This window comes from Pseudovibrio axinellae (assembly GCF_900110875.1).
In the GTDB taxonomy this organism is placed as follows: domain Bacteria; phylum Pseudomonadota; class Alphaproteobacteria; order Rhizobiales; family Stappiaceae; genus Pseudovibrio; species Pseudovibrio axinellae.
Genome location: NZ_FOFM01000001.1, coordinates 57,672 through 519,044 on the forward strand (window position 1 = coordinate 57,672; position 461,373 = coordinate 519,044).

A 461,373-nucleotide genomic window follows, 5' to 3' on the forward strand; every position below is an offset into this window, starting at 1 on the left:
GGCGCGCACTTCTTTATCAAGTGCTTTCAGCTCGTCCTCGCTAGCCCATTCTTTTTCAAGAAGGCGAGCACGGACCTGTTCGATCGGATCGTGCTCAGAGCGCATCTTCTGGACTTCATCTTTACTGCGGTACTTGGCAGGATCAGACATGGAGTGACCACGGTAACGGTAAGTGATCATCTCAAGGATGTATGGGCCGTTGCCTGTACGACACCAGTCCATAGCGTAATCGGTTGCAGCTTTTACAGCGCGAACATCCATGCCATCAACCTGAACGCCCGGGATCCCGAAGGACGCGCCGCGCTGGGAAAGGTCGGTGGTAGAGGACGCACGTTCAATGGAGGTGCCCATGCCGTACTTGTTGTTTTCGATTACGTAAATCACTGGCAGATTCCAAAGCTTCGCCATGTTGAAGCTTTCGTAAATCTGACCCTGGTTGGCAGCGCCATCGCCGAAGAAGGCCATGGAGACTTTGCCGTTCTCTTTATAACGGTTTGCAAACGCCAAACCGGTACCGAGTGCGACCTGAGCGCCAACAATGCCGTGTCCGCCATAGAATTCTTTCTCTTTGGAGAACATGTGCATGGAGCCGCCCTTACCTTTGGACAGACCACCGCTACGACCAGTCAGTTCGGCCATAACACCCTTGGGGTCCATGCCGCACGCGAGCATGTGAGCGTGGTCGCGGTACGAGGTGATCATCTGATCGCCTTGTTCCTTAGCCATCTCCATTCCAACAACAACAGCTTCCTGGCCGATATACAGGTGGCAGAAGCCACCGATCAGACCCATGCCGTACAGCTGACCTGCTTTTTCTTCGAAACGTCGAATGAAAAGCATTTCGCGGTAAGCATTAAGCTCTTCTTCTTTGGAGAATTCTGCGATCGCGGGCGCGTTTTTCATCGCACCACGCGCTTTGGTAGCGCTTTTTGCGCGACCGCCTGAAGACTTGGATTGAGTTCCAGCCATGAGCCTCGTCTCTTTTGACGTGAATTGGTAAATGCACACTATCGCCCACAGCGCCGCTTGCCAATATTAGCAGAAACACTTGGGGAATTACATAAGTCGTTGAATTTACATATACTTTTAGGTTAACTTAAATCGAGTTAATCAACTTAAATCAACCGAATTTCAGTTAATACACGCTGATGTTTCAGTTACGCATGATTGCAACTTCATTTGCGTGCGCTAAATTCAAGGATGCGCGGGCACGCTCATCCACCATATCCGGATCAAGATTTTCGGGGTCCAGCAGCATCACACGTCGTTGTAATTGCAAGCGTTCTGCTCGCAATTCACCAAGCTCCAGCTCAAGAGCCAGAATCTCATGTTCAATTTGCGGCCGGCCAACAAGGCCTAGTTTACCGTTGAGCGCGTGAAATGCAAAGTAGCACAGCACACCAATGGCAATTCCCGGCACAAGGAGATTCTTCAGATACGAGTGTTTTCGCTGACGTGTGGTAGCTAGCACGGATTGACCTACTCATTACAAAAAATGGTCACTGGCTGGCACTATTTCACAGCGCCCTTAACCAAGAGTTTCCGTGTTCAGCAAAAACCAAACTTATCTGATAATTTTGTAAAAATAATGAACATCTCAGCGGGGCTAGCGCAAACCGGAATGATCGACGCCGACCTGTGACCGCTTGAAGGTGCACTCAAGCCAATGTGACAAAAACCGCATGCAACAAAATCTACCCAGACTTTGAGCATAGGAATACAGCATGCAAGGAGGGTGGACGTTTAAAGCCGAGGCTTTCACCCCGGCCTGATCATTCCCGCAAGCTACGTCAAGCGCCCTTCACATGCCCCACATCAGCGCAATGTATGTTGATCTAACTGAACCTTAGTCGACGTCCAAGGGAAGCCGGTCCTCTTCAAAACCCTAAGGGCACTGCCATCCTTAGCTCTGGCAAACATGACCAAGTTTCCCACCAGTATCAGCGAAACGCCAACGATAGCCGGGATCGTCCACTCAAAACCTTCTGCAAATGTTGAAAGAAGCAGGGCAACAACAGGAAAAACAACAGTTGCGTATCCAGCCTTTGCAGATCCAATGCGAGCGACCAGCACCAGATAGGTGGTAAAGCCAATAACGCTTGAAAACAGTGCAAGATAGATGAGCGCAGCCACATATGAAAATTTGCTCGGCACCACCAGTTGGTCACCCGTTACGCTCATAAGCGCAAGAAGAAACACCGCCGCAATTGCCATGCCCCACGCAATTGCTGTTGCCGGACTGATCCCCAGGCTCGTGTTCTTGCGCGAAACCATATTGCCCAAAGAAAAGAGAAAGGTTCCCAGCATAGCCAAGCCCACACCCTTAAGAGTATCTGTATCAAATGAGAGTGCCAAGCTTTGCCAGAAAATAAAACCGAGGCCCGTCACACCGAAAAATGCTGCAAGTACCACACGCCTTGCAATTTGATCTCCGTAAATGAACCGGGCATTTACAGCATTTAAGATGGAGGCCAATGAAAAAATCACCGCAACAAGCCCGGAGGGAATGTAGGCAGTTGCATAATAAAACGCGACGATGTTTACACTGAACAAGCAAAGCGCCTGTAAGACGATATAGCGCCACTGGGCCGGCAGAGTTAAGCGCTTGAGCGCAAGCAATCCAGCAAACATCAAGAGCGCTGCCAGCGCGAACCGGTAGAAAATAGAGGTAAGGATCGGCACCTCTCCGATTTGCCAGGCAACGGCCAGCCAGCTGGTTCCCCAGATAAAAACAGTGATCATAAAAAGCAGAGCTGTATTCATTTTTCGTATCTCCTTGCCAAGGAAATACGCTCAACTTGGCACCACCTCTTGCATAATCTTGCGGTTTAGTGCCCCCACAATCTTTGCATTGGTTTCAAGCTGTTATATTCTGCGTGCATGAAACAGACTGTGACCAATATTTTAGAAACCTCCGGCAGTGCCCGTTCTTTTGATCAGCTCGATCTGGGATCTGGGCGAACAGTGATCCTTTGGGAAAACAGCGGTGGCCGGATAAATTATGTTCGCCCCCATGGTCACACTTTCAGCTTCTACCTTGAGGGCGGCACAGGTGTAAGGCGGCTGGATATCGGCGGTGCTACAGGGCATCCCGGCGCTGTTTGCGTTATGCCGGCAGAGCAGAGCTCAGATTGGGAAATTACATCCAGATTCAAGTTCGTCCATTTTCACGTACCTGATGCAATCTTGCGTGCAAGCTATGCTCATATTCACGACCGCGATGCACGGCGACTGGAAGTGCGAGAAAGTACATTTGCCCATCACCCTGAAATTGCCACCCCGATGTTTCAGATGGCCCAGGCAGCAATACAAGGCGACCGCCTCGCCGCCGAAGTCGCTCTTTCAACTCTGATTGCCCAGTTGCCAGAGGGGAAAATCATAGTGAATGGCGGGCTCTCTCCTCAGCAACTGCGCCGAACTGACGAATGGATATCTGCAAATCTGAGTGGACCTGTGCTTCTGGCGGACCTTGCCAGCCAAGCCGGACTGTCGGAGTTCCATTTCCAACGCATGTTTACGCTCTCAAGGGGGATATCTCCCCACAAGTGGGTGATGAGCAAACGTGTGAATCTTGCAAAGTCCGAGCTGAGGGGTTCTCAAACCATCGCCCAGATCGCCAGCTCCTGTGGCTTCTCCTGTCAAAGCCATCTGACCAGAGCGTTCAAAGCCGAGGTTGGTACCACCCCAGCACGGTACCGCGCTGACGTTATGAAGTAGCATTGAAGTCGCTCTTCTCGCCCCGGTTTCAGTTTGTAGAGATGCCAGAACCAGCCTCTGTCCACTTTCCCACCGCATAAGCTTTAGTAACGCGGAAAACACGCAATCAACGCAAATCCGCGCACATAGCAACGCAAAGCTGGGATTTATTTGAAACCCCAGCACCTTAGCCCAAACAGACGGTGATTTAGCCAGCTTCTGCCAGTCGTGCGAGCTTGATTAGCACAGCTGCTGCGCCCTTCAGCCTGTCTTCTGCTGTTGGCCAGTCACGGGTCAGCACCACCTTTTGATCAGGACGGATCTTTGCGAGGATAGTTTGCTCTGCAATGTAGGAAACCAAGCCAGCCGGGTTGTTAAACTCACCGTTCCGAAAGGCGATGACAATACCCTTCGGCCCCGCATCGATCTTCTCAACATTAGCCTTGTGGCATAATCCTTTGATGTAGACAATCTTCAGAAGGTGTTGAACTTCCTCAGGAACGGCCCCAAAGCGATCGATCAGCTCAGCGCCAAAACTATCAATATCTGCAAGCTCGGTCAGGTCTGCCAAGCGGCGATACAGCTCAAGGCGCAACTGGAGGTCTGGCACATAAGTATCGGGGATAAGTACCGGTGTTCCAATGGCAATTTGCGGCGACCACTGTTCTTCGGCAACATCGGCCCCACCAGACTTCAGCTGGGCAACCGCCTCCTCCAGCATCTGCTGATAAAGCTCAAACCCAACCTCTTTAATATGCCCAGACTGTTCTTCACCCAACAAATTGCCGGCTCCGCGAATATCAAGGTCATGGGAGGCCAGCTGGAAGCCCGCCCCCAAATTCTCCAAGCTTTGCAGCACCTTAAGGCGACGTTCTGCCGTTGCAGTCAGCGTTTTTTTCGCCGGAACCGTAAACAGTGCATAGGCCCGCGTCTTAGAGCGGCCCACTCGTCCGCGAATCTGGTAGAGCTGCGCAAGGCCGAACATATCTGAACGGTGAACAATCAGAGTGTTCGCGTTTGGTATGTCCAGACCAGATTCCACAATGGTCGTCGCCAAAAGCACGTCAAACTTGCCCTCATAGAAGGCATTCATGATGTCATCAAGTTCGCCAGCGGGCATCTGACCATGGGCTGAAACCACTTTAACTTCAGGCACATGCTCTTCAAGGAAAGCGCGAACTTCTGCAAGATCAGAGACACGCGGACACACATAAAAACTCTGACCGCCCCGGTAGTGCTCACGCAACAAACTTTCGCGGATAACCATCTGGTCAAACGGGGATATGAATGAGCGAACCGCCAAACGATCGACCGGCGGCGTTGCAATAAGGGAAAGCTCACGAACACCTGTCAAAGCCAACTGAAGGGTTCGAGGAATCGGGGTAGCAGACAGCGTCAGAACGTGAACATCACTTTTCAGTTCTTTCAACCGTTCTTTATGCTTCACGCCAAAGTGCTGCTCCTCATCGATGATCAAGAGCCCCAAGTCTCTGAAACCAATAGCTTTACCGAGAAGAGCGTGAGTGCCAATCACCACATCAACTGAGCCTTCTTTGAGGCCTTTCTTGGTTTCGGAAAGCTCTTTGCCGGGAACAAGTCGCGATGCTTGTCGCACTTCGATCGGCAGACCATGAAAGCGATCAGCAAATGTTCTGTAATGCTGTCTTGCCAACAAAGTCGTTGGAACCACAACAGCCACCTGACGACCCGACATAGCAGCCAAAAACGCAGCGCGCAGAGCAACTTCCGTTTTTCCAAAGCCCACATCACCACAAATCAAGCGGTCCATCGGCCGACCTGATGCCATATCATCAAAAACCGATTCAATGGCACTCATCTGGTCATCAGTCTCATCGTAGACAAAGCGAGCAGAGAATTCGTCATACGCCCCTTCTGGGGCCGTGATCGCTGGAGCGGTGCGCAACGCTCGTTCAGCTGCAATCTTGATTAGCCCATCTGCTATTTCAAGAATGCGTTTTTTCATCTTGGCTTTACGGGCCTGCCATGCGCCGCCGCCAAGTTTATCTAGTTGAACTTCCTGATCTTCTGATCCATATCGCGTCAGCAGCTCAATATTTTCGACCGGGAGATAGAGCTTATCAGACCCTGCATATTGAAGTTCCAGACAGTCATGCGGTGCACCAACAGCTTCAATGGTTTTCAACCCAATGAAACGACCAATACCGTGTTCCACATGAACGACGAGATCATTCGGTGAAAGCGCAGTCGCTTCCGTTAGTATATTTGCGCCTTTGGATTTTTTGCGGCGTTGACGAACCAGTCGATCACCGAGGATATCCTGTTCACCGATAAAGGCGAGGTCATCAATCTCAAAGCCATGCTCAAGACCAAGTATGATCAAGGCGGTCAACCCTACTGGTACCTTGCCAAGCTCCTCAGAATTGCCTGCATACCCAGTTTGTTTAAGCCCATGATCTTCAAGAACTTGCCCCAAGCGCTCGCGAGAGCCTTCACTCCAGCACGATAAGACGGCCCTGCGACCATCCTTGGCTAAATTCGAGACATGGCTCGACAGAGCATCAAAAATATTTATGTCGCCTGCAGCCCGTTCTGCTGCAAAATTACGGCCCTGACGCCCGCCCATATCAACCACAGTCTTTCCGGTCCCTGGAGGTAAGGCGAACGGGGATAACTGAGCAGATGCTCTATCAGCAACAAGTGCACCAAACTCAGCTTCTTGAAGATACAAAGAAGCCGTGGGAATTGGCTTATAGGGCACACCGCTTGAAAGGGCTTTGTTGCTTAACCCATCCTGACGGGCGGCAAAATGCTCTTCCACCTGTTCAAGACGTTCCTTGATCATATCGCTAACATTGGCGTCCAGTACGACAGGGGTTTCCCCAATGTAGTCAAACAATGTGGCAAGGTTTTCGTGGAACAACGGCAACCAATGCTCGACCCCTGTATACCGTCGCCCTTCACTGATGGACTGATAAAGAACATCATCAGGGCCAGCGGCTCCGAAGGTCGTTACATAGTTTCTGCGAAATCGCGAAATCGTCTCGGGTTCAAGGATAATCTCGCTCATAGGAACGAGAGTAAGTCCCTTCTTTTGTGCAAGTGTTCTTTGGCTTTGCGTATCAAACGAGCGAATAGATTCCAAAGTGTCGCCAAAAAAATCCAGACGGACAGGTTCTTTAGTTGCGGGAGAGAATAGATCAACAATACCACCGCGAACCGCATATTCACCTGTTTCACGAACAGTTGGAGTGCGGGCAAACCCGTTCACGTCCAGCCATTTTATGATTTTTTCCGGGTTAACGCGATTGCCCGGTTTAAAGGAAAGAATTTGATGTGATGTCCACTCACGCGCTGGCAAGCGTTGCATAGCGGCGTTGACCGTGGTGATCAGAACGAATTTCTTTTTCTTTGGCAGCCCCTTGGCCAAGCGGAGCAATGTCAGTAACCGGCGCGCAACAATTGCTCCATGGGGCGAGACACGGTCATAGGGCAGACAATCCCATGCCGGTAGTTGGAGCACTTCGACATCGGGTGCAAAAAAACCAAGAGACTCTGTTATCGCGGCCATACGAGTTGCGTCGCGTGCCACATATGTAAGCGCAAGGCCGCCCTCTTGAACCTGTGCAAGGATTTTTGAAAGCACATAGGCTTCTGCTCCATCGGGAACAGAAGCCAGCGTTATGTTTTCACTTTTCTTGAGTAAATTTTCAAACACGGGAGGGGCAACCTTATTACTTTATATCTGGAGCGGACAAAACTTCTGCACCTGACCATCTATTATTCAGAGGCCTCACGAAGCTTAAGTCTCCGTCTTATCCTTGTAGTAATTCAGAATTTTTTGGAACAGTTCGGTGTTGGCCTCATCTGGCACCGGTTTTGTGCCGATGAACCATGAAAAGAGGTCTTGATCATGATGTTGTAAGAACACCTCAAGCTCATCCAATTCACCATCATCCATCTGCGCAATATGTTTTTCAACATACCCGCCCAACATGATATCCATTTCCTTCATACCACGATGGTGGCAGCGGAAAATAATACGCTTTCGACGGTTATCCATCGCGTTGTTCTTGTTTTGATCTTCACGCTGCGCACTCTGATCCATCATCATTCCCCTAGAAGATCATTGAGACCTGTCACTATCTGCAAATAGATAGGGCCATATCGTTTCGCCTGTATACAACCCTTATTTTCATCTGTCAGTGTTTTCTTAAGGGCGTTGCACAAATCACAGGAACATGGCACAGATCAGTTCTATTGTTCACCTTATGGTCTATGTAGCATGCGCCCTACTCGCCTTGATCCTCTTTTCGCCTCAGTTACTAAATTACCTGGGATTGGTCCGAAAATTGCTAAGACAATCACAAACCTGCTTGTCGGCAGTCCTGACCGCGAGGCACGCATATCGGACCTGCTGTTCCATGTCCCTGTGAACGTGATTGACCGACGCTTGCGCCCTGGTATTGTGGGTTCGCCAGAGGGAGCAATCGTCACCTTAGAATTGCACATTGATCACCATCGCGCGCCACCTCGCAACAGCCGTGCCCCCTATAAGGTGCAGGCACATGATGAGAGCGGAACAATAGAACTGGTCTTTTTCCGTGCTCATGGCGACTACCTGCACCGCACTTTGCCAGAGGGCGAAAAGCGTATCGTTTCTGGTAAGGTGGAGTGGTTTAACGACCGTGCGCAAATGGTCCACCCAGATCATATGGTCTCTGAGGAAGAGGCTGAAAACCTACCGCTTGTAGAGCCTGTCTACCCGATGACGGCAGGACTTGCCTCAAAAACTCTGCAACGCGCAATGGGCACCGCCCTTGAGTTCCTGCCTAAGTTGCCAGAATGGCAAGATAAATCCTTTGTGGATCAGCGTGGCTTTCCGCCATTTGACGAGGCCTTGCGCTCCATTCACAAGCCAGAGGATTCGCAGGTTCTGGCTCCACAAGGTAAAGCTCGTGCTCGTTTAGCTTATGATGAGTTCCTCGCAAACCAGCTTGCACTTGCGTTGGTGCGCAACTCCCTGCGCCATATGGGTGGTTGTGGGAGAAAGGGTGATGGCTCTTTACGTCGGAAGATTCTTGCAGCTTTGCCCTTTGAACTTACTGATGGGCAGCATGCAGCCCTAAACGAGATTTTTGCTGACCTTGAAGAGCCAGCACGCATGCTTCGCCTCCTTCAGGGTGACGTTGGCTCAGGCAAAACTGTTGTAGGTCTTCTTGCGATGGCTGCTGTCATTGAAACTGGTAGTCAGGCCGCGATGATGGCGCCTACTGACATTTTGGCACGCCAACACTTCGCCTCAATGAAACCACTTTGCGATGCAGCTGGCATCCGGGTTGCTGTCCTTTCTGGAAAAGACACAGCAAAAACCAAGCGCGAGATTGGTGCGGCGCTGGAAGCTGGAGAAATCGACTTAATTGTCGGAACGCATGCACTCTTCCAGTCTACTGTAAACTTCAAAGACCTTGGCATAACGATCGTCGATGAACAGCACCGTTTCGGCGTTCACCAGCGACTGGCACTGTCTTCTAAGGGCGCTCATGTGGACGTTTTGGTAATGACCGCAACGCCGATCCCGCGCACACTCGTCCTCTCCTATTTCGGAGATATGGATGTCTCTCGTTTGACGGATAAGCCCAAAGGGCGGCAAGAGATTAAAACCGTTTCTATTTCTCTGGACCGTATTGGAGAAGTGGTTGAACGGCTAAAGACAATGATCGTTCAAGGCCAGAAGATCTATTGGGTGTGCCCACTGGTTGAAGAGTCTGAAAAGATTGACCTTGCGGCGGCAGAGGAGCGTTTCAACGACCTTCAAAACGCACTTGGTCCAGTGGTTGCACTTGTTCACGGACGCCAGAAATCTGATCAAAAACAAGCGGCTATGGACGCCTTTAAAACAGGCGATGCGCGCGTACTTGTCGCCACCACGGTGATTGAGGTTGGGGTTGATGTTCCAGATGCAACTATCATCGTCATTGAGCATGCAGAGCGTTTCGGGCTTGCTCAGCTTCACCAGCTCAGAGGACGTGTCGGGCGAGGAAGCCTTGCCTCCTCTTGCTTACTACTTTTCAAAGCTCCACTGAATGAAACAGCGGCAGCCCGGCTTAATATCCTGCGTGAGACAAATGACGGTTTCTTGATTGCAGAGGAAGATTTGCGCCTTCGCGGAGAAGGTGAGCTTTTGGGAACCCGCCAGTCCGGCACCCCCGGTTTCAGGCTTGCATCCATAGAAGACCATGCTGATCTCATGGAGGTTGCACGCGATGATGCAAAGCTCATACTCGCAACAGACCCTGAGCTAGAAACAGAAAGAGGCGACGCTTTGCGCCACCTTCTTTATTTATTTGCCAGGGATGAAGCAATTAGGCTGCTAAGAGCAGGTTAGCTTATTGGGCAACCACGTCCTTCTCACCGCGACTGTCCTTATTTGCCTTCTTGCGCTGATGTTTCTCAACGGCCCTTTTGTCATTCCCCTCCAGAAGTTTGGGATATTCTGGGCTGACGAGACCAGCTGAAATCACCAGTTTGGCTGCATCTTCCACGCTCATTGAAAGCTCAATGATATCTTCGCGCGGTACAAACAGTAAAAAACCTGAGGTCGGGTTTGGCGTCGTTGGCAGGAAGACTGAAATCGTATCTGCATCGTCTTTTAAGCAAGCAGCGACCTCACCCTTGGTATCAGTCGCCAAAAACACAATAGCCCACAGTCCTTTACGTGGGTATTCAATGAGCCCAGCCTTTGTAAAGTTACCGCCCTTTTCGTTCAGTACTGTCTCAAAGATCTGCTTGAGCGCTGAGTACAGATTGCGTACGAGTGGCATGCGACCCAGAATGGATTCACCCACGCTAATGAACGAGCGGCCTGCGATATTGGCTGCCAAAAACCCGATAACCGTGATTGCAACGAGAGCTGCAAACAGTCCGAAACCTGGCACCTCAACGGATAAGTAGTTGTCTGGATTGTATAATGCCGGCAGAAATGGCTTTACCCAGGCATCGATGAGATGAATCAGCGACCAGCTCAGATAAAGGGTAATGCCCACCGGTCCGGTGATCACAAGGCCAGTAAAAAAATAGTTCCGCAGCCGCGTCATTAGTCCAACGCGCTTCGGTTTCTTATCCCCGTCAGATCCCATCGGCCATATTTCCTAATTTAGGGAGCCATCCGCATGAAGGCTGCGGCAAGAAGCAGGTATACCCATGCTTCTTTACGAACTAGTGCATTTTGTGGGTTTTGCAAGTTCGCCTTGAAAAAGAATTCACGGTTCTGATTTAATGGGGTGGATATGTTTGGAATGAACATTGTTTGAACCGCTTATCATCAAACTCCAACTCTTGTCAGCACTCACCAACACAGCGTATAAAGCGGGACATGCTTGCCGGAAGTGGAGCTCCTTGTGAAAAAGCTACTCTATCTTATATTCGGATTAGCCCTCGTGGCCACAGGGATCGTTGGCATCTTTCTTCCCTTGCTGCCAACCACCATTTTCTTCATCCTTGCAGCTGGTTGTTTTGCAAGATCGAGCCCTCGGCTGGAAAGCTGGATACTCACGCACCCAAAGATTGGCCCGAGTGTCATTTACTGGCAAGAGCACAGGGCAATCCCAAAAAAGGCAAAATTCTTTGCCTTCTCTGGGTTGATTTTCGGATACTTGATGTTTCTTAAAATGTCTCACCCAAACGTTTTATTGGCCATCGCTGTTGCTCTTATGGTGTGTGCTGTTGCTGGGTACATTGCTAGCAGACCCTCAAAACCAATTGTGACCTAAGGCGATTTCGCCTTCACTTCCAGCGTCGCTAATGCTTTGCGTTACTTAGACTATCCAGAATCGGGCAGTCAGGCCGGTGATCACCAGCACACGCATTTATAAGATGGGTTAGTGTATCACGCATCGCTAGCAGATCGCTGATTTTGGCCTCAATCTCGCGCACATGCTCTGCAGCAATCCTTTTTACATCTGAACTGCCGCGCTCCTTGTCTTCGTAGAGTGCCAAAAGGGCACGGCACTCTTCAATGTTAAATCCAAGGGAGCGGGCACGGCCTATGAACGTCAACTTATGTAGCTCTGTTTCTTCAAAGATCCGGTATCCATTTTCATTGCGTTTAGGATGAAGGAAACCAATATCTTCGTAGTAACGAATGGTCTTTGTCGGGATACCTGAGCGTTCTGCTACTTCGCCAATATTCATCATCATGTCCATTCGATTAAACCGTTGCCGCTTTGACCCAGCGTAGCCGCAAGGCGTTGGTTAAGACAAACACGCTTGAAAGCGCCATGGCTCCTGCGGCGAGAACGGGAGAGAGAAGCGGGCCTCCGAAGGGATATAGCACACCTGCTGCAACCGGGATCAATAATGTATTGTAGCTGAAGGCCCAAAACAGGTTCTGTCGGATATTGCGCATGGTTTGCTGACTGATATGGAAGGCATTGACCACACCATTCAAGTCTCCAGCCATCAACACCACATCCGCAGCTTCAATCGCCACATCGGTACCTGTGCCAATAGCGATACCTACATCAGCAGCAGCCAGCGCCGGTGCATCATTGATGCCATCTCCCACAAAGGCGAGTTTTCCAGAAGCCGATTTACGCAGGTCTTCCAGCGCGCGGACTTTGCCCTCTGGCAACACTTCGGCGACAACACTGTCAATGCCGAGTTCATTGGCAATGGCATTTGCGGTTTTCTGATTGTCACCTGTAATCATGACTATGTTCAAACCAAGTGCTTGCAGGGTTTGGATTGCGTGCGGACTGGTTTCTTTAATTGGATCAGATACCGCAATCACCGCAGCGATTTTTCCGTCGATAGCAACATATAGTGGGGTCTTACCCCGGGTTGCCAGCGCGGAGGCCTTACCCGAGAGCTGCTCCAAGTTGATGCCTTCTCTCTGCATCAATCGGTCAGCGCCAACCAGTACGTCATGACCTTGGACAACTGCGCTCACACCGAAACCAGTCAATGAGTTAAACTTGTCCGGTCTTGGCAAGGTCATTCCGCGTTTTTCAGCAGCTTTTACGATTGCGGATGCAATGGGATGCTCAGAGCTATGCTCTGCAGCTGCAACTAAATGCAGAACATCATTTTCATCCAGACCTTCACAGGTAATAATGTCAGTCAATTCAGGGCGCCCGGCTGTCAGAGTGCCGGTTTTGTCCAGCGCAACCGTGCCGGTTTCCTGAAGCATTTGTAGTGCATCACCTTTGCGAAACAAGACACCAAGCTCAGCTGCCCGTCCTGTACCAACCATGATCGACGTTGGGGTCGCCAAGCCCATTGCACATGGGCAAGCAATGATAAGTACGGCAACGCCTGCAACCAGCGCCATACTCAACACAGGGTCAGGACCAAACAGAACCCACACACCAACTGTGAGGAGTGCGCTGATAATCACTGCTGGCACGAATCTGAAGGTGATTTTATCAACCAGTCCCTGTATCGGCAGCTTCGCGCCTTGTGCCTGTTCTACCATCTGAATGATTTGAGAAAGCACTGTGTCGCTGCCCACTTTACCGGCTTTAATGCTTAGTGTACCGGTGCCATTGATGGTGGCCCCGACGACCGTGTCGCCTAAAGCTTTTTCGGCCGGAATGGGTTCACCAGTGATCATGCTTTCATCTACGAAAGAAGTTCCTGATACGACTGTCCCGTCGACCGCGAGCTTCTCACCTGGGCGCACCTGGATTACATCACCAACAACGATCTCCTCAATGGGAACCATAACGGTTGCGCCATCGCGTTCAACACGTGCTGTTTTGGCCTGCATCCCGATCAGCTTTTGAATAGCTTCGCCCGTACGCCCTTTGGCCCGCGCCTCTAAAAAGCGACCGAGCAAAATAAGCAGGACGATCACAGCTGCCGCTTCGTAGTAAACATTAGTTGTACCAGCTGGAAGCAACTGAGGGGCAAAAGTGGAAACCAGAGAAAACACATAGGCCGCCGCTGTTCCAAGTGCCACCAGCGAGTTCATGTCTGGGGCGCCTTTGAAAAGTGATGGAAACCCCTTTGTATAAAATTGGCGCCCAGGCCCTAAGAGCACGAGGGTGGTCAGGACAAACTGTAAGTAGTAGCTGTTTTGCAGACCAATGGAGTTGGACACAAACATATGTACGCCAGGTATGAAGTGGCTCCCCATTTCAATCAGGAATACCGGAAGGGCTAGCGCGGCGGCAAACAGTGTCCTGTTCTTTAACAGACGAACTTCATCGGCTTTACGATCAACTTTATCAGTGAGAACTTCTTTTTCCAGCGTTGCAGGATAGCCCGCTGCGGTGACCAAATCAGCGATCTCAGAGGGTGTTGTTGCTCCCGCTGCGTAGCGTACGGTTGCACTTTCCGTTGCGAGATTAACATTGGCTTCCAGTACACCAGCTCCGGCCCTCAGAGCCTTCTCAGCACGGCCGACGCAGGAGGCGCAGTTGAGGTTTGTCACTGCAAAGGTGATGCTCTCAGAAACTGCCGGATACCCTGCCAACTTGAGTGCGCTGGCTACATCTTTTGCTGAGAGGGTTTCGTCGTAATTCACCTGTACGCTCTCATTCGCCAAGTTGACTGAGGCGCTGATGACGCCAGAGATGCTTTTTAAGGCCTTCTCGACACGACCAACACATGAGGCGCAACTCATGCCTTCAACCTGCATTTTGAGTGTAGAACTGTGGGACATAACTTCACCATTTCGTTGTTTCTTGAAAGCACCCTAAGGGTTCCAGCAACTGGAAGGTCAAGCACAAACCTAGTGTATCTTGCCCACCTATACACAGTGACTTCATTTCGCTTTGAACGCGCAGCTGCAAGAAACCCATTTGCCGCGGTGTATGGCCATGGATCTGTGGCTTGGCGAAGGGTGCAAACCCACGGGCATTCAATCGTGTGTAACAATTATGGCAGGCGAAGACTTGTAGCGTATCATTTACGCATTGGGGCACCTCAAAGATTGCCTCATGCAGCACCTAAAGGAAAAGGCGAGCCCTGATCAAAGAGCCCGCCTTATTGATACTTCACATATTTTTCAGATTAGGCAAAGTTCACACCAGCATTGACCATTGGGAGTTCGGTGACCCGTGGTCCTTTCACTGCGATCGCATTTGCAAGCGCTGGCGCTGATGGCGGTGTACCTGGCTCGCCAACACCTGTTGGTGCCTCTGTGGACAGAACAATGTGTGTTTCGATCTCACCGATATCACCGATGCGCAAAGGCTCATAGTCCGGGAAATTGCTCTGCACGACTTCACCCTCTTCCAGAGTAATTTCATCGCGCATGGCATGACCCAGCCCGTAACCGATACCACCTTCCATTTGTGCTTTGATCACATCTGGATTAACCGGGATACCGCAATCCACCGCACAAGTTACTTTCTCGATCTTTACGCCTGCTTCTGCGTCGCCGGAAATTTCGACTACTTCAGCGACATAACTGCGGAAAGAGCTGTGCACAGCTATACCCTGACTGCGCCCTTCAGCTGCCTTGCCCCAGTTGCCTTTTTCAGCAGCCAGCTTAAGAACATTCGCCATGCGCTTTTGCTCAGGTACATCACCCGATAGGTGAGCGAGGCGGAATTCAACAGGATCACGGCCAGCAGCTGCTGCTGTGGCATCCATCATGGTTTCCATGACATAAGCTGTGTGCGTGTGGCCAACTGAACGCCACCACAAAACAGAAGTCGCGGCTTTCGTGTCGGTGAGCCCTGCAAACATACCCGGAATGGAATAAGGCGTTGGTGTCACCCCTTCCACAGACATATCGTCAATTCCATCATGGACCGCAAAGGCCTCAAATGGCGTGCCTTTTGCAATTGACTGGCCTGCTACACGATGATCCCAACCAACGATATTACCTGTTGAATCAAGACCTACACGCACCTTATGAGCAAATGCTGGACGATAGTAACCACCAGTTATGTCATCTTCTCTGGACCAAACCAGTTTCACCGGACGGCTGCGATCTGTCATCGCAAACGCGAGGGCAGCCTCGGTTTGATAGTCTACTGTTGGTGTTGCACGGCGCCCGAAAGAACCTCCTGCAAACATAGTGTTGATCTGCACCTTTTCCATTGGAAGCTGCAGCACCTTAGAGAGCACCATATGTGGTGAGGTCGGCATCTGACTGCCATCATGCAAGACAACGCCGCCGTCCTGTGTTGGCTCGATGGTGCAGGTCAGAGGTTCCATTGGCGCGTGTGCCAGCAGAGGGAAGTAAAATGTTTCCTCAACCACTTTGTCTGCATTTTCAATCGCAGCCGCGACCGTACCTTGGTCGTTCTTGGTCAGGTTATATTCGGGCTCGCTGTTCACAGCTGCCATCAGTTCCTTATAAACGTCTTCAGAACTGCGGCTTTCAGCTGCGGAATAGTCCCATGTGACTTCGATAGCATCGCGAGCCTGCAAGGCTGCCCATGTATCGTCAGCGTAAACGACGACACCAGCTTTATTTGGCAGCATCGCAGCGCGGATGAAGCCTTTCACAGATAGTGCTGCACTGTCGTCAAAGGAAACAGCAAGCGCACCACGACGCATTGCCCGTTTCACCGCAACGACCATCTGGTCGTCAAGCTGAATATCCATCGCATATTTGGCGGTGCCGTTAACCTTCGGCGGAGTGTCTTTGCGGTGGATGCTGGCGTTGCCAATGAGCTTAAATTCCGAAGGATCTTTCAAACGTGGATTTTCTGGTGCTTCCAGTTGGCTGGCTGCTTGAACAAACTCGCCAAGTGGCGCAGTTTCTCCGCCACCAATGATCACACCGTCTTCCAGCTTCAGTTGCTCAACTGGCAACTCCCATGCCTGAGAAGCCGCCTGAAGAAGTACTTCTCTAGCGGCTGCACCTGCTTGTCTGTACTGCAGAAAACTATTGAACATCGCGGTCGAACCGCCTGTGCCCTGGAAAGGCCCAAACGCTGTGTTGTTGTATAGTTTTGGGTTGGATGGCGCGAACTCATACTCAATCGCCTCCATGCTGACACCCAGCTCCTCTGCAATCAACGTCGTCAGACCAGTGGCTGGACCCTGCCCTTTTTCAAAGTGTTTGACGATTGCAGTAACGGTTCCGTCTGATGCAATCCTCACGAACGGATTGAGCATCGTTGTGTCAAAGCCATTTGTCGCTGCCATAACACCAGATGGCGCTGCACCAATGACAAGAACAGCAGCGGCTGATGCGGCTGCGCCTTTTAGGAAGCCGCGACGAGAGGTAGAAACGCTCATATCAAGCCTCCATAATATCTGATGCGCGCACGATCGCAGTGCGGATGCGTTGATAGGTGGCGCAGCGACAGGCATTACCATCCATGTATTCGTCGATCTCATCCACTGTTGGCTTTGGATTCTCTATAAGCAAACCAACTGCCGACATGATCTGACCTGATTGGCAATAGCCACATTGCACCACATCCAGCTCTGTCCACGCCTGCTGCACAGCTTGCGCTGGTGTAGACTTTAAGCCTTCAATTGTGGTCACTTCGGCGTCTTCAACATCTTCAATATAGGTTTGGCAGGAGCGAACAGGCTCTCCATCCAAATGCACAGTGCAGGCACCACAAGAGGCGACACCACACCCAAACTTTGTGCCCGTCAGTTTCAAATGGTCTCGGATTACCCACAAGAGTGGGGTTCCTGGTTCGGCGTCGACCTTATGTGTCTCGCCGTTCAGCTTTATGGAAATTGCCATCAAAAAAATCCTTTTTTGATCCGTCGCGGTGGCTGGTTGTGCAATAAAATCAGGCGGTTTTGAGTGCAGCGGCTTTATATACGCAGTACGCTTTTTGTTTTTTTTTAGCCTGACAGAGATGATGAGTAGATACACCTAACACTGCTTCCCGATAGTTTCAGTGGCAAATCACGCCAAAGTACTGCCACATCACGCCACTAGATATTTTGTGGCTAGCGCATTTTGAATAAAAACGAGAAGAAAGAGCTGCAGTACAAACGCAGTCGGGCCCACACGATGAAACACAATCCGCTTTACCCTGGCGCTGTCATGATGGCGCAAATTATCCGGTCTTTGGACCTATCAGTCGAGCGCGTGATGCGACGAGCGGGAGTTTGTGCTGAACATTTGACCCCAGCAGCCAAAGGAATCACACAAACCCAGTATTTCGCACTTTGGGATGCGCTGCAAAAAGAACATGGCGGCAATGACCTGGCTGTGAAACTCGGCAGGGCTGTTCTTCAGGGCTCATTTGTCCCTCATCTTTTTGCGTTTTCTTGCAGTCCTAACATTGAAGAGGGAGTGAAACGCCTTGCTCTTTTCAAACCGTTGATCGCCCCTATTCGGTTGGAAGTCGAACGCGCTGATGAAACGGTATCCATTCTATTCAAGGCAAGTGATACCAGCGTCCCCTTCCCTGAAATATTGGCCCAGTTTGAAATTGTTTATTTCACCATATGCAGCCGCTTGTTTACGGGCGAACCGATCATTCCTGTCTGCGTTGGAGGACCTGTCGACAAGCTGGACTGGGCAGCTGTGGAAGAAGAGATTGGCGTCAAGGCGAGCGCAGATCATGTTGCTCACATCACACTTTCCTTACAAGATGCAACACGTCCTCTCATTACACAAATGGAAGGTATGTGGGATACATTTGAAGATGGATTACGTAAGAAACTACAAAGCACCGGCAGCTCCAATGAGATGTCGCGGCGGGTAAAAAATGCGCTTCTTGATAGCTTGCCTGCCGGACAGAACACAATTGATAGCGTCAGCCAGCGGCTCAACGCGAGCAAACGGACGTTGCAAAGGAAGCTCAAAGACGAAGGTCGCAGTTTTCAAGACATCTTGAGCGAAACCCGTTCCGAACTGTCTCAGCATTACCTGATGGGCAGCGATCTTAGTATTCCAGAGATTTCATATCTCCTTGGTTACCGCGACACTGGGTCCTTCTACAGAGCTTTTCAAGGCTGGACCGGCAAGACGCCAATGGAGATCCGCGGGATAGCGTAAACACCTTTTCAAAAACAAGGTTGCGAAGAAAGCTTCATGAAACCTTAGGATGCTAATGGCCTGCTATGGCTATTCTATTTGTGTTTTCAGGGTTGCCGGGCGTTGGAAAAACAACACTGGCAAGAGCACTTGCACCACGGTTGCAAGCTGTACATCTGCGTGTTGATTCAGTTGAGGCTGCACTTAAGACATCTGTGCTTGCAATTTCACCTGCGGAGGATGCCGGGTACGTCGCTGCCGCCGCAGTTGCAATGGACAACCTGCGACTTGGAAATAACGTGATTGCAGATGCGGTAAACCCGATTGAGATCACCCGCAACATTTGGCTGGAAGCTGCGCTGGGCGCGAAAGTGAAGGCCATGCATATTGAAGTGGTTTGTCCAAACGAGTTTGAACACCAAAGGCGTGTCGAGAGCAGGCATAACGACATTTCAGCCATGTGCCCGCCAACCTGGAACGATGTGAAGCGTCGCAAATTTGAACCATGGAAGAAGCACCGCCTTGTGGTCGATACCTTTCAAAAGCCCATACAAGACAATGTGGAGGACATCTTAGAGAGCTTTAGCCAGCTGGTTCGGTACGGCTCTTATTAGGGTATCTGGTACTTGGGCGCTCTGAGTGTTTGCATAAGAGACAATGGAGTACCCTTTGCTGTGAGGCAGAGGTTCCGTGATTACGCCTGAATGCTCCCTCAATTAGAAGCCAGGGGTCATTGTTTGGCTCATGCTGCACCTCCCGAATATAGGTAGGTCTACGATCACTTCCTGCAAAATTCAGTTTCAAGTTTTTTCTGAATGTGAAAGAACGGAGGCAAACAGACTATAGGCTTTGCTGTGCGGGAACGGATGTATGCGCGTATTACTGGTTGAGGACGAGCGGCTGATCGCAGACGCCATCAAAACCTTTCTGGAACGCCACGAATTTCGAGTGGACTGGATCGACGATGGCCTTTTGGCAGAGGAGGCACTGAAAAATAGCGTTTTTGACCTTGTCATTCTCGACCTAGGCCTTCCTGGCCAAGACGGCTTAGCGTTTTTAAAATCTGTTCGTGATGATCAAAAAGACACCCCCATCGTCATCCTGTCGGCTCGGGAGACAACCAAAAACAGGATCGACGGTCTTAACTTGGGCGCTGATGACTATCTGACCAAACCGTTTGATATGAACGAGCTCTTGGCAAGGTGTCGTGCGCTCGTGCGGCGTTCGGCCGGGCGCACACGAATGTTGTTGCAACATGGGGCGCTTACTCTTGACCTTGATCAGAAGAAAGCCTGCTACAGCGGAACACATGTCATACTGCAACCGCTTGCCTTCCGATTGCTCACAATACTTTTGGAACGGCGTGGCCGCGTGGTCTCCAAGTCGGACCTCATGGAACAACTTTATGGCTGGGAGGAAAACGCTGAGAGTAATGTTCTAGAAGTGTATGTCTCACAGATCCGTAGAAAGACCTCGTCCCAAATGATCAGAACTATTCGAGGCGTGGGCTACATCGTAGATGAGGATATACCGGCATGAAACTATCCTCGATCCGTAGCCGTATTTTGGTCATGCTGCTCCCCCTTCTCCTGATGGTATGGGGGATCTTTTCTGTTGCAATTTACCATTTGACCGAGGAGGAACTCGTCGAGGCGCATGAAGCGCAGACATACCAGCTTGCGCGAATGCTTGCCGAAATGGGTGGAGATACTATCTCCCCTAGCTTCTTGCGTGAGGACCACCTTGGCGGAGACTATTTCATTGTCATTCGAGATGGGAATGGTGAAGATAGGTATTTATCGGCAACACACGCCCAATTGCCCAAAACACTTAAACTGAGCGCCCAACAAGTTAAATCTAATGGGCACACCTGGATCGTCTGGCAGTTTCCCGGCGAGAAGACAGACCAACGATACATCATTGGGGTCATAAATGATGAAAGGAGTGAGCTGCTTGAGCAAACGATGCTCAATGTTTCACTCCCCTTCGCTCTTGTCCTCATACTGTCAATCTTCACAACCGTCTATATCGTAAAGAGAGGCTTGCGTCCGTTGACTAATCTGTCGCAAACTCTAGCCACCCAAGATCCTGAAAGCCTTGGGAAAGTCTCTGCGGACAAACAGCCCGATGAGCTTATTCCTATCGTGAACTCCCTCAACGCCCTATTTGATCGAATTGAGGACTATTTGCTGCGAGAACAACGTTTTATCGATGATGCAGCGCATGAGCTGAGAACCCCCCTGACCGTTGTGAAAGCCCAATGTCAGGTCATTGAGCGCGAAAAGCTTGATGAAGCAACGCGGCTTCGTTTTGACAACATTATTGAGGGCGTTGATCGTGCAACTCATCTTGCAGCCAAACTCTTGGAACACGCGCGTGCGGGACAGGACTTCACTAAAGAGTTAGATGCTCAGGACCTGAAGCCATTGCTCCAAACCAGTATTGCTCAGCAAGCGCACGCAGCGCGCGAAAAACACGTCGATCTTCAATTACTTTTGACAGAACAACTATCAGGTGTTGTTGATCGTGACGATTTAAGTGCGATTATGGATAACCTGATCGGCAATGCGATCCGGCATACACCTGTTGATGGACACGTAAGCGTTAGTGGTGAGCGCAAACAGGGGTGGATTCAGCTGAGTGTTGAAGACAGCGGCGCTGGCATTGCACAGGAGTACCAGGGTAAAGTTTTTGAACGATTTTTCCGCATGCCTGGTCAAACAGGCTCCGGGGCAGGCCTTGGCCTTTCAATTACCCAGACTTTGTGCCGACGCAATGGCATAGAGATATCACTTTCAACAAGTGAAAAGCTGGGAGGCGCTCGTTTTACACTTAAACTGAAGGAATAGTGTCGCAAACTTCAGGTAGGTTTCAGCTTCCCGTTGCTTTTAGGGGAAGCACTTAGATTAAAACTTACAGCAGACAACATTCGGTACTAAGCGGGCATGATGCAAGCGCCGAACGGTGTGAGTTTGATCTTGATGCGCATCGTCAACTTAGATTGAGCGTACCGGAATGAAACCAATTGGCCTCACCCTTATAATCGCAAGTATCCTTCCTCCTTTGCTTTTGTTTTCTCAGTTTGGCGGTCAAGCAGACTTTGGTGCGCTGTTGAGCCAATACCTGGGTATTGTCTCTTTAATTTTCATGGGACTGATACAGGTGATGGCAACGCGAGTGAAGGGTATTGAGGTCCTGTTTGGCCCGCTTGACCGCGTTTATGTCCTGCACAAATGGCTGGCAATCTTCGCCATTGCTGCCGCGTTCCTACATGAATCGATTGATGCTGAAGCGTTCTCAAGGTTTGTTACAAGCAACGGAACGGGTGACCTTGCAGAAGATTTAGGTGAGATTGGTTATAACGGCATTCTGGTCTTAGGTCTGGGTTCTTTGGCCACCTTTATTCCCTATAAGATCTGGCACTGGACGCATCGGCTTATTGGCATTTTCTTTGCTCTAGCGGCCTCCCACTTTCTGTTGATGCCGAATGTCTTTTCCTGGAGTGACCCGCTTGGTCTTTACGTTTCTGCTTTTTGTTTTGCAGGTATTTTCTCGTTTGTTTACCTGACCTTTAAAGGCTTTGCCGGGCGTACAAAAACCTACACGGTTAAAAGTGTCGAGGTCTATGGACGTATTACCAGTGTCACTCTCAAGCCTGAAGGCAAACCGATTTCTCACCGTGCCGGACAGTTCGCCTACGTATCTTTTGATCAAAGCGGACTGGGGGAAGTGCACCCCTACACTATCGCCTCAGCTTCGAGGCCGGATGGGATGGTCCGTTTTTGTATCTCAGCTTTGGGCAGTTACACTTCCCGCATTCATCAATTGCAGGTCGGCACAAAAGCAAGCCTAAGCAAAGGATATGGAGGCTTCCGCCCCATTGTGTCACATCAAGACCAGATCTGGATTGCTGGCGGCGTTGGCATCACCCCTTTTCTTGCGTGGGCGCAAACCTTAACCGGGCAGGAAACCGGCAAAGTCTTCTTATATTATTGCGTTCGTAACCGGGTGGAAAATCCGTTTAAGGATGAACTGGAGGCGCTTCAGAAACGTCTACCCAATTTACATATTCAGTATTTTGAGTCCGATATGGGTGAATATATCGATGCACGCCTGCTTAAGATTTTGCAGGGCACCTTCTTCAATAAAATGCCGATTGCATTTTGCGGACCTAAGGCGATGAGGAAAAAGCTGCTTGTTGATCTTAAGGCACTCAACTACCCAACCCGGCAGTTTCATTACGAAGAGTTTCAGATGCGATCCGGGATCGGCCTTCGCAAGCTCCTTATGCTCCTTCTTGAGCAGGTGAGCTTTTATTCAGGGAAGTTTGGTGCTGCCAATTAAACGGTAAACAAGAAAGAAAGGAGCTGTCTCTCTCATGTGCCAGCTCCTTTTGACCTTCTGCCTTCAGTTAATTGCAAGAACATCATGCCGCTGAACTAATCAATGAATTTATATCAATATATTAATTGAGTTATAGGAGGTTCAATTGAAGCCAATACAGTGCATCTTTTTATAGGATTATTGGCTCATGACAAAAATTGCCTCACAATCAATCACGACAGGGGTTCCGCTCCCTTCAGATGATCGTCGCTCGAAAAATCCAATTGTTTGTTATGAAGTTTCACAGTTACCTGCTTTTGATGCAAAGCTGTATCAGCAAGCAAAAGATACAATGCAGAAGGTTGGTGAGGTCGTCGTGCCTCCAAGAGATGGCGGGTATTTCGAAGTACCAGCCGGTCATTTTTTCCGGATTGTATCTGTCGAGGGCCCTCAGGTCGGCGATCTCAATCTATGGAATGCACATAACCTCAACGAACGGTTTTTTAGCGGGAAAACCCGGCAACTACATGCCTCTCATCTGACTACGGGAGATCGTCTTTGGAGTAATATGCCGTTTCTTCGACCTATGGCGACAATCACTCAAGACACTTTAGACTGGTATGGATGGGACGAAGATGGAGCTGGTGTTCATGATGTTATCGGTACCCGGTGTGACCCCTATACCAATCACATGCTTAAAGGTGTCGATTATAACCATTGCTGCCACTCCAATTTGACCCGCGCCTTTGCAAAAGTGAAGGGGTTGTCCTTGGATGGATCGGAGCCCCATATTCATGATGTAATGAATGTATTCATGTGCACGGGCTTTACCCATGACACGCACAAGTATTTCATGAAGGCAAGCCCCGTACGTCCCGGCGACTTCATCGAGTTCTTTGCAGAAATCGACATTCTTGGCGCTTTATCAACCTGCCCCGGCGGTGATTGTGGAAGCGGGCACTCCGACGACATCAAACCTTGTTACCCACTCCTTGTTGAAATCTTCAAGCCCGCAGAAGGCAGCCTGAAACACTGGTCAGAAGCAAAGCGGAGCGGTTATAACGGACAGCACAAAGCGAATACTGAGTAATTGAAGACGCTGGTGCACGGACTCACCCAGCTAGGGAACAAGCACTGCGGCACCAGAAAAACTGCCATTGCGCAGATCCTCAAGCGCCTCGTTGGCCTGCTCCAGCTTGTAAGGGATGCACTGGGTTTTAACATTGACTTCCTTGGCCAGCGGAAAAAACTCCTTTGCATCTTCACGGGTCAAGTTTGCAACACTCACAACTTCACGCTCTTGCCAGAGTAATGAATAGGGCATTTGCGGAATATCACTCATATGTATGCCCGCGCAAACGACACGCCCGCCTTTGCGCAGTGCATTCAACGCAACGGGCACAAGGTCACCAACAGGCGCAAATATAATCGCTGCATCCAGTTTCTTCGGTGGAGTTTCTAGTGAGCTGCCCGCCCAGGCCACACCCAATGTCTTTGCAAATTCCTGAGCGAGGTGATCCTGAGGTCTCGTAAATGCAAACACATTACGCCCTTGCCAAATACATATCTGTGCAGTGATGTGAGCAGCAGCTCCAAACCCATATAAGCCTATATTCCCAGCACCGCCTGCTTTTTTTAAGGCACGCCACCCGATGAGCCCTGCGCATAAAAGAGGCGCAAGTGATACAGGGTCTGACTGACTGTCTAGCTCAAAAGCAAAGTTTCTGTCGGCTACCGTATGAGTGGCAAAGCCTCCATCGCGCGTATAACCAGTAAACACTGGATCATCACATAGGTTTTCTTGGTGAATTCGACAGAACGAGCAGCATCCACACGTGTGACCAAGCCAGGGTATCCCAACCCTTGTACCGATCTTCAGGTCATGAACCCCTGTACCACATGCCCGAACCCTCCCCACAATTTCATGGCCAGGGATCAAGGGTAGCTTTGGGTGCTTGAGATCACCGTCTACGACATGAAGGTCTGTCCGGCAGACTGCACATGCTTCAACCTGTACAAGGACTTCCCCCGCCTGCGGCGGCGGTGTGACCGCCTTTTCGTGAAGTACAAGCGGCTTTCCAACCTCGGTCAGAACCATAGCTTTCACAGCGGAGTTCCTTCTTAGCGACTTGGTTCAGGTTACGCGATACACTTGCTCGAAGTGCGTTCACCTATAAGGAGACCGGCCTTCCGCCTTGATGAAAAGAGGAAAGGCCTTATGTCTACATTCTATTACTACGCTACGTTATCAAGGTAATATTTTACATCACCAAAATACGTTAAATCAATCAATAATAATAGAAAATCACCTCCATATTTCAAACCTACCTTTTATCAATATCCGTCATAACAATCCTGTCCACTCGACGCTAAGGTAACTTTAGCGGGTCAACCAAAGGTCACGACAAAGTTAAACGTTCCAGATCTCAACCTCATAATCTCTCGTTTCAAAGCAGAGTGAAGCCATCCATGCCGACGATAAAAACGAACAAAACAGACATTCAAATGAGTGATACTGAGGATACTTGGGCGCAATTGGTTTTTAAGGAAATTGGCGAAACCTACCCCATTCTCGCGACGGCATTCGATGAGCTTTATACAGCCTTGCGTGAGCAGGAAGACGCCGAAATAACAGCTGCAGCTTTACAAATGGATGAGCAGGACAGACTAGAGGCAGAATATGCAGCTAAGATAGCTCGTATCGAAACAATGATGCTGGATAACGTCGAGCGGATCTCTGAGCTAGAAGCTGACCTTTCAGAGCTCAAAGGGAATCCGTTAGAGCATGACCCTGCGCCTGACGATGCCGATGCCAGCATCCTTTCAGTTCTAGCAGAGCAACTCAAGAGCTACCAAACGAACAAGGAAGAACTTTACGCAGGTCTGAGGCACTTTGGCAGCCAGGAGGAAGAGAAAAATGCATTTGAGGTTGCATACGAGACAGTTGGCCTGCTTTTGGAAAAGGCACATTTTGAACATGACCTTAACAATTTTGTAGCTTGTGAAGGAACGCTTGATGAAGTGCAGAGCAAACTCTCTTCGATGCAAGCTCTCTTACAAGATGCAAAGGAGGCTTCATCACCCCCACCTAAGGGAACTCTTCTGGAAGACCTGAGCGAAGATATAGCCCGTGTCATTGATTGCATCGCAGCCCTAAACACGATTGGATACAGAGGTTTATCCACGCGCCTTCTCACAGCCTTAAATAAAAACCAGTCCTCAAAGTCCAGCAAGGGTTCACCCGCATGGGAGGAGTTAAGGAAGGAGACCCTGGCCTGCCAAGCGGCTATGCTTGAGCTTTCCAGCATGACTAAATACATCAAAAAACTCTGTGAGAGCATGGCTACTGCCGGACCAAGCGAAGCTGCTGAAGACACACTTGCAGAGTTAGATAACTACCAATCAGACCCCGCTCGCAGTCTCCCCTCCGTTATGTGCTTTATTTCCACGTTGAAGGCAGCCGCAATTCGCAGAGAAAAATGGATCAAGAACAAAGAGTGGGCGCAAACAAATTTGGATATCCGCACCAGAAACTACAAAGCTCAACTGGAGAAAATAGTCCTTTTTGACGAAGACGACCAGCTGATTACAAAGAAAAGTACAACACTAGCCTATGCCCGCGCGGACGATGTGGATGGGTTGAAGAAGGATGCGATGATGGACATCCCCAAACGCCCTAAAGATAAGAATGCCAAGGCGGTCCCCCGAGCCACCGTCGATAGTCTGCTAGAGTCTTTTGACTTTTTGGAGGAAATACGTTCATCGGGCGTAAGCGGTATTGAAGCCATTGCAATTGAAGAGTTTTTAAAGACAGAAGACATTTTGGACGGCGTGAACCGAAACCCAGAGGGGTATAGTGATTTCCAAAAGAGAATTCAAAAAATCTTGGACAAAGTTGAACGAACAAAAAGCGGCAAGGAAGCCCTTTTTTATATCGAAGCAAAGATGAGCCTTGAAGATAGTGTTCGGGTCCTAAGAGAAAAAGCGCCCAGCATGAACATCAACAAGGCTATTCGAGAGTGTCGCGAAATTGAGACCCAAACGCTTGAACCGCTGCTTGCCAACCTAAAGTCTGCACTGGAGTACAAAAAGATCTTTGAAGGGAAAATCGACCCAGTCGAAAAACTCTTCAAATTGATACCTATTTTGCTCTCCAAATTAGGCGCTGCGCGTCCTGAACTCGCCCAGAAATTCAAGGCCATCTGGCAACCGGAAGATGAAAAAATCTATCACGGCGAATTAGAACTGTTGCTAAGACAAGCGAAAGTAACATGTGAAAACTCGGCAAATCTTGAGGACCTAAAAGAAGCTGTCAACCAGATCAATCGTGTCAATGTTCAGGCTCGAAGGTATGCCAAGGAATTAAAGACACGTCTGGAAAAGCTGGCAGAAGGTGGCAACTCTCAAATTACAGATACTGAGGAAGACTTTTTTCATAAGGTTGAAGAGGACTACAAACAAGGTATCCAGCAAGAGAAGGATCGAAAGGTTTCAAAGGGCAATTTCAACCAAAAAATGGGTCCGATGAAGGATGAGTTGGAAATGCTCACTGCCAAAGCTTCCTCATGGAAAAATGTAAAAGCTAAGATAAAAGGCATTGAGCGCATCGATGAAACGAAGTTCGATCCAACACAGTTCAAAGACCTGCTGACCGAGGTCAAATTGCTTGAACAAGAGTGTGCGGTCAGCGGTTCATATGAAGACAATATGGGGAGGCTTGATGAGCTCAAAGGTATGTTTGATGCATTACGGAGCGAGTTAACTGGTTTTCGGGAGGACATTGCCAAAGACATAGGAACCGCAACTGAGAAATGTGTTGCACGCATGGATTTGGCGAGGTCATTTGCTGAAGACAATTTCGTCAACGTTGTGGCCAGCAAACAGGAAACTAACGAAAACTACGTCAACAAGAGTACATTAAAGGCATTCGCCAATTGCGTTGCCAAGCCTATCGTTTCAGGAGATCTTACGAAGCACGCACAAACAATTGCTGACAAGCGAAAACCAATTGAAGAACGCAAGAAAGCACGCGAGGAAGCATTGCGCATCGTTCGCCCGTTACTAGCGCGACTGGATGGCGACAACGCAATAACACTTTATCGCAGGCATCCGTTCAGCGACCTAAAAAACGATTACAACATGCTTCGGCCTGCGCTTGTGCAACTAGAGGTCAAGCTTTTGACGCTGGCATCCTAGAGGATGCTTAGCAACCGAGCTCTGTTCCATCTGTTCGGGGGGGCTGCCCTTGCTTGATCTAACCACTCGTTAGCATCTCTCTTTAACTAGTGAGATTGTCCTTTTCCAAAGCGCTTTTGTCTGCTACGAACCGCCTTACTCAGAAATGGGTGCCGGTCGCAGCCTACCCGGCAACAGCGAAAACAAGGACTAAATGCTATGAAAACTATCGTAATCTGCTCCGGCGGATTGGATTCGGTTACGCTCGCCTACAAGGTTGCGCGTGAACATGAATTATTAGGACTCGTTTCGTTCGATTACGGGCAAAGGCACAAGAAAGAGCTGGACTATGCGGCACATGCTGCAAAACAGCTCGGTGTGCCGCATTATATTCTGAACATGAGCCAGATTGGAACACACTTAAGTGGTTCCGCTCTTACAGATGACCTTGATGTTCCTGATGGCCACTACGCTGAAGAGAACATGAAAGTCACTGTGGTTCCAAACCGAAATGCAATCATGCTCTCCATCGGCTTTGGCATTGCTGCTGCGCAGCAAGCTGATGCTGTGGCTGCTGCAGTTCATGGGGGAGATCACTTCATCTACCCTGATTGCCGTCCTGAGTTCATCAAAAGCTTTGAGGCAATGCAAAAGCTGGCTTTGGCCGGCTATGCCGATGTAAGCCTTTACACGCCGTTCGTTGAAATCTCCAAAGGAGCCATCGTCACAGAAGGGGCCAAACACAACGTCCCCTTTGAAGACACATGGTCTTGCTACAAAGGCGGAGAGAAACACTGTGGGCGCTGCGGCACTTGTGTTGAGCGACGCGAAGCTTTTGATTTGGCAGGCGTTGATGATCCAACAGACTACGCGGACCCGGACTACTGGAAGTCCGCTGTGGAACGAGCGGATACATAATGTACAAAATCACAAAGGAATTTCACTTTTCGGCTTCGCACCAACTTTGTGAAATGCCGGAGGATCATCCTTGCGCGCGACTACATGGTCATAACTATATCGTTGAGATTGAGTTATCCAGCGCGTCACTCAATGCCTTTGGCTTCGTGGTGGACTTTACCGAACTTAAGCCACTTAAAGGGTTTATTGATGAGGAATTGGATCATCGTCATCTGAATGATGTTTTCAAGCACGATCAAGTAACCTCTGAGTTCCTGTCTAAATTCATCTTTGAGTTTTGTAAGGAGCACTGGTCAGAAACGTCGGCAGTGCGTGTGAGTGAAACTCAAAAGACATGGGCGGAGTACCGACCATGACCAAGCTCAGTATCAGCGAAATTTTTGGCCCAACCATTCAGGGCGAAGGAGCATTGATTGGTGAGCCGACCATTTTCGTACGTGCTGGCGGTTGCGATTATCGGTGCAGCTGGTGTGATACGCTTCATGCGGTCGACAGTGCCTATCGTCATACTTGGCAGCAAATGGACAGCCTCGACGCTTGGCAGAGGATTGAAGAGTTATCCAGCGGACAGCCCATCACCATTTCTCTTTCTGGTGGTAACCCAGCCATTCAAGACTTTTCGGAACTGATACGACTTGGCAAGGCTAAGGGATATAAATTCGCGATTGAGACCCAAGGCTCTGTGGCACGTGATTGGTTTGCCGAGCTTGATACCTTGGTTTTAAGCCCCAAACCGCCCTCATCCGGTGAAACCGTTGATTGGAACAAGTTCGATGCGTGTCTGGATGCAGCACTCAATACGGTAGCCTGCGTCATCAAAATAGTTATTTTTAACAATGCTGATTATGAGTGGGCGAAGACTGTAAGTGAACGATACTCCTACATGCCCATTTATCTGCAACCGGGAAACCACACACCGCCCGAGCCTGAGGACGATGATGCGACAATAGACATGGACGGCATCATGGATCGCATGCATTGGCTGGTGGAGAAAACTGTTGCCGATAAATGGTTCAAACCGCGCATCCTGCCGCAGTTACATGTCCTGTTGTGGGGCAATAAACGCGGGGTATAAGTCGGAATTTCGGAAGTGGTTTAATAGTCTTCTTCAAAAGAACATGCGCAAGAATAAAGAACTCGAGATAGCAATGAGCAAAGACGACATCTACAAGAACCTTACTATGCTGGGCGGCGAAACCGTTCAGCCCCAATCACCTGAAGAGGCTGTTTTAGAAAGGGTACCTAACCCACAACAAGGAACGCCTTATGCTATTCGCTTCACCGCTCCAGAATTCACGTCCTTGTGCCCAATCACCAACCAGCCAGACTTTGCGCATTTGGTGATCGACTATGTCCCAGATGAATGGTTGGTCGAGAGCAAGTCCTTAAAGCTGTTCCTGACGTCCTTCCGCAACCATGGTGCTTTCCACGAAGATTGTACGGTTTCGATCGGCAAGCGTCTCGTTGACACGCTCAAACCAATCTGGCTGCGTATTGGTGGATACTGGTACCCGCGCGGCGGCATTCCTATTGATGTGTTTTATCAAACTGGAGAAGAGCCCAAAGGTGTCTGGATCCCTGAGCAAGGTGTGCCGACATACCGGGGCCGCGGCTAAGGTTTCACAGTTGGGGTTGCATAAAGGCTGCCAACCCCAACTTTCTTTTCGATGACTTATCGGCCCATCAGGGCTTTGACCTCTTCCAAACTTGGCGCTGAAGTTGCAGCACCCTGCTTTGTCGTCGATAATGCGCCACAAGCAGCCGCGAAGCGAACTGCCTCTTTCAAGGTTTTCTTTTTGGACAGCGCATAGGCCAATCCACCATTAAAGCAATCACCTGCAGCAACGGTATCGATCGCATTGACTTTGTACGGTTCGATGAACCCTTCAGAATTGTCATCCTTAAAGTACACACCGCGCGCACCCAATTTCACGACAGCTGCAGCAACACCTTTCTCGCGCAGCAAGTCAGCGGCATGAGCTGCTTCCTTTGCATTGGTTGGTCGAAAACCAGTCATAATTTCAGCTTCAGTTTCGTTTGGCGTTACCACATCTACGTTTTGCAAGAACCCTTCTGGCAAACCGTTCACCGGGGCTGGTGCAGGGTCAAAAATCACGATTCCGCCGGCTGCACGCACTTTCTTTGCAGCACTCAAGCATGTTTGGACTGGAATCTCCAACTGCATGAGCATGATCTCTGCGCCATTCAGCAAATCTGAAGTACGCTCCAGATCACTCTCGTCAACCGCAAGGTTTGCCCCGCCAATAACTGTAATACTGTTCTCGGAGTTAGCATCCACACCAATGACGGCGATGCCAGTTCCATGCACAGCATCGCTTAGCACATAGTGCGTTGAAACGCCCATATCCGTTAGATGCTGTTTGGCGATATCTCCAAAACCATCCTTACCAATTCGCCCAACCAGCTGAGCATCCCCACCCAGCTTTGAAAGAGCGACCGCCTGATTGCAGCCCTTTCCCCCTAGATTGATTGAGTAGCTGTGTCCATGCAGCGTTTCTCCAGGCTGCGGCAACCGATCGGAACGGGTTGTGATATCAACATTGATAGACCCGACAATGACGATGGACATGAATTATCCCTAGTTAATAACTGAACTGCGGACGATAAGCTCTGGAACCAGTCTGATAACTGCTGGCATTTTTACTTTTTCTTCCAGGTGACTGATGAGCGCTTCGGCAGCGCTCAAACCCAGTTCAAAACTGGGCTGTTTGACGGTTGTGAGCGTTGGAGCCATGTAAGAGGCGTACTCAACGTCATCGTAACCGATAATAGAGATATCTTCTGGAATGCGCAGATTGCGTTCCTGAACAGCGCGATACGCACCCATTGCCATCAAATCGTTGAAGGCAAAGACTGCTTCAGGTTGGCTATCTGCATCCAAAATTCGCTTCATGCCTTCATAACCGCCAGATGCAGTCAGAAGGCCAGCAGCTTGCCATTTTTGCTCAATTGGAAGACCGGCTTCTTCCATTGCAGACTTAAAGCCATTGTAACGTTCGATAGACCGTGGGTGATCTGGTGGCCCCATTAGGCACCCAATCTTTGACAGGCCGCGTTCAATAAAATGGCGGGTTGCCAGTTTCCCACCCAACACAGAGTCATCTTGCAAAGTGCAAGCGTTTGGGTGCGGAGCTGAATCAAGAATAGCTCTTGGCAAGTCGCCAAGCTTACTAAGCTGCTCATAAAGTACAGGGTCGGTCTTGGTGGTCATCACCAAAAGCGCATCAATGCGGCGCTGAAGCAACGTATTGAGATTTGCCAGCTGCCTGTCGGATTGGTGACCCGAGTTACACAAAATGAGGCTGAAATTGTTTTGATAGCACCCCTCTTCCACCCCTCGCACAACGTCTGCGAAAAATGGGTTGGAGCTGCTTGATACCAACATGCCTATGATGTTGGTTCGCTTAACCTTGAGCGCGCGAGCCATCATGCTTGGTTGAAACCCAAGCGCCTTGATAGCTTTTTGCACTTTTTGTTTGGTCACAGGAGCAACGTAACGTGTTTCGTTGATTACATGAGACACTGTAGATGCGGAAACCCCCGCTGCCTGAGCAACATCCTTAATACTGACCATTTTCGCTCCGGGTTAAGGGACGGATCTGGCGCGTTTGCCAGACCCGATTTCGTTCATTTTACGTGCACTTACTTGGTAACAAGCTTCAGCGCAACTGGAGTGTATGTTTCGACAGTTTCACCTTTGAGAACTTTGTCTGCAGTGTCTACGCCGATGAGGCCAATCATACCAGCTTGTTGTGCAACAGTTGCCAGCATTGCACCTTCTTCAACCGCTTTTACACCATCACTTGTTCCGTCAAATCCAACAACGAGGACGTCACGATTTGCAGCTTCGATCGCTTTGATTGCACCCAGAGCCATTTCATCGTTGTGCGCAAATACAGCATTTACTTCCGGCTGAGCCTGAAGGATGTTCTCCATCACGTTTAGACCTTTTGTACGGTCAAAGTCTGCTGGCTGAACTGCAACGATTTCAATATCAGGGGCGCCTGCAATTGCTTTGTTAAAGCCCTGACCACGATCACGCGCTGCAGAAGTACCTGGTACACCTTCCAACTCAACAACCTTACCCTTGTTGCCAAGTGTCTCAACGATCAATTGACCTGCCATTTCGCCGCCGAACACGTTGTCAGAAGCAACATGGGAGATGACTTTTCCGCGTGATGCACCGCGGTCAAGGGTGATGACTGGAACGTTTTTGTTGTTTGCAGCACGAATAGAGCTGGAAACTGCGTCTGAGTCTGTTGGGTTAATGAGCAACAGAGCAACATCTTTGCTCAGAACGTCTTCAACGTTTGCCAGTTCTTTAGCCGGATCATTCTGACTGTCGAGCACAACAATTTTGTAGCCAAGCTCATTTGCGCGGGCCTCGGCACCTTCCTTCAAAGTTACGAAGAATGGGTTGTTCAATGTAGACACCACCAGAGCGAGTGTGTCTTGCGCCATTGAAACTGCTGTAGAGCCGAGTAGAAGAGCTGCACCAGCTGCCAAACTCACTAGTTTTTTCATAAAAACCTCCCGAGGTTTTGTTTATTCTTGCTCACGCGTTTGCTTTGCCACGGCTGTCGACGACAACCGCCAGAAGGATAACCGCACCCTTTGCGATCATCTGATAGTAGGATGAAACATCCATAATATTCAGTGCGTTGTTCAACACACCGATGATTAAGGCACCAATAATAGTGCCGAAAACTCGTCCCTTGCCGCCTGCAAGGCTCGTGCCCCCGAGAACGACTGCTGCGATTGCATCCAACTCGTAGCCAAGACCGGCTGTTGGTTGAGCGGATTCGAGACGGGCAGTCAGGATGATGCCTGCCAGTGCAGCGAGCGCTCCGCTCAAAGCATAAACAAGGATTTTGACTTTTTTGACGTTGATGCCAGACAGACGTGCCACATTCTCGTTGCCACCAATGGCATAAACATAACGTCCAAAACGGGTCTGACTCAGGATGAACCAACAGATTGCAAAAATCACAATCATCAAGATGACTGGGTGTGGAATGCCAAAGATGTAACCAGCTCCAAATTGATAGAAGCTTTCGGCAACATCATGGGAACCCGTTGAGACAGGGCGTCCCTGAGTATAGACGAGCGTTGCACCACGGATCATGGTCATGCCAACAAGCGTGGCAATGAATGGCTGTACATTAAAGTAGCTGATGATAACGCCACTTGTCGCGCCCAGCCCTGCACCCACCATAATTGTCGCAAAAAGAGCAACAACAAGCGGGGTATCCATACCGATAAGACTTGCGCAAATCGCCCCGGCGAACGCCAAAATGGACCCAACAGAAAGGTCGATACCTGACGTTAAAATAACAAAGGTCATGCCCATCGCGATGACCGCGTTGATGGACGTTTGGCGCAAGATGTTGAGCATATTGTCAACACCAAGGAAGTTAGCATTCGCGAAAGACACGGCGGCCATCAGGATAATCAGGCCAATCAGAGACTTATTTTCACTGATAAAGTCGTTGAGCTTCATCTGTTTTATCCGTTTGTTTGGCCTGCGACTGCGCAGCGCATAATGTTTTCTTGTGTTGCTTCGTCACGGTCAAATGAGCCGGTAAGCTTACCATCGGACAAGACGAGGATGCGATCAGAGATGCCCAGAAGTTCTGGCATGTCCGAGGAAATCAGAAGAATACAGAGGCCTTCTGCTTTCAGTTTATTGATGAGTGTGTAGATCTCACGCTTAGCGCCAACATCGACCCCGCGTGTTGGCTCATCTAAAATCAGAACCTCAGGCTCCGGCACCAAAGACTTGGCGATAGAGACCTTTTGCTGATTACCCCCAGACAAGTTGGAGATAATGGTGCTAGCGTCTCTGGTCTTGATAGCAAACGCTTCGATATATTCGCTTATCGTTACTGCTTCAGAGGTTTTATTTACAATACCCAAGGTGTTGCAGAAGCGATCCAGCCCTGTAAGAGACATGTTGGACCCAAGTGATTGAGACTGAACCAACCCTTCTTGTTTGCGATCCTCCGTGACGTACCCAATTTTCGCCTTCACCCCATCTTGAGGTGACTTCAGGCTAATCTCTTGACCATCAATTTTGACGGACCCGCCTCTGATTGGGTTCGCACCAAAAATTGCTTTTGCGAGCTCGGTACGACCTGCGCCAACAAGGCCTGCAAAACCAACAACCTCACCGGCATTTGCCGTGAAAGAAATTTCTTTCGCACCTCGGGCTGTGAGTTTATCAACTTCGATGCGCACGTCGCCAGGCTCTGCAGGAACGAACGGGTATTGATCTGATAATTCGCGACCCACCATGTGACGGATCAGATCATCCTCCGAAATATCGGCGACCGCTCCCTGGTGAACCATCTGGCCATCACGCAAGATTGCAATATCATCGCACATTTGGAAAATCTCACCCAGTCGATGAGAAATGAAGACCAGACCTTTACCCTGAGCACGAAGCTCATCAACAACCTCAAACAGGATGGCAGTTTCAATGTCTGTGAGCGCATCAGTTGGCTCGTCCATGATGATCACTTCAGCGTTCAATGAGAGTGCTTTAGCAATCTCAACCATTTGCTGTTGTGCGATGGAGAGTTTCCCCAATGGGGTCGTGGGGTCGATATCCTGCTTCAATTGAGCCAAATACTTCTTGGATTCACGCTGAACCACATCCCACTGGATTTTTCCCAGCTTGGTAGGTTCGCGGCCCAAATATATATTCTCGGCAACGGAGAGGTCGGGCAAGAGGTTCAATTCTTGATGGATGATACCAATGCCAGCATCCATAGACTCCCGAGCGTTCGTGAACTCTACTTCGTGCCCCTTGTAAAATACCGTCCCTGCGTCTCGCTGATAGATACCAGAAATGATTTTCATCAGGGTCGACTTACCAGCCCCGTTTTCACCTGCGAGCGCGACCACACGACCAGCGCGGATTGTCAAATCAACGGATTTAAGCACATTGATCCCGGAGAAGGATTTTTCAATTCCTTGAAGTTCAAGAAGGGTTGTCACTGGGTGTCCTCTCCCAAAGCCCGATTAATTCCCGAATTCTCTTTAGAACGTTACGCCTGAATAGAAAATTACATTAGCATAAGGTGTGCACTCTCCCGTACGCACCACCGCCCGGCATTTTCCGGTCAGTCGCTTGAATTCCTCGTGAGAGACGATCGTTGTCTCTACACTTTTGCCTTGGTTTTTCGAGACCTCAGAAATGAATGATAGCAACCGGAGATGAAAAGCAGGTTGCTGCTCAATCAATTCCTCAGCTACGGCAATCCGCTCGATTTGCATTTCTTCCGAGATGGCAGCAGCCGTCTCCAACATGCCTGGGAGACCTCGTGTTATCGCAAGATCAATCCGTTCCACATTGTCGGAGATCGGGAGTCCGGCATCACCAACACACAGACCATCGCCATGGCCCATCTGCGAGATAATGTTGGAGACCGGAGCGTTTAAAAGTACGCCCTTCTTCATTGCAGCAGTTCCTCCGCGCTGTCTCGATTGGTAGCAAGATATCAGGTAAGAAATCTACGCGCAACCGTTTGCGCAAACGGTTGCGCGTAGATTTTGGAGAATTTGACCTGTTTAGAATGTTGAGCATGCATCAGTGAAATACCTCGAAACCGCAAAAATATCAGAGCATATATAGGATTTTTTGCACTTAGTTTGCAGCTCACAGGAGCCTCTGTAGCACTTACCTGTGACAAAATGCGCATATGTTTTGCCAAATCGTTTCTGGGGATATGTTGCATTCGCACATGGAGCTAAAAGTGACCTTACGGGAATCTTTTTCAAAGACGCTCATCTCGATGATTTTTAGTCAATTAAAAGCTGATGGCGGTAGCAGGTGAGCATTCTTCGTTCACGGTGCTCATGCATACTTTTTAAGGCTATTGAACAGATCATCAGCAGCGCATCCCCGGCTGACGGGTGAGTTCACCACGCGACACAACTCACTTGCTGTTCCCATGCTCAAATTCTCTGCGTAGCGAGCCATTTACAGCATATTGGCTGACTTGTTTAACAATCAAACAAAATTTGCAGCATCCAAAAAGCAAATCTCTAAGAGGGCTGTTTTATATTTCCGCTGAGTACGATTGCACATGGGTTCTTCCCTACTTCCTTTGTCAGCCTCCGTTGATGGTGTTGGGATATGTGCGGAAGTCTTCCATTTCCGCCGCAACATGAATGTAGATAATGGAAAACAGGACTTCCCTTTACCGACCACCAGCGCCCTATCCAGGAGAAGCAAAAGAAGGCTGGAGAGACTTCCGCAATTATGTAGGCTCAGATCCTTTAAGCATGATCCCAAAAGAGCTTTACGAATGCGCCGTTTTCCAGTTCGACGATGTGGAACCGCTCAAATTTCTTATCAATGAACCCAAACTTCTTTCACGGGTCCTTGAAGAGCAACGGGCTAGCTTTTCGAAAAGCGGCGGGCTCGCAGAGCTTATGAAACCAATCTTACATAATGGGCTGTTTTCTGCTGAAGGTGTCGATTGGAAAGACCAGCATGAAATGGTCACGCCGATTTTTTCGAATACCAGTGTGCGAATTTCGTTCGGCTACATTCAAGAAGCACTGAGCTCATTTGGAGAACGGTTGCAAGCTTATGCGGACAGTGGGAAGACTATTAAGCTTGCAGAGGAAATCAATTTCCTGATTGCAGATATCAATTTTCGTTGTGTATTTTCTAAGCCAATTGAAATTCAACTGGAGCACCAATGCTTTAACTCCATCATGAAATATGAGGAAGAGGTTACGGAAACAGCATCAGATCTTAATCAGCGTTATGGCAAATCTGAACCTGCATTTACAGATGCTGCTTTGAAGACAGCGGAGGATGTGAGAAAGGTCATCTCCCAAATCATAGACGATCACATTCACAATAGACCGCCAAATTCGCAGAATTTCTTCCAAGTTCTCCAAAACGCACGCGTCCCTTCAACTGGTAAGCATTTTACAAGATCGCAGCTTATTGATCAGGTCGCGAGCATTTTCCTGTCCAGCCACGAAACAACTTCTGCTGCTTTATGTTGGTCTATCTTTATACTTGCCCAGTGCCCAAAAATCGTTGAGCGCATTCGCTCTGAAGTCCAGATGGTCACCGCTTCTGCCCGTATCTCCTATGAGCATCTGCCTCGCCTGCGCTTTACACGCGATGTATTTAAGGAGGTCTTACGACTCTATCCGCCGGTCCTTTACCTGTCACGAGTTGCAAGAGAAGATACACTCCTGGGCAACACTCTAATTCCTAAAGAGTCGATGGTTATCATCAGTCCGTGGATTGTTCATCGGCACAATTCATTCTGGGAGAACCCGGACCAGTTTGACCCTGACCGTTTTTCACGAGGAGAAGCAAAGGCGACCCTTGGAAGCTACTTCCCATTTGGCCTTGGTCCACGCATGTGTACAGGAGCCAGCTACGTCACATTCCTAGGGATCAAGGTGATCGCACAATTGTGCACCATGTTCGACTTTGAAACGCTGAATACAGATGAAGTACGGCCAGACAGTTCTCTTTACTTAAAACCGTCCAGACCAGTTTTGTGCAAGGTGCACAAAAGGAAAAACAGCACCTAATCGCATGCTAAAACGTCGAGGTTACCCGATGGATCCCAAGGAACTACAGCAGTTAAAAGCAAGCATACAGAAAGCGCGCCGGCAGCCCGTCAACTTTGCGTATTCACCGAACAAGAACCCAAAAGAAGACGATGCGTTGCTGCTTCACCCACGCAAGAAACCAAAAATGTTGCTTCTTGCAGTTAAGAAAGTGACGAAAAACCCAAAGAGTATGTGTGGGGAAGTCTCTATAAAAAGCAAGGACATGACGCTTCAGTGCATTGGTAAGCCACCTACTCAAGGGCTTATCAAGATGATGCGGAAGTTCCTTATTAGCCAAAAACTGACATTCAAAATTCACGTACTCGACGAAGACGGTGAAACTATTCATTCCGACCATCATGAAACTGAAGAGCATGAGAGCGAGGACATCATACTTAATGCATCCACGCAAGAAGATGATGAACTCACTTCTGCTGGAGCGACAGACACATTTGAGGAAGAGGAGCTGCAAACTAGAAGTACAGAAGACATAACAGAGGCACAGGAAGAAAAAACCACAGCGCAAGAAACCAGCGATGCCGCGGCTAAAAAAGATAACCAGGATCAGGCTTTGCGGGAAAAACTGACGGCGATCCTTTCCGCAACGGCGAAGAGAGTTGGCAAGGCCCTTGGAGATGATGAAGCGCTGGATAGCTCACTTAAGCAGAAGCTCGAAGAGCTCAAAAACTCAGTAAATAAACTCGATGAGAAAGCCACACAAGCTGGTGTGAAGGACATACTTGAGCTTCTAGCTCATCACCCAGGCGCACGAAAAGTAGATCAGAAAGAAGTCGCTGTGGCTGTGAAGGAACTCCAGCTTCAGCGTAAGAACGTGGAAACCAATCTTGGGAGCCTGCTTTCCAGTTTAAAAAGCCACCCAGACCCACGCATGCGTCTCATAGCAGCGAAAGGCCCATCTCAAGCATTAATGGGTGATGCCAGTGTGTTGAAGGGGCATTTAGATGTGGTTATGGGTGACCTTAAAGCTTGGGGAGGCGCACCTGCAAACAAACGTGATGCAGTTGCAAAAAAACTGTCCTCAAGCATTGCCACACTCAATACCCATATGAATTCCGATAATCTTATTAGCCTTCTAGAGAAAAACCCACTCGGCGTATCAGTTTCGATAAAGAAGCCTATTGCCGATGCTTTGAAAGGACTTGAGGAAAAGATTGCCACCTAACCGAAACACTAACGAAGCCGCTTTAGCATATTGGCGGCTTAATCTTTCAAGATGGTACCAAAGGAGCATCTGCGTTGCCCTGCTTCTGTTTCTGCCCTGACATTTTACCCAATATCACCCTCAATCAGCTGGCTCCGTTAGTTATGAAAGCGGGTGAGGCAACCAAACTCCCCCGCATTAAAGGACCAGCCATCAAGGTCCCTCCTCCTCATTTATTATTAGGACTTCGCCCTTTCAATTTTCTGAGCCTTGCTCAATTTTTGCAATTAAACCAGAGCATCAACCACCGCCTTACGGCAGCGTCGGATCTGGCACTTACAACAACAGAGTCCACAACTTTGCCAGCGACCCATATCAAGCTCAAAAAACTTGCTCAAACTTCAGCGAAGTTCGTGTTGCCTTTTGCACTTAATCTGGCTGCACTCCCTGCGCACATTCTTGCAAAATTGGGACTGGCAGCGCAGCTTATTTTGCAAATCAAAGGCCTCGGGCTAAATCCATTCAATCTTCACCTAGGCAAACTCACGATCATGCTTCCAAAAGCCAAACTAGCCCTGCCTTTGCTTGGTCTGGTCGATGTAGGTCTAAAACAAAAACTGAATATGAATGCCGAGGCCGATTTACGCGCCTTATCAAAAATGCTCGCTGACTTTGGTCGATTGAATCTTGGGTTTAAATTCGACCTGAAGGCAGCCTTTAAGATTCTGGCGGCCTTGAATGTGATAGGCCTTTTGCAGCAAGCGTTTGGGGAAAACCTATTTTCAGGAAACATAAAAGTCTGGGCACGTATTACTGCAAAGCTAAAGATCTTTTCAAAACTCCTCCCAAAGCTTGTATTGAAGTTGCCTGCCCTGAAGCTTGACCTAAGCAAACTGGGCCTGAAGGCACACCAAGTACACTGGCTTAAGAATGCCAACCGCATTTCGGTACGAGCGACCGCCCGAGCTTCGCTGAAGGCATCAGCGCGTTTGAATGCAGCAGCATTTGCCAGAACTGAAGCTGCCATTGGCCTCACCTCCGCTTTGTCCGCTGCTCTCCACATAAAGCCTAGCTCGAATTGTTGTCGCCGCTGCGCGTTAGTATTCTAGAGCGTTCGCACGGAGCGTAACACGTCAGATTCCGAACAATATCCTGCCAGTTTTCAGGTAATCGGGTGACACTTAAATTACCCTTTCGAAATAATTTTGCATCGTCATACGAGTTTTTGATGTGGTCATCGTATCCATATATTTCTCGGATGATTAGACCCAGCGCATATAAATCGGCTTCCATCGAAATGGAATTTGTTCCCAATCCCAGTTGTTCTGGAGCGGCATAGCTTAAGTGAGCTGTGAAGCTGTTTTTGGGCCTTAAAAAAGGTAGTTCTTCGGCGAAGGCACAAAAGCCAAAATCAAGGAGGACAACTCCACATTCCCCTTCGTCACTCAGAAGAATGTTGTTTGGTGCAAGGTCAAGATGAGCGATCCCTTTATCATGGAGAAGATTGACGGTCATGACTAGGTTTTCGCATATCTGGCTCCGCTCTTCTGGAGACAAGACGTCCTTTGCTATGATTTCTGATAGGAGGCCTCCGTCAACCATCCTCAACCTAAGCCTGACCTCGCCTTGGCTTTCGCTTATGGCTACAAACCTGGGTGCAATGAAGCCATCCAACTGCATCAACGCTTTCCTTTCGCGCAGCAGAGTCTGTTGGGAGAGGTCTGATGAAAGAAGTGTTTTTTCCGCAATCATGCAGTTTGAAGTCGCACACCTGTAAAATCTAACTGTACTATTAGACGTGTATTTGCTTTGCACTTTCAAAAGACCCTCAAACTTCAGACCGGTGCTCGCGCACGATGCTATTTTTCCTTTTTTAGGCAACCAGTTAATAACGATATTTTCCATTCAATCCTTACCGTACACACAATGACATGACCTCACGGAATATTATAGTTTTATATTGAGTGGCACCCCTACTCCATTAGAAAACTGCCGGTAATGAGCGCACATACTTGGCAGATATCAGGCCATCATTCCCAATGCGCAGCAGCAAAGCGGGACAGATTTCGAATGGATCCAACGGCTTCCCTTCAACCAATTGAGGAGAACGCACCTTGCGGCCCGGATCTTGAATATGATCCTGACTTCCTGACAATGGAAACTGCTGCCAGCGGCACCCAGGACCACCAAATTGGGGAAGCCATTATTAAAGGGGAAGAACCCGACTGGAAAGAAGCGCTAAGGCTTTCTTCTCAAATACTTACAAGAACATATGACCTTCGTGTTGCAATCATACATACCCAGTCCTTGGTTTCACTTGAAGGCTTTCCAGGCTTTGCGAAGGGGCTCAGTTTCATCGCGAAGATGCTGGATACATTCTGGGACACATTGCACCCAGAGCTTGATCCTGCTGAGGGCCACGACCCAATTATGCGTGCAAATGTCCTGTCCGCGCTCAATGACAGGCGTACAACACTCAACTTGTTGAGAAACACCTCTTTGGTGAACTCCCGCATCTTCGGCGTCTGGTCTTTGAATGAGATAGCAATTGCACGTGGTGATTCAGAACTTCCAGAGGGCCGAGACCGGCCAGATATTGCCTCCTACGATGCAGCGTTACGCGAGACAGGTCACGAAAACATTAGCGAAGTCGTTCACGCTATTGGGACTGCAATTAAAACATCGGAGCATATTCGCGATTTTTTCTCCCATCACGGAGGACTACTCCTTGACGACCTTTTGCGAGAGCTACGCCAGGCGCATTTTTTGCTGGCTCCAGCATTGGAGCTCGAAAATGAAGAAAACAGAGAAAATTTCCATGAAGATGAATGTACAATCGGAAGCCATACGGGAAAGAAAACAGGAAGCTTTACCGGAACAGTTATAAACCGAACTGACGTCTTAAGGGCTCTTGATGAAGTTTGCGCTTATTACAAGCGTAGTGAACCTTCAAGTCCGGTCCCTCTTCTACTTCACAGGGCCCGACGCCTTGTGGATCTTGACTTCTATTCCATCATTAAGGACCTGGCACCTGATGGGGAATTACAAGTTTTGAACATTCGCGGAGCACGCCCCGAGGATGACGACGAGAAATTCGGCTCAACGGACTAACTAAAGTTTGACTAGGACAAAACCACCGGGAACACGATCACATGGCAAAACAAAGTAGTCAAAAATTTATCGCGAGGAATAGAGCCCCTCGAGTCCAGATCGAATATGACGTGGAACTTTATGGTGCGGAAAAAACCATTCAGTTGCCATTTGTTGCTGGTGTAATGGCGGACCTCTCCGGCAAGCCAGAAGACCCACTTCCTCCAGTTGGTGACCGTAAAGCCCTTGAGATTGACGTCGACAATTTTGATGAACGTATGAAGTCGATGAAACCACGTGTCGCTTTTCGTGTTCCGAATACGCTTACTGGAGAAGGTAATCTCAGTGTGGACCTAACATTTGAAAGCATGGACGACTTCTCACCTGCTGCCGTGGCACGCAAGGTCGATGCGCTTCGTACATTGCTTGAAGCACGCACTCAGCTTTCAAACCTAATGACCTATATGGACGGCAAATCTGGCGCAGAAGAATTAATCGGCAAAGTTTTGAATGATCCGGCGCTTTTACAAACACTCGCCGCCGCTCCGAAGGAAGCCGACCTCGCTGCTGAAGAGAAGGACGAGAATAATGGCTGAAGCTGAAAAGCAACCAGATGTCGAAGCCCAAGAGGTGCAGGCCGAAGCTATTGACCCCAATGCTTTTGACTCCCTTCTTAAACAAGAGTTCAAACCAAAATCTGACAGTGCTAAAGAGGCTGTTGAAGGAGCGGTCCAAGCTCTGGCTGAGCAGGCCCTACTTAATACGACGTTGATTTCAGATGACACTTTGAAGTCCATTGAGTCCATAGTGGCTGAGATTGACCGCAAACTCTCAGAGCAAATACAACTCATACTCCATCACAATGACTTTCAAAGCCTTGAGGGATCCTGGAGAGGTCTGCATTACCTGATCAACAACACCGAGACGGACGAGATGTTGAAGATCCGTGTGATGAACATTTCCAAAAAGGACCTTAGCAAGACCTTAAAGAAATATAAGGGTACCGCTTGGGATCAGAGTCCCGTCTTCAAGATAATTTATGAGGAAGAGTATGGGCAATTTGGCGGCGAGCCATACGGCGTTCTGATTGGCGACTACTATTTCGACCATACTCCGCCAGACGTAGCTCTCTTAAATGAGATGGCAGAGATTGCTGCAGCAGCCCATGCCCCATTTATCGCGGGAGCCAGCCCCACACTCTTCCAAATGGAATCTTGGCAAGAACTTTCGAACCCTAGAGATCTAACCAAGATCTTCCAAACACCCGAATATGCAGCCTGGCGCTCGTTGCGTGATGCTGAGGATTCTCGTTACATCGGGCTCGCGATGCCTCGGTTCCTATCACGTTTGCCCTATGGAGCGATGACTGAGCCTGTCGAAGAATTTGACTTTGAAGAGGACACATCTGGCGCAAACTCGTCCAAATATGTCTGGTCAAACTCCGCGTTCGCGATGGCTACCAATATCACTCGTTCGTTCAAAATGTACGGTTGGTGTTCACGAATCCGCGGTGTTGAATCAGGTGGCGCAGTCGAAGGTCTACCAGCACATACCTTCCCAACAGATGATGGCGGTGTGGATATGAAGTGTCCTACCGAGATCGCGATTACAGACCGCCGCGAAGCAGAACTTGCTAAGAATGGTATGATGCCTCTGCTACACCGCAAGAATTCTGACCTTGCTGCGTTCATAGGCGCTCAGTCACTACAAAAGCCTGCCGAATATACGGACCCAGATGCCACAGCAAACGCAAATCTTGCAGCGCGGCTACCGTACCTTTTCGCGAGTTGCCGCTTTGCTCATTACCTAAAGTGCATTGTACGAGACAAAATCGGCTCCTTCAAAGAGCGGCAGGACCTGCAGAACTGGTTGCAAGATTGGATCATGCGCTACGTAGATGGCGACCCTGCCGGGTCCAGTGAACTCACAAAGGCAGAGAGACCTTTGGCCTCTGCTGAAGTCGTGGTTGAAGCTGACGATTCCAACCCAGGTTACTACAGTGCAAAGTTCTTCCTGCGCCCACATTATCAACTGGAAGGACTGACGGTTTCCTTGCGGTTGGTATCAAAACTCCCGTCAGCCAAAGGCGGCTAGCCTTTTAGCTGACGTAGCCCATGGCGGTGTTTGTACAGTTCCGAAATACCAAATGCTGTCAACCGGCACTACACCCTATGCGGTTCGCCGTTTAGTGCCACAAAACAAGAAACCTAAAGTGGAGCAAGCGTCATGTCAATTGATGCATATGTAATCTTTGAAGGGCCTGGTGCCGGAGCTATCGCCATTGAAGGCGAAACACAAGATGATGAGATGGCAAAAAAGAAAGCCTTCGAAATAGCTACTTTCAGCATGGGAGCCGAAAACACTATGGATATTGGTTCCATGCGTGGCGGTTCCGGTGCAGGTCGTGTGAAGTTTAAAGAGTTCACTATTGAAAAGAAAACTGACCGTGGTTCCCCTGGTCTCTTTCTCGCCTGCTGTAACGGCGGTATTTACGAAACCGTCACATTGATGCTGCGTCGTTCTGGTGGCGCATCAGGGAAATCGGGAGTTATCTTCCTTACCTTCACCATGAAGCTGGTTGCAATCAAAGAGATCAGTTGGGAAGGCAATGACGATGAGTGTAAAGAATCTATTCAGATGGAATATGGTGCTGTCCAAATTGATTACATCATGATGGATACCACTGGTGCCATGGGCAAAACGCTTACTGAAAAGTGGAGCCGCATCAAGAACACACGAGATCTTGTTGTTAAATAGCAGTGCATTTTTCTTATCGTTTTGTTTGCCGGGGCTGACCCGGCAAGCATTCCTATGCGCAACAGTCTGGAGTGGTCCCGTATGCATGCGAAGGAACATCTAGCCACTGGCAACCTCAAAGAAGCACTCGAAAGCACTCAGGAAACTGTGCGCGAGCACCCAGAGGACGTGAAAGAACGCATCCTTCTCTTCCAGCTGTATTGTATAAACGGAGACTGGCTCAAGGCCAAGAAACAACTGCCAGTCATTCGTCAGTTTGATGTGAGCGCTATTCCCATGGTCGAAACCTATTCCCGACTGATCGACATGGAGCAATTTCGGGAGGAGGTTTTTTCAAGCGATAAAACGCCCCTACTCTTCGGCGAACCGAAAGAGTGGCTTTCCTATCTCATTCAAGCACTCAAGTTCGATGTAAAGAAAAACAACCAAGCGGCCACTGAGCTGCGCGAGCAAGCTTTTGAAGAGGCCGAAGCCATTTCTGGAGCCATAAATGGTGAAACATTTGAGTGGCTTGCCGATGCCGACCCACGATTAGGCCCCGTCCTCGAGCTGATGATGAGCAACGCCTACTATTGGGTTCCATTTTCCGCGATTAAGTCAATCAGAATTCCTGAACCACGTGATCTACGCGACATGTGCTGGACACCAGTGAACCTGCTTTGGGTCAATGGAGGCCCTGCTAATGGTTTCATTCCAACACGTTATGTCGAAACCGTACTTGCTGATGATGCCAACCTCAAACTCTCTCGACTTACAACGTGGGTCGATGAGAAGCCGGTTGGTCAACGCATGTTCGTATCTGAAGCGACTGAGGTTTCGTTGCAGGAGATACGCTCCGTCAACTTTGATAGTGCTTTGGACATTCACAAGGAGTTAGGCCCAATACATAGCGGTGATGACGGTCCATCATCAAGGAAACCAGATCATGGTTGAGCACCCCATTGCTGAAAGACTGGTCCCGTCCTTGTTGGACCGGCTCACAGATGACAACCCATTTCAGCAAGTGGAAGCGCGTGATGCACGAGTTGTAGGTTCAGTTAACCTTCGGCGCTCCATTCAACGTGACTTAGAATGGCTTTTTAACACAACGCACCTTGGTTCAGATATCAATCTTGATGGTCTACCTGAAGTAAAATCATCTGTTCTAAATTTTGGAATCCCTGATTTAGGAGCCCTTACGAATAAAAGCGTTGAGGATATAGAGACAATTTTACGTGAGGCAATCGCCAACTTTGAACCGCGGATTATTGAAGATACGCTTGTGGTCTCTGTTGTTGAGCCGAACAAGCCACGGCGAGCCAATCGTTTAGACTTCCAGATTGAGGGAAAGCTCTGGTCGCAGCCATTGCCACAGGCCCTCTATCTGCGCACTGAATTCGATTTGGATGTAAACGCTGTGCAAATTGCAAAACCGCGCCAGCGAGGTTCCTGATATGAAGCCTTGGTTGCTTCCATATTACAACAGAGAGCTGCAACATATTCGAGAAAGTGCCTCTGAGTTTGCTGAAGCCTATCCCAAAATCGCTGGGCGTCTTGGGTTGAGTGGTTTTGAATGTGCTGACCCTTATGTGGAACGACTTTTAGAAGGGTTTGCTTTTCTTACTGCTCGCGTTCAGTACAAGCTGGATGCGCAGTTCCCTCAATTTACTCAGCACTTGCTTGAAATGGTGTACCCACACTTTCTTGCACCTGTTCCATCCATGTTGATTGCAAACCTTCAACCAGACATGACACAGGGATCGCTGAAAGATGGTTATTCCATCCCTCGTGGAACTCAGCTGCGCAGCCGCAAGAGCACACGAGATGCAACACCGTGCATCTACAAAACGGCTCACGAAACGACGCTTTGGCCGCTGACGATCGAAGCCACAGACTATCTGGCAAGCCCAAGTGAATTGGCTGCACAAAAGGTGGTTGTCAGAAACGGAGCAAAGGCTGGCCTTCGTATTCGCCTAAAGACGGTTGGCAATATTCCGTTTAATGAACTTGCCCTCGATAAGTTACCGATTTACCTGCGCGGTGGCGGGTCCCAGCCTGTCAAGCTTTACGAGCAGATCATTGGCAATTGTGCAGGTGTAACCATTCGCTCGACCCGCCTCCCCACTCCCTGGCGGATCAACTTGTCCTCAGAAGTCGTAAAGACACGCGGCTATGCTGATGAAGATGCATTACTGCCTTATGGAGCACAGTCCTTTAGTGGTTACCGATTGCTTCAGGAGTATTTTGCCTTTCCACATCGGTTTTTATTTATCGAACTGACCAAGCTACAAGAAGCAGTAAGGCGGTGCGAATGCGATGAAATGGATATTTTCCTGCTCTTCAATCGCGTCGACAAGGATTTGGAGCGAGCAGTTGACCGAGCAAATCTCTCGCTATTTTGCACACCAGCAATCAACCTGTTTTCGACGCGACTTGATCGCCTTCATATCAACGATAAGCGCAGTGATCACCATGTGGTGCCGGACAGGTCTAAGCCCTTAGATTATGAGGTTTATCAATTAGAGGAGGTGGAAGGGTTCAGCTCACAAGGGGATGCTCCACAAATATTCAAACCCTTTTATAGCCTTTCGAACATACAAAACCTGCAAAGCGAAGGTGCCTACTACACAATTCATCGCAAACAACGATTGCCGACAGCAAAGCGAAAAATAACTGGAGGACGCAGTAACTACCTTGGTACTGAGGTCTTTCTTAGTCTCGTCGATGCGAAAGACGCCCCCTACAACCTTGCTCTCAACCAATTGGGCATTCGTGCGCTTTGCACCAATCGCGACCTTCCATTGTTGATGCCAATCGGTGGGAGCGAATCCGATTTCTCTCTTCCGGAAGGTGGACCTGTTGAAGCTGTAACCTGTATCGATGGTCCGAGCAGGCCACGTCCATCGAACATCTTTGGTGAGACAGCCTGGCGTTTTATAAATCACCTATCACTGAATTACCTGAGCATTGCAGATAACAACGATACAGACGGGGCGAAAGCGCTACGCTCAATCCTCCACCTCTACGCACCATTGGGAGATACCTCGACAACCCAACAGATTGACGGCGTCCGCTCAATAAAGTCTACACGAGCAGTTCGCCGGTTGTCAGGGCGAGGTCTTTCCTCAGTTGCCCGGGGCCTAGAGCTGACCATCATACTTGAAGAGGCCGCTTTTGAAGGGACAGGCCTCTTTCTTTTAGGCGCTGTGTTGAACGAGTTTTTCGCCCGTTACGTCTCCATAAACAGCTTTACTGAAACAGTGATAAAGTCCAACACGCGCGGTGAGGTTATGCGCTGGAAGTGCCAAATCGGGAGACGCCACCGTCTATGACCGGCTCCTCGTTCACACCTCCTTCTTCTCTTAATAGCGCCAGAGATGCAAAGCGACAAACTGATGCGCGAGCCAGGTGGCAACCTCCTGCGCATAAGGAGGCCCCGCTTAGCGCTCGCTGGAAACGACGCTTTCAATTAGCGGAAAAAGATTACCTGAGTTATGAGTTTTTGCCGCTCGTGCGACTTATAGAGTGCGCCCACCCCAATAAGCCTCGGATTGGAACATCGCGGCGTTGCAAGGACGATCCTGTTCGGTTTTCGCACGAACCGCATTTACAGTTTGAAGCGACCACCATTACTGCATTCAAACAAAGTATCGGAGCCAAACCCAACCGTCTGACAAGTCGCTTTCTAGGTTTGTTTGGTCCTAACGGTCCTATGCCTTTACACCTGACTGGATATGCGTTCAAACGCGAACACCAACACCGTGACACCACGATGCGCGCGTTTGCAGACGTCTTTCATCATCGCGTTCTTAGCTTATTCTACCGCGCCGCAGTCACAGCAGAACCCGCTTTCAGTTTTGACCGCCCCGACGACGACAGGTTCTCCGTTTACACAGGTTCTATAGCTGGATTTGGGCCCACAGAGTTTCGGCATCGAGACAAATTTCCAGACGTGGTGAAATATCATTTTACAGCTCGCCTTGCCTTACAGACTCGCAACTGCGAGGGACTCCTTGCAATCTTGAGTAGCTTCTTCAATCTACCTGTCGATCTTGAAGAGTTCATTGGTGAATGGCTTTATCTTCCAAAAAACCAAGTCACCACATTAAACGGCTTCCGCAATGCAGGCGTCCTTGGGGTTGGAGCAGCCCTAGGTGCTCGTGTCTGGTCAAGCGATACAAAGTTCCGTGTGGTGTTTGGCCCTCTTTGCCTGCACGACTATGAAAGACTACTCCCCGACGGGGTTTCCATGCCTCGACTACTTTCTGCAGTACGGGCCTATTGCGGCGACGAGCTTGAGTGGGATGTAACACTTGTTCTTAAACGCGAACAAACACCAAAAACCCACCTTGGCCAGTATGGAAAGCTCGGTTGGACCACCTGGTTATCTCCACAAAAACACGGCGGGCCAGTTCGAGACCTTAATCTACGACCACGCGAGATTGTTCGAAAATCAAAAATGACAAATCAATCAAATGATCGTGCGGCGGCCGCCCAGGAGTCCATATGAGTGATATCAAACGAGCATCCCTTTTCGGCAAACTCAACCCAACCTGTTATCAGGCCATCGACAGTGCGACTACCTTTTGTAAGATGCGCGGCAACCCATATGTTGAATTGGAACATTGGTTCCAGCAACTTTTAAGCGCACAAGATAGCGACTTGCATCGCATCATTCGAGAGGCTGGTATAGACGAAGCAAGGCTGGCGCGTGACCTCACCAAAGCGCTTGATAAACTCCCAAGAGGTGCAAGCTCAGTTAGCGACCTTTCTCAGCACGTTGAGGAAGCCGTGGAACGTGGCTGGGTCTACTCAACACTGATGTTCGCCGATAACGCAATCAGAAGCGGTTACCTCCTCATTGGGATCCTCAAGACTCCTGGGCTTCGTAACACGCTCTTTGGTATCTCCCGGTTGTTTGAAAATATACCGATCGATGACATTGCAACACGCTACAAACAAGTCACCGAGGGGTCACCTGAAAACAGTGATGCCAAGGATGGCAGCCATATTGAAGCCGGAGAAGAGACTTCCGCTCCAGCTTTAAACTCCGGCGATGACTTTCTTAAAGCCTACACAACTGATGTTACCGCAAAAGCAAGGGCTGCACAGCTGGACCCTGTGATAGGGCGCGAAGACGAAATTCGACAAATCATAGATACATTAATGCGACGCCGGCAGAACAACCCAATATTGACTGGAGAAGCGGGCGTTGGAAAAACCGCAGTGGTTGAGGGGCTTGCAATTCGCATTGCGCAAGGTGACGTTCCTCCTTCCATCAAGGACGTGCGTATTCTGCTTTTAGACGTCGGCCTCTTGCAGGCAGGAGCAGGCGTTAAGGGTGAATTTGAGGACCGCTTAAGCAAAATTCTGGATGCCGTTCGTTCATCAGTGCAACCCATAATTTTATTCATCGATGAAGCACACACGCTAATTGGTGCAGGAGGGGCAGCTGGCACTGGAGATGCTGCAAACCTACTAAAACCAGCGCTTGCACGCGGTGAGTTGCGCACCATTGCTGCGACCACATGGTCGGAGTACAAAAAGCATATCGAGAAGGACCCAGCTTTAGCGCGCCGGTTTCAAAACATTGTTGTCGATGAGCCTGATCCAGAAAAGGCCGTTGCTATTATGCGCGGTGTCGCAACGATGCTTGAAAAGCACCACCAAGTGCAGATTCTAGATGAAGCTCTTGAAGCTGCTGTACACCTTTCAATGCGCTTTATTCCAGCTCGCCAACTTCCTGATAAAGCAATCAGCCTGATCGATACAGCATGTGCACGCGTTGCCTTGTCTCAACACGCCACCCCTGCTGCTGTTGATGACTGCCGCAAACGTTTAGCTATGAATGAGACCGAACGGGATATTTTGGAACGAGAAACAAGGTCAGGGTTTGACGTTGGAGACAAGCTCTCAGATGTAGAAACAAAACACACAGAACTTGAAGAAGAGCTCAAAGCCCTGGAGGCTGAATGGCTCACTGAGCAAAAGCTTGTTAGTGATATCTTGAAGCTGCGAGAGAGCTACCGCCAAACAAGCGGCAATGCAGATATTGATGCCCAGCCAATTCGCGAAGAACTACACCAAAAACTTGAGGAGCTGACGGAGCTGCAGGGCGAACATCCGCTTATCATGCCGCAAGTTGATGGACAGGCGGTCGCAACCATTGTTTCTGATTGGACCGGCATTCCGACCGGGCGTATGGTCAGTAATGAAATCAAGACCATCCTTAATCTAAGCGAAATCTTACAAAAGCGGATCATAGGCCAGGATCATGCAATGCAGATGATCGCCCGCCGTGTAAGAACCTCTCGTGCAAACCTTGATAACCCAAGCCGCCCTATTGGCGTATTTCTGCTGGTTGGGCCAAGTGGAGTTGGGAAAACCGAAACGGCTCTTGGGCTTGCTGAGACCCTTTATGGCGGGGAGCAAAACCTGATCACTATCAATATGAGTGAGTTCCAAGAGGCACATACGGTTTCAACACTTAAAGGTTCACCTCCAGGGTATGTGGGCTATGGCGAGGGCGGTGTTCTCACTGAAGCTGTGCGCCGCCGACCATATAGTATTGTCTTGTTAGACGAGGTTGAGAAAGCGCACTCCGATGTTCATGAGTTATTCTTTCAAGTGTTCGACAAAGGAATAATGGAGGATGGTGAGGGCCGGAAAATCAACTTCAAAAATACGCTCATTCTTCTTACAGCCAATGTAGGTAGCGATCTAATCTTGAATATGTGCTCAGACGAAGACCTGATCCCTAAACCGGATGGAATTGCAAAAGCACTACGCCAACCACTCTTAGAAACATTTCCAGCAGCACTGTTGGGTCGCCTGGTTACAGTCCCATATTACCCACTACGCTCTAAGGTCATTCACAGGATCATTAACCTACAGCTTTGTCGCATAAGTGATCGTATGCTCAAGAACCACAATGTCACGCTGAAATGGGACGACACGGTCATAAGCTTAATTGAGAGTAGGTGCGCCGAGATTGAGAGCGGCGGACGCATGATTGATGCAATCCTGACCAACACTCTTCTGCCAGATATCAGCACCGAATTCCTAAAAAACATGAGTGAAGGCAAGAAAATTACGGCACTCACTGTTTCTGCAAAGGGTGATGTTTTTGACTATAAATACACAAAATCACGCAACGCGAAAAGTAAACCATAAGAGAGCTAAAACAAAGCAGAGCTGAATATCTTCGGTTTATTTACCATAGATCATAACTGAAACAACACATGTTCGGACTACTTTGAATACACCAAGGAGTCTGAGCATGCAGAGCCTCAAGCAATCAAAGACGGAACCACCAGCGCGCCTCTTCTCGCAGCGTCAATTTTCATTGCAACTTCAGGGCTTGAACAACGATCAGTCGGCAACCATGCCGTTGCTGAACAACAACAATCTCACAAAGCAAGCCCGTGAAGGTTATTTACATGGCCCACATGCTCCTCACCTTGGCCACGTAGACAGAACACGGTCAACTCATAGACCGCCTAAGCGTGATGTTGCTGTCTACTGTCCCAAATCTAAAGGGCTTTGAAGAACAAACAGGTAAGAGCAAGAGAGATGGTGATGGGTGCCTCAAGTAACGACGACGCTTTTGGTGAAGGGTTTGGTAGCACTGTTGATGGCGACGGATCGCAGTCCGCTAAAGGCCCTGCAACACATAAGTATGAACCAAATTTTGGTGATATTTCGTGCCAAGCTCCAAAACTAAACATCACCACTCAAAGCCCTTTCCACTTGGTCGTGATTGGGGATTTCTCAGGCAGAGCGAACCGTATGGCCCTACATACTGCTAATGAACTTGCAGGGCTCAAAGGCCACAATGTTGACGTGGATACTGCAGAGGACCTTCCCGCTAGGCTCAAAATAAAACTTGATCTGGACTTAGCCGGGGATGGTCAAGTTGTTCATTTTGAGCCTTCCTCAATTGAGTCCTTTCACCCAGATGAGATCATCGAGGAGTTTGAGATCTTCGACGAGCTGAAAGCACTGCGTTCAGCATTGAAGAATGCAGGTACGTTCAGCAGCGCTGTCGCTACAATAGATGAATGGCAGGAAGAGCAAAGGGATCAACCGCTTAAACGCCGATCTGCTCGCGGTGCAATTATACCTGCTGATAAGAAACTGAGTGACTTTTCTTCCCTCATTGAACGCCCAATTGAAGAGCGCGAAGAAGCAGATGACCTGACTGAGCTGATTGGAAAAATCGTATCGCCCTATATCACACCAGCCGATGATCCAGAGCTAGAAGATTATCTAGAGATCATTGAAACCGTGATGAGCACAACTCTTCGCAGAGTCTTACAGGATGTTGATTTCCAGTCACTGGAAAGCGTTTGGCGCGTGGTGGACATGCTCTCACGGCGCATAGAGACGTCTAGTTTACTAAAGATCACAATCTACGACATATCGGCGGAAGACTTTGCACATGATCTGAGCGCAACCAATACTCTAGAGGATACAGGTTTGTATCGTCTATTTGTCGAGAATGCTCTTCAAGAGGACGGTGTTGGCACCCCAAGTGCAATTGTCGGCCTTTATACATTCGATATGACGCCGCCGCATGCTGAACTCTTAGGTCGCATGGCTAAAATCTGCGCGCATGCTCACGCACCATTCCTAACCTCACTTGATCGCTCAAATGCAACCAGGAAATTTGACGCCCTTCCAAAGGTAACAAAGGAAGCTTGGCAGAGCCTGCGTGCGCTGGAGGAGAGTAACTACATCGGCCTCAGTTTGCCGCGCTTTATGCTTCGCATGCCGTATGGTGCAAAGACGGACCCAATTGATGCTTTCAATTTCGAAGAATTTGACGAAAAAATTGGGTTAAAAGCCATGCTTTGGGGAAATCCTGCCGCACTGGTTGGACTTGTCCTTGCCAAAGACTACGAGACCAGTGGTAGCGCCATGCAACCTGGCTCCATCCTTACCGTCGATGAGATACCATTTCATTACGTGCATGATCAGTACGGAGATCAGGTTGCCTTACCCTGCACAGATCGCATAATCAGTCACCGCAGCATCGAGCCCCTTATGCAGCAAAACTTGATGCCAGTTGTCTCAATGAAAGGGCAACCGGAAGTTCGTATTGCCTCACTGCACGGCCTTGCGGGACAAGTTATTTCTGGCCGCTGGTGCGACCAGATCACGATCAAAAAGGCTAATGCAAAAAGCTCCAGTGCTTCTGGCGGCCTTGTGACTGATGGCGCAGCCGCTTTAGCTCAAGCTCCCAAAGGTGCTGTCGTTGTAGAAACGATAACTGATCCGAAGAAGACCCCTGAAACAATTTTTCGCATTGAAGTCGAAGCGCCAAAACCAGATATCACGGAACACGAGCCACAAACACATGAAGCATGTGAAGAATCCTCCCCTGAAACAGCTTTATCTGAGCCGGATAACTCTGAACTAGACGACCTACTCGCTGACCTTTCTGCTGATGACGAAACACCAAGCAGTGGTGAGGGCGATGGCATGGACCCAGAACTCGAAGCACTTCTGGCAGATCTGTAAAGATATAACCTGGAGAAGACGATGGCAGAACTCATCGAAATTGATCGTGTTCCTGAAATTTTCGTCATGGAATACGGCGGGAATTACTATCTGGTCCGTGGTGCAGCATATCTCGATCAAATTCTGTTTGGCAAAGAGGCACTTGAAATCCCGATCCTTATTCAATCAGTCAACACTTGGGAGGAAGTTCTCTTGAACTGGGAAAATACGGGGGGATCTATGCCCTGGATTCTTAATCCAGGGATCGTGGAGCGAATGGAACGAGATAACTGCAAACTCACCACAACCAGTTTCAACGCCTAAGGCATGACCAAACCCGTTTTAGTAATAGCAGGCCTTTGAATGTGTGCGAACAAAGTAACTGAGAACCGACTGTTCACGATCAATTTCGACGGCGGAGACGACAGTTTCCACCTTTGGAAGCTTAAAATGACAAGTGAAATTAGTGAATTATTCGAGATGACCGTGGACTGCAGGTCCTTTGAACACGACCTAAGCCTAGATAAGATGCTTGGCCAATCTTTGACGGTTGAAATCAAGAAAGTATCAGGGACGAGCCTGAGCTCTGATCAGTATCTAAACGGGTTTGTCACTAAAGCGATCTACACTGGTCAGGATCAAGGTTACTCGACCTATCGGCTCATAGTACGTCCTTGGCCCTGGTTTTTAACCCTCTCAAGCAATTGCCGGATTTTTCAGGAAAAAACGACGCCCGACATCTTAAAGGAGGTCTTTCAAGAGGCGGGGTTTACTGACTTCAAGAACAAGCTCAGTGACAGTTATGAGGCTCGTCCTTATTGCGCTCAATTCCAAGAAACCGATTTCAACTTTGTTTGCCGCCTCATGGAACAAGAAGGCATCTATTACTATTTCGAGTATGAAGATGGTCAGCACTCAATGGTATTGGCTGACTCATATAGCGCCCATGAAAACATCAAGGGTGATTCAAGTTTGCCCTTCTATTCACAAGAGGATCACTTTCGACGTGGTTTAGATCATTTCTGGATCTGGCGCCACAACGAGGAAATCCAAACTGACGAAGTCGAAATCAACGACTACGATTTTACCAAGCCCACAAGCGACCTGAAGGCCAATGCCAGCGAAAAGAAGTCTCACCAACTTTCTGGGCGCACGCGATATCTCTATCCAGGTGTGTATGAGGAGGTCAGCGTTGGGGAGAAGCGCGCCAAAATAAAAGTTGAAGAGGCCAGCGCAGCTTATGCGAAGGTTTTTGCATGCGGCAATGTTCGCGGGTTGCGCCCGGGATACCTCTTTAAGCTTAGCGAATTTCCAGACGATCCCAGGCAGGAAAAAGAGTACCTCATCACCAAAGCTAGCTGCGAGGTAACAATTGAAGTAGGTCGTGAAGAGCAACAAGAATTTTATGATGCGATCTCATACGAAATAGAAGCAATCGACTCAAAGATCCAATACCGCAAAGCGTCCACAACCCCATGGCCAAACATGAACGGCTTACAGTCAGCGATTGTGACGGGAGCAGATGGTGAGGAGATTTGGACCGACGAGTACGGGCGCATTAAGGTGCAATTTCATTGGGATCGGGACGGGCAAAAAGACGACAAATCTTCGTGCTGGGTGCGCGTTGCGCAGTTGTGGGCAGGCAAAGGCTGGGGCGGTTTGCATGTCCCTCGGGTTGGACAGGAAGTCCTTGTGGACTTTCTTGATGGTAACCCAGACCGCCCTATCGTGGTTGGCAGTGTCTATAATGGCGAGCAAACGGTTCCATACGAGCTGCCTGGAGAGGCAACAAAATCAACATTCAAGAGCGAAACGTCCAAGGAAGGCGGCGGCAATAACGAGTTCTTATTTGAAGACAAGAAAGACGAAGAACTTGTGCAGCTCACTGCTGAAAGAGATTACGAACGCACTGTTAAAAATAATGAGACGGTCAAGGTTGGCTTTGACAAGCAGGAGGATGGTGATCAGACAATTGAGGTCTACAACAACCGTAGCCTTACAGTTGATCAAGGTGATGAAACATACACCATCAAGACAGGCGGGCGCACAACGACCGTTGAGAAGGACGACGCTCTTTCGATCAAATCCGGGAACCATTCGATCACAGTTGAAAGCGGAGATCAGAGTATCTCCATGCAACAAGGTGCTCAAAGCGTTGAGGCGATGAAGGACATCGGCCTAACATCTCAAAGCGGTGATGTGAAGGTCGATGCCTCTGCTGGATCTGTCAAAATTTCTGGAACTCAAGCAATTGAGCTGTCCTGCGGTGGAAGCTCTATCAAGATGGACCCAATGTCGATCACCCTAACAGCGGGTCCAAGTTCACTTAAACTTGAAGCGGCTCAGGCGGAACTGAAGGGACTAATGGTGACTGTAAAGGGGGACGTTCAAGCCACTGTGGACGGAACTTTGACGACACTCAAGGGTGCCGGCATCACGACAGTGCAAGGCGCACTTGTAAAGATCAACTGAGGTATAACATGGAAAAAGTACCTACAAATAACACCCTTCTACTTACGCCTTTCAAATCACTCAACGAACAACGTCCTCTAGAGCTTGGCGATGATGCGAAGTTGTTAATAGATGACGGGAACGCAGCTATTGAAGTTATTGATATGCTCGCCAATGAGAGTCTCATATCGGATGCCATCAAGGTTCTTGCTCATGCGCTGAGTAAGCCACGTGCGGTCTGGTGGGCCAGCCAGGTCACCCGTGCGTCTTTTCCAGAAAGTACCTCTCCTTCCCAACAGGATGAGACTGCTTTGAAAACTGCGGAGGACTGGGTTCGAAAGCAAGACGAGGACCTTCGCGTCACCGCAATGAAAGTTGCAGATGACGGCCAGTATAAGAGTGCTGCCAGCCTTGCTGCTGCGGCTGCCGGCTGGAGCGGCGGAAGCATGGGTTCTCCAGAGTTTGATCCAGTACCTCCCCCAGAAAACCTGACTAGTATTGCCGTGGGGTCATCTATAGCTTTGTCGGTGTATGACAGCAACGTGGAGGACCCAAAAGAGTTCTTAGCCAAAGCTTTTAAATTAGGCCGAGCACTCGCTGATAATGAAATTGAGGCCCTATGAGTTTCCCAGCAGCACGTATGACAGACATGCATGTTTGTCCAATGGTGAACGGTATCGTCCCTCACGTCGGAGGTCCGATATCCCTAGGAGCGCCGACGGTATTAATAGGGAACTTGCCCGCAGCTCGCATGAGCGACATGTGTGTATGCGTTGGGCCTCCTGACACAATTATGAAAGGCAGTGTCACCACGTTGATCGCGGGGCTACCCGCCGCGCGTATGCTGGATATCACTGCTCATGGCGGCACGATAATCCTTGGTTGGCCCACAGTTCTGATCGGGGGCTGAGGGGTATGACTGAACACACGAGCATCGTTTTGGTACTCATTTTGACCAAGGGGCATGAGTTGGTCGATACAGCAAAATGCACGCGGATATTGCACAAAGAGCGTTGCGTCATTGGGCGTGGAAGTCGCGCGGATTGGATACTTCCTGACCCTGCGAACCAAATCTCTCGTCGTCACTGTTCCATTGAATGGACAGATGGCTTGTACCGCCTCACTGATACGAGCTCCAACGGGACGTTCGTCAATGATTGGGACGAACCTATACCCAATGGCGAAGCGTGTAACCTACAAGACGGCGACATTATCAAGGTTGGAACCTATTATATTAGCACTCAAATTCTGCCGGAGGATGCAGACTCTCGCCTGAATGCTGGTGACTTTTTTAAAGACCCCGAACGGCAGGAAACATTAGCAGATCTGCTCCCGAAGACTGACGAGGGTAGCATTGATGAGTGGATCGAGGATGAAGTCGTTTCATCTGAGGATGAACTCGCTGACGCCCTTGAGGACCCGCTTGAGTCACCTGAGACAATCTTGCGTAGGACGACAGAAACGTTGGACCCTTACTCGACGGGGGAAGGAAAACCTGAGTTTCCTGCCGGAAATTATGGAACGGAGGGCAATAGTCTTGCGAACTCAGTTCCGTTTGACAGTGACTGCGGGATTTCCAGTGAAGAAGGAGCAAGTGCCTGGGATCATAACAGCACCGAATCTGATGCCTTTAAATTGCCGAGGGCCCAACATCAAACCATCCCAGAGGACTGGGATTCGGACCCCAGCAATGGGGCTGAAAGCAAAACCCGTAAACCAAATGACGATTAAGTACATAACGCACATTTCTTCTTTGTTGTTGATCGTTATCGGCCTGGTCTCGTGTTCAGCCGAAATGCCAACACCCGTCATGATCACAACCACAGTCATTGCAGATAAGGAGCTAAACCAAAACGCCCAAGGTATGTCGACGCCTGTGCAGGTGAAGATTTTTTATCTTACCTCTGATGCGGAATTTAAAACTCATGACTTTTTCACTTTGTTTGGAAAAGCAGACAAGGTTCTGGGCAAAAACCTGTTGGATGTGAAGGAAGTTTTCATAGCTCCTGGAAAGATGATGAAGGTAGCAGTCAAGGTTGATCCAAGTGTGGCATTCGTTGCTGTACTTGGCGCTTTTCGGACTGTGGACACAGGGACGTGGAACTCGGTGACGATGGTGCCCAACAACTCTCCATCTTATCTTATTGCTTATCTGAGCAAGCTTGAGATTATTTTGTTGCCAGACAAGACCGTAAAAGAAGGATGGTTTTATTAATGACCACTCATAATAAAGTTATCTGGTCAGAAGGTCTCTTTCTGCAACCGCAGCACTTTCAACAGCATGACCGCTATCTAGAGCAGCTGGTCAGTGATAGCATCTCAAGTATCCGTCCGCATCCTTGGGGGCACACCGATTTAAAGATCAATCAGGAAGCTCTTAAGCTTGGCCAATTTGCTCTCAACTTCGCAAGCGGACTCATGCCGGACGGCACTCCCTTCAAGATGCCACAGGAATGTGATGCCCCCTCCTCCATTCCCGTGCCAGAAAATGTAACGAACTGCATTGTTTATCTTGCTTTGCCCATTCGGCAGCCTGGGGCCTACGAGTACGAGTACCCCGGAGCGCAGGAAACTGCAGCTCGATATGTGGTGCAAGAGTCTGAAGCGCGAGATGCCATAACTGGCAGCGATGCCAGCGTGCAAATGGAAACCGGGCGCCTGAGGTTCTTCTTCAAGTTTGACTTTGAAGATCTGGAAGGATGGATTCGGCTACCGCTGGCCCGTATTGTGGAAGTAAGGGCCGACAAACAGGTCATTTTGGACGATGAGTATATATCCACCGGTCTGGCCTCCCACTCCTCAGCAGTTTTGTTCGCGCATATTCGCGAGGTCTGGGGTTTACTGAGCCACCGTGCAAATGCATTAGCGGGGCGTGTTTCCAACTCAGGCAACAAAGGCGTAGCCGAGATCTCAGACTTTCTGCTCCTGCAAACAGTCAATCGATATGAACCGTTATTCGCTCATTTTGCTCAAACACCGTCCCTGCATCCGGAAGACCTTTATCGGACATGCATTCAGCTTGTAGGCGAACTTGCAACCTTTACAGCCGCAACACGCCGCCCCTTGGAGCTTCCGGCATACCGACATGAGGTTTTAACTGAGACATTTGCCCCTGTCATCGCGCAGGTAAGGCAACATTTATCGGCTGTATTGGAACAGACGGCCGTCCCAATCCCGCTAGAGAAACGCAAATACGGCATTCACGTTGGTATGTTGCTGGATCGTAGCCTTATTAAATCAGCCCGGTTTGTCCTTGCTGTGAGCGCAGACCTGTCCTCGGAGGCCATCAACCGCCATTTCCCTGGTCAGATCACCATAGGGTCTGTTGAACATATACGCGATTTTGTAAATTCAGCATTGGCAGGGATCGCGATCAAGCAGCTACCTGTCGCGCCAAGGCAAATTCCCTATCGTGCAGGTACTGCATACTTTGAACTCGATCCAGCATCTTCACATTGGGATGAGATCCGCGTTTCTGGCGGACTAGCACTTCATGTCGCAGGAGACTTCCCAAAGCTGGTTATGGAACTTTGGGCGATCAGAGAGCAATAGATTGCTGACGGAGATGATGGAGCTGAAATGATGGCAAAGAAGGATTTCACTGCCCTTTCGGTGGATTCAATCGACACCGTTATCTCAACTGACGCACCTGATCAACGCCAGGATGACATTGACAGTTCCAATCTTACGTTCCATCAACCGACAGATTTTTGGTTCCTTGGCGCAGATGATATTCAATTTGCCCCAATAGGAAATAATCCGTTGGTCATGGCGGCATCGAGCTTACTTGCCCTCGCAGCCCGTTTGCGAAACCACGCCCAACACCGCGATGTAAGTGTATTGAGGTCGCATGTCATTTCGGAGATTAGAGCGTTTGAACATAATGCGATGCTCAGTGGATTTTCTTCTAAAACTGTTCGCATTGCACGTTATGTCATTTGCGCAACTCTTGATGACATCATCCTCAATACTCCCTGGGGAAGCCGGAGTATTTGGGCGACACAAAGCCTCGTCAGCAACTTTCATAAGGATGTTTCAGGGGGCGACCGGTTTTATGATCTTTTAAGAAAGACACAGGCAAATCCAAGTCGCGACAAAGACCATCTTGAACTTTTATACCTTTGCATCTCACTTGGCTTTGAAGGCCGTTTGCGGATTATGCCACAAGGTACAAATACCATGTCGCGTCTGCGATATGGTATATCGCGGCTCATACGTTCGCTTCGCGGTGATCGCGAAACTGACCTATCTCCTCACTGGAGAGGCGTGGAGGATGCCTATAGGCCACTTAGATGGTCCATGCCCGTTTGGGGAACATTCTTCGGAACAGCGCTCATTGCGTTGCTGATCTATTCAGTTCTTGCATTTTGGCTTACTGAGAAGAGTGAGAAGATCGCGTTTCGCTATGAATCCTTGGTCAATACAAGCCCGATTGACTTAACGCACCAACCCGCTCCCCCCCGCTCGGCCTTACCCAACCTTCCTCAAACTCAAGCGACACCTGCACAAGCAACTCCAGGACACTCTCTTTCAGCTTTTCAGGCGATCAGCGGCTTTCTTGCACCTGAAATCCGACAAGGGCTCGTGATCGTTATGAATGCCAATGGCAAAGTGATCATCCGCTTAACTGGGGCTGGCATGTTTGCAACGGCAAGAGATACCCTCACAGCACGCTTCGTACCCGTGGTTAATCGTGTGGCTGCAGCTCTTAATACTCAGCCTGGAACAATTAATGTTGTTGGGTATTCGGATAATATCCCCATTCGAAACGCCCGGTTCCCCAATAACGTTTCCCTTTCAAGAGCCCGTGCACATTCCGTGGCAGATCTGATCAAAACCCAGCTCTTAAACAAAGCCCGCATCAACGCCATTGGCCGAGGTGCCGCAGATCCAATTGCATCCAATGCAACGGCAAATGGTAGAGCTCAAAACAGGCGTATTGATATCACGCTTGCACCTCCGAACGCGGGAGGACCGAATTGACGAACGTTCGGCGCTTTTTCCCTTTCTGGTTCGTAACACTCCTCATTACGCTGGTTGTGTGCGCGATCGTTTGGTTCTTTGGTCCGCGCCTTTCATTGCTGGGTGTCAAGCCGCTGGATATGGCTGTGGTTCGCATGTTGGTTGTTATGGTGTTGCTCATGGTGTGGGCGACACTCAATATCGTGCACCTTTCCCGGCGCGCGCGAAACGCCGAGGCAAAAAACGAAGAGGAGGAGGAGGAAGAAAAACCTGAGGTTAATAGCAACGAGCTAGCAAAAAGCGAAGCTGCGCTGGTCACCACAAAAGTGGAAAAAATCCTAAGTATCCTTAAAACCACAAGTGTTGACGGGAAGCCAGGCCGCAGGGTGATCTACCAATTGCCCTGGTATTTGCTCATTGGACCAGAAGGGTCTGGAAAAACGTCTTGCCTGCTTCGCTCCGGCATGAAATTTCCTCTGGCTCATAAACTGGGCCAAAACGTTGACGGAGCAACAGCCGAACCGACACCAGAATGTGAATACTGGTTTAGCAATCATGCAATTATAGTTGACAGTGCTGGTCGTTATACGAGCCAAGACCAAGACGGGCCTGTTGATTCTGCGGGTTGGCAGACTCTACTTTCGCTGATCAAGAGAACTCGACGACGTCAGCCTCTGAATGGCATGATCATTGCGGTTAATCTTGCCAAGCTTGCAACACTACAGTCAGACAAACGCCTTGATATGGCGCGCACCTTAAAACAACGTATTAAGGAGGCGGAAAAGCAGCTTGGCTTACGTTTCCCAATCTATGTCATGTTTACAAAACTGGACCTGATCGCCGGGTTCACAGATTATTTTCATTTCATGGGACGTGAAGAACGTCAACAAGTCTGGGGAATAACTTTCCCGCTTGACGATGTGAAGTCCTCAAAGAATGCGGCCGGTTATTTTTCCTCCGAATATGAGCTACTCATTGAGCGCCTCAACTCACGTAATTACGACTATCTGAGTAAAGAGACGGATATCCAGCACCGTGGCCTCATCTACGGTTTCCCTCAGCAAATGCTTGCGCTCAAAACCGTACTCAACGACTTTTTGACGGAGATGTTTCGGCCTAACCGCTATGAAGATCGCAGCTTACTTCGTGGCGTCTACTTTACCTCGGCTATTCAAATGGGTCAGCCGGTTGATTTGCTGGCAGGCCCACTCGCCCAAGCTTACGGTGTCGGCCAGCAAGCAATTCCTTCTGCACCACCCGACAAGCACGCATTTTTCCTTGAACGGTTGTTCTTCGATCTGATCTTCGGTGAAAGCAATTTGGCAGGAGAAAATAAACAGGTCATGCGCAAAAGGAAGATCAGAAAACGCCTCGCACTGTCTGCCTGTGCGATAATTCTTGCATTCCTGACAACAGTCTGGGTCATCAGCTACCAGTTAAACCGGGAAAACATCATCCATCGTGCACAAGCTGACCTGGAAGAATATCCAAAGTTTGCAGAGCGAATTGATTCCGTTCGCGTGAATGATAGCAACTACCTAGCGGTGCTCCCGATACTTAACTACCTGCGTGATTTACCTGGGGGCTATGCAGAGCAACACCAAACACCAGCACGAAACGAACGCTGGGGCCTTAATCAGATCCCTCAGGTCGCTAAAGATGCCGATGCACTTTACCATAACGGATTAGAGCGGTATTTACGACCGCGTATGATGCTGCGCCTTGAGCAGCAAATGGTTGCAAATATTAGTAACCCAGAATTTCTCTTCGAAGCACTACGCATCTACCTCGAGCTGGCTGAAAAAGGCCCATTGGAACCCGCAACGATACAGCGCTGGGAAGAGGTCGATTGGGGCAGGCTTTACAGTGACCCTCGCCAGATAACCGAGCGTGAGCAGCTTTCAAATCACCTTGCGGTGCTACTCGCGAAGCCTTTCCTAGTCCGCATTGATGTCAACACCGAGCTGGTCTCTCAGGTTCGTGAGATTTTGAACGCCACGCCCATTACAGAGCTCGCCTATTCCTATATCAAGGCAGGTCAAGCCGCCCAAAATCTCCCGGAATGGCGTCCAGATGAAGCTGGAGGCTCAGCCACCACAAGAGTATTTTCGCGTTTTTCTGGCAAACCTTTGAGTGATGGAATTGCAGGTCTGTACACCTATGATGGCTTCCATGGCGTTTTCTTACCGCAGCTGGTGGATAGCATTCAAAGTTTTGTTCGAGAGAGCTGGGTGCTTGGTCCCAATGGTCAGCTAGAGAACAACGAGCAAACGGTTACGCGGATCGAGCGCGGCGTACTAGGGCTTTATCTAGATGATTATGCCCGCATGTGGGATGCAATGCTCGCCGACTTGAAGATCGTCAAGTTCTCAAGCTTGTCCCAAGCAACAGACGTTATCAACACTGCGTCCGGCCCTAATTCGCCTATCAGAAGTATTCTGGTATCGGTCGCAGAGCAAACACAGCTTACAAAAACTTATACTCCTTCAGACGCAACTGGTATTGCGCAAAACGTAGCTGGGGGGGCTGCACGAATTGCGCAGGAGGAAGCGCGTGCAACAACAAACTTGAGACAACAGCAACTGGTTGAGGTATTAGGCGAATCTGTACCTACAAGTGAAGGAGGCCCGAAGGCAGTGCCTCCTGGAACCTCTGTTGCGACACGCTTTGAAGCGATTGATAGCTTTACACTGGGGACAGGAAGCGGAGCCACGCCACTGGACGGCCTGCTAACGAGGGTTACGGATCTTTACCGGGAGCTTAATCGGATCTTACTTGCTAGCAACAGCCAGCAAGATGCCTTGAGCTACATTCTTGGTGGAGGTAGTGACGCAGTTAAAACCTTGAAAGATGAAGCCCCCAACCTTCCTATGCCTTTACAGAGTTGGGTTCTGGAGATGTTACAGTTCTCCTCTCAAGTCACACTGAATAACGCGCAAAACGCCATCAATGCTGCTTGGAGTTCTGAAGTATTACCACTTTGCAGTACAGCTTTGCCAAACCGTTACCCTGTTGCTCAGGGCCAACAGGCTTCGGTCATGCTTGATGACTTTTCGACCCTTTTCAAACCTGGCGGAAAAATCGAAACATTCTTCAAAGCAAACTTAAAGTCATTTGTGAACACATCCTCAACGCCGTGGACATGGAGAGAGCCGGGTTCCACGAACAACCCAGCCTCCAAACAAGCTCTACAAGTATTTGAGAAGGCCGATACTATTCAAAATGCTTATTTTGGACAAGGCGGCGATCAACCTTCTGTTTCTTTTACGATGACACCAGTGGATCTCGACATTGGCTCAACCCGTGTTGCTCTTAACGTGGATGGCACCACAGTGAGCTACGCACATGGCCCCACTCGCCCTGTCGAACTGAATTGGCCTGGAACAGGGGTACCTTCTGCAAGTATTGCGTTCTTTCCCGCGATCGCAGGGAAGCCCAACTCGATCAATCTAAATGGTCCTTGGGCTCTCTTCCGACTGCTGGAAAAGGCGAGCGTGACAAAGACCAAGATCCCTGATCAATATAAAGTCAGGTTCACTCTTGAAAACCGCTTTGCCACCTTCAACCTCGTGGCCAACAGCGTGAACAACCCCTTCTCCGCAAAGTTGCTACAAAATTTCACCTGTCGAAGGAGTGTGGTACCTCAACTTTCGAAAGTGAATAATGCTCGGAAATACTAATGCAGCTGCGTGCCAACAATGGTGGTGTCTCCCGCTGAAGACCGCCTTTACCATGTAGCTCAATAATAAACAGAAGGATCACCAACGATCCCAAAGTGGAGTCCACCATGACTTTAACTCCGTCCCAGATTAAATGGCTTTCTTTAGCGCAAGGTGGCGTCGAAGAATTCGTTGCCAATAGCGGCGATGAAGAAAAAAAGACGGAAAAGATTACTGATATTTTGGCCAAGTTGGATGCGGATAAAGAAGTTATTCGCAAGGCACAAGACTTTCAAATCGAACTTGCTCGACACCCCGCTTTGCTCAAGCTAACGCATAAAAACAAGAAAATGCCCTGGATGAGCGGCGATATGCAGTCAGAAGTCGATTCCTACGCAGATGTGAAGGCTGATACGCCCCTTATCCCAGCTAAGGATGTCGACGCACTGCTCGCGGCCTTTGGCAAAATCCTGGAGCGCCAGGCTGAAATGCTTTCAGCTACAAAGACAGACGGCAAGACCCGACTGTTCACCGATGAAGACATAACACGTGAACTTTGGACACCTTTGATACGTGAGGGTATCATTCCTTCAAATATCGTTCCAGATAAGTACAGCCAATTTGCCCAAATGTTCAAAGGTTCCTCTGAGATCTATGAGGGGAAATTGGAGGAACATAGCGAAACGGCTTCCAAATACGAAAACACCTTAGAAGCCATCGGATTTGCACGGGATGTGGTTTCCTTGGCAGGAAGCCTGGGTAGCAATGCCCTTACGATCGCAAATTTTGACGACCAGACTCATTCTCGTGCGGAAAAGCGCGAGATTGCCGCCAAACGACAGGTCTTGAAAGGCAACCAGGACAAAATAACATCTGATCTGGCAACACAATTACAAATGAAACCTGGCGCGACAGATGGTGAGGTTCTCGACAAAGCAGCCGAGGTTGGCGGTTTTGAAGCTCAAATCACTCATTACCAAAATATCGAGGATGCGCAGATTAAACTTGTCGACAAGTTGGTGGGGCAAACCAAGCTATTTGAAGAAGAAAAGGCATTGCTCACGATGTCAACGTCCTTGCTGGATGCAGGACTTGCAACCACTGAGAAAGGCCTAAAGTTCTCTGAACGCGAGAAAAATATCAAGACAACACTCATCTTTGCCCAGGACGTTGCCGACACTGTGGCAACCCAGATGAAACTTGTACTTGAAGGCGCATCCAAAACCTACGAGCACGAACAACACCAGATCACAGATCAGGTTGAATTTGCGGGAACAGCAGACAAAGACACATTACAAGGCCTCTCATACGCCTCCGGAGCTATGAGTTTATTTATTGAATCCAACCAGGTGGCACGTAAGATCACACTGGCTGTGAAAGCGAAAACCAACAAGGAAAAAGAGAATGCGGTTTTACAGATCGCGGGTTCAATGGCAGATTCTCTTGCTGAACTTTTCTTCACAATGGGAGATGTGCAAGGGCATGTGGATACCGGTAAGAAGGATTCAAAACATACACGAGCAGATGAAAGCAAAGCCTACGCATATGGCAGCGTCGGTCCTGGCCCCGGCAATGAAGACGATCAGACAGAGCTTATTGGAGTTGCGATTAAGGCGTTCTTTGTCGCGAGCGTGAATGTGGGTGCCGCCGTTAAAGCGCTCAAAGAGCGGAACTACCTCTCCTTTACTGAATCCCTTATGCTGGGGATGGTGCAAGCAGCCTCCTCTGCAACCACAGGCCCATTGGCCGCAATGGCCAAACCTGAAATTGAGCTAAATACCGATGCGCAGAGAGCGCAGTTAGATAAGCTTACTCCCCAAGAACTTCTGGACAGCAAGCTCGAGCGCTCTGGCTGTAACTTTACACGTACAGAACGTGAAGCCTTTCTCGATGGTTTTGACGACCCAAGTTACTTACACACGATCACCAACAACATTCGCGAAATGCAGGATGCCTTTCGCGAAACGAAAAAGGACCCGCAAGTATCTGAGGAACTCACGAAACGCACCAACACAGCAATTCAGAACCTCGAAGCGAAAAAGTCGTGGGACGCACTAGCAGATTTTAAGAGGAAACAATCCAACCCCGCGGAACGTGATGCCTTTATGAAGGAGCTCGAAGCAGACGTTGATGCTGAAACAAAGGCATTGAAAGACCTGATCAAGGAAGCATCCCCCCCTCCCAACCCTGAGGATGCCGTCGCCCTGAGAAAGTCTTTGGCCGCGATCGATAAGCTCATCGCTGACATTAAGGCCTCTGAAATGAAGTACAAACTCATTGAGAAAGTGGCAAAAGGAGGCGTGCAGGTTCTAGTACGTGTTGTACCTGCGACCGGAATGGTTGAAGCGTGCCGTAAGTTAGCCTTTGACGCAATTGCGCTAGGGAAGAAGTCTGCCGAGGTTGAAAAATGGCGCAAAAATGTAAAAATGGCGCAGACTAGCAACTCCCCGTACTACCACGCCGCAAAGGAGCGTCATACACAGGCAGCTGTTCAGGTTAGTCAAAAGACAATCAACACATTCCTTTCAATCATCGGTGTGATATCAGAAACTGCTCGGATCGTAGATTCAACACAAGCAGCCACAGGTTTATCCGTTGCCAAGAACATGGCACAGGCGCTGTCTGACTTTGGGTACAAAACCTATGGCCGAGCGAAGGTTGTCTTTGGTTGGAGGAAGTACCTTGACGCCCGCAAAAACCCTGAGAACCGAAAAAAAGCAAGGGAAGCTATCGCGTGGAACTCGACACTTGCTAAGTGTGTCCTAGCCTATGGGATCGTTGAAGAGCGCGATCCGATAGCCCAACAAGTTGGGCGTAACTGCGGCCTGACGCCAGAGGTCCTTGTATCAAACAGCGATGTTTGCTCTGCTGTCGTTCGGTACTTTGAAACATTATATAGTGAAGATCCTGTCGTTCTGCGCCGCGTTCCCAAAGTGGCAAGTTGGCACCCGGGGACACCTGACCTCACCCTTAAAAGCTGGTTCAGTTTTAAGCGGGCAGCCTCTCAAAAGGCTTACCCGTTGATGTCAAAGGAGGACTGTAAAACACCCGCGATTGAGCAAGCGATGAAGGCGTTGCATACGTTATGCAATGGCGATCCATTTAACTACCCTTCAATACGAGATAGTTTGTTCTCAGAGGAGACGTGGCAAGACAAAATCGTTTCATATGCGACAGAGGCTAAACTACATCTGGAGGCGCTTGAGAAAGAATTTGCTGGCTACCGCCCACTCACCGCCGAACCGACCGACCCTAAGACCCAAGTTTGGAAGGCCGGCGTATTGCATGCTGAGATGAGGGAGGTTGCAGACTCGCTGCATGCACAGGCAACCTTGATCCTTCGAGAGGCGAAGTCTGACCTAAAAGCATACAGTTCATAAGAGTTAACACGTGAGCGAGCAGACTAACGGCTTATTCTCTTTGCTTGAATTTGCAAGGTATATGAAAAAAGCTGGCGCAGAGGCCAGCTTTTACAACTTTTATGGTCTCATAAAGAGCTTATGCAGCGGCCTCTGGGACCACTTTGAGTGCAAGACCACCCTGGGACGTTTCGCGGTATTTCGGACACATGTCTTTACCTGTCTCGTACATTGTCGCAATGACTTTATCGAGTGAGACACAAGGGTCAGAATTACGACGCATCGCCATGCGGGTTGCGTTGATCGCTTTTACAGATGCGATTGCATTTCGCTCAATACATGGGACCTGGACCTGACCCAGCACAGGGTCACAAGTAAGACCCAAATTGTGCTCCATGCCAATTTCAGCGGCGATACATACCTGTGAGGCGCTGGCACCCATCAACTCTGCAAGGCCAGCTGCGGCCATAGAGCAAGCAACACCCACTTCACCCTGACAACCAACTTCAGCGCCTGAGATGGAAGCGTTCGTTTTGTACAGAGCCCCAATGGCTCCTGCTGCAAGGAAAAACTTGGTGTAGTGTTCAGATTCAATGCGTTCAATAAACTTATCGTAGTACGCGAGAACGGCAGGAATAATACCCGCGGCTCCATTGGTTGGAGCTGTCACAACGCGACCACCTGCTGCGTTTTCCTCAGAGACAGCTAAGGCGAACATATTGATCCAGTCAACTGTTGCCATTGGGTCATTACTGTTGCGCTCGGTTGCTGTGAGCTGACGATGTAGGGCAGCGGCGCGGCGCGGAACCCGCAATGGGCCAGCCAGCAGGCCTTCTGTGTTGCATCCTCGTTCGATGCCGTCACGCATCACGTTCCAGACACGACCAAAGCTTTCGCGTAATTCTGTTTCACTGCGGTATGCTTTTTCATTTTCCATAACCAATGCAGAAATGCTCATGCCGTTTTTGCGGCAATGCGCGAGCATCTCAGCTGCATATTTGTAAGGATATGGAACAGATATTTCACTCGTAGAATCTTTGCCAAAATTCTCTTCATCAACGATAAAACCACCGCCAATGGAGTAATAGGTTTTGGAGAGGATATTCTCTCCACCCGCAAACGCATGAATGGACATGCCGTTTTCATGCAGTTCCAGCGCTGGGCGGTGGAATGTGATTGCGTCATTGGGAAAATCAACAACATGGCAGTGCATCCCTACTGGGAGACGTCCGGTCTGTTCTACCCTCTGGATAAATTCCGGAATACTATCGATATCGACAGTTTCCGGGCTGTTACCGCCAAGGCCCATGATGATTGCAGTGTCCGTATGGTGCCCTTTACCTGTCAAAGATAACGAACCGTAAACGTCGACCGTAATACGTGTTACATCACGTAGCTTATCCATTGCCCGGAGGTTATCAATGAACTGTTTTGCCGCTTTCATAGGACCAACAGTATGAGAACTAGAGGGGCCTACACCGATTTTGAAGATATCAAAAACACTGAACATAACATGAACCTTAGTGGGATAAGAAAACCGGTGCCCCGGGGGACACCGGCTTGTTTTTTGGTTAGACCTTCTTAGATGAGGTCCTTAACGATCGCGGAGATCGCGATGATGCCCATAACGGTGATGAAGATGTTAGACAGCGCGCCGTCGTATTTCTTCATGCTAGGGACTTTTTTGATTGCGAACATTGGCATCAGGAACAGGATTGCAGCGATGAACGGTGCACCCAGGCCTTCAATCATGCCAAGTACGGATGGGTTGATGATTGCAACACCCCAGACGGAGAAGAAGAAGAATGCAACAAGCAGTGTGTTGAATTTCTTTTCGCCCATGCTTTCGACAGCTTTTGGAGCGGACTTCTTAGCGATGCCAGCAAGACCTTCTTTTGCACCAAGGTAGTGACCAAAGAAGGAGGAGAAGATTGCAAGGAACGCAACCAGTGGACCCATGAAGGAGATCAGTGGGCTGTCAAACACGTTTGCAAGGTAAGACAGAACTGGCAGGTTTTGCTGTTTAGCTTCCATCAGCTGTTCTGGGGTCAGTGCAAGAACGCAGCTGAATACGAAGAACATAACGAAGCCAAGAAGCATCACAGATGCGCGCTTCAGGATGATATCGGATTTTGCAACCGCATTATCGCCATGTGCTTCACGCTGAGCCAAAGCCATGGAGGATACGGCTGGGCTGTGGTTGAAGGAGAAGATAAGCATTGGAATGGTGAGGTACACCACTGTCAGTAAAGTTCCGGTTTCTGGAATACTATCGAAGCTCATTGCTTCAAAAGACCAGGAAGGGATGAGGTATACTGACATACCAAACAGGATGAATACCAGCGGGTACACCAGAAGTTCTGTTGCGACGAGCATCAGACGGCGGCCCAGGATCATCACGCCCATCATCATTGCAACGAGCACGCCTGAGAGCAACCAACGAGGGACTGCCGGCATTGCCAACTGATTGACGATAAAGCTGTCGATGGTGTTGGTAATCGCGTTACCATAGATCAATACGATTGGATAAATCGCAAAGAAATAGAAGAATGTAATCAGCAAGCCTGCTGTTTTACCAAAATGCTCTTCAACCACGTCGGTGATGTCTGCATCTTTGCGCTTGGAGGAAAGCACAAAACGAGCAAGTGCGCGGTGAGAGAAGTAGGTCATAGGACCAACGAGTGCTGCGATCAGGATCAGCGGCCAGAAGCCTTCAAGGCCTGCGCGGATCGGCAGAAACAGAACACCAGCACCTACGGCAGTGCCGAACATAGACAAAGACCAAGTAAGGTCTTGCTTGGTAAACTTTACCGATTCTTTTGGGGCGACTTCAACTTCGGTCGCTTGTATGCTTGACATTTTCTTATTTCCCCATGTGCCACTCATGTGCCCTAGGAGAATTTCCCAACCTCACTAGGACCGGGAACTGATATACTTATGTTAAAATTTAAAGACTATACGTTTAAATACACAACGAGCGCGCCATATTAACGCAGAGATATGATATGCGACTTCCGTTTAATATCTTGAGACCCATATGACCCTGCAACAATCCGCCGCGGTTTGGTAAATAGTTAAACTTAAACGCTTTTGTATCAGTAGGAGCAACAATCACGTTTAAGTAAGGACACTATCTCAAAAAGACATATATGCGGATTCTCCAATATTCAAAGTCAAGCTATTGCAACACAAGGGCATATCTCGAATTTGCCACATTTCAAATTATGGCTGTACTTTTTGACGAGCACTATTGCATCCTGATGTATGCCAAAACCAAACAAAAACATTTCGCTCTTGAAGACGACAATATGCCTCGCCCGTGCACGTTTTGAAAGCCTGACGAAGACCTCTGATTTTACGAAATTACACAAATGCATACATTTAATAATATCAGAGGAAAATTCACAATTACTTTGATGTTTCCTTTTGAATTCAACCAGAGGGTCAAAATTTAATCTCTTACACCTGCTACTCAGAGGTGATTCATAGCGCGAAGCAAGACAGCTGGCTTCCAGATGAACTGAGAGATCACCTGTAAGCCTTTGATGGATTAGCGTCAGGACGTGGGTTTCGACTTTTCTTCATCAATCCATAGAAGGCTATCGCTTGGATAGGTAAAGCCGGTTTCATTTGCCAGTTGTTTTAGAAACCCAATCATGAAATCAGTGCGCTCTCGTGCAACTTCACGCCCTTCCTTTGTTTGCATCGTTTTGTGAAGTTGCAGCAACTTCAATGCAAAGTGGTCGACGCCAAATGCTTTATCATTCAGCTCGCGATTGCAGGCGAAAAGGTCACCGCCATCAAAGAGATTAGAATCCATAACTTTGGCGATATAAAATGTACGCGCGATACCAATCGCGCCCAAAGACTCCAACCGGTCTGCATCCTGCAAAATTTTGGCTTCAATAGACTGTGGCTCAATTTCAGCAGAAAAACTATGCGCCTCAATAGCATGTTGTATCTGCTTAATTTTATCTTCAGAGACTCCCAATTCGGTTAGGATTGGAACAGCAGCTTCAGCAGAAAGCCGTGATGCTTTGGATCGATCAGGAGAATTCTTAGGAACATTGACCAGATCGTGCATGTAGGCTGAAGCAATCAACACCTCCTCATCCCCCTCTCCGCGACGCCTCGCAATCTCACAAGCAGCAAGCTTGACACGGCGGGCATGAAACAAATCATGACTGGCATCTGCGCTCTGATCGTGGGCTATCAGAGCATCTTCCAGGTTCTTTTCAAACTCAATCATGGGAACTCACTTCAAACAAAACGAAAAGCTATTCTAGGGCAGGCAGTTAAGCTTTACGAGCCTAAACTACGTCAGCCGAGGCGTTGTCGCCCAAGGCAGAATTTGTTGCTGAATATGCAGCAGGCTTACAAAAAATCTCTCAATCTGCCAAAAGAATGAATGCACTAGCTTTCGCGTATCGCCGTGTGCCAATCCTATTGTAGGCCAACACTGTTCTTGGCTCCTTCTACAAGGCCTTAACCTAAGAAAAAAATGGAGATATTTGGAACAAACGTGACGAGCAGTAACACCAAGAGCATAAGCAGCACAAAGGGAATGACAGACCTGGCGACCGTCCAGAAGCTCTCCTTAAATGTCTGCGAAGCTACCAGAAGGTTTATGCCAACTGGGGGTGTCAGAAGCCCAATTTCAAGATTGATGACCATGATAACACCCATGTGCACCGGATCGATGCCGTAAGCTGATGCAACGGGTAATAAGAGGGGAGCCATAATCAACAGAGCAGATATGATTCCCATAAAGAAACCAACCAGCAGCAAAAGCAGGTTAAGCGTAAGCAAAAACATCCACTTTTGTTCCACCTGAGACGATATCCAATCTGCAAAATAGCTTGGGACTTGCTCCGTGGTCATGACCATATTCAAGGTCGCAGCTATAGCGAGAATCGGTAGTAGGCCACCAAGGAGTTGGCTGGTATGCACGACAGCCTGAAACAACTGAGAAAGACTCAGTTCTCTATAAATACAGCACTCAACAATCAGGGCGTAACAAAGAGCAACGGCTGCACTTTCAGTTGCAGTGAAGTAGCCAGAGAAGATGCCACCAAGCAAGATAACCGGCATCATTAAGGACCAGCTTCCCTTTGATATAGCCTTTCGCGTCGCAACAAAGTCAAAGGGCTCACTTGGTAAATTCCTATTTGACCATGCAGCGTAGGCAGTCAGCAAAAAAGTCAACAATAGCCCTGGAATTACTGCTGCCAGAAACATATCGGTAATGGATGTGTCCGTGACTAATCCATAAATGATCATCGGAATACTGGGAGGGATAATTACGCCCAAAGTACCTGCACTTGTGAGAGCCCCAAGCGAGTAGCTTGTTGCGTATCCCTGCTCTCTTAATGCCGGGTACAAAACCGATCCCACTGCCAGTAAGGTAACTATGGACGAACCCGAAAATGCTGCAAAAAAGGCGCAGGACAATACAGCTGCAACTCCGAACCCTCCAGCAATACTTCCAGTCAGTTCTTTTAGGACCCGCACAAGGCGCTCTGCTATTGCACCTCGGCTCATTATACACCCGCATAATAGGAAAACAGGAATGGAGAGGAGGACTTCGCGGTCTAACGCCGCCCAAAAGTCCTCCGCCATGAAGACCAGCTCTCCGTCGCTGTACATCAGCTGCACAGCTCCGCCAAGCACCATAAGAATAACAATCAGGTTTAGCCGCAGCACGAGCATGACCAGGATTGCTAAAGTAAGCAAAACTGCTCCGGTCATTCCAAATCCAAGTCCGTTGGTTTGATTGAGGGTGAGAACGCAAATAACAAATGCCGAAGAGCATTGGAACAAAAGGCATAAGGTAAGATGAGCTGAAACCACCAGAGCTTCCAATCTAAGACCGGAACCAAGAACCCAATTTCATAAGAGGAGCGCACCAGCTCGAACGCAATGTAAGCGGCGAGCAAAAACAACAGCCCGCTGAAAATATCCCCGAGTCGTTGCAAACGTTTTTGCCAAAAATAAGAAAACAAATTGTCTGCAAATTTGGGGCGGAAGTGAGTTCCAGACGTGGTTGCAAGACCCATGCCCAGCATACCTGCAAAAATTGCAGCAAACAGAGCGACTTTGCCCGCATGAATAAGCGATGTACCAAAGAATTGCCGTGCCGTGATATCAGCTAGCAGCGCTAATAAGGCGACGACGTAAGCAAGCGTTGCAAGGGCTGCTTCAAATCGAAATAGCAGTTTCAAAAATCTCTTTGTCAAACTCAACATGGCCTTTTAAATCGCCCAAGGCCCAAATGCGGGACCATCGCAGCTTAGTGAGAACAAGCTCTTTGTGCTTCAACGATTTTCGGCCAAGTTCTAGCTGATTCCCCGCCAATTGAATTTATGAGCTCGTTGCGTGACGGAAGCACAGCAGATTTCCACTTAGCTCGTTGAGCTGGCGTCAACCTATGGACCTCCCCGCCTGTTTCCTCATAGCTGACAATCATCTCCTCGGTCATTTCACGCACCTCCTTGCGTAAATTCTGCAAGGGAACAAGTGAGCTTTCTATGCTGTCTCTTTCATCTTCACTAAGTTTGTTCCACGTGCGCATGCTCATTACAAACACACCTGACTGATGAAGGTGTGATGAGAGTGTTAAATGAGGCGCAAGTTTAGTCATCCCGGTCGCGATATAGGTCATAGCTGCCAACGTGCCCCCATCGACCATTCCGGTCTGGAGCGCGGATGCTGTTTCACTCAGGGGGAGAACCACTCCATTTGCTCCCATCCCCTTCCAGAAATTGATAGAGTATTTGGCCGGAGCTGCCCTCATTGCTACCCCTTGCACGTCGCTTGGAGATATCAGAGGCTTTTTCCCAAACGTATGAATCCAACCAAGTTCATTCCATTGAAGCAGTTTTAGCCCCTTTTCCTCTAAGAGCGGTTCAAATACTGGGGCCAAATACTTATCCATCGCGCAATCAACCTGCTCATAACTCTCCCAGAGAAAAGGAGTACCCATGAGCGCCATTTCAGGCACCACCGTCGAGAACGCAGTCATTGATGTGCCGAGCAAATCAATGCGGCCTCGAATGGTTTTTTGCAACATAACATGCTCAGAGCCGAGTTGACCTGCATGAAACTGCTTCACCTTGATCGCCCCATCCGTTTTAATTGCAACTTGTTGCGCGATTGAATCCATGTGGTCAATCCATGGTGTTCCCATGGGCGCACTCGTCGCCAATTTGAGCTCTGTCACTGCCTTGGCGTCGCCCGTAAAACTCAATAAAGAAAGCGCGACACCCAGCGAAAAGATATGCAAATTCATCGTCCACCCCACTCCCCAAATCACTCTCGCATTCGTCCAATATCCCTAGCCCAAAACCAATAGTTGATATAGGTTGACAGTAATATTGACAATTTTAAACCTTAAGTCATCGCCTAGTTTGAGAGTGACATGAAATCTTATAAGCCAAAACAGAAACGAGGCTATGAGGCGGAGCAGAATTTTCTGCAAGCTGCAAAAACAATTTTTGCTAGAGAGGGCGTATCCCGCGCGCGCGTCTCTGATATCGTTCAGTTGGCAGGCTCCTCAACCGGAAATTTCTACTTTCGCTTCAAAAATAAAGAAATGTTATTTGAGCGGTTGTTTGAAATTTTTGAAGAGTACGTCGCAAAAATCGTGAAAGAAATTTATGACCCGACCAAATCACTTGAGGGAATCATCTATTTCACAACAGCACTAAACCATAGGATACTTATAGAAAATGTAGGGCTTTATCGCGCTGCTCATGAAATTTCGACTAAGAAGCCAGAAACCTGGACCCGGTTTCAAGCGCTCTCCAAGACAACAGCAGATCACATTATTACACTTTGCGCGCCCTACAAGGCGCAAATTCCATTTGATGACTGGGAGGTGCAAGTGCGTAAGGCCATCTTGCTGATTAGTGGTTTTATTGCCAACCAAGCTATACGAAACGCAGGCCCTGCTCACTTTGGATCTCAGGACTTGGTTGATATGCTCTTTATGGCAGCTATGGGCGTACTTGGCCTTGCCCCGCCTAAAGACTTTGGAGCAACAAAACTCAAGATCCATCAGACTTTAGAAGATGAACGTTTTTCCTAAAGCATAAGGTTTTGAAATATAGTAATATACTAGGAAAGGCCCTAAACGGGACGGAATTAATTTGGGGGGAATAATGTCTGATACACTTCGTGCTCCAGCATGGACGCCTACTGTATTTACCAAGCCAATCGACACGAATGCCTACAGATCTGTTATCGATATATTTGAGGAGGCAAATAGTCGTTTTTCAGATCATGTTGCATTCACCAACTCTGGACAATCGCTCACCTTCAAAGAGGTTGATGAAAAGTCCCAAGCAGTTGCTGCCTACCTACAAAACGAGCTGGGCCTGAAAAAAGGTGACCGTGTCGCCATTATGCTACCGAACATACTAGCTTTTCCCGTCGTCATGTTTGGTATTTTGCGTGCTGGTTTGGTTCAAGTCAACGTCAACCCGTTATATACGCCGCGCGAGCTTAAGCATCAGCTCAACGATGCTGATACGAACACCATTTTTGTGTTTTCCGGCTCAAGCGCTACGCTCGCTGAGATCATTGAAGACACACCAGTTAAAAACGTTGTTATCGCCAATGTAGGTGATGCTTCTGGTGCAAACCTCCCCTCGCCACCAGCCCACGAAATGTTTACTGATCGCTCAACTGTCAACGATATTATCTCAGTTGGTGAGCGCCTCGACTTTGAAGCACCGGTCGTCTCCCCGACCGATCTGATCTTCCTGCAGTACACGGGTGGAACGACGGGCCTTTCAAAGGGGGCAGCGCTGAGCCATGGCAATCTTGTTGCAAACATAATGCAATTTGATGCAGCCACCGATGGCTTTATGACTGCTGGCGAAGAAATCGTTATCACGGCATTACCGCTTTACCACATCTTTGCGCTTATGGTGAATTGCCTGTCCTTCTATTGGCTTGGCTCTCGTAACGTGCTCATAACAAATCCTCGCGATATGCTTGGCTTTGTCGCTGAGCTGAAGAACTGGAAACTCAGCGTTATTACCGGGGTAAACACTCTCTTTAACGGGCTTTTGCATACACCTGGTTTTGATGAAGTGGACTTCAGCAATTACCAGTTCGCCATGGGCGGTGGCTCTGCTATTCAGCGCGCAATCTCGGACAAATGGAAGCTCGTGACAGGTCATCATATCATTGAAGGTTACGGCTTGAGTGAGACGTCTCCAATCTTGTCAGTGAACCCGTTCGACAGTACCGAATTCACCGAGACTGTTGGTCAATCTATGCCAATGACAGAAATCAAGTTGTTGGACAGCGATGATCAGGAAGTTCCACTTGGTCAGCCTGGTGAACTTTGCGCACGCGGTCCGCAGATCATGCAGGGGTACTGGCGCAAACCAGAAGCAACCTCAGCTGTGATGACACAAGATGGTTTCTTCCGCACTGGTGACATCGCGATCATGGACAGGCGTAACAACTTCAAGATTGTTGATCGCAAGAAAGACATGGTGCTTGTCTCCGGCTTTAACGTGTATCCCGCTGAAGTTGAGGCTGTCATCGCCGAGATACCAGGAGTCGTTGAGGTTGCCGTTGCCGGAGCCAGTGATGAACGTACGGGTGAAGCAGTGAAAGCGTTTGTCGTGCGCAGCAATGACAGTGTCACCCCTCAATCAGTTCAAGAATACTGCCACGATGCATTAGCTGCTTATAAAGTGCCAAAACAGGTTGAGTTTTTGGAGGAACTTCCAAAGTCAACGGTAGGTAAAATTCTACGTCGGGAACTGCGTGACAGGTAGTGCATTTTTTTGTGTAAAGCGAAAGCCGCAGTTTTATAGCTGCGGCTTTTCTATGTTGAAACTTACACGCCTTCGACGATGATGATGTTGGCAATACCCGCATTTTCGCGATGCTTCTTAGCGCTCTGATATTCCTCGCTGTTGTAGCAAGCCATAGCAGATTCCATATCTTCGAATTCGATGACCACATTGCGCGCATGACTGTCGCCTTCAAGGCTTTCGTACCTGCCACCACGCGCCAGGACATTGGCATTGTACTTTTTGAAAGCTGCTGAAGCCCCGTATGCGTAAGGCTTATATGCTTCTGGGTTGGTTACAGTCACATGTGCGATCCAATAGGCTTTTGGCATTTGTTCCCTTTCGTCCTTAAATAAAAAGCGGCGGTTGTTCTGCCGCCGCTTTCGATCTCTTCTCGAAATTGTCCTAGACCTATTTGTTGAGGATTTTCGCTAGGATCAGGTAAGCGACGCCTGAGACGAACAATCCAACAAACCAAGCGTAGGTGTAGATCATCGCAAAGAACGGAGATGCCGCTTCTGAGAGGCCCACGCCAGCAAGGAAGCCAGGAAGGTTTGGCAAAATTCCGATTACCAATGCCAGCACGCCAGCCCAGTTCCAGCCACCAGAGCCGGAATAGATGCCGTTGTGCTTGAACAGGTCTTCAACGTTCAACTTGGTTTTACGCAGAATATAATAATCAGCCAGCATGATACCTGCGATTGGGCCCAATAGTGCAGAGTATGCAATCAACCAGCCCACGATGTGGTTGACCAGCACCCATGGAAACATCACAAGACCGATGGCCGCTGTAATGTAACCGCCAGTGCGTAAGTTGATGGACTTTGGTGCAAGGTTGGAGAACCCGTGCGCCGGAGCAACAACATTTGCAGCCAAGTTTGTGGTCAAAGTCGCGACAATTAGCGCGAACAAAGCGATAATGATACTCGTACCGCCCATTTTTTCTGCCAGTACGATTGGGTCCCAGATTGCCTCACCAAAGATCACAACCGTTGCGGATGTAACAGCAGAAGCGATGAACGCAAACAGCGCCATTGGAATTGGAAGGCCAATGGCCTGTCCCATAAACTGATCTTTCTGGCTTTTCGCATAGCGCGTGAAGTCAGGAATGTTGAGCGCAAGTGTCGCCCAAAAACCCACCATACCTGTGAGGCTTGGCCAGAAGACAGACCAGAACTGCCCTTCTTTGGGCTGACCTTCCGCAAATTGGCTTGGCGTGGATAGCATTGCGCCAAAACCACCTGCATTTACATATGCCCATGCCAGCAAGGCCAGGCCCATTGCGAGCAAGAATGGGGCTGCATAAGTTTCCAGCCAGCGGATGGATTCCGTTCCGTTTTTGATGAAGTAAAGATGCAGAGCCCAAAATGCGATGAAACAAGCAAACTGACCAGCGTTAATACCAAGGATCGGTAGTGGATCACCAGCAATTGCTCCGCTCATGAGCGTATTTAAGATCACATAAATCGCGGAGCCGCCAACCCAGGTCTGGATGCCGAACCACCCACAAGCTACGATACCACGGGCTACGGCTGGCAGTTTTGCCCCAGCAGGGCCAAAGGATGAGCGCAGCAAAACCGGAAATGGAATGCCGTATTTTGTCCCTGCATGCCCGATAAGTACCATTGGAACAAGGACGATGGCGTTGGCAAGCAGAATAGTCATTACTGCCTGGTCCCAGCTCATGCCCGCACCAATCAAGTAGGATGCAAGCAAGTAAGTCGGGATACAAACGACCATGCCCACCCAAAGTGCAGAAATGGAAACCCAGTTCCATGTTCGCGCAATTGGTGCCGTTGGCAACTGGTCTTCATTATACAGGTCGGCATCAATGCCGACCAGTTCTTGATGGATAATACCAAACTCGTCGGGCACCACTGAACCAGCGGAGCCGACTGCTGAACTTGACATAAGATAATTCCCCCTCACCTTACACGCAGCGGAACCCCTCTTGATTTCCCCGCTACTTTTAAAATAAAGCTCACGTACCCCACGTGAGCTTTGAACTTTGCCGTCAGGCTAAACGCCTGCTGGCATTAAGTCGGGTCGACGCTCAACTTTACGCGGCGCAGTAATCTCTTTCCACTTCGACAATGCAGCGTTGACCGGAGCATTTGGCTCTCGTCCAACAAATTCACCATGACCTGGTTCAACCTTAATTGTGCTTTCCTCAATCGCGACTTTGCCGCGTGTGAGTGTAAAGCGTGGCAAACCGATCACTTCCTTGCCTTCAAAAACATTATATTCAACGCAAGACTGTTGTCGTGAGGCCGATATCGTCTTGGAGCGGTTTGGGTCCCAAACAACAATATCTGCATCCGCACCTTCAAGGATCGCGCCTTTTTTGGGATAGATATTGAGGATCTTAGCAATATTTGTAGACGTGACAGCCACGAACTCGTTCATCGTCAAGCGACCTGTACGAACACCAGTTGTCCATAACATTGGCATACGGTCTTCCAAACCACCTGTGCCATTGGGAATCCGTGTAAAATCACCTACGCCAAAACGCTTTTGCTCAATCGTAAAAGCACAATGGTCGGTTGCTACCACCTGTAAAGAACCAGACTGGAGGCCAGCCCAAAGGCTATCCTGGTGTTGTTTATTACGAAACGGTGGTGACATGACACGTTGTGCTGCATGATCCCAGTTCGGATTTGAGTACTCGCTATCGTCCAGTGTCAAATGCTGGATCAAAGGTTCACCATAGACACGCATGCCCTTTTGACGGGCGCGGCGGATTGCTTCATGGGCCTGTTCACAGCTTGTATGCACGATGTAGAGTGGCACTCCTGCCATATCTGCGATCATAATCGCACGGTTTGCTGCCTCACCTTCCACCTCTGGCGGACGAGAATAGGCATGCGCTTCGGGCCCGTTATTGCCTTCTGACAACAGCTTTTGTTGCATTGTAGCGACAATATCGCCGTTCTCTGCATGAACAAGTGGCATTGCACCAAGGGCTGCACACCGCTGGAAGGATGCAAACATCTCGTCATCATCCACCATTAACGCGCCTTTGTAGGCCATGAAGTGCTTAAAGGTATTGATACCGCGATCAACCACTTCTTGCATTTCGTTGAAGACCTGCTCACTCCACCATGTGACTGCCATATGGTAGGAGTAATCTGCGCAAGCTGCACCGGACTTTTGTTGCCAAATGGCAAGGGCTTCCATCATGGACTGACCGGGCTCAGGTAGGCAGAAATCAACCACCATGGTTGTTCCGCCAGCCAGACCAGCTCTTGTGCCAATTTCAAAGTTATCTGCTGAATGCGTCCCCATGAACGGCATTTCCAGATGTACATGGGGATCGATCCCGCCCGGCATCACGTAGCATTCGGAGGCATCAAGTGTTTCATCACCGGAAAGGTTCTCACCAATCTCGATGATTTTATCGCCATCAACGAGTATATCGGATTTGTACGTTCTGTCGGCAGTTACAATAGTACCGCCTTTAATCACTGTGGTCATACTCTTGGTCTTTCAACTGAAATAGATCAATGATCGCAGGTAGTTATTCTGCCGGCTCTGATGCGTCCTGTACGATTCCAGCATATTCAAGCACTGCGTGAAATAAGACATCAGCTCCTGCTGTTGCCCAGGTTTGAAAGATCTCTTCATCTTCATTGTGGCTGAGCCCATCAACACATGGGCACATGATCATTGCTGTTGGCGCGACACGGTTGATCCAACACGCATCATGGCCTGCGCCTGAAATGATGTTACGGTGCGAATAGCTCAAGCGCTCTGCTGCTGCGCGAACCGCTGAGACACAGCCTTCATCAAAGGTAACTGGGTCAAAATGGCCAACGGCTTCAATCTCAATTTCAAGGCCAAGCTCGGCAGCAATGTCCGGGGCTTGTGCTTCCAACTTCGCTTTCATTCCATCCAAAACATCTTGATGCGGGGATCGGAAATCGATGGTGAAAATGGTTTTGCCAGGAATCACATTGCGGCTATTGGGATAAACATCACAGTGACCGATCGCGCCCACCGCTTCTGGTTGATTTTCCATCGCAATCTGGTGAACAAGTTCGGTAATACGGGCCATACCAAGGCCTGCGTTTTTTCGCATGGGCATTGGTGTTGAGCCAGTGTGACTGTCTTTTCCTGTGAGGGTCACCTGAAGCCACCAGAGCCCCTGTCCGTGTGTGACGACGCCAATGTCTTTCTCATCAATTTCGAGGATTGGCCCCTGCTCTATGTGCAACTCAAACATCGCATGTAGTTTGCGCGCTCCAACAGGTTCATCCCCTACGTAGCCGATACGCTTCAGCTCATCGCCAAACTTTTTGCCATCCGCATCTTCACGTTCATAGGCCCACTCCTGCGTGTGCATGCCCGCAAAAACGCCAGAGGACAGCATAGCTGGCGCAAACCGCGTACCTTCTTCATTTGTCCAGTTTACAACCTCAATCGGACGCTTTGTTTTGATGCCACGCTCACGCATGGAGCGTACCACTTCCAATCCGGCTAATACGCCTAAAACGCCATCGAATTTGCCCCCAGTGGGCTGCGTATCAAGGTGAGAACCGATCATAATTGGATCTAGACTTGGATCTTCCCCTTCCAAACGTGCGAACATGTTGCCCATGCTATCAATATGCATGCTCATGCCTTCTGCCTCACACCATTTGGTAAAGAGCCTGCGACCCTCAGCATCCTCATCTGTGAGCGTTTGCCTGTTATTGCCACCACGAACGCCGGGTCCGATTTGAGCCATTTCCATTAGACTTCGCCACAGTCTATCACCATTAACACGATGATTTGAGCCAAGTTTACTCATAGGTCTCTCCGATAACGCATTCTCAACGTTGTGTTATTCGACTTCCCCGCCTTCTATTCTTTGCGGAAGACAACAGGGTTGCCAGTATTATTTAATCTCCCAAAGGAGCATAAAAAAATATATCGATGAGGGCTTTCACAGGATTCAAGCTGGCTCTCGTTCTTCGACATGCAAAACATGAAGCGATCATGCTCTTACAAGCTCCCAGAAAGTACATCAAAAATCCAAGAAGTCAGATTTCCCGTAGGGTTATTGATCCTGCCTGTAACAGATAGACATAATCTACAGAGACCTTTCAATCACGCAATAGAATAAGTCATCTTAAACCTTGGAAGCTCCCCTCCCAAAACTTGGCTTAAATTGGACCAAACAGTCAATTATCTGTCAACCCACCTTCCATATGGATCGATTTTAGCAGTCTCCTTCCCAAATTTGCCTTTCATTCCAACAAGTAAACGAGACAGGAGCTTCGTAATGGGTTCAAAATCGAGCACTTGAGCCAGATAAAACTCCACAGTTTCCTAATATTTATTGATGAGAATATTGAAGCCCACAGAATCAATTCACTATATTTGCATACAAATAAAATTTAGATTTTGGATAGCTGCATATTTTTGCAGACACGGTAAACTTTTACGCAATTTAGCTTTATCAAACCAAATACTGCAAAGCACTTTTACATAAGATATTGCAACATATAGCTTTTTGTTGCTGCGAAACGGTATCTATTTTGCATATTTTATTTGCAGTGCAGCATATTTATTCCGTTCAATAGATATTTCACGCTTGACTAACCGCGCATTGCAGATATTTTTTTGACCGAGAGGTAAAAAAATCATGCTGACAGCTGACCAAGCACGACACCTGGGAAACGCACGCGGTTCAGATCTTCGCGATTTGATGCAGCAAGCTGCAGCAGTAAAGCGCCAGTATTGGGGCGAGACTGTCACCTACTCCCGTAAAGTTTTTGTGCCATTGACCAATATGTGCCGTGACACCTGCACCTATTGCACGTTTGTAAAACACCCTAGTTCTCCCGAGGCTCATATCATGACGCCTTCGCAAGTCATGCAGACTGCCCGCTCCGGGGAGAAAACGGGTTGCAAAGAGCTGCTTTTTAGTTTGGGTGAAAAGCCAGAGCTACGGTATGAGCACGCAAAGAGCGCGCTGGCAGCACTTGGTTACGATACCATGATCGGTTATCTGGCCGATGTTTGCGAAATGGTATTGCAAGAGACCACGCTTCTTCCGCATGTGAATGCAGGCACGTTGAGCGATGATGAAATTGATCAACTGCGCCCTTATGCGGCCTCCATGGGCATGATGCTGGAAACCACTAGCAAACGCCTGATGAAGAAAGGCCAGCCACATTACGGTTGCCCAGACAAGTCCCCGCTTCAACGATTACGCACACTTGAACGCGCTGGCCAGAAGAAGGTTCCGTTCACAACAGGATTGCTGATCGGCATTGGCGAAACGTGGGGGGAGCGCATTGAAGCGCTTGAAGCCATCAATGCCAGCCACGCTCGGTACGGGCACATTCAGGAAGTCATCATCCAGAACTTTCAACGCAAACCAGGCATCAGCATGGAAAACTCTCCTGAGCCGTCACTGACTGACATGCTACGCACGCTGGCCGTTGCACGCCTTATACTCTCGCCAGATATCAGCCTCCAGGCACCACCCAACCTGAATGAGCGGCACATCGAGTACCTGAACGCGGGTATCAATGATTGGGGCGGTATATCTCCTGTCACCATTGATTTCATTAATCCGCAGCATCGCTGGCCGGTGATCGAGGAATTAGCGAAATCGACGCAGTTGGCTGGTCAGAATCTAGAGGAAAGACTGACTGTCTATCCAAGCTATTTAACTGAGAAGACCGAGTTTATTAATCCGGATGTTCTCTCCAAGTCACAAGGACTTTGGGAAAAAATTGGAACTTCTACGGCGCGTCACATAGGAGGTGTTCTATGACTTTATATCGGTTCCCTGATACAGCGCACGATACGCTTTCCTCACAAAATCTCAGCCCTTTTATCCGTGATATTTTGAGCAAGGCGTTGACCGGCATCGAAGTGTCTCAGGCCGAAGGTGAAGTCTTGTTTCGTGCACAAGCGAATGACTTCCAGGCAATTGCCGATGTGGCAGATATTCTTCGACAACGCACCTGTGGTAATCGCGTGGGGTTTGTCATCAATCGGAATATCAATTTCACCAATGTTTGTTACATGGGCTGCACGTTCTGCGGCTTTGCCAAACGAAGCGAAGACCCCGCAGCAGAGTGGCTTATCCCGGAACAGATAGTCGTTCGCGCTCGCGAAGCATGGAACCGCGGCGCAACTGAAGTATGCATTCAAGGTGGATTGCATCCCAAAATGTCTGGGACTTATTACCGTGAGATTGTTCTTGCTATCAAAGAAGCACTCCCAGACATGCATATTCATGCATTTTCACCATTTGAGGTTTGGTATGGCGCTTCGAAGACCAAACAGAGCTATGTGGACTTTCTTCAAGACCTAAAAGATTGTGGCCTTGGATCTATGCCGGGGACGGCAGCTGAAATTTTGGATACAGATATTCGCCGCCAGCTGACCCGCAATAAGCTCAGCACCGAGAAGTGGGTTGAAATTATCAAGGCAGCTCATCATGTTGGTCTCCCAACTACAGCAACGATTATGTACGGTCATATTGATGGCCCCGAGCACTGGGCAGCTCACTTAAGTCTCCTTCGTGACATACAAAAGGAGACTGGCGGCTTTACTGAGCTGGTACCCTTGAGTTTCGTTCATTCAGAGAGCCCATTGTATACCCAAAACCCGGAGAGCGTACGCCCTGGACCAACCAATTTGGAAGTGCGTAAAATGCACGCCATTGCACGCATCATGCTGAATGGGTGGATCGATAACATTCAGGTGTCATGGACAAAACTGGGTGCGGAGTTTGCCCGCGAACTGCTGATGTGTGGTGTCAATGATTTAGGCGGCACGCTGATGAATGAAAGTATTTCCCGATCTGCAGGCGCTGCACATGGCCAGGAAATCACGGCCTATGAGATGTGCCAAGTCATCCAGAGCTCTGGAGAACAGCCAATACAGCGAAATAGCATTTACGGCGTGATTGACGACTTTTCAACGGGTCTCCCAGAGCAACAAGCGCCGTTGATTAAGCGCCAAAACTCTGAGCTTCTGGGTTTTCTTAGCGAGAACAAAAATGCTCCAGCACAGGCTCTGGAAGGCACTGGATGACAAACAAGGCCAAAGTAAAAGTCACGCTCATTGCTGGTGGCGTGGGCGGCGCCAAAATGGCGGAAGGTTTATATCACTTAGATAATGTTGCGCTGTCTATCATTGGCAACATTGCAGATGACGAAGCATTTCACGGCCTGTGGGTTTCACCAGATATCGACACACTCACCTATACGCTCTCGGATGTGATTGATCGTGACCAAGGCTGGGGGGTGGCAGATGAAAGTCATCGAACATTGGAGACCCTGTCCAAACTGGGTGATGATACATGGATGTCACTGGGAGATCGTGATTTTGGTCTTCACATTTGCCGTACACATCGGCGTGCCTGTGGTGATCGCCCCACGTTGATCGCCCGCGATATCGCCAAGAGTTTCGGTTTAACATGCGATATAGTTCTACCCACAGACGATACCGTCCAAACCCGAGTAAGGTCTGATCAGGGCTGGCTGAGTTTTCAGGAGTATTTCGTCAAAGAACGCTGCGCACCCGAGGTTCGGGAATTGCAATATGAAAATATTGAAAAAGCGCAAGTGACGAACGAAGCTCTTGAAGCACTTGGAACCGCTGACCTTATTGTGATCGCTCCCAGCAATCCATTAGTCAGTATTTTGCCGATCCTAAAGGTGCCCGGTGTTTTAGAGGCAATCAAAGCCTCCAGTGCACCGAAAATTGGTGTTTCACCAATCATCAATGGCGGCGTGGTGAAAGGGCCAGCCGATCGGATGCTGGCCTCCTTGGGTTATGACGCGACCGCCTTTGGAGTTGCGCAAATTTATGCAGGCTTTCTGGATGGCTTTGTGATCGATCACGCTGACGCGCAGCATGTGCCGGCAATGCGTGAACTTGGCCTGAACACCCACTTAGACACTATCCTTATGAAAACGCGCGAGGACAAAATACGTCTTGCTGAACAGCTACTCGGCTTATCTGGTGTATTGGACAGCATAGATTTAGTATCTGAGGGGGGAAACTGATGACGGAGAAACTCGTCAAAACCCTCATCGTGGTGCCCGTAAAGGACTTTGCTCTGGCAAAATCACGTTTAGGGCCACACTTGGACGCAGTTGAGCGTGCGAAGGTGGCAGAAAACCTGTTTGCACAAACTCTGTCTTTCTTACAAGAGGTCCAGCACCGTAATCGAATTGCCGTCGATGTTGCTGTGGTGACCAGCTCAGAAGAAATTGCTGAACGAGTCGGCACTGGTTTCGCCCACCTCATACGCGAGGCACAGGTGGCTGGGTTAAACTCAGCTTTAGCAACAGCAGCAGATTGGGCAAGCACCCACAACTACGAAACCCTTTGCGTTTTGCCTGCAGATATTGCAGCTCCTGATTTTGAGGAGTTTGAGCGCATCCTTAGTCTTGGAGGGAAACCACTCTCTCTTACGCTGTGTCCTTCTCACGATTATGGCACCAATGTCCTTGTCGTAACGCCGCCTAATGCGATCACATTCACGTATGGAAGTGCTTCATTCTTGAAGCATCAAAAACAGGCAGCCGAGCGCGGTCTTGAATGTATCATCGCCCCCTCCTCATCCTTTTCTAGAGATATCGACTATATGGAAGATTTGACGGTGGCTCAGCCGATGCTCCTTACAAAACTGTCTGAGCGGAGAGCTGTTTGATGCATTCAGTTTCACTCCACGCGATCCCCGATATTCCAGAAATCAAACCGGGAGATGAGCTCCCAAAAATCCTTGGCGATGCCATTGAGGCATGCGGACTATCTTTGAAGGACGGAGATGTCCTGACATCCGCTCATAAGATTTTCTCTAAGGCTGAGGGGCGTATCGTCAACCTGACAACCGTTACTCCCTCCCAAGATGCTAAGCGCTATGGGGAGGAGCTTAACAAAGACCCACGCAAGGTTGAGGTGATTTTGCAGGAGAGTCGCCGGGTGGTCCGTCATTTCAAACGGCCGACGCAACACGAAGGAACCATAATCTGCGAGCACAAGCTTGGTTTTATTTCTGCCAATGCTGCCGTGGATGAATCCAACAGTGGTCAGGACCAAACCCTGATTTTGCTCCCAGAGGACCCCGATACCAGTGCAAGGCATATGCAAGCCGCTTTGTCCAAGCGCTTCAACGTTCGCATTGGATTTGCAATCACCGATACATTTGGGCGGCCTTGGCGCTTAGGGCAGGTAAATGTGGCAGTGGGCCTTTCCGGCATTCCTGCCACCATCAAAGAACAGGGCAACACGGACGCGCATGGGCGGGTCTTAAACGTCACTGAGCCTGCATTTGCTGATGAGTTGGCTGCTGCGTCTGGTCTCGTCATTTCAAAAGCGGGGCAAACACCAGTTGTTCTGTTTCGTGGGTTGAGCTGGAATTTCACTGAGAGTTCAGCGCAGAACTTAATCAGATCCCAAAAGGAGGACATGTTCCGATGACATTAGCGATTATCGGAGGAACCGGGCCGCAGGGCCAGGGGCTCGCACTTAGGTTTGCCCGCGCTGGCATTCCGGTGGCCCTGGGTTCTCGTGATGCTGCCCGAGGCAAGGACATTGCAAAAGATCTTATGAGTAAACTCCCAAAAGCAGCTGCTCATATCGAAGGTATGGGCAATGAAGATGCCGTTACTGCTGCAACCGAATGCGTGATGCTCGCGGTGCCCTATGCAGCGCATAACGCTACGCTTGATGCTCTGAAGCCGCACCTTACTGGCAAAATCCTCATTGATATTGTGGTGCCACTTGCTCCAGGCGACCCGAAGACCGTCGAAATGCCACCAGAAGGCTCTGCCACGGAGGCTGCGCAGGCGTTGCTTGGGCCAGATATTCCGGTTGTAGGAGCGTTACATAACGTTTCTGCTACAACCTTGAACAACCTTGAGTGGGCAATCAACTGCGATATCCTTGTATGCGGAGACAGCCTTGAGGCACGTAAGGTGGTGATGGAGCTGGTCAACAAATTGGACGTGAAGACTTATAACAGCGGCAACGCCAAAGCCGCACGTTGCATAGAAGCTATTACTCCAATTCTTATTCGCCAGAACATTTCAAAAGCCGTGCCATTCACACATGCGGGCATTCGTATTTGGGCACCGGATCACTAATTACGTTACTTTAAGAAGTGGAGGAGAGAGACATGGACTTTGGTATTTGTTTTAAAGGGTTTGTAGAGCCTGACCGCGCACGCGCACTTGTCCGACAAGCTGAAAATGCAGGCTTTAAGTACTGCTGGTTTTATGACAGCCACATTTTATGGCGCGAAAGCTATGTAGCAATGGCGATGTGTATGGAGCACACAAAAACCATGCGATTTGGGCCGTGTGTGACCAACCCGAACACCAGGGACTGGTCTCATGCAGCCAGCTTGTTTGGATCACTTGCAAAGCAGTCTGGCGGCCGTTTTGACATTGGTCTGGGTCGCGGCGACAGCGCTGTACGTGTGATGGGCAAGAAACCTGCTCCGCTGAAGCGCCTAGAGGAATTCACCCATGTTGTAAAAACGCTGGTGCGCGGTGATGAAGCGCAATACGGTGAATGCCCTGAGCCCGTAAAATTTCCTTGGGCTGATGGCTACGAGCTTCCTGTATGGGTTGCTGCATACGGCCCCAAAGCCTTGAACTCTGCCGGGCGTGTAGGCGATGGACTAATATTGCAGATTGCTGAGCCAGCAATTTGTAAATGGCTGGGTAGCCAAGCGATTGCAGCCGGTGAGGAAGCAGGCCGCGACATGAGCAATTTCGGCATTATGGCTGCTGCGCCAGCACACACTGGCTCATTGGAAGAAGGAATTGAGAAGACCAAATGGTTCCCCGCTATGGTCGGCAACCACGTTGCAGATATCGTAGAAAAATACGGCTCAAATAGCGACCAGGTACCGGAAAGTCTGACATCTTACATCGAAAATCGTCGCGGCTACGATTACTCCAAGCATGGTCAAAGCGATAATCCCTTCTTAGATTTCATTACCGATGACATCGTTGAAAGCTTTGCTGTTCTGGGCCCACCAGAAAACCACATTAAAAAACTAAACAAGCTTAAGGATGCTGGCATTACCCAGTTCAACATTTACCTGGACAGTGGCGATGAAGAAAAAATTATTGCTGATTATGGTGAGAAGATCATCCCTGCGTTCACTACCGAGAACACAAGACTATCGGAACCTGTGAGCTAACATAGGCTGACCGGGCAGGTAAAAGCCCGGTCTACTTCTTGCAATGGGTGTCTTTTAGACAACGCATGCCAAGAGTGAGGAGCTCACATAACTACAGAAAAGCAATAGTTATCCGTGTCAGTTAGTTCATCACGACTTTTCTAACTGAGCTGAACTTGATATCAGCAACTTGTTTTCGTTAGTGCTCATGTGTTCAATCCCTCCGAGCTTTCGGTTTCGCCTCGGGGGTGTCGCAGTTTGGAAAAAATAATGGCTAAGGCTTCTGAGGCAAAAGGCAAAACACGCATTCAGATAGAGAAGACTGAGAAGATCCTCGCAGCAGCACTTGATGTTTTCTCAACCTACGGATTTCGTGGATCTACGATTGATCAGGTTGCACAGAAAGCCGGATTATCGAAGCCGAACCTCTTTTATTACTATGATAGCAAGGACGCTATACATGCCGAGCTGATCGAACGTTTGCTTTACATTTGGCTAGACCCGCTACATCAGCTCAACCCTGAAGGCGAACCTATCGAAGAAATTTGCTCCTATGTAAAACGTAAGCTTGAAATGGCACGAGATTACCCGCGGGAGAGTCGGTTATTTGCCAATGAAATTTTGCAGGGTGCGCCGCGTATTAACACTCTGATTGCTGGGCCATTAAAATCTCTGGTGGACGAGAAAACGACAGTGATTCAAAGCTGGATCGATGCAGACAGGATCGCTGAGACTGACCCATATCACTTGCTATTTTCAATTTGGTCGACCACACAACACTACGCAGATTTTGACAGTCAGGTCCAAACACTACTTCCAAGTGAGCGAATAAAAAATAGGTTCCAGGATGCAGCAGCCCATCTGGACCGTATGTTCCGAAAGAGTCTTTCTCCGCATTAAGCACAAGTGCTACAAGCGCGCTGCTGGTGTAATGATAGGCCCCTGCTCTGTTTTTACAATTTGCGCACTCACGCGGTAAACATCTTGCACGCGCTCTTGTGTCAAGACTTGCTCAGGCGTGCCGCAGGCGACCACTTTTCCATCTTTTAACATAACCAACGTGGTGCAGAGTCGGGCAGCATAGGTCCAGTCATGCAGGCTTACCAGCATAGAGGTGCCTTGTTCCCTTAGGTTTTGAAAAATCTCGCTCAGTTCGAGCTGATGTTCCGGGTCAAGACCAGCAGTGGGTTCATCTGCAACAATCAATGGCGTCTTTTGCATGAGCGCACGACCGAGAAGTGCTCTTGTTTTTTCGCCACCTGAAACCTGAAGGATCGATGACTTTCTGATCGTTTCTAGGCTCAGGCTTTTTATGATCTGCTTACGTTGCTCTTTGTATTTTGGGGTGCGTACAGAACCTCCAACTGCCTCGCAGCCCAGGGCGAGAACGCGTTCAACGGTTAGGTCCCATGCAACATCGCGCTCCTGCGCCACGTAAGCAACATGCCTGGAAAGTTGTTTTACCGAAATGCTTGAAAGAGGCTGTCGGCCATAGCTGATTTCTCCGCAAGAGGGGATCAAACCCACCAATGCCTTCATGAGCGTGGATTTACCTGAGCCGTTGGGACCAATTAGCCCAACAATCTCGCCCCTACCAATCTCCAGATTGATCGATGACAGCACCTGACGCTGGCCATAGTTGGCCGACACGTTGTTAAGTTGAAGTAACATCAGATCAATGCCCTGCGTTGTTTAAGAATTAGCCACAGGAAGAACGGCGCGCCCACAAGAGCGGTCAAAACACCAAGTTTCAAGTTGGATTGGGGGCCAAACAGCTTCACGGCGATGTCGGCCAGTGTTAATAAACATGCCCCAGCAAGGGCACTTGGAAGCAACAGGCGGGCTGGTTCATCGTCAACCATCTTTCGCAGCAGGTGCGGCACAATTAGTCCAATAAAACCGATAGTGCCTGTTACAGCAGTCACAGCTCCCACACTTGCTGCGGTTCCAGCAATTGCACAAAACCGAAGTGTTGGCAGTGAAACGCCCATTGTATGCGCAGTCTCCTCCCCCAATGACAACGCGTTCAGGCCTTTGCCTGTGACGAAAAGTAGGCCCCAGCCAACCATGATAAAGGGAGCAATAATGTACAGATGCTGCATAGAACGATCATTTAACGAACCCAACATCCAAAATACGATTTCCATAGCAGCGAAGGGATTGGGCGAGAGATTGAGAGCCAGCGACGTGAGTGCTGTCGCAATACTTGAGATAGCAACACCTGCCAGTATGAGCGTTAGTGTTTGCCCGCGCCCACCCGCCAGTAAAGGCAAAAGCGCCGCTGCAATACCTGCACTCGCCAATGCAAAGATGGGCAACGCAAACGGCATTGTGAGTGTTATGCCTGTATAGATAGCAATGACCGCGCCAAGACTTGCTGAGGAACTCACCCCAATTAAACCTGGCTCAGCCAGAGGGTTTCGCAAAAGACCTTGCAGAACAGCTCCAGACAGCCCCAGCGTGGCACCTGTGATCACGCCAAGCAGAGCACGGGGCACGCGAATTTCCCATAGCACTGTTGAAACTGGCGTATCTTGCGTAGACAACGCTGCATTTATCAGTTGCGGAAGCGACAAATCTGCTGCGCCAAGCATTAAGGAAGCCAAGAACAGCGTTGCTGTTATTATACTCAGCGCCCAGATAAGCACGGCATCTGACGTGTATTTCATTTGGGTTGCACCCCTAGTCGAGATGACTCTCTTGCAAGTTTTTCAATGGCTTGGGTCACAAACGGCAGACCGCAAATTGTGAATTTATCATCCACTTTGACGCGACCGTTATTTCCAAGTGTCCGCATCAAGGCGGGGTGAGCAAGGAGCTCAAAGGCCAAAGCCGGCTTGTCAGAAAACTGGCTACCCTCAACGAGCAATTGTGGATTTTCAAGGATCAGTATTTCAAGTGGAAGCTTGCTCGTCTTTTTCAAACCCAAATTGCTTGCAATGTTTTGCAAGCCAGCCGTTTCGATAAGTTCATTAACGAGACTGCCATCTCCAGCGGTGTACCCGTTGGCATAATAAACCCCTGCCCGCAATTTTTCGTCAGGTTGTCCTTGAACAAAATGTTGGATTGCAGTTTCAAACTGGCTGGCAATCTGTTCCGCCTTTTCTTCCCTGTCCAGAAGCTTACCGAGCCGGCGAAGTTCACTGGCAACACCAAAAAGTGTGCGTACGGGGGAGACCTGTACAACCTTGATACCAAGCCGGCGTAGCATTTGAACGGTTGTTTGATTGGTATAGGTGCCTGCAATCACCAAGTCGGGCTTCATCAGAAAGATTTCTTCCGCGCGCCCGTAGTTCACCTTAAAGTTAGAAGCCTTATCACTCATCACAGACAGATTAGGGTCGGACGCTAGCTTGGAAACTGAGAGTAACTGGTCTTCTTGCGCCAGCAACATAGCGAATTGATCGGTACAAAGGTTCATGGACACAACCCGCTTAGGCGCTGTGGTGTCATCCGGCTCTGCGCATGCTGGCAGCGAGCTGACACTAAGACATGCCAGCAGTACCGCCCCAATTCCCATTTTGACCGCGTTTTTCATGTTGTCCATTTAAGACCCGAGATTGTCTTTCAAAGCCAATGGTTGCCCCTTGTAGCTCCTATTGTTCTGAAAACAAACGCTCTTTATTTGCTGGATCCTACACTGATAGAGAAAAACACAGCACATTAGAAACTTGCACTCAAACCTGCGTAAACCGAAAGACCCGGTGTTTGATAGTTGTCGATACGCTCATAATCCTGATCAAGCAGATTTTCGCCGCGCACATAGAAGGTCAGGTTTTCATTGTGTTGGTAGGATGCTTTTACATTAACAAGCAGGAACGCATCTAGTTCACCTTCATCTTCAATGCCAGAAACATAACTGGCGTCAAGGTTTAGCGCCAGAACATCTATCGGCTTGTAGGCCATACCAAGGTTCACATCGTGCAACGGAACCCGTTCCAGACGCTTTCTATCTGGCCCAACCGCCCAAGTGTATGTGTACGCACCGTTGAAGCTCAAGTTTGCGGAGAAATCCCAGACCGCAGAAACTTCTGCGCCCTGACTACGGGATGTTCCCGCGATTTGCTCGTACTTATAGGTCGCGGGATCGTTGATGATGAGGTCATTCGTAAGGATATGAAAATAGCTAAAAGACAAGCTGACACGGTCATCAAATAGGTCCTGATCTATGCCGATATCATAACTTATGCTGGTCTCTGGCTCAAAATCAGGATTGCCAGAATAGCTGTCGTACAATTCATAGGATGATGGTGCCCGAAAGCCATTCCCAAGGCTGCTGCGAAATCGCATCCCCTCCGAAACCTGATAGGAGAGAGTTCCCCGTCCAGTTAAATAGCTACCGTAAGCATTGTGTTCATCCAACCGAACTGAACCACTTACGTTGAGTGCTTCAACAGGGTTCCAAAGGGCTTGCACAAAGCCGCCGGCAACATCAATGACCTGATCCTGACCTTTGACATTTTCACGGCTCCAATCTCCCCCAAAGTTGAGCCGGAAGCTCTCGCCCGCATCCCAGTCGTTTAAGAGTTCAAGCTTTATGCGGTTTCCTTTAGCCAAATAACCGCTGCTATAATCGCGGGTAAAATCAGAAAGCTGAACAGAGGCATCAGTTGTCATGCTCTCATCCAACCAGAGGTAGTTGGCTCCAACCTTTCCAAAGTGCTGCGTTACATCGACCTCTTTATTGGCTGCAGGATCATTTCCGCCGTCATATTCAGATGTACCCTCAACACTGCGGGCAGAGAAATAAAGGTTAAAACTCTCAGTGGCGTCGAACGACCCTTTGGCGGAGAGTGTCGTGTTTTCATAACCATCATCATCTGCAGGACGCCCATTTGGTGAAACCGCGCTGAAACCATCGGTTTGGAACCGCTGAATATTTACGGCAATATCTGCCATTTCAGCGGCAGCCTTGAAGCCATAGGATGCATTCACAGTCCCATAACTACCGGCCTCAAACATGCCGCTATGCTTTACCAGGCCAGGCTCTGCACTCTTTGTTATAATATTGATGACACCACCGACGGCCTGTCCTCCGTAAAGCGCACTTTGAGAACCTTTGAGTATTTCAATTCGCTCAACGTCATTGACCAGCATGTGCTCCAGCCGCGCTTCAACCTGCGGCGAACTTGGGTCAGAGATATCGATACCGTCGACAAATACCTTTATATAATAATTACTTAAGCCGCGCATACGCAAAGAACTTGCCTTTCCTGCGCCACCATTTTGCGAGAAGGAAATACCTGGAAGCTTTGTCAGATATTCAGATACGAAGGTTGCCCCACCCTCTTTCAGGTCCTCTTCCGTCACCACATGTGTTGTGGAACCAACTTTACCTGCCTCGGTTTCCATTCGCGTAGCAATGATGATGATATCATCAAGGTCTGTTTCATTTGCAAAAGAAGTCTGAGGGAAACAAAGAAGGGTCGAGAAGGCTAGCCCTGATTTTAGGATTGCGGAAGTCCGCGAAGTGTTACGCACGATAATAGTCCATCACTCACAGCACATTTGTATGTGCCATGCTTTTGTTTGCATTGTACGTTGAATGGCAACCGCCTCATTGCCTCTTTATTAGAAGCAGAGCCGCAACCATTCAGGCGCACTGTGAATGTCACCTGAACGGAGTACCGCCCCTTAACACGCCCCGTGCTATGGGTGAGTGACTGCATTTGGCAGGTCTCCTGGCTTGCGCGTCGTCGCTAATACTCAGCCTTCCCAAGGTCGCTTTTAGAAGCTTCCTCAGTGGCATATTTGAGCCGTAGCTCTGCGCCTACAGTTGCGGGGGCAGCCACGGCTTTGGTGAATGAACCGTGTTCCCTTTTAATTTTTACCTCATGGATAAAAATACCAAGTGCATGGGTATTGATCAGAAGTCCGGCCTACTCGTCAACCCATCACAGGAGCGTTCTGACAGAAACTCGACCAAATTCCTGTGGAACTCACTGATTTTGTCAGTCAGCACAGAACTACAAGATGTTGTAGTGGGACTTACATATAGCGCTCGAACTTGTGGTAGAGCACTTTTTATAGTGGGGTTATTGAGTTGTATGCACAGTTCTGCGGGTAAGTAATCAGGCCTACGATGTTGATCTACACACATGGCTTTGGTGTCTCTATAAGCATAAGGTTCATCCGGCTTCATTCAGCTCATAAAAATCAAAGCACATCCCATAATTACAAGACCTGCCCCAATCCACGCACCAAGCGCTGGGAACTCTTTGGTTCGCCACCACAAAACCGGTAGCATCATCGCTGGCGTGGTGGCAGAAAGCGTTGATACAATGCCCACCTCTCCACCGCTTAGTGCATAAAGGATGAGCGTCATGCCGATACCCATTCCAAGCAACCCCGACAAGGAGGCCACAGCGACGATCTCCTTATTGATCGGGTTGGCCAGTTTGAAAGGACGGCCGGGCAAGTAAAACAGAACCAACAATCCGATAGCAGCAATTGAGCAGCGCATTAAGGATATCGCAACCGGATCGGCGCCACTCGCCATCACAGGCCGAATGATGATCGACCCAACTGATTGTGAAAGTGCTGCTAATGTGCCAAAAAGGACACCAATTACAACAGGCCCTTTAATCGCCTCCCACTTATGAAGTTGGTCTTTTCTTTTCCCAAAAGCAATGGCGAATAGTACACCAACAAGCACACAAGCAATTCCAATCACGGACTGAATCGACAACTCCTCATGCAGGAATAACCAACCGAGCAATGCCGACATAGGCGCATTCATAGCGAACAGAATAGCTGTTCGGCGCGGCCCCATGCGATTGAGTGTTAGGAAGAGCAATGTATCTCCCATAAAAATACCGATGAAGCCCGATACAAAAATGAGGAATGCGTGACTTGAGTCGACCGTATTCCACGTGCCTGTCACCAAAACAAAAATACCGAGAAAAACAACCACAAACCGCATACGCACACAGTTGAAACCGATTGCCCCAAGGTGTGCAGCTGGCTTTGCGGAGATAAGGCCGCCCACAGCCCATGTGGCAGCTGCGCCGAGTGCTGCAACTTCAAATAAAAACATATGCGGATCCAAGCAACGAAGCTACGGCAACAGCGTAGACAAATTGAACGTTCATCAGAACTAAAGCTGTTGTAATTGCCGTGCAAGCCTCGTTTGATGAGCTTAGAGCTTTAAAAGGGCACCCTTTATTTGCGAGAGATTTTCCGCACCTGGAAAAAATGGCTGAGCTGCGTTAACTAAACTACCTTACTTTACCCTGCGCAATTTTAAACTTTTTACGCGTATTGGGTAACTATTCAACGTGCGGATTGTTTTTTTGCTCCTTCCTGTTCTGCGTTTTCCCATCACATCTACTTGCCTATTTGCATGTTTAAATCTGGAGTTTTCCAAGCAAGATATCGATATTGCCCGCGCAACAAAAATGAAACCAATCGCACAAGTCGCTCAGCATCTCGAAATTCCTGAGCGTGCTCTGGATCCTTATGGACGTTTCAAGGCCAAAATACACCTTGATGAGATGCCTGATCTAGAAAACAAACAATATGGAGAACTCATACTTGTTACAGCGATCTCTCCAACTCCAGCAGGAGAAGGGAATGAGCAATCTGGAGCGACACGTAAAAAACTGCCAGTCTTATGGAGTACCTGTGATTGTTGCAATAAATCGCTATACACCAGACACGGACCAAGAAATCGATACAATTGTCAAAGGGATGGGGCAACTTGGAAACCAAGCCGTACCTTGCACCCATTGGGCAGACGGATCTGCAAAAAATCTATGGTGCCTCAAAAGCCACCTGTGATCAGTCAGTTAAAGATCAACTCAAAGCCTATGAGGAAGAAGGCTATGGTCATCTATCTGTTTGTATGGCCAAAACACCTTAATCGTTCTCAACAGACCCTACACTTCTCGGAGCTCCCTCTGATTATAGCATACACATAGCAGCCGTAAGACTGTCTGCTGGCGCTGGTTTCATCGTGGCATTGACGGGGACATTATGGTCATGCCAGGTCTTCCACGCCGACCTGCTGCCGAAGTCATCGGTATTGATGAGGCTATTCAGGTTGAAGGGGTATTTTAATCAACGTCGGAGCGATGTGGACCTCTGCGAAACCTGTCCAGATACACGGTAGATTGCAAGTCATCACGATCATAATCCCGGTAATGCCCGAATTTGAAGTATTGGGTATCACCAGAAAACTTGTCGTTGCCGATATATCCGGTCACACGGGCAATGAATGTCCCGTTGGCCCAGATTTCAATGATCCCCTGCCCTTCACGGCTTCCCTTGACCCGATAGCGCATATCAACCCATCCATCTGTCGGGTCAGGGAGAACAGGGTTGTCTGAAAGCTCAATCTTGATCCCAGGGTAATCGGAATAGGTCTCGGGGTCTGCAAGGAACGGGAACTTGGAGGTGTCTTGTTTCTGGATTGCTTCCTTGAGTTCTTCGAGGGTCATTCCGCTTTGTAAGAACTCACCTGAGGTTCGACTTGCATCATTCTTGTTGCGAAAGCCTTGTCTATCCAAACTAAGCATCTGTTGTAGGTCTCGGGAGAAATCCTTGTAGTCTTGCTTATAACTTCCGTCTGCCTGCGCAACAAGCTTGCGGATTTTGTTGTGTTGTACAGTGATGTGGAACACCCCGTTATCAAAACGTTGCGCCAGAAACGGGCTTCCGCCAGAATCTTCTTTCCACTGACCTATGACCCAGCGCGTTGAGCCTGCTGGCCATACCGTACCTTCAATCTGGAAACTAAAAGAGTACCAGACTTCATCGCCAAACTTGCAGCGCTTTTGCCGCGCCACCCAAAGCTCGTTCTTTAGGTTGCCTTCTGAATCCAACTCATCATCCCCAAAGACCGTGATCGCAAGTGAGTGCTTTCCATCACGCACCACTTTGCTTTGGATCTGAAAGTTCTCAGGCTTGTTCATCCGGTGAATATCCCAATCATCCGCGCTCGGGTATTCATTGAAATCATCAATCATCACCGCGCATTGCGTCTGCTGCATTTCATCTACATGTACCCCACCCCCAGCTTGGGGCGTTTCGATAACAACTTTTTTGCTCGCGGATTCTGTCGGGCTAACTGGTTCCTTGCCGTTTGCACTAGCAAGAATGGGAGAGGCTACCACCGCAATTCCAATAATCGCAAAAATCAAGGGCGTGAACATTTTGAAGGTTTGGCGTAGATCTGAACCCGGCATCTTCTCTCCCGCAATTTCGGCGCTGGATTAAATTGAGTTGGGGGCAAATCTAGAGAAGAGTTATTGCTGTCCTCAAAAAAGGCTATCAAGTTTTTTCAAAGGATTTAACGAAAAACCTCATTAGGCAGGCGCGAAGATCAATTCCTCTGCCTCTTCCATCGACATTTCTACAACCTTACGGGCAAGCGAGAATGAAAAGCCTGCCCTTACGAGACTTGCAAGCTCCTTTTCTCTCCTCAAATCCAATGGTTTGGTCCGCCAGGGTCCCATGCGCCTGCGTTTGGCAAGCAATACAGCTGCACGTTCCTCATCATGCACTTCGTCTTCAAAAGCTGTTTGAATATCTTCGCCAGAGACCCCTTTTGAATTCAACTCAAGTGTAAGTTTTGACCGCGACTTACCCTTAGAAGTGCCTGTCCTGACCTTGCTTTGTGCGAACCGAAGATCATCGATGAACTTGTGGTCTCGGCAAAAGCAAACCACAGGTTCTATCAGCTCATAGTGTTGGTGCGGGTCATCTTCTGCCTCTCTGGCACGCCTTTCAATCTTGCGTTTTAAAACACGACGCAAGCTATCCTCAGAGGCGTTATATCTATTCAGATAGTGTAGCGCTGCCCGTCGTAGATACTCAGCAGTAATTTTATTACTCATTGAAGTCACGCCCAGCCAAAAACAGGTTACAGCCCGCCCAGCATGCAACCTACTTCAATCTTCCTTGCAGATACTCTCACGCGAAAACAAGAAAGCACTTTCCGAGAACACCTCATCCAGAACATGAGCTATCACAGTTTGCCTGCCAATTTAGCCAACAAATGCTCGCTCAACAACAAAATCACCAGGGTGGTTATTAGAGCCCTCCGTGAAGCCCCGCTCCTCTAAGAGCGCTTTAGTATCAGCAATCATATGCATGGATCCGCAAATCATAGCACGGTCTTCAGAGGCATTTAGAGGCGGCACGCGCAGCTCTTCAAAGAGTTTTCCGGATTCAATTAAATGCGTAATGCGTCCTTCTCTCTTGAAACGCTCTCTCGTAACAGAGTTGTACAGATGCAACTTTCCAACAGCAATTTCACCAATCAAGGGGTCATAGGAAATATCTGCCAAGAGTTCCTCCCCATAACGAAGCTCCGCAATCTCACGCGTAGTATGTGTCAGGATAATTTCATCGAATTTTTCATAGGTTTCCGGATCACGAATAAGGCTTGCAAACGGAGCAATGCCAGTGCCCGATGAAAACATATAAAGGCGTTTTGCTGGAGAAAGTGCGTCAAGGACCAGAGTTCCGGTTGACTTTTTCTTCAGAAGAACATGATCCCCTTCCTTGATTTGTTGAAGGTGCTGGGTCAGCGGGCCATCTGGAACTTTGATAGAGAAAAACTCTAACTCCTCATCCCAAGCTGGGCTGGCGATGGAATATGCTCTGACGAGTGGATTCCCCTCAATCATCAAACCAATCATCACAAACTCTCCAGAACGAAATCTGAAGCTTGCTGGGCGGGTGATTTTGAACCTGAAAAGGCGATCTGTGAAATGGGTTACTTCCGTAACCGTTTCTACAAAAACATTTGCAGGAACTGCGTTCTCCAATTCCGCACCCTTTATGATCTGGTTCATCGCTCACTCTGCTCCATTTAATCGATTTGGCAAAGCTTAATCCAACATGGAGGCTGAGCTGAGGCACATGCAGCTAATTAAGCGCGTCGGAGTGAATATTTCTTTTCCAGTTGCTTGCCTCGTTAGAATCCACATCTTCTGTCCTCGTAAGACATGGGAGTTTGCGAGTTTCATTTGTGTTCGAGGGAATGATCGGAACACCTTCTTCCGAATTTATTATGGAATTTAATCAAGTTATTCGAACTTGAAGTGATCCAAGTCCAATACATTGATAGCGTTAGTAAATTGAGCGTTCGCGACCAGAGTGCTCAACAATAAGCGCTTGGTTTGCGGGGATCTAATCAACTTGGGAATATTGAACTGGCAGGCATAGGTATATTGCATGATTGATCAAAGCCGAGCACAGGAAATCAACAGCACCAGCATTCATGCCGTCCAGGACGCGGAATTAAGATATCAATCTTGCTTGGGATATTTTTTAACCAGTGCCAGCGCCCTATCGGCACTCACCAAAAGCGTGCCCTTTGATTGGATTATGGCGACGCAGGAACGCTCATAGTTGGCGTGAGACTAGTATAGCTCAACCTTAGGGGCACCCATTTCCTCTGGGGTACCAGAGGCCTTCTCGGCCTCTTCCAGAACTCGGACGGGGTTGCACCTATCTGAGAAAATGTCCTCTGCGAATTCAAGGTATTCGCCAGCTGGCAGTGGTTTTGAAAAGATAAAGCCTTGAGCTGAAGACACTCCAAGTTCACGCAACAGCACAATCTGTTCGTACTTCTCTACACCCTCGGCAATGATGCCCATATTCATAGTGTCAGCCAATTCGGCAATAGCATCAACCAAACGGAAGGCGTTTTCCTCTGAGCCAAGCGGATCGATGAACATCTTATCGATCTTTACAACATCCATTCCCAACTTTTGTAGGTAAGCTAAGCCGCCATGGCCTGTTCCAACATCATCGAGTGCAACACGTATGCCATGCGCTTGCAGTTCAGCGATAACCTTTCTCGCCAAATCAATGTCTTCAAGTGGTTGCCGCTCTGTAACTTCCATCACCACCTGACTAAGGGCGATTGGAGAATCCTCATAAATGTCCAACAGATCATCTACAATTGAACGGTCGTTAAAATGGCCTGCAAATAGATTTACCGAGAGTTTCAACTCTGGATGCCTGAAGTATAGCTCACCAAGGTCCTCAATCGACTGGCGCATGATATTGCGGGTCATTTCAAAGATATGCCCGGAGGTCTCAGCGTAGGTCATAAACTGCCCGGGTGGTACCATCTTTCCATTTGGAAGCTGCCACCTCATGAGCATCTCACAGCCTTGTAGTTCTCCAGTCACAATATCAACCACTGGCTGATAGTAGGGGATGAACTCGCCGTTACGAATGGAGGCAACAAAATCGTCTTCTGCGTCCTTCTCGGGCTTCCAGGAGAGCCAGACCACCAAAGTGATGAGTAAGATTGCAATGCCTGAGCACGCTATGACGGCGACGATTTTTAGTTCTCGGACCAAACCCATGATCGCATTACGATCGCTTTTGATCCTGACATTAATGGGATAGATCGTTGAAGCAGCGTACTCTTCGATAAAGTCACTCCCCATCATCACAGGATGGTCAGCGTTACCAAGCGGATCAACCCAGACATGATCGCGGCCCAGACGGACCTCTATTTCCAAAGCGTGACGCAGATAATCAGGTCCGGGTTCAATCGCCAAAACTGTTGGCGAAATATTGGCAATCAATCGCCACCCATTCTCCAGCTTCCAGGAAACCAGTGCCGTACGAATACCCTGGTACTCCATCCAAGACATACCAATTCCAACACGAGGTGCATCTGGTTTCAGCACTGGAAGGATACTATTCCCGCGACGGTTTTGGGCAGGCACATAACACATTGGAACGCCGCGATGATCGACGATACCGATCGCACTAATCACGGCATTTTGAGAAAGTGTCTTTTCAAAGTCACCTTGGTTTTGTCGTGTACAGGACGTCAGGCCCTTCAGTTGCATTTGCCGCAAAGCTTCTACGCCATCAGAGATAGCTGCTTCGCTTCGCGATATGTAGCGGTCGGCAATAGCGATCATCTCGCTTCGTGCATTATGCATCGCGAAGTTCTCAAGTATCATATTGCCGATAACCAGTGGCAACAGAGCCAATCCCAAAGCAATCAAAATTGCGCGGACAAATACAAAATAATGGCGAGACACTACGATGACCTTAGAAATGCAAAATACAGCAACTCATTTTTATGATTAACGCTTAATTAAAACTGTAAAAAACGACCAGGCAAGACAAACGATCCCCAGATGCTTTTACAGTTTGTACAGAACTAGGTGAAAGTTCCACCTTTTCTCTTCATGACGTTCATTTTTGACTGTGGAATACACGCTGTACTAACTCACATGTGCGACCATTGCCTTCAAAATGCCTCATTACTGCAAATCAGGAGCCAGTCATGTATACTCCTTTTCTAAGGTACCGTATGTGCTTACGCTTAGTTTTACTGAGCCTGTGTTCCATTTTTATGTATGCCAGCATGAGTGTTGCCCAAACTGGTCAGAGTGATCCAATCGCGTTTTCCTTTTTGCAAAGCCTGAAGGACAAGGGCCTGATAGTCACTTTTATAGGGCCTATTACCATCACGGATGACATTCTGACGATTGATGGACTTGAGGGGCACCTGAAAACAGATGGTAGAAAGCATTTCAAATTCGGAAGCTTGGCTCTTTCGGGTGCCAGCATGGAAACAAATAATCGGCTATTTATAAGTGACTTCGCTGCCTACAAATTTGAAATTGACGAGCCCAAATTTGCTTTTTCCGCCGATAGCATCCTCATCAGCGACCTTTACTTATCCAAACCGGCCACACAGGGCGATGCAATCTCAGGCCTTACAAGCTCCCTATATTCATCAGCTGAGATCCTGAAATTACACTTCCTGGATCGTTCAAGTGGTCATTCAATGCCCATTGAGCGGGTCACCGTGACTTTTGACACGGCTAATGGCGGTTTCCCGATATCTGCAGCTATCCAGGTGAACGCGATCAGTTTGAACCAATCGGTATTTGGCCCTCCTCAACAACAGATGCTCAACGCACTGGGGCACACACAATTGACTGCGGATATTGCTTTTGAGGGGGAATGGAATGGAGTCACTGGTCAGCTCAACGTTGAAAGTGCATCGTTGGTTCTGCGTGATCTCTTCACAGCTCAACTCTCCGCAAAGTTTAAAGGACTAACAGAAACGGTTCTCAAACAAATGGCTAAACTTGCTGCAAAGGACAATGTGATTGCACTCGACCAACTTCAAAACACTGCAGTATCCAGTTTCAGCCTATCGCTTATCAATAATGGTGGGTTAGACGAGCTGCTTAAACAGCAGGCCCGCAAACACAATCAGTCTCAAGACGCTTATGTACGTAGGCTCACGGAACAAGCGGAGAGGCAGTTTGGAAGAATACCTGACCGTGCGAAGAGTTTGGAATTTACCGAAGCGGTCTACAATTTCTTGCAAAACCCACAGAATATAACGGTTCAAGCTACCCCTAAGTCACCAGTCAGTGTGATACATATTCTTGGGGTATCTGCAATTTCTCCACTTTCTATCGTTTCTTTGCTTGGCATTACCCTTGAAGCAAATATAGACTAGGCAAGAACCCTTTCCCTAGCAAACAAGGTCTATTTTATGCCTTTTAAAATCTCAAAGCGGCAGGGTTTATTTGCCGCTTCAATCACTGTTTTAGGCTTAGCTGTGCAGCCTGCGTTCGCAAGCCCTGCGACAGACCTCATTGACAAATATAATGCTTGGTATCTGGAAAGTGGTTTTGAAAAAGCCTCTTATGCAGAAGCTATTGAAACTGGGGATACGACAGAGCTTCGCGACTATAATGTTGCTGGCATTTTTACCATCAAGAACGATGAGGGTGAGCCAACCCTGTCTTTCTACGCCGATATCAACATTCCCAAAATGATCATTGAAGATTCAGCCGTAAACGGTGATGTTTACAGCTACGGCTCAATGAAAGTTGCGAATGCCACATACGAGATTCGTCTTATTGACGAAGACGAGGCACCCGAAGATATCGCCAGGGCTAGTTCACTGGAAACCGTTGCTGTCATCTCCGGCGCAATCTCAGGTTATTCTGTTGTAGATTACGCTGAGGAATGGGCTGAACGACCAGCACTAAAAGAAGGCATGACCCAAGAGGCTTTCTTGCAGCTGCTCGGCCTTTCCTTAAATTCAAGCTATGCTGGCTCGTCAATCGACGAAATGACAGTCACATCGAAAATGGCGGAAGCTTTCGGAAATAATACTGTTTTCACTGGCTTTAAGACTGGCTCGTTCCAAGACGGCGTCACACAGAGCATTAGCCTTGAAAGCTATTCGTCCGTAGCGACAAGTATGGGTATTGCTTCCGATCCTAAATCTGAAGTAAAGACCACGACAACAACAACCTATGACAACCTAAAAATAAACGATCTCGACATTCGCCCGCTGCTCGCGTTTTTCAAAGTAGCTGAAGCCCCTAGCAACAACTATATCAGCAGTTATTCTTCCGAAGCCATCAACATGGAAATCCTTGTTGATGGGGCGAAGTCCTACGACCCAATCGGCCTGATAAAACTATCTGCAGCTTCGAGCTCTGGGAAAGACCTTTCCATTGAAGGAGGAGATGGCCTTAAACTACTCTCGCTCCTTGAACGCTTAAAAAGTTCACCTAGCGGCGCACATGATGACCTATTCGTGGAGCTCCTAGGTGCCATTGGTTCATACAATATTGGGTATTTCGATCTAAAGGATCTCAGCGTTACGTCATGGGACCCTATTCGAGCAAGACGTATGAATGAGATTTCGCCAAGTTTTGAAATGAAACTTGCGTCCTTGTCACTATCAGATTTAGGCCTTGTTGGACTTGGCAACCTCACATTGGAAGGTTTTCATGGCGCAGTTGAAGGTGACGATGCCATTTTTGATATTGGCTCCTTTGAACTAACCGGTGTGTCTTGGCCGAGCGCGCAGGAAATTTATGCTACGAGCAAAAATACTTCAGCTGGTCCACAAGCAGCACTCGCCCTTGCACCAACAATTGAAAAGTTCTCTATCACAAACGCGGAAGCCCAAGGTGGCGATCTGCCTACGCCAGTTTTCCTTAAAGAGCTGACGATCGAGATGGGTAACCATATCGGGCCTATTCCGACACAAATTTCTGATGTAATTGACACACTGAGCTTTGATGCAGCGTTACTTGATGAGCCAATTGCTAAGACTGTATTGGGACGTTTGGGAATTGAACGCGTAACGCTTAATCAGAACTTCAAAATCGCTTGGGATGAAAATACCAATGATCTCACTATCGAGCAATTCGAGTTCGAGCTTAAGGGTGGCGTAAAGCTTCGCGCTGACATCCAACTTGGTAACATACCGCGCAGCCTCTTTGAAAATCCGTTCAACGCGGAAGCTGTTGTTGCTTTGGCAACTTTCAAAGGTGCTCAGATTGAAGTGATGGAATCCCCTCTTGTAAGCGAATTACTGGCCGCGCAAGCTGAACAGTCTGGCGTTCCAGCGGAAATGCTGACTGCTATGATGGTGGATGGCACTTTGCAACAAGCAGGACCACTGTCGGAGATTACATTCATGAAGGAGCTTGCGGAAGCTGTAAAAAGTTTTGCAGGCAACCCTACGAACATTAAAGTTACGTTGGCACCAGATAACGAAATCTCAATCATGCAACTGGGTGGCTTGGCTGCTCTTGCCCCTCAGCAGCTGCCTGAATTGTTAGGCGCAACAGTGAACTACACTGAATAAGGTATAAGAACACAAAAGAAAAAATCCGCTGTGAGTTTTTGCTCACAGCGGATTTTTTATAGGTAAGGATCAAGAGGCCTACAGAAACTGCGTATTGATTACTCGGCATTAATGGGATGCGAGATCAATCATTGGACCACTCCGCTTTACCGAACCGAACAGCCTAAGACGCTCTAAGATTGCTCGTTACTGTTGGTAAATTGTAGTTCACACAGGTGCCTGTAATAACCATCCATTTCGTAGAGCTGGTTATGAGTGCCACTTTCCAGTAATTTTCCGTGAGACAGGACATGGATTGTGTCGGCATTGCGAACGGTTGCAAGACGATGCGCAATAGCCAAGGTCGTCCGCCCTTTCATAAGGCGTGCGAGCGCGGCTTGTACTTTGTTCTCGGATTCAGCATCCAAAGCAGAAGTGGCCTCATCCAGCAACAGGATAGGTGCATTGGAGAGCATTGCGCGGGCGATCGCCAGACGTTGACGCTGCCCGCCAGACAGTCGCGCACCACCCTCACCGGCTTTGTTGTCGTATCCCTTGTCCATTTTGGAGATAAACTCGTGGGCGTTCGCATTCTTAGCTGCTTCGACCACCTCTTCATCTGTGGCGTGCGGACGGCCAATCAGGATATTTTCCTTAATCGTTCGATCAAAAAGAAACGTATCTTGTGTAACAATAGCGATGTTATCACGCAGGCTTTTAGTGCTCACATCACGGATATCTTGTCCGTCAATCTGAATTTTACCGCTGTTGAACTCATAGAAACGCTCAATCAACGAGAAGACTGTGGACTTACCAGCACCAGATGCACCGACCAGAGCGGTTACTTCTCCCGCCTTTGCTGTAAAGCTAAGACCGTTGAGAGCTTTCGTTTCACCGTAGTCAAACTCCACGTCTTTAAATTCAACCAAACCACTTTTCACATTGATCTTTGGCTTGCTTGCACTATCTGGGTGCGCTTCTTCCATATCCAAAAGCTCGTACATCAAACGCACGCCAACGAGTTTTGTATTAAGGTTCACTTGTAGACGTGCAAGGCGTTTTATCGGCTCGTAGGCCAATAGCAGTGCTGTAATAAACGCAAAAAATGCTCCAGGATCCTGCCCCAGCGCTATCACACTATAGCCGCCATACAAGATGATCAGTGCAATTGCGACACCGCCGAGTGTTTCCATCAACGGAGATGTGCGGGCCGTGAGTTTAGCGATCTTATTTGACTGCATCTCAACATCGGAAACTGCCGATTCCATAGCCGAGTGCATATTGGTTTCGTAATTGAAGGATTTTACAACTCGAATACCCAAGGCCATCTCTTTCACCAAAGAGAGGATCATGGTTTGAGAAACGAACTGACTCTTAGCAATCTTTTTGACACGGCGTACCAGCTTGGAGACAGCATAGACTGCTGGTGGCATGATGGTAAGCGCGATAAGGGAAAGCAATGGGTTTTGCCAAACCATCACGGTGACAAGGCCAAGCACTGACATAACGTCGCGCCCCGCAGCAAGGATAACAAGATCCATTACGCCGCGCGCTGCACCGGTATTATGACTAAAGCGCGTTGCTAAATCCCCAAAAGTCGTGTGATCAAAATATCTTACGCCAAGACGCGTGACCTTTTCGAACATTTCGCGTTGGAGCTTTGCAACAATTGAGTTGCCAATCCGGCTCAAGACCACGGTTTGACCGTAAGTTGCTGCACCCTTTGCAAAAAAGATGGCAAATACAGCGCCAGATATCACGTAGACCATCGTGATATTCTGGTCGATAAAGACCTCATTGATCACGTTCTTCATAATCGCTGCGCTGCCAGCTCCGGCTGCCGCTGCAATCAACATGAACCCAAATGCGATGATGTATTGATTTCGATACTGACCGAAGTTCTCTTTGAGGAGACGGCGAATAACGCTCGCTGCGCCGTCCTCATCAGCAAATATCTTTTTGCTTATGGCGTCAAACACCTAAAACCCTCAGATTTTCCAGCGAAATCAAGCGAAGATCACCCAATTTGCCACCGGTAGAAGATGAAAAGGCGACCGTAAATTTACGACCGCCCTCCCTAAGATTTATATCATTATAGCGTGAACCGCCATACCTGCAAATCTGCAGTCAGCTATTTAGCTTCTGGCAGATTGAGGCGAATGTGCAGATCACGAAGCTGTGCCGGGAACACATCTCCCGGAGCACCCATCATCAGATCCTGAGCCTGTTGGTTCATTGGGAACAGCGTGACTTCACGCAGGTTCTTTGCGCCAACAAGCAGCATCACGATACGGTCAACGCCTGCTGCCATACCACCGTGCGGAGGAGCTCCGTACTGGAATGCGCGGTACATGCCGCCGAATTTCTCTTCCAGAAGGCTTTCGTCATAACCAGCGATCTCGAACGCTTTCTTCATGACTTCAACCTGGTGGTTACGGATCGCACCGGAGCCGATTTCGAAACCGTTACAAACCACGTCGTACTGGTAAGCATTCAGCTCTAGTGGGTCGACATCATTAAGTCCGTCCATACCACCTTCTGGCATGGAGAATGGGTTGTGACAGAAGTCAACTTTCTTGTTTTCTTCGTCCCATTCGTACATTGGGAAGTCAACAATCCAGCAAAGCGCAAACTGATCTTCGTCAATCAGGTTCAGCTCTTCCGCTGCACGCGTACGTGCTTTACCTGCAAAGTCAGCAAATTTCTTAGGATCACCTGCTGCGAAGAAGACTGCGTCGCCTTCATCCAGACCAAGCTGATTGCGAAGCGCTTCAGTGCGTTCTGCACCGATGTTCTTTGCAACCGGGCCAGCACCTGCGATTGTATCTTCTTCTTTACGGAAGAAGATATAACCCAGACCTGGTTGGCCTTCGCTCTGTGCCCATGAGTTCATGCGATCACAGAATGCGCGAGAACCGCCCTTAGGTGCTGGAATCGCCCAGACCTGAACCTTTGGATCGCTTTCGATCATGCGAGCGAACACTTTAAAGCCGGAGCCTGCAAAATGCTCTGTTACTTCCTGCATTTCGATCGGGTTACGTAGATCCGGTTTATCAGAGCCGTATTTGCGGATCGATTCAGCGTAAGGAATACGCGGGAATTCCTTAGTTACACGCTGGCCTTCAGAAAACTCTTCAAACACACCACGGATCACTGGTTCCATGGTCTGAAGAACGTCTTCCTGAGTAACGAAGCTCATTTCCACATCGAGCTGGTAGAACTCGCCCGGCAGGCGGTCAGCGCGTGGGTCTTCATCACGGAAACACGGTGCGATCTGGAAGTACTTGTCAAAACCAGACATCATAAGCAGCTGCTTGAACTGCTGAGGCGCCTGAGGAAGAGCGTAAAACTTGCCAGGGTGAATGCGGGAAGGCACCAAGAAATCACGTGCACCTTCAGGAGACGAGGCTGTGAGAATTGGTGTCTGGAATTCGTTGAACTCAGCTTCGTTCATACGACGACGCATGGAATTGATGATCTTTGTGCGTGTCATCAAGTTTGCATGCAGCGTGTCGCGACGCAGGTCAAGGAAACGGTATTTCAAACGGATATCTTCTGGGTATTCCAATTCGCCAAAAACAGGCATTGGAAGTTCCTGGGAAGCGCCAAGCACTTCAATATCGCGGATGAAAACTTCGATTTCACCGGTGCTTAGATTTTCGTTTGCAGTACCTTCTGTGCGGGTTTTAACCTCACCGTCGATACGGATACACCATTCAGCACGAACGGTTTCAGCCAGCTTAAATGCAGGAGAGTCAGGATCGACAACACACTGGGTCAACCCGTAGTGGTCGCGCAGATCGATGAACAGCAGGCCCCCGTGATCGCGTACACGGTGTACCCAGCCAGAAAGGCGAGCGGTTTCACCCACGTTGTTTGCCCGCAGTTCTCCGCAGGTTTGGCTTCGATAACGATGCATAGCGTCCTCAGTGGTAATCTCGTGAATCATATCATTCAGAAAACTTGTTGACCCATTCAAAAGGTCATCGGCTGGAAAAGACATGCCAGCCTCACAAAGTCAAGTAAGTCTGTGACCTTGGTGCTATTTCTTGCGCAGATTTCCCGAGTTTCCTCTACCTAAGTGGTTTTCGCGACCCCGACCACACAGAGATTTGTTCAACGGGCGTAGAAAATTGCTTTTACAACTACTTGATGAGAAAACGGAGAAGTTAGATAGGGACAATCCACTTCGCTTACGCTATAGACTTTGACACCATGAAGATGATCACAACAACACAAGAGCTTGCTCAAGCGTGTGCAAAGCTTGCTAATTCAGATTTCGTAACAGTTGATACCGAGTTTTTGCGGGAGACAACCTTCTGGCCAAAACTCTGCCTCATTCAAATTGCCAATCCAGATTACGCTGTATTGGTTGACGCATTAGCTGAAGATCTGGATCTTGAACCCTTTTTTGCATTGATGCGCAATACGGACATCGTGAAAGTATTCCATGCAGCACGGCAAGATATTGAAATAATCTATCACCTAGGCGGCTTTGTGCCCTCGCCTTTGTTTGATAGTCAGGTTGCAGCGATGGTTTGCGGTTTCGGTGATTCCGTTTCCTATGATCAGCTGGTTTCCAAAGTGACTGGCGAACAGATTGATAAATCATCTCGATTTACCGACTGGTCTCGGCGCCCTTTGACAAACAAGCAGCTCGCTTATGCGCTGGCGGACGTGACATTTTTGCGTGATGTCTACCTGTTCCTTAAGAAGCAGCTAGAGCAAAAAGGCCGCGATCATTGGGTAGAAGATGAGATGGCAACTTTGTCTTCTGTCGACACCTACCGCAGTGATCCTGCAAAAGCTTGGCAGCGAATGAAACTACGCGTACGTAAACCGCGTGACTTGGCTGTGTTGAAAGAGCTGGCATTTTGGCGAGAGCAGGAAGCGCAAAAACGTGATATTCCGCGCAACCGCGTCATCAAAGACGATGCTATTTTTGAGGTTGCAACTCAAAAGCCAGCAACTGCCGAAGCGCTGGGGCACCTTCGTACGATACCACGCGGGTTTGAGCGCTCCCGTCACGCTGAAGATATTCTGAATGCAGTGAAGCGAGCTATGGCGGCTCCAGAAGACGAGCTTCCGGAGATTCCAAGGGGTCGCCCGTCTCCTGATGGAGCGTCAGCAGCGGTTGATTTGCTAAAAGTACTGCTCAAAATGAAAAGCGAAAGCTTCGGTGTCGCCCCCAAAGTTGTTGCGACTGTTGACGACCTAGACAAGATCGCTTCGACTGATGGCGCTGATGTGCAGGCCCTCTCAGGCTGGCGCAGAGAACTGTTCGGGGACGATGCGCTTCGCCTTAAAAGGGGTGAAATCGGCCTTGCTTTTAATGGTCGTCAGGTCGTCATTTGCGAACAGGGCGAACCCGTTGAGCGCGTGGAAAATACCTCACGTCGGCGCAGCGGCGGAAAAAGCAGCAAATCCAAATCTTGATTGAGAAGTTAATTCCAGATATCAACTTAACTAACTGAAAAATAAGAAAAGCCCCGGCAAAACTTGTCGGGGCTTTCTTATTTGTATCTCTTTAGAGCACCCTGACTTCAGCTTCTAGATCCATCACTCTACCAAGCTGGTTGAGTCGCTTGGTCAACCGGTCACCCTGCATATCCGCGAGTTCTGCCGGAAGAGCCAGGACCAGCTTGCCGTTTACCAGCGAGAGCTTACTTTTAAGTAAAACTCCATTCATGGACGCGCTTATAAGTGCGGCAACCCGCAAGGTTGCACCCAAGATACGAGCCAACTTCATCAAACGCGTATTGCAAAGGCTTCGGATCGACGGGGACAGAGCATCATCCATGATGCCCTCATAACGATAGAACACGGTGAGCGCCAAATAAGCCCTTCCCGCATGGTCGATCCCTACGAAGCCACCATTTGAGACAATATTCAGTGACTGCTGGCCTCGGTAGTCTGGATGAGCACGCCAGCCAATATCAGTCAACTGACAGGCAGCAACCCTGAGGCGGCGCTCGCCTTCACTTTCGTCAACGCCAGCAACACGCATTGCCTGCTCACTCCACTCCACGACTTCAGCGGAATAGGATGGATCTCTTGAGCGAAGAACACCAAGTTCATGAGCAGCTGTGATGAGCGGGTCCTGTTTCTTGCCCTCTTCATCAAGCAGGTCGTAAAGGTAACCTTCACGCACACCAAGTGCGGAGAATACAACTTTATCGGCTTCGCAATGCAAAAGGGTTTGGCGCATCACGGCTGCACCGTACGGTAAAAGTGCACGCCGAGCCTTGGAGATGACCTGAATGCACGGCTCGTTGCTCAAGTCATCGCGTATGATCTGCTCACAAAACTCGATCATCACCTCTGCTGGCACCGTGTAATCATGCATCACATGCAGCGGGTAGCCTTGTTGAAACAAATGTAAGCGCCCAAGCGAGCGCCATGTGCCACCAATAGCGTAAAAATCACGGTTTTTTGCCTTGCCCAGCCAGTCCGCTTTATCCAGTTCTTCACGTGCGATTTCGTTGGCTAAAGCTAGATCTTTATCAGAGCTTTCCTGCAGGCGAATCCCACCAAGAGGGAATGTGCGGCCATCACCAATTCCATGTGCACTGATATCGACGAGTTCCAATGATCCGCCGCCAAGGTCTCCAACAAGACCATCAGCACGCCAAAATCCTGAAAAGACACCCATTGCGGAATAGAAGGCTTCATCGCGACCAGAAAGGATTTGCACCTTTGCTCGGCAAATGCTCTCTACCTTAGCGATGAACGCAGGGCCATTTTCAGCTTCGCGCGCTGCTGCTGTTGCCAAGATGTGCAGCTCAGTGACGCCAACATGATCACAAACGCGCCGGAAACGCACCAAAGCACGCTGAGCGGTATCAACATTTTCATCGCCCAATCGGCCAGTGGCACCTACACCGCGACCAAGTCCTGCCAGGATTTTTTCATTAAATAACGCTGTCGGATTACGCGCCAGTCTTTCGTAAATTACAAGACGGACAGAGTTAGAACCAATATCAATGATTGCTATTGGTCCTGGATCTGTAAATCGTCCTCGAGGCTCATCACTCGTCGAGATATCTGTCACTATTTGGCCGTTCTACAAAAAGTTTAGGGCTATCACCCTGTAGCGAGCTACCACGACCAGACAGAGATGGGTTCGTCATAAAAAACTTGTGTGCGTTGAACGGATCTTCATCTGGTTCAGCAACAATGCGTTCATGACTACCGTCTGGAAGCAGACGCCAGCTTTGTTGATTATCTTCAAGATTTGCAACCATGATCTGATCAAGAACCTGTTTGTGCACTGTTGGCGTTTTAACAGGAACAAGGGTTTCGACCCGGCGATCCAGATTGCGCGGCATCATATCCGCCGACGAGATATACACATGGGCTTCATCTGAGGGCAACCCATGACCGTTGCCAAAGCAGAAAATGCGGCTGTGCTCGAGAAATCTTCCCACAATAGATTTTGCGCGAATGTTGTCGGAAAGACCCGGCACACCTGCACGCAGACAACAAATACCACGCACGACCAAATCGATTTGAACACCCGCTTGACTTGCCCGGTACAGCGCATCAATCACGCCAGGGTCGACAAGGGAGTTCATCTTCATCCAGATTTGACCAGGGCGTCCGGCCTTCGTGTGGGCAATTTCTTCTTCTGTGTGCTGAATGATGCGTTTTCTCAGGCTCATCGGAGAGACCGTTAGTCGCTCAAGCTCTCCTGGCTCCGCATATCCTGTGATGTAGTTGAACACTTTTGCTGCGTCACGCGCCATTGCAGGTTCTGCTGTAAAGTATGATAAATCAGTGTAAATTCGGGCAGTAATAGGGTGGTAGTTTCCTGTTCCGAAGTGACAATAGGTTCTCAAACCACCCTGCTCGCGGCGCACCACCATGGACACTTTTGCATGGGTCTTAAGCTCTAAGAAGCCAAAAACGACCTGCACGCCTGCACGCTCCAGATCTCGCGCCCACCGGATATTAGCCGCTTCGTCAAAGCGCGCCTTCAACTCTACCAATGCAGTTACTGACTTCCCAGCTTCGGCAGCTTCGGCAAGGGCTCTTACAATCGGCGAGTTATTTGAGGTACGGTAAAGAGTTTGCTTGATGGCAACCACATCAGGATCTTGTGCGGCCTGACGCAAGAACTGCACCACCACATCAAAACTCTCGTATGGATGGTGGACAAGGATATCTTTTTGCTGAATCGCGGCGAAACAATCTCCGCCATGCTCACGAATACGTTCCGGGTACCGCGGGCTATAGGGGATAAATTTCAGATCATCACGCTTTACGTTCACAGCCTGAGACAGGTCGTTAAGCGCAAGCAAACCATTGGCGAGGAAGACTTCCTCATCGTTCACTTCAAGCTCGTTTGCCACGAACGCCCTTAAGCTTTCCGGTGTGCTTTCTTCAATTTCCAAGCGAATAACTGACCCGCGGCGGCGACGCTTAAGAGCTGTCTCAAACAGGCGCACCAGATCTTCCGCTTCCTCTTCGATTTCCAAATCAGAATCACGCAGAACGCGAAACGCGCCTTTGCCAAACACTTCGTAACCCGGGAAGAGTTTACCTATAAACAGCGATATAATCGTCTCGATCGGAATAAAGCGCGTTGCTTTAGGGCCAGCGTCTCGCGGTGTTGGCAAAACAACGAAACGCCCTATCTGACTCGGCATCCGAAGCAACGCTGTCATGCCTGCGCCGCCATCTACTGGCCTAAGATCAAGAATGAGCGAAAAGCCCAGATTGGGAATAAACGGAAACGGGTGTGCCGGGTCGATCGCCAGAGGCGTTAAGACAGGGAAGATATGTTGAAGGAAATACTCCTCCAACCAATCTGTTTCCGCCTGGCTCATGTTCTGCGCTTCAACGATGAAGATCCCCTCGTCAGCTAATTCAGAACGTAACTGACGGAAGCGCGACTGCTGCTCGCTTTGAAGTTTACTCACTTCAACAGAGATTTTCTCGAGCTGTTCAGATGGCGTTAAACCGTCATCTGAAATCGTAGTGAGGTCAGCGCGCTGCTGCCCTCTCAAGCCCGCCACACGCACCATGAAAAACTCATCAAGGTTATTGGCAGAGATCGAAAGGAACCGGAGCCGCTCCAACAATGGATGGCTCGGGTTCATTGACTCTTCCAAAACGCGGCGGTTGAATTGCAACCAAGAGAGCTCACGATTTACAAAGCGCTCCGGTTTTTGCATCAGAGCCAGCCCTGCGTTCACCTCAAAATCTGCGGTGTCGGTGGTCTCATCTTCCAAAGCGTTCATTTCCGTAAACTCACTCATTCCGTTTACCTCCGGAGCCCTTAATCGGGTTTGCCTACTTTGGCTCACCTTGCCTTAGAGTATCGGGCGATTACGCGGGCATTTTTCTATTTCTAACCATTAGGTTGCATTGGGGTGAGAAAACAAAGTTTTATAATCACTCACCCATACTCTCCAATATTTTGGAGGCCATCACACGAGAAATTTTCCGACCTGTCGCCAATGCATGCCTATCAAGCATGTCTACCACATTGCGCGCTGCATCCAGTGACCGCTCAATTCGTATCACAAGATAATCTATCACACTGGTGTCAACAGTTACCTGACGATCAGAAAAATGCTTAGTCAGGACCATTCTTAGCAGCATATCATCGGGCTCTTCTACCTGAACTGGCGTTGCCGCGCGGAAGCGGGACGCCAAGTCTTTGGTTTTCAAGTCAAACGTATGCGGCCATTCCCGAGTGGTCATCAGCATATGCCCGCCAGACAAACGAACTGCATTGAACAGATGAAACAAGGATGCCTCATCAAATCCGTCATGCAGATCCTCCACTGCGACTGGTCCTGCTTCAGCAAGTGCTGTCAGGTCCAGAAACTCCAGTTCGTCGCCACCCACGACCTGTGCGCCGCTCAGCTCATGCCAAGCACTTACTAGGTGTGTTTTTCCCGATCCAATTGGTCCTTGCAAAGTAACAATCGGAGATGGCCATTCCGGCCAATTGGTTATTAGATTGAATGCAGCCTGATTTGACGTTGAAACCAGATAATCATCAACCCCCAATGCCTCCTCATGGGGCAAGACCAAAGGCAATTGTTGTGGCCCTGTAGATCCTGTCATTCCAGTCCTTCCGTCTTATTGGTATTATTGTTGTGACCTGCATAAAGCGAACTTGCAAGATATTGCCTGAGAGCAAATCGCGCTAGTACCCCAACCACTGCTGCGGCCGGAATTGCTATTAACATCCCCACAAATCCCATCAAAGAGCCGAAAGCGAACAGTGCAAACATCAGCCAGACGGGGTGAAGACCGACACTTCCGCCTAAAAGTTTGGGTTGGAGAACGTTTCCTTCCAGAAATTGACCAATCGCGAAGACTGCAAAAACAGCACCAATCATGAAAAAGTCAGGCCAAAACTGGACCAAAGCAACACCAATTGACAGGCTGAAGCCGACAATAGCTCCTACAAATGGAATAAAGCTGACCAAACCAGCTGTCAGACCGATGAGGAGGCCAAATTTCAGGCCGACGACCAGGAGGCCAAGGGCGTAAAATGTGCCTAGAATCAAACACATCAGAACCTGTCCACGTACGAAGCCTGCAACAACTCGGTTCATATCTGCGGCGAGTGTGCGAATTGTGTTTTTGTAATCACGTGGAAGCCAGCTGTCGATGCGGTCGATCATGCTGTCCCAATCGAGCAGCAGATAGAAGGCGACGACGGGCGTAACAACAGCTAAGCCTATGATAGATATAAGAGCTTGACCACCACTCCAGATGGAGGAAAGCAAACCGCCTACGAAGTTTGCTGCTTGACCAACAAAGGATCCCCAGTCAATTTTGCTCGTCTGACCAGACAAACTGTTCAGCCGGTCAAGCTGTGGACCGAGGTTCTTTCTCAGCAGAGCCTCAAGATTAGTGGCAAGTTCTGGGATATAATCCAAAAATGATATCAACTGCTTAGCCAGTATGGGCACTAAGATAAACAGGACCGCGATGAAGAGAATTAAGAATATGAGCAGGATGGTTACAGTTGCCCAAATCCGGCCAAACCCATGCGTTTCCAGATAATCGGCAATTGGGTCGAGCAGATAGGCGAGTGCCATGCCAGCGACGAATGGTAAAAGAATGCTCTGGAATACCATCAGAAACAGAACAAAGACAGCGAAAGACAGAAGCCAGAAGAACAACTGTTTGTTTGTACTCATAAAATAACTCCAAAGCGGCGCCTAAAAATGGTGGCCTCTTAAAATCTGGCAATCTGCTTTTTTGCAGAGTGGTTTTCAAACTTTAGATTGGTTGTAGTTTCCTCAGGCTTATATCGTCAAGTCGCGGCATTGGGTTTGCTAGAGAAGCTAATCTTCCTTTTCGCCCCTGCATTTTCGAGCTGTGCGGGGATAGTCGAAAATCTTTCCCCCTTACGCGAGATTTTTCAAAGCGCACCTTATTCCCGCAGGCAGGGTTGGTTCTGCACAGGCCAGAGCATATTTTTAAGATATCAGAGCCCCTTCACACCTGTTTCGGCCTTGCAATTCCCTACAGTTTTGGTTTTATGCCGCCAAAATACATAGGCGGCCCTGCCGCCACACTCTTGACGATGCGGAGCAGTATCCATGAGCCAGGACCAGAACGGCAAAAACGGCCTTACCTATTCACAAGCGGGGGTCGACATTGACGCCGGGAACGCACTGGTCAAGCGGATCAGCCCTTTGGTGAAAGCAACACGTCGTCCAGGTGCAGATAGTGACATTGGCGGCTTTGGCGGTTTGTTTGACCTTAAAGGGGCTGGCTTTAAAGACCCTGTTCTTGTTGCAGCCAATGATGGCGTTGGAACCAAGCTTAAGATCGCAATCGATACAAACGTCCATAGTGGTGTTGGCATTGACCTTGTGGCCATGTGTGTGAATGACCTTGTCGTACAGGGCGCTGAGCCTTTGTTCTTCCTTGATTATTTTGCAACCGGCGCGCTTGACGTTGATATGGCAACGGACGTTGTGGCAGGCATCGCTGAGGGCTGTAAGATCTCTGGTGCGGCACTGATTGGTGGTGAGACTGCTGAGATGCCTGGTATGTATGCGGCAGGCGATTATGACCTGGCAGGCTTTTCAGTGGGCGCGGCCGAACGGGGAACGCTTCTGCCTTCAAAGGACATTGGCGAAGGTGACGTTCTGCTCGGCCTCGCATCCTCTGGCGTTCATTCCAACGGCTTTTCGCTTGTGCGCAAGATTGTTGAGCTTTCCGGCCTGAAATGGTCTGATCCTGCCCCATTTGAAGATGGCAAGACGCTGGGTGAAGCGCTCATGGAGCCTACCCGCATTTATGTAAAGCCTTTGCTGGCTGCAATTAAAGAGACCGGCGGCATCAAAGCTCTTGCTCACATTACCGGTGGTGGTCTTCCTGAAAACCTGCCGCGCGTTCTTCCGGAAGGTTTGGCTGCACGCATTGATCTTGCTGCAATCTCCTCACCTGCTGTTTTTGGCTGGCTTGCACAGACCGGCGGCATTGCACAGTTTGAGATGCTGCGCACGTTCAACTGCGGCGTCGGGATGGTCGTTGCTGTTGCAGCTGACCAAGCTGAAGCCGTGCGCGAAGTGCTTGAGCGTGAGGGTGAAACTGTTGTTACGCTCGGCACGCTGGAGGCAGCGAAGGACGGCGGCGAGCAGGTTGTGTTTGACGGCGCACTGGGTTTTGCCAAATGAGCACGCTGCCTAAAAAACGCGTTGGTGTTTTGATTTCAGGGCGAGGCTCCAACATGCTGTCTCTTATTGAGGCCGCCAAAGCCCCTGACTATCCAGCGGAAATTGTCGTGGTTGGCTCTAACAAGCCAGAGGCGAAGGGCCTTGAAAGCGCTGCCGATGAAGGCTTTGCAACATTTGCGCTGGATCACAAGCTTTACGGCAAAGACCGCGAGGCTTTTGAGCGTGATCTTCATGCAAAACTGAAAGAACACAATGTTGATTTACTCGTTCTTGCTGGCTTCCTGCGGCTTTTAACACCTTGGTTTGTGCAGCAGTGGCAAGGCCGGATGATCAATATCCACCCTGCTCTTTTGCCAAGCTTCCCTGGCCTGCATACCCATGAACGCGCATTAAGCGAAGGCGTGCGCATCCATGGGGCGACAGTGCACTTTGTTACCGCAGAAATGGATGTTGGGCCGATCATTGCACAGGGCGCTGTTCCCGTTCTTGACGGGGATAACCCTGATACTCTGGCGGCGCGTGTTTTGGAAATTGAGCACCAGATCTATCCGAAGGCACTTGCGGCTGTTGCCAGCGGAAAGGCAAATGTGGATGGGTTCCGCGTTAAGATTGACGGCGCAGAAACCAAGGGTAAAGCCCTTATTTCCTAATAGGATAAGACCGTTTCTTTAGAGATAAAATGAGGCCTGCAGATGAGAGTATCTGCCGGCCTTTTTTCGTTTGCGTTGCTATGTGCGTTGGTTTGCGCGATTTGCGTTTTTTCTGCGTTGGTTTGAAAACACGCCGAAACCGGCCCCAAGGTACCACGCTGTCGTTTTGCTCTGCCTCGCTCGGGGACTGTGTTCTACGCTCTCTCACCTTCACTATTGACATTTCTTCATGGGCGCAAACGCCAAGGTGCTGGCATGCGCCACACGCCAAGCGTTGGGTCAAGCGCTTGAAGCATCGCTTGCTCACTGTGTTAACTGTCATTGCCGAAGTGACATTATCCCCGCTGCCACTATCAACATAATCCCGGCCATTGATGCTGGGCTTGGGACTTCTGCGAAAAAGACAAGGCTCCAAACAAGCGCAAAACCGACATAGGTAAAATCGAAAATCCCAATCACTGAAGGGGGGCCTTTTTGATAGGCTGTCGCAGCGCCGACACTTCCGATAAGGATCGCCACTGCAAGCATTGCCATCAACACCCATTCTGCCACCGCCATTTTGGTCCATGGGGAGAGCAAGAAGCCGATGCGTTGTTCTGGCGCAATCAACAAAAGAGACAGGGCCACGAGTGAACCGACCACCACAAATGAAATATTGAGCGCAACTGAGAGCATAAGAGGATGGACCGACCGGCATTTCGTGCGGGTCAGGATCATCGCACACGCATAGAGCACGGCTGATAGAAGCGGCAACAATGTGTACATGTTGAAATCGCCCGCCCTTGGCTGAAGAATGAGCAATACGCCACAAAAACCAATCAGCACGGCGACCCAGCCAAGAAAGCAAATTCTGTCTTTCGTGATAACAGCTGAAAACAGGATGATGAAAATCGGCAGTGTGTAGTAAGCCGCGGCGGCAACGGACAAATTGAGGTTAGGCAACGCGAGATAGTAGGCGATCCACATGCCAACAAGCATCAAACTGCGCAGGGCAACCCAACCCAACGCAGTGGGAACACTCAATAATGCTGGATTTTTCAGTTTCAAGAACAAAAATAGAACAGGCAGAACCAAGAGTGAGCGCAAGACAAAGATTTGCCAGATGACAAACTGTCCGCTCATTAATTTGACCAGAGCATCACTTAGGGAAAGTGCCAGGACTGAGAGCGTAATGACCGATACCGCCAAGGGCAGATTGTCGGTGTACCCACTGGCTTGTGGTTGGCTTTGCATTTAAGTGTCCCCCATCAACTTAAAAGAAGATTGGGCGGGGCACCGCGTTTTTGTCAACTGGGTGATTAAGCTCACTACACTGCGCTGGTTCCCTCATAAGCGCATTGCAGTGAGCCCATATTCATGATGACGGGCCGGTCATTTCCCGTTGGTTTGTCTCGCCCTATACCTTGCGTACTGCCACACGAATGTCGTGGAAAGCCGCGCCGCCGAAGGGGGCTGTCTGGTCTGCGCTTGTGAGCGTGTTGATGCCGTTTCCATTCTCATGAGCAGCGTTGGGCCAGATACCCTCTGCAACAATGGTACCTTGTTGTGGCCGGTCGCCAACGCACGCATGAAGGTAGACGTCACCACGGTGGTTAGACAGCACAATCGCATCGCCCTCCTCCACGCCCAGCGCTGCAGCGTCGAGAGTGTGCAACATAGCTGTGGGACGACCTTCCTTCTTCACAGAGCTTTCTGTTTGTGTAAAGGTTGAATTGAGGAACGAGCGCGCAGGTGATGTAACCAGACGAAATGGGTAGTCCGATGTCGGCATTTCGTTGACATCCCAGTGGTCTGGAAGCACCGGCATGTCTTGCCAGGACCCCATGGGACCATTGTTGGGCGCAGGAATGTTTGCCCAGTCAGGTTTGAAACGAAACTTGCCGTCTTCATAGCCAAAGCCATTGAGGTAGTGGGCTTCTTCAAAATCGGGCTGACAATCAAGCCAGCGCTTTTCTTCAAGCTCCTGCAATCCGCCAGAGTATTTGGAGTTCTTGAGCATCCAGTCGATATGCTCCCGAGCGGTCATTTTGTGACCTTCATGGGCAGTGCCGCCAAGGCGTTCAATCAGCTCGTTTAAAACCCATAGGTTCGGTTTGGCTTCGCCTGGCGCTTCAACAAGTTTGGGACCAAAAAGGATGTTCTGGTGTCCGCCCCCTTTATAGATGTCGTCGTGTTCCAGAAATTGGGTTGCTGGGAGCACGATATCAGCCATCATGGCGGTCTCTGTCATGAATTGCTCGTGAACTACTGTGAACAGGTCTTCACGGGCAAAGCCTTCTTTCACAAGAGTCTGTTCTGGTGCCACAGAAACCGGATTGGTGTTTTGAATAAGCATGGCGGTGACTGGAGGGCCGTCCATAAGTGCTTCTTTATCACCTGTGAGCACACGTCCGACCTGAGACATATCCAGCTTACGGATTTCATTGTCAGCAAGCGAGTGGGCTTCGACCATCGCCATATTGAGGCCGAAGATGGCCCCGTTGTTATGAAACGCACCGCCGCCTTCGTATTGGTAGTGACCTCCAACAACAGCAATACAGCTTGCCGCATGCATGGAAACCACACCGTTGCGCTGACGGGTAAAGCCATAACCCAGACGGAAGAAGGTTTTCTTTGTCTCTCCAATCAGCTTTGCCAGCTCTTCAATCTGCTCAACACTCAGACCGGTGATCTTGCTGGCCCATTGCGGGCTACGGGTCTTCAGGTGGTCTTCGAGCTGCGCAGGCGCATCTGCGTATTTTTCCATGTACTCACGGTCTGCATACCCATCGCGGAACAGAACATGCATAACCGCGCAGGCAAGTGCAGCATCAGAGCCGGGCTTCAACACAAGGCCTATGTCTGCCTGCTTCATTGTCTCTGTCTGATAGACGTCAATGACAACAATCTTTGCTTTGCGCTTTTTGCGCGCCTTAATAGCGTGGGTCATAACGTTGACCTGTGTCGCCACGGGGTTCGTTCCCCAGATAACTACAGCGTCCGCAAGAGCCATTTCGCGTGGGTCCGGCCCAGCGAGCTTACCAGTACCCGCTATATAACCAGTCCAGGCCATATTGGTACAAAAGGTCTGGTACATGCCTGAGTAACTTTTGGCATTTCGCAAGCGGTTGATGCTGTCGCGCTGAACAAGGCCCATTGTGCCGGCAAAGAAATATGGCCAGACGCTTTGCGGGCCATGGCGTTTTTCTGCCTCAAGAAACTTTTCAGTGATTTCCTCTAGTGCCGCATTCCAGCTGATCTCTTCAAACTGGTTTGACCCTTTTGGTCCTGTACGGCGCAGTGGCTTGGTCAAACGCTCTGGGTGGTGGAGACGTTCTGCATAACGGGCAACTTTCGCGCAAATAACTCCGGCGGTGTACTCATTATCCCGCGCACCATGAATACGGCCAATGCGTCCATCTGCATGTACCTCTACCTCAACTGCACACGTTGATGGGCAATCATGGGGACATGCGGAGGCAAAGCGTTGTGGCTTTTCGGGTTTTGTCATGCTCGGCGTACTCAATACCTGTTGAGGTTGTTGCGTTCAGGTATCTTCCCGCACAACGCTCTGAATTGTTGTTTGGCGCGTTTCTTAATCAAAGCACCAAAGGCGATCCTTTGCCGAAATGCTCTTGCGTTCCAGACGTGTTCTCACTGCACAAACAGATCAGCGTAAATATGTAAATTGTCAAGAAAGCAGGAGTAAAAAATTCGCGCTTTGGTGGTTTCTTGAAGGTGCTTTCATTCAGGCCGGGACTGGTAGACCTCCCCTATAGCAGGAGCGCGCGCCTCCAGTGCAGGATCAGTCAGGCTTTACAGGCCGAAGGAGCCTCATATTGCAGGGTATCGACGTAATTGCATGGGACTTTGACGGCGTTCTTAACCGCAACAATGTCACTGACCCATTTGTCTGGGTGAAAAGGTTTGAAAAGGACTTTGGCATTTCATGGAGAACCTTTGCACGTGAAATGTTCACCGATGATTATAGTGATGTTCTGCTTGGACGCGCTGACTTAAAGACGCTGCTCTCCCGGTGGGCGCAGAAGACCGGCTATCAAGGAGATCTCGACGCATTTCTGCTTTCTTGGTTTGAACGCGATGCCCACCCGGATTTAGAATTGCGCGCTCTTATGGACAAGCTCTCTCATACTGCAGTACGTCAGGTGATCGCGACCAATAATGGCGCGCGGCGTACGCGATATATAGAAGAACAAATGCAGTACAAAAAGCGTGTCGATGCTGTTTTCTCCTCTGGCAGAATGGGCATCGCCAAGCCCAACGCCGAGTTCTTCATGCATATTACGAGTTCATTAGGGGTGCGTGCCGACAGGATGCTTCTGGTTGATGATCATAAGGAGAACATCGATGCAGCGCAGACGATGGGTTGGCGGGCTTTGCACTTTACCCCCTCCACCCGCAAGCAGGTTATCGGTGCACTTGAGCCCCGCTGAGCGCGACAGCTACTTCTTAACTGCCTCCCACGCCATATTAACCAGACACTCCCGGTCTTCATCAGAAACATAACGCTGCGTACTAAGGAGCGTGTAGGCTGGCCCGACAATGAGTGCGGATGCGACAGCCCAGGGAATCAGTTTAACCACTCCCTGAACTTCCCAGGTGGCATACAAAGCTTCTCCCTGTAGATGAACCTTATGAATTTGTTGCTTGATGCAATCAAAGTCAGATTCGCTCTGCGCTCTTACCTTCAACTCCTCAAACAAACGAAACAGTTCAGGGTTTGCGCTCCCCCATCGCAGCAACCCGTTCACAGAGGCCTTGATGGCATCCTCTGCGCTTTGTTCTTGCGGTGTATCGCGTACTTCCTTGCTCCAGCCAGCGACCGCCTGCCCCCACAAAGCTGCCGCGATATCGGCCTTTCGTTTGAAGGAACGATAGATACTGCCCGTTCTCACTCCGCTTTTGACACTGATGTCATCCATAGTCGTTCTGGCGTAGCCCTTCTTCAGAAACAACTCAAGAGCTGCATCCAAAACCGGCTGATAGTGAATATTATCGATTACCAAGTACCTACCATTCCAATGCGGCTGCGTGTCTTTGTAAGACGGGAAAAAGCGTCAATCTAAAATAGTAGCCCGTCAGATCAGCTGCAAATCGAAACCACCGCAATGCAAAAGAATGATTTAAGCAATTTGGGAGAATTTAATGTAGATCGCGCCCAGAGTTCGCTTGGCAATCGGCACGCGCTTTTACGCGAACGACTGCTGATACGTTTAGAAGCTGTGCCCCTTAACCCGGTGGTTGGCAAGCACTTCCAAGCTGAAACCTGCCATCTTGTACAGATCCTCAGGGGGCATGCCATGTTGTACCATGATGGAGATACCCTCAAAGACGGTCATATAAAACTGCGCAAGTGGCTTGGCGTCCTGCTCGTCCTTGAGTTCATCCTTACATTGGGTGAATTTAGAGATGAAGTGCTCCATACCTTCACGCTTCATCTTCTGCAATTCCTTCGACAGATCCGGATCAAGGCCTGCAATGTCCATGAGTGTATGGAAGCGCAGTGCAGTTCCAGCCACATATTGCTCTCTGGACAATTCGATGAACTCGTAGAGCATAGCCTCTACAGCCGGGTAGATCTCTGAATGCAGAGCAAGGACGGAACGCAGTTGGCGGTAAAACTTGGAAAAGTACCAGTGCAAGGCGGCCGCGCAAAATTGCTCTTTCGTGGCAAAGTGGACCTCGATGAATTCCTTAGAGCTTCCGCTTGCCTGGGCAAGGTCTTTCAGCGTTGCGTGCCGGAAACCTTCCAGCATGAGGACCTTCACGCAGGAATCCAGCGCTGTCTCAAGTTTTGGGGAAAGCTCACCGCTTTGAATGGGGTCGAGGGAAGACATGCAGCCAGTATACGTTGCGCTAGGGGACCAGCAATCTCGTTCTTGCGCTATGGAAAACGAGCAACGAAGGCCTGCTTTGCGTCTTGGCTGGTTTCTTTCATATCTTGTAAAGGGCTGCCCAGCGCATTTAGTTTACGCCTTTTATACAAAAAACCCGCCTGTTGCAGAACGCAGCATGCGGGTTTTAAGTTCTAGCGTCCAGCGAAAACCGTGGGGCTGGATTAGCCTACGATTTCGGTGCCGGAGAACCAGTAAGCCATTTCTTCAGCAGCAGTTTCAGCAGCATCAGAACCGTGTACGGAGTTTTCGCCGATGGACAGTGCGAATTCCTTACGGATTGTGCCTTCAGCAGCGTCAGCTGGGTTAGTTGCACCCATAACTTCGCGGTTTTTGAGAACAGCGTTTTCGCCTTCAAGAACCTGAACGATGGTTGGGCCTGAAGACATGAATTCAGTCAGTTCGCCAAAGAATGGACGCTCTGCATGCACAGCGTAAAAGCCTTCAGCCTGCTTCAGGGACATCCATACGCGCTTGGATGCAACAACGCGAAGGCCAGCTTCTTCCAGCTTCGCGGTGATAGCACCGGTCAGGTTGCGCTTGGTTGCATCTGGTTTGATCATGGAAAACGTGCGTTCAATCGCCATCGTTATTACCTGCAGTTTCTATGAGCTTGCAACGGGCAGCTCTCTTTTAAAAATCTTTATCCTGTGGCGCACAAACGCGCATCACAAAGGTTCGCGCGAGGTATACTTAATCTCCCCCTTAAAAAGCAAGAGGATATATCCGTATTCCCACGTTGTTCCGCCTCAAAATCGTACAAAAACAAGGCGTTCTTCTTCTGATCCTGCCCCTAAACTACCTGTAAATACTGCCGCGAATTCACGTTAAGGCAGAATTGAGAGGCTATTGTTCGCCCTGCTTTCATAAAAGCACACACGTGACAGAGTGACGCAAAATACTAGCTCCTGAAATAACAAAGCAATTGCAACGCATTAAGCAACTTCATCACGAGCGTTTATCGGGAGTTGCGACGACTGGTCTCCCCCTTACATGCCCTGTGATTTGAGGTACATCAATTTACAGAGCACCAAAAACGGGCATTATTCCAAGCACAAACATGCAAGAGGATACCCCTATGAAAGCAGCATTTGAAATGTATGCCGCCTATAATCAATGGGCGAATAATCTGTTGCTCAAAGAATGCGACGCGATTACTTCAGATGAGTATCATCGCGATCTTGGTGTCTACTTCCATTCCATTCACGGCACCATGGATCACCAGCTCGTGGCTGATAAGGTATGGCTCTACCGGTTTTCCGGTCAGGGTGACCCGATTGACAGCCTTGATGAGCAAATGACCGGTGATTTTGCGACCTTGAGAGAAAAACGTGCGCTACTTGATACCCGTATCTGCTCGGTTATTGACCAGATGCAGGAAAAAGACTTCCTGCGCACCATTATCTATCGCACCGTACGCAAGCCATTGGTCATGCAGCAGCCCCTTGGCGCGGCATTGTTCCACTTCTTCAACCACCAGACCCATCACCGCGGTCAAGTTCACGCCATGTTGACCCAACTGGGTCGCAGCCCAGCGGCACTGGATATGATCTACTTCCAACGTGAGACCGGCCACTGGATGGCAAAAGAAGCAGATATGATTACCGCCTGATCGATCCTGTCTCAGGTTCCGTGGAAGGCCTCTTGTCTCTCACTGAACGCTAGACCCAAAGCAGTTTGCTGTTTTCATTGAAAAGGCAAACTGCTTTTTTTTAGCTCAAGTGGACACTCACGGAGAGCGCCAGCGTGATCAGCACAAACAGCATGATCACCAGCGGCATGCAGAAGTGCAGCCATTTTTGATAGGGCACGCGCCCAATCGCTAGACCGCCCATAACCACGGCAAAAGTTGGGTTGAACAGGTTCAACAACCCGATGGCTGATTGAAAGGCAGTGACGACAAACTCCGCCCCTACATCCGAAAAACCTGCAAGCGGAGCTATGATGGGCATGGAGAGGACGGCCAGTCCCGATGAGGATGGGACAAAGAACGACAGCATAAGCTCCAGCCAAAAAACCACGTTGATGAAAGCGACTTTGCTCAGTCCGCTCAGGGCTTGCTCTGACCAGTGGAGCACCGTATCGGTAATTAAGCCTGCGTTCATGACCACAACAATGCCGCGCGCCACACCGATGATGAGCGCAACGCCCAGAAGATCCTTCGCACCATCAAGGAAGTTGTCTATATAGGCGTGCTCTCCCATACGGGTGATGAAGGCAATCAAGATGGATGAACCGAGAAACAGGGTCGACATTTCGGCCATCCACCAGCCCAGCGCGGACACCCCATAGACCAGCATGGCGAATGAGCCTGCAAAGATGACCAGCACTCTGGCGTGTGTGTGTGTGAACTCCGGCAGTTCATCTATGCTCACACCACGCAGAAAGTGTTTTTCGTTGTCTTTTTGCATATCTGCAATAAGTGACTTGGAGTGATCCGCTTTGACCTTGGCAGCGTAGCGCATGACCCAGAACACACAAAAGCTCCAGCCTACCGCAAGTATCATAAGCCTTAGGCCGATGCCCCTGGTAAACAGGATGCCTGCCGCCTCTGAGGCTATGGCTGTGGCGAAGGGGTTGATGGTTGAGCCCAGCGCCCCCATGCCCGCACCTAGCATGATCACGGCGACGCCAGTGAGAGAATCGTACCCTGCCCGGATCATGATGGAGATCACAAGGGCATAGAACGCCAGCGTTTCCTCTGCCATGCCATCAACTGTACCCCCTAAAGCGAACAGGGCCATCAAGATGGGGATCATCAATCTTTCCCGCCCTTTTAGCGCCAGCATGACACGAGCTATTCCGGCATCTATTGCTCCGGTACGCTTTACCACCATGAGATAGCCGCCGATGACCAGGACAAAGACGGCGACATTGATGGCATTGGCCTGTCCGGTCTTGGGGTTATAGAGGCCGGCGATCGGCGCCATGAGAACGTCTATGGGGCCTTGAGGGTTTCTTGCCACTTCATGATAGCTGCCTGGCACTGGCACTGACGTGCCCAGCTCCGCGTTCAGCGTGCGATCATATGTGCCCGCCGGTATGAACCAGGTTGCTATTGCAACCAGAATCGTTAGCGTGAACAGAATTGTAAACGCGGTGGGGAATCTGGATTTTGACATGAGAGGCGCCCGAATGATGGTGATGACCGTCCTTTACGGTGCGTTTGATTAAAGCTGCGAATTCTTCTGTTTGGCACTCCCCTATTAAAGGGGAGAACAAAGCGGCTTCCTCCGTTGTATCCGGCTGTATTTTTGGGGGTGGTTTGATGGGGTCTTCAAAAAAGATCATTGTGGAGGTTGATGGGGCTTCTCTTCCAAAGGATGTTGCTGCCACCTTTAGTGCTTATCCTGAGGACAAACGCACGCGCCTGCTGGAGCTGCGTTCTTTGATTATTGACTGCGCCCAGCACCTCTTTGGCCCTTCCTCTTTCACCGAGACCTTGAAATGGGGAGAGCCGTCCTACCGTCCTTTACCCAAACACGGCGGCACGAGCGTGCGCCTGCATTGGAAGCCCAAGTTTGGCAATCGGGTCGGGCTGTTCGTTCACTGCCAGACAACGCTCATCGCCGACATGCGCACGCTTTATGGCGATGTGCTCTCCTTTGAGGGAAATCGGTGTTTGTGGATCCCTTCGGATGGAGATTATCCGCATGATGCAGTTGAACACTTTGTGGCTGAGGCGTTCAGGTATGGGGGAAATAAAAGCTCTTAGCCCAAACCAACCAGTGCTGCGCAAATATTGACGGGTATGCGATTATGAGCTGTCAGGCAGCAGCCTCTTGGCGCGGCATTGTTCCACTTCTTCAACCACCAGACCCATCACCGCGGTCAAATTCACGCCATGTTGACCCAGCTGAGTCGCAGCCCGGCGGCGCTGGACAAGATCTACTTCCAGCTCGAGACCAGTCATTGGATGACATACGCCATAACGTCACGTGCAGTGCGCTTGACTAGCTGAAGACCGATGCCTTCTTGCGATGCTCCTGAGAGGTCGCCCCCAACAAAAGCGGCGAGTAGATACCTATAAAGAAACCGCCGGCGATTGCTACCCGGCGGTTTTTCCTTTTCAAAGCAGACCAGTCTTATCAGAACTGCGCCTTCAACACTGCCTTCACACTCTGATCCTGAACATCGCTGGAAAGCAACGCATCATAGGAAAGGCTGATCTGAGTATTTTCAGAGAACATCATAGACACACCAGCATTCATAACCGCGCTGTCCTGATTAGTAGGAACTCCGCTTACAGAGAAGCTATTCCCACCAGTAAAAGCGTTATCTGAGGTAAAGCTATTTCCATATATGCGCTGCCAGGCTATCGAGCCGCTCACTGCAACGTTAGCACCTGACAGATCAAAGGCTTTGTTAATGCGCAAGCCAAGGTTAGTGATAGCAGTACCATCCGAAGCGGAGTTGACTGCCAAAACAGCATCGCCGCCGCTTTCACTAAAACCATCACTGTTAACATTCACATAAGCTAGACCTGCAAATGGGGTCAGCGTTGCAAAGGAAGTATCGAGATCATAACCGGCTTCTGTAAAGACTTGGAAAGTCCCTGCATTGTAGTTCGCAGACAGGTCCTCAGAGAGGCTTCCGAAGCGAACATCTCGCTCACTGTCAATCTGGTTATACGAATAAGTCAGACCTGCCTTCAGGCTTGCATCACCAAAGCTGCCAGCACCATACACTCCAATATGGTATGAATCGACTGATGCAGAAGATACACTATCATCATCAATGGAGGTATGGCCGTAGCCTGCTGTCAAGCCTGCACTGAGGGTCTCGGTCAGGTGCGTATCAATACCGACGATCAGACCACCAGCGTTTCGATCAACACCTGCAGCGTTTCCATCACTGTCCCAACTACCCCAAGCACCGTACGCTTTACCCCAGAACAGACGACCGCCAGTGTTGCTTTCTTCGAGCACTGCAGAACGCAGAAAGCGGCTATCTTCAAGCAGGATATTGTTCACAGACGCGTAGATATCACCGGAGAGCTGATCATAAGCGTCTCCGATTTCTCCAGAAGACAGCCCCAGAACAGCCGCATTAAGCGGGCCAGCCCCAATTCCATTTAGACTACCACCAACAGCGCGCTGGTTTGACGTTTGAGCAGCGTTTACAAACGTAAGACTGTTTCGCGCTAAATCCAGATAGACGCTATTTGCATCGTAAGACAAGGATGTATCAAAGAAGTAGAGGTTATCGACAACACTTGAAAATGTACCGATAACACCGCCAGCTGCCTCAATAATCGTATATTGAGAACCATCGATATAATCGATACTTCCGGTATTGCCGTCCTCTGGAGTAACATTTACCTCAACATTATTGGCGATTGTAACAGCGCCCGTTACATCAAGCTTATCACTATTGCCCGCTTCATCTATTTCAACATCGTAGAAAGTATTGTCACTGAAACCGGTATTACCAGTCACAGTTAGGGTACCGATGGAGTTTCCTGGGGCTACACGGCCACCGCTTTGAACATCAATAGATTTAACCGTCCCTGAGCCGCCCAGAATACCATCTTCAAGGACCTCAATATCACCCAGTGTTCCGTTTACGGATAGGGTCGAACCCGCTTCAACGGAAGCTTCCACATCGCTGTTGTCACCGCCAAGGATGGTTTCTCCTGAGATAAACTCAAAAGCGACATTCAAACCGGTTAGTGATGTGTCGAAGAGATAGTCTTCGTTGGTGTGGTTGAATACGAGAAGGCCTTCACCTTCTCCGAACTGCACTGCAGCAGCCTCCAGATAGCCAGCTGCAACTGCTTCTTCACCTTTAGCCGCGCCAATATTGATGGTCCCTGTGGAGTCTTCCATGTCAGCTAAATAGACAGTACCTTCCCCGTCCTGAACAGAAACCACAGCCCCATCACTAATCGTCAGAGAACCTTGACCTTCATAGCCGACCAAAAGATAATCAGATGCTAACAGGCTTGTTTCTGTCCCACTAACAGAGACGGATCCTGATGAATTCTTATTACCGCCAATTACCGCATAAGACGCTGTAACAGTGCCGCCTTTATTTACTGTCAGAGAACCTTGCCCATTGTATCCAACGACGAACTCATCAGATATTGTCAGGTTTGCTCCATCCCCAGTAACTGAAACAGCGCCGGTCGCACCTTCTTCGTCTCCAATCGCTGAGGCAAGTGCGGTAACAGTGCCGCCATCTTTGATATTCAAGCTCCCGTTGCCGCTGGTACCTACGACCAGAACATTTGAGTTATCCCATCTGGAGTTTTCCCCCGAGACGTTAACTACCCCTGTTCCTCCTTCACCTGAGGCATAGGATGCATGGCCACCAACAAAACCCTTTATTGAGCTTACACTGCCGCCGTCAGTGATATTAACTGTTCCTGTCGCTCCCTCAAACATCCCAACTATCAGGATACCTGGGTCGCCGTCGAAACCACCTGGAAATAATGTACCTTGAGGGATACCAGCGATCTCTTCCGCATCAGAAACACTTACGAGGTCCCAGCTGGACCCCTCGCCAGAAATGGTCACTACGCCGGTTGAACCATTACCCTCTCCCACAATGCCGGTAATTGTTGCCGCCTGACCGCCATTCGAAATTGAAAAAGAGCCGTCTCCGCCATCACTACCAACGGACAGAAGACCGGAAAAAAGTGTCCCGCCATCGGAAACGGATACCTGTCCTGAGGTTCCTGTCTCTTCACCTATATAGGTTTCCAAAGTTTGCAAAAGAGAGTTTTCGCCCTCAACGTTTATCGTTCCGCTTCCACCATCCAATGTCCCCAGAACGACCAATTCAGCACTCACGGTCCCGCCGTTCAGTACTGAAAGTGTGCCTTCTCCACCGACGCCCAGGTAAATTCCTGTTGCTGAGGCCTCTGTCTCTTCACCGGTTACAACAATTGCCCCCTGATCGCCCGCAGGAATTCCAAAATCGGGTTCTCCAGTAAATCCCGCTCCGATTACCTCAGCATCAACGATACTTCCGTTTTCGATTGTTAGCGTGGCCCCCCCGGGAGCGCCAACAGCGACTACACCGCCGAAACTTTCCTGAACTTCGCTGAGTTGGGTATCTTCATCGACAAAGAGGAGGCCATCTGCTGCGAATGCGGCAGGAACACTGATGAGGGAAAGCGCTGCTAGACTTCCGACAATCGCCGTCTTGGAGAGAAGGGATTGTGCCTTTTCTTGAAAATAAGCACTTTGCTCTAAAATACTAATTGTCATTATAAAATACCACTTGTAAAGAATCTATATTGCAACAATTTAATGCAACTTTAAATTGCTATCAATATATACTGGTATAAATCTGCTGCTATCTGCGATTGACCCGACTTGTTATGATACATAATTTCAATTCAGCAAGTGCAGCTTGTCAGACCGACTACATCTTGCGGTCATTAATTTAGGGAGGACGTAGCGGGACGGATGTTGTTGCCCACCTCATTGCCTCTTTCAAAGAACCAGCTTGAAAATGACGACCTGCTATATCTGTTTTAAGACTGATGACTACGTAGCCTCTGACACCTTTTAACTCGCCTTCCCCACGCAAAAACTGCTCTCTTCCCTCACTCGCCTCTTGCCAAAGTTGGTTGAAGCGGGCAAACAGCGTTTTATGTTACAAGTATCCAGCCTGACTTATCGCATTGCTGGTCGTCTTTTGATCGACAATGCCTCCGTTACTATACCCAGTGGTGCAAAAACCGGCCTCGTGGGTCGCAATGGCGTTGGCAAATCAACGCTGTTTAAACTGCTGTGCGGAGAGCTCTCTGTTGAGAGCGGTAGCGTACATATGCCTCAAAAAGCGCGGATCGGTCAGGTTGCGCAGGAAGCACCGGGCACGCAAGACTCTTTGCTTGCGGTGGTTCTAGCTGCTGATACCGAGCGCACCGACCTTTTGGCAGAAGCTGAAACGGCGCAGGACGCGCATCGTATCTCCGAGATCCATACACGCCTTGCAGATATTGAGAGCCACAGCGCAGAAGCGCGTGCCTCTGCTATCTTGAGCGGACTGGGCTTTTCGCATGATGAACAGCAGCAGCCGTGTGCCAACTTCTCCGGTGGCTGGCGTATGCGTGTGGCCCTTGCGGCGCTGCTGTTTTCCAAACCAGATTTGATGTTGCTGGATGAACCGACCAACTACCTCGACCTTGAAGGCACGATGTGGCTTGAGAACTTCATTGCGCGTTATCCATATCAAGTTCTGCTGATCAGCCATGATCGCGACTTGCTGAATAACGCGGTGGATAGCATCGTGCATATGGATGGCGGCAAGCTGACGTTTTATCGCGGTGGTTATGATAGTTTCGACCGTCAACGCCGCGAAACGATCATCTTGCAAAAGAAGGCTGCCGAAAAGCAGGACAAAGCGAGAAAACACATTCAGAGCTTTGTTGACCGGTTCCGCGCGAAAGCCTCCAAGGCAAAGCAGGCGCAGTCCCGCATCAAGATGCTCGAGAAGATGCAGCCTATTTCTGTTCTGGATGAAGGCTCAGGTCTGGAGCTGCACATTCCGCAGCCGGAGGCTAAGCTGTCTCCCCCTATCATCAAGCTGGAACAGGCCTCTGTTGGCTACGACGACAAGACGATTTTGAGCAATCTGACGCTGAACATCGACCATGATGACCGTATTGCGCTTTTGGGTGCCAATGGTAACGGTAAATCGACCTTCGCCAAGCTGATTGCAGGCCGCCTTGGGTTGATGTCCGGTGAGATGGCAAAGGCAACCAAACTGAGCACTGCGTTTTTTGCGCAGCATCAGCTTGATGACCTGATGCCAGAGAGCAACCCCATTGAGCATGTGCGTCCTTTGATGCCCGGCGCTATGGAGTCCAAAATCCGTGCGCGTGTTGACCGCTTTGGCTTACCGACTGATCGCATGATGACACCAGCCAAGGACCTTTCGGGCGGTGAAAAGGCACGGCTGTTGCTGGGTCTTGCTACCTTCCATGGGCCGAACCTTGTTATTCTTGATGAGCCGACCAACCACCTTGATATCGACAGCCGCGAAGCACTTGTGCACGCGATCAACGATTATGATGGTGCGGTTATTCTCATCAGCCATGACAGGCACCTGGTGGAAGCGTGTGCAGACCGCTTATGGCTTGTTGCTGACGGAGGCGTGAAAGACTTCGACGGCGACATGGCAGCCTACCGCAAGCTGATCCTTAAGGGTGACAGCAGCTCTAAATCTAAATCCGTCGTGGAAGAGGACAGCGAGAAGGCAAACGCCCAAGCGCGCCGCAAGGAAGCTGCCGAGCGCCGTGCTAAAACCGCTCCTTTAAAGAAGAACATTGAAGCGGCAGAAAAAGAGATCTCCAAGTACCAAAAGTACATCAAGAAACTTGATGCGCTGCTGGCTGATCCACGGATCTATACAGAAGCACCGGACAAAGCCAAGCAGCATGCCATTCGTCGTGCAGCCTATGTGAAGGTGCTGGGCGAGACCGAAGAGAAATGGCTGGGCATGTCAGCCGAACTGGAAGAACTTTCTGCGGGCTAGGTTTTGCCGTCAATGAGATTGATTGAAACCCGGTACTGATACCAGTGCCGGGTTTTTCTTTGCCTCACGCTTAAAGCCCCCGATGACCTGGCAGATAAGTCAGCACACAAGATCAATATCATTAAATATCAACGCGTTAATTGATAATTTTGATAAAATAATTGAGCTAACTCATAAACTGATTCAAAGGATGAGCTTTGAAAGGGCGGCGGTGCGCTGGTTCCTTGATCCGCTCAGCTCTACAAGCCTTGGGAGCAGCTCCAACATTCCGAGCGTATCATCGCGGATAATCTGCTTTAGTCGTTCATCTGTTTGGTGGCGCAGTTCTACCTCTTCGATCTGTGCAGTTATTTCATCTGGTGTTGAAAGCGGAAGAAATATGATCAGATCCAAAGCTGCTAAAGCCTTTTCTATCCTCACCAAGAGCTGACCAGATGGCTCCCACTGTGCGCCCTCGCGCTCACTGAGCACTTCCAGATAGGCAATGAAATCCAGCGGGCAACGATCGAAGATGATGTCTTGCTCATGCTCCGCGCTGAGGATTGATTGCAGGTTGTGGTTCAGCTGCTCCATAAAGTCGTCGATGGACGGTTGCTGTGCAAACATGACGCCCTGCTGAGCGAGCTCCCAGTACGGCTCCTGAACCACCTCGTAGGCTTGATGTTGGTCGACGAAATCTTCCTGGAGCGTTGTTTTCCCACTGCCATGGGTGCCGGTGACTGCAATCCTCATTGTGATCCTTTAAAGCAAAAAGCGCCTCTCTTTACGCAAAGAGCAAGGCGCTTGGTTATCTGGCCGTCTTTTGACACTTGATAGCTGTTAGGCTTTGCGCTTGAGTTCCAGCCAAATATGCGGAATGGTGCGGCCATCCTCTTTATGCAAGGTGTATGTATACCTCACACTTTGCTCAAAGTTATCGTCACAAAACATTGATAACTCAGAGTTAGTTAGAGGCCATGGCGGACCAGAGGCGTCCTCATCCTCCTCACAATAGCGGGTGAGGATAATTAGAGTGCCACCAGGTGCAACGAGGCTTTTCAGCGGTTTCACGAAGCTTTTGCGCAGCTCGCTACTGACGGCTTGCAAGGTGTAACATTCGTAGACCAGATCAAACTTCCCAACCCAGTCCTGCGGCGGGTTCATAAGATCGGCGCACCGAAACTCTACCTCGCCAGCTGGGAACCGTGAAGTCGCCCATTTGATGGCTGAGGGTGCAACATCAAAGGCAGAGGTTTTCCAGCCTGCCATGTGCAGCGCGTTGGCGTTGTCGCCTAAACCGCACCCTACATCCAATGCGGTGCGCCCTTGCCCGTTGTTGGCTTCAAGCCACTTCGCCAATGGTTCTTTCGGCTTTAACTCTGCCCACGGAATCTCATTGGTGTCACCGTTTGCCGAGGTATAGACTTGCTCAAACCAGCTCTTTCGGCTTTCCCAGCTGCCATCGCTCGCGCCTTCAAGCTTATCCAGACGCTCATGGAGCTGCTTGCGGTGATCCATATCCTGCGTGCTCATGCTTTCCGATCCCATCCGCCGCTGTCAGTTTGCGCCCAGTATGTGAGGTCGTGGCCCGTGTCCTTCACCTCAACCCAGCGCTTGCGCGCTTCTTGCAAAGCGTCTTGATCATTGCCGTCAAACATATAGACAACGCGCTGGTACTGAGCCGGGTCTGGCAGAGGCGCACGATCTACCAGAAAGCGGACGATTGCCTCATTGGGGTTATCGCTTTCTGTCGTGAGGTAAATCGGCTGATACTCGGGATGCCCTTCCTTCTTGGTGCCGTGAGGCAAGAACCCATCTTCTGAGTAGGTCCAAAGGTAAGCGTCAATTGCATCGCACCGTTCTTCTGTTGCGAATTGGACCGTCACCACCCAATCTCTCTCAAGACATTTTTCTAGGAGAGTTGGCAGCGCCCTTTCCAGCGGAAACTTTGACAGCTGATAGAACAGCACTTCACTCATATTCTGGTGTCCCGTTTTTCCCTCAGGCTTGGAGGCTACCCCAACCCAGTGCACCCTTTAGCGCATGCTGGTTCTGGCTTTGTGTGGTATATGTAAAGCTCAAATCACAGCGTTTTTCAATTGACCACACTTTAATCTAAAAATTGCCGTGAATATCCATATAACCTGGGATATTCATAGGAATCATTGATAAACTCCACCCAGACGTTTTAAAGGTCTGGACTTGATCACATTCTCGGGGAATTTCATTGGTGTGTTAAGCTTGGCGAAACCCACTTCCGACTATGGAGGGTGAAATGCCCTCACCTGTGTGCTCTTGTGGGTCCGCAGGCATTGTATATTTAGGAAATGACCAAATGGCAGCGCGTATTGCTTTATTCTTTGCTCTTGTATCCGGCCTTGTTGGGATAACAGCAGCTGTGGGCGCAATGATTCCAGACAATTCTGGTGCCTGTGTTCATTATCAGACCTGCTGATTAAGTAACAGGAGTGGCTTTTATCTCTCTAGCCCGCTCGTGCTTTTAAAAATAAACGCATCACGCATTTATTTCTTGCAGTTCAAAACAAAAGCCCCGCCTGACAAATCAGCGGGGCTTTTGTTTTGAAGTTGAACAGACGCCATACACCACCGCAACAAGCCCAGCAAAAAAGGCCGGCCACATGTGGATGTGACCGGCCTTTTTCAAATGTAAACACGCATAGGCGTTGCGAAAGGTTTAGCCTTCGAAATGCTCTTTGATCATGCGGTTAAGCGCACGCACACCAAAACCAGAAGCCCAGCCTTGCGAAATCGCGGTCTTTTTGGAGCCCATCGCAACGCCAGCAATATCAATGTGTGCCCATTTGGTTTCATTGGTATGACGCTGCAGATAAACAGCTGCAGTGCTCGCACCACCCCAGCGATTACCGCCAGTGTTGCGCATATCTGCATTTGGAGTATCGATCATCTTGTCATACTCATCGCCAAGTGGCAGGCGCCACATTTTCTCGGCGGTTGTCTCACCAGCAGCACAGATTTTTGCAGCCAGATCATCATCCTCTGAGAAGACACCAGCGCGGTGACCACCCAGCGCGACCATGCAAGCACCGGTAAGGGTCGCAAGATCAATCATGAACTTTGGTGAAAAACGCTCCTGAGTGTACCAAAGAGCATCGCCCAGCACCAAACGGCCTTCAGCATCGGTGTTGAGGATCTCAACTGTCTGACCAGACATGGTTTTAACGATGTCACCTGGACGAATTGCGTTTCCATCCGGCATGTTTTCAACCAGACCCAGCACACAAACTGCGTTTACCGCTGCTTTACGCCCTGCAAGGGCTTTCATGAGACCGATAACAGCAGCTGCGCCACCCATATCACCCTTCATGTCTTCCATGCCAGCACCTGGCTTCAAGGAGATACCGCCGGTATCGAACACAACGCCTTTACCGACAAACGCGATTGGTGCTTCGCCTTCTTTGCCGCCGTTCCATTTCATAACAGCAAGACGGGATGGACGAACGGAACCCTGACCAACGGCCAGAAGGGCATTCATGCCCAGTTCCTGCATCTTATCTTCGTCGAGGATCTCAACTTCTACACCAAGCTCGGAGAGCTGCTGAGCTTTGGCAGCAAACTCAACTGGACCAAGTGTGTTTGCTGGCTCGTCAACAAGCCTACGTGCAAGCAACGTGCCTTGTGCAACAGCTTCAGCTTCTGCCCATGAAAGCTCAGCAGCACCAGCATCTTGAACCTTAAGGGTCAATGAGCAGGCTTTGTCGCCGTCAGCTTCTTTCTTCACAGTGCGATAGGTGTCAAACTTGTAACCACGCAGCAATGCGCCCTGTGCAAAATCAGCGGCTTGTTGGGCGGTTGCAGCCGAGGGGAAGGTCACTTCCGCATCTTCAGCTTTCAACGCCAGCAATTTACCAGCAACTTCACCGCCCAGATTAACCCAGTCCCGGTCTTTCAGTTCTTCAATTTTGCCAAGTCCAGCAACAATCAAACGCTCTGCGTCCATACCTTGAGGTGCAAGCAGGTGCATGATAGCGGACTTTTTGCCGTTGAAGTCTGCCGTTTTTGCAGCGCGCGCAACAGTTTCGCTCGCCGAACCCATCACACCCTCGGCCTCAGCAGCAAAGTTAAGTTCTTCGCCAGCAAAGACAACTTGAGAACGCGCTGTAGGCTTGGAGTATTGTGCAAACTTGATGGATGTGAATTGCGTCATATGGTCGTTTCTTTCCTCAGACTAAACTGCGACCGGCGTTTTCTAGCATAATATTCTAGTGAACACAGATATACATGTGCCTTAGCCGCGCTTAAAACTCATGTCAGAACATGGCGTGATAATGGTCTCGTTTCAAGGCTGAGTGAAGAAACTTGCGAGTTTATTCATTAAAAGATCCTGAGAACCGACTTTCAGCCACATTCCGTGCTATTGAGTGGCATTGAATCATTTTGTGGCTTGGCCGCTCCCATAATGAACAAGAAAAGGTTCTGGTGCACGGCACAATGAAGACTATTGAACGTTATATCATCAGGCGATGCTCGACCGCCTTTATCGTGACCCTGGCAGCCATGACTGGTGTTGTCTGGTCTACGCAAGCGTTGCGCCAACTGGATCTGGTGACCTCAAAAGGTCAAACACTTCTTCAGTTTGGCTATATCACTGCCCTTGCGCTCCCACTCCTCATTCTGATTGTTGCACCCTTTGCAATGATGCTGGCGTTTATTATTGTTTTAAATAGTATGTCACGCGACAGTGAGCTGATCGTCATCAATGCATCGGGTGCCTCTAAATGGCTTGTATTGCGGCCTGTTTTGATCTTCTCCGTTATGATCACAGCGCTTATGTACTTTTTGTCGACCTATCTGGCACCTACCGGGCTGGCGGAGCTTCGCAGTGAGCTAACACGCGTGCGCGTTGATCTGGTTGCAAATATCATCAAACCTGGCAGGTTCATTCCGATTGAAGAGAACCTGACTTTCCATATTCGCAACCGAAGCGGAGATGGTGCACTTGAAGGCCTTTTGCTGGATGATGCCCGCGACCCAGAAACGTCCTTTACCTACACAGCGGAAACGGGACGGATCATCGAAGCTGCTGACAAGACGCTCCTTGTGATGCTTGATGGAACAATCCAGCGGCGACCTAAGGGTGGGCAGGACATGTCCATCGTGAGCTTTGAGAGCTATGGCTTTGATTTATCCGCGATGATTCCCGAGGCCCGAGAGCCAACTTTCAAGTCTAGTGAGCGCCCGACATTTGAATTACTGAATGCAAAAGCTGGCGATTCTTATGCAGCAAAGCACTTGGACAAGCTAATTGTGGAATTCCATGATCGTTTGAGCGTTCCGCTTTACCCAATTGCCTTTGGGCTGATCATCTACGCATTCCTTGGTACCCCCAAGACCACCCGACAAGACCAAGGTCTTGCAATAACAACAACAATCGCTGTTGCGACTCTGCTGAGAACTGCAGGTTTTGGCGCAACACTAATCGTGAGTGCAGCTCCAGATATGTTCCCGTTGCTCTATGCAATCCCAATAATCGCAATTGCGCTTGCTGCTTGGTCCATTAGCCTAAACAAAAGACCTTGGTTGGTTCAGAGTCTGGTCAATGGGGCACATTCCCTTTCCGATATGGTTGGGCGTGTGTTCTCGAAACTGGTTGGGCGTAAAAACCAAGGGTCAGCAGGGTTGTAATGGCAGGAAGAACACTCAGTCTTTACATTTCCAAACGGTTCTTCAAGTCGATCCTGGCTCTCTTTCTGTTTGCGACCGTACTCATCCTTCTTTTTGATGTGCTTGAGCTTGTACGCCGCGGGGGTGACCGCGAAGGTTTCTCCATGCTGCGCATCGTTGCGATTTCCGTATTGCGCGTTCCATTACTGCTGGAACAAGTCATTCCATTTGCGGTGCTTTTTGGATCCATATGGGCCTTCGTCTCACTGAGCAGAAGCCTTGAACTTGTGGTGGCACGTGCTGCTGGCATCTCAGTCTGGCAATTCACCGCCCCTGCACTTCTGACTGGTCTCTTTATCGGTATCTTTTCCGTTATCGCATACAACCCAGGTGCGGTTTATCTGCAAAAAAAATCAGACGAGATCGCTGAAGGGCTTTTTAGTGTTGAGCAAACTTACCTGCTGGAAGGTTCTGGTGAGGTCTGGCTTCGGCAAAATGGCACGGATGGTGAATCCGTTTTACACGCCCGCCACACCAGTGGTCAGGGAGCAACGCTCAATGGCCTGACACTGTTCTCATTTGACCGTCAAGGCGAGTTCTCAGAGAGAATCGAAGCACGCAAGGCCGTTCTTGGAGAAGGGATGTGGCGTTTAACTGACGCCGTTGTCTACGCTTTGGACACTGATCCACAACATTATGATAACTACACAGTCAGCACATTTTTGACCCCGACAGAGGTCAAGGAGAGCATAGGTTCACCGGAATCCATTAGCTTTTGGAGTCTTCCACGCTTTATCGAGCTATCCAAAAGGGCCGGACTACCTGCGTATAGGTATTCTTTACAATATCAGACTCTTCTAGCCAAACCCCTGTTACTTGTGGCAATGATTGTTATTGCTGCTGCTGTTTCGCTGCGTGTTTCGCGTTTTGGGGGAATTGGTCGCCTGATTGCCTGGGGGATTTTGTGTGGGTTCGTGCTTTACGCCGTCTCTGAAATCTCTAAGGACTTGGGTGGAGCCGGAATCGTCCCAACAGCGGTTGCGGCATGGGCACCTGGCGTATTTGGGGTTCTTATGGGTTTCACTATTCTGTTGAACCAGGAGGATGGTTGATGGGTTCGACCTCGATCCTGAAACAGAAAATCAAGCGAGTTGGGGCTGGCTGCGTATCGCCAGAATACCTTCGTACTGTCTCTGCGCTTGCTTTGCTATGCGGTGCTGGCCTTTTGGCTATCAGCGCGCCTGTAGTTGCGCAGATCGATCTATCGCAAACTGCCAAGCAGGCGGTTGATACTTCTCAGCCAATGATGCTTGAAGCGCTTGAGCTTCAGTATGACTTTGATAATGACATCATTGTCGCATTCGGCGGCGTCGAGATCTATTTCGATAATTACACATTGCAAGCTGACCGCGTTACTTACAATCGTAAGGACGGGAAATTCTCTGCACATGGCAACGTGAGAATGACTGAGCCAGATGGCAACCTCATTCTTGCAGATAACCTGACGCTGAGCGATGACTTCTCTGAGGGGTTCATCCAAGCACTGCAGATTGATACACCTCAGTTCACTCATTTCATTGCGGAAAGTGCTGAGCGCTCAGGTGACAATGTTACGACACTGAATAACGGAACCTACTCCGTTTATCAAAAAGCTCCGAAGCCTCCGCTTTGGCAGATCAAATCCACAACGATCATTCACAATCAACAAGAGCGCCGAATCTATTTCGAAGGCGCATCTATTGAGTTGTTTGGTCATACGATTGCAAAGGTCCCTTATTTTTCGATCGCGGATCCATCCGTTGGTCGCAAATCTGGCTTCTTGCTACCGCGCTTTATCGCTAAGAACCGTCTTGGGTATGGTACTGCGATCCCATACTATTGGTCGCTCTCACCCACTTATGACATGACGGTTACTGTGACGCCGCTTACAAAACAGGGCGTTTTGGGGCAGCTTGACTGGCGTCAGAAATTTGACCGCGGATCCTACAATATTTCGGTTGGCGGCATATCCCAAGCAGACCCGAATGAATTTTTGGGCTCAAGTGGAGATGTCCGTGGCCGCTTTATCGTGCACACAGATGGTAGTTTTAACTTAAGTAGCCTCTGGAAAACCGGCTGGGATATCACTTACGCAACGGATCGTGCTTTTCGCGAGGATTATGGCTTTGCGCAGTTTGGAAGCGCAGATGAAGTTTCCAAGTTGTATCTAAAAGGCCAAACCCAGCGTAACTTATTTGATGCCAATGCCTATGCATTCCAGCTCACTCAGGAAAACAACCCAGATCCGACACAGCCGATGAATCCAGTCGGGCCGTTCACCCCTGTTAATGATGACCTGCAAGAGAAACAGCCCTACGTTCACCCGTCGATTGATAACTCGATTTACTTTGAGAAGTCGATTTTGGGCGGGCAGCTGAACTATGACGGCAACCTGACGAGCCTCACCCGTGAGACAACCGATGCATTCTCCGTGAATGGAGTTGACCGGTTCCGCGGGGTTGAGGGAACTTTTACTCGTTTGAGTGCTAACCTGACGTGGCAGCGTACGTTCATCGATCCACTCGGACAGGTTTTCACGCCATTTGCCTATGCGAAGACAAACCTTTATTTCCTCGCAAACGCGGATGAGAACGTCACTGAACTTTCAGATGACGCGGTCGTCTTCCGAGGGATGCCGGCAGTCGGTCTGGAGTATCGTTATCCATTCCTGTCGAGCTTCAATGGTGGCAACCAGATCATTGAGCCTGTTGCACAGCTTATTGTTCGCCCTAACGAAACATCGATTGGTGAGCTGCCGAACGAAGACGCACAGTCGATCGTTTTCGACGCTTCCACTTTGTTTGAATGGGATAAGTTTTCTGGATTTGACCGTAACGAAGGCGGAACGCGTGCTAACATTGGTCTGCAATATAAATTGCAGTTTGACCAAGGCTCGTTTGTAAGCGCTCTGTTTGGTCGCTCCTTCCAGCTTGCTGGAGAAAATTCCTACTCAGTCCCTGGTATTCTGGATGCGACTGGCGATTCTGGTCTCCAGACCACAGGGTCTGATTACGTCACCAGCCTTTACTTCGACACCAATACCGGGTTCCGCATCGGCGGTAATGCTCGCTTCAACGAGCATGACTTTGGCGTTGCGCGTACGGAAATCAGCGCAAGTGGCCGTTATGGACCTGCCTCGACTGTTCTTTCCTATGCATATCTGGCAGAGCGTCCAGACGCAGGAATTGATGAGCAGCGCTCCGAGGTGGTTGGCGCGCTCAACTTGAACCTTCAGGAAAACTGGCGCTTATTCGGCTCCCTTCGTTACGATATTATCAATGAGAATATCGTGCAGGATACGGTCGGAGTTGGTTACGATGACGAAGGCTTCTCTGCCTCAATCTCCTACGGTGAAGACCGGAGCCGGAACAATGGCGAGCCTGTCGAACGGATCCTCTTCTTCCGATTCGGCCTCAGAACCATTGGCGACACCAGCCTCTCAACCTCAACCTCTGAGTCAAACGCGAATGACTAAGTAGGTAATTACACTTAAACCTCAGGCTATGCACAAAAAAATAGCCTGAGGCATGACAGATTATCGCCTTTTTTTGCTATTAATTAACTGTGTTGGATTTTCCCGGCTGCAACTTTCTGACTTGCGCCAAGCGGTGCCATATATGTATCGGTGCAATTGTGGGAGCATGCATAGATACTGTAGCCTTTGGGACGGAGAGCTTAACAAAATGAAACTTACTCGCTATTGCGCTTCTTTGGTTTTTGCTGCCTGCATGCTGGCACCCGTCGGGCCGCTGCTTACATCTGCTGAAGCTGCCAGTAAAATTGTCGCCGTTGTCAATGGCCGTCCTATTACAAGCTATGAATTACAGCAGCGATCAAAGCTCATCGCACTTACAACGCGCGCACCCTCTTCTGTTGCAAAGCGAAAAGCTAGGGAAGAGCTGATTGATGAAGCCTTGAAGCTTGAAGAGGCCAAGCGCGTTGGTGTTTCAATCAAGGACAGCCAAGTTGATGATGCTTTTGCCTCAATTGCAAAACGGGTAAACCTTTCCCAAACACAGTTTAAACAGGCTCTTTCTCAAAGCGGCGTGAACTCACGAACTTTGAAAAATCGCTTACGTGCGGAAATCACGTGGTCGGAAGTGGTTATGCAACGTTTTCGAGCAACCGTACGGATTAATGAATCTGACGTGATTGCACTGCTTCAGGGCAAAGAAGGCACTAAGGACAGCGCAACGACCAGTGTCGAATATGATCTTCAGCGGATTATCTTCGTCGTCCCGAAGAATGCCAGCAAATCTTTCAAGAACAAACGTGCTGCTGAGATGAAACGACTTCGCGCGCGCTTCACATCCTGCGAAGAAGGCACACGGATTGCGGCTGGCTTGAACGAAGTTATCGTACGGCCAATCGGCAAGCGTCTTGAAACTGATCTTCCTGCAGGCTTTGTGAAGCAGCTGAATGCGATCTCTGTTGGCCGCGTAACAGCCCCTACCCCTGTAGACTCCGGATTTGAGATGATTGCTCTTTGTGGTAAAGAGACAATCAACAGTGATGCGACTGCGCGAAGCACAATTGAGGGCGAGTTACGCAACAAAAAAGGGCAACAGCTTTCTCGCCGTTACCTTCGTGACCTACGCTCCAATGCTGTAATCGAGCAGCGCTGATCGTCTGATTGGCTGCGGGAGATGGTTTTTAATTATGCGCAGAGTAAAATTGGCGCTCGCCCTCACAATGGGCGAGCCTGCAGGTATTGGACCTGACATTACGCTGAAGACGTGGAAAGTTCGCTTCGAGCAAGACGTTCAGCCGTTTTATGTTTTATGCGATCCTGAGCTCCTTAAAGCCCGCGCAAAGCACCTTGGATTAAAGATCCCCATCAAAGTGGTTGAGCCAGAAGCTGCTTGCGATTGCTTTGATGAAGCATTGCCTGTCGTTCCGCTCTCAGGCCCCGTCCAGGTCAGTCCCGGGGCGCCATCTGGCACCAATGCGGCCCTTGTTATTGAATCCATCAGCACCGCGGTGCAGCACGTTAAAGACGGCAGAGCCTCTGCCGTGGTCACCAATCCTATCTCCAAGAAAATCCTTTATGATGCTGGGTTCCATCACCCAGGACATACTGAGTTTCTTGGCGATTTGGCGAAGACCTACTGGGGCAAAGATGCTGACCCCATTATGTTGCTTGCAGGCCCTGAATTGATGGCGGTGCCACTTACCATTCATGTTCCCTTTGTCGATGTTCCCAAACTGCTGACAAAGGACCTCATCGTGGATAAGTGCCGCGCGATTAATAAGGACATGATTGAACGCTTTGGGATTACATCACCGCGTATCGCCATCGCTGGCCTCAATCCACATGCGGGTGAAGGCGGCTCCATGGGCACCGAAGAAATCGAAACAATCTCGCCTGCGATCGCACAGCTTCGCAGTGAAGGCATCGATGCGCGTGGTCCTTTGCCTGCGGATACAATGTTCCACAGTGAAGCGCTGGATACTTATGATGTGGCTGTGGCCATGTATCATGATCAGGCGCTGATCCCCGTAAAAACTCTGGCCTTTGATGAAGCTGTGAATGTGACGCTCGGCCTCCCGTATGTGCGCACTTCACCTGATCATGGTACCGCATTTTCGATTGCCGGCACCAATAAGGCCTCCCCAAACAGCTTGATGGCTTCGCTGCGTCTTGCAGCAGCCCTTGCAGAACCTGAGCTTGTTTAATGGCACAAATTGATGATCTGCCGCCTCTTCGTGAGGTGATTGCAGAGCATGGGCTCGATGCCCGCAAATCTCTTGGACAGAACTTTCTTCTGGACCTTAATCTGACATCTCGGATTGCACGCAGTGCTGGTGACTTGAGCGAATGCACTGTGGTTGAAGTTGGGCCAGGCCCAGGCGGTCTGACCCGCGCCTTGTTGGCTGCTGGCGCTAAAAAAGTCATTGCCATTGAAAAAGATACAAGGTGCCTTCCAGCGCTGGATCAAATTTCACAACATTATGGCGGACGATTGGAAGTGATTGAGGGAGATGCCCTCAAGCATAATCCTGCCGACCTTGCAGATGGACCGATCAAAATCATCGCCAACCTGCCCTATAATGTGGGCACACAGCTTCTGCTCGGCTGGTTGACGACACCGGAGTGGCCTCCCTTCTGGACCTCTTTAACATTGATGTTCCAAAAAGAGGTTGGGCAGCGCATTGTAGGACAAACCGGCGACAAAGCTTATGGCCGTCTTGGCGTGCTGGCAAATTGGCGATGCCATACGGACATTCTTTTCGATCTCAATCCGAAAGCCTTCACACCGCCGCCGAAAGTCATCTCTGCCGTTGTGCAGCTGCATCCACGCGAAACGCCGCTGGAGTGCCCTTTGAAAGCGCTGGAGCGCGTCACTGCGCATGCCTTTGGACAACGCCGCAAAATGCTACGCGCGAGCCTGAAGGGTCTTAAACCGGACGCTGAAGCACGTATTGAAGCTGCCGGACTTAAACCGACAGCCCGAGCTGAAGAAATCGATGTGGCAGGGTTTGTCGCACTTGCTCATGCATTTGATCAGGATTGATTGGAACCGTTTGAACAAAGGCACCTTGCAGGTCGGCGGGCCTGCTTGGGAAAACGAATGCCGAAGACAAGGCGAGTAGCCTTATAAAAAAAGCCCTGAGACCACTGCGGTCTTAGGGCTTTTTTATGCGGATGATTGCTCGTTTACTCAACTCTTAAAAAAGCCGTCATGCCGCTCTCTTGATGTTCGATAATGTGACAGTGCATAAGCCAATCGCCTTCAATATCGGGGCGAACAGCCACTTGCAAGCGCTCGTCAGGAAGAACCAGTGCGGTATCCGTCCACCATGGTGGGAGTTTGCGCTTATTGCTCTTGAGCAACTTGAAGGTCATTCCATGAATATGGATCGGGTGCGTTTGAGGTGTGCGGTTTATAAACTCAAGTACATATGACTTGTCGCGTTTAAGCACATCCACGGGATCTAACGGCCCGCGCTCTGCGCCCTGCCATGCTTTCTTATTCACCGCCCAAAACGAAAAGCCCAAACTGCCGCAAATTGGATTGGCTGGTCGCTTCTCCGCCGTGGCAGAAAATTCCAACGGGAGATATTCCGCATTCTTCAAGTCCGGTTGCGGGATCGGGTTGACTGGCAGAGGTTTTATTTCCCGCAAATCACGGTGCAGCGAGGTCCCGACCGCTCGCAGTGAAAGCACTGGCCATGGCGACGAAGATGAATAGTTGGTGAGCTCGATCTGCTCTCCTTCTCCATCTGGAATGCGCAGCGCGATATCGGCCCGCTGCCCGGGCCCCAGTGCCAGCATCTTGACAGCAAACGGGGCAACTGGATTGCCGTCCATTGCGATTACTTTAGCCTGTGTGTTTTGCGGGAATGCCAATTTGTAGATCCGCGTTACATCACTCACACACAGGCGCAGGCGGACCAAAGACCCTGCCGTCACATCCATCACCGGAGCAGATTGCCAGTTGGACGTCCTGTGCGTACCAAAAGTGCCTGCGCGTGCAGATTTGCGTGGCTGGAAGAGCTTTACAAACTGACCATCACTACCAAGGCGAAAGTCACGCAGATTGACTGGAAGATCATGATCGAAACCTGGGTCCTCTTGCTCTTCAACAACCATCAACCCTGTCATGCCATAGGAAAGCTGTTCCAGCGAATTGCAGTGAGGATGGTACCAAAAGGTGCCGGCATCTAGAGGCGTAAAGCGATAATCGAAATGATCCTCCGAATACACATAGGGCTGGGTCAGAAACGCAACGCCATCCATATCATTGGGCAAACGCATACCGTGCCAGTGGATGGTTGTTGGTTCACTCAGTTTGTTGACCAAACGGGCGTGGAACCGTTCCCCTTGCTTCACCCGAAGTGTGGGCGGCATGGCATCGCCGAAGGTAAACATGTTTTTGGTGTTTGGCGCACCCTTTACCAACGGATGGTCTATATGCCTTGCAATTAGGTCATGGCGTTTTGGGACAGCCCATAAACTTGTCGCACCGCCAACACCACCCAGAACGGCAGCCCCTCCCAACACGGCACCTTTGAGCGCCTCACGTCGCGTGATCATCGCTAATGTCCTCAAGCTCGGTCCGTCTTTGTACTTGGCTGGTCAATGGCTATTCACTCGGGACGGCTGCAATAAATCTTTACTGATCCGGCAGGGCACCTTGCTGCGGCAACAGCGCCCCGCTCTTGTCTGGCTCACAAACTGATTCAACTGGTTGATGAATTGAGTCTGGAAACCACAGTAACACGTTGAACCTACAGTATTTTACGCTGTTAAATTTAGCTATTTGGCGATTGACGCTTCTAAATCAGCAATCATACCATCCATCTTTTGCGCAAGTTTTGGCAGGCGAATGCGCTTCAAACGCTCGCTCGCGATGATGGACTGAACTGTCTTAACAGCGTTGTCCAGGTCATCGTTGACGACGATATAATCAAAGTCCTGCCAGCCGGAAACCTCATCAATCGCGGTTTGCATGCGCCGCTTGATAGCAGCTTCATTGTCATCACCGCGACCTTCGAGGCGGGCCTGCATTTCTGCAATCGATGGCGGCAAAACGAAGATTGCGACCACGTCTTCCCTTGCCTGCCTCTGAAGCTGGCGCACTCCAACAATATCGATATCAAACAGGATATCCTTGCCAGCACTCAAGCTTGCATCGACAGGCTCGCGCGGGGTTCCATAGTAATTGTCGTGAACTTTTGCCCACTCCAAAAGCTCGTTTGCTTTGATCTTGCGTTCAAATTCATCGCTCTCAAGGAACTGGTAGTGGACGCCATGCTCTTCTGTAGCGCGTGGTGCGCGGGTGGTGGCGGACACAGATAAGGCAAGCTTTGCATCATCAGCAAGCAGCCGGTTCGCGATTGTGCCTTTTCCGGCTCCCGATGGCGCTGCCAGGACGAGCATAAAGCCGCGACGTACATCCTCAATATCGTGAGCGGATATAGTTGTCCTACCTGAATTCTCTACGGTCATTTTTAGCTCTATCTTCTTTTAATTAGGGGCGGCTATTCAATGTTTTGAGTTTGTTCGCGAAGCTGATCAATAACAGTCTTCAACTCCAACCCAATTGCGCTCAATTCCACGCTGTTCGATTTGGAGCACAAGGTATTGGCCTCTCGATTAAACTCCTGCGCTAGAAAATCGAGCCGACGTCCGATTGCTCCCCCTTTGACAAGCAATTCACGCAGAGCTTCCACATGCGCATACAGCCGGTCCAGCTCTTCGCGGATGTCTGACTTGGTGGCAAGGATTGCTGCTTCCTGGTGCAGTCTTTGCGAATCAAGCTGGCTGCTTGCATCAACAAGCTCTTTGACCAAGCTCTCCAAGCGTGCCCGAATTGCCTGCGTGCTGCGCGAAGGCAGCTCTTCGGCCTGTTTGGTGAGCGCTTCAATCGTATCAACCTGACCTTTGAGCAGCGTTGAGATCGCATTTCCCTCACCGCGGCGCATAGCGACGAGCTCGTTAAGCGCCTCATCAAAGGATGACAGTAGCGCTGCAGTTTGCAGGTTCGTTTCTTCTTCGCTTTCTTCAGCTTCTTCAAACTCAAGAACGCCTTTATATCCAAGGATCGCGTCCAGCGAGGGCTCTGGTGCATCTGGCAGGCGCTCGCGGAGGGTAGCAACGGCCTTGAGAACCTGCTCCAGCGCCTCTTCGTTGACCACCATTGCTGTTTGAGAATGGGAACGCTGCAATTGCAGACCGACAGAAACATTACCGCGCTTTAGATGGACGGCAAGACGCTTGCGCACTTCCGCTTCGACACCATCCAGCCCTTGCGGCAGTCGCAAGCGTGCATCGAACCCTTTACCGTTCACAGAGCGGAGCTCCCAAACCCAGCGTGCCTCGTTATGAGTACCTTCCACGCGGGCAAAGCCTGTCATGCTTGCCAGTGCCATCCGTTGAAACTCCTTTTGTGGTGCCTTTCGTTGCAGCACCTCTATAACTGTTTGCCGACGTTCAGCATACGCCAGGGCCCAGAAAAACCCCATGAGGCATTTTGCGAGTCGACGCAAAAAGCCTGCCCGGTTTTACTGGACAGGCTTTTAAAATGTTTCCTGCAAGACTTGCAGATTAGTTCTTGTTCTTTTCCGCTGCCTGTTTGGCGCGAAGTTCTTTCTCGACCTTACGCCAGTTTGCAACGTTGCGCTGATGCTGTTTATAGGTCTCAGCGAAGGCATGGCCGCCGGTTCCGTCAGCAACAAAGAACAGGTCTTTTGTCGGTGCTGGACTTGCCACCGCCTCTAGAGCAGCTGCACTTGGGTTGCCTATAGGGCCAGGAGGCAGGGCCTTGATCTTGTAGGTGTTGTAAGGATTTTCTTCCTGCAACATGGACCGTGTGATCGCGGAGCGGTCCTTCGTCCATGCATCGCCACCAAACAAGCCATAAAGGATTGTCGGATCAGACTGCAGCGGCATTCCCTTACGCAGACGATTGACAAACACAGATGCAACCCGTGGATGCTCGTCTACTTTGGATGTTTCTTTCTCCACGATGGAGGCCAAAATAACCAGCTGTTCGGGCGTATTGATCGGGAGGCCTTGTGAGCGCTTTTCCCAAATGCGAGCAATCTGATCGTCCATAGACTTTTTCATTTGCGCAACAATACGTGCCTTGGTCGTACCGCGTGTAAATGTATAGGTTTCTGGCAGCAAGGAGCCCTCAGACGGGATTGCCGTAATCTCTCCGGTCAGGATCTTATTTGCATTGAGGCGTCTGACGATCTGAGCACTTGTCCAGCCTTCCGGGAAGGTTACGGAGTGATAGACGGCACGTCCTTCGACAAGGTCTTTCATGACATCTTTCATAGAGATGCCAGCAGGGAAGGCATACTCACCTGCTTTGATTTTGCTCTCGTTTTTAAACAAGCGCGTCCCAGCCTCAAAAACCAGGGAATTGGTAATGACGCCTTCATCTTCCAGTTTCGCTGCGATCTGCGGCAGGCTCATACCGTTTGCAACGATAAAGACGCTTTCATCAGGCAACGGGCCGTCTGCATCAAACTGCCCCTTCCCCCAATACAACGCTGCGCCAGCAACAATGATACCAAGCACTGCCATGGACAGCAGGAAGTTAACGGTAATAACGACTGGGTTGCGCGCGTGTCGGGAGCGTGCCGGTGGTGGCGGCGCTGCATCCGGCTGTATGGCGCGACTGGGACTACGAGGTGCTGATGGTCCACCTGCTTGATTAGGAAGATCAGATTGATCCTTAGGCCCATTTGAGTTTTCGTCAGGCGATTGAGCCATAATTACCCTCTATACTGGAGAGTGTCATGCTCTCCATAAAATACTCATTAACAGAGCCTCACCCAGACGGGCGCAGTAATATGAAAGGGCCAGATTCCGCCAAGCGGAGTCTGGCCCTTTTATTCTTTGATCAAAAAAAACGGGCTATGCCACGATTTTTTTGAGAACCAGAGATGCGTTTGTTCCACCAAAACCAAAGGAGTTCGACAGAGCATAGTTAATCTCCATCTTCTTCGCTTTGTTTGGAACCAAGTCAATCGCAGTCTCAACTGACGGATTGTCAAGGTTAATGGTTGGAGGCGCGATCTGATCACGGATCGCCAGAGCACTGAAGATCGCTTCAACAGCACCTGCTGCACCCAACAGGTGACCAGTAGCAGATTTGGTTGAAGACATCGTCAATGAACCAGCGCCTTCGCCTGCAAGGCGCTCAATAGCGCGCAGTTCGATCTCGTCACCCACCGGCGTGGAGGTGCCGTGCGCGTTGACGTAATCAACATCATCAAGTGAAATGTTAGCGCGCTTCAGAGCTGCTTTCATGCACCGGTAACCGCCATCACCATCAGATGCTGGCGCTGTGATATGGTAGGCATCACCTGACATGCCGTAGCCAACAACCTCAGCGTAAATTTTTGCGCCACGCGCTTTTGCGTGCTCATATTCTTCCAGCACAACAACGCCTGCACCCTCACCCATAACAAAGCCGTCACGGTCTTTGTCGTAGGGACGAGAGCCTTTTTCAGGTTCGTCGTTATATGCGGTGGAAAGAGCTTTACAGGCATTAAAGCCTGCAACACCAATGCGGCAAACAGTGCCTTCGGCACCGCCTGCAACCATGACATCAGCATCATCAAGTGCAATAAGGCGAGCAGCATCACCGATCGCATGTGCGCCGGTGGAGCAAGCTGTTACAACAGCATGATTTGGGCCTTTAAGGCCGTGTTTAATAGAAACTTGACCACTCGCCAGATTAATCAGGCGACCGGGAATGAAGAACGGGCTCACGCGGCGCGGGCCTTTTTCTTCCAAAATAAGAGCTGTATCAGCGATACCCTGAAGGCCGCCAATACCAGAACCGATCATTGTACCAGTGCGGCACTTGTCTTCTTCGGTTTCAGGCTTCCAGTTTGAATCTTCAATGGCCTGATCGGCAGCTGCAACGGCGTAGACGATGAATGGGTCTACCTTGCGCTGCTCCTTTGGAGCCATGTATTGATCTGGATTGAATGTGCCTTCAGTACCATCGCCGAATGGCACCTGACAGGCGATCTTAGTTTGAAGATCTTCGATCTCGAAGCCTTCGATGCGGCCTGCGCCACTTTTGCCTTCAAGAATTCGCTGCCATGATATTTCTGCCCCATTGCCAAGAGGGCTAACCATGCCAATGCCCGTGATAACGACTCGACGCATATTTCCGTACTTTGCTAGCTTCGTGCTGACACCCGATCACACTGCTCATCTGGACGAGAACGTCCGTCACAGTGACAGTTGTGCAGCGAATAGGAACAGGCGCGGCGAGTGCAAATGACCCACCGCGTGCCTAGCTTTTAAAACAGGATTAAGCCTGTTTGGATTCGATGAACTTTACAGCATCGCCTACAGATTGGATTGTCTCTGCAGCGTCGTCTGGAATTTCAACGCCAAATGCTTCTTCAAAGGCCATTACCAGTTCAACGGTGTCCAAGCTGTCTGCGCCCAGATCGTCGATGAAGCTTGCAGATTCGACGACCTTGTCTGCCTCTACGCCGAGGTGCTCGACAACGATCTTCTTTACCTGTTCTGCAACATTGCTCATTTTAAGTCCTCAATTGGTTTTCAAGGTGGTGTTTCGGTCCGCTTCACAGCGCCTTAATTCACTCGGCACCCGTGTTACACACTCTGGTTCTTTTGAAAAGACACAACGGCCTATATGTTAAGCCGCTTCCAAAGAAAACCGCAGCTTTTCCGTTCCTCTTTCCAAGAGGCCACTTCTAATCGGCGGGTTCCTACCACAATCTGCAGTGTTTTACCAGCCATCAGTAGTGATTGCTCCAGTACTCCAAGGGTCGAACCAGCTGTGGGTTTCGCCTATTAAATCATCGCCATGCCGCCATTTACATGCAAGGTCTGGCCGGTAACGTAGCCGGCCTCATCACTTGCAAGATAAACAGCTGCACTTGCGATTTCGTCTGCAGTACCCAAACGACCAGCAGGCACATTGCCCAGGATCGAATCGCGCTGCTTCTCATTCAGCTCATCGGTCATTGCTGTTGCAATGAACCCAGGAGCAATTGTGTTAACTGTGATCTTACGTGAGGCAACTTCCTGCGCCAAAGACTTGGACATGCCAATCATGCCAGCTTTTGCTGCCGAATAGTTTACCTGGCCCGCATTGCCCGTCACACCTACAATGGAGGTAATACCGATGATACGACCATGACGGCGCTTCATCATACCTTTGATTGCTGCGCGGCAGATGCGGAATGTTGCAGACAGGTTCACTTCAAGAACCTGATCCCACTCTTCATCCTTCATGCGCATGAAGATGTTATCACGCGTAATGCCAGCGTTGTTGACCAGGATATCCAAGCCGCCCATGAACTCTTCCGCTGCCGGAATCAGCTCATCAACGCTGTCACGGTCAGACAGGTTTGCTGCCTTGATGTGAACGCGGTCGCCCAAGTCAGCTGCCAATGCTTCCAGCTTCGCTTCGCGTGTACCAGAAAGCGTAACAGTTGCGCCCTGCGTATGAAGAGAACGAGCGATCGCTTCGCCGATACCACCAGTGGCACCAGTTACAAGCGCGCTTTTTCCTTCCAAATTAAACATGCCGTTTGTCTCCTCGGCTAAAGAATATTTGAGAGAGCTCTTTGAGAGAAAAGGACCATTCCGCCAAAAGGCGCAACCGTTTATACCCTAAAGAGCTTTCAAAAACTGTGTATTAGCTCTGTGCGCTCTCAAGACGCGCAACGAGTGCATCAATATCTTCCGCGGTATTGACTGCAACACCCTCCAGAGACTTCACAATACGGCGAACCATACCGGTCAGAACTTTGCCAGTACCAACCTCAACAAGCGTGGTTACACCATTGTCCGCCATCCAGCTGACAGATTCGCGCCAGCGCACTGTACCAGTGACCTGCTCTACGAGGCGAGTGCGAATCTCTTCAGGATCTGTAATGGGAGCTGCCACTACGTTCGCCACGAGCGGAACGACCGGCGCTTTGATTTCAACTTCCGCCAAGGCTGCTGCCATCGCATCAGCGGCAGGCTGCATCAACGCGCAATGGAACGGTGCAGATACTGGAAGCAGAACGGCGCGGCGGGCACCTTTGCCCTTTGCGATCTCGCAAGCACGTTCAACGGCGGCTTTATGGCCAGATACAACAACCTGCCCCGTTGCGTTGTCATTTGCAGCCTGACACACATCGCCTTGAGCTGCTTCCTGAGCAACTTCCATTGCCTGATCAAAGTCCAGTCCAAGAAGAGCTGCCATTGCGCCCTCTCCAACAGGAACGGCCTTTTGCATGGCCTCACCACGGATACGCAAAAGACGTGCAGCTTGTGCAACGCTCAGAGAACCAGCTGCTGCCAGTGCGGAGTATTCCCCTAAAGAGTGCCCGGCCACAAAGCTGGCGGCTTTTGAAAGATCCACACCTTTTGCCTCAAGCACACGCATTGTGGCGAGACTGACAGCCATCAAAGCTGGCTGTGTGTTTGCAGTGAGAGTGAGCTCATCTGCGGGACCTTCCCACATGACCTTGGTCAATGACTGACCGAGAGCTGCATCAACTTCCTCAAATACAGCGCGCGCTTCCGGGAACGTGTCGGCAAGATCCTTACCCATTCCAACCGTCTGACTACCCTGACCTGGAAATGTAAATGCAATAGTCATCTATAAATTGCTCCGTCGCCTACGAATTGTGTCAAATGTGGGTGTCCCACTTAATATTCCAAGATGCGGCCGCTATTAATTCAGCAAATACGTGCAAATTATGACCACCACCAAAATAGGCAGCACGATAGATTCCCTATTCGTAACTTGCCCATCCAACCAAGAAACCTAGGGTAACCCTTGGTCCATCGGTGTTCTTGCGGGGGACATGAGCCGCCTTGAAGGCGCAATGTCAAGACTGCGGCTGGAAAAAAGGCCAATTTAACCGATAGCGCTTGTTTTTTGCAGGGGATTGGCTATAAAGCCCATCTCGTTTCCGGTGTTAGGCCGGAGGCTTAAAGGAAGGCAACTGCTTTGCAGCTGTAGGAATCGAAGGATCTCCGTCTTCCCGTGTCTCCGCTCTTGTGTAAACATCTTCTAGGCCTTTTCTGAGGGCCATTCGAAGGGGCTTTGCGCCGATACCGGAATTGTTTAACTCAGAAAGGCAATCCACATGGCGCTCTATGAGCACGTGTTCCTGGCTCGTCAGGACATTTCTACTCAGCAGGTTGAAGCCCTCGTTGAACAGTTCAAAACTGTTCTCGAAGAAAACGGCGGCAAAGTCGGCAAAATCGAAACTTGGGGTCTGCGCACCCTGACTTACCGTATCAACAAGAACCGTAAGGCTCACTACACTTTGATGAATGTAGATGCTCCTCATGCGGCTGTTGCTGAAATGGAACGTCTTCAGGGCCTGAACGAAGACATTCTTCGTTTCATGACCATTCGTGTAGAAGAGCTGGACGAAGAACAGTCCGCTATGATGCAGAAGCGTGATCGTGATGACCGTCGTCGCGGTGATCGTAATGATCGTGGTCCTCGTCCGGACCGTGGTGATCGTGGCCCACGCCCAGATCGTCGCCCTGAAGCACCTGCAGCGGAGTAATTGAAAATGGCTGAATCTTCTTCCGCAGGACGTCGTCCTTTCTTCCGTCGTCGTAAGACCTGCCCATTCTCCGGTGCGAACGCTCCGAAGATTGACTACAAGGACATCCGTCTTCTGCAGCGCTACATCTCTGAGCGCGGCAAGATCGTTCCTTCCCGTATTACCGCAGTATCAGCGAAGAAACAGCGTGAACTGGCTCGTGCCATCAAACGCGCTCGTTTCCTCGGCCTTCTGCCGTTCGTAATCAAGTAAGACTTGGTTATCAGGTCAGGAAACTTTGTTTCCTGACCTTTTTATTGGTTCTGGCTTCCAGAGCCACGGTTGAGAGATTGATCGGTCCGTCCGGCACCTCTCTCTAACTGCGGATTGTAAATGCCGCAGGACAGCATAGGAGAAATTCCATGAAAGTTATCCTTCTTGAGCGCGTTGCCAAGCTTGGCCAGATGGGCGACACCGTAACTGTTCGTGACGGTTACGCACGTAACTTCCTTCTGCCACAGAGCAAAGCTCTTCGTGCGAACAAGGCAAACCTTGAGCGTTTCGAAAACGAGCGTTCACAGCTTGAAGCACGTAACCTTGAGCGTAAATCCGAAGCTGCTGCAGTTGGCGAAAAGCTTGCTGGCAACACCTTCGTGGTTATCCGCGCTGCTGGCGAAACTGGCCAGCTTTACGGTTCTGTTGCAACACGCGACATTGCAGAAATCCTGACAGCTGGCGGCTTCTCAGCTGTACGCTCCCAGGTTTCCCTGCGCGCGCCAATTAAAACTATCGGTCTGCACGAAGTTGTCATCACGCTGCACCCAGAAGTGGAAGTTGTTATTTCCATCAATGTTGCACGTTCTACTGATGAAGCTGACCGCCAGGCTGCCGGTGAAGATCTTACAGGTCGCGAAACCGACAACTTTGAATTCGACGAAGATCTCGACGAAGACGAAGAATTGGAAGACGGCGAAGATGCTGGTTCTGAAGAAGGCGATTCTGAAGAAGCTGGCGAAAGCGACGAGAGCGAAAAAGCAGAAACCGAAGAATAATATTTCTTCAGTTCTCTTTAAAAAGGCAGAGTCTCCGACTCTGCCTTTTTTTATGTCTCTAACCTGACAGAATCGGCAGAAGCTCCTCTGATTCTATTCCCGAGAAAACACTCTGTTAATAAATGCAGTTTAGGCAAAAAGCCGTGAATATTGCTGATTTTAAAGAATATTTCTCATCAGTTCTCCCGCTTGGAGGGTGATCACTGTCAATTGGCAACCTGCAATTTTCCCCGTTGATTTAAATTTGTTAAAGAACTGGGTTTAAGGTGCCCTTCTCCCCTTTTACTTCCAGCATTAAAGCTGTAACCAAGTTGCCAAGCGGCACGAGGGGCGGAATGAAGGGCACAGTCCAAAAATTAGAGAAGGCGAGTGAGACCATGCGTGTGGTCCCACATAATGCCGAGGCAGAGCGCCAGCTTCTTGGTGCCATTATGGTGAACAACGAGACCTATTATCGTGTCTCGGAGTTTTTAGAAGCGCGCCATTTTTTCTTAGCTCCCCACAAGGATATTTACGACAAATGCGGAGCGCTTATTAAGGCTGGCAAGGTAGCCACGCCTATTACGCTCAAAACGTTTTTTCCAGCTGATGAGAAGATCGCAGACCTGTCTGCAACACAGTATCTTCTGCGTCTGGTTGGCGATGCCACCTCTGTTATTAACGTAGAGGACTATGGCAAGACGATTTACGATCTGGCTACTCGGCGAAACCTGATCACCATTGGCGAAGATATGGTGAACATCGCTTATGATGCACCGATTGACATGCCACCTTCCTCTCAAATTGATGACGCAGAGCGCCGTCTGTTTGAGTTGGCAGAAACAGGCAAGTCTGATGGTGGCTTTCAGGACTTCGGCAGTGCGCTTACACAAACCATTGAGATGGCAGCTGCCGCCTATCAGCGCGAGGGTGCGCTTTCCGGTATCTCTACCGGGTTGCGTGACCTAGATAAGCTTATGGGTGGCTTGCAGTCTTCAGATTTGGTTGTGTTGGCAGGTCGTCCTGCGATGGGTAAAACCTCGCTTGCAACAAATATTGCTTATAACATTGCTCAGAACTTCCAAACCGAAGAAATGCCAGATGGCGCCGTGCAAACCGTAAATGGCGGCGTTGTAGGTTTCTTCTCATTGGAAATGAGCGCCGAACAGTTGGCAACTCGTATCATCTCCGAACAAACAGAGATTTCGTCCTCCAAGATTCGCCGCGGCGATATTAACGAGGCGGACTTTGAAAAGCTTGTTGCGGCAACACAGCACATGCAGCATGTCCCGCTTCACGTTGACCAGACTGGTGGTATCTCCATTGCCTCTCTTGTCTCCAAGGCACGACGCCTGAAGCGACAAAAAGGCCTGGACATGCTCGTGGTGGACTATATCCAGCTTCTGACCGGCTCCTCCAAAAACCAGGGCAACCGCGTTCAGGAAATCACGGAAATCACCACAGGTCTTAAAGCGCTGGCAAAGGAACTCAACGTTCCGATTATCGCGCTTTCCCAGCTCTCTCGTCAGGTTGAAAACCGCGACGACAAACGCCCACAAATGTCTGACCTTCGTGAATCTGGTTCAATCGAACAGGATGCGGATGTGATTATGTTTGTGTACCGTGAAGAGTACTACATGGGTAAAAAAGAACCGCCTGAAGGCACTCCTGAGTACGAGGAGTGGAAAATCCAGATGGAGCAACTGCGCGGAAAGGCCGAAGTGATTATTGCCAAGCAACGTCACGGTCCAACCGGTATTGTTGATCTACAGTTCCAAGGTGAGTTCACACGCTTTTCTGACCTTGCCGAGGATGCTCATATTCCTGACAGAATGATGGAATAGAGCAGGTTCAATACTGAATTAGCTATCGACCCGGGGTACTCGCATCAGTTGTGAAGTGCTCCGGGTCTTGCTTTTTAATTGCTGCGATTTTCTGTAGGCTACTGCGCATCGAAAGAATCTAAAGGCAAGCGCGTGACACATACCGCTACTCCATCTCCCAATCGCTTTTCCGTGACAGCTGGCGGGGCAGCTGAGCTGACCATCGACCTGGCCGCTTTGCAGTCCAACTGGAGCTATATTAAAGGCAAGCTTGAAGGTGGCTGTGAATGCGCAGCGGTTGTTAAAGCCAACGCTTACGGACTTGGGGCGGCTGAGGTTGGACGAGCTCTTTATGAGGCTGGTGCCCGCGTGTTTTTCGTTGCTCTGCCCGAAGAAGGCATTGAGCTACGGGCCGAACTGCCGCAAGTTGAGATTTATGTGCTCAACGGCCTATTTCATGGCCGCGAGAAACTTTACCACGACTTTGATCTTAAGCCAGTGCTTGGGAGCTTAGATGAGGCTGCTGAGTGGTCTTCATTTGCACAAAGCTTGCACAAAGAGCTTCCGGCTGCACTTCAGTTTGATACAGGCATGCACCGCCTTGGCATGAGTGCGGATGATGCCAGCACACTTCATGGTTCTGCGCACTTGCTCAAGGGTATCAAAGTCGACCTTGTGATGAGCCATCTGGCATGCGCTGATACCCCGCAAGTCTCACTCAATGAAGAACAGCTATCTTCCTTTATGGAGGTTTGCGCTAAGTTTCCTGGCATACGCAAGTCGCTGAGCAACTCTGCTGGCATCTTTCTTGGCAGTGAGTACCACTTTGACATGGTTCGCCCAGGTATTGCCCTTTATGGTGGCAACCCGGTTCCTGGCGAGCATAATCCGATGCGCCCGGTTGTTTATGTGCAGGCGGAAATTATTGGATTACGCCACGTTCCCAAAGGCAAATCTGTTGGTTATGGGGCGTCGCGTGTTGCACAACGTAACAGCCGGATTGCAACGATAAATGCCGGATATGCAGATGGGCTGCATCGACGGGTTGGAAGCTCTGATATAGCGCCCGATGGCGCTCGTGTTTTCATTGGCGGGCACTTTGCTCCATTGTTTGGCCGCGTCTCAATGGACATGATTGCAGTTGATGTGACGGACATTCCCAAGGAACATCTGTCACGTGGAGCACCGGTTGAAATCATGGGTGCGCATGTAAGCGTGGATGACTTGGCAAACTTTGCTCAAACCATCCCATATGAATTGCTGTGTAGCCTTGGAGCGCGCTATACACGCCGCTATAAACGCTAGGCGACGAAACACCGGCAAGGTCCTGAATTTAAAATGGCGAAACGTTCCCTTTCATTTGTCTGTCAGTCCTGTGGGGCAACCACACTCAAGTGGGCAGGCCGCTGCGAATCCTGCGGCGAATGGAACACTATTCAGGAAGAACAACAGGCCAGTGGCATTGGCGCAGGCCCAAAGACGGCCTCGCGTAGCAAAGGGCGCGTTGTTCCGCTTGTTGGGCTTTCAGGCGAAACCAAAGAAGCCCCGCGCATTATTACCGGAGTTGCAGAGCTTGATCGTGTAACCGGCGGCGGGTTTGTAAAAGGTTCTGCCCTGTTGGTTGGGGGTGATCCTGGTATCGGCAAATCGACGTTGCTGACACAGGCCAGCGCGCACCTTGCCTTGCAGGGCCACAACATTGTTTACATCTCTGGTGAAGAAGCGGTGGACCAGGTTCGCCTGCGTGCCGAGCGCCTTGGACTGCGCGATGCGCCTGTTCAATTGGCAGCTGAAACAAGTGTTGAAGATATTCTTGCTACACTGGAAGCGAAAAAGGGGGCAGAGCGCCCTCACCTGGTTATTTTAGACAGTATCCAGACACTGTGGACGGAGATGGCTGATTCTCCTCCCGGGACGGTGACGCAGGTTCGCGCCTCGGCGCAGGCATTGGTTCGTTTTGCCAAGAAGACCGGGACGACCGTGGTGCTTGTTGGCCATGTGACCAAGGATGGACAGATTGCAGGCCCGCGTGTTGTAGAACACATGGTCGATGCGGTGCTCTATTTTGAAGGTGATGGAGCGCACCAATACCGTATTTTGCGCGCTGTGAAGAACCGCTTTGGCCCAACCGATGAGATCGGCGTCTTTGAGATGACGGACATGGGGTTGCGCGAAGTAAAAAACCCAAGCGCGCTGTTTTTGAGTGAACGCAGCGCAACCGCTCCAGGTTCAGCCGTGTTTGCTGGTATAGAAGGCACACGGCCATTGCTGGTGGAGATGCAAGCACTTGTTGCCCCTTCTCCGCTGGGAACGCCCCGCCGGGCGGTGATTGGATGGGACAGCGCACGCCTCTCCATGATTTTGGCCGTGCTTGAAGCGCGCTGTGGTGTTAAGTTTGCTCAACATGACGTTTATCTGAACGTCGCCGGTGGTCTTAGAATTAATGAGCCGGGAGCTGATTTAGCCGTAGCGGCAGCTTTAATCTCGTCGCTAAGTGGGGTTGCTCTTCCGCTCGAATGCGTCTATTTCGGCGAAATCAGTCTGTCTGGTGCGGTTCGTCCAGTAGCGCAGGCAGCTTCCCGGTTGAAGGAAGCGCAAAAGCTCGGTTTTGGTCAGGCAGTTATCCCTGACGGGAATATGAAGGAAGGCTCCAAAGCGCTCGGCCACGTAAAAGGGCTTGAGGAACTTGGAGATCTGGTAGCAAACATTGCTGTCAGTGCACAGAAAACGGAAAACGCTTAAGGGTTCACCTAGGCTGATTTTAACAGGTAGGCATTTTTTGTTGGTTTGCCTGCCAGTCAAACAAGGGACTTGTGTCGACAGATGCCGATCACACTCTTAGACGGAATTCTACTGGTTATTATGCTGATCTCAGGCGTACTCGCGATGGTTCGCGGGTTCGTACGTGAAGTGCTTTCAATTGCATCATGGGTCGCAGCAGCAGTCGCGGCCTATTTACTTTACGGAAGCCTGAAACCATATGTTTTGCAGCATGTCGCCAATGAGACACTGGCAACTGCCATCGCAGCTGGTGCTGTATTCCTCGTAACATTGATTGTGGTGAGCTATATCACCATGCGAATTTCAGACTTCGTGCTGGATAGCCGGATTGGCGCACTCGACAGAACACTTGGTTTTGTGTTTGGCGCTGCCCGTGGCTTCCTGCTTGTTGTCGTTGCTCTGCTCTTCTTTAACTGGTTTGTGCCAGAACCAAGACAGCCAAACTGGATTATGGAGGCGAAATCACGCCACCTGCTCGTGACCAGTGGCCAAAGTCTGGTTGAAGCCCTGCCGGATGATCCTGAGCGTGCCATCATGGACCAAATCCGCAAACAGGGCGGATCTACCGGCTCTGCAAACGACACGTCAAGTGATGAAGAAACCCGCTATTCGCCAAGTGAGCGGCGCGGACTAGACCAACTGACAGCCTCTGGTGACGGCCGGAACTAAGCTGGTGTTTTTGAAATTGGCCCAAGTAAGAACCAAGGAGTGATGCCATGAGCAGTGGTGTATCAAACAAATCTGCCGTACAGGACGACGCGCGCGCAGACTTTGACGGCGATACTCTTCATGAGGAATGTGGTGTATTTGGTATTCTCGGCCATTCTGATGCAGCCGCGGTAACAGCGCTTGGTCTTCATGCTCTGCAGCACCGTGGACAGGAAGCTGCGGGCATTGTGACCTTTGATAGTGATCAGTTCCGCTCTGAGCGTCATATGGGCCTTGTTGGCGATCATTTCACGCAGCAAGAGACCATTGACAATCTAAAGGGTCCTTATGCCATTGGCCATGTGCGCTACTCCACAACCGGAGAAGCAGCACTGCGCAATGTTCAGCCACTGTTTGCGGAGCTGGACGGCGGCGGAATCGCCATTTGTCATAACGGCAACTTCACCAATGCCATGACGCTGCGCCGACAGTTGATCAAGGACGGTGCGATCTGTCAGTCAACCTCTGACAGTGAAGTTGTGTTGCAGCTGGTTGCCCGCTCACGTGAGCCGAAAATTGTAGATCGTTTTATTGAGGCGATCAGTCAGATGGAAGGCGCTTACTCTCTTGTTGCACTCACGCGCAAGAAGCTGATTGGCGCTCGTGATCCTTTCGGGATCCGGTCTCTGGTTCTGGGTGATCTCAACGGTGCTCCGATTTTTGCTTCCGAAACCTGTGCGCTGGATATCATTGGTGCGAAGTTCATTCGTGAAGTTGAAAATGGCGAGGTTGTGGTGTGCACACCGGGCGGTATTGAAAGCTACTTCCCGTTTGGAAAACGCCGCGCACGGCCAGACATCTTTGAGTACATCTACTTCTCACGTCCAGATAGCATTTTGGCTGGTCAGTCCGTTTATAACGTGCGCCAGGAATTTGGACGCGTGCTGGCTCGCGAGAGTGCTGTTGAAGCTGATGTGGTCGTGCCTGTGCCCGATTCTGGTGTTCCGGCAGCTCTTGGTTTTGCTCGTGAAAGCGGTATTCCTTTTGAGCTTGGTATCATCAGAAACCATTATGTGGGCCGCACGTTTATTGAGCCAACCCAGCAGATCCGCACACTTGGTGTGAAACTGAAGCACTCGGCCAACCGCATGCAGATTGAAGGCAAGCGTGTTGTTTTGGTGGATGACAGTCTTGTGCGCGGTACCACAAGCTTGAAAATCGTTCAGATGATCCGCGATGCTGGTGCAAAGGAAGTTCACTTCCGTCTTGCTTCTCCACCAATCAAGTTCTCTGATTTTTATGGCATTGATACTCCAGTGCGCGAAAAGCTGCTGGCTGCGAAATATGACCTTGAAGGCATGCGCAACTATATCGGCGCAGATTCACTTGCCTTCTTGAGCATTGACGGCGTTTATCAGGCCATGGGCCATGAAAATGGCCGAGATAATGAGAACCCGCAGTTCACTGATCACTGCTTTACAGGGGACTATCCAACCCCTCTTACTGATCTGTCTGATGATGTTGATACACGTCAGGCTCCACGCCTTGTAGAAACTGGTTAAGTTCAATGAGTTCCAAAAGACTTGAAGGTCGTGTAGCTGTTGTCACGGGAGCCTCCCGTGGCATTGGCTATTATGCAGCAAAAAAGCTTGCTGAAGAAGGTGCGCACGTCATTGCCATTGCCCGCACTGTGGGTGGTTTGGAAGAGCTGGATGATGAAATCCAGAAAGTTGGCAGCTCGGCGACACTGGTTCCGCTTGACCTGACAGACTTTGATGCGATCGACCGTTTGGGCGCTGCTATTTTTGAACGTTGGAAGAAGCTCGACATTTTGGTGGGCAATGCTGGCATTCTTGGCCCAACATCCCCGCTTGGACATATTGATCCAAAGAAGTTTGATGATGTTATGGCTGTGAATGTGACTGCCAACTGGCGTCTCATTCGCTCCCTTGACCCACTGCTTCGCCAATCTGATGCTGGTCGCACAGTGTTTCTGACCTCTAGTGCACCGCGTAAGTGCCGCGCTTACTGGGGACCGTATTCCATATCCAAAGCAGCTCTTGAAGCTCTCGTACGTACATATGTGCATGAAACGAAGAAAACCAACGTCAAGTCCATGCTCATCAATCCAGGCCCGACGCGCACTGGTATGCGTGCAAAGGCAATGCCGGGCGAAGACCCAATGACGCTGCACCATCCTTCTGAGCTGGCTGAGCATATTTTGCAGTTCAGCTTGCCAACCAACGAAGAAAATGGGCGCTTGTTCGATTTTCCAACCCAAGAGCTTCGTGACTTTGAGCAGCTGACAAGCTAAACGCGCTTGATCTGAGACATGAAAAGCCCCGCTAATTGAGCGGGGCTTTTTTGATTCTTCAAACTTCTGTTTGGTTGCTCACTCTAGACGTAAGCTTTATCCGTCAGCGCTTTGATTTTATCAAAGACTTTTGGGCCGCCGGTAACGACCTTGCAGCCATTCATGACAGCGTCTTGGACGTCAATGGGCTGACATATCCCTCCAGCTTCTTCCACCAGCAGCAGACCAGCCATACAATCCCACGGATGCATATGATCTTCGATATAGCCAATGAGGCGCCCAGACGCTGCATAAGCGAGCATTAATCCGCCAGAGGCATTGCGAAAGAAAATGCCTCCTTCATCTAGAAGCATCTCGACGGCTTTTATAACCCTCTGCTTTTGGCTGCGCGCGCTAAAGCCAAGGCCAATGGATCCATCTGAAATTGAAGCACTGTTGCTCGCTGACATAGATTTGCCGTTTAAGGTCGCCCCTTTGCCTTTTTGCGCTGCAAACAACTCATCAGCACAAGGATCGTAGATCACCCCAATATGCTTTTCATCATTTTTCACGCAAGCGATGATGACGCACCATTGCGGAATGCCAGCAACGAAATTAGCCGTTCCATCAATGGGGTCGATGATCCAAGTGTATTCTGAGGAACCCTCTTTGGCTCCATGTTCCTCACCAATTATCCCGTCATCTGGGAATGCTTGGGCAATGGCGTCTCGAACCAGAACTTCAGTATCCCGGTCTGCTTCGGAGACCATGTCCTGATGGCCCTTACTCTCAATATTAAGGGTATCAAGGCGCAGAAAATACTCGTGCGCAAATGCGCCAGCGCGCTTAACCAAAGCGGTCGCAAACAAAAAACGGTCTTGTGACATGAGATTCCTATGTATGACGCACAACTAAATGATGATGTGATTAGAGACAGTGGAGAACAAATTGCAACTGATTAACACCGCCATCTGACAGTCCTAGAGAAAAATTCAAGTGCGGGGTATAAGGACGACCCCTAACCCTTTTTAGAGCGACCGACTTAAGAAAACAAAAAAGGGCAGCTCGGTGCTGCCCTTTTTCAAGATTCAATTAAAACAAACTTCCTTACCAGAAGGCGCTCTATCGCTTTTTCTTATGGTACGGGTTCTCGCCTTTGCGGTAGCTTAGACGGATTGGCGTGCCTTTGATGTCAAAGCGTTCGCGCAGACCATTAACCAGATAGCGGGTGTAGCTTTCTGGCAGGTTGTCCGGCTTGGAGCTGAAGACCACAAAATGCGGTGGACGTGTCTTGGGCTGTGTCATGAAGCGCAGGCGCACACGACGGCCAGACACTGCTGGCGGCGGATGGTGGATCAACACACCTTCGAGCCAACGGTTCAGGCCAGATGTACCAATGCGCTTGTTCCACATCTCGTAGGCGCGGAACACTGCCTGCATCAGCTTATCCAAACCCTGCCCGTTGATACCGGACATGGTCACGATTTCAACTCCGCGAATCTGGTTCAGGTAACGCTGCTGGGAATCTTTGATGTGACCCCAGGCATCTTCACGATCCTCGATCAAGTCCCACTTATTGACCGCGATAACAAGCGCACGGCCTTCACGGGCACACAGATCGATGATCTGGAGGTCCTGCTTTTCAAAGGAAATCGTTGCATCAAGTGTTACGACAACAACTTCAGCAAACTTGATCGCGCGCAGGGCGTCAGCAACGGAGAGCTTTTCTAGCTTCTCCTGTACGCGTGCCTTTTTGCGGATACCTGCAGTATCAAACACTTTAACGTGGTGATCCTGCCATTCCCAGTCTACCGCGATACTATCGCGGGTGATCCCAGCTTCCGGGCCAGTGAGCAAACGCTCTTCACCCAGCATCTGGTTGATCAATGTGGACTTGCCGGCATTTGGACGCCCTACAACTGCCAAACGCAGAGGACGCTCGACGGTGCCAACAGGCTCGTCGATATCTTCGTCTTCTACATCAACATCTGTACGAGCTTCGCTGAATTCGATGGACTTTTCCATTTCTTCAGCAGCGTCGACAATCGGACGCAGAAAATCATAAAGATCGGAAAGACCTTCTCCGTGTTCCGCTGAAAGGGGAACAGGATCCCCCAGACCCAGCGTAAACGAATCGTAAAGCCCGCCGTCACCAGCTTTACCCTCGGCCTTGTTGGCACAAAGGATCACAGGTGTATCGGCACGGCGAAGAAGGTTTGCAAAGTGCTCATCCAACGGCATTAAGCCAGCGCGTGCATCAATAAGGAACAAGCATGCATCCGCATCCCGGATTGCTTCTTCTGTTTGGGCGCGCATGCGCCCCTCGAGGCTTGCTGCCTCTGCTTCTTCCAAGCCGGCTGTATCAACGATCTTGAATCGCAGATCGCCCAAGCGTGCATCACCGGACCTACGGTCACGGGTCACACCTGGGGTATCATCGACAAGCGCCAGGCGCTTGCCCACTAAGCGATTGAAGAGCGTCGACTTGCCAACATTCGGTCTGCCAATAATGGCGACAGTCGCAGTCACGCGAATACTCCTCGTCAGGTCTACGGCGCTAGTTCAGCGCCGCAACCGCTCCGTCACTGGTAAGGACAACCATGCGTCCTCCAGCGACAATTGGTGATACAAATACGCCACTTGTCACTTTCCGCGATGCGGAAGCTTGACCGGTTTTTGCATTCACAGATGCAAGATAACCGTTGCTGGACATAGCGATCAGCTGACCATTGGCCAGAATTGGACCTGCCCAGTTGACATTCTTGGCGTTACTTTCGCCAGTTGGCAACTTGGCACTCCAGATAAGGTTGCCCGTCTCACTCGAGATTGCATGCATATTGTCATCCAAACCGATCAGGAACACGGTACCGCCGGAAACGACCGGTGTGTGTACAGCACCGAAATCAGATTCCCACAAACGCTCACCATCTTTCAGCGAAATGCCTAGGGTCCGTCCAGCAACAGAGGTTGCAATAACCCGACTGCCTTCAATCACCGGACTTGCAGAGACATCTGTCAGACCAGAAAGTGCGCGCGTACGGAAGGACCGTGCAACGGTATCAATCCATTTAGGCTCACCGCTGTTAATGTCAAGCGCCATAACCTCTCCTGAGGAAAATGGTACAACAACTGTGTTGCCAGAAATCGCCGGATTGGCAGAAGAAAGCACCCCTGCCTGTTCTGCGATGCCTGCAAAGGACCAAGCCTGTTCGCCGTCTGCCTGATTCAAAGCGATGACTTCGTTATCCTGTGTAACCACGATAACTTTGCCATTGGAGGCTGCTGGTGCACCGCGAACCGGCGTTTCCAGTGTCTTGCTCCATAAAACGTTACCGCCTTTATCGAGGGCATAAACGTTGCGGTAGGCTGTTGCAACAAAGATCTTGCTGCCATCAAGAACCACACCGCCGCCTGCAGCGACATCTTTTTCGCCTTCCAGGCCAAGGTTCTTGGTAAAGACCTTCGCGCCGCCTGTTGTCAGTGCAACAAGGGTGCCGTCAGACTTGTAAACGTAAATACGCTGGCCATCAGAGACCGGACGCGCTGCAGTGCGTGGATTGCTGGCGCCTATACCAAAAAAGCCGGGTGAACGCACCTGGCCAATACTGGAGGACCATGCAACACCACCGCTTACATTGATCGCGATGTTGCCTGGATCGTTGTTCTTTGGCCCAGCGGCGGCTGGCCAGGTGGAACCACCTGTTGCCGACCCGATCTTTGCAACACCACCTTTGGCTGTTGGCGTTAAAGCGCCTTGATACAGCGGCTGGCGATCGCCTTCCAGGAACTCGTCATCTCCGCCAAAGGGGTTCAGGCTGGAAAGAGAAGAACAACCAGCTAGCGTCAGCGCCAGTGCACTGGTTCCAATTAAAGCCTTCCATGACTTTCTTTTGGTCTCGCTCACTTATTCAGTCCCCTTTGTGTTTTCGCCCAATGCGGAGGTAATCAATTCAAGATAAATCTGCGCACGCCCGGAAATATCAGCTGGGGCGGCGGCATCGCTTGTAATTTCGCTAAAGCGGGCACGTGAAGCTTCCAAGTTGCCCGCCTTGTATTCAGCAGCACCCAAGACTTCCAACGCAGAAAAGCGCCATGTGTTACCCGGCACGATCAGTGCTTGCGTATGTTCTTTCACCGCTGCCAGATCACCATTGTCCAACAGCAGGTAGGCCGCCCGAATATTGGCAAGGCCCTTGTAAAGTTGCGGCGTTGCGCTGTCTGCTGCGACAGCTTCAAACGCTTTGATTGCTTCAGAGCTTTTACCTTCTAACGCCAGCTCGGTGCCGACCCGGATTTGTGCCATCATCGGATAACCGCCGATGCTGTTTTCCATAGAGGCAAAAGCTGCCTGAGCCTCGGTGTAGTTGCCAGAATCTGAAAGTTTGATGGCTTCCAGGAATTCTGCGCCAGCAGCTTGAGACTCTGTGTTCTGCCAGTACTCATAGCCGCGATAACCTGCGGTACCCACAACGATAAGACCAGCTGTCAGATACACAAGTGGAGCAAAGCGTTTCCAAAGCTTTGAATACTGATCGCTTCTTACTTCTTCATCGACTTCGCGAAAAATGTCGGACATAGCTCTAAATGTTCCTGCAGCAACGATTCTTAGGTTTATGGTATCCCAATGGGCGGCGTCACATTAAAACTAAGAGAGCCGCAGGCAAACCTCTTTCTCTACCTCTTTCAACCGATTAGTGGCACAATTAGGGCAATAAAAGAGTTTTCCCTGCCAACACACACCACAACGGTTGCTGACAGGGAGCGTTTTGGCGTTTATTTTTAACGCTTAAGCCATGCAACAGGTCATCCCATTATTGGCACGCCAATCAAGATCGCATGCAATTTCCACACGAACAACGCGTACAAAATCAATCCAAGCACCACGGAGATCACATCGTTTCTCATAGCTGCTGGATAAAGAGTAACAGGTGGATTGATGCGCTCACGCCGGGCAAGGGAAATTCTGACGTAAATTGCCCAGATCAGAAAAGAGCCAAACAGCAGTACTGAATAGGGCTCTCCGTTTGCGAACAGATGCGCCACGGCCCAAAGCTTCGTTGCATTGATTAAGGGGTGCTTGGTCACTCTTGAAATATTGCCCTTCAGCTGAGAGGCGAAAAAGAGCGGAAACACCGGAAGCATGAGCAGCATCGTCACATGGCGTCCCCATGAAGGGGCAACGTATAAAGGCGCGTAGTCGCCGTGCCATGCTGCAGCAAAACCGTAGATAATCGCAACCAGCCCAGCGATTGCGACGAGCGTGTACAGCCCGCGATACGCATTAAACGACAGACGGGAAACAATCCCGTCTCTCACTCCTGGAAACGACGGTATTAGGTGCACTGCGAAAAATACAGCAAGCCCTGAAATCAAAAGTGCCATTGAATGCCCTCCCCGACATCTATCGCAAAGAAAGTAGCTTACGTTTATCTCAATTGCAAAATTTCCCGGCTCTGCCCGTTCTCGCTTCTACTTGCCGTTAAACGCAAAACCGCCCGCGAGATTGCTAAATCACACGGGCGGCACATAATTGGTAATGGCGGTGGAAGTGGAGGTGCCAGGCTATGACAAAACTGGCATTCCAATAAGCAGCGGATGTAGCTTTGTAACAAACAGGCCATACATCACGAGCCCCAGCACCACACTGATCAGGTCATTTCTCAGCGCATGTGGGAACTGCTCAACATCCGTATTTTTGCGGTTGAACCTCTTCAAAGAAATGCGTGCCCAGACTGCCCAGGCAAGGAAACCTGCAAACAATGCAACGGAATACGGTTCACCATTCACCAGCAGGTGGGAGATTGCCCAAATCTTCACAGCCAGAATAACGGGGTCTTTGGTCCACTTGGCGATGTTGCCACGAATGAATTTTGCAAAAACGAGGATGAAGACCGGCAGCATCAAGGTCATCACAAGGTGGCGCAACCAATACGGTGTGACATAAAGCGGATACAGGTCACTTTCACGCGCCAGAATGAAGCCGTAGATGATGGAAAACAGACCACTCAGCACAATCAGTGAGTAGATAACCCGGTACGTATTCAACCCGATGCGCTGGACGATTGAATCACGAAAACCGGGCAAGGACGGTACAATGTGAATTCCCAGAAAAATAAAAAGTCCGACTAGCAACAGCGTCATCGAGCGTCCCCTTAGTTATAGTTATTATGTTAAAGCCCGTATGGGTGGGTGCACTGTGCCTATACCCAGTGAAATATCAACATACGTCGACACCCCACGTCAGGTGTTTTCTACATTTACCCAATTCTTTTTGGCATGGCTCTTGAGGTCATGGTATGTTTCTCGCTAAATCGTAGCGATTGTCTTCGAACTCTATACTATTTGACTGCTTGACCCCTGTATTTGCGCAAAGTCTAAGGGGCCTTAAACAGAACCAGCCTGGAAACTCCTATGTCCGAAAGTGACAGTGCAACAGAAATCACCGAACGTCGCCGCGTCCGTCGCCGGCGTACGTTGAAGGAAGGACGAATTGTCTTTGCGAACCAGTCATTGGTTTTTGACTGTGTCATTCGTGATTTGTCCGATTACGGGGCTCGCTTGAAGCTGGAAACGACAATGGATATTCCAGATGAGTTCACACTCGTTCTGGTCCACCTACGCCAACGTGTACGCTCCCAAGTGCGATGGAGAACCTCCGACTCTCTTGGTGTTGAGTTTACTGGTGAAAAAGAGACCGTATCCAGCGTGCTGAGAATCTAAAGCAAGCAATGCAATCGGGTTCCACGCCCTATGCATTGCCGTGGTGTGCAGCTCACTGAGCTAAGCGCGTTCTCATCCCCCCAAGAGGCTTCACACTTCATAGACCAAGCACATACACCTGCGGCCTCCCGCAGGTTTTTTGTTGCGCTTGCCAAGCGCCTTTGCTGTCCTGCATAGTGGCTGAGTAACCCATTGGGCAGGAGGGGCGCGTGAGTCATATCCTCAAAGAAGCAAAAGAGCTTTTACTGATCCGCAAGGCTGAACTCACCGAACTTGCGAAAATTTCGCTGGAGGATCGCGCCACCGTTGTTCTTGACCAGCAATCAGTTGGCCGCCTTTCACGCATGGATGCTTTACAACGACAGGCGATGGCACAAGCCAATGCCCGGCAAAGAGCGCGTGAGTTACAGCGCATTAACAGCGCGTTACATCGCATCACAGAGGATGAGTACGGCTTTTGCAATGAATGCGGCGAGGATATTCCCGAGGCCCGCTTACGCGTGGACCCGGCCGCGCTATATTGCGTGAGCTGCGCAAAACTATTTGGATAGCCTCACGCTTCTTGCTTTAACAGTCATGTAGCTTCATCAAGCGACGTTCTTTTGATCTGCACCTTTTGGCTGCAAAATATGCTGGTCCGTGCTCAGATTTTGAAAAAACTTATCCCCTCACCCCAAATCATCACTAGTCTAGATCCTGTGCTCTCGTAAACGGGCCGCTGGTGGACCGCCCATCAGTGCGGCGTGAGCTGGATGGGGCTACTGGAAGATGTAACGTATCTTTTGGCGGGTCCGTTGAAACACCCCTTGAAAGCCAACAGTGCAGAGGCCAAGCGGAAGCTGGTCAACCTGATGGGTGTCGGCACTGGCATCGCACTATCCTAGATAGTGCTGTGCTCACAATGCCTGCCGGGGATGACCTTGTTTCATATAAAAACGTCCGGGTAAGGCGCCAGCCAATACCGAAGACTCATAGATTACCGACATGCGCAGGTATTGCCTGCTCGCCTTACCCACCCGTTATTCGGGTTTTCAAACGCGACGCTGCATGGAAAGCCATGTGGCGCTAGATGTGTGAGGCGGTAATGCGCTATCACCCAACAAAAAACCGGGAAAGTCTCCCTCCCCGGTTTCTTTAGATTTTTATTCCCACTCGATGGTTCCAGGGGGCTTGGAGGTTACATCATAAACGACGCGGTTGATGCCGCGCACTTCGTTGATGATGCGGGTCGCTGCCCGGCCAAGGAATTCCATATCGTAGTGGTAGAAATCAGCGGTCATGCCGTCGACTGAAGTCACAGCACGCAGTGCACAGACGAACTCATAGGTCCGGCCATCGCCCATAACGCCAACGGTTTGAACCGGCAGCAGAACAGCAAACGCCTGCCAGATGGCATCGTAAAGACCAGCTTTGCGGATCTCATCGAGATAGATCGCATCTGCCTGACGCAGAATATCCAGTTTGTCACGGGTGATCCCACCTGGACAACGGATCGCAAGACCCGGTCCTGGGAATGGGTGACGCCCGATGAAGCTATCTGGCAGACCAAGTTCACGACCAAGGTCGCGCACTTCGTCTTTGAAGAGCTCACGCAGGGGTTCAACCAGCTGCATGTTCATGCGTTCTGGAAGGCCGCCAACATTGTGGTGGGATTTGATGGTTACGGAAGGGCCACCGGTAAAGGAGACGCTTTCAATAACATCCGGGTACAAAGTTCCCTGAGCCAAGAAGTCTGCACCACCGAGCTTTTTCGCTTCTTCTTCGAATACTTCGATGAAGAGTCTGCCGATGGTTTTGCGTTTGACTTCTGGATCACTTTCACCTTCCAACTGACCAATGAAGAGGTCTGCTGCATCAACGTGCACGAGCGGAATGTTGTAGTGATCGCGGAACATGCTCAAGACTTGTTCCGTTTCACCCATACGCATCAAACCGTGATCTACATAGATGCAGGTCAGCTGGTCGCCAATCGCTTCATGGATCAAAACAGCAGCAACAGAGCTATCAACACCGCCGGAAAGGCCGCAGATAACTTTTTTATCGCCAACTTGCTTGCGGATCGCATCCACAGCCTGCTGACGGTATTCTGCCATTGTCCAATCACCAGAACAGCCCGCAATTTTATGCGTGAAGTTCTCAATCAGCTTTGCACCATCTGGGGTATGGACGACTTCCGGGTGGAACTGAACGGCATAGAAGTGGCGTTTCTCGTCTGCAATAGCTGCAAACGGCGCGCCTTCTGAGGTGCCAATCACTTCAAACCCGTCAGGAAGAGACACAACACGGTCGCCGTGGCTCATCCAAACCTGATGGTTTGTGCCTTGTTCCCAGCACCCTTCAAACAAGGGAGAGGTCTTTTCGACGGAAACGAATGCGCGCCCAAACTCACGATGGTCAGAGCTGGCAACTTCCCCGCCCAATTGGGCACATATGGTCTGCTGACCATAACAAATGCCGAGCACAGGAATACCTGCCTCGAATACGATCTGGGGTGCACGAGGGCTCCCCATTTCAGTCGTGGATGCCGGACCACCTGACAGGATCACCGCCTTTGGATTCATTTCCTTAAAGGCAGCTTCTGCAGACTGGAACGGGACGATCTCGGAGTACACGCCAGATTCGCGAACACGGCGCGCAATCAGCTGTGTAACCTGAGATCCAAAGTCAATAATGAGGATGCGGTCAGTCATGAGCCGCTTCTACTCTGAACATAGCGTTTTGGAAAGATCTATAGCGCAGAAAAAATGCGGTTACGTAAAGAGCGGGCTCAGTTTTCCTGTGCGCATTCGTGCGCACTCTAACTTGTCACAGGATTGATTGTTCATGCTCTTCAATTGAGCTCATCATTTGCCCGAGGCGAATGCGCTCTTGAACATCTAATTGAGGGAGTAGATTTTTCTCAAGCGCTTCCAGTTGCGCTTCCAAAGAGCGCAAGACCACCCGGCCATCTTCGGTCAGGTTTAACCGCACAAGGCGCCGGTCTCTGGGGTGCTCTTGTTTCTTGATCAGGTCTGCTTCTGACAAACGCTTTACCGCCCGCGAGACAGCAACAGTATCTAAACCAATGACCGGCCCCAACTCGCGGACCGAAACAGCGCCAAGTCTTTCAAGTGCGCTCAATACAAGCCATGAAGGGAGTGACAAGCCATAATTCTTTTGCAAATGCTCAGAAAGACGTCGCTCGATAAAGCGGCCCGTTGCAATGATGCGCAGAGGCAAATAGTTCAGCAATTCGACATTATGTTCGTCTTCAAACAAATTTGCCTGAGACATTATGTTGGTACGGTACTTGTCCGCCATGATCCTTCGTCCTGCGTCAAATGCTTCGCATCACCCCATTGGCCGCTAAGAAGAACGGAAAATGGTTAAGCTGACTTGAATATTGGCGATTTCTTTCAGGCACTAGCCCCTGAATGTGGTTTTGATAGGTTCAGGGCTATCTTTCCACGCCTTCCTTACCAATCAGCTCGCTCCGCCTTTGACGCTGATTTGCCAAGCGCTTACGCTTCGTGCTGCCAGGTACGAATTGATTCGCAGAATTGCTTGTCAGCAGATCCATGAAAAGGATCTACAGACGGCACTGCCCAACGAGGGGGTCCGTATAAGATGACAGAGACACTGCGCGGAACGCCGCAAACAACAGATACACGGCAGGAAAAAATCAACGCTGCTTTAGATGCAATCGCCTACCTGGAACAGGAAGGACGCTATGACGAGGCGATCCCGGTTTACCGAGACCTCGTCGGACGCTACCCTGATGATGTGGACCTTTTGTTTCAAATGGCCACGATCATGCTACGTAACGGAGAACTTCGCGAATCTGTCGCCCATTTTCGTAAGGTGCTGTTCATGAAACCAGAGCATCTGCCTGCACGTGCCAATATGGGCAATGTGCTGCTTTTGCTTGGCTACCTGGAACAGGCTAAAGAAGCCTTTGATGCAGTCATCGATGTAGAGCCAAACAATCGCAACGCGCTTTATGGTTTGGCAACGATCCTGATCAAGATGCATGCGCATGCACAGGCAGAACCTTACGCGCGGCGCCTTGCACAACAAGTGCCCAACAGTGCACCTGTCCTGGCGCTTCTTGGCGACACCTTAAGTGCAGAAACCAAACCTGAAGCCGCTATTTTGAACTACCGCGGGGCAATCAGGCTTGACCCGACCTACGTTCCGGCGCTGCTTGGTTTGGCAAAGCTCTTGATCATGCGTAAGAAGGGTGACGATGCGCTTGCACACCTTAGCAAAGCACATGACCTACAGCCGCGCAACGCAGACGTTTTGGTTGCGATGGGGCACGCTTATGTCTTGAAAGACAATATGAGCAGTGCAATCGAGTACTTTGAACTCGCACACGCCTGTGAACCAGAAAATGCTGCTGCACTTGTGCACCTAAGCATTGGAAAGCGGAAAACGGGGCTTGTTTACGCCGGCGTTTCTCATGCCTCCGCTGCGTGGCACCTTGCACCAGGTAACAAGCAGGTCGGCAATGCGCTTGGTGCAGCTCTTGCTGCTGCAGGTGCGCGAGATGCCGCCCGTGATGTCCTCACCTCTATTTCCAGAGACAATGAGTTCTCAAAGGAGACAACTGCAACCATTAAGGAGATCGAGTATCTGGCTGAACAGGGTTATGAACGCCCTAAGCGGGAAGAAAAAAGTTCGATCGACACTGCACTGAGTTCTGAAGAGGCAGCGGAACCTTTGGAAGAACCAGCGGAAAAGCTGCAAGAAGAAACCAACGAAACACCGACAGAAGAACAAGAAAACAAGTCAGATCGAGAGCAAGAAGCCACCTAAGGGCATCGGCGCCTTTCTCTTTTGCTTAAAAAACAAGGCATGTCGCATGAAGTTTACACCTCAGTGACATGCCCTTATCAATTTAAATGTAAAGAGTGTTTATTTCACCGGAACTTAAACCCGCTCCATCATCGCAATGAAGAAACCATCCGTACCTGTGTGGTGTGGCGTCAAAGTGACCGTTCCACCATCCTTAAACAGAGGCTTGCGAGACTCAACAACGCCGAAATGTTCGTCCCAAACAGGTGCTAGGTCGACAAGTTTGAAGTCGCTGTGCTTTTCAAGGAATGCTTTGACTTGCAACTGGTTTTCAGCTGGAATCAGCGAACATGTGGCATAGATCAGCTTTCCGCCTGAGCGCACAAAGCGAGTGGCTGTTTCAAGCACTTGCGCCTGCTCTTCAATGCGGCCGTTGAGTGCGTTTTCCGTCACACGCCACTTGGTATCAGGGCGGCGTCTCCAAACACCCGTTCCAGAACAAGGAGCATCAACAAACACGCGATCCATCTTGCCATTGCAAATATCGAGGGATCCGGTTTGAGGGTCGATGGTCTGGATATTTCTTACACCAGCGCGTGCCATTCGTTCATAAAGCGGTGCCAGACGGATTTTGTGTGCATCATACGCGTAGATCTGGCCTTTATTCTGCATTTGCGCTGCAAGGGCAAGGCTTTTGCCACCCCCGCCTGCACACAGGTCAAGAACCTGCTCACCAGGCTGGGCACCTGACAGAATGGACGCAATCTGAGAGGCTTCATCTTGAAGCTCAAACCAACCTTTGCGGAATGTTTCTTCAGCCTGCACGTGCGGAGATTTACGCGGCCCAACAACAGGCTCCAAGCGCACACCTACAGGGGACAAGCCGCTAACTTCCGCTCGCAAGTGCGACAGACGTTTAAGAACCTTTTCCTGCGAGCTTTTGAGGGTGTTTACCCGCATATCAATCGGTGCGCGCTCTGAAAGGGAACGCCCAACAGCCAGCGCCTCGTCACCAAAGTTGTCTTGAAAATGAGGCCAAAGCCATTCAGGAATATTTGCGGAGATCTGATTGCCATCGTCAACTGGCTTGTTTTGTAACAGCGCCTCACCTTCAGCCTCAGAAAGCGGCTCGGGTGCATGACGGTCTTCTTCCATCACCTGCTGCAGCTTTTCAACCTGGTTGCCCCAACCCCAAATATACGTGGCGAGCACAAGGGCCCGTGCACTGTCAGAGCCCATCGCCTGCGCATGTGAGAGCTTGTGTCGCAAAGCATCAAACACCAAGTTGCCAATGGCCACCCGGTCACCAGATCCTGCAAACCTGTGTTTGTTGCCCCAATCCTTCAGGGCTTCCTGCACAGGACGGCGGCGCTCATTGATTTCTGTCAGCACTTCGATTGCAGCCGCAATTCGTCCACCGTCACGCATGAATGATCCTTAAATCCCTGAATTATATTTTACGATTTATTCTTATGGCCTTGCAGCGTTTATGCCAATCCTTAAGGCTTTTCAATAGTGCATAGCATGAGTGTGGCAAACCACATATCACCTCATTCAACAGTTTCCTCAAAGAGCAGACTGCCATGTGAATGTAAATTCGCAGATAAAACCCAAAATACAGACCAATATATTTAAGAGCACAGCTTCCAGTTCCTTATAGGCTAAGTGCCTATCACGCGGCCAAAGGGCTCCTAATTTTTGACCGCTAACTCACGTATCATTACAAACCAGCCTTGGTTTTCTCAACGATATGTTCGATAAACGCTCTGACGCGCCTAGGTTGGTGTTTTCTAGCAGGCGTTACAATATAAAGCGGAACAGGAGGAATTTGAATTGTGTTTCGGAGCGGAACCAAACGCCCCTCCTGCACCTCTTGCTCACACAATGATAATGGCAGCACAGCGATACAGTCACTTGATAGCGCAAGTGTTTTTGTGAGGTTAAAGTTGCTTGTTTTGACGCAAGTCGCCGGAACCTGCCCAGATGAAGGCGCAGGCAAAAACTGCCCTGGATCCAGCACAGGAAAAGAACTGACGTTTATTTCATCAAGGACCGGGTATTCTTTGCGAGCAAATAAACCGACCGCATCATATGAATAGCGCCGGGCTATCAAGTTGTCGTCTCCAGGACTCCGGGCGCGTATCGCAAGGTCAAAATGCCCTGCTATCAAATCAACAGCCGCGTCACTTACATCTACATAAAAAGACACCTTAGGGTGCTGACCACAAAAGCTCCTAAGCAGCCGTTCCAGCCTTCGAGGCGGATAGTCAGTTGGGACCGATAGTCTTATCGTCCCGGAGAGTTCATGTATTTCTAACAAATCGTTTTCAGCGTATCGCAGGGCATCCAGAGCAGGTTCACATTGCTCTAAAAACCGTTGGCCCTCAGCTGTCAGGCTAACCCTTCTTGTTGTTCTATATAGCAACTGAACACCCAATCGTTCTTCGATGGCCTGCACCCGCGCAGTTATCGTAGAGCGGGGAACATTGAGTTGCTCAGAAGCCTTGGCAAAGGACTGTAAGCGAGCGACCTCCACGAATGTTTGTAATTGGGTTATATTTGACATTATGCAGATTTCTTGAATAATGATACCGACATTATCTGAATAGTTCAAATTATCTAAGCTCGCTAGGTCTGTTCTCATAAAAATATGGGTGACAAGATGAATAGACGTAATTTTTTGAATCTGAGCGGCATCACAGCTGCGACTTCAATGCTAGCACTTCCTGCTTTCGCAAGCACAAACACACAGCAAGATCCTGGTGGCGAACTGCTAAAAACACTAGAAGTGCAATGGCTCGGCGGCGCAACGATGCTCATTCGCTTTGATGGCGTTACGGTGATGACGGATCCAGCATTTGGCATTGGCGATCAGGCTATTGTGATGCCAAACCCCAACGAGATGTTTGATCCTACAAAGGGGCCAAACATAAAACCTCAGCCGCGATTTGGTGAATTACCGCAGTTCAATCTTGAAAGCATCACGGCGACATTCGTTAGTCACATGCATCCAGATCACTTTGATAAGGCAGCAGAAGCAGCGCTACCTTCAAGCATGGAGATAATCTCGTCTGATTTTGACCGTGCAATTCTGGAAGAAAAAGGTTTTTCTAACACCACCGTTTTGCCATGGGGTGAACAGTTGAGCTTGCCAACCAACTCCGGCAAGATCCAGGTAACTTCGGTTCCGGCCAAACACTCCCAAAACCCAGAGATACTGGGTATCATTGGGCGAGGAAATGGCTATTTCTTCGAATTTTTGTCTGGCAACGAAAAAATAACACTGTACTGGACAGGTGACACGTTTCCAGAGGAAGACGTTATGGCCAGTGTTCAACAGCTCGGAGATATTGATATCTTGGTTCCGCATGTTGGTGCTGTGGGCTCCACCGGAACATTAGGGCAGATCAGCATGGGCGCTAGCCACGTTGTCGAAATGGCAGGAAGACTAAAGCCAAGGACTATTTTGCCAATTCACCACTCAACGTTTGGACTTTATCTGGAACCAATCTGGGAGCTAACACGGGCTATGCAAGACCACCCCTCCAGGCTTGATGTGATTTCTGAGGGCACGATCGTTACCTATCCGTAAAAGTGTTTATAATGGTAACTGGCCTCATCCTGAAAGGTGGCTTCAATCCGCTCCGTTAGCCAACAAGGCTGAACGGATTGAAGCCAGACAGCAAACAAAACCAGTGCAAGAAGCTCGACTACATCGCTTTTTATTCAACCAACACCGGGTCGGAGCTGGCTTCGCTCTTTAATGCATCCATTTACTTGGAGAATGCCATCCTTATGGCCTATTAAAGAGCTTTTTCGAAAAGACGCTAGTATTAGATTACTGATCATTTTGACTGATAATCCCAAAAAGCTGCACAAACTAAGCGAATCTACTTAACAAAAGTGCTGAAATTTCTAAACTGGATGAGCCGTCTTTCAACCGTGTATTCTAAGAGGTCGGCAATAAGTATTCAGGAGTGATTATGGCTATCTATCCCAGCATTAATATTTTGGGGCACAGCCTCGACATACCGAGCGCTATACTAACTGATACAACTCAATGGGTTAGTTTAAGTCATGATTTCGATGCTTATAGAATTCATTATGGAGTAGATCAAAAAAGTGGGTTTGAAGAGCTATATCGGGTGGGCGAGCATATTCTTCTGCGTACAATAGATAGTGAAGAACTATCTCCGCTCGAGGCAGATGCGACTTGTTTAGGTGGACATCTAACCTTTGCATTTAAGCTTACAGGACAAAATACGTTGTCTCATGCAAGTGGCAAAGAAGTTTCAATTGGACCAGGCTCGCTCTTAGTGGGGTATAGCCAACAGCAGAAGACGCTGCGTGACAAAGTCCAACCCTACGAACGCTACGCAATGGTCACACTTGCGATTAAACCTCACGCTTTGACAGAGCCACCACTAAGTTTAGCCTCCGACTCACTGCCTGAAAGCATCAATCTGCTGATTGATGGAAAGGTAAGCGAAGAGTTATTCGTTCAACATTATCAGTTTGATGGAGCTATACAACAATGTCTAATCGCGCTGATCAGCTGCCCATTTATAGGGAGCATGCGTACAGCTTATATGCAAAGTAAAAGTCACGAGTTACTCTGCTTGGCACTGGATCTGATCCGAAAGCTCGAAACTCATGATAAACACAAAACTCTAGATCCGCGTGTCTATAAAAAGCTCAATCAGGTAAATGAGATACTGTCCAGCAGTTTCAATAATTGCCCGTCCTTACATGAGCTGGCTAAAACCGTTGGTATGAGCGAAGCGTCATTGAGAAATGGGTTCAAACGTTTATTCGGAGTAACTATTGGCGAACGCCTGCAGCAGCTGCGTATGAAACACGCTCAGTTCTTATTGCGACATCATAAAGGGAACATCAGTCAAATAGCTCATAGTCTAGGATACGATCACACTAGTAATTTTATTACGGCATTTAAGCGCCAATTTGGCTTCACACCAAAATTATATCAAAAGCAAAGTTACAGTAAGATCTCAAAATAACTTTATCGCAGCTCATAACTCCTTTGTCAGGAGGCATAACTTTACATTTTCTAATCATGCTATTTTTGATTTTATTTTCAGGAGTAAAGCATGAAGAAATTAATACTTGTATCCTTGGCAGCACTTATAGTCGCCGGAGGCATATTTACCCTCTACAACTGGACTAATATCCAGCGATTACGCTACGCTTTGTCATTGTTTAGTGGCGCAGAGCAACATCAAAGCTTTTCAGCTATTGCCGACATATTTCCGGTGAGTGTAGTCAAGGCCTCCGGGCAACCTTATCAATTTACAGATGATAAGAAAATCGATCTACCAACTGATTTTCGCTCCAGAAATAAGCAGTACAATACCGCTGATTTTCTAGCTGACACGGACACCGGCGCATTGCTTATTTTGAAAGACGGCAAGGTGATCCATGAACACTACGCTTTAAGCGGTGGCCGTGATGTGAAGTGGTTATCAATGTCAGTAGCCAAGAGTTTTGTATCTTTAGCGATCGGCATAGCCATAGACGAAGACCTGATTAAAAGCATCGAAGAACCTGTCACGCAATATGTCCCTAATCTGGCGGGATCTGCGTATGATGGTGTGCGCATTAAAGACATTTTACAAATGTCATCAGGCGCTGCGTGGAATGAAACCTATAGCGACTCCGATTCTGAAGTGCTGAGAATGGGAAAGATCATGGCTTTCGGCGGTTCGCTGGATGAATTTCTTAGGACCATAAAACAAGAGCGTGAGCCTGGTACATTTAGGAAATACAATTCAGCTGACACGCAAGTGTTAGGAGCCTTATTAGTTGCAGCAACAGGTCGTTCGGTAACCGACTATATGCAAGAAAAAATCTGGCAACCATTAGGCATGGAGAGTGATGCTTATTGGATTGTAGATGATTTTGGGATGGAGCTGGCATTTGCGGGCTTAAACGCAACAGCTCGCGATTATGCAAAATTAGGTGAGTTGTTTCGCAATAACGGGAATTGGAATGGCAAGCAGATCGTAAGCCCACAGTGGGTGAAGTCATCTGTGACACCTGATGCTCCCCACCTCATGCCAGTTGAAGGTCTCCAGTCCATTTTTGATTTAGGCTATGGCTACCAATGGTGGGTATTTGACGGGCAACAGGGGGAGTTTTCTGCGATAGGCGTTTACAATCAGTTTATATATGTGAACCCCACAACAAACCTAGTGATCGTCAAGCTTTCGGCAAATAGCGAATACGGCACGAAAGGTGACGCAGAAGAGGCAAACAAAGAATTTGCAACTATTGATATGCTGCGTGCCATATCAAACAGCTTAAACAACAATATGGCTGTGGTCCAACAGTGATGAACAAACGTAGCCTCATATTCTATATGGGGCTGCAACTCAACAGCTACCCGCCATATTGAGAACTCAGGAGAGCGGTCCTCGCCGCGAACTCTTCGCTTGCCATTGATTCAGATGCACCCAGAGTTTAATCTGTCGGCCACCGTATCTCGGCATTTCAAGTACAGGTTTTTAGCTTAGCTGCGAGAGGGTCTTTAGGGTCAAAAGCCGATATAAGTAAATCCAACTCCCGACCCTAAATATTCTCATATTTAAACACATCACTGCGTTGTTAAAACACCATCAAACAGCTCCGGGATAATTCGGGCTTTCGCGTGTGATTGTTACGTCGTGGGCGTGGCTTTCGCGAAGGGAGGCGCCAGAGATGCGGACGAAGGTTGCGCGTTCTTTGTACTCTTCCAATGCTGGTGCTCCGACGTAGCCCATGGAGGCACGGACGCCTCCAGCGAGCTGATGCAGAACTGAAGATAAAGGTCCTTTGTATGGGACCTGACCTTCAATACCCTCCGGTACCAACTTCAACTTGTCAGAGACCTCTGCCTGGAAGTAGCGATCTGCGGAACCACGCGCCATTGCACCGACGGACCCCATTCCCCGGTATGCTTTGTAGGAGCGGCCCTGATGCAGATAGACCTCGCCTGGGCTTTCCTCTGTACCAGCAAGCAGTGAGCCCACCATGCAGGAGCCTGCACCTGCTGCAAACGCCTTGGCCATATCGCCAGAGAATTTGATACCACCGTCAGCAATAATCGGAAGACCTGCCTTTGCAGCCTCTTCTGCGCAGTCCAAGATAGCTGTGAGCTGAGGTACGCCGACACCAGCTACGATACGTGTGGTGCATATTGAACCTGGCCCGATACCAACTTTCACGGCATCAGCGCCGGCATCTATCAGAGCCTTGGTCGCGCCTGGCGTTGCTACATTGCCAGCAATCAACTCCACGTTCGGGTACTTCTTTTTGATGGTCGCAACCTGATCGATCACAGCTTGCGAGTGCCCATGAGCAGTATCAACCACCAGCACATCAACATTGGCCTCAATAAGCGCTTCTGCACGGCGTAAACCATCTTCGCCCACTCCGGTTGCAGCTCCCGACAACAAGCGCCCCTGATCGTCCTTAGAGGCATTTGGGTTAAGCTGGGCTTTTTCCATATCCTTAACCGTGATCAGACCAGTACAACACTGGTTCTCATCCACCACCAAGAGCTTTTCGATGCGGTGATGGTGAAGCAAGCGTTTTGCTTCGTCCTGACGCACGTTATCACGGACTGTCACGAGATCATCGCGCGTCATCAGTTCACACACCAGCTGCTCTGGGTTGGACGCAAAGCGCACATCACGGTTGGTCAAAATACCAACAAGGCGACCTATGGCATTACCACCTCGTCCGCCGTTTTCAACAACAGGAATACCAGAGATCTTGTGCGCTTCCATCAGATCAAGCGCATCTTTCAGCGTTGCGTCAGGACCAATCACCAATGGATTGACGACCATACCGCTTTCAAACTTTTTCACCTGGCGTACGTGCTCTGCCTGGCGTTCATGTGTCATATTTTTATGAATGATACCCAATCCACCAGCCTGTGCCATTGCAATAGCAAGGCGTCCTTCGGTTACGGTATCCATTGCAGAAGAAAGGATCGGCAGGTGCAGGTAAAGATTGCGAGAGATGCGGGAGCGCAGGTCCACCTGAGCTGGCATGATCTCAGAATGCCCTGGAAGGAGCAGAACGTCATCAAAGGTCAAAGCTTCTTGACCTGAAGATGGTTCGTAAAATGTAGGCATCGCCAAGTTCCCTTCGGGTAAAAATAGACCGCTCTGTTCCACCCCCTGCGGTGTGGATTTGACTGCAGAGTTGCCATAAATGATAGAGAAGTTGACGCGGGTCACTACCATGGCTTTTCTGATTTGAAAAGAGGAAACTTTCGATTTCAAGCAATGAATTACTTGTTTTCGCGTTACCTCATTGTTTTTATTAGCCTACATGAAATGCAATAAACACGGGATGAGCAAACCACTTTCACGCGCATTTGTGGCGGCATGGACCGCGCTGCATCAGAAGCATACTAAGGATTGCATATTCAGACCTGACACGTTCACTCTAGCTCAGCTTGCACTCACAGAGTAGAGCGCGCGCTCACAGAGACACTTCCACTAGCACCCAAACTTGCGCTTCGTTTCTCTGGCCAGTTAAACGATCAGGCACGAACACCTGTCAGAGGTCTGTGCGGGACCCAATTAAGATCCGGCGACTCTACGAACTGACATTGTTAGTTTATAAACACAACACAAAAAAGGCTGGTCGAAACCAGCCTTTTGTCAATTATTTTGAACCTTTAAAACCCTTGGCGAGAATAAACATCTCCGGGCTACCTTTGCGACTTGCTGGCGGCTTGATATGCACGATCGACTTAAACTCTTTCTTCAGGTCCGCCAGCGCGCTGGCTTCTGCCCCACCTGCGAACACCTTGGAGAGGAATGAACCACCCACGTTTAGATTTTTCCGTGCGAAATCGATTGCGATTTCAAACAGATATGTCGTTCGCAAATGGTCTGTTTGACGATGCCCCGTCGTTGGCGCTGCCATATCAGACATCACCAAGTCAGGCCGATGACCACCAAGCGCACTCATCAACGCTTCGGGTGCATCATCGTCAAGAAAGTCCTTCTGCAAGATCACAACACCTGGGATCGGCTCCACTTCGAGATAATCGATCCCGACCACCAGTGGCTTATCATCCGTAGATTCAACAATTGGAGCCGTCAGCTGCGACCAACCACCTGGGGCACAGCCAAGATCAACGACACGCATTCCAGGTTTAAGGATTTCGTGCTTTTCGTTTATCTCGATCAACTTGAAAGCAGCACGGGAACGGTACCCTTCTGCTTTTGCGCGACGAACGTACGGATCGTTAAGCTGGCGTTGTAACCAGAGTGTTGAGGAATTGGACCGTTTACGCGCGGTTTTAACGCGCTGAAACATGCCACGATCACCTGATCCACGACCACTTGAGTTTCCGGTCATTTGTTATATTCCTTTCTTGGCGCGCGCCGGCGTTTCTGGTTGGAGTTGCTCCAGACTTTGTCTGCAGCCATCATCTCCATCAGTATACCTTCTCGCAGACCTCTATCAGCGACTCGCAAGCGCTGACATGGCCATCTGCGTCGTATTCCTTCCAGAATCGCACAACCTGCTAGCACCAAATCTGCTCTATCCTCACCAATACAAGGATTTTCCACCCGCTCTTGATAGGACATATTCAATAGTTGGTTGATCATGGCGGCAACATCTTCTTGCTCCATCCATGTTCCATCAACGCGACGGCGGTCATAGCGCTTCAGACCAAGGTGAACCCCAGCTAAAGTTGTCACCGTCCCGGATGTACCAAGCATATGTACATTGCCGCGCTCTATAGCACGGGAGAGCTCATTGCCAAGAGGAAAATTCTGGAGCCTCTTGGAGACATCTGACACCATCGCTTCAAATACATCAGGAGTAACATGCACACCCCCATGGAGCTCAGCAAGGTTCACAACACCTAACGGAAGAGACATCCATGTTCTGACAAACCGCGTCAGGGCGAAGCCTCTTGCGGCATATCTGTTACGCAGATCCAACCATACAATCTCAGAAGACCCTCCACCGATATCGAACAGGAGAACACCATCTGCTTCAGGGTCGACCAGAGATACGCAACCAGCTACAGCAAGGCGGGCCTCGGTTTCCTGACTAACGATCTCAAGCTCAAGCCCAGCTTCCTTCTTCGCACGCTGGACGAATTCCTCGCCATTTTCAGCTGCTCGACAAGCTTCCGTCGCTATGAGCCGCGCACGTTGCACGCCGCTTTCTGAGATTTTTTGCTGACAAACCTGCAAGGCCTCAATAGCACGTGAGATGGCGTCGTCAGAAAGCCTCCTGTTACGGCCAACTCCCTCACCTAAACGCACAATTTTGGAGTACGCGTCGACGACACGAAAACCGCGCTGCTCTGGCCGCGCAATCAACAACCGGCAGTTATTGGTTCCAAGATCCAGCGCAGCATAGAGTTCTTCAGATCCGGCCGCGTGGTGCTTATGACGCATTGGTACACGATGAGCACCATCACTGCGCATATCTGAAGAATGACGACGTCGGTTTAACTCAGCCTCTTTGGAACGATAACCATGGGAGGAACGCGATGTTTTGTGTTCAGCGGCTCCGCTGTGCTGACCCTGTGCCGGAACACGCCTTACGGCCTCCTCCTTAGGCACCGGAGCAGGTTGCAGAACTTCTACCGATGTACCGTCCGGGTCAATATTGACAAGGGGCGGATGTAATTTTTGGTTTAAGAGCGCACGTCTTTCAGCCCTATTTGGCTTAGCGCGACGTGCCTTCCTCTGCCGCTTGGCGCCTTCAGGACGAGAACTACCAGTCTCTTCCGCAGTGCCTGCAGAACGACCAGATTCAGCGCGCTGCAAAGACACATTTTTAGCATCCCCGCTCTGGCGCTTTCTATGGCGTTGCTTCCGTCTGCCCTTTTTTGGGCGTCCCGGGACGCCGGGCGTTCTCGCTCCATCCGAAGAGGACCGCTCACCCGTTTTCTTCAAGTGTTATGCCTTTGTGCCGTCCGAGGAGCCAGTGCATCCTTTTCGGACTGAAGTCATTTCTAGTTACCAACATTGTAACAGTTTAATGGCAAACAGCAATTCCCCGAATTGATTGGTACAGTCTTAAATTTAAAACACTTCCGTCAAATTAAAGGAAACTTTAGAGGCCCATTCTGAAAACGTAAAACACGTTCACCATTATCGCGCTTGCTCGGAACTGCCAGACCGTAAAGACCGCAAGACTACAGAGGCTTATGCACAAGCAGAGTGTCAAATCCGACATAGAGCACTGATTTTGTTAAAACTCATGAGAACCAAGTTGACAAGGTATGACACGGCCACTAAAAGCCCTTTCACCGACGAATTGAACACTTGTTTCGCTTCGTTGAGTAGCAGTAGCTGACGTGCTGTTGTTGCTGGGGATTAGTTTAATGGTAGAACAGCGGACTCTGACTCCGTCGGTCCTGGTTCGAGTCCAGGATCCCCAGCCAATTACGCACGATTTTTCGTTAGTGCCTTGCAGGGAACATCACCCTCCTGTTCTGCTGGGGATTAGTTTAATGGTAGAACAGCGGACTCTGACTCCGTCGGTCCTGGTTCGAGTCCAGGATCCCCAGCCATTAACTTCAAAAACTTCCTAAATACAGTAAGAGCATACGCTCTCATATTCCGCTAATTGACGGCGTGGCGCAGCTTTTGAACACTTCCTTTGCTTTTCACATGCGCAAAGGAATACTTGATGGCTTTTCCCCCGAAACGGATCGCTGTATTTGGTGCAAGCGGCGCATTGGGCGCGGCCTTTACTAAGGCCTGTTTAGATCGGTACGAAAGCGCTACGGTGTTTTGCTTCGCTCGCTCCCTAGAGCGGATTCCGGCTTACAAGCGAACGCAACATTACAGCCTTGGTCTAGAAGACAATCTGATGCAAACGAGCGCGGGTGCGATCAAAGCGCAAGGTGGCCTTGATATAATTTTTGTAGCAACGGGCCAACTTCATAGCCCAACCACCCAACCTGAAAAAACTATTCGCTTCTTATCAGCAACGGCTATGGAAGAAACGTTTTTAGCCAACTCGATTTTGCCTGCCCTTATTATGAAGCATTACTTGCCGCTTTTGCCGAGACATAACAAAGGGGTATTTGCAGCAATATCAGCACGCGTTGGCAGCATTTCCGACAACTTCCTCGGTGGTTGGTATTCCTACCGCGCCTCAAAAGCAGCGCTGAATATGCTGATCCGCTGCGCTGCCATTGAAATGCAACGCACGCACGAAAAGTCTGTCGTAATCGGCCTCCACCCGGGAACTGTCGACAGCGCACTCTCCAAGCCGTTTCAACGTAACATTCCAGAGCAACAACTCCTCACGCCCTCTAAGTCGGCAGTGATGATGCTGGATATCATAGAGTCTTGCAATCAATCTCAAAGCGGCAAATGCTTTGCCTATGACCGAACTGAGATCAGCCCTTAATTGAGCGATAAACTCAATTTTTTAAGACATACTTTTCGAAGACATCTCGACTTTGGACAAGCAGCGCCTCACACCATTGCGGAGTATTTACAAAGAGTGCGTCCTTCAGCTCCTGCCGGATTTGCTGTGCAACCTCCGGATCAACTGAGCTCTGATTACGCTTTAACCAGTTATCGCGGCGATGTGCGTCCAAAACCTGCTCAAACGGGATCGTCCCAAACTCCAGTATCAACTTGGTTGGTGGCTGCTCAAGATCCAGAATATCGATGGTATCGCACATATAACCGCCGATCAGCCCCCATTCAGCACCTTCGGATGGGCTTGCGCTCAAATCCATAACTTCGCAGAAGCCACAGGGGCCAAAGCCCGTATGCAGGTCGATAATCATTGCCTGCTTGGCTCCGTGCCCGTAACGCGCAATGACCTGTTGTAGCGTTCGCGTCGACCAAGAGGTTTTATCGCCCCCGTAAAAAAGCCCCATCGGCACTGTGTATTGGCCTTTGAGTACTTTTTGTGTCAGCGCGCTTGCTCCGTTTTTGTCGGTATAAGCTTTAATTGCTGCATTTGCTTTGTCCCAACCATCCGCTTCGATGTCGAGTGCACAGATAGCTGAGTGCAATTCCTCATAGTCTGGATTTTGCGGCAGCTTTTCTCCGAATACTATTGAGTTCCGATTATTGTCGACGTTGTTTTCGTCAGTTCTTGTAAAAATTGCGCAGCCCGCCGGGTTCACGGCATGGACCCAAACCAATTTGGTGTCAGCCGGGACCTCGCACATGTAGCGTTGCATCAAATCCAACTGGATACCAGATCCTGCAGTGAGTTCGGTACCGTGGACACCCGAAGTCACGAAGATGACCCGTTCGCAGTTTGCCCCACCCTGCGTGGCGACTGTCATATGAACGGGCCCATCCGGACTCTTAAAGGTCGGGTGAGGAATGATCTCCACGTCATACTCGAGCTGTCTAGCAAGCTCTATAAAACGCTGCTGAGCCTCGAAGTAGTCCTCAGAAAAAATTGGATATGCAGGCATGATCTATTTTTCAAACACTCGCATGAAACTGTGATATATCGGATATTAAATTACACAAGTAATTGACCTAGCATGAATAATCTAGTCTGCTGTCCTTAAAACTACTTCCTCCAGCAACAAGCACCTGCTCGTAAATAACTAAGATGGTGCACCTTCCTATCATGCTGCCGCTGCGCGCCCATAGAGTTAGCAGCGATCGATCTTCCGGGAGCAAAAAATGAAAAAAAAGCTGATACTCGATGTGGACACCGGTACGGATGATGCAGTTGCCATCATGCTGGCCGCCTTGCATGAAGACTTGGATCTGGTTGGTGTCACGACCGTTAACGGTAACGCTGAGCTGCACTATTGCACAGATAATTCGTTGCGCGTGCTCGACTTTATCGGCAAAGGGTCAATCCCGGTTTATGCAGGGTGCGTCAAGCCAATTGTTCGAAGTGATTTCCCAATTCCACGCACTAAAAACGACCTTACTGAAAAAATCCACGGTAAACACCTGCCCTTGCCGGAAACAAAACTGCAAGCACAGCAGCAACATGCCGTTGAATACCTCGTTGAAACGTATCGCAGTACAACAGACCCAATCTCGCTGGTTCCAGTCGCCCCACTCACAAACATCGCTGCTGCATTGGCTATTGAGCCAAAGCTAGTGAACCTTATTCCCGAAGTTGTGATCATGGGCGGTGGGCACGATGTTGGCAATGTCACCCCAGCTGCTGAGTTCAACATTTGGGCCGACCCTGAAGCAGCCTACACTGTGTTTAATGCTGGATTTGAAAAGCTCACGATGGTCCCACTGGATGCCACACACAAGGCGCTGGTAACCGCAAGCCAATGCATACAATTTGGTGAGCTTGGGACGCCAGCAGGGCAAGCCATGGCAGCTTGCACCGGCCACCGCATCGGCATTCACGACAAGATCCAAAGGATGGATATTGAGCACAGCGCACCCGTCCATGATGCACTATGTATTGCGCACCTTATTCAACCGGAGGTGATTACACTGGAAGAACACCCGGTGGACATTGAAACGCATGGAGAGCTGTCTGTTGGGCGCACGATCATTGATAAAAATCGCCGAGGCTTAAAGCCGGTAAATTGTAAAGTTGCATTTGACGCAGACGCGGCCTTGTTCGTCGAGATTATGATGAAGACATTTGCCAAAATCGCCTAACCCCAAATGTATCGATCACTTTGAAAGTAGTTTTTGTATTCATTAAATACTCAAACTGCTTTCAGTAGTTGGCTCGCCACTCTCTCTACCAACCCAACTTTGTGACACTGAGAATCTGGATCAGCAATCGTGATTAATGAAGACAGTTTCCGAAGTGCCTTGCATCCAATTTTACTCTTTGAATTTGACGAGAAATCAGATTTTCTTGCTATGATATCTGCAGTGCGTTTCAAGGGTTAGATTGGGAATAAATGCTTCACTCCACTGTGAATCAATTATTTGAGCAGCTGGTCACCTGCGAGCAGTTCCTCGATAGCTGCGGAGAGCTAATGTGGCGCGATAAGCTGCGCGAAGCACTTATTGTTGATGCCGCTGGAAACGAGGCTCTGGATCTGGATTTACTGCTCTCCTACTTCTCCCAGGGAGAAGCCTTTTTTGAGCTGGAGCTCTCTAGTGACCTCGGACACCGCGTGAGCGAAACGACGGAGACGGGAGCGAACTCCCATCTTGTTACCCTGCGTCTTGACATCTACTATCTTGCACAGAGATGCCGAGATGAAAGCAATCAAAGCATCGTCATCATCTCGTCTTCTCTGTAACAGAACTATTCGGCAGGCGCGTTGGTCACATCGAGTGCTTCATCCAGCTCTTTGTTTAACTTCTCTTCGCTCGCCTTATTAGGTGTCGTGAAGCGCATGAGCAGCAAGTAAGCAGCGGGTGTAACGAACAAGGTGGAGAGCGTAGCAAACCCCAGTCCGCCGACAACCACCCAGCCCATTTCTATACGTGCTTCCGCACCTGCGCCAAACGCAAGCACAAGTGGAACGCCGCCCAATACTGTTGAAACAACTGTCATCACAACGGGACGGAAGCGGATGAGGCATGCGTCATGTATCGCATCAAACACTGACCGCCCTTCCTCGCGCAAAGTATTTGCAAACTCGACAATAAGGATTCCGTTTTTGGCCATCAAGCCAACCAGCAAGATGATCCCGATTTGAGAATACACATTAATTGAGCCACCAGTTAAGCCGATGGATATGATTGCTGCTGAAATACCAAAAGGTACAGTACACAATATAACCAAAGCGCTCATAAAACTCTCAAACTGAGCTGCAAGCACGAGAAACACGACAAGTATTGCAAACAAGAACGTCATGTAGACATTAGAAGTGGTTTGCTCCAGAACAGCAGCCTCACTCATCAGCGTCACACTGCTTCCCTCAGGGAGCACTTGTGCTGCAATTTCCTTCATATCATCAATGGCCTGCGCCAAGTCGTAACCATCGTTAATCGCGATCGTAACCGGAACAGCACGTTGCTGCGCTTCACGGGTCAGGCTTGGAGCAACGGCTTCTTCCTTGATGGACACAATGGAGGACATCGGTAACATCGTCCCATCTTTACTCTTGATGAAGATGTTCTCCAGATCACGCGTGGAGCGCATTGGGAGCCCACCCGCTTCCATCACCATCGGGATCCCGTTGTCTTCAACGAAAAGGTCAGCCACAGAAGACCCATCCAGCAGCATACGCAGGTTCGATGCAATTCTATCTGATGAAAGACCTAGATCCTTAGCCCGTTCCCGGTCAACGCTAACAAGCAATTGGGGCTGAGTTGTTTCATAGGATACAGACGCAAAGCCAACCTTATCGCCATGACGTGCTTGCATCTCTGCAACGATATCGTCAGCACTCTTGGCTAGGTCATCGTAGTTGGCACCCGTCACCGCAAAGCGAAGCCCCTGCCCAGCGCCGCGAATGCCAAGGGTATTGGGCTGTGCGATACGGACCCTCAGACCCGGTATCTTTGAAGTTTTGCGTTGCAGTTCATTCACGATTTCCTGTTGGGTGCGATCTCGCTCTGCCCAATCTTTAAGTGACATAACAAGAAAACCACGATTGATCTGCCCGCCTAGCCCAACAAGGCTCATAACGCTTCGGGCTTCCCCATTGTCGACATAGGGCTGTGCAATACTCTCAAGCTCGTTCATCTTGCCAGCAGTATAGGCCAAACTTGCCCCCTGCGGCGTCGAAGAGATCAGAAAGATTACCGACCTATCCTCAGTCGGTGTGAGTTGGCGCGGAAGTGAAGTGTACTGCGAGGCCCCCCATACAACGAAGAGGGTTGCGACACCGAGCATTACAAACGGGCGACGCAAAGTCCAATCCAGGATCTTGGAATATGATAGCTCTATGAACGTACCTATCCGGGAGATAACCTTCCACAGCGCTGAAGGCTTGTGGGTGTCCTCATAGTTTTTGGTACGCAACAAGCGCGAGGCCATCATTGGTGCAAGTGTCAGTGCGACAAAAGACGACAACATGACACTTATGGCGAGAACAAATCCAAACTCTGAAAATAGCTTGCCTACACTACCGGGCAAGAACGAGATGGGTATAAAAACCGCTGCCAAGGTTGCTGTGGTCGTGATAACCGCAAAGAACACTTCGCGTGTCCCTAAGATAGCAGCTGCTCTTGGTCCCTGCCCTTGATGCACACGCTTGGAGATATTCTCCAAAACGACGATAGCATCATCAACCACCATACCAGTGGCAAGCAGCAAAGCCAAAAGAGTTAGAACATTTGCTGAGAACCCAGCAAGCCAGACCCCAACCAATGCACCTATCAGGGCAACAGGCACTGTTACTGCAGGTATCAGCGTGATGCGAATAGAACCAAGGAAGAGCAGCATCACACCAATAATTATGCTTATTGAGAGTGCGAGCGAGAACAAAACTTCCTTAATTGCCCCACCAATAAAAGTGGCATCATCGCTGCTGACATTAACTTTCACTCCTTGCGGAAGCTGATCTTTCATATTCTCAATTTCAGCGCGAATGTTATTCGATATATCAATTGTATTGGAGTTTGCGGAGCGGATTACCCCCATGCCGACAGCACGTCGACCATTGTAAAAGGCGCCGGAAGATGCCCTCGCAGGCCCGTAACTTACAAACGCGATATCGCGGATTCTTGTAAATTCATCCAACTTGACCATGCCAATCTGCTCAGCTGTCTTCACGTCAGAGTTTGCTCGTACGAAAAGCTCCTGGTCGCCGGTTTCCAGTGACCCACCCGAAGTGTCTAAGGCGAGCTCTTCCAGAACGCTGCGCAAGTCATCAGGCGTCAAACCACGTGAAGACATGGCTTGAACATCGATGGCAATTTTGAAGACTGGCGTTTGAGAACCGTAAACATCGACACTGGCAACTCCAGCCACTGAGGTAATGCGATCCACAATCTCGTCATCGACAAATTCGCTCAATTCCTCGATCCGCATCTTGTCAGATGTTACCACCAAACGCATAACAGGATCAGCATCAGCGTCTGCTTTGACAACCACAGGGGTATCTGCATCTTCTGGCAGGTTGCGAACAGCCCCACTAACCGCATCACGAATGTCATTTGCAGCTTCGCTGACATCCACCCCGTCACTGAACTCAACTGTTATGCGACTGCGGCCATATCTGGAGCTTGAGGAAACAGATTCGATGCCAGCCGTTCGGGAAATCGCTTTTTCCAAAACACTGGTAATTTCCGCATCTGCCACTTCAGGAGGTGCGCCTGAGTATGTGGTTGTCACCGTTACAACCGGCCTGTCAACATTGGGCATCTCACGCACTTCAATACCCAGCAAGGCTGCGATACCGGCAACAATGATTAAAAGGTTCAAAGTGATAGAAAGGATCGGGCGACGCACACAAAGGGCATAGAGCCCTTTTAGATGGCTTTCCCGAGTCGTTTTTTTGTCGGTCGTCATAAAAACACCCTCAAATTGATCGATCAGGAACTGGATTGACTGATTTCGTCGCTAAGATCACCTGAGCGCGGGCTTGAGCTGTCGGCGGGCGCACCTTGGTTGCTCCGACCCGCGTCTGTCGGGCGCAGGTTTCCTTGGCCACGACCATCGCCTTGACGCGTTCCGATTGCCCTACTTCCTGGCATTTGTGTTTCGCTTACAAGCGGAGCTTGTGCGTCCTCAGAAGGACTCAGCGAAAAGCCAGGCTCAGCTTCAACTGTTATTCTTGATCCTGGTCGCAAATCCCTTGTGGTTTCCGTAATTACAATGTCGCCAGGCTCAACGTCCCCACCTATCAAAATACGATCAGCGCTTCGCTCAATGACAGTTACATCGGCGCGTTGCGCTGTATTGCCTTTTGCAAGCCAAATATGAGGGCCTGTACGGTCCCACTTAAGAGCGACTGAGGGAACGGAAGGCCACTCATCCCCTTCAAGCTGGACCCGCGCATCAAACGCGATGCCAGAGCGGAGCAGGTCATCCGGGTTTTCTACGGTTGCCTGAACTTTTAGGGTACGAGAGTCAGAATTTACCCGATTTTCAAGAGCGGTGAGATGACCGCTAAAAACATGCCCCGGCATTGCTTCTGTTCTAAGCTCAACCTCATCGCCTCGCTTCACCTTGTTGGCAAAGCGCTCGGGCACGACAAACTCGACCAGAATACTTGATCGGTCATCCAGGCCAGATATCCGAGAGGATTGTGTAACATAGTCCCCGATCTCGACATCAATGATGCCTAAAATTCCATCAAAGGGAGCTTTGACCTGCCTACGTTCTAAATCGATAGTGGCTTTGTCCAAATCCAAGCGGGCCTGATTTGTTGCAAGAAGCGCGTTTTGCATCTGTACAGTCGAAATCGTCTGGGAGCTCATCAGCTTTTCATAGCGCGCAACTTGCGCCTCAGCATCTTTGAGGGCAAATTTAGCGCGCTCTACAGCTAATCTTTCCTCCGCATCATCAAGACGCAAAAGGATATCTCCTATCGACACATCAGTTCCAGGTTTGAATGGCAGTTCCAGAATTCTACCCGAGCTTTCAGGGTAGAGATCTGTCATTTTCACAGCACGGCCTGTTCCAATTGCCCTAACGAACGTGTCCGTCACACCTGTTGCAATTGAACGGCCACGAACAATGATCTCCTGGTTGCGGGCCCCTCTGCCGCCAGCACCACGCCCGCGTTGTTGTCCGCTGCCAGCTCCTTGAACAGCAACTTCAGAAGCACCAGACTGCCAGAGCGTTAAGCCAATTGAATCAAGAAATGGAACCGGTTTTGAAAAGATAACAGGTTTACCGATGTATAATCCGGCCACGCCAATCGCAAGGGCAATCAGACCAACTTTTAAAGTCTGCATAGAATGGGACATCAACACCCAACTCCTACCTAAATCTACATTACTTAAGGCTATGCAGGCTCAACAGCGACGAAAAGAGCCTCTTGGCGTTTCAAGAATGCTTTAAAAACACAATAGTTGATATTGTTTTACATTGCTTTTGTAAGACATGTGCATTTTGACGCTTGTAAAAACGTAATGAGATTATCAGAATTAGGGTTTTGCTACATTTCGTTACAAATTCGTTCCGTACTCTAGTGGTTTTGGGCGCAGAAATACAAAAGGCCTGACGAGAGCATCAGGCCAATCTGTAATTTTTACTTAGAAAAAAAAGACACTATACGTTGTGAGCTTCCACAGGGTTACCTGCGGGCCTAACAACAACTGGCGAACCATTGGGCACCCGATTGTAAAGGTCAATCACATCTTGGTTCAGAAGACGGATACAACCACTTGAGACATTTTTGCCAATAGACCAATGTTCATTGGTGCCATGAAGGCGGTACAATGTATCGTTTCCATTTTGGAACAAATACAAGGCTCGTGCACCCAGAGGGTTTTCTATGCCAGGCGCCATACCGCGCCGGAAACTTTCAAGTTCAGGTTGGCGCGCAATCATTTCAGCTGGCGGCGTCCATGTAGGCCACTGTCGTTTGTACTGTATCACGGCTGACCCGTTCCAGCCGAAACCGGACCGACCAACACCAACACCATACCGAACTGCGGTGCCGTCTCCCCTGACGAGATATAAAAAGCGATTGGCCGGATCGACAACAATTGTGCCACCTGCTTCTGGGCCTGTGTAACTCACAACCTGACGAAGATATCTTCCATCACTAATCTCATTCAGATTGACCGCAGGGACAGGGTAGTCTTCATTCGGCAGTGGGCCATAAAGAGCTTGATAGTAAGGGTCTTGCCGTAAATCGGAGACAACCTTGCGCTGTGGGGTTCCGGTCGTTTGGCATCCAGCCAGTGCCACGGCTGCGGTTCCGATTATAAAACTACGCCGGGACAAACTACTTTTTCCGCAATGCATCGCCTTCTGGGCTGTGGCACTTAAAAAGCTCATGGTCACCCTATTGTTATTCCTTAGTAAGATTGCCGGTAGGATGCATAGGCACACTGCACAGCCGATTTGCGTTTCTAACTTGTCTCTATCAATATCTAATTGAGGAGAACAGGTGGTCACGACAATTTGAACCTACTAATTATTTACTATGTGGTTTCAAAGGGCGCCCCTGTGAGGGACTAGGCGAGAGGTCTGGCTTACAGGTGGCTGGATTGCGGCTAGTTCATGAAGAACGAGGCTTATCTACAGATATTGAAAAACCTCTCCCGATGATCGCGAGAGAGGTTCAAAAATTAAATTATTAAATGGTCTTAGGGCTTATGGTGTTCATGCCAGTGGCGTGCAATATCGATACGACGCGGCACCCAAACGTCCTGTTTTTGCGAAATATAGTCGATGAAACGAGCAAGTCCTGCTGTCCGTCCTGGCCGCCCGGCCAAACGACAGTGCAAACCAACGGACATCATTTTGGGAGATCCCTCTTCACCTTCTGCATAAAGTGTGTCGAAGCTATCTTTTAGGTAGGTAAAGAATTGGTCACCGCAGTTGAAGCCCTGCGCTGTTGCAAAACGCATATCATTTGCATCCAATGTGTAAGGGATGATCAAATGCTCTCCCTTAGGCCCTTCAACCCAGTACGGCAGGTCATCTGCATAGCTATCAGAGCTATAAAGGAAGCCCCCCTCTTCCATGACCAAAGGCAGAGTGTTTACTGAAGTTCTTCCAGTATACCAGCCATAGGGGCGCTCTCCGGTGGCCATCTCATGGAACTTGATGGCCTGCTCGAGGTGCCAGCGCTCTTCCTCGACTGAAAAATCCTTATACTCAATCCATTTCAGTCCATGAGAGGCAATTTCCCAGTTTGCCTCCTGCATCGCCTTTACAGCATCTGGGTTTTTCTCCAGTGCAGTCGCGACACCATAACAAGTTACGGGCAGTTCATACTTTTGGAACAAGCGCCATAAGCGCCAGAACCCAGCACGCGAGCCAAACTCATAAAACGATTCCATATTCATATGGCGTTGGTTAAGCCATGTTTGAGCGCCAATGATTTCTGAAAGGAAGGCTTCTGAACCAGCATCCCCATGAAGGATATTGTTTTCGCCACCTTCTTCATAATTCAGCACAAACTGAACCGCAATTTTTGCATCGCCAGGCCATTTTGGATCTGGTGTGTGCCTACCATATCCAATCATATCGCGTGCATATTCCATTAAGAAACACCCTTTTGAAGTTGTTAGCCACTATTCACATTAAAACAGGAAGAGAAGACAAGTGATTTATGCAGAAATCCCATCAAAACCCATTTTAAGTCACAGTGAAATTTGGCCGGCCTGCAATCACAGGCTCAACAATATTGTAAAATATTCACTAAATTTAAGGGGTAACCATTGAAATTCTGGGTAATGCAAATATCTCATCAGGTATGTAACGGTCAGGGAAACCTGTTGCATTTCTACATTTGACAGTTCCTAGAGTTTTAAGTTAATAAGTTCATATATCGAGTAAATATATATCGAACGTGATTAAACTTTTGCTCTGATAAGATTTTCAGCTTCCAGTTAAGTTATTTACAGGACTCGTTTTGAGTTCTTTCCGCAACTCTATGAGCTTTATGGTGTGAAATGAGCACACGAAAGTTTTGTCTTGCCATATTATCCAGTGCGGATGCGACTGGGTATGAAATCCGTAAGACAGCACAGATGGGGCACTTCAGTCATTTCATCGAAGCCAGCTACGGGTCAATTTACCCCTCGCTTGCCAAGATGGAACAGGAAGGCCTTGTAACTTGGCGGGAAGAAACCTCTTCGGGGAAACCGTCTCGGAAGATCTATTCAATCACGCAGGTTGGTCGCGAGGCTTTTGTAAAAGAGCTATCAGAGACCGCCCTTGATGATCTTTTCCGGTCCCCTTTCCTCCTTCTTGCACTTTATTGCAGGTGGGTTGGTAGCGAATTCCTTTCCAACGAAATTGACCGCCGCGTTGCGCACCTTGAACTCAAGATTAGCGGGATGAAACACCAGCTTGAACTCTCAAGCGACCCCGCAGCTTCCTGGACACTGGAATACGGAATATCCACATTGAGTGCTTCCCTTGAGTACTTAAAAACAAACCGAAGCAAGCTTGAGCAGATCGCCGACGAGCGCGTCCCTCAAACTCAAGCTGCTGAATAATCGCCTAAATTTGGCGGAGAGAAAAATGGCAATTCGATTTTCACATGTTCTGGCCTTGGGTCTTACAGCAGGAATTGGTATTTGGATGGCGACCGGCACGACTGTCGTGATGGGCCAGGCAACTGACGAAAACTCGACTCCGCCGCCAGCAGAAAGAATGAAAGCCAAGCTCTCTCTTCCTTTTGCTGTCAAAGTGGAAACGATTAACGCAACTCTTCGAACTCCGTTTTTGGAAATGCGGGGGCGAACCCAAGCAGACACCCGTGTTGAAGTGCACTCTGAGACTTCCGGCATCGTTAACAAACGCCCTGTGAGCGAAGGTATGTTTGTGCATAAAGGTGACTTGCTATGCTCTTTGGACCGCGGAGCTAGAGAAGCGCGCGTTCTTCAGGCCAACGCGGCACTCGCCCAAGCCAATATCGACTACAAAGCTGCCAATGAGCTCAACAACAAAGGCTTTTCGGCTGCAAATCGTGTGGTAGCACTTAAAGCCTCACGTGACTCAGCCAGCGCTTTACTACAGGAGGCAGAGCTGGAGCTGGAGCGCACTGACATTCGTGCGCCAATTGACGGGATTATCGAAAGCCCCTTAACCGAAATGGGCGCGATGCTCGGCGTTGGCAAAGTTTGCGCGACAATCATGGCACCTGATCCTATGCTTGCAATTGGCGCGGTCTCTGAAAGTAACATTCAGGCTGTTAAGATCGGACAGGCTGCAAACGTCAGTCTAGTCACAGGCCAGTCGGTTCAAGGTAAGGTCAGCTACATTGCAAGTTCGGCGGACCCTGACACCCGCACTTTTCGTGTAGAGGTTGAACTGCCTAATCCAGACTTTTCTTTAAAAGACGGGGTGACAACCAGAACCTTGCTGCAACTGGCTGAGGAGAAGGCTCATTTCGTTTCCCCTGGTATTCTTACATTAGCAGACAACGGCAACATTGGTTTGCGCGGTGTCGATGAGGACAACAAAGTTGTCTTTTATCCAGTGGAATTAATCGGTGGCGACACGCAAGGGGTCTGGCTTAAAGGGCTCCCGGATGAAGTGACTGTAATTACAGTTGGTCAGGACTTCGTCAAAGACGGCCGTACCGTTAACCCTGTTTCTGAAGCTGCGGGGGGCTTACAATGATTTCCATGCTGGAAGGGGTGCTCCATCGCCCCAAAACAGTTTTTGTGTTGATGCTGTTCATGGTGGTTGCGGGGATAATGTCCTACATCGCAATCCCCAAGGAAGCGGCTCCTGATATTGATGTTCCTTTCTTTTATGTCTCTATCGGCCAGTCCGGTATTTCTCCTGAAGACGGGGCCCGGTTGATCGGTCAGCCTATGGAGACCGAACTGCGCGGTCTTGAAGGGCTGAAGGAGATCACCACTATTGCCGCTGAAAGTCATGTGGGGATCTTGCTCGAGTTCGACATCGGTGTCGATAAAGACAAATCTCTGGTGGACGTTCGCGAGAAAGTTGATACGGCGAAAAGCAAGATCCCAGCGGACGCCAATGAGCCGACTGTCAGTACGCACAACATGGCTTTACAGCCGACTATGACCATCGCTCTTTCCGGTGATGTTCCTTCGCGCACGCTGTACCGTCTTGCAGACCGTCTGAAAGATAAGATTGAGGCTATTGCCTCGGTCAAAGAGGTTGAACTCACCGGTCAGCGCGATGAGCAGCTGGAAGTGATTATCGATACGCTCAAGATGGAAAGCTATTCCATTAGTCAAAATGAGCTGATCAATGCTCTTCAGATGAACAACCAGCTGATTGCTGCGGGTTTCATTGACGGGGGTGCAGGACGCTTCAACATCAAGGTGCCGGGTCTGATCCTTGATGCGGATGACGTTTATTCATTGCCGGTGAAACAATCCGGTGAAGGTGTTGTCACGCTTGGCGATATCGCCTCAATCAAACGGACCTTCAAGGATGCAAGCACCTTTACGCTTGTGAATGGTCAGCCTGCTGTTTCTCTGGATGTGGTCAAGCGTATTGGCGAGAACATCATTGAGAACAACGCGGCTGTGCGCGCTGTTGTTGCGGAGGTCACCAAGGATCTGCCGTCAACGGTGACTATCAGCTATATGCTGGATGTGTCCGACAATATTTTTAAGGTTTTGAGTTCGCTTGAATCGTCCATCATGACCGCAATCTTCCTAGTGATGATTGTTGTGGTGGCAGCACTTGGTTTACGCTCCGCTGTTCTTGTTGGACTTGCCATTCCAACCAGCTTCATGCTGGGCTTTTTGACACTGACAACCATTGGCATGACCGTGAACAACATGGTGATGTTCGGCCTTGTGCTAACCGTTGGTATGCTGGTTGACGGCGCCATTGTGATGGTGGAGTACGCGGACCGTAAGGCAGCTGAAGGTATGCCTGCACGGGATGCTTACATCCGTGCTGCCAAGCTGATGTTCTGGCCGATTGTCTCGTCCACTGCCACGACACTGGCAGCCTTCCTGCCGATGTTGCTGTGGCCGGGTGTGATTGGCGAATTCATGAGCTATCTCCCGATCATGGTGATTATCATTTTGTCCGGCTCCTTGCTGACTGCCATGGTATTCCTACCTGTAACCGGTGGTATTCTGGCCTATGTGTTTGCTTTTATCGGCAAGTATGGTGAGTACATCCTGAGCGGCCTTGTCGCTCTGATCAGTGCCATTATCGTAGTGACGTTGCCGCCCGTTAGGTCTGTTTGGGGCGGGATGCATTTGCTACTTATGATCCCGACCATTCTTGTCATTGGTGTGCCAATCTTCGTTGCGGTATTCCTACCAGCTCTCAAGCTGTTCAAACCCATTCTCAAGTATTCCCGCGCTCGCGTTGAACGTCGAAAAACGGCAGAGCTGGAAGCGGCAAAGGTCTTTTCCGGGCATGGTCCGTTTGACACCTCAAAGCTGTCGGGCATTACGGGGATTTACATCGGCGTACTGGAGGTTCTGGTTCGCAAGTGGTGGGCAGGCGTTGCTGCCATGATCACTCTGATGGTCCTCTGTGGTGGTATCCTCTATACCTTCATGGGTAATAATGCAGGAACAGAGCTGTTCGTTGATGAAGAGCCTGAGCAAGGCCGTTTCTACGTGTCTGCTCGTGGCAACATGTCGGCCCGCGAGGCTCTTACGCTTGTTAAACAGGTCGACAAGGTCATTCTTGCGGAACCGGGCGTCAAAAATGTTGTGACCAGAGCCTTCCCAGTGGGTATTCGCGGTGGCAGTGGCAACAATGCGCCAGCTGATCTGATTGGATCTATCGACATTGAGTTTGTTGACTTTTGTTGCCGTCGATCGGCGAGAGAGATCTTCAACAGCATTCGCGAAAAGACCTCGCTGCTTCCAGGCATCAAAGTTGAAGCCCGAAAGGTGGAAGGTGGGCCGCCAACTGGTAAAGACATCCAGCTGCAGATCACCTCAAACGACTATGATGCAGCCGTTGCAGCCTCTAGCCGCATTCGTGCCTACCTCGATACTGTTGACGGGTTGCGCGATCAGGAAGACAGCCGTCCGTTGCCCGGTATTGACTGGGAGCTGACCATCAACCGCGATAAGGCGGCGCGTTATAAAGCCGATATTGCAGCTGTTGGTGCCATGGTTCAGTTGGTGACCAATGGTGTGTTGATTGGTGACTATCGTCCATCCGATTCTGAAGATGAAGTGGACATCCGGGTTCGCCTTCCTGTGGGTGAGCGCACGCTGGATAAGTTCGATGAGCTGCGCCTGCGTACGCCGCTTGGTCAGATCCCGCTTTCCAACTTTGTGGAGCGCACACCAAAGCAGAAAGTGTCCTCTATGACACGCCGGAACGGTCTGTTCTCGATTGATATCAAGGCGGGCGTGAACAAAGACAAATATCTGATCACAGAGAAGGAAACGGAGATTCAGGCTTGGCTTGACTCTCAGGCATGGCCTGACGGTGTGTTCTACAAGTTCCGCGGCTCCAACGAGGAGCAGCAGAATACACAATCGTTCCTGTTAAAGGCGATGATTGGTGCCCTCTTCCTGATGTTCATCATTCTGCTGACCCAGTTCAACAGCTTCTATCAGACCTTCCTGACGCTCTCGACCGTGGTAATGAGCATGTTCGGCGTGGTGCTGGGGATGCTGGTGACGGGACAGAAGTTCTCGGTCATCATGACAGGTACGGGCATTGTGGCGCTGGCGGGTATTGTAGTGAATAACGCGATTGTTCTTATCGACACTTACAACCGCTTTCGTGACGATGGGCAGAGCCCGGTGGATGCGGCGCTGCGCACAAGTGCACAGCGTGTGCGTCCGGTGATGCTCACCACGGTCACCACGATCGCAGGCCTGATTCCGATGGCCACACAGCGCAGCTTCGACTTTGCCAATCGGGTCACGACGTTTGGCAGCGTCACCGGAAGCTGGTGGGTCCAGCTTTCGACTGCGGTCATCTCGGGTCTGGCATTCGCTACCATTCTTACGCTGGTGATGATCCCGATTACTCTGGTGTTGCCAATGCACATCCAAAGCTTCTTGAGCTGGCTTAACGCTCGTATCCAGGCCCGGCAAGCCAGCAACTATGCGGTTGCAAACGTAATCGCCAGTACGGCCGCACCGGACTTAGAAGACGACAAAAGTGTGCCAGCGCACATCAAGCGCGTGCCTGAAGCAGCTGAGTGAGCTCAACTAGGTTGAAACAAAAAAGGCTGCTGCGGCAGCCTTTTTTTTACTCACTTAAAATATTCATTGCCGGCCCAGAGACAGGAACACTTATGAGAGACTTGCTGAACACAGGGAGATACTGAAACTCAGAAAATCGTTCCAGTTTGTTTCTTAAAGACCGCACAAAACCAAAGAACAGACGTGGTTTGACAATCTCAGTTGAGGCCAAACCACGCGAATACGTTTTGAACTCTAGCCTTTGCGTTCATCATCGCTCGGGTCGCGGTCAGGGACACCAGCTTTCGCGATATCCTCCAGGCTCACTTTTAATGAGGAGTGGCCTTCGGAAACGCTTTCCTCTTCGATTTCAGGTGTATCCTCATCAACAGGCGTCTGAGGATCAGTCGCAACAAGAGCATGGCGTTTGTAGGAGCGCCATGCAAACGGGATCGAACCGAGGTAACCAAGGCTGATAACAGTCAGACACTCAAAGGGGTAGCTGGCACCCAGTGCAATCACACCAACAGCGACTACAAACAGTGGTAGAACCCATTCACGGCGTATCTGAATACCTATTTGCTTGCCGGAAAATGTTGGAAGCTGGCTGACCATCAGTAAGCCGACGAACATAGTGTACAATGCGATAGGCAGTGCAAGCTCATTCCAGTGAGGGACACCCAAACGCTCAACATAGATTGGCAGCAGGACAGCCAAGGCACCAGCTGGCGCAGGTACACCGGTAAAGAACTTGTTCGCCCATTTGGGCTTATTGGGGTCATCCAGAGCAACGTTAAAGCGCGCTAATCGCAACGCCATACAGATGGAAAACAGCAGTGCTGCGATCCAACCGAGGGAACCGGCATCTTCAAGTATCCAAGCGTAAAGGATAATTCCAGGTGCGACACCAAAATTAACGAAGTCGGCGAGCGAATCCAGCTCGGCTCCAAATTTTGTCGTTCCCTTCAGCATGCGCGCGACGCGGCCATCGAGCGCGTCCAAAATTGCAGCAAGCAAGATGGCAGCAATGGCCAATTGCCACCGATCTTCCATCGCCATTCGAATGGCTGTTAAGCCCGAACACAACGCCAACAAGGTGACAACATTTGGTAAAACTATGCGAAGGGGAATGCGCTTGCGTGCAGCCCCTTTGCCATCTGCTGATTGACCTCCCGGCTCGTAGGGAGGAAATGGATTTGACACGCTATACTACCTTAGGAAACGCGGGCAACGATATCGCCTGCTTCTTCATCTTTCAGATTTGCCAGAACACTCTCGCCAGCAATCATAGTCTGGCCCAAAGCAACTTTGGGCTTTGTTCCTTGAGGCAGGTAAACATCAAGACGAGACCCAAAACGGATCAAACCGAAGCGATCACCTGCAGAAATGTTTTCGCCTTCTTTTACGAAGCACACAATACGGCGTGCTACGAGACCAGCGATTTGTACAACGCCAATACGCGCATTGTCGTTCTCAATGATGAGACCATTGCGCTCGTTGTGTTCACTGGCCTTATCCAGCTCCGCATTTACGAACTTACCTGCTTTATATGCAACACGAACGATCCGTCCAGCAATTGGCGCTCGATTTACGTGACAATTAAAGACATTCATAAAGATACAGATGCGCATTAGCGGCTGATCGCCAAGATCCAGTTCGCGCGGCGGAACCGCTGAGCCCATCAAACAGACGGTTCCATCTGCTGGGGACACGACGAGCCCTTCTACGACCGGAGTAACTCGCGGTGGATCACGGAAGAAATAACACACCCACCCAGTTAGGATGAGGCCTATCCAAAATAGCGGAGACCAGATCCACCCCAAGACAATGGTGAGAACGGCTGCAATAGCAATAAACGGGTAGCCTTCTTTGTGAATAGGAACCAGAGTCTTAGAAATGCTGTCCGCCAACGACATCTTTAACACCTTTGCTAGTTGAGGGGTTCATCTATTGAACCCCTCAGACGTTAAGTTTCTGCTCATAGAGCAACTCAGAGAGTTCTGTGCAAGCAACTCTAGCTCATTTAAGCAGAGATTCCCCTGATTGCGCGCGGAGCAATCCACTCAACCCACTATTTCTTCGTATTTATACCCTCAATTACGCTTTCTTCGGCACTTTTGCCTCTTGAAATGAAGCCTTGATCATCTTCACGCATTTCTGCAAGGCGCGCTTCAGCTTCACTGACTTCACGTTGACGGCTCCACATGGATGCATAAAGGCCGTCTTTGGCCATCAATTCGGCATGCGTGCCTTGTTCAACTGCTTCACCAGCTTTCAAAACAAGAATCCGATCTGCATTGACAACGGTAGACAAGCGGTGTGCGATCACCAGCGTTGTTCGGTCTTTGGATACGATGTCCAATGCAGACTGAATTTCTTGCTCTGTATGGGTATCCAAAGCAGATGTAGCTTCATCAAGGATCAAAATTGGAGGGCTTTTCAGGATCGTTCGGGCAATCGCTACCCTTTGCTTTTCCCCGCCGGAGAGCTTTAGACCGCGTTCTCCAACTTCACTTTCATAACCATTTGGAAGGGCGTCTATGAAGTGGTCAATCTGCGCAAGCTTTGCAGCTTCCTTCACCTCATTATCGCTCGCGCCAACGCGGCCATAACGAATGTTGTAGGCAATGTTGTCATTAAACAACACGGTGTCCTGAGGAACCATGCCGATATGATTGCGAAGAGATTTCTGTGTAACATCCCGCACATCCTTACCATCGATGGTGATGCGTCCAGAAGTCACGTCGTAGAACCGGAACAACAAACGGGAGATCGTAGACTTACCTGCTCCGGACGGACCCACAATCGCGATAGTGCTGCCAGCTGGCACTTCGAAGTTCACACCTTTCAAAATCGGACGATCTTCATCATAGTGGAAGTGCACATCCTCGAAGCGAATGGTCGCTTCTTTGACCTTCAGCTCTTCGGCAAGCGGCTTATCTTGAATTTCTGGTTCAACGGCCAAAACCGAGAACATCGCCTCCAGATCAGCAATCCCCTGCCGAATTTCGCGATAGATAAAACCAATGAAATTGAGAGGAACAGAGAGCTGCATCAACAGAGCATTGATCATCACAAAGTCGCCTATCGACTGCTCACCGCGCTGGATCGCCATTGCAGACATGGCCATACAAGTTGCCATGCCAACACCTAGGATCAAAGCCTGACCGAAGTTCAGCCATGACAGTGAAGTCCAAGTCTTAATGGCCGCTCGTTCATAGCCGCTCATTGCTTTATCAAAGCGACTGCGTTCCACTTCCTCGTTGCCGAAGTATTTCACTGTCTCAAAATTTAAGAGGCTGTCGACAGACTTACTATTTGCATCATTGTCCGCATTGTTCATATCCCGGCGGATCTGAATGCGCTTATCAGAAGCTACGACAGTGTAATACACGTAGGCAAACACAGTCAGGCCAACGACGACAACATACCAAAAACCAAACTGAAACCAGATGACCAGCGCCATCATGGCAAATTCAACGACGGTCGGCATACCGCTCAAGATCGTAAAACGAACGATACCCTCAATGCCCTTTACCCCACGGTCGATGACGCGGGTAAGACCGCCAGTCCTGCGAGACAGGTGATAGCGCAATGAAAGCGCATGAAGGTGCTGGAACGTAAGGTTTGCGAGCTCGCGCACGGCGTGAAGGCCAACGCTTGAAAAGATTGCATCGCGGATCTGATTAAACCCGACCGCCATCAATCTGGCAACATTGTAAGCCAGAACCAGCATAATTGGCGCAACCAAAATTGGTGGCAGCCAATCGGGTAGGACACCATTTTCTGTTAAAGCATCGGTAGCCCATGCATACAGATAGGGTGAGAATACAGTGATGATTTTTGCGACAATCAGCGCCGCAAGGGCGAGAACGACACGCTTTTTTAGCTCCGGTCTTGCATCTGGCCACATATAAACCCAAAGGGTTTTTAGTGACCGAAGCAGGCCTTTATCGTCAGCATCCAAAGCCGGCGCCGACTTTCCCCGCTGTTTTTGATTTGTTGCAGTCATGCTTGTGCCTTATTGCCTTGAGCGTTCTTAAAACCAAAGAGCGCTTGGGCGAATTGGGGATGTCATATCAAAAAAGCAATGAGATTGAACGCTTTCATTGCCATCAGAGTTTGAGCGGCTTTTGCCGCTTTTTTTAGCATGTAAACCAGCGAAAGCGCTGGATTGATCCTCCAGCGCTTTCGAAAACCTAGAGCTTATCGCGTAAATCGACATTCACACGCTACGTTCTAAATTGTTAACTTGCGCGGCCCTTCTTTTCGAAACTTGTGTTCGCGTTTCGATGGTCCGCGTTAATCTGGAAAGATTTCACTTCTTAAATAGGTTGTTTGAAGAGAATAATCCAGATCAGTTCTGAATTGTTTTCCAGTTCAGGTCTGCAACAGGTAGCATGAACACCTGACCTGGATAGATCAGATCCGGGTTCCGGATTTGCTGGCTATTTGCCTGATAGATGGTTGTGTAGCGGGTGCCTTTGCCATAGAGGCGACGCGAAATCGTCCATAGGTTATCACCTTGACGGATGATCACATTTGGCAATTCACCAATTCCTACAGATGCTGAAGCACCGCGTGAACCTGAGCCTTCTGCAACCAAACGTACAGGGATCATGACAACGTCGTTTTCACCCTTGGTGAACACAACCTGCGCTCGGGCTGCTACCTTGCCTTCAGTGTCTGCAAGCCTGTCAGCTCTGACTTCAACGTTGCCAGCAGAGATCTTCTTTTCAGCTTCCACAAGCCAGCGACCTTCTTTGCCAGCTTTCGCTTCACCGACAAACTCCTCACCAACATAGACACGTACCTTCGCATCCGGTTTACTTTCACCTGCAACAAAGACTTTGCCCTGTGATGTTTCAACGGACTTTACTGAAAGGTCAGAGCTTTCTTGTGCAGCTGCACGCATTGGCTGGACTTCAGGTCCGGCAATCTGATCTTCCACACGGGCTGTGATCTGAGGATGTGCAGCCTGACCGGTCGACTCCTGGGCTTCCTTTTGTACGGTGGGAGCTACAGTATTTTCAGGCGCTTGAGACTTAACAGCGGCGATCTGCGTTTCAGCGGGCGCCGATGCTGGGCTGTTGTTAGCAACAGAAAGCGTTGGAGCCTCTGTCTCAGGTTTCTTGATTTTAACGGTTGTGACCGGTTCAGCAGTTACTGGAGCTTCCGGCATTTGAAGAATCTTGGATGGCGCGTTGGGCTCATTCAAGACGATCAACACTTCTCCAGTTTCGTTTTCAGGAACTGACACTGCAATATGTTGCGCAGAGCCGCTTTTCTCCTGAGTTTCGTTGTTGGTTGCTTCAAGGCTTACATCGTGATCGCCCGGCGTTAGAGGCCTATCGAGAACAATAGCGAATTCGCCGCGGGTATTTGCTATCCCTCTGCCGATTACGTCACCATTGGAAATGAGAGCAACAATTGATCCAGCTTGCGCACGGCCAGCCACAACAGCATCACCTGACGGCTCCACGCGCATCACATCAAAGCTTGGGACATTTTCTGTCATGATATCAGCTGCACCCAACTGAGCAGTGACATCAGTTGGATTGTTAGCTTCGACTTTGTCCGTTTGAGTGCCTGATGAGTTGAGCTGTACATTGCCGTTCGCAGCAGCCTCAAGCTTAGCAAAGGCGTCTTCGGCCTCAGCAACAAGCGAAGCATCATCCTTGCTCAGGTAGTACGCTCCTGCACCGATTGCGCCCGCTGCAACAGTTACAGCAACTGCCAACAACCAGTTCATCCCCGATTTCGACATGGTTCTCAATTGCTCCTCAAGCAGACCATAGTCCAATCGACATGGCATGCTACGACATTATATCAGATTCTCCGGACATCAGTTTATCCGGTTGTCACTGTTGCTTATCACAACACAACAAGGACAGACTTTAACCGTGTTTGTTATACATGTTTAACCCGAGGGGCAAGGTGCACCATGCCAAGCAAGCTGCGCATGTTGGTGTAGTTAACCTCATTTTATGAGCTTTGCTTGATGTTATCCTAGCCTAATGCGACAGAATACCTATGAAAACCTTGAAAAGCATCTGCGTATATTGCGGCTCAAATGCGGGCAGCCAGCCGCTGTTTGAGCAAGCCTCCATTCAGCTTGGTAAACTATTGGCCAGCGAAGGGATTCGGCTCGTTTATGGCGGCGGGTCCATTGGACTGATGGGAGCGCTTGCAAAAACTGTTTTGGAAAATGGCGGTGAAGTTACAGGTGTCATCCCTGGATTTTTGAAGGAACGAGAGGTAATGCTTGAACAGGCCCACGAGTTGATCGTGGTTCAAGACATGCATGAAAGAAAACGCACCATGTTTGAAAAGGCGGATGCGTTTATAGCCTTACCCGGTGGCATCGGAACTCTAGAAGAGCTTGTGGAGATGCTGACTTGGGCCCAGCTTGGCCGTCATGACAAACCAATGTTACTGCTCAACCTCGCTCAGTTCTGGACACCTTTGGTCGAACTACTCGATCACATGAGAGGTTTAGGGTTCATTCGGCCCGACAGCGATATCACCTATGAGATCACTGATGATGTTTCTCAAAGCATCAATCTGCTTTGCAAGGCCATTGAGGGCTGCAAAGTTGAAAACCCTAACCTCAAAGATATGTAAAAATATGCCCGCTGAAACGTCAGCGGGCACTCAAAAGTACATCACATTCTCTAGCCAAACATTTTGTGCGAGCGCTTGCCCTAAGCAAGTTTTGCTGCCCGACGCTTTGACATTAGCCCGTCAATTGAAAAAATGACGAGTGATAACCAGATCATAGCGAACGCAAACAAACCTTCCGCTGAAAGCTCTTCACCAAACAGCCAAATCGCGGTGAGAAAATGAATGGAGGGCGCAACATATTGCAGGAAACCGATGTAAACCATTGGCAAACGGCGCGCAGCAAATGCGAAGATAACCAGCGGAACGGCGGTGATCACACCTGTGAATAGCAACAGGGAAAGAAACAGAGGGTGTTCCAACGGTATTGCGGGGTAAACTCCCCCAGTGCCAGCACCAGCGAAATACCAGATTCCGGCAACCGCAAATGGCATAACAAGCAGAACCTCAACCAATTGACCAGCGACAGCACCAACGGGCGCTTTTTTCCGCATTAGACCATAGAGCGCAAAGCTCAAAGCAAGCACAACAGAGACCCACGGCAACTCACCCATATCGAATGTTTTATAAACCACTGCGGTCACTGTAATTGCCAGCGCAGCAAGTTGGGCTTTGGTCAAACGTTCCGATAACAATAAAACACCGAGCCCAACACTCACAAGTGGATTGATGAAATAACCGAGGCTTGCATCTAGTACCCTGCCCGTTTCAACCGCCCAGATAAACACAGTCCAGTTTATGCTAATGACCGAGGCCGATACCAAAAGGTATTTAAGGCGTGAGAAGTCTCCGAAGATTGAAAAAACCTCGCGACGCAAACTTCTTAGCGCCATAAACGAGCCAAGGAACAGAACGGAGCCAATCACCCGGTAGCAAATCACTATGATGGCTGGCATATCAGCCGTAAGTTTGTAGTACATGGGGGCAAAACCCCACATGAGATAAGCAGAGACTGCCGCAATCAAACCTGCTTTGAACGCTTCTGGCGTGCCTAGCTGATCAGACACTGAAGCTGACTGGCCCATGATTTCCTCATAGTTTAAGCAAAAGAACGTCAGAGAACCTGACGCTCTTATTGAAAAGAGTAAGTTGCAGCAGCCATCGCGGCTACGATACAATCAGGCTGTTTCCAGCTCATCCGCTTTAAAGATGCAATAGCGTACTGAATCTACGAGTGCCTGGAAGGATGCATCTACAATATTTTCAGAGACACCGACAGTGAACCAGCGTTTTCCGGTTTTTTTATTCTGGCTCTCTATGAGAACCCTTGTAATCGCACTGGTGCCGCCATTCAATATACGCACCTTGTAATCAATCAGTTCCAAGTCTGCTATTAATCCCTGATATTTACCAAGGTCTTTGCGAAGCGACAGATCAAGAGCGTTCACTGGACCATTCCCCTCCGCCACAGACATGAAAGTCGCTCCGTCGACTTCTACTTTCACCACTGCCTCAGAGACCGTTACCCGCTCACCCAGCGCATTGTAACGTCGCTCTACACCTGTGCGGAAGGATAGGACATCAAAATAGTCAGGCACTGAATGAAGGCGACGGCGGGCAAGCAATTCAAAAGAGGCATCGGCCGCTTCGTATGCAAAGCCCTGTGCTTCAAGTTCTTTAACTTCCGCAAGAAGGCGGTCAAGGCGTGGATCAGCTTTGTCAGCTTCAACACCAAGGCGCTTTAGCTCATTGAGCAAGTTGGATTTACCAGCCTGATCTGAGACCAGAACTCTGCGCTGATTGCCGACCATTTCAGGTGGGATATGCTCGTAAGTATCTGGGTTCTTCAAGATTGCGGAGGCGTGAATCCCAGCTTTGGTTGCAAAAGCATTCGCTCCAACGTAAGGAGCGTGAACGTTAGAAGATCGATTCAAGATTTCGTCAAAACTTCTTGATATTGCTGTTAGATTCGTTAGGTCTTCAACTGCGATGCCAAGCCCAACCAGATCGTTATACGGCTTTTTCAGCAGCATATTCGGGATCAACGTTATTAAGTTCGCGTTGCCGCAACGCTCGCCGATCCCGTTCAATGTGCCCTGCACCTGACGGACACCAGCAATCACGGCGGCGAGTGTGTTTGCGACAGCGTGGCCGGTATCATCATGTGCGTGGATACCAAGGTTGCTGCCCGGCACGAACTGCATAACTGCATTAACAATTTCAGCCACTTCATGGGGAAGTGTACCGCCGTTTGTGTCACATAAAACAACCCAGCGCGCTCCAGCATCATAGGCTGTTTTTGCGCACGATAACGCATATTCCGGGTTGGCTTTATAGCCATCAAAAAAATGCTCGCAATCAATCATTGCCTCTTTGCCGACAGCGACGGATGCTTTGACCGTGTCGGCAATACTCTCCAAGTTGTCCTCATTGGAGCATTTGAGCGCGACATCAACGTGGTAGTCCCAGCTTTTTGCGACATAGCAGGTGGCATCTGCTGCAGATTGCAAAACCATCTGAACTCCTGGATCGTTCTCAACGGAGCGCCCAGCGCGTTTGGTCATGCCAAAAGCAGTGAAGATAGCTTTTGTTGTTCGTTTTTCTGCGAAGAACCTAGTATCCGTTGGGTTTGCCCCTGGATACCCGCCTTCGATGTAATCAACACCAAGACGCTCCAACAAGTCGGTAATGGCAATTTTTTCATCCACGGAGAAGTCAATGCCGGAGGTTTGAGCCCCATCGCGCAGTGTCGTGTCGAAAAGATACAGACGTTCCTTCGTCATAATATGCCTACCCTACTTATTACCCCGAGCTTTGCCCCGGCTTTCTCTCAATTTGCCGCTGGTGCCTTCCCCCAGCACTCTGCTTCGTTCTCAGGGCACACATGTACGCCCTGAGAAAACTCTGTGACCCTAAACGGTTAGTGGCCACATAACCATGGAGCTTACTTCAAGCGTCCTTGTGGTATCTGCTCACTCGTCACAATTTTCATGCTTTAAGAACAGGACCACGTGGTTTCAATCTCACCGGTTTCTTTGTTTTTCATATCTTTAAGCACAACACCATCGGCGGCGAGTTCATCACGAATGCGATCACTCTCCGCAAAATCTTTTGCTTTGCGTGCTTGCAGGCGTTTGGCGATCAGCTCTTCAACTTTTGCCGTCAGTTCCGGAGACGCATCGGTTTCAGCCTTCTTCACTTCCTGATCTTGCGAAAATGATTCAAGATCAAAGCCCAAAAAGCTGATAGAATTAGCTAATTTCTGCAAAGCACCCACGTCACCGCCGCGCCCATCACGTGCGAGTTTATGCAATGCTGCAAATGCTCGCGGTGTGTTGAGGTCATCAAGCAAGCCTTCTAAAACGCCGTCATCCAGTGCACCATTATTTTGCGTCACGACGCCATGCTTCTTCATCAGGTCTGACCAGCGTGTGAGCTGTTTTTCGCCCTCTGCCAGACTTTTAAACGTGAAGTCAATCGGTTGGCGATATTGGGTTTGAAGCAATGCATAACGCATTGCCTGCCCGGACCACCGCCGCCCGCCACCTTCTTCGGTGTCCAAAAGTTGGTGGACAGTAAAGAAGTTGCCCAGCGATTTGGACATCTTCTCACCTTCCACTTGAAGGAAGCCGTTGTGCATCCATACATTGGCCATTGCATGGGTGCCATGAGCACATCTGGATTGTGCGATCTCGTTTTCATGGTGTGGGAAGGTCAAATCGACGCCACCACCGTGAATATCAAAGACCTCGCCCAAATGTTTTTCGGACATTGCGGAACATTCAATGTGCCAGCCCGGGCGACCCGGTGTTTTGATACCGCATGGGCTTTCCCAACCCGGCTCGTTTTCCTTGGATGGCTTCCAAAGTACGAAGTCAGTCGGGTCTTTTTTGTAGGATGCCACCTCTACGCGAGCGCCAGCCACCATTTCGTCAAGCGTCCGGTTTGATAGCTTCCCATAATCCGGCATGCTTGGAACATGAAAGAGAACATGCTCATCCGCAACATAGGCATGGCCTTTGTCGACGAGCGTCTCAATCATCGTTTTCATTTCTTCGATGTGTTCAGTCGCACGAGGCTCAATATCTGGAGCTTGAGCGCCCAGCGCAGACATGTCCGTGTGGTATTGAGCCGCTGTTTTATCGGTCAGCTGCCGAATGGAAATCCCTTCTCGCGCCGCACGTTCATTAATCTTATCGTCTACGTCTGTAATGTTGCGCACGTAGGTCACGTGATCTGCGCCATAAAGTTGACGTAGCAACCTGGCCAAAACATCAAAGACGACAACGGGACGTGCATTGCCAATATGGGCGTAGTCGTAGACGGTGGGACCACACACATACATACGCACGTTAGATGCGTCCATTGGCACAAATTTCTCTTTTGTGCGTGTCAGAGTATTGGTGAGCAGAAGTCCCTTGTCGCCTGGGTTAGTGTCTGCGCTCATAATGGTTCGTCTCCGGGCCAGCTGGCCGGGCGTTCATCTCACGCAGAATACAAGCAGGATAGAACGGCCACAGCCAGCGTTTTCGCTAGCTGCAAATAATGATGGTGCAAAAAGAAGTGTGCATCGCCGTTTTCATAAAATGGTTGTCGCTGATTGTGGCTTACAGGTCAAGTCTTAGTCTCACCGCTTCACCTGAATTTCCCGCAAAGTCGGTTAGAAAACGGCTTGTAGAGGCCTTTCTGTTACACAAAACAGAGGAAACCAAGTCTGCTGGACCATAGAACTATGAAGAGCGCCAGTACATGGCTGGCTTTGTAAATTGGTCCTGCGGCGCATTGGGTTCAGGCTCGTCTCCATTGACTAGAGCACAAGCATTCAGGCACTCACTCCTCTGCCGCAAGTAAGACTTCAAGGAGAACCTTATTGGTTTCTTTAGGCAGATTTATATCGGTAGCGGATTTTTACTGTTGCTTTAGTGAAGGCTCGATAAATAGGATCCCATGCTCAAAGAAATAAAGAGACTGAGGTTGACCTGATGAAAATAAGAGCTTTATTTCTTGCAGGAATTTTCGTGGTTCCAGCTGCTCCTGGGCTGGCTCAAAATGAAACCATGCCAGTCGATAACCAGTTTGATCTCTCCGGCACCTATGAATGTATCAGTGTCAACCATAAGAGTCCTAGTGAAGATCACACAAATAAAGACCTTATGCTGACACTCATTGAGGACGGTGGCCGCGACTTTCAATCCTATGACATCAGCTGGGCGTACACCGTTCAAGGCAAGAAAGTGAGCGCCAAGGCCGTTGGCCTATTACAAAACGAAACGTTATCTCTGACCTATACGCTAAACTTCTCTAGCGCGAAAACAATCAATGGCGTGGAAGTGATGCGCTTTAACAAAATGGGCGAAGACTGGTTCATCCATGGCAAGTGGCTTCGAAACGATGGAACCTACAATACTGGATCAATCGCCTGCGTATTGCTTTCCACTACATCCAAATAAGTAAGACATCGAGCCTCTAAAACACCGGCGCTACGGGAAACCGGGAGGATCGCCGTGCGACCTTGGTTGCCCAGATAACTCCCATGGCCTTGCATTGTGATTCCCATTTTTAAGAAGAAGCCCAACCAAGACAACAGAGAGGGCATCTTCAAGCGAGATATCACCATTTCCGTAACGCCCCTCACAAAATACGATGTATTCACGATACAAGTAATACCAAATCACTCATCAAACAGGCTCAAATATGATTGATCTGCGCGTTTTGCCACATGGATAATGAAGGATTTAGTAAATAGTGTAACTTTGGGCGAATTGTGCTAGGATTTCTCAAACGGAATTGCATCTCATAATTCAAACGGGGGTTGATTATGCTGAAGCATGCTATGGGTGCGGTAATTGTGGCTAGTGCTATATCAAGCCCAATTATCTTCCTTGCGGTTTATTTGTTTTTGAACTCTTCCTAAGCCTGTTTTATCCAGTTAGATGTTACCAGCTCAGACGAGTTTCCAAGATTTGAAAGGCAGCATTTTGTGCTGCCTTTTCTTGTGCTCACTTTAATGGCTAAACAGTTTCTTCACTCTTCAAGATATTCTGCGCATTTTTCTGGAAGCTGGTCTCCCCAAGGCATAATTGGCACCGTTGACGTGGAGTTTTTCGGGCTGCCTTCAACGAGCTTGTCAGAATAGACGAGATAAACCAAGACATTACGCTTTACGTCGCAACCACGAACGATCCGCATCTTTTTGAAAAAGAGCGAGCGACTTTCGCGATAAACTTCATCGCCCTGCTCGAATTTACTGTTAAATTTTATTGGACCAACCTGACGACATGCCAGCGAAATATCGGAGGTTTCCTCCTCTAGTCCCAACCACCCTGCAAAGCCGCCTTTCTCAGGAACTGTGAAGTGGCATGCGACTCCGCTTACTTGCGGATCATCAAGGGCATAAGTTGCCAACTTATGATCAGGACTCAAAAACTTCCAGACCGTAGATTTTTTGAAAATCAGATCCGGGTCCTGTGCATGTGCAGCCCCTCCTAAGATACTCAATCCAATGCTTGTCGCGATGATAAATGTACTCACCAATTTCAAAACAGTTTTCCTAAATGCCAACATCAGCAAGGTTCCTCTCCGCGCGCATCAACAAATACTTTAAATCACTTTCGATATAAGATGTTTTCAGGCAACTACCAGCAACAGATAAAGAGTTTTTTGCAAAACTTATATAAATCCTCTAGTTTCGCCCCAATAAGGCCATAGAATAGCTTATCTGTACGTACCTTCTGACTAAATTACGATTGCGGGCTATGATCACTTCCAGAAACTTCCATTCACTAGCAACTGCTGCACTGACCCTTGCAACTTCCCTCATATGGGCACAAGGTGCCTTTGCGCGCCCTCAAGTGTGTGACAAGCTGGAAGCAGAGTTTATCGAGCTCTCAGAGCAGGTCGATAATGCTGGAGGTCCAAACAGCTGGCAGAATGCATATGAGCAACAAATCGGTCATATTCGTAATATCCAGTCTCAAATGTCCAGCAACGGCTGCAATGGCTCTTTTGGGCCGGCACAATGCCAGCAGCTGAATTCATCTTTGCAACAGATGAACGAGAACCTTGTGTACCTTGACAGTCAGAGACAACAGGAACTTTATTCAAATGCTTTGCAAGACCGCCTGAACGAAGTGAGCCAGGCATTAGTTGATCTAGATTGTTCCGGGCGTTCCAATCAATTAACCCCGCCAGCGCGTGTCAATCAACAGCCATTGGAGCTCGCCCCACGCTCCACAGCAGGCTTTTCTTCCAGCAAGCAACAATTCGCAAGCATGTGTGTGCGTAAATGTGACGGCTATTACTTCCCGATTAACCCCAACTCCACTGCTGAAGATCTGACGGAAGATGAAGAGATCTGCCAAGCTCTCTGTCCAGGACAGGACACCGAGCTTTATGTTTTCCGCGTTCCCCAAGAGACACCATCACAAATGCAGTCTTTGAGTGGCGCTCCTTACACATCACTTGCAAACGCCTACTCTTTCAGGCAGCAAAACAACCCTGCATGTTCATGTGATGCAAATGCATCTCAAGCGGGTGGGCTGGATCTAGCACCATCTACTCCACCTTTGGACCAAGCAATCCAGACAGGAGAGCTTGGCGAGCTGACACCAGCTGCAACCCCAACCTATCCTGCTATTCCAAGTCAGGGCGAATTACGCCAGAACATAGATGTGAATGGGGCCCAGAGCGAAAACCCTGAGCCCGCACTTGTTCAAAACAAGTTTGTTCCTCGCGAAGTTGAGCCTCGCGAGGGGCCAATTAGGAAAGTCGGTCCAAAGTTTTTTCCCGACCAATAAACGGTAGCATGTTTTTCAGGTCTGGCCCGTGTGCCAGGCCTGTGATTGCTTTACGCAGTGGCATGAACAGGCCCTTACCTTTACGGCCCGTTTCGCCTTTCACTGCCTTCGTCCACTCACCCCATGTAGTTTCGTCCCATGGTTCTTGTGGCAACAAAGCCTTTGCCTGACTGACAAACTCTTTGTCTTCATCCGCGATTTCTGGTGTCACAGAACCAACAACAAGCTCCCACCATTTTTTCGCATCATTTACCGTAGAGCAGTTTTCTTTAACCACGTTCCAGAACTTTTCATCGCCTGCAACGCCATCAGACTTGAGACGCTCAGCAACCTCGGCAAAGCTCATTCCGTGAACGAGTTTTGCTGTTAAGTGCCCAACATCGTCTGGGTCAAACTTTGCCGCCGACTTGGAAATGCCCGTGAAGTCTAGCATGTCTGCCAGTCCTTCCATGGTCTTAGCCGGTTCAACTGCATGGCTGGTGCCTGTCAAAACAGCAAGGGAACACACAGCCATCGGCTCATATCCTGCCTCGCGCAGGGAGCGGATGGATAGCGCGCCAGAGCGCTTGGACAGCCCTTCGCCTGATGAGGTCGTGAGAAGGTTGTGGTGGCCAAACTCAGGTACCTTTGCACCCAGTGCTTCGAAAATCGCAATCTGAACACCGGTATTGGCAATATGGTCTTCACCCCGGATCACATGAGTGATGCCCATCTCAGCATCATCGACGATGGATGGCAGTGTATAAAGGTAAGTGCCATCTGCGCGCACCAGCACAGGGTCAGACAGAGATGCTAAATCAACGGTCTGACGACCACGGATTACATCGTCCCAATGAACGTCAGTCCTAACACAGGAAAACGGGTCATTAGCCGTGTGATTTGGCAACTTAAAACGCCAATGAGGCTTGCGCCCTTCAGCTTCATACTCAGCAACTTGCTCATCAGTGAGTTTTAGGCCAGCGCGGTCATACACAGGAGGGCGCCCCATGGCACGTGCCCGGTTGCGGCGACGCTCCAGCTCTTCTGGCGTTTCATAACACGGGTAAAGAAGTCCTGCTTCTTTCAGCTTCGCAGCTGCGTCATCATACGATGCAAAACGCGCAGACTGTTTTTCCACGCGATCGGGGTTGATACCCAACCACTTCAGATCTTCAGCAATACCCTGAGCATACTCGTCTTTCGAGCGCTGAATGTCTGTATCATCATAACGCAGAACAAAGGTGCCGCCCTGCTTTCTAGCAAAGAGGTAATTAAAAAGCGCCGGACGCACATTCCCGATATGGATGTGGCCAGTTGGAGATGGCGCGAAGCGAACCGTAACACTCATGGCGGAGCCTTCTCATTAATAAATAACTTTAATATTCGGGTATCGTGTTGGCGGGGGTGGGTCAACCAGACATTGTCCAGTACCTACGGATTATCTTTTCTATTTGGCTGAATTGTCTGCTTTTGCGGGTTTCAGGCCGGTAAGCGGGTGAGTTGTAAATGTGGTTTAACGGCCAGCAGTATCACTCCCAACCCAAAACAATAAAGGCTTGAGACTGCGAATTGTGTGTCCAGCTCTACGCCATAATCCACTAAAACGCCCATAAGGCCGGGTGCGAGCGCTGAGGCAAACACCATCAGCGCGGAGTATATTGAACGGATTGCTCCCAAATGTGCTGTTCCATACAATTCTGCCAAGACCGCCGATGCAATCGCGCCCCATGAGCCTACAGTGATGGCCAGAATAGATAGCCCTACGGGAACGAAATAGACCTCATCGGCAAATGCAAAGACAAGAACACTGATGCCGAGCGGAACTACCGAAAATGGAAGAAGAGCGACGGCAGAAAACCGGTCAATCAACATGCCTGCAAGTATCGAAAAGACAGCTCCAGCGGCTGCATATAACGGTAAATATGAGGGTAAAACTGCCCTGCCCCAACCCTTTGCTTCCATGAAATGCACCTGATGAAACATCATGCCGGTTACCAGAAATGGTACTGCAAGCACTGCAGCCATAACCACCCAGAAGCGCCAGTCCGCCATCACTTGCTTTCTCGTCCAGCTTACAGCCGGGCGAGTGGACGTTGGCGAGGTCAACGGATTTTCCGGCGTGCGGTCCTTTCTCAGTGTCAAATAGGCCAGAGGCAACATGATAGCGAGCAAGATACCAGCTGACACGAGCCACAAATCTCTCCACGAAAAAATGGCCATGAGAGAGACAGCTGCTAAGGGTAACAGTGCCTCACCGGCCATATTACCAAAGGAAGCCAAACTGAGCGCCTTGCCTCTGGAACTATGAAACCACCGCGACATGGCTGTGAGCGATGTATGGGGGAGCATACCTTGTCCAAATAACCGCAATCCATAAAGACAAAACCCGAGTACTATTAGAGAGTTGTGCCAGCTCATTAAGAAACTGAATCCAGCTAGAATGACAATCGCGGTACAACCGACCACAACGGGCCGATAGTAGTCGACAACCTTCCCCAGATAGATAATGGTTGCAGCGCTCGCTAATGTGGCCAGCATATAGATTGAACCGAAATCTCCGTGAGACAGGTTATATGTCGCACGAATATCGGCGGAAAACTGGGCGATGAAGAACGTCTGGCCGAAGCTGGCACCAAAGCCCAGCAGAAATCCACCTGCGACCCAACGCAGGTTCTTCTGAAGAAAAGAAAATAAAGTCATGGACTTAACCTGAATATCGTAGAAAGAGATTCAGGTCATATCTCCTGAATCCCCCACAAGAGAGATCAAATCCAAACCGAAATCTACTTGGCCTAAAACTAAGTTATTAGGCTGCATACATTTCTAGCTTCGATCTCTGAAACGGTTGGTAATTGGATAGCGTCGATCACGCCCAAAGTTCTTGAGTGTAATCTTAACGCCAGGCGCTGCCTGTCGGCGTTTGTACTCAGCAATGTAAAGAAGGTGTTCGATTCTATGGATGGTTTCTGCAGAATGGCCTCGCTTCTCGATTTCGTCAAGGCTCATCTCTTCTTCGACGAGGCAATGCAGGATATCATCCAGTACATCATATTCCGGCAGGCTATCCTGATCTGTTTGATTTTCGCGCAGTTCAGCTGTTGGTGCCTTCACAATGATATTGTTCGGAATCACCTCACCAGAAGGGCCTAATACACCAAATGGATGGTGCTTATTACGCCAATCCGATAACCGGTAGACCTCAGTTTTGTATAGATCTTTGATCGGATTAAAACCACCATTCATATCCCCATAAAGGGTGGCGTATCCTACTGACATTTCTGATTTATTGCCGGTGGTTACCACCATTGCACCAAACTTATTGGACACAGCCATTAAAATGACGCCTCGCGAACGAGATTGCAGGTTCTCTTCAGTGACGCCGCTTTTGGTGCCCGCAAATACATCTGCCAGTGTCTTCTGGAAGCCCTCAACAGGTTCTGCTATCGGAATGGTATCGTATTTCACACCAAGAGCATCAGCACACGCTTTTGCATCTGCGATACTCGCTTCAGAGGTATAGCGATATGGCAGCATAATGCAGTGCACACGGTCTGCACCAAGTGCATCGACTGCAATAGCAGCACAAATCGCGCTGTCGATTCCTCCTGAAAGCCCAAGCACGACGCCTGGAAAGCCGTTCTTATTTACGTAGTCTTTAAGGCCAAGCACGCAAGCGAGCCAGTCTGCCTCTTGCGTTTGCGGTAACGGCATAATCCTAGATTTCTGAGCGACCCAGTTCTGATCAGCATTTTTTTGCCAGTCAAGATAGCCGATATCCTCTTGAAACTGACTCAGCTGCATAACGAGCGAGTGATCATGATTAAGCGCGAACGATGCGCCATCATATACGACCTCATCCTGACCACCCGTTTGATTGCAGTAGACAAGAGGCAATCCTGTTTCGACAATCCGAGAAAGCATGATTTGCATGCGCTCCTCGGTTTTGCCGCGGTTATAAGGAGAGCCATTGGGTACAAGCAGAATCTCGGCACCAGTTTCAGCAAGACACTCACAAACTTCATCAGTCCAGGTGTCTTCGCAAATTGGGACGCCAATCCGCACACCGCGGAAATTCATTGGTCCCGGATTTGGCCCTGAATTAAACACCCGCTTTTCATCAAAGACGCTATAGTTTGGCAGGTCTACCTTATAACGCAGGCCTTCTATGCGACCACTGTCCAGAAGCGCAACTGCATTGTATAACTTACCGCCTTCAGCCCACGGTAGGCCGACAAGTAACGCAGGGCCACCGTCAGCAGTTTCTTGCGCTAAACTTTCCAACTCGCGCTTACATGCTGCAACAAAGGATGGTTTAAGAACCAGGTCCTCTGGAGCATACCCGGACAGAAAAAGTTCCGTGAACAAGACTAGATCGGCGCCTTCCTCGGCAGCCAGCTTTCTATGATGGCGTACTTTTTCAGCATTACCGGACACATCACCAAGGCAAGGGTTGGCCTGTACAACGGCCAAGCGAAACTGGTCTTTGATCATCATATAAACTTCAATGGTTTCAATGGGTGGAAGGGCTGGCCCTGTTCATTATGAGTTTCAAGAACTCAACCAACGATGTACAGCTTTTTTTGCCGGGAGAAAAGTCGATCCGTCACATAGATGACGATTGCGGAAGAGGATTCACAGGGCCACATTCAATCAGTATTTTTTTTCCTGACTTTTCCAGAATCTTTCGCTTTTGCCATAACATCCAAATGTTGCTGCAACCGTGTCCCCATGGGCAATTGAGCCATATCTCTGGCCTGAATTGGCTCATCACCCTGCATGACGATGGCCCGCAAGCGATCATAAAGAACTGCAGGAGCAACTGGTTTGGCAAGAAAATAGTTCACACCAGCGTTGCGCGCAGCGAGCACAACGGACCGCCGAGAATCTGCTGTGATAACGACCACGGGCGTTTTGGCAACTTCAGAATCCTCATCGCGCCTGAGAATACGCAGAAAGTCATTTCCATCAATTGGATGCATAATCCAATCACAAAGGACGATATCTGGTCTGCGATCCAAAAGAATGGCGATTGCATCGGCACCATCTGCAGCTTCATATATGGAGCGCACGCCGAACCCTGACACCATCGTTCTTAAGATGGAGCGCATATAGTTGTTGTCGTCCACGATGAGTACCGAATAGCCGGACAACAATGAATCGCTTTGAAGCACCAAAGTCTCCCTGCAGGCGAAGAGCTACAAACAACAAATGATAAAGCAAGGGCAGCAGACACGCGCCTTCAATTTGGCTGTGTCTAACTCAGGCGTATTTATCAAAAAAACAGGGGCTGCACAATGTGCAACCCCTAGTCTTCAATTGTATACTCTAGGTAGACTTAAGTGTTTACAGCGACACGAGTATCAGATTCTTTTCTGAGATTTTCGGCAATTGTAAACGCAAGCTCCAGAGCCTGGTCCGCATTCAAACGCGGATCACAATGTGTGTGGTAACGATCGCCAAGCTGTTCAGCAGACAATGCCCGCGCACCGCCTGTACACTCAGTTACATTACGACCAGTCATTTCGATGTGCACGCCACCTGCATGGGTTCCTTCAGCACGGTGTACCGCAAAGAAGGATTCTACCTCATGCAAAATGCGTTCGAACGGACGTGTTTTGTAGCCGTTTGCGGTGATGGTGTTGCCGTGCATTGGGTCACAAGACCAAACAACTTTTTTACCTTCACGCTCAACCGCACGCACCATTGCTGGAAGATGTTCGAACACCTTGTCATGACCGAAGCGGGTGATCAGTGTCAGACGACCTGCTTCGTTCTCTGGGTTCAGGACATCAATCAGCTTGATCAACTCTTCTGGATCAAGAGACGGACCGCACTTAAGGCCAATCGGATTCTTGATTCCACGGAAGAATTCAATGTGAGCATTTTCGAGCTGACGTGTACGATCACCAATCCAAAGCATATGGCCGGATGTTGCGTAACATTCGCCAGTGGTGGAATCGATACGTGTCAGCGCTTCTTCGTAGCCCAGAAGCAGTGCTTCGTGGCTGGTGAAGAAATCGGTGGAACGCAGCTGTGGCGTATTGTCAGGATCGATACCGCAAGCGCGCATGAAGGACAACGCATCAGAAATGCGATCTGCCATTTCCTGATAGCGATGTGCCTGCGGGCTGTCTTTTACGAAGCCGAGCATCCACTGGTGCACGTGATCCAAGTTGGCAAAGCCACCTTGAGCAAACGCGCGGATCAGGTTCAACGTCGCAGCGGACTGACGGTAGGCTTTCACCTGACGCTCTGGATCGGGAATGCGAGACTCTTCGTTGAACTCGATACCGTTGATGATGTCGCCACGGTAGCTTGGCAGCTCAATATCGCCCTTCTTCTCAATATTAGAAGAACGCGGCTTTGCGAACTGACCTGCAATACGGCCCACTTTTACAACTGGTTGCTGCGCACCATAGGTGAGCGCCACGGCCATTTGCAGGAATGCTCTAAAAAAGTCGCGAATGTGATCAGCGTGATGCTCTGCAAAGCTTTCCGCACAATCACCACCTTGCAAGAGGAATCCACGCCCCTCGGCAACATCAGCGAGCTGCGCTTTCAACTTGCGCGCCTCACCTGCAAACACGAGCGGCGGATAAGTTGCTAGGCGACTTTCAACGTCTGCCACTGCTTCCTTATCTGGATAGTCCGGTACCTGCACGATCGGTTTTGATCGCCAGGAATCCGGTGTCCATTTCTCCGCCATTTTAAAACTCCATCAATACGGAATGCTGCCAGCGCGCCCAATGCGCTTGTCTTTGGCAACCTTAATTCTCTGAGCTGTTCTCATCTTGTGACAAAAGCCCAGAAAGGCTTATACACGCAGCCCGTTTGCATGACTAGGGGTACGTATACGTTGTTTTATCGCTGTAGATTGAGGATACCTCAAAAAAGATCTTACCATCGAGAATCCATCAAAGCACCCACCGTTTAAGACACCATGTGCCAATACAAAGCAATATTAAAGCTCTTTGTTTCAATGAAACCCATTGGATCGCAGAGGAACACTTGTGCAAAGATGCTTTGAGCACTCAGACTGCGGACACTCAAACCCAGTTTGAGCGTTTTAAATATTGAGCATTCACAGATTTAAGCAGGTCGTCAATTTCTGCGGCGAGCCCGTTGGACAAAGTAATTGCCCGTGGATAATACGGGTCTGCCCGATCATTCACGATTGGAACTCGCCCCCAACCATCGGTCGTCTCAACAAAGTGCTCCATCCCTTCTTGTCCCCACAAACGGTGGAACCCAGCCATCACACAATCGATGTAGCTTTGCAGGATCGGGTGCTCTTCACACCCCCAATGTGCAAACTGCTGCTGCACTTGATAAAGGAAAGTGTCAGACGGCATCTGCCTTCCACAGTGAGGTGTAAAACTGCCCTCATCTAAAGACTTGCGGTCATAATGCCATTCTCGCTGATCCAATGCCGGTAGATTGACCTTGCTATCCAGAACCATTGCACCGTGTATGACAGAGCCCTCTTCCCTGCGCACACCAAGCGCGCACACTCCGAGACCAGACATACGACCACTGCCGTCTTTGCCCTTGGAGCAACCACGCCATTCCCGCTTCCACCCGCTCAGTTCCCCGGCAACAACCTTGGTACCTGCAGGCAATGTTTCTTCATTTACGAGCGAACCATAGCCAAAATAGCAAATCTGGTCCTTAACGAGATCAGTCACAGGTATTCCTATCAAACTTCAAAATTGCCCAAATCTTGAAAACAGCTAGTGAGAACAGCCAGCAGACGCCGGCGATCCATTTTCGCGCAGTTAAGAGTTTTAATTCTTGCGAATGCGTTGGGATGGTTCGCGCATCGTCACCAGTTCTTCAGCTGCAGTTGGGTGAACAGCAATTGTACGATCATAATCTGACTTTTTTGCGCCCATCGTTAGCGTGACACCAATCATTTGGATCAACTCACCGGAATCAGGGCCCATGATGTGGATACCAAGGATCTTGTCTGTGTCCGCATCAACCAACATTTTAAGAAGCATCTTGCCCGGCTTTCCGGAAAGCGTGTTCTTCATTGGCCGGAATGACGAGCTGTAAACGTCAATATTATCAAAGCGCGCTTCAGCTTCTTCCTGCGTCAGCCCCGCAGTTCCGATCTCTGGCTGGGAAAATACCGCGGTTGGGATCATAGTGTGATCCACATGCCATGTCTTATCGCCGTAAACGCTATCAGCGAAGGCGTGGCCTTCACGAATTGCAACTGGCGTCAAGTTGGCGCGATTGGTTACATCACCAACCGCATAAATACTTTCTACTGAACTCTGGCTTTGCGGAGAAACAGCCACCGCTCCAGCTTTATCCAGTTCAACACCCGCCTCTTCCAAACCAAGGCCAGCCGTATTCGGACGTCTGCCAATGGCATATAGCACCTGATCTGCCTCCATAACCTCACCATCGTGAGTGGTAACAGTCAGTCCACCATCATGTTTTACAATGGAAGCAAGAGTGGTTTTGGTTTTAACGGTGATGCCTTTTTCTTCCATCTGCTCGTGCAAACCGATGCGCAGATCCATGTCAAAACCACGCAAGATTTCTTCGCCACGGTAAATGAGCGTGGTATCAGAGCCCAAACCGTTGAAGATGCCTGCAAACTCAACAGCAATGTACCCGCCACCAACAACTATCGTGCGGTTTGGAAACGTGGAGAGATGGAAGGCTTCGTTAGACGTGATCGCATGCTCGCAGCCAATCAGACCTGAATCGACATTTGGCGTCGCGCCCACGGCAACCAAGATACGTTCAGCTGTAATCACCTGATTTGTAGACAGCAGCCGGACAGTATTCGGGCCTTCAATCACCGCCCGGCTGTCGTGCAACTCCACTCCAGTGTTATCCAGATTGCGGCGATAGATACCTTCCAGACGTGTGATCTCTTTATCTTTGTTCTCAATAAGCTTTTCAAAGTCGAAGGTAGGCGTGCCATTCAAGCTCCAGCCATATCCATCGGCATTTGCAAAATCCTCGGTGAATTTGGAAGCATAAACAAAGAGCTTTTTGGGAACACAGCCCCTAATGACGCATGTTCCGCCATAACGAAATTCTTCCGCAATACCAACTCTTGCGCCATGGGTTGCAGCAATACGTGCGGCGCGCACGCCTCCAGACCCAGCCCCAATAACAAAGAGATCGTAGTCGAAATTAGTCATCACAGCCCACTTTCGTTTGCAATAAAACCTTATGCAACGACGTTTCAATACGCTCTAAGGTTTTGTCTTAATAAAACGTTGGCTCTGATTTGGGCCAGATACGCCAAAATTTCAAGGGGCGTATCTGATAAGCTGTTCATTTTGGTTCGCGATTTCGTGATCGCTTACTGAACTGCCATTGCAGCAAGCTTCTTACGTGCAATTGCAACCAAGTCGGTGCTGATTGCATCGCTCCACTGCTTCGCCGCACCGATGGTCAGTGCAGACAATGTACCTGACAGGTTTGCCAGACGCTTACCCGTATCGGAATTGTAGAACGTTGCAATCTCGTTGAGCTGCTCTTCAGAGAATCGACGCGCCCATACTTCGTAAATCACTCGATCCAGCTCCTGACGTCGCGGAATAAGCTCCACAGCAGCTTCATTTACAGCAATGTCGATTTCTGCGCTCATTGCCGGGTTTGAGCGAATGAAGAGTGTACGAGTACGCTCTGCAACATCTGGGAGAATATTATCAAAATTCTCGATGGACTTAGTTGCCCGAACCGCAGCTTTAGCAGCTTCGATATGGCTTGCAGACATGGTGTTGTCCTGAGCCATGACAGGGCTGGAAACCAGTACACCAGCAACAACCAGTGATGCGACCCCTGCAATTGCTGCAGATTTGAACTTAGCGAGCATAAATGGCTCCCCTATATATTAATTAGCTGATCTGAAAAAACCCAGGGCAGCTTAAGGTTCCAAGACACGAATTTCATCAGTACCAGCAACATAAGCTCGTACTGCCATATCAATAAACAACCCGTGCTCAACAACGCCTGGAATAACCTCCAGGCGTTTTGCCAAGGACTTCGGGTCGCGGATCACCTTCAAATGGCAATCAAAAATGTAGTTGCCGTTATCGGTTACAAGTGGTTCTTCCCCTAGCATGCGCAGGATCATTTCGCCTTGCAACCCTTCAGCGTCAAAGCTGTTTTGCATCATCTGCCTGGTGGCCTCAAGCCCGAATGGCACAACCTCCACGGGAAGTGGGTAGTTTCCGAGGGTATCAACAACTTTACTCTCGTCTGCAATTACGAGCATACGAGCAGAAGCCGCCGCAATGATTTTCTCGCGTAGGAGCGCAGCACCGCCACCTTTGATGAGATTAAGCTGCGGATCAACCTCGTCTGCACCATCAATAACAAGATCAAGAACCGGCGCTTCATCCAGTGTGGTCAATGGCACACCCAGTTCCTTGCAAAGCGCCTCAGAATAAGATGAGGCTGGAACACCGATAATTTCAAAACCGTCATCAACCATCTTTGCTAGAAGGCGGATCAGTTCGTTTACGGTTGACCCAGAACCTATCCCCAGCTTCATACCAGGTTTCACTTCTTTGAGTGCTGCAGCTGCGGCTTGTGCCTTCAAACTCATTGCCATCTGACTAATTTCTCTTCCCCGGACCCGAAGCTTCTAAGAAAACATTCACTTTTAAGTACAATTTTGCCTAGCGATGCAGCTTGGGTCTACTCTGATATAACTCCCGCTGATTACCATGAGGAGTGTGAGCCGCCAAGCAGCAATCCAACTAACACCCATCAGGTTTTCCTCCTAAATTGACTTCGCGGTGAATTTAGGTAGTGTATCGCGGATTTTCTCAACAGAAACGAGCTTTAGTATGACAACACCAGTTCTGGTTTTCGACCTAGACGGTACTCTCTTGGAGACCATGGGAGACCTCACCGCGTCGATGAATCATGTCTTGGTAGAAGCCGGCTTTGAAGCCATTGAGCCTGAACGGGTAAGAAAAATGGTAGGCGCTGGCGTGAAAGTGCTGATGAGCCGTGGGCTGGAGGCGAACAAAGTTGAGGTGACAGAAGAAGTTCTTGAACCCCTACTAACCAAGTTTATTCGCCATTACGAGACACATATTGCAGACCATACCTACGCCTTCCCTCAAGCACTGGAAACAGTAGCGAATTTGAGAGAAGCAGGATGGAAAACTGCTATTTGCACAAACAAATTGGAAAAGCTGGCCAAACCACTCGTTCGCGCCAAGAATATGGAACACTTGTTTGATGCTGTGGTAGGTGGTGATACCTTCTCCAAGAATAAACCAGATGCGATGCCTGTCTTTGGAGCAATCGACATTGCGGGTGGCTCGCGTGCCGGTTCTATTTTTGTAGGTGACTCCAAGGCCGACATCGCCGCTGCGCGTAACGCAGGCCTTCCAGTTATTGCAGTTGACTTTGGTTACACCGATATTCCTGTACGCGAATTGGGACCTGACGTTGTGATTTCTCACTTCAACCAGCTTGAAGCAGCAGTCAAAGAGCTAAGCGAAGAAAGCAGCAAGTCCTAACCTACCGATATATATAAAATATATTCTGCCGCCCCTGTTTGCGCAGTGGGCGGCAGTTGTGTCATCAGCCGCAAATTCGACTAAATTCGCCCACACAAACCACACTAGAAAATCACTGCTTAGATCGTTTTTTCGCTCAATGCAGTCACATTCCCCTGCGACTAATTCAGGTGTCGGAAAGTTCTTTTTTCCCAACTTTGAATGTCTAACAGGGACACCATGGCGTCTCGCGCTCTGGTTTATTGCCGCATGGTTAAAGCTTCACTCATCTCACTGCTTGCGATCATTATGGCCAGTGCAATCGCGCAACTGGCGAGCTCAGCTTTATTGACCAGCCTGCCGCTTAAAATCGCAAATATCGGCGGCTCGACCACGGACGCTGGCCTTGTTGCTGCCGCATACTCTTTAGGCTTCCTGGCTGGTTGTATGCGCGGCGTTTCTATGATCAACCGCATCGGGCACATTAGGGCCTTTGCTGGGGCTGCAGGCCTTACGGCACTCCTGATCCTTATGTTCAAGAATACAGACAGCATCTTTTTATGGACTGCTCTACGGTTCTTTATGGGAGCAGCGTTTGCTGTTCTTTTTGCAACAGCAGATGCATGGCTCAATGAAACTGTGAGCGATGAAGTACGCGGACGCGTCCTTTCTGTGAATTCAATTGCCATCGGCGCAATGGCCATTGTTTCACAAATTTTTGTCGCACACTTCGCAGAAACCCGAATTGAAATGCTTGAGCTGTTGAGCGCCTTTTTGCTGGTTGCAGTTGTACTGCTTTGCATGACACGGTCTGTTCCTCCACGCACCTACAAGACCAAAAGGATCAAATTTAAGGAAATCTGGGCTCAGTCATCTGTTGCTGTGCTTGGTGCATTCTGCTCTGGAGCAATTGTCACGAGCCTGTTGACGATTGTGCCTTTCTCTCTTTCGAAGGCTGGCGTTGGTGGCAGCACGACCGCGCTCATGATTGCAATGCTATATGTGGGGCGCTTGTTGTTTCAGTGGCCCTTCGGCTCACTGGCCGACCGCATGGACAGGCGGTGGTTGATACTTGGTTCTTCATCGCTGATCACCGCCATCATCCTTATCGTTCTGATCGCTGATCCTTTTCATGGCTGGAACTCTGGCTTCTTACTTAACTATCAGCTGCTCAGCTTGATGGGGCTTCTACTTGTGATTTTGGGGGGCCTTTCGTTCCCGCTCCAGTCCATTTGTGTTGCGCACGCATTTGAGCGAAAGCCAGAAAGCAGCGTCGCACTGTCCACCTACCTTCTTTTTATCTGGGCTGCAGGTAGCGTTTCAGGCCCAACCCTCATCGGCGTGCTTTCGCCCGTACTAGGACCCCTGACACCTACATTGCTGTTGATCGGGCTAAGTGGCTCACTTGCGTTGTATACCGCTTATCGCCTTTATATTGCGCGGCAGGACTTTGTTCGGCGTGTCTCGACCCGGCAACTCATCACTTTGAGCAGCCGGCCATATGCAGTAAATCAGCATCCTCAACCCTATGATAAATAAGTGAAATATGATTTATGGACAGAGAGATACCAACTACCATTCCGATATATCTCATATATTTTGATTTCTTTTGGGAAAAGTTCTTGAGGGGGCTTGCGAGAAACCAACAAAGAGCCTAAACACCTCCTCACGCCAGACGGCGTCCCACTACATGGGGGCGATTAGCTCAGTTGGTAGAGCGCTTCGTTTACACCGAAGATGTCGGGAGTTCGAGTCTCTCATCGCCCACCATTTCCTCTTAGGAGGACTTAAAGTCTCACAGTTTCGTTGAGGCTTTTATTTTTGCGCTAACCTCTCTTGTACTTATCACGCCACTTCCCATATGCCTCAAAGCAGACCATCTACATTTTATGTAGGCTATGCTTTAAAACTTAAGGGTTTAAAGTGAAACTGCGTGAGCTGCACGGCTGCATACGGCAAAGATATGCGCTCAATCTTGGGGTAGAGTTTTAAATCGGGATCACAAATGGACCGGATATTCTTATTTATTGGCAAGACCTTTGCTGCATCCGTAATGCTGTTTTTCTTCGTCGTCGTCTTCCAAACCGTTATTTATGGTGGCCCAGCTCGCGACGTAGCAGCATTTATTTCCGGAGCAGGTGGCGTCTCCTACACCTCTTATATTGCCATTAGAAACAGAAACACCTGAGCGCCCTGCTCGAGAAGCTGTGAGAAAGGGAGCCAAGGCTCCCTCTCTGATGGCTTTATATCTTTAGGTCGTCACCAGTTCCAAAATTATCGGCAACGTAATCCAAATCCTTATCACCACGGCCAGACAAGTTCACCAGGATCGTTTCACCTGGACACTCTTTCGCGAGCTTCATTGCGTACGCAACAGCATGTGAGCTTTCCAAAGCTGGGATGATCCCCTCATAGCGGGACAACGCCCAGAAGGCTTGCAGGGTTTCATCATCAGTCGCCGAGCCATAGTGTACTTTGCCGATATCGTGAAGGTAGGAATGTTCCGGCCCGACACCAGGGTAATCCAGACCAGAAGCAATAGAGTGCACTGGGGCTGGGTTGCCTTCTGCATCCTCCAGAACACGGCACTTGAACCCGTGCAGCATACCAGGCTTACCGAAAGTCATGGTTGCCGCATGGTGCCCTAACTCCGGCCCCTTCCCCATCGGTTCCACACCATGCAGCTTTACAGACTTGTCTTGGATAAACCCAGAGAACAGGCCCATCGCATTGGAACCACCCCCAACACATGCCACTGCATGGTCTGGGAGGTTTCCGGTCATTTCTGTGAACTGCTCACGCGCTTCAATGCCAACAACTTGCTGAAAGTCTCGCACCATTCTCGGGAATGGGTGCGGACCGACCACAGAGCCGATCGCAAAGAGAGCCTCATCAGCTTGCTCCAGATATGATGCGAACGCAGAGTCCACTGCTTCCTTCAGGGTCCGACCACCAAACCCGACCGGAACAAGTTTCGCGCCTAAAAGCTGCATGCGCACCACATTTGGGTGCTCTTTCTCAATATCCACCTCGCCCATATGGATCTCACATTCCAGCTCGAAATAGGCCGCAGCTGTTGCCAGCGCCACACCGTGCTGGCCCGCACCTGTTTCAGCTATAAGCTTCTTCTTGCCCATATGCTTGGCCAAAAGCGCTTCCGCCATACAATGGTTGAGCTTATGGGCACCGGAGTGGTTGAGGTCCTCGCGCTTGAGGTAGATATTTGCGCCCGAACCAATCCGCTTGGAGAGGTTACGCGCATGAGACACAGGCGTAGGGCGGCCTTGAAAGTGCTTTCTGATGTACCGCAGCTCGTTTATGTAGGAGGCGTCTCCCGAAATCTTTTCATAAGCTTTGGTAATCTCTTCGAACTGCGGCTCCAACTCAGGTGGAAGGAAGGCTCCACCGTATTCGCCGAAATAGCCTTCTTTATTCGGAAATTCTTTTAAGTAATTTTCCATCAGCTCACACTCTCCCTGCCGCCATACTGTCTATGTGTTCAATGCTACTTGAAGCGGCATAATGCAATCTATCCCATTCTCAAAACTAATCACTGATATTTTGAAGGCATAGCGCGTCATAGCCACCACACGCTCTCTGCCGGGTACCTGAGCAGGCAACTATGCGGTGTTAACTTAGCGCCATACAAACACAAAAAGCTCTGGCACGGTGCCAGAGCTTTTCGCAATTTTGCTTGTAAACCTGAATTACTTCAGATCAACGCCATAGAAGATGTGACCGCCAAATGGGTCAATCTTGTAGTCTTTTACGTTGACTGAAATTGGCTCAGATACAACAGAGTGAGCAATGGTTGCCCATGGAGCTTCACGCTTAAAGACGACCTGTGCCTGCTCATAAAGCTTGGTACGCTCAGCAACGTCAGCAGTCACCTTCGCCTTCTGGATCAGCTCTTCAAATTCAGCGTTACACCACTGGGCGCGGTTAGATCCGCCAACAGCATCACAGCCAAGCAGAACTGCAAGGAAGTTGTCCGGGTCACCATTATCACCAGTCCAACCAAGAAGCACTGCACCATCACGCTCTACGTCAGAAGAACGCTTCAGGTACTCACCCCACTCGTAGCTTACGATCTCAACGTCAACACCAGCTTTTGCAAAGTCGCCCTGAATAACTTCAGCCATACGACGTGCATTTGGGTTGTATGGACGCTGTACAGGCATCGCCCAGATCTTCATTTTCAGATCTGTAACACCCTCAGCTGCCAATGCTGCTTTAGCAGCAACTGGATCATACGGATCATCCTGAATGTCTGCGTTGTAAGACCAGATTGTTGGTGGGATCGGGTTAGAAGCTGCTTTACCTGCACCCTGGAAAACGGCATCCAAGATTGCCTGCTTGTTAACCGCAGAGTTCAGAGCTTTACGAACCTTTGGATTATCAAACGGAGGCATCTGCGTGTTGTATGCCAGGAAACCAACGTTCAGGCCTTCCTTCTGCATCAGGTTGATCTCAGGATCCCGATTCATTGCTTCGAGGTCAGCCGGATTTGGGTATGCCATCACATGACACTCACCAGCTTTCAACTTCTGGTAACGAACTGATGCGTCAGGCGTAATTGCGAAGACAAGATTATCAATTGGCGCTTTACCTGCCCAGTAGTCAGGGTTTGCCTTATAGCGGATAACTGCATCTTTTTGATAAGCAACCAGCTGGAACGGGCCAGTACCTACAGGTTTCTGATCGAACGCATCTTTATTGTCCATCATCTTATCTGCATATTCAGCAGAGTGAATGGAAGCAAAGTCCATTGCAAGGTTTGCAATCATTGGAGCTTCAGGACGAGCCAGCACGAACTTAACAGTGTAATCGTCAACCTTCACGATTTCTGTGATGAGGTCTGGCATAGACATTGCGTTGAAGTATTCGTATGTCCCGTCAGAGACTTCAAAATACGGGTTTTCTTTGTTGCCCTGACGATCGAATGAGAAAATCACGTCATCAGCGTTAAAATCGCGTGTCGGTGCAAAGTCTTTTGTAGTATGGAATTTTACGCCCTTACGGAGCTTAAAGGTGTATTCTTTACCGTCTTCAGAAACTTCCCAGCTTTCAGCCAGTGCAGGCACGATTTCTGTTGTGCCGCGCCCAAACTCAACAAGCTTGTTGAAGATCTGGCGGGAGGATGCGTCAAATGTTGTACCCGCAGTATAGAGAGCTGGTGTAAAGCCCTCAGGAGAACCTTCCGAACAGTATACAAGCGTTTTAGCCATGCCTGGTGCAGCAAATGCCAATGTCGCAGCAAACACACTGCCCATAAGAATTGATTTTTTCATTTCTCGTGTCCCCAATCACCTAAAGTGAATGTAAAAGCCAAGGCCTTTATCATTTATCGAAGCTGCTTGATGCAGTTCTTCTAACAAGATTACCGCGTTGCGTTTCAGGCTCACCTCAAGCCTGCATACTTCCTCCTGCTGAAGAAGCACTTTTAAAATGTCTTGAGGAAGAAACAGCGCGGACAAGGCACAATAATGAGGCTCCCCTCCGCTGCATTCGTGTCCTCCCCAGCACACTTCATATGCAACAGCTGTAAACGCAAACACCTTATACGCAATCCGTGGTAAAATCTCCTCTTAATTGCGTATTTTTCAAAGAAATTGTTTCAACATTACACTAAACGGGGAAAAACAATAATAAAATGACAAAGGGCAGTTCCGTATACGGAACTGCCCTTCTCGATTCCCAACCTGTTAGGTCAGCTTAGTGTGATGCAGCAAGACGTGCGCGGATGTGTTCTACGTCCGCCTGAGGTGTCGCATTGAAAAGCGTACGAGTGTACTCGTGTTGAGGATTTTCAAACACTTCTTCTCGCGTGCCGTATTCAACAACCTCACCAAAATACATCACCATAACCTTGTCTGCGATGTAGCGCACCACAGACAGATCATGAGAAATGAACAGGTAGGTCAGGTTAAATTCGTCTTGCAGGTCAGCCAGCAAATTCAGGATCTGGGCTTGCACAGACAAATCCAAAGCTGAAACGGGTTCATCCAGAATAAGCAAGGAAGGATTGAGCACAAGCGCACGACCAATTGCAACACGTTGACGCTGGCCGCCGGAGAACATGTGTGGGTAGCGGTTGAAGTGTTCGGGGCCCAGGCCAACCTTAATCAGCATTTCTGTCGCCTTGTCATGGCGTTCTGCCGGTGTCAGGTTCGTGTTGATCATCAAAGGCTCCATCAACACATCACCAATGCGTTGACGAGGATTCAAAGAACCGTACGGATTCTGGAAAACGATCTGCACCTTAGATCGCATCTCTTTGGAAAGCTTTTCCTTAGAGATATCTATGGATTTACCTTCGACCAGCAGCTCACCAGAAGTTGCTGGGTCAATCAAGGTTAGTATCCGCGCCAATGTAGATTTACCGCATCCACTCTCACCAACCACAGCAAGCGTTTTGCCGCGCTCCAACTTAAAGCTAATGCCCTTCAGAGCACGGTTTACATGCTCCTTACCAAAGAGACCTTCTTTTGTGCGGTATTCGCGGACCAAGTCACGCGCTTCAAGAATGATATCATCAGCCATTATGCAGCTCCTCCATCACCGAGGTGAAAATCAGAGACCGTTGGCAGGCGATCACCAGTTGCGTTTTCTGGAAGCGCTGAAAGGAGAGCCCTGGTGTATGGGTTCTTAGGATTTTCAAAGAGTGAGAGGACGTCTGCCTCCTCCATCTTTTTGCCTTTATACTGAACAATCACGCGATCAGCGGTTTCGGCAACCACTGCCATATCATGCGTAATCATGATCAGCCCCATCCCACTTTCGTGCTGAAGATCAAGCAAGAGATCAAGAATCTGCTTCTGGATTGTCACATCCAACGCTGTGGTCGGCTCGTCCGCTATGAGCAGTTTTGGCTTACAGGCAATTGCCATGGCGATCATCACGCGCTGACACTGACCACCTGACATCTGGTGCGGGTATTTCTTCAAAGCCTTTTTGGATTCAGGCATACCCACAGAGTCAAGCAATTCAATCGCACGTGTTTTTCGTTCACCACGCCCCATACTGGTGTGCTCTTTGAGTGTTTCATCAATCTGAGCACCCACTGTGAAGCATGGATTCAAGCTGGCGATTGGCTCCTGGAAGATCATGGAGATATCTTTGCCAATGATCTGGCGTCGCTGCTTTGTAGTCAGCTTCAGAAGGTCGTAACCTTCAAACTCCAGCTTATCAGCCCACAGATGTCCGTTGTTCGCCAACAGGCCCATCACGGCCAGCATGGCAACGGATTTACCGGAACCACTTTCACCAACGACCGCGAGCACTTCTCCTGCATCGATGGAGTAGCTCACGCCATCCAGAGCACGAAAGCGACCGTCGACAGTATCAAATTCAACCGTGAGGTTTTCAATTTCAAGAAGGGCCATCGTCAGCTCCTCTTCAGCTTTGGATCGAGAGCATCACGCAGACCATCACCGATCAGGTTAATTGCAAGCACGGTAGTAAGAATTGCCAGACCCGGGAATGTCATTACCCATGGTGCATTCAAAATAAATTCACGTGCTTCGGCCAACATCGTACCCCATTCCGGCTGTGGTGGCTGCGCCCCCATTCCCAAGAAGCCAAGTGCAGCTGCATCAAGGATCGCGGTGGAGAATGAAAGTGCGGCCTGAACAATCAATGGTGCCATGCAATTGGGAAGAACAGTTACGAACATCAGTCGCACTGTACCAACACCAGACACACGCGCCGCCATGACGTATTCGCGGCTCATCTCAGAGATCACAGAGGCCCTTGTCAGGCGCACATAGTATGGCAACTGGATGATGGCGATGGCAATCATCGCGTTTAACAGGGACGGCCCAAGGATCGCAACCAGCACCAGCGCAAGCAGCAAGGATGGGAAGGAAAGGACGATATCCATAACGCGCATAATAGCTGTTTCAAGCCAACCGCGAAATGTTCCTGCAACGAGACCAAGGCATACACCAACAACCAACGCTACCGAAACAACGATCACGCCAATCCCAAGGGAGATCTGACTTCCATAAATCAGCCGTGAGAGAATATCGCGGCCAACAGCATCGGTACCTAGAACATAACTCCAATTACCACCTTCCGTCCAAGCAGGTGGAAGAAGTAAGGCATCTCGATATTGTTCGATTGGCGAATGCGGGGCAATGAATGCAGCGAAAACGGCAATAAAGACCAAGGCAAGGAAGAAAAACAGCGCAGCAACCGCTCCCTTATTGGTGCGGAAGTGAAGCCAGAAATTCACGATAAGCTCAAACCGGGTATCCGGTGCGGAATTTTGTGTCACGTTAGCCATGATTTACTCCGTATGCCGAATTTTCGGATTAACCAGACCATATAGAAGGTCCACAATCAGGTTCACGATCATCACGATTGCAGCAATCAGCAAGAGCCCACCTTGAACAACCGGATAGTCACGACGGAAGATACTATCGACCATCCACTTGCCGATGCCCGGCCAAGAGAAAATCGTTTCCGTCAGAATCGCGCCAGCGAACAACACGCCAATCTGCAAGCCAATGATCGTAATCACCGGGATCAGTGCATTACGCAAAGCATGAACACCAACCACGCGGAAATTAGAAAGACCTTTTGCACGTGCTGTACGCACGTAATCTTCATCCAGAACTTCAAGCATTGCAGAGCGGGTCTGACGTGCAATCACAGCAAGGGGAATCGTTCCCAAAGCAATAGATGGCAGAATCAGGTGACTTACTGCGGAAGCAAATGCACCCGGCTCATCTGCCAGCAATGTATCAATCAGCATGAAGCCAGTGACAGGTTCGATCCAGAACATAAGGGAGATCCGGCCCGACACCGGTGTCCAGCCCAAGAAACCCGAGAACAGGATGATTAGCAGCGGTCCCCACCAGAAGATCGGCATTGAATAGCCGACGAGCGCTGTTGTCATAACAGAGTGATCTAATGTCTTACCGCGCTTAACAGCTGCAATAATACCTGCTGGAAGCCCGATCACCACAGCAAAGATAATTGCGCAGACAGAGAGCTCAACCGTTGCAGGGAACAACGTTAGAAATTCACTCAAAACCGGTTGTTTTGTGACAAACGAATTTCCCAAATTCCCCTGAAACAGATCCCCAAGATAAGAGAGATATTGCAGCCATATGGATTTGTCATAGCCAAACCGTTCAACCAATTCCTGATAGCGTTCAGGACTAACGCCGCGCTCTCCTGCCAGTAGCAGGATAGGATCGCCCGGCAATTGGCGTATCGAGAAAAACGCCACCAACGTCACCCCAATAAAGGTAGGGATGAGCAAGCCTAGTTTTTTTAATATGAGACGAAGCATACTTCAGTCACACCAAACAGAGGATTGTTTATCCGCAGATCACAATCTGCGGCATGGAAAACTTTACTAAAAAGTGTATCCCGGCGAATAACGCGCCGAGATACTAAATGTCCAGTGGAAAATTATTTCTACTTCAGATCAACGCCATAGAAATAGTGTCCACCAAACGGATCAATCTTGTAGTTCTCAACACGAACACTTATTGGCTCAGAGACGAGAGAATGCGCAATAGTTGCCCAAGGCGCCTCGCGTTTGAATACTACCTGAGCCTCTTCATAAAGTCTCGTGCGTTCATCTACGTCAGATACTTCCTTCGCTTTTACAACGAGATCATTAAATTCATCGTTACACCACTGAGCACGGTTTGAACCACCAACGCCATCGCAAGATAGTAACACTGAAAGGAAGTTGTCTGGATCCCCATTATCACCAGTCCAGCCCAGCAGAACTGCGCCGTCGCGCTTTTCGGAGGAAGAGCGTTTTAGGTACTCACCCCACTCATAGGTTACGATCTCAACGTCCACTCCGACCTTTGCAAAATCGGCTTGAAGAAGTTCGGCCATACGGCGGGCATTCGGGTTGTATGGACGCTGCACAGGCATTGCCCAAATCTTCATCTTCAGGTCCTTGACGCCAGCAGCTTCCAGTGCAGCTTTTGACGCCTCTGGGTCGTATGGGTCGTCTACGATCTCATCGTTGTACGACCACATAGTTGGCGGGATTGGGTTTTTCGCGGTTTCACCCACACCCTGGAATACAGCATCCAGAATCGCCTGTTTGTTGATTGCCATGTTCAGCGCTTTACGCACGGCTGGGTTATCAAACGGCGCTTGCTGGGTGTTATATGCCATATACCCGACATTCAGGCCTTCCTGCTGAAGAAGGGTGATCTCCGGGTCTTTCGACATGGATTCAAGGTCAGCAGGATTAGGGTATGCCATAACATGGCACTCGCCCGCTGAGAGCTTTTGATAGCGCACAGCTGCATCAGGGGTAATAGCAAACACCAGATTGTCAATCGGAGCCTTACCGTTCCAGTATTCTGGGTTTGCCTTATAACGGATCAAAGCGTCTTTCTGGTAGCCGACAAGCTGGAACGGGCCTGTTCCAACCGGCTTTTGGTCAAACGCATTTTTGTTGCTCATCATTGCATCTGCATATTCAGCAGACTGGATAGAAGCGAAATCCATTGCCAGATTTGCAACCATCGGAGCTTCTGGGCGCGTCAGTTTGAACTTAACGGTGTAGTCATCCACTTTCTCAATGGCATCAATCAGCTCTGGCATGCCCATTGAGTTGTAGTACTCGTAGGTTCCACCAGACACATTGTGATATGGATTTTCCTTATTCCCCTGACGGTCAAAAGAGAAAATCACATCATCTGCATTGAAGTCGCGCGTTGGCGTAAACCATTTGGTTGTCTGGAATTTAACGCCCTTGCGCAGGTGAAAGGTGTACTCTTTACCGTCCTCAGAGATTTCCCATTTCTCCGCAAGGGCTGGAGCCACTTCTGTCGTCCCTGGCTTGAATTCAACGAGCTTGTTATAGATTTGGCGGGAACTGGCATCAAATGTGGTGCCTGCCGTGTAAAGTGATGGCGTAAAGCCTTCCGGGGAACCCTCAGAACAGTACACGAGTGTTTTTGCCATAACAGGACCCGCCACAACTGCTGCTGCGAACAGGCTACCACCAAGCAAGAGGCTTTTTTTCAAGGGCATTAGTTTCTCATTCCGTTTTTTTGCTTGTTCCAGTTGCTCTTCAACACTGCTTATTTCTGCAGCTTATCTTGTATATTACTTAGAGCGGTTACACAGAACCAAACGGATCACATGCAAATTCGAACAAGCCATAGATACATCGCACGCCATTAATTGCGCTCAGCACCCATCAGGGTTCAAACTTCAGTTCACACGTTAATTCCACAACGAGATGTCACTCGCTCAGTTCAACCAGATCGACGATATCACACAATGTTGTGCAATTAATTCCTCGAACATCGACTTTCGAGTATTAAGTTTCGTTTATCGCTTCGGAAATAGTTAAAAATTTCAGAGGAGTTGACTATCAGTGTGAATACCTACCCATGCATTTCCAGGTTGTTTTTCCTTCATATTTTCCTGAAATCACATAGGTACTATTACCACAACCGAGCCCGATAGTAATTATACTGAAGAATCATAGGACACTCTCTAAACAGAGTTTTTCGCGTTAAATATGAATATTCCACGGAAAAAGGTTCGCAGACACACGTGATGCGCGTCTTACGAACTTGCTAACCTTTGCTTTGCAGTGAATTTAAGCTTGGGAAAGCTTATCCATACACTCGTCGTGGATAGACTGTATCTCAGCGATTGTAACTTCCAGCGCTTCTTTTCGTGCGCTGAGCTCCTTTAGGACCTCATCTGTCCGGGAAGCCAGGTATTCAGTCTGCTGACGATGACCCTCGCCATGCTGGCCGTATAGATCCAAGAAGTGTTTAATCTCTGAGAGTGAGGAGCCGATCGCTTTTCCGCGCAGAATCAAAGCCAATCTGGCTCTATCCTTACGGTTGTATATACGCACGCCATTTACGCGCTGTGGCTCAATCAGGCCTTTACTTTCATAAAAGCGGATGGACCTCGTGGAGATTTCGTATTCCTCGGCCAGGTCCCCAATCCCAAATAGCTCCTGTTCCGAGCGACCGGTTAATTTCTCCGCTTCCTCAAGAGGGTTTGGCGTGTGTACTTTTTTGTCAGACATCCGTGCCCCTATCTAAGAATTAGCAATTAAGCGTAACCTAACGTAGCCGTAAAGCACTACCATTAACAATAAACAGCATCACGATACTGTCAACACGTTCACAAATTCTCGTTTTCTTCCGAAGTTTAACCTATACGATAACCATCAGAAATTACCCAGAATTGCAATGAGCTAGATAGGTAATATTGTTCACCGTCAAAACCTCCGTACAAAAAAGCACGGGATAACCCCTTACAAGGCGTTATAGAACGTCATCACCCTGCGCTATTTTGTAATTAAATTGCGCATTGAACAAGGCTCCACTTGACAAATATGGCGTTTTGAATGACCCCTGCCCTAACGAAGCCTGACAGGATAAGTTATGAGTAAAACCATCGAGGAACGGATCGTTGACCTAGAGGTGCATATCGCACATCAAAACGAAACGATCGAAACACTCAATGATGTGGTTTCCAATCAGGCACAAGTGATTGACCGCCTTGTTGGAGCAATGGGACAGATGAAGGACCACCTGCTGGACACCCAGGAGTTAGTTGAACAAGTACCCAACAACCAAAAGCCACCACATTACTGAAAATACAGGCCTCACCTGCACCAAAAGGAAGTTATCTTAACGCTGAGCATCAGCAAAGATAGGTATACTCAGGTAAGGGGAAACCTGATATTAAGAGATGACAGGTCTGCTGTTGCTTATATGCAGGCCCTTTTTGCGTTGATCACTCAACGTAAAGAGAGTGAAGAATACAATTTTCTGTTCCGCCGCCTATAAGGGCTGCCAACGCTGTACTTTTGCGCAGCGCATGGGAACAAAAAAAAGCCTGATGAGAAAGAAACCCAATGGCTATTGAACAGATTCTGGCGACCCATAAAAAGGAGAGCCTTGCTGATAAAGCTTACCGTCTGATTGAAGAATTAATTGTCAATCTTGACCTCGCTCCTGGCATGGCACTGACCGAAGGTGATTTGTGCGAACGCACTGGTATTGGCAGAACGCCTGTACGCGAAGCGATTAAACGCCTTGCAACCGAAGGCTTGATCGTTATTCGCCCCCGCAAGGGATTATTCGTATCAGAAATCGAAACCTCTGAATACGTATTGGTTCTGGAAACCAGAAAGCCTTTAGAGCAACTGCTTGTTGCCTCCGCAGTTGATCGCGCGACCCCGGAAGAACGAGAAGCGCTGCACCAATGTGCAGAAGAAATTCTCGCTCAAGCCCGTAAAGGCGATGTGAAGGGTTATCTGCGCGCTGATAAGCTATTTGATGAAGTCCTATGCGCCGTATCAAGGAACCCGTTTACTGCCCGTGCAGTCGCTCCGCTACAAACAATGAGCCGCCGGGCATGGAGCGCTTTCCGCGGCGCTGAGAAGCTTGAGGATTCCGCGATCCGCCATCACAAGCTGGCCGAAGCTCTTGCGAACAATGATGCTGCGAACGCCGAAATTGCGACCGTTGAAATGATGGATCACCTGACAAACTTTGCTGTCGAGCAAGCAAACAAAGCAAAAGAAAGCTGAACAAGCGGGTCCACGCTTCGTGGTCAACGCATGAGCTGCTTCACGCGCCCGTATTAAACGCATTTTCACATCACATCTATCATGTGAATTTCTGAAGACGTTTTAGAAAAACGAAAGAAGCAGAAGGTCTCCTTCTGCTTCTTTACTATCGGTTTGGCGAGAGTTAACACTCGTCAATTCGCAAATTGTGCCCGCTCGCGCCTAACAGCAAGAGGTAGAGCTTATGAGTTTTTATTGTTAGTCGCTTCCCACCGTAAATCCCGGAGAGACGGAACCTTATTTCTCCATGTGGGGTATCAGCAGTAAACATACCCGTTGATACCTGGGAAAGTTCGACTGGCCCGTAAAGGATTTCATAGGAAGGGGGAGCAGCGGCAGGACGCGAAATCACCAAGGCATTTGCTCTGATGTCACGCCCCTCATTTGTTACATCAATGACACCAATCGCTCGATGTAAAATTTTGAATTCGCACTGCATCCCGCTCGCCACCATCAATTCATCAGGAAGCTGCCGCTTGCTCGGCTGCATTCTTAATGATGTTCTTATTCAAGTTTGAAGGAACATGGAAGGTAAAGTCCTGTATCAGGACATCCTGCACAATTTCAGTCGCGAAGCGCTCATTTACGCGCGTTCTGACTTCCTCAGTCAGCTCTTTTAGATCAGACTTCCTAAGCTGCGCAAATTCCTTGTCTGCCTTGCTGTAAATCAGGCGAAACGCCTCGTCGACAACAAAGGCATGTGGAGGAACCGCAAGCTTGGCGAGTAGTTCGCTATCAACGGTGAACACAAACTGCGCAACAATGTAACCGTGGATCTTCCCATCTTCCAAGACTGGCACGTTGATAGTTGGCGTGCTTTGGTAGTCCAATCCTTCCAGATGCGCGTTCTTTTGCAACATTGGATCGAAGTCGGTTTTATACAAAGCCGTAAAGTAGGCTGCCCCAACGGTTACCAGGCAGATCCAAACTCCGGTTACGAGAACTTTCAACATATGCTTTTACCAGCTTCCGACCAAAGATTCATAAGTACCGTCGGAATCCTGCTCTTTCATCACTTTGGAGAGGATACCTGAAACATCCCTTACAGCGTTGAGCTGCGTGGACAACAACTTTAGGTTCACAGTCAGTTTTTCCTGAAGGTCCTGAAGTCTTACGACGATCTCGCTTGGGAGGTTTTCCGGTCCAACGACTTTGCCGGCCATATCCAGATCAAGCATTGCGCGCCCCTTTAAATAGGCACTCTCTTCAAGGTCGATATCATCTTTGCCTAGCAATGCTCCGTTTTCGGCCTCAAGCAGGGCATCAACACGGTTTATACTCTTTGACAGGGCAATATAGTCCTCTGGCAGGATATAGGCATCTGTCTCTTCAGAGGACGGCTCGACATCCTGTCCAATCGGCTTTGCCGTGCTTGGAACAAGCTCTTGGTGCGCGTTGTCATGCAACTCAGACATTTATGCCTCTTCTTTTGGGAAGGTTGGGCGAATAGTGTCGGGCATCAGCATTTCTGCCAAACCGATTTTGCCCGTTTTGGCGAGCTGATTTGCCAGCTGCTCAGCCATCAGACCCTTCCACATTTTACCTGCAGTACCGCCGCCATAGGCTGTGTCCATCTCCTTTGGCAGCATGGATTTCACGAAGGTTTGTAGGACCGCGCTTTCAAGCTTTTCACCCAGATCATCTGTCTGGATGCTCTGGGTGTAGCGATTGCTGGCGGCTGTAAGACTCTCAGCGCCCTCCTGCCCTTTAGCAGAGACAACTGCGCTTACATTATCGGCGTCTGCCATAAATCTGGCAAAGCCCTTCGACGCCCATGATGGACCCGAAACCGGCAGATCGCTTGAAACGACGGCTGGAGCTCTCAGCGCCCGCGTTGCCGCGCTGACTTCAGAGGGGTCCGCTTGGTTGATAACATCCAAGACAAGATCACTGACAGGCTGAATGGCCATAAGCACTCCCATTAGTCACAAAAAGGGCAATTACAATTGAAATGACCCTAGTTTCCGAGACTTATCTGGACCTGACCTTACCGGTCGCAACGTGCAGCTCAGCTATCTCCTGAAGTTGCTTTCTTTCTTCGCTTCGATTCAAAGTCACCAGTGCTTTTCCGTGATGTTTTTCGGTCATCGAAGTTTGGCGTTTTTGATCCAGAAGCTTTTCAAGAAGCTGCTGTTTTTGCTTTTCTTTCAGAGATTTCTTACGATTGTTTGTCTCAAGCCTTCGAGAGATTGCACGGTTCATCACCTCCCGCAATGCACCCTCATGTCTGCCCCAGTGGCTAGTCAGCTCTTCTTCTTCATCGGCGCAGCGCGTGATCTCACTATCAAGAACAGCGACGTCATATTTGATCATCTGCTCTTTTTGTTCTTGAACTTTCATAATGCGCCGAAGGCGTGTAACTCGTGCTTTATCCATGGCTTTACTGCAACACCAGCCAGTCACCAAGACCGGCATAAAACAACCTCATAAGCTCTGTAATGACCTGCCAGAGAATGAAGAGCCCTCCCATCATCACAGCAGGCAAAGCGACAAAGTACACCGGCATTTGAGGCATGAGTCTGTTAGTTAAGCCAACTGTGAGGTTCACGATCACTCCGTAAACCAGAAACGGGCTCGTAATGCGCAATGCAAGCAACATTGCTCGCATGAGCTTGCTCGAAAACTGGTCTAAAGCAGCTGCAGGAACGAAATCTCCTCCAACTGGAATTGTACGATAACTTTCAGCCAGGCCGACGAAAATGTCAGCGTGCGCACCCGTGATAAACAGCATGGCAGTTGCTGTTAGTGTGATCAAGCCTGCCATCGGTGGCAATTGCTGAAACTCTTCCACGATTGGTCCGGCCATATTGTAGCTTGACGCGTTAGCCGCCGCCCCAGCCATCATTTGCAATGTGGCAAAGAATGCTCTTCCGAACGATGCAATCAAGAAACCGATCAGCAGTTCCACAACAATAATACGCAGCAGCTCATCCAACGGAGCTGCTGCTATCACAGGCTCCACAACCACCATGATCAGAGGAGAGATTGCCAATGTGGCGGAAATCGCGATGAACAATCGTACCCGTATCATCACACGCGGTGAAGAAAAGGCCGGCATCGCCATCAGGCATGCTCCAACGCGGCAAAACACCACGAAGACACTCAAAATTGCATCTGGAGCAGTTTCTAACGTCACGAAATCGATCCCAAGGCCTCAATATCAACGCCGCGCGCGACCTCCATGTGAGACAAGATCGGAAGTGCCGGGAACATACGCTCCGTGATCATCCGAACATATTGACGTGCTTCAGGAGCAACCACGACAACAAACCGGTGACCGGCTGTGATGTGCTCACGAATAGTTTCAGCACTATCTCGCGCAAATTCCTCAACCTGCTTGGGCTCCATATCGAACTCCACAACTTCACCGCTGGTATCGCGGCGCAGAGCTTGGTGGAATGCGAGATCCCAACGGTTGCCAAGACGCAGAACTTTAAGGCTTCCATCGCCAGCAATATCACCACAAATCTGCGTGGCCATACGCACTCTGACATGATCAACGATTTGCTCTGGTCTACGCACGTGTGGAGCGATCTCAGCGATTGCTTCCAGGATCAAGGAGAGATTTCGAATTGAAATACGTTCAGCGAGCAAAAGCTTCAAAACGGCTTGCAAGCCTGAGTAAGAGATATGCTGCGGGCAGATATCATCAACGAGGCGAGTGTACGCCGGGTCTAGGCGCTCCAGCAGCTTACGCATATCCTTATAAGAGAGCAGCTGTGACAAGTTATTGCGGATAACCTCAGACAGGTGCGTGAGTACCACTGAAAGGTTATCAACGGTGGTGAAGCCTTGACGTTTTACTTCATGTTCGAAAGCGTTGGGTATCCACATCGCCTTCATACCAAAAGCGGGCTCACGCGTTTCGGTGCCAGGAAGCGCTGGTAGATCACGTTTACCGCCAATCACCATCAACTCACCAACCTTGATGCTTTCAGAGGCAACAATGGTGCCATGAATCCGGAACTCGTAGCTCTTCGGCTCCAGGTTCAGGTTGTCAGTAACTTTAATTTCCGGAACGACAAAACCATATTGCTCAGCAAACTTCTTACGCATTTTGTTGATGCGGTTGCCGATTTCTGGCTTTGCAGCAAGAAGGCGCGCCGTCAGCTGTTTGCCAAGGCGCATCTCAATTTCGGGAAGTTCAAGACTGTCTTTGACGGATTCTTTTTTGACAACCTTTTCTTTCTCAACCTTCTTCAGTTCCTCACTGGCCTTAGCCTCATTCGCTTCTCTGGCCTTGATTGGAATGATGTAAGCGGAAAAACCAAGAACGCCGCCAAGCAACACAAACGGGAGGAATGGAAGTCCCGGCAGAAGTGAGAGCAAAAAGAGCAGTAACGATGCGACCGCAAGCGCACGAGGGTAGCCCGCCAACTGCCCAAGAACGGCTTGATCAGTCGACCCTCGGGTCCCACCCTTTGAAACCAGAAGACCGGCAGCTAACGACACCACCAATGCGGGGATCTGAGAAACAAGACCATCCCCAACTGAAAGTTTGGTGAATACATCTGCTGCTTCGCTCAAGTCCATATCATAACGGGTCACCCCGATGATTATACCGCCCAACACGTTTACAACTGTAATAATCAGACCGGCGACCGCATCGCCGCGCACAAACTTGGAAGCACCATCCATGGCACCGAAGAAGGAACTTTCTTCCTCAAGTTCTGCCCTTCGGCGCTGTGCTTCCTTGTCGTCGATCATTCCGGCTGACAGATCGGCATCAATCGCCATTTGTTTACCCGGAATCCCATCAAGGGTAAAACGCGCGCCAACTTCCGCAATACGGCTCGCGCCCTTGGTGATCACCAGGAAGTTAACAGTCACCAAGATGGCAAAAACGATCAGACCGATGAGGAAGTCACCGCTCATGACAAACTGAGAGAACCCGTTGATCACGTAGCCCGCAGCCAAGGGACCTTCGTGTCCGTTTGCCAAAATCAGGCGCGTCGTCGCGATATTGAGCGCCAAACGTAACATTGTGGCGATCAGCAAAATCGTAGGGAAAGAGGAAAATTCCAAAGGCCGCTGGATCCACAGCGAAACCATTAAGATCAACACAGACAATGCTACCGAGATAGCCAAGCCGAAGTCGATTATAAACGTTGGCATGGGGAGAAATAGTACAGACAGAATAAAGATAATTCCGACTGCAAATCCAATGTCACGTTTGCTGTTTGGAGCAGCAACCCCCGTCACCGTCTGAGACATTCGTACCCTTCAATTCGACATAAGCAGATTGCGCTAACTTGGCCAAAACATTGAAGAGTGAAGCTTGTGTGAGGGTGGTCTGGAGGGGACGTAAGAGAACCTATCCCCTCCTCGCTTGCATATCTGAACACCTAGGTGTCGGCTAGAAGCCGTTCTCAATGCGCCCGTAAATCAATTCGGTAAGAGAAAATATCTGAGCGCCGATAAACGGACCCGTCATAGCAATCACAATAAAGATCACCACAATCTTAGGAATGAACGTTAAAGTCATTTCCTGAATTTGTGTGAGTGCTTGAAACAAGGCAATAATCAAACCAACAAACATGGCCGCACCAACCGTCGGCCCTGTTGCTGTTATCACAGTCCAAATCGCGGTTCGAACAAGATCAAGTGCATCTGCCTCATTCATAGCAAAACGGACCCAATCTGCCCTTAAGCGGATGCTTCAGAATCAGTTTCACCTTCACCTTCAGTTTCACCTTCAGTTTCACCGTCGACTTCCGCAACCGTTTCATCAGTTGCTACAGGACGGGAGATCTCGATACCTGGTATCAAAGCGACCTTAGTACCATCTTCAAGGGTCGCAATAGAGCCGTCGGTAAGGATTTGGACCGTCTGGATTATACCCACCACCGGCTCACCCTCACCATCAGGCGATGGCACGGTTATAGTCGCGCCAATTAAGTTATTTGCCTGGTTGATGGACTGCTGCTGCAACATTGCGGCCAAGTTCGTGTTTGTTTTTGTGGCCTGCTCAACAGACGAAAACTGCGCCAACTGCCCCATGTACTCTGCAGTATCAAGTGGATCTGTGGGATCCTGACTCTTCAGAGATTCCATAAAAAGCATAAGAAACGCGTTGTAGTCCAAGTAAGCCTGTTCGCCAGCATCAGCTGCAAAAACCGGCTCATCACTTGGTGTACTCGTTGTCGATGTAACTGCTTCAACAGCCATGTTTTAATCCTTTAGTAATCGCCTACAGCACGAGCAAAGCTCATCTCAACAACTTCGGCACCTTCTCCGTCCTCATTTTCCATCAAAATCCTCATTTCGATGGAAAAGAGTTTTTTAAGGATGCGCAAGGAGTCGAAGTAACGCCTTTGGTTGATCTTGCCCTCAACCGTTTCCAGACCTTCAAGTATTTCAGAATTTTCAACGGCCTTGCGGATGGAGGCCATCATCAAAAGCGCGCGCTGCAAACTATCCGTCTCAGCCTTAGGGTCGATCAACGCACTTTGAATATAGAAATACAACTGACGAAGGGGTGTCTTGGTATCTTCAGGCTGCATGACGTATGCCTCGAGAAGAAAACTCGCGTCATTCAAAAGATTCACCGAGGTCTTCTGCTCAAAAGATAAAACAGCTCCATTGATGAAAATCTTCTCACCCGCTTTAAGGTGCAAACGCATTCGATCCCCCTTGTTTAGCTCAGGCCTTCACGGACGAGTTCATTGATCTCGATAAGGCCTTGAAAGTCTTCAGAATTCCCGGTTCTGATCAAATCAGCCTGCTTCACGCACCAAATTCCAATTGAAATCAGGTCCGCGCGCAGGCTTGCAGGCAATGAATTATCCGGGCTTCCAAGATCGTCGATCAGGATCGTCCACAAACGATGGACAGAGGTCAGTGCCTGAGCAGCTTCTCCAGAGCGGTTACCGAGCTCCTTTGCAGCTTGAAGCTGTGCAATCACAAGAGAAAACAGCTCACGTTCCTGACCTCTTCTGTCTTCAGAAGAATCTTCGATCGTTTCCGCGTATGACATTTGATACATATAGTGCCCCAAAAAGTTCTTTATAAATCAGTGAACACTTACAAGTAATTCATAATGCTTAGGTTTTTCATTTGAGCGGTAATAGCGTAAGTCGCTTCAAGCTGCGTTTGCGCCAAACTCAACTCAATCGCAGCCCGCGCTGGATCAACGTTTTCAAGATCGTTGATACGCAGGTTCAACATGTCGCTTTTCAACTCAATGTCAGTATTTGTTGATGTGATTTTTTCTGCAATTGCGCCTACTTGTGCCGCCAAGGAGATCACTTCATTCGTCGCTACATTTAAACTCTCGACCGCCTTCCCAGAAATCAAAGAGCCAGTTTCTACTGATACATCCAGTTTTCCAAACACAGCGATAATGGAAAGCCCTTTAGCTAACTCACGAAAAGCTTCATCATCTGCTGATTCAGAACCCGTCGTTGTGACACCCTCGCTGATCGTAGCTGTCATCTTCTCTTCGGTTGCCGATGACCAGGTAGGAGACCAGTCAGCACCAAAGATATCATTTAGGACTGCACTGCCTAAAAAGGTCTCCCAGTCCTGACCTGCCGGATCACCAGAAGTTGGAATAGAGGCTGTTGCCGGATCGTCAATCACGAACCCGAAGTAGGTTTGGAAAGCAGTCTCAATGGCCGCCTCTGGCCCATCTTCAAAGGCAGTCATCGGGGCTGTATCGGTGTTAATGCCCCCAAAGAGATAAACCCCTCCAACACCGGTATTAAGCGAACTTACGAGTTTTCCAATCTCAGTGTAAGCCAGATCAGAAGCCGTTTCGAGGAACCCTGTGTCTTGCTCTAGCGCCAAAAGGTTTGCAGTAAACTCTGAACCACTGGTCTGAATATCATTCAAAGATAGGGTCATGACTTCCATTCTTGCGACCAAAGCACTGTTGGCATCAAGCTGGCTCTGCAGCATATCCCATTCAACATGAAATGATGTTGCAAGGCCGGCCTGTGCACCCATTGCCAGCCCATAGTCAGCAACTTTTTCAGAGATACTCTCGATCGCGGCTTTATCAACGTTCGCCCGGTGTTGGATCAAGTAGTTACTTAAGCTCAGTGAGCTAGATAAGGTAGAAACTGAATACACCATAATTAGCTCACTGCTCCCAGAAGATCTTTAAACATATTATCAATTGTCGACATCAACCTGGCGGAAGCAGAGTAGGACGTTTCAATCGTCAACAAGCGCTGCATCTCTAGATCCAGATTGACACCTGTACTATTTGAAAGCATCTGCGCGTTTGATTGGAATGCAGTTGCATCCATCATTGCACTCTCTGTCGCGACCGTACGCTCAGCACTAAACCAACTCACACGATTGGTCGCAAATTCCAACAGCGTCGAACTTGTATTCAGGCCTGTCCCTGGGCCAAATGTGTAAACATCATTGAGCTGATCGACATACTCGTTAAGTAGTCCAGAATAACCACCATTACCGTCGACATTCCATACGAACGATGCGCCATTGATCCCACCATCGCGAAGCAACATAACATCGCCGCCTTGAGCTGGGTCCACTGCACTATTGACTTGCAACCGGCTGATAAGATCACCAGCGCCTGCAACAATTGTGAAGACACCGTCAGCAGACGCTGTACCAGGGGCAGGTTCATGCTCCTGGAATACATCAACCAGAGCCTTAGCGACCTCATCAAGCTGGGTCTGCATTGTGACGAGCGTTTCATCGCGCATCTTGGCATATCCAGCAATCGCGCCCCCAGAGATGGGCGCAGACGCATCAGGACCAGCAACAGCTATCCCATCAACGAGTATATTATTACCAAGCTCACCGGAGGATAGGGACAAAGAACTAGTAAATGTCACTTCACGCGCGCTCTTCTCAAAGAGAGTCACACCACTATCTGTGTAAATGGCAATACCGTTATTGTCCTGATGAAGAACATCAATGCCGATCTCTTCGGAGAGGACCTTCAACATCTCATCGCGCTCATCTAAGAGACCGTTGACATCCACCCCACTCGCGGTACCAGTTACGATCTTATCGTTCAGCATTTCAAGATCCGACAGGATCACATTGATATTATCGACAGCTCGTGCCATCGCGGCATCAGCTTCCATGCGTGCATTGATCAATTCCGATGAGGACTGTTTCAGATCACCAACAAGCCCATTGGCCGCATTCACAACCGACTGCCCAAGAACCTGGTTCGACGGATCATTGCCGAACGCCACCAACACCTCGCTGAGTGTACCGATCGCCGATGCGGTACTGGTCCCATAAGGCTCTACACCAGACGGGTTAAGTTGATCGAGCATTGTTGCGTAGGAACCCGACGCAACGGCCATACTGCCACTATTCAAAGTGGCAGTAAACGCAGCTTGATCAACCATCCGCGACGCATGAGAAACGTAAACGACGGATCCGTTACTACTCACAACCGACTGCACATTCGCCTCAAGGCGCGAGTAGCTTGGGTTGCTGACGTTTGCAACATTTCTCGATGCAATCGCCATCTCAGCAGAACGCGCTGCGATGGACGATTGCGCGGTGAGCATTGCGGAAGTAAGTGACATACTGCGCGCCCTTAGCGTAAGTTATTCAATTCTTGAAGCAATTCGGAACTCGCGTTAAACACCTTAGTGTTCGCGCTGTAGGCACGCTGCGCCTGAACCATTTCCGTCAGCTCTGTTGCAAGATCAACGTTCGAACCTTCAATTGCACCTGAATACAATTCGCCGAACGTGTTATCACCCGGGTAACCCACCGCAGGATCACCAGACGCATCGGTCGCGGCATAAATATTACCACTCTTCGCCTGCAAGCCATCTGGGTTTGCAAAGCTTGCTATCTGAATTTGCTCAAGAAGCATTTCGCTACCGCTACCGTAGATACCGAAAATACGACCATCTGCCTCAACGCGAATATTCTCAATTGTCGATGGCCCAAAACCGTTCACATCAACAACATTCACGCCATGCTTCTCGCCGGCAGTGACGGTCGCAGAAAGATCAAGCGTTACAGTTCCACCGTTTGGAACGTCAAATTCATAATCGGTCAAAGATGCAGGGTCGAGATTACCATTACCCTCGAAGGTGAGCGTAAAACCAGGGGCTGGGTAACCAGGGATACTGATATCATTGCCCCCCGAATCCACTGCCTGCACTAGCCACTCGGAGGAGTCCACCGTACCGCCCGTTACTGTTTCAGCTACCTTAGTGAAGGCAATATCAATAACAATTTCATTGCCATTCTGGTCGTAGGTAGTCACCGACGTCCTATAATCTTCATTTGGTGCACCTGGAGGAACAGAAGTTGTTACTGGAGTACTTGAAGCCAGGTTTACACCCAACTCGCCTTGACTACTCTGCTCCCAAATTGGCGTATTGAGATCCACCACAACAGGAGAACCATTTGCGGACAGAAGGGTATAACCGCCAGAGTTTACCATCTGACCGTTCTTATCTAGAACGAAGTCGCCTGCGCGCGTGTAGTAGGTACCGCCATCAGGTGCGGCCACCTGGAAGAAGCCATTACCGTTAATGGCTAGGTGCGTTCCTTGTCCTGTAAAGTTAAAGGCGCCTTGCTGGCGTACAGTCTGAACAACACTGGTTTGCACGATACCAGATTCCATACTGGTCGCACCAACCATGGATGAGAACGCTGTCTTGTAGCCCTTGTAGCCTATGGTATTTGCGTTCGAGACGTTATCCGCCACAGTTGACAGCTTGTTCGACTGCGCATTCATACCAGATACGCTCGTATTCATAATTCCATAGAGACCCATAGTCTACTCCTAGCCATATCGAATGCAAAACTATTGATACTAGTAAAGCTTGTTAATCTTGTCTGAGCCTGACCCAAAACCCGTTGAATTATTTACAAAATTTTAATGAATTCTGCGTCCATCTACCATAACCGGATGCAACGATATTCTTTATCACGCGGCAGACATAACGCTTTTGGGCAGGGTTATTATTGGGACCGGCATGGTACCTGGCAACAGCCATGGTCCAGCTCTTCTCACGCTGTTTTAACTCTGAAAGGAATCGCGCTGCGTATTTGACGTTTTGCGCAGGATCCAGCATAGCTTTCAGCCCAGAGAACTTATCGAGGTGATAGTGGATGTTGATTTGCATACATCCCACATCAATGAGTTTTACACCTCTGTTTCGCGACCTTTTTATTGCTGCGAGCGCTTCTGACGCTGTGTCTGCAAAGTACGCCTTCCCTTCAATATTTAAAGCATAGGGATGTAGCGAATTCTTGCGCCCGGTTTCGGTCAAGCCCACCGCATAAAGTATACCAAGCGGCACGTTATATGTTCGTGCCGCTTTTTGCATCTGACGCTCACACAGCCGAATTGCGGTCTTGTTACTTCCTGCGTAGGCGTAAACTGACGTAAGGCTACAAATAAATACCGCTGCGAAGATCTTGAGTATCCGATTCATTTTGCGCTGCTCCGGAATATTCTGCATCTGCCTGATCTTCCCAGCTGTGCTGCGCAGTCTCCTCGCCGCTTTCACCTTCAGCATTGGCACCTCGGCCAAAACGCTCCTGATTTTGGCCTGGTTGGCGCATTTGATCCGACATTTCCTCTTTGAAACTGATCGTAATGTTCTGCGTTTCAGTGCGATAACCCGCATCCTGCAGCACGCGCGCCAACGCTTGCCGGTCGCCCTTAAGCATATCAGCAGCTTCCGGCGTACTCGTAGTGAGAGTAATTTCCAGTTCACCGCCGCGCATTTGAATGTTTGCACGCACCATGCCCATATTGTCTGGGCGCAATTGAATTTGAAGAGACTTCATTGGTTTAGCAGGTTGCTGCTCGCCCATTTGCAATGCCAGTTCCTGAGCAGCTTTGGCTGCTGAAGGCATCTGCTTTGCAAGAACACTGGCCACTTGTTGCGCCGGTCGGCCTATTTCAGCGGGGGCCAGATGCGTTTCCACACTTACGACTTTAACTTCTCCGCCCACAGCAGGTGTACTCGATTGTGACGCACTCTTAGTGTGAAGCAGGTCGCCAGCTGGTGGCTTTACACCAACGCTCTCCCCTTCACCCTTGGGGAAGTTAATTGCTCGGCTACCCTCAAGCTTAGGTTCAAGCTGAGCCACCTTTAAGCTATCGCCTTTAACAGTTGAACTGTTAGCTAAGCCTTGCGTATTTTTGGAGGATACCGGCTTTGGCTCACCTTCACCCATCACAGAACTAAGCTGATTTACGCTCAAAGAGTTCAAGACCTGCGCCATTGTTCCGCCGCGCCCAGAAGCAGTTCCTGCCATGTTAGCAAGATCAGTGAGCAAACCAAGTTGCATTTTCATGGCTTGGTCAGATGTCTTCGTTCCCGCCAATAAACGATCGCCGTTCGCGCCATCATTGCCTAGGACTTCGCCCTGAGCCTCATTCACAACTGATGCGTTCAACAGATGCTTTAACGTGTGACCTGTCTCCTGCGCACCTTTGCCAGATTGCTTGTGACGCAATTCGGAGCTCTCAGAGGACTCCTCATCCGCCCTGCTCTTGCGCTGCGGCGCAGTTTTTTGCTCTTGAACCCGGTTAATGACCTTATCAAAGCCACCGTCACGAGACGCTTCTTCCGTACTACCCGTGTCTTTACGGGTACCTGCTGCATTTTTAACCTGCGCACCGGAATCAGTATTTGGAGGGGTGGTGTTCATCAAAACTCAGCCTCTTTCAACGCTTTGTCTGCATCATTAAGCGCATCCTCAAAAGGTTCTAAAACCTTTTCATTATGCAGCTTTTTATTCAACCCAATTTGCGGCACATAAGGTACAAATTCGGAGGCCGCTGGTGTTTCGGGTTGTGGCCATTCGCGAATTGAATTTGCCATCGCAATAGCAGCCGTTTGAATTAATTGAACGTCCGGCTCAAGATCAGATACCTTCACTTCAACCAGACCAGAAATTGCATCCTTCCAATCTTCGCTAGAGGCCTTGGCAGCCGACAAGTAAAGCTCTGCTTCGTTTGTTTGCTGCTCATTTTTTGCCTCTAGCTCTAGAAAGGCAGTACTGCCCCTGATTGCGAAGGCTGTGTTCCCACTCACCAACGCCGCCCGGGCCAGACGGAGCAACAAAATGTGTTGCGATTCTTCATCAAACTCGGAAACCAGCTGGAACACACGCTCCCACTCGTTCTCTTTTTTTAAATACTCAGCACCGCTAATCACATTTGCAACTGTGTCACGGAACTCAGAGGCGAAGACCGACCCACTATATTGAAAGAGATAACGACGCGCCAAACGCTCAAACTTCTGGGTATCGCCCAGTTTTGCAACCATTGGCGCTTGCCTGCGCAGCGCGCTTTCTTCTACCAGCGTGCCAGGCATCATCAGTCGTGCAACATCAAAGTAGCGCTGTGCAGCAGCTGGATCTTCGTTTGACGTCAAAATCGCTTGCGCCAGCGCCACCTGTCCTGCAACGGCAACAGGAAGCGTCAAAGGATCGACCCTTGCTAATAGACGCAAAGCCAACTTTCGGTTGCCCTGTGAGTAGGCCATTGCACCTGCAAACAGGTTCGGGTCACCACTGAACACTACACCTTGAACGGCGAGCTCCTGAAAGACCGAACCTGACCCGCCACTGAGCATAAATGAAACAGCAGCACGTGCGTGCTTTTCCTGTTTCCACACTTCCCGGTCAAGCCGCAAAAACCTGCGACCGATTACGATCAAGGAGGGCTGCAAGAGATTGTAGGCTTCAAGATTACCTTTGATGATCTCGTCCTGCAGGATCTGCAATTCCAGCACCATCAAATCCGGATCAGCCGTGGACACCATTTGCGCATACGCTGGTTGGTTACTTGCTGGCAAAGACGTCATAGCAGTTGCCAGAGCAAGCGAAAGCGCGGCTGATTTCAGGAAGGACTTTCCTGGAGTTTGTTTAATCGGCCCTGGCATTAGGCCTGCCCTTTCAAGAGCATTATTTCAATGCGCCTGTTTTGAGGTGCAAACGGCTCTTCAACGTCTTTCAGGCGTCGATCCGCATAACCTTCAATACCCACGATCCGCTCTTCATCCAAACCGCCACGAACAAGCATGAAATAAGCCATGTGAGCACGTGCCGTTGACAGTCTCCAGTTATCATTACGCTTGGATTTAAATGGCCGTGCATCGGTGTGTCCTCGAATAACGATCTCTCCGTTTTCTTCGCCCAACACCTTCGCAATCTGCTCCATTGCTTTGACAACGTCAGGGTGAGGTTCAGATGAACCAACTGCGAACATTCCAAAGTCATCATTATCCATGATACGGATCAGAACACCGTCCTGCGAATGAGTGAATTCGATGCTTGCGCCGGTTTTCATGCCTTCAAGCGCCGCGCCCACTGAGTTCGCCAGTGAAACAAGCTGCTTGTCACCGTCCTTGTCTTCGTCGTCTCCAGAGGCAGCCTTCTCAACCGTTTCGTGAGGCTTAGAGGCCGGTACAACAGGCACCTCTGTAGCTTCGTTCTGTGTCACACCCAGCTCTTCAATAACCGGTTCTGACTGAACTTCACTTATCTTCATGACTGCGCTATTGCTGATTTCTTCGGCATCTTCGATCAAGGTCGGAGCCGGGTCTACCTCTGGCGCTTTAGCCGTGTCAGGCTTATTAACTTGCGCAAACACAAGGCGGGTCATCACATCATCATCGCCCACAGCTTCTGCCTGTGTTTTCGCAAGCTGCTTCAGGATTTCGCCTTCCACCAACTTATCGCCGTCACCGTCGGGCGCAGCTCCAACAACAATCACAGAGTTGTCACCTGAGACGTCCCCGGCGATTGATGGCAGTACCTTGCCACCACGTGCCAACTCAGATGCTTGCTCGAGAAGTTCAATTTGCTCAGCAGTGAGTTCATTTGCAGAAATACCCTCTTCCTTTTCATTCAGGATTGGTATTTGCGCAAGCAGTGGCGCATTGCCAGGAAACTCATCCTTCTGCCAACCAGATGGGTCGAACGGATCTCTAAAACTCGTGCCGTCAGCAAGGCCTTGACCATCCGGGTCACGGTTAGGAAGTGCAAACAAAACCGGCGTTTTTGCCATCTTCAGCGAGCCCGCACCGCCTGTACCTGGCGACCCATCGGTCTCCACAGTCGCCTCAGCCTCAGCAGCCAATGCTGCAAGGATCGCATAAGGGTTATCGTGAAGCTGGCTTTCCGTGTAGCGCGCCGTACGTTCGTAATCGCGATTGATCACACGCGTTGGCTTGGCACCGCCTTCTTCAGCGTCAGCGCCCTCGAACGTTGAGTTTTCGCCTGTTTCACGCTCAGATACTGGCTCCGGCTTATCTACACCGCCACCAGCACTTGGCCCATTCTTCTCGGTTCCGCCAGCACCCAACGGCTTACCGTGGCGCACACCCTCATCATTATTCATGGGAGCGGACATTTCCTCCGGATCGCGAAGACCTTTGGGGCTCGATGTGGAGTCCACTAGCTTGATCGGATTGAAATAGCTTGCGATGCCGCGCTGAGAGGCTTCATCAGATGCATTAACCAACCACATAAGCAGGAAGAATGCCATCATTGCGGTTGCAAAATCAGCGTAAGCGATTTTCCAAACACCAGATTTTGGCGTTATATCTATAACTTCATTACGCCTGCGAACGATGATCAGTTCTTGTGGTTCAACCGCCATGGCTACTACTCTCCCAGCGTATTACGAAGCTCGTCACACCATTCGGTCAAACCAGTTGAAAGCGTCATATCAGATACTTTCAACTCTAAATCGGCGCTGGAGTTTTCAGAAAATGTGATGGTATTTGCCAGATCTCCGGCTTTTTCGCCGAATAGATCAAACAGATATTGAGGACCAGATACTTTAATGATTGCCTCGGAACTTTCGGAGAGCTGGCGCCTGAGCACCTGCACCAAAGATCCAACCGCACGTTCACGCGCATTTTCCTCTATAAAGGGCACAAGGGTCTGTGAGACCGTTTTTGACAGTGTTTCTTCGATCTCTACCAGTGACTGCTGAAAAGCTTGCTTCAGCCGCTCACCCTCGCCCTCTTTAAAAGCTTTCTCACGCGCGGCAAGCTCAACTTCAAGCTCCTCGCGCATTTTCTTGATGCGTTCATCAGCGCCCGCTTTGGCAGCTTCTTCACCCTCAGAAAAACCATTTTCATAGGCTTCGAACACGCGGTTGACCCAGTCACCACCTTCCCCGTAGCCTTTCGGCAACATGGAAATGACTTCCTGCATATCTTGCAGGTCTTTTGTGGTGACACCGGTGTCCTGCGTAAAGTCCGCTAAACAGTCATTGATGCCGCGCGTCATACGGCACGCTCCTGATCATACATCCACTGCTTCAGAATGATCGCTGTCTGCATATCATCCATCTCGACCGCACGCTCCAGCTTACGCAGGTTGTCACGGTTGACCACAGTGGTGTCTACACTTTCACCGGCGTAGCCTTCGCCGTTGGTAAAGTCAGGCAACTGACCGTTTTCGCCCTCAAACTCACCATCGCGAACTCCCGCGAGGTTAGAGTTCGCACCAGCGACCAGACCACCTTCAACACTTTCAGATTTAGGGATAAGGAAGGCCACTGCTGGGCGCAGACCAAACCAGATTATCATCAAGGTCACAATGAGAATTGCGGATGCGTTGACCACAGCACCCATATTGCGCATCAGGACATCCTGCCATGTGCGCTCCGGAATTGCAGCAAGTTGATCACCTGCGAGCATGAAGTTCACAGCAGACACCGAAACCTTATCGCCACGCGCAAGATCAAGCCCTGCCGCTGTTGCGATAATTTCTTCGATCTGTTCAACTTTTTCGGTCAAATCGACTTCCGCACCCTGAATAACCGCATCGCCTTTTTGCCCTTGGGCACGGCGCGCCATCTCTTCGAGAAGACGGTCACGATTAACCAACACGGCTACGCTCATGCGCTCAATGCGGTAATCGTCAAAAATCGTTTCAACCGTACGAGAAGAGATCTCATAGTTGGTCAACTCTTCGCGGCGCTCGTTTTCCTCAGAGGACCGTTCGCCAGATTGAGAAGACACAGCCTCTTCGGGCAGGTTTTGCTCAACTGTAGTTGGGTTTTCCAAGCTCGCGTTTTGGGAGCTTCCATTTTCGCGCACAACACGGAAAGAACGCTCAACCCGCGTCTCAGGATCATAAGAGGTTTCAGAAACGCGCTGATTATCTGTGTTTACGGCAGCAGAGACACTGACTTCGAAGTTGTTTACACCAAGATAAGGCGCCAGCGCTTGACGGATCGCGCTTTCCTTGCGGTTTGCCAGATCAGCCTCAAGCATCGCCTTGCGCCCTGTTGAGGCACTTTGCGCGTCCTCACCAGCGGCAAGAAGCTGACCTTCCGTATCCAAAACAGTAACCGCATCAGCTGTCAGCCCTGGTACGGCAGCAGCTACCAAATAGCGGATCGACTGGGCAACTGAAGTTGTTTGAACGCCCTCAGTGCGAATAAGAACAGATGCGGTTGGCTTCTGATTTTCGCGGCGAAACGTTGCTTTTTCAGGGAGAACCAGATGTACGCGCGCAGCCTTAACGCCTTGCATACTTTGAATGGAGCGGGCGACCTCCCCTTCCAGCGCGCGAATCTTTGTTACGCTTTGCATGAAAGAGGTAAGACCAAGTGAACCCATCTCGTCAAACAGCTCATAACCGGCTCCTGAACCGCGCGGCAGGCCTTTTTCAGCCAATAGCATACGCGCACGCGCTGTAGCTCCAATATTGACAGAAATCGCCGTTCCATCAGCACTTACATCAAAGGGGACACCACTGGCCTGAAGCGCCATGCCGATTTGGGTAACATCGTCCCTTTCCAGGTTGGCATAAAGCACTTCCTGATCTGGGCGGGATAACATATATGCTGCTGCGCCAATGGCAACAAACGTAAACATTGCTATAAACCCAAGCACTATCAGGCGCTTTGCGCCCAACTCTGCTAGATTGCTATAGATTTTTTCGGCGTTTTCACGAGCTGCCATTGCGACCTCTGCAGGTGTATCAATGGCGCTACCTTCGCTTTTCAACCTTGCGCGAACGTGATCTACGTCGCTCTCAGGCGGAAATCCACGGTTTCCAGAGGAAAGCTAGAGCAATTAAACGTAGGCTTCTGCGTAGGTAATCCGCTGAATGCTTGGCAAACCAAAGCTGGCAAGGCCGCAATTACGTGCTTTCAGGCCGCGACTGGCACGCTCCGCTGTTGCATTAACGGAGACAATTGCTGGGGCACAACGCTCTACAGGGCATGACTGGGCCTGTTGATCAACAAAGCCCTTTTGCGCAAGCGCGATAACCGAATTCCAAAACGCCTCCTCACCGCGCACAGCAAGTGTCAGACCTTCGGAGATTTTTGCTGATGAAAGCGCACAGGACAGCAAGTCCACTGTGCCATTTTTCTCATCTACAGAATTATTCAACTGGTTACACAACATTACGCACCGCACTCATCATCATAGTTACACGCGAAACACACTCAACGTACAGTTTCCAGTATTTTTATATTTAATCGAACTTGCCTAAACCTGACTTAATACAATTTTATCTAAAAGTTTATTCGCCATAAGCAAAAAGCCCCAGCACAAGGCCGGGGCTTCTTAAACTCAGGGTTCTCAGGAGTTGTTACCGAATTAACGGAACAGGCTGAGAATGTTTTCGGAGCCAGCGTTGGCGATGGACAGAGCCTGAATGCCGAGCTGTTCCTGGGTCTGAAGAGCTTTCAAACGTGTGGATTCTGCATTCATGTCTGCATCAACGAGCTGACCAACACCACGATCAATCGCATCTGTCAGGTTTTTCACAAACTCCATCTGCATATCAACACGTGCCTTGGCAGAACCAAGGTCGGTTGCAGCATCTGTCAAGGACTGCAACTGGCCATCAACGGCGTGGATCACAGCCTGGAGAACTTTCTTGTCTGACCCAGAGGTACCAAGCCCGCTGATGTCAAAATCAAGAACACTGTTCCCACCAAGACTATTAAATGCGTCCTCCATCTCCTGACCCAAAACTGTATTGGCACCAGTTGCAAAAAACAACGCCTTCGCATCGGTCGCATTAAAGGTGGTTGCCGCAGTACCCGTCAGAGTATTGTAGTGATCAATAATTGCTTGTTTGTAAAGCTCAGCCTCCAGACCATGCACTTCGGTACCTGTCACGATCGTGAGTGTATCCATATCACCAGCAGTAACGATAGCAATCTTGGCAACATCAAACCCAGCGCCCATCAGATCCTGAGAGAGGATACCATTGTCAGTTGTACCATTTGTATCAACAAGCACGATGGAGGAGGTGTCAACGGAAATGGTCTCGATGGTGACATTGCCGTTTGCATCACGGGTAAAGGAACCGGTGATTTCCTTGTTCAGGTTGTCGGCAACCATGTCCTGCTGCAGCCAGTTCTGACCAGAAAAGCTTGCTGAAGAGGCGATGGTTTTCAACTGATCCTGAAACTGGGTCAGTGCGGACTGGATCTTACCTTTGTCAACCGTATCATCGGTTGCTGTGGTCATGTTGCTGACCATGTCTTTCATTTGCTCAACAGCGTTATCCATTGCTGTAAAAGCAACGTCAACGGTTGCTGCACCCAGACCAATAGCATCCTGCACAGCGGAAAGTGCCGCATTGTCAGAACGCATGGTTGTTGCGATGGACCAGTATGCAGCATTGTCAGATGCATCAGCTACACGCATACCAGTGGAAATGCGGTTCTGAGTTTCTGCCATGCTGTCACTGATGCCACGCAGAGTGGTCAACGCAACCATTGCGGAGGTGTTTGTTAAAAGAGAAGACATATTATGTGCCCCTAAAATACTTAAAAAACTGGGACATTCCGGTTCTAAATGCCGGCGCTACAGAATTGCATCATACACTTTGGAAAACCAAAGTCTGTAACATGAAAAAAATTGATGCATAAGCCTTGTGTGAAGCTGACTATTATCTAAGTATCCCCCTCATCCCTCAGCCATACATAACTACCGATACGGCACTTAATCCAAGCACTTAACCAAATGCAGTCACTACGCGATCATCACCAAACGCAAAAGCCCCGGCAACTAGGCCGGGGCTTCTTAGTCTCAGGGTTCTCAGGAGTTGTTACCGAATTAACGGAACAGGCTGAGAATGTTTTCGGAGCCAGCGTTGGCGATGGACAGAGCCTGAATGCCGAGCTGTTCCTGGGTCTGAAGAGCTTTCAAACGTGTGGATTCTGCATTCATGTCTGCATCAACGAGCTGACCAACACCGCGATCAATCGCATCTGTCAGGTTCTTGACGAACTCCATCTGCATATCAACACGCGCCTTGGCAGAACCAAGATCGGTAGCCGCATCAGTCAAGGACTGCAACTGACCATCAACGGCACCAATTACGGCCTGAAGAACAACTTTGTCCCCCGCAGACGTACCAAGACCACCGATATCAAAATCAAGCACATTGGTACCACCAAGGTCACCCAATGCATCAACCATAGCGTCACCAAGAGCGGTGTTTGTAGCACCACCAACAGCAGTAACAAACAACAACTCTGCGTCATCACGGTCAAAAGTGGTCTTAGCAGTGCCGGTCAACGTATTGTAATGGTTGACAATCGCGAGACGATAAGCTTCCGCCTGGACACCATGCTCTTGACCTGTCGTCACGATGGTAAGCGTGGAGATGTCGCCAGCAGTACCCATAGCAATGTCGGCAAGACTAACAGCAGTGCCCATCAGATTCTGAGAGAGGATACCTTCGTCAGTTGTACCGTTTGTATCAACAAGCACAATCGAAGATGTGTCAACGGAAATGGTCTCAATGGTGACATTGCCGTTTGCATCACGGGTAAAGGAGCCAGTGATTTCCTTGTTCAGGTTGTCGGCAACCATGTCCTGCTGCAGCCAGTTCTGACCAGAAAAGCTTGCTGAAGAAGCGATGGTTTTCAACTGATCCTGGAACTGGGTCAGTGCGGACTGGATCTTGGTTTTGTCAACCGTATCATCGGTTGCTGTGGTCATGTTGCTGACCATGTCTTTCATTTGCTCAACAGCGTTATCCATTGCTGTAAAAGCAACATCAACGGTTGCTGCACCCAGACCAATCGCATCCTGCACAGCGGAAAGTGCCGCATTGTCAGAACGCATGGTTGTTGCGATGGACCAGTACGCAGCATTGTCAGATGCATCAGCTACGCGCATACCAGTGGAAATGCGGTTCTGAGTTTCTGCCATGCTGTCACTGATGCCGCGCAGAGTGGTCAACGCAACCATTGCGGAGGTATTTGTTAAAAGAGAAGACATATTATACGTCCCTAAATTTGAATAACTGGGACATTCCGGATCTAAATGCCGGTGCTACAGAATTGCATCATGCACTTTGGAAGCCCAAAGTCTGTAACGATCTTTAGCCTCGTACATTAAGCTTACGCAAAGCTGGATAGAGAGCAAAAATAAAAAAAAGGCCTCGAAACGAGGCCTTATAGTTAATTTTAAGTAAATGATCGTATTAGCCCGCCCGTTAATAAGTACCAGCCGTCAATCAAGACGAAGAACAGCACTTTAAAGGGTAGAGAGATGACAGTGGGTGGCAACATCATCATGCCCATGGACATTGTTAGTGTTGCGACGATCATATCAATGACAACAAAGGGTAAGGCGATCAAAAAGCCAATCTCAAACCCGCGCCTTAGCTCTGAAATCATGAAGGCTGGGATGAGCACTCGCAGGTCCAGCTCCTCAAGCGGCGCGTTTTGTTCATAATTGAATGAACTCACTGCCAAATCGTCAAAAAGAACCAGATCTTTTTCACGAACATTGTCGAGCATGAACTGCCTGAAGGGCTTGGTGATTTCTGTGTAGGCCGCATTCTCTGAAATCTCTTCCTTGATCAAAGGCTGCAAACCATTCTTCCAGGCTGCGTCGAATGTGGGCGCCATCACATAAAACGTCATAAAGAGAGCAAGTGAGATGAGGATGATGTTGGCAGGTGTCGTTTGCAGACCGATGCCAGAACGCAAGAAGGACAGAGCGACCACAAAACGGGTGAAGCTGGTGACCATGATCAAGATGCCTGGTGCCAACGAGAGCACTGTCAGGATCATGACATATTGGATGATGCGCCCACTTGCAGAAGCCTCGCCTGCCGGAAGCAAGTCGCCTAGGTTAAGCTCCTGTGCCTGGGCTGGCATTACCCAGAAAAACGCAAATACGCTCAAAAAACCCGTAAAAAACGCAAGGCAACGCATTACTGAATAACCACAGATTCAAGGACCAGTTCTTTAACGAAATTTCCGCCGCGCATCTTTGCTCGCTCGTTCAAATCATCTCTTAAGCGCAGAAGTCCGCGGGTTCCTTCAAGCTGACGCGGCCCAAGTGTGCGTGCATACAGCAGAAGATCCTGTTCAACCTGCTTTACCAGCAAAGAATGGTCCTGCTCCTCGATACCGCGCTGCATCAAAACCACAGAGGCTTCAATACGGATCCAGTTTTTGGAGGAGGACAACAGGTTTGTCACAATCGGTTTTAATGAGACAATCTGACTGCTCTCGGTATATTCAGGATTAATGAGCGCACCGCTGCTGGCCTTTTGCTCATCCAGATACTTGCTATGTACTTGATCAACAAGCGCTGATCCCATTGCCATGCCGCCAAGACCGGCGCATGTTGTTACGATCGCTGCAGCAATTACGATACCCGCCCAAGCATTATCGGAGGACGGCAACTGTGGTTTAAGAGCCATTTTTGCCTCCCCCTAAAGCGGACTAATTACATCCAAAATCTGCTGACCAATACTAGGTTGCTGCACTTCCGTCACACGACCGCGCCCCCCATAAGAAACGCGAGCCTCAGCGATTTTGTCATACTCAATGGTATTGCGACCGGTGATATCTTCAGGACGCACAATGCCAGCAACAGAAAGCACACGAACCTCGAAGTTCACACGGACCTCTTGCTGACCAGAAATGATAAGGTTTCCGTTACCCAGCACTTTGGTAACAACAGCAGCAATAGAGAGTTCAATCTCCTCACTACGGTCAATTGCACCCTCACCTTTACTGCTTGAAGCCCCTGTACCCGACAGGCTGGCACTTGCATCGCCAGAACTTGTCCCGCCCCAGGCAAATGCGCCTGTGACGCCGGTGGAACTGGAGGCGTCGCGCGAGCGTTCGCTAGAATTATCAAGCTTCGCCTTATCGTCAATCTTGATGGCAACAGTCAGAACATCCCCCACAGACTTCGCTCTAGGGTCCCTGAAAAAGTCCTGCTCACCATCGGCCCATAGACCATGATAGGCGCGTTTATTTTTCGCATCTGACTTTGCTAAAGTGTTTGGCAAGCTCGCAACATTGGGCTGCAGCCCCTGCCCCAACGGCGTGAGTTCAGGTTCCTGACCGACATTTTTCATAGCACTACAGCCAGAGAGCAAAACGGCGGTGAGTATACAAACCAAGGTACGCTTCACTGCGACACTCCTAAATTTTGTTGTGCGGCCTTTCGAGCTGTGAACTCTGCCATCAAGTCCGTGAGATAAGCTGCACGCTCTGAAGACAGTTCAGCCAATACCGAGCTCGCTTTGCGCGCTTTCATCTGCAACAGAATGGAAATCGCGGTTTCATCATCGAGTGACGTCAGCTGCAACGCCGCCGCGTCCGGGCGCATATTCGCATAAATTTCAACGACATGACCTTCGGCGCGTTGCAATATCTCATCACGGCGCTTCACCCAGCTGCGTAATTCGGCAACCTTGGCATCAAGCACTGCGATTTTCGCTTTCATCTGATGTTCAACATCGAAAAGCGCTCGCATCTGCCATGCAATTCGTGCGTCGGCTGATTGGTCTGCTATAGCTTCACAATAGTTCTTGGCGAGCTCAATCGCAGCCTCTAGGTCATCGACCTCATCGCTGTTACTTTGCGCCTGCACATTTGCAACAGAAATGCACAACCCAAGAGACACCGCGGCACACTTAAGGGGAAGAATTTTCTTCTTAGAGAGCTTTAGGAGAGGCATTACAACTCAGTTCCGATAGGTTTAGCGGTACATTGAAGCCACAAGCTTGCCTGTGGCTTATCCAATTGCCATGTGGCTCTATTTGACCACCAGAGCAGCCTGAAGAGCCCCTGCCTGCTTAATCGCCTGAAGAATTGCGATTATACCACTTGGCTTCAGGCCAATACGATTGAGCCCCCTCACCAAGGTCTGCAGATCCGTGCCACCAATAAGCTGCAACTGACCATCTTCTTGCTGAACTTCAATGTCAGTGCGAGGCACAACCACGGTTTCACCCTGAGTGGAAAACGGAGATGGCTGCGAAACCTCAGGTCGCTCAGACACCCGTACTGTTAGGTTTCCATGCGTCACCGCGACCGTTGAAATGCGAACATTCTGGCCAATGACCACTGTGCCTGTTCTTTCATCAACCACCACGCGAGCGGGTGTATCAGGCTGGACCATCAGGCCTTCAATCTGAGAAACGAAGCGAACAGAGCTAATACCTGCGGGACGCTGAACCTGCACAGAGCGGTAGTCCAGCTCGCTTGCCAGCTTCATACCGTACCTGTTTAATGAAAACGCATTGATTGCATCAGTCACTCTGACAGCGGTCTTAAAGTCTGGGTTTTTCAACTCGAGAACCAGCTGCGGCATTGAGCTGAAGTAGTCAGGCAGTGTCTTCTCGATTAACGCACCATTTGGCACATAACCAGCAGTTGGAACGCCTTGCGTCAGACTGGATGCATCACCTTCTGCCAAAAAGCCAGAGATAGATATAGAGCCCTGACCGACTGCATACACATTCCCATCAGCCCCCATCAAAGGCGTCACCAGAAGGGTACCACCTTGCAAGGATTTTGCATCCCCAAGTGAGCCGACCGACACATCGATCCGGGCGCCATTCCCAATGAAGGGCGGGAGTTCGGCCGTTACAACAACAGCTGCAACGTTGCGCGCATTCAAGCTAGCTTCTCTAACGTTCACCCCCATGCGCTCCAGCATCGATTGCAAAGATTGCTCGGTGAACGGTGAATTACGCATGGTATCACCCGACCCATTCAGGCCGATCACAATACCATAGCCAACCAACTGATTTGAGCGCATGCCACGCAAGTCAGCGATATCTTTGATGCGAACGAGTGCAGAAGCGCTTTCGACGACCATAAACAAGGCAAAACAAGCAAAGCAGAAAGCTCTGAGAGAACGACCTACAAGACGCACGATATTATTCTCCTTCAGCCAGCAAGGAACCATCTTCCTGCACCTTGCCTAAAACACTTAAGCCTGTATCGGGATTACGCACCCTGATATTCGTTCCGATTGACCCAGATTCCTGCGCCTCAACGATGGCGCGAATTTCCAGCCCGTTTTCTTTAAAGACCAACAAGACCGAAGAACCACGCTTGACGACAACTGGCTCCTGCACCGCATTGTTGGGAATAGGTTTTCCTGGAAAAAGGGTGCGGCGCGCTTCCAGGCCCACAACATTTTCCATGCGATGAACGACCGAAAGCTGAGCGACTGATTTAGCGTAGAAACCATGCTCGCGAAGCATGCCTGCTTCAATTGTATCGCCGGGGTAAATCATCATGGCCGGCACCGGCAGCTTCACGACCTCGCGCCCACCTGCGGCTGGTGCCGCTGTCGATGACAGAGACACGCAACACAATAGCACAGCGGCGCGAATAAAACGCTTCGTAGCATTCATTATGGTGTCCTAGCGAATGCCCTTGGACACAGTTCCAGCCATATCATCAGCTGCCTGAATGACCTTCGAATTCATCTCATATCCACGCTGAGCGCTGATCAAGCTAGTAATTTCTTTAACTGGGTCAACGTTAGCGCCTTCAAGGTAGCGCTGACGAATTACACCCAAAGGTCCCTCGCCTGCGATACCAGCATTTGGCGCGCCAGAAGCTTCAGTTTCGCGGAAGAGATTTCCGCCAATCGCTTTCATGCCTGCATTATTTACGAAGCTGGTGAGACTCAGCTGACCGATACTGGTCGCTGGACTGCCATCTGCAAAGGTAGCAAAGACCTCACCACTTTCATTGATGGTCATCTCAGTCGCATCAAGTGGGATAGTGATACCGGGCTGAACTTCGTAGCCATCCAATGTCACCAAGGCACCTTCACCGTTGACATTAAATGCACCTGCCCGTGTATAAAGCGCCTCGCCGTCAGGCCCACTCACCTCGAACCAGCCCTGACCGTCGATCGCCAAATCAAAAGTGTTATTTGTGTGGTTCATTGGCCCCTGCGAATGAAGACTGCGAACAGCTGCGGTACGAACACCAAGCCCCTGCTGAATACCTTCTGGAACTGGCGCGGCTCCGCCGCGATTTGCGACACCCGCAGCGCGATCCACCTGATACAGCAGATCAGAAAATTCCGCGCGCGATCCCTTAAAGGCCGTGGTATTCATGTTGGCAATATTATTAGAAATCACTTCTAGGTTTGTTTGCTGAGCAGACATACCCGTCGCGGCAATAGCAAGAGCTTTCATGGGAGGAACCTTCTTTCAAAAACTTTAAATGCTCATCCGAGCGAATTCTTGATAGGCCTCAACGACCTTATCACGCACAGCAACTGCACTCTTCAAGGAAAGCTCTGCCTTCATCACGGCTTCAACCACCTTTTGCGCAGAAACTTCGCCGCGCACGCCAGCTACAGAAGTGGCTTCAGCAGTTTTCAGATCGCCAGCAGTTTCACGAACGACATCCGCCATGGTATCTGCGAAGCTGCCCTGCACTCCCTGAGTAGCTTGAGTTTCCTGCGCTCCGCCAACAAGATATTGGCGAGTACGCGCAACAGAAGAAACGTCATTTACACCACTGGTAAACGTTGAAACGCGTGACACAGCACTCAAGGCTGAAAAATCCGCCATTACCTAGACCTCAACAAATCGATTGTACGGGTAATCATTTCTCTCGATTTAACCATCATTTGCAGGCCAGCCTCATAAGAACGAGAAGCTTCACGCATATCTGCAAGTTCAATCAGAGTATTCACATTTGGATACTTAACGTTGCCGTTCTCATCAGCAGCAGGGTGCGAAGGATCAAATTCAATCCGATAATCACCCTTGTCCGTTCCGATATCTTTCACAGCAACAAGGTTTGCGTCCAGAGCCCGGTCAACCTCACTTTTGAAAGTGATCGTTTTACGCTGATAGGGGGTTGCGCCGGGAGTATCGCCCGTTGACTGCACATTCGCCAGATTTTCAGAAACAACACGCATTCGCTGCGACTGCACCCTCAAACCCGAAGAAGAAATCTTCATTGAAGCAACAAGTGGATCGATCATCAGCCCTATCTCCCTAAGCTCGTTTTCATCAAACCGTAAAATGACCCAACAAGCTCAGTATTGAGAGCGTGCTGTCGAGCAACTTCACCAGATTTGATCAGCTCTTGCTCAAGAGAGACGGAGTTATCAGAGACCGTAACCTGCCACGCTTCACCATCATTGACACGAACGCGTCGAGAATTAGTCGCACCTTCGCTGATATGGCCTGACTGCGTAGCAGCCATCTGCATACTCGTCTTATCTAAAACGTCTTTAAAAGGCTCAACATCTTTACTTGCAAAACCAGGAGTATCAACGTTCGCGATATTTTCGGAAATTGCTGACTGTCGAACTGACAACCATGAATTCTGCCGCGAAACCAAATTGAAAAGATATACGGGCTCCAAAAACTCCACTCCACTACAAAAAACTGCTCACAATGACATAGCAGCGCAATCTTGTCCGTAGCTGGTGGAATCAATAGTCCCGTAAAAAGCAAAAAAGATATACTTGGTAAGTCAAGTATATCTTTTTATCTTAAAATTTTATATTAATAAAGGGTTAACGGTGCATTTAAGAGGCAATACGCGCCTCAGTAAGCGCAGTTTCCAGCCGTTTAGTATTTTCCTGCGGGTCTTGAGAGGGCTGGTCAAAAGCGATGAACTTGACATCAATGGCCGAATTCAGAGCCAGCAAAAACAGATGAAATATGACATTCACACCATTATGAGCAAACTTCATATGGAGGCAAACCGTTACATTTCCGTTCCAGTTCAAATCGATCGAGGACGTACCGGCGTAGGTCAATGTATCAGGCTTGAAATAGAGCTCCGAAGAAGATGCAAGCAAATCAGTTAAGTTTGCAGCCTCACTTGATAGAATATGGCGAGCCAGTGACGACAGATCACAAAGACGCAACTCAGCAGCGATTGGCTTCATCGCATTTGCAATCAAGGTCTCGCGCAAAACATCCTCTGATTTTGCAGGCAAGTCGGTATTCTTTAATATGGTCTTAGTGGACAAAGTACCCTCGCAAGACAGAAACACGTATTGATAATGCCTTTAACGCTTTAAATATACATATGAAATAATTTCAGCCACCGCACGATAATATTCCTCTGGAATACTCTGTTCTATCTCTACGGCCGCATAAAGTGAACGTGCTAATTGTCGATCTTCTACGACGGGAACATCGTGGATATAGGCAAGCTCTTTAATTTTGAGTGCGATGATATCCTGGCCTTTTGCAACGACCCTGGGCGCACGCTCCCCTTCACGGTCGTAATACAATGCAACTGCAAAGTGGGTTGGGTTAGCAACCACGACTGTTGCATCCTGAACAGAAGACATCATACGCTTGCGCGCCCTGTCGCGTGCAATTGAACGCAACCGGGCTTTAATAAGCGGATCACCTTCCGCCTGCTTAAACTCGTCCTTCAACTCTTGATGAGACATACGAAGGTTTTTGCGCCACTGAAAGCGCGACAAGGCCAAGTCAAACCCAACAAGAAAAATCGTTGCAATGCAGATTCCGGAAAGTAGCGTCATTGCGACAGAAAGAATGAGCTGCGGAAGCTGGCTCGGATCACTGTACATAGCCGTTAAGGCGACGGCTTGCTGAGACTTCAAAACCAACATAGCAACAACAACGATTGTTATGAGCTTGAAGAGCGACTTAACAAACTCCATTGCACTGTTGATGCTAAAGAGCTTTCCGAATCCCTTTTTTAAGGAGATCTTGCTCAGTTTTGGTTCGATTCTATCCAGTACAAGTCGTGGTGTATTTTGCATGAAGGATGACGCCAGCCCGAAGAAAACAAACAGCGCTACAATTGGACCAAGAAACCAAACCAACTCCAAGGCAACCGCGTTCATCAATAGAAGCGGCTCTGCGGAGCTGTTGAAACGGATTTCACCTGGACTGTCCAAAAACCACTTGAGAAAATGCACCAAGCCTTGCGCTTTATCGACCGCAATAAAGGAAAGAACAAGCAACAAAGCCAGCAGAGAAGCGAGCACTGATGCCTCTTTGGAGACAGGGATATTCCCTTTCTCCGTGGCATCACGAACCTTCTTCTCCGTGGGTTCCTGTGTTTTGCTATCTTGATCCTGGTCTTCAGACATGAAACCTGCCGCTTCTCAAGGTGTTTTGACAAACTTACACAGTCACGCTGCAGCTTTAGACGTAGATTTCTTCTCCACGTCCTATCTCAAGATCAATCTCACCAGCATTGGCTTTTTCGAGAGCAAGATCGGTAATCTCACGACGAGCATCCATGACCTCACGCTGCGTCATCGGTTCACCGGAGGCAAGATCATTTTCAACGATCCGACGTGCACGAGATGCCATACTTGCAAGGATCGCCTGACGGAACTCAGGTGCAGTACCTTTAAGAGCCGACGTGATAACTTCACTAGTGACATCATCAAAGATAGCTGTTCGAGTACGCAGATCCAGGTTCTGGATATCTTCAAAGGTGAAGAGAAGACCAGCGAGCTGCTCTGCAGATTTCGGCAGTGCTTCACGCAAGTTACTCAACGTGTCTTCAAGATCATCACGTTCCATCTTATTGAGGATATCAGCCATGCGAACATGGGCATCAGTACCCACGGTTCTTGCAAAGTTGACCATGAAGTCTTCGTGCAATGTCTTTTGCACTTCTTCCATGATGTCTTCAACAATAGGCTTAAGAGTTAACATCCGCCGAACAATCTGATTCCGCTTTCTTCGAGGGATCTGCGAAATCACGCGCGCTGCGCCATTTGCGGAAATCTTAGAAAGAATAACAGCTGCGGTCTGCGGATGCTCTTTTTGCAGATAAGTCGACAAAACATGCTCTGAGATTTGTGAAACCTTGTCCCAGATTGAACGCTTGGAATAACCCATAACGTCGGACATGATTTCGGCAACCTGGTCCTCAGGCAAAATGCCCTTCAGAAGGCTCTCAGCACCTTCGGCTGTGCCAAACAAATTTACACCGCCAGAGAAAAGTTCGATGAACTCTTCAATCAACCCATCTAGTTCACTGGCAGGCACTGTACCTAGGTCTGCAGCAGCGCGGATGATCATCCGCATTTCATCATTGTCGAAATGCTTCAGAACACGGGTCGCATTGTCACTCCCCATAGCCAACAGCAAAGCCGCCGCTTTCTGATGACCATTTTTTCTGGAAATGACGCTACCCATTTCAGCTGGAACAACACTGTTCATTATCTACGCGCCTCGGATACAAAAATTCATTCAAGCACAGCACTTTTGGTGGGGTTAGGCGTAACTGCCTTTTGCACCCACAATCTCTGTCAGTGACACTCCAAACCGGGAGTTATCGTCCTCGACCACAACGATCTCACCGCGTGCCACAGTTCTACCATTCACGACAATGTCGACAGGTTCACCCACACGATGATCCAGCGGAATGACCGCTCCGCGCCCAAGCTTCAACAAACTCGCCACCGGCATCGTCGCAGAACCAAGCACGACCTGCATATCAACAGGGATACCGAGAACTGCATCCAGATTTCGGTCAACGTTCTCGTCACTCATTCCTTTTTCGGCAACAGGAGTGCTAGGCTGAGCTGTTGCAGCAGGCGCTGCCATATCGATATCCATCTCGGCTTCAGAAGCAGCAGCTTCCCATTGCAGCGCGAGGGCTTCATCACTCATTTCGTTTGAGCTGCTCATTGCGGATCACTCTCCTTCTCGGGACCTTCTTCGTCCTTTACACTTACAGACCTGAATGTGGCGCTTTGGCCGAAAGAAACTTTTCGAACACGAACATTCTGATTATCAATTGCAGAGACTGCGGTGTTTTCACTTTTTTCTGGTGGAGCCGCTTTACTAAGACCACCGGTCAAGAGCAAAGCCGCCGCGTTTGACGAAGACCTTGAGACAGACTTTTGCTTTACCTTCGCCTGCCTTGGTACGCTACCAGAGCGCCGCCCACGATCACCACCTGGTTTTGGTGGGGCATCATCCATACTGATACCAATTTCGCCACTCTTTTTGCTTAGCCACTCAATGTGCTCTTGCAGCGCCTTCATTTCTGTTTGCGCCTGCAAAATCACACCGGAAATATCAACAGTGGTCTCGCGAGCTTCGTCAATTCGCAGGCCCAGATTGGTCAAAATCTCTTCTCCGCGAACGCGGATTTCCTGCAAAGACAGCCCGATGTTATCCATCGCCTCAGTGGTCTGATCAAAGATCCTCTGGTAGTCCTCATGATAGCCAGACAGCTTTTTGAGCTGCCGGTACATCACAATGACGCGCCAAGTTGTAAGCGCCAGAGCAAACAGTAAAAATCCATCAATTAGATAAGATATCATCGAGAAGTTCCCCTTCCTGCTCGATCAGCTCTTCAACCCGCACTGTGTAGGACCCGGCAACCTGCCCAAGGCGACAATTAAATAGCGGTTGGCTATTACACTCAAGCTGGACAGCTGTTTTTGGGGTCGCGTTCAGCTCAAGAACAAGACCAACCTCAAACTGCGCAACCTCCTCAAGCGTCAAACGCTGTTCCTCAAGTATCGCAGTCAGCTTAACCTCAGTGCGCTGAACTTCCTGCTGGAACTGCTTGGTCCAACGCGTATCACGGCCCGCAACCTCGCCAGACAACACTTGTGTCAAATTCTCTCGAAGAGGATTCAGAACAGACTGAGGTATGATGACAAAAATCTCACCCTCACGCCCGATGATCTCTGCAGTCATTTTAGCAAGCACACACGGATTACTCTTACGCCCCGTCTGAGCAAACTCCATTCTGTTTTCGAGTCGCTCAACCTTCAGCGATGTATCCGCGATGGCTTCAAACGCTGTCTCCAACGCTGTCGCCGCCTCCTCAAACATCCGATAGGCCAGGCGCTGCTCGACATTCGTTAGTGCACGATCTTCAAGGAAAGCTTCTTCCTCTCCATCACCACCGAGCAAAACTTCAACCATCGAGAAGATAAAGGCCCGATCAAAGCCAAGCAAAATACGAGCATCCCACTCCTGGGCATGCAGCACCGCCACAACAGCACGATCTTCGTATTGCTCGAGCGCATCACCGATACGTTCATTGGAGACTGACTGCACAGCAAGGTAAGGAGCTGTCGCAGCCATCTGCCGAAGTGTATCGATATATTGACGTGCCATGCGGTCAAAGACCACATGAAGCATCGGCAAACGATCAACACCAAGACCAGCAGCATCGAGAAGGCGAGAAGGGAGATCAACCTTAGCGCTTTCCGCACTAATGACCTCATCATTCATATCAAGCTCTTGCGGCTCCATTACGCCTCACCTCCAGCAGACACCACAGGGCCGGCGTTCATTGTCTCTGCCTCAACCTCGTCAATCGTCGGACGATCATCCGCACCGATTGTCTTACGGCCATGCTCCAGCGCGATTTGCGGCGCCGCACCATTCATAAAGGCAAGCAGAGTTTGCTTCACTTCGATGTATAGGCGGTAACGCTGCTCACGAATGGATTTAATCTTGACCGCGATTGGACTAACAATCCCATAGGACAAGAAGATTCCAAGGAATGTCCCCACAAGAGCTGCACCGATCAAGCTGCCCAAGATTTCAGGCTCCTGGTCAATAGCACCCATTGCTTTCACAATACCAAGGACAGCAGCAACAATCCCGAGAGCGGGTAGCGTTTCCGCCACAATACTCAAAGCCTGATAAGGCTTCATCTCTTCACGACCCAGAGTATGCAACTCTTCATCCATCAGAGCTTCAATCTCATGAGGGCGGACATTTCCGATGATAATCAGACGGAAATAATCGCAAATGAAACTCGTTAGAGAGACATTCCCAAGCACCCTTGGAAAACGCTGAAAAAGATCAGATTCTTCAGGGTTATCAATAATCTGCTCTACGTCATTTCGACCCTTCGCACGAAGAGTTCTCATGAGCCCATAGAGCACACTTAATGTATCAAGGTGATCTCTTTTTTTGGGCTTTGCATTTAACAAAGCCTCATGAATACCACGACCGGTATCCTTTATTGTTTTGAAGGTATTCGCCACCACAAAGGTACCGAAGGCAGCCCCTCCAACAATAAGCAGCTCAAAAGGTTGCCATAGCACCTTCATATAGCCGCCCATAGCAACATAACCACCAATTATGGATCCAATAACGATCACGAGGCCAACTAGGATATTCAATTTGCGCTCCACACACTCAACCGGACAAGCACTTTTCTCAGCTTGTGGTAGCGAGGCATACTTGTCCGAAACTGGCGTTGTGAAAATCAAATTGCATGCAAATGGGCTACAGGTTCAGACAAGGCATCTCGATCATTCTGTCGCCCTATTTAAGTTCGGGCGGGTTTGACATGATCTATGCCAAAAGCAAGATATGTAGTTTTTTCCAAGACAGCACGTCTGAAACCTACGACTGTAAAGAAACAGTCATGGGCATAAACAAAAACAAACGAAAGCACTTGAGTATCGTTTCAGATCAACGAATTTATCAAGTTGTTTCAAGGCCCAAAACAAATATCTTTAGACGTCCCGAGCAATTTTACGGAATTCTTGGGGTTTTCGTTCTTTTCTATCAAACAAAGAATGAACGATGCATCTCACCAATAGTTCACCTATTTGCACCTGCGGGTTTCGGAATTGATCCAGCTCCTGCAGCTCTAGTGAACACAACCAGACTTGGAATCTGACGATGGTAGTTTCTTCACTTTATGTCTCATTATCTGGGCAAATGGCTCTGGAACGTCGGCTTGAAACAGTGGCACGAAATGTCGCCAATATGGAGACAACGGGATACCGGGCCGACGAGGTGAAATTTGATAGCCTTGTAAAACGCCCAGGCGAAGACCCGGTTGCATTTGCGTCCACCGGGAAAACTTATATCTCAACGCAGCCAGGTGAGATTAAGCAAACGGGCAACACGCTTGATGTGGCAATTGAAGGCGAGGGCTGGCTCGGTATTCAGACCGGGAATGGCATTGCCTATACGCGAGATGGTCGTTTTCAAGTTGCCACCGACGGAATCTTGAGAAGCATTGAAGGCAACCCTATACTGGATAACGGAAATGCACCTATCGTTCTGGATCCGCTTGGTGGTTCGCCAGAAATCTCCAAGGATGGCACTATTTACCAAGAAGGTCGTCAAGTTGGCGTGCTTGGTCTGTTTTCAATCCCTCAAAACGCTCAGCTTAGCCGTACAGGAAATTCGGGCGTTATACCGGATACCTTGGTTGAACCAGTGCAAGATTTTACTGAAAATGGTTTTGCTCAGGGCTTTGCCGAGGGCTCCAACATCAATCCAATTGCAGAAATCACTAAGCTGATTACCATCACTCGCGCTTTTGAAAGCACGAATTCGATGATGCAGAGCGTTGAAAGCATTCGTCAGCAAACTATTAAGAAGCTCGGAGAGGGTTAATGGCGGTACATCCAGTTAACTCATTCCCGTCCGCAGCGGGCGAAGACCGCTCGATTAGCGGTCCGAGCGCCCCAAAGACATCGTCTTCAGCCGAGCCATTTAGCCTTGGTGAATTCATAGATATTATCAACCCCCTTCAACATATACCCGGCGTAAACACGCTTTACCGCGAACTAACTGGCGATGAGGCATCGGTTCGATCACGAATTGCTGGCAGCTCTTTGTACGGGATGATTGCAGGCCCGTTGGGGGTAGCTGGACTTGTTGCTGGAAATATTGCTGAGATGAAGCTTGCTGGCAAACTCGACGCAGAATCAATGCCGCAAGAGGTAAATACAGCGATGAGTGTTATCGAGCAAAAGCTGAACCTAGCCAGCGCGGCACCAGAACCAGCCGTAGATATGGCAACGCCACTACAAAGGGGCACACCAATACTGCCGGTAAAAACTGGTGATATCCCTCCCCTCTTTGGAAACATAGCTTCAGCTGAAGCTATCTCGATGGGCAGCAAAGACAAACTCATCGAGGCTCTTGCAGCAAGCGATGAGAGTGATAACGAGGCTAAGGCCTCCGAGCTTCCAACCATCGACAAGCTGTCTCAAGATGCACGAAACCTGCTGCCGGAAGATCTACTTCGGCAACTTCAGGAGCGTCACCGCAATACAATTGCTCAAAGCTAAGATATCAAAAGGTTGTTTATGACCGCCCTTGAGCGCATTCAGGAACTTACCGCTCAAATTCCATCGAGTTCGTGGAATATTGAGATAAGTGGCACTCTTTGTGAGGTCACACCCAATCACCTTAGAGTTAAAGGCCTTTCTGGTGGCGTAAACCTAGGAGACCAGGTCTCCTATCTGTCCGGAACTCAAGAAGAGTTCGGAGAGGTCATCCGAATTGAGCCCGATAGCGTCCTTGTGAAACCATATGCATCCAGGTCTGACTTAGGCCTTGGAATTAAGGTTAAGCGACGCGGAGAGCTCAATTTTTATCCTGACAATAGTTGGCGCGGGCGCATTATCAATGCCTTCGGAAAGCCAATTGATGGTCTCGGAACAATGGCCGAAGGTCCGTCCCTAGCCTCCTTTAACAACCTACCCCCTCCACCTGTTCAGCGCGCGCGCGTAAAGAGTCCCGCATTGACTGGAGTTCGGGTTATGGACCTATTTACACCGATCTGCCATGGACAACGGCTCGGGGTCTTTGCCGGTTCTGGCGTAGGCAAGTCGACGCTGCTTTCGATGATTGCTCAAAGCAACACTTTCGACACTGTTGTAATCGGGCTAATCGGAGAGCGCGGCAGAGAGGTCCGTGAGTTCGTTGAGGAGACACTGGGAGATCAACTCTCAAAATCAGTGGTTGTAGTCGCTACAGGCGATGAAAGCCCTATGATGCGGCGCTTGGCCCCAAAAACTGCAATTACCGTGGCAGAGCACTTCCGCGATCAGGGGCAATCAGTTCTCCTAATATTGGATAGTGTAACACGTTACGCGCATGCACTGCGTGATGTCGCTCTTGCAGCGGGTGAACCTGCACTTTCTCGCGGCTACCCACCCAGTGTGTTTTCAGAGCTCCCTCTCCTGCTCGAACGTGCGGGACCTGGCATTGAAGGAAGCGGCATGATGACCGCAATCTTCTCAGTGCTCGTTGACGGCGATGACCATAACGATCCAGTTGCAGATAACATCAGGGGCCTGCTTGATGGGCATATTGTTTTGGACAGGCATATAGCAGAGGAAGGCCGCTACCCGGCTGTAAACGTGCTGACTTCGATCTCACGTCTAGCTCAAAGCTGCTGGTCCACGCAGGAACAAGAGCTCATCACCAAATTGAAAGCGATGATTGCAAAATTCGAAGACACAAAAGACCTTCGCATGATGGGCGGGTATAAAGAGGGCGTGGACCCTTTACTCGACCAGGCGATCGAGATTGCTCCGAAAATATACAACGCGCTTGTTCAGAGTTTAGATGCACCATCCAGTCAAGATGCATTCAATGAGTTAGCTCAGCTTCTATAACTAAAGCTTGAGAGTCCTAACAACAAAAAAGGCTGCGGTGCAGCCTTTTTTGTTGTTACATTGCATTGATAATATAGCCAAGATAACGCTTTGAATCGATGGGGTCGTATCCCATTTGACTGCGCAGCTTCTTTCTCAACTTGCTGATGTGGCTCTCAATAACATTCTCATCAACTTCGCTTTCAAAAATTCCGTATACGAAGTTGTAAATCTGTGTTTTGGTCAGACGTCTGCCATTGTTTTGCGCAAGGTACTCTAGAATTCGACGTTCTCTACGCGGCAGTGCCAGCGCATTCCCGTCTATTTCCGGATCTCTCCCATCAAAGTAAACAGTCAGTCCACCAAGTTCTACATTAATGCTCTGGTTTACTGTCCGCCGTTTGATCGCATTAACACGAGCAAGTATTTCTTGCGGGTGTACTGGCTTACGAACGACATCATCTACACCAGCAGCAAACAACTTAAGCGTTTGCTCGAGCGCTGGACTACTATTAAGGACCAACACAGGCTTTTGAGAGCATCTGCGCCGGATAATCTGAGGGAACTTCTCGTGCTCCCCTATCTCACCGATCAAGATAGCTTCTACGGCCTCAAACTCTGTATCAGGCGCAGTATTTAGCCAATCTTGAAAATCACCCGGACTAAATCCGCTCGTTGAGATGCCCTCACGCTCAAAACCTGAGGCATACCCATCTGTTACAAGTTGTTGCTCATCAACAATTAAATACATGACCCAACCCATTCATTCCCAAATGAATATACCGCTGGTAAATCAGAGAAACATATTCTGTCAATTTCCTTAGAAGCTTTTTTATCTTGCTGAACAAGTAAATCTGACCTGAAAACTAAAGTAATTATAATAGAAAATAATATTCAATTTTAGTTACAATTTGATCTTAATATTTCCTATCACCCTAGATTTCTGCCGTTTATGAAATTTCAGGGATTGTCTGCAACTAATTTCAGTGCTCGGTTCACTTGTTAAGCAAAAATCAGAGGGCATACTTTTGCCACATGTTCTCCATATTTCGGTTCGCGCTATACGCGAAATTTTCTTGGGATAACTATTAGAAATTTTAAGTTAGCGACAACCAAAGGAATGAGTAGAATCAAAATCTTCTTCTATTTCACAGAAGAAATCGCGTATTTTTACCTATTTTCGCAATAGAAATATCCCATGTAATTTTATCTAAATTACTTTATTAACCATCCATTTCTTTCCGCGCAGTCTTTCCCAACTTATAAGGGAAATAAATTCATTTAGAACTTTAGATAAATAAGACCTCAATACACACTAATACTCGTCACAATTAGACTACAATTTTACCACAATCTCCAATTTGCTTGCTAGTTTGCGGCTCAGGCAGCCAATGAATGTGCCTTACTGGGGGCTGTATTTGGAAGCGGGTTATGTACTATTGCGTTTCGGCATAAATAAACCTATTTGCACATCCAAAAGTGATCGGCTCGTGCAGGAGACAAAATGGTAATTGCAGTAATCGGAAGCGGATATGTAGGTTTAGTATCAGGAACCTGTTTCGCTGATTTTGGTCACGAAGTCATTTGCGTTGATAAAGCCAAAGACAAAATTGAAAAATTAAGAAACGGTCAGATACCTATTTATGAGCCAGGACTGGAAGAGCTCGTCGATAGTAACGTAAAAGCAGGCCGCTTGAGTTTTACGACAGAACTGACTGATGCAGTTCGTAAAGCTGATGTCATCTTCATTGCGGTTGGTACTCCGTCACGCAGAGGAGATGGGCATGCCGACCTAAGTTATGTCTACGCAGCCGCTGAAGAGATTGCTGCATCCCTTGATGGCTTCACTGTTATTGTCACCAAATCGACCGTTCCTGTCGGGACTGGCGATGAGGTCGAACGCATTATACGTGAGATCAATCCTAACGCCGACTTTGAAGTGGTCTCAAATCCAGAATTTTTGCGAGAAGGCGCCGCCATTAGCGACTTCAAGCGACCTGACCGTATTGTCGTTGGCGTTTCAGGGGACCGGGCAAAGTCTGTCATGACAGAGGTTTATCGCCCTTTATACCTCAACCAGTCTCCCTTGGTATTTGTCAGCCGCCGCACGTCTGAGCTTATTAAGTACGCCGGTAATGCATTCCTAGCCATGAAAATCACGTTCATCAATGAACTTGCGGATCTAAGTGAAGCAGTTGGAGCAGACGTTCAAGATGTTGCCCGCGGGATAGGGCTTGATAACCGGATCGGCTCAAAGTTCTTAAATGCAGGTCCAGGCTATGGGGGCTCCTGCTTTCCAAAGGATACGCTTGCTCTTGTTAAAACAGCACAAGACCATGCCAGCCCTGTCCGCCTGATTGAAACAACCTGCTCCATTAATGATCAGCGTAAGCGCTCAATGTCAAAGAAAGTCATCTCCGCTGTTGGTGGTGATGTACGCGGTAAGAAAATCGCGGTGCTCGGCCTTACGTTCAAGCCGAACACAGATGATATGCGCGATAGCCCTGCCCTTTCCATTATACAAGCGTTGCAAGACAAAGGCGCGGAGATTAGTGCCTATGACCCAGAAGGCATGAAAGCAGCAGTCGAGCTCGTGGATAATGTGACTTTTGGGAACAGCGCATATGACGTCGCCAAGGACGCCCATGCTCTAGTTATTGTCACCGAATGGAACGCCTTCCGTGCTCTTGACTTCAGCCGGCTGAAAGAGGATATGGCCGTTCCTGTTCTCGTCGATCTTAGGAATATTTATGGCAAGGACGAAGTCGCTAAACACGGCTTTTCCTATATGTGCGTAGGTCGCCCAGACCAAGAGGCCTGATCATGTATGGTCCCGGAGAATAAACGCTCTGCCGGGACCAACTCCTAACCAGCACTATCTATCTTGAAAACTTCGCCGCAATTGGTGCAGAGACTATAATTGAGGTTTGCTTTTACAGTGCAAGTTATGCGATTTTTTTAATTAGCACTTACACAGATTCTCTTAGGGCCAAATTCCAATAGTGCTGTACCCATGAGAATACTGGCTATCTCTTTTGATCGTGGGAGCCTTTCCTCGTTGCATTACGGGCTCAAAAATCAAACAGGTTACAGAACCACCGTTCGATCGTGGACTGGTAGAGGTTTGCGACCATTTGTTTTTATGATTAGCCTGTGGTTCTCACTCACCGCCGTAGCGCCAGCTTATGCCTTTGAACTTTTCGGGTTTCATCTTTGGGGAGAGAAAACTGATAGTGAAGAGACAGACACCGTTGGAGTGCCTGACCCAACCGCCTATAGCGTAGAGTTTCGCGTAGTTGGTGAAAACGAAGACCACCCAAGCAAGATTGAAAAAGAACTTCAATCTGTCAGTCTTCTGGTTCGGGAAATCAAGCAGCTTCCCTCTGGCACAAGCGGCGTCCTTGCCCGCGCGACAAAGGACTTTGAGCGCCTCATCGGCAAGCTCTATGAAGATGGGTATTATGGCGCACTCGTCGAGATCACGGTAGCAGAGGTACCTCTTAATCAGGCATTGCTTCACCCAGAAAAAATTACGCAGCGCCCCGTTCCTATTTTGGTTGTGGTCAACAGAGGGCCTCAATTCCATATCGGACAGGCCGAGGTATTTTACCGTGGGCCAATAACCAAAGAACAGCTCGACCTTCCCAACGCGCAAGCACTCGGGCTTATCGAAGGGGCTCCTGCGTTTTCTTCAAGCGTGGTTTCTGCAGAAAAAAAAGCCGTCCAGTCGCTTAAAGATCAGGGTTACCCATTCGCTAAGGTCGAAAGAAGACAGCTCTTGGCAAACCACGCCAATCGAGCATTAAAAGTCAAAATCAACCTTCTAAGCGGACCATATGCCCGTTTTGGTCCTGTAACAGTGTCCGGCACTGTCAAGATGGACCCGCACTTCGTTCGAGAGTATGCCAATATTCCTCAAGGCTCGCAGTGGGACGCGGACATCATATCAGCTGCAGAAAGCAAACTGCGTGACTTGGAAGTCTTTTCTAGCATTCGCTTTGAACCCGCCAAAAAGTTAGATCAAAATGGCGAGCTGCCTCTTACGATCGTCGTGGCTGAACGCCCAAGAAAGGTATTTGGGTTTGGTGCTAACTACTCCAGTAACGAGGGCGTCGGAGTTGAAGGCTACTGGCGCCACCGCAACCTGTTCGGCCAAGCAGAGCGCCTTTCAATCACAGGCGCCGTTGGCCAACTTCTTGCCGTAGATAATGAACAGATAGAGTATGCTGCACGAGTAACCTTCGAAAAGCCCGGGGTACTGGGACCTTTAACATCATTTTCAACAAGCGCTGCAGCAGTGCAGGAAAACCCAGACAATTATCGCAGCACCTCTCTTACTTACGATTTGTACCTTTCCAGAGAATTCACTGATGCCTTGAGCGTGCGAGCTGGCGGTGAAGTGTATTTTGCAAAAGAACGTGATGTATTTGGTCGTAATGATTATTTTCTCATCGGCCTCCCAATAAATCTCACATACGACACCCGCAACGACACCTTAAATCCGACCAAAGGTGTCGATGCGACTTTGTTTTTCGAGCCTGCCTATGACGTGAGAGGAAAGACAGAGAACCTCTACTCTAACGCATCGATTGCCAGCTACCTGCCTATCATGGGAGAGGATCAACTTGTGCTTGCTGGTCGGGTTTCAACTGGTGCAATCATCGCGCCGTCCGTCCGCGATGTTCCAGCCGCCCGGCGTTTCTTTCTGGGCGGAGGGGGGACCATTCGCGGATACGCCTATAAAAATGTCGGCCCACGTATAGATGATCAAGTCGCTGGAGGGCGAAGTTTCATCTTGTTTAATGGCGAAATCAGATCAAAAATCACTGAAAACCTCGGAGTTGTTGGTTTTGTTGATGCGGGAGCAGCTTATCTCACTCAGTTTCCAAGTTTTGACGAAACACTTAGTATTGGTGTTGGTGGAGGTATTCGGTATTTCACCCCTGTCGGCCCGTTGCGGCTGGACGTCGGGGTTCCGTTAGATCCGAAACGCAATGACCCACCGCTTGCTCTGTATATTGGTTTGAGCCAAGCGTTCTAATTTCAACTTGCTCCTATTTGGAGCGGGATGCACAGAAAGACAGAGAACGAATGCAGCTGGTTAGACACATAACAACGGTCCTTGTCAAAGTACTGGCACTTCTTCTTTTGCTAGTGATTGCGCTTTACGGATCTATTGTTGTGGCCAGCAACTTCACAGATGGACGTGAGTTTCTAGGCGAGACTATAAGTTCGTTGCTTCCAGACGTCATAATTGATCAGCCGGGTATTTCTGTCTTCGGCAACATCTCTGCTAAGGGCATCTATGTCTCCGACACAAATGGCAGGTGGTTGGAAGTTCACGATGCAGCGGCATTATGGTCGCCCCTTGCTCTTTTCACAGGTCGGGTCAACATTCATGAAGTTTTAGCGCAGCAAGTGAGCTTAATTCGGTTGCCAGAGGCATCCGAAGAACCTGACCTCGTATCCCCTTCAGACGAAGCGGCGGGCCTCTCACTTCCCTTCAGCAGTCTTGATCTGGCCAAACTCAACATCAAAGACGTCAGCATTCCCGCTGCTATTGCCGGGACACCAGCCCAGTTTTCTATAGTCGCAGGCGCATCCTTTGTAACATCTCCCGTCAAGATTTCGGGTAACTTCAAGGTGGTTCATCGCGGGAAAACTCAAGGCTCTGCTGAGGCAAAGTTCGAGTTCTCCCCCCAAGATAACTTACTTAATTATCAAGCAATGGTTTCTGAGGCGGCAAACGGGCTTGTCGTGAACCTGCTTAAGATCCCAGATACGCCTCGTTTTGAGTTACGTTTGGTAGGAAGTGGCCCTCTGTCTAAGTGGTCTTCTGTGCTGGAAGTCGATCTAAATAGTATACGCGCAATTGACGGTGAAGTTTCTCTTACTCAGGACGGAATGCAAAAGGCCGTCACAACCAAGCTTTCTGGGCATCTCTCGCAATTTCTACCGGTTTCTGTGTCCAGCCTTTTTGCTGGTCAGGCGATGTGGCATTCAACAGCCTCACTGAACAAGGACTACATTCCACTCTCTGCTTCCGGTAAGCTGACGACGGAAGCAATTGCCGCTGAGTTAGAAAGTAAATATTCTCCTGATGACAATGGTCTATCGGCGAAAGCGGAGCTAAAGACAACTCAGAATACCCCTCTCGTGTTTACCAGTAACGATCAAGTCATTCGCTTAGGCTCGCTGAACGCGTCGGCGTTTGCATCAGGACCACTTGAGAATTTAAGCTGGGCATTTTCTGCCAAAGCTGCTCAGCTCAAAACGTATGAAGGCGATTTGGATGATCTGAGTATCACATCGAAGGGCGATGGAGCTCATATATCCTCTCAGATGGTCTCCATTCCATTGAATGCTCGCGTTGAGGCAAATGGCATACATTTACCATCCTCCCTTCAAAAACAAACCATCAAACACATCACTGCCACGCTTGAAGGGACCGCGCTTCCAAAACAATCAGAGCTTAAGCTGCAGACATTGCATATTGAGAGTGAGGGAGCAGCCGCACAGTTTGACCTTGTGGAACTTTCACCCCCAATGGGCACCTTGGAGGGCACACTAAAGGTTTCTGATCTTGGTGTTTTCTCGCCCCTTTTAAAGCAGAATATCAGCGGTTCTTTAGAGGCAGGGCTACAGGTCCTTGCTGACTTTGAGAGTAAATCTGGCAGTGTCGATGTGAATGGAACCAGCAACCAAGTGGTTCTTCAAAATGAGATACTGGATCGCATCCTTCGCTCACAAAGCCGCTTTTCAACGAAGCTATCTGCCACGCTCAACAGCAACGATGTCTTTGCCTCTAGCGGCGAACTAAAAGAGCTCTCCTTTGAGAGTTCATTTGGACGAATTCAGGCCCAAGGAGAGCTCCAGAATGGTCAGGTTGACGGTACCCTCTCAGCACAACTGCGCAAACTTGACCTAATCAACCCACGCGTAACTGGCGCGATCGATCTACAAGCAAATGCGTCTGGGGCTGCCCTGTCACCCGATATTGAACTTTTGGTTCAATCTGATCGCATAAATATGGATCACGTACCGCTGGAGAATTTGAGCCTGACAGCCTCAGCCAAACTCTCAAAAACATCACCTAGTGGGCAGATCGATTTGCAAGGCCGTTTCAAGGGCAAGAACGTTATCGGCAAATTCAAAATGGCGAGTGAAGATGGTAAATTCTCCATCCCTACACTGGATTTTGAACTGGGTGGCAACAAACTCACTGGGAGCGCTCATGCAGCTGACATTGCACTACTGCCCCAAGGACTGGCCGGGAACGTCACGATTGATGCGAACGACTTGAGCACTCTATCTCCTATGGCACTCACACAGATGGAGGGTCGCGCGACTGGCGACATTGAAATCTCACAAAAGAACGGGAACACGAAGGTTGAGTTTGACCTTAATGGTGAGAAACTTCAGTTTGCGAAAAGCTCTATCGGTTCCATTGCTGCCAAGGGGTGGTTAGACACGCCTTTCACGCGCCCATCAGCTGATGCCAACATCAAAATTGAGGATGTTAATGTGGGTGAGATCAAAATCCGGGAGCTCACTTTGACCGCTGCGTCTGCAAGCAATGCCTCAGGCTCCACCAGTGCAACTGACTTTTCGATTAATTCTACATTTGCACAAAACAACGATTATTTGAGAAGCAATGGAGCTGTGAACTTGGTTCCTGACGGGTTGCAGATTACGCTCAAGACTCTGCAAGGGCAGTACGAAGGCATTCCAACGAAACTGAAACAGCCAACCACAATTTCTCTGCTGGACGACAAACGCTCTGTGACCCCTTTTGAGCTGGAGCTAGGGGGTGGTTCTTTGGTTGTCTCTGGAAGCAATAAGGGCCAGCTGGACATAAACACGCAGATGAAGCAGCTCCCACTTTCTCTAGCAAATGTGTTTATGCCGTCTTTGGCCTTAGACGGGACACTGAATGGTAAAGCTCAGGTTTTCGGAAAGATCGATGCACCACAAGCAAATTGGCAAGTCACGTTGGCCAACTTTTCAGCCCAGCCACTCAAAGCGAACAGCATTTTGCCACTACAGATCGGGAATTCTGGGTCACTTACAAACAATGAAATCAAACAAAAAACAACAATCACAAATGGAGCGGGCCTCGATTTTAGTAGCTCAGGAACGATCGGAGTAAAAGGTTCCCAGTCTTTGTCTATGACCGCTTCTGGCAATATCCCTCTTGATGTGGTCGGAGCAAAGCTGATCACTCAGGATTTGGGAGGCAGTGGTGGCTTTCGTTTGAGTGGGTCTATCGACGGGAACCTGACGGACCCTAAGGTTTCCATCGAGATCCAGCCCAACAATCTACAGACTACTCAATTTTCAACGGGCATGACGCTGACAGACTATACTGGGTCCATGCAAATCACCGCAGATGAGGTTAGAATTAACGGCCTAACTGCCAAGTTTAGTAATGGCGGCACTTTGAAGGTTGATGGCAAATTGGGCCTAGGGGCAGATTTACCTGCTCAAATGGACCTTGTCATTGATGGAGGGCGTTATGTTGATGGAACATTTGTTTCTGCACTCATCAACGCCAACCTCTCACTCAAGGGGCCCCTTGGCAGTATCAGCTCACCGGCTTCGATTGATGGAAAAGTTGTCATTGAACAGGCTGATGTTGAGATTCCAAGCTCATTTAACTCAAGCATAAACCCGGTTATTGTGCGTCACCTGAACGCTCCCAAACCCATTCTTACGCAAGCAAAAGAACTGGCGAGAGATGAAGGGCGAAAAAAGCCGCGCAAAAGCAAACAGAAGAGTCCACTTGAGGAAATAAGACTCAATGTGAATGTGGAAGCTCCTGGTAAGATATATATACGCGGTCGCGGCGTAAATGCTGAGGCAGGAGGCTCGTTAAACATTGGTGGAACCGTAACAAAAGTACAAACTGTTGGCGCTTTTTCGCTTGTACGCGGCCGTATGGACATCTTGTCTAAGCGATTGATCTTTAACCGCGGCAATGTCACCTTTAGCGGCGCACTTGTCCCGACCTTAGATTTTGCTGCAACCACAACTGCAAGCTCTACGGAGGTAACCGTTCTGGTAACTGGCCCTGCGGACCTGCCAGTGATTGACTTCACATCCTCTCCAAGCTTACCGAAAGACGAAATTATTGCGCAGTTGCTCTTTGGCGAGTCCGTGAACAATTTGTCTCCGGTCGAACTTGCACGATTGGCCAGCGCGACAGCAACACTCACAGGTGGGACCAGCACTGATGGCCCTCTGGATACCCTGCGTAATCTGCTGGGCGTTAGCGACATCGACTTAAACTTTGACGCAGAAGGCAATCCAGAAGTCACAGTTGGGGGCTATGTCAGCGAACGCGTTTATCTTGGCGTCATTCAAGAGCCCACAACGGGGGACAACGCGGCAACCGTTGATATCGATGTGACAAACTATTTGAAGCTTCGTGGAGAAGCAGGCTCAAACGGGGATGCTAAAGCCGGCTTCTATTATGAAAGAGAATATGATTAGACAGGTTGCCCACTCAAAGTAACGGCTTCCTCGTAGATATGCTTTGGCACATCAATACCATGCAATTTCGCTTTGTTGCGCGCCGCAAGGCGAGACGTGCCAGGAAGGCGAGCACCCTGCTCTGCTTCAATCGCGTTTACCAAAGTCTGCATTCTTTCGGTAAATGCCCCTCCGGATACCATGTCCGTATTGATCGCCAGAATGACCTGCCCAAGGTCAGGAGCAGCACCCTCGCCTGAAAAAAGGCTAGAAGCTTCAAAGCCAAATGCGGTTCCGCACAATCCTGCCGCCATTATCTCAATCATCATTGCAAGAGCAGCCCCTTTTGCCTCACCAATAGGGATCATAGTTCCTTCAAGCGCTTCTTTCGGGTCTGTCGTTGGTTGACCAGCCTTATCCAGAGACCACCCCTCTGGTATGGATTTCCCAGCCCGCTGCGCGGCCATCACTTTTCCGCGTGCAACGCGCGATAATGCCAAGTCAATCACCAGAGGGTCTCCCTCATGATTAGGGGCTGCGAAGGCAATCGGGTTGGTGCCGAACATGGGCGTTTTGCCACCATGAGCGGCAATCGCCTTTGGGGCATTGCCAAACACAAACGCGATCATGCCTTGTTTGGCCAGTCGCTCACAATGTGCTCCTGCCTGTCCGAAATGGTGAGAGTGGCGAATTGCGCTTAGCGCAAGCCCGTTTTGGGTTGTGGCCTCTTTTAGAAACGGCAGGGCAAGCTCAATTGCAGGATAGGCAAACCCATACCGCGCATCAACGCTCTGCACCACAGAACTAATTTGCCTTGCTGTGGGCTTTGCAAAGCCATCTAGTTTCCCAGTTCTGGCTTGTGCGCAATATGATGAAATTCGTGACAAGCCATGTCCTGCCTGTCCGTTGGCTTCGGCATCAACGAGAGCATTTGCAACGATCCGTGCGTTTATCGGATCCGTTTTATTTGCAGACAACGCATCCAGGGTGAGGTTGCGTGCCTCGTTCAAAGATAGATTAACCGTGCCCGACATGGAGTACCCTTAGTATATCATCATTAAAAGACAACTGCTCCTTGCACACTTTTCGGGAAAGAACAAACCGTGTTGGTTTCCAGCGACATCTACACGTTGGCTAACGCAGCCTCAAAATGCGCAGGTGCCCAGAAAATGATGTAAATTTGCGCAAGTATGCAGGCTCTGGAATAACATCATTCCAGATATTTTTACCCTCCTCTAAAGCATCGTATCATCATAACCTCTTATAATTGGCCATCTATTTTTTAAAAGGTCTTTGCTTTAGTAACCAAAGGCTCAATTACTCGTAAAATTTGCATTGCAGTAATCTGCAATCTTTGCGAACTCTATACGCACCAGGTGCTTTTCAGAATTCACCACCTATATCTGTAGGTAGGCATTGCCATACATTCATCGTGTTTTTCTATCTCTCCCAATTATCCGGTGGGATGTCACTTCATCAGGAGTTTTTTATGAGTTCAACACTCACAGCAGCCAACAAAGTCCCACTCCTTCGTGAAGCTTGTCTCATAGGCGGAACATGGCTCAGCGGAGACGAGCAGAATTCAATTGCAGTAACCAACCCCGCCACGGGCGAGATCATCGGTCGTGTGCCGCGCTTTGGACGTGCAGAGACCGCTCAAGCAATTGATGCTGCGTCCAAGGCCTTTCAGTCCTGGTCAAAAATGACAGCAGTTGAGCGGTGCAATCTAATGCATAGCTGGGCAGATCTAATTATAGAAAACCAAACTGACCTTGCAAAGCTTTTGACCATCGAGATGGGCAAACCGCTTGCAGAAGCGGCTGGTGAGGTCACTATTACAGCAAATTATATTCGCTTCTTTGCTGAAGAAGGAAAACGCGTATATGGGGATGTCATCCCTTCTCCCTGGCAAGGGCGGCGTATCTTTGTAACCAAAGAGCCTATAGGCGTTGTCGGCGCAATCACCCCTTGGAACTTCCCAAGTTCAATGCTTGGTCGCAAGCTTGCCGCAGCTCTGGGCTCAGGCTGCACTGTTGTTGCAAAGCCAGCTAGCCAAACCCCTTATTCAGCTTTGGTTTTGGGCAAACTTGCTGAAGACGCGGGCATACCCGCTGGTGTGATCAACATAATCACCGGCACTGCTGCTGAGATTGCCGATGAACTCTGTGAAAATGATAAGGTTCGGAAGATCACTTTCACCGGTTCAACACCTGTCGGTAAGCAGCTCGCTTCCAAAGCCTTGGCTAACATGAAAAAGGTCTCCATGGAGCTTGGCGGCAACGCACCGTTTATCGTGTTTGACACTGCCAATATCGACAAGGCTGTCGAAGGTGCAATCGCTTCAAAATTCAGGAACTCAGGACAGACCTGTGTTTGCGCAAATCGCATCTATGTTCAATCAGGCGTCTATGAGGAGTTTTCGGCAAAACTGAAGGTCGCAATTGAAGTTCAACTGCGCGTTGGTAATGGTTTGAAAGCTGGTGTTACTCAAGGACCACTCATCGATTCAAACGCGGTTGCCAAAGTTGAAGAGTTGATCTCCGACGCTGTCGAAAAAGGCGGCACAGTTGTAACAGGTGGCAAGCGTGATGCTCAGGGGGGGACCTTCTTTGAACCCACTCTTTTGCTGAATGCAACACCTGATATGAAGGTTGCCAAGGAAGAAACGTTTGGCCCATTCGCCCCTGTCTTCAAGTTTGAATCTGAGGAAGAGGCAATCAACATGGCAAATGACACAGAGTATGGACTTGCCTGCTATTTCTATACACAAGATCTGGGCCAAACTTTCCGCGTCATGGATGCGCTTGAATATGGCCTTGTTGGTGTAAATGAAGGCGTGATCACAACAGAATACGCACCATTTGGTGGTTATAAGGACAGCGGTATGGGCAACGAGGGCTCCAAGTACGGGATCGATGATTACATCAATATAAAGTACTCTTGTATTGGTGGTCTGAGCCTTTAATGTAGCCAATGATATTGTGAAAAAGCCGAGGTAATTGATACTTTGGCTTTTTTAACATGAGGATGCTTTGTGCTTTTAGAACAAGAACGTCTTACAGCCGCACCAACACTGATTGGTGAACGTATTATCATGCGTGCCCACAAAGATGAGGATTTTGAAGCTTGCTGCGCTTTGTGGGCAGATCCTGAGGTTGTTCGCTATATTTCAGGCAAACCCTCTACCCCAACCGACACCTGGGGGCGCCTCCTCAAATATGCCGGGCACTGGAGCCTTTCAGGTTTCGGGTATTGGGCAGTAATTGAAAAAGAGAGTGGTGAACTGGTCGGCGACGTTGGTTTTGCAGATTTCAAACGCGATATCACGCCTAGCCTAGAAGGTAAGGCTGAAGCTGGGTGGGTGCTGTCTCCGAAGTTTCACGGTCGTGGCTATGGCCAGGAAGCGGTTGAACTTGGATTATCCTGGCTCAACAAGTCTGGGTTATTCCCAGAAGTGCATTGCATTATTGCGCCAGAGAATAAAGCAAGCGTTGGGCTTGCAGAGCGCGTTGGGTTTAAGAAATACGCTAATGGCGCATACCTTGGAGAACCGACCGTTTTTCTTTCGATGCCACTTTCATAAACGACCAGGTTCAACGTTCAGTTTGGAGGTTGGACTTGTTCATTTCCTGCGATCCTGTATATCCATTCTTCAAAGATCCATGCAGGTTGAGTTATGCAGAAATATGATAAGGTTTACGCCAAGGACGAAAGTTACTTTGGCCACACTTCCAAGCAATTTACGACGCTGTTCTCAAATCTAGATTTTGACAGCGGCACCATCCTTGACCTTGGAGCAGGACAAGGAAGAGACGCAATCTTCCTTGCCAAGCGCGGATATAATGTGATTGCGCTGGACAGTTCCAAGGTGGGACTGGATCAACTTGAAGCGCGTGCGCAGGCCGAAAATCTTGCAATCGAGATTGTTCATGCTGATGCACTCGGTTACAACCCGCCTCAAGACCTTGATGCTATTGTTGCAGACCGCTTTTTCCACGAGCTGCCCAATAATGCTCGCGTCAAACTCCTCCAGCGGATGTTAGGCAATCTTCGCTCAGGTGGGTATATGCTCATTGCTGATGAAAAGAGCGTTTTACCAAATTTGCGTGATACTTTGAAAAAAGAGAAGTTTGAGTTCCTACGCGATAAAAACGGCATTCTTTTCACCTACAAACCATAGCGTTTTGTGCGGGGGAAGCGGTGATGCTCCTCCCTCGCACACGTGTTGGGATGCTGCTTTCACTAACTGATCACACACAAAAATGTGATGTAAAACCCTTATACATTAGCAATTGTATCACTCAAATATACAATTTCCACTATATCGCCACAGTAACAACTCAATTTGGTTGGAATGTTTGCAAAATATGGCGACTTAACTCAATTTATCCCGATTGTACACTCAGATTGAACAATGAGTTTAATTGCAATTTCCAGTGCTTCTGCCATTTCTATACACAAGCTTGGTACTCAGGTTCGAGAAAATTGGAGATAAAAATGAAATCAATTCGCTTCGGAATGTTTGCAGTCGCGACATCCTTTCTTGCAACAGCTGCAATTGCAGAGCCTGTTGCATACGACGTAGACATGTCCCATGCCAATCTGGCATTTGATTACAACCACCTAGGTTATTCCACCACAGACGGTCGTTTTGCTACTTGGACCTCTAAATTGATCATCGACGAAGAGACCCCTGCAAACTCTAAAATTGATGTTAGGATCGATGCCAGCTCACTCGATACATTTTGGGCCGCTCGCGATAAACACTTGAAAAACGGTGACTTTTTTGATGTTGAGAATTTCCCAGAAGCAACATTCAACTCAACAAAGGTTGAACAAACCGGCGAAAATGAGTTGGAAGTAACTGGTGACCTCACCATTCGCGGCGTGACAAAACCAACTGTTTTGCAAGTTGTGGTCAATCAAATTGCTGAGCATCCGATGGCTAAGAAAAAAGCTGTTGGCTTGGATGCAACCACTACGATCAAACGCTCTGACTTCGGTATGACTATGGCTGTGCCTTATGTTTCTGACGAAGTGAACATCAACATCAGCTTTGAAGCAACTGTTCAATAACATCTTTAGACTGTTGGATACGACACGGACTCTGACAGTCTTAATCGACTATTGAGAGGGGGCTTTGCGCCCCTTCTCATACTCGAAGGGCTACCCATGATCAGAAATACCAGATCAGCCTATGGTACTATCGCGATCGCGTTGCACTGGACCATAGCCACACTCATCATCGCCATGCTTTGCTTTGGCCTATATATGGTGACCCTGCCGACTTTTGACCCACAAACGTTTACTTATTATCAGCTGCACAAATCCGTCGGTTTTGTTGTACTGGGGTTGGTTGCTCTTCGCATCCTATGGAAAATCACGAGTATTACACCGAATTTACCTGAGCAGATGCCTGCCTGGGAAAAGATAGCGGCTCATCTGGGGCATCTTGCTCTATATGCCTTAATGCTGGTTATGCCTATTTCTGGTTGGCTTCTGGTTTCCTCAAGTCCGCTTGGTCTGCCGTCAGTCTTCTTTAACCTCTTTGAGATTCCGCACCTACCAACACCGGAATTTTTCGGGCAAAAGGCTGACGTGTCTGCATTCTTCTCGTCAGTACATGGATGGGCAGCCTATGCGTTTATTGCTGTTATTATCGCTCATGCGGGAGCAGCATTTAAACACTACTTCATATCTAAGGATAACGTTTTGCAGCGTATGTTATCCTCAAAGAGCTAGTTTGAGGATTCGGAGAAAATAATGAAACAATTGACCGACTTATTCTTCAAAACCAGTGTGCTTATTGCCTTTATTTTGACAGGCGCAGTCGCTGCGTCTGCTGATGAATGGCAGGTAGACCGCAATAAAAGCACACTTGGCTTTGAAGTGATCAATAACGGCAATACGGTCACCGGCACTTTTGAAACCTGGAACGCCAAGATCACCTTCGACGAAGAAAACCTCGACAATGCGAAGATCCAGGCTTCTATCGTCACTGGCAGCGTCAAAACGGATGATGCGCAGGCTGCAGGTGCGATCCCTTCTGCACAGTGGCTGGACATTTCGAGCTACCCTGATGCGGTATTCCGCGCAGATAACGTCGCCCCTGCTGGCGGAGATCTGTATGAAGCAGCTGGTACGCTTGAGCTTAAGGGAGCGACGATCGCTGTATTTCTGCCTTTCACCTTGACCATTGAAGGTGATGCAGCCCATGCAGTGGGTGAAGCAACTCTTACCCGAGGTGACTTTAAAGTCGGCGACGGTGTGCCAGATAGCACAGTGAGCAACAAGGTGATTGTTAAGTTGGACCTTTACGCCAACCGCTGATAAGGCGAGCGAAAGCGCGGCTTGCATTTTTCACCAGGTCTCTCGTCAATTCGACGTAAACTTTCAATTTTGATTAGATTTGAGAGCTGAGGGGCTTTGCCCCTCAGCTTTTTCGCTATAAAACAGCGCTCAGCAAATACAACAGTGTACAAGCGTACACCAAATAAGCCAGAGAGTGCCACGATGTCTGAAATACATGCTGCCGAGTACGTACACACCTCTCTTTTTCCACTTGGTAAAGATAAAACCCCTTATCGCAAGCTGACTTCTGATCATGTTTGCGAGGTTGAGTTTGACGGCGAGAAAATTCTGAAAGTGGGACAAGAGGGTCTGCGCCTGCTTGCTGAGGAAGCATTTAAAGACATCAACCACTTCCTGCGTCCTGCACATTTGCAGCAACTACGCAAGATCCTTGATGATCCGGAAGCGTCCGAAAATGACAAGTTCGTTGCATTTGATTTGCTTAAGAATGTAAATATCTCTGCAGCTGGCGTGCTCCCAATGTGTCAGGACACCGGTACAGCTATCGTCATGGGTAAAAAGGGAAACAAGGTCTGGACAAACGGCGATGACGAAGCTGCCTTGGGAGAAGGCGCTCGCGATGCATATTTTAAAAAGAACCTGCGCTACTCCCAACTTGCCCCGCTTTCCATGTTCGAAGAAAAGAACACGAAAAACAATATGCCGGCACAGATCGAAATTTATAGCGAAGGTAAGGATGAATATAAGTTTCTGTTTATGGCAAAGGGTGGCGGATCTGCCAACAAGACCTTTCTTTTCCAAGGCACTCCCAGCCTGCTCACACATGATCGCATGATCGACTTCTTAAAGGAGAAGATCCTAACACTTGGCACCGCAGCTTGTCCTCCCTATCACCTTTCTATTGTCATTGGCGGGACCTCTGCGGAGCTGAACCTGAAAACTGTGAAGTTGGGATCTGCTCGTTATCTGGATGAACTGCCAACTCAAGGGTCTGAACTTGGGCATGCATTTCGTGATCTAGAAATGGAAGAGGAAATCCACAAACTCACGCAGGCAACCGGTGTTGGTGCCCAGTTTGGTGGCAAATACTTTTGTCACGATGTGCGTGTGATCCGCCTGCCACGTCATGGCGCCTCTTTGCCGATTGGTATTGGTGTATCTTGTTCGGCTGATCGTCAGGCGACTGGTAAAATCACCAAGGACGGAATTTTCCTTGAGAAATTGGAGCGTAATCCAGAGGTTTACATGCCAGAAGTCACTGAAGTCGACCTCTCCGAAGATGTCGTGAAAATTGACCTGACGCGTCCAATGAGCGAAATCCTTGGTGAGCTGACAAAGCACCCAACAAAGACACGTCTGTCACTGACGGGTCCGTTGATCGTCGCTCGTGACCTGGCTCACTCCAAACTGCGTGACCGGCTGGAAGCAGGTGAACCTCTTCCAGATTACATCAAGAACCACCCTGTCTATTACGCAGGTCCTGCAAAAACACCTGAAGGGATGCCATCTGGATCATTTGGCCCGACCACCGCTGGCCGAATGGATGCTTACGTGGATCAATTCCAAGCAGCTGGCGGTTCTATGGTGATGTTGGCCAAAGGAAACAGGTCCGCGGGTGTCCGACGCGCTTGTCAGGCCCATGGCGGGTTCTATCTTGGCTCCATTGGCGGCCCTGCTGCGCGCCTGGCACAAGACTGCATCAAAAGTGTTGAGGTGGTTGAGTATGAAGAGCTGGGTATGGAAGCCGTCTGGAAGATCGAAGTTGAAGACTTCCCTGCCTTCATCGTGGTGGATGATAAAGGAAATGATTTCTTTAAAGAGCTCAATTTGAGTTGACCGGCTGACATTATACGCTATCCCGATTGAGGGCGTTCTTTTGAGCGCCCTTTTTCACTGTTGAATTTATCGAAAACAATAATCAATCACAATTAAATTTAAAATTACTCATGTACTCGTTGATGAGTTAGCTCTTGTTTTAACTAGGTTCAAATTAACCTCTAGAAAAATGTAAATCTGCTTCTATGAACTTGGCCGATAATTCCTTTTCCATAAGAAACATATAGCGCTGGTTGCAGCTTTCAAAGGTGCAACAATTAATAGATTAGACATTCAAAGCTGCGAGCGTCCCCCTACTCGCTGCATAAATTCCCTCATGCAAACGAGAAAAAACAAACAACAATATCCCAGGGGGTATTCAATGCGCATATTTATCGCGAGTGTTGCTCTTTGTGTTGCAGCACTATTTAACGGCACACAAGCAGATGCTGCGGCATCTGGAAAATTCTTTGACCATGCATCCAAAAAATGGGTTACTTACGGCTCTGCCCACCAAGGCAAGTCCCCTATTAAGCGTAAGCAAGTCAGATATAACGGATCGTATGGGCCAAACACGATTGTCATTAGCACTAAGGATCGTCGCCTCTATCATATCCGAGGTAACGGAACTGCAATGGTATACGGCGTCGGCGTCGGTCGTGAAGGGTTCCAATGGTCAGGAACTCACCGTATCTCCCGCAAGGCAGAATGGCCAGGCTGGACACCACCAAAGGTCATGATCGACCGCGAGCGCCGGAAAGGTCGCATTTTGCCCAGCTACATGAAGGGCGGTCCTGAGAACCCACTCGGCGCACGGGCTATGTACATTGGAAGCACGATCTACCGTATTCATGGCTCGAATGAACCATGGACTATCGGCTCAGCTGTTTCTTCCGGTTGCATCAGACTGGCAAACGAAGACGTCATTCATCTATATGAGAACGTTTCCGTTGGCACAAAAGTTGTCGTACTACGATAAGATTGAGTGCTTGGGGCTGGTAGATGCCAGCCCTTTAGCTTTTGTCTCTACGCAGACCGCGCTCTTCCAGTTCTTTCAAATAACGTTTCCATAGAAAATCATAGCGCTCATGTAGCTCTTGAAAATAGGCCCACGTAAAGATTCCTGTATCGTGCAGGTCATCAAATGTTGGTTTGATTGCGTAGTTTCCGACAGGATCAACGCCAATGATGGTTACATCTTTTTTTCCGGCAATCACTTTTCGTTGATCAGGATTATGCCCCTGCACCTCTGCTGATGGCGACATGACCCGCAAAAACTCCGCAGTAAAGGCGATTTCAAGGCCACCCTCAAAAGTAACAGATAGTTGTTTCCCCTTATCTTTTAAGTGAATTTGCGTAGGCCACGGAGTATCCGTCATATTTTTTTGTCCTTGCTCAAGTTCATGGAACTCAGTATTGATGCGGGGTAAATTATATCTGTGGTTCTATGGTGTTTTCATAGGTAAATCCACCAGAAGCCTTGTCTAATGCATTGACGCTAACTATTTGCGCACTACATTAGAATCGTTAAATTAGACAAGTTTGAGATTTGGGTTGTGGAGAGTTCCATGGGGCAACAAGCTACAGATAAACTACAGGATCCACGCCCAGAGCTGATTGATCCATTCGGCCGGGCCGTAACTTATCTTCGGGTGTCTGTAACTGACCGTTGTGACCTTAGATGTGTTTATTGCATGTCTGAACACATGACATTTCTTCCGAAAAAAGACGTCCTGTCCCTCGAAGAGCTGGACCGTTTGTGTACCGTTTTCATTGAAAAAGGTGTTCGGAAAATTCGCCTGACAGGTGGTGAACCTCTGGTGCGGAAAAACATCATGAGCTTTATTCGTGGGCTTTCAAGGCATCTTGAAGGTGGCGCACTGGATGAAATTACGATCACCACCAACGGCACCCAGCTGGAACGGTACGCCGAAGACCTTTATGCTGCTGGTGTACGGCGTATCAACGTTTCTCTAGACACATTGATTGCAGAGAAATTTAAGGATGTGACGCGCTGGGGAGATATTCAAAAGGTCTTTGACGGGATTAAAGCTGCGAAAGAAGCTGGCCTTCACGTTAAGCTCAATGCAGTTGCATTGAAGAACTTTAACGAGGATGAACTCATTCCTATGCTGGAATGGGCGCACTCGAAGGGCCACGATCTGACCTTCATTGAAACCATGCCGCTTGGTGATATTGATGGCGACCGCAACGACCAATACCTGCCACTTAGCGAAGTCCGCAAGACGCTTTCGGCTAAGTTCACATTGACCGATATTCCTTACAAGACCGGTGGTCCTGCGCGATATATGCGGATTGAGGAAACAGGTGGACGCCTTGGCTTCATTACCCCACTGACACATAACTTTTGCGAGAGTTGCAACCGCGTTCGCGTGACCTGCACCGGACAGCTGTATATGTGCCTTGGTCAGGACGATCAGAAAGACCTGCGCGCTGCGCTGCGAGCCTCCGAGGGAAATGAGGTTCTGAGCGAAGCAATCGATACTGCGATTTCCAGAAAGCCTAAAGGGCATGACTTCATCATTGATCGTGACAGCAAAAGCACGCCGGTTTCTCGTCATATGAGTGTGACGGGTGGGTAAAGGTATTTCGTAGGCAAACGTTGACCATGACAGAAGGAAACCCAACTGCAAAGCAGTTGGGTTTTTGAACTTCAGCCCTATTAGATAGCTTATTAACCCAAGTCCAAAGCATCACTAACATCTGTAAATACGGCCGTTAGGTTTGTGCCAAGCGTTCCGACAATTGTTATGATTGCTACGGAAATTAGAGCTGCCAGAATACCATACTCAATCGCAGTAGCGCCGGACTCGTCGTTGAAAAATTTCACAAGCATGTTTTAAACTCCATTAAACCCTGAGCGTCCCACTGCTCATTGGGACTAGAGGCAAATTATATCCGCAATTCTTGCCAAGTTATGAATCAAATTTTCCGATCACTTTACATTCACTTGCATCAACTCCATCACATAGGCAGAATTTGCATAACTCACCTTTTTGTTGCTTGATGTTTTCTTTTAAGCGTATGAATTTATTGATATTCTTATAAAATAAATTTGAAAATATTATTTTAGCACCTCATTAACCTTAGTGAAGATTATGTAATTTTGCCGGTGCAAAAGCTAACAATCGGCAAGGCACTGAGCCTTCCTGCGATTCATATGCGCCGGCGCAGCCAACGCGAAACCGACGCAACCACTTCATAGAACACACGAGACCTCTCATAACGTGCTTTCAGGAGATACTCGTGCGGTGGGTATGGGTGAGAGAAGCCCAATTGATCCTTATCCATGTACTGTCCCTTAATCTACGTTGCGTAGTGGCGATTTGTGTCGCAAGTTCTTTGGAATAGTCGGACAATAGTCTTGTAGCGCGAGCCCTGACAAACGAGTATTTTCGCCAGTTCAGATCAAATAATTTGAGGTGAAATGCGCTATTCTCTTCCCCCCCTTAATGCCTTCCGGGCTTTTGAGTGCGTTGCGCGGCATATGAGCTTTGCACGGGCCGCTGAGGAGCTTAATCTCACTCCCTCTGCGTTGAGTTACCAGATCAAATCGCTCGAAGACCAACTCCAAGTTCCTTTGTTTCTGCGCTTAAACAGGGCTATAGACCTCACGCCAGCCGGACGGTCTTTGTTGCCGGGCGTTGAGAACGGGTTGAATAGTTTTTCTGAAGCAGTTGCACGGGTTAAGGGTGTTGCTGAAGATAATGTGTTAGTGATCTCAACCGGGCCAGGCACAGCTTCGAAGGTTATTGCTCCACGTATTTACAAATTCATGGAAGCATTCCCCGAAATTGAACTGCGGATATCTGCCAGCTTAAAACTCGTTGATTTTTATAGGGATGATGTGGACTTGGGCCTTCGTTTTGGCCGGGGGCACTATCGCGGATTAAAGACACAGTTTTTGATTGATGACTACCTAACACCGATGTGTTCGCCACGTCTTGCGAGCCAGATTTCAACACCATGTGATTTACGTGACTTCAAACTGCTGCATGATGGCAGCATGGCACCGTTTTCCAATGCACCTAATTGGCGTGAGTGGTTGCAAGCGGCAAGTGTTGAAGACGTCAGCTGGGCCTCCAAAGGTCTAGTGTTTTCTCAGATCGAGCATGCTCAGGATGCCGCAATTGAGGGGGCTGGTATCATGCTGGGAAGGAAGGTGCTGTGCGCTCATGACAAGCGGCTTGGTTTGCTTAAAAACCCATTTGAGTTGCATCTGCCTGCAACGGCCCATTACATGCTTGTCGGCTTGGAAAAGTCATTCAAATTGAAAAAGTGTCTTAAGTTTGTTGAGTGGATCAGGGCAGAGCTGGATAGCCTCTGCCCCTCCTAAGGTTTGACCTATTCGGCAAGAGCCAAGCCGTCTTTTGGTGCGCTGATGTCTTTTGTCAGTACGCGGCCCGCTGCCATCTGCTTATGGCGCACACGTTCACGGTGAACGGTGTAAAGACCTGAGCCGACAACAACCAGCATACCTGTTATCGTGATGGCATCTGGCACCTGTCCCCACACCAGAACTCCGATGGCTGTTGCCCAAAGCAGTCCAGTGTAGCGCATTGGAGCAACGACACTCATATCACCTGCCCGTGTAGAGACAATTGCAAAGTAATAGGCACCAATCAGGAACGTTGAGCACCCAACCAACGGCAGCACATAGTCTATCTCTACCGCAATCCACTCTTCAGTGGTGCCCATACCAGCACCCATGAGCGTAACAGCGGCGCAGACAACAAAGCACACGCCGGAAGATGGCATTCCCCTTGGCATTGATTTGGTCACAAGGTCACGAAGTGCCATAAAGACAACGGCGGCAACAGCCAGCAAAGCCCAAGCATCGAACCCGTCCATTCCAGGGCGAATGATGAGCATAACACCTGCGAAGCCGACGGCGATTGCAGACCATCTTCTCCAGCCCACTACCTCACCATAAATCATTGCAGCCCCTGCAGTTACGGCCAAAGGCATGGCCTGTAACATTGCAGTCGCATTAGCAATTGGCATTTGTGTAAGGGCTGTCAGATACATAAAGGAGCCAATGATCTCCAAAATGGAGCGGCCAAAGACAACTGGATGAAAGAGCTTGCGGCCTTGGCTAAATGCGCCAGACGACCAGCACCACATTGCCATGATAAATGTCGTCACCAATCCGCGCAGAAAGATAATCTGACCGAGAGGCATGGTTTGTGCTGTATATTTCAGCAGGGCGTCATTGAACATGAAAAACGCAGTTGAAAGAAACATAGCCACGATTGCGCGGCCATTCTCCTTGGCAAACATTTTCTTAAGGCTCCAGATTGTATTGAGACCCTGGCGACGTATCAAGGTCGTGCGCTTATCAGGCACGAGAGTAACAGTCGTCTCAGGTATTGGAGCCACACTACACTAAACGGCACAATGCAACGAGGTGACATTGTGCCGCTTAAGTAAAATTCCTTTGAAATATCAGAGGCGTTACATCTAATCGATGACAATTTTGGGAGCACTGCGCGCAGCATCGCCACTCGGCTGAACAACTCCTTGCCACAACCCTGCTGCGATCAATCCATAAGCCTTGGACACAGCGCTTTGCGGGTTGCTCACAGTGATTGGCGTTCCGGTATCGGATTGCTGCCTGATTTCCATAGTCAGCGGTATTTCACCGAGGAATGGAACCTTCATCTTTTCAGCTTCCGCTTTTGCACCGCCGTGTCCAAAGATATCGTGCTGACCACCGCAATCAGGACAGATAAAGTGGCTCATGTTTTCAACCACGCCAAGAACAGGGATGGCGACTTTTTCAAACATTGCAATGCCACGACGTGCATCGAGCAGCGCCAGATCCTGAGGCGTCGATACGATCAGCGCCCCTGTCAGAGGCACCTTTTGAGCCATCGTGAGCTGTACGTCACCGGTACCAGGTGGAAGGTCCACAATGAGGACATCCAAATCACCCCAAGCGACTTCGCGAAGCATCTGGTTGAGGGCAGAAACCACCATCGGGCCGCGCCATATCATGGCAGTCGTTTCTTCTACCAGAAAACCGATGGACATCAGCTTGATACCATGGGCCTCCAACGGCTTCATTATTCTGTTTTCGACAACCTCTGGCTGGCCAGAAGCTCCCATCAGCTTTGGTATGGACGGACCGTAGATATCTGCATCTAACAACCCAACCTTCAGGCCCATGGCAGAAAGTGCAAGAGCAATATTTGCTGAAGTCGTTGACTTGCCAACTCCTCCTTTTCCCGATGCAACAGCAACGATGTGCTTTACGCCGGGCACCTCTTGTTTTGCTGGCATTGGAGCACCCATCTTGGGAGACTTAGCCGCAGAGGGAGGTGGAGTTGATGCGGTGCCCGGCTGTTTATCTGCCGTGAGCGCAACCAGCACTGTCTCAGCTCCTGGAAGAACGGAAACCACTTTCTCCGCAGCTTGTCGGAGCCCTTCCAGTCCAGCTGCCTGTTCTGCGGGCACCTTGATGGAAAATACAACTCGTCCATCAGATACAAAAAGGTCTGCAACCAGACGCTGGTCAACAATGTTGCCTTTGCCATCTGGTGACTTCACTTGTTTGAGCACATCAAGGACGCGCTCTTGCGTCAACCCAGCCATTGCTTCTCCGGTTTCCCTTTGGTTGTTCTTGCTTGTTGTGAAGCCGTCTTTAAGTCGCCCCCACAGTCCTTTAGATTTGCCGTTATCCATCGTGAGCACACCCTACAAAACCTCTGCCAAGCAGAGAGAGGATAAATTGATCTTAAAGAGAAATATGCGTGCAATTTGAATGTGCAAGCTTTTGCAGTCATTCTTTTGTATCTTGGTATACCTCTCAACAACAATTGAGCAATACAGAATTCATCAAAGGCCGCATTTGTCCTTTGCGCATTCGCAATATAAATTTACAATTCCCAATGAACTCACTTGTTGGATACCGCCAGAATTTGAAGTCACCAACACAAATTCACAGATATTTGCGTGTTACGAAAAAACTTTCATCATTGATAAAACCCTGCGTCTTCTGAGCATTAGCGCACAGCTATAGGGGATGTAACCTACGCAGGGGATGAGCAGCCTCATCATCTTGATAAAATCGACCAACACTGTGCGCGAGATGCATGATATTTAACGGGCAAGAACCCTCTTGCTGCTGCACATTGGAGCAGGAGGAACGGGCAAAATTCATGCTGACAATTCTGTTTTGCATTTTCCACGGGCTAGGAGGCAATCGTGTCTAATCCTATTTTGATGAATCGTCGTAGCGTACTGGGAGGTATGGCAGCGACCGGCGCTATTGCGATGGTGCATCCATATTCGGTTCTCGCCAAAGAGAACACAGCGCACCTGCGTCTTATGGAAACAACTGATCTGCACGTTCACGTTGCTCCTTACGACTATTATGCCGATCGCCCAATGGATACTGCTGGCCTGGCTCGTACAGCTTCCATTATTAGGAAACTGCGCGCTGAAGCTACCAACTCCATGCTGGTAGATAATGGTGACTTTTTGCAGGGCAACCCGATGGGCGATTACATCGCTTATGAGCGTGGGATGCACGATGGCGATGTACACCCTGTCATTAAAGGCATGAACGTTCTTGGATACGATGCCGGTACGTTGGGCAACCATGAATTCAACTACGGTCTGGACTTCATGATGAAGGTTCTTTCCGGAGCGAACTTCCCCGTTGTTTCCTCCAATGTTTCCAAAGGCACCTCACTGGCTTCTAATGGCCGTAAGGATGACTTGTTCCTCAAGCCTTACACCATCGTTGAAAAGAAGATCAAAGATGGTGGCGGTGTTGAGCACACCATCAAAGTTGGCTTTGTGGGTTTTGTGCCTCCAATGATCATGAATTGGGATTCTCGCCACTTAGTAGGTAAAGCAAGTACCCGCGACATGGTTGATGCGGCCCGCTCCTGGGTTCCAGAAATGAAAGAGCGCGGATGTGATCTTATCATCGCGCTTGTTCATGGCGGTATTGCAGGTGGTGCGCATGAGGAAGGCACAGCCAACACTGCACTTCATATTGCAGGCGTTGAAGGCATTGATGCACTGTTCACCGGACACCAGCATCAGGTCTTCCCTGGTCCAGACTTTGAAGGCATTCCTGGAGTTGACGCAACCAAGGGCACACTGCAAGGCAAACCTGCTGCTATGGGCGGTTTCTGGGGGTCACACCTTGGTGTGATTGACCTGATGATCGAGCGGGATGGCAACAACGGCTGGCGCATCGCCAACTTCACGACAGATGTGCCATCTATCTACCGCAAAGAAGGTCGCAAGCGCATTCCGCTGGTCTCCAGTGATGAAGAAGTACTTGCGGCAGTTGAAGACGACCACAACAAGACACTGTCTTACGTGCGCCGTGCTGTTGGTAAAACCTCTGCTCCGCTGCACTCCTACTTTGCTCTGGTTGCAGATGATCCATCTGTGCAGATCGTTTCTAAGGCCCAAACCTGGTACACCAAGGAAATGCTCAAAGACACGGAATGGGCCGCTTTGCCGGTTCTATCTGCTGCTGCTCCGTTTAAGGCTGGTGGCCGCGGTGGTCCTGACTACTACACCGACGTTCCAGCCGGCGATGTTGCAATTAAAAATGTTGCTGACCTTTACCTTTACCCAAACACTACACGTGCCGTTTTAGTGAGTGGCAGTGATGTAAAGGAATGGCTGGAGCGCTCAGCAGGCATGTTCAATCAGATTGAAGCTGGCAAAAAAGATCAGCCTCTTTTGGACCCAGAATTCCGTTCTTACAACTTCGATGTGATGGACGGTGTCACCTACGAGATCGACCTGACTCAGCCTAACAAATACGATGGTGAAGGAAATGTAGCGCATCCAGATGCCAACCGTATCGTCAACCTTCAGTTTGAAGGTAAGCCAATCGATATGGGTCAGAAGTTTGTTGTTGCAACAAATAACTACCGTGCTGGCGGCGGCGGATCGTTCCCAGGCATCAATGATGATGTGACGATTTTCGTTGGTCCAGATACAAACCGCGATGTGATTGTTCGTTACATCGTTGAACAAGGTACAATCAACCCATCGGCCGATGCGAACTGGAAGTTCAAATCGATTGCGGACACCACTGTCCTGTTTGAGACTGGCCCAGTGGCAGAAAAGCATATGAAAGACGTTAAGGGCGTACAGATTGAAGCTGCTGGCGACGGCAAGGACGGTTTTGCTATGTTCCGCATTACGCTCTAAGCGTATGCTATAAGTTTAAGTTTGGGAAAGCGAGGTTTGCGCCTCGCTTTCTTTTTGGGATAAAGCTATATTTTTCAATGTTTTAAACGCTGTATTTTACAATTTTAGAAGATTTTACTGTCAGGCTTTCACGAACTGGAGGATCTGATGATGAGTGTTACGCAATTATGTTATCGCAGCCGCATTCATTGGCCTGCACTTCGCTATAGCCTTGACGAGGAAGTTGAGCGATCACTTTCACGTATTTGGCGCATCAATTCCATGGCGGGTGTCACAGGCGCACTGATCTTGACAGACAACCATATTTTTCAGCTGCTGGAAGGCCCATGGCCATCAGTGAAGCGCACGTTTGAGTGTGTCCTTGAAGACAGGCGTCATTCGGACCTGACTGTTCTTTCCAATGAACAGCAAGACTACAGACTCTTTCACAATTGCTGGATGCATTACTGTGATTTGCGTGAGGATGCGCAAGGGCACCACCCCAAGCTCTTCGCAAGTTTGCTCTCTCACCCTGAACGTACTTGTAGTGAAGAGGTCATGGAACTACTTTTGTTGCTTTCGATGAATATGCATGAAAGTGACTTAACCAGCCGCCTTGCGCTCATGTAAACCAAGCTAATTCCCCAGGTGGCAAGGCCACCGCTCCAAAACGCTCCTTAAGGCACTTTTCCTCCCACTGCCTTCAGGAGCGTTTTTTATGCCAATACATGCAAAATTGTGGTTTGCGAATAGTTGCGACTTTCACAGAGCTAGCTTGTACGCCAATAGTATTGCGGTTTTTTAGCAAGCTGGTTTGAAAGGTGATATTAAAATGGCTGCTGCGCGGAATGAAAAAGACAAAGTTATAGGATGTATCCTTAGCGGCGGAAAATCGCGACGTATGGGTCATTCAGACAAGTCCTTAGTAACCTTGGGCAAGGCAACCTTATTGGAACATGTCGTGTCGCGTTTGCGGCACCAAGTGCAGCAGCTTGTGGTGAGTGTAAATGACCCTGGCGACGCCTATGAGCGCCTTGACCTACCGCTGCTTAAGGATCAACTCGCGGGACATTTGGGACCATTGGCCGGAATTCACGCTGCGCTAAGCTGGGCAAAATTGCATTCACCCCATGCAACGGATGTTGCTAGTATCGCGGTTGATACGCCATTTTTCCCAACAAACTTGGTTGAAACTCTCATGCTTGCCAGGGTGACGAACCCTGAGCCTCCCGTTATTTGTTCAAGTGCGGGACGTTCTCATTTTGCCTTCGGGCTTTGGCCAATCACTCTTGCGGACCCACTAAAGGACTACCTGTTGAATGGTGGGCGCAGTATTAAAGGCTTTTTCAACGAGCACGCACCGGTCATTGTTAATTTTGAATCCCAGAACACAATTGATCCTTTCTTCAACATCAACACCCCTGAAGACATTCCCTTAGCACTTGAATATCTTTCGCAATTACACGTGCAATAAATGAGGAAACTTCCAGATGTCTGTTAGATCTTTGATTTTTGCCAAATCCAACGGCCTCACTATGGTAAATAAGGAAAGTACTTAGACCCGATATTCTGGAATAGGCATGAACACGAAAACGCCCCTTCTGAGCTTTGACGAAGCCCTTTCACATCTGCGTAAACTCGGCCATTGTAAGGTCGGCGTTGAAGACACTGCGTTGATGACGGCCTATGGCCGTGTTCTTGCTGAGGATATCATTGCGACCTGCGACCAGCCTCCCCTGGACAATTCCGCGATGGACGGTTACGCGATTTCGCGCTCGCTTAATGAGGCTAAGCAAACCTCTTTTCCAGTTGTCATGGACGTTTATGCCGGCTCGATGCCTGAAACAACGCTGAAACCGGGTGAAGCTGCGCGTATCTTTACTGGTGCACCGGTACCAGAGGGTACCGGTTTTGTCGCTCCTCAGGAGGACTGCCTAGAGACCACCTTTGATGGTGTGCGCTTGGTGAAGCTCTCAAGATCCTATCAATCAGGGTGCAATATTCGCCGTCAGGGTGAAGATCAGAAAAAGGGTGCCCCGATTGTTCGGGCGGGCGCATCTCTTCGGCCGCAAGAAATTGCTGCAGCAGCTTCCATTGGCATGGGGCAGGTCAAGACATACAAGCGCCTAAAGGTCGGCGTGTTTTCAACTGGCAACGAACTTATCCGCCCTGGCACTTCGCGAAAAGCAGGGCAGATATTCGATGCCAACCATTTCCTATTACGCGGAATGCTGGCAAATTTGCCCGTTGAGCTTATCGATCTGGGAATCTTGGTAGATCAGCGCGAGGTCGTTGAAAGCGCGTTGGAAGCAGCCTCCAAACAATGCGATGTTATCTTAACATCTGGCGGCGCAGGTGGGGGTGATAAGGACTTTGTTTCAGCTACGCTTGGCAAGCTTGGCAAGACGACGTTCTGGCACCTAGCGGTTAAACCTGGTCGCCCGTTCATGGTGGGCGAGCTGCCTAAGTGCGTCTTCATCGGCCTTCCCGGCAATCCGGTTGCAGCAACCGTGGCTTTTGCGTTTCTTGCACGCCCTCTCATCGAGGCGATTGCAGGTGGAACTTTTAAAGAAGCGTCCCGCCAATATATTCCAGCCAATTTTGAGATTTTGAACCGAAAGACAGGACGTCGTGAATTCCTGCGTGGGCGCCGGGTACAGGATGGGGGAGCGATGAAACTCTCCAAGTACCACAGCGATGGTTCTGCATTGTTATCTTCGCTTACCTTCGCTGATGGCTTTATCGAAATCAGTGAGGAGGTCTCTTCGGTTTGCAAAGGAGACCTTTTACCGTTCATCAGCTTTGATGAGATTGGTCTTATATAGCTAAGCAATTTGGCCCTTCAAGAATCGTAGGCGAAGCGTTTTCCACGTTTGTATATTTTTGTGCGATTTTAACAATTTTTCCCTCAGACAGGCGAAAGTTGCAAGATATTATCGAAAACTATCTTCAGTTTGCTATTAATTAGCCTAAACCGCATTCGATATAGGTTGATCTACGGATACTTTTAGTGAAACATAAGGCTCGGTTATGCAGGGGCCTACTTAAAGAAGCCCTGCCAAGATAATTAATTCGGGGACATAATATGCGTATTTTGCGTTTGGCCGCAGTAGCAGCAGTTGCATTAACAGCCATTTCTGGCGCGGAAGCAAAAGATTGGACTAAGGTTCGCATGGGCACCGAGGGTGCCTACCCTCCTTTTAACTACACCACCGCTGACGGAACGCTGACCGGCTTTGACGTTGAGATCGGCAACGCTCTTTGTGATGAGCTAAAGCTTGAGTGTACCTGGGTCACTCAGGACTGGGACGGTATCATTCCTGGCCTTATTGCAGGTAAGTACGACACCATCCTTGCTTCCATGTCCATTACTCCAGAGCGCATGGAAAAAATCTCTTTCTCAAAGAAATACTACAACACACCTCCTGGGATTGCTGTGCGCAAAGATTCAGAGCTGAGCGAAGCAACTACAGAGGGCCTTGAGGGCGTTCGTCTTGGTGCACAGGGCAGCACAACGCACTCTCAGTTTGCTGAAGAGATCCTGAGCGGCTCCGATATTGCGCTTTACCCGACATCTGAAGAGTATAAGTTGGACCTGGAAAACGGCCGCGTTGACGCTGTTGTCGATGACGTCATGGTTTTGACAGAGTGGGTAAACTCTGATCAGGGTTCTTGCTGTAAAATTCTCGGCACTATGCAGTCTATTGATCGTATCCACGGCGAGGGCGCTGGCATCGGCGTACGTCAGGGCGACGAAGACCTTGCGGCGTTGTTCACAAAGGGTATTGCCGCTTTGCGTGCTAACGGCAAATACAAAGAAATCAACGACAAGTACTTCACATTCGACGTATATGGCGGCGAATAAGAACTTTTTGACGATTACCTGATTTTAAATCTGGTGCAAACCCCGGGAGTTTTTGCTTCCGGGGTTTTGTTTTGCCAATTTGCTCAGACTACAAGTCGCCCTGCTAACACTGTGGCTTTCGACCATACAGAGTGCCACCTCCCGATAAATTTCAAAGGTCAGCCCAGCAGCATTTTCTTTCGTGACCGGGAATGTGGGGCGCTTCTACGACCGCAATTTCTCTGGAATTTCATCCACACAACCAGTCAATTTGCCGGATTTTAATTCGTATTGACGGCATTACGGATATATTATTCTAAAATATCCGTGATTTCAGTTGATGTTCTGCGCAATTTTAATAATATCCATTTCAACAAATGCAGAGCACAAACAAAACCAATTCTCTGCCAAGAAGAACAAGGATATACGGATGTCTTTTTCCCGCATGGCACTTGCCGCAATTTTGACCCTGACTGCGACATCAGCTCTTCAGGCAACTGAGATCACCAAATTACGTGTTGCGACTGAGGGGGCTTACCCTCCATTCAACTATACCGGGCCAGATGGCGTACTGACCGGTTTTGACGTTGAGATCGGCAACGCTCTGTGTGCTGAAATGAAAGTTGAATGTGAGTGGGGAACTCAAGAGTGGGATGGCATGATCCCAGGCCTTGTGGCTGGCAAGTACGATGCAATCATCGCCAGCATGTCTATTACTGAGGAGCGCCTTGAGCGCATCTCGTTCTCACGCAGCTATTACAACACACCATCCACCGTTGCTGTATCCAAAGACTCCCCTATTTCCGAGATCACACCTGAAGCCCTAACCGGCCTTTTGATCGGCGCACAGGGCGGCACGACGCACTCAGTCGTAGCCGAAGAGGTTTACTCAGAGTCTGACGTTTCTTTGTATCCAACTTCAGAAGAGTACAAACTGGACATGGAAAGTGGCCGGCTTGATGCAGTGATTGATGACTTGGGAGTGCTGCAAAGCTGGATAAACTCAGATGCTGGCGCGTGCTGTAAGATTATTGGCTCGTTGCCTATTCAACCGGAGCTGCACGGGCAAGGCATTGGCGTTGGAGTCCGAAAGGGACAAGATGAGCTCAAAGGTCGTTTCTCAAACGCGATCCATGCAATTCGAGAGAACGGCACCTATAAAAAGATAAACGATAAATACTTTTCTCAGGACGCTTTTGGAGAGTAAGGGCGCTGAGACACACCTAAAGAGTACGGAGGGAAATTTTCATGTGATGCATCACCGTTTTGGGGAACAAATATGCTCAAAACTGATCAAATTGGAGACTCCCTCTTTGCAAGATGGATTAAATTGATTACTTTCTACCTAAACACTTAATCAAATAGGTTGAAATCTGATTTTTTCTAACTAAACATGCGCCCCGGCTGTGCAGGGAGCTTTGATGACGACCCCTGCCAAGAATTCACAAAGGGGACTACAAATGGGCTTCGCGCGCATCGCCACTGTTGCAACACTCGCTCTTATTGCTTCAACTCAGGTTCAGGCTAAAGAGTGGACTAAAATCCGAATTGCGACTGAGGCCTCATACCCTCCTTTCGCGTTCACAACTGCGGATGGTCAGCTGGCTGGCTTTGAAATTGAGTTGGGTAATGCATTGTGTGCGGAAGCCAAGGTTGAATGTGAGTGGATGCCCGTTGACTGGGATGGCTTGATCCCCGGTTTGGTTGCCGGCAAGTACGATACCATCATGGCATCAATGTCCATTACACCTGAACGCAAGGAACGCATTGATTTTTCTGCTAAGTACTACCAGACCCCTCCGGGCGTTGCGGTACCAAAAGACAGCAAAATCACGGAGGCGAGCGTTGAAGGTATGGCTGGAGCATTGGTCGGTGCACAAGTTGGTGCAACACACGCTGTCTTTGCTGAAGATATTTTGAGCAAATCGGATGTATCTATGTACCCAACAGCGGATGAATATAAGCTGGACCTTGAAAGTGGTAGACTGGACGCTGCAATCGATGACGTAGTAGTTCTCTCCGACTGGCTAAACTCCGAGGAAGGTGCATGCTGCAAACTTCTTGGTACCATGTCATCTATTCCACAGATACATGGTGAAGGCGTAGGTGTTGGCGTTCGTAAGGGTAACCAAGACTTGGCTGATCTATTCTCGAAAGCAGTGATTGCCTTAAGAGAGAATGGAAAGTACAAAGAGATTAATGATAAATATTTCGATTTTGACGCCTACGGAGAGTAAAGGCGTCAAGCTGCGATACATTCCAGCGGCGGGCCATACAACCCGCCGCTTTATAAAGAATAGGGGCAATCCCCATAATGAATGAAATTTTTACACTCCTATCCTTTGGGAACATGGGTTGGGGAGACGAGATCGCACTTGGCGTTGCTATGACCGTTTCTCTTGCATTGGCAAGCCTTCCCTTTGGCTTGTTATTGGGTTTTCTGCTTGCGCTTGCAAAAAAGTCTGAAGAGCCTTCCTTGCGTGCTGCAGCCAATATTTACACGACGATTTTTCGGGGCCTTCCTGAGCTCCTTACGCTCTTTCTCGTTTACTACGGCGGCCAAATCCTACTCCAGCAAGTATTGTCGTTGTTTGGAGACGTCTATTTTGAAGTGAACGCATTTCTGGCAGGTATGATTGCCCTGTCGCTTGTGTTTTCCTCTTACGCCTCTGAAGCATTTCTTTCCGCATTTCGCGCAATCAAACAAGGCCAGTATGAAGGCGCTAATGCGCTTGGGCTTGGCTACGTGCAAACAATGCGGTTGGTTATCTTACCGCAGCTTGTGCGCCTGGCCTTGCCAGCTCTGAGTAACCTCTGGCTCATCCTGTTAAAAGAGACGTCTCTGGTTTCCATCATCGGACTGGCTGATATCATTCGCTATTCAAATATGGCCGCTCGTACGACCAAAGAGCCATTCCTGTTCTTTTCAGTCGCTTGTGCCATATACCTCGTCCTGGCCATTATCTCTTCAACCGGCATCAGTCGCCTCGACAGCTGGGCAAAACGCGGGGAGACCCACAGGTGAGTAATTTATCCTTAGGTGCCGCAGGAAGCTTTGTACAAAACCAGACGATCGAAGCAAAAGCACCGCCTCCACCTCCAAAGTCCCGTGATTGGACTTTGACACGTGTAGCAGGCACAACTTGGCTGACATTTTGGATCCTTGGCGGTCTTGGCATTGTATGGTTCCTGCTCAATTCCAACCATGTTGCCCTAGTGTTTCAAGATGATGGCTTCCTGCCAGTTTCCATCACTCACAATGCAAAGTTCCTCGTTAAATATGGTGAAAAATTTGTCTCTGGCTTCCTCATTACGCTGAAGCTTGTTGGCCTTTCCATGTTGCTGGGCGTACTCCTGTCGATCCCGATGACCTTCATGCGGATGAGCAAGAGCCGCATATTGGGCGGCATCGCTTATGCATATATCTACTTCTTCCGCGGTACACCGCTGTTGGCGCAGGTCTTTCTCATCTACTACGGTGCAGGTACATTCCGTATTCCACTGCAATCCATTGATGTATGGTGGTTCTTCCGTGACGCTTGGAATTGCGCTGTACTTGCCTTTACGCTGAACACTGCCGCCTATCAGGTCGAAATCCTGCGTGGGTCCATTCAGAACGTGGCCAAAGGCCAGTGGGAAGCTGCTGCGGCACTGGGCATACCAAAGTGGCTCACCTTCTGGAAAATTATTCTACCGCAAGCACTGATCGTTTCTCTTCGCCCATACGGCAATGAGATTATCTTGATGATCAAAGGCTCGGCGATTGTTGCAATCATCACGATCTTTGACTTGATGGGTGAAACACGGCGCGCCTTCTCGCGGACCTATGATTTCCAGGCTTATGTTTGGGCCGCAATCGCCTATTTGGTGATGGTTGAAACCCTACGGCGCCTATGGGATCGCATTGAAGCAAGGCTGACGCGTCACCTTAAACGCTAAGCCCTTGCAACCAACAAAAACGCAAAAGCGCAGGTCAAACGGCCCGCGCTTTTTTCGTAGGAAGACGGGATAGTTTAACATGGTAATTTCTAATGAAGCTGGTAGGGTTGCTGCGCTGTAATTCATAAATAAAGGAAGTTCCTATGGCGAAAGTCGCGTTTATTGGTTTGGGCGTTATGGGGTATCCAATGGCGGGGTTCCTTGCGGCAAAAGGCGGTCACGAGGTTACCGTTTACAACCGAACGACTGCTAAAGCTGAGGCATGGGTGAAGCAATATGGCGGATCACATGCTCTAACACCTCGCGAAGCGGCTGAGGGATGCGATGTTGTCTTTGCGTGTGTGGGTAACGATGATGACCTGCGCTCCGTCACCACGGGCGAGCATGGCGCATTCCATGGAATGAAATCCCACGCTATATTTGTAGACCACACGACTGCATCTGCGCAGGTGGCACGTGAACTGGATGAGGCTGCACAAGCTGCTGGGTTCTCATTCCTTGACGCCCCAGTTTCCGGTGGCCAGGCAGGCGCTGAAAACGGCGTTCTGACCGTTATGATAGGCGGCGATGAAGCTGTCTTTGATCGTGCAAAGCCATTTATCGACTGCTTTGCCAAGTTTGCTGGTCTAATGGGTCCTGCAGGATCTGGCCAGATGACCAAAATGGTGAACCAGATTTGTATTGCAGGTTTGGTGCAGGGGCTTTCTGAAGCAATCCATTTTGCGCAAAAGTCCGGCCTTGATGTTGAAAAAGCCATTTCTGCGGTTCGTGGGGGTGCTGCTCAATCGTGGCAGATGGAAAACCGCTGGGAGACAATGCGTGACGGTTCGTTCGAGCATGGCTTTGCAGTCGATTGGATGCGGAAGGATCTGAAGATTTGCCTGCAAAGCGCTGATGAAGTTGGCGCGCGCTTGCCTGTGACTGCGCTTGTCGATCAATTCTACAGTGAGGTCCAAGGCATGGGCGGGAACCGCTGGGATACATCCAGCTTGATTGCTCGTCTCAATAACGCTGATAAGAAGTAATCTGAAAACTCAAAAACCCCGACCACATGATCGGGGTTTTTATCGATACTTCAATAGTGAGGCTGTTACGAGCGTTAGCCCACTAGCGCATCGCACTTGCTCTGATAGGAGCAACTCTAACTAGTTCTTGGCAACTTAGCTATCTTGAGTTTGTGCAAGTACGTTGAAGCGTATTCGGTGGCGCACGCCTCAATGGCAGCGCCACCCGCATTTTTGCTATGATAAGTTTGCCTTGGGCTTCTCCGCGTTGATGTAAGAGAGCGGCAATTCCGTTGTATATTTGATCTGTTCCATGGCAAAGGATGTGGAGACGTCTGCGATATCTACCCTTGCTATCAGCCGCTTATAAAAATCATCATAAGCGTCAATGTCGGGCACAGCGACACGTAGCAGGTAGTCGACCTGACCTGCCATGCGGTAGAACTCGACGACCTCAGGAAAGTCCTGGATCACGTCTGCAAACTTGCGGCGCCAATCGTCTGTATGTTGATTGGTGGTGATCGCGACGAAGGCTGTTACTTTGGCGTTGACCTTTTTGGGGTCCAGAACTGCGACGCGGCGTGTGATAACGCCGTCTTCTTCCATTTTTTGAATACGGCGCCAGCAAGGGGTTGTAGACAGGCCTACTCTGCGGCCAATCTCTGCAACTGGAATGGTGCTATCTTCTTGTAGAATAGACAGTATGCGTCGGTCGATCCTATCGATCATATTATACCCCTATCTCCCACCGGAACTTATTGTTTGCGCAAAATGATTGCAGGAAGCATAAGGCTAGGAGAAACCCTATTCCAGCTTCGAACACCAAGTTTTTTGCGATATTATAGGTTTCCATTCTACATTGCGTTAAATGAATGAAACATTTTTCCATTCAAGCATAACATTCCAGCACACCAAGAAAACAGATCCCATATTCATGCAGATATAAAAAAAGAATCTCTCATTTCAGCCTATAAGGCGCGTAACTTCTTCTTTTAGAAGCGGGAGCAGCTCTTTCTCGAACCATTCGTGTTTTTTTATGTGGGCATTATTGCGCCAAGATGGGTGGGGAAGAGGAAGAACGCGAGGGCCTAGACCTTTAGCCTGTCGCTCGCAGGTTTTTTCCCAGACTGAATGAAACTGAGCAATTGTTTCCCAAAGTCGTGGTTTGGTGAATTCTGGCATGTGATAGACCTGCGCGTAGCCACCTATTGCAAGCAGTGTTTCAATTTGTGGCATATTGCTGAATATTTTTTGATGCCAAGTATCTTTGCATTCCGCTCTTGGTGGCTTATCGCCGCCTTTGGAGTCCAAACCGGGGAAGCACAGGCCCATGGGGATAATTGCAAGTTTGGATGCATCATAAAACGCATCCTCATCAAGCCCCAACCATGCACGCAAGCGCACACCAGAAGGATCTGTAAAGGGCTTACCTGAGGCGTGCACACGTGTACCGGGAGCTTGACCGCAAATTGCCATACGCGCTGTTGCTGAGAGCACAACGACAGGCCTTGGCTCGTGAGGCAAGGCTTGTCGTATTGGCTTTTCAACACAGACGCGGCAAGCTGCTATCTGCTCACTCAGGCGCTGGAGGTTTCCTTCATCACCTGAAGTGCCGACTGGACCGCCGGGCGTTCTATCATCTTGGCATACCATCTGCGTAGATTACCAAGTTCTTCAGGGACTTGCAGCTTAATAACGCGCCCAAAATTGATTGCGGTGAAAGTTGTTATATCAGCAACCGAGTAGCGATCACCAGCAATGAACGGGTTTTTGGAAAGCTGGGCGTCGAAAATTGCCAGAGTTTCCAGCGCTTTTGGTCGGTTTGCTTCCCCCCACTCGCTCACCTGAGGTTGCTCCAACTTGGCCATCGCAGGGTTAGTATGGCGAAACACCTGTGCGATTTGGTAGAGCAATTGCAGGTCCGCCCTGCGGTTCCACATTTCAATCATGGCCCGCTCTTTAGCGGTCTGTCCATGCAATGGCTTCAGAGGGTTCATTTCCTCTATGTAACGGCAGATGGCGGCGGATTCGCAGATCGCTGTTCCATCATCAAGCACAAACACAGGTATTTTCTGGAATTCATTTATTGCTTTAAACGCATCTGCCTGTAATTCACCATGCATGAAATCTACGTAGGTCGTATCAACCTTAACGCCTTTCTCAGCAAGAAACAGGGTTACACGAAATGGATTAGGCGCCTGCCTATGACTATAAAGTTTCAATGGTGCCTCCCAACAACCATAAGCTGCTGCCCTTGCAATCTGAAATAGAACATGTCCCAAAATGGGTCAATACGTTAATATTGCTTATCGTCCGTATACTCAGAATTAACCTTGTAATGCAGAGCAATCTTAAGAGATCATGTTCATTCTGGTCAAAAGGGCAAGTATCCCGTCAATCTATTGGCACATAGAGGCCGAGAATACATGAACAACGGATCGTCGCAGAATATTAAGGGTAAAACAACTATAAATAGTGAGCGGGCAAATCGTCGGCGCGAAGTTGCACGTACACTTAAGGACGCGCGAGAGCGTCTTGAAACGCTTGGCGGGGTTCACCCCAGCTTTGAAGCTGACCTTATTTTGATGTTTGTGAAGAACAGGCTGTCAGTGGTTTATGCTGTGCCGTTGATCGCATTTGTGGCTGCTGGGATCTCAACGGTCTGGCTCCCCATTCAAGTCACCGCCAGCTGGCTTGTCATCATGCTGCTCTCTCACTTACTGATTATTCTTTCTACCAAGCGCCTGGAAAAAAGTTTGGGCAAAGAGGGTAACCTGCGTTCGATACGCAGAGAGCTTCTTGCTGGAGACATGCTCTATGGTGTTGTTTGGGCTATCTTTTTTATTACAAACCTTCAATATACGGCGGATTACGGGTTTGGAGTTTTCCAGTTCGCAACCATGCTGATTGTCATTGCCATGGCAACAATGCTGTCCTCCCCCCTGCCCGGTGCTTTGCTAGCTGCAACAGCTCCAATAACCGTCGCACTGATCGTCAGTTTTTGGCACTATGACAGCATTCCTCACTATGCCATGGGGTTGATGGCGATAGGTGCACAGGTGTTCTTTTATATCTTGAGCAAACAGCTGCACAACTCGGCTTTGACACTGCTTGAGTACCGTGCAGAAAAGGACCATCTGATCTCTGAGATGGAACAGGTGAATGCGATTTCTCAGGAAGCACGGCGGCGAGCTGAAGAGGCGAATCTAGCTAAAACACGTTTTCTTGCGACAATGAGCCACGAATTACGCACACCACTGAATGCGATTCTCGGGTTTTCGGAGGTGATGAAAGACGAAGTGCTCGGCCCAATGTCTAACAAATTATATCTAGAATACACTAGGGATATCAATCAGTCCGGCCAACACCTGCTGAATCTAATCAATGAGATTCTCGATTTGTCGCGTATTGAAGCGGGTCGCTATGAGCTTCAGGAGGAGCCTGTCTGCCTTCGCGATGTCGCTGCAAATTGTAAGCACATGATGCATATGCGAGCAGCTGAAAAGAACGTTGAAATCCACGAGGTTTATGAAAAAGGCCTCAACAAGGTTTGGGCCGACGAAAAGGCGCTTCGGCAGATGGTTTTGAACCTGCTGACCAATGCAGTGAAGTTTACTCCAGCTAAAGGCGAAATTACGATTCAGGTGGGAAGCGATAGCGCAGGTGGCCAGTATATTCGCGTCAGCGACACCGGTGCAGGCATTCCGGAGGAAGAGATCCCCGTCGTTTTGCAGGCCTTTGGACAAGGAACACAAGCCATTCATGATGCCGAGCAAGGCACTGGCCTTGGGCTTTCGATTGTGCAAGCCTTGGCGCAAATGCATGGTGGGGAATTTGAACTGACCTCAAAGCTGCATGAGGGGACGCAGGCAACCATTTTGCTGCCTGTATCACGTGTCTTGAGCCAGCTTGACCCTGCCCCAACGACCGACCAGAATGGGCGTAAAGATAGGGAATCCTTGCTTCGTGCTGGTTAAGGCTATACGTTCTTATTTTGTTCTAAATTATTGAGGGGGAATTATATGCTTCGTGGTTCTTGCCATTGCGGCGCGGTCAGTTTTGAATTTCGTGAAAAACCAGAATGGCTTACAGAATGCAATTGCTCTGCATGCCGACGTTTCGGCACTGTTTGGGCCCATGGGTCACCTGAGAATGTGACCGTAGAACAGAAGCCAGATGCGAGCTTTACCTACTCCTGGGGTGACAAGTCTTTAAAGTTCCATACTTGCAAGACTTGCGGCGGCACAACGCATTGGACATCTGTTGATCCTGACGGTGATAAAATGGCCGTTAACACGCGCATGGTACCGGCGCAGGACGTGAAAGATATTCGGGTTCGCCACTTTGATGGTGCTGATACCTGGCGTTATCTTGATTAAGTGAATTCAGCAAGACAGCGTTTGCGTTGATGTTTGCGTTGTTTTGAAAGGAACCTGCATTTTCTGCGTGGGTTTGTAAAAATACAAAGGCCGCCTCGCACCATTGGTTGCAGGCGGCCTTTTTAAATTTTATCCCCCTCCTGTTTCAAAGGGGTATGGTGGTTTTACACCTCTTGAGCTTTAACACCAGCATCAGCAAATGTTGCCATGCCTGCATGGGTTGCTGCCGCGGCCTTGATGATGCCTGCTGCAATAGCTGCACCGGAGCCTTCGCCAAGGCGCAAGCCGAGGTCGAGGATTGGCTTGCCGCCCATTTCAGCGACCGCCTTGCGGTGGGCCGGTTCCGCTGAAGCATGAGAGAACACGCAATGGTCCAGTGCGGAGCTGTCCATTTTGTAAAGAATGGCTGCGGCCGCAGATGTTACGAACCCATCAATAACGACAGGAACCTGTTGCATGCGCGCTGCCAGAATAACGCCTGCCATTGCCGCAATTTCACGTCCGCCGATACGACGCAGAACTTCCAGCGGCTCCACTTTGCCTGCACCGCCAATGCGCTGTACGGCTTGTTCAACCACAGCAACTTTGTTCTTAAGCGCTTCGCCTGCAACACCAGAGCCTGGACCAACCCACTCTTGCGCTGTTCCGCCAAACAGGGCGTAGAAGATTGCAGCGGCGACTGTTGTGTTGGCGATGCCCATTTCGCCGATGCAAAGCAGGTCTGTTCCACCTGAGATCGCTTCCATGCCAAAGGCCATGGTTGCTGCGCACTCGGATTCTTCAAAGGCGTCTTCCTCGGAAATGTCCGGGGTTGGCATTTCCAGCGCCAGTTCAAACACCTTCAGGCCCAGGTCATACGTGATGCAGAGCTGGTTGACGGCTGCGCCACCGGCTGCAAAATTGGAAACCATCTGGGCGGTCACTTCTTTCGGGAAGGCTGAAACACCTTTGTCTGCAACGCCGTGGTTTGCCGCAAACACAGCAACCAGAGGGCGTGTTACCTTCGGCATCGGCAGGCCTTGCCACGCTGCGAGCCATTCTACCAGCTCTTCCAGACGGCCAAGAGAGCCAAGTGGTTTGGTTAGCTGCGCATCGCGTTTTTTGACTGCTTCGATAGCCTCAAGGCTTGGACCTGGCATCGCGCCCATCAGGTTTTTGATATCATCGAACGGCAGTGCCGACGTGGCAAGAGACATACGCTTCTCCGAACTTTAGTGATCCGCAAAATGGATTTTTGCGTTTTGTTGTTTGCGCTGTTCTATAAGCTACTGGTGCCGGAATACAAATGAGACTTATCAACTATTTGTGGTTTACGCGACTTTGCAAACTACAAATAGTTGTTCTAACTGATCTGAGCTGCTTAAATTCCCGTTCCGTTTTTATGAGACCCCGTCATGTCTGATGATCAATACCACCTAGATTCGGTTCCACCCACTCACTCCATCCTTGCCGAAATCGCAGAGTTGGTGCGTTTCTTTTCCCGCATCCCACTTCCCAAATTAGGCAAGTGGGACTCCTTGGAAAAACTTCCGGACTTCAGCACCAGTACACGCAGCATTGCGCTGGCTGGAATCATCATCTCGCTTCCAAGCATGCTGGTGTTGTTTATTTTGTCGCTCGGCTCGCTCCCAGGTCCTGTGATTGCATTGTTAGCTGTTGCCACTGCTGCTGCTGTACAAGGCTGTCTGCACGAAGACGGCATGGCTGATGTGGTCGATGGCTTCTTTGGCGGGCACACTGCCGAGCGACGGCTAGAGATCATGAAAGACAGCCGCATTGGTGCCTTCGGGACCGTTGCTTTGGTTCTGTCCCTTAGCTTGCGCTGGCTGTTACTGAGCGTATTGTTAGAGGTGTTTGGAGGGGCTGGTGCTGCGCTTGGCTTTCTTGCAGCAGAAACAACGGGCCGTTTGGGTATGGTTTGGATTTGGCACAAGATTCCTGCAGCTTATCAGGGTGGTTTGTCGACCCGTTTCGGGGTCCCGAAAAACATCGCGGTTTACTGGGCAACACTTTTTGCCCTGCTGCCTCTTGCGCTTTGCCTGTTTTATTTGAGTTTCGGGCAAGTGGTGATGGGCGTTTTGGTCGGTCTCCTACTCGTGTGGGTCCTTGCTCGCCTTTCCCGTGCAAAAATCAAAGGAATTACGGGTGACGTTTTGGGGGCTGCGCAACAAATTGGGTCCATTGGCTTCTTGCTGGGCGCCTTTATTTTGTAAAGCAAACGCCCGCTGCAATCATTTGCTAGCATTTTAGCTTTAATCTAATCGCATTGCTTGCTTGCAAAGCGGCCAGTTATCCTTTGTATCTTTCAGGCTCGGAGAAATCATGAGGCATTTTTTGGCTTGCAAACTTTCAGCTGTGATACCGGCTGTGCTGGTGCTGGCTGTGCTTGCCGGTTGCGCCTCCCGCCCCGGACCTGATGCCCTGCGTGTTTCACTTGAAGAGGCACCTGGGACCAAAGAGGTGAGCATGCTGATCGCCACGACCAGAGCCCGCTCCAGCGAACCTCATGAGCTTTATTCTTCAAAACGCTCCGAAGTACTGGACTTTGGCTCAGCGACAATTTCCATTCCGCCAAATCATGAACCCGGCCGAATTCAATGGCCATCATCACCACCGGGCAATCCTGCCACTGACTTTGTTGTTCGCCAAGCAGCATACATTGATGGGAAAGACGCATTCCGAGCGCAAGTTAATCAAGAGCTTGCAAAGCGCTCCCTTGAAGCACGTAAGGCCGTTGTCTTCATTCATGGGTACAACACACGTTTTTCAGAGGGGGTTTTTCGGTTGGCGCAAATGGCTGCCGACGCCAAGGAAAGACGTCTGCCCATCCTGTTTACCTGGGCATCTGCGGGCAGCCTGACAAACTATATTTATGATACCAACAGCGTCGCTATTGCCCGTGATGGATTGCAAGAGGTTCTACTGGAGCTAACAAACTCCAACGCAACCCAGGTTACGATTATCGCACACTCGCTTGGAAACTTGCTCCTTCTGGAGACATTGCGGCAAATGGAGCTCCAAGGCATCGGGCTTTTGAAAAACAAAAAAGTCACGGTTGTCATGGCATCGCCTGATATCGACATTGATGTTTTCAAAACAATGATTACCTCTCTTGGATACCGTGCGAACCCCGTGTTTGTTCTGGTCTCACGAGATGATCGCGCCCTGCGTTTCTCGCGCCGGATTGCAGGCGGTACAGCGCGGGTTGGAGATGTGGAAGATGACGAAATACTGACACAACTTGGGGTCGTTGTTATCGACTTGACAGATGTTGAATCGCAGGATGCTATCAACCATGATAAGTATGCTCAGCTCGCTCAATTCGGGCCGCAACTTGTAAAATCACTTGAGCGGGGCAAAGCCAATCGGAGCAAGCAGGGTATTGGGGGCCGAGTTGGGAAGGCGGGGCGCAGCTTCTCAGAGTTTTTAGGGCATACGGCCAAGATTGTGGTTAGTACCCCCGGAGCCCGTTGATGGTGAACTTGGAATCGCATTGAATTTGCAAGGATGTAATATTGCCTGACGATCTTAAGCCAGCTGACAGTCCGTGTTTAAAACTGTGTAAGCTTGATGATACAAAACAGTTTTGTGTGAGCTGCTGGCGACATATTGATGAAATTACAGGCTGGCGCTCCCTTTCCACAAAAGCGCAACATGCGGTGCTGGCCAGCCTTCCAGAGCGTAAAGCCAAATTTTATGCTGGGAAGAGGAAGGAAACACAATGCGCTGGATGATAGGCCTTGTGATCCTTGTTGGCGCCATGGCGCTTGGCGTTTCAACTGGGTACCTTGGCACACCTGAATTTCTTGGCGAGCGGTTTCAAGAGGATGGGCCGCGGCTGGTATCACTTGCAGCCATTGGTATCGTGATTTTGATGGGCATGTTCGTGCGCCGCCCTGCTGCGCGGGAGGTTTTCGGCGCAGTGGCATTTTGGGGTGGTCTGGCTTTGCTGCTTATCATCGGTTACTCATACCGTTATGAGCTGATGAGCGTTCGCGACCGCGTTATGTCAGAGCTGTTCCCCGGTTCTGTTGTTCAGTCCGCAGATGGTGAGATGGTCGTTTCTCGCGGTGCACATAATCAGTTTTTCGTTGATGCACTGATCGATGGTGTCTCTGTCGACATGCTGGTGGATACAGGTGCCTCGCACATCACTCTCACGTATCGCGACGCTCGGCGGGTCGGTATCAACGTCGATGAGCTTACGTTCAGCATGCCTGTTTCAACAGCAAACGGCATGGGATTTGTGGCGCGTGTGCGCTTGCAGGATATGCAGATTGGCGACTGGCACTTGCAGGAGGTCCCTGTCTTCGTCGCCCAGCAAGAAATGCTTTCCACCAGCCTTTTGGGTATGAGTGCGCTTAGCACCTTTGCCAGTTGGCGCATGGAAGGGAACCAGTTGATATTAAAGGCCCGATGATCGTTTCTTTAGATCCGTCACCGCTGTGCAGCTTTTCTCGTGCAAGCGCTGTGCTTAAGGTTTGTAGCCGGCCTCCAAAACAAAAAGCCGCTGGCGATGATGTCAGCAGCTTTTTTGTTATTCACGCACTCAACGGCTACAGCACAGAGACCAAGAACCTTGCGCTGACGATCAGCAGGAAAATTCCGAATGTGATCTCCAGCTTTCGTTTTGGCAATGTGTGAGCGGCGCGAACGCCCAGCGGTGCGACCAGAACTGAAACCGGGATAATCAAAACTACGGCCAGCACGTTGACGTAGCCTACAGAAAATGGCGGCAGGTTTGGAGCTCCCCACCCTGCGGCCATCATGCCAAAAATTGCCGGAATTGAGATTAAAACTCCAACGCCGGAAGAGGTTGCGACAGCTTGATGGATTGGGCGGCCAAACAAGGTCATGAATGTGTTGTTCATGACGCCTCCGCCAATCCCCATCAGGGTGGAGAAAAACCCAATCAACACGCCAATTAGCCCACGAACTGGATTCTTCGGGATCTCCTGACCCAGTTTCCAGCTTTCGCGGTTAAACAACATGCGCATGGCCACCACAAAAGCGATGACCGCAAAAATTCCCTTGAGCGTTTGACCTGAAACCATAGCTGCAACAAACGAGGCCGCCAGAACACCAAGCGGTATTGGAATGACCCAGCTTTTAAGCAAGGCAAGGTCAACCGCCCCTTTCTTTTTATGAGCAAAGAAAGAGCGCAGGGATGTTGGCACGATAATCCCAAGTGACGTGGCCACTGCAACGTGCATCACGACTTGTGGGTCTACGCCGATTTCACTTAAAACACTGACAAGGATCGGGACAAGAATTGCTCCCCCTCCGATGCCGAACAAGCCAGCGAGAAATCCGGCCAGAGCGCCGGAGGCAACCAATGCAGCTGCGAAGCCGAACATCGGCACCCACATAATGTCCAAGCTAAATCCCTTTCAATGTCCTGATCGTTTTAATGGCGCTTTAAGCTGCCCGGATCGCATTTTGATGATGTGCAACAGCGGCCAATGCGTCATCCAAAACCGTGATGTCTGCACCAGGTTTATTGGCTTCAACCGTCATAATACGGCGGAAATGACGTGCGCCTGGAACACCTTGATAGGTGCCCAAGATATGACGGGTAATCGACGCCAGCTTTGTGCCCGCATTCAACTCGTTTTCAATGTAGCCACGGTAAGCGTCCATTGCTTCTACAGAGGTAAGTGCGCTCTTGTCTTCGCCATAAACAACACGGTCTATATGAGCGAGCAGCATCGGGTTTTGATAGGCGGCACGGCCCATCATAACACCATCAAGTTTCTCCAGATGAGCGGAGGTTTCTTCCAGGGTCGCAACACCACCATTAAGCCCGATGAAAACATCTGGCAGGCGCTGTTTAAGGCGATAGACCAAGTCATACTCCAGAGGCGGTACATCCCGGTTTTCTTTTGGGCTCAGCCCTTTAAGCCATGCTTTGCGTGCATGCACCCAAATAGCATCACTGCCCGCTGCGATGACTTTGTCAGCCAGCGTGTTCAGCGCTTCTTCCGGCTCCTGATCGTCAACACCAATGCGGCACTTTGTGGTGACAGGAATGGAGACGGCATCTTTCAGGGCTGCAATGCACTGCGCCACAAGGTCTGGCTCCAACATAAGGCATGCGCCAAATTTGCCTGATTGCACGCGGTCAGAGGGGCAACCAACATTGAGGTTAACCTCATGATAGCCCCAGTCTTCGATCATCTTTGCGCACTCTGCCAAGGCTTTGGGGTCAGAGCCACCAAGCTGACAGGCCGTCGGCTGCTCGCCTTCAGAAAAGCGCAGATGACGTTCCTTGTCACCATGGATCAGCGCACCTGTGGTGATCATCTCGGTGTAAAGGAGAGCGTTTTTTGATAGAACACGATGAAATGCACGGCAATGTCTATCAGTCCAATCAAGCATCGGCGCAACGGCGAAGACAGACTGGTTGATATCATAGAGTTTTTTTGTTTTTTCAGTCATTTAGCATTCCAAAGACCCTGCTCAATTCATAGCGATTGGCACCATAGTCTCAAAATAACGTAATATGGCAGTGTCTCATATTGCGCTCAAATAAGGACCAAGTGAAAGGGCACAATCACTCACAGACAGAGTAAGATATTTTCCCTCAAACGGGCGGCCCAAACCGTGCTCAACAAACGAGAGATCAATCTATCGCTTCCAAGTGGACTAGAACGCACCCCAAAACCCGCAAAGGCTTTAAGTGAGGTAATAAAGCGATCGCTTAAAGATCACAACAAAAACATTGGTCGCGGCAAAGTCACAAGTTTGGGAAACTATTCGTGACCGCTATGCGATTGCAGACTTGGATTGTGCCGAGATCCGCTCTGAGCACATCGTTGAGTTCGCAACACAGTTCTCACAGAACGTTCCACCTCAAGGGCAATTCAGAGATTTACGAAAATAGACAACTCTATCAGTCTCATCAAAACCCCAGCTCGCATGGGCCATGTGGGATTGTTTATTATCTAAGCTTGCGTCTGAGCAAAGCTCTTGAAAACCGCTCTGGATCAGATCATCAGTAATTTGCTGAATTATAGATCGCCCGATACCTTGCCGCAGCTGAATAGGATGAACCCATATTCCCTCCAAAAAAGGGACGGGTTGAGCAGTACAACCATTAGCATATTCGCGTATGCAAATTTCGGCAAAGCCAACAGGCTCGCCACTTGGTAACAATGCAATGTAACCCCACCTCTTCTTGGCTCTAAGCATCTTACTTATATCCGTAAGGTGTTCATCAACTGAGAGGCTATCCCAAAGCTTAAAGCGCATTTCTGCCCAGACCGTAATATCCGCTTCGCGCATTTTCCGAATAGTAACTGGCATAAATTCCCCTCGGATCAGATATTTAAACGCAATAGTGATGTATCAAGATTTTGCTGAACTGTTTTGCATATGTCCAGCTTTCGGGGAGTATTGGCTGCGTTATCCAATTTAGCCATAACATCTTTGGAGAGCCAATTTTGACGATCCTACTAAGGCGCTAGGACGTTGACTAAGCCAAGGGGGACAAGCTGCAAAAACGGCTTTTTTGCTAGTGTCTAGCAGGCTGGGCAAGTTGGGTATGTAGACGCAGGCTTTTGAGATTATCTCGCCTTCAAGTTCAAACGCACTTGTTTTTCGATTTCAACAATTGCGAAGAGTGTTAGTCCGGTTCCGATAATGAGCAGACCGTCGAAGAATGGAATTGCTCGCGTTTCAAAAATTCCTTGCAGAAGAGGAATATAGGTTATGGCAAATTGGGCCAATGTAACCGTGATCACCACAATCCAAACAATCCTGGTGCCTCGGATTGCCTCCCAAGTAAGGGAGGTGCTGTATATATTGCGAATGAAGAACAGGTGGAATATTTCCATCACGACGAGCGTGTTGAGCGCAATTGTTCGGGCAAGTTCTACTGAGTATCCACGTTCGATTGCGTAACTGTAGATCCCAAAGACACCGCCAAGGAATAGAGCAGCTACCAGAACAATATGCCAGACCAACTCGCCCGTCAGTAATGGCTCTTCCTGTGGGCGCGGCGCGCGGCGCATCGTGTTTTTCTCAGTTGGCTCAAAAGCAAGAGCGATCCCCAAAGTTACTGCTGTAATCAGATTGACCCAAAGAATTTGAACCGGCGTAATTGGTAGGGTCATACCAAACAGCATGGCCACTAGTATGGTACTCGCCTCACCTGCATTGGTCGGCAAAGTCCAGCTAATAACTTTCTTGATATTATCATAGACGGTGCGGCCTTCCTGGACAGCAGCCGCAATTGAGGCAAAATTATCGTCAGCCAAAACCAGTTCTGCCGCTTCCTTAGCCGCTTCGCTTCCTTTTTTGCCCATGGCTATACCGGCATCGGCGCGTTTTAATGCGGGGGCGTCGTTTACACCATCTCCGGTCATTGCCACTGTCATGCCATGGGATTGCAACGCCATTACCAAACGCAGCTTGTGTTCAGGGCTGGTGCGCGCAAAAATATCGCAATCAAGCACCTCCTCCTTAAGCTTTGCATCATCAAAGGTATCTAGGTCATTACCTGTGAGCACCTTGTTGGGGTTTTTCAGACCTATCTGTTTGGCTATCGCGGCAGCGGTTGCTCCATGATCGCCAGTGATCATTTTCACACGGATACCAGCATCATGACATTCACCAATCGCTGTGATTGCCTCTGCCCTTGGCGGATCAATCAGCCCGACCATGCCCAGCAGTGTGCAACCACCCTCCACGTCCGCATGATTTAATTGCATGTCTTCATTTGGGATGTCTTTTACCGCAAATGCCAAGACACGCTGACCAAGTGAAGCTATGCCGTCTGCTGTCTTGCGCCAGTAGGCCTCCTCAAGGCGCTCAGATCCGCCATCCGCCTTACGTTGCTTGTTACACATGGCTAAAACGCGCTCTGGCGCTCCTTTGATAAACACAGAGGCGCGATTGTCTGGGCTATGGTTTAGTGTCGCCATAAAGCGGTGTTTTGCATCAAACGGGATCGTATCTACGCGACGCCAGGTGTTCTGCTCACCTTGGGCACCCACGCCGCATTTTGCTGCAAATGCAAGCAGCGCGCCTTCCATCGGGTCACCTTCAACCACCCAAGCCCCTTCGCGCTCTCGAAGCTCTGCGTCATTACATAAAACCGCAGCTCGGGCTATTTCTCCCAAAGCAACATGCTCAAAAGGTGAGACGACCTTATCATTGAGTTTGAGCAAACCTTTCGGCTGATACCCCGCCCCTTCCAATGTAAACACACTTTGGTGAACCAGCGCTGAGGTCACCATCATCTCGTTAAGGGTCAGCGTGCCCGTTTTATCGGTGCAAATTACGGATACTGATCCGAGTGTTTCGATGGCCGGAAGCCGCCTAACAATAGCGTTTTGACTGGCCATTGCTTTGACGCCAATCGCCAAAGTGATGGTTAATATGGCGGGTAAACCTTCAGGGATTGCAGCCACCGACAACCCAACGACGGCCATAAACAGCTCTGTGAAGTCGTAGTGATCAACAAAGTATCCGAATAAAAGCAACAGGATAGCTATGGCAAGGATGAGGACGGTCAACCATTTGGCAAACACATTCATCTGTTTTACGAGGGGCGTCGTAAGCGTCTCCACCTTTGAGATCAGACCGCTAATGCGCCCAATCTCTGTAGAGGCCCCTGTCGTTACGACAACGCCTTTGCCTTGGCCAGCTGTTACCAATGTACCGGAAAAACCAAGACAGGAGCGCTCACCTAGCGGCGCATCCATAGCCACACAGGAGCAGTCCTTGTCCACCGGAACGGATTCACCTGTCAAAATAGCCTCTTGTATTGAGAGGCCGTGTGCAGAAAGCAGCCGGATATCAGCTGGAACTTTGTCCCCCGCCTCCAGCAGCACAATGTCACCAGGAACGAGCATTTCACCGGCGATGCTCTGACGCATTCCATCACGCAGGACCGAGGCGTGGGGCGCGAGCAGCTCATGGATTGCATCCATTGCTTTTTCTGCATTTCCTTCCTGAATAAAGCCGATAATGGCATTGGTAAACACCACGGCCAAAATGACGGAGGTGTCGATCCAGTGATTAAGAAACGCTGTAATAAGAGCGGAGCCAAGCAGCACATATATCAATATGTTATTGAAATGTAGCAGGAAACGATGGATTGCGCTGCGCTTTTCTTGCTTTGGCATACGGTTAAGTCCGTGCGTTAACACACGAGACTCGGCTTCTTTTTGTGTCAGACCTGCGGGATTGGTGCCTAGCTTTTTGAGCACCTGTTCAATCGAACTTGTGTGCCATAGGATTTGTTTTTCTTCGGCACCTGTGTCTTGCTTCACTGCTAATTTCTGCATTGGCCTACTCGCTCACCCAAGTTATGGCGCCGAAAACTCTGCGGTCATAGGTGTTAGAAAACGAAGCAACTATGGGTGAGACTATTTTACATAACATCTCAACAATGCAACTTGATCCACATCAATTCAAGCTTGTTGGCGGTATCTCGTGGGAATACAGTTCAGGAGGTTCGTGCGAGCGTGAATTTTATTTACTGAGCGAGAATTCGATAAATGCCGTGAAATATGCGTAGCCCAGAATGCCGAAGGGTACTAGAAACGCGTGCCAAAGCCCGATCTTTGATAGCCTTGTGTGTATCCGTTTTATCGGGTCATCTTTTTTTCGAAAAAATGCAGGAAGCAAATGGATCACGTTAAGGTTTGGGCAAAGCCCACGTTCGCGAAGTTGGCTATATTCATTCTGTTTTCTAATTCGATGAAATGAATAGATGCCTCCCGCAAAAATAACAATAATACCAATGTTACGCAGAGCATCGAAAATCAAGGCTTCACCTTTTCAGTTGTTGTTTTAACAGCCGCATCTTCTCCCAACGACGCACCCGCACTTAAGCGATCAGGGTTTAGCCGTCTTGTTTTAGCAGCGAAACCAACCAGGAGTTACTTCCTATTGAAATGTACAATTAAGGAGACTGATCAGCATTTGCGTTTGATCGGAACTTTATTGGTAAGCGCACTACCGAATTGTGTGCGGCGGAATTGATGCTCGGCAATACGCATTTGTCTGTGGGAAGTGCAGATTGTCGCATGGGGAAACTATCTATTACTGATAGTAAGCAGAGACGAAAGATAATACCAAATAAGGACAATTTTATGAAAATACTTTCTGCTTCGTTTGCGCTGCTTTTGGCAACAAGTTCCTTCGCGATTGCTAAGGACCAGGTGAACGTTGATGAAATGAAAGAGCTACTCATCACTGAACTGCGCGCCAATAACTGCGAAATCAAGTTTCCAGACTTGATGAAGATTTTGCAAAGCAAGGGCTTCACACCTGCCAAGAATGAAGCGACAGGCAAAAGCGACTTTGACATTGTTCAAGATGCAATCACGCAGCTAGACGATGAAAACAAAGCTGATACACAAGCCCGTACTTTGATATTGACTGATGGTTCTTGCTAATCAGGCAAGTTTATTTTTATAGTATTCGTCTAAAACCGGCTTTCTCCCAAAAGCCGGTTTTTTGCTCTCCAACACTGTGAGAGCTTACGTGGCAATGACCTCATCAGCACGATAACTCCTCCGTTGATAAAGGAATCCGGCAGTAGGCTCATGTTGTCAGCTTCACGTTTGACCTCCTCAAATTCGGAACTGATATATGTGACATTGACAGTTCTTCTGAAATTGAAACGTAAAGCGAGATCGAAAAACAGCTGAAACAACACTTCGACAGTTAAGAATGGAAGTAATCTATCACAAAGCCCAGGAATTGCTTGACCCGATCAGAATACATTCGCGTGAGTGTTTTGCTCCCTCCAGCTTTGAAAGAACTGGTGCGGACGAAAGCGCGTGAGATCGCAACAGCCGCTGGGCGGCGGATCAACATTACTGTCACTGAAACGTCCAACAGTCAGCGCAAGCTGGGTTCTATAAATGCGTACGACATCCGCAAACACGGTGACTTAATCCCCGAGCTTAATGGTTCCCTTCAACTGTGTCGCAGCCTGGAAGATACTACAGGCCATTATGTTTCTGATTGTGACTGGGAAAATGAGCGCATGACGATGATGCGCCAGACCAAATCCGGTGACACCCACGGTTGGCACTGGGGAGACTATTAATATGCGCTGGTCTTCATCATTGATCATCCGCCAATTGATCACGGTGGTATGTTGCAGTGCGTTCCACATACAACATGGGACAGCAGAACCCCATTATTTTCCATACTCTAACTGAAAGTCCAATCGACACCTATTTTCACCAGGGCGGCGATATTTATTTCTTCAGCACCGACACCACGCTACATCGCACCTACCCTTTAGAAAAAGAAGGCACCCGGATCATATTGAACTTCACCTATGATGGCCCGGATGGTGTCGAACGCTCGCGTACGCACGAAACTCAATCTGTTGTTTACGATTGGTGATCCTTACCTTTGCGTGGTCAGCAACCGGCATCGACACACAGATGCGACGGTTGTTTGATTTACTTTCAAAGGTGAATGACAGAAATAGGTCTCAAGGAATATACTGCAGCTGGAGTCACCTGTGGCAGAATGAAAGCCGCAATGACTTCAGTTTGCACCAATGCACCCCATTTCCCATCTCATCCTATCTGCTCATAACGGCTTAGCGACAGGTATTGCACGCAATAACAAATTCGTGTCGGTGCGTGAGGCGTTAAGCTTGTCAAGCTTGTCATTGGGTGCATGCGCATATCTGCGGTGATGTGGCCGTTTTTTTCGAAGCACTTCAAACTATGGCACAAACACTCGTTTTGTTAATCTTGCGCTTGTTGCATTGCGTGCTCACAGGAGTTTCACTGCGATAAAATCAGAGTGATAAATGTGAACGTCATCCCAATGAATATATTGGTTATTTTAAACTCCATGAAACATGAGAGATACATTCTTTAGGCAGAGGTCGAACGGTCATGTGTGAGGAGTGTATCGATGCCGCTTGGAAAGCAAAACCAAACTACAGAAGCTGGAACACAAGAAGAGCTGAGCTGGGCAAAACGCGTTTTTCAAGAGCTTAAAATCACCTATCCTGACACGGTAGATCAAGGCCAACAGGCTGAAGCTCAAATGCTGAAGCAAAGTGGGTTAAACACCACCGATAGCAAGGCAGTTGAAGCTTCGCTGGCTCAGGTCGCCTCTGAAAGTCCGGCTGCTCACAAAACTGCGGATAGCCTGATCAAAAGTATCGTCACGCTGTTTACACGTCTGGAAGGTGACAACGAGCTGAAAGGTACGTTGGATGCTATGCAGGCCTATACCGGTGACAACCCGAAATACGGCGTTGTAGGTCAGCTGGGAGCTGGTGGCTTTACTAAGATAGTCGACGGCGCCAAAAAGGGTAAGGACACAGATGTGACAGTGCGCGAAAAAGGCACCGCCTATTTCGATCTGTCGAATTCTCCTGCCTTTAGAAAGGCGCTTGAAAAAATCTATCATTCACCGGAGTTGCAGGAGAAGGTGAAGGATATCATCGACATCGACTACCTGCATAGCTTCAAGTTTGGCCCGCCGCGCGGTGCGCAACCTGGCAGCCAGGCTCCCGAAGAGCTTAAGCTTTACACCTACAGAAACGAAAACAAACAGAACGCCTCTGAGAACCCTGAGCTCTATGGCGATGTGCCGGGCAGTGACGACGACACAGTGCCGGAGAATGACGCACTGGCCGGACAAAGCCTGACGGCAAACCAGCGCAAGTACCGCACCCGCAAGAAAGGGGGCGATGGAGCATGGGCTACAGAGGCGGACCTTGAGGCCAATAAGCGCTTAACTGAACGCGAAGCAGCTTTTGCCCGAACGAACCCACGCAACAGGGCCGATAGAGAAGACTACCAGTTTAAAGACAAAGGCCCGGTCAAATCAGGTGAGTTGCCTTCCGAAAAGGTGATCGTGGAACATCAGCCCGGTTTTTCGGTCTGGGATGTGAAAGATGACACTGGTTTTGCCAAGGATGCAGAAATGCACAATAAGCCCACGGTGGCCGGTCCCTCAGGAACCACTGACCGCTTCATCACTGGCATTCGGTTGCTGGGTAAAGGCGTGATTAAAGAGTTGGGGCTGGAGGGAAACAATACCGAGGCGCAAGTTAAGGAGCTAGGGCGCTGGCTTGCAACCGGATATCTGGTTGGCGATGAGCACCACTCCGCTGTCGAAGTTAACCTTGGCGCTGCCAACCATGGCCTGAAACCACAATGGGGTTCGGATCTGTACACAGAGCCATTCTCTGAGCCAATCAAAGGGAAAGGCTTTGAGATTTCTAGTGAAACTGTGGTTGGACAGCTTGAGAAGAAACTTGAAACGGCAAAAGAAGATGCCGTGAACAAAGAGTCCTATCGCTTTGATCTGGAAGGCGGTTCTAAGGGCTCGGTTACACCTGATGGCCGCGTTAAGAAGCCTAGCAATTAGGAGATTTGCTTCTGCTTCTCTCTCAGCTTGCATTTTTTTGATGTTGGGAGAGAAGTCTTTTAGAGCGGCCGCAGCATCTTCCTCTGTATGCTGGCAGCTTTGATGATCCTTTGGGCATTCCTTAACACGCGTTAGGAAATTTTTAATGGAATCACACCATCATAAGAACATAGGAAGAACATCAGGTGTTTAATTACTATGTCCAAAAAGTTTCAGTGGCGGCAGCGTTGGAAAAACGTCCCAGACCACAATGTGGGCACGGGCGTCCTTAGTACTGAGATGAGCATGCGCGTTCATCGCGAAAACGCGGAAGACACCCGTAAGCGATGGCGGTGGGAGCTGCACCATAATGGTGTCGTGTGCAAAGGCAATGTCAACGATAAGGTTGAAGCCATGCAAAAAGCGCAGGATGCCTATATCGCTTACCTGCGCTGATCTTATCCGTTAACATTTAATTGGTTGCCGTTGCCCTTTTGGTTTGCTTGGCAGCCGTTGCTGTAGCAGGCGCTTTCAAAGCATAAACGATACTGCCAAGCACGATGCAAATGCCTACCCACTGACGCCAGCCAAAGTCTTCTCCCACAAGCACCTGACCACACACGACGGCAGAGACCGGGTTGACCAGGGACAGAAAACCAATCGTAGTCGGGTTGAGCTGAACGATCCCTTTGAGCCAGTTGACCGAGGCCCAGCCCATTCCCACAATTCCGATCCAGAAGAACGCCAGCGCCATGCCCAGATCAGGTATCGGGGCCGCCCCTTCTAATATGAGGGCAATCGGCACGGCATAAAGCCCCCCAAGCGTGACATGCCACCCTGTATAGGTGACCATGCTTGCTTCTGGTTTGCCCCACTTATTGCTTAAATAGACACCGGTGAACGTGCTCAGGCACGCGACCATCGCCGCACCGATGCCAAGCCAGTCCACTTCCAGAGCGCCAAGCAGCAACAAGGCGACACCAAACAACCCAATAAACGAGGCGACCAGCTGGCGCGCAATGGGTTTCTTTCCATCCAGAACCCAGATGTAGAAGATGACCTGTAAGGGCAGCGTCGCCATGATGGTTCCAGCCATGCCACTTGGAAGACGGAACGCGGCGATGAAAACGAAAAAGATCATAGACAGGTTGGTCAGCCCGATGATCATTGCACGCTGCATCCAGCGGGCCGAGAGCAAGCCGGGAGCAAAGGCAAGAAGCAACAGACCTGCTGGCAGCAAGCGGTAGACCACCATCCAAACAGGATCTTGCGCAGGCAATAGAAGGATCGTGATCGCATAGGTAGTGCCCCAGATTGCAGGGGTTAGCGCAGTGCGAAATTGAATGAGCATTCACTTTGACCTTAAGTATCTTGAACTTAAACTAATATGTCATAGAATTAGAATATGGGTTAAGATTCGTCAAGTATCTTGAATTCAAGTAATACCTCTGCGATATATATCCTATTGCTTTGAGGCGGATTATTGGGACTTAGAATGACTGATCACGTTGCACGCGTTGTGCGCCAATGGACAAAAGAATTCCCTGAGGTTGATGCCAGCCCTATGTATGTGCTGGGCAGATTGTTGCGGATCAACACCCAAGTTACCAAAACCCTTGTCGCAAATTTTGCCAAGTTTGGCTTAGCAAACGGTGATTTTGACGTTCTTGCGACATTGCGACGAAGTGGTGAGCCATATGCGCTGCGCCCGACTGAGCTCTCCAAGTCCAGTATGCTGACTTCTGGTACCATGACGAGCCGGTTGGATAAGCTGGAAAAGCTTGGGCTGGTGTGCAGAAGCCCTAACCCTGAAGACCGACGTGCCCTCATGATCTACCTGACAGACAAAGGGCGGAATTTGGTGGAGGAAGTTGCTAGGAAGCACTTTGAGCTGGAGGCGGAAGTGCTGGACACTCTGGACCCACAGGACCGACAGGCCCTTGAAGGCATACTGGAGCGGTGGTGCCACCGGCTGGAAGGCGATAGCCCTGCTTAAAGCGCCCTGGCCTGAACACGGCACCCTGCCCTACTACGCATTCCCCGTCTTGATCCTACGGATGTCTTGGCCCTGCCGCAGACGTGTTCACACAGCTGTTGGTTTTAGCAGGGCCTGATCGATCTAGGGGATTTATTGATTGTCTGAAAGACACTCATTGATGGTACGACCCATCTGTTTGAGCAGGTCTGTGTACAATTGCGGGCCAGCTTGCAGGTTGGAGCCCAATGGATCAAGCTCGGCTGTCTTTACGCCGGTGCCTTCTTTGAGCACGGCCACCATTTTGGGGTTGAACTGAGCCTCTGAGAACACACAGCTTGCACCGAGGCTCTCCAGTTTCTGGCGCACCTGCGACAAGCGGCGGGCACCTGGCAGCACCTCTGGGCTGACCGTGACTGATCCAACTGCGTTTAAGTCATAGGCCTCTTCAAAATAACGGTAGGCATCATGAAACACCACGAAGGGTTTATCGTGGTTGTTTTCCAGCTCCACCTTCAACGACTTTGAGAGCTTATTGATCCGGGCTTCCTCCGCCTGTGCATTAGCAGCGTATTTGGCAGCATTTTCTGGGTCGGCTTTAGAAAGCGTTTTTGCAATCTCATCCAGCATGACAACCGCGTTTTGCGGGTCTAGCCAAAGATGCATATCAAACGCCTGTGCGTCATGTTCCTCATCATCATGAGAGGCTGAAGCGTGCTCGTGCTCATCATGTGCTTCATGTTCGTCGTGGTGCTGATCACCACCGTGCTCATGGGCTTCAAAATCACCCCCTTCACGAAAACTCAAAAGCTTTAGACCCTCAGCATCCTTCAGGCTAACGATCTTCGCAGATGGCGCCAGGTTCGAAAGCGGCGTTTCCAGAAAGTTCTCCATTCCCGGCCCAACCCAAAACACAACATCTGCATCTGCGATTTTGCGCGCTGTGGACGGTCTTAGAGTGAACGTATGCGGCGAGCCTGCCCCTTGCACCACAAGATCAGGTGTGCCGACACCTTCCATGACACTTGCCACCAGCGAGTGGATTGGCTTGATGGAGGCAACCACGTTGACCTGCCCAAAAGCCAGAGAAGGGGCTGATAGAGTGGCGGTAAGAAGACCGAACATACCCATTGAGCGAACCAGATGCATCATAAGCGCACAACCAACTTTGTTATAGTATTACATTCAATTTTGTTAGTTTATAACATCACGTATTTTAGAACACAACAGGCCTCTATGGGTTTTCAGCACAGGGAACACGTCCTTTCGGCACCTCACCCCCTGCCTGACAGGCTCATCTAGCCCAACCTCTGTAAGTTGTTAGTTTTGCCTGATACCGCTGCCAAAATGACGAAACTCCTGTTATATTCACGTAAAATCTATTGGGGTAAATTATGGCCGAAGTTAAGGATGAGCTGGATCGAAAATTGATTGCGATCTTGCAAGGGAATGCCCGCGAACCGGTGTCCTCGATTGCGCGGCGACTGGATGTTGCACGCTCAACTGTTCAAGAGCGCATTGCCCGCCTTGAACGCAAAGGCATCATTATCGGCTATACGGCAATCCTAGGAGATCAGCAGGACGAAAAACGCGTGCAGGCGTTGGTGATGCTTTCTGTTGCACAGCAACGCTCCCGTGAGTTGATTACCCAGCTGGAATCTTACCCTGAGATCCGTAGTTGCCTGACCATTTCCGGTGAGTTTGACCTCTGTCTGATTGTGGAACCAGACCGGCTGGAAGAGTTGGATGCTGTGCTTGATGAGATTGCTGCAATCCCGGGTGTTGAGCGAACACGTTCGTCTATTGTGCTGACGAAGAAGTTTGAGAGGCAACGGCCTTTCATGCCGCAAAATACCTATAGCATTGAGAATTAGCGATCCTTGTACCCTCGTGAATTCAACCCAGCCCAAAAGCTGGGTTGGTGGCTCAACGCACGAACAGCGCGACTCATGCCTCAAACGAAGCCACAAACTGTCATTTTCACATTTTTAATGTCAATGTGACATATTTGCCGTCAAATATACGGATCAAAGCGTCATTTCGGCAAGTTGCCCCGTAAACTCCGGCAGTGTTTTCGCGTAGACTGGTAGTCAATCGAAACAAGCTTGGAGGAGCTTATGAACCGACATCATGTCGCTGTTGTTGGAGCAGGTAAGATCGGTGGGATGATCGCTGCACTGTTGCAGGGGTCTGGAGATTACCAGATCAAAATACTGGACCAAAGTGTTGAAGCGCTGACGGAGTTGGACGTTGCGCATGTAACAACACAGGCACTGGATGTAAGCGATCCTGCAAAACTTACGCATGCCCTTAAAGAATGCGATGCTGTAATCTCTGCGGCTCCATTTTTCCTGACCCCAGTGATTGCGCAGGCCGCCAAAGATGCAGACTGCCACTACCTTGACTTGACCGAGGACGTGGACAGTACTGCCATGGTTGAGAAGATTGCTGAAGGTGCCAATAAAGCGTTTGCTCCGCAATGCGGTCTTGCCCCTGGTTTTGTTTCCATTGCCGGGCATGATCTTGCTCAGCAGTTTGAGAGCCTTGAAGACCTGCACTTGCGTGTTGGTGCCCTGCCCCGTTACCCAACAAACAAATTGAAATACAATCTTACTTGGTCCACGGACGGGTTGATCAATGAGTATTGTAATCCGTGCCTTGCCATTGAAGGCGGCGAACTCACCACTGTGCCAGCCCTTGCCGGTTTGCAAAATTTCTCCCTTGATGGTGTTGATTATGAAGCCTTTAACACCTCTGGTGGTTTGGGCTCACTTTCAAAAACACTGCAAGGCAAAGTGCAGAGCCTGCGATACCTCTCCATTCGTTATCCCGGTCATCGGGATATTATGGAGCTGTTGCTCAAGGACCTAGGCTTTATCAATAAGCGAGAGCTGCTGAAAGAGGTGATGGAAGACGCTATTCCAGCCACCATGCAGGACCGGGTGCTGATCTTCATTACCGCAACGGGTATGAAAGATGGTCGTTTTCAGCAAAGGTCCTACTCCCATGTTGTGAATGACCGGGAGATCATGGGCAAACACTGGAGCGGCATTCAGATTACAACAGCCGCCAGCATTTGCGCGACGCTGGACATGTTGATGACGAACAAGTTGCAGGCCAAAGGGTTTATCAAACAGGAAAGCATCAATTTGAAAGACTTCCTGTCCAACCGCTTTGGTCGCCTTTACAACAATGGTGGCTCAGACCACGAAACTCCGGGCCACCAACTGGCTGCCTGAGGGTCAACGCATAATGGAGCGCAGTCTTAAAGACTGCGCTTTCAGCTTGCACCTAAACAGCAAGAAATGGGTTGCCTGCCCCCTTGCGGCTCTGGGCTATTTCAAGTGTACTGGAAAGCACGCTGTAATTTGAAGGAATGGGGAGCTGTGAAAATGCGTGACCTTGCAATCTTAACATTTCAAAGCCTTGATGGTGTCATGCAGGCTCCGAGCCAGCCAGAGGAAGACGTAACGGGTGGGTTTGACCTTGGCGGGTGGGCGCAGCCCTATTGGGAGGACGTCATGGAGCAGGTTAAAGTAGAGGCTATGTCTGCCCCCTATGATTTTCTCTACGGGCGCAAGACATACGATTTATTTGCTGCGCATTGGCAAAATGCAGACCCAAACGAAGCAGCAACACAGACCATCAATCAAGCGCAAAAGTATGTGGTGACATCTCGCAGCGACGATTTGGGGTGGGTCAATGCAAACAGGGTGGAGGGCAACCTGCCCGAAGCGATCGGAAACCTCAAGCGCATGGACGGGCCTTTGTTGCAGGTGCATGGAAGCTGGGCACTGATCCAGCAGCTTTTAGAACACGACTTGATCGATGAGTTTCGTCTATGGACATTTCCAGTGATACTGGGCAAGGGCAAGAAGTTATTTCAAGACGCTGTTACGCGCAGATCTCTTAAACAGATCAGGTCTGGCAGCACACCAGGCGGTGTGTCGATGGGGTTTTATCGGCGCGCAGTTGATTGAGGCTTCCTGCAACTAGATGCACCTTAGCCTTTTCAAAACGCAAAGAGCGCAGCCCTTAATACCGTGGCTACGCTCTTTTAACTCAAGGCCAGGTTCTGCTTAGTCGTCGCGAAGACGGTCTTTGATCTCTTGTGAAAGCGGCATCTCCACTTCACTCAACTTGCCTTGTTCCAACACAAGAACACGGTCCGCGCCTTCAAGTTCACTGGCACGGTGGGAAACCATCAATACAGTCTTGCCCCGTGTCATAGCGCGGAAGGAAACAAGCACTGTGTCAGCAGTTGCGTGGTCGAGGCCTTCTGTCAACTCATCTGCGATCCAGATTTCAGGATCGCGCAAGTAAGCCCGTGCCAAGGCAAGACGTCGACCTTCGCCGCCCGACAGGCCCAGACCGCCCTCACCTAAGCGCGTTTCCAATTTTTCGTTTCTGCTTTCCACAAGCTCTTTGAGGCCAGCGTGTGCTAAAGCCTCCCAAAGTTCGCTGTCAGTTGCCTCTTCGCGTGCAACCCGCAGGTTCTCTGCAATGGTGCTATGAAAGATCTGCGTGCGTTGACCCACAACTGTAAGTGTTGCGCGCAGTTTGTCTTCTGCAAGTTCAGCAAGGTCTACACCACCAATCTGGATGGTTCCGTTTTGCGGCGTTTGCAGGCGTGCAACGATGGCAGCAAGGGTCGACTTACCTGAACCACTGGGGCCAATCACCACGGTCCGGCTACCGGTTGGCAGCCTCAAATCCATACCGTTTAGAATTGGTGCAGCCTTTGGCGTGTACGCAAAGCCAATATCTTTAAGAAGCAAAGCGTTACTGCCATTCTCAAACGCAGGCGTTTCAGAATTACGTCTGGCATTGTGTAAGGCTTCATTGTCCTGCCCTACGCTGAGCAGCGAGCGAACACGATCAGCTGCACCAGACATCTTGCTCCAGCTGCCGGCGCTGTTGGCAACAGAGATCAAAAGCTCTGGCAGTGCCATTGCAACGAAGGCAAACAGGGCGATGTGTTTCAGTTCCATCTGACCTTGCTGATACGCATAGGCAGCAAACAGGAAGGTTACCGCAATCATCACCTGGCTCATCGTGCTGATAACGGCCTGATTGCGCATGTCGGTCAGCTCGCTTTGCTCCTGCATCTCATCCAGCTGGTCTACAGCTTTAAGAGCGGCGGCACGTTGTTGTTCCAAACCGCCAAAGACGGAAAGGTCACGACGGCCACGCACCAGATCAGAGACACGCACACGCAAAGCATCCCGCGCTGCGTTGAGCTTGCGGGCCTGAGCCTTTTTGCGATGACCACCAGACTTTGCCAAAATTGTAAGACCAGCAGCCTGCACAGCGCCAAGAGCGATGGATGCCATTGGCGAATACTGCCACAGTATCACCAGTGTGAGCCCCGTAATGATGGCAGCAGAAGCCAGCGGTACAACAAGGCGCAGGAACAAACCATCAAGCTGATCCACATCACTGACCACACGAGAAAGCGCTGTTGCCGAGCGCTGGCTCAAGGTTCCATTATCAGCACGTGCAACGAGCCCACGGAAAACACCTGAGCGCAGGTTGGCCAGAAAGCGGAAGGTGGCATCGTGTGTAATGACGCGCTCAGCGTACCGTCCAAAAATGCGCATGCAGGCATAAAGGCGAATACTGCCGGCAGCAGAGCTGGTGTTGAATGCAACCGCACCTGCAGACAAGCCTGCTAATGCTGTTGCGGTAATGAAATACCCAGAAACAGCCAGAAGCGCTATACCTGCTGCTGCTGGAAGAAAGGCCAGAACGAGACCACCCCAGAATGCGAGCGGTTCTTCTTTTTGTAAAAGCCAGATGATGCGGAGTGACGATCTCATTGCTGTTCTCCTTCACGTTCGCTCAACTCAACCAGCACGCCTTCTTTCAAGGTCAAAACGCGATCTGCAGAGCTTACAACGCGCGGGTCATGGGTTGCGACGAGAACAGGCTTGTTATGAGCCAATGTCTTCAAGGCTGTGACAACCTTTTGCGCGGTTGCGCCATCCAAATCAGCTGTTGGCTCATCTGCAATTATCAGCCTTGCGTCTTTACGCAGGGCGGCGCGAGCCAGTGCGAAACGGCGGCGTTCTCCAAGCGAGAGACCTTTACCATCCTCACCAATCGGACCGGACAAGCCATTTGGAATTTTGCAAAGCAACTCATCAACAGCTGCCAGTTTCAAGGCTTCCGTCAACTGGGCATCATCGGCAGACTTATCAGCGCGGCGCAGGTTGGCGCGCAATGTGCCGTGGAACAACTCCGGATTTTGGGAAAGCACGGAGATAGATTGTTGCCAGTTGGTCAGACCATAGGAGGAAAGCGGAAGGCCGCCATAGGAGATTTGACCCAACTCAGCAGGCAAGAAGCCGAGGATGCAGTCCATAAGTGAGGACTTTCCAGTTCCGCTAGGGCCTTTAATGACAATCAGCTCAGGCTCGCTGATGCTCAAGGAAACATCAGACAGGATGGTGCGTCCACCACGGGTTACGCGAAGATTTTTGATGGTGAGTGCGCCAGAAACAGGTAGTGGCACCACGTCGATGTCCGCGCCCACAACTTCATGCTTACTATCACTTTCCAGTTGCTTTTGCAGCTCTACAATATGATCAGCAGCAGCAATACCAGCTGCGCGGTCATGATAGGCAGCGGCGAACGCCCGCAATGGTGAGAAATATTCTGGCACGATCATGAGCATGAACAGTCCGCCTGCAAGCGTTAACGGAGACCCATAGGCACCAAAGGCCCAATCTCCCAGCAAGGAGAAGCCAACATAAATTGCCGTGATGGCGATTGCTGCAGCGCTGAATAATTCCAGTGCCGTGCTGGAGAGAAACGCGATACGCAGGACACGCATTGTTGACAGGCGGAACTCACCGCCCAACTTGCGGATATCGTCTTCCGAGCGTTTTACAGCGCCGAACAGGCGCAGCGTTTCCATGCCTCTGAGTCGATCCAGCAAGAAACCGCTCATATCAGCAAGCACACCAAGTTGGCGCTCACTTGCTTTCTTAGCGCGGATACCCACGATCGCCATGAAGACCGGCACCAGCGGGCCAAATACGAGCAGACAAAGAGCTGCAAACCAACTGACATAGGCAACCGATGACACAAGGGCGAGCGGCACAAGTGAAAGGCGTGCCTGAATTGGTAAGAAACGCCCAAGATAGGGGCCAATTGCTTGAATATGCTCAACCGCGATTGACGCAATCTTACCGCTTGCTGGAAGTTCATGTGCCGGAGAAAGGTCTGTCAGATTACTCAATAAGCTGATCTCCAGCCTGTGACGGGCCTTGGAGGCTGCACGCACCGCTATCTCACCGCCCTTAACCCGTAGCACATGGCGGATCACAGCCAGAAACAAGGTAGAGGCTGCTGCATAGAACGGGTCCAGCCCCGGACCATGCGGGTCAATCAGCCCTGCAATCGCCAATGCCAAAAGAGCTGCCTGCGGGATCCACATGATCTCCGAGAGCCCTTGCAACATAGCGCCGCGCTTCACCAGTTTCATTTCTGGGCGCACCGCCTCTTGGAGCCAAATCTGCCCTGCAGATTTTTTACGCCCACGCTTCTTTGTGGCGGTACCTTCCGCTGCAATCTGCGTATCGGATAGCTCTGTTACATCTGCCAGGTTTTCAGTCATTCCGCTTGTCCGGTTCCCTCTTAGCCGGGGCTTCTGCCACTAACTCTATCTGGCAATTTCCAAAAAAACTCTTCTATTGCCATTACTTGCACGTATCACAGGTTCAAACCGTCCGATCCATGTATGCGCACACTTGTTAGAATTACTCCAGTTTTTTAATAAATCGCAAGAAACTCAAAGGCGAAGACCCCCATTTGGTATGGGACATAAGCGCACAGGAGCGTATGACGATATCTGGAGTGCCCAGCAGAGCGTTGCTTTAACTAGGTTTTATGGGGTTTTACCCATAAACGGCCACGACAAAAGTCAAAAACTTTCAGAGAAACCCGAATTTTCGGGAATATTAACGGCTTTCCGCTAGGGTCGCCTAGTTCTCTTGTAACCTCAGCCTACATCGCACTAACAAACTGATATTGCTGAATAACAATAAAAAGGAGAGAACCTGACATGTTTCGCTCTTTTGGCCTTCAGTGCCTTACGGGAATTTGCGCTCTAAGCCTCGCTTCTTCGGTATTTGCAACAGAAACAACCAGCTCGACTGGGGAGCGGAGTGATGTGATTCCGCCTTTGGACACATTCAAAACGATGGCCGATGATCTTAAGCCTGAAGGCTGGATTTCCTTCCAAAATCTTGCTGATAAACAAGTTGTCAGCTTTGCGCCGCTCATGTCGTTGCGGTGCAGGCTAAAGGAAATCAGATATTCAGTAGATTCAAAAGACCTTGATGAGAGTTTTCCGGTTCCCAAGTGTAATCGCGAATACCCCTTCCATGTGGAACCACAGGGCCTTGAAAGGCCATATGACATAGAATATCGGGTCGACACCGTTCAGGCTTTGGCTGTTCAGCTGTCTTGGGATGACGGGAGCAAAAGCAAGATAGCCTATTATGAACCTTGCCCAGCCGTGGGCACGGCACCTTGCGCTTACCTTGTTGGCAGCCGCGAATAAGAAGGCATATCAAATACGTCTTTTAAAAAAATAGAGCACCAAGTGGGTCCACCTGGTGCTCTATGAGTTTCTTCATGTATCTTTCAAAGCATGATGATCATTTTTAAAAGATACGCTCCAGCGCTAAAGACTTATTCCATTGTTGGGATAGAGAATTCAGCCCCTTCCTTCACACCTGAAGGCCAGCGGGATGTCACTGTCTTGGTGCGGGTGTAGAATTTGAAGCCATCTGGGCCGTGCTGGTTCAGATCGCCGAAGCCGGAACGCTTCCAGCCGCCGAAGGTGTGGTATGCGAGCGGCACAGGGATCGGAACGTTGATGCCGACCATGCCAATGTTGATGCGGCTTGCAAAGTCACGTGCGGTATCACCATCGCGGGTGTAGATCGCAGTGCCGTTGCCGTACTCATGCTCCATTGGCAGGCTCAGAGCTTCTTCATAGGTTTCTGCGCGTACGACAGTCAAAACTGGACCAAAGATCTCTTCTTTGTAGATGTCCATGTCTTTTGTTGCGTTGTCGAACAGGCAAGGACCAACGAAGTTACCGTTTTCATAGCCCTGCAGTGTAAAGTCACGTCCGTCAACAACAAGCTTTGCACCCTGTTCAACGCCGGAGTTTACCAGACCTAGGATACGCTCACGTGCTTGCGGGGTGATGACTGGACCGAAGTCAACGTCGTCGCCAGCAGTGTAAGGGCCAACTTTGAGAGCCTCAACGCGTGGAACGAGCTTCTCAATGAGGCGGTCTGCTGTTTCCTGACCAACAGGAACGGCAACAGAAATTGCCATGCAGCGTTCGCCAGCTGCACCAAAGCCTGCGCCAACCAGAGCGTCAGCCGCTTGATCCAGATCCGCATCCGGCATGATGAGCATGTGGTTTTTCGCGCCGCCAAAGCACTGAACGCGCTTACCGGAAGCTGTGCCGCGGGTGTAAACGTATTCAGCAATCGCGGTGGAGCCGACGAAACCAACAGCCTGAATGATTGGATCATCAAGGATCGCGTCTACAGACTCCTTGTCGCCGTTTACAACGTTCAAAACGCCTGCTGGCAGACCAGCTTCAATCATCAGCTCTGCAAGCATCATTGGAACAGATGGGTTGCGCTCAGATGGCTTGAGGATGAACGAGTTGCCTGCTGCAATAGCAACACAGAACTTCCACATCGGGATCATGGCTGGGAAGTTGAACGGTGTGATACCAGCAACAACGCCCAATGGCTGGCGCATGGAGTACATATCGATGCCAGGACCTGCGCCCTCAGTGAACTCACCCTTCATCATATGTGGTGCGCCGATGCAGAATTCTGCAACTTCGAGACCACGGATCACGTCGCCTTTAGCGTCCGGATGGGTCTTACCATGTTCAGAAGACAGCTTGGATGCCAGCGTGTCCATGTCACGGTGAAGCAGGGAAACGAACTTCATCATCACGCGCGCGCGGCGCTGTGGGTTGGTTGCTGCCCAACCGAGCTGCGCTTTTTCAGCGACGACCACTGCCTCTTGCAGTTCTGCAGCTGTTGCCAGAGCAACTTTTGCAGTTACCTCACCAGTTGCAGGGTTGAAAACGTCTGCAGTGCGGCCGGATTTGCCTGCTACACGCGTACCGTTAATAAAATGACCAATCTCTTCCACGGCGAGGTCCTCCCTCTCAAGATCTTCGTTATTTCCGCCCGTAAGATGGTGCTTAGGTCACCTTTGTGAGCAAATGTCTCTATGACCCTAGCATGAACTATATTTTTCGCATATCAATGAGATAATTACCAAAACCGTTGTGCGTAAATTAAAGTAATGACTGCACGCAGCGCTTTGACTAGGGAGATCAAAAAGCATGAACTGGGATGATGCAAGGGTGTTTCTTGCTGTCGCGCGCTCCGGACAGATTTTGGGAGCAGCTCAAAGGCTCAATCTCAACCATGCGACAGTGGCCCGCCGTATCTCTGCGCTCGAAGCAGCGTTGCAGGCCAAGCTGATGGACAGGCGGACCACGGGATGTACTTTAACCGGTGAAGGCGAGCGTTTTTTTGAGTTTGCAGAAGCCATGGAAACCGAGATGCTTTCTGCCCGCGCAGAAATTGGCGGAACGGACGTGGAGCTTTCCGGCGCTGTGCGCATTGGTGCACCTGATGGGTTTGGTGTTACCTTTCTTGCCCCGCGCATTGGCAAGCTGAACGAGCGCTATCCAGATCTCACATTGCAGCTGGTGCCGCTCCACCGGGCTTTCTCGCTTTCCAAAAGAGAGGCCGACCTTGCTGTGACAGTTGGTCAGCCTGAGCATGGCCGTTTGGTGAGCCGCAAACTGACCGATTACTCCCTCGGGCTATATGCTTCACGAGCCTATGTGGAGCGGTATGGCCAGCCAGAGACAGAAGAAGCGCTGAAGCAACACAGGTTGATTGGATATGTGGATGACCTAATCTTTGCGTCTTCGCTGAACTATTCTGCTGAGTTTGCGAAGGACTGGCAGTCTGGCCTTGAGTGTGCAAGTGCGCTTGGGCAAACCGAGGCTGTGCGGGCTGGCAGCGGCATCGGCATTCTGCATGGGTTTATTGTTGACGGCAACGACGATTTTGTCCCGATCCTGCCGCACCGCCGGATTTCGCGCAGTTACTATCTTGTAACCCACGAGAGCGCACGGCACCTGCGGCGCATCAAAGCTGTCTCCGATTACATTAGTGATATGGTGAACCAGGAGAAAGAGCTGTTTAGAAACCACGTCTAGATAAACGGCTTAAGGTTGCCACAAAAAAGCGCCGGGCTTGGCCGGCGCTTTAACGTTCACGAACTATATTTCAGCTCGGGCCAGTTCTGCCAGAGTCTGATTATATTTGCCGACCTCTGAGTGTTCGCGCAGGACAGCATCAACCGCCCCAAACATCTCATGAAGGCGTACTTCTGAAACAGGGCTTTCCACGACAACAACCAGTTCAGGTTTGTTGGAGGACGCACGCACAAGGCCCCAGGTGCCATCTTCGCAGACCACACGCACACCGTTAACGGTGATCAGTTCTGAGATATCATGGCCAGAGACTTTCTCGCCATTTGCGTGCATTTCCTGGAACTTAGCGACCACACGATCAACCACATCATACTTGATCTCGTCCGCACATTTGGCTGCCATGGTTGGCGAACCCCATGTTTTTGGAAGATCACGACGCAGGTCCGCCATGGTCTTATCTGGGTTACGGTCCATCATATCCAAAATTGCAATCGCAGAGACTACGCCGTCATCATACCCACGACCGATTGGCGGGTTGAAGAAGTAGTGGCCAGACTTTTCAAAGCCTGCGACGGCGCCAAGCTCGGTTACACGGCGTTTGATGTAGGAGTGGCCGGTTTTGAAGTAGTCCGTTTTTGCGCCATTGGCTTGTAGCACTGGGTCCGTGTGGTAAAGTCCGGTCGATTTCACATCCACCACAAACTGACTTTCGGGATGAAGCGCAGAAATATCGCGGGCCAGCATGACACCGACCTTGTCTGCAAAGATCTCTTCGCCTTCATTGTCCACGACGCCGCACCGGTCGCCATCGCCATCAAAACCCAGACCAACTTCAGCGCCGGTTTCAAGCACTTTATCGCGGATGGCATGAAGCATTTTCATGTCTTCTGGATTTGGATTGTAGTTTGGAAAAGTGTGATCGAGTTCGCAGTCAAGCGGAATAACATCAACGCCAATCGCTTCCAAAATTCGAGGAGCGAACGCACCAGCTGTTCCATTACCGCAAGCCACAACAGCTTTGATTGGGCGCTTCAGCTTCTCACGTTCAGCCAGATCAGCAATGTACCGGTCTGTGAGATCAGGATGGTATTGGTAGCCACCACCTTCGCGAAGGATGCTACGCCCCTCCAGCACGATCTCTTTCAGGCGACCCATTTCTTCAGGGCCAAAGGTGAGTGGGCGGTTTGCGCCCATCTTCACACCAGTCCAACCATTGTCATTGTGAGATGCTGTGACCATCGCAACGCATGGCACATCCAGATCAAACTGGGCGTAGTAGGCCATAGGAGACATGGCCAAACCAATATCATGCACCTTGATGCCCGCTGACATCAGGCCAGTGATCAGAGCCATCTTGATGGACGCAGAATAACCGCGAAAATCATGGCCTGCAACAATTTCAGGGCGAACACCTAGTTCGTGAATAAGCGTTCCTAACCCTTCACCCAGAGCCTGAATACCCTTCAGGTTGATCTCTTTTTCAAACAGCCAGCGCGCATCATACTCGCGAAAACCGGTTGGCTTGACCAACGGTGTTGTTTCATATGCCAGAGTGTTTGGCGTAAGCTGAGAAACCGGCTTAACTGACATTTTCTCTCCTAGGTAACTTAAAGGTCGCTGTCTTTACAGCGTCACTAAAATCTTAACAGACATCCGATGAAATGCAGGAGGTCCCCCGCAAAACGGTTTTATTATTCTTGCTATACTCGCAGGATATCGTCCTCGGCGATGTAAGCGCCGGACTGAACCTCAATCATACGAACCGGGATCTTTCCCGGATTTTGTAGTTTGTGGCGAGCTCCAAGAGGAACAAAAACCGATTGGTTTTCTGATATTAGCTCATCGTTTCCATCAATGGTCACTTCAAGTGTGCCGCTCACAACCACCCAGTGTTCTGCCCGGTGAATGTGGCGCTGTAAGGTCAAGCCTTTACCCGGTTCGATCTGCATTGACTGAACACGATACCGTTCGCCCTCAGAAATTCGCTCGCTCCAGCCCCACGGTCGGTAGAGCCGGCGGTGCTGTATTGTTTCGGGCCGGTTGGCTTTATCCAGTTGTTCTACAATCTTTTTGACATCCTGTGCCTTGTCTTTCGCTGTAACAAGGAGCGCATCCTTGGTGTTCACGATCATCACATCGCTTAGTCCAACAACGCTGACGAGGGCATCATCAGAATAAACGAGGCAATTTTTGGACTGTTCGAAAATCGCCTCCCCCAAAGCTGAGTTACCCTCATCATTCTTAGGCATGGATTCCCAAATTGCAGGCCATGAGCCCAGATCGCTCCAACCCGGATCGGTTGGAACACACGCGACATTCTCCTCATTTTCCATGATGGCATAATCAAAGGAGATATTACGCACCTGCGCGAAGGTCTCTTCCTCAAGACGCAAAAAGTCGAGATCTTTGCGGGCGTTCTTCAGAGCTTTGCCCACTTGCTCCCAGATGTCAGGGGCATGTTTGAGGAAGGCTGCACGCATAGATGCCGCAGAGTACATGAAAATTCCAGCATTCCAAAGATAGTTGCCAGCCTTTAAGAACTCCTCTGCGGTTTCCAAGTCTGGTTTTTCGACAAAAGCGTCTACTTTGCGAACCTGAGCGGTTCCTTCGCAAAGTTTAATATAGCCGTAACCGGTATTGGGCTCGCTCGGTTCGATGCCAAAGGTCAGTATTTGCCCGCCTTCAACAGCAGAACGAGCGGCTTCTACCGCGGAATGGAATTCATGTTCATCAGCCACCAGGTGATCGGATGGCAACAGCAGAACGATAGCGTTTTCATCATTTTCCAACGCCATCAGTGCAGCCAATGCAGCAGGCGCAGCGGTGTTACGTCCGCAGGGTTCAAGAACAATTGCCTGAGGCTCGATCCCCAACTCAGCCATTTGTTCCCCAATCAGAAAACGGTGGTCTTGATTGGAGATGACAAGCGGTGGCTGGAACCGGTCAGAACTGACACGCTCACACGTTTTTTGAAAAAGGCTTTGACCTGAAAAAATTGGCAAGAACTGCTTTGGTCTTTCTCTGCGCGACAAAGGCCACAGGCGAGACCCAAACCCACCTGATAGAATTACAGGTGTTATCTTACCGATACTCGTGTCAGTCATATTTTCCAGATCACTTTCAAACGAACAATTAAACTATTCGTAAACTTAGAAGTTGCAGGCACAAACCCTCAAAACATATGGAACTTTGGTGTTCCACACATTCTCGCTGAAATATGTTATGACTCACTACAGAATCTATATCAGTCTAAATACCTATTAATTGTCAGGGGTATCCAAGAGATTTTGGAATAGTCACGATATCATTTAATTCATTTCAGCATTTGTTCTGGGGGGAAGATGCGACGCGAATTAACGCAGTGTGTTGAGCGAAAGGTAGATGAGCTTGTCAGTCTGACCCAAGATCTGATTGCCTTCCCAACAATCAACCCTCCTGGCGAGGCATACAGACCTTGCGCTGAATTTATTGGGCGGCGTCTTAAAAAAAGAGGCTTTTCAGTCGAGTACATCCGAGGGGAAAGTGCGCCTGGTGACACTGACCGGTATCCGCGTATCAACGTTGTCTGTCGTTATGAAGGAAGAGGACCGGGTCCTTGCATTCACTTTAACTCTCATATTGATGTGGTCGAAGTTGGATATGGCTGGAGCGTTGATCCTTTCGCTGGTGTGATCAAAGATGGTAAGATCTTTGGGCGGGGTGCCTGCGATATGAAAGGTGGGCTTGCAGCCTCCATTATTGCGGCTGAAACGCTGATTGAGTGCTTTCCTGAGTTTTGTGGCGCTATCGAAATTTCAGGTACGGTTGATGAAGAGTCCGGCGGTTTGGGCGGCGTGGCTTACCTGGCCAAACGAGGGTATTTTTCCAAGCCCAAAGTTGATCATGTTATTATTCCAGAGCCTTTGCATAAGGATCAGGTTTGCCTTGGTCACCGAGGGGTTTGGTGGAGCGAAATTGAGACGCGCGGCTCTATCGCACATGGTTCAATGCCTTTTCTTGGAGACAGTGCCATTCGCCACATGGGCGCGTTCTTGAGTGCATTGGAGGACGACCTTTATCCCGCACTGGGCAATAGACATACCCAAATGCCGGTTATCCCTCCAGGTGCCCGCTCTTCGACCTTGAATATCAACTCATTGCATGGCGGTCAGGATGAAGGACATGATGGTCTTCCCTCCCCCTGTGTCGCAGACAGTTGCCGGATCATCCTTGACCGCCGTTTCCTCATTGAAGAGCCTTTGGATAAAGTTAAGGGCGAGATAGTTGAAATATTAGAGAATTTGCGTAAAACACGACCAAATTTTAAATATGAGCTCAAGGACCTCCTTGAAGTTCTACCTGTGATGACAGACAAAAACTCTCCGGTTGCGCAAGCCGTTGCGGGCGGAATCAGAGATGTGCTTCAAAAAGATGCAGCCTATGTGGTTTCTCCTGGAACCTACGACCAAAAGCACATTACACGTTTGGGCCACTTGCATGATTGCATTGCGTATGGCCCTGGTAAGCTTGAAATGGCGCATAGGCCGGATGAGTTTGTTGGAATTGAGGACCTTGTTGACAGTGCAAAAGTAATGGCACTGGCTGCTTACTCTCTTCTTTGCGAGCCTGAAGCACAACCGCTACGAAAACAGTCTGATCACGTGCACTCTTAAAAAGGGACGGAATGGAATGCATGCAAACTCACTAAAAAGTCGGCTGCTTTGCCTTGCCGGAGGCGCGGCCCTCACCGTTGCTGCACTGGTTGGTGCGCAAAGTTCTGCTGAAGCCAAATCTTCCCTTTCGTTGGGAATGGTGCTTGAGCCACCACATCTTGATGCGACTGCGGGGGCAGCTGCAGCGATTGACGAAGTGGTCTATCAAAATATCTTTCAGGGTCTCACCCGCATTGGTGCAGATGGAAGCGTACTGCCTTCCTTGGCAAAGTCCTGGGATGTCAGCGACGATGGCCTGACCTATCGCTTCCATTTGAACACGGGAGTCGTCTTCCACGATGGAACCCCTTTTTCGGCCCAGGACGTGAAGTTTTCTTTTGACCGGGCCCGTTCTGAAGACAGTGTGAACGCTCAAAAACCACTGTTTTCAGCTATTGAAGAGGTTGTTGTTGTTGACCCCGATACGGTTGATATCAAGCTAAATACACCAAGCGGTAATCTGACTTACAATTTGGCTTGGGGTGATGCGATCATCGTATCTGCAAAGAGCGTCGACACGAACAAGACACACCCTGTGGGCACTGGTCCGTTCAAGTTTGACCGCTGGATGAAGGGTCAAGAAATCCGCGTTTCGCGATTTGACAAGTATTGGGGTGACCAGCCGAAGTTGGAGCAGGCTTCCTTCCGCATTATTTCTGACCCTAATGCCGCCTTTGCTGCGATGATTTCAGGCGACCTTGATGCGTTTCCTCTGTTTCCTACACCTGAAACCATCGTGCAGTTCCAAGCTGATCCACGCTTTGAGGTCGCTATTGGCACCACTGAAGGTGAAACCATCCTTGCGATGAACAACGCTCGCGGTCCGTTGAAAAACAAGCTGGTGCGTCAGGCGATCTCTCATGCGATCGACAAGCAAGCTTTGATTGATGGTGCCATGTTCGGCTTTGGAACACCGATCGGCACACACTTTGCCCCGCACCACCCTGCATATACGGACCTGACCGGACTTTATCCGTATGATTTGGCAAAGGCTAAGGAGCTTCTTACGGAGGCTGGGTACCCGGACGGGTTCAGCGCGACCCTTAAGCTTCCGCCTCCTACATACGCCCGCCGCGGTGGTGAGTTGATTGCATCTGATCTGAAAAAGATCGGCATTGATCTTAAAATCATTCCAGTTGAATGGGCGCAATGGCTCTCTGAAGTCTATAAAGAAACCAACTATGATTTCACCATAGTGTCTCATGTGGAGCCAATGGATATCGGTATCTATGGCCGAGAGAACTACTACTTCAACTATCATAGTGAAGCGTTCACAAAACTGATTGAACAACTGAACGTGACTGCCGATGATGCACAACGCAATGAGTTACTTGTACAGGCGCAGAAACTTATCACTGATGATGCGGTAAATGTTTACCTGTTCCAGTTGGCCAAGTCTGGCGTATGGAATGCCAATGTGAAGGGACTTTGGATCAACGCTCCAATGCCAAGCAACGACTTGTCGCAGGTTTATTGGGCTAATGAGTAAAATATCTACAAAAACAGGTAGATAACGACACCAGGGTGCGGTTGCAATCGTGACCGCAGCCCTTCTGAATTGCTATTCCATACCATTTGGTTTAAGCGATTTCTAAACTGGCAGTTACTTTGGGGGGCAAGTCTTTTCGCTCATTTTTGAAGTGGCTTGTGCAATGTAACTTTCATTGGTTTTGCGGATTTGTCGAATGCTTTGGTTCGCGTTCCTTCGCCTGATTGGCTTAATGACAACTCTTCTGGCCGCAAGCCTCGTAATCTTCGTAGTGCTTGAGGTTATTCCCGGTGATCCGGCAGAAGTGATGCTGGGGCTGAATGCTCAGGCTGATACACTAGCAGCTCTGCGTGCTGAGCTGGGGCTAAATGCGCCTGTTTACACCCGTTATATAAACTGGGTGCTGGGTATGTTGCATGGCGATTTCGGCGTGAGTTACACCTATTCAGTGCCTGTTGCAGAGCTTATCGGAGAACGCGTGCAGGTCAGCCTGCCACTTGCGAGCGGCGCTTTGATCCTTTCGACCGCTCTGGCCATTCCGATTGGCGTATATTCTGCCAGACACCACGGAAAAATCATTGATACCGGTATCATGGCCGTCGCTCAGATCGGTATTGCTGTTCCAAATTTCTGGATCGCAATTTTAATGGTTTACGTCTTTGCGATTGTCCTGCGTATCTTGCCTTCTGGCGGTTTCCCCGGCTGGGATGAGAACTTCTTTGGCTCACTTCAAGCGCTTTTACTGCCAGTTATCGCTCTTGCCTTGCCACAGGCGAGTATACTGGCGCGGGTCATGCGCTCTGCTTTACTGGATGTTTTGCATGAAGATTATATCCGCACTGCGCGAGCCAAGGGCCTTTCAAACAAAGCGACCTTGTGGCGGCACGGCGTCCGTAATGCACTCATTCCGGTTCTGACAATTTTAGGCCTGCAATTCTCCTTTTTGATTGCTGGAACCGTGATTATTGAAAACGCGTTTTACCTTCCAGGACTGGGGCGCCTTATCTTTCAAGGCATCACACAACGTGATCTCATCGTGGTAAAGAGCAGTGTTATGTTGCTGGTTGCCCTGACAATCATCGTGACGTTTCTCGTAGACATCGCTTATGCGGCTATCGACCCACGATTGAGGCGGCGCCCATGAACCAGGAACTTCAAAGCTATCCGTCGCTTTCAACCTATGACGAAGTTTCCATCTGGAAGAAAGCGTTGCACAGCCGCTCTTTTCTGGTTGGCGCTCTTTTTGCCATCGCCATACTGGTCGCCGGTATCGGATCCATCTTCTGGACACCTTACGCAATTGATACGTTGAATGTCGCCAATCGCCTTAAACCTGCGAGCTCCGACTATTGGCTTGGAACTGACCAGTATGGACGCGATATCTTTTCCATGCTGATGGTGGGCGCACGGACCTCTATCATTGTGGCCCTGATTGCCGTTGGCATTGGGATGCTGATCGGCGTGCCTTTGGGTTTAATCGGTGCCGCCCGGAAGGGAGTTCTTGAAGAGTTGGTCATGCGCACTAATGATCTTATTTTTTCCTTCCCTGCCCTGCTTTCTGCTGTGCTTATCACGTCTATCTTCGGGCCTGGGACCATCAATGCGGTTATCGCTATCGGGATCTTTAATATCCCCGTCTTCGCGCGTGTGGCCAGAGGTGGTGCCTTATCGTTATCTGGCCGGGAGTTTTTGCTTGCAGCCCGGCTTTCCGGAAAAGGCTCGCTTCTTATCACTTTGGAACACGTCATTCCCAATATTGCTAACTTGCTGATTGTACAGGCTACGATTCAGCTTTCACTTGCAATTTTATCTGAGGCTGGTCTTTCTTACCTTGGACTTGGCGCCCAGCCACCGATGGCAAGCTGGGGCCGAATGCTCTTTGAGGCGCAAACAATGGTCGCGTTTGCCCCGCAGCTCGCTCTTTATCCGGGACTGGCAATCATCCTATCCGTCCTTGGCTTTAATTTACTTGGCGATGGGCTGCGTGATCTGCTTGACCCCAAGATGCGCAGGAGAGTTGCATGACACCTGCGCTGATTGCAAAGGATCTATGTGTCTCGATCTCTGGCAACCCTGTATTGCGCAATGTTAGCTTTGCTCTGGAACAAGGCAAGATCCTTGGGCTCGTGGGTGAAAGTGGCTCTGGTAAATCCATGAGTGCTTTGTCAGTCATGCAACTTTTGCCGGAAGGGGCCCGTCAAACTGGTGAGTTGTTGTTTGAAGACAAGAACCTGACCAGTGCAACAGATAGCCAGATGACCAAGGTTCGTGGCAAAGACATCTCGATGGTGTTTCAGGAGCCGCTGACAGCACTGAACCCAACACGGACGATCGGGGATCAGGTATGCGAAGGTCTGCGCTGGCATTCGCGCTTATCTCGCAAGGAAGCGATGAAGCGCACGATCATCGTTCTGGAACGGGTCGGGCTTGGCCTTGAATACGGCTTGATCGACCGCTTTCCGCACCAGCTTTCAGGCGGACAACGCCAGAGGGTGGTTATTGCCATTGCAATTGCCTGCCAGCCAAAGGTGCTGATTGCCGATGAACCGACAACGGCACTGGACGTCACCGTTCAGGCTCAAATTCTGACGCTTTTGAAAGACATCGTGCAACAGGAGCAGATGGCAATGCTGCTCATTTCCCACGATCTGGCCGTTGTTGCTGAAATGGCGGACGATGTTGCGATTATGAAGGATGGCGTGATTGTCGAGCGCGGGCCGACCTGCCAGCTGTTTGACACTCTTTCTCACCCCTACTCCAAAAAGCTGTTTGACGCCTCCAACTATGTACCTGCGCCGCGACAAGAGCCAGTGGATGAGTTGGCGCCTCCTTTGTTGCAGGTGAACAATGTTGTGCGTCGGTATCCGCTCCCACGTGGCAACATGTTTTCGCGCAGGCAGTGGCATCAGGCCGTGCAGCATGTATCCTTCGATCTCGCACCGCGCCAAAGTCTTGGGCTTGTCGGCGAGAGCGGGTGTGGCAAGTCCACTCTGGCAAGGACAATCTTGGGCCTGACACCGCCTGAAGGGGGGCGCATCCAATTTTTGGGCAAAAACCCCTATACGATCTCCCACTCTGATCGGCAGGATTTGCAGCTTGGCATTCAGGCTGTTTTTCAGGACCCTTATGGAAGTTTTGATCCACGCCATACGGTTGAGCGCACGGTCGGTGAACCATTACACTTGATGCGCAAAGATTTTTCGCGTCTTCAGCGGCGAAAACGCGTCCACGAAGTATTAGAAAGCGTCGGCCTTTCCTCAGCCGATGCCAACAAGTATCCGCATGAATTTTCTGGTGGACAGCGCCAGCGGATCGCGATTGCACGCGCTTTGGTGACCAACCCAAGCCTAATCGTTGCTGATGAACCCGTCTCAGCGCTGGATGTTTCGATCAGAGCACAAATTCTCGACCTGTTCGCCGATCTGCGTGATCGGCTGGGCATGGCTTATCTGTTCATCTCTCACGATCTTTCTGTGGTGCAAGCAATTACCGACCGGGTTATTGTTATGAATGCCGGGCGCATTGTTGAGGAAGGCCCGACCGAAGAGGTCTTCACCCGCCCTAAACATCCTTATACCCAGGTGTTGGTGGCAGCTGCGCCCGATCTTAATGAAGCTTTGCATAAACGCAGACGGCAATAGAGCAACCGTACGCATTAAACGCTATTGCCTGCAATATGCGCATAAAGTTAGCCTTACTGTCACGCTGGCAGCAACCCACCTGCGAGGTCCTATGACAACAGTTGAGAACCAGCTTCGTCGCAAAGTTATAGAAACAGCGCGTGCCTTACAAAGCACAGGGCTGACGCACGGCACCTCTGGCAATGTCAGTGCACGATACAAGAACGGTATGTTGATCACCCCCTCCGGCATTCCCTATGAAGATCTCCAGCTAGAGAAAATCGTCTTTATGGATTTGGATTGCGGTTATTATGGCGATTATCTGCCGTCCTCTGAATGGCGGATGCACATGGATATTTACCGCCACTATGTAGAGGCTGAGGCGGTTGTCCATTCCCACTCTCCACGTGCTACGGCTTGCTCGACCCACAACATGGGAATTCCGGCGTTTCACTACATGGTCGCGGTTGCCGGTGGTGATGAAATTAAGTGCGCAAAATATGCTACATTTGGCACAAAAGCGCTTTCCGATGCTATGATTGCGGCCTTGGAGGACAGAAAGGCTTGCCTGTTGGCCCATCATGGGCAGATAGCCTACGGCCCTTCGCTAGACAAGGCTTTCTGGCTGGCCGGTGAAGTTGAAGCGCTTGCCGATCAGTATTTGTCTGCACTGGTTCTTGGAGAGCCGGACACGCTTCCACCTTCCGAGATGAGCGAGATCCTGCGCAAATTCAAAAGCTACGGAAAACAGCTGGATGCATTAGATGGCGATGACGCTGGGGCGTTCGAAATGCCGCTGAGGCGTGAGTGACCCAACCATCTATTCGTAATGCTGGGACTTGAGCTTGTTATACTCACAAACGGGAACACATAGAAATGCGCATTGGGCTTGATTGGGGCGGCACTAAAATTGAACTTCTTGCGCTTTCTAACGAGGGCGAAGAGCTTTTGCGCAAGCGCGTCCCAACCCCTCATAACGACTATGAAGGTTGCCTTAAGGCCGTTCTAGACCTTGTCACAGACGCAGAAGCTGAAACGGGCAAAAGGGGAACTGTCGGAATTGGAATTCCCGGTTCGATCTCTCCAAGCACAGGTTTGGTAAAAAATGCCAACTCCACTTGGATGAATGGAAAGGCTTTGAAGCAAGACCTTACTGAAGCACTTGGCCGCGAGGTCCGCATTCAAAACGATGCCAATTGCATGGCTGTCTCGGAAGCGATTGACGGTGCGGGCGCTGGGTGCGGAGTGGTCCACGGTATCATCATTGGCACCGGGTGTGGTTCAGGTATCGCCATTAATGGCCGCCCTCACAAAGGGGCTAATGGCATTGGCGGCGAATGGGGGAATATTCCTATCCCTTGGATGAGTGACAGTGAGTTTCCCGGTCCTTTGAACTGGACAGGTCATCATGGCACCATTGATCTGCTGTGCTCAGGAACTGGCTTCCAGTGGGACTATGAGGAGACAACCGGACGGTTGCTCAAGGGCCGAGAGATCATTGAGCTGATGCGTGCCGGTGAGCAAGCTGCATTAGCGACCTACCAACGTTATGTCAGCCGTTTGGGCCGTGCAATGGCCATGGCTGCCAACCTTATTGACCCAGATTGCTTTGTGCTCGCTGGCGGGATGTCGAACATCGATGAAATCTACAAGGACTTGCCTGAGGTCATGCGCCCATACATTTTTTCCGACGGGTATGATTTTGATATCCGTAAGGCCAAACACGGGGACAGTTCAGGTGTTCGCGGGGCTGCATGGCTGTGGGGTAAGAGCGAAACGACGCTACGGCAAATAAACCAAACTACGTAAACCTGCTTTTACAAACGGGTTTCTCTTTCTATAGTCGGGCTTAACGAATCCGACATTTCGAAAGAATTTCCCATGACAATGACAAGCCAAGAAATCCTTGCAAAGCTGGTTAGCTTTGACACGGTCAGCGCAAAAACAAACCTTCCACTCATCAAATGGGTAGAAGAATACCTTTCTGATTTGGGTGTTTCATCTTCCCTGCTTCACGATGAGAGCGGTGAGAAGGCGAGCCTGTTTGCGACCATCGGCGGTTCTGGCGATGATGGATATATTCTTTCCGGGCATACCGATGTCGTGCCTGTTGCAGGTCAGGATTGGAGCTCAGACCCCTTCACCTTGCGCGAAGAGGACGGATTGCTTTACGGTCGTGGCTCTTGCGACATGAAAGGTTTCGTTGCCTGTTCTCTTGCAAAAGTGCCTGAGATGGTAAAGGCGCCGCTGAGCAAGCCATTCCACCTTATGTTCTCTTATGATGAAGAAACCGGCTGCACTGGTGTTCAGCCTGTCCTTCGCAAACTTGCCGGAGAAGGTTTTAAGGCAGAAGCCTGTTTTGTTGGCGAACCAACCGACATGCAGGTTGTTGTTGCTCACAAATCCAAAGCCTCCTACCGCGCAATCTTTACTGGCTTGTCGTGTCACTCGTCTCTAGCTCCGCAGGGTGTCAACGCGATTCACTATGCTGCGCGCCTTGTCGCCAAACTGGAAGACATGGCCCGCGAACTGGCAGCAGGCCCAAGCGATGAGCTGTTTGACCTGCCCTACTCGACTGCGCACACTGGAGTGATGAGCGGCGGTACTGCGCTCAACATCGTTCCAGAACACTGCGAAGTGATTTTTGAGTTCCGCGTCTTGCCAACAGAAAGCCTCTCTGCCTGCATGGAGGAAATAAAACGTTACGCGCTTGAAGAGCTTCTTCCAGAAATGCGCAAGGTCTACGACAAAGCTGATATCGAGTTTGTGCCTTACTCAGAAATTCCTGGTCTGGATACTGAAGTTGAAGCGAACGTGACCGTTTTGGCTAAAAAACTAGCTGGGCGAAATGACCATGCAAAAGTTGCTTACGGTACTGAGGCTGGCCTTGTTCAGAGTATCTTGAACGTTCCAACCGTTGTTTGTGGCCCAGGTTCTATTGAGCAGGCGCACAAACCGGATGAGTACATCAAGCAATCTGAGCTGGATAAATGCGACGGCTTCCTCGACCGCTTAATCCAACACGCTTGCGCTTAGAAGCTGAAACACACTCTTAATTTTAGCACTGAGCCCGTCCGTGATGGGCTCAGATTTTTTTTATCTTATGTTGGTGATTTCAACATTCGCTGTTGCAGCGTTCAAGAAAGAGATTGGTAACCCCAGTGTGAAATCATTAGGTACTTTTTACGAAGCTTTTGGGGAGAGCGAAGTTCATGGTGTCCAAAATTGACGACCGCGTCACACCACAGCACAGCAAATTGCTTTCCCACTCAAAAATTTTCTGGCACCGAAATGTGCGCAACGGGGAGTGGTTTACTTGGGACAAGATCAGGTTCTCAAGCCTTTATGCAGCAGTTTTGCTTGTCTTTATACTCACATACCTACTTCTGATACCCAATGCCTTTACATCACCAAACGGCACGTTCTTGATAGACTACTTCAGCTTTTGGCTTGCTGGCCAGCAAGCTATTTCAGGCACACCAGAACTTGTCTATAATCTTGCGGAATTTGCAGCGCTTCAAAATCAGGTTTCGGAATCTGATACAGTTTTTGCATTTTTCTATCCCCCGACATTCCAACTTATTCAAATTCCATATGCGCTACTTCCCATGAAGCTTGCCTTTTTAGCTTTTATTGGAACAACAACACTGTTGTTATGGTGCGCCTTGAGGTTAATTGTCGGTAACTGGGTTTGGGCAGCCGCTCTTACTGTGATACCGGCCAGCCTGAACAATGCTATGCATGGCCAAAATGCAGCTTTAACAACAGCGCTTTATGCACTTTTCTTGATTGGGCTGGAGCGTAAAAAGCCCGTTATAGCTGGCATAGTGCTTGGCATACTGACCATTAAGCCTCAACTTGGAATGCTCATTCCATTTGCGCTTATTGCGGGCGCAAACTGGCACTGTTTTACGAGCGCAACCATAACCACTGCCGTTGTCGCTGGGTTAAGTCTTGCACTTCTTGGCGAGAGTGCCTGGATCAGCTTCTTACAACAAATCCCCGTTACCTCTGAAGTGATGCACAGCAATGGTGTCAGCTGGGGAAAGATGATCTCTATTTATAGTAGCCTTCGCCAGCTCAACATCGGGCATGCCAACTCGTTTTCACTACAGATCATTAGCGCATTAGCTGTTCTCATATGTGTATGGATAACGTGGAGGTATTGCGAGAAAATGTCGATCAGAGCAGCCGTCCTCGTTGCAGGCGGGTTACTAGCAACTCCGTTTGCCCTAAACTATGATTTAACACTGCTCATAGTGCCATGCGCATTCCTAATCCGAGATGGCCTCAAACACGGCTTCCTTCCTTACGAAAAAGCAGCGCTGGCCAGTTTCATCGTTCTCTCAAGCTCAACTGCTTCAATCGCTTTGCAATTTGGAACGCCAATCGCCCCTCTCTTACCACTCTCGATTCTGCTATTAGGAATGCGCCGGTTCATACAATCACCCGACCCCGTTACTTTGAGAAACTCTTAGTAGCGCAGAGAATTCATCTATATTGGGTCTATTTTTGTGGATCGCGCTAAGGCACCGGCATTTGCTCCACATTGTTATGTGCCTGCCGGTTCGCAAGGGTATTTTAACATTGCACCTGACCCTGCGTTGCGATATGAAACTGGCATGATAATTATGAACTCACAAAATATGCAGTGGTGGTGGCGCCGGTAACGGTGGCTGATCACGCATGTCTTGTAGACTTGTATTTTCCAAGCCGCCGCATTCCTTGCAGGCGGCTTTGTTGTATCTGACGCCTCGCAAACATTGGACTATTGGTGCGCACGACCCGGAGGATTGACGATGCCGATCACGGCAGAACGGACATATAAGAGCAAAGGCGGCGTTATTATCAGCCGCAAAAGCCGAGATGCTGATTATGCTGCGGGTACTAGCGAGTGGATGGATCGTCTGGACCGTCAACGCGGTGCCGTTCTTTCCTCCTCCTATGAATACCCGGGCCGATATACCCGTTGGGATATGGCGTTGGTCAATCCGCCATTGCTGGTGGAATCCAACGACCGCAAAATCACCGTTCAAGCATTGAATGAGCGCGGCAAGGTGTTAATGCCTGCTGTCATTGGCGCCCTTGAGGGCCATGAGGATATTGCAGAGTTTTCTGCTGATGATTACCGTATTGATCTGACAATCAAGACACCAGATCGTGCATTTTCGGAGGAAGAGCGTTCACGCCAGCCCTCCACATTTTCTGTGGTGCGTGCACTTGTTGATCTGTTTTCCTGTGATGATGATCAGCTGGGGCTTTATGGTGCGTTTGGTTATGACCTAACGTTCCAGTTTGAGCCGATCAATCAAAAACTTCAAAGACCTGACGACCAGCGCGATATGGTGCTGTTTTTGCCAGATGAAATCTTGATTGTTGACCACTATGGACGCAAAGCCCATGTGCTGGAATACGATTTTGAGGTGAACTCCAAGACCACGAACGGTTTGCCCCGCGATGGCGAAGAAACCCCATACAAGGCTGCTGATGAAACACCAGCTCGCGGCGATCATGAACCGGGTGAATATGCCGATCTTGTACGTTCTGCAGTTGATTATTTCAAACGTGGAGATTTGTTTGAGACGGTGCCGGGTCAGGTCTTTTATGAGCCTTGTACCAACCCTCCATCTGCCGTTTCGCGTCGTTTGCAACAGATAAATCCATCGCCGTATTCGTTCTTCATCAATCTTGGAAATGCTGAGTATCTGGTTGGTGCATCGCCTGAGATGTATGTGCGCGTTACCGGTGGTCGTCGGGTTGAAACCTGCCCGATCTCTGGCACCATTCGCCGTGGTAAGAACGCGATTGAAGATGAAGCACAGATCCGTAAGCTGCTCAACTCCGCCAAGGATGAAGCCGAACTGACCATGTGCTCGGATGTGGACCGTAACGATAAAAGTCGCATCTGCGTGCCTGAATCTGTGCGTGTTATTGGCCGCCGGCAAATCGAAATGTACTCTCGTTTGATCCATACGGTGGATCACATTGAGGGGACATTGCTGGATGGCAAGGATGCACTGGATGCTTTCCTGTCGCACACATGGGCGGTAACTGTGACCGGCGCACCAAAACGTTGGGCAATGCAGTTTATTGAAGAGCACGAGCGCAGCCCACGCGCCTGGTATGGCGGGGCAATTGGTGCCGTGCTCTTTAACGGAGACATGAACACCGGCCTGACGCTTCGTACTGTACGCATCAAAGAGGGTATCGCACAAATTCGCGCAGGCGCGACTTTGCTTTATGATAGCAACCCTGAGGATGAAGAAGCGGAAACTGAGCTGAAAGCATCTGCAATGATTGCTGCTGTTCGTGAAGCAGGTCTTGCCCTCAAATCCGAAGAGCAAGCACCAAAAGCCAAGCCGGGTAAGGGCAAAAAGATCCTACTAGTGGATCACGAGGACAGCTTTGTGCATACACTGGCAAACTACTTTCGCCAGACCGGAGCCGACGTTGTTACCTACCGTAGTCCTGTTCTGGATGAAGTGTTTGAACGCGTGCAGCCAGACCTTGTGGTTCTCTCACCAGGCCCAGGCTCTCCGGCAGATTTTGATTGTAAGGCTACCATTGAGCGAGCGAGGGCACGGAGCCTGTCGATCTTTGGAGTATGCCTTGGCCTTCAGGCTCTGACTGAGGCTTTTGGCGGCGAACTTGGCCAGCTGGACGTTCCCGTCCATGGCAAACCATCACTGGTTTCCTTCAAGGCACATTCTCGCCTATTCGCTGGTCTTGGCTCTCCTGTTACGGTTGGACGATACCACTCCTTGTTTGCAAAGCGGGATAGTTTGCCAGACTGCTTTGAGGTGACGTCAGAAACCAAAGACGACGTGGTGATGGCGATTGAGCATAAGAGTGAACCAATCGCTGCCGTACAGTTCCACCCAGAGTCCATCATGTCTTTGGATCAGGATGCAGGCCACAAGATCATCGAGAATGTCATGGAAAACCTGATTAGGAAGGTTACAGCTTAAGCCTCTGGCTTAATGTGATTCATTAATCAGTTGAATTTAGGGGGCTGGAGTACAAAGATTGCTCCGGCCCCTTTTGCGACAAACACCAGCTCTGCAAAAAGCACCGGAATGGCGACATAATGTATCGCTATAATCTCATTTTAAAGCATAGCAGGTCTTGCAGACTTCCAACCAACTACAAAACATTGAGAATATTGCAAGACTGCATGTGAGCTGATTGCGATAAAAACCTAATCTATGCGAGTTTAATTAAAAGACTGGTGGTTTTATTGTCGACCAGTGATCTGAGGGGACAACTATGAAAGTACGCGGTATTATGATGAGTGCAGTGATCCTGAGCGGTCCATTTGCCTCATCAGCTTGGGCAGCAGAAAAAATCACTGTGGGTGCACTGCGGTTCACATCTCACGCTGCAAACTTCGTTGCCTATGAAAAAGGTTATTTTGCCGACGCGGGCCTGGACGTTGAGTTCAAGTTCTTTCAGGCGGCTCAGCCAATGGCGCTTGCCATTGCATCGGGCGATGTTGACTTCGGCCTGACTGCAATTTCCGGGGGGCTGATCAGTCTTGCTGACAAGGGTGCTGTGAAAGTCATCGGCGGCGCGCTGCAAGAAGAAGGCGGCATTGACGGGCAAATGATCCTTGCTTCCAAGGCTGCCTATGATGCAGGCCTTAAGACACCAGCTGACCTGAAAGGTCATAGCTTTGGCGTGACTACAGCAGGTTCGTCTTTCCATTACATGGCGCATAAGATTGCGGACAAAGAAGGGTTTGAGCGCAAAGACATCAAGGTGCGGCCACTTCAGAAAGTTGGTGCCGTTATTGGTGCTCTCAAGAGCGCTCAGATTGATGCATGGGCTATTGTTCCCCATATCGCGAAAGGCCTTGGCAAGGCTCCTCAGGTGGAGGTGATTGGCAATGTCTCCGATTACATTCCAAACTACCAGGTGACCACGGTCTTCACATCAACGAAGAACACCACAAACAACCCTGAGCTGGTAAAGACCTTCCTTAGTGCATATTCCAAGGGTGCAGCTGACTTCAACGCGGCACTGGTTGACAAAACTGAAGGCGATGCGACTGCCGATGATATGGTGAAGCTGATCCACAAATACGTTTATGCTGACCGACCGCTGGAGAAGGCTGCTCCTTCCATTCAAAATGGAGCTATGCGCCTGAATGCCGGTGCTGCACTGAATATGGCAAGCGTGGAAGATCAGCTGAATTGGTTTAAGAGTGAAAGGCTGGTTCCATCTGGTGTCACGCTGGACAAGCTGGTTGATTCCAGGTTCGTTGAAACATTCTAACCCAACACTCCGCATTGCCCATTACTGGTGGGCAATGCTCTTTCTAGTCCGGCTGGATTAAATGCAAATCTCCATTGAAAACCTAAGCCATTGCTATGGCGCTATTGACGTTTTGAGCAACGTCAATTTGACCTTTAATCCCGGTGAAATTGCGGTAATCATTGGTCCGTCGGGCTGTGGCAAATCTACACTTTTGCGATTGATGGGTGGTCTTGAAGAGCCCTGCCAGGGAGCGGCCTACATCGCAGGGCAAGTGCCAGAAGGGTCTCTCAACCCCCTCACCTATATCTTTCAGGACTTTGCACTGCTGCCGTGGCGCTCTGTTGCTGGAAATATCTCTTTGGTGCTTGAAGACCATAAGCTTTCCAAAAGAGAGAGCGAGGCCATCATCAACGATGTGCTTACCCGCACTAATCTATCAGAATTCCACGATGCACTGCCAAGACAGCTTTCTGGCGGGATGAAACAGCGCGTGGCGATTGCACGTGCTCTGGCAGTACGCCCAGCTTTTTTACTGATGGACGAGCCGCTTTCTGCGTTGGACAGTCAGACACGTGAGCTGTTGATGGATGATTTGGTCGAGCTTTGGGCCCGTGAGAAATTTTCTGCCTGTTACGTGACACATAACCTTGGTGAAGCCGTGCGTCTTGGGCACAAGGTGATTGTGCTTTCGCGCCGTCCTGGACAAGTGCGCGATGTAGTTGAGATCCGCATACCGCTTGAAGAGAGACGAGAGCGCTCTGCTGAGCTGGAAGATGTGCAACAGCAGCTTTGGCAGATGATGCGCGAAGAAGCCCTTGCCGCAGACCGGGAGCTTGCTGATGCCTAATCAAACCCAACCCCAGCACCCTGTGCAACGCGAACGCAAAAAAGTGCCGTTTCGTGGTGGTGGATTTAAGCCACGCCCCATCCGCTTTGTTGCACCCTTTGTCTTTCTCGTTCTGGTCTTGTTTTGGGAGTTTGGGTCTCAGACCGGTTTCATTAGCAACCTGGTTTTGCCTGCGCCGTCAGAAGCATTTCATGCCTTCATGGACCTTTATAATTCCGGCCTTCTCTGGAAGCATGTCAGCACAAGTCTTTACCGGCTTGTTTTTGGCTGGTGCATTGGAACTGCGCTTGGCATTTTGGTGGGACTACTGATCGGGCTATTCTCCTTGGCACGCGCTAGTTTGCTCCCGCTTACCTCTGCATTCTTCCCAATTCCAAAGATTGCTTTGCTGCCTTTGTTCATCATCTGGTTTGGTATCGGCGAAGGGTCCAAAGTTGCAACAATTCTGTTTGGGACCTTCTTTCCAACGGTCATTGCCACCTATGGCGGCGTTGATAACGTTGAACGTGGATTGATCCGCATGGGTCAGTCCTTTGGTATGAGCCGGTTTTCAATTGTACGGAAAATCATATTACCGGGGGCGTTGCCTGCAATCCTTTCAGGCGCACGTATCTCCGCCAGCATTGCGATCATCCTGCTCGTAGCTGCTGAAATGATCGGTGCAGAGTATGGTATTGGCGCTTATGTTTTGATGGCAGGATCTTTATTTGCCACAGACCAACTGATCGTCGGCGTGGCTATGCTCTCAATTTTGGGGCTGTGTGTGAGCTGGTTGATCGGGCGCACTGAAAAAGCACTTTTAAACTGGCGCGGTTGACGACTTAAATTAAACAATAAACCTCGCTGGGGCTAACTCAGCGAGGTTCTGGCTAATCAGCAGCGGCGTTGCACGCTTCTTTGAAGTTCTTCTCGAACACGCTTACCCAGCCATTGTTATAGCTTTCGCGCATCGCGGGGCCATATTCGCCAAGTTTTTCCCAGTCATGATGACTTAGGACAACTTTTGTCCCCTCCCCGTCCTTCTCAAAGGTTACGTCAACGCACGTTGCCATTTGTTCGGGGTTATTGATGTGCCAGAGAATGGAGAAAGCCTGAGCTGGCTGGTAAAGCTTTATGGTGCCCCAGTCGTGGCGGGTGCCATCCTTAGCAACCTCATAAAGCTTACCACCTTCTTTTCGTTCGCAGAAAACATCCGGCAGCTCACCTCCATTCATCGCAGTCACAGAATGGGTTTGTGTTGGCCACCATTTGCTAAAGTCACCTGTAAAAACTTCAAAGGCTTTCTCAGGGCTACACTTTACTTTGATTATTTTTACCACTGGCGTAATCATTTTTCGACCTCCTGTTGGTCAGCAATTTCATTTGCAAAAGCATGTAACGCCTCCTCCCAAAACTGGTCGAGGTATTCACGCAAAGGGGAAGTCCCATCGCTCTTGAGCCTATAAATCCTTGAGGTCCCACATTGATGTGCTTGTACAAGCCCAGCACGCTCCAGCACTTTCAGGTGTTGGGAGACAGCTGGCCTGCTGACATCCTTTGACAGAGAAAGTGCTTTGACATTTTTAGGGCCAGAGCGCAAATCTTCAAAGATTTTGCGACGAGTATCATCTGCAAGTGCGTGAAGAATTTTTTCGTAAGTCATGACTTACCGTAAGAGTTAACTTACCTAGCTGTCAAGTTTGAAATTGATCCTCCCAAAAGAACCAGTTGCTCAGCAAATCGGGCCGGTATTTTTGCGTTTATTGTTTCGCAGAAATTTAATTTGATAGAAACAACCAATCCTGTTGCTTGCAGGACCGGAATTGAGTGAAGATAGCGCCGGGCCATACATTGGCCTATTGGGGGCGTCGATCAGTACAGTCGCCAGTTCAAAAAAGGACAAGTCATGGTTTTGCGCATAAACGATACAATCCCAAATTTGACCGTTTCGACAGATCATGGGGACATAAGTCTGCATGAATGGGTTGGCGATAGCTGGGCGATCATTTTCTCTCACCCCAAAGACTTCACACCCGTTTGCACTACAGAATTTGGAGCTGTTGCTCAGCTCAGCCAGGAATGGGCCAAGCGGAACACCAAGGTTTTAGGGGTGTCCGTTGACGGCGTTGAGGATCACAAGAAATGGAAAGTCGACATTGAATCTGTCGGTAGGGCTCAGCCAGATTTCCCTATTGTCGCGGATGCCGGACTGGAAATGGCGAAAGCGTTTGACATGCTGCCTGCGGAGTATGTTCTGCCCGATGGCCGTACCCCAGCAGACTCTGCCACTGTGCGGTCCGTCTTTATCATTGGGCCAGACAAGCAAGTCAAACTCATGATGACCTATCCGATGACAGTCGGGCGAAACTTTGCAGAGATTCTTCGGGCTTTGGATGGGCTTCAGATGTCAGCCAAGGGCGTTGCAACACCAGCGGATTGGCAAATTGGACAGGATGTGATTGTACCACCGGCCGTCAGCACAGAAGTTGCAGAGGCTAAATTTGGCTCGGTAAAAACGGTACTGCCATACCTGCGTTTTGTCTCGCCGCCAAGTTAATCCAATTACAATAGACATTAGCAGGCTGCTCTTTCATCGGAGCGGCCTTTTCTCTGCGTTCTCACACCTAACTCTCAGCCGTGTTTTTTACCAAACTCACGGACTTATCCGTTGGACTGCGCTTAACAACAAAGCCCCGTAGATATCGTCTCTACGGGGCTTACCATTGATTTAGTCAACCTTGCGAACCGCGCCTTTTGCCGCGCTGGTTGTCATTGCGGCATAGGCTTTCAGAGCAGTTGAGACCTTACGGTTACGTGTTTCAACTGGCTTCCATGCCTGCTTGCCTTTGGCTTCCATAGCTGTGCGGCGGGATGCAAGATCTGCATTAGAAACACGCATCTCGATCTTACGGTTTGGAATGTCGATATCGATCATATCGCCTTCTTCCAGCAAGCCAATATTGCCCCCCTCAGCTGCTTCTGGCGAGACGTGGCCGATAGAAAGACCCGAAGACCCACCGGAGAAGCGACCATCTGTGACAAGCGCACAGGCTTTGCCAAGGCCTTTAGACTTCAGGTAGCTCGTTGGGTACAGCATTTCCTGCATGCCTGGACCACCGCGAGGGCCTTCGTAGCGGATCAAAACAATATCGCCCTCTTTCACCTTACCGGTGAGGATTGCGCTTACCGCTGAATCTTGTGATTCAAAAATGCGTGCCGCGCCGGAGAACTTGAGGATGCTATCATCAACGCCTGCGGTTTTAACGATACATCCGTCTTCCGCCAGGTTTCCGTAAAGAACGGCCAGCCCGCCATCCTGCGAGAAAGCGTGTTCTTTAGAGCGGATAACACCGCCTTCACGGTCATCGTCCACACCTTCAGCGTAGCGCGAGCTTTGAGAGAAGGCGACTTGTGTTGGGACGCCGCCGGGAGCGGCAGAGAAGAACTCTCGTACACTTTCGCTGTCGGTGCGTTTGATGTCCCAGCGCTCAAGAGCATCAGCCAAGTCTTTTGCATGGACTGACTTAACAGATGTATCGATCAGACCCGCACGGTCCAACTCACCTAAAATACCCAGGATGCCACCGGCACGGTGAATGTCTTCCATATGTACGTTTGCAACCGAAGGAGCAACCTTACACAGAACAGGCACAATGCGCGACAAGCGGTCGATATCTTCCATGGTGAAGTCGACCTCGCCCTCCTGCGCGGCCGCCAGCAAATGCAGAACGGTGTTTGTAGAACCGCCCATGGCGATATCCATAATCATTGCATTTTCAAAGGCTTTGAAGTTGGCAATGTTACGCGGCAGGACATTTTCATCTTCCTGCTCGTAGTATCTTTTAGCAAGATCAACAATCAGGTGTCCGGCCTCCACGAACAGACGCTTACGGTCAGCATGTGTTGCCAATGTTGAGCCATTACCCGGCAAGGCCAGACCCAGTGCTTCCATCAGACAGTTCATGGAGTTTGCCGTAAACATGCCTGAGCACGACCCACAAGTTGGGCATGCACTGCGCTCAATTGATTCAACATCGCTGTCAGAAACACTGTCATCAGCGGCTGCAATCATCGCGTCGACGAGATCAACCTTGCGCTTTTCTCCGTTGGCCAGAACGACCTTACCCGCTTCCATCGGCCCGCCGGATACAAACACAGTTGGAATATTGAGGCGCAGGGAGGCCATCAACATACCAGGAGTGATCTTATCGCAGTTGGAGATACACACCATGGCATCGGCACAATGGGCGTTGACCATGTATTCCACGGAGTCTGCGATCAGCTCTCGCGATGGCAGAGAATAGAGCATGCCGTCGTGGCCCATCGCGATGCCGTCATCGACTGCGATCGTGTTGAACTCTTTGGCAATACCACCTGCTTGCTCAATTTCTCTTGCAACAAGCTGGCCAAGGTCTTTCAAATGCACGTGACCTGGAACGAACTGTGTGAATGAGTTTACAACAGCAATAATTGGTTTGCCGAAGTCCCCTTCTTTAACACCAGTTGCCCGCCATAGGCCGCGAGCGCCTGCCATATTACGGCCATGAGTGGAAGTGCGCGAACGATAGTTTGGCATTGAAAACCCCGATCTGGCGAGTGGTTTATCTACTTATTGCAAACTAGTTAGTTTCAAAGGACTAACTTGGCAACTTTTCTCCAGCTTACACTAATAGGAATGAAAAGAGTACCCGCGGGTACGCCTCTTTTCCTTTTTGATCGCTTGAGCATTTCTTTAGTGTCCGCTATCGGCGGCTCAAGTCTAAGGTGAGCTAAAATCTTCCAAACGCGAAACTGGACAGGTCATGGCCTGATGGCTGGCCAGTTAAAACATCTGCCATCAAGCGCCCTACAGAAGGGCCAATCCCGAACCCATGACCTGAAAAGCCTGTCACGATATGCAGTTTTTCCTGTTGAGGCGCTTTATCTATGACAGGCATAAAATCAGGCATAGCGTCGATCATCCCGCCCCAAGCATTTTTGAGTTTGGTGCCTTTTAGCTGTGGGAACCTGTCTGTAAATGCATCTGCTAAGGCCACAAGTTCGCGCTGATTAGGTTTGGAGTTGAGCACACGCATTTTTTCAAACGGAGATATTTCCTCCCCATTCCAACGCCGTTTTTGCGTCCATTGGTCAGGGTAATGATTTGGTGCCCACGGTTTGATGTGTGTGCCCTTCATATTCTCGACCATATTGGGAAGCCATTGCCTCAGGAATTTGAATGAATCTGGACCAATATGATGTGTCTGATTGTTTTTCAGCGCAATCGTGTAACCGCCATCCTGACGCCTACGCAAGGCAAAGGTGTTGTCAGATGCAATAGCGGGAAAAACGTCAGGCACTGCTTGTGTTGCTGCGACTGTCAGTTCCACCGAAAGCTGTGGCAACTTAATGCCAGCATTTGAGGCAAACAAAGATGACCATGCGCCACCAGCCAATACGATTTGTCCCGCTGTGATTTCACCTTGTTCGGTAACGGCACCGACAACCTCACCTCCAGACTTCACCAGAGTACGAACCGCATTGTTTTCGCAGATCACTGCACCCAGTCGCTCAGCGGCTTTGGCTATGCCAAGTGTTGCTTGTCCCGGTTCAATGCGTCCATCACTTGCGGTGTGCATAGCGCCAATCCAACGTCCGGCCTTGCCCTGAATAGCTTCATACACCTTGTCCCGTGAAATCATACAGGTGCCGAGTTCATATTGGCGAGCAAGGTCTACAAAGTTCTCGAACCCCTCCAGGTCACTTTGTTTTTCAGCAAGGTAGTAAACGCCAGTGGTTTGGTATCCCAAGTCTTCACCGGTTTGCGCGCAAAGCTCCGCCCACAAACGACGAGATTCGATTGATAAGGGAATTTCTGGCTCATCACGGCCCTGCTGACGGATCCACCCCCAGTTTCGGCTGGACTGTTCCCCTGCAACACGTCCTTTTTCACAAAGAGTGACTTTGACACCCTTCTTTGCAAGATAATACGCGGTACACACCCCAATGATGCCCCCGCCAATAATTAACACATCGGTTTCTTGTGGCTGTTTTCCATGGAACAGCTGTGGGTTTTTATTTGGGTAGATCATTTGTGTACTCAGTGAACTTATATGAATGGGCCGAGTTCGATTTTGGACCCATCGGAAAATCTTGAATATCTAAACCGCGTCAAGTCATGGTCTGCTGGTTTATCCATCATCATGTCTGACATGATGCGACCTGCCGCCGGTCCTATTCCAAAGCCGTGGCCGGAAAATCCGGTAGCAACAAACACGCCCTTCTGGGTTGGGACCTCATCCATAATCGGCACGAAATCAGGCAGGGCATCGATCATACCGGCCCAGCTTTCCTCAAGCTTCAAACCTTGCAGCTGTGGCAATCGATCCACCAGCCGGGTTTGAATGCGTTTTATGGCTGTTTGACTGGGTGGAGGGTTGAGCACACGGCAGGTTTCAAAGGGGGTGATATCCCCTCCAGTCCATTTGCGTTTGAGGTTCCACGAACCTGGATAGTTCTTCGGTGAGTTCACTGCAAAAGAGATCCCTTTGAGTGACGCTTTTGCCGCCGGTAACCACTTGGAAAGGTGCCTAAATGAATCATTGCCAATGTAATGTTCATGCAGGTCACAGATAGCAAGAGTGAAGCCGCCATCCTGCCGTTTGCGAAAGGCAAATTTGGAGTCGACTGCATTGCCGTTAAAGATATCTGGAGCTGTTTTAGTTGCTGCCACCGTTGCTCGCACAGAAAGCTGAGGCATGGAAACACCAATGTTTTGGGCAAACAAGGAGGACCATGCCCTTGCTGCGAGCAGAACCCGATTTGCTTTGATGGTCCCCTTTTCCGTAACAGCACCTGTGAGTTTACCGCCTTCAAACTCCAAAGTTCTGACAGCACAATCTTCAACAATTATTGCGCCGTTGCGCTCGGCTGCCCTGCCTATTGCAGGCACCGCGACCCAAGGCTCTGCACGGCCATCGCTCGGGGTCAGCAAAGCGCCAATCCATTTGCCTTTGCGACCTGGAACATGTTTGTAAAGCTCTCGCTCACTCAAGAGCTTTGTGTCGAGTTGATGCTGCTTAGCCAGAGCTAGGAACTCCTCGTATTTCCTTAGCTCCTCCTCTTTCTGAGCAAGGAAATAAACACCGTGCTGCCGGAACCCAAGGTCTTCACCCGTTTCCTTCATCAGTTGATGCCAGAGGCGATTACTTTCTATTGTAATTGGGAGTTCAGCAGCATCCCTGCCCTGCTGGCGGACCCAGCCCCAATTGCGGCTGGATTGCTCACCTGCAACACGACCTTTTTCGCAGAGCGTCACGTGGACACCCTTTTGCGCGAGCCAGTAGGCTGTGCAGATGCCAATGATACCACCGCCGATTATGAGGAAGTCTGTTTGTTCCGGAATTTTTCCAGAAAACTGCTTTGCAGTTGAACTTGTGTAGGTCGCCATACGCGTCTCAAGGTATCAGGTCTGCAGAAAACAACCCTGCAAGCCTAGCAGAAATGAGATGTCATCGCACGATTGCTTTCCTAAGCATTTAGTCGACCTTTGACTTAAGTCCTTTAGGCAATTTTTAGATACTGAAACTGGCCTGAGACAATGCATAGCTCAGGCCAGAAAGTGCTTATCTTGGAGACATGCGGATCGCGCCGTCCAAACGAATAGTTTCGCCGTTGAGCATTGGGTTTTGCAAAATTGCTTCAACCAGCTGAGCGTACTCATCACCACGGCCCAGACGCGATGGGAACGGAACCTGCTGCCCAAGAGAATCCTGTACTTCCTGAGACAGGCCGCGCAACATTGGCGTTTCAAACGTACCTGGCGCAATGGTCATCACACGAATACCAGACTTGGACAAGTCACGCGCTACTGGCAACGTCAAAGCGGCAATACCGCCCTTGGACGCAGCATAAGCGGCCTGACCGATCTGTCCTTCGAACGCTGCAACAGATGCAGTTGAGATAATCACACCGCGTTCACCATCATCCGTGATCGGATCAAGTGTTGCCATGCGCGTGCTTGCAAATGCAGTACAACGGAAGGTTCCAACCAGGTTCACATTGATGACCGCCTGGAACATGTCCATTGAGTGCGGTTCCCCGCGAGACGTCGTTTTTGCAACAGGAGCAATGCCTGCACAGTTTACGAGAATACGGGCTGGGCCGTGCGCTGCTTCTGCTGCATCCAAACCTGCTTTCACACTGTCATCGCTGGTGACATCAACTTTAACAAACAACGCGCCGATCTCGTCAGCAGTTGCCTTGCCGACTTCTTCGTTTACGTCAAAGAGAGTTACTTTTACGCCGTGGCTGGCCATTTTCCGTGCGGTTGCCGCGCCTAGGCCTGATGAGCCGCCAGTTACAACGGCTGCTATTTCTTTATTAAGTTGCATGGAATCTCATCCCAATTCAATTTGTTTGCCCCGCATCTTTCAAAGCTCCCGCCAAAATTCTTTGAAAGCAACACAATGCCTTATGTACGGGTCGGCAAAAGAAAATGCTCCTTATGCCAAAGCCACAAGGTCTACTTTTCCATTGATTCCTGCAACACACTCGGACTTTAAATCTAGCATGTTTCCCTTATACCCTTGTCGTAGGGCCATGGAATAAGTCGCCCCATCGGTAAGGAACCTTGTGCTTTGCACTTTGTTGGCAGCTTCAAGCTTTGCAGCACGATTAACGGCATCGCCAATCACCGTAAATTCCAGCCGATCACGCACCCCCACCACACCAACACTTACTGGCCCGGCCGCAACTCCAACCCCGATTTCAAAACTCCGCGGCCACCCTGCTGCTTCTATATCAGAGCTTTCTTCTTCAAGGATATGGGCGAGTTCAACACCTGCACGCAAAGCATCAGCTGCATAGGTTTCACTGTCCGACACGGCACCAAAAGTGGCGAGGATGCCGTCTCCTAGAAACTTATCAATTTTGCCACCCTCACCCAAAATCGCCTTTGCTGCCTTCTTTTGATACAGACTCAAAACCCTCATTATAGTTTCAGGGGGGAGCTTGGCGGCGGTTTTGGTAAAGGACCTGATATCGACGACCAGGATTGCTACTTCACGAATTTCTCCGGTGCCTGCTTTAAGCCTGCTTTCAGATTCAACAATGGAGCTTGCCACTTCGGGTGTAAAAAAGCGACTCAGATCTTTCACCGCATTCTTCTGGCGAATGGCGGAAAAAAAAGTCCTGCGCGCTCTAAAGATCGAGAGGGCCAGCAGTGCGGTCACAGAGAGAATAATGATCAACTTATCCAACTCTGCGCCGATCAAAACGGCCTCACCTGTCAGATATTCAACGTAATTGCGTGTGACACGCGTCGCGCCCCCTTCAAACATGAGCGCATAAAACACCAACCCAACCCAACCCAGAGCCCCAAAAACGCCTGTAAGGATCACGTATCTTGGGTCAAAGCGCAGAGCCCTGAGCGAAATAAAGAGGAACAGATACATCAAGGTCGGGGCTTTGAGATAAAAGGTGGGGTGCTGCCCGTATTGAATATGAAACGAGAAAATCAACCCGACTAACAGCGCCACATCGGCCATAATCGACAAAACCAAATACCAGACAGGCAGGGTGGCTGTGAATGAGACGTATATACGGATAAGAGTGAAAACCAGATAACATGAAAAGGCAATGGGGACGAAGTTAAACCCCATGGTGCCCTCAGCACGCGGGGCAAGCGCATACAAAATGGCGAAGAAGATGATCACGCCAAGCTGGACGATACCGATAAGGCGTTCAGAAGCTGCTTCCTGACGCGCAACTTCACGCCGCACACGAATTGGCAGGTCTCCTTCAGGAGCTTTTGGACCAAGGACGCCACGCTTCAGATATTGGATAAAGGTGGGGGCAGGTTTAGTTTGATAAGAGATGCCATGGAACTTCTCACTCAAGTCCACAGTCTGCTTTTTATCTGATCCGCGCTTTTTTGAAGGATCGGAATTTTCTGGACTGCTTCCAACTGCCACCGCTTATCTCCCGTCACACCACATTTTCGTGGTGCTGGTTTGCTCGCAGTTTCATCCAATCTATTGCGAGCGACGGGTGGGTGAACTCAGGGTTTGAACACCATCCCTTCAGATGCCACGATTGCTCGCGGGTGCATCTGCTGGGCAACCAGACCAATCTCGTCCAATTCATCATCCGTGCGCCGCGGATCATGATGAAAGATCACGGGCGTTTTCACGTTAGCGCGCTGGCACGTACTCACCACATGCTCCCATGTGGAATGTCCCCACCCCTTATACCTTGGGTATTCGGCGCGGGTGTACATTCCATCCTGGATTACGACGTCTGCATCGCGGATAAACTCCAGAACAGCTTCATCGTGCGATGCGCTACCCATTTCGTGATCCGTGATGATGCACATGGACTTACCATTATATTCCATCCGGTAACCGCAGGCGCCACCTGGATGGTTTAGCGCAACAGTCTTGATTATCAGCCCATTGTCTTTCTTCAGCGTGTCACCAGCTTTGAAACTTTTAAAGGAAACCGCACTTAGTGTGTTCGCACCTACTGGAAAAATCGGGGGGGACATGATCCGGCAGATGATATCTCTCAGGTCGCAGGGATCGTTGAAGTGACCCGCTTTGGCGGTAATCTTGAAACTTGGATCATACGCAGGCTCAAAAAATGGAAGGCCACATATATGGTCCAGATGTGTATGCGTGAAAAGAAGGTCGATATCCCGGGCGGTTCCCTTCATAATTTCATTGCCCAGATTGCGTGCACCAGACCCACAATCCACCATCAACAGAACATCACCTGCCTGAATTTGAAAACAGGAGGTTTCTCCGCCGTATCTAAGCGTTTCGGGACCAGCCGCAGCCGTTGACCCACGCACGCCCCAAATTTTAAGAGAAAACTCGTTCAAGTCTTCAGGCCTTTCAACTGGGCGCAGGACGAGCCTGCGCGAGTTCTCTTGTTGTCTTTTCTAATCGCAACGCCAGCACACGCATGATTTCAAGCGAAACTTTCGGGAACTCTGCGATGAGTTTCAAAAAATCTTCTTTTGAAATCGCAAGGATATGAGTTACTCCAACCGACCTCAATGTCGCGGTTCTTGGCACATCACACAAAATCGCGATCTCACCAATGATGGCATATTGTCCAACCCTTGCAACTTCGTTTCCATCAACGAACACAGCTACTTCACCTGAAAGAACAACAAAAGCACTGTCTCCATCGTCTCCCTGGTGACAAAGGTCCTCACCATCTTGAAACTCCATGCGATCGCTAATGAATGCAAGAAGGCGGAGTTTGCTGGATTCTAATCCTTCAAACAGAGGAACACGGCTTAAAGCTTGGACTTCTGCATCAATAGTCAATTTTGCCTCTCAATAACCTTGTGAGCATAACTGAAATGACATCCGCAAACTGTGTTATGGCTCACACCATCTCGCCTTTTTCTCACCATAGTTCCAAAGTCTATCTTTCGATAACCCTCCCATTTTCTAGGTGCACTGCGGTTTCAAACTCCTCTGCGACAGCATCATTACTAACCCCAAACAGAAATACTTTCTCTGACATCATCTTTTGCAGGTCTTCTCGCAACGCTTTATCAGCGGCGCTGAGACCGCTTGCCGTTTCATCTAGAATATAGATGTGGGCATTCTTTAACAAAGCACGGACAAGGCAAATTAACCTGCGCTGATGTGAGGAGAGCTTCGCACCTGCAATCCCAACATGGTAATCGAAGGCAGCCCTGCGGATTGGTACGATCAGATCATTATCACGTACAATCTCTTGCAAAATTTTCTGGATTTTTTGTCTTGCATCACGTCGGTCCAACCTTGCGTGGCCGAAAACCAGATTGTCCTCTATACTCAATGTGGTCAGGTAGGTGTCAGGATCAAAGAATTCGAAGCGTGTGTTTTGCCTGCCGACCGCTTCCATGAATTGGGCCCGAGATGCCACGATCTTTTCCTGCATTTCTTCGTCGAGTACACCAAGGCGATGCTTGGCTGGAATGAGCTTCAAAGCCAATGCAATCAAGCGCGCCCTATCTGCAGTTTTAATCCGACTGTTTTGCAGGCCACCTTTATGTTCCTTCACGATACGGTCAAACTCCGGCAGGTCCTCCCGGCTGATGAATGAATAGCGGTTGAGCAAGTCACTGTCTGCGCTCACATCGGCAAACAGCTCAACCATCGTCGTTGCAATTTTCAACCCGATCTCGGTCAAGTGTTCATCCATGCCGCTTTTCTTTAGAAATGCCGAAACCTGCGGGTCATAAGGAAGATGTTCTATGGTCATAAAATGCTCTTTGGGACTGGCAAAGAACAGGTTTTGCGCAAGATTTGCTGATTGGTTGAACTTTTTCGGATCCCAAAACTCGACAAGGTTCCTAAGCTGCGCGTCATCTGTAATTTTGTCGCTGAATGCTCTTCGGGCTCTCAGAAGACTTGTCACAAATTCACATGCGGGATCCTCGCAGTAGCTCTTAGCAATAACAGTCTCAACCCCAAGCAGGTACAGATCGCGCGAGAAGCCTGCCACATTGCAAAGCTCCAATGCTTTATCTTCCAGTTCATGAATGGAGCTAACATTGGCTTGCTCTAAATCTTCCCACCGCGCGCTCAGGTCAAAATATGGATTTAGTGTCATCTCAGCTTCTTTTAGCTGACGCTGTCGTTTCTTCAGGTCACTGCCTTCATATTCAATTTTCTCTTGAGGCCGGTGACGTAAACCATAAAAGAGGTTGTCTCGAATGGTCCCTGTCCAGACATGTAAATGACCGCCCACATAGGCGATCTGCCGGCCAAGTGTTGCTTCAGCCGTGCTTTCAAAACTGGTCTGATTGACGGATACAGAGCCAGAAGTTGGACTTAGCAACCCAGCTGCCATTTGTAAAAGCTCAGCGCGTCCTGACCCATCAACACCTGAGATCGCGGTTGGCTTACCTGGCTCAATTGTTAGGGAGACACCATGCACTTCTTGGCCTGAGCCTACCCCAGACAAACCAAGGTTATCGATTGCAAGAGGGCCAGAGAAGGCGAGAGCTTCATCGTCGAGCAGTCTTTGTTTTTCGTAAAGGTCTGGTGGATCAAAATTCTCAACGACCGTCTGGTATTTAACTGAGACATCAGCAGTCATCTGATAGTAGGTAAGCAATTCTCTCCAGGGGCCTGCCAAATCTTTATAGGCTGCGATGACTGCAATGAGCGCCCCAATGCTAAGCTCCCCTTTAATGACCAGATACCCGCCGATAAAGTAGAAGAAAAACGGAGTGAGCTGGTTCATGAAGTTATTGACAAACTTGATGAAATACTTGCGGTTATAGATATCGAAACGAATTCTGAAGTTGCGGTAGAGGCGGCTCGACAGATCTGCTGAATGCCATGCGGACGTGTCATTGCCGTGAATTTCAGAGATCCCTGAGATACTCTCCCCAACCTTGTCGGCTATCACCCGCACGTTCTTTACGCGTTGGCGCGAGAGGCGCACTACCTTCTTTTGGAGCTTGGGAATGATGTAGCCTTGAACCGGATAAAGCGAAACGGCTGCGAGCCCGAGCAATGGGTCCTGCATGAAGATAAAGCCAACTTGCACGACCAGCATTCCGCCTTGATAAGCAGGTAACGCAAAAGCTTCTCCGATAAACCCGCCAACATCCTCGACCTCAGCGGTAATCATTGGTATGATCTCACCGGAGCTTACCTTCTTAAAATGAGGTAAGCGAAAGCGGAGTACACGCTGAAACAGCTCAAACCGCAACTGGCGCAGCATCCTCTCACCCAGTCTACCCTTGTAGACATTCAGGTAGAGCTTGATGCAATTGCTCACGACGACAAGTACCAAAAATAAAATGCAGAGCGCCGCCAGATATTGAATCTGTCCGAGCTGCATCCCGAAGAAATCAACCGGGAAATTGCTACCTTGAATTGCTTCATTGGTAATTTTCTTAGGCAGATCCAGCAGGATGTAACTCACCGGATAGGACAATAAGGTGACTAGAAGAATCGCCACTTGATAGCGGGCTGAGTTCTTCCAGATGAATTGGAAAAGCGATTTTTCCATATCCACTCCGAAAAGGCCCAGCTCTGGCTCTCTTGAACTGAGGCGATACGATTTAAACTCTAACTAACGCAAAGGAACTTTAAGCTTCTAGATCTTAAAAAATCGGCACAAAACCTCATTTTCTTGGAAAATATGGGGTTCTGTTCTGACGTTTTAGCGTGGATGAGCAGTTTTCGCGGAAAATCGGGCAGAGCCACGTTTGTGTCCAGGTCTAATGCTGAGTCTTGAGCGCAGCGCATGGAATCAAAAGCGTATGACGGTAGTGACGCCCAAAATTCTGATTTACAGCCACGACACGTTCGGGTTGGGGCATTTGCGGCGATGCCAGACTATCGCCCAGTCTCTGGTAGGCGCATTTCCGGAAATGTCCGTTCTCATCCTTTCCGGCTCCCCTATTATCGGCAGCTTCGAATTCCGTTCCCGCGTTGATTTTGTGCGCATTCCCGGTGTGATCAAGCTGCGCAGTGGTGAATACACCTCGCTTTCTTTGCAGCTGGACATCAATGAGACGATCGCTATTCGTTCCTCCATCATTGAGCACACTGCAAAAGTCTTTAAGCCAGACATCTTTATCGTTGATAAGGAACCTCTTGGGTTGCGCGGCGAGGTCCTGCCCACACTTCAATATCTTAAGGGACAAAAAACCCGCCTTGTACTTGGCCTGCGCGATATCATGGACGATCCGTTGGTGCTGAAGGAGGAGTGGCTTCGAAAACGCGTCTACCCGGCTGTGAACGACCTTTACGATGAGATCTGGATTTATGGTCCCTCAGTGATGCACAATCCGCTGGATGGTCTGGGGTTTGACCCATCGGTGATGGGCAAAATTCTATTTACCGGATACTTGCGCCGCTCCATGCCCAGCTCGGCTCAAGACTTTACAGCGCCGTTTGACGGTGCCCCCTATGTACTCGTAACACCGGGTGGTGGTGGTGATGGAGTGGAACTGGTGGACTGGGTGATACGTGCTTATGAAGCACGGCTGCGCCCTTTATTCCCAGCACTGATCGTACTTGGACCGTTTATGAGTAAGGTCGACGTCGAGGCGTTCACAACACGCGCCTCACATCTGCGCGATGTTGAGGTACTTCGCTTTACACCAGAGATTGAACCTTACATTGCTAATGCCACAGCCGTGGTTGGTATGGGAGGATACAATACCTTCTGCGAGATCTTATCGTTCAACAACCCTGCTCTTCTTGTTCCCCGCGTTGTACCGCGCAGAGAACAAGCCATTCGCGCAGAGCAAGCACAAAAACTGGGGCTTGCACAAATGCTTCCAATCGATTCCTACCCTAGCGTTGAGCTGATGGTGAAGGCTTTGGCAAACCTTCCTTTTGCCTCTCCTCCTTCACACGCTCATTCGGAGAACTATTTAGGAGGATTAGACGTAATCAACCTAAGAACCGCTGAAATTATTGGGATGTGTGAGAAGCTTCTCTCCCAGCGACCGAGTAGCGCGGGAGATCCCACATTGACACGTCAAACGGGGTCATGATGAAAGCTGGTCGCATAGCGGTAGTTGTCAAAGGCTACCCTCGCCTTTCTGAGACCTTTATCGCGCAAGAGCTCTTTGGCTTGCAGGAGCGAGGGCTGCGCCAACTTATTGTGGCGTTGCGTCGTCCCTATGATCCTTACATTCATGAGGTTCATGAAAAGATCACTTCTGAGGTCCTGTATCTAACAGAATATTTAAAAGATGATCGTCCTCGCGTGGAACGCGCTGTTGCGTGGGCAAAAAAACAATCAGGTTATGTTGCTGCAAGAAGTCGTTTTGAGGCTGGTCTGAAGCACAAGCGTAATTCTGAACGATTCCGCAGATGGGGGCAAGCATGTGTTTTGGCGCACGAGCTTCCAGAGGACGTGACCTGGATCCATTCACATTACCTCCATAGCCCATGCACGGTCGCGCGCTACGCAGCAATACTTTCTGGTCGGCAGTGGTCTTTTTCTGCGCATGCAAAAGACATCTGGACCACTGAGCGCTGGGAGCTTGAGGCAAAGCTGGCCGATGCTGATTGGGGGGTGACCTGCACCAGGGCGAACCTGCTGTACCTACGCTCCCTATGTAAAACACCAGACAAGATCAGCCTCGTTTATCATGGTCTAGATTTTTGCGGCTTTCCCACTGTCCCTCGGCCTGCGACGCTACGTGATGGAACGAAGAGTGATTGCGTCCAGATAATCTCTGTAGGGCGACTGGTAGATAAGAAGGGCTATGATAACTTGTTACGAGCGTTCAGCACATTGCCGAAGGACATCAACTGGCACCTTACCCATATTGGCGGAGGCGAACTTTCTCAGCCTCTCAAAAAGCTTGGTGAGGACTTGGGGCTTGATGATCAGATTTCCTGGCTCGGCCCTCAACCAAGGGCCGTTGTGCTGGAAGCGCTGAAAAACGCGGACCTATTTGCTCTTGCGTGCCGGGTTTCTAAGACCGGTGATCGCGACGGACTGCCCAATGTTGTTATGGAGGCTCAGGCAATGTCGTTGCCTTGTATTTCCACACGCGTGTCCGCCCTTCCTGAGGTCATAAAGGATAGTGAGACAGGCGTGCTGTGCGCTCCTGACAATGTGAGTTCGCTTGCAAATGCACTGTTGTTGCTCATTACTCAACCCAGTGAGCGAGAGCGAATTGGAATGAATGCCTTTCACAGTGTTCATGACAACTTCAGCGCATCCCCTGGCTTGGATTTTCTGGAAGAAAGATTCTCACAAAGTCTGGAGCCTTGCTCATGAAAGTCGCCTTTACTGCTCCCATGAAACCGCTCGATCATCCAGTTCCTTCAGGTGATCGAACTATGGGACGACTGATTGTGCGGGCACTGGAATTGGCTGGACATAAAGTGGAGGTTGCCTCCACTTTTCGCAGCTGGCGCGCAGAAGGGGGCGAAGATGTAACACGGGAAGTAAAAAAGCTCGCGCTTACTCATGCTCAGGAAATCTCAGAGCAGTGGATTGAACGTGGTGACGTGCCAGATGTGTTTCTCACATATCACCTATACCACAAAGCGCCCGACTGGATCGGCCCGTACCTTTGCGCTAAATTCAACATTCCATATGTTGTGGTTGAAGCCAGCCGTGCTCCCAAAAGACAGTCTGGAAACTGGGCACTTGGTTTTAATGCTGCAGATGCTGCTCTGGCTCAAGCAGATCAAGTGGTCGCACTCACCAATTCGGATGCTCAATGCCTTTCACAGGTGCTGAGCAAGGATGTCTTAACCGTCCTGCCTCCGTTTTTGGAAGAAGCCCGGTTCGAGATCAGCCAAAGCGTCACCAAGGGATCGGCAGACGGGACCATTCGGCTTTTGTGTGCCGGTATGATGCGTGCGGGAGACAAACAGTTTTCTTATATGGTGCTTGCAGCAGCCCTAAAGCAAATTGCAGATTTACCTTGGCGTTTAACAATTGCAGGCGATGGTCCAGCTAGAGCAGAGATCGAGCCATTATTTGATAGGAAGCGCACCGAGTTTATTGGCCTTATCCCATGGCAAGAAATGCCGCGCCTTTACCGTTCTCACGAAATCTTTGTATGGCCAGCTATTCGAGAGGCCTTTGGGTTTGTGTTTTTGGAAGCACAGTCCTGCGGTTTGCCTGTGGTTGGCGGGCGTGTTTTTGGGGTTCCTGATATCGTTGAAGAGGGCACAAGTGGCTTGTTGTCTGACGAAGGTGATGCTTCAGCATTGGCTCAAAACCTTATGTCTCTCATAAAGAACCCGCATAAACGCGAGAACATGGCGGCTGCTGCAGTTGAAAATATTCGCAAAAACCACAGTCTTGAAGCTGGTGCAAGAGGGTTGGACAAAGTGCTTCACGCGGCTTTGGAACGCCACCAGTTTAAGCGAAAAGCGCACGGGGGCAGATGATGAAAGCCTTCATCCATGTTCAGCACCTGTTGGGATCCGGGCATATTGTCAGGGCAGTCGCGCTTGGAAAAGCCCTTGTTCGCCGCGGTATTGCAGTAACGCTGGCGACAGGGAATGTTATTCCCGAAACAGTGGACTGCGAAGGTATGACCGTGGTCAAGCTGCCAGCTGTGCGTGCAGCAAGCGCCAAATTTGATGCTTTACTGGATGCAAATGGCACGCTCATTAATGAAGCTTGGTGGGAAGGGCGTATTGCAGCGACGTTGTCTGCCTTCTCATCGCAGCATTTTGATCTTTTGATCACTGAGACATATCCGTTTGGACGTAGAATGTTCTCTGCAGAGATGACACGCCTGTTGGAACAGGCAAGCGCTGAGCCCAAGCCCCCTTGGGTTGTGTGTTCGGTTCGCGATCTCCTCGTACGTAAAGATGAAAGTTGGAAAGAAGAATGGATGGCCTCGCAGGCTCTTGCGTTTTATGACCGCATTCTCGTCCACTCAGACCCACAACTCATTACCTTTGAAGAGAGCTTTCCCTATGAGCACAGAGTGAGTTCGCAAATTCGCTATACCGGTTACATCAGCGATGACCGGGCAACCAGTACCACCTCCTGTGATGGCAAAGACGAGATCATCGTCTCATGCGGGGGCGGGGCTGTTGGCTCTGCCCTCTTGCGCGCAGCACTTTCCGCTTCAAACCATATGCCAGCAAACCTAAGCCATAAGTGGCGTATTCTGGTTGGGCAAGACATCCCAGAGGAGGAGTTTGGCGAGCTCTCCAAAAGCTCGTCTTCCCAGCTTATCATTGAACGTGCCCGGAAGGACTTTCCAGCTTTATTGAGGAATGCAAAGCTGTCGATCTCCCAGGCTGGCTACAACACTGTGGTTGATATCCTGCGTGCTGGTATTCCTTCTGTATTGGTTCCCTTTGCACAAGAAGCAGAGACAGAACAAACACAGCGCTCGCTTAGCTTGATGAAGCATCAACGCGCCGTGGCTGTTCCGGAAAAAGTGCTCAACGCGAAGACCCTTGCGCAAGCTGCACAAAAAGCTCTTTCACTCCCTGTTGCTAACCTTCACGTTGCCCTCAATGGGGCCGAGATTTCTGCTCAGGTTTTAGCAGCCGACCTTGGAATACAAACTCCAACAGATCATACACTTGGGATCATCTGGGAAAGGAACATTTCTCGTGACCTCTAGTATCGCCCCCCAATCAGATTTTTATCGGGATGTGTATTTTCAGCCTATTCAAAGACGAACAGATTTTGAGAATAACCTTACAAAACACCTCGACTGGTTTGCCGAACGCGGGCAAACTGTGAATATGTGGTGGCGTGATGATGATGCCGTCTCCCCCAGCCCTGAGCTAGAAGAACTGCTTGTTTTTTCAGAAAAGTTCAACGTTCCTATCTCACTCGCTGTTATTCCAAAATTTGCGACACAAGCTCTCGCCCAGCGGCTCAAATCAATGCAGACCGTTCATGTTGTTCATCATGGTTGGCAACACGTGAACTATCAGGACAAGGGGCGCGGAGAAAAGGCGAGCGAATTTGGGCGGCGGCGATCTTCTCATGACATGCAGGTGGAGTTGCTGGACGGGGAAGAGATATTGCGCGACTTGTTCGGCGCACTATTTGTCCCACTATTTGTGCCGCCATGGAACCGTATTGCCCCGCTAGCTGTGCAACTTCTCAAACAACAGCGAGGCTATGGTCTTTCTGCTTTTACTTGGATCAACCCTTTCAGAATTCCGCAAGTACAAAGCCATATTGATATTATCAAGTGGAAAAAGAATAAGCAGTTTTGTGGATGGGGAGCGGCAAAAAAGCGGTTTGACCTGCAACTGTGCCGACGCCGTACCAATGCTAAGGAACCTCTTGGATTACTCACCCATCATCTGGATCATGGCGAGGGATGCTCTGAGTTTTTGGAAGTCTTTTTGAAATTGACTTGCGAACACCCCGCAGTTGTTTGGCGTAGTTCCTATGAGCTTTTAGAGGAAGCGCGGCGCGAGGTCAGCCTTTCCTTCGGGCAGGTGTAACAAGGCGAAGTTTCCAGCCAATGTTCTTAGAAAAAGAGGTTAACTCCAGATCATCCAGCACCTGCCAACGTTCTTTGATGTCGGTCTCCTCCCAGATCCTTTTTATAGTCCTGTTCGCCCCAGAGCCTTTCCGCGCTGGGGAATACATTGAGATTACAATCACCCCATTATCTTCAAGAAATTCAGCGTATCGATTGAGCTGACCCTCGGGCTCCTCACAAAAATAAAGAACCTCGTTAAAAACAATCGCAGAGTAATTTGCGCCGACTTGGGGCAAGAAGCTCTCAAGGTCACATTGTTGGAGCTGCGCCTTTGTCTGCTTTAATGCTGTTTGTGACAGCGCGGCTTCAGAAAGGTCAACGCCACAATATTTGCCCAGTCCACGGGCCTTTAAGTGATGATACAAGATTGCTTCACCACAGCCAACATCAAGTACAGAACGCAGTGCAGCCGTATGCGTAAGCCAGGCAGTGAGTATGCCGTAGCGTGCAGCCTCCTTAACATCATTTAGGAAGTGCCAGCGACCTTCACCACATTGATGATCCCAATCCTCGGATGTTTCTTGCATTTAAGTGTATACTCCAATTACTTATAGGGATCAGCGGCATCACGCAGTCCGTCTCCCAAGAAGTTGAATGCCAGCACGACAATGATGATTGGGATGACGGGAGCCATTAGCCATGGGTAGATCGTCACAACCGAGATATTTTGAGCTTCATTCAGCAAAACACCCCATGATACAGCTGGTCGACGCAGCCCAAGGTTAAGAAAAGACAAGGCCGTTTCGCCAAGGATCATGGCGGGGACCGACAAGGTTGCAGATGCAACCAGATGACTCGTGAAACCAGGAAGAAGATGTTTGAAGATGATACGGCTCGGGCTGGCTCCCATGAGGGCTGCTGCCTTTGCGTACTCTTCTTCGCGCAAGGAAAGCAGCTTGGACCTAACCGCGCGTGCGAGACCAGGCCAATCCAGCAAACCAAGGATGACCGTCAAGCCAAAGTAAATCCAGACGGGAGACCATGTTACGGGTAGTGCAGCTGATAAGGCCATCCAAAGCGGTAGCTCAGGCAGCGATCGCATGATCTCGATAACGCGTTGGATTGAGTTATCAACCCAGCCACCGAAGAAGCCTGCTAGCCCACCCAGCAAGACACCAAGCACCATCGATATGCTCACCCCAATAAGGCCAATGGTGAGTGAAAGCCGAGCACCGTACACCAATCCTGAGTATTGGTCTCTCCCCAGCCTGTCCGTTCCTGCAATAAACAGTGTGCCCTCTTTTGCAGGACAAACGACATGTAAACTGGCAGAGAACAGGCCCCAGAACTTGTAGGGTTCCCCTTTACAAAAAAAACGTAGTTTATGGATTTGCGTGGTGTCAGTTTCATAAGACCACTTAAGATTTTCCAAATCCACAGAAGAACTTAGACCGTAAACATATGGCCCAACAAACCTTCCGTCATGGAATAAGTGAATGGCTTGTGGCGGTGCAAATAGGAAGTCAACGTTGCGTTTGGCCACGGGGTAAGGGGCAATTATTTCTGCGAAGGGCACGCACAAGTAAAAGAAGAAAAGGATGATAGCTGATACAACGGCTAGTTTATGCTTGCGAAACTTCCACCAGATAATTTTCCATTGTGGTGCCTGATAGTACCTCTCCTGCTCTTTGGTTAGAACCTCCACCTCGCGCGGGTTGAATCCCTTGGGGTTGACGTAATGCTCAACCTTATTTTTGTCGTGCTTATCGGGGCTCATTGCCGCCCCCCTTCTTTACCAAGGCGAATGCGAGGATCGAGGTATCCAAGCAAAATGTCTGAGACCCACATGCCTATCAAAGTCAGAATGGAAACGAAAAGAAGGATGAAACCTGCAAGGAATTGGTCCTGAGATTGTAGCGCACCTAAAAGCACTGGCCCTACGGTGGGGAGATTCAAAACAACAGAAACGATCACCGAACCTGAAACGAGTGAGGGGATTAAGTTCCCTATATCTGCAATGAATGGATTGAGCGCAACGCGAAGAGGGTATTTGATGAGGAGTTTACTTTCCCTCATCCCTTTGGAGCGAGCTGTGGTGACGTATTGTTTATATAGCTCATCCAACAAGTTAGCACGTAACCTCCTGATCATTGCTGCAGTGCCGGCGGTTCCTATAACGATCACTGGTACGACCAGATGGGCCAGCACGGACAGCGCTTTTCCTCCGCTCATGGATTTGCCGATATACTGCTCTTGCATGATCCCGCCCACTGACAGACCAAACCAGCTGTTCGCCAAGTACATTAAGACCAATGCAAGCAAAAAGTTAGGCGTCGCGAGTCCTAGATAACCAATAAGCGTAAAGGTGTAGTCCCCGACCGAGTATTGATGGGTGGCGGAATAAATTCCGATTGGAAAGGCAACACAATAGATAAAGACGATCGTTGCGAGGTTTAGCGCGATTGTGAGCGGTATTGTTGGACCGACGACCTCTCCCACTGGCTGGTCATACTCAAAAGACCACCCCCAGTTGCCTTGTAATAACCCGTCAAACCCATTGGGGCCGGGCCAGGCTCCGATCCATATGCCATAACGTTCAACAAATGGGCGATCGAGTGCGAACTCTTTGCGAAGAAATTCAAGCCGACCTATGGAGGCGCTTTCTCCCGTTGAGCGCAGCATTGAGATTTGGTTGGAGATATAGTCTCCTTCCGGCAGTTCTATGATGAAGAATATTAGGAAACTGATAGCGAACAGCGTTGGTATCATCACCAATAGCCGCCGCACCATGTAATCGAGCACCCGCTTGCCTCTCTTTTCTCACACCATTCCTGACAAATGTAATGGAGCACTCTTGGGTTTCCCTGAGAAAATCTAATCAGGTTTGAGAGGCTCAATTAGCGGCTGTTTAACAGTAGGCCTGCAGCAATGAGTTTACTCGTCTTTATGAGGCAGCTGATCAGTAAAAAAGAACAAGTCCATACGATGGATGCCAAACTGGGCTCCAGGGTCCCAGCCGTAGATGCCTTCTTCAGGCACATTGCGGAGGCCCTTCACCACCACAGGCTGACGTACTCCATTAACCAGGCCAATATGGATGGTTTCTTCAGCATGGATCTGTAGCATTTCCTCCCAGATCTTTTCACGTTCGTTGAAACTGCCACTGACCAGCCAGCCGTCAAATAAGTCAATAAGCTGAATTGCAGGTGGCCAGTCCGGCTTCACGCCCGCTTGTCCGTCACTCACATAGTAGTTGCCCCAAGGTGCCCAGGAGAGGAAATCCTCACGTGTTGGTGCATAATCGAGCGGAGGCATATCAGCCGTTGGCACCCCGTTTTCAAAACCAGACCAAACAGACATCATCAGCATCCCAGAGAGCGCACGTGCTCGAATGGTATCTCGCTGGCTGGGGCGAATGAAGGCTGAGACTCCGATCTCCTTCCAGGTTTCGGCAACCAGTTCCAACGCATCGTCTTGCTCTGATCGTTCACCTGTGATTTCGATAATCAGCTGCAATGGACGGCCATCGTCCAAGAGGCGGATTCCATCCCCTCTGCGTTCGGTCAGACCAATGTCGTCCAGCAGTTTATTGGCCAGTTCTGGATTAAATTCAGCCCAAGCTGTTCTGAAGTGCGGCCGGTAGAGCGGAGATATGTCGAGGACTGTATCATTTCCTGGACGTCCTAATCCTAGATAGAGCACTTTGTTGACCAGCTCTCGATCAATTCCCAATGAGAGAGCATGACGGAACCTTCGGTCCTGCATAAGTTTTCGCCAAGCTGGGTCTTTAATGCTGAGGTTTGGAAGTATAGAAATCTCAGAGCCTTTTGAATTAAGCCACAACCTGGTTTCATAATCCTGCGTTTGCTCTCCGCGCTTTAGAACCGAGATATCGGAGAACCCCAGCCCCTGTGCCTGAAGGTCACTTTCGCCAGCCAGCGTCTTTGCCGGTATGAGCTTTCCATCCGCCACATTCATGATAACGCGATCTATGTAAGGGAGTTGCTGGCCGGCGTTGTCGATGCGATGGAAGAAGGGGTTGCGTTCCATCACGGCACGGCGCTCACCTGAATCAGATCGTGGGACCCATGGCTGCAACGTGGGGATGGTTGGGTTTGTTGCTCCATACATGTCATCAAGCCGGTTGAACAAAGGAGCCCAGCCTCTCACCTTTTCGATGCGTGCGATTTGTCTGATAAACTCGGGGTTTCCATAGTTTATATGGAACTGTTTTAGATAGGCTGCCGGCCGGTAGATGAAAGGTGGTCTTGCTTTTGCCAGAGTTTGTAAAAAGAGTGGATTTGGGGTATCCCAAACAAAGCGAACGGTGGTGTCATCAATAACGGTGAACGTCGGTCCCTCCCCATCAACGAGCATAAAACCAGGCAAGCCAATTGGGTTGAGTGCTAAGTTGAGTGCAACATCTTCGTACCAGAACCTAAAGTCTTCAGCTGTAAAGGCGTTGCCGTCTGACCACTTGTGCCCTTCACGAATATTAAGCGTAAAGGCCTTGTCGTCTTGATTGTCTACACTTTCCAAAATATCTGGCTTCAATTGCAAATTGGTGTCGTAGCCAACCAGTCGGGCATACCCCCATACGTTAATAAGGCGCACGTCTTTGGGCCGCGCAATGAGTGTGTGAAGTGAACCGCCCTGCACTCCAATCTCGCGTCCTATTTTTTCAGGATAAGTGATGAGGGGCTCTTTGGGAACACGCTCAGCAACGGGAGGCAGACCAGGTGGAATATCCGGAGTTTCTTTCAAAACGATCGCGGAGGACTGCGCAGAAGAGAGCAGTATACTTGCCAAACAAATGAAAGGAAGCAGGCCAAGGGGCTTCATATGTGGCCTCCCCCCCAGCTCTCTGCGTCACGCATCGCTTCCATACCCGGTGCACAGACCCAATGATCCGTCTCCATTTCAATCAAAAATGGTATGATTGAGTATTGGATACGGAACGGTGAAGGCCATTGTGCAGGGTCAGAACTACCAGCGCCCTCCAATGCGTTGAAGTCCAATTTGTGCTCCAATGAAGGTTCAGGTACTGCTTTGAGTAATGCACGTGTATAGGGGTGAAGCGGGTTGTCTATGACTTGCCGTGTTGGCCCCACTTCAACAACTTTGCCCTTACACATGACTGCAACGCGGTCAGATATATAATCAACAACGGCAAGGTTATGGCTGACAAAAACATAGGTCAGCCCCAGTTCATCCTTCAGGTCTTTCAGCAGGTTTAGAATCTGCGCTTGTACAGAGACGTCGAGAGCCGAAGTAGGCTCATCGCAGATCAGGAACTCGGGATAAAGCGCCAATGCTCTGGCGATCCCGATGCGTTGGCGTTGACCACCAGAAAAGGAGTGCGGATAGCGGCGCAAATACCGCGGAGACAATCCGACAAGATCAATAAGCTCTCTGATGCGCGCAGCCTGACTTACGCTGTCTCCCATACTATGAATAATTAGTGGTTCCTGCAGGATCTCATTGAGCGTGCGGCGTGGGTTTAACGAGGAAAACGGGTCTTGAAAGATGATTTGCGCACGTTTTCTGTATTGAAAGAGTTCAGCCTCTGAAAAATCCCGTATATCGCGTGGACCATCTTTTGTGGTGTAGGTGATTTTGCCTCGCGTTAGAGGAAAGGCTCTCAGCATCGCAAGGGAGGCAGTGGTTTTTCCTGACCCAGATTCCCCAACCAGCCCAAGACACTCGACGCGGCGAACTGTAAGGGCCACGTTGTCGAGCGCGGCTGTCATGCCTCGCTTCTTCCTGCCGCGCTGGTTCTTGAAGGCAAAGCTTTTACAGACCCCTTCTAGCTCAATGAGAGGAGTACCCCGGAATGCTTGAGTTTTGCCGTTAGAGTGAGTTGGAAGGTCTATTGGATGGGTGCGCGGCTTGATCGGGCGGATGGGAACGAGCCGATCTTCTGGGTCCATGGAGAGCGATGGCACTGCGTTGAGCAGCGCTTTCAAGTAGGGATGTTGCGGGTGTAAAAACAGGTCTTCGACGCTGCCTTTTTCCATGATCTCGCCATTGTAAACGACAACCACTTCATCAGCCATATTGGTGACAACACCAAAGTCATGAGTGATCATCAACAAAGTCATGTTCAACTCTGCTTGCACTTCTTTGATTAGTTTCAGGATCTCCGCCTGAATGGTGACATCAAGTGCCGTTGTCGGTTCATCAGCAATCAGCAGCGAGGGCCGGCAGATAAGTGCCATTGCAATAAGCGCGCGTTGTCTTAGTCCGCCAGAAAGCTCAAAAGGGTAAGCGCGGATAGCACGCTCTGGCTCTGGAAAATGAACCAGCCTCAGCATGTCCTTTGTCAGTTCAAAAGCTTCTTTTGAGCCAACATCGCGGTGCAGCCGCGCGGCCTCGCTAATCTGATCGCCTATGGTGTGGAGGGGGGACAAGGACACCATGGGCTCTTGAAAGATCATTGCAATTTGTTCGCCGCGGATCGCGCGCATGGACGAGCCTGCCGGGTCTTGCTTTGCAATGTCTATAATTTCGCCATTTGGCCGGTTATCGCGAAAGAGAATTTGGCCAGCGGTGATTTTTGCCTTGGTTGGCAAGATGCCCATCACAGCCCTTGATATGACAGTCTTGCCCGACCCAGACTCGCCGACGAGTGCCACACACTTGCTCTCAGGCACGGTGAAGGACACGTCTCGAACAACGTTTTGGTGCCCTTCATCTCCTCGAAACTCTACCGTCAATCCTCTGACGTCAAGCAGGTTCACGAGTGTCCCTTCCTCATTGATCTATTGCAGGTATGCGCAAGCTAATATTTTGCGGCTGTTACAATAAAACAGGGCTTTCTTTCAATGAGGTTGGGATTCCAGACACACTTAAATTAAACTAGAAAACAATGACGATATTATTCTTCGTCGCACATGGTTGAGTTGAGTTGCCATACCTCAACTTTCCCTTTACGCCCTCGAATTTCGTAGCGGCCACGGCACGTCAGGCTGTCAGGGTGATGTGCCTTTTCAACTGTTTCACCGCTCACCAGAACGCACGCACCCTTAAGCGAGGTCATTGATGACCCCAGAACTTGCAGACGGTTACAAACGTTCACAGCGTCGCCAACGATGGTATAGTTCCAACGCTCTACCGCACCTACATTGCCAACAATGACCGGGCCTGTGTGAATTGCAATGCGAACGTGCAGCGCATTTTCCGGCTCGGCCTTGTTTGCCTCATGAACTGCCTTCACAATATCCTCAGCTGCCGCGATTGCTCGCTCTGCATGGTCTTCCATCTCATTTGGCGCACCCCAAAAGGCGAGCATCCCATCTCCGATGAATTTATCAACCGTGCCCTTATGAGCTTCAACGGCAGACACCAGTAGCTTGAAGTGCTCGTTCAAAAGATTGGCAACCTCCCCTGCACTTCGGTGCTCTGAAATGGAGGTGAACCCTTCAATGTCGGTGAAGAGGATCGTAAGTTCCGCTTCCTTTGCTTTGGCAGCCTGATCAATACCCAATACCATCAACTTGGAATACAGCGACTTTGGAATGTAGCGGCTCATTGCCCGCAGGCCGTTGATACTTGTATTCATTGCAGTGGTTATCTGATCAACTTCGCGGATATGACTGCGCGGTAAAGGTTCAAGGTGATCGAACTCCAGTGCACCAAATTTTTCAGCCCTTCTGGCGATGGCTTTCAGGGGCGACGACAAGCGGCGTGCAAAGAAAATTGCCACGAGTGCCGAGAGGAAAACGACAGCAATACCTGCAAAAATTGAGTTACTCAGACGTGAAAATTCATCATAACGCGAGTTGGCAAGCTGGTACTCACCAACATAATACACTCTTCCATCCTCTGATGTGAGGCGTTGTAAAACGAGCACATATATATCTTCCCCGTCATTGATCAGGCGCAGTTCGACCCCTTGTTTGCGGGCACGCTGACTAAACGGTTGAGGTTTACTTTCCTCAAGCTTGGCCAGCACCGGGTCACCAAACGTGGACACATGAGAAAGAAGATTATGTTGTTGCAGCTCGTTTATGGGAGACGCGTAGGCTAGCACGTTGTTCTGACTGGTTAGGATGAATCTGGTGACGTCTTCATCAACACCTGGAGGGCCGAGGTTATCTGCGTTTGATGATGAGAGAATTGCGCCAACTCCCTTCATCGTGATGATTGCAGAGACATAGGCTATTGTCTCGCCCTCAAACTTTATTGCACTGCTGATAGTCGAAAACGGATCTTCGCTACCTGCAAAGAACTCTCCCCAAAAGGGGTCTGTCTGGCTTTTCGTATATCTGACTTGCAGATTGGTAAATTGAAAGAGAGGCTGCTCGGGTTTGAAAGAGACCAGCTCTTTCTTATCTGCATCGTGTTTCAGGCCCCACAGAGTTCCATCGGGTAGGGAAAGCACCAGTCCATCGATGCTTTTCACCCCGAACAACACACCTCGGAAGGTCTGTTTTGCACGAAAGATAGCGTTTTTCGCACTGGGCTGTTCTTCCGCGTAGGTTTTGATTGCATAGACCGAAGAAAAAGCCGGATTGAAATAGGCGCCCAACGCATTGTTAATTGCCTTGGTTGACATAATCGATGCTTTTTCGACTAAACTACGCGTTGTCTTTAAGTTCGTCAGAACCGACATGTACAGCACTATGCCGCCACACAACGTTACGACCGTAACGAATGTAATCGCGACAAGCCATGTCAGCGATAATTTGTAGTAGCAACGCAGAAGGCTGACGATACTGCGCTTTATCCTGAACCAGAGTTTCAAGCTGTGTTTCCACCTGTACTAGGAATGCAAATGCGTTAAACCACTCTCCTGACTAAGCGTCAAACTGCCTGCCTCCTCATGGTGTAGATAGCCTTTATACTCCGGTTTCCTTGCCTAATTCTCTCAATATCTCATCTCTGTGCTCATCAAGTGCTGGCGCCCCCTTATCCAACTTCAGATTTGCGTTTGTGAACTTAATCGGCGTTCGGACATAAGTTTGGTCGTTTGCAGTCGGCAAATTGACTTTCATCTCACGATGTTCAATTTGCGGGTCGCTCATGACATCTGCCACTGTGTTTATCGGACCGGCAGGGACACCGAACTCTTCCATTTTCTTGAGAAGATCATCTCGATTAAATTTGACGACCAGAGCCTCAAGTCGATCCGTTAAACTTTCCCGGTGCTGGACTCGTGAAGGGTTCGTTGCGTAACGCTGGTCTTGGGACAGTTCTGGCACGCCCAAAATCTTACAGAAATTTGCAAACTGCTGATCATTACCAACAGCGACAATCAGATGGCCATCATTCACTTCAAACACCTGATAGGGAACAATGTTGGGGTGAGCGTTTCCCATCCGCGTCGGGGCGACGCCACTGCTGAGATAGTTCATGGCCTGATTTGCCAAAACGCCGACCTGCGCATCAAGCAAGGCCATATCAACCCATTCGCCCTGACCTGTGAGATCGCGGCGGCGCAGTGCTGCCTGAATACCGATCACACCATACAGGCCAGTGAAAATATCAGCGAAGGCAACGCCAACTTTTTGTGGCTCGCCCCCTTTGGGGCCGGTCAAATCCATGATGCCACCCATGCCCTGAATCATGAAATCATACCCGGCGCGATGTGCATATGGCCCGCTTTGACCAAAGCCGGTCACTGAGCAATAAACTAATTTCGGATTGATCTTTCTTAAGCTCTCATAATCAAGCCCAAACTTAGCGAGCCCACCGACTTTAAAGTTCTCGATCAAAACATCACTTTGGCGCACCAGATCATAGATCAATTCAAGGTCTTCCGGTTTGCTAAAGTCTGCGGTTATGGAACGTTTACCCCGATTGCAGGCATGAAAATATGCAGCGCTTTTAGTGCCGTTTTCGTCCTCAATGAATGGCGGTCCCCAGGTGCGGGTATCATCGCCGCGAGGGCTTTCCACCTTGATGACATCGGCCCCAAGATCAGCAAGGGTTTGCCCGATCCACGGCCCTGCCAATATACGCGCTAGTTCTAATACTCTAATATTTTCAAGGGGAGCCGTCACAGAAGCAACCTCAGTGTCGTTTTGTACAGATGTGTTTGAGGCCCAGTGCTACCTGTTTTTTCTAATCAGGTCCTGTGAGGATCTGTCATGACTTTCTTCCAGTCCCTCCCACCCACTGGAATCCTTGCTTATTTTAGTTTTGGGTGCAAAAGTGAGCAAGTTTTCATTCCTTGTATTTGACCGGCTCTCATTTCAGAGGTACCGCCAATCTACACCGAAATTTATAAGCGCTGCGCCGGGAGGCGAAAAGCTGCTTCAATACTTTTAGGAGAACAGTCATGCAATCCAACACCGCGCAGCTTATCAAACTGACAGACTACGAAGAAACGCCTTATGTCATTGAAACAGTTTCATTGGTCTTTAAGCTGCATGCAGAAGCCACTGAGGTTGTCTCTACGCTTTCTCTTCACCCGCGTGCGCGCACACCTGCTGGCACTGCATTAGAACTGGATGGCGACGAGCTGAAACTGCTGAGTATAAAGCTGAACGGCACCCCGCTTGAAGACGACGCCTATGACGCTGCTCCTGACAAACTGGTGGTTCATAATCCCCCAACAGAGCCGTTTAAGCTAGAGATCACCACTCAAATCAATCCGGCAGCAAACACGCGGCTGATGGGACTTTATTTATCTGACGGGATTTACTGCACGCAGTGCGAGGCTGAGGGCTTCCGCCGGATCACATATTACTATGACCGTCCAGACGCACTTTCTGTATTTACGACCCGCATTGAAGCTGACAAAGCGAGCAATCCAATCCTGCTTGGCAACGGTAATCCGCAGGAAACTGGCCGTATCGATGGCACTGATCGTCACTTTGCGGTTTGGCATGACCCTCATCCAAAACCTGCGTACCTGTTTGCGCTTGTTGCTGGTGACCTCACCTGTATTTCAGAGAAGTACACGACTGCGTCTGGCAAGCCTGTCGATTTGAATATCTATGTTGAGAAGGGCAATGAACAACGCGCGGGGTGGTCTATGGACAGCCTTGTTCGCTCTATGCGCTGGGATGAAAAAACGTTTGGCCGAGAGTACGATCTTGATGTGTTCAACATTGTCGCTGTTTCTGCGTTCAATATGGGCGCTATGGAGAACAAAGGCCTCAATATTTTCAACGACAAATACATTTTGGCCAACAGCGAGACAGCGACTGACTTGGATTATGAGGGCATTGAAACAGTCGTTGCACACGAATACTTCCATAACTGGACCGGAAACCGGATCACGTGCCGCGAATGGTTTCAGCTGTGTTTGAAGGAAGGGCTGACCGTTTTCCGCGATCAAGAATTCTCATCTGATGAGCGCTCCCGTCCAGTGAAACGCATTGCTGATGTGGTGCGCCTTAAATCCCGTCAGTTTCCTGAGGATCAGGGGCCGCTTTCGCATCCTGTGCGACCTACAGAATACAAAGAGATCAATAATTTTTACACGGCAACTGTTTATGACAAGGGCGCTGAGCTTGTTCGTATGATCAAGACCATCCTTGGAGCAGACGGATTTCGCAAGGGTATGGACCTATACTTTGAACGCCATGATGGAGATGCTTCTACGATCGAGGACTTCATTAAATGCTTTGAAGAGGCCAATGACACCGATCTTTCGCACTTTTCTTTATGGTACCACCAGTCCGGCACCCCTCACCTGAAAGCAAGCAGTTCTTACGATGAGGCTGCTAAGACGTTTACGCTGGAGCTGGAGCAAACAACACCAGCTACGCCGGGGCAGCCTGAAAAGGAGCCATTCTTCATTCCAGTTCGATTTGGTCTGGTTGGTCCCAATGGTGAGGACATTGCTTATTCAAAGGCAGAAGGTGCTCGCGTAGACGGTGACCTATTGTGCCTGACTGAGCGCAAACAAACCGTTGTGTTCCACGGCATCGGCAGCAAGCCGGTACCATCGCTCCTACGCGAGTTTTCAGCGCCGGTTAAGCTTGAAGCTGGGCTCAATCGCCATGAACAGATTTTCCTGATGCGTCATGACATCGACCCGTTCAACCGTTGGCAAGCTGCACAAACGTTGATGAGCGAGATGCTCATCGAAATGACCAATGGCGACATACCTGCTGGCAAAGACGCCTTTATCTCTGCGCTTGCAAACATGGCGGAAGATGAAAACCTCGACCATGCCTTCCGAGGGTTTGGCTTAATGTTGCCAAGCGAGAAGGACATCGCTCTGGAAATTGGCAAGGATGTAGATACAGATGCAATTGGTGCTGCACGTGATGCATTTGCCAAGGAAATCGGCGCATCGCTTTATGACACATTCGAGCGCATTTATTCTGCAATCGAGGTTTCTGAAACCTTTAGCCCTGACGCCGCATCTGCTGGCAAACGTTCACTGAAATTGCGTTGCCTCTATTACATGGCTGCCAGTGGCATTGAGGGTAGCGCAGCTTTGACAAAGGCTCACTTTGATGCCGCGGACAATATGACAGACCGTATGGGCGCGCTGAACTTGCTCGTGACATGGAATCTTGAAGGCGCGAAAGATGGCTTGCAAGCCTTTGAAAAACGTCATCAAGGCACCGCACTTGCAATGGATAAATGGCTGAGTATTGCTGCAGGGGCACCAAATGAGGATGCCGTTTCTACGATACGTACTCTTACCGAACACCCTGCATTTTCTTGGGATATTCCAAATCGCGTCTACTCACTCATTGGCGGCTTCCTTGGCAGCAACACGCGAGGTTTTCACAAGGCTGATGGATCTGGTTACGACTATCTTGCTGAAATCACACTCCATTTGGATAAGAATAATCCTCAGGTTGCTTCCAGATTGGTCAAAAGTTTCGGATCCTGGAAGAATATGAATGCGGAACGCAGAGTAAAGGCGAAAGCTGCATTGGAGCGAATTCTTAACGCTGATCAGCAACTCTCCACCGATGTCAAGGAAATAGTTGAGCGCTGTTTAGACTAGCAAAGTCTACTTCACTCATATCGAAGTCTCTGAGAGTCCTACCAAAATTAACGGCAGCAAAAATAGCTGCCGTTAACCATTTTTTTGTGTCTAGACACTGGACAAGTTGATTCGGATAGATTCAAATGAATGTGATTCGGGTAAATTGCAACCTGAGTTATTTGCGGTGGAATCTGACACATGGGGGCATTCATGGCACGAGCCTTTGCGGGGGGCGCGACAGCTCGACGATTCTTAAATTCGACCAAACGCGCAGGCAAGAAAGACGCCTTGACCGGGCATATCAAACTGCTTGCGCAACCGGCCTATCAACGTTTGTTAACTACCGAGCCCATGATGCGCCGGATTATTCCTGCTCTTTGCATCATCTTCATTGCATGCACTGCCATCTTTCGTGGTTTAGAAATTGCCTACAACTATGAAAACGTGAGCCAGAAAGCTCAAGATGATCTCACTCTCATCGCAACCGCTCTGACCGCAAGTATTGAAATTTCCGAGCAAGAGAAAGACAGCGCAGGCCTAACCTCAGCTTTGCAACGCGCCCTGTCTGAAGCCCTTCCCCCACGGGCGACAAGTAAAAGCCGACAAATCCTTTTAACTGATCCCAATGGCACCATCGTTGCCAGCGCGCCGACCCGTCCAGATATGGAGGGGTTGAAGATCACAAGTCTGCTTGGCGACACTCAGCCAATGACCTTCTTTGGTAAGCGCGCAGGTGTTTTAACCCTTAATCAGGGCACTAAAGATGCCACACGTGCAACGGTTCACCACTTACCAAACAAACTTGGCATGGTTGCTATCATGCAGCCTGAAGACGCAGTCTTTGCGTCCTGGCGCGCTGAGCTATCTGCCAATGTGACCATATTTGTTGCCACCTCCATGGTTCTGCTCGTGATCATTTATGCGTACTTTGCACAAGCAACACGCGCCCAGCAAGCAGACGGCATTTATGCTGCAACGCGCTCGCGTATTGATGCAGCGCTGAATCGTGGCCGGTGTGGCCTGTTTGACTGGGACCTTTCCCGTGGCCGTGTGTTCTGGTCTGCTTCGCTCTATGAGATGCTTGGCATGGACCCACGTAACGATATTATGGGCTTTGCCGAAATTCAAAGCCTGACCCATGCCGATGATGTAGACCTTTATGATCTGGCCAAGAGCCTGTTAGATACCGGTAAGAGCAATGTGGACCGACAGTGGCGTATGCGCCACGTTGATGGTTCATGGGTTTGGCTGCGTGTGCGTGCAGAAGTCCAAACGGACGCAGGAACTAATGAACCGCACCTGATCGGCATCTGTATGGATGTGACCGAACAAAAGAAACTCGCCGAGCAAAGCCGCACCGCTGATTTGCGCTTGCGTGATGCGATCGAGAACATCTCTGAGGCATTCGTTTTGTGGGACGCTGACAACCACCTTGTCATGTGCAACTCCAACTACCGCCGCCTCCACGAGCTTCCTGACCACGTTGTCAAATCAGGCACCCCTTATTCGACTGTAATGTCCTCTGCCAGTCAGCCCATCATTTCCGAACCTGAAGAAGGCGACCATATCGATAGTGATATGGGAAGTTCTTACAAGGTAGAGATGGAAGGTGGCCGTTGGTTGCAGGTCTCAGAGCGCCGCACGAAAGACGGCGGCTTTGTTTCCGTTGGCACTGATATTACCGAACTGAAGCGCAAAGAAGAGAAGCTGCTTGAATCTGAGCGCGGACATATGGCCACAATCGCAGATTTACGTCAGTCCCGCCAAAAGCTGGAGTTACAAGCACAGCAACTTGTTGAGCTGACAGAAAAATACGCAGACGAAAAGACACGCGCAGAAGATGCCAACCAGGCAAAGTCAGAATTCCTTGCCAACATTTCTCATGAACTGAGAACACCACTCAATGCGATTATTGGTTTTTCTGAAATCATGGATCAAGGCATGTTTGGCGACCTTGGCTCTGATAAATACAAGGAATACTGCAAAGACATTCATTCCTCTGGAAATTACCTGCTGAACGTGATCAACGATATTCTGGACATGTCCAAGATTGAGGCTGGCAGAATTGAACTCTCTGTTGAAGATGTTCAAATTCAGCAAATCGTTCAGGATGCTACCCGGATCATCTCTGCCACGGCTGCAGAAAAGAGCATCACAGTGGTTAGCGAAAACCTGCCACATATGCACCTGCAGGCTGACCGACGCGCCGTTAAACAAATTCTTCTTAACCTGCTTGCCAACTCCATCAAGTTTACACCTGATCACGGCGAGGTTCGTGTTTCAGCACGCAAGGTCGGTGCATTCGCAGAACTCACAATTTCCGACAATGGCATCGGCATTGCCAAGAAAGATATCGAGCGCCTCGCCAAGCCATTTGTTCAGGTCGAGAACCAGTTCACCAAGACACACAAAGGCTCGGGCCTTGGTCTGGCAATTGCACGTTCGTTGAGTGAGCTTCATGGCGGGTACATGGAAATCTCTTCAGAGGTCGGCAAGGGCACTGAAGTCACCATCAAATTGCCTCTCAAAGCCAAAGGCCGCGAAAAAGGCCGTTTCTCAGCTCTAAGCGAATTAAACGCTGCTTAAAAACACTTAGTTGCTTATCCAGAAACTGATTTGATCAACCAGCTTTAAGCTGGTTTTAAAAGGCCGCGATCTGGGCGGCCTTTTGCATTGGGGAGCGTTTTCGGTTCATGCGGTTTTGGGGGCGACCTCCACTTTGCCGATCAAGCGCTCGAACGTGCTGCGCACCATGACCTGCTGTTCTTGCATGTAGATCGTTAGGCGCTCAAAGTCCGGTTCACTTCCAGCACTCACCAAAAGCTCAAGAAGCCCGGCTGGTGCTTCGTCAGGTTCAAAGTGACCTGTCAAGGCGAGCTTCAGGATCTGTGTCAGATCTTCATAATGTCGCAAAGTGGGGATGAGCGTTTCTGCATCTTCTTCTGACAAAAGCCCAACCTCACGCGCTTTGATAAGTACGTTTTCGGTGCGGGTCTGAAAGATTTGCGGATATTGCGAGCCATGAGCGAGCTGAAGGAATTGAGCAATGAACTCAATATCGATCAGGCCACCTGGGATACCTTTGATCTGCCATGGGCTCTTTGCCGGTTTTTCCTTTTGGATACGAGCGCGCATATCGCTAACATCTTGCGATAGTTTTTTGACGTCTCGTTTTTCTTCCAAAAGTGCTGAAACAACCGATTTAATCTGCTGGGAGAACTCTGGACTAGAGCTGGTAACGATGCGAGCTCGTGTTAGCGCCATGTGCTCCCACGTCCATGCGTCCTTAGCCTGATACTCCTTAAAGGATGTAAAGCGCGTTGCAAGCGGCCCTGAGTTGCCTGAAGGGCGCAATCGCAAGTCGACCTCGTACAACACGCCTTCTGCTGTCGGCGCCGTGAGGGCCGAAACAAGACGCTGTGTCAGGCGGCTGTAATATTGGCTCGGAGCAAGCGGGCGTTTGCCGTCGCTCTGCACCACATCCTCTGGAAAGTCATAAAGAAGGATCAAATCCAGATCAGACGCACAAGTGATCTCTTGCCCACCCAGCTTACCCATAGCAATCAGGCTAAGCTGTGCTCCGGGTATTTTGCCGTGCGTCTCCTCAAGCTCTTCTTGAACACGCGGAAGAAGCTGGCACAAAACGGCATCGGCGAGAGTGGAAAGCCCCTGCCCCAATTCGGCGGCTGTGATGGTGCCGGTAATCAGCCGCAAGCCGAGCAGGAATTGCTGTTCCTGAACGAAGATGCGTGTCCGATCCAAAGCCTCTTCATAGTACCCAGCCTGTTCAAGCGTGACTTCCAAGGCCGTTTCAATCTGCTCTGCGGTTGGCGCTCCGCCAAAAAAAGCCGGATCAAGAAGCGCATCAAGCACATGTACACGCCTTGAGACGATCTCCGCCATGCGTGGTGCGTTTCCCATCACCATTGTCAGCAGTTTGAGCAGGTGTGGGTTGGACTTTAGAAGCCCAAACAGCTGGACACCCATTGGTAACCTGGACAGGAACGCGTCAAACGTGAGCAGAGCCTTGTCCGCATTCTCAGTACGCGCCAAGGCATCCAGCAGGATTGGAGTACATTCGGTCAGCCGCTCGCGGGCTTTGGGTGCTCGTACAGCGGGGTAGCGCCCGTAATGCCATTGACGAATGGTACGAATTGCGTCCACTGGCCGTTTGAACCCCATCTGCACAAGTGTTTCCAATGTGCTTGGGTCTTCATCATCACCTGTTAGCACCAGATTACCAAGGTCGAGAGCAAGATCAGGTTCATGTTCAAACAGACCTGAATAGTGGTTCTGCACCAGTTCAAATTTGCTTCGTATCTGCGCAGAAAATTCGGATAGCTCTGCAAAGCCCATGAGGTTGTAAATGCGGGCCAAAGCTGCATCATCTTTTGGCAAGATATGTGTCTGCTCGTCGTTGATCATCTGGATGCGGTGCTCAACTAAACGCAGGTAGCGATAAGCCTCTTCCATTTCCTCAGCAGCAGAAAGGTCAATCCAGCCGCAATCGGCCAGCCGTTCCAAAGTAATAAGCGTGCGCCGATCTCGCAACTGTGGATTCCGGCCACCTGCGATCAATTGCTGTGTCTGGGCGAAAAATTCAATTTCCCGAATACCGCCGCGCCCAAGCTTCACATTATGACCAGCGACGGAGATTTTCCCGAAGCCTTTATGGGCGTGAATTTGGCGTTTGATGGAATGTACATCTGAGATTGCGGCATAGTCTAAGTATTTACGCCAAATAAACGGTCGGATCTCTTCAAGGAAAATTTCACCTGCCTCTATGTCACCAGCACAAGGCCGCGCTTTTATGAGCGCAGCTCTTTCCCAGTTTTGCCCCAGGCTTTCGTAGTAAACCAGCGCAGCAGGAACCGAAATCGCCAGTGGTGTCGCCCCCGGGTCAGGGCGCAAGCGCAAGTCAGTTCTAAAGACGTAACCATCACCAGTGCGTTCATTCATCAGCTTTACAAGACGACGGGTAATACGAACAAACTCGACAGGTGCTTCAGCTCCGCCTGTCAATCGGGAGCGCTCAGGGTCAAAAAGAACAATCAGGTCTATATCTGAAGAGTAATTCAGTTCACCCGCACCATGTTTGCCCATCGCAAGAATGAAGAAACCTGCGTTTTTTTCCGGTGCCTCATGATCGAGTGGACTAAACTTGCCTCGCTTTTCCAGTTCACGTAGGCAAAAACGGACACACGCGGTGAGCGATGCATCAGCAAACTTTGTGAGCGCTCCTGTCACCTTCTCCAGCGGCCATGTACCAGCAATATCTGAGAGTGCAACTGTGAGTGCAAGTTCTTGCTTGGCCAACCGCAGAGACTGCATCAGCTCGGCTTCGCTTGCAGGCCTGGCGCTCAGGCACTCTTGCAAGAGGGTCGCAATGGTCTCTTCTGGTGGCGTTCTGAGGACGCGCAAAAAACGTTGTACATCGCGAATTATCGTTTCTCGCAGGAACGTCGCGTTCACCATCACCCCTTTGATGAAGGGGTGCAGGTGCGGAGCTTCCTGACACAACTGTTCGAACTGAGAAATGAGGTCTTTGCGCTCCAGCTTCTCAGTCAAATCTTTTAGATGCAACTCGCCCAGTTCATCATCGGCACAAACGGGCTGGCACTTTAAGCGTTCAAACAGGGGAGCAGTTCCATCCTCCAAATTATCGCGCTGTTGCGTTTCGCTGACTAGTTGTCGACATTCTTCTTTTGAGCCATGTGCCATGCTTCGTTGCCCTCTCCCTCGCCCCGTTGTTCCTTGCTCAAAGGCAGAACAATCCTTGCACACAGGCCGGTTTGCTCGTCTTCTGCAGAATCATCAAGGCCACACGCAGATGTTAATTCCAATTCTCCATGATGAAGAGTTACCACCGCCTTGATAAGTGACAAGCCAAGGCCTGATCCTGGTGCATGGCGGGAACTGTCTAGACGAACGAAGCGATTACACACCCGCTCGCGGTCAGCTTCTGTGATTCCTGCACCATTGTCTTCAACACTCAGTATAGCCTGATCGTCTTTTCCTGAGAGGACTACTTTGATTGCGGGTCTGACATCCTTATCAATCGGGCGCCCGTATTTCAAAGCGTTCTCAATCAGGTTTGCCAAAGCCTGTGCCATAAGCTCCCGGTCACCTTCAATCACCGGCTTGGCTTCCACACACACAGAAAACGTTACCCCGCCATCTTCTGCAACTGGCTCATAGAGCTCGCATACATCATTGACGATTTCTGCCAGCTTAATGGGTTCTAGCTTTGCGCCTGTGGAATCGGCCTCGACCCGCGCAATGCGAAGGAGTGCGTTGAACGTTTTGATTAACTCGTCGATCTCAACAATTGTGTCTTCAAGGCATTCCTGCCCTTCTTGTGCACTCAAACCTCTGCGCAAAGCAGATTCAACACGCCCGCGCATACGTGTCAGCGGGGTTTTAAGGTCGTGCGCGATGTTATCAGAGACCTCATTGAGGCCTTGCATCAGCGCTTCAATACGATCGAGCATCACATTGAGATTACTTGCCAGGCGGTCAAACTCATCGCCATTGCCAGTCACATCAAGACGGCCTGCCAAATCCCCTTCCATAATCTGCCGAGAGCTCATGGACAGGTTATCGATCCGCTTCAAAATACGGCGATTAAGAAAGAACCATGTGATGCCTGCCAGTACGACCATGCCCACCAACCACAGGGTCAAAGCGTCACCCAGCAAGCTTTTTAAGTGAACCTGATCTTCCAGATCACGTCCGACCAAAAACTTAAAGTTTCCTGGCAACTCGAAAATACGAACGATGGCACTGTCTTTTTTCTGGCCTTCACCTTGCTCTGCCCCAGGTCGTCCAAGTGGTGTGTAAGAGACGAACTGAATTCGTCCATCAGTCTCCGATAGAACCTTCTCGGGCAGGTAGGCAATGTTGCCGGCAATCACATTACCGGCATAATCCAGAATGAGGTATAGGTTTGAATTTGGGCTTCTTATGCGCCGTTCCACGCCAATCACCAGCCCGGAGATACCCCTTTGCGCATACTGCTCTGCAAGGCCTTGAATCTCGGCATCTACGGTTTGCACCACCTGCTTATTCATCAAGTCGTCAGTGCTTAGCGAAATATAGATGAACAAAAACACAGAGAGCGCCGTAAACGACGTCAGGTAGATTGCAGCCAGCTTGAAGGCAGTGGTTGAGAAAATTCTAGTTAGAGCTGTCACGGATGGAATACCCTGCACCACGGACGGTGTGTAGCAACGGGAAATCGAAGCCTTTATCGATCTTAGAACGTAGCCGTGAAATATGAACATCAATCACATTTGTCTGCGGATCAAAGTGATAATCCCAAACGTTTTCCAGGAGCATGGTGCGCGTCACCACCTGCCCTGTGTGCTTCATAAGGTATTCAAGCAACCGGAACTCACGGGGTTGCAGCACGATCTCCAATCCTGCTCGAACAACCGAATGCGCCAGACGATCCATCACAAGATCGGCGACCTGTAACTTCGTTTCCACCTGCGGGCCCGCTTTGCGGCGGCTTAGCACCTCAACCCGTGCAAGTAACTCAGAAAAAGCATAGGGTTTGGGCAGATAGTCATCTCCACCGGCGCGCAACCCTGTGACGCGGTCATCCACCTGGGACAGCGCTGAGAGGATCAGAACCGGAGTTTCATCACCTGAAGCTCGCAAAGTCTCAATAATAGAAAGGCCATCGCGCTTGGGCAGCATACGGTCAACAACCAAAACATCCCAATTATGAGAGATGGCAAGTTCCAAACCATCTTCGCCATTGTCGGCATGATCAGGGGAATGCCCTGCTTCTTTTAGCGCTTTCAGCAGATATTCAGCGGCTTCCCGATCATCTTCAATAATCAAGATTCTCATATTTGATTCCCAGCAAACGGCAATTTCGTTGCCACACATTTCGTGGAACTGAACGGAAAAAGCAAATGCTGCGGGGGGGCACCCACCAGCATTTGCAGAAGTTATATGGCTGAAGTTGGCAAAAGTTCAGATTTCACCGTCTTCTCCATTCTTGTCTTGGGGGCTGACATCGGGTTGAGGGCAAAGCCTGATATCAGCCTCCCAAACAATGAAAGCACGTGTGAGACCTTCTCGCATGCTTTCCAAGCGGACCACAGGAGAGACATTTCCTGTGATCCGTGTGCTTATTCGTGCTTTAGTTATCGCCGTTTTCCAATGGGATGGCCACAAACAGTGTGTTGTCGCCGCGTGTCACACGAAGCAAAACTGCTTTGCGCCCTTGCTCTCTGGCTTTTTCTACCTGCTCGGCAACATCAGTTGGCGTTACAACCTTAATGCCGGCGACCTCGGTGATCACGGAACCGGGTGTGATGCCCTTGTCAGCGGCAGGTCCATCTGGATCTACTTGAGTGACAACGACACCTTCCACATCTGCTCCAGCCTGTTCAGCTGTTGCAAGTTCGATACCAAGGCTATCAACCAGTGCGGTGTTTGCATCCTTGCTCTTGGTTGCAGAAGCCTGATTTTTCTCTTCGGGAATGGCGCCTAGTTTGACCGTTGTTGTATCAATATCGCCATTGCGCCAATACGTGATCTCAACTTCCGTATTTGGTGAGTAACCAGCAATTACCTTTGCCAGTTCGCGCGGACCATTGACCTCTTCATCGTTCACTTTGAGGATAATGTCGCCAGCTTGGAAGCCTGCAGCTTTTGCTGGGGTATCTCCCTGAACTTCCGCCACCAATGTGCCGTTTTCACTATCAAGGCCCAGGGATTCTGCAATGTCCTTCGTCACTGGCTGGATCTGAACACCAAGCCAACCACGCGTTACAGAACCGTCTTCTTTCAGGTCGGAAATGATTTTCTTGGCCGTTTGTGCAGGGATCGCAAATGCAATGCCCACATTGCCACCACTTGGAGAAACAATTGCTGAGTTCACACCAACCACTTCACCCTTCACATTGAAGGCAGGGCCACCGGAGTTACCGCGGTTTACAGAAGCGTCAATCTGGAGAAAATCGTCATAAATGCCGGCACCGATATCACGACCACGGGCAGAGACAATACCAGAGGTTACAGTGCCGCCCAGACCGAACGGGTTCCCGACGGCAACAACCCATTCTCCAACCAGTGGTGCCTCTTCAGCAAATGCAACATACTGAAACTTCTCTTTGCCTTCGACCTTAAGAAGCGCCAGGTCAGAGCGCTTATCTGAACCAACCAGCGTTGCTTCCAATTCATCGCCTTCGCTGGTTACGATGGTGAACTCTGTACCACCGTTTACAACATGCTCATTTGTTACGACGAAGCCATCATCAGAGATAAAGAAACCGGATCCTTGAGACTGATCAAAACGCTTGCGTGGTGCTTTCTTTTGCTGGCTTTCGCCGTGTGGGATCCCAAATTCGCGGAAGAATTTTTGCAGCGGATGATCCTCAGGCATATCGCGGAACATCGGCGGAATACCGCTCATTCTGTCATCTTCTTTGACTTCTGAGCGCACTCTAACAGACACAACAGTTGGACGTACCGCATCCACCAAGCCAACGAAGTTTGGCATGGCAGGTGCTTTGACACGTACAGGTTCAGCTTGAGCGGATGCTGGAACAAGTGTCAGCGGAGCAACCATCGCACCAGCAATTGCAAGTGCCATAGTTCCATTGAGAAGACGGGAGCGACGTTTGGATGTAGTTTTTGCTGCAGATAAGGAAACAACATTGGAATTTGTGTTCTTGGTCAACTTCATTTGGTTCAACTCCATTAAGTCAATCTCAGCCCGCGGGGGAAGCTCTGGGTTTTTCATTGGTTGAGCGCGACTATGACAGAGCGAACCTTACAAACACCTATCTGTTTCATTAATCTTCTGTAATAATAGGATAACTTAAGCGCCTCGTGTTAACGCCTTTTCTTAGTCCTTTATGTAGCGGCTGGTCCACGCTGCAATCACTTGCGCGGCATAATCTGCATCCTTGTATTTGTAGAGCAAATGGTCAGCATCATCTAAAGACACAAACGATTTTGGATGCTTAGCGGCTTGAAAAATTTGAGCAGCATTATCGATGCCCACAGTCTCATCTACTGGCGAGTGAAGGATCAACACCGCTTTGTTGAGCAGTGCAACGCGCGATTGCACATCCTGACTTTCCAGATCCTCTACAAACTGACGTTTTATCTTAAACGGGCGCTCACCAAGGTGAACAGTGGCTTCACCCTTTTCTTTAATCTCACGGAGCGATGCGCCGAAGTTATGGACCACATGGCCGGCCGATGCTGGCGCACCAATCGTGGCTACGGCTTTAACCTCTGGCACCTGGGAGGCAGCGGCAAGCACGGCAGCACCGCCAAGCGAGTGGCCTACCATCAATCTGGGCGCCTGCAAGTGCGTGCGCAAATAATTAGCTGCCAGAACGAGGTCCTGAAGGTTTGATGAAAAATTAGTGGACGCAAAGTCGCCGCCGCTATTTCCAAGCCCCGTGAAGTCGAACCGAAGAACTGCAATTCCGTTCTTTGTTAAAGCCGCGGCAATCCGGCGGGCGGCTGACAGGTCTTTTGAGCACGTGAAACAATGTGCAAACAAGGCATAGGCTGTGGGCGTGCCTTCAGGGTTATCTAGACGCGCAGCAAGTTGCGCACCTTGGGAACCTTCAAACTCCAATTTTAAGGGATCACTTGTCATTTGAATTGTTCCCGTCATTTGTGCTTAGCCAGCACGTTCTGATTATAATCTAATCGACAGGGTTCTAGTGTGCGCTTACAAGCGCCTTTACAATTCAACTGTTAGCTAAAACATTTAGTTAAACCGGGCCCTGCGAATGACGTTTGCAGGGCCCGGTTTTTGTAGGTCTTATTCTGAAGACATGAGCTTATCGAGTGCAGCTTTTTCTTCTGCAGAAAGAGGTTTAATGCCAGCTGCGCTTTTAAGCGGTGCGTCCTTTTTTTTCCTGGAAGAACGCCACAGGAAGAAGCCGCCCAGCAAAAGCACTATTGGACCACCACCCCACAAGAATAAGGTGTGAAGCGCAAAGCGAGGCTTCAGCAGAACAAACTCTCCATACCTGGCGACCAGATAATCCATGACTTCGGCGTCGCTGTCGCCTTCCACCAGACGCTCGCGTACGAGCAAGCGCAAATCCTTTGCCAATTGAGCGTTTGAATCGTCAATCGACTGGTTCTGGCAGACCACACAACGAACCTCCTTAGAGATTTCGCGTGCGCGCTCTTCCAGCACAGGGTCTTTGAGCACTTCATCCGGGTTGACCGCAAAGGCAGCTGGTGTTCCCAGAAAAATGGAGGACATTACTACCAGAACGAACTTCATCTTCATGGTCTTTACTCCGCCGGCGTCGGTGTTGCTGCAGTTACGCTGGCTGTTTTGCTCTTACGTTTGCGAGCAGATACAGGCGCACCAACACGCAAGCGACGGTCTAAGAGAGCAATAACACCGCCCAGAGACATAAACAACGTACCGATCCAGATCAGAGTGATCAATGGCTTAAAGTAGATGCGTGTGACGATACCGCCATTTGCATCGGTATCGCCTGTTGCAAAATACACCTGCGAGAAGCCAAAGGTTGCGATAGACGTCTCACTCATCGGCATACCACTTGCCTTATAAGCGCGCTTGGACGGCTCCATGATATCGACAACGTTTCCGCCTTTGCGAAGAGTGTAACGAGAGACCAATTCTTCATAGTTCGGTCCGTTCTGTGTCCAGCTCTTCTCATAGGTTATGTGGTAGCCATTCTGCTCAAGCGTATCGCCGGGACGCATCACTTCAACACGTTCAGACTCAAAAGCCAGCGTCGTAACAATACCGAGGACGGTTACTCCAAGGCCAGCATGCCCTAATACAGAGGACCAGACCGTTGGCGCAAAGCCTTTGACACGTGCCAAGGACCGACCAAGGCTAACCTTGAAGAGCTGGGAGCGGTCAACGATTTCCCATAGGGATCCGAAGATTGCCCAGAACGCGAGGCCAAAGCCAAAGGCTGTCATGATACTTGTTGTGCTGACACCCATGAACCAGACCAACGCAACCGTCGCTAAAACCGAAAGAATGAAAGCAGTGGTCAGACGCTGACTCACACCCAATGCATCACCACGCTTCCACGCCAGGAGCTGGCCAAATGGCATCAAGATGAGCACAGGCACCATGATCGGGCCAAATGTGAGGTTAAAGAAGGGGGCCCCAACTGAAATTTTGTCGCCAGAGAACGCTTCCAATACCAGCGGGTACAACGTGCCAACAAAAACCGCTGCACATGCTGTGGTAAGGAACAGGTTATTGAGAACCAATGCGCCTTCGCGGCTGATTGGGGCGAACAGACCGCCCTGTCTTAGCAAAGGTGCCCGCCATGCAAACAGGGTCAACGATCCACCGACAAAGATCAGAAGGATCGCAAGGATAAACAGGCCGCGAGCGGGATCAACTGCGAATGCATGAACTGACGTTAAAACGCCAGAACGTACGAGGAAAGTACCCAATAGCGATAAAGAGAAGGTCAGGAGCGCGAGAAATACGGTCCAAACTTTCAATGCATCACGTCGTTCCATCACGATCGCGGAATGCAGCAGCGCTGTACCGGTAAGCCAAGGCATGAAGGAGGCATTTTCAACTGGATCCCAGAACCACCAGCCGCCCCAACCCAGCTCGTAGTAAGCCCAGTAAGAGCCCATCGCGATACCAAGTGTGAGGAAGATCCAGCTTACAAGGATCCAGGGACGTACCCAGCGTGCCCAAGCAGCATCAAGTTTGCCGAGAATAAGTGCGGCTGCAGCAAATGCGAAAACGATAGAGAAACCAACATAACCGATATAGAGAATTGGCGGGTGTATCGCCAGTCCTACGTCCTGTAACATTGGGTTCAAGCCCGTGCCCTGTAACGGGGCTGGGCTGATACGCGTGAAGGGGTTGGATGCAACAATGACGAACAAAAGGAACGCGAATGATACCCAGCCCTGAGCGCCAAGTGTGGCTGCTCTTAAACGCTGAGGAATGTTGCGAGAAAACACTGCGACAAGCGCGCCAAACAGCACCAGAATAAGCACCCAAAGAAGGATGGAGCCTTCATGGTTACCCCAAACGCCTGAGATCTTATAGATCAAGGGTTTGTCACTATGTGAGTTTTGATAGGTGTTGAGCAGCGAGAAGTCTGAATTCAGATAAGCCCAGGTCAATGCGCCAAAAGAAACGCAGGTCAAAAGGAACATCAATACGGCAAGACCAGGTGCCATGCCCATCAGACGATGATCTGAATGAACTGCGCCCCACACCGGGAACACGGACTGAATTGCCGCGACTACCAGTGCCAAGATGAGCGCATAGTGGCCAATTTCAATTATCATTGCGTTTTCCTACAGTCCATTTCAGGTGCTGTACTTCCGGAGGTTGCTGGCTGATTTTGATTAGTTAACTTTGGACGTTTGTTCAGCTGCAGCCTGTTCCTCTTCCATCCAATGGCCCTCATCCTTGAGTGACTCATAGACTTCTTTTGGCATATAGCTTTCATCGTGTTTAGCTAAAACAGTGTCTGCGTTAAAGACACCTTTTTCGTCCATGTACCCTTCAGCGATGATGCCCTGCCCTTCGCGGAACAAGTCTGGCAAAATGCCTTTGTAGGAAACTGGAACGGTTTCAGCCTGATCGGTTACACGAAACAGAATAACGGAACCGGCACTTTTATCGACGGAGTTGTCTTCGACCAACCCACCAAGACGAATTCTCTGTCCAACGGCAACTTGCTGCTCTGCAATATCGCTTGGGCTTTGGAAATAAGTCACACTGCTGGAGAGCCCATAAAGAACCAAGCCGACTGCTGACCCCAGCACCAATCCTGCAAGACCAATAAGCCCGAGTCGTTTCTGTTTACGTGTCATTTTCGCCAGTTCCGTAGATACGCTTCCAACCTTTTTGTCCTGAAACAGCTTAGGTTGGAGCGCAGCACTTATGCTATCTGCCTCATTCGGCAGGAGTTAATTTCAAACTTGCCGCCAGCTGATTGATCTGCTCAAGCGCAACAGCGTCGTCCTTCAGGTTTTCCTTGGCACGTGCAACTGTCTTACTTGCTTCAGCCTGCTCGCCAAGAATAATCCGCGACTGGATCAATCTTGCCCACTCAGCTGCAGATCCACCTTCTTCAGTCAAACGTTCATCCAGCTGCAAAACCATCTGGTTGATCATGTCCTTGCGGTCATCCGCGTTCATTTGCGCGGCTGCATTGACATCATCAGCAGTTGGGCTTGCCAGCTGCGGAGCTGAAGCAGGCAGCTTTGAAGCATTGGAAGAGGCAACGGCACCTCTTGCGATCAACTCGTCACGCTGTGTTTTTGCAGCCTCAACCCAAGGCGCATTGGCATCTGCAACATTCAGCAGTGCATTCCATGCACCAAGCGCTTCGTTGATCTGGCCCTTTTGCCCCATGGCCATAGCCAGGTAGTAGTAAGGTTGAAGCATTTCAGGCTGCGCGAGATTGACCCTGCGCAATACCTTTTCAATTTCTTCGCTGACCTGACCGTTATTGGCGAAAATGCTTGCTTCGGCCCAACCAACCTTCAAGTCGGTATTATCAGAAAACTGCTGTAGTGCATTTGCATAAGCGCTGCGGGCTTTTTCAAACTGGCCTGTGCGCATATAAACCGGTGCGATCACCGCCCAACCTTGGCCATCTTGAGGATTTTCCTTCAGATGGTCTTCTGTGCGTGCAATCAGCACTTCCAGATCCGCTTGCCCAGATTGTGCCGCCATGCGCTCTGCACGCGGTTGATCCGGTATTTGCGGGGAGCCAACTTGCAAATACAGCCCAAGGGCCGCCAAAGGCATCAACACAATAGCTGAAAGCTGTACTACACGCAGACGGACTTTCGAGGGAGCAGATGTTTGATCTCCCTCATTTTGCTTATGTGCTGCCAACAAACGGCGTGACACTTCAATTTTGGCGGCTTCTGCCATGTCCGGCGCGATGACACCGCGCTCAAGATCTTTTTGTATTTCTTCGAGCTGAGCGCGAAACACAGCTTCATCATTGCGTTCATCAGGGTGGACCTTAGGTGAACGGGCCAATGGAACGAGTACGGCCAATGCGACCGCCGCCGTCAAAATTGCGAGAACTAACCAGAATGTCATAGTAGCTTGAATAGACAGGTTCTAATTGTGAAAGGCAACAGTTGCCCCCCTGCGACGGGCAGTCGCACGACCCATATACCCACAGAATACCTATGAAGTAGCACTTATTTTAAGAAAGACGTAGGCACTGCCATGGGGTTAGGCGGCATTCCTGAAATACATATTGTGCCTGCGGATGAGGTTGGCCGTATCTTCTGGTTCAAGTGAAATCTCACTCATGGAGATTAAACAGCTCAATTTCCTCGAAATTTCGCCATAATTGAGAGGGTTTTTTGCCTCAGCTTGCCCAAGTTGCGCCGGGGTTAGAAGCTTTTCAGAGTTGCGATCAATGAAACGTTCTACATGAATGCGCGTGGTATTTTGCAATTCATTCAGCCCCAGCACGCCAGCATATTGAGAGGCGAGCCTTGCCAGCTTTAATCCCCTCAAACATTTGTGATAGGCACGCTGAACCTGCTTTAACTGATCACTGCTTTGTAAAACCGCTGTATCGGGTTTGGTCTGTGAAGCGATTGCCTCTTCGAGCAACTTTGGGAGGTTGCGCATTTCATCACGGAGCAGATTACACAAACGATTCTTTAGCTGCATTGCGCGTTGGTGCCATTGCTCACAGGACGCCAACTCTTCTAACTCATCAAGCTCAACGAAATGTATCAGGCTCGCGTTGACTGCTTCTGGCAGCCCGATCACAGCACCCTCTTCTCTTTTCCAGCCTTCCACCACCTGAACGCTCTGTTCAAGCGCGGATAATGCGTACTCTACAAAAGCGGCGTATGGGGTGTTTGCCACCTCTTTCAATTTTGGCGCTGCAGCTAGTGCTTGGGCAAGTCTTATCAGTTCTGTCGGGGCTTCTCCGAGCCGGACATACGATAGGGCGGCCAGATAATTGACCTCACCCGCGTGATGTTCAACATGCTTGCGCAAGCGCTCCAGACTCTCACCGTTTGACATGGACAAAATATCCTCTTCAAACGGCTTCGTACCTGACATCACCTCTTCCCAGGCTAACGCCCTATCAAGAATGACAAGAGCGTCGCACAGGAAGTCGAAATTAACGTGCCCACCAACTTTTCGTCTCAGCTTTGTCTTAATGTGGATGTCGTGGTCGGCGGCGGCCAGTGCTTTTTTGGCAGCAGCAACCAAACGCATGCGAAGACCATCTGCCACGGTGGAAAGCGCTTTTTGGATGGTTTCGTGGTTTGCTGGCAGGTCTTGCTGTTCACACCGCTGCTCTAAGGCAGCCAGCGCTTCATTGAACTCATCGCTCAACAACTCCTCACGCATGTAAGCCCAAAGAGTATCGATCACGGCTGGGTCAATTCGGCCTTGCTGCTGTACCTTGAGCGGAACCGGATTTAGGAATGGCTGAAGGGGGCTGAGAATTGCGCGTTTAAGCGGCATTTCCAGCGAGAGCTTTTGATCTGGAATAAAGGAAGCCTCACCAAGCAATCTGCGAATTGTGTGAACCATCAGCTCTGCGTTTGGAACAGGCTTGCCCGATTGCAGTGTATCTTCAACCGAGCGCTCCAGCATACGCAGCGCAGTTGGAGATAAGGCGCCTAACACCTTTTCCATTTGCAGTGCTTTGTGGTTGATCTCGTGCATCCAAATCTCTCTGGTACTCAGCCTTACACTGGTCAAGCCAGATCAGCTCAACCCTCAAAACGCGCAGTGAAACAAACTGCCCAAATTGTATTGGTGGATTGAAACTATCGATGGAATTGCTTAATCAAATCTTGATGAACGCGACATTCTATATGCGAAAAACGCGTTTCCTTCTGCAAAACCATCCAGAAGCGTGGGTCTTGGCCTTAGTTTAAGGCCGCCCAGCGCTGGCCCTCTTCACAGGCAGAGCCTTTTATCACCTGCGTTTTCTCATCATACCCGATGGTATGTTTGAAATCGCGGCAACGGCGGTCGTTAACATAATAAACCGGCCCAGACTTCACTGTTCCATGCGCACCAGAGAATCGGTTGCGCCAGACAACTTTGTTGCCTGCATCTGCCGCATTGAGGGCTTTGCTCTGTGCTTTGTAGACAGTATCCAGATCACTGCTGTTAAGCAGCTGCTTCAGTTCGCCAGCGGTCGCGCTGTCGATTGCCGCATGTGCAGCTGTATCTTGTTCGCTATCAGAAGACCAAAACCCAAAAATCGAGGTTGAGGACGCCTCTGACGCCGCGCTGGTGCTTTGGTCAGATGTAGCACAGCTGACAAGGCTTCCAACAACAACTGGCAGGATCAAGAATTTTTTCCAGTTTTGCACCAACATGCATCCTCATTGTCGCTTTTGCGACTTATCAGTTTTTTGGAACAGGTCACAGACCCGTCCCTGGGATCCCCCAGAGGTTTCAAACAAAAAGCAGCGCCATTAGCTTGAAAACCTAGTTATGGAGCAACCCCTCAAAACACAGTTACATTTACTATCAATAGTGTTTGAAACAGAAGCAACCCCTGCCCCAAAACACGTTTAGATCGCCAGCGAGGGCAAGAGGACGGTTGCTTTCAGTCCGCCCAGCTCGCTATCACCAAGTTCGAATGAACCACCGTAAATACCTGCTATGTCAACTATAATAGACAGTCCCAAACCAGTTCCCGGTACGGTTTCATCCAGTCTTTGACCTCTGCGCAGTGCACGTTTTTTCTCTTCATCACCCAGTCCAGGGCCATCATCTTCGATAATCAAACTTATAAGCGACGCAGAGGAACTGTTGTTTTTCAGCGTCACTGACACTTTTTTATCACACCATTTGCAGGCGTTATCCAACAAATTACCCAGAATTTCTTCTAGGTCTTGCTGTTCACCACGGAACAACAGAGCATCATCCATCTCAACGGTAATTTCTGGTGCCTTTTCGCGATAGATCTTTTCCATTGCTCTTGCCATACGCGAGACAACAGGTGCTGCTTCGCATGACACACCAATCACACGGCGCTGCGCCGACATCCGCGCTTTTTCCAGATAATGCTGAACCTGCCCTCTCATTATATCGGCTTGTTCAGAAACCTTCAGTGCTAACGGCTCATCACTGCTGCGTGCCTCGTTTGTAATAACCGAAAGCGGCGTTTTCAAAGCATGGGCTAGGTTTCCGACCTGCGTTCTGGAGTGCTCTACCACTTCCCGGTTGGAGTGAATGAGCGCGTTCAGTTCCACAGCCAGTGGCTTCAACTCTTTTGGCAGCGCTTCCTGCACCTCTTCTTCTTTTCCTTGCCGAACGCGGCCAAGACTTTCTTGAAGCTCAGTGAGGGGCCTGAGACCAAAACGGACCTGAAGAAAGATAGCTGCCACGAGCCCAAGGCCAAGAATGCCCAGTGTGATGGCAGCCTGCCAAGCAAAGGATACTGTGCTTTCTCCAAGTTCCCTCGTGCTTCCTGCAACAGCAATTGTGACAGGCTGTTGCCCCCCGAACTGGATGCGCTTTTCTAGCAAACGTAGATTTCGACCTGCCGGACCGGTGATGTTACGCCGGTTTACCAAAACACCATTCAACGGTGGCAGGTGGAGTTTGTCTCCGAAAAGAGATTCGCTTTCAAACAGGACATTGCCATTACGTTGCACAGTCCAATACCAACCAGACAGCGGCATACTAAAACGCGGGTCGCCAATGCGCTGTAGGTTGGGTTTGTTTTCTTCACCGTCGCCCTCATTGGCAAGAAGGCTAACAATTGCTGTCATATGGACATCAAGACGCTCATCAAGCGCCTTTTCACCAGCCTCTCGGAAAAGGGCAACCAAAATGGCGCCAGCAACCACGAGACTGACAAGTGCCCAAAGCCCCGCAACAAAGATCAGCCGCCATGCAAGGGATGCATGTTGCTGCTTTTTGACAAAACGAATGGGGTTCCAGCTGCCGCCAACCGGTGAGGTGCTCTTGTTGTCAGACATCTTCTTCGTGCAGCCTGTAACCCAGTCCGCGTACAGTCTCGATTAAAGAGCTGCTAAACTTCTTCCGCAGCCTTCCAACAAACACCTCAATGGTATTGGAATCGCGATCAAAGTCCTGATCATACAAGTGCTCGACAAGTTCGGTTCTGGAAATAACCCTGCCCTTGTGATGCATTAAATAGGACAACAAGCGGAATTCATGAGAGGTGAGTTTTACGGACATGCCGCTTTTGGTGACTTTTCCGGCTTTGGTATCTAACACAATATCGCCGATGGAAATCTCATTTGAAGCCAGTCCCGCAGCGCGCCTCACCAAAGCTCTGACACGCGCCAATACTTCTTCCATATGAAACGGCTTAGCAACGTAATCATCAGCGCCGGCATCGATGCCAGCTACTTTGTCACTCCAGCGATCACGGGCGGTCAGGATAAGAACAGGCATGGAATGCCCTGCACGGCGCCAGCGTTCAAGAACGCTCAATCCATCCAGTTGCGGCAGGCCAAGGTCAAGAATAACGGCATCATAAGGTTCTGTATCACCGAGAAAATGACCTTCCTCGCCATCAAACGCTTTGTCGACAACATAGCCTGCATCTTCCAATGCTTCGCAAAGCTGTCTGTTCAAATCATGATCATCCTCGACGACCAACATTCGCATATGAAATATCCCACATCAAAATTTAGGCTTATATCGCCTCATATCGCGTTCAAATTTCGTTCAAAATCAGGCAAGAAAGCTCTTTCCAAAGGTCTTTCACCTATCTCACAGCCGACGACCAGTGCGCGCATCAAGTGTGACCCTCGAAACCTTGCCATTGTTCAGCACGGATAGCGTATAGACCAACCCACCACCACGCTTACAAAGTTTGGCCGAAAGTATCTGTCCTTTGACGCGCAAAGAGCCAAGCGGACGGGCCTGGCCATTGGCAACAGCACTTCGTGTGGCACTGGAGGACAAACAGGCAGCTTGTGCAGGCACTGACCATGCAAAAGCTGTTATCACCAGAGCCAATGCCATCAAGGAGCGAAGCAGGAGTTTGTGGAGTTGGTATTTCATAATGCGTTTTCTAACCGGAACGGGCTGAACCTTACATGAACGAGGTGTTATTTATTTCAAAACAAAGACCTAGCAGATTCTTTTAAAACTGAGGCGTTTCTTGACCTGCTTTACAGTATTCCAGCAAAAGCAATTATTAAAGTGTTACAGTAAGCGCGCAGTTTGAAGTTGTCCCCAAACCGTATTTGGCTGAGAATTGAGCAACTTCGAAGACCAGATCATGGACACCGGGTCCTAAGTCTCCAAGCAGGTCAGCGGATGGTACGGTTACGCTCTCCTGAATACATTGGTAGTCACGCAGGGCCACGTACTCGTTTCCATTAGAGGTGCGGTGGGAGAGCTTAACCGTGAATTGAAGTTTTTCTTCCTGCAGTGGCACATCTGGTGTTTCCCAGCTGTCACCCTCCCATCTGGTTCTGCGTATCCAAGACAGTTGAATATCACCGCTCTCATGCAGCTGTGCTTTGGTATGGGCAGGGGCAAACGGTTTGAGCGATATCTGTTGTCCTAGATGGTTTGTGTCAACGGCCCATGTATAGCCAATTGACTTGCCTGCAGGCACAACACGGTATGAAAGTGGAATGCCCGCTTTGTCGCTGGTCCACGGCAGTTTGGGCAAAGACTGATCTAAAAGGATAAACTGGGCACCCGCAGCTGCCACCACTTCAACTTGATGTTCTGTTCCAAGTTGCCCTCTGAGTAGTTTGGTAAGTTTATAAGTCATGGGTGCGATCAGTTCTGCGTTACAAAACTGTATCACTTCCCATTCCTCCCCCTTACTCACAGCGCATGTATTTGCCCCTGCAAGCACATCCAACAGTTTCCTGCTTTGTAGTTGCCCACCATGGAGCTGCAGGGTGATTTCATTGTTTTCATCAAAGCGCCAAAGCGGTCCTGAGATGAGTGGTTCCAAAAGCCTGCCCATGGTTGCTGGCTCCGTTACCTGCATCAGGGGTGTAAACTCCTCACCGGAACTTGAGGTGTAAAGCTGATAGGCACCCGGCCAGTTTGCATTATATACGGCAAGGACCGGGCTACCATCATCGGCAGCATCACCGTGAAATCTGGGCAGGTCCAGGAACTGAACCAGTGGGGGCGTTGGTGCTGCATTGGAATAGGTCGGCTGGGCTGTATCTTGGGGCATCACCAACTGTGTTGGCACCGGGTAGCCACTCAGCCGTGTTGCTATGATCTCCAGATGAGACCCAGAAGACACCTCATCAATGCGACATTGAACCGGTGTTGTTTCGTCCTGGAGCAATACACCAGGCAGCTCAATCACATCTCCGGGTTTCAACCCAATACAGCTCAAAGCAAGCTGCAATTGAATGGTCTCCCTGTCCAGCCACATGGACTGATGCATTTTTTGAACCAATTTTGTTGCACAAGGCAAAGATGTGGTGATGGGTAGTTGTATGCCTGAGGTTCTCCGGTCCCGCCCTTCCAACCTGCGTGATGCGACGACAATGGTCTCATAGTCGTTGTTCGGGTTCATTCCGCTAAGGCGCAGTTCAGCAGGCAGCTCCGTGCCATCATTGCGCGCGATGGACACGTATGCTTCGCCATCCTCATTTCCTTCAAGAATCTGCGAGGTCTCCAGTTTACCGCCTTCAGCCACGGCACCTAACCGGTGTTTTGCCACAACAGCAAGGTGTGTTCCCCGGTCTACTGCCATACCATCAACCAATTGCAGAACCGCCGACAGCGCAGCACGCAGCGACGTTGGCCCGGGAACAATCAGACCCTCGATGGTCTCTCCTAACTCTGCGATCTCACTCAGGTCCTGAGCATGACCAAAGTCATCACACATGGTGCGGATCAGGCCTGAGGCGGAGGTTGCGCCAAGACGTCCTGTCAACCAGTGCCCAAGCTGCCAATTTTGACCGTCAGACCATTCGCTTGTGTAGGTTGGAAAGTCCGGGAACGGGCGTGCATCCCATGTCCATAAGAAGGTGTTATCGGCCGCCACCATATGACCATCGTAAACACTTGAAATCGGATTATCGCCCTGTGGCCAGTCTGGATGGTCCGTGCCCCAATAGCTGAGGCTGGCTTCCAGAGCGCGTCGTTGAATCAAATCGTCCTGTTGGCCTCTGGAGAAATGAGGCAAGGCACTCTCTGCAGATTTTGGGTCCACAAACACATTGGGCTGGTTTGTTCCCTTATCGACGGCAGGAAATCCCAGCTCGGTGAACCAGAACGGTTTGGACTGCGCAACCCACGGGGTCGGTAGGTTTTGTTCGACGCCTTCAATCCGCTCAAAGTGCTGATTTAACCACCAGCTCTTCAGGTCCTTTTGCCGGTATACCCAAGGTTTGTCGTAGGCCCCATCGGTGATAGGGCTTCGTTTTTTGGCCACCCGGTCAGCAGTGCTTTGATAATACCAGTCATAATATTCTCCTGCTGCCACTCCCTCTCTAATGCCCGCCAAATCATATGCACTTTGGGGGTCGTCCTCCTCGCGCAGGTCGGTCAGGGGCAAGTAATTATCGATGCCGACAAAGTCGATATCAGCATGAGCCCAGAGGGGATCAAGCGGGAAACGCAGTTCGTCTGAGCGTGGGCTAAAGACTGCATATTCACTCCAGTCCGCTGCGTAGGAAATCTTTGTCTGGTTTCCCACGATCTGACGAACCTGCTCTGCAAGAGATTGCAGATGATCAACAAAGGGAAACTCACCACCGCCTGCCCAACACTGACTGAGGCCGCGCATTTCGGAACCGATGAGGAAGGCGTCTACGCCGCCAGCCTCTTTCACCAAATTAGCATAGTGCAAAATAAAGCGGCGAAAACGCCAATCGCTTCCAGTACCCACAAACGCCTCAATTTGCGGCAGCACCCCAGTGGTTCCCTGCTGTGTGCCAGGGCGGTCAATGGCAATATCGGAGGTGATACGACCCCGCCAAGGGTAACTTGCCTGTGAAGCTCCACCATAGGGGTCTGGAAGTCCACTGTTTGCTGGAACATCCATCATTATAAAGGGATAGAACATCACCGAGAGACCGCGGCTTTTCAGCTCTTTGATGGCTTCTCGTACCGTCGCATCAGACGGCGTTCCTCCGTAAGCTGGCCTCTCGTTTATGCGGGAGACCTGCAGCGCCTGTGTGCGGGTCAAACCGGCAACACTCCAGTCTTCCGGCAAATTCTGAGTGGATTGGTAGGTCACCTTTGGCTGGATCGTGCACTGCGAGGCGCGCAGATCATCAGCAAACCACGATACGACAAGTGCGACGGATTTCAGGTTTGGGCATACCGCCTGCAACTCATCCAGCGAGCGCACGATGTCTGTCTCTTCGCCAATACCGTGCCTGTTGACGGACTTGGCATTTCCCGGCGAGATTTCTTCCAATACCTCTTGCGGATGATAAACGAACTCACCTGCACCGGGGATGAGTGTGACGGCTTTGATCTGCCGTTCCAGCGGCTCGATTGATCGCAGGACTTCAAACGCAAACTGAGGGATACGATTGCCGAACTCTTCCAATGGCAATCGCTCAAAGACAAGGTAGGCCGTTTTTTTATAGGCTGGGGCTACTCCCTGTTTTGCCTCTATCAGCGGGTCGGGTTGCTGATCTTGTGTTCCCAAATAAACGCGCATGTTTACGGTGCTGGTGTCCAATTCCTTCCCGTTGGCCCAAACCCTGCGCACAGCGGTGATCGGGCCTTCGCATAGTGCCACTGCAAAGTTTGCATAATAGCTGTGACTGGTGAGTGTGGAGGAGGATCCGGTGGCCTTGCCGCCCTGCTTTTCCTCCTTCACCACTTCCTCCAGGCGCGTTGCCCATATGATGTTTCCGCTCACCCGCACACGGCCATAAACGAAGGGCAGTGATGCCCCTTCAGCTGCGGTTTGCAATTGTAGATCCCCGAGCTTTCCGACGGAGACTTGCGAGGTTTCGCCGAAAATCTGTTGGTCAATCCACGCCCCGCCCAGCGCACCTAAGGCCTGACCAGCCATTGCGCCGATGGGACCACCGATTGCGCCGCCAACTGCTGCGCCAACACTTGAGAGCACCATTGTTGCCATGGCTCTGTCCTTTCTGGGTCAATCAATTGGGAAAAATGAAAACCTGCCTGCGATCTTTCTGCGCCACATTGGCACCATGGGGCTCTCGACCACCCCGACCGCCTCATAGGCATGGATAAAGTGGTCGCGTGTGCTCATGAGACCCAAGTGCTTGCAGGGAGATTGCGGTGCCCAGCGAAACAGGACGAGTTCTGCCGGTTTGGGAGCTTGCAATGGACCCTGTACTTGATGAAGGTAACGGTGCGCTGCATTTAGAAGCTGGTCTTCGCCATTCAGCTCTGCCCATTCGGGGGCATAATCAACGGGAACCTGAGGCTCATTGTTATGGAGAAGACGGAAGAGGCCGCGAATGAGCCCAAGACAATCGCAGCCGGCCCCCTTGCGTGAGGCTTGATGTTGATAGGGCGTTCCAATCCAGTCGCGCGCTTCGGTGATAATATCTTGCCGGGTGTAAACCATGCTCACCCCACCAGCTTTTCGCCATTGTTGGCCGCAGATTGCGTGTCCGGTCCTGCAAGAATGAAATCATTGCCCGGCATATGCGGAAAGCCTTTGAAGTTGAGCGCGTTTTGAAACTTCTCCTGACAAGCACCCCAACTCTTATCGCAGCCCGTACTCAGCGTGGCTGCAAGCGGGTAGGTTAGCTCCAGCACCAAGGGTGACCACAACGATAACTTATGCGCGCCTTGCTCTATCGTGTGGCTGGCAATGCGAAGTGGGTGATTGGCATAGGGACCACTATGAAACGTGAGCGTGCCGAAGGACCACCACCCAGAGTTTTCGTCCCGCTCTCCTTCAACAACAAGACGCTTGGCTGCATCCAGCTCGGTGATGCTCAGTGTTTGCGTGTATGCCGCGTTGCTCAGGTCAATCCCACAGCTCACATCGCCAAGGTCTGCATGGCACTGATGGGAGAGTTGCCTGCCTTTGTTTTGAGAAAGGCGTGTTGCCAGCGAGCGAAACTCTGTTCGAAAGACATTGGCATCTCTCGTCACTTCTCCAAGGGAGCCACGCCTTAAAAGCTCACGCTCCTCGGGATTTTGCCAGTTCACCAAGAAGACCTGCACCTGGGCGTTGTCCCACAAACCCGCATTCAGGTCTTTCTCGCTTAAGCTTTCTGAGGAGAGGAAACCCAGTGTTTCTTCCTGCCCAGCCTGAAAGTCAGCCTGAACCGTTGCTTGCGTGGCATCCAACCCAAAGCCTGGTTCAAACGTAATTCCAAGAAACGTGATGGGATGGTCGTGGGTGGTAAACCCAAGAGTGCGACCTGCTGGAGAGGTAAGCTGCCAGCAATAGGCAACAGTTGTCCCTTCACCGTCCAGGTGTTCTTTTAATGCAGCATTTAACATGGTTGTGTATCCCGGTTATTCAGGGGGAACAGAGTCAGGCAAGCAACTCAACAAGGGGAATGGACGGCACCTGCCCTGCTTCAAAATGCAAGAGATTGATTTCCAGATGGTCGTTCTCAAAGCGCACGGGCGTATCAAATAGGAAACCTGCGGTGATCACGGCCTCATTGGCAGGCGTGTGCTCCTCGTGAAACTCAAGAATGCCGGTTGAAAGGTCTATTAAGACCTCGCTGCCAACTGTTTTAGCCTGCCCGTCAACTGCAACACTGACAGTTCCTTCAAGGGGTTTTGTGATCGTGCGTTGCCAGACGTGATCAAGAGTTCCGACAGATTTAACCAGTTGGAAGAGTTTGGTTGTGCCATCGCCTTTTGCCAAAACAACATCGGTTGGCGAGGGAGACTGAGAAAACTCACAGGATTTATGGTCCATAGGGTCCCTAAACCGAAATCCACAAATGCGCCCACCTACTTTTTCATAAAACGCCAGAACATTATGCAGATCAGCTGCACTTCGTAATCCGGTGCCCACATCAAAGTGCCGTCGCGTTCCCTTCCAGATTGCGTTCCGCTTCTCCGCACCATTCAGTAAGGTCGTGACATGACTACGTTTTTCCACCCTGACAGAAGCCCCTAGGGAAATTCCCAGGGGGAATGATTCATCAACAAAACATAGCGTCAATTGCCTCTCCTATTTGACTTGGCTCAAGGTTAGCCTCTCGCGAAGCATCTAAGAGGTTTGCCATGGGAAAATTGTTTGCATGTTTTATGCAGACCCGTTGTCCATGCTCCTCCCTCTTTGCAAAACAACGGTTTTTCCTAAAAAGTTTGCTGCCACCGTCCGGCAGCAAAATCGCGTCGGTCCTTGAGTCCCTCCTCTTCAATGCCGACGTCATAGCCCGCGTCGCCCCCGTCCGGTGGCGCGGGCCATTATCATCGCAATCTGTCCCTGAGATTTTTCAAAGCTGCGTACATCTTGTGTCGCAACATTAATTGTAACGCCCGGCTGCGCACTTCCTCCAGCCATCATGACACCCAGCTGTCCGTTGCTCCCACGCTGTAAAGGAAGAATTGCCTCTGCTCCGGCCTCCCCCATGAGGCCCAGTCCCGTTCCCCCTGCTGCAAACAAAGTTGGGCTGGACACCACTCCCCCTTTTGCAAAGGGTGTTACACCCGGCGCACTGCCGAGTGCTGTTGACAGGCCTGTACTTATCAAATTTTCAATCGGTTTCAGTGCGCTGCTGAGTGCGGAACTGGACATACTAAGGGCGACTTGCGACAAGATCGATTGCAGGTCTTTGCCCGATGTGACTGCATTTTGAAGCCCCTTACTCAACTCAGAGGAAAACTCTCTTGCAAGGGAGTTGACCTCTTGCATGATAGTCTCCAGCTCGCGGCCCTCATTTAGATCGAGGCTATCATTGTAATCATCTGTCATGAGTTTGCTTTCTTACCACGATCGGGAAATCTGGAGAGGAGGTCATCCAAGGTCTGGCGCGAGATATTGTGTGCGCTGTATTTGTGCGGCGGCTTTAAAGCCATTTCCAGCTCCTTCGCCGTTGCCTGCCAAAATGTGCGAGGCGACCACCCAAGTTCCCGGCAGGCTTTGTGCAAAAGATCGTGCCAGGGAAAGGGCTGTGTTATAGATCGCTCGCTTTTTGCGGGTGAGATGCGGCCTTTTTGAGTGGCGCTTGCGTGCTCGCTTGCTGGGGCGAAAAGGTTGCAACCAAAAGGTCTCCCACCACTTGGACCAGCGCAGCAATGCCGCCAACATGGGAAAACGCCGCAACCTCTTCATCTTCGATGAGCAGACCGCCACCGCGCAGACCTGCACCCAATACCTTAATAATATCGGTTGCACTCAATTGCCCCGATGAGAAGCGTTCGGTCAGATCCTGAAGCGTATTGCACGCCAGCGCTGTTTCTAATTCGGCAAGAGCGCCCAGTGTCAGCACCAAAATATGTTTTTGCCCTAAGAGCTCTGCCTCAATTTCACCGCGCTGCGCGTTCACGCCGCTGGTGTGGGTTTGTCTCGTCATCGTGTTGTCCTAGCTCAGCTGCGTGAATGTGAGTGCCCCGGCAGATTCCAGCGAAATCTCAAAGGTCACTTCGGACCGGTAGTCGCCCGAATACTCCAATGCGGACAGGTGAAATGGGCCTTCCAGCGTTCCAAATCCGGGTAAAATGATCTGCCAATTGCACAGCGCGCCAGCAAAGAAGGCCGCACGTACTTCCTCTGCTGAGGCTTTGTCTCTAAACAATCCGCTCCCGGACAAGGACGCATGACGCGTTGAGGCACCGGCTAACAGCTCTCGCCAGCGCCCCGTACTTTCAGCATCCGTGATATCAATCGGGTTGGCATTGAGTGCAAAGCGCCTGCTGCGCAATCCCGCCACGCTTACAAACGTTCCATCACCTGCCCTATCCAATTTCAGCAACAGGTCTTTTCCGGCCTGAGCGACCATCTGTTTTCCTTTCTGACGTTTAAAACGCATGTCAGTTATGAGAGCGCACTCTCGTGCAATGCTGGCGCTTATGGCTCAACAGACTGAAGGAGCACGGAGAACTTAACGCGCCCGTACCAGGTACGCCCGTCTGCCAGACGCCGACAACTGGTCTCAGTCAGTGTCAGACCCGCCACTTGCAGGCCACTTGGCGGCGTGATGCCAGCCTCCAGAACCTCATTAAGGAGAGACAGGGTCTCCAGTGTTTGCGAGCGGTCTGAGTGGCGGGAATAAATGCCAAGAGACCCATTGAGCCTGCCTCCTTCCTCCAGATGTCCAGTTAAAAGCTGGGTTGTGAGCGTTTCCAAAGTGGCATAGGGCAACTGCGCTCCGCGCGGGACGCCGTCAAAAACGCGCAGTGGGTCACCCAGATATGGTTTTAAAGAGCTCTTGGCGTGGATCGCCTGAAACAGAGCTTTCCTGAACTCAAGTTCCACCATCACCCTCCTCCTCCAGCTCACAAAGCACCTGCATCAATGGGGTTTGCGGCGCGGCGGGTACAACTGCCGTCACCCTGAGGCTTTGTCCGTCCAGCTCTACGCGCCACCCTTCTGCAATGTCGGTGCGGCGACGCATCAAGAGCGTAAGCAGATAGGAGCTGGCGAGCCTGCCGGCCACTGCCCCTTCTGTGCCTGTGGAGGATTGTACCTGCCCCCAGACCATGGCGACCTGCTGGTAGCTCTTAATCACAGAGCCATCAGTCTCGTTTGTCGTCTGGGGCCGCAGCAAAAGCAGCGGCTGGTTGAGTGTGCCTGCCGCTTTCATATTCTAAGCACCTTGTATGGTGAAAGAGCTGCTTCAAAACCATGAGGCATGAGCCCTGTGAGGCGCTGTTCCTCCAACATGGTTCGCCGTTCATACCAAAACCCGACAAGCATCAAGATCGCCGTTTGCAGGCCAGCTGGGACAGACGTTGCCGCCGCCCCATACCCTGCTTTGAAGTCAACCTCGATGCCGTTGAGGTCCCGCAGGGGGCCAATCGCCCCTGCCTTGAAACGCAGCCTTGCCGGGTTGCCCGCCAAGGCCACTTGGAACTGCGTTTGCGGGACCTGATATTGATTGCCATCCAGATCATAGGTGTAGATCTGGAGGACCTGTACAACAGGGGCCACGGGCAACCGGATCAGCCGATCCTGGGGCAACTCATCTAAAAGCAGCCGCCACTCCTGATGGATCAGAGCACGCCGTGTAAATGTCTCCACCTGTTCACGTGCTGCACGGATCAACCGCTCGATCAGATCGTCCTCATAAGTGTGAGAGACCCTTAACTGCACATGAGCCTGGGCGAGCGAAACCGGCTCCAGAGCCGGTGGCACTGTGAGTATAGCCGTCAAGGCGGCTCCTCCTCATCTTTGAAGGTTGTTGGGTTTGGCGAGGTTTAAGCGCTGAAGCTCAGCAGTTTATAGGCATCAAAATCCATGATGCCGCCGCCAACGCGTTTGGTGATGTAAAACAAGACATTGGGTTTGCTGGTGTATGGATCACGCAGCATTGAGATACCGACCCGGTCGACCACCATATAACCTCGGTGGAAGTCACCAAACGCAATGGCAAAGGGATCAGAGCCAGCCGTCATGTCGGGCATGTGCTCGGCTTCTGTAACCGGAAAGCCCATCAGGCTTGGCTCAGCGCCGGAAGCAGCAGGTGGTTGCCAGAGGTAGTTGCCCTGCCCGTCCTTCAGTTTGCGGATTGCCGACTGCGTTCTGCGATTGAACAAAAAACGAGCGTTGCGCCTAAATGGAGTTTTGACCCCGTAAATCAGCGAGATCAGCAGGTCACCGGGATTTTCCGAGGGGAATACACCGGCCGCGCCTGTTTTAATGTAGCCGATGGATAAGCCCGTATCATCCAGTGCGCCATGAGTGAGCCCTGATAACAGACCTTGCGGCTGACTGGTTCCATTTCCAGTGATGAAAGCAGCCGACTCCTTTTCTGCAAAAACCGTTTCCACTTCTTCGGCTAGAATTTCGCCGATATTGACCGCAGCATCATCCAGCAACGTCTGGGTCACCGCTGGCAGAGCGGCGAGTTCAAAGATCTTCACGTCCCGCAGTTCAAACTTCATGCCATTTGTGGGCGTGCTCCGCGCATCTGTTTCGCCTTCCCAGTCCGCATCCGGGTTTATGGTGACAACTGGGCGGCGATAGGATGCGCCGGAGATCTTGCGATTTGATGCAATGGAGCGGATAGGTGAGAGCGTGGTAATCCGGCGCAAAATATCAGTTTCCAGCAATTCTGGTACCAAATACCCGCCATCGGCTGCCGCCCCAGAGGACATTGCCTTTTGCTCCAGTCCTTTCAGTCGGGCTTCCTGACCATCGCGCATGTAGGTATCAAACGCCGATTTGTGTTCAACCTCAACACTTCGCCCACCCGGCGCTTCCTGCTTGGAGCGCGGCAACCGCTGCGATTTCAGCTGGATTTCATTCAGATGACGCATTTGCCCATCAATGATCTCATCAAGGCGCGCCAGCTTTTCGTCTAGCAAGACATCTGCGCTGGATTTTTGCTCCAGTTCGGCCAGTCGCGTGTCATTGGTTTGGGTGTACTGTGTATGGGCATTATGCAGCTGCTCAAGAGCCCCAGCAGCATCCGGGCTGCCCATGGGGGAGGCAAACTGTCCTGAGACCCTCCCAGAAATTGTTTGCTGAGCCGACTGACTTGCCGCCTCTCGTGCGAAGTCTTTGGTCTCCAAATTTGGAATACATGTGCTTTTCATAGGATTTTTTTCCTCACAAGACGCATAAAAAAACTGCGGTACCGAACAGACACCACAGGCAGGTCGTTTCAAATATTTGAGTGTTCAGGCAACCACGCTTAATCGCGCTGAGGGCAGCAACGGGAATGTGACCAGCGAGATCTCCCAGAGATCGACTGCAAGCACATTGCGCCCTCCGGTCTTGCCATCACGATGAGCACGGCGGGTTTTAAAGCCGATCGACAAGCCATCCAAAATGCCAGCCTGAACCAAAGCAATGGCCTGCCTTCCCTGAGCTATACCAGGATAGAGCAGTCCCTTAGCGAACAGGCCGATACTGTCCTCTTGTAAATGCAACCATTTACCGATCGGGTGGGAGGGGTCGTGTTGCCAGAGCATTTTTACATCGGATAGTTTTTGCATCCGCAACGTGTTGTCGAATGCACCTTTGCGCATGATGTCTCCGCCTTGATCGCTCAGCTCAAACCGGCTGGCATACCCTTCAATGGCGATGGGGTGATCTGTGTTCACGTTGATCGTCTCCGTTTGCGAGCTTTCAGTCTTTCTTGCTGGAATTTGCAGCCTCCCTTTTTGAAGCGCGCCGCTCCACCAAAACGCCAGCCAGCGCTTGCGCAAAATTTGCAAAGGTCTGAGCTGGGGCTGTGTTATTTCGGCCAGGCAGCATTTGTTCCCGCCCCTTCATGGACGGAAAAACTGCGTATTTATTTTGCTGAGTAGTATTCACGAGCACACCTAAATTATTTCGTTAATCTCAATATTGAACCAACGCTAATCTGACAGATCCATGCGCAAGATATGGTTGAGTTTTTCCAACTCGCACATGAACTCTTCGAAGCGTTTATTGAATTGGATGAGCTGTTTTAAGGCCCACAACAAGAGCGATGTGGACGTGCCCGCCCATGCGCCAAGTGCGACATGAGCAAGGTCCCCTCGCTCTGCCAGAACAGACAGCACTTCACTCATGCGTGGGGTCCACACCGTAACCAACTGCACTGCGCTTCTCATTTCGGGTGAGAAATTCCGCCGCTGTTATGCGCTCCCACAACGCTTTACGTTCCTGCGAAAGCGCTTCAACTGAGTCCAAATCGGGCTCTAAGGTGAGCTGCTCACCATATGCATGAGACAACCAACTGGAGAGCTCTGCAAGAACCCGCGCAGCAAGTGGCACAACCGTAAGGCGCCAGAAAGCACGGTTAGCCTCCTGGTAGTTGGCGTAGGTTAAATCACCTGGTATCCCGAGCAACATAGGGGGCACCCCGAAGGCCAGTGCTATCTCGCGCGCGGCTACATTCTTCAGCTCAATGAAGTCCATGTCTTTGGGTGACATGCCCATTTGCTTCCAGTCCAGCCCCCCTTCCAGAAGCATCGGGCGACCCGCATTTTGCGCACCTTGATAGGAGCTCTCCAGCTCTTCTTTCAAACGATGGAACTGGTCATCTGTCATATTCATGGCATCGCCTGCACCATAGACCAGCGCGCCGGTTGGACACGCGGCATTGTCGAGCAATGACTTGTTCCATTCACCAGCGGCGTTGTGAATATCAAGTGCAATTTGCGCCGCTTCAATGGGCGCAAAACCATAGTGATCATTGAGCGGGTTGAAGAGCTTGATGTGCAGCACTGGCTCCACTTTGTCGCCTTCAGCTCTTCGCAGTTCAACTTTGCGGCCTGCCACCTGGTACTCGTAGCCATCGACCCAACCGGCATCATCGACAAGCACTTTCATTCGATCTGGGCGCAGTGCATGAAGCTCTCGCGGGGTGCCATCCAATGAAACCACCTCCACATATGCATTGCCAGAAACCAGCAGATAGCCATAAAGCTCTTCCAAAAAAGAGCGTCTGGTTTGCATTGGCGCTGGCTGGCTGAGCAGATCCAGAAAGGGATGCGCAGCAACTTCGTGATCCCCAGACTTGAGTGAAAGAGAGACGTTTGCCGCGGCCTCTGAGATCAAACGTACGCACCTGTAAACGATCGCGTTTCTCAGATACCCTTGGTTTATGAGTGTTTCATAATTACGTGTGGTCCAGACAGCGCCTTCGCCAAACCGCATCAGCGCCACAGATTTTGCACGTGACGCCTTTTGCTCTTGGACCGGTGAAAAAATAGAGTCAAAAACCTTCCGTAACACCATGATATTAAATCGCTTTCCAGATATATCTAATGTATTTAATGAGGCAGCCGCATTCGCTAATCCATTCTTGTTTAAATGGATTATAAAAACTACGTATCATATTGAATTTAATTACTTATCTTAGACAGGATGCACTCGTGCGCAAAACACATCTTAAAGTAGTACATGAAGCGCTTTACAGGTTGCGCAGGCGCGGGTTCGCCTGTGGGCGGCGGGTCAGCTCAGTGATTGCCCAGACCAGTGCATCAAGACGGTCCGGTGATTTTCCATTACTCAAACCCTTGGGTCCGAAGTCGGCCATTTCATCTTCCAGTTCTGGAAACACACCGCAATGATGGACGCGACCTTGTTCATATAATAATGCGACGGGTTCGGACCTGCGGCGTTTGCTTCGTGTTGCATGGACGGACCTGACCGGTACACTTGCATCACAACTCTCGATAACCTCACGCACCATCTCCCCACCCTGATTGACCTCTGCAAGCAAACAGTCAGCTTCCAGTTCGTGATAAAGCTTGATCGCCTGATCCGCCCATCCCGAAGGGCGTAGACCTTGAGTTGTTCTGTCTCTTAAAACAAAGAGCTCTGCTTGGTGCGTAATACCCGCTGCAATGAGCCCGCATGAATCTGCATTCTTGCCAGAGGTCGCAGGTGGATCGACCGCCACAACAACGCGCTTTAATTCCGGCACCTGCCGCACTCGGCCAGCTTCAAACCACTTGCGTACGAACAATGCATCTTCACGGTCCTCAATAAGCTCTCCATCCAGCTCCTGACGCCCCAACCGTGTGCCACCATAACGCTCTGCCATTTGCTCCAAAAAGGCCTGTGCCAGAAACGCAGCATTTTCTCTTGTTCCCGCCTTCGTCAATACGGTCGCTTTGTCGTGAAGCAACATCTTAAGCAAGGGTGTAGATTTAGGTGTGGTTGTCATCAACTGCTGCGGCTGCGTTCCAAGACGCAAACCAAACTGAAGCATATCAAAGGTCTCAGTCGCATTGCTCCACTTTCCAATCTCATCGCACCAGGCTGCATCAAACTGCGGACCACGCAGCGCCTCTGGGTCTTCTGAGGAGAAGGCCCTTGCAACAGCACCGTTGGACCACTCCAATCGGCGGCGCGAAGGATTCCACTGTGGCTTGCTGTGTTCAGGGTGCGCTGCCAGCACACCGGAGATGCCTTCAATCATCACCTCGCGAACATCTGCATAGGTCTGACCTATCAGCGCAATATTCCCAGCCGAGGGACCAGACCACTGAGCGCCGGACACCTTCGCGCGCACCCACTCCGCACCTGCTCTGGTCTTTCCGCATCCGCGACCGCCCATAAGCAACCACGTGGCCCATACGCCAGTGGGTGGGCGTTGATGGGGGTGAGAGAATGCATCCCAATCATATTGAAGATAGCTCAATTCATCTACTGAAAGAGAGGCGACAAACTCATGAATTTTTCCCTGCCTCACACAGGCTTTCAATGCGCTGCGAAAGCTGTTGTCGCATCTGTTCATCATCCACCTCTTTAGCTGTGTCTATGCCATGCGTTTCTTGCAGGTCGATAAGCATATCAAGCGTCTTGGCAAGACTGGTGAGTGCCTTGGCCGTGGCATCCATCTCCCCGGCTCCCACTTCGCCGGCACCGCTCAGCTTTTTTAGCTTTGCCTCTAAAGCGCCCACTTGTTTTTCAAAGGCAGCGTAAAGACGAGCGATCAAGCGCTTGCGTTCATCTGGCTGAGATCTGGCCAGCTCGTGGGCAAGTTGCCACTTTCGCAGCCAGCCCTCCCGCTTTATCTTTGTGCTGATCGTACTTTCTGGCAGTCCAGTCTGGCGTGCGATATCTGCAATGGAAATTGCCTCTTCCTCCACCATGCGCTGCACAACCGCCCAAACCTCAACAGGGACCCGAATTCGCCGGGCCAGTTCATCTGCACTTTGAGGCTCCTGCTCTTTTACCATGGCACCGCCTTTCATCATTCAGGCATAAAAAAAGCCGCCCGTCGAAACAAAGGCAGCTGAAAAGACATGTAATGTATGTGCGATAAGAATGTATCGGCCCAATGTGTTGAGCACCGTTACACTTTCTCTATCATGCCAAAACCCTATCAAAACAGCGCAACACTGTCAAGATTATATTCCTAGCTTTGACCGCCCAATGGAGCATGGACACTTGTCCCCATACCGCATTAGGATTGTGTCAGGTTTAGTAATTGATAAAGAAAGCTGTAAGACTTTGATGCGACACTAAAAAAGCGCAGGGCAATGTGCGCTGCGCTGACTTTATCGCTCTTTAGAATTTCACGTTATTCCCGCTTCTCTCTGTGGAGAAGCAGTTTTAAATAAACATTTTTTGCAAGGTCAGTCTGTGGGGTTTTCGTCATCGAGCCAGTCGACAAGATGATTTTCGAAGTCTTCCGGCTCCATACCATCTTCACTGATGGTTTTGTCTTTCACAGAGATTCCGGCGTCATGAACGCTTTGCGGATCTTTTGAGACAAGCGGGTGCCACCAGTACAGATCCTTGCCCTCACGGATAAGACGATACGCACATGTTGGCGGTAACCATTTCAAAGTTCTTACTGTTTCTGGCGAAAGCTGTACGCAATCAGGCACAGTTTCAAAGCGTTGTTCATAGTTTTTGCACCTACATGTGGTTCCATCCAGCAGTGTGCATGCAACGTTTGTCCAGTAGATCGCGCCTGTGTCCCAGTCTTCGAGCTTGTTCAAACAGCAGCGCCCACAACCATCGCAGAGACTTTCCCATTCTTCATGGGTCATCTCGTCAAGGGTTTTGGTTTGCCAGAAAGGGCGGTGACTCTCAGAGTTTACGGATACCATTTATATCATTCTCATTGCAAAATTCCGAAAGGAATGTCGCGAGGATCTCGCTTTAGTTGGTTCTTCTGTTTGGTTCATTGTCCCCCTTGCGTACTCAGGGGTGTGACCGGCACTACGGGTAGTCAGTTTGGAAGAGAACTCTGATAACAGCGAAAAGCAGAATGTCACTGAAAATTCTGCGAAAAACGTGAAAAAAAAGGGTAAGGATCGCTCTTTTACCCGTCAGGATCTGTCTCAGCGCATGCTTGCAACTGATGCATGGCTGGATTCTGCGCTTTTTTATATCTCCCAATATCTCGGTGTATTCTTTCGCGAGTACTCCGCTTTCATGCGCCATTTCGCGCTGCGCGGCCCTTCCAAGCTGATTGCCGGGCTCGCTTCAGAAGGCTTGACCTATTGTGCATTCGGCTTTTTGATCCTTCTGGCATTTGCACAGCCCGCGTTCAAAGCCTCTGACCGCTCTGACTGGAGGACGACTTCCGACTTTTCTGTGAACTTTTTTGATCGATTCGGAAACCCTATCGGCAAACGCGGAATATTGCTGAACGATAAAATTCCGCTCGATGAGATTCCTGATCATTTGATCCAGGCAACATTGGCAACAGAGGACAGACGGTTTTTCTATCACCTTGGAATCGACGTGGTCGGCACCTTCCGTGCGATGGTTGCCAACGTGAAAGCCCGCTCAGTGGTGCAAGGTGGCTCCTCAATTACACAGCAGCTGGCAAAAAACCTGTTCCTTTCAAACGAACGCACATTGCAACGCAAAATCAAAGAGGCCTACCTCGCCATCTGGCTTGAGATGAACCTCACAAAGCGAGAAATCCTCAAACTTTATCTCGACCGCGCCTACATGGGAGCGGGAACATTTGGTGTGGCAGCAGCCGCTGAGTATTATTTCGGGAAAGACGTTCGTGAGATTTCCCTAGCAGAAGCTGCAATGCTGGCAGGGCTTTACAAGGCCCCTTCTAAGTACGCTCCACACAGAAACCTCCCTTCTGCACGCGCCAGAGCCAACGAGGTGCTGACGAATATCGTTCAGGCTGGCTTCATGACAGAGGGTCAGGTTATCGGCGCACGGCGCAATCCTGCTTCTCCTATCGACCGGACAAAAAGCCAGGCACCGGACCATTTCCTTGACTGGGCGTTTGAAGAGGTGAAAGACCTTGCCGCTCAACACCCTAAGTTCAGCAAGGATCGGGTTATTTCCGTTCGCACCACTCTTGACCCAGGCTTCCAAAAGGAAGCTGCAAGTCAGGTAGAAAGTACTTTGCGCCAATACGGCGACCGCTACGGCGTCAAAGAAGCCGCGATAGCAGTTATCACCATTGATGGTGCTGTGCGTAGCATGATTGGTGGACGCGATTATGATGAAAGCCAGTTCAACCGAGCAACAGATGCGCTCAGGCAACCCGGCTCGTCTTTTAAGCCATTTGTGTACATAACAGCCTTTATGAATGGCTATGAATTGGAGAGCGTTGTTCCTGACCGTCCAATCAATATCGGAGGTTGGAGCCCACGTAATTATGGCCGCGGATATGCAGGACCAGTAACGCTAAGAACAGCCCTAACCAAGTCGATTAACACCATTCCCGTACGGCTGGCCCAAGCAATTGGACGTGATAAGATCGCGACCACCGCTTACATGATGGGCATCAACAGTGAGCTGAAAATCACGCGCGCGATGCCACTTGGTGTCGCTGAGGTGACCGTATTGGACATGGTGAGCTCTTATGCCTCATTTGGTGCCGGGGGGAAGAAAGTTGACCCCTATGCGATCCTGGAGCTGCGTAATTCCAAAGGCGAGCTGCTTTATAGCCACGACCGCGATGCGGGCCCGCCCTTAAGGATCCTGCCATTTGACAAGGTCTCGATGATGAACGAAGTGCTTGTGAACGTGGTGGAGCGCGGCACAGGACGACGCGCACGGCTTGAGGGAGTAACTGCGGCTGGCAAGACCGGCACCACGCAAGCCTATCGTGATGCCTGGTTTGTTGGTTACACGGGCAACCTTGCAGCTGCCGTTTGGTTTGGCAACGACGACTTTTCCTCTACACGCAGAATGACCGGCGGCAGCCTGCCTGCAATGACGTGGGGTAATTTCATGAAGTACGCGCATCAGGGATTGGAATTGAAAGCTATGCCCGGTGTTGATGCACCTGAAGGCAAGGATGTAATCGCTGCAAACGGCCTGAGCGACCTCGAAATTACCGGCCCGCCTGAGCTGCTCAACAGGACCTCACAGCAGGTGCTGGAGGCACTTGGCGAACGGTTACGGACCCTTCCATTCAATAATATTTCTAAGTCAAACGTTCAGGCTCATCTGGGTTCTGGCGCAAAGGCGGACGTGACTTATACCCAATGACACAAGCCCATAACATGCCTTTGGTGGCGGTTCCAGAACCAGAAACGAACCAGGTTTTTGACAGAGAAACATCCTGGCAAAAGCCGTGGCCACACATTTCTCCGCTGCTTTTTAAAGCGCCGTTCTTTTCGTTTGGCCCATTCTTATTCTCCATCGCCATTGCTCTGATTGTGGGCATAGGCAGTGCATACATGTCACTTAACCGAGGCTCTCCCTTTAGCGCGCTTGAAAGCGGGGTTTGGGTTACCCACCCTCATGCAGGCACAGTGGACAGCGACCCATACAGTACTGCAATTTTTGCACGAACGGGGCGCGTTCCTCTTGGCAGCGGCGAAGGGATTGCATTTTATGCCGCCTTTGACGACAGCGGACGTGCGCTAGACCCGCAATGCAACTACAGAATTTCTGGAAAGGTGCCAGCAACACGTTTGTGGACGCTCACGGCTTTAAACAATGCCCTTGAGTTGTTGGCCACAGATGCAGGACGCGCCTCGTTACATAGCCACGGCATTTTGCTGGACGACAAAGGCAGGTTCGCCATTCAGGTTTCGCCCCATGCCCGCCCTGGCAACTGGCTGCCTACCGGCGGGGATAACGGCCTCGTCCTGTCCATGCGGCTCTACGATATCCCCTATACGACCGGCGCGGGCACGAGCGCTCCTGTCATGCCTGCTGTTGAACAGGTGAGCTGCAAATGAACGAAGTCATCAAGATACTACAAAACCTTTATATCTCCCCACGCTGGATTCTTTGGGGAGCTGGCGGTTTGCTCATTGCAGGCATCATTCACATTGTTATTGTTCTAAGCGTCCCATCCTACGTCCCTCACTCCCCTTTTGAGCGTGTTGGAGGCTTTGGTGCCGACCGAAGCTTTCAGCTGCTACCGCCTATTCTCCCGCGCAGTGAACCTTTGCCTGATCTAGACCCATCTATGCGCCATGCGATCTGTCGTTATTCCCTCGAAAACGGTCCGCTCATCATAAGCGCCTTTGCACCATCTCCGTTTTGGTCACTCGGGCTGTTTAATGAAAAGGGACAGGTTACCTATAGCCTGAACGACAAAACCTCAGAGGGCAAAGCGGTTCGCATGCTGGTTCTAACACCACAGCAGCTGTCAATTTTGCGCGAGAATCCACCTGAAGAGTTGGAAGAGATGATTGTCGTAGAAACCAATGCCCTCAAAGGCTTCGCTCTCTTTAGAGTGTTTGTGCCTTCAAATGCATATCTTCCGCAGGTTTCTGAGGCATTGCGGTCCGCAACCTGTTCTGATCTGCCAAGGGTTTAGAGTGGGCACCTGTCACTTTTGAGGAACAGGCTCTTCAAAGCCCCATCCAGTAAAGATACGCGATCGTGTGGTCGCAATCTCGACTGGCCGCTGTACACTCTCAAAGCATTTTGATGGCAAGTCTTCATAGGTACGGCGGAGCAGCTCATATGCTTTGCTCGCATCCCAGATTTTTTCTGCAGACGGCGTTTCAACTTCCAGCGCATTGATCGCAATTTGATAGGCTTGGAGGCGATGTCCTGTTGCACTCAAGACCCAGTCTAAGAAGGCTTTATTCTCCTTAACCCGCGCCTTTACTCCCATCGAAAACTGCGGATCCACATCAACCTGACGGTTTAAGGCACCTAAGCGTTCATGGTCGCTTACAAGAACCTGACGGGCAATTTTACAAAATGGCAGCAGAAGTTTTTGATCACTCTTCATATCATGAATAACGCGCGCATAGCGCGTCTCGCTAGAGCGATATTTGTCGGAGCGAAGGAAAACGTAATAGCTGCTAATATCGATCGCAGCATAAGGATCTTTCAGGAAGCCCTGTCGCTGTAACTGAGCCTTATTTGCACCAATCCAGTCCTCCGAGGCTGGCGGAACAACGAGCGCCCACCCACGTCCTCTGAGTTCTTTTTCCTGATCTGTTTGATTGAGGTTGGATACATCCTGCTTTTGCGAATAGCGGTAAAGAATGCCCATATCTTGCGCTATGCGGTCATGCAGGATATTTGGCTTTACTCTCCCGAAGTCTCCTGTCGGCCTAGAGCAAGCACCCAGCATAAGAGTAATCGAACAGACAACCAACACAGAAGCGGCGAATGAACAACTCGGCTTGAATTGCTGACCTGCGCAAGGTGCACCGCGAATTTTCTCAAAACAGGTTGAACCTGCCCTTTTCAATTCTGTCTGCTCTCGCTTGCCCATTTCTCACAATCCCGCTGCTCACAGCTATGTGAAATACAGGCAAAAAACGTAGGATGCTAGTCCCTCTCGTATTCCGAGTGATCTTCTACCACACGAATAATACCAATCCGATTGCAACAAGCTGCATCCGTCGGCATTTTATGGACCCCTGGGAAAAGATGTATTTGAGCAGATGAAGCACGTTTGGAATAGGCACGCCTTAATTGCACAGGCTGTCTGCGGGACCTTTCAGTAACAAGATCATGAAGCGTACCCATTGTCTATCCTCTGGCACATTTGCAGTTTGCTGCTCAATAATTCCTTTTAGTAGTTAAGCGGAGTTTCAGTTAATGACATGTAAAGCAATTCCCTTTAAATTTAGGTAGTAATTCTGCTCTATGGTATAAAAGTCGTCCGTATTTATGGCGATATTGATAGCATCTCTGAGTCATCGGTTTATATATACAGGTGCCTACACACATGGACGACAGATCTCATTTTTTGGTTGCAGCAACGGAGGCATTCGCACAATCGGGGCACTCCTACGCACGTACTCGCATGTATGGAGAGTTAGCCTTGCAGCACCTTTCATCTGTCTGCGTCGCTAGTCGCATGAAAGTAGCGCACCTCTTATGCCCGCTCACTCATGCGCCACGAACCGTTATGAAAGCACTTGCAAAAGACCATGACCAGACGATTGCAAAGTACGTAAAACAGCATTCGAGAACTGAGTTCGGCTCTATCAACGCCGTTAGGGTTGCTGAGAAAGCGCCCGAGGATCTGATCAGGAGTTTTTTGGAAAGTACTCCAATTTCATCGTTTTCTGTACTTCGCCAAATGCAGGCCTTCCACTTATGTATGGAACGATCCCTTCCTCAATTGTCTCCTAAGGAATGTCAGGATCTCACCGTCAATGCCCTGAAATACGGACACCTAAGCATGGTAAGCGAGCTTGCCAATGCCAGCGGCCTAACAATTGAGCAAGTCCATCAGTGCTTCACACACTCATCGCCTGATGGGTTTATTGTCATACTTGTTGGGCTTGGCTTTAAATCCCGGTTATTAGATCAATTGCTTGTCCGGTTTTGGGGAACACTTCTCAATATAAATCAAATGAGAGACCTGCAAAAAGCTGCCGCAAGCGTCAGTCCTCAAGTGGCGCAGGATCTCATCGTGAGCTGGACGAAAATAACCCCTGTTTCCCGCTATCACGCGATTATTGAAGCAAGTAAAACTTGCGTACATGAACTTAAAGCTCAGAGCGCACCACATTTAAGAGAAGCGACTGCCACTCAACACTTAGCTAGCTTAAAAGCCTGAAAACAGATCGTTGGGGCCTGGTTCTTTGGGAAGCGAGAGAAAACATCGCGCCTCTTTGTCTTCGATCTCAACAACCCAAAAGTCAGGGTCCATCCGCTCTTCACGTTGGATCTTGGCTTCGATGTCCTCTCTTGTTGCTTTTTCCAACAGACATTCAAATTCACGGTCCTGCGGCTTCTCCTGATCAAAGAACGATTGAGGTGCAGGACCATAAAAATCAAAGGTCGTGTCCAAACGATCAACGATGATGAAGATAGCGCCAGCCTCTTGCGCGCCTTTGCGACGCACACCAGCGAAAGCACCTTCAGCAAAGCAGCGGCGTGTGTAGGCAGCGACCCAGAATTCAGATGTTACCCGCATCAGTTTCTTTCTTTTAATTCCGACATAGCTGAGTGATCAAATACGCGTGCCGCTGACACCTGCCAGCTTGGAGATCAGAGCTTCACTCATTTTACCGTCTACTGGGAGCGCATTATCTCGTTGAAATGCTCTAATTGCCAGCGCGGTTTCGTCTCCAGGAATCCCATCAATCGTAAGCGGTCCGTATCCCAAGCTCGCTAATGTCTGCTGCATTCGCTTGATACGTTCCGTTAATTCATTTGTTTGCTCGATAGGTTGCACGAGGTGAGAGCCACCTTGAGTTAACGCCGCGATTTCTTCTGGGCTTGCCCGCGGGATTGGGATCTCGTTACCTGAATCTCTGTCTGTATTACTGCTTGGTGAAGCTGGAGCAGCGCTAAAGTCCATCGTCAAAAGCGCAAGCAAAGCCTCAGTCACCAGCCCGGTTTCCACCATCGCCTTTTTACGTTGATAGGCTCGAACAGCTCGTTCGGTCGCCGGACCAAATTGACCATCCAAACTTCCCGGATAAATACCTAAGCGCCGTAATTCTCTTTGCACCTCAGCTACCAGTTCTTGACGCTGCAAGCGCTGAGTTGCCTTGACGAGTGCTGAGCTATCCAACTGAGTGTGCGAGGCACGCGTTACAATCATTGGCGAAGGGTGCTTCGTCTCCTGCAGGAAAGCCGCGTTGACTGCGATCAGAGACCCCATTCCTACAAATGCCAATATAACCAGTGTGGATCGCTTTCCGACACGAGCTGGCTTTTTGGAGGCCGCCTCCGCGACAGCCGCGTGATCAACTTCATCCTCGTAAAACACGCCATCATCGTCGTAGTGCACATGCATATGGTATTCGCCATCAGGCTGAGGCCCCCCAAACTTTTGGGTGCTTTCACCTTTTCTTGCATTGTTGCTGTTTGGCTTCCGCCCCACCATCAAGCACTACCCCTTACGACGCTTGCACGTATCTATCTATTTGCCAGTCATTAACAATTCTAACTGGTGTCTTGCTGAGGAGTTAGAGATACCGTTCTCCTCTTATCAAGTCCACTTGCAATAGGCAGCTACGCACCAAGAACCACCAAAAAACTGCATTAGTCCATTCTAGCTTCCAACTTTCCAACGCTTCTGCTTTTAGCAGTTTATGTTTAAAAATTCTCTTATCTGCCATTAAGTTTAAAACCACGAAGGTCACTAGACCAACCACTCTGGAAAACACTCGCGTCGGAAGAGAGCATGCTTTACTCACTGTTAATTATAACCAAGTTTCTCCATAGCTCTTTGAATGGCCAAATCGCTCAACAATTCAGAGACTTCCTTATTTAGATAAAATTTGATTCAATTTTAGTGAGAACAATATATGGTATATTTGACCCTAAAGCCTATAGTTTCAATAAGTTAAGCGGTTACACAAAATCACCAGCCAGTTCACTGTCTTTGAAACCAACGGGCAAAACCAATGTACTTCTTGCTTAGAACCACATTTTGGGTCGGGCTTATTCTCCTTCTGCTGCCAATTGGGACTGGAAGCGACGACGATACGCCCACGATTGGTGTTGTTCAGGTTTATCTGGCAGCGCAGTCCACTATTCGGGACCTGAGCGGATTTTGTGGCCGCAATCCAAATGCCTGCGAGATGGGTGGCTCAATTATTAAGCTGGTTGGCCTGAAAGCGAAGGAAGCTGCAAGGTTGACCTATACCTATTTGAACGATGGTGAGAACGATGAGGCTCAACCCACTCAAATTGCATCTTACCCTTCGGCGCAAGACACACTTGAAACCATTCCATTTGATGAGGTTGCGTCTGGTCAGATCCTCCCTCGCTTAGATAATGCAGCCGAGGATCTAGTTTACTCCGGAGCACTGACTTCGACTGATCGCCAAATTCCTTGGCAGCTTAGCCAGGGCCAACAAGACTCTCCGCGTACTGCTGAGGATCGCGTAACACAGAACCTTTTTGACGAGACACAGCCAACCTACGCAACACCCTTTGCACGTGTTCCTGTGCCGCGGCCCAATCCGCTTTATCTTGGCGGAAATTGAAACCAACACATTTTTCGTTTGCATTTATTTAGCCTGTACTTCTGCAAGGAGTGTGGGCTGTTTTATAAATTGGACCCATTCGTATTGCTCCAGAAGAGCAAGCGCGATAGAAACGCATTCAAAATCCTGAGTGAAAGATTAGTATTATGACCACTGCGATCGCCGAGATTCTAGAAGGCTTTGAATTTCTCGAAGACTGGGAAGACCGCTATCGCTATGTCATTGAGCTGGGAAGAGAGCTAGAACCACTGAACGATGATGAACGTATTGAAGAAAACCGCGTTCATGGTTGTGTTTCTCAGGTCTGGCTTTCTAAAGTAATTCAAAATAATACGGAAAAAGGCCCGATCCTCTTTTATAAGGGTGACAGCGATGCACACATCGTGCGCGGCCTTGTTGCTATCGTTCTTGCGCAATACTCCGGCGTCCCTGCCAAAGAGATCCTTGAGACCGATATTGAGAGTATTTTCAGCAAAATCGGACTCAAAGAACACCTTACACCACAGCGCTCAAATGGCTTAAGCTCTATGGTTCAACGCATTAAGAACGATGCGTCTGCGGCGCTGTCTTAGAGGTCTCAGCTTGCCAGCTCGTTATCTCTGAGTTTGCTGGCCCCACCGCATATGAACGCGGGGACACATAGTGATCGGCTAACCGATCCAGCCCCAATCCCAGCACGATCTTTGCGGTTCTTTGGGGCCATTGCCGCTCGCCTTCCACCTCTTTCAAAGATTTTAGAAAACAGCAAACATCAAGCAGTGTTCCAGAAAGCTCAGGCCCAACTGCAGACAGTGCATTTTGAAGCCGTTGCCTGGCATCATAAACACTGTCCGTTACGCCATCGATTTTCGAAGTAGATTGGACGCTTTGCTCGCTGCGCCAATTTGACTTCACGGTTCCCCAAAGTTGGGCGTAGGTAAAATCCTCCCTCAGGCGCTCTCCCGCTTCAAATTGACTTTTGGAGATATAAGCCTCCCCAGACTTGTCTTTTCTCCTCCTTAGCCAAGCAAGTGGTCCTTCTGCGGAGGTTCCAAACGCCTCAGGCCGATCGTGTATTCTTGGTATTTCGTGGGAGCCATCACTCAGCTTTTGCTTAAGCCATACCTTCCCCTGGGATGTAAGTGCGTAACCTGACTTACTGTGTTTGATAAGAGAGCGTGAGAGCGCATAGGTTAAAGTAGACTTATTGTTGGAAGTCGCCACTAGGTTTCGATTTCTGCCTGCAAGCTTCCTGCAAAGTGAGATCAGGTCAATTTCAGAGATTCCGCCTTTATGCTGAAAATGCATCAGCCTGCCCTCCTGCTGTTAAAGGACAACACATGCGGGCGCTGGTCAGTGACGCAGATAATTGGCCTTCAATTTCTGAAAGGACAGCATCGAACTCAGGATCCTCTCTCAGATCTTCCACAACCTTGCAGGCGTGAGCAGCTGTTGTCCGGTCACGGCCGAAAACGGCAGCTGACTGCGATAAGGTGAGCCCCATGCAGACGTGCAGAATATACATAGAGACTTGTCGCGCACGCGCTACATTTGCAAAACCACGTGAGGCAGAGTGAAGGTCTTCTGGCTTTAACCCAAATGCAAGTGCAACACGGCCCGTGGCCATCCAATCCACCGCAGACAATGGCCTGTGCAGCTGTGAGGGATGACCTGAAGAACCCAAATGCGGATCGCCACACATTTCATTCATCCTCCCCTCGGATAATCTTGGCATTAAATTACTCCAATGAACTGATCGGTTTTCGTCGTAGAACAACTGATTGTTGCCCTTGCGATCCGGGTGGGGGATAAGATTGAAAGGCAGCGCCGACAAAGCATAAATTCTTCTAAACAAAGGGTTCTATTTTAGAGTTTTGAGACCATGTTTATGTGCGCCTTGCAGTACTGAGAAGGCGGCTTCACTTACATTTTCCAGCTTACTTTTGAACTTCATATTGAATTGCAAGACGCTTCGCTCGGCTGGCTTGTTCACACAACCGATTAGCATTTATTGGAGCGTACTTGCTACAGGTACTACGTTTTGAAGCTCCAGCGCTCTACCTTCCGTAAACACTGCGGTGGCCAGGCTACCAAGAGCCCACTGCGCTTAAAGCTCTGATGAATAGAGCCTGATTGACACTGGCACCTGGGAGCCTTCCAAGGATCGTACTCGTCGATGCTCAGAGTGTTTCTTTAACTGATAAGTGCGCAGGAGTTTAGAAACCTAGGAGCAGCAACCAAGTTTAGACTACAGTTTCAGTTCGGATATGATTTATTGGAAAAAGGCTGGATGCTTTGCAGCTCAGCTGAGGAGAGAAATCTCTGTATATCTAGCAAGTGTTGTAAGCTGGAGTATTACGGGCTTTGATATACGCGGGTAAGTGGCTTCAACTTCTATTGCACGTGATTATTGATCAGTAAATTTGAGCGTGTGCAGTGTAAGACGACAACGCATACATTTACACAGGAACATTTGCATCTTTCGAGCGCACCGTAGTGGCCGACAAAACAAACTTATGTAACCGCATAAAAAAATCACCAGGATGGCCTGCACTCACATTCATGCAAACTCTCAACCCCGCTCGAATTGAGAGACTTTGAATGGACTCACAGGAAAGTAATTCCTTAGGGGAATTCATCGATACATTGGGAAAAAGTTTTCATGGAATGGGGATAAAAAAAACCAGCCTCAAATGAGACTGGTTTTTCATAGGGTAAGTCCAGTAATTACTTACCGCGTTTCCGCTGCTGGCCAAGACCCATTTTCTTAGCAAGCTCAGAACGAGCAGCCGCATAATGCGGAGCAACCATTGGGTAGTCTGACGGCAGCCCCCACTTCTCACGATATTCTTCAGGGGTCATATCGTAATGCGTCCGCAAATGACGCTTCAAGGACTTAAACTTCTTACCATCTTCAAGGCAGATGATGTAGTCATTCGTAACAGACTTCTTAACTGGTACCGCTGGCTTAAGTGGCTCTGGTTCCGGCTCGGACAGATCACCGCTTGTTTTCTGCAAAGCGACGTAAACGTCGTTGATCAGCACAGGCAAATCAGCGGAGGCCACAGTATTATTACCAACATAAGCTGACACGATATCAGCAGTTAGTTCCATCAAATTGTTATCTGCAGGGATCTCGCTCATCACAAACCTGTTTTCTTGTGGATCTACATTTCAATCGTGCGCTTGTTTTACCAGACCAATACTTAAATCCGAAGATCGAGTGTTTGATCCATACTTATCTTAGCTGAGAGTTATCTCGGCCAAGCTTCGACTCTAAACAAGCAAAAACCATAGGGGGCTTTTATAGAGACAGGACATAAGGATAACAAGTTAAATTCGACAGGCAAACGGAGATTTACTATGGTTTTTTGTGCATCGTAATTTAGAAGGACCTTACAGACTTCCTGCAATCTTGAGAAATCATAGAAATAAACTAGAATGACTGCTTGTTTTTATGTACAGGCACAAGAACGTGCCGGTACCATGTATTGTGCTATTGGGAGGGCGTTCCCTATCAAACTGAGTCTATAGTCGAGCGCCTTCCCAAAGGTCATTGTCGATAATTTTTCCTATACTTCCTGCGCGAAAAGCCAAGTAACATGGCTGCAAACGACATGTTATTGCTGCAAGTGATGTTCATCTGTCTTCTTGATGACACTCAGAGCATCCACCTCTGTCTCTTTGCATGGCTTATAGCCCACCACATATGCCGCTCTGGCGATAAGGTGAGCGGATACCGGAGCTGTCAACAAGATGAAGCACAGTGTCGCGACAGCGCGCATAAACTGATCCCATTCTTGTGAATACAAACCCAATGCAAGAACCATCAGGCCTGAGCCTAATGTTCCTGCTTTAGAAGCGGCGTGCATACGGGTATAGACGTCTGGGAGGCGATTAATGCCCAGCGCTGCCCCAGCTGCAAAAACTGCTCCGATAATGAGCATAATTCCGGTTAGGATGGAAACGATTGCTGTCATCATTCCGGCCCCTCCAAACTGTCAGATTTTTTAACTTCCTGCATAATGATAAAGTCCTTGGCCTGCCCTCGATTTAGAATAAAGCGAGCAAACGCCACTGTTGCTAGAAATCCGACAAGTCCAAGCGCCAGCGAGATATCAATATAGAGAGTATAGCTTGACCCTACGCCGACCGTGGCAATCAACCCGATCGCGACGACCACCAGCAGATCAAGACCAACGATCCGATCTGGCAACGTGGGCCCTTTGATAATGCGGTAAACAATCATCAAAAAAGTGAGTCCGAGTAGAAAGAGCGCTATGCTCACGCAGCCATACAGAAAGGAAGCTGCAAATTCTTCAAATTCGTTCATCGAAACGCCTCCATAATCTGACGCTCAAAGCCATTTTTGATGCCATCAACCGTCTCATCTGGGCTTGGCACATCAAGACAATGCACAAACAGAACTTTCCTGTCCTCCGAAACATCAACGGAAAGTGTTCCGGGCGTCAGGGTGACCATGTTTGCAAGCAAAGTGATTTCAAAGTCCTCTGTCACAGTAAGAGGCACTGCGATGATAGCGGGGCGAAGTTGGATCTTTGGCCTGATCACAATCATCAACACACGCCATGAGGAAACCACCAGTTCAAGGAAGAAGCTTGCAGCAAGAACCACAACCTTACCGCCCCTTTGCAAGTACTCTCGATAGGCAATCTGCTCACGGATCAAAAATAGGCTAATGCTTGCCAGAATAAACCCGAAGAACAAATTGAGCGGTGAGAATGAACCCGTAATCGCACCCCAAGCTGCTGCAAGCAGCAGGTTCATGAGAAAAACCATCTTATTCATTGGGTGCCTCCAAATACAGAAGCTATATAGGTTGATGGATCAAGCAGCGTTTTGGCTCCATAGTCAGACACAGACATCATACCTTCTGGAAATACACCGATCAGGACAATGAGCCCTGTCAACGCCACCAAGGGCAACCAGATCGTCAACGATATTTCCTTGGGCTCAGCGCTTCCAGCAATAGGAAGAGCCTGAATGCCATCTACCGTATGCTCGTTCCCTCCCCGCCAGAAAGCAAAGATCCATAAACGTCCAACAGCAAGAGTGGACAGCAAACCGGACACAAGCAGGCCTGCAACAACCCAACCACGACCGGCTTCAAGCGCTCCAGCGACAAGCAGCAGCTTTGCCCAGAAGCCGGAAAATGGAGGCAAGCCCGCAACGCCCAGCAAAAGAACAAGCCCAATAGCAGCCCCCATTGGGCTGCGTACATAGAGCCCTCCGATTTCTCGCAGGGAAAATGTACTACTGATTTGGAACATGAAAGCGACCAGAAGATAAAGCGCGGTCATGATTAGCACTGAATGCATCGCATAGAAGATTGCGCCAGAAATGGCCGCCTCATTGCCAACGGCAATACCTGCCAACATTGCGCCAATTCCAGCAATCACTAGGTATCCCATTAAACGGCGAATATCTGTTTGAGCCAACGCCCCCAAGGAACCCGTCAACATTGTCGCGATTGCAACCAATCCAATTAATGAGGACAGCCAGTCTCTACCCTCAGGCATCAGGAGAACCATGACTCTGAGCAACGCATACACGCCAACCTTTGACAGAAGCCCTGCAAAGATCGCAGCCACCACCAATCGCGGTGTGTGATACGAGGCAGGAAGCCAGAAGTTGACCGGAAAGGCCGCCGCTTTCATCGCAAAGGCAAGAAAGTACAGTGCTGCCAGACCAAGCACAGGCCCTGAACCATCAAGAGCCTGAACCTTGATGGCTATGTCTGCCATGTTCAATGTGCCGACCAGCCCATAGAGCAAACCTGTTGCGGCCAAGAACAGTGTCGTCGCGATCAGATTCAACACCGCGTACTTGACCGCACCGTCGATTTGCACTTTTTCGTTGCCCAGGATCTGCATACCGAAGGACGAGATCAACAATACTTCGAACCAAACGTAGAGGTTGAAGATATCGCCAGTCAGAAATGCTCCCGTCACACCGCACAAGAGCATCAATAGGAAAGGATAGAACCCATAGCGCCGCTCATTTGTTGCGATAGAGTCCATTGCAAACACTGCCACGCAGAGCGTTGCAATCGAAGCCATCAGGGCTAGCAGTGCGCCAAGAGGATCAGCAGTAAACGCGATCCCAAACGGCGGGGGCCAGCTGCCCATCACCATTGTCACAACGCCATTGGTGAGCACATGGTTCAACAAGGCGATGTTGGAAAAGACCACGAGCGATATAACTGCGATTGCGATCCAGGGTTGGGTTGCTGGTTTCTTACGAAAAATGATCGCAAGAGCACCACCTGTCATCGTGAGTAGGATTGGAGCAACCAAGAGCCAGTCTGCGAGAGGCACAGCCTCAGTCACCATCGCTGCTGTCATATCAATTGCAGGTTTCGTTGCAGCCATCTACTTAATACCCCAGCGGCGGTTCATAGTGTTCTTTCGGTTCTGCGACACGCATCTCCAGCAAATCATCCGTTCCCAATTCTTGATAGGCTCGGTACCCGAGGACCAAAAAGAACGCCAGGAAAGAGAAGGAGATCACGATTGCAGTCAGTACCAGGGCCTGAGGCAATGGATTAGCAGTCGCCTCTAAAGGGAGGTAATTGTTGACCGGGATAATTGGTGGCACATCGCGTGTGAGCCTGCCAGCTGTGAATATTAAAAGGTTCACCGCATTGCCCAGAATCGCAATACCAAGCAGGATTCTTACCAATTTACGTGAAAGCAGAAGATAGATGGACCCTGCGAAGAGGATCCCAACCAACATAGAGAAAAGCGTTTCCATTAATCTGCCCTTTCTTCCAGAGAAAGAGCGATCGACGAAATCGCCCCGACAACAACCAGATACACACCAATATCAAAAAACAATGGCGTTGAGAGATCGATCACAGTGCCTAAAAAGGGAACAGCCAGCCACTGACTTGTCATAGCGGACTGCCCAAGAAAAATGCTGGGCATCACTGACAGAACAGCAAGCAGCAAGCCCGATGCAGCAATCGACATTGGGTGATACTTCATGGCACGGCGCACTGCAGAAACGCCACAGGCAATACCATAGATTGCAAAGGCAGATACAGCGATCAAACCTCCGATGAACCCACCGCCCGGCTCATTATGGCCGCGCAGAAGTACGAAGACTGAGAACAAGAGCATCAACGCAGATAAGTACGGAGCGACCGTTCTGAATATAAGCGTATTCATTAGCGATTTTTCTCCGTATTTGAAGTTCCATTTGATTTAGGACGTACTCTTATGAGTGCAAGTACCGCCAGTCCGGTGACCATCACAACGGAGATTTCACCGATGGTATCAAAGCCACGGAAATCAACGAGAATAACGTTCACAATGTTACGTCCATGAGCGACGCTGCGGCTATATTGCGTGAAGAACTCAGAAAGTGTCGCATCAAACGGCAGCTGCACAACTGACATCAGCAACATGCTGATGCCCGCACCGCAAAGAACTGACAGACTGATATCAAAGACTTTGCCACGGAGAGAACGGGCGTCTGTTGGCTTCAGGTTCAATCGCGTCATTACCAAAGCCAAGATCACAACTGAAAGAGTTTCGACCATGAATTGGGTGAAGGACAGATCAGGTGCTCCAAAGAGCAGGTAGATCAAGGCAACAGCGAACCCCTGAATACCCAGTAACACAATGGCAGTTACCCGATAACGGGCAGTCAGCACGGCATAGACACCAATGACAACGATTGCTGTGATGAACCATTCATAAGCGTACAAACTGCCCAGACCTTCCAGAACCGGCCAGTTACCAGTGAGGATCATTGGTATGAACAACATCAGCGCAATCACCGAGAAGGTCGCACGCATATATGTCACCATACTGCCTGTCTGGATGGCTTGTGTCAGAGTAGTCCCAAACCGAATGATTAGATCAAGTGTCTGGTCAAACCCTTTGTCGGGCCCCCAACCGATCACACGCAATGCATCGGCGATCAATGCACGAAGTTTGTCCATATACATGAAGACCAAGATACCAAGGGCGAACGTTGTCATCGACAGATAGAGCGCTGGCGATAAGTACGTTGGGATCAGATGCATTTCTTCATCGAATGGAATACCGAGGACAGCGGAGGTCATCGGCGAAAGTAGTTGGTGCCCAACTGAAGCTACAAAGATGCCTGCTAGCAAACCAAGAACCGCGAGTGTGACCGCACCTGCAATGAGCAGAATAGAACCCTCATGAGCTTGCTTTGGCGTTTTCACCTTCGTTCCAAAGAACGGCTTCCACGCGACAGTTGCTGCCATGGCAAACATCATCGCATTACCAAGCACGGCGACAGCCGTCCATAACCCACCATTCACGATGTGCCACGTGCCGTCATAAAGAACTTCTTTTGCAACAAAGCCGATAAGCGGAAGTATGCCAGCCATTGAAAGCGCGGAAAGAACTGCTGCAATTGCCGTGATCGGCATAGCAAAGAAAAGCCCACCGACGCGGTTAAGATCTCGGGTGCCTGCTTCATGGTCTACAGTTCCGACCACCATAAACAGCGAGCCTTTGAAGAGCGAGTGCGCAAACAGGTAGGCAACTGCGCCCTGAATAGCGATCGGGTCTGATGTGCCCGTCAGCATCACGAGCAAGCCAAGTGAGGCGACAGTTGAGTAGGCTAGAACGAGTTTAAGATCGGTTTGGCGGAGACCAAGGATGGTGCCAACGAGAAGTGTCAGGCCGCCGAAAATCGGTAGAACCGTCATCCAAAGTTCTGTATCGCCAAGCACTGGGTGCATCCGCATGAGCAAGTATACACCGGCTTTGACCATGGTTGCGGAGTGCAGGTAAGCAGATACTGGCGTTGGGGCTTCCATCGCATTTGGAAGCCAGAAGTGGAACGGAAACTGAGCGGACTTTGTGAAGGCACCGAGCAAAACCAGGATGAAGATTGCGGTGTAATACGGACTTTCTCGCAGCACATCGCCTGAGTTGATCAGCTCGCTCATCTCAAAGCTACCGCCTGCAAAACCAGCCAGAAGCAAACCAGCCATCAATGCTAGCCCACCACCACCAGTGACGACGAGCGCTTGAATCGCGGAACGGCGAGAGGAGCGACGCAAGTGGTCAAACCCAATCAAAAGGAAGGACGTGATAGACGTCAACTCCCAATAGACAAACAAGGTAATGATGTTGTCGGCGACCACAACGCCGAGCATAGCGCCCATAAACAGGAAGAGAAACGACAGGAATTGCCCGAAGTTTTCGTGGTTTTTGAGATAACCGCCAGCATACAGTACGATAAGCGTACCAATGCCAGAAATTAGGAGTGCAAAAAGGACGGATAGACCATCAAGGTAAATCGAAAAATTTACGTTAAAGGTGGGAACCCACTCCAAACTTGCCTTAAATGTTTGCCCCTCTGCAATGCCAGGTACAAATGAAAGAAACTGCAAGAAAGCCAATGCAGGAATTACAGCTAAAATCCATGACGCATTGTGTTTCAGAGTCTTTGCCAAAATGGGGCTAAGCGCAGCAGCGACAAACGGGCTTAATAATGCCCAGAATGTTGCCTCGACACCGAATAAAGGCATATAGCACTCCGTGACTAATTTCGTGGTTGTATCGATAAGACCGAGTCGAATTTGCCAAGCACGCGCCCCCGATCACACCAAAGACATAATGTGCCCGCTTATGCGGGGCAAGATCATCACATTCTAGTTTTGTCAGGTTTTATTCAACTCTAACCCCACCTATATGTAAGCTGCCTTAAAGGCATCTGCTTTTGTTTATGTCTTTGTAAACTTAACATGGTCCTACCATTAAGTACGTTGAATAAGGATTTCTATCATGTTTAACAAAAAATCACCTAAGGACATGACTGAGGCTGAGTGGCGGGAGAAACTCCCTCCAGAGCAGTTTCGTATCCTAAGGGGTAAAGGCACAGAACGCGCCTTTACCGGTCCCTATTGGAATACGTTTGAAACAGGCACATATAGCTGTGCAGGATGTCAGTCTAAACTATTCAAATCAGACACTAAATTTGATGCGGGCTGTGGTTGGCCGAGTTTCTTTGAAGCCGTCTCACCAGACGCTGTAACTGAACACCGTGACACCACACTGGGTGTTGAACGGACTGAAATATGCTGCACAAATTGTGGAGGCCACCTTGGACACGTTTTCCCAGATGGACCGCCGCCAACAGGACTTCGCTACTGCATGAATGGTACTTCGATGACATTCCTGCCCGATGAGTAGTGTTCGTGACAACGAGCCTAAGTGATACCGCGATGTGAAAAAGCGACGTTTTGAAGCTGTGGAAGAAAACCTGAAACTACACTGAAACAATATTATCTGCTTCACTGCGAAGTTCATGTGAACGCATTAGTATTGCGCTGAAAGTCTCAGGTGACCCATTTGTCGCTTTAAAACATCGCACACTTTTAATGGTAAAGTTTGAAACTGGAACTGGCTTTACTCCAGTCGTTCCATAAAATGCAGATTTGATGATATTCAACTCTCAAAACCACACGTGCAAACCCAGTCAGGCCCTATGAAAAAACCAGTTCCACCACGCGCGGATATGCGCAACTTTGAAACAACTCATCACGGGATTACACGCAACGAGCCCTATGCGTGGCTGCGAGCTGACAACTGGCAGGACGTCATGCGCGATCCGGCTGTACTTGATCCTTCCATCCGTGAGTATTTGGAGGCGGAGAACGCCTACACTCAAGACGAGATGCAAGATACGTCCGGCCTGCAAAGCACTCTCTTTGATGAAATGAAGGGACGCATCAAAGAGGATGACAGCTCAGTACCGACCCCAGATGGCGATTATGCTTATGCAACAAAATTTGTTGAAGGTGGTCAGCACGCCAAGTTCGTTCGCAGTGACAGGGACGGAAGTAATGCAATTGTCCTCGTTGACGGTGACTTTGAAGCAGAAGGCAAAGCCTATTTCAGGTTTGGCGGCGCTTCTCATAGCGACGACCACCGCCTTCTTGCATGGGCTTTTGATGACAAGGGCTCTGAATATTATACGCTAAAAGTCCGGGATACATCCTCAGGCAAAGACCTGGAGGATACCATTCCTGATACAAGCGCTGGCGGCGTCTGGTCTAGGGATGGTAAATACCTCTTTTATGTTCAGGTGGATGCAAACCATCGCCCTTCCAAATTATTCCGCCATAAAATGGGCGAGCCCGTATCTGATGACGTTCTGGTTTACGAAGAGCAGGACACCAGCTTCTTCGTAAACCTAGGAAGAACACAATCAGGTCGTTTTATTTACATTGGCTCCGGAGATCATGAAACCAACGAGGTTTGGTTAATTCCTGCCGATGAACCGCTTGCAGAGCCCCGTCTTGTTGCCCAGCGTGAAACTAGTATCGAGTATTCAGTTGAAGACAATGGCGATCGTCTCCTGATCCTCACCAATGCTGATGGCGCTGAAGACTTCAAGATCGTAAGTGTGCCTTTGGTCGCACAACTGGCCATGCCGGGGCGCACCCATTGGGTGGATCTCATCGATCATCAGCCGGGACGACTAATCCTGTCGCACGATGTTTACAAGGACTACATGGTATGGCTGGAGCGGATTGATGGCCTACCACGCATCGTTGTACATAGGTTCATCGACGGTATTTCGCACGGCATTGAATTTGACGAAGAAGCTTACAGCCTCGGTCTTGCTAATGGTTTTGAGTACAACACAACAACCATTAGCTTCATATACTCGTCCATGACAACTCCGAGCGAAGTCTATGATTATGACTTTGCCACTCGAGACCGTGTGTTGCGCAAGCGCCAAGAGATCCCGTCTGGGCATGATGCTTCTGAGTACATTACACGCCGCCTAATGGCTCCCTCTCATGACGGAACTCTGGTGCCTGTTTCATTGCTCTACAAGCGCTCAACAGTTCTGGATGGCACCGCACCTTGTTTGCTTTACGGCTATGGCTCCTATGGGCACTCTATCCCGGCAAGCTTCTCCACCAATGCCTTGTCGCTGGTTGACCGTGGGTTTGTCTATGCAATCGCACATATCCGTGGTGGGAAAGACAAAGGGTACGCCTGGTACAAGAACGGTCGCCGTGAGTTCAAAAAGAACACATTCCACGACTTCATTGCTTCAGCAAAGTTTTTGGTACACGAGGGTTTCACCTCTCATGAGCGAATTGTTGCCCATGGTGGTTCAGCCGGCGGTATGCTGATGGGAGCCTGTGCTAATATGGCCCCAGAATCTTTTTCCGCTATGATTGCTGAAGTTCCCTTTGTCGATGTCCTGACGACAATGCTCGATGACAGCTTGCCGCTCACGCCCATTGAGTGGCCTGAGTGGGGCGATCCTATTCGTGACAAAGCTGCGTACCAGTACATTGCGTCTTACAGTCCGGTTGATAATGTGCAAGCCAAAGCCTACCCAGCTATTTTTGCACTCGGCGGTTTGACCGACCCGCGTGTGACCTATTGGGAGCCAGCCAAATGGGTTGCAACATTACGCGAGAAAAAGACCAATGATAGTCTTGTGATGCTGCGCACCAACATGGATGCGGGTCATGGAGGCGCTTCCGGGCGATTTGATCGCCTGAAAGAGGTCGCACTGGTTTATGCCTTCGCTTTAAAGCAAACAGGCAAAGCCTCTTAAAATATGGCAATAGAGAAAGGGCGCTTATGTTTAGGCGCCTTTTTTACTTCAAAACCCGCCTGCCCATTGGCAAAAAATAACTTTACGTATTTGCTAAGCACCGGTGCCAATCAGATATGTGTATCGGAAAAACAAGCGCGGTCATAATTTCAAAAGTTGGCACATAAAGCTATCGTTTTTAATCTATGTAGCTTTAATTTAACCTTATTTGCAGGTCTTGCAAGGCCGTTATAACTCCCCAAACTCTTTGTCTTTAAGCTTCTGGATAATCAAGACCAAAAGGAGGGGAAGTCTCATGCGCCGTTTTGCTTTTTGCATTGTGATTGCTGTCTTTCTTGCGACGACGGCGTCTGCTCAGGTCAACAACAAGCTCTATCCCTTTAACTACCTTTTGCCGAATGACCTACGTTCCGCACCACGCATTTACGGCTCTCAATATGATTGCCGAATACGTGTGAAAGAGGATGGTGCAGAAAATGTCTATCAGGCATTCGTCAGTGGGTACTTCAGCGATCCCAGCCGTAACATTTCGAGCGTTGCTTGCTTCAAAACACTAAAAATGTGCGAAGCCTACCTGAATTTCATGAGGGGGTACCTGCAGCTAACGCGCAGCGCCAGCTGCCAACACGGTTACTACAAAGGATTATTTGGCTCCTTTTAAAAAGAAACTCTGAAAGAAGAGGCTAATAAGGCCCGGAAACGTTGAGTACATGAAAACACTTGGACCCCTCGCCTGCATTGCGGCGACATCTCTTTTACTTGCAAGTTGCAGCCAGCCCCCCAGCACCAACTATCTGGAGCGACAACTCATTCCCCGAACCGGACCAATCATGCCACGCGTCAAAGGCACACAATTTGATTGTTCTATTGCCTCTGCTCAGCATGGAGCGGCAAACCTTTGGCAAGCGAATGTTGGTGGGCGCGTGTTGAGCGACAACCAACCTTATAATGTTTCAACTGAAGCGTGCTTTACCACGCAAAGCGATTGTGAAGCTTTTCTCTACCTCATGAATGGCGTGCTTGACCAAATCATTACCTCCCGCTGTCAGATGGGTTATGAAAAGAGCTTCTTCGACAAATTGTTTGGTTCCTAATTAGGTATGAGACCATAAAGCCGGAGAAGGCCTAGCAAGCGACACAAAAAAAGGCGGCTTAGAGCCGCCTTAATTTTTAAGTATGAGACCTAGCTTACACAGCTGCAGAATATAGCTCTTCAACGTGTTCCCAGTTGATCAGGTTATCAACGAATGCTTCCAGGTACTTTGGACGCGCGTTGCGGTAATCGATGTAGTAGGAGTGCTCCCATACATCACAACCCAGGATTGGTGTTGCACCGTGTACGATCGGGTTTTCACCGTTCGGCGTTTTCATCACAGCCAATTTGCCGTCTTTCACCGCAAGCCATGCCCAGCCGGAGCCGAATTGGGTCAAACCTGCATTAATGAACTCAGAGCGGAACTTGTCGAAGCCACCAAGGTCTTCATCAATTTTCTTGGCAAGAACGCCAGGAAGAGACGTACCGCCGCCATTCGGCTTCATCCACTTCCAGAAGTGAAGGTGATTGAGGTGCTGACCAGCATTGTTAAACAGGCCTGGGTTGGTGCCATAGCTTTCCTTGACAATCTCTTCAAGGCTCTTGCCTTCAAGACCTGAACCTTCGAGCAACTTGTTGCCGTTCGTTACATAAGCCATATGGTGTTTGTCATGGTGAAACTCGAGTGTTTCAGCAGACATATAAGGAGCCAAAGCATCGTATGCGTATGGCAGATCTTCAAGAGCAAAAGACATGGGATACCTCCACAGGAAAGGAATTTTTAGGAGCAACTCCGTTCGGCCTTGTGACCGAAAAGCGCTCCCCTCATAGTACAAATTAATGGTGTTTTTCCGTATGAGCAACGGGGGAAGAGCATAATTTACAAATATTTTTCTTGTTTTTTTTCGTTTTGAGCTTCTAAGTATAATGAAACAGAAGCCTTAAGGCGGCCTAACAGGCTGTTTCTTAAGGGGACTAAGGAATCAAACTGTGACAAACACCTCCACAGAACGGCGCAGATCAGCCACCACTCCTCCCCAAGCTAGAGAATCCTTACGTACAGCAGTTGGTGGTTGTCTTGCTATGGCAGCTGTTATGGGTATTGGACGATTTGTCTATACACCCGTTCTTCCCTTTATGTTGCAGGATGGCTCTCTCAATGAGGTGAACGCTGGAATCGTTGCGTCGTCAAACTACCTTGGTTACTTGGTTGGTGCCTTGCTGGCCGCACGAGCCCCGTTGCCCGGCGGTCCCTACAAAATTTTGATGATCGTTTTATTCTCCAGCTCATTGACCACGTTTGTCATGTCGCTCACACTCGGCGTCTACTGGTTCGTGGCTATTCGTTTTCTTGCAGGTTTAGCAAGTGCCTATGCCTTTGTGCTTGTTGCAAATATTGTAATGCAAAGACTGGCGGAATTGAGAAGCCTCCGATTGTTCCCGATACACTTTACCGGCGTCGGGATCGGCATTGCGGGCTCCTCGGTGATGATTGAGTGGCTCGGCACGCGTTTGGTTAGTTCAGCGGAACTTTGGCTCGCGAGTGGGATCCTTAGCTTGTTGCTTTCACTGTGTGTCCCCTTCCTCCTTCCACCAAAGAAGGAAGCGCCGCTAGAAACTAAGCAATCCGAACAAACAGCCTCGCCCTCTTCTGCCCCAAGCGCCTCTTTGAATAAAAGTGCAATTAGACTGATTTTTGCCTATGGCTGCTTCGGGTTTGGTTATGTCATCACCACTACATTCATTGGGGCCATGGCAAGCTTGACACCAGAATTAGCTCCAATGAAATCCCTGGGCTGGTTGCTGGTTGGTTTGGCTGTCATCCCTTCTGTCTTCCTTTGGGAAAACCTTGCTATCCGTATCGGTTATGGTCGTGCAATTGCTCTGGCCTGTACCATAGAGGCCATTGGCGTGGCGCTCAGCGTGCTAATGCCGACTATCACCGGATTATCCATTGCGGCAATTCTTCTAGGTGGAACATTTGTAGGAATTACCTCCATCGGGCTGATTGAGGCCAGACGAATAGCAAGCTCTGACCCTCGCCAGATTGTCGGCTTGATGACCGCTGCGTTCGGAGTTGGACAAGTGATTGGCCCAAGCTTTGCTGGCTACCTCTACGAGCTCAAGGGAGACTTCCTACTCGCTTCGCTTGTTGCCGCTGGCGCTCTCATCCTCGCAGCGCTGCTCACGCTAAGGCGTTTCAGCCCACATTAAGTGAATGCCAACGCAATATGGGGAGGTCATGCCTCCCCATAAATCTCAAAATTTCAGCCTATTTAAGCAGGAACTTTTGCGTGTGCAAATGTCCAATAAAGTTCCTTAGCTTTTGCTGCCACAGGGCCAAGTCCTAGATCGCGACCATCCAGTTTATGGACAGGTACAACCTTGCCATAATTGCCTGTAGAGAAGATTTCATCAGCTTCTAGAAAATCCTGATAAGTGAGCGTGGTTTCATGAACATTGTAACCTGCCCCGCTTAGCAGCTTAATAATGCGTTGGCGGGTAATACCGTTCAGGAAGGTTCCATTCCAAAATGGGGTGAGAACCTCACCTTCCTTCACCATGAAAATGTTAGCCGAGGTCAGCTCGGCGACATTACCAAGCGCATCAAGCATGA

At 49.8% G+C, this 461,373-nt stretch carries 398 protein-coding genes, 3 tRNA genes, 3 pseudogenes and 1 riboswitch (2 of these 405 running past the window's edge); of the genes and pseudogenes, 173 read left to right on the forward strand and 231 right to left on the reverse strand.

The window, feature by feature from the left end; all coding sequences use genetic code 11:
* The 3 genes from pdhA to BMZ51_RS00290 all read right to left on the reverse strand — a co-directional run.
* A protein-coding gene (gene pdhA, locus BMZ51_RS00280; protein ID WP_068009718.1) for a pyruvate dehydrogenase (acetyl-transferring) E1 component subunit alpha crosses the window boundary here: on the reverse strand, window positions 1–969 show its 5' portion. The gene continues 81 nt to the left of window position 1, outside the view; the window shows 969 of its 1,050 coding nt (coding positions 1–969); the start codon lies at window positions 967–969; the stop codon falls past the left edge of the window.
* A gap of 184 nt (window positions 970–1,153) precedes the next feature.
* Window positions 1,154–1,471, reverse strand: a complete 318-nt coding sequence (locus BMZ51_RS00285; protein WP_208979193.1) for an FtsB family cell division protein — start codon at window positions 1,469–1,471, stop codon at window positions 1,154–1,156.
* Window positions 1,472–1,815: 344 nt separating this feature from the next.
* A complete protein-coding gene (locus BMZ51_RS00290) occupies window positions 1,816–2,763 on the reverse strand; it encodes a DMT family transporter (protein WP_068009715.1) in 948 nt (315 codons plus the stop codon).
* A gap of 129 nt (window positions 2,764–2,892) precedes the next feature.
* On the opposite strand from BMZ51_RS00290, the gene BMZ51_RS00295 reads away from it, so the two are divergent.
* Window positions 2,893–3,717 (forward strand): helix-turn-helix transcriptional regulator, encoded by an 825-nt coding sequence (locus BMZ51_RS00295; protein ID WP_244271415.1) that lies wholly within the window; start codon window positions 2,893–2,895, stop codon window positions 3,715–3,717.
* Between the two features lie 187 nt (window positions 3,718–3,904).
* Here the strand turns inward: BMZ51_RS00295 and mfd are convergent, their stop codons facing one another.
* Entirely contained in the window at window positions 3,905–7,393 is a 3,489-nt protein-coding gene (mfd, locus tag BMZ51_RS00300) for a transcription-repair coupling factor (RefSeq protein ID WP_068009711.1), read from the reverse strand.
* An 84-nt stretch (window positions 7,394–7,477) separates the two neighbouring features.
* A complete protein-coding gene (locus tag BMZ51_RS00305) occupies window positions 7,478–7,783 on the reverse strand; it encodes an FAD assembly factor SdhE (protein ID WP_074881662.1) in 306 nt (101 codons plus the stop codon).
* A 177-nt stretch (window positions 7,784–7,960) separates the two neighbouring features.
* Between BMZ51_RS00305 and recG the strand changes: the two genes are divergently transcribed.
* Entirely contained in the window at window positions 7,961–10,063 is a 2,103-nt protein-coding gene (recG, locus tag BMZ51_RS00310) for an ATP-dependent DNA helicase RecG (protein WP_068009707.1), read from the forward strand.
* A gap of 1 nt (window position 10,064) precedes the next feature.
* Here recG and BMZ51_RS00315 read toward each other — a convergent pair whose 3' ends face one another.
* Window positions 10,065–10,814, reverse strand: coding sequence for a DUF502 domain-containing protein (locus tag BMZ51_RS00315; RefSeq protein WP_068009705.1), 750 nt, complete (start codon window positions 10,812–10,814; stop codon window positions 10,065–10,067).
* A gap of 261 nt (window positions 10,815–11,075) precedes the next feature.
* On the opposite strand from BMZ51_RS00315, the gene BMZ51_RS00320 reads away from it, so the two are divergent.
* A complete protein-coding gene (locus BMZ51_RS00320) occupies window positions 11,076–11,447 on the forward strand; it encodes a YbaN family protein (protein WP_068009880.1) in 372 nt (123 codons plus the stop codon).
* 28 nt (window positions 11,448–11,475) lie between these two features.
* Here the strand turns inward: BMZ51_RS00320 and cueR are convergent, their stop codons facing one another.
* The 4 genes from cueR to BMZ51_RS00340 form a co-directional block, all read right to left on the reverse strand.
* Window positions 11,476–11,868: a Cu(I)-responsive transcriptional regulator gene (gene cueR, locus BMZ51_RS00325; RefSeq protein WP_068009879.1), complete on the reverse strand. Its 393-nt coding sequence runs from the start codon at window positions 11,866–11,868 to the stop codon at window positions 11,476–11,478.
* Between the two features lie 16 nt (window positions 11,869–11,884).
* Complete coding sequence (locus tag BMZ51_RS00330) at window positions 11,885–14,341, reverse strand: heavy metal translocating P-type ATPase (protein ID WP_082825710.1); 2,457 nt, start codon at window positions 14,339–14,341, stop codon at window positions 11,885–11,887.
* A 350-nt stretch (window positions 14,342–14,691) separates the two neighbouring features.
* The gene (locus BMZ51_RS00335; protein WP_068009701.1) at window positions 14,692–16,878 is read right to left on the reverse strand and encodes a xanthine dehydrogenase family protein molybdopterin-binding subunit; all 2,187 of its coding nucleotides are present in this window, start codon (window positions 16,876–16,878) and stop codon (window positions 14,692–14,694) included.
* A gap of 1 nt (window position 16,879) precedes the next feature.
* Window positions 16,880–17,341, reverse strand: coding sequence for a (2Fe-2S)-binding protein (locus BMZ51_RS00340; protein ID WP_068009876.1), 462 nt, complete (start codon window positions 17,339–17,341; stop codon window positions 16,880–16,882).
* Between the two features lie 276 nt (window positions 17,342–17,617).
* Between BMZ51_RS00340 and BMZ51_RS00345 the strand changes: the two genes are divergently transcribed.
* The 6 genes from BMZ51_RS00345 to BMZ51_RS00370 all read left to right on the forward strand — a co-directional run bounded on the left by BMZ51_RS00345 (window position 17,618) and on the right by BMZ51_RS00370 (window position 24,002).
* Window positions 17,618–18,610 (forward strand): AraC family transcriptional regulator, encoded by a 993-nt coding sequence (locus BMZ51_RS00345; protein ID WP_068009699.1) that lies wholly within the window; start codon window positions 17,618–17,620, stop codon window positions 18,608–18,610.
* Window positions 18,611–18,675: 65 nt separating this feature from the next.
* Complete coding sequence (locus BMZ51_RS00350) at window positions 18,676–19,203, forward strand: P-loop nucleotide/nucleoside kinase family protein (RefSeq protein ID WP_068009697.1); 528 nt, start codon at window positions 18,676–18,678, stop codon at window positions 19,201–19,203.
* Between the two features lie 256 nt (window positions 19,204–19,459).
* Complete coding sequence (locus BMZ51_RS00355; protein WP_068009696.1) at window positions 19,460–20,128, forward strand: response regulator transcription factor; 669 nt, start codon at window positions 19,460–19,462, stop codon at window positions 20,126–20,128.
* Window positions 20,125–21,438, forward strand: coding sequence for an ATP-binding protein (locus BMZ51_RS00360; RefSeq protein ID WP_068009693.1), 1,314 nt, complete (start codon window positions 20,125–20,127; stop codon window positions 21,436–21,438). Before BMZ51_RS00355 ends, BMZ51_RS00360 begins: the two co-directional genes overlap by 4 nt.
* A gap of 166 nt (window positions 21,439–21,604) precedes the next feature.
* Window positions 21,605–22,933, forward strand: coding sequence for a ferredoxin reductase family protein (locus BMZ51_RS00365; RefSeq protein ID WP_068009691.1), 1,329 nt, complete (start codon window positions 21,605–21,607; stop codon window positions 22,931–22,933).
* A gap of 187 nt (window positions 22,934–23,120) precedes the next feature.
* A complete protein-coding gene (locus tag BMZ51_RS00370; protein WP_068009687.1) occupies window positions 23,121–24,002 on the forward strand; it encodes an urea carboxylase-associated family protein in 882 nt (293 codons plus the stop codon).
* Between the two features lie 30 nt (window positions 24,003–24,032).
* Here BMZ51_RS00370 and BMZ51_RS00375 read toward each other — a convergent pair whose 3' ends face one another.
* Complete coding sequence (locus BMZ51_RS00375; RefSeq protein WP_068009685.1) at window positions 24,033–25,019, reverse strand: zinc-dependent alcohol dehydrogenase family protein; 987 nt, start codon at window positions 25,017–25,019, stop codon at window positions 24,033–24,035.
* A gap of 398 nt (window positions 25,020–25,417) precedes the next feature.
* On the opposite strand from BMZ51_RS00375, the gene BMZ51_RS00380 reads away from it, so the two are divergent.
* From BMZ51_RS00380 to queF, 5 genes are all read left to right on the forward strand, one after another.
* Complete coding sequence (locus tag BMZ51_RS00380) at window positions 25,418–28,108, forward strand: hypothetical protein (RefSeq protein ID WP_208979194.1); 2,691 nt, start codon at window positions 25,418–25,420, stop codon at window positions 28,106–28,108.
* A 198-nt stretch (window positions 28,109–28,306) separates the two neighbouring features.
* Window positions 28,307–29,005, forward strand: coding sequence for a 7-cyano-7-deazaguanine synthase QueC (queC, locus tag BMZ51_RS00385; protein WP_068009681.1), 699 nt, complete (start codon window positions 28,307–28,309; stop codon window positions 29,003–29,005).
* Complete coding sequence (queD, locus tag BMZ51_RS00390) at window positions 29,005–29,361, forward strand: 6-carboxytetrahydropterin synthase QueD (protein WP_068009680.1); 357 nt, start codon at window positions 29,005–29,007, stop codon at window positions 29,359–29,361. Before queC ends, queD begins: the two co-directional genes overlap by 1 nt.
* Window positions 29,340–30,080 carry a 7-carboxy-7-deazaguanine synthase QueE gene (queE, locus tag BMZ51_RS00395; protein WP_068009676.1) on the forward strand — a complete coding sequence of 247 codons (741 nt, stop codon included), beginning with the start codon at window positions 29,340–29,342 and terminating at the stop codon, window positions 30,078–30,080. Before queD ends, queE begins: the two co-directional genes overlap by 22 nt.
* 73 nt (window positions 30,081–30,153) lie before the next feature.
* Window positions 30,154–30,621: a preQ(1) synthase gene (queF, locus tag BMZ51_RS00400; protein ID WP_068009872.1), complete on the forward strand. Its 468-nt coding sequence runs from the start codon at window positions 30,154–30,156 to the stop codon at window positions 30,619–30,621.
* 56 nt (window positions 30,622–30,677) lie between these two features.
* Here the strand turns inward: queF and rbsK are convergent, their stop codons facing one another.
* The 6 genes from rbsK to rbsD all read right to left on the reverse strand — a co-directional run bounded on the left by rbsK (window position 30,678) and on the right by rbsD (window position 36,487).
* Window positions 30,678–31,595 (reverse strand): ribokinase, encoded by a 918-nt coding sequence (gene rbsK, locus BMZ51_RS00405; RefSeq protein ID WP_068009674.1) that lies wholly within the window; start codon window positions 31,593–31,595, stop codon window positions 30,678–30,680.
* A gap of 9 nt (window positions 31,596–31,604) precedes the next feature.
* Window positions 31,605–32,600 (reverse strand): LacI family DNA-binding transcriptional regulator, encoded by a 996-nt coding sequence (locus tag BMZ51_RS00410; protein ID WP_068009672.1) that lies wholly within the window; start codon window positions 32,598–32,600, stop codon window positions 31,605–31,607.
* 68 nt (window positions 32,601–32,668) lie between these two features.
* Window positions 32,669–33,550, reverse strand: coding sequence for a ribose ABC transporter substrate-binding protein RbsB (rbsB, locus tag BMZ51_RS00415; RefSeq protein WP_068009669.1), 882 nt, complete (start codon window positions 33,548–33,550; stop codon window positions 32,669–32,671).
* 31 nt (window positions 33,551–33,581) lie between these two features.
* Complete coding sequence (rbsC, locus tag BMZ51_RS00420) at window positions 33,582–34,526, reverse strand: ribose ABC transporter permease (protein WP_068009667.1); 945 nt, start codon at window positions 34,524–34,526, stop codon at window positions 33,582–33,584.
* Between the two features lie 5 nt (window positions 34,527–34,531).
* On the reverse strand, window positions 34,532–36,025 hold the full coding sequence (locus BMZ51_RS00425; protein ID WP_068009665.1) for a sugar ABC transporter ATP-binding protein: 1,494 nt from the start codon (window positions 36,023–36,025) through the stop codon (window positions 34,532–34,534).
* A gap of 42 nt (window positions 36,026–36,067) precedes the next feature.
* Entirely contained in the window at window positions 36,068–36,487 is a 420-nt protein-coding gene (gene rbsD / locus BMZ51_RS00430; protein WP_068009662.1) for a D-ribose pyranase, read from the reverse strand.
* 723 nt (window positions 36,488–37,210) lie between these two features.
* On the opposite strand from rbsD, the gene BMZ51_RS00435 reads away from it, so the two are divergent.
* The 3 genes from BMZ51_RS00435 to BMZ51_RS00445 all read left to right on the forward strand — a co-directional run bounded on the left by BMZ51_RS00435 (window position 37,211) and on the right by BMZ51_RS00445 (window position 40,888).
* The gene (locus BMZ51_RS00435; RefSeq protein WP_068009661.1) at window positions 37,211–38,596 is read left to right on the forward strand and encodes a cytochrome P450; all 1,386 of its coding nucleotides are present in this window, start codon (window positions 37,211–37,213) and stop codon (window positions 38,594–38,596) included.
* A gap of 4 nt (window positions 38,597–38,600) precedes the next feature.
* The gene (locus tag BMZ51_RS00440; RefSeq protein WP_208979196.1) at window positions 38,601–39,800 is read left to right on the forward strand and encodes a hypothetical protein; all 1,200 of its coding nucleotides are present in this window, start codon (window positions 38,601–38,603) and stop codon (window positions 39,798–39,800) included.
* A gap of 338 nt (window positions 39,801–40,138) precedes the next feature.
* Window positions 40,139–40,888, forward strand: coding sequence for a hypothetical protein (locus BMZ51_RS00445; RefSeq protein ID WP_208979197.1), 750 nt, complete (start codon window positions 40,139–40,141; stop codon window positions 40,886–40,888).
* Here the strand turns inward: BMZ51_RS00445 and BMZ51_RS00450 are convergent.
* A complete protein-coding gene (locus BMZ51_RS00450) occupies window positions 40,848–41,684 on the reverse strand; it encodes a protein kinase domain-containing protein (RefSeq protein WP_068009657.1) in 837 nt (278 codons plus the stop codon). The two genes, BMZ51_RS00445 and BMZ51_RS00450, sit on opposite strands and share 41 nt — an antisense overlap.
* A 165-nt stretch (window positions 41,685–41,849) precedes the next feature.
* Between BMZ51_RS00450 and tssA the strand changes: the two genes are divergently transcribed.
* The 21 genes from tssA to BMZ51_RS00555 all read left to right on the forward strand — a co-directional run bounded on the left by tssA (window position 41,850) and on the right by BMZ51_RS00555 (window position 69,558).
* Window positions 41,850–42,890, forward strand: coding sequence for a type VI secretion system protein TssA (gene tssA / locus BMZ51_RS00455; protein ID WP_068009655.1), 1,041 nt, complete (start codon window positions 41,850–41,852; stop codon window positions 42,888–42,890).
* Window positions 42,891–42,931: 41 nt separating this feature from the next.
* A complete protein-coding gene (gene tssB, locus BMZ51_RS00460; protein ID WP_068009653.1) occupies window positions 42,932–43,465 on the forward strand; it encodes a type VI secretion system contractile sheath small subunit in 534 nt (177 codons plus the stop codon).
* Window positions 43,458–44,963, forward strand: coding sequence for a type VI secretion system contractile sheath large subunit (tssC, locus tag BMZ51_RS00465; RefSeq protein ID WP_068009650.1), 1,506 nt, complete (start codon window positions 43,458–43,460; stop codon window positions 44,961–44,963). The genes tssB and tssC overlap by 8 nt, the downstream gene beginning before the upstream one ends.
* A gap of 132 nt (window positions 44,964–45,095) precedes the next feature.
* The gene (locus tag BMZ51_RS00470) at window positions 45,096–45,626 is read left to right on the forward strand and encodes an Hcp family type VI secretion system effector (RefSeq protein ID WP_068009648.1); all 531 of its coding nucleotides are present in this window, start codon (window positions 45,096–45,098) and stop codon (window positions 45,624–45,626) included.
* A gap of 54 nt (window positions 45,627–45,680) precedes the next feature.
* Window positions 45,681–46,559 (forward strand): type VI secretion system accessory protein TagJ, encoded by an 879-nt coding sequence (locus BMZ51_RS00475; protein ID WP_208979198.1) that lies wholly within the window; start codon window positions 45,681–45,683, stop codon window positions 46,557–46,559.
* Entirely contained in the window at window positions 46,552–47,058 is a 507-nt protein-coding gene (gene tssE / locus BMZ51_RS00480) for a type VI secretion system baseplate subunit TssE (protein ID WP_068009647.1), read from the forward strand. Before BMZ51_RS00475 ends, tssE begins: the two co-directional genes overlap by 8 nt.
* A 1-nt stretch (window position 47,059) precedes the next feature.
* Complete coding sequence (tssF, locus tag BMZ51_RS00485; RefSeq protein ID WP_068009645.1) at window positions 47,060–48,937, forward strand: type VI secretion system baseplate subunit TssF; 1,878 nt, start codon at window positions 47,060–47,062, stop codon at window positions 48,935–48,937.
* The gene (gene tssG / locus BMZ51_RS00490) at window positions 48,934–50,115 is read left to right on the forward strand and encodes a type VI secretion system baseplate subunit TssG (protein ID WP_068009643.1); all 1,182 of its coding nucleotides are present in this window, start codon (window positions 48,934–48,936) and stop codon (window positions 50,113–50,115) included. The genes tssF and tssG overlap by 4 nt, the downstream gene beginning before the upstream one ends.
* Window positions 50,112–52,778 carry a type VI secretion system ATPase TssH gene (gene tssH, locus BMZ51_RS00495; protein ID WP_068009642.1) on the forward strand — a complete coding sequence of 889 codons (2,667 nt, stop codon included), beginning with the start codon at window positions 50,112–50,114 and terminating at the stop codon, window positions 52,776–52,778. Before tssG ends, tssH begins: the two co-directional genes overlap by 4 nt.
* A gap of 106 nt (window positions 52,779–52,884) precedes the next feature.
* Complete coding sequence (locus BMZ51_RS24015) at window positions 52,885–53,151, forward strand: hypothetical protein (RefSeq protein ID WP_068009639.1); 267 nt, start codon at window positions 52,885–52,887, stop codon at window positions 53,149–53,151.
* Window positions 53,152–53,183: 32 nt separating this feature from the next.
* The gene (locus BMZ51_RS00505; protein WP_208979199.1) at window positions 53,184–55,127 is read left to right on the forward strand and encodes a type VI secretion system contractile sheath domain-containing protein; all 1,944 of its coding nucleotides are present in this window, start codon (window positions 53,184–53,186) and stop codon (window positions 55,125–55,127) included.
* 21 nt (window positions 55,128–55,148) lie between these two features.
* On the forward strand, window positions 55,149–55,430 hold the full coding sequence (locus tag BMZ51_RS00510) for a hypothetical protein (protein WP_068009637.1): 282 nt from the start codon (window positions 55,149–55,151) through the stop codon (window positions 55,428–55,430).
* Window positions 55,431–55,469: 39 nt separating this feature from the next.
* On the forward strand, window positions 55,470–57,578 hold the full coding sequence (locus BMZ51_RS00515) for a type VI secretion system Vgr family protein (RefSeq protein WP_068009635.1): 2,109 nt from the start codon (window positions 55,470–55,472) through the stop codon (window positions 57,576–57,578).
* Between the two features lie 8 nt (window positions 57,579–57,586).
* Window positions 57,587–58,180 (forward strand): DUF6931 family protein, encoded by a 594-nt coding sequence (locus BMZ51_RS00520; protein ID WP_068009633.1) that lies wholly within the window; start codon window positions 57,587–57,589, stop codon window positions 58,178–58,180.
* Window positions 58,177–58,467 carry a PAAR domain-containing protein gene (locus BMZ51_RS00525; protein ID WP_068009630.1) on the forward strand — a complete coding sequence of 97 codons (291 nt, stop codon included), beginning with the start codon at window positions 58,177–58,179 and terminating at the stop codon, window positions 58,465–58,467. Before BMZ51_RS00520 ends, BMZ51_RS00525 begins: the two co-directional genes overlap by 4 nt.
* 5 nt (window positions 58,468–58,472) lie before the next feature.
* On the forward strand, window positions 58,473–59,288 hold the full coding sequence (locus BMZ51_RS00530; RefSeq protein WP_082825708.1) for an FHA domain-containing protein: 816 nt from the start codon (window positions 58,473–58,475) through the stop codon (window positions 59,286–59,288).
* Window positions 59,278–59,772, forward strand: a complete 495-nt coding sequence (tssJ, locus tag BMZ51_RS00535; protein ID WP_068009628.1) for a type VI secretion system lipoprotein TssJ — start codon at window positions 59,278–59,280, stop codon at window positions 59,770–59,772. Before BMZ51_RS00530 ends, tssJ begins: the two co-directional genes overlap by 11 nt.
* Window positions 59,772–61,109, forward strand: coding sequence for a type VI secretion system baseplate subunit TssK (gene tssK, locus BMZ51_RS00540; RefSeq protein ID WP_068009627.1), 1,338 nt, complete (start codon window positions 59,772–59,774; stop codon window positions 61,107–61,109). The genes tssJ and tssK overlap by 1 nt, the downstream gene beginning before the upstream one ends.
* Before the next feature lie 27 nt (window positions 61,110–61,136).
* Window positions 61,137–62,540: a type IVB secretion system protein IcmH/DotU gene (gene icmH, locus BMZ51_RS00545; RefSeq protein WP_208979200.1), complete on the forward strand. Its 1,404-nt coding sequence runs from the start codon at window positions 61,137–61,139 to the stop codon at window positions 62,538–62,540.
* A complete protein-coding gene (gene tssM, locus BMZ51_RS00550; RefSeq protein WP_068009625.1) occupies window positions 62,537–66,199 on the forward strand; it encodes a type VI secretion system membrane subunit TssM in 3,663 nt (1,220 codons plus the stop codon). The genes icmH and tssM overlap by 4 nt, the downstream gene beginning before the upstream one ends.
* A 107-nt stretch (window positions 66,200–66,306) precedes the next feature.
* Window positions 66,307–69,558, forward strand: a complete 3,252-nt coding sequence (locus BMZ51_RS00555) for a hypothetical protein (protein WP_068009622.1) — start codon at window positions 66,307–66,309, stop codon at window positions 69,556–69,558.
* A gap of 118 nt (window positions 69,559–69,676) precedes the next feature.
* On the opposite strand, the gene BMZ51_RS00560 is transcribed toward BMZ51_RS00555, so the two are convergent.
* The 6 genes from BMZ51_RS00560 to dctP all read right to left on the reverse strand — a co-directional run bounded on the left by BMZ51_RS00560 (window position 69,677) and on the right by dctP (window position 76,825).
* Entirely contained in the window at window positions 69,677–71,047 is a 1,371-nt protein-coding gene (locus tag BMZ51_RS00560) for an L-serine ammonia-lyase (RefSeq protein WP_068009619.1), read from the reverse strand.
* Window positions 71,048–71,118: 71 nt separating this feature from the next.
* Entirely contained in the window at window positions 71,119–72,396 is a 1,278-nt protein-coding gene (locus BMZ51_RS00565; protein WP_068009617.1) for an aromatic amino acid transport family protein, read from the reverse strand.
* A 697-nt stretch (window positions 72,397–73,093) separates the two neighbouring features.
* Window positions 73,094–73,786, reverse strand: coding sequence for an HD domain-containing protein (locus tag BMZ51_RS00575; RefSeq protein ID WP_068009612.1), 693 nt, complete (start codon window positions 73,784–73,786; stop codon window positions 73,094–73,096).
* A 236-nt stretch (window positions 73,787–74,022) separates the two neighbouring features.
* The gene (locus tag BMZ51_RS00580; RefSeq protein WP_068009610.1) at window positions 74,023–75,285 is read right to left on the reverse strand and encodes a TRAP transporter large permease; all 1,263 of its coding nucleotides are present in this window, start codon (window positions 75,283–75,285) and stop codon (window positions 74,023–74,025) included.
* The gene (locus BMZ51_RS00585; RefSeq protein ID WP_161941244.1) at window positions 75,282–75,758 is read right to left on the reverse strand and encodes a TRAP transporter small permease; all 477 of its coding nucleotides are present in this window, start codon (window positions 75,756–75,758) and stop codon (window positions 75,282–75,284) included. Before BMZ51_RS00585 ends, BMZ51_RS00580 begins: the two co-directional genes overlap by 4 nt.
* A 68-nt stretch (window positions 75,759–75,826) precedes the next feature.
* A complete protein-coding gene (gene dctP / locus BMZ51_RS00590) occupies window positions 75,827–76,825 on the reverse strand; it encodes a TRAP transporter substrate-binding protein DctP (RefSeq protein ID WP_068009605.1) in 999 nt (332 codons plus the stop codon).
* Between the two features lie 129 nt (window positions 76,826–76,954).
* Between dctP and BMZ51_RS00595 the strand changes: the two genes are divergently transcribed.
* Together BMZ51_RS00595 and BMZ51_RS00600 are read left to right on the forward strand one after the other, a co-directional pair.
* On the forward strand, window positions 76,955–77,623 hold the full coding sequence (locus BMZ51_RS00595; RefSeq protein WP_068009602.1) for a TetR/AcrR family transcriptional regulator: 669 nt from the start codon (window positions 76,955–76,957) through the stop codon (window positions 77,621–77,623).
* Between the two features lie 73 nt (window positions 77,624–77,696).
* Complete coding sequence (locus BMZ51_RS00600) at window positions 77,697–79,331, forward strand: AMP-binding protein (protein ID WP_068009600.1); 1,635 nt, start codon at window positions 77,697–77,699, stop codon at window positions 79,329–79,331.
* Between the two features lie 62 nt (window positions 79,332–79,393).
* Here BMZ51_RS00600 and BMZ51_RS00605 read toward each other — a convergent pair whose 3' ends face one another.
* From BMZ51_RS00605 to BMZ51_RS00620, 4 genes are all read right to left on the reverse strand, one after another.
* Window positions 79,394–79,681, reverse strand: a complete 288-nt coding sequence (locus BMZ51_RS00605; protein WP_068009598.1) for a DUF1330 domain-containing protein — start codon at window positions 79,679–79,681, stop codon at window positions 79,394–79,396.
* Window positions 79,682–79,760: 79 nt separating this feature from the next.
* Entirely contained in the window at window positions 79,761–81,260 is a 1,500-nt protein-coding gene (locus tag BMZ51_RS00610) for an NCS1 family nucleobase:cation symporter-1 (protein WP_068009595.1), read from the reverse strand.
* 108 nt (window positions 81,261–81,368) lie between these two features.
* Window positions 81,369–82,823 carry a dihydropyrimidinase gene (gene hydA / locus BMZ51_RS00615; protein WP_068009593.1) on the reverse strand — a complete coding sequence of 485 codons (1,455 nt, stop codon included), beginning with the start codon at window positions 82,821–82,823 and terminating at the stop codon, window positions 81,369–81,371.
* Between the two features lie 43 nt (window positions 82,824–82,866).
* Window positions 82,867–84,138 (reverse strand): Zn-dependent hydrolase, encoded by a 1,272-nt coding sequence (locus BMZ51_RS00620; protein ID WP_068009591.1) that lies wholly within the window; start codon window positions 84,136–84,138, stop codon window positions 82,867–82,869.
* Between the two features lie 837 nt (window positions 84,139–84,975).
* Between BMZ51_RS00620 and cofG the strand changes: the two genes are divergently transcribed.
* From cofG to BMZ51_RS00660, 8 genes are all read left to right on the forward strand, one after another.
* Entirely contained in the window at window positions 84,976–86,115 is a 1,140-nt protein-coding gene (gene cofG, locus BMZ51_RS00625) for a 7,8-didemethyl-8-hydroxy-5-deazariboflavin synthase CofG (protein WP_074881665.1), read from the forward strand.
* Window positions 86,112–87,386, forward strand: coding sequence for a 5-amino-6-(D-ribitylamino)uracil--L-tyrosine 4-hydroxyphenyl transferase CofH (gene cofH / locus BMZ51_RS00630; protein ID WP_068009589.1), 1,275 nt, complete (start codon window positions 86,112–86,114; stop codon window positions 87,384–87,386). The genes cofG and cofH overlap by 4 nt, the downstream gene beginning before the upstream one ends.
* A complete protein-coding gene (cofD, locus tag BMZ51_RS00635) occupies window positions 87,383–88,363 on the forward strand; it encodes a 2-phospho-L-lactate transferase (RefSeq protein WP_068009587.1) in 981 nt (326 codons plus the stop codon). Before cofH ends, cofD begins: the two co-directional genes overlap by 4 nt.
* Complete coding sequence (cofC, locus tag BMZ51_RS00640) at window positions 88,363–89,013, forward strand: 2-phospho-L-lactate guanylyltransferase (RefSeq protein WP_068009585.1); 651 nt, start codon at window positions 88,363–88,365, stop codon at window positions 89,011–89,013. Before cofD ends, cofC begins: the two co-directional genes overlap by 1 nt.
* Window positions 89,013–89,783, forward strand: coding sequence for a coenzyme F420-0:L-glutamate ligase (cofE, locus tag BMZ51_RS00645; protein WP_068009583.1), 771 nt, complete (start codon window positions 89,013–89,015; stop codon window positions 89,781–89,783). Before cofC ends, cofE begins: the two co-directional genes overlap by 1 nt.
* Window positions 89,780–90,448, forward strand: coding sequence for an NADPH-dependent F420 reductase (gene npdG / locus BMZ51_RS00650; protein WP_068009581.1), 669 nt, complete (start codon window positions 89,780–89,782; stop codon window positions 90,446–90,448). The genes cofE and npdG overlap by 4 nt, the downstream gene beginning before the upstream one ends.
* 32 nt (window positions 90,449–90,480) lie before the next feature.
* Window positions 90,481–91,515 carry a TIGR03842 family LLM class F420-dependent oxidoreductase gene (locus BMZ51_RS00655; RefSeq protein WP_068009579.1) on the forward strand — a complete coding sequence of 345 codons (1,035 nt, stop codon included), beginning with the start codon at window positions 90,481–90,483 and terminating at the stop codon, window positions 91,513–91,515.
* Window positions 91,516–91,764: 249 nt separating this feature from the next.
* Complete coding sequence (locus tag BMZ51_RS00660) at window positions 91,765–92,394, forward strand: TetR family transcriptional regulator C-terminal domain-containing protein (RefSeq protein ID WP_068009577.1); 630 nt, start codon at window positions 91,765–91,767, stop codon at window positions 92,392–92,394.
* A gap of 9 nt (window positions 92,395–92,403) precedes the next feature.
* Here the strand turns inward: BMZ51_RS00660 and BMZ51_RS00665 are convergent, their stop codons facing one another.
* The 5 genes from BMZ51_RS00665 to BMZ51_RS00685 all read right to left on the reverse strand — a co-directional run bounded on the left by BMZ51_RS00665 (window position 92,404) and on the right by BMZ51_RS00685 (window position 98,530).
* The gene (locus BMZ51_RS00665; RefSeq protein WP_068009576.1) at window positions 92,404–93,165 is read right to left on the reverse strand and encodes an ABC transporter ATP-binding protein; all 762 of its coding nucleotides are present in this window, start codon (window positions 93,163–93,165) and stop codon (window positions 92,404–92,406) included.
* A complete protein-coding gene (locus BMZ51_RS00670; RefSeq protein WP_068009573.1) occupies window positions 93,165–94,163 on the reverse strand; it encodes a FecCD family ABC transporter permease in 999 nt (332 codons plus the stop codon). The genes BMZ51_RS00665 and BMZ51_RS00670 overlap by 1 nt, the downstream gene beginning before the upstream one ends.
* Window positions 94,160–95,041, reverse strand: a complete 882-nt coding sequence (locus tag BMZ51_RS00675; protein ID WP_208979201.1) for an ABC transporter substrate-binding protein — start codon at window positions 95,039–95,041, stop codon at window positions 94,160–94,162. Before BMZ51_RS00675 ends, BMZ51_RS00670 begins: the two co-directional genes overlap by 4 nt.
* 116 nt (window positions 95,042–95,157) lie before the next feature.
* The gene (locus BMZ51_RS00680) at window positions 95,158–96,975 is read right to left on the reverse strand and encodes a TonB-dependent receptor plug domain-containing protein (protein WP_068009571.1); all 1,818 of its coding nucleotides are present in this window, start codon (window positions 96,973–96,975) and stop codon (window positions 95,158–95,160) included.
* 173 nt (window positions 96,976–97,148) lie between these two features.
* A riboswitch (cobalamin riboswitch) is annotated at window positions 97,149–97,361 on the reverse strand.
* A 275-nt stretch (window positions 97,362–97,636) separates the two neighbouring features.
* Window positions 97,637–98,530: a DMT family transporter gene (locus tag BMZ51_RS00685; protein ID WP_068009569.1), complete on the reverse strand. Its 894-nt coding sequence runs from the start codon at window positions 98,528–98,530 to the stop codon at window positions 97,637–97,639.
* Window positions 98,531–98,771: 241 nt separating this feature from the next.
* Between BMZ51_RS00685 and BMZ51_RS24705 the strand changes: the two are divergent.
* Together BMZ51_RS24705 and BMZ51_RS24440 are read left to right on the forward strand one after the other, a co-directional pair.
* A pseudogene (locus BMZ51_RS24705) lies at window positions 98,772–99,042 on the forward strand (formate--tetrahydrofolate ligase); the annotation flags it as partial.
* 24 nt (window positions 99,043–99,066) lie between these two features.
* A pseudogene (locus tag BMZ51_RS24440) lies at window positions 99,067–99,604 on the forward strand (formate--tetrahydrofolate ligase).
* On the opposite strand, the gene BMZ51_RS00710 reads toward BMZ51_RS24440, so the two are convergent.
* The 4 genes from BMZ51_RS00710 to BMZ51_RS00725 all read right to left on the reverse strand — a co-directional run bounded on the left by BMZ51_RS00710 (window position 99,549) and on the right by BMZ51_RS00725 (window position 104,513).
* Window positions 99,549–100,679 carry a heparin lyase I family protein gene (locus BMZ51_RS00710; protein ID WP_068009567.1) on the reverse strand — a complete coding sequence of 377 codons (1,131 nt, stop codon included), beginning with the start codon at window positions 100,677–100,679 and terminating at the stop codon, window positions 99,549–99,551. The pseudogene BMZ51_RS24440 and the gene BMZ51_RS00710 overlap by 56 nt on opposite strands.
* A 120-nt stretch (window positions 100,680–100,799) precedes the next feature.
* Window positions 100,800–101,330 carry a regulatory protein RecX gene (locus tag BMZ51_RS00715; protein ID WP_068009565.1) on the reverse strand — a complete coding sequence of 177 codons (531 nt, stop codon included), beginning with the start codon at window positions 101,328–101,330 and terminating at the stop codon, window positions 100,800–100,802.
* Window positions 101,331–101,480: 150 nt separating this feature from the next.
* Window positions 101,481–102,293 carry a ferredoxin--NADP reductase gene (locus BMZ51_RS00720; RefSeq protein WP_068009563.1) on the reverse strand — a complete coding sequence of 271 codons (813 nt, stop codon included), beginning with the start codon at window positions 102,291–102,293 and terminating at the stop codon, window positions 101,481–101,483.
* A 570-nt stretch (window positions 102,294–102,863) separates the two neighbouring features.
* Entirely contained in the window at window positions 102,864–104,513 is a 1,650-nt protein-coding gene (locus BMZ51_RS00725; protein WP_068009561.1) for an EAL domain-containing protein, read from the reverse strand.
* A gap of 248 nt (window positions 104,514–104,761) precedes the next feature.
* Between BMZ51_RS00725 and BMZ51_RS00730 the strand changes: the two genes are divergently transcribed.
* Window positions 104,762–105,955 carry a hypothetical protein gene (locus BMZ51_RS00730; protein WP_068009558.1) on the forward strand — a complete coding sequence of 398 codons (1,194 nt, stop codon included), beginning with the start codon at window positions 104,762–104,764 and terminating at the stop codon, window positions 105,953–105,955.
* Window positions 105,956–105,991: 36 nt separating this feature from the next.
* Complete coding sequence (locus BMZ51_RS00735; protein WP_068009556.1) at window positions 105,992–108,112, forward strand: hypothetical protein; 2,121 nt, start codon at window positions 105,992–105,994, stop codon at window positions 108,110–108,112.
* 173 nt (window positions 108,113–108,285) lie between these two features.
* On the opposite strand, the gene BMZ51_RS00740 is transcribed toward BMZ51_RS00735, so the two are convergent.
* Both BMZ51_RS00740 and aspS read right to left on the reverse strand, forming a co-directional pair.
* On the reverse strand, window positions 108,286–110,070 hold the full coding sequence (locus BMZ51_RS00740) for an ABC transporter ATP-binding protein (RefSeq protein ID WP_068009555.1): 1,785 nt from the start codon (window positions 110,068–110,070) through the stop codon (window positions 108,286–108,288).
* 152 nt (window positions 110,071–110,222) lie between these two features.
* Complete coding sequence (gene aspS / locus BMZ51_RS00745; RefSeq protein WP_068009848.1) at window positions 110,223–112,010, reverse strand: aspartate--tRNA ligase; 1,788 nt, start codon at window positions 112,008–112,010, stop codon at window positions 110,223–110,225.
* A gap of 296 nt (window positions 112,011–112,306) precedes the next feature.
* Here aspS and rnd point away from each other — a divergent pair, with 296 nt between their 5' ends.
* Window positions 112,307–113,527, forward strand: a complete 1,221-nt coding sequence (rnd, locus tag BMZ51_RS00750) for a ribonuclease D (RefSeq protein ID WP_068009553.1) — start codon at window positions 112,307–112,309, stop codon at window positions 113,525–113,527.
* Window positions 113,528–113,618: 91 nt separating this feature from the next.
* Here rnd and BMZ51_RS00755 read toward each other — a convergent pair whose 3' ends face one another.
* The 4 genes from BMZ51_RS00755 to BMZ51_RS24450 all read right to left on the reverse strand — a co-directional run bounded on the left by BMZ51_RS00755 (window position 113,619) and on the right by BMZ51_RS24450 (window position 119,256).
* The gene (locus BMZ51_RS00755) at window positions 113,619–115,142 is read right to left on the reverse strand and encodes a Ppx/GppA family phosphatase (protein ID WP_082825707.1); all 1,524 of its coding nucleotides are present in this window, start codon (window positions 115,140–115,142) and stop codon (window positions 113,619–113,621) included.
* Window positions 115,120–117,333, reverse strand: a complete 2,214-nt coding sequence (locus BMZ51_RS00760; RefSeq protein ID WP_420848504.1) for an RNA degradosome polyphosphate kinase — start codon at window positions 117,331–117,333, stop codon at window positions 115,120–115,122. The genes BMZ51_RS00755 and BMZ51_RS00760 overlap by 23 nt, the downstream gene beginning before the upstream one ends.
* 154 nt (window positions 117,334–117,487) lie before the next feature.
* The gene (locus BMZ51_RS24445) at window positions 117,488–118,168 is read right to left on the reverse strand and encodes a P-loop NTPase family protein (RefSeq protein ID WP_068009549.1); all 681 of its coding nucleotides are present in this window, start codon (window positions 118,166–118,168) and stop codon (window positions 117,488–117,490) included.
* Window positions 118,165–119,256 carry an AI-2E family transporter gene (locus tag BMZ51_RS24450; RefSeq protein ID WP_068009547.1) on the reverse strand — a complete coding sequence of 364 codons (1,092 nt, stop codon included), beginning with the start codon at window positions 119,254–119,256 and terminating at the stop codon, window positions 118,165–118,167. Before BMZ51_RS24450 ends, BMZ51_RS24445 begins: the two co-directional genes overlap by 4 nt.
* Before the next feature lie 405 nt (window positions 119,257–119,661).
* Between BMZ51_RS24450 and purM the strand changes: the two genes are divergently transcribed.
* Together purM and purN are read left to right on the forward strand one after the other, a co-directional pair.
* Window positions 119,662–120,747: a phosphoribosylformylglycinamidine cyclo-ligase gene (gene purM / locus BMZ51_RS00775; RefSeq protein WP_068009546.1), complete on the forward strand. Its 1,086-nt coding sequence runs from the start codon at window positions 119,662–119,664 to the stop codon at window positions 120,745–120,747.
* Window positions 120,744–121,397 carry a phosphoribosylglycinamide formyltransferase gene (gene purN, locus BMZ51_RS00780; protein WP_068009544.1) on the forward strand — a complete coding sequence of 218 codons (654 nt, stop codon included), beginning with the start codon at window positions 120,744–120,746 and terminating at the stop codon, window positions 121,395–121,397. Before purM ends, purN begins: the two co-directional genes overlap by 4 nt.
* 318 nt (window positions 121,398–121,715) lie before the next feature.
* Here the strand turns inward: purN and BMZ51_RS00785 are convergent, their stop codons facing one another.
* Window positions 121,716–122,630, reverse strand: coding sequence for a DMT family transporter (locus BMZ51_RS00785; protein WP_068009543.1), 915 nt, complete (start codon window positions 122,628–122,630; stop codon window positions 121,716–121,718).
* Window positions 122,631–122,793: 163 nt separating this feature from the next.
* Window positions 122,794–124,887 (reverse strand): molybdopterin-containing oxidoreductase family protein, encoded by a 2,094-nt coding sequence (locus BMZ51_RS00790; protein WP_068009542.1) that lies wholly within the window; start codon window positions 124,885–124,887, stop codon window positions 122,794–122,796.
* A gap of 328 nt (window positions 124,888–125,215) precedes the next feature.
* On the opposite strand from BMZ51_RS00790, the gene BMZ51_RS00795 reads away from it, so the two are divergent.
* The gene (locus BMZ51_RS00795; RefSeq protein WP_208979204.1) at window positions 125,216–125,830 is read left to right on the forward strand and encodes an HAD family hydrolase; all 615 of its coding nucleotides are present in this window, start codon (window positions 125,216–125,218) and stop codon (window positions 125,828–125,830) included.
* Window positions 125,831–125,839: 9 nt separating this feature from the next.
* On the opposite strand, the gene BMZ51_RS00800 is transcribed toward BMZ51_RS00795, so the two are convergent.
* From BMZ51_RS00800 to ndk, 3 genes are all read right to left on the reverse strand, one after another.
* Window positions 125,840–126,403: a TetR/AcrR family transcriptional regulator gene (locus BMZ51_RS00800; RefSeq protein ID WP_068009540.1), complete on the reverse strand. Its 564-nt coding sequence runs from the start codon at window positions 126,401–126,403 to the stop codon at window positions 125,840–125,842.
* Window positions 126,404–126,610: 207 nt separating this feature from the next.
* On the reverse strand, window positions 126,611–127,234 hold the full coding sequence (locus BMZ51_RS00805; RefSeq protein ID WP_208979205.1) for a TetR/AcrR family transcriptional regulator: 624 nt from the start codon (window positions 127,232–127,234) through the stop codon (window positions 126,611–126,613).
* A 221-nt stretch (window positions 127,235–127,455) separates the two neighbouring features.
* Window positions 127,456–127,878, reverse strand: coding sequence for a nucleoside-diphosphate kinase (ndk, locus tag BMZ51_RS00810; protein ID WP_068009537.1), 423 nt, complete (start codon window positions 127,876–127,878; stop codon window positions 127,456–127,458).
* Window positions 127,879–128,369: 491 nt separating this feature from the next.
* Between ndk and BMZ51_RS00815 the strand changes: the two genes are divergently transcribed.
* Window positions 128,370–128,903 (forward strand): DinB family protein, encoded by a 534-nt coding sequence (locus tag BMZ51_RS00815; protein ID WP_068009535.1) that lies wholly within the window; start codon window positions 128,370–128,372, stop codon window positions 128,901–128,903.
* 100 nt (window positions 128,904–129,003) lie between these two features.
* Here the strand turns inward: BMZ51_RS00815 and BMZ51_RS00820 are convergent, their stop codons facing one another.
* Window positions 129,004–130,413, reverse strand: a complete 1,410-nt coding sequence (locus BMZ51_RS00820) for a YfcC family protein (protein ID WP_068009532.1) — start codon at window positions 130,411–130,413, stop codon at window positions 129,004–129,006.
* 146 nt (window positions 130,414–130,559) lie between these two features.
* On the opposite strand from BMZ51_RS00820, the gene BMZ51_RS00825 reads away from it, so the two are divergent.
* Together BMZ51_RS00825 and BMZ51_RS23750 are read left to right on the forward strand one after the other, a co-directional pair.
* Window positions 130,560–131,006 (forward strand): DUF1801 domain-containing protein, encoded by a 447-nt coding sequence (locus BMZ51_RS00825; protein WP_068009834.1) that lies wholly within the window; start codon window positions 130,560–130,562, stop codon window positions 131,004–131,006.
* A gap of 78 nt (window positions 131,007–131,084) precedes the next feature.
* Window positions 131,085–131,252, forward strand: a complete 168-nt coding sequence (locus BMZ51_RS23750) for a DinB family protein (RefSeq protein ID WP_082825706.1) — start codon at window positions 131,085–131,087, stop codon at window positions 131,250–131,252.
* A gap of 127 nt (window positions 131,253–131,379) precedes the next feature.
* On the opposite strand, the gene BMZ51_RS00835 is transcribed toward BMZ51_RS23750, so the two are convergent.
* The gene (locus BMZ51_RS00835) at window positions 131,380–134,505 is read right to left on the reverse strand and encodes an autotransporter outer membrane beta-barrel domain-containing protein (RefSeq protein ID WP_068009530.1); all 3,126 of its coding nucleotides are present in this window, start codon (window positions 134,503–134,505) and stop codon (window positions 131,380–131,382) included.
* 388 nt (window positions 134,506–134,893) lie between these two features.
* Here BMZ51_RS00835 and BMZ51_RS00840 point away from each other — a divergent pair, with 388 nt between their 5' ends.
* The gene (locus BMZ51_RS00840; protein WP_068009831.1) at window positions 134,894–136,780 is read left to right on the forward strand and encodes an ABC-F family ATP-binding cassette domain-containing protein; all 1,887 of its coding nucleotides are present in this window, start codon (window positions 134,894–134,896) and stop codon (window positions 136,778–136,780) included.
* Window positions 136,781–136,963: 183 nt separating this feature from the next.
* On the opposite strand, the gene BMZ51_RS00845 is transcribed toward BMZ51_RS00840, so the two are convergent.
* The 4 genes from BMZ51_RS00845 to BMZ51_RS00860 form a co-directional block, all read right to left on the reverse strand.
* Window positions 136,964–137,512 carry an AAA family ATPase gene (locus BMZ51_RS00845; RefSeq protein ID WP_068009527.1) on the reverse strand — a complete coding sequence of 183 codons (549 nt, stop codon included), beginning with the start codon at window positions 137,510–137,512 and terminating at the stop codon, window positions 136,964–136,966.
* 87 nt (window positions 137,513–137,599) lie between these two features.
* Window positions 137,600–138,292 carry a class I SAM-dependent methyltransferase gene (locus BMZ51_RS00850; protein WP_068009525.1) on the reverse strand — a complete coding sequence of 231 codons (693 nt, stop codon included), beginning with the start codon at window positions 138,290–138,292 and terminating at the stop codon, window positions 137,600–137,602.
* On the reverse strand, window positions 138,289–138,738 hold the full coding sequence (locus tag BMZ51_RS00855) for a DNA polymerase III subunit chi (protein WP_068009522.1): 450 nt from the start codon (window positions 138,736–138,738) through the stop codon (window positions 138,289–138,291). Before BMZ51_RS00855 ends, BMZ51_RS00850 begins: the two co-directional genes overlap by 4 nt.
* Window positions 138,739–139,454: 716 nt before the next feature.
* Complete coding sequence (locus BMZ51_RS00860; RefSeq protein WP_068009519.1) at window positions 139,455–140,945, reverse strand: leucyl aminopeptidase; 1,491 nt, start codon at window positions 140,943–140,945, stop codon at window positions 139,455–139,457.
* Window positions 140,946–141,229: 284 nt separating this feature from the next.
* Between BMZ51_RS00860 and lptF the strand changes: the two genes are divergently transcribed.
* The 6 genes from lptF (at window position 141,230) to rsmA (ending at window position 148,956) form a co-directional block, all read left to right on the forward strand.
* A complete protein-coding gene (lptF, locus tag BMZ51_RS00865; RefSeq protein ID WP_208979206.1) occupies window positions 141,230–142,423 on the forward strand; it encodes an LPS export ABC transporter permease LptF in 1,194 nt (397 codons plus the stop codon).
* On the forward strand, window positions 142,423–143,514 hold the full coding sequence (lptG, locus tag BMZ51_RS00870) for an LPS export ABC transporter permease LptG (RefSeq protein ID WP_068009515.1): 1,092 nt from the start codon (window positions 142,423–142,425) through the stop codon (window positions 143,512–143,514). The genes lptF and lptG overlap by 1 nt, the downstream gene beginning before the upstream one ends.
* Entirely contained in the window at window positions 143,514–145,916 is a 2,403-nt protein-coding gene (locus tag BMZ51_RS00875) for an LPS-assembly protein LptD (RefSeq protein ID WP_068009514.1), read from the forward strand. Before lptG ends, BMZ51_RS00875 begins: the two co-directional genes overlap by 1 nt.
* Window positions 145,917–146,124: 208 nt before the next feature.
* Window positions 146,125–147,066, forward strand: a complete 942-nt coding sequence (locus BMZ51_RS00880) for a SurA N-terminal domain-containing protein (RefSeq protein WP_068009512.1) — start codon at window positions 146,125–146,127, stop codon at window positions 147,064–147,066.
* Window positions 147,067–147,100: 34 nt separating this feature from the next.
* Window positions 147,101–148,117 carry a 4-hydroxythreonine-4-phosphate dehydrogenase PdxA gene (gene pdxA, locus BMZ51_RS00885; RefSeq protein ID WP_068009511.1) on the forward strand — a complete coding sequence of 339 codons (1,017 nt, stop codon included), beginning with the start codon at window positions 147,101–147,103 and terminating at the stop codon, window positions 148,115–148,117.
* The gene (gene rsmA / locus BMZ51_RS00890; RefSeq protein ID WP_068009508.1) at window positions 148,117–148,956 is read left to right on the forward strand and encodes a 16S rRNA (adenine(1518)-N(6)/adenine(1519)-N(6))-dimethyltransferase RsmA; all 840 of its coding nucleotides are present in this window, start codon (window positions 148,117–148,119) and stop codon (window positions 148,954–148,956) included. Before pdxA ends, rsmA begins: the two co-directional genes overlap by 1 nt.
* Window positions 148,957–149,099: 143 nt before the next feature.
* Here the strand turns inward: rsmA and BMZ51_RS00895 are convergent, their stop codons facing one another.
* From BMZ51_RS00895 to fabD, 8 genes are all read right to left on the reverse strand, one after another.
* Complete coding sequence (locus tag BMZ51_RS00895) at window positions 149,100–150,479, reverse strand: multicopper oxidase family protein (protein WP_068009506.1); 1,380 nt, start codon at window positions 150,477–150,479, stop codon at window positions 149,100–149,102.
* Between the two features lie 222 nt (window positions 150,480–150,701).
* Window positions 150,702–151,394 (reverse strand): guanylate kinase, encoded by a 693-nt coding sequence (gene gmk, locus BMZ51_RS00900; RefSeq protein ID WP_068009503.1) that lies wholly within the window; start codon window positions 151,392–151,394, stop codon window positions 150,702–150,704.
* 32 nt (window positions 151,395–151,426) lie between these two features.
* Window positions 151,427–152,317 (reverse strand): YicC/YloC family endoribonuclease, encoded by an 891-nt coding sequence (locus tag BMZ51_RS00905; protein ID WP_068009829.1) that lies wholly within the window; start codon window positions 152,315–152,317, stop codon window positions 151,427–151,429.
* Window positions 152,318–152,492: 175 nt separating this feature from the next.
* Window positions 152,493–153,668 carry an endolytic transglycosylase MltG gene (mltG, locus tag BMZ51_RS00910; protein WP_068009502.1) on the reverse strand — a complete coding sequence of 392 codons (1,176 nt, stop codon included), beginning with the start codon at window positions 153,666–153,668 and terminating at the stop codon, window positions 152,493–152,495.
* A 144-nt stretch (window positions 153,669–153,812) separates the two neighbouring features.
* On the reverse strand, window positions 153,813–155,078 hold the full coding sequence (fabF, locus tag BMZ51_RS00915; protein WP_068009501.1) for a beta-ketoacyl-ACP synthase II: 1,266 nt from the start codon (window positions 155,076–155,078) through the stop codon (window positions 153,813–153,815).
* A gap of 148 nt (window positions 155,079–155,226) precedes the next feature.
* The gene (locus BMZ51_RS00920) at window positions 155,227–155,463 is read right to left on the reverse strand and encodes an acyl carrier protein (protein ID WP_068009500.1); all 237 of its coding nucleotides are present in this window, start codon (window positions 155,461–155,463) and stop codon (window positions 155,227–155,229) included.
* 275 nt (window positions 155,464–155,738) lie between these two features.
* Window positions 155,739–156,476 (reverse strand): 3-oxoacyl-[acyl-carrier-protein] reductase, encoded by a 738-nt coding sequence (fabG, locus tag BMZ51_RS00925; protein ID WP_068009499.1) that lies wholly within the window; start codon window positions 156,474–156,476, stop codon window positions 155,739–155,741.
* 112 nt (window positions 156,477–156,588) lie between these two features.
* Window positions 156,589–157,542, reverse strand: coding sequence for an ACP S-malonyltransferase (gene fabD / locus BMZ51_RS00930; RefSeq protein ID WP_068009498.1), 954 nt, complete (start codon window positions 157,540–157,542; stop codon window positions 156,589–156,591).
* Between the two features lie 493 nt (window positions 157,543–158,035).
* On the opposite strand from fabD, the gene rpsF reads away from it, so the two are divergent.
* The 9 genes from rpsF to BMZ51_RS00975 all read left to right on the forward strand — a co-directional run bounded on the left by rpsF (window position 158,036) and on the right by BMZ51_RS00975 (window position 167,043).
* On the forward strand, window positions 158,036–158,467 hold the full coding sequence (rpsF, locus tag BMZ51_RS00935; protein WP_068009497.1) for a 30S ribosomal protein S6: 432 nt from the start codon (window positions 158,036–158,038) through the stop codon (window positions 158,465–158,467).
* 6 nt (window positions 158,468–158,473) lie between these two features.
* Window positions 158,474–158,719 (forward strand): 30S ribosomal protein S18, encoded by a 246-nt coding sequence (gene rpsR / locus BMZ51_RS00940; protein ID WP_008552033.1) that lies wholly within the window; start codon window positions 158,474–158,476, stop codon window positions 158,717–158,719.
* A 149-nt stretch (window positions 158,720–158,868) separates the two neighbouring features.
* Window positions 158,869–159,498, forward strand: coding sequence for a 50S ribosomal protein L9 (gene rplI / locus BMZ51_RS00945; RefSeq protein WP_068009494.1), 630 nt, complete (start codon window positions 158,869–158,871; stop codon window positions 159,496–159,498).
* A gap of 335 nt (window positions 159,499–159,833) precedes the next feature.
* The gene (locus tag BMZ51_RS00950) at window positions 159,834–161,321 is read left to right on the forward strand and encodes a replicative DNA helicase (protein ID WP_068009491.1); all 1,488 of its coding nucleotides are present in this window, start codon (window positions 159,834–159,836) and stop codon (window positions 161,319–161,321) included.
* A 132-nt stretch (window positions 161,322–161,453) separates the two neighbouring features.
* Window positions 161,454–162,605 (forward strand): alanine racemase, encoded by a 1,152-nt coding sequence (gene alr / locus BMZ51_RS00955; protein WP_068009488.1) that lies wholly within the window; start codon window positions 161,454–161,456, stop codon window positions 162,603–162,605.
* 33 nt (window positions 162,606–162,638) lie between these two features.
* Window positions 162,639–164,042 carry a DNA repair protein RadA gene (gene radA, locus BMZ51_RS00960; protein WP_068009484.1) on the forward strand — a complete coding sequence of 468 codons (1,404 nt, stop codon included), beginning with the start codon at window positions 162,639–162,641 and terminating at the stop codon, window positions 164,040–164,042.
* An 81-nt stretch (window positions 164,043–164,123) separates the two neighbouring features.
* The gene (locus tag BMZ51_RS00965; RefSeq protein ID WP_068009482.1) at window positions 164,124–164,750 is read left to right on the forward strand and encodes a CvpA family protein; all 627 of its coding nucleotides are present in this window, start codon (window positions 164,124–164,126) and stop codon (window positions 164,748–164,750) included.
* 47 nt (window positions 164,751–164,797) lie between these two features.
* The gene (gene purF / locus BMZ51_RS00970) at window positions 164,798–166,291 is read left to right on the forward strand and encodes an amidophosphoribosyltransferase (RefSeq protein ID WP_068009481.1); all 1,494 of its coding nucleotides are present in this window, start codon (window positions 164,798–164,800) and stop codon (window positions 166,289–166,291) included.
* Between the two features lie 5 nt (window positions 166,292–166,296).
* Window positions 166,297–167,043, forward strand: a complete 747-nt coding sequence (locus tag BMZ51_RS00975; RefSeq protein ID WP_068009479.1) for an SDR family NAD(P)-dependent oxidoreductase — start codon at window positions 166,297–166,299, stop codon at window positions 167,041–167,043.
* Window positions 167,044–167,126: 83 nt separating this feature from the next.
* On the opposite strand, the gene BMZ51_RS00980 is transcribed toward BMZ51_RS00975, so the two are convergent.
* The 6 genes from BMZ51_RS00980 to BMZ51_RS01005 form a co-directional block, all read right to left on the reverse strand.
* Window positions 167,127–167,909 (reverse strand): inositol monophosphatase family protein, encoded by a 783-nt coding sequence (locus BMZ51_RS00980; protein WP_068009477.1) that lies wholly within the window; start codon window positions 167,907–167,909, stop codon window positions 167,127–167,129.
* 235 nt (window positions 167,910–168,144) lie between these two features.
* Complete coding sequence (der, locus tag BMZ51_RS00985) at window positions 168,145–169,551, reverse strand: ribosome biogenesis GTPase Der (protein WP_068009476.1); 1,407 nt, start codon at window positions 169,549–169,551, stop codon at window positions 168,145–168,147.
* Between the two features lie 28 nt (window positions 169,552–169,579).
* Window positions 169,580–170,926: an outer membrane protein assembly factor BamB family protein gene (locus tag BMZ51_RS00990; protein WP_068009474.1), complete on the reverse strand. Its 1,347-nt coding sequence runs from the start codon at window positions 170,924–170,926 to the stop codon at window positions 169,580–169,582.
* Window positions 170,927–171,598: a tetratricopeptide repeat protein gene (locus tag BMZ51_RS00995; RefSeq protein ID WP_068009472.1), complete on the reverse strand. Its 672-nt coding sequence runs from the start codon at window positions 171,596–171,598 to the stop codon at window positions 170,927–170,929.
* Window positions 171,599–171,825: 227 nt separating this feature from the next.
* Window positions 171,826–172,404, reverse strand: a complete 579-nt coding sequence (locus BMZ51_RS01000) for an NnrU family protein (RefSeq protein WP_068009470.1) — start codon at window positions 172,402–172,404, stop codon at window positions 171,826–171,828.
* Between the two features lie 180 nt (window positions 172,405–172,584).
* On the reverse strand, window positions 172,585–173,163 hold the full coding sequence (locus tag BMZ51_RS01005; RefSeq protein ID WP_068009468.1) for an NnrU family protein: 579 nt from the start codon (window positions 173,161–173,163) through the stop codon (window positions 172,585–172,587).
* Between the two features lie 270 nt (window positions 173,164–173,433).
* Between BMZ51_RS01005 and BMZ51_RS01010 the strand changes: the two genes are divergently transcribed.
* The 3 genes from BMZ51_RS01010 (at window position 173,434) to BMZ51_RS24605 (ending at window position 174,626) form a co-directional block, all read left to right on the forward strand.
* The gene (locus BMZ51_RS01010; protein ID WP_068009464.1) at window positions 173,434–173,742 is read left to right on the forward strand and encodes a PilZ domain-containing protein; all 309 of its coding nucleotides are present in this window, start codon (window positions 173,434–173,436) and stop codon (window positions 173,740–173,742) included.
* Window positions 173,743–173,951: 209 nt separating this feature from the next.
* Window positions 173,952–174,293 carry a TraR/DksA family transcriptional regulator gene (locus BMZ51_RS24455; RefSeq protein WP_068009462.1) on the forward strand — a complete coding sequence of 114 codons (342 nt, stop codon included), beginning with the start codon at window positions 173,952–173,954 and terminating at the stop codon, window positions 174,291–174,293.
* Window positions 174,294–174,494: 201 nt separating this feature from the next.
* Window positions 174,495–174,626 carry a hypothetical protein gene (locus tag BMZ51_RS24605; RefSeq protein WP_280142270.1) on the forward strand — a complete coding sequence of 44 codons (132 nt, stop codon included), beginning with the start codon at window positions 174,495–174,497 and terminating at the stop codon, window positions 174,624–174,626.
* A gap of 258 nt (window positions 174,627–174,884) precedes the next feature.
* Here BMZ51_RS24605 and guaA read toward each other — a convergent pair whose 3' ends face one another.
* Both guaA and BMZ51_RS01025 read right to left on the reverse strand, forming a co-directional pair.
* Window positions 174,885–176,432 (reverse strand): glutamine-hydrolyzing GMP synthase, encoded by a 1,548-nt coding sequence (gene guaA / locus BMZ51_RS01020; protein ID WP_068007250.1) that lies wholly within the window; start codon window positions 176,430–176,432, stop codon window positions 174,885–174,887.
* A 115-nt stretch (window positions 176,433–176,547) separates the two neighbouring features.
* The gene (locus BMZ51_RS01025; RefSeq protein ID WP_068007247.1) at window positions 176,548–177,042 is read right to left on the reverse strand and encodes a MarR family winged helix-turn-helix transcriptional regulator; all 495 of its coding nucleotides are present in this window, start codon (window positions 177,040–177,042) and stop codon (window positions 176,548–176,550) included.
* Window positions 177,043–177,348: 306 nt separating this feature from the next.
* Between BMZ51_RS01025 and BMZ51_RS01035 the strand changes: the two genes are divergently transcribed.
* Complete coding sequence (locus BMZ51_RS01035) at window positions 177,349–178,539, forward strand: tetratricopeptide repeat protein (RefSeq protein WP_068007246.1); 1,191 nt, start codon at window positions 177,349–177,351, stop codon at window positions 178,537–178,539.
* 114 nt (window positions 178,540–178,653) lie between these two features.
* Here the strand turns inward: BMZ51_RS01035 and BMZ51_RS01040 are convergent, their stop codons facing one another.
* The gene (locus BMZ51_RS01040) at window positions 178,654–179,946 is read right to left on the reverse strand and encodes an RsmB/NOP family class I SAM-dependent RNA methyltransferase (protein ID WP_068007244.1); all 1,293 of its coding nucleotides are present in this window, start codon (window positions 179,944–179,946) and stop codon (window positions 178,654–178,656) included.
* 292 nt (window positions 179,947–180,238) lie between these two features.
* Entirely contained in the window at window positions 180,239–181,084 is an 846-nt protein-coding gene (locus tag BMZ51_RS01045; RefSeq protein ID WP_074881793.1) for a LysR family transcriptional regulator, read from the reverse strand.
* Between the two features lie 96 nt (window positions 181,085–181,180).
* Here BMZ51_RS01045 and BMZ51_RS01050 point away from each other — a divergent pair, with 96 nt between their 5' ends.
* The 3 genes from BMZ51_RS01050 to BMZ51_RS01060 all read left to right on the forward strand — a co-directional run bounded on the left by BMZ51_RS01050 (window position 181,181) and on the right by BMZ51_RS01060 (window position 184,868).
* Window positions 181,181–182,110 carry an MBL fold metallo-hydrolase gene (locus BMZ51_RS01050; protein WP_208979207.1) on the forward strand — a complete coding sequence of 310 codons (930 nt, stop codon included), beginning with the start codon at window positions 181,181–181,183 and terminating at the stop codon, window positions 182,108–182,110.
* Between the two features lie 391 nt (window positions 182,111–182,501).
* Window positions 182,502–183,536, forward strand: coding sequence for an AraC family transcriptional regulator (locus BMZ51_RS01055; RefSeq protein ID WP_068007223.1), 1,035 nt, complete (start codon window positions 182,502–182,504; stop codon window positions 183,534–183,536).
* A gap of 90 nt (window positions 183,537–183,626) precedes the next feature.
* On the forward strand, window positions 183,627–184,868 hold the full coding sequence (locus BMZ51_RS01060) for a serine hydrolase domain-containing protein (RefSeq protein WP_068007220.1): 1,242 nt from the start codon (window positions 183,627–183,629) through the stop codon (window positions 184,866–184,868).
* Between the two features lie 282 nt (window positions 184,869–185,150).
* Here BMZ51_RS01060 and guaB read toward each other — a convergent pair whose 3' ends face one another.
* From guaB to BMZ51_RS01075, 3 genes are all read right to left on the reverse strand, one after another.
* Window positions 185,151–186,653: an IMP dehydrogenase gene (guaB, locus tag BMZ51_RS01065; protein ID WP_068007292.1), complete on the reverse strand. Its 1,503-nt coding sequence runs from the start codon at window positions 186,651–186,653 to the stop codon at window positions 185,151–185,153.
* Window positions 186,654–187,191: 538 nt separating this feature from the next.
* Window positions 187,192–187,893, reverse strand: a complete 702-nt coding sequence (locus BMZ51_RS01070) for an RlmE family RNA methyltransferase (protein WP_068007214.1) — start codon at window positions 187,891–187,893, stop codon at window positions 187,192–187,194.
* Window positions 187,890–189,332: a Ppx/GppA phosphatase family protein gene (locus BMZ51_RS01075; protein WP_068007210.1), complete on the reverse strand. Its 1,443-nt coding sequence runs from the start codon at window positions 189,330–189,332 to the stop codon at window positions 187,890–187,892. Before BMZ51_RS01075 ends, BMZ51_RS01070 begins: the two co-directional genes overlap by 4 nt.
* A 540-nt stretch (window positions 189,333–189,872) precedes the next feature.
* Between BMZ51_RS01075 and BMZ51_RS01080 the strand changes: the two genes are divergently transcribed.
* The 3 genes from BMZ51_RS01080 to BMZ51_RS01090 all read left to right on the forward strand — a co-directional run bounded on the left by BMZ51_RS01080 (window position 189,873) and on the right by BMZ51_RS01090 (window position 190,923).
* Window positions 189,873–189,946 (forward strand) — tRNA-Gln (locus BMZ51_RS01080).
* Between the two features lie 55 nt (window positions 189,947–190,001).
* A tRNA-Gln gene (locus BMZ51_RS01085) sits at window positions 190,002–190,075 on the forward strand.
* Between the two features lie 119 nt (window positions 190,076–190,194).
* Window positions 190,195–190,923, forward strand: coding sequence for an SDR family NAD(P)-dependent oxidoreductase (locus BMZ51_RS01090; RefSeq protein ID WP_068007206.1), 729 nt, complete (start codon window positions 190,195–190,197; stop codon window positions 190,921–190,923).
* A gap of 13 nt (window positions 190,924–190,936) precedes the next feature.
* Here BMZ51_RS01090 and BMZ51_RS01095 read toward each other — a convergent pair whose 3' ends face one another.
* On the reverse strand, window positions 190,937–191,956 hold the full coding sequence (locus BMZ51_RS01095; protein ID WP_074881674.1) for a DUF2817 domain-containing protein: 1,020 nt from the start codon (window positions 191,954–191,956) through the stop codon (window positions 190,937–190,939).
* Between the two features lie 217 nt (window positions 191,957–192,173).
* On the opposite strand from BMZ51_RS01095, the gene BMZ51_RS01100 reads away from it, so the two are divergent.
* Both BMZ51_RS01100 and BMZ51_RS01105 read left to right on the forward strand, forming a co-directional pair.
* A complete protein-coding gene (locus BMZ51_RS01100) occupies window positions 192,174–193,130 on the forward strand; it encodes a nucleoside hydrolase (protein WP_068007204.1) in 957 nt (318 codons plus the stop codon).
* 251 nt (window positions 193,131–193,381) lie between these two features.
* On the forward strand, window positions 193,382–193,729 hold the full coding sequence (locus BMZ51_RS01105) for a hypothetical protein (protein ID WP_068007201.1): 348 nt from the start codon (window positions 193,382–193,384) through the stop codon (window positions 193,727–193,729).
* A gap of 5 nt (window positions 193,730–193,734) precedes the next feature.
* On the opposite strand, the gene BMZ51_RS01110 is transcribed toward BMZ51_RS01105, so the two are convergent.
* The 4 genes from BMZ51_RS01110 to puuE form a co-directional block, all read right to left on the reverse strand.
* Entirely contained in the window at window positions 193,735–196,893 is a 3,159-nt protein-coding gene (locus tag BMZ51_RS01110) for an efflux RND transporter permease subunit (protein ID WP_068007195.1), read from the reverse strand.
* A 23-nt stretch (window positions 196,894–196,916) separates the two neighbouring features.
* Complete coding sequence (locus tag BMZ51_RS01115) at window positions 196,917–198,296, reverse strand: efflux RND transporter periplasmic adaptor subunit (RefSeq protein ID WP_068007194.1); 1,380 nt, start codon at window positions 198,294–198,296, stop codon at window positions 196,917–196,919.
* A 304-nt stretch (window positions 198,297–198,600) separates the two neighbouring features.
* Window positions 198,601–199,335: a L,D-transpeptidase gene (locus tag BMZ51_RS01120; RefSeq protein ID WP_244271393.1), complete on the reverse strand. Its 735-nt coding sequence runs from the start codon at window positions 199,333–199,335 to the stop codon at window positions 198,601–198,603.
* Window positions 199,336–199,646: 311 nt separating this feature from the next.
* A complete protein-coding gene (gene puuE / locus BMZ51_RS01125; protein WP_068007192.1) occupies window positions 199,647–200,549 on the reverse strand; it encodes an allantoinase PuuE in 903 nt (300 codons plus the stop codon).
* A 411-nt stretch (window positions 200,550–200,960) separates the two neighbouring features.
* Between puuE and BMZ51_RS01130 the strand changes: the two genes are divergently transcribed.
* Genes BMZ51_RS01130 through BMZ51_RS01140 form a run of 3 tightly spaced genes read left to right on the forward strand, consistent with a single transcriptional unit; the run spans window position 200,961 to window position 206,141 of the window.
* Entirely contained in the window at window positions 200,961–201,509 is a 549-nt protein-coding gene (locus tag BMZ51_RS01130; RefSeq protein WP_068007190.1) for a PadR family transcriptional regulator, read from the forward strand.
* Between the two features lie 25 nt (window positions 201,510–201,534).
* Window positions 201,535–202,638, forward strand: coding sequence for an efflux RND transporter periplasmic adaptor subunit (locus BMZ51_RS01135; protein ID WP_068007187.1), 1,104 nt, complete (start codon window positions 201,535–201,537; stop codon window positions 202,636–202,638).
* The gene (locus tag BMZ51_RS01140) at window positions 202,635–206,141 is read left to right on the forward strand and encodes an efflux RND transporter permease subunit (protein WP_068007184.1); all 3,507 of its coding nucleotides are present in this window, start codon (window positions 202,635–202,637) and stop codon (window positions 206,139–206,141) included. Before BMZ51_RS01135 ends, BMZ51_RS01140 begins: the two co-directional genes overlap by 4 nt.
* 234 nt (window positions 206,142–206,375) lie before the next feature.
* On the opposite strand, the gene pssA is transcribed toward BMZ51_RS01140, so the two are convergent.
* From pssA to BMZ51_RS01165, 4 genes are all read right to left on the reverse strand, one after another.
* Window positions 206,376–207,323: a CDP-diacylglycerol--serine O-phosphatidyltransferase gene (gene pssA, locus BMZ51_RS01145; protein ID WP_068007183.1), complete on the reverse strand. Its 948-nt coding sequence runs from the start codon at window positions 207,321–207,323 to the stop codon at window positions 206,376–206,378.
* Between the two features lie 11 nt (window positions 207,324–207,334).
* Window positions 207,335–208,036 carry a phosphatidylserine decarboxylase gene (locus BMZ51_RS01150; RefSeq protein ID WP_068007181.1) on the reverse strand — a complete coding sequence of 234 codons (702 nt, stop codon included), beginning with the start codon at window positions 208,034–208,036 and terminating at the stop codon, window positions 207,335–207,337.
* A 155-nt stretch (window positions 208,037–208,191) separates the two neighbouring features.
* On the reverse strand, window positions 208,192–210,132 hold the full coding sequence (locus BMZ51_RS01155) for an ABCB family ABC transporter ATP-binding protein/permease (RefSeq protein WP_068007179.1): 1,941 nt from the start codon (window positions 210,130–210,132) through the stop codon (window positions 208,192–208,194).
* A 345-nt stretch (window positions 210,133–210,477) separates the two neighbouring features.
* Complete coding sequence (locus BMZ51_RS01165; protein WP_208979208.1) at window positions 210,478–211,887, reverse strand: LysM peptidoglycan-binding domain-containing protein; 1,410 nt, start codon at window positions 211,885–211,887, stop codon at window positions 210,478–210,480.
* 266 nt (window positions 211,888–212,153) lie between these two features.
* Here BMZ51_RS01165 and BMZ51_RS01170 point away from each other — a divergent pair, with 266 nt between their 5' ends.
* A complete protein-coding gene (locus BMZ51_RS01170; protein WP_068007174.1) occupies window positions 212,154–212,744 on the forward strand; it encodes an LOG family protein in 591 nt (196 codons plus the stop codon).
* Window positions 212,745–212,824: 80 nt separating this feature from the next.
* Here the strand turns inward: BMZ51_RS01170 and rarD are convergent, their stop codons facing one another.
* From rarD to cysS, 3 genes are all read right to left on the reverse strand, one after another.
* Window positions 212,825–213,766, reverse strand: coding sequence for an EamA family transporter RarD (gene rarD / locus BMZ51_RS01175; RefSeq protein WP_068007171.1), 942 nt, complete (start codon window positions 213,764–213,766; stop codon window positions 212,825–212,827).
* Between the two features lie 93 nt (window positions 213,767–213,859).
* On the reverse strand, window positions 213,860–215,464 hold the full coding sequence (gene cimA, locus BMZ51_RS01180) for a citramalate synthase (protein ID WP_068007170.1): 1,605 nt from the start codon (window positions 215,462–215,464) through the stop codon (window positions 213,860–213,862).
* Window positions 215,465–215,676: 212 nt separating this feature from the next.
* The gene (cysS, locus tag BMZ51_RS01185; RefSeq protein ID WP_068007168.1) at window positions 215,677–217,128 is read right to left on the reverse strand and encodes a cysteine--tRNA ligase; all 1,452 of its coding nucleotides are present in this window, start codon (window positions 217,126–217,128) and stop codon (window positions 215,677–215,679) included.
* A gap of 535 nt (window positions 217,129–217,663) precedes the next feature.
* Here cysS and BMZ51_RS01190 point away from each other — a divergent pair.
* A complete protein-coding gene (locus BMZ51_RS01190; protein WP_068007166.1) occupies window positions 217,664–218,131 on the forward strand; it encodes a hypothetical protein in 468 nt (155 codons plus the stop codon).
* Window positions 218,132–218,705: 574 nt separating this feature from the next.
* On the opposite strand, the gene BMZ51_RS01195 is transcribed toward BMZ51_RS01190, so the two are convergent.
* Window positions 218,706–219,245, reverse strand: coding sequence for a CreA family protein (locus BMZ51_RS01195; RefSeq protein ID WP_068007163.1), 540 nt, complete (start codon window positions 219,243–219,245; stop codon window positions 218,706–218,708).
* A 191-nt stretch (window positions 219,246–219,436) separates the two neighbouring features.
* Here BMZ51_RS01195 and BMZ51_RS01200 point away from each other — a divergent pair, with 191 nt between their 5' ends.
* A complete protein-coding gene (locus BMZ51_RS01200; RefSeq protein ID WP_068007160.1) occupies window positions 219,437–220,477 on the forward strand; it encodes a DUF2865 domain-containing protein in 1,041 nt (346 codons plus the stop codon).
* Here BMZ51_RS01200 and gltX read toward each other — a convergent pair.
* The 9 genes from gltX to rpiA all read right to left on the reverse strand — a co-directional run bounded on the left by gltX (window position 220,440) and on the right by rpiA (window position 231,041).
* The gene (gene gltX, locus BMZ51_RS01205) at window positions 220,440–221,804 is read right to left on the reverse strand and encodes a glutamate--tRNA ligase (RefSeq protein ID WP_068007157.1); all 1,365 of its coding nucleotides are present in this window, start codon (window positions 221,802–221,804) and stop codon (window positions 220,440–220,442) included. The two genes, BMZ51_RS01200 and gltX, sit on opposite strands and share 38 nt — an antisense overlap.
* Before the next feature lie 131 nt (window positions 221,805–221,935).
* Entirely contained in the window at window positions 221,936–223,156 is a 1,221-nt protein-coding gene (locus BMZ51_RS01210; protein ID WP_068007154.1) for an MFS transporter, read from the reverse strand.
* A 123-nt stretch (window positions 223,157–223,279) separates the two neighbouring features.
* Complete coding sequence (locus tag BMZ51_RS01215; protein WP_139201338.1) at window positions 223,280–224,947, reverse strand: NAD+ synthase; 1,668 nt, start codon at window positions 224,945–224,947, stop codon at window positions 223,280–223,282.
* Window positions 224,948–225,102: 155 nt separating this feature from the next.
* The gene (locus BMZ51_RS01220; RefSeq protein WP_208979209.1) at window positions 225,103–225,627 is read right to left on the reverse strand and encodes a response regulator; all 525 of its coding nucleotides are present in this window, start codon (window positions 225,625–225,627) and stop codon (window positions 225,103–225,105) included.
* A gap of 164 nt (window positions 225,628–225,791) precedes the next feature.
* Window positions 225,792–227,162 carry a class II 3-deoxy-7-phosphoheptulonate synthase gene (locus BMZ51_RS01225; RefSeq protein ID WP_068007148.1) on the reverse strand — a complete coding sequence of 457 codons (1,371 nt, stop codon included), beginning with the start codon at window positions 227,160–227,162 and terminating at the stop codon, window positions 225,792–225,794.
* A 340-nt stretch (window positions 227,163–227,502) separates the two neighbouring features.
* Complete coding sequence (locus BMZ51_RS01230; protein ID WP_068007145.1) at window positions 227,503–228,141, reverse strand: gamma-glutamylcyclotransferase family protein; 639 nt, start codon at window positions 228,139–228,141, stop codon at window positions 227,503–227,505.
* Window positions 228,142–228,240: 99 nt separating this feature from the next.
* Entirely contained in the window at window positions 228,241–229,620 is a 1,380-nt protein-coding gene (gene gor, locus BMZ51_RS01235; protein WP_068007142.1) for a glutathione-disulfide reductase, read from the reverse strand.
* Window positions 229,621–229,784: 164 nt separating this feature from the next.
* Window positions 229,785–230,300 carry a DUF2059 domain-containing protein gene (locus tag BMZ51_RS01240; protein ID WP_068007139.1) on the reverse strand — a complete coding sequence of 172 codons (516 nt, stop codon included), beginning with the start codon at window positions 230,298–230,300 and terminating at the stop codon, window positions 229,785–229,787.
* Between the two features lie 51 nt (window positions 230,301–230,351).
* Window positions 230,352–231,041: a ribose-5-phosphate isomerase RpiA gene (rpiA, locus tag BMZ51_RS01245; protein ID WP_068007137.1), complete on the reverse strand. Its 690-nt coding sequence runs from the start codon at window positions 231,039–231,041 to the stop codon at window positions 230,352–230,354.
* A gap of 238 nt (window positions 231,042–231,279) precedes the next feature.
* Here rpiA and BMZ51_RS01250 point away from each other — a divergent pair, with 238 nt between their 5' ends.
* The 4 genes from BMZ51_RS01250 (at window position 231,280) to BMZ51_RS01265 (ending at window position 234,130) form a co-directional block, all read left to right on the forward strand.
* Window positions 231,280–231,963, forward strand: a complete 684-nt coding sequence (locus tag BMZ51_RS01250) for an HAD family hydrolase (protein WP_074881677.1) — start codon at window positions 231,280–231,282, stop codon at window positions 231,961–231,963.
* Window positions 231,964–232,182: 219 nt separating this feature from the next.
* Window positions 232,183–233,481 (forward strand): MFS transporter, encoded by a 1,299-nt coding sequence (locus BMZ51_RS01255; protein ID WP_208979210.1) that lies wholly within the window; start codon window positions 232,183–232,185, stop codon window positions 233,479–233,481.
* 155 nt (window positions 233,482–233,636) lie between these two features.
* Window positions 233,637–233,712 (forward strand) — tRNA-Val (locus BMZ51_RS01260).
* 235 nt (window positions 233,713–233,947) lie between these two features.
* Window positions 233,948–234,130, forward strand: coding sequence for a hypothetical protein (locus BMZ51_RS01265; protein WP_068007135.1), 183 nt, complete (start codon window positions 233,948–233,950; stop codon window positions 234,128–234,130).
* A gap of 55 nt (window positions 234,131–234,185) precedes the next feature.
* Here BMZ51_RS01265 and trpB read toward each other — a convergent pair whose 3' ends face one another.
* The 8 genes from trpB to BMZ51_RS01305 all read right to left on the reverse strand — a co-directional run bounded on the left by trpB (window position 234,186) and on the right by BMZ51_RS01305 (window position 243,982).
* Window positions 234,186–235,403, reverse strand: a complete 1,218-nt coding sequence (gene trpB / locus BMZ51_RS01270; RefSeq protein ID WP_068007132.1) for a tryptophan synthase subunit beta — start codon at window positions 235,401–235,403, stop codon at window positions 234,186–234,188.
* A gap of 246 nt (window positions 235,404–235,649) precedes the next feature.
* Window positions 235,650–237,233, reverse strand: coding sequence for an ABC transporter substrate-binding protein (locus BMZ51_RS01275; RefSeq protein ID WP_068007129.1), 1,584 nt, complete (start codon window positions 237,231–237,233; stop codon window positions 235,650–235,652).
* Window positions 237,234–237,657: 424 nt separating this feature from the next.
* Window positions 237,658–238,485 (reverse strand): dipeptide ABC transporter ATP-binding protein, encoded by an 828-nt coding sequence (locus BMZ51_RS01280; RefSeq protein ID WP_068007126.1) that lies wholly within the window; start codon window positions 238,483–238,485, stop codon window positions 237,658–237,660.
* Window positions 238,485–239,327 carry an ABC transporter ATP-binding protein gene (locus tag BMZ51_RS01285; protein WP_068007124.1) on the reverse strand — a complete coding sequence of 281 codons (843 nt, stop codon included), beginning with the start codon at window positions 239,325–239,327 and terminating at the stop codon, window positions 238,485–238,487. The genes BMZ51_RS01280 and BMZ51_RS01285 overlap by 1 nt, the downstream gene beginning before the upstream one ends.
* A 2-nt stretch (window positions 239,328–239,329) precedes the next feature.
* Window positions 239,330–240,229, reverse strand: a complete 900-nt coding sequence (locus BMZ51_RS01290) for an ABC transporter permease subunit (protein ID WP_068007121.1) — start codon at window positions 240,227–240,229, stop codon at window positions 239,330–239,332.
* A 3-nt stretch (window positions 240,230–240,232) separates the two neighbouring features.
* The gene (locus tag BMZ51_RS01295; RefSeq protein WP_068007119.1) at window positions 240,233–241,243 is read right to left on the reverse strand and encodes an ABC transporter permease subunit; all 1,011 of its coding nucleotides are present in this window, start codon (window positions 241,241–241,243) and stop codon (window positions 240,233–240,235) included.
* Between the two features lie 128 nt (window positions 241,244–241,371).
* Window positions 241,372–242,961: an ABC transporter substrate-binding protein gene (locus BMZ51_RS01300; RefSeq protein WP_175484978.1), complete on the reverse strand. Its 1,590-nt coding sequence runs from the start codon at window positions 242,959–242,961 to the stop codon at window positions 241,372–241,374.
* Window positions 242,962–243,538: 577 nt separating this feature from the next.
* Window positions 243,539–243,982, reverse strand: a complete 444-nt coding sequence (locus BMZ51_RS01305; RefSeq protein WP_068007116.1) for a MerR family transcriptional regulator — start codon at window positions 243,980–243,982, stop codon at window positions 243,539–243,541.
* A 361-nt stretch (window positions 243,983–244,343) separates the two neighbouring features.
* Here BMZ51_RS01305 and BMZ51_RS01310 point away from each other — a divergent pair, with 361 nt between their 5' ends.
* Both BMZ51_RS01310 and BMZ51_RS01315 read left to right on the forward strand, forming a co-directional pair.
* Window positions 244,344–244,556 carry a SlyX family protein gene (locus BMZ51_RS01310; RefSeq protein WP_068007113.1) on the forward strand — a complete coding sequence of 71 codons (213 nt, stop codon included), beginning with the start codon at window positions 244,344–244,346 and terminating at the stop codon, window positions 244,554–244,556.
* A 263-nt stretch (window positions 244,557–244,819) separates the two neighbouring features.
* Complete coding sequence (locus BMZ51_RS01315; protein WP_068007108.1) at window positions 244,820–245,497, forward strand: GntR family transcriptional regulator; 678 nt, start codon at window positions 244,820–244,822, stop codon at window positions 245,495–245,497.
* A 163-nt stretch (window positions 245,498–245,660) separates the two neighbouring features.
* Here the strand turns inward: BMZ51_RS01315 and BMZ51_RS01320 are convergent, their stop codons facing one another.
* The 40 genes from BMZ51_RS01320 to motA form a co-directional block, all read right to left on the reverse strand.
* Window positions 245,661–246,026 carry a hypothetical protein gene (locus BMZ51_RS01320; RefSeq protein WP_208979211.1) on the reverse strand — a complete coding sequence of 122 codons (366 nt, stop codon included), beginning with the start codon at window positions 246,024–246,026 and terminating at the stop codon, window positions 245,661–245,663.
* Window positions 245,998–246,489, reverse strand: a complete 492-nt coding sequence (locus BMZ51_RS01325; RefSeq protein WP_068007106.1) for a flagellar basal body-associated FliL family protein — start codon at window positions 246,487–246,489, stop codon at window positions 245,998–246,000. Before BMZ51_RS01325 ends, BMZ51_RS01320 begins: the two co-directional genes overlap by 29 nt.
* A 6-nt stretch (window positions 246,490–246,495) precedes the next feature.
* Window positions 246,496–246,951, reverse strand: a complete 456-nt coding sequence (locus BMZ51_RS01330; protein ID WP_068007104.1) for a hypothetical protein — start codon at window positions 246,949–246,951, stop codon at window positions 246,496–246,498.
* Window positions 246,952–247,446: a rod-binding protein gene (locus tag BMZ51_RS01335; RefSeq protein WP_068007101.1), complete on the reverse strand. Its 495-nt coding sequence runs from the start codon at window positions 247,444–247,446 to the stop codon at window positions 246,952–246,954.
* 61 nt (window positions 247,447–247,507) lie between these two features.
* Complete coding sequence (locus BMZ51_RS01340) at window positions 247,508–247,912, reverse strand: hypothetical protein (protein ID WP_068007096.1); 405 nt, start codon at window positions 247,910–247,912, stop codon at window positions 247,508–247,510.
* 4 nt (window positions 247,913–247,916) lie between these two features.
* Window positions 247,917–248,672 (reverse strand): flagellar biosynthetic protein FliR, encoded by a 756-nt coding sequence (locus tag BMZ51_RS01345; RefSeq protein ID WP_074881680.1) that lies wholly within the window; start codon window positions 248,670–248,672, stop codon window positions 247,917–247,919.
* Window positions 248,669–250,750, reverse strand: a complete 2,082-nt coding sequence (gene flhA / locus BMZ51_RS01350) for a flagellar biosynthesis protein FlhA (RefSeq protein ID WP_068007093.1) — start codon at window positions 250,748–250,750, stop codon at window positions 248,669–248,671. The genes BMZ51_RS01345 and flhA overlap by 4 nt, the downstream gene beginning before the upstream one ends.
* Before the next feature lie 142 nt (window positions 250,751–250,892).
* Window positions 250,893–251,159, reverse strand: coding sequence for a flagellar biosynthesis protein FliQ (fliQ, locus tag BMZ51_RS01355; RefSeq protein ID WP_068007089.1), 267 nt, complete (start codon window positions 251,157–251,159; stop codon window positions 250,893–250,895).
* A gap of 23 nt (window positions 251,160–251,182) precedes the next feature.
* Window positions 251,183–251,704: a flagellar hook capping FlgD N-terminal domain-containing protein gene (locus BMZ51_RS01360; protein ID WP_074881684.1), complete on the reverse strand. Its 522-nt coding sequence runs from the start codon at window positions 251,702–251,704 to the stop codon at window positions 251,183–251,185.
* A gap of 11 nt (window positions 251,705–251,715) precedes the next feature.
* A complete protein-coding gene (locus BMZ51_RS01365) occupies window positions 251,716–252,159 on the reverse strand; it encodes a flagellar biosynthesis repressor FlbT (RefSeq protein ID WP_068007086.1) in 444 nt (147 codons plus the stop codon).
* A gap of 14 nt (window positions 252,160–252,173) precedes the next feature.
* On the reverse strand, window positions 252,174–252,521 hold the full coding sequence (flaF, locus tag BMZ51_RS01370; RefSeq protein WP_068007072.1) for a flagellar biosynthesis regulator FlaF: 348 nt from the start codon (window positions 252,519–252,521) through the stop codon (window positions 252,174–252,176).
* 38 nt (window positions 252,522–252,559) lie between these two features.
* A complete protein-coding gene (locus BMZ51_RS01375) occupies window positions 252,560–253,612 on the reverse strand; it encodes a flagellar hook-associated family protein (protein ID WP_074881686.1) in 1,053 nt (350 codons plus the stop codon).
* Between the two features lie 2 nt (window positions 253,613–253,614).
* Window positions 253,615–255,057 carry a flagellar hook-associated protein FlgK gene (flgK, locus tag BMZ51_RS01380; protein ID WP_068007067.1) on the reverse strand — a complete coding sequence of 481 codons (1,443 nt, stop codon included), beginning with the start codon at window positions 255,055–255,057 and terminating at the stop codon, window positions 253,615–253,617.
* 11 nt (window positions 255,058–255,068) lie between these two features.
* Window positions 255,069–256,268 carry a flagellar hook protein FlgE gene (locus BMZ51_RS01385; RefSeq protein ID WP_068007065.1) on the reverse strand — a complete coding sequence of 400 codons (1,200 nt, stop codon included), beginning with the start codon at window positions 256,266–256,268 and terminating at the stop codon, window positions 255,069–255,071.
* Between the two features lie 88 nt (window positions 256,269–256,356).
* On the reverse strand, window positions 256,357–256,932 hold the full coding sequence (locus BMZ51_RS01390) for a transglycosylase SLT domain-containing protein (RefSeq protein ID WP_068007062.1): 576 nt from the start codon (window positions 256,930–256,932) through the stop codon (window positions 256,357–256,359).
* Entirely contained in the window at window positions 256,889–258,160 is a 1,272-nt protein-coding gene (fliK, locus tag BMZ51_RS01395) for a flagellar hook-length control protein FliK (RefSeq protein WP_068007059.1), read from the reverse strand. Before fliK ends, BMZ51_RS01390 begins: the two co-directional genes overlap by 44 nt.
* Complete coding sequence (locus BMZ51_RS01400; RefSeq protein WP_068007057.1) at window positions 258,160–259,398, reverse strand: hypothetical protein; 1,239 nt, start codon at window positions 259,396–259,398, stop codon at window positions 258,160–258,162. The genes fliK and BMZ51_RS01400 overlap by 1 nt, the downstream gene beginning before the upstream one ends.
* Window positions 259,398–261,119, reverse strand: coding sequence for a flagellar motor protein MotB (locus tag BMZ51_RS01405; RefSeq protein ID WP_068007055.1), 1,722 nt, complete (start codon window positions 261,117–261,119; stop codon window positions 259,398–259,400). The genes BMZ51_RS01400 and BMZ51_RS01405 overlap by 1 nt, the downstream gene beginning before the upstream one ends.
* Before the next feature lie 5 nt (window positions 261,120–261,124).
* On the reverse strand, window positions 261,125–261,757 hold the full coding sequence (locus BMZ51_RS01410; RefSeq protein WP_068007052.1) for a hypothetical protein: 633 nt from the start codon (window positions 261,755–261,757) through the stop codon (window positions 261,125–261,127).
* A complete protein-coding gene (gene fliF / locus BMZ51_RS01415; protein ID WP_068007252.1) occupies window positions 261,754–263,442 on the reverse strand; it encodes a flagellar basal-body MS-ring/collar protein FliF in 1,689 nt (562 codons plus the stop codon). Before fliF ends, BMZ51_RS01410 begins: the two co-directional genes overlap by 4 nt.
* Window positions 263,443–263,556: 114 nt before the next feature.
* Window positions 263,557–263,877 carry a hypothetical protein gene (locus BMZ51_RS01420; RefSeq protein WP_139201323.1) on the reverse strand — a complete coding sequence of 107 codons (321 nt, stop codon included), beginning with the start codon at window positions 263,875–263,877 and terminating at the stop codon, window positions 263,557–263,559.
* Window positions 263,878–264,087: 210 nt separating this feature from the next.
* A complete protein-coding gene (locus tag BMZ51_RS01425) occupies window positions 264,088–265,251 on the reverse strand; it encodes a flagellin N-terminal helical domain-containing protein (protein ID WP_068007046.1) in 1,164 nt (387 codons plus the stop codon).
* Between the two features lie 309 nt (window positions 265,252–265,560).
* Window positions 265,561–266,733, reverse strand: a complete 1,173-nt coding sequence (locus BMZ51_RS01430; protein WP_074881688.1) for a flagellin N-terminal helical domain-containing protein — start codon at window positions 266,731–266,733, stop codon at window positions 265,561–265,563.
* 188 nt (window positions 266,734–266,921) lie between these two features.
* A complete protein-coding gene (gene fliP / locus BMZ51_RS01435; RefSeq protein WP_420848507.1) occupies window positions 266,922–267,620 on the reverse strand; it encodes a flagellar type III secretion system pore protein FliP in 699 nt (232 codons plus the stop codon).
* 56 nt (window positions 267,621–267,676) lie between these two features.
* Window positions 267,677–268,171, reverse strand: a complete 495-nt coding sequence (locus BMZ51_RS01440; RefSeq protein WP_068010174.1) for a flagellar basal body-associated FliL family protein — start codon at window positions 268,169–268,171, stop codon at window positions 267,677–267,679.
* Between the two features lie 12 nt (window positions 268,172–268,183).
* The gene (gene flgH / locus BMZ51_RS01445; protein WP_068010175.1) at window positions 268,184–268,894 is read right to left on the reverse strand and encodes a flagellar basal body L-ring protein FlgH; all 711 of its coding nucleotides are present in this window, start codon (window positions 268,892–268,894) and stop codon (window positions 268,184–268,186) included.
* Window positions 268,891–269,442, reverse strand: coding sequence for a MotE family protein (locus BMZ51_RS01450; protein WP_068010178.1), 552 nt, complete (start codon window positions 269,440–269,442; stop codon window positions 268,891–268,893). The genes flgH and BMZ51_RS01450 overlap by 4 nt, the downstream gene beginning before the upstream one ends.
* A 78-nt stretch (window positions 269,443–269,520) precedes the next feature.
* Window positions 269,521–270,645, reverse strand: coding sequence for a flagellar basal body P-ring protein FlgI (gene flgI, locus BMZ51_RS01455; protein WP_082825726.1), 1,125 nt, complete (start codon window positions 270,643–270,645; stop codon window positions 269,521–269,523).
* Window positions 270,646–270,649: 4 nt separating this feature from the next.
* Window positions 270,650–271,132: a flagellar basal body P-ring formation chaperone FlgA gene (gene flgA, locus BMZ51_RS01460; protein WP_074881693.1), complete on the reverse strand. Its 483-nt coding sequence runs from the start codon at window positions 271,130–271,132 to the stop codon at window positions 270,650–270,652.
* 9 nt (window positions 271,133–271,141) lie between these two features.
* The gene (flgG, locus tag BMZ51_RS01465) at window positions 271,142–271,930 is read right to left on the reverse strand and encodes a flagellar basal-body rod protein FlgG (protein WP_068010182.1); all 789 of its coding nucleotides are present in this window, start codon (window positions 271,928–271,930) and stop codon (window positions 271,142–271,144) included.
* Window positions 271,931–271,954: 24 nt separating this feature from the next.
* Window positions 271,955–272,311 (reverse strand): flagellar hook-basal body complex protein FliE, encoded by a 357-nt coding sequence (fliE, locus tag BMZ51_RS01470; protein WP_068010183.1) that lies wholly within the window; start codon window positions 272,309–272,311, stop codon window positions 271,955–271,957.
* Complete coding sequence (gene flgC, locus BMZ51_RS01475; RefSeq protein ID WP_208979274.1) at window positions 272,311–272,727, reverse strand: flagellar basal body rod protein FlgC; 417 nt, start codon at window positions 272,725–272,727, stop codon at window positions 272,311–272,313. The genes fliE and flgC overlap by 1 nt, the downstream gene beginning before the upstream one ends.
* A gap of 8 nt (window positions 272,728–272,735) precedes the next feature.
* On the reverse strand, window positions 272,736–273,125 hold the full coding sequence (gene flgB / locus BMZ51_RS01480) for a flagellar basal body rod protein FlgB (protein ID WP_275078225.1): 390 nt from the start codon (window positions 273,123–273,125) through the stop codon (window positions 272,736–272,738).
* A gap of 157 nt (window positions 273,126–273,282) precedes the next feature.
* Complete coding sequence (locus BMZ51_RS01485) at window positions 273,283–273,732, reverse strand: hypothetical protein (RefSeq protein WP_208979212.1); 450 nt, start codon at window positions 273,730–273,732, stop codon at window positions 273,283–273,285.
* A gap of 39 nt (window positions 273,733–273,771) precedes the next feature.
* Window positions 273,772–274,833, reverse strand: a complete 1,062-nt coding sequence (flhB, locus tag BMZ51_RS01490) for a flagellar biosynthesis protein FlhB (RefSeq protein ID WP_068010185.1) — start codon at window positions 274,831–274,833, stop codon at window positions 273,772–273,774.
* A gap of 55 nt (window positions 274,834–274,888) precedes the next feature.
* A complete protein-coding gene (locus BMZ51_RS01495) occupies window positions 274,889–275,920 on the reverse strand; it encodes a flagellar motor switch protein FliG (RefSeq protein ID WP_068010189.1) in 1,032 nt (343 codons plus the stop codon).
* Window positions 275,921–275,974: 54 nt separating this feature from the next.
* Window positions 275,975–276,253, reverse strand: a complete 279-nt coding sequence (gene fliN, locus BMZ51_RS01500) for a flagellar motor switch protein FliN (protein ID WP_244271425.1) — start codon at window positions 276,251–276,253, stop codon at window positions 275,975–275,977.
* A 134-nt stretch (window positions 276,254–276,387) separates the two neighbouring features.
* Complete coding sequence (locus BMZ51_RS01505) at window positions 276,388–277,032, reverse strand: hypothetical protein (RefSeq protein ID WP_068010196.1); 645 nt, start codon at window positions 277,030–277,032, stop codon at window positions 276,388–276,390.
* Complete coding sequence (locus tag BMZ51_RS01510) at window positions 277,013–277,978, reverse strand: flagellar motor switch protein FliM (RefSeq protein WP_068010199.1); 966 nt, start codon at window positions 277,976–277,978, stop codon at window positions 277,013–277,015. Before BMZ51_RS01510 ends, BMZ51_RS01505 begins: the two co-directional genes overlap by 20 nt.
* Entirely contained in the window at window positions 277,978–278,859 is an 882-nt protein-coding gene (motA, locus tag BMZ51_RS01515; RefSeq protein WP_068010269.1) for a flagellar motor stator protein MotA, read from the reverse strand. The genes BMZ51_RS01510 and motA overlap by 1 nt, the downstream gene beginning before the upstream one ends.
* Before the next feature lie 508 nt (window positions 278,860–279,367).
* Here motA and flgF point away from each other — a divergent pair.
* From flgF to fliI, 3 genes are read left to right on the forward strand one after another with little or no spacing between them, the layout of a single operon-like run.
* Window positions 279,368–280,093 (forward strand): flagellar basal-body rod protein FlgF, encoded by a 726-nt coding sequence (gene flgF, locus BMZ51_RS01525; protein ID WP_068010203.1) that lies wholly within the window; start codon window positions 279,368–279,370, stop codon window positions 280,091–280,093.
* The gene (locus BMZ51_RS01530; protein ID WP_068010207.1) at window positions 280,093–280,773 is read left to right on the forward strand and encodes a hypothetical protein; all 681 of its coding nucleotides are present in this window, start codon (window positions 280,093–280,095) and stop codon (window positions 280,771–280,773) included. The genes flgF and BMZ51_RS01530 overlap by 1 nt, the downstream gene beginning before the upstream one ends.
* Window positions 280,774–280,791: 18 nt before the next feature.
* Entirely contained in the window at window positions 280,792–282,108 is a 1,317-nt protein-coding gene (gene fliI / locus BMZ51_RS01535) for a flagellar protein export ATPase FliI (RefSeq protein WP_068010209.1), read from the forward strand.
* A gap of 55 nt (window positions 282,109–282,163) precedes the next feature.
* Here fliI and BMZ51_RS01540 read toward each other — a convergent pair whose 3' ends face one another.
* The gene (locus BMZ51_RS01540) at window positions 282,164–282,838 is read right to left on the reverse strand and encodes a response regulator transcription factor (protein WP_068010272.1); all 675 of its coding nucleotides are present in this window, start codon (window positions 282,836–282,838) and stop codon (window positions 282,164–282,166) included.
* 753 nt (window positions 282,839–283,591) lie between these two features.
* Here BMZ51_RS01540 and BMZ51_RS01545 point away from each other — a divergent pair.
* From BMZ51_RS01545 to BMZ51_RS01555, 3 genes are all read left to right on the forward strand, one after another.
* Window positions 283,592–284,908, forward strand: a complete 1,317-nt coding sequence (locus BMZ51_RS01545; protein WP_068010214.1) for a UDP-glucose dehydrogenase family protein — start codon at window positions 283,592–283,594, stop codon at window positions 284,906–284,908.
* A 321-nt stretch (window positions 284,909–285,229) separates the two neighbouring features.
* Window positions 285,230–287,128, forward strand: coding sequence for an autotransporter assembly complex protein TamA (locus tag BMZ51_RS01550; protein ID WP_068010215.1), 1,899 nt, complete (start codon window positions 285,230–285,232; stop codon window positions 287,126–287,128).
* A gap of 50 nt (window positions 287,129–287,178) precedes the next feature.
* The gene (locus BMZ51_RS01555) at window positions 287,179–291,579 is read left to right on the forward strand and encodes a translocation/assembly module TamB domain-containing protein (protein WP_068010217.1); all 4,401 of its coding nucleotides are present in this window, start codon (window positions 287,179–287,181) and stop codon (window positions 291,577–291,579) included.
* On the opposite strand, the gene BMZ51_RS01560 is transcribed toward BMZ51_RS01555, so the two are convergent.
* Complete coding sequence (locus BMZ51_RS01560; protein ID WP_068010220.1) at window positions 291,576–292,592, reverse strand: Ldh family oxidoreductase; 1,017 nt, start codon at window positions 292,590–292,592, stop codon at window positions 291,576–291,578. The two genes, BMZ51_RS01555 and BMZ51_RS01560, sit on opposite strands and share 4 nt — an antisense overlap.
* Before the next feature lie 455 nt (window positions 292,593–293,047).
* Between BMZ51_RS01560 and BMZ51_RS01565 the strand changes: the two genes are divergently transcribed.
* From BMZ51_RS01565 to BMZ51_RS01600, 8 genes are all read left to right on the forward strand, one after another.
* The gene (locus tag BMZ51_RS01565) at window positions 293,048–294,523 is read left to right on the forward strand and encodes an NAD-dependent succinate-semialdehyde dehydrogenase (protein ID WP_068010222.1); all 1,476 of its coding nucleotides are present in this window, start codon (window positions 293,048–293,050) and stop codon (window positions 294,521–294,523) included.
* Window positions 294,524–294,592: 69 nt separating this feature from the next.
* Window positions 294,593–295,141: a GNAT family N-acetyltransferase gene (locus tag BMZ51_RS01570; protein WP_068010224.1), complete on the forward strand. Its 549-nt coding sequence runs from the start codon at window positions 294,593–294,595 to the stop codon at window positions 295,139–295,141.
* Between the two features lie 93 nt (window positions 295,142–295,234).
* Entirely contained in the window at window positions 295,235–295,738 is a 504-nt protein-coding gene (locus BMZ51_RS01575) for a class I SAM-dependent methyltransferase (RefSeq protein WP_068010226.1), read from the forward strand.
* Between the two features lie 317 nt (window positions 295,739–296,055).
* On the forward strand, window positions 296,056–296,634 hold the full coding sequence (locus tag BMZ51_RS01580) for a YceI family protein (protein WP_068010227.1): 579 nt from the start codon (window positions 296,056–296,058) through the stop codon (window positions 296,632–296,634).
* A gap of 96 nt (window positions 296,635–296,730) precedes the next feature.
* Window positions 296,731–297,300: a cytochrome b gene (locus BMZ51_RS01585; RefSeq protein WP_068010229.1), complete on the forward strand. Its 570-nt coding sequence runs from the start codon at window positions 296,731–296,733 to the stop codon at window positions 297,298–297,300.
* 21 nt (window positions 297,301–297,321) lie between these two features.
* Window positions 297,322–297,888 (forward strand): YceI family protein, encoded by a 567-nt coding sequence (locus BMZ51_RS01590; protein ID WP_068010231.1) that lies wholly within the window; start codon window positions 297,322–297,324, stop codon window positions 297,886–297,888.
* Window positions 297,889–298,071: 183 nt separating this feature from the next.
* Entirely contained in the window at window positions 298,072–299,706 is a 1,635-nt protein-coding gene (locus BMZ51_RS01595; RefSeq protein ID WP_068010233.1) for a fumarate hydratase, read from the forward strand.
* A 361-nt stretch (window positions 299,707–300,067) separates the two neighbouring features.
* Window positions 300,068–300,664 carry a L,D-transpeptidase gene (locus tag BMZ51_RS01600; RefSeq protein WP_068010234.1) on the forward strand — a complete coding sequence of 199 codons (597 nt, stop codon included), beginning with the start codon at window positions 300,068–300,070 and terminating at the stop codon, window positions 300,662–300,664.
* Between the two features lie 34 nt (window positions 300,665–300,698).
* Here the strand turns inward: BMZ51_RS01600 and BMZ51_RS01605 are convergent, their stop codons facing one another.
* Window positions 300,699–301,064: a gamma-butyrobetaine hydroxylase family protein gene (locus BMZ51_RS01605; RefSeq protein ID WP_068010236.1), complete on the reverse strand. Its 366-nt coding sequence runs from the start codon at window positions 301,062–301,064 to the stop codon at window positions 300,699–300,701.
* A gap of 189 nt (window positions 301,065–301,253) precedes the next feature.
* On the opposite strand from BMZ51_RS01605, the gene moaA reads away from it, so the two are divergent.
* The gene (gene moaA, locus BMZ51_RS01610; RefSeq protein WP_068010238.1) at window positions 301,254–302,288 is read left to right on the forward strand and encodes a GTP 3',8-cyclase MoaA; all 1,035 of its coding nucleotides are present in this window, start codon (window positions 301,254–301,256) and stop codon (window positions 302,286–302,288) included.
* Window positions 302,289–302,380: 92 nt separating this feature from the next.
* Here moaA and BMZ51_RS01615 read toward each other — a convergent pair whose 3' ends face one another.
* Both BMZ51_RS01615 and BMZ51_RS24610 read right to left on the reverse strand, forming a co-directional pair.
* A complete protein-coding gene (locus tag BMZ51_RS01615; RefSeq protein WP_074881695.1) occupies window positions 302,381–302,542 on the reverse strand; it encodes a Flp family type IVb pilin in 162 nt (53 codons plus the stop codon).
* Between the two features lie 320 nt (window positions 302,543–302,862).
* Window positions 302,863–302,997 carry a hypothetical protein gene (locus BMZ51_RS24610; RefSeq protein ID WP_275078226.1) on the reverse strand — a complete coding sequence of 45 codons (135 nt, stop codon included), beginning with the start codon at window positions 302,995–302,997 and terminating at the stop codon, window positions 302,863–302,865.
* 136 nt (window positions 302,998–303,133) lie between these two features.
* Here BMZ51_RS24610 and gcvA point away from each other — a divergent pair, with 136 nt between their 5' ends.
* Window positions 303,134–304,042, forward strand: a complete 909-nt coding sequence (gene gcvA / locus BMZ51_RS01620) for a transcriptional regulator GcvA (protein WP_068010240.1) — start codon at window positions 303,134–303,136, stop codon at window positions 304,040–304,042.
* 8 nt (window positions 304,043–304,050) lie between these two features.
* Here gcvA and BMZ51_RS01625 read toward each other — a convergent pair whose 3' ends face one another.
* Window positions 304,051–304,986, reverse strand: a complete 936-nt coding sequence (locus BMZ51_RS01625) for a DMT family transporter (RefSeq protein WP_074881698.1) — start codon at window positions 304,984–304,986, stop codon at window positions 304,051–304,053.
* Window positions 304,987–305,166: 180 nt separating this feature from the next.
* Window positions 305,167–306,300 carry an iron-sulfur cluster carrier protein ApbC gene (gene apbC, locus BMZ51_RS01630; RefSeq protein ID WP_068010274.1) on the reverse strand — a complete coding sequence of 378 codons (1,134 nt, stop codon included), beginning with the start codon at window positions 306,298–306,300 and terminating at the stop codon, window positions 305,167–305,169.
* Between the two features lie 630 nt (window positions 306,301–306,930).
* On the opposite strand from apbC, the gene BMZ51_RS01635 reads away from it, so the two are divergent.
* The 10 genes from BMZ51_RS01635 to BMZ51_RS01680 all read left to right on the forward strand — a co-directional run bounded on the left by BMZ51_RS01635 (window position 306,931) and on the right by BMZ51_RS01680 (window position 317,679).
* Window positions 306,931–308,892 (forward strand): bifunctional 2',3'-cyclic-nucleotide 2'-phosphodiesterase/3'-nucleotidase, encoded by a 1,962-nt coding sequence (locus tag BMZ51_RS01635; protein ID WP_483150648.1) that lies wholly within the window; start codon window positions 306,931–306,933, stop codon window positions 308,890–308,892.
* A gap of 147 nt (window positions 308,893–309,039) precedes the next feature.
* Complete coding sequence (locus BMZ51_RS01640; protein WP_208979214.1) at window positions 309,040–309,501, forward strand: BLUF domain-containing protein; 462 nt, start codon at window positions 309,040–309,042, stop codon at window positions 309,499–309,501.
* Window positions 309,502–309,703: 202 nt separating this feature from the next.
* Window positions 309,704–310,345: a molybdenum cofactor guanylyltransferase MobA gene (gene mobA, locus BMZ51_RS01645; protein ID WP_074881701.1), complete on the forward strand. Its 642-nt coding sequence runs from the start codon at window positions 309,704–309,706 to the stop codon at window positions 310,343–310,345.
* A 106-nt stretch (window positions 310,346–310,451) separates the two neighbouring features.
* Window positions 310,452–311,696, forward strand: coding sequence for a molybdopterin molybdotransferase MoeA (locus tag BMZ51_RS01650; RefSeq protein WP_074881704.1), 1,245 nt, complete (start codon window positions 310,452–310,454; stop codon window positions 311,694–311,696).
* 260 nt (window positions 311,697–311,956) lie between these two features.
* Window positions 311,957–312,736 carry a transporter substrate-binding domain-containing protein gene (locus BMZ51_RS01655; protein WP_068010247.1) on the forward strand — a complete coding sequence of 260 codons (780 nt, stop codon included), beginning with the start codon at window positions 311,957–311,959 and terminating at the stop codon, window positions 312,734–312,736.
* A gap of 409 nt (window positions 312,737–313,145) precedes the next feature.
* The gene (locus BMZ51_RS01660; protein WP_068010249.1) at window positions 313,146–313,922 is read left to right on the forward strand and encodes a transporter substrate-binding domain-containing protein; all 777 of its coding nucleotides are present in this window, start codon (window positions 313,146–313,148) and stop codon (window positions 313,920–313,922) included.
* Between the two features lie 253 nt (window positions 313,923–314,175).
* On the forward strand, window positions 314,176–314,952 hold the full coding sequence (locus BMZ51_RS01665; protein WP_068010253.1) for a transporter substrate-binding domain-containing protein: 777 nt from the start codon (window positions 314,176–314,178) through the stop codon (window positions 314,950–314,952).
* A gap of 77 nt (window positions 314,953–315,029) precedes the next feature.
* Window positions 315,030–315,740 carry an ABC transporter permease gene (locus tag BMZ51_RS01670; RefSeq protein ID WP_068010255.1) on the forward strand — a complete coding sequence of 237 codons (711 nt, stop codon included), beginning with the start codon at window positions 315,030–315,032 and terminating at the stop codon, window positions 315,738–315,740.
* Window positions 315,737–316,654 (forward strand): ABC transporter permease, encoded by a 918-nt coding sequence (locus BMZ51_RS01675; protein ID WP_068010257.1) that lies wholly within the window; start codon window positions 315,737–315,739, stop codon window positions 316,652–316,654. The genes BMZ51_RS01670 and BMZ51_RS01675 overlap by 4 nt, the downstream gene beginning before the upstream one ends.
* Window positions 316,655–316,797: 143 nt before the next feature.
* Complete coding sequence (locus BMZ51_RS01680; RefSeq protein WP_068010258.1) at window positions 316,798–317,679, forward strand: NAD(P)-dependent oxidoreductase; 882 nt, start codon at window positions 316,798–316,800, stop codon at window positions 317,677–317,679.
* A gap of 216 nt (window positions 317,680–317,895) precedes the next feature.
* Here BMZ51_RS01680 and BMZ51_RS01685 read toward each other — a convergent pair whose 3' ends face one another.
* The 3 genes from BMZ51_RS01685 to BMZ51_RS01695 form a co-directional block, all read right to left on the reverse strand.
* On the reverse strand, window positions 317,896–318,384 hold the full coding sequence (locus BMZ51_RS01685; protein WP_208979281.1) for an Lrp/AsnC family transcriptional regulator: 489 nt from the start codon (window positions 318,382–318,384) through the stop codon (window positions 317,896–317,898).
* Between the two features lie 237 nt (window positions 318,385–318,621).
* A complete protein-coding gene (locus tag BMZ51_RS01690; RefSeq protein ID WP_175484979.1) occupies window positions 318,622–319,311 on the reverse strand; it encodes a uracil-DNA glycosylase family protein in 690 nt (229 codons plus the stop codon).
* Window positions 319,236–319,880: a glutathione S-transferase gene (locus BMZ51_RS01695; RefSeq protein WP_074881707.1), complete on the reverse strand. Its 645-nt coding sequence runs from the start codon at window positions 319,878–319,880 to the stop codon at window positions 319,236–319,238. Before BMZ51_RS01695 ends, BMZ51_RS01690 begins: the two co-directional genes overlap by 76 nt.
* 204 nt (window positions 319,881–320,084) lie before the next feature.
* Here BMZ51_RS01695 and BMZ51_RS01700 point away from each other — a divergent pair, with 204 nt between their 5' ends.
* Together BMZ51_RS01700 and BMZ51_RS24255 are read left to right on the forward strand one after the other, a co-directional pair.
* Entirely contained in the window at window positions 320,085–321,635 is a 1,551-nt protein-coding gene (locus tag BMZ51_RS01700) for a sensor histidine kinase (protein WP_208979215.1), read from the forward strand.
* Window positions 321,636–321,680: 45 nt separating this feature from the next.
* Window positions 321,681–322,037, forward strand: a complete 357-nt coding sequence (locus BMZ51_RS24255; RefSeq protein WP_208979216.1) for a GFA family protein — start codon at window positions 321,681–321,683, stop codon at window positions 322,035–322,037.
* A gap of 164 nt (window positions 322,038–322,201) precedes the next feature.
* Here BMZ51_RS24255 and cobT read toward each other — a convergent pair whose 3' ends face one another.
* A complete protein-coding gene (gene cobT, locus BMZ51_RS01710; protein ID WP_074881710.1) occupies window positions 322,202–323,233 on the reverse strand; it encodes a nicotinate-nucleotide--dimethylbenzimidazole phosphoribosyltransferase in 1,032 nt (343 codons plus the stop codon).
* Window positions 323,234–323,431: 198 nt separating this feature from the next.
* Between cobT and BMZ51_RS01715 the strand changes: the two genes are divergently transcribed.
* The 4 genes from BMZ51_RS01715 (at window position 323,432) to BMZ51_RS01730 (ending at window position 326,457) form a co-directional block, all read left to right on the forward strand.
* Entirely contained in the window at window positions 323,432–324,250 is an 819-nt protein-coding gene (locus tag BMZ51_RS01715) for an adenosylcobinamide-GDP ribazoletransferase (protein WP_068003343.1), read from the forward strand.
* Window positions 324,251–324,359: 109 nt separating this feature from the next.
* On the forward strand, window positions 324,360–325,511 hold the full coding sequence (locus BMZ51_RS01720; protein WP_068003340.1) for an alpha/beta hydrolase: 1,152 nt from the start codon (window positions 324,360–324,362) through the stop codon (window positions 325,509–325,511).
* 41 nt (window positions 325,512–325,552) lie between these two features.
* Window positions 325,553–325,771, forward strand: a complete 219-nt coding sequence (locus BMZ51_RS01725; protein WP_068003337.1) for a DUF1289 domain-containing protein — start codon at window positions 325,553–325,555, stop codon at window positions 325,769–325,771.
* Window positions 325,759–326,457: a retropepsin-like aspartic protease family protein gene (locus BMZ51_RS01730; RefSeq protein ID WP_068003334.1), complete on the forward strand. Its 699-nt coding sequence runs from the start codon at window positions 325,759–325,761 to the stop codon at window positions 326,455–326,457. The genes BMZ51_RS01725 and BMZ51_RS01730 overlap by 13 nt, the downstream gene beginning before the upstream one ends.
* Before the next feature lie 136 nt (window positions 326,458–326,593).
* On the opposite strand, the gene BMZ51_RS01735 is transcribed toward BMZ51_RS01730, so the two are convergent.
* From BMZ51_RS01735 to BMZ51_RS01750, 4 genes are all read right to left on the reverse strand, one after another.
* Window positions 326,594–327,406, reverse strand: coding sequence for a sulfite exporter TauE/SafE family protein (locus BMZ51_RS01735; protein WP_175484992.1), 813 nt, complete (start codon window positions 327,404–327,406; stop codon window positions 326,594–326,596).
* Window positions 327,407–327,455: 49 nt separating this feature from the next.
* Window positions 327,456–328,475, reverse strand: a complete 1,020-nt coding sequence (gene dusA / locus BMZ51_RS01740; RefSeq protein WP_068003327.1) for a tRNA dihydrouridine(20/20a) synthase DusA — start codon at window positions 328,473–328,475, stop codon at window positions 327,456–327,458.
* A 414-nt stretch (window positions 328,476–328,889) separates the two neighbouring features.
* Window positions 328,890–329,342: a GNAT family N-acetyltransferase gene (locus tag BMZ51_RS01745; protein WP_068003323.1), complete on the reverse strand. Its 453-nt coding sequence runs from the start codon at window positions 329,340–329,342 to the stop codon at window positions 328,890–328,892.
* A 260-nt stretch (window positions 329,343–329,602) separates the two neighbouring features.
* Window positions 329,603–332,329, reverse strand: coding sequence for a cation-transporting P-type ATPase (locus BMZ51_RS01750; RefSeq protein WP_068003320.1), 2,727 nt, complete (start codon window positions 332,327–332,329; stop codon window positions 329,603–329,605).
* Window positions 332,330–333,139: 810 nt separating this feature from the next.
* On the opposite strand from BMZ51_RS01750, the gene BMZ51_RS01760 reads away from it, so the two are divergent.
* The 4 genes and pseudogenes from BMZ51_RS01760 (at window position 333,140) to BMZ51_RS01780 (ending at window position 336,839) form a co-directional block, all read left to right on the forward strand.
* Window positions 333,140–333,445 (forward strand): hypothetical protein, encoded by a 306-nt coding sequence (locus BMZ51_RS01760; protein WP_068003309.1) that lies wholly within the window; start codon window positions 333,140–333,142, stop codon window positions 333,443–333,445.
* 335 nt (window positions 333,446–333,780) lie between these two features.
* A pseudogene (locus BMZ51_RS24710) lies at window positions 333,781–334,409 on the forward strand (HalD/BesD family halogenase).
* A gap of 525 nt (window positions 334,410–334,934) precedes the next feature.
* The gene (locus tag BMZ51_RS01775) at window positions 334,935–336,404 is read left to right on the forward strand and encodes a type III effector (RefSeq protein WP_068003300.1); all 1,470 of its coding nucleotides are present in this window, start codon (window positions 334,935–334,937) and stop codon (window positions 336,402–336,404) included.
* 198 nt (window positions 336,405–336,602) lie between these two features.
* Window positions 336,603–336,839, forward strand: coding sequence for a hypothetical protein (locus BMZ51_RS01780; RefSeq protein ID WP_068003297.1), 237 nt, complete (start codon window positions 336,603–336,605; stop codon window positions 336,837–336,839).
* 16 nt (window positions 336,840–336,855) lie between these two features.
* Here the strand turns inward: BMZ51_RS01780 and BMZ51_RS01785 are convergent, their stop codons facing one another.
* Window positions 336,856–337,734, reverse strand: coding sequence for a DMT family transporter (locus BMZ51_RS01785; RefSeq protein WP_068003295.1), 879 nt, complete (start codon window positions 337,732–337,734; stop codon window positions 336,856–336,858).
* A 144-nt stretch (window positions 337,735–337,878) separates the two neighbouring features.
* Here BMZ51_RS01785 and BMZ51_RS01790 point away from each other — a divergent pair, with 144 nt between their 5' ends.
* Entirely contained in the window at window positions 337,879–338,379 is a 501-nt protein-coding gene (locus BMZ51_RS01790) for a MarR family winged helix-turn-helix transcriptional regulator (RefSeq protein ID WP_068003292.1), read from the forward strand.
* 132 nt (window positions 338,380–338,511) lie between these two features.
* Here BMZ51_RS01790 and BMZ51_RS01795 read toward each other — a convergent pair whose 3' ends face one another.
* Window positions 338,512–339,510 (reverse strand): zinc ABC transporter substrate-binding protein, encoded by a 999-nt coding sequence (locus tag BMZ51_RS01795; protein ID WP_082825561.1) that lies wholly within the window; start codon window positions 339,508–339,510, stop codon window positions 338,512–338,514.
* Between the two features lie 242 nt (window positions 339,511–339,752).
* Here BMZ51_RS01795 and BMZ51_RS01800 point away from each other — a divergent pair, with 242 nt between their 5' ends.
* The 3 genes from BMZ51_RS01800 (at window position 339,753) to BMZ51_RS01810 (ending at window position 342,338) form a co-directional block, all read left to right on the forward strand.
* Window positions 339,753–340,232 (forward strand): Lrp/AsnC family transcriptional regulator, encoded by a 480-nt coding sequence (locus BMZ51_RS01800; protein WP_068003289.1) that lies wholly within the window; start codon window positions 339,753–339,755, stop codon window positions 340,230–340,232.
* A 243-nt stretch (window positions 340,233–340,475) separates the two neighbouring features.
* Window positions 340,476–341,597, forward strand: coding sequence for a saccharopine dehydrogenase family protein (locus BMZ51_RS01805; protein ID WP_068003286.1), 1,122 nt, complete (start codon window positions 340,476–340,478; stop codon window positions 341,595–341,597).
* Between the two features lie 153 nt (window positions 341,598–341,750).
* Entirely contained in the window at window positions 341,751–342,338 is a 588-nt protein-coding gene (locus BMZ51_RS01810; protein ID WP_068003283.1) for a dihydrofolate reductase family protein, read from the forward strand.
* A 99-nt stretch (window positions 342,339–342,437) separates the two neighbouring features.
* Here BMZ51_RS01810 and cydC read toward each other — a convergent pair whose 3' ends face one another.
* Together cydC and cydD are read right to left on the reverse strand one after the other, a co-directional pair.
* Entirely contained in the window at window positions 342,438–344,177 is a 1,740-nt protein-coding gene (gene cydC, locus BMZ51_RS01815; protein ID WP_068003280.1) for a thiol reductant ABC exporter subunit CydC, read from the reverse strand.
* Complete coding sequence (gene cydD / locus BMZ51_RS01820) at window positions 344,174–345,979, reverse strand: thiol reductant ABC exporter subunit CydD (RefSeq protein ID WP_068003277.1); 1,806 nt, start codon at window positions 345,977–345,979, stop codon at window positions 344,174–344,176. The genes cydC and cydD overlap by 4 nt, the downstream gene beginning before the upstream one ends.
* A 447-nt stretch (window positions 345,980–346,426) precedes the next feature.
* Here cydD and BMZ51_RS01825 point away from each other — a divergent pair, with 447 nt between their 5' ends.
* Complete coding sequence (locus BMZ51_RS01825; protein WP_208979217.1) at window positions 346,427–346,927, forward strand: hypothetical protein; 501 nt, start codon at window positions 346,427–346,429, stop codon at window positions 346,925–346,927.
* A gap of 131 nt (window positions 346,928–347,058) precedes the next feature.
* On the opposite strand, the gene BMZ51_RS01830 is transcribed toward BMZ51_RS01825, so the two are convergent.
* Window positions 347,059–348,558 (reverse strand): CoA-acylating methylmalonate-semialdehyde dehydrogenase, encoded by a 1,500-nt coding sequence (locus tag BMZ51_RS01830; RefSeq protein WP_068003274.1) that lies wholly within the window; start codon window positions 348,556–348,558, stop codon window positions 347,059–347,061.
* A gap of 196 nt (window positions 348,559–348,754) precedes the next feature.
* Here BMZ51_RS01830 and BMZ51_RS01835 point away from each other — a divergent pair, with 196 nt between their 5' ends.
* A complete protein-coding gene (locus BMZ51_RS01835) occupies window positions 348,755–349,645 on the forward strand; it encodes a LysR family transcriptional regulator (protein WP_068003271.1) in 891 nt (296 codons plus the stop codon).
* A gap of 63 nt (window positions 349,646–349,708) precedes the next feature.
* Here the strand turns inward: BMZ51_RS01835 and BMZ51_RS01840 are convergent, their stop codons facing one another.
* Both BMZ51_RS01840 and BMZ51_RS01845 read right to left on the reverse strand, forming a co-directional pair.
* A complete protein-coding gene (locus tag BMZ51_RS01840) occupies window positions 349,709–351,232 on the reverse strand; it encodes a phosphomannomutase/phosphoglucomutase (protein WP_068003269.1) in 1,524 nt (507 codons plus the stop codon).
* 110 nt (window positions 351,233–351,342) lie between these two features.
* Window positions 351,343–352,746 (reverse strand): mannose-1-phosphate guanylyltransferase/mannose-6-phosphate isomerase, encoded by a 1,404-nt coding sequence (locus BMZ51_RS01845; RefSeq protein WP_068003266.1) that lies wholly within the window; start codon window positions 352,744–352,746, stop codon window positions 351,343–351,345.
* Between the two features lie 237 nt (window positions 352,747–352,983).
* Here BMZ51_RS01845 and BMZ51_RS01850 point away from each other — a divergent pair, with 237 nt between their 5' ends.
* From BMZ51_RS01850 to BMZ51_RS01910, 13 genes are all read left to right on the forward strand, one after another.
* Window positions 352,984–354,294 carry an acetylornithine deacetylase/succinyl-diaminopimelate desuccinylase family protein gene (locus tag BMZ51_RS01850; RefSeq protein WP_068003262.1) on the forward strand — a complete coding sequence of 437 codons (1,311 nt, stop codon included), beginning with the start codon at window positions 352,984–352,986 and terminating at the stop codon, window positions 354,292–354,294.
* A gap of 16 nt (window positions 354,295–354,310) precedes the next feature.
* Window positions 354,311–355,822, forward strand: coding sequence for an ABC transporter substrate-binding protein (locus BMZ51_RS01855; RefSeq protein ID WP_068003259.1), 1,512 nt, complete (start codon window positions 354,311–354,313; stop codon window positions 355,820–355,822).
* Between the two features lie 196 nt (window positions 355,823–356,018).
* Window positions 356,019–356,966, forward strand: coding sequence for an ABC transporter permease (locus tag BMZ51_RS01860; RefSeq protein WP_068003256.1), 948 nt, complete (start codon window positions 356,019–356,021; stop codon window positions 356,964–356,966).
* Window positions 356,963–357,847: an ABC transporter permease gene (locus tag BMZ51_RS01865; protein WP_068003253.1), complete on the forward strand. Its 885-nt coding sequence runs from the start codon at window positions 356,963–356,965 to the stop codon at window positions 357,845–357,847. Before BMZ51_RS01860 ends, BMZ51_RS01865 begins: the two co-directional genes overlap by 4 nt.
* Window positions 357,844–359,463: an ABC transporter ATP-binding protein gene (locus BMZ51_RS01870; RefSeq protein WP_068003250.1), complete on the forward strand. Its 1,620-nt coding sequence runs from the start codon at window positions 357,844–357,846 to the stop codon at window positions 359,461–359,463. The genes BMZ51_RS01865 and BMZ51_RS01870 overlap by 4 nt, the downstream gene beginning before the upstream one ends.
* A gap of 91 nt (window positions 359,464–359,554) precedes the next feature.
* Window positions 359,555–360,253 (forward strand): class II aldolase/adducin family protein, encoded by a 699-nt coding sequence (locus BMZ51_RS01875; protein ID WP_068003247.1) that lies wholly within the window; start codon window positions 359,555–359,557, stop codon window positions 360,251–360,253.
* 65 nt (window positions 360,254–360,318) lie between these two features.
* Window positions 360,319–361,251: an ROK family protein gene (locus BMZ51_RS01880; protein WP_068003245.1), complete on the forward strand. Its 933-nt coding sequence runs from the start codon at window positions 360,319–360,321 to the stop codon at window positions 361,249–361,251.
* Between the two features lie 72 nt (window positions 361,252–361,323).
* Complete coding sequence (gene argE / locus BMZ51_RS01885) at window positions 361,324–362,478, forward strand: acetylornithine deacetylase (RefSeq protein ID WP_068003241.1); 1,155 nt, start codon at window positions 361,324–361,326, stop codon at window positions 362,476–362,478.
* A 176-nt stretch (window positions 362,479–362,654) separates the two neighbouring features.
* Window positions 362,655–363,920 carry a glycosyltransferase family 87 protein gene (locus BMZ51_RS01890; RefSeq protein ID WP_068003239.1) on the forward strand — a complete coding sequence of 422 codons (1,266 nt, stop codon included), beginning with the start codon at window positions 362,655–362,657 and terminating at the stop codon, window positions 363,918–363,920.
* A 321-nt stretch (window positions 363,921–364,241) separates the two neighbouring features.
* The gene (locus BMZ51_RS01895) at window positions 364,242–366,410 is read left to right on the forward strand and encodes an anthranilate synthase (RefSeq protein WP_068003236.1); all 2,169 of its coding nucleotides are present in this window, start codon (window positions 364,242–364,244) and stop codon (window positions 366,408–366,410) included.
* A 298-nt stretch (window positions 366,411–366,708) separates the two neighbouring features.
* The gene (locus BMZ51_RS01900; RefSeq protein WP_068003234.1) at window positions 366,709–367,716 is read left to right on the forward strand and encodes an ABC transporter substrate-binding protein; all 1,008 of its coding nucleotides are present in this window, start codon (window positions 366,709–366,711) and stop codon (window positions 367,714–367,716) included.
* Window positions 367,717–367,777: 61 nt separating this feature from the next.
* A complete protein-coding gene (locus BMZ51_RS01905; protein ID WP_068003231.1) occupies window positions 367,778–368,545 on the forward strand; it encodes an ABC transporter ATP-binding protein in 768 nt (255 codons plus the stop codon).
* Window positions 368,538–369,362 carry an ABC transporter permease gene (locus BMZ51_RS01910; RefSeq protein ID WP_068003228.1) on the forward strand — a complete coding sequence of 275 codons (825 nt, stop codon included), beginning with the start codon at window positions 368,538–368,540 and terminating at the stop codon, window positions 369,360–369,362. Before BMZ51_RS01905 ends, BMZ51_RS01910 begins: the two co-directional genes overlap by 8 nt.
* 52 nt (window positions 369,363–369,414) lie before the next feature.
* Here the strand turns inward: BMZ51_RS01910 and BMZ51_RS01915 are convergent, their stop codons facing one another.
* Together BMZ51_RS01915 and BMZ51_RS01920 are read right to left on the reverse strand one after the other, a co-directional pair.
* Window positions 369,415–369,876, reverse strand: a complete 462-nt coding sequence (locus BMZ51_RS01915; protein ID WP_068003225.1) for an SRPBCC family protein — start codon at window positions 369,874–369,876, stop codon at window positions 369,415–369,417.
* Window positions 369,873–370,187 carry an ArsR/SmtB family transcription factor gene (locus BMZ51_RS01920; RefSeq protein WP_068003221.1) on the reverse strand — a complete coding sequence of 105 codons (315 nt, stop codon included), beginning with the start codon at window positions 370,185–370,187 and terminating at the stop codon, window positions 369,873–369,875. The genes BMZ51_RS01915 and BMZ51_RS01920 overlap by 4 nt, the downstream gene beginning before the upstream one ends.
* A gap of 243 nt (window positions 370,188–370,430) precedes the next feature.
* Here BMZ51_RS01920 and BMZ51_RS01925 point away from each other — a divergent pair, with 243 nt between their 5' ends.
* Window positions 370,431–371,081, forward strand: coding sequence for a peroxiredoxin (locus BMZ51_RS01925; RefSeq protein ID WP_068003216.1), 651 nt, complete (start codon window positions 370,431–370,433; stop codon window positions 371,079–371,081).
* A 171-nt stretch (window positions 371,082–371,252) separates the two neighbouring features.
* On the opposite strand, the gene ilvD is transcribed toward BMZ51_RS01925, so the two are convergent.
* From ilvD to BMZ51_RS01965, 8 genes are all read right to left on the reverse strand, one after another.
* Window positions 371,253–373,100: a dihydroxy-acid dehydratase gene (gene ilvD / locus BMZ51_RS01930; protein WP_068003213.1), complete on the reverse strand. Its 1,848-nt coding sequence runs from the start codon at window positions 373,098–373,100 to the stop codon at window positions 371,253–371,255.
* Window positions 373,101–373,293: 193 nt separating this feature from the next.
* A complete protein-coding gene (locus BMZ51_RS01935; RefSeq protein ID WP_068003211.1) occupies window positions 373,294–374,595 on the reverse strand; it encodes an NAD(P)/FAD-dependent oxidoreductase in 1,302 nt (433 codons plus the stop codon).
* A 17-nt stretch (window positions 374,596–374,612) separates the two neighbouring features.
* Window positions 374,613–375,953, reverse strand: a complete 1,341-nt coding sequence (locus BMZ51_RS01940) for an NAD(P)/FAD-dependent oxidoreductase (RefSeq protein WP_068003208.1) — start codon at window positions 375,951–375,953, stop codon at window positions 374,613–374,615.
* A 175-nt stretch (window positions 375,954–376,128) separates the two neighbouring features.
* Window positions 376,129–376,896 (reverse strand): SDR family NAD(P)-dependent oxidoreductase, encoded by a 768-nt coding sequence (locus BMZ51_RS01945; RefSeq protein ID WP_068003205.1) that lies wholly within the window; start codon window positions 376,894–376,896, stop codon window positions 376,129–376,131.
* A gap of 111 nt (window positions 376,897–377,007) precedes the next feature.
* A complete protein-coding gene (locus BMZ51_RS01950; RefSeq protein ID WP_068003202.1) occupies window positions 377,008–378,477 on the reverse strand; it encodes an adenylate/guanylate cyclase domain-containing protein in 1,470 nt (489 codons plus the stop codon).
* An 86-nt stretch (window positions 378,478–378,563) separates the two neighbouring features.
* Window positions 378,564–379,385, reverse strand: coding sequence for an MBL fold metallo-hydrolase (locus BMZ51_RS01955; RefSeq protein WP_068003198.1), 822 nt, complete (start codon window positions 379,383–379,385; stop codon window positions 378,564–378,566).
* A gap of 13 nt (window positions 379,386–379,398) precedes the next feature.
* A complete protein-coding gene (locus BMZ51_RS01960) occupies window positions 379,399–379,839 on the reverse strand; it encodes a cyclic nucleotide-binding domain-containing protein (protein ID WP_175484980.1) in 441 nt (146 codons plus the stop codon).
* A 100-nt stretch (window positions 379,840–379,939) separates the two neighbouring features.
* The gene (locus tag BMZ51_RS01965) at window positions 379,940–382,531 is read right to left on the reverse strand and encodes an ABC transporter ATP-binding protein/permease (RefSeq protein WP_068003194.1); all 2,592 of its coding nucleotides are present in this window, start codon (window positions 382,529–382,531) and stop codon (window positions 379,940–379,942) included.
* Between the two features lie 253 nt (window positions 382,532–382,784).
* Between BMZ51_RS01965 and BMZ51_RS01970 the strand changes: the two genes are divergently transcribed.
* From BMZ51_RS01970 to BMZ51_RS01990, 5 genes are read left to right on the forward strand one after another with little or no spacing between them, the layout of a single operon-like run.
* Complete coding sequence (locus tag BMZ51_RS01970; RefSeq protein ID WP_068003367.1) at window positions 382,785–384,029, forward strand: glycosyltransferase family protein; 1,245 nt, start codon at window positions 382,785–382,787, stop codon at window positions 384,027–384,029.
* Window positions 384,029–385,270: a glycosyltransferase family 4 protein gene (locus tag BMZ51_RS01975; protein ID WP_068003364.1), complete on the forward strand. Its 1,242-nt coding sequence runs from the start codon at window positions 384,029–384,031 to the stop codon at window positions 385,268–385,270. The genes BMZ51_RS01970 and BMZ51_RS01975 overlap by 1 nt, the downstream gene beginning before the upstream one ends.
* Window positions 385,267–386,397, forward strand: coding sequence for a glycosyltransferase family 4 protein (locus BMZ51_RS01980; protein ID WP_068003191.1), 1,131 nt, complete (start codon window positions 385,267–385,269; stop codon window positions 386,395–386,397). The genes BMZ51_RS01975 and BMZ51_RS01980 overlap by 4 nt, the downstream gene beginning before the upstream one ends.
* Window positions 386,397–387,596, forward strand: coding sequence for a glycosyltransferase family protein (locus tag BMZ51_RS01985; protein ID WP_068003188.1), 1,200 nt, complete (start codon window positions 386,397–386,399; stop codon window positions 387,594–387,596). Before BMZ51_RS01980 ends, BMZ51_RS01985 begins: the two co-directional genes overlap by 1 nt.
* Window positions 387,586–388,437: a polysaccharide deacetylase family protein gene (locus BMZ51_RS01990; protein WP_068003184.1), complete on the forward strand. Its 852-nt coding sequence runs from the start codon at window positions 387,586–387,588 to the stop codon at window positions 388,435–388,437. The genes BMZ51_RS01985 and BMZ51_RS01990 overlap by 11 nt, the downstream gene beginning before the upstream one ends.
* Here the strand turns inward: BMZ51_RS01990 and BMZ51_RS01995 are convergent.
* From BMZ51_RS01995 to BMZ51_RS02025, 7 genes are all read right to left on the reverse strand, one after another.
* Window positions 388,412–389,005 carry a class I SAM-dependent methyltransferase gene (locus tag BMZ51_RS01995; RefSeq protein ID WP_068003181.1) on the reverse strand — a complete coding sequence of 198 codons (594 nt, stop codon included), beginning with the start codon at window positions 389,003–389,005 and terminating at the stop codon, window positions 388,412–388,414. The genes BMZ51_RS01990 and BMZ51_RS01995 overlap by 26 nt on opposite strands.
* Window positions 389,006–389,022: 17 nt before the next feature.
* The gene (locus tag BMZ51_RS02000; protein WP_068003177.1) at window positions 389,023–390,195 is read right to left on the reverse strand and encodes an ABC transporter permease; all 1,173 of its coding nucleotides are present in this window, start codon (window positions 390,193–390,195) and stop codon (window positions 389,023–389,025) included.
* Entirely contained in the window at window positions 390,192–391,220 is a 1,029-nt protein-coding gene (locus tag BMZ51_RS02005) for an ABC transporter permease (RefSeq protein ID WP_068003174.1), read from the reverse strand. The genes BMZ51_RS02000 and BMZ51_RS02005 overlap by 4 nt, the downstream gene beginning before the upstream one ends.
* A gap of 132 nt (window positions 391,221–391,352) precedes the next feature.
* Complete coding sequence (locus BMZ51_RS02010) at window positions 391,353–393,260, reverse strand: ABC transporter substrate-binding protein (RefSeq protein WP_068003171.1); 1,908 nt, start codon at window positions 393,258–393,260, stop codon at window positions 391,353–391,355.
* Window positions 393,257–395,158, reverse strand: a complete 1,902-nt coding sequence (locus tag BMZ51_RS02015) for a dipeptide ABC transporter ATP-binding protein (protein WP_068003168.1) — start codon at window positions 395,156–395,158, stop codon at window positions 393,257–393,259. The genes BMZ51_RS02010 and BMZ51_RS02015 overlap by 4 nt, the downstream gene beginning before the upstream one ends.
* A 137-nt stretch (window positions 395,159–395,295) precedes the next feature.
* Window positions 395,296–397,164 carry an adenylate/guanylate cyclase domain-containing protein gene (locus BMZ51_RS02020; RefSeq protein ID WP_068003165.1) on the reverse strand — a complete coding sequence of 623 codons (1,869 nt, stop codon included), beginning with the start codon at window positions 397,162–397,164 and terminating at the stop codon, window positions 395,296–395,298.
* A gap of 94 nt (window positions 397,165–397,258) precedes the next feature.
* Window positions 397,259–398,422: a CaiB/BaiF CoA transferase family protein gene (locus tag BMZ51_RS02025; protein WP_068003162.1), complete on the reverse strand. Its 1,164-nt coding sequence runs from the start codon at window positions 398,420–398,422 to the stop codon at window positions 397,259–397,261.
* Between the two features lie 278 nt (window positions 398,423–398,700).
* Here BMZ51_RS02025 and pepN point away from each other — a divergent pair, with 278 nt between their 5' ends.
* Both pepN and BMZ51_RS02035 read left to right on the forward strand, forming a co-directional pair.
* Window positions 398,701–401,337, forward strand: coding sequence for an aminopeptidase N (gene pepN / locus BMZ51_RS02030; protein ID WP_068003161.1), 2,637 nt, complete (start codon window positions 398,701–398,703; stop codon window positions 401,335–401,337).
* Window positions 401,338–401,529: 192 nt separating this feature from the next.
* Window positions 401,530–403,905 (forward strand): PAS domain-containing sensor histidine kinase, encoded by a 2,376-nt coding sequence (locus BMZ51_RS02035; RefSeq protein WP_068003158.1) that lies wholly within the window; start codon window positions 401,530–401,532, stop codon window positions 403,903–403,905.
* Window positions 403,906–404,010: 105 nt separating this feature from the next.
* Here the strand turns inward: BMZ51_RS02035 and BMZ51_RS02040 are convergent, their stop codons facing one another.
* The 32 genes from BMZ51_RS02040 to BMZ51_RS02200 form a co-directional block, all read right to left on the reverse strand.
* Window positions 404,011–407,040: a bifunctional [glutamine synthetase] adenylyltransferase/[glutamine synthetase]-adenylyl-L-tyrosine phosphorylase gene (locus BMZ51_RS02040; RefSeq protein ID WP_068003155.1), complete on the reverse strand. Its 3,030-nt coding sequence runs from the start codon at window positions 407,038–407,040 to the stop codon at window positions 404,011–404,013.
* Window positions 407,004–408,512: a HAMP domain-containing sensor histidine kinase gene (locus BMZ51_RS02045; protein ID WP_068003152.1), complete on the reverse strand. Its 1,509-nt coding sequence runs from the start codon at window positions 408,510–408,512 to the stop codon at window positions 407,004–407,006. The genes BMZ51_RS02040 and BMZ51_RS02045 overlap by 37 nt, the downstream gene beginning before the upstream one ends.
* Window positions 408,496–409,176, reverse strand: a complete 681-nt coding sequence (locus tag BMZ51_RS02050; RefSeq protein ID WP_203416131.1) for a response regulator transcription factor — start codon at window positions 409,174–409,176, stop codon at window positions 408,496–408,498. Before BMZ51_RS02050 ends, BMZ51_RS02045 begins: the two co-directional genes overlap by 17 nt.
* Window positions 409,177–409,471: 295 nt before the next feature.
* Window positions 409,472–411,022 (reverse strand): Do family serine endopeptidase, encoded by a 1,551-nt coding sequence (locus BMZ51_RS02055; RefSeq protein ID WP_068003361.1) that lies wholly within the window; start codon window positions 411,020–411,022, stop codon window positions 409,472–409,474.
* 162 nt (window positions 411,023–411,184) lie between these two features.
* Window positions 411,185–411,952 (reverse strand): alpha/beta hydrolase family protein, encoded by a 768-nt coding sequence (locus tag BMZ51_RS02060; protein WP_068003358.1) that lies wholly within the window; start codon window positions 411,950–411,952, stop codon window positions 411,185–411,187.
* 168 nt (window positions 411,953–412,120) lie between these two features.
* Complete coding sequence (locus tag BMZ51_RS02065; protein ID WP_068003145.1) at window positions 412,121–412,600, reverse strand: cytochrome c-type biogenesis protein; 480 nt, start codon at window positions 412,598–412,600, stop codon at window positions 412,121–412,123.
* Window positions 412,601–412,605: 5 nt separating this feature from the next.
* The gene (locus tag BMZ51_RS02070) at window positions 412,606–414,621 is read right to left on the reverse strand and encodes a heme lyase CcmF/NrfE family subunit (protein ID WP_068003142.1); all 2,016 of its coding nucleotides are present in this window, start codon (window positions 414,619–414,621) and stop codon (window positions 412,606–412,608) included.
* Window positions 414,622–414,681: 60 nt separating this feature from the next.
* Window positions 414,682–415,152: a cytochrome c maturation protein CcmE gene (ccmE, locus tag BMZ51_RS02075; protein WP_074881712.1), complete on the reverse strand. Its 471-nt coding sequence runs from the start codon at window positions 415,150–415,152 to the stop codon at window positions 414,682–414,684.
* A gap of 82 nt (window positions 415,153–415,234) precedes the next feature.
* Window positions 415,235–416,398, reverse strand: a complete 1,164-nt coding sequence (gene ccmI, locus BMZ51_RS02080; RefSeq protein ID WP_068003138.1) for a c-type cytochrome biogenesis protein CcmI — start codon at window positions 416,396–416,398, stop codon at window positions 415,235–415,237.
* Window positions 416,399–416,536: 138 nt separating this feature from the next.
* Complete coding sequence (locus BMZ51_RS02085) at window positions 416,537–418,003, reverse strand: hypothetical protein (protein ID WP_068003133.1); 1,467 nt, start codon at window positions 418,001–418,003, stop codon at window positions 416,537–416,539.
* Window positions 418,004–418,209: 206 nt separating this feature from the next.
* Complete coding sequence (locus BMZ51_RS02090) at window positions 418,210–418,668, reverse strand: RT0821/Lpp0805 family surface protein (protein ID WP_068003130.1); 459 nt, start codon at window positions 418,666–418,668, stop codon at window positions 418,210–418,212.
* 198 nt (window positions 418,669–418,866) lie between these two features.
* Complete coding sequence (locus BMZ51_RS02095) at window positions 418,867–420,282, reverse strand: ATP-binding protein (protein ID WP_068003126.1); 1,416 nt, start codon at window positions 420,280–420,282, stop codon at window positions 418,867–418,869.
* Window positions 420,275–420,940: a response regulator transcription factor gene (locus BMZ51_RS02100; protein WP_068003123.1), complete on the reverse strand. Its 666-nt coding sequence runs from the start codon at window positions 420,938–420,940 to the stop codon at window positions 420,275–420,277. The genes BMZ51_RS02095 and BMZ51_RS02100 overlap by 8 nt, the downstream gene beginning before the upstream one ends.
* A 105-nt stretch (window positions 420,941–421,045) precedes the next feature.
* On the reverse strand, window positions 421,046–421,339 hold the full coding sequence (locus tag BMZ51_RS02105; RefSeq protein WP_208979218.1) for a PepSY domain-containing protein: 294 nt from the start codon (window positions 421,337–421,339) through the stop codon (window positions 421,046–421,048).
* Between the two features lie 136 nt (window positions 421,340–421,475).
* Entirely contained in the window at window positions 421,476–425,366 is a 3,891-nt protein-coding gene (locus tag BMZ51_RS02110; protein ID WP_068003121.1) for a baseplate multidomain protein megatron, read from the reverse strand.
* 18 nt (window positions 425,367–425,384) lie between these two features.
* Window positions 425,385–425,825 (reverse strand): NlpC/P60 family protein, encoded by a 441-nt coding sequence (locus BMZ51_RS02115; RefSeq protein WP_068003118.1) that lies wholly within the window; start codon window positions 425,823–425,825, stop codon window positions 425,385–425,387.
* Window positions 425,826–425,827: 2 nt separating this feature from the next.
* The gene (locus BMZ51_RS02120; RefSeq protein WP_068003115.1) at window positions 425,828–426,715 is read right to left on the reverse strand and encodes a DUF2163 domain-containing protein; all 888 of its coding nucleotides are present in this window, start codon (window positions 426,713–426,715) and stop codon (window positions 425,828–425,830) included.
* Between the two features lie 34 nt (window positions 426,716–426,749).
* Complete coding sequence (locus BMZ51_RS02125; protein ID WP_068003113.1) at window positions 426,750–427,394, reverse strand: DUF2460 domain-containing protein; 645 nt, start codon at window positions 427,392–427,394, stop codon at window positions 426,750–426,752.
* A 210-nt stretch (window positions 427,395–427,604) separates the two neighbouring features.
* Window positions 427,605–428,150, reverse strand: a complete 546-nt coding sequence (locus tag BMZ51_RS02135; RefSeq protein ID WP_068003108.1) for a phage tail tape measure protein — start codon at window positions 428,148–428,150, stop codon at window positions 427,605–427,607.
* Complete coding sequence (locus BMZ51_RS02140) at window positions 428,147–428,383, reverse strand: phage tail assembly chaperone (RefSeq protein ID WP_082825560.1); 237 nt, start codon at window positions 428,381–428,383, stop codon at window positions 428,147–428,149. The genes BMZ51_RS02135 and BMZ51_RS02140 overlap by 4 nt, the downstream gene beginning before the upstream one ends.
* Complete coding sequence (locus tag BMZ51_RS02145; protein ID WP_068003105.1) at window positions 428,353–428,751, reverse strand: gene transfer agent family protein; 399 nt, start codon at window positions 428,749–428,751, stop codon at window positions 428,353–428,355. Before BMZ51_RS02145 ends, BMZ51_RS02140 begins: the two co-directional genes overlap by 31 nt.
* 9 nt (window positions 428,752–428,760) lie before the next feature.
* Entirely contained in the window at window positions 428,761–429,177 is a 417-nt protein-coding gene (locus BMZ51_RS02150; RefSeq protein ID WP_068003102.1) for a phage major tail protein, TP901-1 family, read from the reverse strand.
* Window positions 429,178–429,245: 68 nt separating this feature from the next.
* Window positions 429,246–429,656, reverse strand: coding sequence for a DUF3168 domain-containing protein (locus BMZ51_RS02155; RefSeq protein WP_068003099.1), 411 nt, complete (start codon window positions 429,654–429,656; stop codon window positions 429,246–429,248).
* Window positions 429,643–429,981 carry a phage head closure protein gene (locus tag BMZ51_RS02160; RefSeq protein ID WP_068003096.1) on the reverse strand — a complete coding sequence of 113 codons (339 nt, stop codon included), beginning with the start codon at window positions 429,979–429,981 and terminating at the stop codon, window positions 429,643–429,645. Before BMZ51_RS02160 ends, BMZ51_RS02155 begins: the two co-directional genes overlap by 14 nt.
* Window positions 429,978–430,550 (reverse strand): head-tail connector protein, encoded by a 573-nt coding sequence (locus BMZ51_RS02165; protein ID WP_074881716.1) that lies wholly within the window; start codon window positions 430,548–430,550, stop codon window positions 429,978–429,980. Before BMZ51_RS02165 ends, BMZ51_RS02160 begins: the two co-directional genes overlap by 4 nt.
* Before the next feature lie 44 nt (window positions 430,551–430,594).
* The gene (locus BMZ51_RS02170) at window positions 430,595–431,935 is read right to left on the reverse strand and encodes a phage major capsid protein (RefSeq protein ID WP_068003091.1); all 1,341 of its coding nucleotides are present in this window, start codon (window positions 431,933–431,935) and stop codon (window positions 430,595–430,597) included.
* Window positions 431,936–432,019: 84 nt separating this feature from the next.
* The gene (locus BMZ51_RS02175) at window positions 432,020–432,445 is read right to left on the reverse strand and encodes an HK97 family phage prohead protease (RefSeq protein WP_068003087.1); all 426 of its coding nucleotides are present in this window, start codon (window positions 432,443–432,445) and stop codon (window positions 432,020–432,022) included.
* 258 nt (window positions 432,446–432,703) lie between these two features.
* Window positions 432,704–432,898 (reverse strand): hypothetical protein, encoded by a 195-nt coding sequence (locus BMZ51_RS02180; RefSeq protein ID WP_068003084.1) that lies wholly within the window; start codon window positions 432,896–432,898, stop codon window positions 432,704–432,706.
* Window positions 432,891–434,069 (reverse strand): phage portal protein, encoded by a 1,179-nt coding sequence (locus BMZ51_RS02185; RefSeq protein WP_068003081.1) that lies wholly within the window; start codon window positions 434,067–434,069, stop codon window positions 432,891–432,893. The genes BMZ51_RS02180 and BMZ51_RS02185 overlap by 8 nt, the downstream gene beginning before the upstream one ends.
* A gap of 175 nt (window positions 434,070–434,244) precedes the next feature.
* Window positions 434,245–435,576, reverse strand: a complete 1,332-nt coding sequence (locus BMZ51_RS02190) for a DNA-packaging protein (protein ID WP_175484981.1) — start codon at window positions 435,574–435,576, stop codon at window positions 434,245–434,247.
* Complete coding sequence (locus tag BMZ51_RS02195; protein ID WP_068003075.1) at window positions 435,509–436,021, reverse strand: hypothetical protein; 513 nt, start codon at window positions 436,019–436,021, stop codon at window positions 435,509–435,511. The genes BMZ51_RS02190 and BMZ51_RS02195 overlap by 68 nt, the downstream gene beginning before the upstream one ends.
* Before the next feature lie 399 nt (window positions 436,022–436,420).
* On the reverse strand, window positions 436,421–436,900 hold the full coding sequence (locus BMZ51_RS02200) for a YcgN family cysteine cluster protein (RefSeq protein ID WP_068003072.1): 480 nt from the start codon (window positions 436,898–436,900) through the stop codon (window positions 436,421–436,423).
* 127 nt (window positions 436,901–437,027) lie between these two features.
* Here BMZ51_RS02200 and BMZ51_RS02205 point away from each other — a divergent pair, with 127 nt between their 5' ends.
* Genes BMZ51_RS02205 through BMZ51_RS02215 form a run of 3 tightly spaced genes read left to right on the forward strand, consistent with a single transcriptional unit; the run spans window position 437,028 to window position 440,550 of the window.
* Window positions 437,028–439,265, forward strand: a complete 2,238-nt coding sequence (locus BMZ51_RS02205) for a transglycosylase domain-containing protein (protein ID WP_068003069.1) — start codon at window positions 437,028–437,030, stop codon at window positions 439,263–439,265.
* Entirely contained in the window at window positions 439,262–439,963 is a 702-nt protein-coding gene (locus tag BMZ51_RS02210; RefSeq protein ID WP_068003064.1) for a DUF1214 domain-containing protein, read from the forward strand. Before BMZ51_RS02205 ends, BMZ51_RS02210 begins: the two co-directional genes overlap by 4 nt.
* A complete protein-coding gene (locus BMZ51_RS02215; protein ID WP_068003062.1) occupies window positions 439,960–440,550 on the forward strand; it encodes a DUF1254 domain-containing protein in 591 nt (196 codons plus the stop codon). Before BMZ51_RS02210 ends, BMZ51_RS02215 begins: the two co-directional genes overlap by 4 nt.
* A 12-nt stretch (window positions 440,551–440,562) precedes the next feature.
* Here BMZ51_RS02215 and BMZ51_RS02220 read toward each other — a convergent pair whose 3' ends face one another.
* A complete protein-coding gene (locus tag BMZ51_RS02220; RefSeq protein WP_068003057.1) occupies window positions 440,563–441,465 on the reverse strand; it encodes a hypothetical protein in 903 nt (300 codons plus the stop codon).
* A gap of 642 nt (window positions 441,466–442,107) precedes the next feature.
* Here BMZ51_RS02220 and BMZ51_RS02225 point away from each other — a divergent pair.
* The gene (locus BMZ51_RS02225; RefSeq protein WP_208979219.1) at window positions 442,108–442,764 is read left to right on the forward strand and encodes a hypothetical protein; all 657 of its coding nucleotides are present in this window, start codon (window positions 442,108–442,110) and stop codon (window positions 442,762–442,764) included.
* Here BMZ51_RS02225 and BMZ51_RS02230 read toward each other — a convergent pair.
* Complete coding sequence (locus BMZ51_RS02230) at window positions 442,753–443,124, reverse strand: DUF1491 family protein (RefSeq protein ID WP_068003050.1); 372 nt, start codon at window positions 443,122–443,124, stop codon at window positions 442,753–442,755. The genes BMZ51_RS02225 and BMZ51_RS02230 overlap by 12 nt on opposite strands.
* A gap of 36 nt (window positions 443,125–443,160) precedes the next feature.
* A complete protein-coding gene (locus BMZ51_RS02235; protein WP_068003047.1) occupies window positions 443,161–444,042 on the reverse strand; it encodes a peptidoglycan-binding domain-containing protein in 882 nt (293 codons plus the stop codon).
* Between the two features lie 523 nt (window positions 444,043–444,565).
* On the opposite strand from BMZ51_RS02235, the gene BMZ51_RS02240 reads away from it, so the two are divergent.
* Together BMZ51_RS02240 and BMZ51_RS02245 are read left to right on the forward strand one after the other, a co-directional pair.
* Window positions 444,566–445,150: a DUF5330 domain-containing protein gene (locus BMZ51_RS02240; RefSeq protein ID WP_068003044.1), complete on the forward strand. Its 585-nt coding sequence runs from the start codon at window positions 444,566–444,568 to the stop codon at window positions 445,148–445,150.
* A gap of 146 nt (window positions 445,151–445,296) precedes the next feature.
* Window positions 445,297–445,722, forward strand: coding sequence for a SufE family protein (locus BMZ51_RS02245; protein ID WP_068003040.1), 426 nt, complete (start codon window positions 445,297–445,299; stop codon window positions 445,720–445,722).
* Here the strand turns inward: BMZ51_RS02245 and BMZ51_RS02250 are convergent.
* The 10 genes from BMZ51_RS02250 to BMZ51_RS02295 form a co-directional block, all read right to left on the reverse strand.
* Window positions 445,691–446,437, reverse strand: coding sequence for a DUF6456 domain-containing protein (locus tag BMZ51_RS02250; RefSeq protein ID WP_068003037.1), 747 nt, complete (start codon window positions 446,435–446,437; stop codon window positions 445,691–445,693). The two genes, BMZ51_RS02245 and BMZ51_RS02250, sit on opposite strands and share 32 nt — an antisense overlap.
* Complete coding sequence (locus BMZ51_RS02255; RefSeq protein WP_082825559.1) at window positions 446,421–446,864, reverse strand: helix-turn-helix domain-containing protein; 444 nt, start codon at window positions 446,862–446,864, stop codon at window positions 446,421–446,423. The genes BMZ51_RS02250 and BMZ51_RS02255 overlap by 17 nt, the downstream gene beginning before the upstream one ends.
* A gap of 992 nt (window positions 446,865–447,856) precedes the next feature.
* A complete protein-coding gene (locus tag BMZ51_RS02260) occupies window positions 447,857–448,273 on the reverse strand; it encodes a Ros/MucR family transcriptional regulator (protein WP_068003031.1) in 417 nt (138 codons plus the stop codon).
* Window positions 448,274–448,749: 476 nt separating this feature from the next.
* Window positions 448,750–449,112, reverse strand: coding sequence for a monovalent cation/H(+) antiporter subunit G (mnhG, locus tag BMZ51_RS02265; RefSeq protein WP_082825558.1), 363 nt, complete (start codon window positions 449,110–449,112; stop codon window positions 448,750–448,752).
* Window positions 449,109–449,462, reverse strand: coding sequence for a cation:proton antiporter (locus BMZ51_RS02270; RefSeq protein WP_068003028.1), 354 nt, complete (start codon window positions 449,460–449,462; stop codon window positions 449,109–449,111). The genes mnhG and BMZ51_RS02270 overlap by 4 nt, the downstream gene beginning before the upstream one ends.
* Window positions 449,459–449,938, reverse strand: coding sequence for a Na+/H+ antiporter subunit E (locus tag BMZ51_RS02275; RefSeq protein ID WP_068003025.1), 480 nt, complete (start codon window positions 449,936–449,938; stop codon window positions 449,459–449,461). Before BMZ51_RS02275 ends, BMZ51_RS02270 begins: the two co-directional genes overlap by 4 nt.
* A complete protein-coding gene (locus BMZ51_RS02280) occupies window positions 449,935–451,521 on the reverse strand; it encodes a Na+/H+ antiporter subunit D (protein ID WP_068003022.1) in 1,587 nt (528 codons plus the stop codon). The genes BMZ51_RS02275 and BMZ51_RS02280 overlap by 4 nt, the downstream gene beginning before the upstream one ends.
* 4 nt (window positions 451,522–451,525) lie before the next feature.
* Window positions 451,526–451,903: a Na+/H+ antiporter subunit C gene (locus tag BMZ51_RS02285; protein ID WP_068003018.1), complete on the reverse strand. Its 378-nt coding sequence runs from the start codon at window positions 451,901–451,903 to the stop codon at window positions 451,526–451,528.
* A complete protein-coding gene (locus BMZ51_RS02290) occupies window positions 451,903–452,319 on the reverse strand; it encodes a Na+/H+ antiporter subunit B (RefSeq protein WP_068003015.1) in 417 nt (138 codons plus the stop codon). Before BMZ51_RS02290 ends, BMZ51_RS02285 begins: the two co-directional genes overlap by 1 nt.
* Window positions 452,319–454,667 (reverse strand): putative monovalent cation/H+ antiporter subunit A, encoded by a 2,349-nt coding sequence (locus tag BMZ51_RS02295; RefSeq protein ID WP_068003010.1) that lies wholly within the window; start codon window positions 454,665–454,667, stop codon window positions 452,319–452,321. Before BMZ51_RS02295 ends, BMZ51_RS02290 begins: the two co-directional genes overlap by 1 nt.
* 256 nt (window positions 454,668–454,923) lie before the next feature.
* On the opposite strand from BMZ51_RS02295, the gene msrB reads away from it, so the two are divergent.
* The 4 genes from msrB (at window position 454,924) to BMZ51_RS02315 (ending at window position 458,817) form a co-directional block, all read left to right on the forward strand.
* Window positions 454,924–455,331 (forward strand): peptide-methionine (R)-S-oxide reductase MsrB, encoded by a 408-nt coding sequence (gene msrB, locus BMZ51_RS02300; RefSeq protein WP_068003007.1) that lies wholly within the window; start codon window positions 454,924–454,926, stop codon window positions 455,329–455,331.
* 295 nt (window positions 455,332–455,626) lie between these two features.
* Entirely contained in the window at window positions 455,627–457,723 is a 2,097-nt protein-coding gene (locus BMZ51_RS02305; protein WP_068003004.1) for a S9 family peptidase, read from the forward strand.
* Between the two features lie 295 nt (window positions 457,724–458,018).
* Window positions 458,019–458,384, forward strand: a complete 366-nt coding sequence (locus BMZ51_RS24260; protein WP_208979220.1) for a hypothetical protein — start codon at window positions 458,019–458,021, stop codon at window positions 458,382–458,384.
* 49 nt (window positions 458,385–458,433) lie between these two features.
* The gene (locus tag BMZ51_RS02315) at window positions 458,434–458,817 is read left to right on the forward strand and encodes a hypothetical protein (protein WP_068003001.1); all 384 of its coding nucleotides are present in this window, start codon (window positions 458,434–458,436) and stop codon (window positions 458,815–458,817) included.
* Between the two features lie 94 nt (window positions 458,818–458,911).
* On the opposite strand, the gene BMZ51_RS02320 is transcribed toward BMZ51_RS02315, so the two are convergent.
* A complete protein-coding gene (locus tag BMZ51_RS02320; RefSeq protein ID WP_068002998.1) occupies window positions 458,912–459,511 on the reverse strand; it encodes a superoxide dismutase in 600 nt (199 codons plus the stop codon).
* A 235-nt stretch (window positions 459,512–459,746) separates the two neighbouring features.
* On the opposite strand from BMZ51_RS02320, the gene BMZ51_RS02325 reads away from it, so the two are divergent.
* The gene (locus BMZ51_RS02325; protein ID WP_068002995.1) at window positions 459,747–460,970 is read left to right on the forward strand and encodes a YbfB/YjiJ family MFS transporter; all 1,224 of its coding nucleotides are present in this window, start codon (window positions 459,747–459,749) and stop codon (window positions 460,968–460,970) included.
* Window positions 460,971–461,032: 62 nt separating this feature from the next.
* Here the strand turns inward: BMZ51_RS02325 and BMZ51_RS02330 are convergent, their stop codons facing one another.
* A protein-coding gene (locus tag BMZ51_RS02330; RefSeq protein ID WP_068002992.1) for a branched-chain amino acid aminotransferase crosses the window boundary here: on the reverse strand, window positions 461,033–461,373 show its final stretch. 529 nt of this gene lie beyond the right edge of the window; the window shows 341 of its 870 coding nt (coding positions 530–870); its start codon lies beyond the right edge, outside the window; it ends in the stop codon at window positions 461,033–461,035.

What these genes read in the sequence shown, in the direction of transcription:
- rbsB (WP_068009669.1), bottom strand. Translation starts at nt 33,550, where the DNA reads ATGAAAAAACTAGTGAGTTTGGCAGCTGGTGCAGCTCTTCTACTCGGC.
- guaA (WP_068007250.1), bottom strand. Translation starts at nt 176,432, where the DNA reads ATGACTGACCGCATCCTCATTATTGACTTTGGATCTCAGGTTACACAG.
- BMZ51_RS01305 (WP_068007116.1), bottom strand. Translation starts at nt 243,982, where the DNA reads ATGTCTGACAAAAAAGTACACACGCCAAACCCTCTTGAGGAAGCGGAG.
- BMZ51_RS00785 (WP_068009543.1), bottom strand. Translation starts at nt 122,630, where the DNA reads ATGCAAAGCCAACCACAAGCCAGTGGGTACACCGACAATCTGCCCTTG.
- BMZ51_RS01865 (WP_068003253.1), top strand. Translation starts at nt 356,963, where the DNA reads ATGAACCAGGAACTTCAAAGCTATCCGTCGCTTTCAACCTATGACGAA.
- BMZ51_RS02090 (WP_068003130.1), bottom strand. Translation starts at nt 418,668, where the DNA reads ATGTTGGTGCAAAACTGGAAAAAATTCTTGATCCTGCCAGTTGTTGTT.
- BMZ51_RS01965 (WP_068003194.1), bottom strand. Translation starts at nt 382,531, where the DNA reads ATGGAAAAATCGCTTTTCCAATTCATCTGGAAGAACTCAGCCCGCTAT.
- BMZ51_RS01975 (WP_068003364.1), top strand. Translation starts at nt 384,029, where the DNA reads ATGAAAGCTGGTCGCATAGCGGTAGTTGTCAAAGGCTACCCTCGCCTT.
- BMZ51_RS00825 (WP_068009834.1), top strand. Translation starts at nt 130,560, where the DNA reads ATGGGGTCTTCAAAAAAGATCATTGTGGAGGTTGATGGGGCTTCTCTT.
- apbC (WP_068010274.1), bottom strand. Translation starts at nt 306,300, where the DNA reads ATGGCTGGGTTGACGCAAGAGCGCGTCCTTGATGTGCTCAAACAAGTG.
- BMZ51_RS00525 (WP_068009630.1), top strand. Translation starts at nt 58,177, where the DNA reads ATGAGTTTCCCAGCAGCACGTATGACAGACATGCATGTTTGTCCAATG.
- cofC (WP_068009585.1), top strand. Translation starts at nt 88,363, where the DNA reads ATGACGGAGAAACTCGTCAAAACCCTCATCGTGGTGCCCGTAAAGGAC.
- tssE (WP_068009647.1), top strand. Translation starts at nt 46,552, where the DNA reads ATGGTTGAGCACCCCATTGCTGAAAGACTGGTCCCGTCCTTGTTGGAC.
- BMZ51_RS00845 (WP_068009527.1), bottom strand. Translation starts at nt 137,512, where the DNA reads ATGAGGATTGCAGTCACCGGCACCCATGGCAGTGGGAAAACAACGCTC.
- BMZ51_RS01240 (WP_068007139.1), bottom strand. Translation starts at nt 230,300, where the DNA reads ATGCTCGCTAAGTTCAAATCTGCAGCAATTGCAGGGGTCGCATCACTG.
- BMZ51_RS02180 (WP_068003084.1), bottom strand. Translation starts at nt 432,898, where the DNA reads ATGAGTGAAGTGCTGTCTGTTCTGGCAGAGCGAGGGGACCTTGCTCAT.
- flgA (WP_074881693.1), bottom strand. Translation starts at nt 271,132, where the DNA reads ATGAATGCTACGAAGCGTTTTATTCGCGCCGCTGTGCTATTGTGTTGC.
- BMZ51_RS01250 (WP_074881677.1), top strand. Translation starts at nt 231,280, where the DNA reads ATGACAACACCAGTTCTGGTTTTCGACCTAGACGGTACTCTCTTGGAG.
- BMZ51_RS01150 (WP_068007181.1), bottom strand. Translation starts at nt 208,036, where the DNA reads ATGTCGTTGGCGGACAGCATTTCTAAGACTCTGGTTCCTATTCACAAA.
- flgG (WP_068010182.1), bottom strand. Translation starts at nt 271,930, where the DNA reads ATGAAAGCTCTTGCTATTGCCGCGACGGGTATGTCTGCTCAGCAAACA.
- BMZ51_RS00840 (WP_068009831.1), top strand. Translation starts at nt 134,894, where the DNA reads ATGTTACAAGTATCCAGCCTGACTTATCGCATTGCTGGTCGTCTTTTG.
- cimA (WP_068007170.1), bottom strand. Translation starts at nt 215,464, where the DNA reads ATGACGAAGGAACGTCTGTATCTTTTCGACACGACACTGCGCGATGGG.
- tssB (WP_068009653.1), top strand. Translation starts at nt 42,932, where the DNA reads ATGGCAAAACAAAGTAGTCAAAAATTTATCGCGAGGAATAGAGCCCCT.
- radA (WP_068009484.1), top strand. Translation starts at nt 162,639, where the DNA reads ATGGCGAAACGTTCCCTTTCATTTGTCTGTCAGTCCTGTGGGGCAACC.
- BMZ51_RS01795 (WP_082825561.1), bottom strand. Translation starts at nt 339,510, where the DNA reads ATGATGCATCTGGTTCGCTCAATGGGTATGTTCGGTCTTCTTACCGCC.
- lptF (WP_208979206.1), top strand. Translation starts at nt 141,230, where the DNA reads ATGAAGACTATTGAACGTTATATCATCAGGCGATGCTCGACCGCCTTT.
- BMZ51_RS01825 (WP_208979217.1), top strand. Translation starts at nt 346,427, where the DNA reads ATGTTTCGCTCTTTTGGCCTTCAGTGCCTTACGGGAATTTGCGCTCTA.
- BMZ51_RS02215 (WP_068003062.1), top strand. Translation starts at nt 439,960, where the DNA reads ATGAACGAAGTCATCAAGATACTACAAAACCTTTATATCTCCCCACGC.
- rarD (WP_068007171.1), bottom strand. Translation starts at nt 213,766, where the DNA reads ATGGGCCAGTCAGCTTCAGTGTCTGATCAGCTAGGCACGCCAGAAGCG.
- BMZ51_RS00565 (WP_068009617.1), bottom strand. Translation starts at nt 72,396, where the DNA reads ATGTCAAGCATACAAGCGACCGAAGTTGAAGTCGCCCCAAAAGAATCG.
- BMZ51_RS00305 (WP_074881662.1), bottom strand. Translation starts at nt 7,783, where the DNA reads ATGGATCAGAGTGCGCAGCGTGAAGATCAAAACAAGAACAACGCGATG.
- BMZ51_RS01585 (WP_068010229.1), top strand. Translation starts at nt 296,731, where the DNA reads ATGATCAGAAATACCAGATCAGCCTATGGTACTATCGCGATCGCGTTG.
- flhA (WP_068007093.1), bottom strand. Translation starts at nt 250,750, where the DNA reads ATGTCTCAGACGGTGACGGGGGTTGCTGCTCCAAACAGCAAACGTGAC.
- BMZ51_RS02190 (WP_175484981.1), bottom strand. Translation starts at nt 435,576, where the DNA reads ATGAACAGATGCGACAACAGCTTTCGCAGCGCATTGAAAGCCTGTGTG.
- gor (WP_068007142.1), bottom strand. Translation starts at nt 229,620, where the DNA reads ATGACTAATTTCGACTACGATCTCTTTGTTATTGGGGCTGGGTCTGGA.
- BMZ51_RS00665 (WP_068009576.1), bottom strand. Translation starts at nt 93,165, where the DNA reads ATGTTACTTCAACTTAACAACGTGTCGGCCAACTATGGCCAGCGTCAG.
- BMZ51_RS00505 (WP_208979199.1), top strand. Translation starts at nt 53,184, where the DNA reads ATGGGTGCCTCAAGTAACGACGACGCTTTTGGTGAAGGGTTTGGTAGC.
- BMZ51_RS00675 (WP_208979201.1), bottom strand. Translation starts at nt 95,041, where the DNA reads ATGGACAACATGAAAAACGCGGTCAAAATGGGAATTGGGGCGGTACTG.
- BMZ51_RS01760 (WP_068003309.1), top strand. Translation starts at nt 333,140, where the DNA reads ATGAAAATACTTTCTGCTTCGTTTGCGCTGCTTTTGGCAACAAGTTCC.
- gcvA (WP_068010240.1), top strand. Translation starts at nt 303,134, where the DNA reads ATGCGCTATTCTCTTCCCCCCCTTAATGCCTTCCGGGCTTTTGAGTGC.
- BMZ51_RS01275 (WP_068007129.1), bottom strand. Translation starts at nt 237,233, where the DNA reads ATGAAAAAATCAATTCTTATGGGCAGTGTGTTTGCTGCGACATTGGCA.
- BMZ51_RS01980 (WP_068003191.1), top strand. Translation starts at nt 385,267, where the DNA reads ATGAAAGTCGCCTTTACTGCTCCCATGAAACCGCTCGATCATCCAGTT.
- BMZ51_RS24260 (WP_208979220.1), top strand. Translation starts at nt 458,019, where the DNA reads ATGCGCCGTTTTGCTTTTTGCATTGTGATTGCTGTCTTTCTTGCGACG.
- BMZ51_RS01135 (WP_068007187.1), top strand. Translation starts at nt 201,535, where the DNA reads ATGGCAATTCGATTTTCACATGTTCTGGCCTTGGGTCTTACAGCAGGA.
- BMZ51_RS01720 (WP_068003340.1), top strand. Translation starts at nt 324,360, where the DNA reads ATGAGGCATTTTTTGGCTTGCAAACTTTCAGCTGTGATACCGGCTGTG.
- BMZ51_RS01530 (WP_068010207.1), top strand. Translation starts at nt 280,093, where the DNA reads ATGGCGGTACATCCAGTTAACTCATTCCCGTCCGCAGCGGGCGAAGAC.
- BMZ51_RS00920 (WP_068009500.1), bottom strand. Translation starts at nt 155,463, where the DNA reads ATGAGCAATGTTGCAGAACAGGTAAAGAAGATCGTTGTCGAGCACCTC.
- BMZ51_RS00760 (WP_420848504.1), bottom strand. Translation starts at nt 117,333, where the DNA reads ATGAACGCTTTGGAAGATGAGACCACCGACACCGCAGATTTTGAGGTG.
- BMZ51_RS01855 (WP_068003259.1), top strand. Translation starts at nt 354,311, where the DNA reads ATGCATGCAAACTCACTAAAAAGTCGGCTGCTTTGCCTTGCCGGAGGC.
- BMZ51_RS00620 (WP_068009591.1), bottom strand. Translation starts at nt 84,138, where the DNA reads ATGAGTAAACTTGGCTCAAATCATCGTGTTAATGGTGATAGACTGTGG.
- cofE (WP_068009583.1), top strand. Translation starts at nt 89,013, where the DNA reads ATGCATTCAGTTTCACTCCACGCGATCCCCGATATTCCAGAAATCAAA.
- rbsC (WP_068009667.1), bottom strand. Translation starts at nt 34,526, where the DNA reads ATGAAGCTCAACGACTTTATCAGTGAAAATAAGTCTCTGATTGGCCTG.
- BMZ51_RS01730 (WP_068003334.1), top strand. Translation starts at nt 325,759, where the DNA reads ATGCGCTGGATGATAGGCCTTGTGATCCTTGTTGGCGCCATGGCGCTT.
- BMZ51_RS00365 (WP_068009691.1), top strand. Translation starts at nt 21,605, where the DNA reads ATGAAACCAATTGGCCTCACCCTTATAATCGCAAGTATCCTTCCTCCT.
- BMZ51_RS01545 (WP_068010214.1), top strand. Translation starts at nt 283,592, where the DNA reads ATGGTAATTGCAGTAATCGGAAGCGGATATGTAGGTTTAGTATCAGGA.
- BMZ51_RS01090 (WP_068007206.1), top strand. Translation starts at nt 190,195, where the DNA reads ATGGCTTTTCCCCCGAAACGGATCGCTGTATTTGGTGCAAGCGGCGCA.
- BMZ51_RS01875 (WP_068003247.1), top strand. Translation starts at nt 359,555, where the DNA reads ATGACAACAGTTGAGAACCAGCTTCGTCGCAAAGTTATAGAAACAGCG.
- BMZ51_RS24445 (WP_068009549.1), bottom strand. Translation starts at nt 118,168, where the DNA reads ATGACAGGATCTACAGGGCCACAACAATTGCCTTTGGTCTTGCCCCAT.
- BMZ51_RS00435 (WP_068009661.1), top strand. Translation starts at nt 37,211, where the DNA reads ATGGAAAACAGGACTTCCCTTTACCGACCACCAGCGCCCTATCCAGGA.
- BMZ51_RS02195 (WP_068003075.1), bottom strand. Translation starts at nt 436,021, where the DNA reads ATGGTAAAAGAGCAGGAGCCTCAAAGTGCAGATGAACTGGCCCGGCGA.
- BMZ51_RS02120 (WP_068003115.1), bottom strand. Translation starts at nt 426,715, where the DNA reads ATGTTAAATGCTGCATTAAAAGAACACCTGGACGGTGAAGGGACAACT.
- BMZ51_RS01985 (WP_068003188.1), top strand. Translation starts at nt 386,397, where the DNA reads ATGAAAGCCTTCATCCATGTTCAGCACCTGTTGGGATCCGGGCATATT.
- flhB (WP_068010185.1), bottom strand. Translation starts at nt 274,833, where the DNA reads ATGTCTGAAGACCAGGATCAAGATAGCAAAACACAGGAACCCACGGAG.
- BMZ51_RS01110 (WP_068007195.1), bottom strand. Translation starts at nt 196,893, where the DNA reads ATGACGACCGACAAAAAAACGACTCGGGAAAGCCATCTAAAAGGGCTC.
- BMZ51_RS02135 (WP_068003108.1), bottom strand. Translation starts at nt 428,150, where the DNA reads ATGACAGATGATTACAATGATAGCCTCGATCTAAATGAGGGCCGCGAG.
- lptG (WP_068009515.1), top strand. Translation starts at nt 142,423, where the DNA reads ATGGCAGGAAGAACACTCAGTCTTTACATTTCCAAACGGTTCTTCAAG.
- BMZ51_RS01505 (WP_068010196.1), bottom strand. Translation starts at nt 277,032, where the DNA reads ATGATATCTTATCTAATTGATGGATTTTTACTGTTTGCTCTGGCGCTT.
- BMZ51_RS01405 (WP_068007055.1), bottom strand. Translation starts at nt 261,119, where the DNA reads ATGGCGGTTGAACCACAAGAACTGATCATCGTTCGCAGGCGTAATGAA.
- BMZ51_RS01130 (WP_068007190.1), top strand. Translation starts at nt 200,961, where the DNA reads ATGAGCACACGAAAGTTTTGTCTTGCCATATTATCCAGTGCGGATGCG.
- BMZ51_RS02145 (WP_068003105.1), bottom strand. Translation starts at nt 428,751, where the DNA reads ATGACGAGACAAACCCACACCAGCGGCGTGAACGCGCAGCGCGGTGAA.
- BMZ51_RS00860 (WP_068009519.1), bottom strand. Translation starts at nt 140,945, where the DNA reads ATGACGCAATTCACATCCATCAAGTTTGCACAATACTCCAAGCCTACA.
- BMZ51_RS01210 (WP_068007154.1), bottom strand. Translation starts at nt 223,156, where the DNA reads ATGACTTTATTTTCTTTTCTTCAGAAGAACCTGCGTTGGGTCGCAGGT.
- BMZ51_RS00355 (WP_068009696.1), top strand. Translation starts at nt 19,460, where the DNA reads ATGCGCGTATTACTGGTTGAGGACGAGCGGCTGATCGCAGACGCCATC.
- BMZ51_RS01340 (WP_068007096.1), bottom strand. Translation starts at nt 247,912, where the DNA reads ATGGATAAAGCACGAGTTACACGCCTTCGGCGCATTATGAAAGTTCAA.
- BMZ51_RS01255 (WP_208979210.1), top strand. Translation starts at nt 232,183, where the DNA reads ATGGCGTCTCGCGCTCTGGTTTATTGCCGCATGGTTAAAGCTTCACTC.
- BMZ51_RS01670 (WP_068010255.1), top strand. Translation starts at nt 315,030, where the DNA reads ATGAATGAAATTTTTACACTCCTATCCTTTGGGAACATGGGTTGGGGA.
- BMZ51_RS02320 (WP_068002998.1), bottom strand. Translation starts at nt 459,511, where the DNA reads ATGTCTTTTGCTCTTGAAGATCTGCCATACGCATACGATGCTTTGGCT.
- BMZ51_RS00720 (WP_068009563.1), bottom strand. Translation starts at nt 102,293, where the DNA reads ATGAACCAGATCATAAAGGGTGCGGAATTGGAGAACGCAGTTCCTGCA.
- BMZ51_RS02185 (WP_068003081.1), bottom strand. Translation starts at nt 434,069, where the DNA reads ATGGTGTTACGGAAGGTTTTTGACTCTATTTTTTCACCGGTCCAAGAG.
- BMZ51_RS01810 (WP_068003283.1), top strand. Translation starts at nt 341,751, where the DNA reads ATGCGTGACCTTGCAATCTTAACATTTCAAAGCCTTGATGGTGTCATG.
- BMZ51_RS01600 (WP_068010234.1), top strand. Translation starts at nt 300,068, where the DNA reads ATGCGCATATTTATCGCGAGTGTTGCTCTTTGTGTTGCAGCACTATTT.
- BMZ51_RS00440 (WP_208979196.1), top strand. Translation starts at nt 38,601, where the DNA reads ATGCTAAAACGTCGAGGTTACCCGATGGATCCCAAGGAACTACAGCAG.
- BMZ51_RS01560 (WP_068010220.1), bottom strand. Translation starts at nt 292,592, where the DNA reads ATGTCGGGCACGGTTAATCTATCTTTGAACGAGGCACGCAACCTCACC.
- BMZ51_RS01915 (WP_068003225.1), bottom strand. Translation starts at nt 369,876, where the DNA reads ATGATTACGCCAGTGGTAAAAATAATCAAAGTAAAGTGTAGCCCTGAG.
- BMZ51_RS00805 (WP_208979205.1), bottom strand. Translation starts at nt 127,234, where the DNA reads ATGTCTTCCCTCGACCCCATTCAAAGCGGTGAGCTTTCCCCAAAACTT.
- cofG (WP_074881665.1), top strand. Translation starts at nt 84,976, where the DNA reads ATGCTGACAGCTGACCAAGCACGACACCTGGGAAACGCACGCGGTTCA.
- BMZ51_RS01690 (WP_175484979.1), bottom strand. Translation starts at nt 319,311, where the DNA reads ATGGTATGCCAAGATGATAGAACGCCCGGCGGTCCAGTCGGCACTTCA.
- BMZ51_RS00475 (WP_208979198.1), top strand. Translation starts at nt 45,681, where the DNA reads ATGCGCAACAGTCTGGAGTGGTCCCGTATGCATGCGAAGGAACATCTA.
- BMZ51_RS02085 (WP_068003133.1), bottom strand. Translation starts at nt 418,003, where the DNA reads ATGCACGAGATCAACCACAAAGCACTGCAAATGGAAAAGGTGTTAGGC.
- BMZ51_RS01835 (WP_068003271.1), top strand. Translation starts at nt 348,755, where the DNA reads ATGAACTGGGATGATGCAAGGGTGTTTCTTGCTGTCGCGCGCTCCGGA.
- BMZ51_RS02210 (WP_068003064.1), top strand. Translation starts at nt 439,262, where the DNA reads ATGACACAAGCCCATAACATGCCTTTGGTGGCGGTTCCAGAACCAGAA.
- BMZ51_RS02110 (WP_068003121.1), bottom strand. Translation starts at nt 425,366, where the DNA reads ATGGCAACAATGGTGCTCTCAAGTGTTGGCGCAGCAGTTGGCGGCGCA.
- BMZ51_RS02050 (WP_203416131.1), bottom strand. Translation starts at nt 409,176, where the DNA reads ATGAGAATCTTGATTATTGAAGATGATCGGGAAGCCGCTGAATATCTG.
- BMZ51_RS02000 (WP_068003177.1), bottom strand. Translation starts at nt 390,195, where the DNA reads ATGAGCCCCGATAAGCACGACAAAAATAAGGTTGAGCATTACGTCAAC.
- BMZ51_RS01940 (WP_068003208.1), bottom strand. Translation starts at nt 375,953, where the DNA reads ATGGCGACCTACACAAGTTCAACTGCAAAGCAGTTTTCTGGAAAAATT.
- BMZ51_RS01715 (WP_068003343.1), top strand. Translation starts at nt 323,432, where the DNA reads ATGTCTGATGATCAATACCACCTAGATTCGGTTCCACCCACTCACTCC.
- BMZ51_RS02095 (WP_068003126.1), bottom strand. Translation starts at nt 420,282, where the DNA reads ATGTCTGACAACAAGAGCACCTCACCGGTTGGCGGCAGCTGGAACCCC.
- queC (WP_068009681.1), top strand. Translation starts at nt 28,307, where the DNA reads ATGAAAACTATCGTAATCTGCTCCGGCGGATTGGATTCGGTTACGCTC.
- BMZ51_RS00350 (WP_068009697.1), top strand. Translation starts at nt 18,676, where the DNA reads ATGGCTATTCTATTTGTGTTTTCAGGGTTGCCGGGCGTTGGAAAAACA.
- BMZ51_RS01920 (WP_068003221.1), bottom strand. Translation starts at nt 370,187, where the DNA reads ATGACTTACGAAAAAATTCTTCACGCACTTGCAGATGATACTCGTCGC.
- BMZ51_RS00850 (WP_068009525.1), bottom strand. Translation starts at nt 138,292, where the DNA reads ATGAGCACGCAGGATATGGATCACCGCAAGCAGCTCCATGAGCGTCTG.
- BMZ51_RS01115 (WP_068007194.1), bottom strand. Translation starts at nt 198,296, where the DNA reads ATGTCCCATTCTATGCAGACTTTAAAAGTTGGTCTGATTGCCCTTGCG.
- BMZ51_RS00595 (WP_068009602.1), top strand. Translation starts at nt 76,955, where the DNA reads ATGAAATCTTATAAGCCAAAACAGAAACGAGGCTATGAGGCGGAGCAG.
- BMZ51_RS01805 (WP_068003286.1), top strand. Translation starts at nt 340,476, where the DNA reads ATGAACCGACATCATGTCGCTGTTGTTGGAGCAGGTAAGATCGGTGGG.
- BMZ51_RS01365 (WP_068007086.1), bottom strand. Translation starts at nt 252,159, where the DNA reads ATGCGTTTGCACCTTAAAGCGGGTGAGAAGATTTTCATCAATGGAGCT.
- BMZ51_RS02285 (WP_068003018.1), bottom strand. Translation starts at nt 451,903, where the DNA reads ATGGAAACGCTTTTCTCTATGTTGGTTGGGATCCTCTTCGCAGGGTCC.
- tssA (WP_068009655.1), top strand. Translation starts at nt 41,850, where the DNA reads ATGGATCCAACGGCTTCCCTTCAACCAATTGAGGAGAACGCACCTTGC.
- rsmA (WP_068009508.1), top strand. Translation starts at nt 148,117, where the DNA reads ATGGCACAAATTGATGATCTGCCGCCTCTTCGTGAGGTGATTGCAGAG.
- BMZ51_RS01555 (WP_068010217.1), top strand. Translation starts at nt 287,179, where the DNA reads ATGCAGCTGGTTAGACACATAACAACGGTCCTTGTCAAAGTACTGGCA.
- BMZ51_RS00980 (WP_068009477.1), bottom strand. Translation starts at nt 167,909, where the DNA reads ATGTCACAAGACCGTTTTTTGTTTGCGACCGCTTTGGTTAAGCGCGCT.
- BMZ51_RS01790 (WP_068003292.1), top strand. Translation starts at nt 337,879, where the DNA reads ATGACTGATCACGTTGCACGCGTTGTGCGCCAATGGACAAAAGAATTC.
- BMZ51_RS02220 (WP_068003057.1), bottom strand. Translation starts at nt 441,465, where the DNA reads ATGGGCAAGCGAGAGCAGACAGAATTGAAAAGGGCAGGTTCAACCTGT.
- BMZ51_RS00995 (WP_068009472.1), bottom strand. Translation starts at nt 171,598, where the DNA reads ATGTCCGACATTTTTCGCGAAGTCGATGAAGAAGTAAGAAGCGATCAG.
- BMZ51_RS01060 (WP_068007220.1), top strand. Translation starts at nt 183,627, where the DNA reads ATGAAGAAATTAATACTTGTATCCTTGGCAGCACTTATAGTCGCCGGA.
- cysS (WP_068007168.1), bottom strand. Translation starts at nt 217,128, where the DNA reads ATGAGCGCAGACACTAACCCAGGCGACAAGGGACTTCTGCTCACCAAT.
- BMZ51_RS01615 (WP_074881695.1), bottom strand. Translation starts at nt 302,542, where the DNA reads ATGCTTGTGAAATTTTTCAACGACGAGTCCGGCGCTACTGCGATTGAG.
- BMZ51_RS02010 (WP_068003171.1), bottom strand. Translation starts at nt 393,260, where the DNA reads ATGAAGCCCCTTGGCCTGCTTCCTTTCATTTGTTTGGCAAGTATACTG.
- BMZ51_RS01565 (WP_068010222.1), top strand. Translation starts at nt 293,048, where the DNA reads ATGAGTTCAACACTCACAGCAGCCAACAAAGTCCCACTCCTTCGTGAA.
- BMZ51_RS00815 (WP_068009535.1), top strand. Translation starts at nt 128,370, where the DNA reads ATGAAAGCAGCATTTGAAATGTATGCCGCCTATAATCAATGGGCGAAT.
- moaA (WP_068010238.1), top strand. Translation starts at nt 301,254, where the DNA reads ATGGGGCAACAAGCTACAGATAAACTACAGGATCCACGCCCAGAGCTG.
- BMZ51_RS00710 (WP_068009567.1), bottom strand. Translation starts at nt 100,679, where the DNA reads ATGCCGGGTTCAGATCTACGCCAAACCTTCAAAATGTTCACGCCCTTG.
- fliP (WP_420848507.1), bottom strand. Translation starts at nt 267,620, where the DNA reads ATGCCAGCCCAGGCACAGGAGCTTAACCTAGGCGACTTGCTTCCGGCA.
- BMZ51_RS01780 (WP_068003297.1), top strand. Translation starts at nt 336,603, where the DNA reads ATGTCCAAAAAGTTTCAGTGGCGGCAGCGTTGGAAAAACGTCCCAGAC.
- BMZ51_RS02260 (WP_068003031.1), bottom strand. Translation starts at nt 448,273, where the DNA reads ATGAGCGAGATCCCTGCAGATAACAATTTGATGGAACTAACTGCTGAT.
- BMZ51_RS01850 (WP_068003262.1), top strand. Translation starts at nt 352,984, where the DNA reads ATGCGACGCGAATTAACGCAGTGTGTTGAGCGAAAGGTAGATGAGCTT.
- BMZ51_RS00600 (WP_068009600.1), top strand. Translation starts at nt 77,697, where the DNA reads ATGTCTGATACACTTCGTGCTCCAGCATGGACGCCTACTGTATTTACC.
- BMZ51_RS00340 (WP_068009876.1), bottom strand. Translation starts at nt 17,341, where the DNA reads ATGGCAATTTCCATAAAGCTGAACGGCGAGACACATAAGGTCGACGCC.
- BMZ51_RS01300 (WP_175484978.1), bottom strand. Translation starts at nt 242,961, where the DNA reads ATGCCCTTGAAAAAAAGCCTCTTGCTTGGTGGTAGCCTGTTCGCAGCA.
- BMZ51_RS00315 (WP_068009705.1), bottom strand. Translation starts at nt 10,814, where the DNA reads ATGGGATCTGACGGGGATAAGAAACCGAAGCGCGTTGGACTAATGACG.
- BMZ51_RS02290 (WP_068003015.1), bottom strand. Translation starts at nt 452,319, where the DNA reads ATGAATACGCTTATATTCAGAACGGTCGCTCCGTACTTATCTGCGTTG.
- BMZ51_RS01550 (WP_068010215.1), top strand. Translation starts at nt 285,230, where the DNA reads ATGATTAGCCTGTGGTTCTCACTCACCGCCGTAGCGCCAGCTTATGCC.
- BMZ51_RS01330 (WP_068007104.1), bottom strand. Translation starts at nt 246,951, where the DNA reads ATGTCTGAGTTGCATGACAACGCGCACCAAGAGCTTGTTCCAAGCACG.
- BMZ51_RS01495 (WP_068010189.1), bottom strand. Translation starts at nt 275,920, where the DNA reads ATGAACAGTGTTGTTCCAGCTGAAATGGGTAGCGTCATTTCCAGAAAA.
- BMZ51_RS01880 (WP_068003245.1), top strand. Translation starts at nt 360,319, where the DNA reads ATGCGCATTGGGCTTGATTGGGGCGGCACTAAAATTGAACTTCTTGCG.
- BMZ51_RS01385 (WP_068007065.1), bottom strand. Translation starts at nt 256,268, where the DNA reads ATGGGTCTCTATGGAATTATGAATACGAGCGTATCTGGTATGAATGCG.
- flgF (WP_068010203.1), top strand. Translation starts at nt 279,368, where the DNA reads ATGGTAGTTTCTTCACTTTATGTCTCATTATCTGGGCAAATGGCTCTG.
- BMZ51_RS01035 (WP_068007246.1), top strand. Translation starts at nt 177,349, where the DNA reads ATGACAGAGACACTGCGCGGAACGCCGCAAACAACAGATACACGGCAG.
- BMZ51_RS02270 (WP_068003028.1), bottom strand. Translation starts at nt 449,462, where the DNA reads ATGAACGAATTTGAAGAATTTGCAGCTTCCTTTCTGTATGGCTGCGTG.
- cobT (WP_074881710.1), bottom strand. Translation starts at nt 323,233, where the DNA reads ATGTCTCTTGCCACGTCGGCACTGCCGTTCGATGATATCAAAAACCTG.
- BMZ51_RS01225 (WP_068007148.1), bottom strand. Translation starts at nt 227,162, where the DNA reads ATGGCGGAGAAATGGACACCGGATTCCTGGCGATCAAAACCGATCGTG.
- dctP (WP_068009605.1), bottom strand. Translation starts at nt 76,825, where the DNA reads ATGAATTTGCATATCTTTTCGCTGGGTGTCGCGCTTTCTTTATTGAGT.
- BMZ51_RS24255 (WP_208979216.1), top strand. Translation starts at nt 321,681, where the DNA reads ATGCTTCGTGGTTCTTGCCATTGCGGCGCGGTCAGTTTTGAATTTCGT.
- BMZ51_RS00575 (WP_068009612.1), bottom strand. Translation starts at nt 73,786, where the DNA reads ATGATTGAGTTTGAAAAGAACCTGGAAGATGCTCTGATAGCCCACGAT.
- BMZ51_RS01430 (WP_074881688.1), bottom strand. Translation starts at nt 266,733, where the DNA reads ATGTCTTCTCTTTTAACAAATACCTCCGCAATGGTTGCGTTGACCACT.
- BMZ51_RS01000 (WP_068009470.1), bottom strand. Translation starts at nt 172,404, where the DNA reads ATGGCACTTTTGATTTCAGGGCTTGCTGTATTTTTCGCAGTGCACCTA.
- BMZ51_RS02100 (WP_068003123.1), bottom strand. Translation starts at nt 420,940, where the DNA reads ATGCGAATGTTGGTCGTCGAGGATGATCATGATTTGAACAGACAGCTT.
- rbsD (WP_068009662.1), bottom strand. Translation starts at nt 36,487, where the DNA reads ATGAAGAAGGGCGTACTTTTAAACGCTCCGGTCTCCAACATTATCTCG.
- BMZ51_RS02070 (WP_068003142.1), bottom strand. Translation starts at nt 414,621, where the DNA reads ATGATAATTGAAATTGGCCACTATGCGCTCATCTTGGCACTGGTAGTC.
- fliN (WP_244271425.1), bottom strand. Translation starts at nt 276,253, where the DNA reads ATGAGTGACGAGAACGTTGACCGAAATCTGGATGCAGTTCTCGGTATC.
- BMZ51_RS00965 (WP_068009482.1), top strand. Translation starts at nt 164,124, where the DNA reads ATGCCGATCACACTCTTAGACGGAATTCTACTGGTTATTATGCTGATC.
- BMZ51_RS02280 (WP_068003022.1), bottom strand. Translation starts at nt 451,521, where the DNA reads ATGGCTGCAACGAAACCTGCAATTGATATGACAGCAGCGATGGTGACT.
- msrB (WP_068003007.1), top strand. Translation starts at nt 454,924, where the DNA reads ATGTTTAACAAAAAATCACCTAAGGACATGACTGAGGCTGAGTGGCGG.
- BMZ51_RS02305 (WP_068003004.1), top strand. Translation starts at nt 455,627, where the DNA reads ATGAAAAAACCAGTTCCACCACGCGCGGATATGCGCAACTTTGAAACA.
- BMZ51_RS00555 (WP_068009622.1), top strand. Translation starts at nt 66,307, where the DNA reads ATGACTTTAACTCCGTCCCAGATTAAATGGCTTTCTTTAGCGCAAGGT.
- BMZ51_RS01945 (WP_068003205.1), bottom strand. Translation starts at nt 376,896, where the DNA reads ATGCAACTTAATAAAGAAATAGCAGCCGTTGTAACTGGCGGCTCATCA.
- BMZ51_RS00515 (WP_068009635.1), top strand. Translation starts at nt 55,470, where the DNA reads ATGTGTGCGAACAAAGTAACTGAGAACCGACTGTTCACGATCAATTTC.
- cydC (WP_068003280.1), bottom strand. Translation starts at nt 344,177, where the DNA reads ATGAGATCGTCACTCCGCATCATCTGGCTTTTACAAAAAGAAGAACCG.
- cydD (WP_068003277.1), bottom strand. Translation starts at nt 345,979, where the DNA reads ATGACTGAAAACCTGGCAGATGTAACAGAGCTATCCGATACGCAGATT.
- dusA (WP_068003327.1), bottom strand. Translation starts at nt 328,475, where the DNA reads ATGACTGAAAAAACAAAAAAACTCTATGATATCAACCAGTCTGTCTTC.
- BMZ51_RS02230 (WP_068003050.1), bottom strand. Translation starts at nt 443,124, where the DNA reads ATGCGGGTAACATCTGAATTCTGGGTCGCTGCCTACACACGCCGCTGC.
- BMZ51_RS01120 (WP_244271393.1), bottom strand. Translation starts at nt 199,335, where the DNA reads ATGAGCTTTTTAAGTGCCACAGCCCAGAAGGCGATGCATTGCGGAAAA.
- BMZ51_RS01005 (WP_068009468.1), bottom strand. Translation starts at nt 173,163, where the DNA reads ATGACGCTGTTGCTAGTCGGACTTTTTATTTTTCTGGGAATTCACATT.
- BMZ51_RS00730 (WP_068009558.1), top strand. Translation starts at nt 104,762, where the DNA reads ATGTATACTCCTTTTCTAAGGTACCGTATGTGCTTACGCTTAGTTTTA.
- BMZ51_RS01845 (WP_068003266.1), bottom strand. Translation starts at nt 352,746, where the DNA reads ATGACTGACACGAGTATCGGTAAGATAACACCTGTAATTCTATCAGGT.
- BMZ51_RS01390 (WP_068007062.1), bottom strand. Translation starts at nt 256,932, where the DNA reads ATGAATCGGATACTCAAGATCTTCGCAGCGGTATTTATTTGTAGCCTT.
- ndk (WP_068009537.1), bottom strand. Translation starts at nt 127,878, where the DNA reads ATGGCGATTGAACGCACGTTTTCCATGATCAAACCAGATGCAACCAAG.
- tssG (WP_068009643.1), top strand. Translation starts at nt 48,934, where the DNA reads ATGACCGGCTCCTCGTTCACACCTCCTTCTTCTCTTAATAGCGCCAGA.
- BMZ51_RS01935 (WP_068003211.1), bottom strand. Translation starts at nt 374,595, where the DNA reads ATGATCTACCCAAATAAAAACCCACAGCTGTTCCATGGAAAACAGCCA.
- BMZ51_RS02295 (WP_068003010.1), bottom strand. Translation starts at nt 454,667, where the DNA reads ATGCCTTTATTCGGTGTCGAGGCAACATTCTGGGCATTATTAAGCCCG.
- BMZ51_RS02055 (WP_068003361.1), bottom strand. Translation starts at nt 411,022, where the DNA reads ATGAAGTTGACCAAGAACACAAATTCCAATGTTGTTTCCTTATCTGCA.
- BMZ51_RS02200 (WP_068003072.1), bottom strand. Translation starts at nt 436,900, where the DNA reads ATGGTATCCGTAAACTCTGAGAGTCACCGCCCTTTCTGGCAAACCAAA.
- BMZ51_RS00855 (WP_068009522.1), bottom strand. Translation starts at nt 138,738, where the DNA reads ATGAGTGAAGTGCTGTTCTATCAGCTGTCAAAGTTTCCGCTGGAAAGG.
- BMZ51_RS01510 (WP_068010199.1), bottom strand. Translation starts at nt 277,978, where the DNA reads ATGGAGCCGCAAGAGCTTGATATGAATGATGAGGTCATTAGTGCGGAA.
- fliI (WP_068010209.1), top strand. Translation starts at nt 280,792, where the DNA reads ATGACCGCCCTTGAGCGCATTCAGGAACTTACCGCTCAAATTCCATCG.
- BMZ51_RS01050 (WP_208979207.1), top strand. Translation starts at nt 181,181, where the DNA reads ATGAATAGACGTAATTTTTTGAATCTGAGCGGCATCACAGCTGCGACT.
- rpsR (WP_008552033.1), top strand. Translation starts at nt 158,474, where the DNA reads ATGGCTGAATCTTCTTCCGCAGGACGTCGTCCTTTCTTCCGTCGTCGT.
- BMZ51_RS02170 (WP_068003091.1), bottom strand. Translation starts at nt 431,935, where the DNA reads ATGAAAAGCACATGTATTCCAAATTTGGAGACCAAAGACTTCGCACGA.
- BMZ51_RS02235 (WP_068003047.1), bottom strand. Translation starts at nt 444,042, where the DNA reads ATGGTGGGGCGGAAGCCAAACAGCAACAATGCAAGAAAAGGTGAAAGC.
- BMZ51_RS00580 (WP_068009610.1), bottom strand. Translation starts at nt 75,285, where the DNA reads ATGACCGGAGCAGTTTTGCTTACTTTAGCAATCCTGGTCATGCTCGTG.
- BMZ51_RS01215 (WP_139201338.1), bottom strand. Translation starts at nt 224,947, where the DNA reads ATGATCAAAGACCAGTTTCGCTTGGCCGTTGTACAGGCCAACCCTTGC.
- BMZ51_RS00450 (WP_068009657.1), bottom strand. Translation starts at nt 41,684, where the DNA reads ATGGAAAATATCGTTATTAACTGGTTGCCTAAAAAAGGAAAAATAGCA.
- BMZ51_RS01100 (WP_068007204.1), top strand. Translation starts at nt 192,174, where the DNA reads ATGAAAAAAAAGCTGATACTCGATGTGGACACCGGTACGGATGATGCA.
- BMZ51_RS00670 (WP_068009573.1), bottom strand. Translation starts at nt 94,163, where the DNA reads ATGAAATACACGTCAGATGCCGTGCTTATCTGGGCGCTGAGTATAATA.
- BMZ51_RS01700 (WP_208979215.1), top strand. Translation starts at nt 320,085, where the DNA reads ATGAACAACGGATCGTCGCAGAATATTAAGGGTAAAACAACTATAAAT.
- BMZ51_RS00685 (WP_068009569.1), bottom strand. Translation starts at nt 98,530, where the DNA reads ATGTTTTTATTTGAAGTTGCAGCACTCGGCGCAGCTGCCACATGGGCT.
- BMZ51_RS00530 (WP_082825708.1), top strand. Translation starts at nt 58,473, where the DNA reads ATGACTGAACACACGAGCATCGTTTTGGTACTCATTTTGACCAAGGGG.
- BMZ51_RS24450 (WP_068009547.1), bottom strand. Translation starts at nt 119,256, where the DNA reads ATGAGTACAAACAAACAGTTGTTCTTCTGGCTTCTGTCTTTCGCTGTC.
- BMZ51_RS00975 (WP_068009479.1), top strand. Translation starts at nt 166,297, where the DNA reads ATGAGTTCCAAAAGACTTGAAGGTCGTGTAGCTGTTGTCACGGGAGCC.
- BMZ51_RS00520 (WP_068009633.1), top strand. Translation starts at nt 57,587, where the DNA reads ATGGAAAAAGTACCTACAAATAACACCCTTCTACTTACGCCTTTCAAA.
- BMZ51_RS01285 (WP_068007124.1), bottom strand. Translation starts at nt 239,327, where the DNA reads ATGGCCCTTCTTGAAATTGAAAACCTCACGGTTGAATTTGATACTGTC.
- aspS (WP_068009848.1), bottom strand. Translation starts at nt 112,010, where the DNA reads ATGCATCGTTATCGAAGCCAAACCTGCGGAGAACTGCGGGCAAACAAC.
- BMZ51_RS01400 (WP_068007057.1), bottom strand. Translation starts at nt 259,398, where the DNA reads ATGCCAGGGCCGATTAAACAAACTCCAGGAAAGTCCTTCCTGAAATCA.
- BMZ51_RS00345 (WP_068009699.1), top strand. Translation starts at nt 17,618, where the DNA reads ATGAAACACAATCCGCTTTACCCTGGCGCTGTCATGATGGCGCAAATT.
- BMZ51_RS00875 (WP_068009514.1), top strand. Translation starts at nt 143,514, where the DNA reads ATGGGTTCGACCTCGATCCTGAAACAGAAAATCAAGCGAGTTGGGGCT.
- BMZ51_RS00335 (WP_068009701.1), bottom strand. Translation starts at nt 16,878, where the DNA reads ATGAGCGTTTCTACCTCTCGTCGCGGCTTCCTAAAAGGCGCAGCCGCA.
- BMZ51_RS01140 (WP_068007184.1), top strand. Translation starts at nt 202,635, where the DNA reads ATGATTTCCATGCTGGAAGGGGTGCTCCATCGCCCCAAAACAGTTTTT.
- BMZ51_RS01665 (WP_068010253.1), top strand. Translation starts at nt 314,176, where the DNA reads ATGGGCTTCGCGCGCATCGCCACTGTTGCAACACTCGCTCTTATTGCT.
- BMZ51_RS01840 (WP_068003269.1), bottom strand. Translation starts at nt 351,232, where the DNA reads ATGTCAGTTAAGCCGGTTTCTCAGCTTACGCCAAACACTCTGGCATAT.
- cofD (WP_068009587.1), top strand. Translation starts at nt 87,383, where the DNA reads ATGACAAACAAGGCCAAAGTAAAAGTCACGCTCATTGCTGGTGGCGTG.
- BMZ51_RS01910 (WP_068003228.1), top strand. Translation starts at nt 368,538, where the DNA reads ATGCCTAATCAAACCCAACCCCAGCACCCTGTGCAACGCGAACGCAAA.
- BMZ51_RS01170 (WP_068007174.1), top strand. Translation starts at nt 212,154, where the DNA reads ATGAAAACCTTGAAAAGCATCTGCGTATATTGCGGCTCAAATGCGGGC.
- BMZ51_RS01045 (WP_074881793.1), bottom strand. Translation starts at nt 181,084, where the DNA reads ATGTCAAATATAACCCAATTACAAACATTCGTGGAGGTCGCTCGCTTA.
- BMZ51_RS02255 (WP_082825559.1), bottom strand. Translation starts at nt 446,864, where the DNA reads ATGCCAAGATTATCCGAGGGGAGGATGAATGAAATGTGTGGCGATCCG.
- BMZ51_RS24015 (WP_068009639.1), top strand. Translation starts at nt 52,885, where the DNA reads ATGCAGAGCCTCAAGCAATCAAAGACGGAACCACCAGCGCGCCTCTTC.
- BMZ51_RS01900 (WP_068003234.1), top strand. Translation starts at nt 366,709, where the DNA reads ATGAAAGTACGCGGTATTATGATGAGTGCAGTGATCCTGAGCGGTCCA.
- BMZ51_RS01860 (WP_068003256.1), top strand. Translation starts at nt 356,019, where the DNA reads ATGCTTTGGTTCGCGTTCCTTCGCCTGATTGGCTTAATGACAACTCTT.
- mltG (WP_068009502.1), bottom strand. Translation starts at nt 153,668, where the DNA reads ATGGCTCAATCGCCTGACGAAAACTCAAATGGGCCTAAGGATCAATCT.
- BMZ51_RS00470 (WP_068009648.1), top strand. Translation starts at nt 45,096, where the DNA reads ATGTCAATTGATGCATATGTAATCTTTGAAGGGCCTGGTGCCGGAGCT.
- queE (WP_068009676.1), top strand. Translation starts at nt 29,340, where the DNA reads ATGGGCGGAGTACCGACCATGACCAAGCTCAGTATCAGCGAAATTTTT.
- BMZ51_RS02155 (WP_068003099.1), bottom strand. Translation starts at nt 429,656, where the DNA reads ATGGTGGAACTTGAGTTCAGGAAAGCTCTGTTTCAGGCGATCCACGCC.
- fabF (WP_068009501.1), bottom strand. Translation starts at nt 155,078, where the DNA reads ATGCGTCGAGTCGTTATCACGGGCATTGGCATGGTTAGCCCTCTTGGC.
- BMZ51_RS01265 (WP_068007135.1), top strand. Translation starts at nt 233,948, where the DNA reads ATGGACCGGATATTCTTATTTATTGGCAAGACCTTTGCTGCATCCGTA.
- BMZ51_RS01360 (WP_074881684.1), bottom strand. Translation starts at nt 251,704, where the DNA reads ATGGCTGTTGAAGCAGTTACATCGACAACGAGTACACCAAGTGATGAG.
- rbsK (WP_068009674.1), bottom strand. Translation starts at nt 31,595, where the DNA reads ATGTCCATCGTCATTGTCGGGTCTATCAATGTTGATATCACAACCCGT.
- BMZ51_RS01905 (WP_068003231.1), top strand. Translation starts at nt 367,778, where the DNA reads ATGCAAATCTCCATTGAAAACCTAAGCCATTGCTATGGCGCTATTGAC.
- BMZ51_RS00950 (WP_068009491.1), top strand. Translation starts at nt 159,834, where the DNA reads ATGAAGGGCACAGTCCAAAAATTAGAGAAGGCGAGTGAGACCATGCGT.
- BMZ51_RS01970 (WP_068003367.1), top strand. Translation starts at nt 382,785, where the DNA reads ATGACGGTAGTGACGCCCAAAATTCTGATTTACAGCCACGACACGTTC.
- BMZ51_RS01450 (WP_068010178.1), bottom strand. Translation starts at nt 269,442, where the DNA reads ATGCCTCTCCTAAAGCTCTCTAAGAAGAAAATTCTTCCCCTTAAGTGT.
- BMZ51_RS01315 (WP_068007108.1), top strand. Translation starts at nt 244,820, where the DNA reads ATGGCTATTGAACAGATTCTGGCGACCCATAAAAAGGAGAGCCTTGCT.
- BMZ51_RS00560 (WP_068009619.1), bottom strand. Translation starts at nt 71,047, where the DNA reads ATGTTCAGTGTTTTTGATATCTTCAAAATCGGTGTAGGCCCCTCTAGT.
- mnhG (WP_082825558.1), bottom strand. Translation starts at nt 449,112, where the DNA reads ATGATGACAGCAATCGTTTCCATCCTAACCGGAATTATGCTCATTATC.
- BMZ51_RS01890 (WP_068003239.1), top strand. Translation starts at nt 362,655, where the DNA reads ATGGTGTCCAAAATTGACGACCGCGTCACACCACAGCACAGCAAATTG.
- fabG (WP_068009499.1), bottom strand. Translation starts at nt 156,476, where the DNA reads ATGTTTAATTTGGAAGGAAAAAGCGCGCTTGTAACTGGTGCCACTGGT.
- puuE (WP_068007192.1), bottom strand. Translation starts at nt 200,549, where the DNA reads ATGGAATATGCACGCGATATGATTGGATATGGTAGGCACACACCAGAT.
- fliQ (WP_068007089.1), bottom strand. Translation starts at nt 251,159, where the DNA reads ATGAATGAGGCAGATGCACTTGATCTTGTTCGAACCGCGATTTGGACT.
- BMZ51_RS01040 (WP_068007244.1), bottom strand. Translation starts at nt 179,946, where the DNA reads ATGCGTGACGGTGGACGAATTGCGGCTGCAATCGAAGTGCTGACAGAA.
- ccmE (WP_074881712.1), bottom strand. Translation starts at nt 415,152, where the DNA reads ATGACACGTAAACAGAAACGACTCGGGCTTATTGGTCTTGCAGGATTG.
- BMZ51_RS02035 (WP_068003158.1), top strand. Translation starts at nt 401,530, where the DNA reads ATGGCACGAGCCTTTGCGGGGGGCGCGACAGCTCGACGATTCTTAAAT.
- BMZ51_RS01310 (WP_068007113.1), top strand. Translation starts at nt 244,344, where the DNA reads ATGAGTAAAACCATCGAGGAACGGATCGTTGACCTAGAGGTGCATATC.
- fabD (WP_068009498.1), bottom strand. Translation starts at nt 157,542, where the DNA reads ATGACTATTGCATTTACATTTCCAGGTCAGGGTAGTCAGACGGTTGGA.
- BMZ51_RS00660 (WP_068009577.1), top strand. Translation starts at nt 91,765, where the DNA reads ATGGCTAAGGCTTCTGAGGCAAAAGGCAAAACACGCATTCAGATAGAG.
- purN (WP_068009544.1), top strand. Translation starts at nt 120,744, where the DNA reads ATGAGCACGCTGCCTAAAAAACGCGTTGGTGTTTTGATTTCAGGGCGA.
- BMZ51_RS01785 (WP_068003295.1), bottom strand. Translation starts at nt 337,734, where the DNA reads ATGCTCATTCAATTTCGCACTGCGCTAACCCCTGCAATCTGGGGCACT.
- BMZ51_RS01680 (WP_068010258.1), top strand. Translation starts at nt 316,798, where the DNA reads ATGGCGAAAGTCGCGTTTATTGGTTTGGGCGTTATGGGGTATCCAATG.
- BMZ51_RS00835 (WP_068009530.1), bottom strand. Translation starts at nt 134,505, where the DNA reads ATGACAATTAGTATTTTAGAGCAAAGTGCTTATTTTCAAGAAAAGGCA.
- gltX (WP_068007157.1), bottom strand. Translation starts at nt 221,804, where the DNA reads ATGAGTGTTACGGTTCGCTTCGCGCCATCTCCAACTGGCCACATCCAT.
- BMZ51_RS00380 (WP_208979194.1), top strand. Translation starts at nt 25,418, where the DNA reads ATGAGTGATACTGAGGATACTTGGGCGCAATTGGTTTTTAAGGAAATT.
- tssF (WP_068009645.1), top strand. Translation starts at nt 47,060, where the DNA reads ATGAAGCCTTGGTTGCTTCCATATTACAACAGAGAGCTGCAACATATT.
- rplI (WP_068009494.1), top strand. Translation starts at nt 158,869, where the DNA reads ATGAAAGTTATCCTTCTTGAGCGCGTTGCCAAGCTTGGCCAGATGGGC.
- BMZ51_RS01735 (WP_175484992.1), bottom strand. Translation starts at nt 327,406, where the DNA reads ATGTGGGTGCCGATGTTCGGCTTCGCAGCTGCATTGGTTGCCTCCGGC.
- BMZ51_RS01320 (WP_208979211.1), bottom strand. Translation starts at nt 246,026, where the DNA reads ATGCAGCCGAGCAAGCGGCAGCTTCCTGATGAATTGATGGTGGCGAGC.
- BMZ51_RS00610 (WP_068009595.1), bottom strand. Translation starts at nt 81,260, where the DNA reads ATGTCAAGTTCAGCAGTCGGCTCCGCTGGTTCAGTGGTGCCCGACGAG.
- BMZ51_RS01635 (WP_483150648.1), top strand. Translation starts at nt 306,931, where the DNA reads ATGAATCGTCGTAGCGTACTGGGAGGTATGGCAGCGACCGGCGCTATT.
- npdG (WP_068009581.1), top strand. Translation starts at nt 89,780, where the DNA reads ATGACATTAGCGATTATCGGAGGAACCGGGCCGCAGGGCCAGGGGCTC.
- BMZ51_RS01925 (WP_068003216.1), top strand. Translation starts at nt 370,431, where the DNA reads ATGGTTTTGCGCATAAACGATACAATCCCAAATTTGACCGTTTCGACA.
- BMZ51_RS02275 (WP_068003025.1), bottom strand. Translation starts at nt 449,938, where the DNA reads ATGAATAAGATGGTTTTTCTCATGAACCTGCTGCTTGCAGCAGCTTGG.
- BMZ51_RS01440 (WP_068010174.1), bottom strand. Translation starts at nt 268,171, where the DNA reads ATGGCTCTTAAACCACAGTTGCCGTCCTCCGATAATGCTTGGGCGGGT.
- BMZ51_RS01625 (WP_074881698.1), bottom strand. Translation starts at nt 304,986, where the DNA reads ATGTTTGCCAAGGAGAATGGCCGCGCAATCGTGGCTATGTTTCTTTCA.
- fliF (WP_068007252.1), bottom strand. Translation starts at nt 263,442, where the DNA reads ATGGCAGCTCGTGAAAACGCCGAAAAAATCTATAGCAATCTAGCAGAG.
- BMZ51_RS01290 (WP_068007121.1), bottom strand. Translation starts at nt 240,229, where the DNA reads ATGGCTAACGTGACACAAAATTCCGCACCGGATACCCGGTTTGAGCTT.
- BMZ51_RS02105 (WP_208979218.1), bottom strand. Translation starts at nt 421,339, where the DNA reads ATGAAATACCAACTCCACAAACTCCTGCTTCGCTCCTTGATGGCATTG.
- BMZ51_RS00410 (WP_068009672.1), bottom strand. Translation starts at nt 32,600, where the DNA reads ATGGTCAGTATTAAGGATGTTGCTCAGGCAGCGGGGGTTTCCGCATCT.
- BMZ51_RS01375 (WP_074881686.1), bottom strand. Translation starts at nt 253,612, where the DNA reads ATGGTGTATTCAGTTTCTACCTTATCTAGCTCACTGAGCTTAAGTAAC.
- pdxA (WP_068009511.1), top strand. Translation starts at nt 147,101, where the DNA reads ATGCGCAGAGTAAAATTGGCGCTCGCCCTCACAATGGGCGAGCCTGCA.
- BMZ51_RS00880 (WP_068009512.1), top strand. Translation starts at nt 146,125, where the DNA reads ATGAAACTTACTCGCTATTGCGCTTCTTTGGTTTTTGCTGCCTGCATG.
- BMZ51_RS01165 (WP_208979208.1), bottom strand. Translation starts at nt 211,887, where the DNA reads ATGTCGAAATCGGGGATGAACTGGTTGTTGGCAGTTGCTGTAACTGTT.
- BMZ51_RS02245 (WP_068003040.1), top strand. Translation starts at nt 445,297, where the DNA reads ATGACCACTGCGATCGCCGAGATTCTAGAAGGCTTTGAATTTCTCGAA.
- BMZ51_RS00735 (WP_068009556.1), top strand. Translation starts at nt 105,992, where the DNA reads ATGCCTTTTAAAATCTCAAAGCGGCAGGGTTTATTTGCCGCTTCAATC.
- BMZ51_RS00715 (WP_068009565.1), bottom strand. Translation starts at nt 101,330, where the DNA reads ATGAGTAATAAAATTACTGCTGAGTATCTACGACGGGCAGCGCTACAC.
- BMZ51_RS00655 (WP_068009579.1), top strand. Translation starts at nt 90,481, where the DNA reads ATGGACTTTGGTATTTGTTTTAAAGGGTTTGTAGAGCCTGACCGCGCA.
- BMZ51_RS01540 (WP_068010272.1), bottom strand. Translation starts at nt 282,838, where the DNA reads ATGTATTTAATTGTTGATGAGCAACAACTTGTAACAGATGGGTATGCC.
- hydA (WP_068009593.1), bottom strand. Translation starts at nt 82,823, where the DNA reads ATGACCACAGTGATTAAAGGCGGTACTATTGTAACTGCCGACAGAACG.
- trpB (WP_068007132.1), bottom strand. Translation starts at nt 235,403, where the DNA reads ATGGAAAATTACTTAAAAGAATTTCCGAATAAAGAAGGCTATTTCGGC.
- BMZ51_RS02315 (WP_068003001.1), top strand. Translation starts at nt 458,434, where the DNA reads ATGAAAACACTTGGACCCCTCGCCTGCATTGCGGCGACATCTCTTTTA.
- ilvD (WP_068003213.1), bottom strand. Translation starts at nt 373,100, where the DNA reads ATGCCAAACTATCGTTCGCGCACTTCCACTCATGGCCGTAATATGGCA.
- pepN (WP_068003161.1), top strand. Translation starts at nt 398,701, where the DNA reads ATGCAATCCAACACCGCGCAGCTTATCAAACTGACAGACTACGAAGAA.
- BMZ51_RS01800 (WP_068003289.1), top strand. Translation starts at nt 339,753, where the DNA reads ATGGCCGAAGTTAAGGATGAGCTGGATCGAAAATTGATTGCGATCTTG.
- BMZ51_RS00510 (WP_068009637.1), top strand. Translation starts at nt 55,149, where the DNA reads ATGGCAGAACTCATCGAAATTGATCGTGTTCCTGAAATTTTCGTCATG.
- fliK (WP_068007059.1), bottom strand. Translation starts at nt 258,160, where the DNA reads ATGAACACCACCCCTCCAAATACTGATTCCGGTGCGCAGGTTAAAAAT.
- BMZ51_RS02240 (WP_068003044.1), top strand. Translation starts at nt 444,566, where the DNA reads ATGTACTTCTTGCTTAGAACCACATTTTGGGTCGGGCTTATTCTCCTT.
- BMZ51_RS01775 (WP_068003300.1), top strand. Translation starts at nt 334,935, where the DNA reads ATGCCGCTTGGAAAGCAAAACCAAACTACAGAAGCTGGAACACAAGAA.
- BMZ51_RS02160 (WP_068003096.1), bottom strand. Translation starts at nt 429,981, where the DNA reads ATGAAAGCGGCAGGCACACTCAACCAGCCGCTGCTTTTGCTGCGGCCC.
- BMZ51_RS01870 (WP_068003250.1), top strand. Translation starts at nt 357,844, where the DNA reads ATGACACCTGCGCTGATTGCAAAGGATCTATGTGTCTCGATCTCTGGC.
- queF (WP_068009872.1), top strand. Translation starts at nt 30,154, where the DNA reads ATGAGCAAAGACGACATCTACAAGAACCTTACTATGCTGGGCGGCGAA.
- BMZ51_RS01010 (WP_068009464.1), top strand. Translation starts at nt 173,434, where the DNA reads ATGTCCGAAAGTGACAGTGCAACAGAAATCACCGAACGTCGCCGCGTC.
- BMZ51_RS01575 (WP_068010226.1), top strand. Translation starts at nt 295,235, where the DNA reads ATGCAGAAATATGATAAGGTTTACGCCAAGGACGAAAGTTACTTTGGC.
- BMZ51_RS01605 (WP_068010236.1), bottom strand. Translation starts at nt 301,064, where the DNA reads ATGACGGATACTCCGTGGCCTACGCAAATTCACTTAAAAGATAAGGGG.
- BMZ51_RS01995 (WP_068003181.1), bottom strand. Translation starts at nt 389,005, where the DNA reads ATGCAAGAAACATCCGAGGATTGGGATCATCAATGTGGTGAAGGTCGC.
- BMZ51_RS01025 (WP_068007247.1), bottom strand. Translation starts at nt 177,042, where the DNA reads ATGGCGGACAAGTACCGTACCAACATAATGTCTCAGGCAAATTTGTTT.
- tssK (WP_068009627.1), top strand. Translation starts at nt 59,772, where the DNA reads ATGACCACTCATAATAAAGTTATCTGGTCAGAAGGTCTCTTTCTGCAA.
- BMZ51_RS01425 (WP_068007046.1), bottom strand. Translation starts at nt 265,251, where the DNA reads ATGTCTTCTCTTTTAACAAACACCTCCGCAATGGTTGCGTTGACCACT.
- BMZ51_RS01105 (WP_068007201.1), top strand. Translation starts at nt 193,382, where the DNA reads ATGCTTCACTCCACTGTGAATCAATTATTTGAGCAGCTGGTCACCTGC.
- BMZ51_RS01640 (WP_208979214.1), top strand. Translation starts at nt 309,040, where the DNA reads ATGATGAGTGTTACGCAATTATGTTATCGCAGCCGCATTCATTGGCCT.
- mobA (WP_074881701.1), top strand. Translation starts at nt 309,704, where the DNA reads ATGGCTGCTGCGCGGAATGAAAAAGACAAAGTTATAGGATGTATCCTT.
- purM (WP_068009546.1), top strand. Translation starts at nt 119,662, where the DNA reads ATGAGCCAGGACCAGAACGGCAAAAACGGCCTTACCTATTCACAAGCG.
- cofH (WP_068009589.1), top strand. Translation starts at nt 86,112, where the DNA reads ATGACTTTATATCGGTTCCCTGATACAGCGCACGATACGCTTTCCTCA.
- BMZ51_RS01750 (WP_068003320.1), bottom strand. Translation starts at nt 332,329, where the DNA reads ATGCAGAAATTAGCAGTGAAGCAAGACACAGGTGCCGAAGAAAAACAA.
- BMZ51_RS00605 (WP_068009598.1), bottom strand. Translation starts at nt 79,681, where the DNA reads ATGCCAAAAGCCTATTGGATCGCACATGTGACTGTAACCAACCCAGAA.
- BMZ51_RS01660 (WP_068010249.1), top strand. Translation starts at nt 313,146, where the DNA reads ATGTCTTTTTCCCGCATGGCACTTGCCGCAATTTTGACCCTGACTGCG.
- BMZ51_RS01295 (WP_068007119.1), bottom strand. Translation starts at nt 241,243, where the DNA reads ATGCTTCGTCTCATATTAAAAAAACTAGGCTTGCTCATCCCTACCTTT.
- fliE (WP_068010183.1), bottom strand. Translation starts at nt 272,311, where the DNA reads ATGGCGGATTTTTCAGCCTTGAGTGCTGTGTCACGCGTTTCAACGTTT.
- BMZ51_RS01200 (WP_068007160.1), top strand. Translation starts at nt 219,437, where the DNA reads ATGATCACTTCCAGAAACTTCCATTCACTAGCAACTGCTGCACTGACC.
- BMZ51_RS01745 (WP_068003323.1), bottom strand. Translation starts at nt 329,342, where the DNA reads ATGCCAGTTACTATTCGGAAAATGCGCGAAGCGGATATTACGGTCTGG.
- BMZ51_RS01055 (WP_068007223.1), top strand. Translation starts at nt 182,502, where the DNA reads ATGGCTATCTATCCCAGCATTAATATTTTGGGGCACAGCCTCGACATA.
- flaF (WP_068007072.1), bottom strand. Translation starts at nt 252,521, where the DNA reads ATGTATCAAATGTCATACGCGGAAACGATCGAAGATTCTTCTGAAGAC.
- BMZ51_RS01650 (WP_074881704.1), top strand. Translation starts at nt 310,452, where the DNA reads ATGAACACGAAAACGCCCCTTCTGAGCTTTGACGAAGCCCTTTCACAT.
- BMZ51_RS01595 (WP_068010233.1), top strand. Translation starts at nt 298,072, where the DNA reads ATGTCTGAAATACATGCTGCCGAGTACGTACACACCTCTCTTTTTCCA.
- BMZ51_RS01335 (WP_068007101.1), bottom strand. Translation starts at nt 247,446, where the DNA reads ATGGCCATTCAGCCTGTCAGTGATCTTGTCTTGGATGTTATCAACCAA.
- BMZ51_RS00905 (WP_068009829.1), bottom strand. Translation starts at nt 152,317, where the DNA reads ATGGCACTGGCAAGCATGACAGGCTTTGCCCGCGTGGAAGGTACTCAT.
- BMZ51_RS01280 (WP_068007126.1), bottom strand. Translation starts at nt 238,485, where the DNA reads ATGGCTGATGATATCATTCTTGAAGCGCGTGACTTGGTCCGCGAATAC.
- BMZ51_RS00330 (WP_082825710.1), bottom strand. Translation starts at nt 14,341, where the DNA reads ATGTCCCACAGTTCTACACTCAAAATGCAGGTTGAAGGCATGAGTTGC.
- BMZ51_RS00370 (WP_068009687.1), top strand. Translation starts at nt 23,121, where the DNA reads ATGACAAAAATTGCCTCACAATCAATCACGACAGGGGTTCCGCTCCCT.
- rpiA (WP_068007137.1), bottom strand. Translation starts at nt 231,041, where the DNA reads ATGGCAATGAGTTTGAAGGCACAAGCCGCAGCTGCAGCACTCAAAGAA.
- argE (WP_068003241.1), top strand. Translation starts at nt 361,324, where the DNA reads ATGACAATGACAAGCCAAGAAATCCTTGCAAAGCTGGTTAGCTTTGAC.
- BMZ51_RS01590 (WP_068010231.1), top strand. Translation starts at nt 297,322, where the DNA reads ATGAAACAATTGACCGACTTATTCTTCAAAACCAGTGTGCTTATTGCC.
- BMZ51_RS00895 (WP_068009506.1), bottom strand. Translation starts at nt 150,479, where the DNA reads ATGATCACGCGACGTGAGGCGCTCAAAGGTGCCGTGTTGGGAGGGGCT.
- BMZ51_RS01095 (WP_074881674.1), bottom strand. Translation starts at nt 191,956, where the DNA reads ATGCCTGCATATCCAATTTTTTCTGAGGACTACTTCGAGGCTCAGCAG.
- rpsF (WP_068009497.1), top strand. Translation starts at nt 158,036, where the DNA reads ATGGCGCTCTATGAGCACGTGTTCCTGGCTCGTCAGGACATTTCTACT.
- tssC (WP_068009650.1), top strand. Translation starts at nt 43,458, where the DNA reads ATGGCTGAAGCTGAAAAGCAACCAGATGTCGAAGCCCAAGAGGTGCAG.
- flgK (WP_068007067.1), bottom strand. Translation starts at nt 255,057, where the DNA reads ATGTCACTTACTTCCGCAATGCTCACCGCGCAATCGTCCATCGCAGCG.
- tssJ (WP_068009628.1), top strand. Translation starts at nt 59,278, where the DNA reads ATGACGATTAAGTACATAACGCACATTTCTTCTTTGTTGTTGATCGTT.
- queD (WP_068009680.1), top strand. Translation starts at nt 29,005, where the DNA reads ATGTACAAAATCACAAAGGAATTTCACTTTTCGGCTTCGCACCAACTT.
- ccmI (WP_068003138.1), bottom strand. Translation starts at nt 416,398, where the DNA reads ATGACATTCTGGTTAGTTCTCGCAATTTTGACGGCGGCGGTCGCATTG.
- BMZ51_RS02250 (WP_068003037.1), bottom strand. Translation starts at nt 446,437, where the DNA reads ATGCATTTTCAGCATAAAGGCGGAATCTCTGAAATTGACCTGATCTCA.
- BMZ51_RS02040 (WP_068003155.1), bottom strand. Translation starts at nt 407,040, where the DNA reads ATGGCACATGGCTCAAAAGAAGAATGTCGACAACTAGTCAGCGAAACG.
- BMZ51_RS01895 (WP_068003236.1), top strand. Translation starts at nt 364,242, where the DNA reads ATGCCGATCACGGCAGAACGGACATATAAGAGCAAAGGCGGCGTTATT.
- BMZ51_RS02115 (WP_068003118.1), bottom strand. Translation starts at nt 425,825, where the DNA reads ATGGTTTACACCCGGCAAGATATTATCACCGAAGCGCGCGACTGGATT.
- BMZ51_RS00360 (WP_068009693.1), top strand. Translation starts at nt 20,125, where the DNA reads ATGAAACTATCCTCGATCCGTAGCCGTATTTTGGTCATGCTGCTCCCC.
- tssH (WP_068009642.1), top strand. Translation starts at nt 50,112, where the DNA reads ATGAGTGATATCAAACGAGCATCCCTTTTCGGCAAACTCAACCCAACC.
- gmk (WP_068009503.1), bottom strand. Translation starts at nt 151,394, where the DNA reads ATGACCGTAGAGAATTCAGGTAGGACAACTATATCCGCTCACGATATT.
- BMZ51_RS02225 (WP_208979219.1), top strand. Translation starts at nt 442,108, where the DNA reads ATGAAAGCACTTGCAAAAGACCATGACCAGACGATTGCAAAGTACGTA.
- BMZ51_RS24610 (WP_275078226.1), bottom strand. Translation starts at nt 302,997, where the DNA reads ATGGATAAGGATCAATTGGGCTTCTCTCACCCATACCCACCGCACGAG.
- icmH (WP_208979200.1), top strand. Translation starts at nt 61,137, where the DNA reads ATGATGGCAAAGAAGGATTTCACTGCCCTTTCGGTGGATTCAATCGAC.
- BMZ51_RS01155 (WP_068007179.1), bottom strand. Translation starts at nt 210,132, where the DNA reads ATGACTGCAACAAATCAAAAACAGCGGGGAAAGTCGGCGCCGGCTTTG.
- BMZ51_RS24605 (WP_280142270.1), top strand. Translation starts at nt 174,495, where the DNA reads ATGGGGCTACTGGAAGATGTAACGTATCTTTTGGCGGGTCCGTTGAAA.
- BMZ51_RS02065 (WP_068003145.1), bottom strand. Translation starts at nt 412,600, where the DNA reads ATGAAGATGAAGTTCGTTCTGGTAGTAATGTCCTCCATTTTTCTGGGA.
- cueR (WP_068009879.1), bottom strand. Translation starts at nt 11,868, where the DNA reads ATGAATATTGGCGAAGTAGCAGAACGCTCAGGTATCCCGACAAAGACC.
- purF (WP_068009481.1), top strand. Translation starts at nt 164,798, where the DNA reads ATGAGCAGTGGTGTATCAAACAAATCTGCCGTACAGGACGACGCGCGC.
- BMZ51_RS02150 (WP_068003102.1), bottom strand. Translation starts at nt 429,177, where the DNA reads ATGGTCGCTCAGGCCGGAAAAGACCTGTTGCTGAAATTGGATAGGGCA.
- BMZ51_RS00820 (WP_068009532.1), bottom strand. Translation starts at nt 130,413, where the DNA reads ATGTCAAAATCCAGATTCCCCACCGCGTTTACAATTCTGTTCACGCTA.
- rnd (WP_068009553.1), top strand. Translation starts at nt 112,307, where the DNA reads ATGAAGATGATCACAACAACACAAGAGCTTGCTCAAGCGTGTGCAAAG.
- guaB (WP_068007292.1), bottom strand. Translation starts at nt 186,653, where the DNA reads ATGCCTACATTTTACGAACCATCTTCAGGTCAAGAAGCTTTGACCTTT.
- BMZ51_RS01325 (WP_068007106.1), bottom strand. Translation starts at nt 246,489, where the DNA reads ATGTTGAAAGTTCTCGTAACCGGAGTTTGGATCTGCCTGGTAACCGTT.
- BMZ51_RS01195 (WP_068007163.1), bottom strand. Translation starts at nt 219,245, where the DNA reads ATGTTGGCATTTAGGAAAACTGTTTTGAAATTGGTGAGTACATTTATC.
- BMZ51_RS01655 (WP_068010247.1), top strand. Translation starts at nt 311,957, where the DNA reads ATGCGTATTTTGCGTTTGGCCGCAGTAGCAGCAGTTGCATTAACAGCC.
- recG (WP_068009707.1), top strand. Translation starts at nt 7,961, where the DNA reads ATGCGCCCTACTCGCCTTGATCCTCTTTTCGCCTCAGTTACTAAATTA.
- BMZ51_RS01190 (WP_068007166.1), top strand. Translation starts at nt 217,664, where the DNA reads ATGAAAATAAGAGCTTTATTTCTTGCAGGAATTTTCGTGGTTCCAGCT.
- BMZ51_RS00290 (WP_068009715.1), bottom strand. Translation starts at nt 2,763, where the DNA reads ATGAATACAGCTCTGCTTTTTATGATCACTGTTTTTATCTGGGGAACC.
- BMZ51_RS01410 (WP_068007052.1), bottom strand. Translation starts at nt 261,757, where the DNA reads ATGACGCGCGGCATCAATGACTGTTTAGCGGACTTTACGCAGGACACC.
- BMZ51_RS01580 (WP_068010227.1), top strand. Translation starts at nt 296,056, where the DNA reads ATGAAATCAATTCGCTTCGGAATGTTTGCAGTCGCGACATCCTTTCTT.
- BMZ51_RS00790 (WP_068009542.1), bottom strand. Translation starts at nt 124,887, where the DNA reads ATGACAAAACCCGAAAAGCCACAACGCTTTGCCTCCGCATGTCCCCAT.
- BMZ51_RS02060 (WP_068003358.1), bottom strand. Translation starts at nt 411,952, where the DNA reads ATGACAAGTGATCCCTTAAAATTGGAGTTTGAAGGTTCCCAAGGTGCG.
- BMZ51_RS01070 (WP_068007214.1), bottom strand. Translation starts at nt 187,893, where the DNA reads ATGACCGGAAACTCAAGTGGTCGTGGATCAGGTGATCGTGGCATGTTT.